This is a genomic window from Chloroflexus sp. (genome assembly GCF_034431535.1).
Taxonomy (GTDB): Bacteria; Chloroflexota; Chloroflexia; order Chloroflexales; family Chloroflexaceae; genus Chloroflexus.
On sequence record NZ_DAOUDC010000027.1, the window covers coordinates 1 to 331,909 of the forward strand.

Here is a 331,909-nt window from a genome sequence, read left to right on the forward strand (position 1 = left end):
AACCGGGTCAAGCCCGATCCAAAAACTGCTAGTAAGGATGAAATGGCTGCTTGGAACAAGTCACCAATTAAAGCAACAGCGAATAATCTGATGAAAATCTCAAAGGCACTGCGCGTCGTGCGACCGGCTAAGGTTATGGAGGTGAGCAAGCAAATCTACCAACAGTTACCGCAGGCTATTTCATCGATTGGTTCTCTAGCGAGGCCCTTCAATCCTCTCGCTGAGCAAGTTATCAATAGCTTTCAAAAGATTGCGCTTGGCGACAATGAGCTTAAGTCCGAGTGGGAATTGATTGGCTGGTATCTAGAACGCGATCAGATCTTTCAAGCGGTGGCATTGATGCGTGAGTGGTTGGTGTCGTGGGTCATGGAACAACTTGGTAAGAATGATATATTGAAAAAGACAGCGCGTCAACTGGTCGAACAGACGCTTGGTGCGGCTGTCCAAGCACAGAGGGGAGGTACTAACAAGGCAGAGATACCTGTTGATGAGATACCTGTTGATCTCAATGCCATTCCCTCACTGAAAGAAGTGGTTAATCTTTATAACCAACTTGGCGATTTGCGCAACGATCTTATGCATGCCGGCAAGCGGAAACAACCGCACGACGCGCAAAAGGTTGAAGATCTCGCAAAACGGTTATATGAGTCTTTGCGAAATACCTGTCGGCTTCCATCCTAGTGTGTGTTCGTCCATGTTCAAAGGGGATCAGCATCGCTGATCCCCCTTTGAACACCTCTCCCCCCCCGTTCACGCCATCGGCGGTCGGCTTGTATGCCGAAGTTGAGCAGCGCGATAACGAGCTTTGAATACCTCCCTCCCCCGTTCACGCCATCGGCGGGGTATACGTCCGCCGTAGGTTGGGGATGATCTCTTGCTGCTCACGCACCAGTTTGCGGGCAAGGGTCATCGCCCGGTGCTGGAGAGCTTTGACAGCGGAGACAGTGCAACCGAGTTGTTGGGCAGTTGCTTCGAGGGACAGGGCATAGCCGAAGCGGAGCCAGAGCACCTGCCGGTAGTGGTCGGGTAGAGCAGCGAGCACCTGCTGGAGGTGCTCCCAGTCCCACTGGTGGGCGAGCAGGGCTTCGGGGTCGCCGTTCCGCTCACTGTCACCGTCTTCGAGCGGGACAAGCCGCCGGTCACGGCGCAGCATGCTGGCGGCCTGATCGCGGGCGAGGTGGAAGAGCCACGCGGTGAGGGGCAGGCCGCGGTCTTCGTAGTGGGCGGCCCGTTCAAGTAGGCGGACAAATACGTCGCTGTGGGCGTCGCGGGCCAGTTCGGGATCGCCCAAGCGCCGGCACAGGTAGTGGTAGATGCGCGGCCCGTAAGTTTCGTAGATCCAGCTTACCGTCTGCGGGTCGCGTTGTTGAAGTCCGGTAATGATGTCGTGGTGGGATGGAACGGTCATTGACTAAACTCCGTAAGCTCCAAAGACGCGAATTCATCAACGTAAACACTCCCTGTGCCGATCCCGTTGCGACGGAATGCGAGGTTTAGTCTCCTTTCGTTGAGGGTGCGAGTACCGGTAGGATCGAGTATACACTACAAAAGGACTGAAAACGGTAACATTTTTTGCAAAATTTTTGGGATGGGGTAGAGGCACATCGTCTTTGCCTCTACCCCGCGCTCGTGGGAGAGGGGCCGGGTGCCGGATCAGAGATGCTGCCCGCCTTTCCCCGCTCGCGGGAGATCGCTGCGCCGCGTGCGGTGACTCGCAATGACAATATAGGAACTATCTTTGTCCCTTTTCCGTCATCTCATCAGAGCAGTTTTCTGATTGCAAGGGATTGTCTATGCGTGGGTTTCTCTTGATCGTTATCATCGCTGCATTCTTGCTCACCGCCTGCGGGGTGTCTACCGCCTCGGCGCCTGCCCAGCCTACCGCAGCGCTTGACCAACCCGTTCCTACTCAGCCGCCGGCGGCCACGCGCGATCCGGCGGCACCGGTGCCGGGAGTAGCTGAGCCAACGGCGACACAGTTGCCCGGCAATCCCGCCGCGCAGCCGGTACCTGCTTCCACCGAAATGCCGGCGTCTCTGCCACCAACTGTTGCGCCGGTAGCGACCTTGGCACCGACTGTTTTGCCCGTTAAGGAGTCGCCGATGCCCATTCAGCCCGCTCCCGCGCCGAATGCTCAGCCGCTGACACCGCCGTTTGATAGCTTTATCCAGCGCCAGATTGATGTGGCGAAGCAGGATTTGGCCCAGCGGTTGGGGATTGATGTGGCCGCGATTGAGGTGGCTTCGGTTGAAGCGGTGACGTGGCCTGATGGCGCGCTGGGTTGCCCGCGGCCCGGCATGGCCTACATTCAGGTGTTAATTGACGGCTTGCGCATTCTGTTGCGGGTTGGCGATCAGCTCTACCCCTACCACAGCGGCGATAACCAACCGCCGTTCTTGTGCGAATCGCAGATGGGGCCGCGCGCGCAGCCGTAACAAAGCGCTCCGCAGCATGAGGCATCGTCGCCCCGGCAGAGTCTCGCACATCACCGTGGTAACGATGATTCCTGATAGCAGGGTGCGACCGCCGGCGGCGCCAATGGCCCACCTGATCCCCAGTGCATCGGCTAAACTGCCGGCTAACAACGCGCCGATTGCGTAGCCGCCGTCACGCCAGAGCCGGTAGACCCCGACTGCTGAAGCATGCCATGTGCGGTGGGCCACGTCGCCGATGGCGTCGAGAAGGGTGGGGTAGACGAGGGCGGTGCCGGGGCCGAGCAAGGTACTGCCTAGTGCCCACATCCAGAAGTCTGCGGTCAGGATAAAGAGGAAGATGCCGCCGGCCTGCACAATCATGCCGAGTGTGATCAGCGGTTTGCATCCCACGCGGTCAGAGAGCGCATCGGCACCGAGTTGGCTGATCCCCCATACCGCCGGGTAGATTGCAGTCAAGATGCCGATATCGCCGATCGACAGACCGTGCAGGGCAAAGTAGAGCGGAAAGAGACCCTATGCCATGTCGTCGTTGAGATTGTTGAACATACCGGCTTGGTTGACCGCGAAGAGCGCGCGATCTTTCCAACTGGTCAGCAGCAGAATGGGTGCAAACGCCAGTCGTGCGACGGGCGGCATGCCGTTGTGGCGGGTGCGCGCTTCGACGGCGGCATGGCCCTGCGTTTCGCGCACCAAGAAGATCGAGCTGATGAGGCCGGCGAGGGCGATGATAATCCCGATGATAAATGGTTGCGGGCGTAAGCTGTATGTAGTAGCAAGGTAGCCGGTGCCGAACACCGCTGCCGAGACGGCCAGATAGCCGGCGGCTTCGTTAAGGCCCATGGCTAAACCGCGTTGTTGGGGGCCGACCAGATCGATCTTCATGATGACGGTGGTTGACCAGCATAAGCCTTGATTGATACCGAGCAACCCATTCGCAAAGACGATCCACTCCCAGCTTGGCGCGAAGATGATGATCACCGGCACCGGCAAACCGATGATCCAACCCGCAATCAGTACCTTCTTGCGGCCAATGCGATCACTGAGCCTGCCGGCAACCAGGTTAGCAAGCGCTTTGACAATCCCAAAGCTGAAGATGAAACTCAGGATGGCGGTTTTGGAAGCTATGCCGAGATCTGCTTCGGCCAGCAATGGCAAGACGGTGCGCTCGATGCCGACCATGCTGCCGACGAAGGCATTAACGAGGACAAGCAAGCTAAATTGCGTCCAATTGGCGCGTAACCCAAGCCGGATGTCGCTCAGTGCGGATGAAGGTTGCGATGGCATAGCTGAGATCTCCCCGGCATGCTATCTTGGCACCATTTTAACAGATGTTGCCATAGCAGATGGCGATGCAGCAATGGTATACTGACTGCAACTCTTGTCTCGTTACTCCCTGTTAGAATGGGTATGAGTGACCAATCTTCTCCTCACCGGCGTTGCGATTCCCCGTCCCCAGCGGGAGGGGGTTAGGGGTGGGGGCAAGGCAAATGCGCAATCAATCGTCCTCTCACCGGCGTTGCGACCACACCGTATGGCGAAACAGTCTCTGTTTGCGCCTGCTGATCGTGGTCGTGATCGCCTTTCTGATCGGCGTGGCGCTGCTGATTGGGCAAGCGCTGTATCGCTCATGGGTTTTCTAGTTCGCTCTTCCTCCCTCTTGGGCTGTTGTTGGTTCTAACACATTACTAACACTCCGCTGATGACGATCTAACATCACTTTTTTATCTACACAGGTGTACGCCTTACTGGTCATCACCGTTGCATCGCTACGTGCCGATACACGCTGACGATCAGAAGGAGGTGATGCGCGATGACGATGGATCTTGGCCTGATCATCCTGCAAGTGGTTATCGGTTTGCTGATGATGGGGCACGGTGCGCAGAAGTTGTTCGGCTGGTTTGGCGGTCAGGGCTTACGCGCCACTGCCGATTGGCTGGCAAGCATGGGGCTACGTGCGCCGCGCTTCTGGGCACTGATGGCCGGTCTGGCTGAGTTTGGCGGCGGGTTGCTCTTCGCACTTGGCCTCTTCCATCCGATTGGCCCTCTCGCTATCATTGCGGTCATGATCGCGGCGATTGCGCTCGTCCACTGGTCGCACGGTCTGTGGATTAGCAACGGTGGGAGCGAGTATTCGCTCGTGCTGACCGTGCTGGCTTTGGTGATGGGATTGTGGCAACCCGGCGCATATACCCTCGATCGGGTGTTGGGTATCGCTCTGCCGCAACCGCAAACCTTTTGGGTTGGCCTGATCCTCGTGCTGCTTGGTCTCGCGTTCGCGCTATTCGGGCGTCAGCATCGTGCAATGGCGACACCGCACAGCGCCGGTCAAGCTACCGGCTAGGCAGGCGCTTGGGCGTCGCCCAACCCGGCGCCCACATAGTCGAGAGGAGGTATCCTGTGCAAGTAAGACCACTCCATGATCGTGTTGTGGTGAAACCAAAACCAAAAGAGGAGAAGACTAAGGGTGGTATCTTCCTGCCCGATACCGCAAGCAAAGAGCGCCCGATGGAGGGCGAGGTGATTGCGGTTGGGCCGGGCCGGCGCGCTGACGACGGCAAGCTCATCCCGATGAGCGTGAAGGTTGGTCAACACGTGCTCTACGCGAAATACGCCGGCACTGAGTTTAAGATCGACGAGGAAGAGTATCTGATCCTGCAAGAGAAGGATATTCTAGGTATCATCGAGGAGTAAGCGATATGGCGAAGCAACTGATCTTCGATCAGCAAGCTCGTACTGCGCTTAAACACGGTATCGATACACTCGCGCTAGCAGTCAAAACAACGCTCGGCCCCCGTGGCCGCAATGTCGCCCTTGATAAAAAATGGGGTACGCCGACCGTCACCCACGATGGTGTAAGCGTCGCGAAGGAGATCGAGCTGAAAGATCCGTTCGCTAACCTTGGCGTCCAACTGCTCAAGCAGGCAGCCGTCAAGACCAACGATGTTGCCGGTGATGGTACCACTACGGCAACGGTGCTGGCCCAAGCGATTATCAACGAGGGCTTGAAACTGGTCGCTGCCGGCGCCAACCCCATGCTGCTCAAGCGTGGTCTCGATAAAGGTGGTCAAGCGCTGGTCGCTCGTATCAAAGAGCAGGCGATCACCCTCAAGACCCGCGATGAGATTCGGAATGTCGCGACAATCTCGGCCCAAGATGCTGAGGTTGGCGAGTTGCTGGCGACCGTCATGGATAAGATTGGCCGTGACGGCGTCGTGACGGTCGAAGAGGGTAAGAGCACCCACCTCGAGCACGAGCTGGTCGAGGGTATGCAGTTTGACCGCGGCTACATCTCGCCCTACTTCATCACCGACTCGGCTCGCATGGAGGCGGTGCTCGACGAGCCCTACATCCTGATTACCGACAAGAAGATTAGCTCGATCAAGGATCTTCTGCCAATCCTTGAAGCGGTACTGAGCAGCGGCAAGAAGGATCTGCTCGTCATCGCCGAGGATGTGGACGGCGAGGCTCTGGCGACGCTGGTGGTCAACAAGCTGCGCGGGACGCTCAACGCGCTGGCAGTGAAAGCCCCCGGCTTCGGCGACCGGCGCAAGGCAATGCTGCAAGATATTGCGATCCTTACCGGCGGTACGGTCATCTCCGAGGAGATTGGCCGTAAGCTCGAAAGTGCGACCCTGCAAGACCTTGGCCGCGCCCGCCGCGTCAAGGCCGACAAGGATAACACTGTGATCGTCGAGGGTCACGGTGATAAGCAAGCCATCCAAGCCCGCATTGCCCAACTCAAGCAGCAGATTGAGACGACGACCTCGGATTACGATCGCGAGAAGCTGCAAGAGCGGGTGGCGAAGCTGTCGGGTGGCGTGGCTGTGATTAAGGTTGGCGCGCCAACCGAGCCGGCGATGAAGGAGCGCAAGGCCCGCGTCGAAGATGCGCTCAACGCGACCCGCGCTGCGGTGGAGGAGGGTATCGTTCCCGGTGGTGGTGTTGCGCTTCTCAACGCCATCCCGGCGCTCGATAACGTCACCACCCAGTTTGAAGAGGAGCGCATGGCGCTCAATGTCCTCCGCCGCGCGCTCGAAGAGCCGCTGCGCCAGCTTGCGACCAACGCCGGCGAGGATGGTTCGGTGGTGGTCGAGAATGTGCGCAACGAGCAGCGGAAGCACAACAACAACCACTATGGTTACGATGTCATGACCGGTACGTATGTCGATCTCATGCAAGCCGGCATTATCGACCCGGCCAAAGTGGTGCGCACCGCGCTGGAGAATGCAATTAGCGTCGCCGGTATGGTGTTGACCACCGAGGCGTTGATCGTTGAAGCTCCCGAACCCAAGAAGAACAACAACACACCACCAATGCCGGACGATGATTTCTAATCCGGTGACGAATCCTGTAAAGCCGCACGGCTGTGCGGCTCCCCAACCATAAAGTGATCGCGATCAATGGGTAGCGCCGCACGGCTGTGCGGCGCTACGGTTATACCGTGATCGTGATGAACGCCTTATGGCGGTATCGTTACACCCGCGTAATGTATTCGCCGGTGCGCGTATCGATCTTCAATACGTCACCTTCGTTAATGAAGGCCGGTACCTCAATCACCGCCCCCGTCTCTAACGTAGCCGGTTTAGTGACGTTCGTCGCCGTATCGCCGCGTACCGCTACCGTCGTCTCAACAACCTTCAAATTGACGAAGATCGGCAACTCGACACCGATAATCTGATCCTTCTCGGCGTCGTACACAAGGTCAACCGTCTCATTCTCTTTCATAAATTTCACTGCATCACCGACCAACTCCGCCGAAACCGGAATTTGATCGAAGGTATCGTTGTCCATAAAGACAAAACTGTCGCCTTCGCGGTAGAGATACTGCATCGGACGGCGCTCGATACGCACAATGTCGATCTCTGCACCGGCGCGTACTCGATCTTCAATGACTTTACCGGTAGTTAGACTCTTCAGCTTCATCCGCACGAAGGCGCGCCAGTTGCCCGGCGCAACGTGCTGAAACTCAATGACCTGATACAGATCGTTGTTGTACCGAATGACGATACCGTTACGCAAATCTGAGGTTGTTCCCGCTGCCATACGAATATACTCCTCGTGATCACGCTTTTTGTGACAATACAATACAAACCGGGTAGGACTCGCTTCCCGGCGAATGTTATCACTATAGGCGGAAACTCGATTCTGCGCAAGTAACGACGCAGAGTGAGCAAAGGCGTAGTAGAGCCGAACAGCTGTCTGGCTCCGCAAAGGTACGCAAAGCGTCTAACGCAAAGACGCTAATGACATAGAGAGCGCAGCGGGTTTTGAGGAATGGTATGAGCGCGCTTGTGTCCTACCTATAAAATACTTCGCGTCCTCTGCGTTCTTCGCGCCTTTGCGTTGATCATCCCCTGCGTTTCTGCCCCCTTTGCGTCTCTGCTTCGTTTGCGTCTTTCCCCTCTACAAAACCGTTCTCTTGACTGATCAGCCTTTCCCAGAGATTGGGTACAATACCCTTGGAATCGTTCCATCACCCATCCATTAGGAGACTCCATGAAGCTCGTGTTGCCCGGTCTGCTGCACGATGAACTCCTCCCCCGGATTGAGGCCGTTGCGCCGCAGGCGACCATTGTCTGGTACGATCAGCACGGTGAACCGGAAGCGCCGATCGTCGATGCCGAAGTGCTCTTGCGCTGGTTTTTCACGACCGAGCAATTGGCCTGCTTGGTGCGTCAGATGCCGGCTCTCCGCTGGCTCCACATTCCCCGCGCTGGCGTGGACGGCTCGCTTATCCCCGAAATCGTCGCGCGCGACATTATCGTCACCAACTCCGCCGGCGTGCATGCCATCCCGATCAGCGAATTCGTCATGCTCTTTGCCCTCAGCCACGTAAAGCAAGCCACCCGTCTGCATCAATTACAAGCCGCTCATCAGTGGCGCGAACACGATCTACAATTGCGCGAGCTAGCCCGATCAACCATGCTCATTATCGGACTCGGTCAGATCGGGCAGGCCATTGCCACGCGCGCGAGCGCCTTTGGAATGCGAGTCTGGGGTTCGCGCCGAACACCACGCCCGACTCCCGGCGTCGAGCGGGTGGTTGGCGAGGGGGAATGGAGATCACTCCTCCCGGAGGCCGATTTTGTCGTCATCGCAGCGCCGCTGACGCCCCTGACGCGCGGCATGGTTGGCAGAGCGGAGCTGGCGCTGATGAAGCCAGATGCCTACCTGATCAATATTGCCCGCGGCGAAATCGTTGACCAAGCCGCGTTGATTGCCGCGCTCCGTGATCGCCGCATCGCCGGCGCCGGTCTTGATGTCTTTTCCCAAGAACCGCTGCCGCCCGACAGCCCCTTCTGGGAGCTGCCAAACGTTTTTGTCACCCCGCATATCTCGTGGAGTTCGCCGCATATTCGCGCCCGCACGCTGGATATCTTCGCTCGCAATCTGCGGGCGTTTTTACATAACGAACCGATGATCAACGTCGTTGACAAGCAAGCCGGATACTGAAGGCGCAAAGGGTGCAGAGACGCAAAGACGGGAAACGCAAAGAATGTTATATGGTGGGGCATAAGCGCGCTTGTGCCATTCTCAAAAAACCTTTGCGATCTTGGCGTCCTCTGCGGCTTTTGCTTAAGTGATGTAAGGAGTATACGTTCATGACCTCAACCGCCGACCGTCTCATCGATCTGTTCGCTACCCGCGTGCGCGAGGTGACGCCGCCGCTCTTTGGGGCTGCCGGCGAGCCGGTCCGACCGCTCGTCAGCCTTGCCTATGGGTTAGCCGACCCCGCCCTCTTCCCCCGCGCCGAGCTGATGGCTGCCGCTGCCCACGTGTTAGCTTATGAATCGGCCGAATCGCTCAACTACGCGATGTCGTATCCCGGCCTGACCGACCAGATCGTGGCTCGCTTACAGGCTGAAGGAGTCGATGCCCAACCCGAACGGGTATTAGTCGGTTACGGTTCTGGTCAGATTTTAGCTCTCTTGCCTGAAATCTTTGTTGAGCCGGGCGATATTGTGATCATCGAGGGTCCGAGTTTTCTCGGTGCGGTCAAGCGCTTTGTCCAGAGTGGTGCCCGACTGATAACGGTGCCGGTCGATGAGCACGGTATGAACGTTACTGTGCTGGCCGATGTCTTACGCAGTTTAGCCGCAGAGGGTCGGCGGCCAAAATTTATCTACACCATTCCCACCTTTCACAATCCTACCGGCGTAACGCTCAGCCTCGAGCGCCGCCGGCAGTTGGTGGCGCTCGCCGCCGAATACGGCGTGCTGGTAGTCGAAGACGACGCCTACCTCGATCTGCGTTTTGCCGGCGAACCGCTGCCTTCGCTGGCCGCCCTTGATCACGAAGGCTGGGTTATCCGCGTCGGCACCTACTCCAAGATTCTCGCTCCCGGCTTGCGCATCGGCTGGGTGCATGCCCGCCGCGAAATCATCGACCGCCTGCTGATGGTTAAAGCCGAAGGCACCACCGGCCCCTTCATCACCCGCGTCGTGGCCCGCTTCAGCGCCGCAGGCCGGCTTGAGCGGCACATCGCTGCGCTGTGCCAGCACTACGCCGCCAAGTGCGCAGTGATGGCCGAAGCGATCCGCCGCCATTTCCCTGCCGGCGCGCGCTTCCTGCTGCCGTCCGGCGGCTTTTTCATCTGGGTCACGCTCCCAGCCGGTGTCAGCGCCAACGCCCTCCTCGGTGCCGCCCGCACCCGCGGCGCCGAATTCCTCCCCGGCACGGCCTGCTTCGCCGAACCCGGCCACGGCGACGACGCCATCCGTCTCGCCTTTAGCTTCCAAAGCAGCGCCCAGATCGAAGAAGGCATCGCCCGCATTGGCACCGCCTTCAACGACCTCTAAAGCGCAGAGGGGGTAAAGACGCCGTAGAGCCGGACGACTGTCCGGCTCCGCAGAGGGCGCAAAGGTATGGTTGATGGTAATGGTTGGGTTACAAGCGCGCTCGTACCCTTCCCAAAAAACCTTCGCGCTCTCTGCGTTCTTGGCGCCTTTGCGTTAAACCCTCTGCGCTCTGTGTGTCCTCTGCGTCTTTGCCCCCTCTGCGCCTTTGCCTCGCAACTTTTGGCCGGTTCCTGCGGTTTCTATAGGAGAGACCGTTACGGCCAAAGAAACCAGCCATGCACGAAAACATCCTCAGCCGCGGTATCATCACCGCCGCCATCGAAGTGCATCAAGCCCTCGGCGGGCCGGGTCTGCTCGAACGAGTCTACGAAGAAGATCTGAATCTAGGAGCTAGCTCAAGCCGGGATTGCGGTTGAGCAACAAAAATGCTTGCCGATCCAGTACAAACACACCACCCTCGCCACCCCGCTGCGCGTCGATCTACTGGTCGGTGGGTTAGTCATTGTTGAATGCAAAGCCGTCGAAACCTATCACGACATATTCACGGCGCAAGCCCTCACCTATTTGCGGTTATCCGGTCTCAAGCTCGCGCTCGTCATCAACTGCGGCGAACGGCTGCTCAAAAACGGAATCCATCACGTCGTCAACCGGCTACAGCAAGACGCAGAGCGAGCAAAGACGCAAAGAACGCAGAGGTCGCTAAGGTTTTTCGGGGAATGGTACAAACGCGCTTGTATCACAACCCTACAACAATTCGTAGCGTCCTTTGCGATCTTTGCGTTAAACATCCTCTGCGCCTCTGCCTCGTGTGCGCCTTTACTCGGCGACGTGGCTGAAGATGTCGGTCTCCGAGATGATCCCGATCGGCTCACCGTTCTCAACCACCGCGAGCCGGCGGATGTTGCGCTCGACCATCAACGCCGCGCACTCGGCAATCGGCGTCTCAGGACTGACGCTCAGCAGTGGCCGCGAGGTCAGATCACCCACGGTCAGGCCATTGACGGCCCGTCCTTCGCGTACCACCTTCTTCAACACGTCGCGCATCGTCATAATGCCCCATTGCCCGCTCGTGTCAGGCTTAACGATCACCGAATGGATGTTGCGCCCGCGCATGTAGATCGCCGTCTCGCGCAGCGACGCCTCAGCCGGCACGGCCACCACCGCCCGCGTCATCACCGACCCCACGCTATCGTGCGGATAAACCTTGCCATCGGCCCGGCGCAAAATCTCCGGCCCAAAGGTCTCTTCGGGGTGCGGCACCTGTCCGGCAGCGATCTTCTCCATATTGGCGATAATCAAGCTGCCGAACTCCGAGGTCTTTACCTCGCGCGCGCCCTCCATCAGGCGAGCAAAGTCGTAGGTAACGGTCTTGTCGGCGATGGTGCGCTCAAGCCCGGCGATAATCAGGTCGGCGGCTTCCGTCCACCCCATATAGCGCAGCATCATCTCGCCCGACAGAATCACCGAACCGGGGTTGACCTTGTCGAGGTCGGCATACTTCGGCGCGGTGCCGTGGGTCGCCTCGAAGATGGCGTGGCCGGTGACGTAGTTGATATTGCCGCCGGGAGCGATGCCAATCCCGCCTACCTGCGCCGCCAGCGCATCCGAGAGGTAGTCGCCGTTGAGGTTTGGCGCGACGATCACATCAAACTCGTCGGGCCGCGTGAGCACTTGCTGGAAGATAATGTCGGCGATCGTGTCCTTGACTAGAATCTTGCCGCTGGCCAGCGCCTCTTTCTGCTCGGCGTTGGCCGCCGCTTCGCCGCGCGCCGCCTTGGTGCGCTCCCACTGCGTCCACGTGTAGACATAATCACCAAAAGCACGCTCGGCGTACTCGTATGCCCAATCGCGGAAGGCGCCCTCGGTGAACTTCTGGATATTCCCCTTGTGCATGATGGTGATGCTCTTCCGCTTATAGTTGATCGCATACTGGATCGCCGCTGCCATGATTCGCTCGGTGCCAATGCGGCTGATCGGCTTGATGCCGATGCCTACCTCGATCCGGCCCTCCGGCCCCTCGCCGAGCAATTGGCGGAACTCATCGGTCTTTTCCGGCGTGCCGAAGCGAATCTTGTCGAAGTCTTTCGGAAATTCGCGCTGCAAAACCTCGATAATCTTGGCCGCTTCCGCGCTGCCGCCCCGATACTCGATGCCGGTGTAGACATCCTCCGTGTTTTCACGGAAGATGACCATATCAACCTTTTCCGGGTGCTTGACCGGCGAAGGCACGCCGGCAAAGTGGCGGACCGGACGCTGGCAGACGTAGAGGTCGAGATGCTTGCGCAGCGCCACGTTCAGCGAGCGGATGCCGCCGCCGACTGGCGTGGTGAGCGGGCCTTTGATGCCGACCAGATACTTCTGGAATGTCTCGATCGTCTCATCCGGCAGCCAGTTGCCAGTCTGCTGGAAAGCCTTCTCGCCGGCCAAGACCTCGACCCACTCGATCTTGCGTTTGCCGCCATAGGCCAGTGCAACCGCTGCATCAAATACGCGCACGCTAGCCCGCCAGATGTCGCGACCCGTGCCATCACCCTCGACGAAGGGAATGATGGGGTGATCAGGCACCTGCAAGCCCCCGTTAACGATTCGAATGGCCTCGCCTGTTGGCGTCGAGTTCATCTTCCTGCTCCTTCACACCTTACAATAGATTGCGGCCTGTATTATAGCCGACAATCGCTGTCTTGACTACTGTCAATGTTGCAAGATAATTCCGATTGATCGCCCAACCTTTGCACACCTCCTGCACGGAATTGTAAGGCGCGCACGAAGCAGAGGCGCAAAGAGAGCAAAGGCGCAGAGAACGCAAAGAGCGCGAAGGTTTTTTGGGAAGGGTACAAGTATGCTTGCACCCCAACCATTACTATTCATCATACCTTTGCGCCCTCTGCGGAGCCGGACAGCCGTCCGGATCTGCGGCGTCTTTGCGTTAACCGTCTTTGCGCCCTTTGCGTTTCGCCCTCTGCGCCTTTGCCCCCTCTGCGCCTTTGCCTTGGTTGCACAACCTTTTTCATATAGATCGCACCGGCGATTTCCTTAGATCGTGCTGATTGACACAACCCTGAAGACAGGTATAATTCCATTGACACCTCCGTCCGCGCTGGCTGGTCCCGCGATTGCACGCTGTGAGGCTACTTATGTTTGATGCCTACATTCCGGTGCTAATCCTCTTTCTGATCGCCGTGTTTATTGCCGCCTTCGTGATCACTCTCTCGGCTCTGCTCGGCCCGCGCCGCAGCACTCCGCGCAAGCTCGCGCCCTACGAGTCGGGCATGGATCCGGTCGGCCCGGCGATCCGGCGCATCCCGGTCAAGTTCTATGTCGTGGCGATGCTGTTCATCGTGTTCGATATTGAAGTCGTCTTCTTTTATCCGTTTGCGCTCGTCTTCCGCGATCTTGGCCCGGCTGGCCTTGCGGTCATGGGTGTCTTCTTTGTGGTGTTGCTCGTCGGCTTTATCTACGAGTGGAAGAAGGGGGCATTGCGATGGGAATAGAAGAGAAGGCCGGCAATTTGGGCATTGTCACCACCACCCTTGAGACGGTGGTGAATTGGGGTCGCACCAATGCGATGTGGCCGTTGCTGTTTGGTCTCGCCTGTTGCGCGATCGAGATGATGGGGGCGCAGGCGAGTAATTATGATCTCTCCCGGTTTGGCATGGAGCTGAACCGCGCTTCGCCCCGCCAAGCCGATCTGATGATCGTCGCCGGCCGGGTGTCGCGCAAGATGGCTCCGGTTGTGCGCCGGCTGTATGACCAGATGCCTGAACCTAAGTGGGTGATCGCGATGGGTGATTGCGCGGCATGCGGCGGGATTTTCAATAACTATGCGATTGTCCAAGGCGTTGATGAGGTGGTGCCGGTTGATGTCTATGTTGCGGGCTGCCCTCCTCGCCCCGAAGCCTTGATCGATGGCATTATGATGCTCCATCAGAAGGTGATGCGCGAGAAGATTAACGGTAAGAAGGAAGCGCCGATCCGGATTGAGCATCCGCTTGTGCAGGTGAAGTAGTATGGATAATCAGACGGTGCTTGCCGCGTTGCGCGCAAAGCTTGGCAGCGAGATTCTGGCGGTGAACGAGTTCCGGGGCGATCTGAGCGTGACGCTGACGCCGGCTAGCTATTTGGCGGCGGCCCAGTTTTTGCGCGATGATCCGGAGTTTGCCTACACCTTTCTCGAAAATCTCTGCGGGGTTGATTATCTTGGCCGTAAGCCGCGCTTCGAGGTGGTGGCCCACCTCACCAGTATGCGCCATCGCCACCGCATCTGCCTTAAGGTTGGCTGCGATGAGCCAAATCCGGCAGTGCCCTCGCTAACCCCGCTCTTCCCCACCGCCAATTATCAAGAGCGTGAGACGTTCGATTTGTTGGGGATTACCTTCACCGGCCATCCCTCGCTCACCCGCATCTTGCTGCCCGATGATTGGGTTGGCCACCCGCTGCGCAAGGATCATCCGCTCGGCGACGAAGAGATCGCGTTTTCGTTTAATCAAGACCGTATCTACGCGCGCAAGCCGTTTGCGAGGGAGTAGTGTATGGCCGAACCGATTATTGTTCCTACCCCCCAACAGATCATTGAGCCTGCCATCGCCGGGCGTACCGAGACGATGGTGCTGAATATGGGGCCGCACCACCCTAGCACGCACGGCGTGTTGCGCTTGGTGCTGGAACTCGATGGCGAAGTCGTGGTCAACGTTGCCCCCGATGTCGGCTATCTCCATACCGGTATCGAGAAGACGATGGAGAGCAAGACGTACCAGAAGGCGGTGGTGTTGACCGACCGCATGGATTATTTGGCCCCGCTCTCGAACAATCTCTGCTATGCGCTGGCGGTCGAGAAGTTGCTGGATGTTGAAATTCCCGCACGAGCTCAGATTGCTCGCGTCTTGCTCACTGAGTTGCAGCGCATTTCGTCGCATCTGGTCTGGCTCGGCACCCATGCCCTCGATCTAGCGGCAATGAGCGTCTTTCTCTATGCCTTCCGCGAGCGCGAGCAGATTCTCGATATCTTTGAGCTGGTCTCCGGCGCGCGCATGATGACCAGCTATTTCCGCATTGGCGGTCTCGCTTACGATTTGCCGGCGGATTTCATCCCTACTGTGGAGCAGTTCCTCGCTATTATGCCGTCGCGTATCGATGAGTACGAGGATCTGCTGACTGCGAATCCGCTCTGGCTGGAGCGTACCGTCGGTGTCGGCGTAATCGATGCCCAATCGGCGATTGCCCTTGGTCTCACCGGCGCCAACTTGCGCGCGACTGGCGTCGCCTACGATGTGCGCAAGGCGATGCCCTACAGCGGCTACGAGACCTACTCGTTTGAAATTCCGATCGGAAAGAATGGCGATATTTACGATCGCTATCGCGTGCGCATCGCCGAGATGCGCCAGAGCGTCAAGATCGTGCAGCAGGCGACCGCGCGGCTGCGCGAGTTGGGGCCGGGGCCGGTGGTCACGCCGAACCGCAAAGTGGCTCCGCCACCCAAGCGCGAGATTACCGAGAGCATGGAGTCGCTGATCCACCACTTTAAGCTGTGGACAGAAGGCTTTAAGCCGCCGCGCGGCGATGCCTACGTGAGCATCGAGTCACCCCGCGGCATCCTCGGCTGCTACGTGGTGAGCGACGGCAGCCCCAAGCCGTGGCGGGTTCACTTCCGCGCGCCATCGTTTATCAATTTGCAGAGTCTGGCCCACATGGCCAAAGGCCGGCTGGTCGCCGATCTGGTCGCGCTCATCGCTAGCCTCGATCCAGTCCTCGGCGAGGTTGATCGCTGAACTATCACCCCGCTCCCGCAGAGCAGGATCGTAGTAGGGTGGAGGCCATGCTCCCCTCCCCCAGCGGGGGAGGGGTCGGGGGTGGGGGCCAACCTCCTCTATCTCGCAGAGTAGGATCGTAGTTGGGGGTGAGTGTACACAAGTGAATAGCCGCAAAAGGCGCAAAAACTACATAAGGGCTTTTGTGGTCGTTTCGTGGTTCTGTTTCTCCCGCGAGCGGGAGCGAGGCCGGGGGGCAATCTCCCCTCCTCCAGCGGGAGATAGGCGGGAGGTGAGTGTCAATATCTGTCCACGGAGGAGACCGTGACGCTTCTTGAAACGCATCAAGCTGAAATCGAGGCCATTATCTCCCGCTACGCCAGCAAGCGTAGCGCGGTGTTGCCATTGTTATACCTTGCCCAAGACACGTACGGCTATCTGACCGATGAGGCTATCCGCGAGGTGGCGGCGATTTTAGAATTGCCGGCTACCGATGTCTTCGAGGTGGTCGGGTTTTATACCCTCTTCTACAACCGCCCCGTCGGGACATGGGTGCTGCAAGTGTGCGATGATGTGCCCTGTTGTTACTGTGGTGCCGAGGAGCTGATCACGGCGCTGAAGCAGACGCTCGGCATTAGCGAAGATGAAACCACGCCCGACGGGATGTTCACCTTGCAGCGGGTGAAGTGTCTGGCCGCGTGCGACCGCGCGCCGGTGTTGCAGGCGAACCTCGATTATGTGTACGATGTCACCCCTGATCGGGTGCAGACGCTGTTGAACGATCTGCGCGCTCGCGCTGCCGAAGCACGCAAGCGCGGTGTTAGTGGCCGCTTCGCTGAAGATTATGAGTTCACCCGCGATGGCCGCTTGGTGCAGATCGAGCGGTTTGCCCCGTACCGTCCGCGCGAGTTTGTGATCGAACCACCCGTTGCACCGGCTACGCCGCCGCCGTCGGTGGCCCCCGAAGCCGATGCCGGGCTTGACCGGCCTGATACGCGCACGGCCTCGCCGTTGTGATGCTGCGCCGCTGCCGTTGGGCGCGCTAGAAAGTTGAGTGCAATGGGGCTGAGTGAACATATTGTGATGCGGGAACTCGATATTCCCGAGATTGCCGATTTTGAGGTCTATCGCCGCCACGGCGGCTGGAAAGCGTATCGCTATGCGCTGACTGAAAAGACGCCGGCTGATATTGTCCAGATGGTGAAGGAGTCGGGTTTGCGCGGGCGCGGCGGCGCTGGCTTTCCTACCGGTATTAAGTGGGGCTTTCTGCCTAAAGGCGTCTATCCCCGCTACCTGCTCTGCAACTGCGACGAGTCTGAGCCGGGGACGTTCAATAACCATCAGATTATCGACAAGAATCCCCACCAGTTGATCGAAGGGGTGGCCTTATCGGCCTATGCGATCGAGGCCAATGTGGCCTACATCTATATGCGCGGCGAATTCGCCGCCGCGGCTCGCACGCTCGAACGGGCGATTGCGCAGGCCTATGCCGCCGGCTTTCTTGGCAAGAAGATCCTCGGCACCGATTTTGATCTCGATATGTACGTCCATCGCGGCGCCGGCGCCTATATCTGCGGTGAAGAGACGGCGTTGATGGAGTCGCTGGAGGGCAAGATCGGCCAACCGCGCCTTAAGCCGCCGTTCCCCGCCGTGGCCGGTCTGTACGGCAAGCCGACGATTATCAATAATGTCGAGACGCTGGCCAACGTGCCGCGCATCGTCGAGAGGGGCGTGGCGTGGTACCGCTCGCACGGCACCGAGAAGAGTCCCGGTACGAAATGTTTTTCGCTCAGCGGTCACGTCAACCGTCCCGGCAACTACGAGCTGCCCTTCGGCGTGCCCTTGCGCGAACTAATCGAATCGCCCGAGTATGGCGGTGGGATGAAGGGTGGCCGTCCGGTGAAGATTATTATTCCCGGCGGCGCATCCGCGCCGTGGCTCACCGCTGACCATCTCGATGTGCCGCTTGATTACGAGAGCGTCGCCGCCGCCGGTTCGATGCTCGGTTCCGGCGCGGTGATTGTGCTCAACGATACCGTCTCGGCGCCGCACGTCGCCTACAAGATGGACGAATTCTTCAAGCACGAGAGCTGCGGCAAGTGTACTCCCTGCCGCGAGGGTACGCACTGGCTCGTGCGCGTGCTCCATCGCATGGTGGAAGAGGGCCATGCCACCGCTGCCGATATTGATACGCTGCATAGCATCTATCGCCAGATGGCCGGCAACTGCTTCTGCCTGCTCGGCGAAAGCGCCGTCATGCCGATCAAGAGCGCGTTGCAGCTCTTCCCGCACGAATTTGAGGCGCTGGTGAAACAGAGCAGCCACCGGAATGGTCACCATATTCCGCTTATAGTTCACCGGTAGCGCAACGTGGGAAGGTAGGGAGTAGGGAGTGGGGAGACCTAGCAATGGCCGTTCCCCTCTCCATCCGAGCTACCGCAGCTTCCCTCTCCCACTAACGTGGGAGAGGGGCCGGGGTGAGGGATCATCCATCCGTTCTTAGAATAGGGTAACGTACAATGCCAGATGTGACGCTTACCATCGATGGAGTGCAGGTGACAGTGCCTGCCGGTACCAATATTGTTGATGCGGCGCGCCAAGCCGGGATCGCCATCCCGGTCTTCTGCTACCATCCGCGCCTCAAGCCGGTCGGCATGTGCCGGATGTGTCTGGTGGAAGTCGGTACTCCCAAGATCGATCCGGCTACCCGCCAGCCGGTGCTCGATGCCAATGGCCGGCCGGTGATTGCGATGATGCCGAAGTTGCAGACTGCCTGCACTACCCCGGTCAGTCCGGGAATGGTGGTGTTGACCACCACCGAACAGGTGAAGTTTGCCCAGCGCGGTGTGCTCGAGTTTTTGCTGACCTCGCACCCGCTCGATTGCCCGGTGTGCGATAAAGGCGGCGAGTGCCCGTTGCAGAACTTGACGATGGGTTGGGGCCCGGCGGTCTCACGCTTCGATTATAACGATAAGGTGCATTTCGAGAAGCCGGTTAAGCTCGGCGATTTGATCTATCTCGATCGCGAGCGCTGCATCCTCTGCGGGCGCTGCGTCCGCTTCCAAGATGAGATTGCCGATGACCCGGTGCTCGGTTTTGATAACCGGGGCCGCAATTGGATGATTATCTCGAAGTCGGATCCGCCGTTTAACAGCAAGTTCTCTGGTAATACGACCGATATTTGCCCGGTGGGGGCGCTCACCAGCAGCGATTTCCGCTTTAAGGCGCGGGTATGGGAGTTGCAGAGCAAGCCGATGGTCTGCACGTTGTGCCCGGTTGGTTGTAACCTCACCCTCGATATGCGCCACGACCACCTCATGCGGGTGATGCCGCGCGAGAATGCCGCGGTGAACGATATCTGGATTTGCGATAAGGGCCGTTATGGCCATCGCTTTATCGAGTCACCCGCTCGCCTGACCACGCCGTTGGTGCGGCGCGATGGCAAGCTGGTGCCGGTCAGTTGGGACGAGGCGCTGGAGCGAGTGGCCGATCAGTTGACGATTATCCGCGCGCGGCATGGCGCTAGCGCCTTGGCCGGTTTGGCCGGGCCGCATCTGAGCAACGAAGACCTCTACCTCTTCCAGAAACTGCTGCGCGAGTTGGGCAGCGAGAACATTGATACCGGCAGCGGTGGCCCGGCGGCGCTCCCGCCTGATGAGATCGGCGGTCTGCTCGCTCCCGGCCCCGGCACCGATCTGAGCAAACTCGGCGCGGGGACGGTGGTGTTAGTGGTTGGGGCCGATCCCGAAGAGGAAGCGCCGCTCTATATGCTGCGGCTGCGTGGGATTGCCCAGCGCGGCGGCAAGCTGGTCGTCGTCGGTCTGCGCCCGACTAAGCTCGACCGCTCGGCGACGAAGGTGGTGCGCTACCGGCCCGAAGGTGAATTGGCGTTTGTCTATGCCCTGCTCAAGGCGGCGCTCGAAGCGAGTGGCAAGCCGGCAGCGCTCGATCGGGTGCATGGGTGGAATGAACTGCGCCGAGCGATGGGCCAGTCAAAACTCGCTGATTTAGCGGCGGCGTGCGGGTTGCCGGTGGCAGAGTTAGAAACGCTAGCGAAAGACTTCCTCGCCGCCGAACAGAGCTTGATCGTGTATGGCTGGGAAGCGCGCAGCGCCGGCCCGGCCCTGACCGAGGCGCTGGCGGCCTTGATGATGCTGACCGGTCGGGCCGGCATGGCGAACAATGGTATCATTGCGCTGTTGGCGGGCGGCAATAGCCGTGGCGCCATCGAGATGGGGGTGCGTCCCGATGCTGGGCCGGGTTACGCGCCGCGCAAACAGCGCGGTCTCGATGCCAACGGCATCTGGGCTGCGGCGCAGGCCGGCAAGGTGCGCGCCATTTGGCTGGTCGGCGTCGATCCGGCGGCGAAGCTGCCCGCGGCCCGCACGGCGCTGGAAGCGGCTGAGTTCGTGGTGGTGCAAGACCTCTTCCTCACTGCGAGCGCCGAATTGGCCGATGTGGTGCTGCCGGCAGCCAGCGTCGCCGAGCGTGAAGGCTCGTATACCAATGCCGAGCGGCGGGTGCAACGCTCGCGGCAAGCCTGCGCGCCAGTGGGTGAGGCCCGGCCTGACTGGCAAATCATCGCCGCAGTGGCCCAAACGCTGGCGATGGTGCCGATTGGCGGTGGGCGGAACGGCCCGATCCCGGTCACTGCCGAGGCATGGGAGTACGTGGTAGCGGCTGATGTCGCCGCCGAAATTGCTGCCAAAGCGCCGGGCTATGCCGGCATCACCTACGCTGCCTTAGCGGCCACCGGTACGGGCGGCAGTTGGGGTCGCCAATACGATGACGCTATCTACTACGATGGCACCAGCTATACCAATAATGAAGGGGTCGGTTTGGTGTTGCCGCCAGCGCTGGCGAAGGGCGCAACCGTAACCTTCACCGGCGCAGTTACCGGTTTCGCCGATGACCGTCCGCTCTTGCTGCTCGAACAGGTGCTGGCGTATGACGGCGACCGCCATCTGCGCGGCTCGAAGTTGCAGAATCTCGTGCCGGCGGGCCACGTGGCGATCAGCGCCGATGATGCGGCCAAGCTGAATATCCACAGCGGCGATCGGGTGCGGCTCACCTCGGCAGCCGGTGAACTGGTGCTGCCGGCGCGCGTGGTGGCCGATTTGCCGGCGGGTATCATCTTGCTGCCGGCGGGATTGGCCGATGTCACGGCAGCCGCGATCGAAACCGGCCCGCGCACCCGGGTGAGTCTCGCGAAAGTGGTGATGGGGTAAGCGTATGCCGTCTCCGCCAAACCACCACGCCCCTGCTCCCGCACCACGGGAGCAGGGGCGAGGGGGATGAGGGCATCATGCCACAAAGGAAGCGATCATGGACTGGCTCACCATTCTGATTATCGTCATTCAGTGCTTTGTCATCACCCTCGCGGTGACGACCGCCTTCGCCTATTTGACCCTGTTCGAGCGCCGGCTCCTTGCGCGCTTGCAGCACCGCGTCGGCCCCAACCGGGCCGGGCCGAAGGGCTTTTTGCAACCCGCCGCCGATGCGGTCAAGCTCTTTTTCAAAGAAGACATCGTGCCGGCCATGACCGATAAGCCGGTCTACCTGCTGGCGCCGGCGCTCGCCGTGATCCCGGCATTGATCATTTGGGCCGTCATTCCCTTCGGTTGTCTCAACCTCAACTGGGATTATCAGGCCTGTTACGATCCGGCGCGGGCCAACCTGTGGAATATCTTGCAGATTACCGATCTGAATATCGGTGTACTCTATGTGCTGGCAGTGACCAGCATCGGCGTCTATGGTATCACGCTGGCCGGTTGGGCCTCGAATAACAAATACTCGATGCTCGGCGGCATCCGCTCCTCGGCCCAGCTTATCTCGTATGAATTGGCTTTAGGGTGTGCGGTGCTCAGCGTGGTGATGACCTACGGCACCTTCTCGACCCACGAAATCGTCACGCAGCAAAAGGGCGGGTTGTGGGGCATCATCCCGCAATTGCTCGGTTTTGTGCTCTTTATGGTGGCGGCGACTGCCGAAGTGGTGCGCGCGCCGTTCGATCTGGTCGAAGCCGAGCAAGAGTTGACCGGCGGTTACAATACCGAATACGGCTCGATGAAATTTGCCCTCTTCTTCATGGCCGAATATATTAAACTCATTGCGGTCTCGGCCTTGGCCGTCACCTTCTTCTTCGGTGGCTGGAATTTCCCCGGCCTCGACATTCTAGGCCGCGAAGTGACCGCGCTGGCCGGACCGGTGGCCGGGAGCATTGTCTTCGGCCTCGTCTCGCTCGGTGCATTCTTGCTCAAGGTTGTCATTTTCTTGTTCATCTCGGTTTGGGTGCGCGCTTCGTGGCCGCGTCTGCGCTACGATCGGCTCATGGATCTCGGCTGGAAGTGGTTGTTGCCGCTCGGCTTGCTCAATCTGGTCTACACCGCGGTCGTGATCGTTCTTATTCCCGATCGCATGGTGCATTCGTGGGTCTTGTTCGGCTTGGGAGCTCTCACCATCGCTATCGCGCTCAGCTTCAACCGCACTCCCAAACCGGTCGATAATGTCACCTTGGTCAATGACGTGCAGCTTCCACAATCGTAGGGGTGATGCGGGGCATTGCCCGAAAGGATAGATGTATGCTCAAAGAACTGGTCAAAGGGTTAGGAACGACGCTGCGCTACATGTTCAAGCGTCCAGTGACGGTGCAATACCCCGAAGTGAAGCGTCCGGTGCGTGAGCGGTTCCGTGGCCGCCACGAACTGAAGCGTTTCGCCAACGGCCAAGAGCGGTGCATCGGTTGCGCGTTGTGCGCCGCCGCCTGCCCCGCCGATGCGATCTTGGTCGTTCCGGCGGAAAATGACCCCGCCAACCCGCGCTCTCCCGGCGAGCGGTATGCCGCAGTGTATGAGATTAATATGCTGCGCTGCATCTTCTGCGGGTACTGCGAAGATGCCTGCCCCACCAACGCCATTGTGCTCGAGCACCAGTATGAGTTGAGTTTTTACGACCGGCGCGCAGCCATCTACACCAAAGAGATGCTGCTCGTGCCCCCAGATAAAGGTCACGGCGAGCCGCCGCCGATTTTGCAGCAGCTTAACCGGCAGCCGAGCCCGCCGGCCAAGATTGATTTGTGATCTGGCGTAGAGGCGCTTGGTTCGCCTCTGCGGTTGCAATATCCGGAGCACGGTGTATGGATTTGATCCTGTTCCTTATCACAGCCGTGATCGCGATTATCGGCGCAGTGGCGATGCTGGTGTCGCGCAATGCGGTGCATAGCGCGCTCTTTTTGCTGCTGAACTTTGCTGCCATTTCAGTGATGTATTTGTTGTTGAGCGCTCCGTTCCTGTTCGCGATCCAGCTCACGGTGTACGCCGGCGCGATTATGGTGCTCTTCCTCTTTGTGGTGATGTTGTTGGGCGCTGAGAAGGTGGAAGACGCGCCGGATCGGATCGCATGGCAGCAGCCGTTGGCGCTGCTGTTGGGCTTAGCCCTGTTAGTGGTGTCGGTCGTGGTCGGGTTAGGGGGCGCAACCACGCCGCCGCCCGATGGCGAGGCGCTGGCCCAATTCAGCGATCCCCGATCGTTGGGGGTGCTGCTCTTCACCGACTATCTGCTGCCGTTCGAGGTGACCGGGTTTATCCTGCTGATCGCGGTGGTGGGGGTGGTGGTCTTGAATCAGCGCGGGAGGAAGATCTAATGGTGCCCACCTCGTATTATGTGTTGCTCAGCGCCATCTTGTTCACGATCGGCGTGCTCGGCGTCTTGTTGCGGCGCAATGCGATTGTGGTCTTTATGTCGGTCGAATTGATGCTCAACGCGGCCAACCTTGCCTTGGTTGCGTTTGCCCGCGAACGGCTCGGCGTCGAAGCGCAGGTGATCGTCTTTTTCGTCATCACGGTGGCCGCGGCGGAGGTGGCCGTCGGGTTGGCGCTGCTCGTCTCGATCTTCCGCACCAAACGCACGGCAGATGTCGATGAAGTCAGTACATTGAAGGGCTAGCCGGCTATGGAACTGTTGATCTGGCTTATTCCGCTGCTACCGTTTATTGGCTTTTTGTTGAATGTGTTCGTCATTCGCCGCGAACGCGAAGCGGGTCTGGTGGCGAGCGGCTTGGTGGCGGCAGCGTTTGTGGTAACGCTGATTGCGGTGGCGATGCTGGCCGGCATGCCACCCGAAGAACGGCGGATTGTCAGCACGGCATGGGAATGGATCAATACCGGCAGCTTCCGGGTGCCGTTTGCGATTATGTTCGACCCGCTGACGGCGGTGATGGCGCTGTTGATTACCGGCGTCGGCGCGTTGATCCACGTCTATTCAATTGGCTACATGCACGGCGACCCGCGGGTGGTGCGCTATTTCGCCTACCTCAATCTGTTCGTCACCATGATGCTCTTTCTCGTGATGGCGAACAATCTGTTGCTGTTGTTCCTAGGCTGGGAAGGCGTTGGTCTCTGCTCGTTCTTGCTGATTGGCTTCTGGTTTGAACGCAAGTCAGCCAGCGCGGCGGCGGTGAAGGCGTTTGTCGTCAACCGGATCGGCGACGCAGCCTTTATTCTTGCCATGCTGGCTGTGTTCGCGTATTTTGGCACGCTCAATTTTTACGGTGATGGCGCTGAGGGTCAGCTTGGCTTCCTCGAACGGGTTGGCGATATTGCCGGTCTGCGCATCGGCCCCGATTGGCAACCAATCTTCGTCAGCACGGCGATCTCGTTCCTGTTGCTGATCGGCGCCACCGGCAAAAGCGCCCAATTCCCGCTCTTTGTCTGGCTGCCCGATGCCATGGCCGGCCCGACGCCGGTCTCGGCGCTGATTCACGCCGCCACCATGGTGACCGGTGGGGTCTATTTGATGGCCCGCGCCGAGCCATTGTTTGTCTCGTCGTTTACAACCCAAGGTTGGGTAGCATGGATCGGCGCGCTGACGGCGCTGCTAGCCGGCACTGCGGCGATGGCCCAGTGGGATATTAAGCGGGTGCTGGCCTATAGCACCGTCTCGCAGTTGGGGTTTATGGTGGCAGCCTGTGGCATGGGCGCGTATGTGGCTGCGATCTTCCACCTGTTAACCCACGGTATCTTTAAGGCGTTGCTCTTCCTCGCCGCCGGTTCGGTAATTCACGGCACCCACGACACGCAGGATATGCGGCGGATGGGTGGGCTCAAGGACGCTATGCCAACCACCTTCCGCACCTATGTGATCGGCGCGTTGGCGCTGGCCGGCATTGTCCCATTTGCCGGCTTCTGGAGCAAAGACGAGATTTTGGCCCATGCAATCAGTCACGGCCAGACGCCAATCTTCGTCATTCTCTTCCTGACCTCGCTGCTCACCGCCTTTTATATGGGCCGGCAGGTCGCGCTGGTCTTCTTCGGCACGCAGCGTGATCCCAGCTACCATCCGCACGAAAGCCCACCGGTGATGACCGTGCCGTTGGTGGTGTTGGCGGTTGGCGCAACCATCGGCGGTGCGATCAATTTGCCAGTGCTGCACTGGTTGACCGATTGGCTCGAACCGGTGTTGCACGAGAAGGCCGGCGAATTTAACCTCTGGTTGGCGTTAATCGCGACGGCTGGTGCGGTGGGCATGGGCTATCTCGGCTGGTGGGTGTACACCACCAATGCGGCCAAGATCAAAATTGGCGGCAAAGATCCGGCCTACCGCTACAGCGGCGACATCTGGGAAGGGATGGAGGAGGCGTGGTATTTCGACCGGCTCTACCAGCGCACAGTGGTGGCTGGGTTCGAGCGGCTGGCCGATTTTCTGGCTCGCGTCTTCGACCCGCAAGGGGTTGATGGGTTGGTGATGGGAGTTGGCCGCCTCTTCGGCGGCTTGGCCAACGGCGTGCGCGCCTTGCAAACCGGCTATGTGCGCACCTACGCGCTGGTCTTTACAGTTGGGGTTTTGATTGTACTGGGGGTGATGTTGTGGTTTGCCCGCTAAGCGCGGCCCCCACCCTAACCCTCCCCCGTTGGGGCGGGTGACGTGCCCGTCTGTCATTGCGAGGGAGCGGCAGCAGCCAGCCGTGCTGGATGCCGCCCGACCGAAGCAATCGCCCGCTGTAGCGGGATAGATGGCTGAGCGGGATCGGGTTGTGCTCGCGGGGGATTGCTGCGCCGCATAACGGGTGCCGGTGCAAACAGATACAAACGTCGTTCACAGATGGTCAAGGGTTTTCTGGTACGGGAAGGCCGGAGCGGCGGCTGGCGATGATCTGGCCGGCCCGTCGCTCCACGAGGGAGTGCTATGAATCAGCTAGGCTTTCCGCTCCTCTCGCTCGTTCTCTGGCTGCCGGCAGCCGGGGCGCTGGCATTGTTGTTCGTGCCGCGCGCCAATGCCGAGTTGGCCCGCCGGATATCGCTCGCGACGATGGTGGCCGGTTTTCTCCTTTCGCTGCTATTGCCGCTGCGCTTCGAGACCAATCCGATGCAGATTGCGATGGTGGGCGCGCCGCCGGTCATGCAGTTTGTCGAAGAGTTGCTGTGGTTGCCGATCGTTGGCGCAACCTATAGTTTGGGGGTTGATGGCATCAGTCTCTGGCTGGTGATGCTGACCACCTTTCTCGGCCCGATTGTGGTGCTGTCAACGTGGGATTCGGTGCATAAGGATGTGCGGAACTTCCAGATTCTGCTGCTCATTTTGCAGACAGCGATGCTCGGCGTCTTTCTGGCGCAGGATTTGCTGCTGTTTTACCTCTTCTGGGAGTTTACGCTCATTCCGATGACCTTTTTGATCGGGATTTGGGGTAGCCAGAACCGGATCTACGCCGCACGCAAGTTCTTTCTCTACACGTTTGCCGGATCGGTGCTCATGTTGCTGGCGCTGATTGCGCTGCACCTGCTCCATCGCGATGCTATTGCCGCTGTCGATCCCGGTTTTCGCGGCACGTTCAGTTTTAGCCGCTTTGTCAGCGATCTGCGGGCAGGCCGGTTTACGCTCGATACGACCACCGAACGGCTCCTCTTCGGCGCGTTTTTCCTCGCCTTTGCGGTGAAGGTGCCGCTCTGGCCGTTCCATACGTGGTTGCCCGATGCGCACGTCGAAGCGCCAACGGCTGGTTCGGTGGTGCTGGCCGGCGTGTTGCTCAAGTTGGGCGGCTACGGCATCATTCGCTATAATCTCACCCTCTTTCCAGCGGCGTCACAGTGGGCGGCGCCGGCCTTGGCTGTGCTGGCGGTCATCGGCATTATCTATGGCGCGGCGGTGGCGTTTGCCCAGTCGGATATGAAAAAGCTGGTGGCCTACTCGTCGGTCAGCCATATGGGATTTGTCGTGCTTGGCATCTTTGCCCTTAACGCGGAAGGAATCAGCGGCGCGGTGTTGCAGATGGTCAATCACGGCCTCAGCACCAGCGCCCTCTTCTTGATGGTGGGGGTGCTCTACGAGCGGCGCCACACCCGCGAACTGGCTGAGTATGGCGGTTTGTGGAAGGTGATGCCAGTGTTTGCCGCCTTCAGCCTGCTGGTGGCGCTCTCGTCGGCAGGCTTGCCGGGGCTGAATGGCTTTGTGGGTGAGTTTACCATCATCGCCGGCGCGTTCCGCTCCCCTCTGCTCGGCTGGGTCTATGTGGCGATTGCGGTCGGCGGGGTGGTGTTGGCGGCGGCATATCTGCTCAAACTCTTCCGGGCCGTCTTTATGGGCGAGGTTTCGCAGCCGACCAATGCCAATTTGCCCGATCTCAACCAGCGCGAACTTACAACGTTCGCTTTGTTGAGCATTCCGATTGTGGTGATTGGCATCTATCCTGCTCTCTTTTTTGCCGGAATGCAGCACAGTGTCGCGGCGCTGGTAGCCGAATTGATGGCGCAGGTGGTGGGCGGGTAGCGATCGGCGGTGTCCGGCGCGATAGATTGCAATGACGGGTGGTTGGTGCGACGCGCTCGAGGGCGGTAAGCGGCTAAGCAAAAAAGCGTTGCTACGTTCGCCAAAGCTGATTGCGGCAATGCGCCGCCTTGTCTAACCCGCCCTCGGCATAGCATAGAGAACTACTTAGGCGTGAGAACGGATGTGACATGATATTACCGTATCTACACAGGGCTCAAATGGCGCATCTGGCCGGCGCGCAAGGTGAGGTAGCGGAAACAAATGGTATCGCCGGCGCAGGCGAGGAGGAGATCAGATGGATTCATTGACGATCCCGCCGGTGGATCTGACGTTAATGGCGCCCCTCTTGGTGGTGGTCACGTGGGCGACTGTCTTGTTGTTGGTTGACGTGTTCTTCATTCCCGATGGTCGCAAGAAATTGACCGGCCACCTTGCGATCGGCGGGTTGGTGGTTGCCGGGTTGGTTGGTCTGCCGCTCTGGGGATTGACCGGTACCACCTTCGGCGGCATGCTGCGGCTCGATCCGTTTGCGCTTACGCTGACGTGGGTCTTTTTGCTGGTCGGCATCCTCAGCATTGCGATGTCGCTAGAGTATTTACCGAGCCAAGGGATCGAGCAAGGCGAGTTCTATCCGCTGATCATGTTTGCCGTCAGCGGCATGATCTTGCTGGCCCAAGGCACCGATCTGATCGTGCTATTCCTTGGCATTGAGACGCTCTCGATTACGCTCTACATTTTGACTGGCTTTGCCTACCCGCGTCTGACCTCGGAAGAGGCGGCGATGAAATATCTGGTGCTGGGCGCGTTTGCAGCCGGGTTCTTTGTCTATGGCATCGCGCTGATCTTTGGCGCGACCGGTTCGACCCGGCTGGCCGAGATCGGCGCGTATGTGGCCAACCGCGGCTTGGGTGACCTCAATCTCACGTTGTTGCTCGGCGGCGCGGCGATGGTGTTGATCGCCTTTGCCTTCAAAGTGGCGCTGGCCCCTTTCCACATGTGGACCCCCGATGTCTACGAGGGTTCGCCGACGCCGGTGGCCGCGTTTATGAGCGTCGGCACCAAGGGGGGCGCGCTGGCGGCGTTGGTGCGTCTGCTCTTCGAGGGCTTGCCGACCCTGATCGAGTACTGGTTGCCGGTGCTGGCTGGCCTCACCGCGCTGACAATGGTGGTCGGCAATTTGGGCGCTGTGGCGCAGACGAATGTCAAGCGCATGCTGGCCTATTCGAGCATCGGCCATGCCGGCTACGTGATGCTGGGGGTGATGGTCGCCGGCGAGCAGCGCGGGCCAGAGGCTTTTATCTTCTATCTGCTGGTGTATGCGCTGAGCAATCTGGGGGCGTTCGCAGTGTTGATCGCACTCGAGCACCAAGGTGAGAATGCGTGGCGGCTCGACGATTTTGCCGGTCTCTACCAGCGCCAGCCAATGCTCGCGGTAGCGATGGCCATCTTTATGTTCTCGCTGGCTGGTGTGCCGCCGACCGCCGGTTTTATGGCCAAGTTCTATGCGCTCACCGCAGCGTGGGAGGGAGACCTACCGTGGTTGGCGTTAGTGGGGGTGCTGACTAGCGCGGTGGCTGCCTTCTTCTACCTGCGCGTCATCATCCGCATGTTTATGACCGAGCCGGAAGGCGAGCCGGCGCCTGCGCTCAATCGCGGTCTTACCGTTGACATTGTGGTAGCGGCGGTCGGCACAATTGCGATTGGCCTCATCCCAGCGCCGGTGTTCGCCTTGGTGGAACGCTCGCTGGTAGCGTTGGGCGGGTCGTAACGACCCGCCCTTGCCAAGCAATCATCCCTTGCCTAAGAGGAAATGGATCGTGTCGACTAATACATTTGCCTCGACCGGCTCTGGCACGATCGCGATCGTCCAATCGCTGGCGTAGGGCACCGATTGCAACTCGTTCATCGGCAATGCGCTCACAATTACAATTGGGATGTTCGCCGTCGCCTCATCAGCGCGGAGGCGCTCGATCACCTGCTCTTCGGGCGAAGCCAGCGCCGGCATCGCCACGATAAACAAGGCTGGCAGCTCTGCCGGTAGCGTATCGGGCGTATATGCCGTGACGCGGAAATCAAGGTTCGCGAGCAGCGCTGCTAACCGTTGCGCCGTTCCGCCATCGGTTGAGACAATTGCAACCTCTACCATGCTCTCCTCCGCATTGCAGTGCGCATGTTGACCCATTGTAGCACACTGCCGTTCGATCCGCTACTCTTCGCTGCTGCCGGGCACAATCGCGTTGAAGCCGGCATCGACATAATGAATCTCACCGGTGACGCCGGCTGACAAGGGTGAGCAGAGGTAGAGCGCGGCATTGCCGACATCTTCGATCGTCACATTGCGGCGGAGCGGTGCATATTCGGCGAAGTGCTTATGCAAGCTGCGGAAGTTCGAGATGCCGCTCGCAGCGAGGGTACGGATCGGGCCGGCGCTGATGGCATTGACGCGAATCCCGCGCGGGCCGAGGCCGGCGGCGAGATAACGCACACTGGCTTCGAGCGCAGCCTTCGCGATTCCCATGACGTTGTAGCTGCCGATCACCTGCCGCGCACCGTGGTAGCTGAGCGTCAGCACGGTCGCGTTGGGGGCAAAGATCGGTTCGGCGGCTTTGACCAGCGCGATCAGCGAATAGGCGCTAATCTCAAGCGCAATGCGGAAGCCTTCGCGGGTCGTATTGAGAATCGTTCCGCTCAATTCCTCTTTGTTGGCGAACGCGATCGCATGCACGAGAAAATCGATCTGGCCAAACGTCTCGCGGGCGCGTTCCATCAGCGCGGCGATGTCTTCATCTTTCGACACATCGCACGGCTCGATCAAGGGCGCATTGAGGCTCTCGGCCAACGGGCGCACGCGCCGCTCCAGCGCCTCGCCAAGGTAGGTAAAGCCAATCGTCGCTCCTTCGCGATGCAGGGCCTGCGCGATGCCCCACGCGATCGAGCGCTCGTTGGCCACACCGAGAATCAGGCCCTTCTTGCCTTCCATAAGGCCCATAGGTTGTTCCTCCATCATATCGCAGCTTGCAATCTGGGCAAACGTTGTTTCGCCTCACTAGCGCGCCATCTTACCATACTTTGACGCAAAGGTTTTGGTGCGTATGATCGCCATCTCTTGTTCGTGCCGGTATGCAACATGTGGTAGGATGAACATATTACGACGTATTGTCTGGAATGCGTCAACTGCTTGGTTTTGGAGAGGAGTCTATTCGTGAGGCTAGCTTGGTTTATTCGCCGCGCTGCGTGGCTGGTTTTGGCCGCGAGCCTTTTGCTAACCGCCTGCGGTGGGCCATCGGGGCCAACAGTAGCCGGTTCGCCAACGACCAGCGCGCCGCCGGCACCAACCGCCGCAACTGCTTCAGCGCCGGAAGGGGTGATTGCGCGGGTTGGCGACGGGTTTATCTTGCGGCGGGATTTTGATCGGTTTTATTTGCCGGGGGCTGATCCAAAAACATTGCTTGATCAGATGATCGATGTTGAATTAGTCGTGCAGGCCGCTCTGCAAGAGGGCGCTACCGTCGATGAGACCAAAATCGACGAGCAAGTGACCCAGTTGCGGCTGGCGCAGGCTGGTGGTGACGAGGCTCAGTTTGCGGCATTCCTGCAAAGCAATAACATTGCCGATGAGGCGGAATTGCGCCGGTTGCTGCGCCGTGATGCGCTGATCGAGCAGATGTTGCTCAAGCATACCACTGCCGAGCAGGTGCGCGCGCGCCATATTTTAGTGTCGGCCACACCTGAAGAAGCCGAGAGCCGCAAAGCTACGGCTGAGGCGATTCTGGCTGAATTGCAAAATGGCGGCGATTTTGCGGCGCTGGCCCGCACGCGCTCGGATGATCCGGGGTCGGCGGCCCAAGGCGGCGATCTGGGTTGGGCGCCGCGTGGTCTGTATGTTGCGCCGTTTGAAGAGGCGATGTTTAGCATGAAGCCGGGTGAGCTGCGCTTGGTGCAGACCGATTACGGCTGGCACATTATCGAAGTGACCGGCGGGCCGGAGGTGCGTTCGTTTGATGACCGGGCATTGCTCGATACGCCTGCCGGCCAAGAGGCGTTCAGCACCACCTTCTTGCCGTGGGTGGCCGAGTTGCGCAGCGCTGCCCAGTCAGCCGGTAAGATTGAGATGCTTGTTGATCTCACGACGTTAACCCAACCGTAATCGGTAGGGACAGAGCGCTGCTCTGTCCGGACAGAGCAGCGCTCTGTCCCTACTGCGGGAACTAACGATCGATCACGTTCATCTTTATAGTGAACGGGATGATTGCGTGCGTCCGGTTGGCGCCGCAACTCTCCAAGATGAGCATTCGCCTGCTTGCAGGAAGGACGTGATCACAATGTTGCACCGTCTCTGGCTGCTCTGCTTGCTCGTTCTCGCCGGGTGCGGCATGGCGTCGTTGCCGCCAACGCCGGCGCCGTCTTCGCCGATTCCTTCACCGACTGCCGCGCCGGCGACCGCAACGGTCACGTTGCCGACGGCGGTGCCAACCTTGACGCCAACCACGCTGCCAACGCCGGCGCCGATTTCACCCACGTCGTTGCCCCAAACGCAGGTCGTCGCGCCGGCCTATCCCACTGAGATTCTCTTTTTGCGGAATGGGTCATTGGTGGCGCTCGATCCGGCGAGCGGGCGCGAGCGAGTGCTGGCCGCTGAGGTGCGTGATGTCGCCGTTGATGCTACTGGCCGGCAGATTGCGATTGCCCATGGTCAGACGATCAGCGTGATCGATCGCCAGAGCGGTGAGGCGCGGGTGCTGATGCGCGGTCGCGCGGCGTATGGTCTGAGTTGGACGCCTGACGGCTTGTCGCTTGCCTACGCCGCTGCCGCTGATCCGCCGGTTTTGCCGTTCGATTGGGAGCGCTGGAGCCGCTGGTGTGCGGCGGCAACCGTTGCGATCGTCGATCTGCCAGCGGCGACAGAACGCGCCATCGGCTCCGGCTGCGATCCGGTGTTCGCCTCTGATGGCCGCCGGTTGGCCTACACGACGCCGCCAACCGCGCAACCTGACTTCTTGCCCTTCCCCGGCCAAACCAACGCGATCCGGCTGGTGAATCGGGCTGGCGCTAACGCATGGAACTTCGCGACTGCCGATGGCTCGGTCGAGGCGGGCTATCTCGTCTATGCGCCAGCATGGTCGCCCGATGCGCGCGAGGTGGCGTATCAACGCTTTCTCGGCTATCAGGCGCTGGTTGACATCAATCTAACCATGATCGCCGGCAGCAGCGAGGGCGGTGGCGTGCCTGCGCTAGCTGGCGCCGGTTGGCACCGTCCGCCTGCGTTTGCCCCCGATGGCCAGCGCTTGGCGCTGGTAGGGTATAACTTTAGCGATGCCCGCGGTTTTACCGGCTACGATATCTGGGGGCTGGCGTTGGTCGAGCTGCGCGGCGAGCGGCGCGAGGTGTTGCCGGGTGGCGATGTGACACTGCGCGGCCAACTGGTGGCCGGTTTGCCCCGGGTGGTGGCGGCGGCATGGTCGCCTGACGGCAATGCGTTGGCGGCGCTGGTACCCTCTGGCTGGAACCCGGCTGCTGATCTCAATCAGCCACTCTATGCCGAGGCGACTGCCGGCGAAGTGTGGCAACTCTCGCCGCGTGGCGAACCGCAACGGCGGTTGACGACCATCGTCGATTACGCCAGCCCGTTGATCTGGGCGCCGGCTGGGTTGGCAACGGCCCAGATCGATACCGGCGCAATCATGATTCCAGCGGAATGGGAAGTGCTGCCGGTCACGCAACCCGGCGAGCTGGCGGCGACCGGCAATGGCCGGTTAGTGGGCCGGCGCGCAGTGTCCGATCCGGCGGTGCTGAGCGAAGCGGCGTGGTCGCAAGCGGTCACTGATTGGGTTACGGTGGCCCAAGCTGAAGCGCCGTACCAACTCCCTGACGGCAGCCGCCTGATCACCTTCACCGGCCAAGCGGCCAACGGCAGCGCTATCGCTGGAGTGGCGCGGTTGGCGGAAAACGTGGTGATCATCAGCTATGCGCCGCAAGCCGAATGGCCGCGCTATCGGGCCAGCGGGATTGCGCTGGCGCTCGCCGCCCAATAAAGGAACGAGCTCAGCGGAGAGACGTGGCTAGCCATGTCTCTCCGATTCTTTGCTGCCATGACGTGTTATAATCTTGCGGTAATGGGTCAAGTTACGTTATGCGAGTGAGGCTACCAATGCAGAACCTGTGGCACGATCTGGAGCCCGGCCCAGACGTTCCGAATGTGATTCACGTTGTGGTTGAAATTCCGAAGGGATCGCGCAACAAGTACGAGTTTGACAAGCGGATTGGTGCGTTCCGCCTCGACCGGGTGCTCTATTCGGCAGTGCAGTATCCCGGTGACTATGGCTTTATGCCGCAGACCTACTACGATGACGGCGACCCGCTCGATGTGCTGGTAATGACCAATCTGCCGACCTTCCCCGGTTGCATTGTCGAAGCGCGCCCGCTGGGCCTGTTCCGCATGCTCGATAAGGGCGAGCCGGATGATAAGGTGCTGGCAGTGTTGCAGTACGATCCCTTCTTCGCCGATTACCACAACTATACCGCCTTGCCGGCGCACTACTTGCGCGAAGTCGAGCACTTCTTTACCGTGTACAAAGACCTCGAAGGCTCACGGGTCGAGCCGGTCGGCTGGGAGTCGGCGGATGTCGCTCGCGAGCGGATCCAGTACTCGATCGATCGCTATTGGGACATGCGAGCCGGTCGTGTACTCAAGCGTGCCTGATTCGGACATCCATGACTTCACGCCGTTCTTTGTCACATCGCACAGCCTATTCGGCTGGCGGTGTCATTTACCGGATCGTCGCCGCGCAGGTCGAAGTGGCGCTGATTGCCACCGATCGCGGCGAGCGCTGGGGGCTGCCTAAAGGGCATGTCAACCGCGGTGAGACCGCTGAGGCCGCCGCCGTGCGTGAAGTTGCCGAAGAGACCGGTTTGGAAGGCGTGGTTGAGCGGCATCTGGCGACGATCGAGTATTGGTTTCGGTCGGGCACGGGCCGAGTGCATAAATACGTCGATCTCTTTCTGCTGCGCTACGAACGGGGTGAGGTGCGGCCACAAGCGGGAGAGGTTGATGATGCCCGTTGGTTTCCGCTTGACGAAGCGCTGCGCCGCGTCTCGTTCGAGCGCGAGCGTGATGTGCTGTTGCTGGCGCAGCAGGCATTGCAGCGCGCTGCCGATGAGCCAAAACCGTAAGCTGGGTCAGACAGCAGAGGGTCGCAGCCGTCAATAGCGCGATTCTCTGCGTCGTTTTTTTCGCGCAAGGGGCGCACAGGCTATGAACTATACCATTGAAGTGCTGGTTGATGAGGGGATCGAAGTTGATGCGACGGTAGTCGAACAAGCGGCACGCACGGCGCTGACCAACGAACACGCGCCTGCCGGGTGCGAGCTTGGCATTCGCATTACCACCGACGCCGAATTACACCGGCTCAACCGTGATTTTCGCGGGGTTGACGCGCCAACCGATGTCCTCTCCTTCGCCGATGATGGTGATCGGGGGCTGTTTGTGGTGGCACCCGATCAGCCGCGCTATCTCGGCGATATTGCGATCTCGTACCAGCGGGTGTTGGCGCAAGCGGCAGAGTATGGCCATAGTCCGGCCCGCGAATTGGCCTATCTGACCGTGCATGGCGTGTTGCACCTGCTTGGCTACGATCACGAGCGCGGCCCTGATGACGAGGCCGCCATGCGCGCTCGCGAAGAGGCGGTGATGGCGGCGTTGGGATTGCCGCGGTAAAGAGCGGCGGTAGGGACAAGCGTAGGGGCACCACTATACCCCTACCGCCGCCGCCGGCCAAACACTTGATCGATCCCGTAATCGATCACCAAATAGATCCCGATCGCCAAGATCAATAACCCCCACCACGGCATTTGTACCCAGATCACAATGTGCAGCCGCGACCAGATCAACCAAAAGACAAACACAATAATCAAGGTGCTGATCAGCGAACGGATTCGGCGCGGCATGTGTTACTCCCAGTCGTCGTCTTCGGGGGGCAGCGGCGGCGGCGGCGGGGTTGCCGCACCGGCCACGCGGATGTGTTCACAGATGGTTGCCCGATGGCCGAGCACCAGCACCCGGTGGCGGGTGGTGGCGCGCAAGACCGGTGCTGCATGAGCGCGGGCGCGGTCGAGCAGCTGCTGATCAGCGACGAGCGTTACCAGTCTCCCTCCCGGCTTGAGCACGCGGGCAATCTGGTACAGCACATCGCGGTACAGCTCTTCGAGGTCTTCGCCCTCACCGATCTGGGTGCCAAAAGGCAAATTCACCGCCACTTTGGTCACGCTCGCGTCAGGCAACGGCAATTTTGTCGTATTCCAGCGCCGCACTTCGATCTGGCCGCGCACGCTGCGCAAATTGGCCTGCATCGCTGTCACTGCCGCCGGGCTGATGTCGCCGCCGTACAGCGCGGCAAACGGCCCTGCTGCCGCTCGTTCGAGCAACAAGGTGCCAACGCCGGCCATCGGGTCGAGGAAGATGTCATCCTCTGCCGGATGAGTCAACATGACCATCGCTGCCGCTAAGGCTGGACGCAGCGAGGCTGGCAGGTGGGCAATCTTGCCGCGCAGGCGCAACGAGGCGTCAGAGAGCCGGATCGCGACGGTCAGTTCTTGTTCGAGCAACGTTGCCCACACTTCCAGATCGGCCTCTTCCTCGATGGGCTGCCAGCGTCCCGGCCAGCCATCGCGAATCGCGTCGGCGACGGCGCGGCCAAACTCGCGACGCTGAAAACTGTGCTTGCCGACGATGCGGGTCACGACGCGAAAGGTGCCGTTGCGTTTGCCGCCATTCAACCGCCGCCAAACGTCGAGCGCCGGTTTTACCGCCTCTTCGTTGCGGGTGGCGGCATGGATCTGGCGCAAGCCGCGATCATCGGGGGCAATTTTAAAGCCGCGAGCTGCAACGACGAAGACATCCTCAATCGTGCGCAATGCCAACAGCGGGCGCGGCGAACCTTGATGGTCGAGCAGGATGAGGTCGTTGCGTGCCGGCACGCTGCGGATGCCGACTTGACGCGGCACCGGTCGATCGGTGTCGGGCCGGATCTTTTGCTCGACTTCCCGCCACGTGAGCGCGGCAAGACCGGGTAGGGTTTGTAATAGGTAAAGCATACTGGTTTGAACTTCTGATTCGTATGAACTCGCTCTCGATTGCAGTGCAAGCCAATGGGAAGGTATTGCGCGTTTACTGCTCGCGCATGGTGTCAATATAACTGGTAATAATTTGATAGAGCGTCACCAGACTCGCAATTTCGACCCATTCTTCTGCCGAATGCAACCCTTGACCCACCGGGCCGAGGCAGATGGCGGGCACGCCGATATGCGAATAGTAGCGCGCATCGGTCGCGAAATGTTCGCGGTAGAAGCGTGGCGGCTGGCCGGTGTGGCGTTCGATCAGCTCGGCAATCTGGCCGACCTCGTGGTGTTCGGGGTCGGTGCGGAGACCGGCGCTAGCCATCACGCTCACGAATTCCGCTGTTGGGAATACTGCTTGCAAATCAGCCTGAATCGCCTCCGGCGTCGTATCGGCAGTCCAGCGAATATCAAACGTCACCAGCGCCTCAGCCGGTACCTGATTGTGCGAGCCGGCTCCCACCCGAATTTCAGTCGGCGTGACCGAGGTGCGCCAATCGTGCGGGCCGGTTGGCGGCGGATAGCGTTCGGTGATGGCGGTGATACCTTGGGTCAGGCGGTAGATCGGGTTATCGCCTTCCCATGGCCGCGAGCCGTGGGCGGCGCGACCGGGAATGCGCAACTGGGCCCACATGCCGCCTTTGTGTTCGAACAAGATGCCAAGATCAGTCGGTTCGAGACAGAGCATAAACTCACACCGCCAGCCTTCATCGCGCAGCCGTCCGGTGCCGTTGCGCCCGCCAATCTCTTCGTCAGTCACAAACTGAAAGCCGACGTCGGGCGGGTGAGGACGGGCGGCCAAATCGCGGATCAGCCGCATCATCACCGCTACGCTCCCCTTCATATCTTGGCCGCCGCGTCCATAGATCCGGCCATCGCGCACCTCTGGCGCGAACTGGTGCGGCTGGCCGACCACCACGTCCAAATGGCCGTTCAGCATCAGGCGCGGCGCGCGGGTTGGTCGAAGCGTAACCACCAGCGCCGGTTTGCCTTCGGCGCTGCTTTGTTCGAGATAAATGCCCGGCACATCGGCCAGATAAGTAGCGACATAATCAATCGCCGCCTGCAACTGATCAGGACGTCCGGCAATCGTTTCAAAACGGATCAGGTCGCACGTCAGGCGGGTGAGTTCTTCGGCAAGCTCGCGCATACGCTCAATCCTGATGATGAGGAGCGCGCAGACACCATGTACCCAAGCGTTGGGGCGTCTGCGCGCTAGTGCGTCTTGGTACTTTCCCTAGTGTACCACAGACCTAGAGCAGTACGGCGCTATTACGATGTTTTACCGGCAACAAATGTGTTCCCGCTCTCCGCTGGGGGATGGCCCTCCATTCTACTGGGGATGAGGTATGCCTCCCTCCTCCAGCGGGGGAAGGCTGGGGAGCGGGCGGTACCCCCGCGCGCCCATTGTGATTGCGCCCCAAGCGGAGCGCGGCGAAGCAATCTCCCACGATCGCGGAGTGAACCCGCTGAGGTGTCACTTGCGCTAAAGCGGGAGATTGCTTCGGGCGCTGTGCGCCCTCGCAATGACAGAAGGAACGCGGGCGATGGTTCCCCCTCACCCCCAGCCCCTCTCCCAGTGGTGTGGGAGAGGGGTGCTGCTCCGTTCCGCTGCAAGCAATGTCGTTGCCGCCAATCCGGCGGCTCTCCCTCTCCCGCCGTGAGGCGGGAGAGGGGGTTGGGGGGTGAGGGCGCAATGGCGCATCACAACGCCATCAACCATATCTACGCTCATACGTTCTGTCCGCCCTTGAAAGGGGGCTGTACACTCTCGCCTCTCACAATGCCCACGAAACGTATGGAGTACGGCAGTTTAACTGCCGCACTCCATATCCGCTTTACCCTGCGACCAACCGGCTGAAGGGCGGTAAGATATCAGGCACGATGTCCGCTACCGTCGCGTAGAGATGCGCTTTCCAACTGGGGTAGATATGGGGGCGGCGAGCGGCGATGCCGGTGAGGCTGGCCCGTACCACCGGCGGCGGTTGATCAACCAACCATCCCGGTACGCGCCGCTTTGGCCCGTCACCGTACTGGGGTGCGTCGAGAATGTCGGTTTGCGTGAAGAAGGGATAGACGGTACTAACACTGTACCCTTCGGCGGTGAGGCCGCTGGCAAAGCCGCGCAAACCGAATTTGGCCGCGCTGTAGACGCTAATGTTCGGGAGCGCGGCGCGGCCAAGGATCGACGAGATAAACACGATTTGACTGTGGGGCCGGTTGCGCAAGACGGGCAAGAGCGCCGCTGTCAGCCGGATCGGGGCGTGCAAGTTGATGCGGAGCAGCCGTTCGGCGGCTTCCGCCGGTATCGCGTTGAGTGGCCCGTACAGGCCGATGCCAGCGTTGTGAATGATCAGGTCAAGATCAGGCGCAACCTGCGTAACCTGCTGGGCTAAGCGATCGCAACTGGCCGGATCACTCAGATCGGCGGGCAACAGCGCGCAGATGCGTCCGGCCTTCTTGTTGGTTGGGCCATGCGCGGCAAATTCGGCGGCTGCGGTGAGACGTTGGCGGCTATGGCTGCTCAAAATGAGTTCAGCTCCGGCGACTAGCAATTGGCGGGCAAACTCGCGCCCCAACCCGCCGCCGGCGCCGGTCAGCAACACAACCCGCCGGGCAAATGCGCTCATACGGCTTCCTCGTCATCAGTCGCCAGCCCTTCAATCTCGGCGAGGCTCTGCTGGCACGCCATCTCAAGCCGGTTCAAACGGCGCTGGAATTGGTTGAGGGCGAAATTGCTGAACATTTCCACTTGCAAACCGAACGGCATCTCATCGTAGCTGGCAAAGATCTCGTCGATCACACCCATCGCATGCAAGAGCAGCTCGTTCATCCGTTCGACAATGTGATCCCAAATCCGCTGATCGGTTGCGATCAGGCGTGAAAGCAGATAGATGCCATAGGCGATGTGGCGCGACTCGTCTTGCTTGAGCAGGCGAATGCCCTCGCGCACGCCGGGCATGAGGTTGTGGGTGTCGAGAATGGTAAAGTAGCCGTGGTAGCCGGTCTCGGCCAGCACTCCTTCGACGATCATGTTGTAGGTCAGCGACGCTTCGGCGAGGTTGAAGGGCGAGGGGTCTTGCTCCAGCCGGTGCATCGCTGCCGGTAGCGCCTCGTAGATCAAGGCGCGGTAACTCGGTGTATGGTAGCGGCTGAGGTCGGGGTGAGCGCGCGCGACTTCACTGATAAAGCGGGCAAAGAAATCAGTATGCTTCGCCTCTTCAAACAGAAACGTCGTAAGGTACAACTCCTCTTCCAAGCGGCCATCGCGGGCGACAGCGCCGATCAGCGGCAGCAAATCGAGGGTGACGGCCTCTTCACCCGCTTGGAAGAGTGCGGTCAAGCGCAGCAACAGGTCGCGCTCTTCGTCGCGCAATTGTTCCCAGTCGTGGCGATCGCGGCTGAGATCGATCAGCGAGGGGTTCCAGATGCCGAACTGTTTGGCCTTCTCAAACAGGCGCATTGGCGGGCTATTGCGGCGCAAGCCGCGGCTGGTGGTGATGAAATCGGTGTGGGCCATCCCGTTCTCCTCTCATAGTAAGCGCCTAGGTGCGGCGGGATACAGCGCAAAGGCATATTGGCAGGTTTGGTCTTGATCGCCATTATACCGCTGCCTGCTCAGCCTGCTTTTTGCGTGTTGAGTTTACAGACTTGCGCTTGCTAACCTATCCAGCAGCGCTTCGCCAGCCCACAGCGCCACCTCTGGGATAGGCGCAGTAGCGAGCGCAGCCAGCGCCTGCAATACAGCGACGTTGGCTAACCCTGCGCAGTGCTGGTCGAGCGCCTTCACTGCGGCGTGAAGCACCTTGAGGGGTTGGTCGCCGGCCATGGCCAAATAGGCCAAGAACTGGATTACATCGTGATCGGCGTGCTGGCTCAGGGCGGTAATCGCGTGGCAACGGAGCGATTCGGCGGCGTTGGCATCGCTTGCCACCGCGCGAATGAGCGGATCGTCCGGCGCCACGTTCTTGAGATGCTGCAGCGCGAGTAACTTCAATACATCAGGGGCGTGCGGATCGATGAGCGGTTGCCGGAGCGTCGCGTGGTGCGGATCGGCAGCGGCGAGTAGGCTGAACGCTTGTGTTTGCAGGGCAGGGTATGGCGCGAGCAATGCTTCGACAAAGACCGGTATCGTTTCGTTGGCTGTGGTTGGGCTGAGGGCGGCGGCGGCGGCAAGGCGCACAGCGAGATCGGGGTGGCTCCGCATAACGCGGACTAAGATTGGCGTTGTGGTTTCGGCTTGGGCTGCGAGCGCGTTGACGGCGGCAAGCGCGCAAACCTGATCAGCGTCAAATGCCAGCCGGTGCAGCATGTTGGCTGGAATCGGGCGATCGCTGCGACTGAGCGCGCGCAGCGCCGCACTGCGGATGGGATCGGGTTGCATGGTAATACATTCGATGAGCTGTTCTACCGGTGCAGCGACTGCGGCATCGAGTGCCGCTGCGCGGATAGTTAGCGGCTCCTGTTCGTTGGTGGCGATGGCCATCAGCGCCGGCGTTGCAGCGGGGTCGGCGCTGTGGCCCAACGCTTGCAACGCTGCCAGCCGCACCGGTTCGGCGCTGTCTACGCTGGCAAGACGCAACAGCGTCTTGATCATCGGTGCGGAACATGGCGGCGCAAGGCGGTCAAGCGCGGCGCAGGCAAGTTCTACATCAGCGTTTTCCGCGAGGTGCAGCAACGTCGTTGATCCATCAGGCCGTCCGGCAATCGCTTGCAGCGCCGCGGCGCGCAAGGGGGCATCATGTTGGGCGCTACGCGCAATGGCGGTTAGGTCAATGGATGGATCGGCAGCCAACAGCTCACCGAGCGAGCGCGGCGCGCTGGTGTCGTGTAGAGCGACGCCGATCAAAGCGCTGATGGCTGGGGCTAGCGTAGGTTGATGGTGTCCGATCATCCTGATGGCGCGCGCTGCTGCACTAGCAATCCGTAACACGTGGCGGGCAATCAGGGCCGAAGGTCGGTCAATCGGGATGGTCACTGCGCTGGCTACGGTGTCGCTTGTCACCATCACATCGGCTAAGAGGGCGCGGGTGGCCGGCTCTTCAGCTTGCGATAGCCATTGATCAACTGGCCCGATCAGCGCCGGTAACGCGGAGATCCACGTTTCTAACAAGTGGACGCCATACCTCGGCGCGAGCAAGCGACCCAACGTGACCAATGCCTGCTTGCCGCCGTGTTGGCCAAGCGCCATGATGATGGTCGTGGTTAACGTGGCGTCAAGGTCGGGCTGATCGAGCGCAGCGATGAGGGTTGTGCGCGCGGCTAACGCTGATGGATGGTTGTGCGCAGCCAATGCGTCGAGCGTTTGGGCCACTGCCCGGCGCACCAGCGGCGGGTGTTGCTGGCCTAAGAATGGGCTGAGCAGCATGACGGCATGCGGGAAGTGAGCCAGTTGGCGAGCCGAAGCAGCGCGGATAAGCGCCGGTTCATCGACTGCGTGCAGCAAGCGGGTGAGCAGGTCAAAGCCCTGTGGCAAGCGATGCAGCCGGCTGATAGCGCGCAAGCGTAGATCAAGCGGCAAGCGGTTGCTCAATGCGAATCCGGCCAGCAGTGGATGGCCGGCAGGGGTGGCGGCCAGATCCGCAAGCGCTTCATCACGGGCTAGCCACGGATGGTTCGGTTGAATGACAAAGCGGGCTAGTTGGTCAAGATTGCCGGTGCGCAACCAGACCGCGCGGGCCGCTTGCCGCACCTCCGCGGTTTGATCAATGGCGGCCTGTTGCAATTCGTCGCGGGGCAACGCTGCCGGCGCAAGTGCGCGCAGGCTGGATGGCAGCGTTGTCTGCCGCAGCACATGGCGCGCAATGAGCTGTTGCCGCTCTTCACCGGCTGCACCGCTAAGGAGCAACCGCAGACCAAGATGCACTGCCGGATCGGCTAACTGATCGATGGTGCTGGCGCGACTCACAGCGAGGAGGCAACGACCGGCTTGGCTGATCAGATCGGCGTAGGCAGGCAAGGGCGGCGGCAGAATCTGTTGCCGGCAGAGCAGGTCGATCGCGTGCCAGCGCAGCGCTGGCGGGGCATCACTGGTGTCGAGCAGCGTCATCAGCAATGCGATGCCAGCCGTCGGCGCGAGCTGGCTCACGATCTGTTCCAATAATGGGTTGCGCTGATCTGGTTGGGTGCGGCTAATGTCGATGAGCATCACCGGCAATGCTGGCGCCAACATGTTCAATGCCTCACCGCCGTGCTGGCAGATCTCGTCGATCAGAGGCCGGCTCAATGCTGGATCGAGCCGTGGCCGTTCACGGAGGGAACGGGCCAGCAACAACAACCGCTCCGCCGGTGACAGCTCCGTTTCGTAGAGGCTGGTGATCAGAGGGCGTGGATCCGGCGCGGCGCCAAAGGCTAATGGCGCCACCAGTGCGCGCCGGTGCAGGCCAGCGTTGCGGAATGCAGCGGGATCGAGGCGCGGTTGGGCCGCGAGTTCGATCGCTTGTTGGTAGTGCTGATAGGCGGTGCGCCCAATCCGCCAGCCCTCCTGATCGGGAAGGGTAGCCAACAGCGGAGCTGCAAAAGTTACCGCTCGTTCGTACAGCGCAGCGCGCGAGACCGGCCAACCGCTGAGCGGCTGCGTCAGCGCCAACAACATCACTTCAGCCGGACGCTCGCGCAGCAAGATCAGCGGATCGCGCTCGAATAGCGGCAAGATGGCTTGTGGATCGCTGTGGGGAAAGAGGCACTGGATCCACGCGATCAACCGTTCGGCGGGCAACGGTGCGATGGCGTGATGGCGAAATCCCGGCCACAATTCGCCCGGCGGCAACGCAATGACCACCCGCGCTTGCGGCCAACGTTCGGCGAGGCCAGTCAAGAAACGTTGCCAGATCCCGCGCCGGGCAGGAGGTAAATCTTCCCAATCATCGATCAGCAGTAGACAAGGCAAATTGTGTTCGAGCGGATTCGGCGCCAGATTCAGCTTAGCCAACGCGCGCACCGTAATCACGCGTGGCGTCAAGCTCGGTGTGTCAAGCTCAGCGAGTAATAATCGCACGAGCGGTACGCTTGGCTGATCGGTGAGCCAACGCTGGGCAATCTGTGCGAGGACAAGGCTACGCCCGCTGGCCGGCGGCCCGATGATCGCGAGCTGGTTTGGCTCGGTGAAGAGAGCGGCGAGATCGATCCCGAAAGGCGCCGCCAATGCTGCCGGCAACAATTGCGTCAACGGTTCGCTCGTGAGCCAATGTTCGACGGCTGCACGCACATTACGTGGCATCCGGCGCGGTAAAAAGAATTCACGGAGCGCGCGCGGCACAAAATGGAGTTCAGGACGTTCGGCGCTCCGCTCGTGCATATCGTCATTCCCTGACAGTGACCCTCACCTTGGTTTGTTTAGAAAAAGCCGCGACCAGCGCTCTTCGACAGGCGGGGGTCAAGCTTGCCGGCGAAGGCTTGCAAGCTCTCGGCATCAAGCCGTTCCAGCGCTTCCAGTTCTTCTTCCGTGAGATCATAACCGGCGCAGGCTGCGCGGGCATCAGCGATCAGTTGGGCGCGAAACTCAGCATCAATGACGGCGCGACCAAGTACCTGCTCAACGGCTGACTGTGACATGTTACACCTCCCCTGCTTGTTCGGCCAGCCGGCGAAGTTCGCCGTTGGCGCCAATTGAGGTCAATTCATTTCGGGCCAATTCTAAATACGTATGAGCTGCTGGAAGGTTGCGTCGTTGCAGCGCATGACCGAAACGGGCGGCAGCGCAGGCGTGTTCAAAGCGACAGTTAATCGCCGCAAAGATTTCCATCGCGCGCGTAAAGTAGTTGCTCAATGGTTCATTGCGCTCAGCGGCAATCTCGCCGCTCAGACGCAACGCCACCGCATAATCGAACCGGCTGCCAATCTGTTCGGCGAGCGACGCGGCTTTCGCCGCGTGATCGGCAGCGGTTTGCAATAATCGCTCGCGTTCATCACTCTCAGCAGCTTGGCGGGCTTGGGTCAACAGCGCTTCCGACGCAGCGCAGAGGGCTTCGACCGTTAACTGCGGCACTTGTATCTGCTCGCCGATGTGGTAAGCCTGATTGGCGTAGGAGAGAGCAGTTGTGGGATCGCTGTTGGCGGTAGCTGCCAATGCTTCCAATGCTAACGTGTTTCCATATTGGTAGGTGCTGCCCTGTTCGGCATAGATCTGCAACGCCTGCTGATAGACCTGTAGCGCGCGCTGATAGTCGCCGCGTGCGTAGGCAATAATGCCGAGCATGTCATCGGCTTGGGCCATCCCTAGCTGATCACCCATCTCTTCACACAGCGCCAGCGCGTCGCGGCATGTGGCTTCGGCGGCGTCGTAGTTGGCCAGCCGGTAATGAGCGTAAGCCGCATTCAGTAACGCGCTAGAAAGGGCGTATTTCGCGCTGCCCTTGCGCGCCAGCTCTTCGGCGTGGGTATAGAGTTCGACCGCTGCCGCGTAGTTGCTCTGCAATTGCTCTAAGTAGCCGAGATTGTTGTAGGTGCGGGCGCAGCCGTAGATGTCATCAATCGCCTCTTGCACGCTTAACGCATTTAAAAAGTGGTAGCGAGCCAGATCGTAGCGTCCGCGCATGCCGTAGATCATACCCAGTTGCTGCTGGAGTTCCGCCTCGATCCGTTCATCCTCAATGCTACGTTGATCGTTGCGGATACGGGCTAAACCTGCTTCACACATTGCCAGCGCTTCGTCAAATGCTGACAGTCGGGTGAGGGTCTGGGCGAGATCGGCGGCAATCGCTGCCAGCAACAACGGCGGCGTGCGATTGATCGCGGCGCCGGCGATCGCTTCTGCACTGCGCAAACGTTCTAGCGCCTCTTGATAACGGCCTTGCTTTTCGAGCGCCGCTCCCCACGAGCGCAACGTCTCCGCTTGCACGACCGGCGGTAAACGATCGCCTCCCACCTCCAGCAAGCGTTGGTACGTACGCTGCGCTTCATCGTATTGGCCAATCGCCGCCAAGGTTTCGCCGAGCGCCTCCATCGCTTCCCACAGCCGCGGATCGTCGCCCCGTGCGCCGAGAATGTCAAGCGCCCAACGATAATAGGTGATCGCTTGCTCGTTGGCGTATTCGTCACGGGCCAAATGGCCGGCCAGCAACAGGTATTGGATGGCCCGTTCCGGGGCGTCGCTCAGCCGGTAGTGGTGCGCCAACAGGAAGATTGGGCTTGCAATGGCACGGACGGCGCGCGTCACCATTGGGCCGTTGCGCCCGATTTGCACATACTGTAACTGGCGTGCATTGTTCACATCGTGCCGGAGCTGGTTCAGCTCATTCGCATACCGTTGCTCAAGGTATTCGCCGATTCGCCGGTGCAGTTCACGTCGGCGAGCGAAGAGCATGCTCTGATAGGTGACTTCGTGCAGCAACGCATGGCGGAAGGTGTGAACCCGTTCTGGGGCTTCGCGTTCGAGCAGGGTCAGTTCTTGCGCATCGAGCTGGCTGACATGTTCGATCAGCCGGCGTGTGTCTTCGCCATAGACCGATTGCAGCACCAGCAGCGGAAAGCGCTGGCCGACTACGGCGGCCACCCGCAGCAGCGCCCGTGAACGCTCATCAAGCTGGTCAACGCGAGCGAGCAGCAAGCCGCTCAAGCTGTCGGGCAACTCGTCAAGCGCCGTGTTGCCGTGTTGCACGGCTCGCACCAGTTCTTCGATAAAGAGTGGATTGCCGGCGGCACGGGCGATGATCTGCGCTTGCACCTGCGGATCGATCCGGGATCCGGCGGGAATAGCGGCAATCAACGCTGCGCTATCGCTGGCCGGCAGTTCGCTCAGCGTGAGTACCTCGGCTTTGTCGGCGAGCGGGTCGTTATCCCACTGCAAGGTGTCGCGGTGTAAGCCGAGCAAAAAGATCGGCGCTTGCGCTGCCGCACTTGCAATATACCGCCAGAGATCAAGCGAGATCCGGTCGGCCCATTGCAAATTGTCAAACACGAGGATCAGGCCGTATCCGGCAGCCATAGCGAGAATGATGGAACGGATGATCTCAAACCGGCGTTCCTGCCGTTGTTTCGGATCAAGCGCGCGCGTTAACGGGTTGTCGTCAATATTCAGCTTGACCAAATCGGCCACAATTGGCGTCCAATCGTCGGCAATCGCAGCAGCCGAGAGGGCCTGTCGCAACTGGGCGGCCCGCGTTGCTTGATCAGCGCCGGCAGGGATCGCGCAGAGCGCCTGCATCGCGTCGCTCCACGGCGCGTATGGCGTGCTTTGCTGGTATGCCAAGCAACGTACCGTCACAATCTTGGCCGTGCGAGGCACACTCGCAACCAGCAGCTCGGCGGCGAGCCGCGTTTTGCCGATGCCCGCTTCACCGCTGATGCGCACGACCCGGCCATAACCGGCCAACGCTAGTTCTAGCCGCTCGCGCAGCCACGCCAGTTCGTGTCGCCGGCCAACCAGCTCGTGGTGGAAGGTAGGCGTTGGCGCTTCACGTTCGCCGATCAACCGCAAGAGTTCGAGCGGTTCGCGTTTGCCGCGCACGCTGACCGAACGTGAGTCGGCAAAGACCATCGTGGCGCCGATACTGACCGCAAACGGGGTTGTTGCCCGGATTTCACCCCAATCGCTATGCACCATCACTCGCGCCGCGACATTCACCGCGTCACCCATCACGGTGTACTCTTTGCGCTCAACATCGCCAACATTACCGGCAAAAACGGTGCCGCTGTTCAAGCCAATCCGCAGGCGCAAGCGATCGAGTGCGATGCCGGCTGGTTGGGTGGTGGTTAGAGTATGGAATGCGCGCTGGAGGTTAAGTGCAGCCTGCGCCGCGCGTTCTTGATGATCTTCTTGCGCGACCGGCGCGCCAAAGATGACCAGCAGCTTGCTGCCTTCGGTTGCTAAGTCGATCTTATTGACATAGCCGCCGTAATGCTCGATTGCCGTGAAACAGACCTGCCAAACGGCGTCGATGACCTGCGCCGTGGTGGCAGGTGGCAACGATTCGACCAGCGGTGCTAACCCTTCAATCTGCGCAAACAAGATTGAAACTGGGCGCAGATCGGCTTCCAATTGGGGCCGCCGTGGTTCCGCCATGATCCGGTCAACCAAAATCGGTGGTAAGTATGGGCTGAGCCGTTCCAACGTCCAAATCAAATGAAGGGCGGTCTCACGGCTTGGCGGCGGCGGATCGGTATGAGAAGGCAGTGGCGTGTGAGGCGTATCGCCGCTAATTGCATGTAACTTCGCATAACCATCAATAAGTACTTCACCTCGTGCGCGCCCCTCAATCATCGCCCATGCCTGTGGGCCGAGCACAATCTCGCCGCGTCCACCCAATTCCTCAGCGCGGGCAACTCGCTCAACGCAGGCTCCCATCACGCTGTAGCGCAGCGACTCAGATCGCCCGGCACTGACGAGCGCCACCCGGCCACTCTCGACCCCGATGTGCATGGTGAGCGGAAACGAGCCGATCCCCGGTACTTCCCGCACGAAGCCGGCCTGCGCGGCCAGCATATCGCGGGCCACTACTGTGGCTACGTAGGCGTGATCGGGGCCGGTAAAGAGCACGAGCAGCGCATCGCCGCCAAACGTGATCAAATCGCCGCCGGCCTGTTGGATGCGGCGAATCAAGGCCCCGAAGTAGGTGTTGAGCGTATCGGTGACAATCTCGGCCCCTTCGCGGCCAAGGCTGCTCAGCCGTTCGGCCAAGGCGGTGGAACCGCTTACATCGGCGAAGAGTAGCGAGCTGTCAACCCATTCCACCCACGGCTGGTCATCAGTCGTGGCTAACCGGTACGCGACCAACCGGCGCGGGAGGTAGGTTGTTAGAGCGTATTGGGCATTGGCAAGGTGGGCGCAAGCGGCATACAGTTCGTGTGGCCGCATTTCGCCGCCGAGCAGCGCTTGTGCCTGCGCGGCGTCGAGGTAGCGGGCAATGCGGTTGCGATCGATCTGGATGAAGCGATGCTCAGACATCGTCAGGCCGATCCTGTGTATGGATAGCTTGGTTGGCAAGCGATCATCACTGCGTATCGACTTCATTATAGCAGAGGCAAGCCGGGATCGACAGCCCAATTGTTGGGCTTCGGTAGGACGCCGGTGCGCATCAATACACAAACTCTTCGATGTGGTAGATCACCACTTTTGCTCCGGGGCCGGTTACGGTGCGCGTGCCGTGTTTCAGTTCTTCGAGTTGGCGGTTGATGGCGGTTGATGGCAACGGGGAGCTGCCATAGGCCTGTAGTTGGGCAAAGTACGTGCTATCAGCCGAGACGATCAGGGGCGAAAGATAGACGATATCATCAGGGCCGAGTGGCATTGCTGCTAGCGCCGCCAGCGAATGCTGCACATGCTCAGCGGCAAAGCGTTCGCCGCCGGCCCCGACCAACAAAATCACGCCAACCGCGATCCCGGCGGCTTTGATCGTGCGCACCGCGTCGATCGCTTCTGCTGGCGATCCGGGTTTGTTCAACAGGCGAAAGACCGTTTCATCACCGCTCTCGATCCCAAGGTAGATTCGGCGCACGCCGGCGGCGGCCAGTTCACGGTATTCGGCCAACGTTTTGCGCTCCGCGCCAAAAATGTCGAGAAAGGCGTAAATGCCTTTGAAATCAGCATCAGGGCCGATGAGAAATTCTTCATGCACGACCTGCAACAGCTCGCGCAGGCGCGGCTGCGGGATGATTAACGCATTGGCATCACCGAGAAAGATTGCCATCCGCAACCCCAAGCCGGCCCCGACAAACTCCTTCACCCGTTGAATATGTTCGCGAAACGAGGCCGGTGAATGGATGCGAAAGGGGCGGTCGCGGTAAAACGTGCAAAAGTGGCAGCGGTTCCAGCTACACCCCTCAGTCGCTTGCAATACCAGCGCGCGATACTGATCCGGCGGCAAGATGCTGATCGGCTTGTAGACAGTGCGAAACCGCTCGCGCTCAGCTTCGAGCCGCTCAACATCCCAGCGCCGGATCCGTTCAAACCAGTCACGCGCTGCCGGTGAGGCTGTTGCTTCAATCTGCTCGATCATCCGCCGGGCCTTGGTCAGCAGCTCGGCCAATACTGCGCGCCGCTCGGTGTCGTCGAGCTTGCGCCGTTCTTTCTGGCCGGGGGCGAGCGCTCGTTTGCACAAGACCTCGCCGCTGAGACCGCGCACGTAGTTGGCGCCGTGGCGAAACGCCACGATCGGGCGGCCCTCGCCATCGAACGAGATGATCGTGCGCATGTTCTCGGCGATAGTGAGGTGATGGCGTTGTAAGTTGAGGGTGATGCCTGTTGTCATCATCGAGCGCGACCATCGCGGCTATTCCGGCAGCAACGTATCCCACCACAGCCGGCCTTGCCGCCGTTGCATCAGATCGACGTGAATATGCTTCACTTCAGTATACTCATCGAGACCGTACTGGCCCATTTCGCGGCCAAACCCGCTCTGGCGATAACCGCCGAACGGCGCGCGCGGGTTAAGCACGTGGTGCTCGTTGATCCAGACGGTGCCGGCTCGGATACGTTGGGCGACGTACAGCGCTTGTTGCAGATCACGTGACCACACCGAGGCAGCAAGACCGTAGATGCTATCGTTCGCGATCCGGATCGCCTCGCCGATCTCGTCGTAGGCGAGCACGGCTAGCACCGGCCCAAAAATCTCTTCGCGGGCAATGCGCATCTCTGGCCGCACACCGGTGAAGATGGTCGGTTCGACATAATGGCCATTGGCAAACGCTTCGCCCAACGGCCTGCCGCCGCCGATCGCGACCGTCGCCCCCTCTTCGCGGCCAATCGCGATGTAGCGCTCAACCTTCTCGCGTTGCCGTTCGTTGATCAGCGGGCCAAGGTCGGTCTCCAAGTCCATCGGATCGCCAATCTTCATCCCGCGCACCCGCCCGACCAGCCGTTCGACCACGGTGTCGTGCAGGCTGCGCGGCAAAAGGAGGCGCGAACCGGCTTCGCACAGTTGGCCAGAATGGTAAAACGCGCCCCACAACACGCCATCGACCACTAGATCAAGATCGGCGTCGGGTAACACGATCATCGCATTCTTGCCGCCCAGTTCGAGCGTCACCCGTTTGATCTGCGGCGCTGCCAGCGCCATAATCTTGCGCCCAACTTCGGTGCTGCCGGTGAAGGCGACCTTATCAACCGCCGGATGGGCCGCCAAATATTCGCCGACCTCGCCGCCGGGGCCGAGCACGAGATTGATCACCCCCTTCGGCAGTAGGTTCAGTTCGTGAATGGTCTGGAAAATCGCAATCGTGCTGAGCGGGGCCAGTGACGAGGGCTTAAAGACGACCGTATTGCCGGTGGCTAGCGCTGGGCCGAGCTTCCACGCCGCCATGCAAAAGGCATAGTTCCACGGAATAATCTGCGCGCAGACACCGATCGGTTCGCGCCAGACAAAATTCCACGACACCGAGGGCAGATCAGTCCACGGTAGCGGCTCATACGGGTGCTTGCGCGCCATTTCGGCGCAACCACGCAAAATTTCAAGGCCGAGGGTAATGTCATTATACGTCGTTTTGCGCAGCGGCACGCCGGCATCGCGAGATTCGATCTCGGCTAGCTCAAAATTGCGCGCTTCGAGCGCATCGGCAATCGCATGTAAAATCTCGGCCCGGCGCGCCGGACTGGTATGCGGCCATGGCCCCTGATCAAACGCGGTGCGGGCGGCGGCAATCGCCCGATCCACATCGGCATGGGTCGCGCTGGCGCAAGTGGCCAGCGGCTGGTCATTCGCCGGATCAAAGACGGTAAATGTCTGATCGTTGCTCGCCGGCTGCCAGTCGCCGTCGATGTACAGGTCATAGTGGGGCAACCCTTCCGGGGAGTGTTCGTGCCTCATTGCAAGACTCCTTTATCTGGCGGGGGTGAAAAAAGATGCCGCTGTGCGTCATAGTGTAACACGCCGCGTCATAAAACTCAAGTAGGGCGAGACCAACGTCTGCTATGCGAGCGTGCGCGCCGCCGCCCCCAACTGCACCCCGGTTGTTCATGCGCGCCGCCGCAGGCGGTGAAGCAATCTCCTCCGAGGACGGATGCTGCCGGCTCAGACATACTTGCCGCCAAAGGGAGAGATTGCTTCGGGCGGGCGACACCCCGTTGCACTGGGTGCCGCCGCGCCCTCGCAATGACATCGTGGCACGTGAACCTGAACCATACGCCGGTGGCGCGCATTCATTCGCGGCGTTGCGCGTTGATCAGCAATGCTGCCCGGCGCTTATCGTCGATGAATGCTGCCGCAAGCGCGTTGGCCTGCACGGTGCGTAATTCGGCGGCGCTCAGGCCGAGCCGGTCACGGGCCACCCGATATTCGTGGGGCAAATCGATCGCGCTAATGCCGGGATCGTCGCTGTTGAGGGTGACGCACAGGCCGGCGCTCAATAATTGCGGTAACGGGTGCGTATCGTACCCGCTGACGGTCTGGGTTTGCACATTACTGGTCGGGCACACTTCAAGCGGAATTTCGCGCTCGGCCAGTAGCTGTATCACTGCCGGATCCTCGATCGCGCGCACGCCGTGTCCGATCCGTTCCGCTCCTAGCTCTTCAATCGCTTGCCGCACACTCCATGCCCCGGCTGCTTCGCCGGCATGCACCGTGATCCGCAGACTGGCGGCGCGGGCCCGGGCAAAATGCTTGACAAAGCGCGTGCCGGGAAAGTTGGCCTCGTCGCCGGCCAGATCGACTCCGACCACGCCTTCACCCATCAGTGTAATGGCCGCTTCGAGTTCGCGCCAGCAGCTCTCTTCACCCATGTGGCGCGACATAATGCCAATAATCTGCGCTTGTACCGGGTGCCGTTTCATACCGGCTTGCACCCCGCGACAGACTGCGGCCAAGACGCGGGTCGGGTCGAGGCCGTACCGCTCACCCATAAATGCCGGTGAGCAGCGCAGCTCGATGTAGTCAATGCCTTCGCGGGCGGCATCTTCGACATTCTCTTCCGCAATGCGGGCAACAGCGTCTTCGTCAACGCAGATCAGCTTGAGCAACTCAAAGCGGGCGATAAAATCCATCACCGAGGCGGCAACGCCTTGGATTTGCGCATACGGACGCAACCTTTCGACCGTATCTGCCGGCGGGCGAATGCCATAGGTGCGGGCTAGATCAAGGATCGTCGTCAGCCGGACATTGCCATCGAGATGGCGGTGCAGGTCGATCAGCGGCAGATCGCGGGCGATCGGTGCTGGGCCGGCAGCAGGTTCGGCAAGCGGATTCATAATTCTCGAGCGGTAGCAATAATGTCGCTCAACACGCCGGCTGCTGTTACTTCGACGCCAGCTCCCGGCCCGCGCACGACCAATGGCCGGTCGTGATAGCGGTGGGTAGTAAAGCTGATCAGATTATCAGGGCCGCGCAAGCTGGCCAACGGATGGCTGGCGGCGACTTCGCGCAACCCAACTTCGACGCTCTCTGGCGTGATGCGCGTGATGTACCGCAAGACGTTGCCGTTGGCACGGGCCGCAGCCAAGCGGTTCATCACCTCCTCTTCCGCCTCGCTGAGTCGTTGGAGGAACTCGGCGACACTCACTTCAGCCAGATGGGGCGGGAAGAGCGGTTCGGCGATCACTGCCTCAGCCGGCAGATGCTTCCCGCAGGTGCGGGCCAGAATCAACGCTTTGCGCGCCACATCAGCGCCGCTCAGGTCATCGCGTGGATCCGGCTCGGTATAGCCCAAGCGGTACGCCATGTGCACCGCGTCGGCGAAGCTGCTCCCCGTTTCCAGCTCGCTCATCAGAAAACCGAGCGTGCCGCTCAGCGCCGCCTCAATGCATACCACTTCATCGCCACTATCGAGCAGGCTTTGCAACATGCTGATCACCGGTAACCCGGCGCCAACGGTTGCTTCGTAGCGGGTTGCACCCCGTTCGGTCAAGGCCGCAAAGAGATCGTGCCCTTCGCACAGTGGCCGTTTGTTCGCCAACACCACCCGATGTCCAGCCGAGATGGCCGCTGCCAATGGCGCGGCATGGCCGCTCGCCGCTGTCACGTCCACGACAACCGCCATCGCTGCGGGGAGCATCTCGATCCAGTGCCGGTCAATAGTGGCGCCGGCAAGGTTATCAATTCCGCCGCCGGCCTCTTTCACGGCGAGGATGTGACGCACCTGTGCTTCAGTCAAGGCCGGATCGCCGGCCATTGCGCCGCGACTGTCTACCACAGCCACATATCGTAAATCAATTCCGTACCGGCGGCGAATGGCAGGCGCTACAGCGAGAATCTGGCGGGCTAGCGCGCGTCCTACGCCGCCGAGACCGAGTTGGATGATGGGTGTCATAGTTGCCCCTCTGCACTGCCTGTATGTGTTCGCCTATTCTACCATAGGCTTTGGTTTGCACGTCACGGATCTCTTGCCGGCTTCTCCCCTCATTTGACGCTCGGCCTGCTCCACCGTACAATACTATTCTGAAACTAATGATTTGTCACCTTTCGAGGCTACTATGCAATGTGAAGTTCAGAGCGGCAGCCTACTCGACGCCGCAGCCGATCTTGCCGTTTTGCTGCACACCGAAGACGAGCCACTCCCCACGCCGGTCACTGACCTATGCGAGGCGGGTGATGCGACGGGGCGCTGGAATCAGCAGACGCTGCTCTATCCGCGCGGCACGCTGCCGGCCCGCCGGTTGTTGCTCATCGGTATAGGCAAGCGCTCGGCCATAACGGCTGATACTGTCCGCCAAGCAGCGGCGCTGGCGGCGCAGCGCGCGCAAGAGCTGAAGGTTACGACCTACCACCTCGGCTACAATGGCAATCTACCGTTGGCGCCTGCGGTGTTCGGCCAAGCGTTTGCCGAAGGGAGTGTGCTCGGCTCGTACCGCTATGTTCGCTACAAGAGTGATCGCGAAGAGCCGCCGTCATTGAACGCTATCTTGCAGGCCGGCGCTGATGCTGAAGTTGCCGCCGCCGGTGTCCAGCGCGGTCATATCATTGCCCGCGCTACCGCGTTTGCCCGCGATCTCGCCAATGGCCCCGGCAACGAAGTTACGCCGGCCTTCCTCGGCCAGACCGCGCTTGAGATGGGTGAACGCCTTGGCCTCAAGGTAATGGTGCTTGATAAGCCGCAGCTTATCGAACAAGGTTTTGGCGGTATTCTCGCCGTCGGCCAAGGTTCGGCCAACGAGCCGCGCTTTATCGTGATGGAGCACGGCGCTGCCGGGAATGGCCCCACCATCTGTCTGGTCGGGAAAGGCATTACCTTCGACACCGGCGGTATCAGCATCAAACCCGCCGAGAAGATGGATGAAATGAAGATGGATATGAGCGGCGCCGCCGCAGTCTTTGGCGCGATGCAAGCTGTGGCTGAGTTGCAAGTGCCGCTCCACGTGGTCGGGATTGTCTGCGCCGCCGAAAATATGCCGAGCGGCGCCGCGTATCGGCCCGGCGATATTATCCGCACCCTGAGCGGCAAGACGGTCGAGGTGCTCAATACCGACGCCGAGGGCCGGATCGTGCTTGCCGACGGTCTCTACTATGCGCAGCGCTACCAGCCTGCCGCGATTGTTGATCTAGCTACTCTGACTGGCGCCATCATGGTTGCGCTCGGCCCGCATGCGGCTGGTTTAATGGGGAACAACCAAGAGCTGGCCAACCGCCTTATCGCTGCCGGCGAAGCCACTGCCGAACGGGTCTGGCAGTTGCCGCTGTGGGAAGAGTACCGCGATGCGATGAAGAGCGAGATTGCCGATCTGAAGAATACCGGTGGTCGCTATGGCGGGGCAATTACCGCTGCCGTCTTCCTTGCCGCCTTTGTCGGTGATTATCCGTGGGCGCACCTCGATATTGCCGGCACGGCATGGGTGGAAAAGCCGGTCCGCACGTATCAATCGCGTGGTGCCACCGGTATTGGCGTGCGGCTGCTGGTTGAGTGGTTACAAGGCTATGTTGGGGCGCAAGGGTAGCGTTCGATATGAGGGTGGGTGAATATTGTCACCCACCCCAACCCTTCTCCAGACAGGAATCCCCCTTTCTATCTCCCTTCCTCCAGCGGGAGAGGGGGTGGGGATAACCTTCCCCCAGCGGGGGTGGGTCCAGCACTTCTCATTGCTTCCCCTCCATTGCCCATTCCCTCCTCTCTATCTCCCCCCTCATCGCCGGCAAGCTCGCCGCGCGGCGCCGACCAGATTGGCAAGGTAAACGAGAAGCTACTTCCCTTTCCTACCGCGCTCTGCACCCAAATCCGGCCTCCGTGCAACTCGACCAGCAGGCGTGTAATGTACAATCCTAGCCCAACACCGCTCTTCTGGCGCGTATTGCTGTTATCAACCCGCTGAAACCGCTCGAACAGCCTTGCCTGATCTTCTGGCGCAATCCCAATCCCCTGATCGCGCACCACAATCAACATCCACTGGCCGGGCGGATGGTTAGCCGGCAAATCGCTCGCTTCCGCGTAACGCACCGTCAATTGAATTTCAGTGCCTTCCGGACTGTACTTGATGGCATTGCTCAGCAAGTTGAAGATAATTTGCTTCACCTTGTCGCGGTCGGCGAATACCGGCGGCAACGGGGGGCGCATATCGATCAGGAGCTTGTGCTGCACGAGTTGGGTGTGAAGCTGCAGGGTCAACTCCTCGATAATGTTGCCCAGCCGAACCGCCCACCGGTTCAGCTTCACCACCCCGGCCTCCAGCCGCGAAACATCGAGCAGATCCTTCACCAACTTGTGCAGCCGCTCGGCTTCGTTCGAGACCGTGGTCAAAAACTCGCGCTGGCTGGTTTCATCGAGATCTTGCCGGTTCAATAAAATTTCGGTGTAACCAAGGATCGATGTCAGCGGCGTGCGCAACTCATGCGACACAATCCCGATAAATTCATCCTTCAGCCGGTCTGACTCGCGTTCGCGGGTGCGATCGCTCACCACCCACAACCGTCCCGTCAATTGCTGCTGGCTGTCACGGGTCGGCACCGAAAGCACGTGCAACGCTTGGTAGGGCTGGCGGAGTTGCAGACTCGTCTCAAAGACTTGATCGGGCGCGCGCTGACCAAGATCGCAGAACTCGCTCAAGCGAAACGGGTCGGCTAGCCGGGCTAGCAAATGCTCAACCAAATCAATCCCGACGAAAAATGAAGGCCGTTGCGATTGCTCCGCCAAGCGCCAGACTTGATACCACGCGGGGTTGGCGCGAATGACACGACCGTTCAGGTCGATCAGTGCCAATCCGATGGGCAAGCTGCTAAACACTTGACCGAGATGGTATGACGTTTCATACGCAACTTGGTACGCCGCAGCGCGGGCCAGCGGTCTCCCAGCCCGCTCGCGGAGCGCATCAATAAACGCGAGCACCTCTTCGTTGAAGGTATTGGCCCGCCGGCTGTGCAGGATCAAGACCGCCAACACCCGATCATCCGCAATAATCGGCGCTGCCAGCTCAGCTAGGAATGGCATGCCGGGCGGCAGGCCCGGCTCGCGTCCGGCATCGCGCACCAAGAGCGGGCGCTGCGTTTTGACCGCCTGTCCGGCCAGCCCGATATCCCAGTTCCAGCGCTGGCGCGGCATAGCCGGTAGTGCGGCGCCAGTGCGTTCGGCTTCATATCCTTCGTAGAGATGCAGCACAAGTTCATGCCGTTCGGAATCGACCAGCGTGATCGCACCGGCTTCTGCACTGCTGCCTTCTAATGCCCGCCGTAAGATGATCCCCAACAACTCGTGCAAGTCGAGCGTGCGGTCAAGCTGTTCATTCAGCGCAATGATTTTCTGGCGCAGCGAGGGAGCGAGCGTCAGGCCGAGCGGCGTCTCGCCGGCAACGCGCGGCGCGGGCAGGCGTGGCAACCGTGCTCCTTCTTGGGCAATAGCCGCTGCTAGTTGCGGCTTGATCGATTCGATCACTTCGCTGATCCGCCCGTCTAGCCGGCGCTGATCATCGCTGCGTAGTTCAAGAATGCCCCAGAGCCGCCCACCCCAAAAGATTGGCGCCCCTAGATACCCTGCCGAGATCACTGGCAAACTTTCAGTTTGGCGACCGTTACCCAGCGCAATCGTCTTGGTAACGGTTTTGCCGCCGAGCGCCACGGCCCGCGTTAGGCTGTCGTCCCAAGGGTAGGCCCATGACTCTGGCGAGTAGATTTGCTGGCGGGTTGCCCCCGGCCGTGCCGATTGCAGCCAACACGTCAGCCGTCCGTCACGGTAACGGGTGGCGAGGCGCAACAGTCCAAAGAGATGGTGAATACGCTGCACCAGCGGCTGCTCTTCCTGCAAGATGCGGGAGGCAGCCGCAACCACGATCAGCATACTCGTTGTCGGATCATCTGTTTCGTGTGTCATTGTTGTTCATTGTAGTCAACCCCGAGTGGCTGTCAATGATCTTGTGCTATGCTTGTGCTATGATATGCTATGTCCATCGGTGTACCGGTGGCAGTGAAGGAGTATGCAATGTTTACTGCGGTCGATCACATTGGCCTTGTGGTGGCTGATCTCGATGCGGCGATCGATTTTTACCGCACCGCCTTCGATATTACGGAATGGGAGCGGATCGAGCTGCCTGAGCGCCATGCTGCGATTGGAGTGGCCCGGTTTGGCGATGTGTTGATCGAGTTGATTGCGCCGACCAGTGATCAAGCGAGTTTTGCCCGCTTCTTGCGCGAGAAGGGGCCGGGGATGCATCATATTGCCTATCGCGTCGATGATATCAATGCCGCGCTGGCCACCCTCCAAGCGCGGGGCATTCCATTGATCGACCGCGAGCCGCGTCCCGGCATCCACGATACGCTCGTGGCCTTTGTCCATCCGAAGGCAGGCGGCCAAGGGGTGTTGGTTGAGCTGGTGCAGCATCGCTCGCACCATGCGTAAACGGGCATCTTGCCCCGTGATAGTACATGTATCTTGAGACAATCGGAGTAGACGTATGATAACCAACGACGCAGATGATCGCCGCCTGTTGGTGAGCATGAGCGTTGGTCAGACGGCTTACGCCGTGTGGGCAAAACAGGCGCGGCGTGAGCGCTTCTTCAACATTGCCCGTCTGCTCGACGCATCGGCGGCGGTCAAACGGGTGCGCGTCGAACAGGCGATGCGTCGATTGGGTGAAGTGGTGCAGACGCTGACCAATATCAATCGCGCACTGGCCGGCCTTGAACCGGAAGCTGTGGCGACCGGGTCAGTGACTGGTACCAGCGCCTTTCAGCGCGAACTCCTTGAACGGGCTGCACGTGCGCTAGCCGATGGCCGTGATCTCACCTATACCGAGCTTGGCGATCTCTTTGTGTGCAGTACGTGTGGCCGGCTGATGGAAGGCGATCCGCCGGCATTCTGCCCTGAATGCGGCACTGTGCGCGAGGGATTTCTCGAATTCCGGATTGTCGATGGCATGGGCACGCTGGGGCCGCACGCCATCGTGCGCCGGCTTGAGCAAGGCTTGAAAACGGTGCAAGCGCTGGTGGCCGGTCTCAGCGAAGACCAATTGGCCATGCCAGTCAACGGTTTCCCGGCCTTCAAGGATCTGATCGGCCATCTCGCCGACATGGATATTGTCTTCCGCGAGCGAGCATGGATGATCTTGGAGACCAACCAACCGAAACTGTCCTCAGCCCATCCGCCGACGCTGCGGAGTGCGGTGAAATACCGCACGATGCCAATCGACGAGTTGCTCGAGCACTATACCACCAGCCGCCAGCAGACGTTAGGCTTGCTGCGCGGTCTCACCCAAGCGGCGTGGCAGCGGATCGGCCATCACGAAATCTACGGGCCGGTGCCGCTTTTGCATCAGGGGAATTGGGTCGTTGCGCACGAGCAGGGGCATCTGATCGAATTAGCGCAAATGCGCCATAACATGTTGTACGGGCATAACCGCGTCATCGATATTGCGCAAGAAATATTACACCCGTAGCACCAAACGGCGTGCGGCTCCAAAAGCCGCACGCCATACCTCATCACGTCAGATCCAACCCGCTCAGGCTGTCGTACAGCACATCAAGGTTTTCCAACGCTAAACCGGTGCCGATCGCCACACACGATGCCGGTTGGTCGGCCACGTAGCAGGGCACGCCCGTCACTTCAGTCAACAGGTCATTGATCCGGCGCAGCATTGAACCGCCGCCGGTCATTACCATCCCTTTGTCGATAATGTCTGAGCTGAGTTCCGGCGGCGTTTCGACCAGCACCGCGCGCACCGCATTGACAATCGCTTCCAGCGGCTCTTGGATCGCCTCAGTAATCTCGTTGCTGTCAACTTGGATCGTGCGCGGCAACCCGGTCACTTGATCGCGCCCGCGCACCTGCGTCACCAGCGGCTTATCGAGCGGCAACGCCGAGCCGATCTCAATCTTCACCGCTTCGGCGGTGCGTTCGCCAATGAGCACGTTGTATTTCCGCTTGATGTACGAGGCAATCGCTTCATCGAACCGGTTGCCGCCGACCCGCACCGAGGTGCTCACCACAATGTCATTGAGCGAGATCACGGCCACTTCAGTTGTGCCGCCGCCGATGTCGATCACCAGATTGCCCGATGGTTGCGCAATCGGGATATTGGCCCCAATCGCGGCGGCTAACGGCTCGCGGATCAGGTAAGCCTTGCCGGCCCCCGCCTCAAGGGCCGCGTAGCGCACGGCCCGCATCTCGACGCTGGTAACGCCGGCGGGAATACAGATCATCACTTCAGGCCGCGAGAAGCGAAATCGTCCAGCCGCGCGCCCAATAAAGTGGCGGAGCATCTCTTCCGTCACCACATAATCGGCGATCACGCCGTTGCGCATCGGACGCACCACTTCGATACTCTCTGGTTCACGGCCTAACATTGCCATCGCTTCGGCGCCGACGGCGCGCACGCGCCCGTCGCGGGTGCTCAGCGCCACCGCCGATGGTTCGGAAAGGACGATGCCTTTGCCTTTGACATACACTAAGACATTGGCTGTGCCAAGATCAATCCCGATTTTGCGGGCCATAGGTGTTCCTACTGATGAATGTCGGAAACGGCAGCGTGTGATGCCATTTCAAAGTAGTCGTGATGGGTCAGCGTTTCGCATGCCATTGCGCGGACGCTCAGCGCCGGCAGTCATCTTCACTGAGCGCAGCATGGTTGATTTCCATCGGCTACAAAGCCGCCTCAGCCCAATCGCGGCGTATTATAACAAATGATGAGGGATACTGGCAATTGACAATAGGGACACAGCACTGCTGTGTCCCTTTGCGTTTACCGTCTTTGCGTTCCGCGCTGCACACCGGTAGGTGGTTACGATTGGCGCTGTTTGATCTTGTTGAGTTGGGCCACGCGCAGACGCACCATCTCTTTGCGCAGTTTGGCTTCGGCCAGCGCCATATCGCTCTCGCTCTGCGCCTCGCGTCGGCGCGCTTCAGCTTCGGCCCGTGCCTGCTCGGCCCGCGCCTCGTCGATCTCATCGGCCCGCTCGACCGTATCGGCGAGAATAGTCACCCGGTGCGGCAGCACCTCCATAAACCCGCCCGACACGGCAAACGGCGTGCGCTCGCCATTCTTGATGATATCGAGCTCACCCGGTTCGAGGATCGTCATCAGCGGAGCGTGGCGCGGCAGAATACCAACCCGGCCGTCTTTGGTCGGTGCGCTGATCATATCAACGTCGTCTGACAGAATGACCCGCTCGGCGGTGACAATCTCTAAATGGATGGGCATGGACTGCTCCTTCTGCCTGCCATAGACCAACGCCGGCGGCGACGGCTAGCCCGCGCCGCCGACCCGGTCTTACTTCTGGCTCGCCTGATACGCGGCCAGCACGTCGTCGAAATCGCCCTGCATGTAGAAGAACGACTCAGGAATGTGATCGCCTTCGCCGTTGAGCAGACGGGCAAAGCTCTCAACCGTCTTCTTCACCGGCACATACTTGCCAGGCCGGCCGGTGAACTGTTGCGCCACCGTGAACGGCTGCGAGAAGAACAGCTCAATCTTGCGCGCGCGCTGCACGGTCAGCTTGTCCTCGTCGCTCAGCTCTTCCATACCGAGAATGGCAATAATGTCCTTGAGGTCTTTGTAGCGCTGCAACACGCGCTTCACCTCTTGCGCCACCCGGTAATGCTCCTCGCCGACGATGTTCGGGTCGAGAATACGCGAGGTTGATGCCAGCGGATCGACCGCCGGAAAGATCGCGCGCTCGGCGATGCTGCGTTCGAGCGAGATCGTCGCGTCGAGGTGGCTAAACACGGTCGCCGGCGCCGGGTCGGTGTAGTCGTCTGCCGGCACGTACACCGCCTGCATCGACGTAATCGAACCGCGCTTGGTCGAGGTAATCCGCTCTTGCAGTTCACCCATCTCAGTGCCGAGCGTCGGCTGATAACCCACCTGCGACGGCATACGGCCGAGCAGTGACGACACCTCGGAACCGGCCTGCACGAAACGGAAGATGTTGTCGATAAAGAGCAGAATGTCACGCCCCTCATCACGGAAGTACTCGGCCATCGTCAGGGCGGTCAAGCCGACGCGCAGACGCGCTCCCGGTGGCTCATTCATCTGGCCGAAGACCATCACCGTCTTATCAAACACGGTGGTGTTCTCGTCGATGCGGGCCTCGCGCATTTCGTGAATAAGGTCATTCCCCTCACGCGAGCGCTCACCCACCCCGGCGAAGACCGAGAAGCCCGACTGCTCTTTGGCGATATTCGCAATTAGCTCCTGAATTACCACCGTCTTGCCCACGCCGGCGCCACCGAAGATGGCGGTCTTGCCACCGCGGGTAAACGGCGCGATCAGGTCAATGACCTTAATCCCAGTCTCAAAAATCTGGGCTTGGGTGTTCTGTTCCTCAAAGCTGGGTGGGTCGCGGTGGATCGGGCGGCGCTCCACCTCTGGGCCAATCGGCGCCATCCCATCGATCGGGTCGCCCAACACGTTAAACACGCGGCCCAACGTCGCCGGTCCAACCGGTACCGCAATCGGGCGACCGGTATCGATAATCTCGAGCCCGCGTCGCAGGCCATCGGTCGAACCCATCGCGACCGCCTTCACCACGCCATTGCCAAGCTGCTGCTGCACCTCGCAGACGAGGCGGCCGCCGTTTTCCAGCGGAATCTCAATTGCGTTATAGATCTCCGGCACCTGATCCTCCGGGAACTTAGCCCGGATGACCACGCCGATAATCTCTTGAATAACCCCCTTTGCCGGCATCGGCTCCTCCTCTTAGCATTAACTAGCGAGAGCAGCGGCGCCCGAAGCGATCTCGCTGACCTCTTTCGTAATAGCGGCTTGCCGCGCCTTGTTGAATGAAAGCGTCAGATCGCGCACCAGATCCTTCGCGTTATTGGTAGCGTTGCGCATCGCCACCATCCGCGCGCTATGCTCGCTAGCGATGCTCTCAAGCACCGCCTGATAGATCTGGGTCTCGACGTACCGCGGCAGAATGCTATTCAACACCTCTTCTTCACCCGGCTCGTACGTATAATCGACGTTGGTGGTCGTTGAGATATCGGGGCTTTCTACCGGCAATAACTGCTTAATCGCCGGTCGTTGCACCAGCGTATTAATGAACTCGCTATAAATGATGTAGAGTTCGTCGTGCTTACCCGCTTGGAAACCGCTAATGGCGCTGATCGCCACACCGAGGATCGCCTCAAGCTTGGGCGCATCGCCGAGGCGCGTGGCTTCGCCGGCGGGTGCAAAACCCGTGCGCAGGAAGAAATCGCGCCCTTTGCGGCCAAAGGTGTAAATATCGACCGTGCGGCCCATAGCGCGCTGCTCGGTGATAAAGCGCCCAGCGCGGCGCAAGACGTTGGCGACAAGGCTGCCGCAGAGACCGCGATCAGGCGTCACCACCAACAACGCCACACTCTTGACCGTTTCGCGCTTTTCGAGCAGCGTGCCGCGGCGCGCTGCGCCTACCACCCGCGCCGTCAAATTGGCCATCACCTCCCGCATGCGGTCGGCATACGGGCGAGTAGCTAACACATTCCGTTGGGCGCGCCGCATCTTCGAGGCCGATACCATCTCCATCGCCCGCGTAATTTGGGCAACGTTCTTCACTGATCGGATGCGGCGCTTAATCTCGCGACTACTCGGCATATCGAACCCTTTGCAGTCATGCGACCGGCGAGCGGGCCTGTGCCCGCCCGCCGGTGGAGCCTGCTAGCTATAATTGCTGGTTGCCTTAAACTCCTTAATCGCCGACTCCAGCGCCGATTTTACTTCCGGCGTGGGGAACTTGCGATCAAGGCGATTGTCGTAGATCAGCTTCCGCACCTCTGGATGGGCGGTGCGCAAGAAGGCCAGAAAATCATCGCGCCACTTGGTAATCATCGGCACCGGCACATCGTCGAGGTAGTTGTTGGTAGCCGCATAGAGCACCGCGACCTGATCCTCGACTGCTAGCGGCTGGTACTGCGGCTGCTTCAGCAGCTCTTGCAGGCGCTGGCCACGCTCGATCTGCGCCTTGGTGGTCGCATCGAGGTCGCTGGCAAACTGGGCAAAAGCGGCCAGATCGCGGAACTGGGCCAACTCGCCCTTCAGCTTGCCGGCCACTGCGCGCATCGCCCGCGTCTGCGCCGCACCACCCACGCGCGACACCGAGATACCGACGTTGAGCGCCGGGCGCTGACCGGCATTAAACAGGTCAGACTCCAGATAAATCTGGCCGTCGGTAATCGAAATCACGTTGGTTGGGATGTAAGCCGACACGTCGTTGGCCTGCGTCTCGATCACCGGCAGCGCGGTCAGCGAACCGCCGCCGTATTCCTCGCTGAGGCGGGCGGCGCGTTCGAGCAAGCGCGAGTGCAGGTAGAACACGTCACCGGGGTACGCTTCGCGGCCCGGCGGGCGGCGCAGCAAGAGCGATACCTGCCGGTAGGCGACGGCGTGCTTGCTCAGGTCATCATAGACGATCAGGGCATCGCGCACCAATTGCCCATTGAGCATCACGCCATTCTCCATAATCTCTTCACCCATCGCGCAGCCGGCGTAGGGCGCAATATACTGGAGAGCGGCGCTTTCCGAGGCAGTTGCCGATACAACAATGGTGTACTCCATCGCGCCATACTTTTCAAGGGTACCGACCACTTGCGCCACCTGCGCGCGGCGCTGGCCGATCGCAACATAGATACACACCATCCCTTGGCCCTTCTGGTTGAGGATGGTATCAATTGCGACGGCCGTCTTGCCGGTCTGGCGGTCACCGATGATCAACTCGCGCTGGCCGCGCCCGATCGGGATCAGGGCGTCAATCGCGATAATACCGGTTTGCACCGGCGTATCAACCGACTTGCGGGTGATGACGCCCGGGGCGATCCGCTCAATCGGGCGCGTCTTGTCGTACAGAATCGGCCCCTTGCCATCGATCGGCTGGCCGAGCGGGTTCACGACGCGGCCCAGCAGACCCTGCCCGACCGGGACGGAAATCACGCGCCCGGTCGAGGTCACCATATCCCCTTCCTCGATCGTCTCGTCATCGCCGAGAATAATCGCGGCGACGCTATCTTGTTCGAGGTTTAGGGCAATGCCATAAATCGATTCATTCCGGCCGGCCTTGGGCGGGAACTCAACAATCTCAGAGGCGACGACCTGATCAAGGCCGGACAGCCGCGCGACGCCGTCACCGACGGCAATCACCGTTCCGACATTGACCTGACGCGGCTGAAGGTCGACGCCGCTGGTGATCCCCTGCTTCAGCCGGGCGATCAATTCTTCAGTAATCGTCGTCATGCTCTACTCCGTCGCGCTGGCGGCCGGCGACACCGGGCCAGCGAGCTGAGTGCTACTTTAACTTGCCTGCAATGCGCGCTGAATGGCGCTGAGGCGGGCGCGCAGGCTATTATCAAGCACCTGATCGCCAACCCGGATAATCAACCCGCCAATCAGCGTCGGATCAACATAATACGTCACGTGAACGTCACCGTAGCGCTGGCGCAACTCGCTCGCAATGCGCTCTTTCTGCTCACTGCTCAGCTCGATCGCGCTGGTCACACTCGCGTCGATTACGCGGCTACCGGCCTCGAGATAGCTCTGCAAGGCGGTCGCCACAGCGCCCAACTCGCCGGTCAGCCCCTCTTTAGCCATTGCGAGCAAGAAATTGCGCACTTGGGGCAGCAGATCGGCCGGCAGGGCCGCCGCAGCATCGCTCGGCCCAAGGCCAGCGATCCGCGGCACCGCGGCCCGAATCTGCTCGGCGGCGGTGGTGAGCAGCGCTTCCACGAGCGGGCTGGCCAGCTCCCGTGCATCAATGGTCGTTGCCATACGCTCTGTTTCCTCTGGCAGACTAGTGGCGCCAGTCTGCGACGTTAGTTGCGGCGATCAAGCGCCTTCAGTGACTCGGCAATCAACGCATCGTGGCCGCGGGCCTGCAATTCGGCGCCGAGCACACGGCTCGCCGTCAATGTGACCAGATCAGCGATCTGAGTCTTGGCTTCGCTCATAATCTGCGCGCGCTCTTGCTCAGCCTGCGCACGAGCCTCTTCCTTCAGGCGCTCGGCCTCGCGGCGCGCCTGCGCAATGATCTCAGCCTCCTGCTGCTTGGCCCGCTCTTGCGCCTGCGCCACGATCTTGGCTGCCTCCTGACGCGCTTTCGCTAGTTCAGCCTCGTAATCGCGCTTGGCGTTGGCCAACTGCTCGCGCACCTTTTCTGCATCTCGCACACTCTCTTCGATGCGCTTGGTGCGCTCGTTGAGCAAATTCATCACCGGACGGTACAGCAGCGCGCGCAGAATGAAGATCAGCAACAGAAAGTTGATCAGTTGCGCGATCAATAGGGTCGGATTAATACCTAATGCTTCCACCCTGCAAACCTCCCGTAAACGCGCAATGCTCTACTGCAACACGCCGAAACCGATCAAGAACGCAATCACCAGACCGAAGATAGCGAGCGCTTCGGTAAAGGCGATACCGATGAACATGTAGGTGATGACCCGGTTCTCGATTTCAGGATTGCGGCCAATCGCCTGCACCGCACCCGACACGATGATGCCAATGCCAACACCCGGCCCAATAGCGCCCAGACCAACGGCGAGCGCGGTTGCGACGAGATTCAGACCCTCCATGATTGAGATGCCTCCTTAAAGCAGACTCTGCAACGATACCTTACACCTAAACGATCGCGGAAGATCCGCGTGAACCCGATCAATGTGCGTGCTCCTCGTCGTGGCCGGTTACGGCAATGTTGAGGAAGGCGTAGGTCAGCAGCGCAAAGATCAACGCTTGGATAAACCCGACGAACACCTCGAAGCCGTAGAAGGGAAGCGGCAGCAACAGCGGCACGAGGAAGGCCATCACCACCAGCAGCACTTCGCCGGCGAAGATATTGCCGAAAAGACGGAAGGCCAGCGCGAAGGGCTTCACCAGCTCAGAGATAAACTCGATAATGCCGACGAACGACATAATGCCGTTCAGGTTGAAGAATTTCTTCAAATAGCCCGGCCCAAGGGCGCGGAAGCCCCAATACTCGATGAAGACGAACGAAATGATCGCAATCGCGAAGGTAAAGTTGAGGTCAGCCGCCGGCGCGCGGAAGAGCGGGATCAGCTTCTTGCCCTGTGCAGCGCAGGTATCATGCACTTCCTCGCTCTCGGCTGTTAGCACGCTGGCCGGGCCAGCAATTGCCAACCGCTCGTCTACAACGACGCCATGCTTCTCTTTCTTCTCGTGGCAAACGCCAATCGAGCCAACCCCCGGCAACAAGCCGAACCAGTTGCCAAACAGCACGAAGAGGAAGATCGTCGCTACCAATGGGAATGCGGTTGCGACATACTTTGCGTTGATGTTGCGGAAGAGATTGTACAGCGTTTCGAGAATAAACTCCATCACATTCTGCAACCCGCGCGGCACCATCTGCAAATTGCGAGTGGCGGCAAATGCCAGCGCAATCACAAAAATGTCAATAATGATGCTAACAACGAACGAGTTGGTGATGGGGAAACCGGGGATGCCGTCAAAGATGACTTCGGCGGCGACTTCGACATGCGGCGGGCCGGTGTAGAGGAAAAAGCGACTAGCAATCGAAATGATGAGCGCCCCTACAATGATCAGAATGTTTCGAGTCCGCGTTGACAACGCCTACCTCCTGCTCGACAACGTCGGGCATTGCTCAGCGCCCTGCTCTGTGCGCGCTGCAGCCCGGAGCGCGAACGACCACTTTTTTGTTCCGTCTTTCACAAGCAGTATAACGCACTTCGCAACATTTCGCAAACAACTCATGCAGAGATTATTACGGTTTTGCGAAGCCGTCGCGAGTATACCATAGCTATACGGTACGGGCAAACGGCGAGGAAGGGGGCAGAGATGCAGTGCAGTCGTCGTAGGGGTGGTAGGGGCATAGCGACCCTACGCCCCTACGACGACCGCGCCAACACATCGCGCAATTCGCGAATGGCGCGTTTGGCATTCACCCACACGGCACCGATCTTCGAGCTTGCAACTCGCTTGTTGAAGACCAAAACCAGCAAAAACCGCTGTGCTACATCGAAACAGTAGAGGTCGATGTTGACGCCTTCGTGGATGTAGACGCTGGTCGCATCTTCCTCACGCAACTGGCGCGCAACCTCACCGGTCGTTGAGAAACCGGTCGACAGGAGAGGCAAAACCACCATCAACGGCAAGTTGCCTTTATCGCCAGTTTCGACCAAAATCATCCCGGCGCGGTCGGTCAGCATAATACTCTGCGTACCGAGATCTTGGCCCAATTGACCCATAATACTGCGGATTGCCGCAATATTTTGCTCGGTCACGATCAGGTTACGGCCATCGCTGCGCCAAGCGAGCGGCGGCTCAGCCGCGGCGGGGGTAGCCGCCGAGGTGGATGGTGTGCTGGACCGGCGCTCGGTGGCCGCGCGTGAACGGGCGGCCAAGCCGCCTTTATGCGGCGACGCTTCACGGGCAGCCGCCTCGCGGGCAGCGCGTTCGGCTGCTTCTCGCTCGGCCGCTGCCCGCTCAGCCGCCTCGCGGGCAGCGCGTTCAGCCGCTTCGCGTTCGGCCCGCGACGGCAACACTACTCGCGCCGGGGTAAAGGGTCGCTGCGGAGGGGGGGCAGCCGGCGGTGCGGGTGGTTCTTCCTTTGCAACAGATGCGGGCGGTTCGCTACGCGGTGTCTCGGCAACGGCGCGCGTTGTTGCCGGCGGCGATGGCGGTGCCGGCGCAGCGCGCGGCGTATCGAGTGCGCTGCTCACGGCTGCGCGCACTGCATCTAGACTCACCTCGCCGCTCAGCACCGTGCTCACGCCAGCGGCCTTGGCCCGCTCACGGTCAGCATTGCTCAGGCCAGCGCCCCACAATACGACCCGTGTATGCGGGTCAAAATTCGGTACAATCTCGGCGAGATCAAGACCGCTCATCTCGTCGAGTTCGAGTTCGCTCAGCACCAGATCGGGCGGCTCAGTGCTAATGGCCCAGAGCGCATCGTTGGCTGAGTCGAAGATTTGTACCGTTGCATCGCCGGCCATCGCTGCGGGTAAGTTTCGCAAGATAGGATTAGCGCGGGCGACCACGACAATACGACGATAGGTCATTGAATTCTCTCACGGTATCGCTCAATGTGTAACCGTCTACTACTGCCCATAAGTATACCCGAAACAGCTACGACTTGAAGTAGAAATTTCGGGGAAGTACGTAGTCAGGCTATCACTTCAACACAACTACGCGGCAGCCAAATCGCTTCGCCGCTGTTCAGCAGCACTTCGGCTGCCGCAGTGCGCACGCCCGACGACAAGCGTTGGGGCAAGGCCGGCAGACTGCGCACCGATCCGGTTTGGCCGAGATGGTCATGATCGAGCAGGCGCACAAGCGCGCCGATGCGCAGCGGCGGGCGCGGCGGTTCCAGTGATGCTGTACTGCTGCGCGATAGCGGGATGATCACCCGCGGGCGGCGATGGGGGTGGCGCAGGCTGGTGTTGCTCTCGATGAAGACTTCACGGCGGTCGTTATTGGTGAGCAAGTCAAACAGCGGCGCTGCCATGGGCGCATTGCCGATGCCTTCCGTAAGCACGATGGTCAGCGGTGCGGCAATGTTGCCTGACCATTGCCAATTGCGAACGCCGATTGGCCATAGCACACGCTTGGCCCACTGAAAGAACGCGCGCAGTTCGCGTTCGGCGATGCTGCCGATGATCATCCCACGCACTTGATGTTCAACCGCTTTCCTGAGGGCAGCCGCGCTGATCCCGCTGCCGCCGATGATAATGGCGAACATGCTCTGGGCATCGATCATCTGCTCAGTGATCGGTTCGCCCGGATCGAGGGTGAGCAAGCGGGTGACGCCGTTGCAATCGCTGCCAAACCCGCTGGCGCCGTACAGTTGCGCAGCCGGCGTTTCGATCACAATCCGCCGGTTGTCGATAACCTCCATCACAATGCCGCGAATGCCGGCGGTGAGCATTATCTGGCGCGGTTCGGGCACAATAAACGCATAGCCCGTGGCTGGATCCACTGCGTGTAGCGTGCCGTTGACTGGGCTCAGCACACGGCGGCCAAACAGACCGCCGCGCCGGGCCAGCACGGAGCCGGCATTGATCGGTTGGCCGATCGGCGCTACGACCGCTCGTGTTGCCTGCGCCGGCGGCAGGTTGAGCGCGCGCGCCAGATTGAGAATGTGCGGCGCGCTAGGGTCTACCCCGCGCGCAATCACATCATCAGGCTCGACGCGCCCGCCTTGCCTGACCAATATCTCGCCGGGTTGCGGCAGGGTGCGTTCGACGCGGGCCAGCGTGCTCTTGATAATTGGAGGAACGCCATCGGGTACGTACAGCATAGTGCATGTGCCTGTGCGTGACGGTATTTATTGCGTCATTATAACACGGAACAGCTCGTGACCGTTGGTTTGCGGTGAGCGTTGCCTCATTGCAATGCGGATGCACCAGCGAGGATGCGGCGGGCGGAATCTGGTTATTGCGGCAGACGCAGCGATAAGGGATGCGCTGCACTGCCGAAGCGGATATGCCGGACAATGAATTCCATTGCTCAATAAATCTGTACCGGTACGCCGAGATCGGCCCATTCATACAACCATTGGGCGTCATCAATCCGCAAATTGATGCACCCATGCGACATGCGCACCCCCGTGCCGTGAGCATTGTGCCAGTAGGTGCCGTGCAAAGCGACGCCGCCGACCACGTACTGCACCCATGGAATGTTTGGGACGTACCAGCACTCGCCGCCGAGGCAACCGGTCATCGTCTGTTCGGGCAAGCGGTAATAGATCGCGAAATCGCCGCGGGGCGTGTTAAATCCGTCGCGTCCGGTTGCGACGGGGGCCGTAAAAACGAGCAACTGGTCTTCGTAGGCGAAGAGTTGCTGGCGAGCCAGATTGACTTCGATCCGGCGTGACCACAGCGCCGGACTCCAGTCAACGGCGCCGGGCAGGCGCGCGACGGGGGCGGTATTGATGCCGAGCAGGTCGGCCAATTGGCGGCCTAGGTCGTCGATCGCGACTTCGTGCAGTGCATCGAGATCGAAGCCATAAATACCTTGTTGCTGGCGGAGAAAGGGCGAGAGGGCATCGGGCCGGTAGCGCAAGCGGGCACGCTCGAAATATTGGATGACGCTGCCATCGCTGGTGTGTTCGGCGCTGATGGGGAAGCCAAAGATCGGCAAACCGCCGCGCCGTTCCCAAAACTCAAGAAACTCGCCGCTCAGGGTGTACCCGGTTTCGGGAAAGAACGCACCAGCCGCGCCGGCGGCTTCCGGCGGCAAAGCGATCGATTGGCGGACAAGCCATTCTTGCCCGATCAGACCAAGCTGAACTTGCAGCGGCGTGCCGGCATATTCGGGATGGTACTCAAAGCGAGCGCGCTCGAAATATTGCACAATCCGGCCATCGATCACCAATTCTTCGCTGATCGGTATGCCAAAGGTGTGCAGTTGGCCGTTGGCGCGCCAGAAATCGAGAAAGCCAACCCGATTGGAAAGGTGATGGCCGGTGGCTGGGAAGTAAACGGTACGCACGATCGGCAACCGGTCGAGTTGGGCAATAGGGTGAGCCGCTGCCGTTGTGTTCCAGTAGAGCCGCAAGCCGAACAACAAGAGCCCGCTGCCCAGCAGCAAGAGCGCAAAACGTAGGCGAGCGGACGGCAAATGGGCAATGGGTAACATACGAGTCTCAAGCAATAGACGGCGACATGGTGCATAGGCGAATAATACCGTTATTATATCAAACGCCGTCAAGATTCCGCTTTGCGCAGCGTCTTGCGGAAGAGTAAACTCTCTGGCTATACTACGGTAAGCAAGGTTGCAATGCGAGCGTGGTATGGCAGATCTCTTTACACCGCTACAAGTGGCTGGCCGGCGACTGGCAAATCGAATTGTGATGGCGCCGGCGCCGAGTGGGCTGGCCGGGCGCGATGGGTTCTGCCATGCTGCGCTCGTGAGTTATTACGAGCGGCGAGCGCGGGCCGGGGTTGGTCTGATCGTCACCGAGCCATTGTTGATCTGCGAACCGGGTGAGCCGGCAGCGCACCTCGGCATTTGGCACGATGGCTTCTTGCCCGGTTTGCGCCGGCTTTCGGCGGCAGCGCATGCCTTTGGCAGCCGGATCGCCTTTTTACTGGAAGCGCCGGCGGTTGGCATGCCAGCAGCGAGTTTCGTTGAGTTGTACCTCCAAGCGGCGTGGCGCTCGCTGGCAGCCGGCGCTGATGGAGTCTTCCTCTCGATTGCCGACGATGGCGCGCTGGCGCAACTGGTCTCGCCGTGCTTGACCTTGAACAATGGCGGCGCTACCGGCGACCGAATCCAACCGGTGCTCACCATTATCGAACACATTCGCCAGCGTTTTGGCCGGCGGCTGTGGGTTGGGCTGCGCATGCCGGCGGCTGAACTGATCCCCGGCGGGTTGGGCCATCAAGACGCGCGCCTGATTGCACGGCGGACAGTGGCTGCTGGCGCGCAGCTTCTCGATGTGACGGTCACTCGTTACACTCCCGATGTGGCCCGGTTTCCGGGGTGGACGATCCCCTTGATCATCGGCATTCGCCGCATCGCCAGCGAAGCGGTGGTGATCGGTTCTGGCCAACTCAGCGATCCACTGCTGGCTGATGCGGTCATTCAAGATGGGAGCATCGATCTGGTGATGCTCTGCACTGCGTTGCGGGTGATGCCGGAATGGCCCCAGATGGCGCGCCGGATCCTCTTCCCGGTCAGCGTAGAATGACTAACAGCACGCCAGCAGCGACGGCAGAGCCAATCACGCCGGCCACATTGGGGCACATCGCTTGCCAAATCAAAAAGTTCTGCTTATCTTCCGCTTGCGCCACCCCATGAGCTACGCGGGCCGACATCGGCACCGCTGAAACGCCAGCAGCTCCGATCAGCGGGTTGATCTTGTTGTTCGTGAAGAGATTGTAGAATTTGGCGAATAGCACCCCGCCAGCAGTGGAAATGGCGAAGGCGCAAGCGCCAAGGGCGAAGATCGCAACCGAGCGCGGAGTGAGGAAGTTGCTGGCTTGGGTGCTGGCGCCAACCGTTAAACCGAGCATAATCGTCACGCTGTCGATCAGGGCGCTGCGCGCGGTTTTGGCTAGCCGCTCGGTAACACCGCTCTCTTTGAGCAGATTGCCGAAGAAGAGCATGCCGAGCAGCGGGAGGGTGTCAGGCACAATCAGCACGCAAACGATCAACCCGATAATCGGAAAGAGGATCCGTTGCGCGCGGCTGACTTCAGCGGGGGGCGGCATCCGGATCAGGCGCTCTTCGCGGGTGGTCAGCAAGCGCATAATTGGCGGCTGGATCACCGGCACCAGCGCCATGTAGGAATAGGCCGACACCGCGATCGCGCCAAGCAGATCAGGCGCGAGCCGGGTGGCGATAAAGATGGCCGTCGGGCCATCGGCTCCGCCGATAATCCCGATCGCTGCTGCTGCCCGCAACAACCGCAGCGGATCATCGGCGCTGGCGAGATTGAGGAACGGCAACCGCGAACCGAGGAACACCGCCATCATCAGGGTGAAAAAGATTCCGATTTGGGCGGCGGCGCCGAGCAAGATCAGGCGCGGTTGGGCAATTAAGGCGGAAAAGTCGGTCATTGCGCCGATGCCGAGAAAGATCAGGGGCGGGAAGACGCCGGCAATGACGCCAAAGTAGATATAGTTGAGCACGCTGCCCTGATCGTAGACGCCTTGCCCCATCCCCGGCTCGAACGGCATATTGCCGAGGATGATGCCAAACCCGATCGGCACCAGCAGCAATGGCTCGAAGCCGCGGGCAATCGCAAGGTACACGAAGACACATCCGACAACAATCATCAGCAGATTGCCCCATGACAGATGGGCCAACCCGCTCGCTTCAAAGAAGCCGATCAGCCATTCCATCAGGCAAACTCCAGTAATGGTTGGCCTTGCCGCACCGAATCGCCAACCTTGACATTGATCGCGCGAATCGTGCCAGCTACCGGGGAACTGACGTTCGAGTTCATCTTCATCGCTTCGATCACGACCAACGGATCATTTTCCTTCACGTGATCGCCGATGTTCACCTTGATCTCGGCCACGATGCCAGCAATGGGCGAGGCCAATACCCCCGGCCCGCTGGGATGGGTGTTGGGGGGCGGGGCAGCGGGGGCGGCGGTTTGCGCTGGCGGCGTGGCTGCTCGAGCCGGAGGCAACGCATTGATGCTGGTTGGCGCGGTGAGGGTCGCCTCATCATCGTCGGCCAAGACCTCAACTTCGACTTCGTAGCTGATACCGTTGACAGTAATGCGCAAGCGTTTCATAGCGACTCCGGTTTATTTGTATCGGCGAGCAGGCAGTGAACGGGCGGTGATAGGTCAAAGCACTGTTACCGGTGCAGTTGGCGCGAAGCCATCACGCTTACCCGGCCTAAGCGCGTCCACATGCCTGACGGTTGGCGGTAGTAACGCACCCGCAGGACCCGCACCGGTTGCTGCAACGTTGCCACAGCGGCTGCCGTTAGCACGGCAATCAGTTGGGGGTCAAGCTGATCGGCGGTTGCCGGCGGCTGCGGTGGGGTAGCTGGCGTTGCCGGCGCAACCGGCTTGGGCCGGAACAGGCGCTGGCTGGCGCTGAGTGCGCTAAGGCTGATGGCGACGATAGCTAACACAATGAAGACGATCGTGACGCCGGTGATCGTGATTTGCAACCCAACCAGCAACGGATCGGCAGTCGGATCAATCATGCGCCCTCCCTCTCTTCTCTTCACTCATAGCGGTACTAAACCGTGCTTCTTCTGCGGGCGGAACTCACGCTTGGTGCGTAGCGAGGCCAGCGCGAGGCTGAGGTAGCGCCGGGTTTCGCTCGGCGCAATAATGCTATCGATCAGGTTACGGGCCGCGCCAACGTAGGGTGAAGCGAATTCAGCCCGATAGAGGCGCAAAAACTCAGCGCGGGCGGCGGCTGGGTCTTCGGCCTGCTTAATCTGCTCGCGGAAGATAATATTGACCGCGCCTTCCGGCCCCATCACCGCGATCTCGCTGCTTGGCCATGCCGCGACGCGATCAGCGCCAAGGTCTTTGCCGCACATGGCCAGATACGCGCCGCCGTAGGCTTTGCGCAGGATCACCGTAATTTTGGGGGACGTGGTAGCCGAATAGGCGAACAGCATCTTTGCGCCGTGGCGGATGATGCCGCCGCGCTCTTGGGCGACGCCGGGCAAGAAGCCGGGCACGTCAACGAAGGTGATGATAGGAATGTTAAAGGCGTTGCAGAAGCGAACAAAGCGTGCGATCTTATCAGAGGCGTCAATATCGAGCACGCCAGCCATGACCATCGGCTGGTTGGCGACAATCCCGACCGTGTTGCCATCAATGCGAGCAAAGCCGATCACGGCATTATCGGCGAAGCCGCGCTGAATTTCGAGAAAATCGCCGTCGTCAACTAGCCGCTTGATGATCGGAATCACATCGTACGGTTCACGCGGGTCATCGGGGATGATACTATCGAGCACAGGATCGGTGAACCAGCGCAATTCGCCATCGCCACGCTCCGGCGGATCTTCGAGGTTATTCGCGGGCAAGAAGCTGAGTAACCGCTTGCAAATCTCGATCGCCTCTTGATCATTCTCGGCGATAAAGTGGGCGACGCCGCTGCGCACTTGCGCTTCCGGCCCGCCCAACTCTTCCCCGGTCACATGCTCGCCGGTCACTTGTTTGAGCACTTCCGGGCCGGTGATAAACATCTCGCTGCCGCGCACCATAATGATAAAATCCATCAGTGCCGGCGAATAGGCAGCGCCGCCGGCGCAGGGGCCGGCAATGATGGCAATTTGCGGCACGACCCCAGAAAGTAACACATTCCGGTAAAAGATGCGCCCATAGCCGCTCAGTGCGTCAATGCCCTCTTGAATGCGCGCGCCGCCGCTATCGTTGATGGTGATGAATGGCGAACCGCACTTGAGGGCGAGATCCATCGTTTGGCAAATCTTATCGGCGTGCATCTCGCCGACCGAGCCGCCGGCAATGGTAAAATCTTGCGCCGCCACAAACACTTGCCGGCCATCAACGCTGCCGCAACCGGTAATGACACCCTCGCCGGGCATCTCTTTATCGGCCATGCCGAAGGCGGTGCAGCGATGGCGGGCAAAGAGATAGAGTTCCTGAAAAGTATCGTGATCGATCAGTAGGTGCAATCGTTCGCGGGCAGTCAATTTGCCGGCTTGATGCTGGCGAGCGATCCGGTCGGGGCCGCCACCCTGTTCGAGCCGGTGGCGCTGCTGGCGGAGCGCCTCGATCCGGGCGCGGAGGGTTAATGGAGCGGCAGCGGATGATTCCGTATCGCGCTGAGTCATGGTCGTTCCTCCCTGTGAACGAATGGCCACGCTCGCTCGCGGCATAATCACATGCAGAGCGGCGTTGTGGGTAGTGGGCGTTGTGGGTAGTGGGTGGATCGATTGATAGATCGCTTTGGGTATTTACAGATGTTAGTATAGCATGTGCAATAGTTGCGTGCAGTAAAATAGGGTCACTCTTTGGCAACCGTGTATTGTCGTTTGGTTGACGGAGTAAACGCATGACAACCATCCCCGCGCAGCTGGCCCGCCCGTGGCTGGTCATCCTCTGGCTGGCGCTAGCGGTGTTGCTGGCGAAAGGCACGTGGTTTTCCGCTTCAGCGGTGGTGCCGGCATTGACCGCTGAGTGGGGGTTAGACGATACGGTGCGGGCGTGGTTGACGATGTCGGTGCAACTGGGCTTTGCCGTGGGCGCGTTTGGTTCAGCGGCGCTGGGGTTAGCCGACCGCTGGCCCACCCACTGGTTCTTTGCTGGGGCGGCGGCGCTAGCGGCCCTCTGCACGGCATTGATCGCGTTGTTTGCCGAGGGGCCGGGGTTAGCGTTACCGTTGCGGTTTTTGACCGGCATGGCGCTGGCAGGGGTGTATCCGGTCGGGATGAAGATCATGGCAACGTGGACGCAGCGCGGGCGAGGGTTGGCGATTGGGGTGTTGGTTGGCGCGCTGACGATCGGTTCAGCTTCGCCGCACTTGCTCAATGTGTTGGGCGGGATTAGCGATTGGCGGCGCACGCTGTTGCTGGCTGCCGGGTTGGCGGCGCTGGGGGGCGTGATGGTGGCGGCGGCGGTGCGAGAAGGGCCGCTGCGGGCGGCTACGCCGCGCTTTAGCTGGGCGCAGGTGGTTGATGTGGTGCGCGAGCGGCCAGTGTTGTTAGCGAATCTCGGTTATCTCGGCCACATGTGGGAATTGTACGCGGCGTGGGCATGGCTGCCGCTCTTTCTGTTGGCCAGCTTCGAGGCTAGTGGCGTAGCAGCGCATTGGGCCGGCGTGGCTGCCTTTGCCGCAATTGCGATGGGCGGCCTCGGCAGCGTCGTGGCTGGCGCGCTCGCCGACCGGCTGGGGCGTACCACAATTACGATCGCGGCGATGGCCATCAGCGGCGGTTGCGCGCTGGTGATTGGGCTAGCGTTCGGCGGCAATCCGTGGCTGGTCACCGGTTTGGCCTTGCTCTGGGGCTTGACCGTCGTCGCCGATTCAGCCCAATTCTCGGTAGCGGTAAGCGAACTCTCGCCCCCCGGACGCACCGGCACCGCTTTGACCTTGCAAACCAGCTTGGGCTTTCTGCTCACCTTGATCACGATCTGGCTGGTGCCGCCGCTGGTGGCTTGGGTTGGCTGGCGGTGGGCCTTTGCTGGGCTGGCGCTTGGGCCGGCGATTGGCATCTGGGCGATGGCGACGCTCCGGCGATTGCCGGCGGCGGCGCGCTTGGCTGGCGGGCGGGGGTGAGTGCGGCGGGCCGGTAAGTGTGATACGATGGGGCGAGTATGTCCGCAGGGTTGTTGCAGGTAGGCGACAGGACTAATGACAGCAGAGAATAGGTTGCGATTGCCGTACTGGTGGCGCGTGAGTTGGCCCTTCCTCTGGTTTTTGGTCTTGACGATTCTCTGGACGTGGCCGCTAGCGATGGAGATGACCACCGTCTTGCCCGGCAGCGGGGCTGATCCGTTGTTGCAGACGTGGATACTGGCGTGGGATGGCCACGCGCTGTTGCACCATCCGGCAAGCGTCTGGGATGCGCCAATCTTTTTTCCGTATCCGCGCACGTTGACGTACAATGACCACCATCTGCTCTGGGCAGTGGTGATGTTGCCGGTCTTGGCGTTCGGCCAGCCGGTGGCGGCGTACAACGCGCTGCTGTTGCTGAGTTTTACCCTCAGCGGCTGGGCAGTCTTTCTGCTCAGCCGTGATATCCTCGCTGAGCACACCGAAGCACCGGCGGCGACCATCGGCGCGTTGCTGGCCGGTGGCTTGTTTGCCTTCAGCACCTACCGGATGGCGCATTTGGCGCATCTCAACTTGCTCCACACGGCATGGTTGCCATTGGCGTTGTACTGGCTGCGCCAGATGGCGGTGCGGTCGGGCGGGGCGTTTTGGCGAGCGGCGGCGTTGACCGGCGTGTTTGCCGGTGTGCAAGCGGCGACGGCGATCTACTATGCGCCGATGGTGGCGCTGGCGGTGGGGGTGGCGGCTTTCGTGTGGTTGTGGCCGGTGCGCTGGCGGTCGCCATTGGCGCGACGGGCGGTGGGGCGCAGCATTGGTGGATTGGCGCTTGCCGGCGCGGTGGCAGCGCTGATCGCGCTGCCGTTGCTGCTGCCCTATATGACGGTCTATGCCTATCTCGGCATTGTGCGTTCGCTGGGGGAGCTGGTGCGGTGGTCGGCGCCGCTGACGGCGTATCTGTCAGTGCCGGCGGGGAATGTGCTGTATGGCGCCGGGGTGACGCCGGTGCAGCCGGGCAGCGAGCAGGAGCTGCTGCTGTTTCCGGGGGCGCTGTCGGTGGTGTTGGCCGGGATCGGCGGCTGGCGGTGGTGGCGCGTGGCGCGGCGTGACGGGTTGGCGCTGCTGTTGATCGGGGCGGTGGGCGTGGTGTTGTCGCTGGGGGTGGCGTTGCGGGTGCGCGGCGATGAAGCGGGAGTGGTGGCGGCGTTGCCGTATGGTTGGTTGTACGAGCGAGTGCCGGGGTTTAACGCGCTGCGGGTGCCGGCGCGGTGGTGGATGCTTGGCAGCTTGGCGGTCGCGGTGCTGGCGGGGATGGGGGCGGCGTGGCTGTGGCGGGGATGGGGGCGCTGGCTCGTACCGGTGGTGGGGGCGCTGGCGCTGCTTGAACATCTGGTATGGCCCATCCCGCGGATCGAGCTGCCCGCGCCGCCGCCGGTCTATCAATGGCTAGCGCAATCGTCGCCGTCTGCTCATCGCGTTGTGCTGGAATTGCCAATCGACGCAAAATTGCGCTCTGAGCGGATTACGTGGCGCCAGTTTTTTCAAATCTCTCATTGGCGTTCGTTACCAATCGGATATAGCGGCCTGTTTCCGAATGGTTCGCTCGAATTGGCGCGACGAGTTCAGCTTTTGCCCGATAACGATACGGTGCGCTATCTAGCAACACTGGGCATTGATACGCTCATTATTCATCGCAATGATTTTTCTGATCCAACCAAAGCAGCTCATCTGATAACGTGGGCTGATCAGACACCATTGCTCGAACGAACGGCAGCGATTGGCGAGGCGGTGGTATATACGCTGAAATCCCAGCCGGTCATGCCGGAAGATATAGCCGGTGCTACGGTCTATCTCTCAGCCAACGAGCGCATACCCGGTTTGGTTGTTTTGGGGTTAGCGCGGCGTTGGCGCGAAGCTGGCGCTGTGCTCTATGGATCAGCGCGGATACGCTACTATCCGGCGTGGGAGACTCCGCAACCCGGCCAAGTCTTCGACTACGTGATGCTGGCGCGTTCCGAGGATCCAAGTTCCTTTGGCGTAGGCGAGCGTGAGGCGCGATGGCAAGGTGAAGGCATTGTTCTCTATGAAGTGCCTGATATACTCTTGACGTCTTTCACGCCGGGAGTGCCGGACATCGGCCAATTCCATCCACGCCATCCGGCGACGCTGACGGTGCGGTTGCGTGGTGATAGCGTGGAGGTTGGCCGGAGCCGGATTGTCTTGCCTACTGTGGTGGAATCCGCGACCCTGCTGCTCGATGTGGCGAGTCTGACCGAGCAAGAGGTGCAGGTGGGCGAGACGAAGCAGCGGTTGGCAGCCGGTGGGCAGACGCTAACTGTGCCGATCAGCCGTGATCAACCGGTGACGATCAGCGGCGATGCGGCGACGTTCAGCATCGTGCGTGTGCAGCTCTGGCGGGGAACGCCGGCACTGGATGCAGTGGGTGGCGTGGCGTTGACGGTTGAGAGCACGTTTGCCGGCTCGCGGCTGCAGATTACTGCGCAGTATAGCGGGAACACCCCCCTGCTGCTTGAAATTCATGGCGCGGAAGCGGGAACTGAACGGCCCGTGATGTTGGCGCGCGGAACGCTGCCGGTATCAGCGGCAGGAGCGGTGGACGTGACTATTGACGCGCGCCAGCCTCAGGCGGCGTGGTTAAGCCCATCACGGGCTGCGGTGGATGGCCGGTACATCGCGTACGTGAAGCTCAGTCCTGACACCGATGGCCTTCCGATTGCTCAATTTCAGGTGCGCAACGGCGAGCTTGTAGCTGCGCAAGCGGTGCCGCTGCCGTTGACGATCTTGCGGTGAAGCCACTCGCTTACGACTGATGCATTAATGGGGGTCACAACGTAGGTGTGCCCCCCCGCTTCGTCAAGCCTACCGTTGGATCATCGGTACAAAGACCTGTCGTGGCGGAATGCCGATGGTAAAGCTGGTGGTATACGGCGTTGCCAGTGCATTGCCGGCTACATCCTTCACCCCGGTAGTGACTGTCACGCGGTAGGCACCGTCGCTTAGGGTGACACGCGACATCATAGTGATCTGGTAGCTGGATGGCGTATACGAAATGCTGATCGGCACTTCGGCGCCGTTGGCACGCAAGAGCTTCACCGTGCCGGTCGTCACCGTCGTCGCATCAAGCGCCTCTGATGTGCCAAGCATAATGGCCGGCGCGAAGACTGGGCCGATGGTATCGGTGTAGACCGGCGTTGTGCCGGCCACCAATCCGCTTGCATTGTTGGCCGAATTGCTCCAGAGTATGGTGGGACGGGTAGTGTCACCGCTAGCGTTGATCGTAATCGTCACTTGCGCGACACGGCTCGCCACGCTGCCGCTGCGCACCCGGAAGGTAAAGGCATCGCCGCCGCTCACATTGGCTGCCGACGTGTAGGTGAGGTTCGACGGCGTGCCGGTGAGGTCGCCGTGGCTCGGCTGATCGACGATCTCGTAGATCAATCCGCTCGCGCCGAGGCCGCTGAGTGTAATTGTGCGCGCCGTTTGGTAGTTGGTGGTCACAGCTTGCGGTACAGCGACCAAAGGATTCACGATATTGATCCACGTGTTAGTGGAGGTCTCTTCACTCGCGCTGGGGAAAGAGACCGTCGCCTGCTGCGCCACCACTGTTCCGGTGGTCAGATCGCTGCGCAGTCGCACCGTCATCGTGACCGAACCGGTCGAATCGGTTTGACCGTTCGGCGTCAGCTCGCCGATCGCCCAGACGATCGGCCGTTGGTCGGGGTAAAAGATCGCATTACTGCCAAGTTGCAGCGTCGCCGGATCGAAGACCGGTGCGGGCTGAGCGCTGACAAAGACGCCATAAGCGCGTCCGCTGCCCATATTCTCATAGTCGATTGTGTAGCTCATCCACTGGCCGGGCACAACATCGCCGGCGGGGCCGCAGATTTCGTTCGGGTCATGGGCTTGACCGATCAATTCTGGCCGGCAATACCCGCCGTTGGCGATATTGCCGCAGCCGACGCCGGGAATGCAGCACTGGTCGAACGCGCAGGTAACATATTGCGGAAAGTTGTTGTAACAGCCATTGTGACAGCGCCATACGGTGTAGTTTGGTACGCCGAGCCAAGCGTAGATGTTGTACCATGCAGCGTTACAAGTGATATAATCCTTGTCGCAATTATATTCAGTCGAACCGCCAGTGCATTTACCACTGCACTCGGCAACATCCATTGCTTCACCAAGAATGGGAAAGATCTTTATCACCTTTTCCATCTTCGGCATAATGCCGGCAACGCATCTCGCTCTAATGTCTGTCCGTTCAGAAGTTATGGCTTCATAGCAATCCTTGGCCATAAAACCTATCTCGACGAGCGTTGGCGTCTTGCCAATAAGGTTCATAACGAACGAAGACGATTATTCGTGCAACAATCGAGGAGGCAAGGGCTAATCAAGGTTCCCGGCTGGGGTGCATGGTTTACCTTGCAATGACCTACAGCTCTTTCCCTTTGCCCCTCTCCCGCTGGGGGAGGGGAACGTTCCCTCACCCTAGCCCCTCTCCCACTGGCACGGGAGAGCGGCTGACTGCCTGCGTTACTGCCAGTTTCCGCATCACCCTCTCCCACCGGTGCGGGAGAGGGGCGCTGCTGCGTTTCGCAGTGTAGACCGACCCTTTAAGGCCGGGTTCTTTTCACAGCAGTAATTTCATCAGCCAGTGCAGGCAAATACTATTCATTCACGCTACAATATCTGTAATCAATCTTAGGCGGGACAACCGGAGCATTGCATGACGGTCGATCTGTTAACCTTATCCATTGCCCTCAGCCTTGCAAATGTCTTGCAATGCGCCGCCTTGATCGGCTTGGCGCTGGCTAATCGCGGGCGGGTCGGCCCGGTGTGGTGGGCTGCAGGAATGGGGGTGTTAGCGTTTGGCTTGCTCATCACCACCTTGCGCGATGTTGCCAAAGTGCCGCTCGTATTGCATGCTGTAAGTAATGCAATGGTGGGTGGCGGCATGCTGTTGCTCTACCACGGTGTGGAGCAGTTTTTCGGCGATCGAGGCCATCTGCGTCGCTTGCTGCTGATTTGGCTCCTTATTCTGATTGCCAATCTGTTGTTAGCGTCAACCGGCGATATGCCGCCGTTGCGTCGCATCCTCTTTTCAGTCGTGGTAGCGATCTGTTCTCTTTTGATTGGCTTGCGTTTCTTGCGTGAATCGCGCCCCGATTTCCACTCGCTGGTGTTGTTTCTTGCGATCGTCTTCTTTGCCAATGGGGTGTTTTTTGCCCTGCGCGGTATCTCCTCGGCGACCGAAGTCAACTGGCTGGTTGTCTCGCCGCCATGGCAAACCGCTACCTATCTCATCGCAATCGCAACAACTACTCTCTGGACGTTTGGCCTGATCTTGTTGGTCAATCGCGAGCTAGTCATCGGGCAACGCGATGCGCTGCAACAACTGGAACACGTCTTTGGTGCGCAACCGGATGCCGTCTTGCTGTCGCGCTTGACCGATGGCGTGTTCGTGAAAGTCAATCGCAGCTTTACGACGATCAGCGGATACTCGGCGGAAGAGGTCTTGGGCAAAGACGGGCTAACGCTCAACATCTGGCGTTCGCCGGAAGATCGGCGGCACTGGGTGGAGTTGATGCGGCGTGATGGGTATTGCGTTGGGCTTGAATTCCAATTCCGCCGGCGCGATGGCGAGCTGCGCACATGCCTGCTCTCTTCGCAGACCGTGATGATTCGCGGGGTGCCGCATGCGATCAGCATCATTCACGACATTACCGAACGTAAACAGATGGAAGAAGCCTTGCGGCGCAGCGATGCGCGCTATCGCTTGATTGCCGAAAATGCCACCGACGTGATCTGGTTGCTCGATACGCAAACAGCTCAGTTCACCTTCTTCAGCCCATCGGTCAGCAAGCTGATAGGGTACTCGGCGACCGAGGCGTTAGCATTCTCATTTACCGACTTCTTGGCACCCAATTCGGCCCGGCATGTCCAAGCGGCGTTGGACGATATGTTGCACGAGTGGGATGGTGACGATCTTATTGCCGCACCGCCGTGGACGGCAGAGATCGATCTCGTGCATCGCGATGGTCGCATTGTGCATGCCGAGATTGTCACCTCATTTGTGCGCGATGAAGAGGGCCGGCTGGTGGTGCTCGGCGTGGCGCGTGATATTACTGTGCGTAAGCAAGCCGAAATCGAACTGCGTCTTGCCCGCCAGCAGGCCGAGGCGGCCAATCGGGCCAAGAGCACTTTTTTGACCAATGTCAGCCACGAGTTACGCACCCCGTTGCATGCGGTCTTAGGTTTTGCGCAGTTGTTAGGTCGTGATAGTAATCTGACCGCTACCCAACGTGAATATCTCGACATTATCAATCGCAGCGGCGAACATTTGCTGAAATTAATCAATGATGTACTCGATTTGGCCAAAATTGAAGCCGGACGTTACACCTATACCGCAGCGCCGCTCGATGTCCGCCAACTGATCGCCGATCTGCAAACCCTGTTTCGCCCGCGGGCCGCAGCGAAACAATTGTGTTTCACAGTAACATGCGCTCCTGAGATTCCGCCAGTGATTGTAAGCGATGAAGCAAAAGTACGCCAGATTTTGATCAACTTGTTGAGCAATGCCATTAAGTTCACCAATCACGGTATGGTGCAGTTGCGCGTTGAGCTTGCGCAATCCACACGGATGCTGTTTGTGGTCGAAGATACGGGTATTGGCATATCGCCCCTTGACCAACCGCAGCTCTTCCGGCCATTCTTTCAGGGGCAACAATCTGCACCGAACGCCAATGGAGTAGGATTAGGCTTGAGCATCAGTTATGAGTTAGCGCGCTTGATGGGCGGTGATCTCACCGTTTACAGCGAGGGGGTTGGGTGCGGCGCTCGCTGTACCCTAGCACTGCCGTTGCAGACACCGAATACTGCTGCGCTCGTAGCATTGCCTGAAAAAACGCCAGCACTGCAGGCGGTATCTCTCCGGGCCGGCCAGCCTATCTACCGGATGTTGGTGGCGGATGATCAACCGGCCAGTGCCTTGCTGTTGGTCACGCTGCTGCACCGGCTGGGTTTTGTCGTGCAATCGGTTGCCGATGGCCAAGCAGCATTAGCTGTGTGGCGCGTCTGGCAACCACATATGATCTGGCTAGATGTGCGCATGCCGCGTGTCGATGGTCTCGCCGTAGCGCGCCAGATTCGCGATACGTGTACCCATACGCCGGGGTTGCTCCGACCCTTCATTGTGGCAATGTCGGCCCATGTGTTCGGAAATGCGCCATCCAGTGTGCTGGAGGCGGGTTGCGATGATTTCCTCGTCAAGCCATTTCGCGAGGGCGATGTGGTGCGATTGATCGAGCAACACCTCCATGTGCAGTTTGAATATGCTGAGCCAGCAGCCTTTACGATGCCGGTTACAGCCATTGATGAGCAGGGCTACTATGTTGAGTGGCGCCAAGCGTTGCTGCAAGCGGCTCGTGAAGCCAACTTTCGGCGCTTGCAAGCCTTGATCGCACAAATCGAGTCTGATCGCCCTGATGATGCGCGCCAATTGCACCAATGGATTGAGTCGTTTGATTATCAGGCGATTATAGTTTGGGCTGAAACATTGGCGAATGTGCAGCCGCAAAGCCGTGTTGTATTGTAATGCTAGTATCTACGCAACGTGATTGTTGAAGACTCAATCATAGCGAATGATATCACCATGTCTCATAATCGTTTGCCAACTATCCTGATTGTTGACGATATCCCGGCTAATTTGTTGTTGCTGACCCAGTTGCTTGATGGTCAGTCATACGATGTGCGTCCGGTTACCCAAGGCGCTATAGTGTTAGCCACTGCTCGCGCCATCCGGCCCGATCTCATCCTGCTTGATATTCGGATGCCGGATAAGGATGGGTATACCGTTTGCCGCGAGCTGAAGGCTGATCCGGAAACGAGCTCCATCCCGATCATTTTCATCAGTGCGCTCGATGATATCGATGGCAAGGTGCGCGCGTTTGAATGCGGCGGGGTGGATTATGTGACCAAGCCATTTCAGCCGGCCGAGGTGTTGGCGCGGGTGCGCACGCATCTGGCGTTGGCCCAAGCACGTACCGCCTTGGAAATGGCTAACCACGAGTTGCAACGGGCGTTGGCCCGTGAAGCTGAATTGGCCCGGATCGATTGGTTGACCGGTGTGTACAATCGTAGCCGCTTCTACGAATTGGCCACCCACGAGTTTGCTATTGCCACTCGTTACGATCAGGCGCTGGCCATCTGCATGTTCGATGTTGATCACTTCAAGCAAGTGAATGATCGATATGGCCATCTGATCGGCGATCAGGTCTTACGCGCAGTGGCCCAGACGGCAGCGCGCCAGATCCGGGCAGCCGATTGCATTGGCCGCTTTGGCGGCGAAGAGTTTATCTTGCTCTTGCCGAATACCGATATGTCGTCGGGGTTGAGTCTGGCTGAGCGGTTGCGCGCTGCGATCGCCGATCTGCGCGTGGGCACTGAACAAGGCGATATAACGGTGACGATCAGTGCCGGCGTGGCTGGCCGGCAGCCCGCTGATACCTTGATTGAACGCTTGATCGATCGGGCTGATCAAGCCCTCTATGCGGCTAAGCGGCAGGGGCGCAATTGTGTAGTGGGGGTGTGAAGTAGTCATTATCTCTGGGGGCAAGAGTATTTGTCGAACGATGATCGTGCGGTGTGCAAGGCGTGAGTTGGTATGGGAGCAACGAGGATCTTGGCATGGCGACCCCGGTGATCGAATTGCGTGACCTGACCGTCTACTACGGCCAGCGGTGCGGGGTTGAAGACCTCAATCTGACCGTTGAACCCGGCGAGGTGTTCGGTTTTCTTGGCCCCAATGGCGCTGGCAAGACGACGACGCTGCGGGTGTTGCTGGATATTATCCGGCCTACCCGCGGGCAGTCGTTGATCTTTGGCCGGGATTGCTGGCGCGAGGGGCCGCAGATTCGCCGGCAGGTTGGGTATCTGCCCGGCGAGCTGAGTTTACCGGCCAGTCTGACGGCGCGCCAGTATCTCGCTATACTCGATGCTGCCCGTGGCCGCGTTGTTGAAGCCGCCTATCTTGCTCGGCTGTGCGACCAGCTTGATCTCGACCTCGACTGACCAATGCGTGTACCTATTCGCGGGGCAACAAACAGAAAGTGGGCCTGATCGCGACCTTCATGTTTCGTTCACAAGTGCTCATCCTCGATGAGCCGACCGGCGGCCTCGATCCGCTCGTCCAGCAGACGGCGATCGAATTGGTGCGCGCGGCCCGCGCCGAGGGGCGCACCGTCTTCTTTTCGTCGCATATCTTGCCTGAAGTGCAGACAGTCTGTGACCGGGTCGGGATTATTCGCGTCGGCAGGCTGGCAGCGGTTGAGCGGGTTGATGCGTTGTTGCAGCGCCAGCAGGTGTATCGCTTGCGCTTGCGTTTTGCCCAGCCGATCCCGCCGGCGGCCTTCCTCCCCGGTGTGACCGAGCTAGTCTACGGCGAGGGTGAGGTGATGCTGAAGGTGCGCGAGAACTTGGCGCACGTGCTGCGGATTGACGGTGATTTGGGAGCGATCGAGCTCGAGACCATGCCGCTCACGCTCGAAAATGGCTGCGCCCATTCTCACCGTTCCACTATCGCCCCGTCACGCCGGAGACGCTCAATGATGGGCCGGCGTTGGGCGACCTCGCCATCTTGACGGTGGCGGCGCTGGTCTGGTATGGCCTTGCCGTCATTAGCTTCGACCGGCGTGATGTGACGGTGGGGGCTTGGCCGTGGATGCGATGGGTGAGCCGCTGATGACGCCGGCGTGACTGCGGCTATGGTATACTTCCTAGCAGACGTACTGCACTATATGAGGTTTCGCCGCCGGTTGAAGCATATATGTCAGATCAACTCCACATCCGTAATTTCAGCATTATTGCCCACGTCGATCATGGCAAGACGACGTTGAGCGACCGCCTGCTTGAGCTGACGCGCACGATTACCGAACGCGAGCAGCGCGAGCAGTTGCTCGACTCGCTCGATCTTGAGCGCGAAAAGGGGATTACGATCAAGCTGAAGCCGGTGCGTATGGAATACCGTGCTGCCGATGGTCAGTTGTATCAACTGAACTTGATCGATACTCCCGGCCACGTTGATTTTAGCTACGAGGTCAACCGGTCGCTGGCCGCCTGCGAAGGTGCGTTGCTGGTCGTTGACGCCTCGCAAGGCATCGAAGCTCAAACTCTCGCCAATACCTATCTGGCGCTGGAAAACGATCTCGTGATCATTCCGGTTGTCAACAAGATCGATCTGCCTGGCGCACACCCCGAAGAGGTCGCGCAAGAGATCGAGTCAGTGATCGGCATCCCTGCCGAAGAAGCCATCTTTGCCTCGGCCAAAGAGGGCATCGGCGTGCCGGAGATTCTCGAAGCGATTGTCAAGCGCATCCCGCCGCCGCGCGGCCAGCGCCAGCAGCCGGCCCGCGCCCTGATCTTCGACTCGCACTACGATCCGTATAAGGGTGTGATCGCCTATGTGCGGGTGGTTGATGGCGTCTTTACTGGCCGTGACCGGGTGCGATTTATGGGTACCGGCGCCCAAGCCGAAACGCTCGAACTCGGTATCTTCCGCCCGGCGATGACGCCGTTGAACGAGTTGGTCGCCGGCGAGGTAGGCTATATTGCGACCGGCCTTAAGAGCGTGGCCGATTGTCAAGTTGGCGATACGATCACGCTGGCTGAGAATCCGTCCAGCGAACCGCTCCCCGGTTATCGTCCGGCCAAGCCGATGGTGTTTGCCGGTCTCTACCCGATCGACTCAAACGCCTACCCTGAGTTGCGCGAGGCGCTCGAACGGCTCAAACTCAACGATGCCGCGCTCTCGTTCCAACCCGAAAGCTCGGCGGCGCTCGGCTTTGGCTTTCGCTGCGGCTTCCTCGGCCTGCTCCACATGGAGATTGTCCGTGAGCGGCTCGAACGCGAGTATAAGCTCGATCTGCTGATTACCGCGCCCTCAGTAGAGTATCAGGTCTTGCTGTCCGATGGCGAGATTGTCACAGTCGCCAACCCCTCCGAGATGCCCGATCTGTCGCGGATCGAGGCAATCGAAGAGCCGGTGGTCGAAATTAGCGTGATTGCGCCGGTGCGCTACATCGGCACGATTATGGATCTGGTGACGACCCGCCGCGGCGTCTTTCTCAGTATGGATTATCTCGACCCGACGCGGGTGCTCTTGAAGTACCGCATGCCGCTGGCCGAGATTGTGATCGATTTCTACGATCAACTCAAGAGCCGCACGCAAGGCTACGCTTCGCTTGATTACCATCTGGCCGGCTACCAAGAGGCTGATCTGGTCAAGCTCGATATTTTGGTCAACGGCCAGCCGGTTGATGCGCTGTCGCTGATCGTGCATCGCGATTTTGCCTATCAGCGCGGGCGCGATCTGGTGGAACGGCTGCGCCAATTGATCCCACGCCAGATGTTTGAAGTACCGATTCAGGCAGCAATCGGCTCGAAAATCATTGCCCGCGAGACCATCCGTGCCATGCGCAAAGATGTGTTGGCCAAGTGTTACGGCGGTGACGTGACCCGCAAGCGCAAACTGCTCGAAAAGCAGAAAGAGGGCAAGAAGCGCATGAAGATGGTTGGCAGCGTCGAGATTCCGCAAGAGGCGTTTATGGCGATCTTGTCGCTGAATGAGTCGGGGAACGAGCGGGAGCGATAGGGCAGAGTGAAGGGGCACAGCGGCGCTGTGCCCGTACCGATTTGAGATGCGGAGAATAACATAATGCGTCGCCTGATCTGGTTGTTTGCTCTCTTGCTGCTGGTGGGTTGCCAGAGCGTGGCGAATGGCCGCCAGTGGGAAGATGCCGGTTCGCCGGTCGCGTTTCGGCTGGGTACGCAGGTCTATACCGTGGCCGATGTGAATACCGAAATCAAGCGTGCTATTGGTGATGGCGTGGCCAATGCGCTGGCTGCTGGCCAGACCCGCGAGCAGATTGAGCAGATTGTGGTTGAGAACGATCTGCGTCGGCAGATTTTTGAACAGATGATTCAGAATGAGTTGCTGCTGAATTATGCCCGCCAGCATGGTATGGGTGTTGATCCGGCGGCGCTTGATGAGGTGGTGTTTAGCCGGTTGCCGGCTGATGCCGATCCGGTTGAGGCGAGTGAGCTACGCAGTACACTGGCGCGCGAGCAGATCGTGTTTGAAGTGATTGCGCGCAATACCCGCGCTGATATGGCCCGCGCGCGCCATATTTTAGTGAGTGATGAAGCGACGGCGCAGGCGATTTTGGCCGAGCTGCAGGCCGGTGCCGATTTTGCCACGCTCGCGGCGACTCGCTCGCGCGATAACGGTTTGGCGGCCAACGGCGGCGACTTGGGGTGGGTGACCCGCGGCGATTTTGTGCCGCAGTTTGAAGAAGCTATCTTTACCATGCCGCTGAATACCCCGCAGATTGTGCAAACCGACTTCGGCTTTCATGTGGTTGAGGTGCTCGAACGCGAATTGCAACGCCCGTTCGACTCGTTTGAACAACTGCGCACGCGCCAGAATGCCGGCCAGTTCTACCAAGAGACCTTTGTACCGTGGTACGAAGAGTTGCGTCGGCAAGCCGAGCGGAGCGGCGAGTTGCAGATTGCCGCCGGTTTCGACCCCAATGCGCTGCCGATCCCATTCCCTGAGACGCCATGAACGCCACGTTGACCGCCTTACTGAACGCGGCGCTGGCACGGGGTTTGATCGACCCGGCGGCAATGCAGGTGTGGGCTGTTGAGCGGTTGCTGCAGCCGCCGGTTGTGCCGGCGGCAACGAAGGTGGCGCCGTGGGTCGAACAGCAAGGATTGGGTTCGTATCACCCGCCGCGTGTGCCCTACCCGCTGGCTCCGCACGCGCCGGCCTTACTGTGGGGTGAGGCTGCCGCGTTTGATCTGCCGGCGCTGGCCTCACTGTTGCTGGAACACTACCCGCCGCACCATCCGCTCACGCTGGTGCTTGTGCCGGATGAGCGCATCGTGCCGTTGGCGCTAGCTGAGTTGGCGACAACGGTCTTGCCGCCGACGTCGGCACTGGCCCTGATCGTGCCGGCGCTGGCGATAGCTGAAGACCGGCGCGGCTTCGATCGCCTACGCTGGGTGGTGACACGCTTGCTTGGCCCTGACGGTTGCCCGTGGGATGTGCGCCAGACCCATCAGACCTTGCGCAGCGCCTTGCTCGAAGAGGTTTACGAGGCGCTGGAGGCGCTCGATGCCGGTGACATGGCGTTGCTACGCGAAGAGTTAGGCGATGTCTTGTTGCAAGTCGCCGTGCATAGCGAGATGGCGCGCCAAGCCGGCCACTTTTCGCTCGAAGAGGTAGTACAGCACATTGCCGATAAGCTCGTCTTCCGCCATCCCCACGTGTTCGGCACAACCGATGTTGCTGATGCCGGGCAGGTGTTGCGGAACTGGGAGGCGCTCAAGGCCCAAGAGTTGGCGGCCAAGGGCAAAACGCGGTCTAGCGCGCTCGATGGCGTACCGGCAGCGTTGCCGGCCTTGGCCGCTGCCCAAGCATTGGCGCGGAAAGCGATTCGGGCCGGTTTTACGTGGGAAGCGATCGATCACGTGTGGGCGAAAGTCGCCGAAGAGATAGCCGAGCTGCGGGAGGCCAGCGACCCAACTGCCCAGATGGCTGAAACCGGCGATCTGTTGTTTGCTATCGCCACGCTGGCCCATTGGCTGCATATCGACGCCGAAACTGCCTTGCGGGAAGCCAATGCTCGCTACAAGCGACGCTTCCAAGTGGTCGAGCAGATGGCTGCCGCAAGCGGGCGGGCGCTACGTGATTGCACGCTTGTCGACATGATGGCATGGTGGGCGGCAGCCAAAGCGCGCAGTGATGGACAGTAGGATGTCGCCGCCGATACCACTCTATCTGAACGATGTGGTGCAGTTGCGCAAGCCGCATGCCTGCGGCGGCGATACATGGCGGATTGTGCGTCTTGGCGCCGATATTGGTCTGCGCTGCGAAACGTGTGGCCGGCGGGTGCTGTTGCCGCGGACTGAGCTCGAACGCCGGATCAAACGGTTTATTGTGCAAGGGGACAACGAATGGGGGAACGAATAACCGAATAGGGTTATTTGTTTGTTCCTTGATGGGTGTGTTCGTTGACAACCTTGCTAAACGCGGTATGATGGCAATGTCGCCATTATATTGCATCGATACACACTATGCGAACCTTCGGTCTGCTCTTCCAAGTGCGTTATCGCAAGTCATCGTTCCTTGTGAACATCACAACGCTGGTAAGCCGGGCGTTGCTATTTGGCGTAATATGGCTGTGGCTGGCTTCTGGCGCCACGGCCCAGTCAGTGCGGCCAGTCTATCTGGTTGAGTACGATGGCGTGTTGAGCAGTTATGCCGCTGGCTATATTCGCCGTGCGTTGCGTGAGGCGGAAGCGGCTCAGGCACAGGCGTTGATTATTCAGTTGACCCCACGCGGTGCGGTATTGCAAGAGGCGCGCGCGTTGGCGAACGATATTGCATCGGCGCGGGTGCCGGTGGTTGTCTATGTCAGTCCTGCTGGACATAACGCTGGCGCGGCTGGCTCGTGGTTGTTGCCAGCGGCCCATGTGGCGGCGATGGCGCCGGATAGCCGGTTTGGGATTGCCGCGCCGTTATTTGTGCCAACGATGGGTGTCGGTGAGGCGACGCAGGATTTGCTGCTGGGTGAACAGTTGCAACAATTTGAAACGTGGGGTGCGACGCGCAACCGTAATGTCGATTGGGCTGAAACGGCGCTGCGCAGCGGTTTTATCGCGACTGCTGCACAGGCAATTGAGTCAAATCCGCCGTTAATTGATTTCGTGGCCCGTGATCGCACCGAGTTGTTGCAACGGTTGGAAGGTCGCTCAGTGACGCTGGCCGATGGCTCACAAATCGTCCTCGCAACCCTTGGCAGCCGTCCCTTGGTAGTAGAGGTGAATCTGCTTGAAGCGGCGTTGTTAGTCTTGGTCAACCCAACCATCGTCTTTATCCTGCTCATTATGGCCGGTCTAGCCTTCTATGCCGAGTTTCTCAGCCCGACGGTCGGCATTCTAGCCGGCTTAGGTGTGTTGCTGCTGGTTGGCGCTATGATTGGTATGATCGCACTGCCGGTGCAGTGGCTGAGCGTGATTGGAATCCTGATCGCCTTTGGGTTAGTCGCAGCCGATCTCTTCGTTCCGTCGCATGGAACCCTGACTGTGATTGGGGTGGGAGTTATGATCGCCAGCGCATTAACGCTGTTCGATGCAACGCAAGCGCCCGGAGTTGCGGTAGCGTTGTGGGTGATCATTCTGGTAGCAGTGCTGATTGCGATCTTCGCGATGACTGGGGTGTGGCTGGCGTTACGCTCGCGTAGCCGGCCAGTGACCACTGGCCAAGAAGGGTTGATTGGGCGGTTGGCCGAGGTGCGTAAGCGTCTTGATCCAGAAGGAATGGTGTTCGTGGAGGGTGCGCTCTGGCGGGCAGTGTGTGAAAACGGCACTGCTGAAGAGGGCGAGTTTGTGCGGGTCACTGGGATTTATGCGCTGCGGCTGACCGTCCGGCGGCTGGAACAGTCTGAATTGTCGTTGCCGTCGTCGTAGCGGTGTGTGGCCGTGCGTCGCACGTCAGTGCGCCGCTTCAGAGATTTCTTACGGAAAGGGGTTAGGGCATGAGTGGTCTCACATTTTTCCTCTTGGCCTGTCTGGCGGTATTAGCGTTTATCGCGTTGATGATCTTGCTCTCGGCGATCAAGATTGTGCCGGAATACGAGCGGGGTGTGATCTTCCGGTTAGGCCGGTTGATGGGGCCGCGCGGGCCGGGTATCTTCTTCGTGATCCCGGTCTTCGAGCGTATGGTGCGGATCGATATGCGTGTCATCACGATGGATGTGCCGGTGCAAGAGGTTATCACGCTCGATAACGTCACGATCAAGGTCAACGCGGTGCTCTACTTCCAAGTTATCAATCCCAACTGGGCCGTCACTAAGGTGATGGATTACATCCGGGCCACGATGCAGATCGCGCAGACGACGCTGCGCAGCGTGGTTGGCCAAGTCGAACTCGATGAGATGTTAGCGCAGCGCGAGAAGATTAACCAGAAGCTGCAACAGATTATCGATGAGCAGACCGAGCCGTGGGGGATCAAGGTGACGATCGTGGAAGTGAAAGATGTGGAGCTGCCGCAGAACATGCAGCGGGCGATGGCCCGTCAAGCCGAGGCCGAGCGCGAAAAGCGAGCCAAGCTCATCCACGCCGATGGTGAGTTGCAAGCGTCGCGCACGCTGGCCGAAGCCGCAAAAGTGCTGGCCAGCGAGCCGGTGACGTTGCAATTACGCTATCTGCAAACCTTGACTGAAATCGCTACCGAGAAGAACAGCACAATTATCTTCCCCTTGCCGATCGATACGCTCAAGGCGTTTGTGACGCCTAGCAATCCGGTCAATAATGACGTGCGCCGTTCGGCGGATTAAGAAAAGGCGGCGCGCGCCGTTCTCTGCGACACAAAGCCGTTTCCCGGCTAATGATGAGGTCTGCTATGCAGGAGTGGTAGGGACGATGCGTCCATCGTCCCTATCGTCGGGCAATGACCACGATACTGGCAATCAGCAACGCAGCGCCTACCATACCGGTGGTGGTGAATCGTTCGCCGAGTAGGAGAATGGCCAAGAGCGCCGAACCGAGCGGCTCGAGCAACGTGATCGTAGCCGCTGTGGTGGCGCGCACGCTGCGCATCCCGCGCACATAGAGCGCGTAGGCCAAGGCCGTCGGCACAATGCTGAGATAGATCAACACCAACCAGCCTAATGGCGGATAATCAATTGCTAAGCCGGTGGTAAGGGCGGCGGGCAAGAGCAAGAGCGCGCCCAGCGCAAACGATAGCGCCACCGGCACCACCGGATGGTAATTGGCAGCGATCAGGCGCGCGCCGAGCACGACCAAACTGTACGAGAAGCCGGCGGTCAGTGCCAGGGCCGCGCCGATCAGCAAATCAGCGGTTGACTGCACCTGTGGCGCGCCGCCGACTAGCAACCCCGCGCCGAGCACAGCGCCGCCAACCGCTAGCCACGTGCTGGCGCGCAGCCGCTCGCCGAGCAAGGCGCGCGCTAACAAGGCGGTAAAGATCGGCGCGCTGCAAATGTTGATCAAGACCGCTGCCGCCACGCCGAGATAAGGAATTGCGGCGAAGTAGGCAACCTGATACCCGGCAAACGCGCCCCCGATCAGGGCCAGCGTCCAACGATGGCGCGGTTGGATACGAAACGCTTGTGGGCCGGCAAGCAGGCGGGCAGTGATGAGCAACACCGGCGCCGAGAGCAGCAGCCGCAAGAAGCCAATCGAGAGCGAGTTGGTGTCAGCGACGCGGTAGAGCCAGCCTATGGCCACCCCGATCGTTCCCCACGTCAGCGCAGCGATGACCACCATCGCCACATCAAAGGGTCGTTGCGCTTCATCAAGGCGATGCATAGCGGTCATGTTCTTTCGTCAACACAGCGAAACACAAACCAACCGCCCCCGTTAAGCTCACGGGGGTGGCTATGCCAGACGCAGACCTGCTTAATCGAGATAGCCGCGCAATTTCTTGCCGAGGTGTGGGTGGCGGAGCTTGCGTAACGCCACCGCCTCAATTTGGCGGATGCGCTCGCGGGTGATGCCAAACTCGATCCCAACCTCTTCGAGAGTGCGGTAGCGGCCATCCTTGAGACCGTAGCGCAATTGGATAATCTTGCGCTCGCGCTCAGGCAGCTTCATCAGCACCTCTTCAAGTTGTTCGCGCAGCAATGAGGCCGTCGCCGCTTCAGCCGGAGTCGAGATGCGATCGTCTTCGATAAAATCACCCATGCGGCCTTCGCCCTCTTGGCCGACCGGCATCTCCAGCGAGAGCGGGTGCATACTGGCTTCAAGTGTGCGACGCACCTTGCCCGCCGAAATGCCCATCGCATCGGCAATCTCTTCTGGGGTCGGCTCGCGTTGCATCGTCTGCTGGAGGCGGTGCGAGGTGCGCTTGACTTGGCTGATGGCTTCTCCCATATGCACCGGCAAACGGATGGTGCGGCTCTGATCGGCGATGGCGCGGGTAATCGCCTGCCGGATCCACCACGTCGCGTAGGTGCTGAACTTGTGGCCCTTCTTGTAATCAAACTTCTCAACTGCCCGCATCAGGCCAATATTGCCCTCTTGCACCAAATCCATCATCGTCAGGCCATACGAGGTATATTTCTTGGCAATGCTCACGACGAGCCGCAAATTGGCCTGAATCAAGTGATGGCGCGCATCTTGCCCTTGCTGAACAGCGCGCTCCAATTCAAAACGTTCGCGGGCAGAAGCATACTCTTCACGATCGAGCCGTTGGCGAGCCGCAGCTCCGGCCTCCATCGCCTTGGCTAATTCGACCTCTTGCTCAGCGGTCAGGAGCGGCACTTGCCCAATCTCTTGCAAATACATCCGCACCGGATCATCAAATGCAATATCACCGAGATCGGGCAATTCGGCAATTAATTCATGCTCTACATCTGGTTCAAAATCAGTCGGCCCTTCAAGCTCATCAGTTGACTCGACGACTTTGATCCCCTCGGCTTGCAGCATTGCATAGAGCTGATCAATCTCGGCAATGTCGTGCTCAGGGTGAGGAAAGGTAGCAAGAATGTCGGCGTGGGTAATATACCCGCGCACCCGTGCTGCGGCGAGCAGTTGCTCGATCATCGCCTCTGACTCCGGTGTAGCTTTGCTCAACATCTTTCAACCAGTACTCAGTTGATGGCGTCAGGCCGGTATGACACCATCACTAGGCCGTCGTGGCGACGGCGGGCTGCTGCAACTGTCTGGCTCATTAGCCACAGGAAAACTGAAAGGCCTCAGCGACCTGTCTGAAACGCCGGGCCTTACACGTCGCGCTCTCCGTTATGCTTTGGCAAAGAGATGGGGTTGAGAGAATGCCCTCAAACCCCAAGCTGTCATTGCGATGGAGGGACGCATACGTGGCACCCCATTAGACGTAACTAGGGGTACTATAGCACTTTTTGCGCGCCGGAGTCAACCCCTTCTTTGGTCTGATTCGGCAGGAGAATCGGGCAAATAGGCGCTAATTTTGGCAAGCAAAAAATTGCGAATATCGTGGCGCAGGTAGCAGAAGGCGCGGATGCTGAGGCCGCTTGGCTCAACCACGAGTTCCAGCGGTCGAATGCGCCGTTCGGTCGGTTGGGGGCTGCTGTTTGAGGTGTAGATAATGCGCAAGGTGCTGCCGCTAGCCATCGCTTCGGCCAGTGGCGGCGGCGCTTCCGGTTCGGGCTGGCCGGGGAGGAGGCCGCGGGCAAAGCGGAGCGCGTCGCCAAGGGTGGTGACGCCATACGCGGCCATCTTGGCGACGAGCTGATCGAAGAGGGCGTTCAGCGTTAACACATCGTCCATTGCCCGGTGGGTTGGCGTTGGCAGGCCAAAGGCATTGGCCAGCGCGCCAAGACTGAGCGAACCACGCCGAATGCCGAGCCGGCGCGCCAGCTCAAGCGTATCAAGCACCGGGCCGGTAAGCGGCGGATAGCCTGCCCGCGCCAGTTCCATATTGAGAAAGGTCTCGTCGAACGGCAGGTTGTGCGCCACGCGCACCGCATCCCGGCTGAGCTGCACTACGTGGCCGGCAATATCGGCAAATCGCGGCGCAATGAGCAAATCCTCGGTGCGCAGACCGTTGATCTGCGCCGCTTGCGGATCGAGATCGCGCTCTGGATTGAGCAAGGTTTCGATCCTGCCGGTTTCGGTACCACCCTCACGGCGCAGCATGGCAAGTTCGCAGACCCGATGGCCATCACGGATGTCGAGACCAGTCGTTTCGACATCGAAAAAGAGCAGCGGTAGCTCAGCCAGCGGTTGTTGGAGATCAAGCGTGCTCATGGTGTGACCGGCACTTGCTGGACGACATCATCAGGGATACCGAGCAGATCCGCTTGCACCCAACCCTCTTTGTCGCGAACGTTCAGAACCCGGTACCACGAACCGTCGGCGGTGCGCGCGAGCAGCTCAACGACTTCGTTCCGTTCGACCCGATCGATTTGGGCACTTGCTGGATCGGCCGCCAAATAGATCGGGCCACTGACGAAGACCGTCACTACATTCGCCACCGGCGTTTCGGCGGCGATCAGATCGGTGACCACGATTAAGATGCGACTGACCCAGCCAATCTCGTCGCGGATGGTGCGCACGTAGTACCACTCTGCGTTGGGGGTGCGGGCAAGGATTTGCACTTGTTCGCCAGCATTGATCCCGCCGATGATGTTATTAATGCCGGGGAAGGGCAGTTTGCGCACATTGCCGCCGTTCGTGACCGCCACCGGCTGGCCGGTGGGCAATGCTGGCGTTGGAGTGGCCGTGGGCGTTGGCGGCGGGGTAGGGGTAGTTTGGACAACCGGCGCCGGCGTAGCCGTTGGAGTAACCGTTGGCGCTGCGGCGACTTCACCGTAAAAGGCTGCCGCAAACCGTTCCGGAATCACCAACTCAGCTTCGGCGCTGACGCTGCCGTCAGTGGCGCTGACAAACACCGTGTAGCGGGGGCCGGCTGGCGTGGCGTCGCCATCGGCCAGCTTCGTTGCCCGCAGATCGCCGCGATCACGCTGGATGCGGATCGTCTGAGCCGGATCAATCCAGCGTAACGGTTGGCCATCGGCGCGCAATTCCACCTGCAACTTAGTCTCATCGGCAAGGCCGGTGCTGCGTACCCGGATATTGATCGTCGGCGGTTCGGCCCGCACGACAGTGGCATCTTCGATCGTGAGTGTGATTGGTACTGGCGAAGGGGTGGGGGTTGGCGGCGGCTCGGCAACGCTGTCGTTGTTGAGGCTCAATACGAGTACGCCAATCCCCAAACAAAGCAAGATGGGAATGAGCACAAAGAGAATCTTTGCCGCTAGCGAAAGACTGCGCAGCCGATCTTGCCAACTCTGCGGCTCTTCAAGTGGCACAGCAGTATAGTCAATGGTGGTGGCCGATGGAATCTCAGGAATCGGTGGCGCCTGATTGGCAGCGCGCCGCCGGCGAATGAGCACCACTACCAACAGAATGATGACGAGACCGAGAACGATGAGACCAATCGCTAAGGGTGGTGATATCTGATTGAGTGTTGTTTGCATGAGCAACCTCAGTCACAATGGCTTCAGATGCTTATAATATGCGAATCTGGCGCTATCTGCAACTATCGGCTGTGTTATACTACCTCTTGCTACGCTTGACGCGCGCGGAGTTCGCATGAATCGCAGTTTGGCAAACAATACGGTTCGCTGCGCTTTTCGACCGACCCACTGGCCCGGTCTACGCCTCACTGCCCGTGGTTTTATGGCGGGCTAACCGCCATTTCTCCTCTTTGAATCTCAGTTGCGTTCCTTAGGTGTGGTGGCTCTGCTCGATTGCAGGTTGTTTCGCCAGAGAACTGTTCAGTTTGAGGCTTATTTTGAGGTGCGATTATGCCTGAGCATATTTTAGTTGCGGTAGCGTGGCCGTATGCCAATGGGCCGCGCCATATTGGCCACGTAGCCGGTTTTGGCGTACCGGCTGATATTTTTGCCCGTTATCACCGGTTGCGGGGGAATCGCGTGCTGATGATTTCGGGCACTGATGAGCATGGCACGCCGATCACGCTGGTGGCCGATAAAGAGGGGACAACACCGCAAGCGATCGCTGATCGCTACAACAAGATTATCGGCGATGACTTGTACCATCTGGGGCTAAGCTACGATACCTTTACCCGCACCACCACGTCCAACCACTATGCGGTGACGCAAGATATCTTCCGCACCCTGTACGAACGCGGCTACATCATTCGCCAAGAAACGTTAGGCGCGTTCTCGGCGACGACCGGGCGCACGTTGCCGGATCGCTATATCGAGGGGACTTGCCCGATCTGCGGGTACGATGAAGCGCGCGGCGATCAGTGTGATAACTGCGGCAGCCAGCTCGATCCGACCGACTTGATCAACCCACGCTCAAAGGTTGACGGCCAACCACCGGTATTCAAGCCGACCGAGCACTTCTTCCTCGACCTACCGGCCTTTGCCGAGCAGTTGCGCACGTGGATCGACCAGCAAGGCCACTGGCGGCCCAACGTGCGCAATTTCTCGCTCAACTTCCTCAAAGACCTCAAACCGCGCGCGATCACCCGCGATCTTGAGTGGGGCGTGCCGATCCCGCTGCCCGAATACGCCAACCGCGATGACAAAAAGATTTACGTCTGGTTTGACGCCGTGATTGGGTATCTCTCGGCCAGCATTGAGTGGGCGATCAACCGCGGCGAGCCGGATGCATGGCGGGAGTGGTGGCAAAACCCGGATTCACGCCACTTCTACTTCATGGGCAAAGACAACATCGTCTTTCACACTGTGATCTGGCCGGCGATGTTGCTTGGCTACGGCGCGGGCGGCCAGTTTGGCGCCAATCCGGGCGGCCAGTACGATGGCATCCCGCTGCAACTGCCCTACAATGTTGTGTCGAGCGAATTTCTGACCATGGAGGGCAAGAAGTTTTCGAGTTCGCGCGGGATTGTGATCTATGTCAACGATTTTCTCAGCCGCTATGACGCCGATGCGCTGCGCTACTTCTTGACCATCGCCGGGCCGGAAAATCAAGACACCGATTTCACGTGGGCCGAGTTCGTGCGGCGCAACAACGATGAATTGGTGGCGACGTGGGGCAATCTCGTCAACCGCACGCTCAGCAACGTTTACAAGAACTTTGGCAGCGTGCCGCAACCCGGCCCGCTCACTGCGGCTGATGAGCAGGTGTTGGCCGAAGTGACCGGCGGGATCGAGGCGGTGGGCGAATTGCTGGCGGTGGCGCGGTTCAAAGCTGCATTGAGCGAAGCGATGAGGCTGGCGGCCCAAGTCAATATCTACCTGAGCGAACAAGAGCCGTGGAAGGTGATCAAGAGCGATCGCGAGCGCGCGGCGACGATCTGGTACGTCGCGTTGCGCTGCGTTGATACGCTCAAGATCATCTTTACCCCCTTCTTGCCCTTCTCAAGCCAGCGCCTGCATGAGTACTTGGGCTATGACGGCTATATCGCCGGGCCGCTCCGCTTCCAAGACGTGACCGAAGCCGATGGCCGCACCCACCGCGTGCTCACCGGCGACTACGACCAGTGGGTCGGGCGTTGGGAGCCATCGGCCTTGCCGGTGGGGCAAGTCTTGCGCCAGCCGCAGCCGCTCTTCAAGAAGCTTGATGAAGCGGTGGTTGAGGAGGAACTAGCGCGTATGCAAAGCCGGGCGAAGTGATGGCACGTGGAAAGGGGCCTTGCACGGTAAGGCCCCTCCATACGTCACCATTCTGTCACGCCGCCGCTGCTGCCGGTCGGGTCGGTTTGTTGCGACCCCACGGTGTGCCGAGCAACGGCAACAGATAGTAATCAAGTCCATAGTAACCGGCGACCTTCCATCCCAACATCAAGATGATAGCGAGGGTGAACATCACTGGGTTGGTGCTAGCCGTACCGGCCAACATAAAGTTGAAGTTCATCAGCGCCCCAAAGAAGGCCGAGAACCCGACCAAACCGCCGACAATCAAGCCGATGCCGACCAGAATTTCGCCGTAGACGACGAGTTTGGCAAACCACGTGTGCGACTCGGTGTCAATCAAGAATTGAATGAACGAGCGATACCAATCGTAAGCGATCAGCGGGCGTCCGGTTTCAGGAACCACCACTGCATTCTTCCAGAACCCTAACAGCGCCGTGCCACTTTCCATCCATGCCCGGTTGTTAAATTTCCCCCAACCCGATGTCAGCCACGAATAGCCGAGGAATAGCCGGATAATCAGAAACAACCACGCGAACTTGGTGCTGCTGAAAAGCATTTGGACGAAGGGCGGATCGGGGAATTGGACTTCGCCGCGTTCGTTGACGGGGGTTTTCGGTAGCATCGTTGGCCTCCTTGCCATGTTGCTTGTGAACGATTTCTCGTGATTATCATAGCAAGGATTGGCAACTTTTGACTAGACAAATGACAATTTGTGGTTAAGAAATTGGTGATCGAAAATGCCAATTACCATAGGCCGTTAGCGCAACGGCGCGAAGGGCGCAGCGATGTAGGGGGGTGGAACGCAACGGCGCGAAAGGTTTTGGGTAAAGTTTATATGTGTGATATCGTAATAAGATTAAAGAGTTATTTTTAATAGATTTACCTTAATCTAAAGTTAATAAATAATTAAAAAATAAATAGTTTTACAAATAACCTAGTAAAATTTTATTAACGTAAAGTTTTAAATTAAAACATTGTCTGCTGACATTGTAATTTGTACAATTTTAATCATCTTTTAATCATCTTTAATTTCTGTATTTGGTCAGCGAATATTAAGGAGGATTCCTATGAAGTCACACCAGATGTACCGATGCACAATCGTCGTGATGGTAGCGCTGTTGGCAGCGCTTGTACCAGCAGAGTCGGTGCAAGCGCAGAACCGGATCTGCTTCAATGAAGTGCCGGATTGCATCGAAGGCCGGTTTGCTGAATACTGGCAGCAGAATGGTGGCTTGCCGGTGTTTGGCTTCCCGATCACGCCTGCGTTTCAGCAGGAGGTGGAAGGCAAGGTGCGGCTGGTGCAAATCTTCGAGCGTAACCGCTTCGAGCTGTACCCAGAGAACGCGCGTCCCTACGATGTGCTGTTAGGCCGGTTGGGTGATGAGCTGTTGCAGCGGCGGGGCACACCGTGGCAGAACGAGCCGAAAGCGCCAACGACGCAGCAGGTTGGCTGCCGTTACTTTGCCCAAACCCAACATCTGGTGTGTGATCTCTTCTTGCGCTATTGGCAATCGTATGGTCTTGAATTCGATGGCCGGCGTGGCTTTAGTGAGGCCGAGAGCTTAGCCCTGTTTGGTTTGCCGTTGACTGAAGCGCGAGTCGAAACCAACTCGTCGGGTGACACAGTGCTGACGCAATGGTTTGAGCGAGCGCGCTTTGAGCTGCATTCTCGGCTAGGGCCGAATGTGGTGCTGTTGGGCTTGTTAGGTCGTGAGGCGTTTACGCCGCAACCTACGCCGCGCCCAACCCCGCCGCCGGCTGATCCTTGCGCCGATATTCCGCCGCCGGTAAACGCGTTCGTTGATCCAGCCTGTATTCGGGGGAACGACACGGTCGTTGTCACCGTGCTGGGGTATGGCTTTACCCCCGGAGAACGGCTGGGCGCCTACTTCACATTGGTGGCGACTGGCGAGGTGGTAGGAGTGCAGATTATCGGCAGTGATGTTGCTCAGCCCGATGGAACGTTCCTCGCCACATTTCAAGTAGGCCCGAATGTGCCGCGGGGGCTTTATGCGCTGACGATTGAAGGGGTGCAATCCGGCAATAAGGCGATTGCCTACTTTAAGAAGGTATAATGCCTTGTTGCCATTGAAGCATCGAACCCCCGCGCGGTATGCCGATGCACGGGGGTTGGTTTACTCAACTGCATTATGGAGGCAAGCGTGCCAAGCGTTCGTTGAGTTCGTCTATACGCCGCCCGATACCGCTGAATTCGACGCTCATCACCGGCTCCATCGATAATCGTGCGGGATTGGGCGCGCAAGACAGGTAGATAATCGCAGTATTGACTTATAATCTTCGCTTCATATTCAATGCGTTCAAGCATTGAACGTTGGTATAATGCAATGCCCTCAGCAATAACGCTGTAGGCGAATTCAATCGGCGCTTGGTTCAAGATAACAATATCAAGCTCATCACTATGAAGTGTCTCAGCCAAGCGCTGCGTGAGCTCGGCGCGCAATGCCGGCTCTGAGGCTGTGTGATCGAACAAGATTGCGAGATCGGTATCGCTCATCGGCCCGATTGATCCGGTGACACGCGCCCCAAACAAGTAGACAAGCTGGATCGCGGGATATTGTTGGGCGATAGCGGTAATTGGGTTTGGCACGTGATTGAATGTCATGACCGGCCAACAGGTACGATGATTGTTACACCCCAGCGGAAGTTATGAGTCGAAAGGGCGGGTTGCAAACCCGCCCTTGCTTGCTGCGCTCCTCAATTTCTGCTAGGTATTGCGCTACCGCGCCCGCTCGATCGCCTTGAGCAAGGCGCGCTTGGCATAGACCTTACACATCGCTCGCCGATACTCTTCGCTGGCGTGGATGTCACCGAGCATATCCATACCTTCGCCGGCATGGGCCGCGGCGGCGGCCACCGCATCGGTGCTGCTGTCAGTGCCGATCAGCGCTTGCTCGACCGCGGTCTGGCGTTCGGCTTTGGGGCCGGCGCCGGTGATCGCAACCCGGCACGCCGTCACCTGCCCGTTTTCCATTTTGACATAGGCGGCTGCGCCGACGATCGCGTAGCGGCTGGCCGGATGGGGGAACTTGGCATAGGCCGAGCCTTCGCCGGGGCCGTGGCTGTTGAAGGTGATCGAGGTGATAATCTCACCTGGTTCGAGGGCCGTGCTGAGCATATCGGTGAAGAAATCGGCGGCGGCAATTGCGCGCGGGCCGTTGGGGCCTTCGACGTGAATGTGGGCATCGACGGCCAGCATCACTGCCGGCATATCAGCGGCGGGGTCGGCGTGGGCGAGCGAACCGCCAATTGTGCCGCGGTTGCGCACCTGAATGTCACCAATTAGGCCGACCGCATCGGCCATCGCTGGGCAGGCCTTGTCCAGCGCCGCGTGGTGCTCGATCGCGCTCCACGTCGTCATCGCGCCGATCTCAACCGTCCCGTTCACCTTAATTCCGCGCAGTTCCGCCACCCGGTTGATGTCGATCAACACACTCGGCGAAGCGAGACGGAGCTTCATTGCCGGCAACAGCGAGTGGCCGCCGGCCAAAATCTTGGCATCGTCGCCGTGCTGTTGCAACAGCGTCAGCGCCTCGGCGAGGCTGGTTGGCGCGTAATAATCAAATGGGGCTGGAATCATAGTTGCTCCCTTATGCGTTACGGCAGGGGCAGGCCAAACCTGCCCCGGGCCTGCACTCCACTCGTTTACTTCCCGTGAATCGCCTTCCAGATCCGCTCCGGCGTAGCTGGCATCTGCAGATGCTTGACGCCGAACGGCGCCAGCGCATCGATAATCGCGTTCATCACGCACTGCGCCGAGGCAATCGTGCCCGCCTCGCCGGCCCCCTTCACGCCGAGCGGATTCACCGGCGACGGCGTAACGGTATAGTCAGTCTCGATGTGCGGCACCATCGCCGCCGTCGGCACCGCATAGTCCATGAGGGTGCCGGTCAGCAACTGGCCGTCTTCGTCATAGACCGCGCCTTCGTAGAGTGCCTGCGCAAGACCTTGCGCAATGCCGCCGTGAATCTGGCCTTCGACGATCAGCGGGTTAATCTGGTTACCGCAGTCGTCAACGGCGATATAGCGCAACAGCTTGACGTGGCCGGTTTCAGGATCGACCTCGACGATACAGACGTGGGTGCCGAAGGGGAAGGTGCAGTTCGGCGGATCGTAGTAGCTGGTCTCGTCAAGGAACGGTTCCATGCCGGGAGGTAGGTTATACGCGACGGCGGCAGCGGCAGCCAGCTCGCCAATCGTCTTGCCCTTGTCGGGTGAGCCTTTGACATACGCGCGGCCATTCTCGAACACAATATCGGCCTCGTTGGCTTCCAACAGGTGAGCGGCCAGCTTGCGCGCCTTCTCTTTAATCTTGTCGACGCTGCGCTTAATCGCCACCCCGCCGACGGCCAGCGAGCGCGAGCCGTAGGTGCCGTAGCCGAACGGCGTGCCTTGGGTGTCGCCCCACTGCACCTCGACATCTTCGTAGGGCACCCCCAACTCATCGGCCACGATTTGGGCAAAAGTCGTCTCGAGCCCTTGCCCGTGTGGCAGCGAACCGGTGGTCACCACCACCTTGCCGGTGAGATGGACACGGACGTTGGCGCTCTCCCAGAGGCCGGCGCCCCAACCTTGACCACCCATCCACGCGCTCGGCGCGATGCCGCAGATCTCAACATACGACGAGATACCGATGCCGAGATAACGGCCCTGCTGGCGCAGTTCGGCTTGCTGCTTGCGGAACTCGGCGTAGCCGGCGATTTCGAGCGCCTTATTCAAGGCTGGCTCGTAGTTGCCGCTATCGTAAGGCAGCAAACCCAACCCGTTATCGTAGGGGAAGTCTTCCGGTTGGATGAAATTCTTGCGCCGCACCTCCGCCGGATCCATCCCGATCTCGGCGGCAAAGCGATCGACCATGCGCTCGATCAGATAGCTGGCTTCGGGCCGGCCAGCACCGCGGTAGGCATCAACCATCGCGGTGTTGGTATACGCGCCGGTAACGTGGACATAAGCTGCCGGAATCTTGTAGACGCCGGTGATAATGCGCCCGTAGAGGGTCGTCGGGATGCCGGCTGCGACAGTCGAGAAATACGCGCCGATATTCGCCCACGTCTTCACGCGCAGACCGGTAATCTTACCGTCGCGAGTGCCGGCCAGTTCGGCCTCGGTGATATGGTCGCGCCCGTGGGTCGAATACTTATAATTCTCGGAGCGGTCTTCGACAAACTTCACCGGTCGGCCCAGCTTGCGCGCGGCCCACATGGTGAAGGCCATATCGTTGTAGCAGAAGATCTTCTGGCCAAAACCGCCGCCGACATTTGGGGCAATGCAGCGCAGCTTGGTTTCGGGCACGCCGAAGACGAAGGCGGTCAGCAGCAAGCGATGGACGTGCGGCGCCTGCGAGGTCATCCAGACCGTCCACTCGCCAGTGAGGGCATCGTAGCGGGCAATCGAGCCGCGGGTCTCCATCGGGGTGGGGATCAGGCGCTGGTTAATAATCTCCTCTTTCACCACCACCTCGGCGCTAGCAATCGCAGCGTCGGCTGCCACCTTATTGCCGCACTCCCACTCAAACACGATATTGTTCGGCGCCGCCTCGTGAATCTGGGATGCACCGGGTTCGACCGCCTTGCGGGCATCGACCACTGCCGGCAGCGGTTCGTACTCGACTTCAACCGCATCAGCCGCATCGCGAGCGGTATAGCGATCTTCAGCCACCACCATTGCCACCGGGTCGCCCACCAGCGCCACCTTATCGACGGCCAGCGCGCGCGGCGGCACCGGATAATTCTTCACCCCAGCCGCCTGCCATGCTGCCGGCATCGGATTGATATCGAGCATATCCTTGCCGGTAAAGACGGCGACCACACCGGGCATTGCCAATGCCTTGCTCGCGTCAATCGAAACGATCTTAGCGTGGGCATGGGGGCTGCGCACCAACGCGATGTGCAGCATGCCGGGCAGCTTGATATCATCGAGATAATTGCCGTGACCGGTAATCAGCTTCGGATCTTCCCGGCGCTTCAGCGCCCGCCCAACCAGTCGCTCCTTCATCTCAGTAGCGGTCATCCTCGACTCCTCACTAGGTTCGTTGTGAATACCTGCTGGACGGATTAACGATTAATCAGCGGTTGGGGCGCTAGCCATCTTCTCGGCGGCGTAGCGCACTGCGCGGACAATGTTCTCGTAGCCGGTGCAGCGGCAGAGGTTGCCTTCAAGACCGTGGCGGATATCTTCATCAGTGGGATTAGGGTTGCGCTTGAGCAGATCGGCGGCGGCCATAATCATGCCGGGGGTGCAGAACCCGCACTGGAGGCCGTGTTTCTCCCAGAAACCTTCTTGTAGCGGATGGAGCTGGCCATTATGCGCTAGCCCTTCGATCGTCGTAATCTCGGCGCCATCACACTGAACGGCCAGTGTGGTACAAGACTTGACACTGACCCCATTGATGTGAACGACGCAGGCACCGCACTGGCTCGTGTCGCACCCGATATGGGTGCCGGTCAGATTGAGGTGCTCGCGCAGGTAATGAACTAGCAGCACACGCGGCTCAACCTCGCTGGTGTAGCGAACGCCGTTGACTGTGACCGTAATCGTTGTCACTCTCCAACCTCCTCGTTGACTGCGAAACGAACTACAGATCGGGATGGAACGATGGTAATCGGCTAAGACCTTCCCCAACACCCCGTGTTGGAAGTTTAAGGGCGGACAGAACGTCTGCCGGGCTAGGGTTACGAAGCCCGCTGCGTGGGCTGATGGCCCTCACCCCAGCCCCTCTCCCACCGACACGGGAGAGGGGAGCGCACCACCGAGCTTTCAGGCATTGCACAGCGATCATCGTTACACTCGGCCAAATGCTCTGTTTGTCCCTCTAGGGTTGTAAATTGCTCTTTTGTCCCCCTCCTCGCCTATTCCCGCGGAACACTGGTTTTGCTCTCTGCACGGCCCATCATCAGCAGAGCTGGCGTTCAGGCATTTAGCCAGACCGGCGCTGGCCGAGCAAATAGCCAAGCAAGAAGGCAACAATCACCCACGGTACCCATGGGCGCTCCTTCAGAAAATCTTCGACGACGCCAAGGGCGACATCAACCTCGCTCAGCCCTTCACCGGCAGGCACGTGAATGGTGCGCCGGAAAGCAGTCGCCTCAGCCGGTTCGGGCGCGGCGGCTGGTGCAGGCGTCGGTGCGGCGGCTGGTTCGGGTGCGGGTGCAGCGACCGGTTCGGGTGCGGGTGCAGCGACCGGTTCGGGTGCAGCATTGCCGGCACGCCGCGCTTCGATCTGGGCCGCAAGCGCCTTCAGGCTCTGCGCAATCAGTGTTTTGGCGGCGCCATCGAGCAGGCGCTGGCCAACACTGGCAATGGTGCCTCCCACATGCGCCTCGCCGCCGTAATCGAGGATCGTCTGGCCGTTTTCTTCGCGAAGGGTGATGCTGCCCGAACCCTTCAGAAAGCCATTGCTTCCCTTGCCATCAACGTGAATCTCATACGACTCTGGCGCCTGAATATTGTCGATCTTCACCCGCCCGCTATACACGCCACGCACTGCTTGGAGGCCAATCTTCAGCGTGCTCTCGTATTCGTTTTCGCCAACTTGTTCAAGACGTTGGCATCCGGGAATAGTGCGGGCTAAAACTTCCGGATCATTTAATGCAGCCCACACCTCATCACGGCTAGCCGCAAAGGTGTAATTGCCGGCGATCTTCACACTGACTCCTTGCTGCCCAGTTCGGAGGTATTGAGCTGGGCAACCTCTGTAGAAAGACAAGTATACCTTGTGTGTTCCATAACCTCCCCACAGAATGGGAGAGCCTGCTTCACACTGGTAGTATACTCGAGATGGTCTTATGCACGTTTCATTATGGGTTCCATATCTATCGTACTCAATAGAACAGGCTTTGTCAAGGCAATGTGCAGGTCGAGTTGGTTGCGGTACGGATAGCGCAGCGATCGCCGGTTCCGCATGGACTAGTAACGAAAACGGGGCAAAATTCCTAGCCGAGATACTTGACAAATACACGTCGCATAGTTTATATTACCAACAACGTACAACAACGTACTGGTGTAGGCAACACCAACACGCACCTCAACAACATACACGCACTCATCCAGAGCGGTGGAGGGACCGGCCCGTTGAAACCGCAGCAACCCTCGCATGCGTCGCCGCGTGCGAACGGTGCTAATTCCGGCAGAAGTGTTCTGGAAGATGAGCGACGTGGCAGCGCGGCTTGCCGCAATGATTTCACGCCCTCATCGCACGTTGAGGGCGATTTTGTTGCCTACAATCTGGCTCGCTTTGATGAATGCTTGAGGAGGTTGTTCATGTCCGATGCTCCGCGCTTCACCGGTTTCGAGACGCTCGCCCTGCATGCCGGCCAGACCCCTGATCCGACGACCGGATCGCGGGCCGTGCCGATCTATGCCACCACATCGTATCAATTCAAAGATACCGATCACGCGGCGCGCCTCTTTAACTTGCAAGAGTTTGGCAACATCTACACCCGGATCATGAATCCGACCACCGATGTGTTCGAGCAGCGGATGGCCGCGTTGGAAGGCGGGGTGGGCGCGTTGGCGTTGGCGTCGGGGCAAGCTGCCGAAACGCTGGCGATTCTCAATCTAGCCGGCAGCGGCGACAACATCGTCGCCTCGTCGGATCTATACGGCGGCACGTACAACCTCTTCCGCCATACCTTGCCGAAGCTCGGCATCACCACGCGCTTTGTCGATGCCCGTGACTACGACGGCTTTGCGGCGGCGATTGACGATCGCACCAAAGCCTTCTTCCTCGAATTGGTCGGCAACCCGCGGCTCGATGTGCTCGATCTAGAGCGGATCGCGGCGATTGCCCACGAGCGTGGCGTGCCGGTGATCGTTGATGCAACGACGGTGACGCCTTACCTGTGGCAGCCGATCAAGCATGGCGCCGACATTGTGATTCACTCGGCGACGAAGTATATCGGCGGGCACGGTACCGCTATCGGTGGGATCATCGTTGATAGCGGCAAATTTGATTGGGCGGCGAGCGGGCGCTTCCCCGAATTTACTAACCCCGATCCGAGCTATCACGGCTTAGTGTACACGCAGGCCTTTGGCAATCTGGCCTATATCCTCAAGGCGCGGGTGCAAGGGTTGCGCGATATTGGCGCGGCGCTCAGCCCCTTCAATAGCTTCCTCTTCTTGCAGGGGTTGGAAACGCTGCCGTTGCGGATGGAGCGGCACAGCAAGAATGCGCTGGCGGTGGCCCGCTACCTCAGCGAGCATCCGAAGGTGGCATGGGTGAACTATCCTGGTTTGCCCAGCCATCCGAGCTACGCGCTGGCCCAGAAGTATCTGCCGCGCGGCCAGAGCGGGATCGTCGGCTTCGGCTTGAAAGGCGGGCGGGTGGCAGGCCGCACTTTCATCGAGCGGCTGCGCCTCTTCTCGCATCTGGCCAACATTGGCGACGCCAAGAGTCTCGCCATCCATCCGGCCACGACGACCCACAGCCAGTTGACGCCGGAAGAGCAGCGGCTGACTGGCGTGACCGATGATTATGTACGGCTCTCGATTGGCCTTGAGACGATCGACGACATTTTGGCCGATCTCGATCAAGCGCTGGCCGGGACGCCGTCATAATACCCAGTGGGCGGGGCGGCGACAATGGCGTCGCCGCTCTTGCCGGCTGCCCGGCTTCCTTGCAGTCAGGAGAAAATGTAGATGGAAGCATTTGTTCATGCGCCAACCCCAGAGGGGGTTGGCTATGTGCGCACCCAGCGGATGCATTGGACAACGCCACTGACGTTGGCGAGCGGTGCGACGCTGGGCCCGTTGACGCTGGCTTACGAAACGTATGGTGAATTGGCGCCCGATCGCTCGAATGCGATCCTGATTTTGCACGCCCTTTCGGGCGATGCGCACGCGGCTGGGTATCACAGTCCCACCGACCGTAAACCGGGTTGGTGGGATGGCATGATCGGGCCGGGGCGCGCGTTTGATACCAACCGCTACTTTGTCATCTGCTCAAACGTGATCGGTGGCTGTCGCGGATCGACTGGCCCCTCGAGTCCGCATCCGGCGGATGGCAAGCCGTATGGATCGCGCTTTCCGATCATCACGATCGAAGATATGGTGCGTGCCCAACAACGCTTGATCGATGCGTTGGGGATCGAGACCTTGCTGGCGGTAGCCGGCGGCTCGATGGGCGGGTTTCAGGCCTTAGCATGGGCAGTTGAGCACCCGCAGCGGGTGCGTGGCGCGATCTTGCTCGCCACCAGCGCCCGCTCAAGCCCGCAAACGGTGGCGTGGAACTACATTGGCCGGCGCGCGATTATGGCCGATCCACGCTGGCAAGGCGGCGACTACTACGATAGCGAACCGCCGCGCGACGGGCTGGCAGTAGCGCGTATGCTCGGCCACATCACCTATCTGTGTGAAGAGAAGCTGGAGCAGCGGTTTGGCCGGCGCGGCGATCCCGGCGCCCTCGATTTGGGGCCGCGGTTCGCTATTGAACACTACCTTGAACACCAAGCGGCCCGCTTCAACGACCGGTTTGACGCCAATTCGTACCTTGTCATCACCCGCGCAATGGATAGCTGGGATCTAGCGGCGTGTTACGGTTCGCTGGCGGCGGCCTTTGATCAAGCGCGGGCGCGGTTCCTTGGCTTGGCCTACAGCAGTGACTGGCTCTATCCGCCGAGCGAGACGTATCAAATGGAGGCGGCAGCCAAAGCGGCGGGCCGTTCGTTTACCACTCACCTGATTGCAACCGATGCCGGTCACGACGCGTTTCTGACTGATCTTGACGTACAGAGCGTATTGATCCGCGATTTCCTTGATCGGTTGGAGGCTGAATAGGGGGAGGAACGGATACCAAGCCCGCTTGAAGCCTTCAATAAGGGCAGCACAGCGGATGCGCTGGTTGCACGAGGCTGTTTACCTTCACACTGGTTTGCGGTAAGATAGCAGTGCTCTATATATAGATGCCTTCCGTCCCAGTGAGTGAGGGTTCCTTGAAACACGCCGTACTTTGGCTCAAGCGATGGTTGTGGTTGCCATCGGTAAGCTGGTATCGGGTCGCTCTGTTGTTGTTGGGCATGTTGGTTGCCTCAGCAGCGCTTGTCTTGGCATTTGGCAACGGCTGGTGGTGGGCGGCGTTGGCTGGGCTGGGCGGGATAAGCGTAGCGCTCGCATGGTATAGCTGGCATGAGCGCTCACAGCAGGCCGAACTGCAACGCCATCTTGTCGATCTCCAGCGCGAATTGACTGAAGCGCGCGCTGCGGCGACGGTGGCGATGCGGGCCAAAAGTGCGTTCTTGGCGAATATGAGCCACGAGTTGCGCACACCGCTCAATACGATTATCGGCTACAGCGAATTATTGTACGAAGACGCACTGGAAGGTGCGCTGATTCCAGAGCAGGCTATTACTCGTCTCCAGCGTATCAGAGAAGCAGCCGGACAGTTGCTGAGCCTGATTCACGATGTGCTCGATCTGGCCCGGCTGGAGGCTGGCGAGGTGGTGGTGAGCCGGGAACGTTGGCCGCTGAGGCTGCTGATTGACGAAGTGCAAATGGCAATTGCACCGTTAGCGAATGCGCATAGCAACCGGCTGTCGATCGATCTAGCGATTGATCCAGCAACGATCATCGAGGTCGATCGGGCTAAAGTGCGCCAGATTTTATTGCACCTCTTGCAAAATGCGGTGAAGTTTACCCGCCAAGGTGAGATTAGATTGGTAGTGGCGATCCGTGATGACGGAGAGGGTCCGGCAGTGTTGAGCCTCAGTGTGAGCGATACCGGCATCGGGATGAGCCGTGAGCAGCTTGATGTCCTGTTTGAGCCGTTCATCCGCTTTGATGAAGCGTTAACCCAACGCCATAGCAGCGCTGGGATTAGTTTAGCGATTGCCCAGCGGTTGTGTATGGTGATGGGTGGTACGATTGCGGCAACGAGCCAACCCGGTAAAGGGGCAACGTTTTTGGTGACCATCCCGCTGGTCGCTACTCGTACACCGTTAGCGATAGCCGTTAATGACAAGTGATTGAATATCGCTATGGCAGATAAACTGAATTCGATGCGCCTGCTCGATCGCCAGCGCATCACGTATACCGTCCACGAGTACGATCCTTCAGCGCCGGATGCAGTGGCGGTTGCGACGGCGATTGGCGTCCCAGCGGCGCAGGTCTTCAAGACGCTGGTCGTGCTTGGCGCCGGTGGGCGGCCTGCCTTGGCGATGGTGCCGGCTGATTGCCAGCTTGATCTTAAACGCCTTGCGGTGGTGGCCGGCGTCAAGCGGTTTGATATGGCGCCGCATGCCGAAGCCGAACGCCTGACTGGGCTGCGGGTCGGCGGCATTGGCGCGCTAGCGCTGACGGCGAAGCGGTGGCCGTCATATCTGGATGAGTCGGCGCTGGCGTATCCGATCATCTATGTTAATGCCGGTCAACGCGGGGTGATGATCGGTATCGCGCCGGACGATTTGGTGCGGGTGGCGGGGGCCACCATAGGTGCAATTGCTGCGCCGGTATCGTCATCGCGCTAGCGCTGTGCAGCGGTGCGGCGCATCTCATCACTTAACCAAACCATAGATGCGCCAATCCGATTGGGAAACAGCGCACCTAATGAGCTGCCGGACGGTACGCATAGAGTAACCCTAAATCATTATGGATTTGGGTTCAGCAAGCTGGATCTGGCGGCCTTGGCGCTGTAAATGCTGCACTAAGTCGGTATGGGAATAGGCGGTGCATCCATTGTGATACTCAAGACAAATATGATCGATCTGAGCTAATGTACTAGGATTTGCGTTCAGAAGCACCTCAGACTCACAACCGTCACAATCCATCTTCAGAAAGTTGCACTGTTCGGTGTTGTACCTCTGAAACACATCCTCTAACAACAGCGCTGTTACGGCCAACGTATTCGATCCAGTAACAGTAGCCTGATTGGTGGCCGAGTGTTGCACCGCCTCGCCGATCGTTGCTAGCAATATCTGGCCTGATTGAGCGCCGATAGCGGTTTGGAGCGCAGTAACATTACCAACTGCGTTTAAGCGTAGATTTTCTTGCAAGAGTGCAAAAAACTCTGGAAACGGCTCGATGGCGTATACGTGACAGCTTGGGTGTTCCTTGACGGTCAAAATGGAGAATTCACCAATTCCTGCGCCGATGTCAATCCCTGTCTAACCATCCTATATTGGTCTGCCATGAGTCTCATAATCGCGATCGAGCACGGTTTCCTTAACGACCCATACATCCATCAAACCGCGCACCCAGAAGGCGTAGCCGGGGCGTAACCGAATCTTTAGGCGATGCTTGCGCAGCGCAAGTGAAGGGAGATAGTACGAAATACGACGAAGCATGAAGAAACCTAACTATTTCAGCTCGCTACAGGCATGCAGTGGCCGGATTGAGGGCCAGAGCAGGATCGACAACGTACTTCCACCAGTTATTTGCGACATTATCCGCATCACAACCGGGATTGGACGGTGGGTGACTAAACCAATAGCGCAAGAATCCTAGATGATCACAACCCCATGCAGTACAATTGACCGGCTTAGCCGATGGTTGATTCGGTGCGATGGCCAAAGTTGTGCAAGGCTGCATCCAGATCACGCTCAGGTTGGCCCCATAATTGGGATCAACCGGTTACACGTATGGGGCATTGCAACCGGCGGTGAATTGTACCGGAAAGCGTTCGGGCCAACAAGGGAGGACTCGAAGAAGCCAAAATAGGGGCCATTGTAGATCCATACTTCATCGATTTCGCCGCGATTGGCCTTACCACAGATGTCGAATGCTGGCGAATTCACTATCGCGATCGCGTTATAGAACGGTATCTGGTGCATGCGCCGGACGTTGGCGTCTGATAACAGCTAAATATTCCGCTTCGCTATAACGAAACCCGTCTATTTTTACTGGTCAGCCATCGGTCACGATCGTCGTGTATGCGACAGTATAATGGAGCCGGTTATTCGTTACTTGTTTGAAACAGTCAATCGTGCCCTGAGTTAAAGTGTGGTGATCGTACCAACCTAAGAAATCGCTCAGATGCAGGCCATTACTCAAGATCGGATCGTAGACGATAACATAGACTTTCCGCTCAATCATATCAAGCGGTGGGGGAGACATCACAATTGGAATATGGATTTGGTAGGGAACTGTGGCAAGATGTGTTGGTGTTCCTGTCGGAGCAACGAACGGCTGATAGTCTGGTTTGAGTGTCATGCTCTGACCATGCGGGAGGGTTACAGTTGCGTTGCCAACTTTGAATTGAGCAAAGCCGGCCAGTGTTGAGCGAATTGCCTCAACAACATTTTTTGATTCAGAAGCATTCAATTGAATGGTTGACTCGATCGATATATGCAGATCAACACTATATCATAACAAGAAGAGGGTATTTAATGAAGAGTGATCTAATCATATTACGTTGACCTTTAAAGTGTGATATAATTGTGGTTGTATGCAATACTTTTATCAAAAATGCAATGTGATCTGCAAAGAGCTATTCTTTCGCAGGTGTTGCTGCATATAATGGTACGGATGGGGCAAGTGACTACTATCCACACCGATTTGCGTCATAGGCTAGTTTGTGATAGAATGAAAGCTGAGGGCGACGTAGCAAAGTGGTAATGCAGCGGTCTGCAAAACCGCCATTCGCGGGTTCGATTCCCGCCGTCGCCTCCAGAGGCGCCTAGTGACGAGAGGTTAAACGCCTCTCGTTCTTTATTTCAACGTCAGCAATATGAGGATTCTCTGCGCACTGACCTACTATCGCCCTCATACCAGCGGTCTCACCATCTATGTTGAACGATTAGCTCGCGGCTTGGCCCGGCAGGGGCATCATGTGACCGTATTGACCTCGCAGTACGATCCGAGTTTGCCCAAGAACGAGATGATCGATGGGGTGCGCGTCGTGCGTGCACCAGTGCTGGCCCGCGTCAGCAAAGGGGTTATTATGCCGACCTTTGGTTGGCTAGCCACCCGCCTTGCACTCGAGCATGACGCAATGAGCCTGCATTTGCCGCAATTTGATGCACCGGGGCTGGCGCTACGCGGCAAGTTGCTCAAACAACCGGTTGTGTTGACCTACCATAGCGATCTGAAGCTGCCACCCGGGATGCTGAACCAAGTGGCGAATCACATTGTTCACGCGGCGAATCAAGCCGCGGCAGCTTTAGCGACCCGGATAGTCGCTTACACGCAGGATTTTGCCGATCACTCGCCCTACCTCCGGCGTTGGCGAAACAAGGTAACGATCATTCCGCCGCCAGTTGAGGTGGCTGAGGTGTCTGAAGCGGAGATTGCAGCCTTCCGGCGGCGCTGGAACGTGCAACGGCCGGTTATCGGGATGGCGGCCCGATTGGCGGCTGAGAAAGGGGTAGAAGTGTTGCTGGAAGCATTGCCCCGCATCCTTGCCGTTCACCCAACGGCACAGGTGCTCTTTGCCGGCCAGCATGAGCAAGTCTTGGGTGAAGTAGCGTATGCGCGCCGGTTGGCACCCCTGTTCGAGCGATTTCGTGATCATTGGACGTTTCTTGGCACGTTGAACCCGCGCGAGATGGCCGCCTTCTTCCCGAACCTTGATGTCTTGGTAGTGCCGTCGCTCAATTCGACCGAGACGTTCGGGCTGGTGCAGGTTGAGGCGATGTTGTGCGGTACGCCAACAGTGGCCAGCAATTTGCCGGGGGTGCGCCAACCGCCGCTTATGACCGGTATGGGAAAAGTGGTGCCAATCGGTGATGCAGCGGCGTTGGCTGAAGCAATCCTTGAGATTATTGCCCAGCGCGAACGGTACGTGCGCCCGCGGGAAGCAATCACAGCGTTGTTTAGTACTGAACGCACCATTGATGAGTATGAGCGTTTATTCCGTGAATTGGGAGTCGCCGATTAAATGAACGCGGTACAATACATATGTGCAGCTAGAACATAGCACAATGAGGTTGATGACGATACGGTTATGCCTGATTACTTACGGCCACATTTGGTTACACTCCCCATTCATCGGGCGATGATTCGTTCGATTGAAGCGCGCTTATTTGCCGAGCTAGCGCCTGATCTGCCCAAACCGATTATCGACATTGGTTCAGGTGACGGTACCTTTGTCCAAATTGCCTTGCCCGGCAAGCAGATTGTGGGGATTGATCCGCGCGTGAGCGATACCCATGAAGCGGCGCGACGTAATGTATATACGTTTCTTTGCGTTGCCGACGGTGCAGCATTGCCATTTGGCGATGCAACGTTTGCGTCTGCGATTTCAAACTTCGTGCTTGAGCACGTTGTGCCTCTCGATCAGACATTGCGCGAAATAGCGCGGGTGGTGCAGCCGGGATGGCTATTTGTGGCCTCGGTCGTGGGTGATCGATTTCCTCGCGAGCTGCTTGGCACGCGGCTGCTTAATCGGCTAGGCTTGAACGGAAGTTGGTATAGAGAGTGGTTTAATCGCATTTCCTGTCACTACAACACGCTCAGCCGGGCCGAGTGGTCGAAGCGTTTTGGGCAAGCTGGCTTTACGGTGGAGGTATGCCGGCCTTACATAAGCGATACGCTGCTCAAGTTATTTGATTTTAGCCATTATTACGGTGCGCCGAGCCTCATCACCCGCGCCTTGACCAGGCGCTGGCTGTTGGCACCGCCTTTCAACCCGAATCTGCTTTGGGAGCCGATCCTGCGGCGGATCTATGAAGTGCCGGCACCTGATGATGGGGCCTGCTACTTTTTCGTCTTGCGGAGGCGATATGACTGAGTCAACGATAACAGCCGCCGAATTAACGGCTGCCGGTAGAGCTGCATTGATTGCCGGCGATACGGTGACGGCGCGTCTGCGGTTTCGTGAGGCGCTGGAAATAGATCCGCATCACGTCGATGCGCTGCTCGGTATGGCGGCGGCGGTGCGGCCCTACCGCGATAAGCGCGAGTATCTGCTGCGCGCCTTAGACGTCGAACCTGACAATAGTGAAGCGCGCGCGACGCTGGCGCAGGTTGAGGCGCGGTTGGCTGCCGGTGAGTTGCTTGCGCCGACGGGGGTGCAGGTGCGCGATCGCGAAGAGCCGGCAGTGGCGCGGGAAGCGCCGCTGGCGCCGGTTGAGCCGGCTACCGAGACCTTGGTCTGTTACCGCCATCCGCAGCGCGAAACCGGGTTGCGCTGCATTAGTTGCGGTCGCCCGATCTGCCCTGAATGCGCGCGGGCGACGCCGGTCGGCCAGATCTGCCCCGAATGCGCGCGCGAGCGCACGCCAGTCAATTATCAAGTCGGCCCGGCGCAGTTGTTAGTGGCCGGCGTGGTTGCGCTTGTGTATGCGCTCATTGTGACCTTAGCAGCCGGTGTGGTGATCGGCTGGGCCGGCTTTTTTGGGTTCATTGTCGCTTTCCTGCTTGGGCCAATGACCGGCAATGCCCTGTCGCGGTTGGTCGATTGGGCCACCGGTCGCAAGCGCGGGCGTATGCTCATGATTGTGGTGAGCGTCGCGTATGCGTGCGGCTCGTTGCCCTACATCGGCTTTGTCATCTTGATCGGCGGCTTTCCGTTGGCGCTGCTGTTTTACTCGATTATCGTCGTGACCACCGCGTTGGCGTGGTTACGCTGATGACAGTTTTCTTAACCACGTGGACAGGCTATCTGGCAGTGGTACAATAAAGGCTGAAACATCCTAATACTGGATGGACAATGAGGGGCGGGTGGCAAGGCGCACATCTCCGCATCATGACGCAGCATAGTGGCGCTTTACCCGGCGCTGAGGCAATGGCAGGATAGTTGCCGGTGGGTGGCAGGGGAGGCGTTATGGCGAACGAAGGTCAGATGAAGTTGGCGGTGCGCGGTGACAAAAACCCGCTCGATGTGGTCGAGCGCCGGTTGCGTGAACAGATCTTTGGCCAAGAGCGGGCGATCGAGAGTGTGATTCGGGTGCTCAACCGGTCGCGGTTTGGGTTTTCTGCTGGCAATACGCGCCGTCCGCGCGCTACCCTCCTCTTCCTTGGCCCTACCGGCGTTGGCAAGACTGCTACCGCCCGCGCGCTGGCCGAGCTGCTCCGGCCCGATGGCGGCGCCTTTCTCAAAATCGACTGCTCGCTATTTAGCCAAGGCCACGAAGTGAGCGCCTTGGTGGGTGCGCCGCCAAGCTATGTCGGGCGCGACCAAAAGCCGCTGCTAAACCCCGATATTATCGAGCAAGAGAATAGCGTTGTGCTGTTCGATGAGATTGAGAAGGGGCAGCCAGAGCTGTGGAATCTGCTTTTGCAGGTGATGGAGGACGGCGAGATTCTCTTGCTCAATGGCGGCCGGCGGGTCAGCTTTCAGAATAGTATCGTGATTTTCACCACCAATGTTGGCGCGAAAGAGATGGTCGATTTTCTCGACCGGCGCACGATCGGCTTCCGCACGCCGCATAAAGACGTGGAAGCGACCGGGCGCGAGATCTACCAGATAGGGTTTGAAGCCTTGCAGAAGGTATTTCAGCCAGAGTGGATCAACCGGCTTGATGAAATTATCGCCTTCCGACCGCTCTCGGCAGAAACGCTCAGCCAAGTGTTTAATCGCATGATTGCCGAGTGCAATCAGCAATATCTGCGATACGCGGTGCAATTGCGCGTCACGCCAGCCGCCAAAGAGTACCTGCTCACCAAAGGGTTTGACTCGCGGTTTGGCGCGCGACCACTGCGCCAGCGCATTCTGAAAGATATCGAAGCGCCGCTGGCCGATTTGCTGGCGTCGGGCGGCATTCCTCCCGGCAGTATGATTGAATTGCGCTACACCGGGGTCGATCAGCACGGCCAAGCGTTGCAATTCTACTATGAGGAAGCGCCGGAATTGATCGAGCGGGCCGAGGAGTTGCGCCAGCACCAATTGCAGCGGTTGGCGGTCGGCCAGAGCGATGGGCCGCAACCACCGAGTATTAGCCTGACCCACGAGCGAAGCAACGCCGCCGAAGGCGGGATCTTTACCACCCGCGGCCCACGGGCCACGCCACGCCGCGACCCGCGTGATGGAAGGTAGGAGACGCGAAGAACGCAAAGGCTAGTTAACGCAAAGCCGCAGAGGACGCGAAGAGCGCAGAGGGTTTTGGAGGGAAGATGTTTGAGGATGCTGGCGGCCCCCTCCAACAACTCTTCGCGTCCTTTGTAAGGAATGCATAAAGAAAGCCACCAAGCCAACTAGAGCGTATCCCCCAAAACCTTCGCGCCTTTGCGTTAACATCCCTCTGCGGCTTTGCCCCCTCTGCGCCTTCGCCTCGTTGGTGTCTGTTTACGGCGCGTTCGGGTTGGGCCGGCGCGAAACCGAGAGATCGGGTTCGGCCCCATCAGCCAAGGGTCGCTTGAGCAAGAGATAACTGCGGCCCGGCATCACCGCTTGCACCCCACACACTTCCCACCCCTCAGCGCCTAACCCGTTGAGAAAGCGACGGGCAAAGCCGGTATTGCGCTCACCCGCTTCAGGGTAGCTCTCTTGTCCTTCGACCGAGACGCGCTGCCACGCCTCGACAAACACGACTTTGTACTCCCAACGCATACAATGCTCCTTTTAGTGTGATGCGGCGGGTGGCCGTGGTGCCGGCCCCCGTCGCTGCCGCTGTACCCCGGTCTGCCGGGCACATAAGTAGTGTAGTACCGATTTCACGTAATGTCAATTACAAAATTACACTTCTTGCAAAAGGTTCACTGGCCGGTAGGGGTGGTGCTGCCGGAATTAAAAAAGTTTTTGGCTTTTTTATTGACAATAGCTTGAAATGCTGGTAGACTACACTGTAGTAGTTCGGAGTAGTGCGACTATGGAAATCTCACGCTATCCGTCCGATAGTCCAGCCGGCATCATTTTGCGGTACTTGCAGCGCCATGCGCGGGCTACCGTCAAAGAGCTGGCCGATCTGCTCGGCGTCAGCACGACGGCGGTGCGCGATCACCTCGTGCATCTGCAAGCCGAAGACATGGTCGAAGTGACGAGCGAGCGCAATGGGCCGGGACGTCCGCGGTTAGTCTATTCCCTGTCTGAGAAGGCGCAAAAGTCGTTCCCCAAGCAGTACGACCGGTTGATCAGCAGCTTGCTGCGCGAGCTGATCGAGCTGGAAGGCGAGGGGAAGGTTGAGCAGTTGCTCGACCGGGTCAGCCAGCGGCTGGCGAGCGAGTATGCCGACCGGATGGCCGGCAGCGATGTGGCGGCGCGCCTCAATGAGTTGCGCGCGTTGCTGGAACAGCGCGGCGTGCCGGCTGAGATTGATCCCGAAGGTGATGTGTTGCGCCTGTTCGCCTGCCCGTTCTACGATGTCGCAGCCGATCATCCGGAGGTTTGCTCGATGGAGCGGCGCATGATCGAGTACGTGCTCGGCGAAAAGCTTGTGCTCGAAGACACCATCCGGGCGGGGGCGCATAATTGCCGTTTCGTCTTGCGTCCAAACGATATTCCGCTCACGGTAGCGCCATCGGTTGCTGATTCTGATGCGAAGGCTTAGGTGTTGGTCTACTTTGATTGTTTGATGAGGAGCACATGAGCAACGATCTGATCATCAAAGATCTGTATGCGCGGATCGGTGACAAAGAGATTCTGCGCGGCGTCAATCTGACGGTGCGGCAAGGCACCATTCATGCGATTATGGGCCCGAACGGCAGCGGCAAGAGCACCTTGTCGTACATCATTGCCGGCCATCCGTCGTATGAAGTGACCGGCGGCGAGATTTGGTACAAGGGTCACAATCTGCTGGAGCTAGAGCCAGACGAGCGTAGCCGGTTAGGTGTTTTCCTTGCCTTCCAGTATCCGGTGGCAGTGCCGGGGGTGACGGTGGCGAATTTCTTGCGGGCAGCGATCAATGCCCACCGCACCGAAGAGGGCAAGGATCCGAAGGAGACGGCGATTCCGGCCGCTGAGTTCCGTAAGCTGCTGCGCGAAGGTCTCAATTTGCTGGATATGGACGAGAGCTTTATCCGCCGGTATCTCAACGATGGCTTCAGCGGCGGCGAGAAGAAGCGGCTAGAGATCTTGCAGATGATGTTGCTCAAGCCGTCGATGGCGGTGCTCGATGAGACCGACTCGGGGCTTGATATTGATGCGTTGCGGATTGTGTCCAATGGCGTCAATCGCTTGGCTGGCCCCGAGATGGGCATGTTGGTGATTACTCACTACCAGCGCCTGCTTAACTACATCAAGCCCGATGTCGTGTCGGTGATGATGGATGGCCGCATCGTGCGCGAGGGCGGCCCTGAACTGGCGCTCGATCTAGAGGAGAAGGGTTACGACTGGCTCCGCGAGGAGCTGACCGGTGCGGCTTAAGGGAGATGCGCATGACAATGACATTGCCAACCCTGAATGAGATCAGCGCCGAGATGGTCGTGGCTCGTTCGCAGTCAGCCGGCGAATCGGCATGGCTTACCGAGCGACGGCGCGAGGCGTGGACTACGTTTGCCCAGATGAACCCGCCGGAGTGGCGGCGCACCGATCTGAGCAAGCTTGATCCGACCACGATTGCTCCGTCTGACGGCGCGCATGCCACCGCGATCCAGTGGGATCCGGCCTTGGCGGCGCAAGGCGTCGTCTTTACGACGCTGGCGGCGGCGCTGCATACCCACGAGGCGCTGATCCAGAAGTATATGGATACGGCGGTTGAGCCGTTGAAGCATAAATTTAGCGCGCTGCGGGCGGCGCTCTGGCAAGATGGCGCGTTGCTCTATGTGCCCAAGGGCGTGGCGATTGAGGTGCCGCTGCGCTTGATCTATACCCTCGCTGCCGACGGTACAGCGATCTTCCCGCGCACGCTGGTGATTGTCGAGCCGCAGGCGAGTGTGACCTTGATCGAGGAGTTTACCTCGCCTGATCTGCGTGCTGGCTCGTTTGCCGGCCCGATCACCGAACTCTTCGTCGGTGATGGCGCTAGCGTCCGCTTTGTCAGCATCCAGCATTGGGGCAGCGGGGTCTACCATCTGGCCGGCCAGCGCGCGATCCTTGCCCGCGATGCGAATATTGAATGGACGTCGATCCAACTGGGCGGGCAAGTGCAGCATATCGAAGCCGAAACCACGCTGGTTGGCAACGGGTCGCGCCTCAATTGGCTGGGAGCGACCTTTGCCGCCGATGCGCAGCATCTGGTGATTGCGCCGTGGATGCGCCACGTTGGCCACAACTGCGAGAGCTTCATGCAGTTTAAGACGGTGGTCAACGATACCGCCTATAGCGTGTTCGATGGCATGATCAAGATCGAGCACGAGTCGGCGGCGACCAGCACCCGGCTGGAAGAGCATGCGTTGCACCTTAGCCCCAAGGCGCGCAATGATAGCATCCCCGGCCTGATGATTAGCACGAACGATGTGCTGAAGGGCGGGCATGCCTCGACTAGCGGCGACATCGATCAAGAGCAGCTCTTCTATATGCAAACCCGCGGCATTCCGCGCGCCGAAGCGCAGCGGATGATCGTAATGGGCTTCTTTGAACCGGCATTGGAAACGGTGCCGCTGGAAGAGCTGCGGGCAGAGTTGACGGCTGAGATTGCAGCCAAGATCTGATTGCAATCGGGTGGCGTGCGGCAGGCTCACTGCCGCACCTCCAACAGAGCGCCGCTCTGCTGGCTCATGGGCTCAAGCCGCACGCAGGCTGCGGAACAAGCCCGTTATACTGGGTTCGTTGTTAGGTAGTTCGCCGTCGATGGGCGAGGGAAGCGCCTCGCCGGTATGCCTGGCGTCCGGTCGCTGGCCGGCGTGCAGATAAGGTGGAGCTATGGCGACACTGTCACAGTTTGACGTGATTACGCTGCGGCGCGATTTTCCAATCCTCCATCAGGAGGTGCATGGCAAGCCGCTGGCGTTTCTCGATAGTGCAGCCTCGTCGCAAAAGCCGCGGCGCGTGATTGAGGTGCTGGAAGATTATTACCGGCGCTACAATGCCAACGTTCATCGCGGTGTCTATCGTCTGAGTGAAGATGCGACCTTTGCTTACGAGCGCGCGCGCGGCAAGTTGGCCCGCCTGATCAACGCGCCGAGCCAGCGTGAAGTGATCTTTGTGCGCAACACCACCGAGGCGATTAATCTGGTGGCCTACTCGTGGGGCAGCGCCAACATTCGGGCCGGCGATCGCATTCTACTAACGATGATGGAGCACCATTCCAACATCGTGCCGTGGCAGTTGCTGGCCCAGCGCACCGGTGCCGAGTTGGTCTATCTGCCATTTGATGACCAAGGCCGATTGGTGTTGGATGATCTCGACCGCCTGCTCGACGAGCAGGTGAAGCTGGTTGCTTTTACTCACCAATCGAACGTTTTTGGTACCATCAATCCGGTTGAGCCGATTGTGGCGCGGGCGCGGGCGGTTGGCGCGCGGGTGCTGCTAGATGCGGCCCAGAGTGTGCCGCACATGCCGGTGGATGTACAGGCATTGGGAATCGATTTTCTCGCCTTCAGCGGGCATAAGATGTGCGGCCCGACTGGCGTCGGTGTGTTGTGGGGGCGGCGTGAGCTGCTCAATGCGATGCCGCCGTTCCTTGGCGGCGGCTCGATGATCGATCTGGTGGAGCTGGATCACAGCACCTTTGCCGCGGTGCCGGCCCGCTTCGAGGCGGGCACGCCGGCGATCGGCGAGGCGATTGCGCTCGGCGAAGCGGCTGATTATCTGCAAGAGGTGGGCTTAGCGGCGATCTACCACCACGAACAGGAGTTGACCGCGTATGCGCTAGAGCGGTTGGCCGAGGTGCCGGGTCTGACCGTCTATGGGCCGCCGGCGGGTCCGGATCGGGGTGGCGCGGTGAGCTTCTCGCTCGAAGGGGTGCATCCACACGATGTAGCGGCCATCCTCGACCAAGAGGGGGTGGCGGTGCGGGCCGGCCATCACTGCACCCAGCCATTGCACCGGGTGTTGGGGGTGCCGGCGACGACGCGAGCGAGCTTCTACCTCTACAACTTGCCCGAAGAGATCGACCGGCTCGTGGCGGCGCTGCAGAAGGCGCGCCAGATCTTTGCCTGAACGACAGCGAGCTATGGCTATGGACGACATCTATCGTGAACAGATCCTCGAACATGCCCGTCATCCGCGTAATTTCGGCCATCTGCCGGCGCCAACGGTCGTGCGGGAAGAGCGTAATCCGCTCTGCGGCGATCAGATCCGGCTCGAGTTGGCCATCGCTGACGATGTGATTACCGATGTGCGGTTCACCGGGCGCGGCTGCGCGATCAGCCAAGCTAGCGCCTCGCTGCTCACCGAGGCGATCAAGGGGAAGCCGGTCGCCGAGGCCAAGCAATTTAGTAAGGATGATTTGCTCGACATCATCGGAATACCGCTGGCCCACAATCCGACCCGGCTCAAGTGCGCGCTGCTTTCGCTCAAGGCGCTCAAAGCCGGCCTGTACGGGGTGGGTCAAGAGGATGAAGAGATATAAGTGGCGTCGATCATACTAGCAAAGGAGAGAAACAGTGGTCGCTGAAGCGGTCAATTTGCAGTTTGACTACTCGCGCTATGGCTTCCGGCAGGAAGAGCGCTATGTGTATAAAGCGCCCAAAGGTTTGAACGAGCGCATTGTGCGCGAACTTTCCGGTATGAAGGGCGAGCCGGAATGGATGTTGAAGCGGCGGCTGCGCGCGCTCGAGATTTTCAACAAGAAGCCGACGCCGCTGGTGGGTACGTGGGCCAACCCGGAACTGGCCGAGCTGGATTACGATGACATTCACTACTTCGTGCGCGCCAACGAGCGTCCGCAGACCGACTGGGATGCGGTGCCGCCGGAGATCAAGAGTACCTTCGAGCGGTTGGGCATTCCCGAAGCCGAACGCAAGTTCCTCGCCGGCGTCGGCGCGCAGTATGAGTCGGAAGTCGTGTACCACTCGCTGCGCGAAGAGTGGGCCAAGCAAGGCGTGATCTTCCTCGATACCGATACCGCGCTGAAAGAGTACCCTGAATTCTTCAAGGAGTACTTCGGCACCATTGTGCCGGCGGCTGACAACAAGTACGCTGCGCTCAATACCGCGGTCTGGTCAGGCGGCTCGTTCGTCTACGTGCCGAAGGGGGTCAAGGTCGATATTCCGCTGCAAGCCTACTTCCGCATCAATGCCGAGCGCATGGGCCAGTTCGAGCGCACGCTGATCATCATTGACGAAGGGGCCGAAGCGCACTACATCGAAGGGTGTACCGCGCCGATCTACAGCACCAACTCGCTCCACTCGGCGGTGGTCGAGGTGATCGTCAAGAAGGGCGGCAAGTTCCGCTACACCACCATCCAGAACTGGGCTAACAATATCTTCAATCTGGTCACCAAGCGGGCGGTGGCTTACGAAGAGGCCAGCATGGAGTGGGTGGACGGCAATATCGGCTCGAAGCTGACCATGAAGTACCCGTCGGTCTACCTGATGGGCCGCAAGGCGCGCGGCGAGGTGCTCTCGGTGGCGTATGCCGGTCGCGGCCAGCACCAAGACGCCGGCGCCAAGATGGTGCATCTCGCTCCAGAAACGACTTCGCGCATCACCAACAAGTCGGTGAGCAAAGATGGCGGTAAGACCACCTACCGCGGTCTGGCCAAAGTTGCGTCGGGGGCGTATGGTGCCAAGATCAACGTCAACTGCGATGCGCTGATCCTCGATGAGAAGTCGGCCTCGGACACGATCCCGTACATCGAGATCGAAGAGGATCGCTGCACGCTGGCCCACGAGGCGACCGTTGGCCGCATCGGTGCCGAGCAGCTCTTCTACCTGATGAGCCGCGGCATTTCCGAGTCGGACGCGCTCTCGATGATTGTGCTCGGCTTCATGGAGCCGTTCACCCGCGAGCTGCCGATGGAGTATGCGGTCGAGTTGAACCGCCTGATCCAGCTTGAGATGGAAGGGTCGGTCGGCTAAGAGCGTGGCGTAGGGGTGAGAGAGACGAGCGCTCCCATACATTGGGGGCGCTCTGTTGTTGGGCGGAGCAGGGGCAGCGCGCCGCGCTGCCCATACAGAGAGGAGCAAGTCATGATTGATGTGTGCGATGTCAACGAGGTACCGGTGGGCGGCGGGCGCGCGTTTACGATTGCAGGCCGCCGGATTGCGGTTTTTCGGGTGGCGGAAGGTGAAGTCTACGCGATTGATGACCGCTGTTCGCACGATGAAGCTTCGCTGAGCGAAGGCGATGTTGATCTCGAGGAGTTGTGCGTCGAGTGCCCAATGCACGGTTCGCTGTTCGATCTGCGCACTGGCAAGCCGCGCACACTGCCGGCGTTTACGCCGGTGGCGACCTATCGCAGTGAAATACGCGATGGCCGGATATTTGTTGAGTTTACAGCGTAAGAACTTGACTAATATACCGAAACGCGCTACAATGGCAGTATCAAGAAGCTGCTGCCGGCTAAGCGGAGGTTGCTATGAGCAGTTATGCCCATCCTGAAGCGCTGGTCGAAACCCAGTGGGTTGCTGACCACTTGAACGATCCTAACGTCCGCATCGTTGAAAGCGATGAGGACTTGCTGTTGTACGAGACCGGCCACATTCCTGGCGCCGTCAAGATTGACTGGGTGCAAGACCTGAACGATCCGGTGGTGCGCGACTATCTCGATTCTGAGCGATTTGCGATGCTGATGCGCACCAAAGGCATCAGCAACGACACAACCGTCGTGCTCTATGGCGACAAGCATAACTGGTGGGCGACGTATGCGTTCTGGGTCTTCAAGCTGTTCGGCCACCGCGATGTGCGGATTATGAACGGCGGACGGGCAAAGTGGATCGCCGAAGGCCGCCCGCTTACCCGCGAGGTGCCGTCGTATCCACCCGGCAACTATATCGCCCCGCCGCGTGATGACTCCCGCATCCGCGCCTTCCGCGATCAAGTGCTGGAGTTCGTCCGTCAGCGCAAGGGGGTGCTGGTTGATGTGCGCAGTCCGCAGGAGTATACCGGCGAGCGTACCCACATGCCTGACTACCCGCAAGAGGGTACGCTGCGCGGCGGCCACATCCCGACTGCGGTCAACATTCCCTGGGCCAAGGCGGTGAACGAAGACAGCACCTTTAAGAGCCCTGATGAGCTGCGTGCGCTGTACGCCTCACAAGGGATTACCCCCGACAAAGAGGTGATCGCTTACTGCCGGATCGGCGAGCGCAGCAGCCATACGTGGTTTGTCTTGACCTACCTGCTTGGCTACCCGCATGTGCGCAACTACGACGGGAGCTGGACGGAGTGGGGCAATAGCGTCGGTCTGCCGATCGAGAAGAACACATAGCGTTGTCAACGAACGGGGGAACGAATAAACGCATGAATACAGGGCGGGAAAAATACTTTTATAATTGTTCTGACCAGTCGTTTATTCGTTCCCACTATACACAAGCATTCGTTGACACCTATGACTCACTTAGATATCATTGATCGCTTGCTCGACCACTACCGGCGGCCCCGCCACTACGGCGAGTTGGCGAATGCGGTAACGTACACCATTGGCGTGCCTGAGTGCGGTGATACGCTTACCGTCTATGTGTGCGCTGCACCGGACGGTCAACTTGAGGCGCTGCAATTTACCGGCCAAGGGTGCAGTGTCAGCATGGGGACAGCCTCGATCGTGATCGAGCAATTGCAAGGGACGACCCTTGCCGACCTGTTGGCACTGGATGAAGCGGGAGCGGTGAACATTGTCGGCGCTGAGATTATGCAAGCGCGGCCCCGTTGTGCAACGTTGGTGTTCAGTGCGCTCAAGGCGGCGGCCCGGCTCATTGACCGTTCGGCGGATGGGTGAAGGCAATGGTGGCACGCGATCGAATACGGCAGTAACCCTGCCGCATACCGCAATGAGCGCGGCGCTGGATAATGCCGGACGGACTGGGTACACACAACCTGCACCAACGGCGAACGCGAGAGCGAGCCAACCTTATGACAGAACTCCTTGATCTGATCGGCCATACACCGTTGCTGCCGCTGCACCGCGCGCTCGAGTTGCCGGCAGGAGTCGAATTGTACGGCAAGGCGGAATGGTACAACCTCGGCGGTTCGGTAAAAGATCGGCCCGCGCTCTGGATGATCCGTGATGGCGAGCGGCGCGGTTTGTTGCGTCCGGGGATGCGGATTGCCGACGCGACGAGCGGCAACACCGGCATCGCGTATGCGACGATTGGCGCTGCGTTGGGGTACGGGGTGACGCTCGCAATGCCGGCCAACGCCAGCCTTGAGCGACAGCGGATTTTGCGCGCGCTTGGCACCGAGCTGATCCTCACCGATGCGGCGGAGGGCATGGACGCGGCGATTGCGGCGATTCGAGCACTGGTGGCCGAGCATCCCGATCGCTACTTCTACCCTGACCAATACAGCAATCCGGCTAACCCGCAAGCCCATTACGAAACGACCGGGCCTGAGATCTGGCAACAAACCGATGGCCGCATCACCCATTTTGTGGCGGCATTGGGTACTAGCGGCACCTTTATGGGTACGAGCCGCCGTCTGCGCGACTACAATCCGGCGATCCAGATGATTGCTGTGCAGCCTGACAGCCCGTACCACGCCCTCGAAGGCGTGAAGCACATGGCTTCAACCAAGTTTGTGCCGGCGATCTACCGGCCCGAACAGGCCGACGCCATCCTCGAAGTGCGGAGCGAAGACGCCTTTGCGATGGCGCGCTGGCTGGCGCGGCGGGCCGGTTTGTTAGTTGGTATCTCGGCGGCGGCCAATGTGGTCGCAGCAACGCGGGTGGCCCGTGAAGCTGGGCAGGGGGTAGTAGTGACCATCCTGTGCGATAGCGCCAATCGGTATCTCAGCGAACGGTTCTGGGAAGAGCCGGGGTTTGCGGAAGGGGCTGGGATTTGACGCGCAACTGTTATCGCGAAGGGCGCAGCCCTTCTGTCATTGCGAGGGCGCGGAGCGCCCGAGGCAATCTCCCGCTTCGGCGGGAAAAATGGCTGAGCAGGATGGTACCGTGCTCGGGGGAGATTGCTTCGCCGCCTGCGGCGGCTCGCAATGACAACGGGGGACGGCGTAGAAATATACGCAACTGATTCGGATACAGGCTACAACACGAGCAAGGTGGTTATGACCCTGATACTGCCGGCGAAGGCAGTGGCGGCCATTGTCGCCCATGCCGAAGCGACCTATCCTGACGAATGCGTTGGTTTGCTGGTGGGAACGCTCAACGGCGAGCAGAAGACGGTCTTACAGGTGGTGACGCTCGAAAATCGCTGGAGCGGGCAAGTGCAATTGGCGCCCACCGATGATTCTACCTCGCGGCGCGATCGGTTCTATCTCGATCCCCGCGATTATCTGCGCGCCGAACGCGCTGCTCGCGCCGCCGGCTACGAGATCATCGGCTGCTATCACTCGCATCCTGACGCCGATCCGATTCCGTCAGAACGTGATCGCATTGGAGCGCAGGCAATTGGCGGTTCAGGCTTTTCGTTTGTGATTCAGGCGATTCGCAATGGCGTGGCAGCTGAACTGACATCGTGGCTGTTGGTGAATGAAGGGGTGCGCTTTATTGCAGAGGAAGTGCAGATCGCACCGGTTGAATAAGCAATGTCATAGCACTCAATAGAGTTGAAGATAAAGGAGAGTCATCTATGGCGGTAACAGTAACGATCCCAACGGCGCTGCGCCAGTATGCCGGTGGCAATGCTAGTGTCAGCCTTGAGGTCAGTGATGTCGGCAACCTGATTCGTGGGTTGGTTGAACTCTACCCAGCGTTGGGCCGCCATCTGCTCGACGATCAGGGCCGGCTGCGCAGCTTTGTCAATCTGTACGTTGGTGATGAGGATATTCGCTACCTCGATGGGGAGGCAACCCCCTTGCGCGACGGCGATACGGTCAGCATTATCCCGGCAATTGCCGGTGGAGGACGGCCATGAGCGAGGTGACTCTCTCGAATGAAGAGATTGCCCGGTATTCGCGCCACTTAATTATGCCTGAAGTCGGCATGGCCGGGCAGCGCCGGCTCAAGCAGGGCAGCGTGCTGCTGATTGGCACCGGCGGGTTGGGTTCGCCGCTGGCGCTCTATCTGGCGGCGGCGGGGGTCGGCCATATCGGATTGGTTGATTTTGATGTGGTTGACGCCTCGAACCTGCAGCGCCAGATCGTCCATGGCACCAGCACGGTTGGTGTCGCCAAGACCGAGTCGGCCAAGCGCCGGTTGCAGGATCTTAATCCGTATATCGAGATCACCACCTACGAAACCCAGATTACCTCGCAGAACGCGCTGGAACTGATGCAGCCGTATGATGTGATCGTTGACGGCACCGACAATTTCCCCACTCGCTATCTGACCAACGACGCCTGCGTGCTGCTGGGCAAACCGAACGTCTACGGCAGCATCTTCCGCTTTGAGGGGCAAGTCACGGTCTTTTCGGCGCGGGATGGCGGGCCGTGCTACCGCTGCCTCTACCCCGAACCGCCGCCGCCGGGGTTGGTGCCGAGCTGCGCTGAGGGGGGCGTGTTAGGGGTGCTGCCCGGCGTGATCGGTACCATTCAAGCCACAGAGGTGATAAAATTGCTCACAGGCATCGGCGAGCCGTTGATTGGCCGGCTGTTGCTCTACGATGCGCTGGCGATGCGCTTCCGCGAGCTCAAGCTCCGCCGCAACCCGTCATGCCCGGTCTGCGGTGATCATCCAACGATCACTGAGCTGATCGACTATGAGCAGTTTTGTGGTCTTGTAGAGGAGCCTACGTTGTCGAACCAATTTGAGATCACGCCCCGCGAACTGGCGGAATGGCTGGAGCGGCCCGACCGCCCCTTCTTGCTCGATGTCCGTAACCCCTATGAGGTGGCGATTGCCTCGATCCCCGGCACCGATAAGCTGATCCCGATTGATCAGTTGCCCGAGCGGATCAACGAACTCGACTCGGCGCGCGAGATGGTGGTCTATTGCCGCAGTGGCGCGCGCAGTGGCCGTGCGGTCGAATTGCTCAAGAGCGTGGGGTTCCGTAAGGTGAAGAATCTGGTTGGCGGTATTCTACGCTGGGCCGACGAGGTCGATCCGTCAGTGCCGAAGTATTAAACGCAAAGACGCAAAGGTGGCGAAGGCGCCAAGATTGTTAACGCTGAGGCGCAAAAGGCGCAAAGATCTTTTGGGTTGGGCAAAAGCATGCTTATGCGACCCTACCCGACACCTTTGCGTCCGCTGCGATTTTCATGCCTTTGCGTTCTCTGCGCCTTTATGGATTGGAGCAGCCCATGATCGGCATTATTGGCACCGGTTGGGGAGCGCGGGTGCAAGTGCCTGCGTTTCGCGCTGTCGGGTTAGCAGTGACCGCCATAGCCGGCAGCAATCCGGCCAAGACAGTGCGGATCGCGCAAGAGTTGGAAGTTCCGTTTGCGACAGCCCATTGGCGAGAGGTCTTGGAACGATCTGATGTGCATGTGGTGAGTATTGTTACGCCACCATCTTTGCACCGTGAAATGGCGGAAGCGGCATTAGCCGCTGGCAAGCACGTGCTCTGCGAGAAGCCAACCGCGTTGAACGCAGCCGAGGCTGAGGCGATGCTGGCTGCGGCGCAGGCTCACCCCGCCCAACTGGCCCTGATCGATCACGAACTGCGCTTCTTGCCGGCCGTGCAAGCAGTGCGAGAGCGGGTCGCTGTTGGTGATATCGGCGAGGTACGCTCCGCTGAGGTGCGGTTCATCGCCAGTAGCCGGGCCGATCCGCAGCGGCAGTGGGATTGGTGGAGCGATCGCGCTGCCGGTGGTGGCGTGTTGGGGGCGATTGGCTCGCATCAGATCGATCTGTTGCGTTTCATCCTAGCCGCTGAAGTGACGCAGGTGCAGGGGATGGTGCAAACCTTTATCACGCAGCGGCCTGACTCTGCCGGTGCGCTGCGTCCCGTGACAAGCGATGACTATACCGCGGCGACGCTGCGGTTTGCGAGTGGCGCAGCGGCAACGGTGACGGCGACGGTCGTGGCGCGCACGAATGAGCCGCTCTCGGTGACGGTCTATGGCAGTGCCGGTACGCTGCGGTTCAGCGGCGGGAAATTGTTCATCAGCAGCGATGACACCTTCCACGATGTTACCCCGCCGCATACGGTTGAGCTGCCGGCGGCGTTGAGCGGCGAATTTCCCCATGGCACCGTCTATCTCGGTTATGCCTTGCGCGCGGCGTTGGCCGGCCAGCGCGAGGCGATTACTCCGGCAGCAACGTTTGCTGATGGGTTAGCGATCCAGCAGGCGCTCGATGCGATCCGGGGTGTAGCGCGCTGAACGCAACCGGTCACGATTGTGTAGTCTGGTAACGCGAGGGTGTGTAACCCTCGCGTTTATGTACGGTGAATTTTTATTGTGGAAATCGAGGTGAACCCTCTGGTGTAATAGTTTTCCTGACAAACATTTGTGTTTTTTGTTTATTTTATTGCGTGGTTATTTATTAAATCATGGTTAATCTTATTATTTATCTGTTTACGATTTTTCTATTGACAACAATATTTCAAATAAATTATAATCGATAAATCATAATTAGTCATTGAATATAACAGTTATTGTTGCAACAATCACGCTTGAAAGAAAAGATAAGGAGGTGAAACTACAACCCGGTTTGCGCGTTCATCCGCAGCGAGCATTGCACCTGCGCGTAGTGGGGGAAAACACCACGGTGTTATGCACACAGGCTTCTGGTTATCGATCAATGGTGACGGTAAAGGAGGCAACGGATGAAGCGCATAACGGTTGGTTCGCTCTTTGGTCTGGTGACAGTCGTGTTGTTGATCGGCACACTGGCCTCGCCTGCGCTGGTCTCAAACGCGTTGGCGACGACGCCGCCGGCCAAAGAGGTTGCTATCCTTGTACATGGCTGGCAAGGATGGAATCTGCTCAACCCTAGTGGACGTTCGTGCTTGGACAGCCCCATCCCGCTGATCGCACCATCGCCCAACAAGAGTTTGCCTATATTGGCGCGTATCTGGTCGATGCCGGCTACGAGGTCTATCTGGCCAGTTGGGAGACGCGTCCCGGCTACACGATGCGGGCCGAAGTGGCTGCCGACCAATGTCTAGCGCCCCAAATTGCGGCAGTCGCCGGACGTGATCGGGATGGGAAGGTACTGCTGGTTGCCCACTCAATGGGTGGCGTCGTTAGCCGGGCGTACATTGAAGGAACGCTTGATCCGCCGGTTGAGGCGTTGATTACTTTGGGTACACCTCACGTTGGTGTCAACTTTGCCTCGTTGATCAAAGCCATTCTTCTCCTCAACCCCGGTACGAGCCTGTTGGTCGATCAGCTCTGCGCCAGCGATCCCGGTCTCTGCCAATTGGGCAGTGACCAGATGTTGCTGTTTAACACCGTCTATTGCCCGTCTGGCGTGCCGTACCTGTTTGTCGGCGGCTATGGCGGCCCCTTCTACATGGCCTTCCTCAACTTCACCGAAGGCCGTAACGACGGGATTGTCGGTTATCGGAGCGGAGTCGGCTATCTGTACAATCCGTTGTCGGATATACCGTTCATCGGGCGACCGTTGCGCCATGATGCGCTGATCGTCAGTGGTGGCGATATCACCCGCCGCTTTACCAACGCTGCCCACGTCTCGTTCTTTGAAACCGGCACGAAACGTTGGTTCTTCGCCGATGCCTCCACCAAGAGCTGTGTGAAAGACTTCGTTGAGGGGATCGAGCGTGGCTCAACCAGCTATCGGGACACCTGCCCCTCGTACTCTCGACCTCCGTCACTCTTGGCCGCCGAGCAGTCGCCGGTCAGCTTCACGCCGGTGGTTGCCACAACACTTATGGCTGGTCAGACCTTTACCGCGCCGATCGTGCTCGATGGCAATGCCAGCGAAATCTTGCTCGGCTGGAACGATGGCGATCTGGTGCTGACCCTGATCGCGCCCGATGGCCGTGCGATCACGCCGGCCAATCTCGCCCAAGAACTGCCCGGTTCGGTGTATCTGATCGATCCGGTGAATGGTCTGATCTCGTACCGGCTGGCCAATCCGCCGGCTGGTGAATGGACGGCGGTGGTAACGGCTGGGCCGGCAACGACGACCGCTGAGGTTACGCTCGTGGCTGCGATGCAGTCACTGTTGCAACTCTTCCTTGATCTGCCATCGTCAGTCGCGATCGGTGAACCGTTCACTCTCACGGCGCGGCTGGCCCAAGCGGCGACGCCGGCTGAGGCGACCGCCGTTTCAGCGAGCCTGCTGACGCCGCAGGGCGTGCAGACGGTTGAACTGGTGCGCACGGCTGCCGGCGAGTATCGCGGCCAACTGATTGCACCCGCTGCGGCAGGGTCGTATGTGGTCTCGGTGAGCGCGAGCGGTGCCACGTTTAGCCGCCAACTCCGCTGCTCACGGTGCGCACTCCCGGTCTCGAACGGCGTGGCGATACGGCGACGACCACTCCTGATCGGGATGGGAATGGCAAGTACGAGCGGTTGCAGATCCGCGCGACATACCAAGTCGCTGCTGCTGACCAGTATGCGGTGATGGCGACCCTGCAAGATGCCGATGGGCGCGCGATGATGATCACGCGGACGACGGTTGAGTGGGCTGCCGGTGAGAATCCGCTGCTGGTTGAGTTCAACGGCGGTGAGATCGCGCCGACTGGGGTGAATGGGCCGTACCGGGTCGTCACCCAGATCGTGCGGGTGAGTGATGGCGCGTTGATGGCCGATGAACAACCGCTGATCGATGGTCTGGCCTACCTTGCCTCGGATTTTGAAACTGGGCCGTCTTCGTTGCAGGTCTTCATCCCGATGCTCCAACGGTAATCTGCCCCGCACCGCTGGCCCCGCTTCCCATGATGCATGGGGAGCGGGGTCGGATATTGTTTCCCGTTGAGGGTCGCGTTGGCTCACGCTGGCGTGGTTGTTGGAGAAGGGCAGTGGCGGTGTCTTTGCTTGCGGTCGGGCTATGAAACATATTCCCCCCTCTTGACAAGCGCCCCTGCGCCGTCGTACAGTAAAACACACGCGGAAAGGAGGCCAACGATGGCCACGGCGTACCAACATGCGCTTGAGCAAGACGACCGGCGACTGGCGCTGCTGTGCAAGGCGCTCAGTCATCCCGCGCGCGTGCAGATCCTCCGCTACGTGATGCGCAACCCCGGCTGCATCGGCAACCAGATCCTGCTGCATATGCCCGCCGATGGCCCTCATGCCCAGTCAACGATTTCCCAACATCTGCGTGTGCTGCGTGAGGCTGGGTTGATTGACGCCTACGATGATGGTGCAGCGGTCTGCCACTATGCCAATGCTGATAATTTGTCGTGGTTGCGCGCATATCTGGAGCACTTGTCATGACCGCATCGCTGATAGCAATCCTTGAACAACAATTGGCTGCCGCTGAGCAGGCAGTGATGGCGAGCACCGGCGGCGCGGCGTGGTGCCAGTTGCAACGCGATGGTCGTGTGACCGGCGGCGTGAAGTACGATGAGGGCCAGCTGGCGGCGTTGATGGCGGTGCGCCGCTGTTTGCGCAGCGCCGATCCGGCAACGTGGCAGCAGGCGCTGGCCGCCGAGTTGGCCCAGTGGCGGCAGGCGCTGGCTGAAGTGCAAGCGCAGCCGAAACCGGCGATGCCTTGGCTGGCCTACCGGCAAGGCGGTGTTGATGCGTTAACGGCCTTGCAAGAGGCGGCAGCCGGCAGTATTTCCCACTAATCCCCAAGAATTGGAGTAAGATCGTGCTATTAACCGGTGCGCGCGGCGCACAAGAGACATTGCTGATCCGGGTGCGCGGCGGCGCAGCGCCGGCTGAGTATGCCGTCGAATTAGAAATTGTTGATGGTCCGCGGGTTGGTCCGGCTGGATCAAACCGCGTTGCTGGCGCTCTCTAATCCTGATGCATTTTGTCGGTGAAGCATTGGCAGTGGTGCGCGCTAGCGGGCAATTGCTGCGCGTGCGGCTCGATCTGGATCCGGCGCCGGCGGCATTGTCCGCGATAGCATGGGAACGGCTCTATGCGCCGGTTGGCGCTCAGTGGCAACCGCTGACATTGCTGGGCGATACGCCGTTTGCGCACCTTATCCCGGTGCAACGCTGGGGCGGGCCGTAACCATCCGATCGCCGTCCGTTGCGGGTCGTGTTTGGCGTCGCTTCTCCGCCAGACCTGCCAGCGTTTGGGCTTGATCCGATCGATCAGGCCGATATAGCCGCCGCTCAATTACTCTTCGATCGCTCTGAAGGTGCCGTAACTGTGTTTATCAGCGGCGCACAATCGCCGGCGTTAGCTCCCTCACCGCAGCGTGGGCCGACGCCGATGTGGCGTACTTGCTCTGCCATAGACGGGTGACGCCGGCGGGCGCAGTGCTCTACCTCGAAGGCGATGACGGCAAGGTCGCTCCGGTGACGACGGCGCGACTGGTTCAATCTGGTACTGCGTTGACCCAACTGGCGGGGGCGCTCGCGCCATCTGAGCATACCCAGCTCAACGCGCTGCTGCAACAACACATCGCAACACGCGCCGGGTTGATCGACACGCTGCGCATCGTCTTTGATCAACTCAATGACGCCTTCGACGCCATCAATGGCTTGGTAGCGGCAGGTGATGTCGCTGGGGCCATCCGCCGAAAACACGAAGTGACGGCCCAATTCAGCGACGGCCTCGCCGAAATTCGCAGACGGCTGCGCTCGCTGAGCCGCGATGTGACCACCGTGAGCGCAGCGTAAATGTCAGTGGCGGTTGGGGCGTTTGCTGCTTGCGCCGCGAAGACGCCACGCCACGACATTTTGCGTCGTTTCGTGGCGATACCAACTGCGCTTACAACCGCCCCGCCACATGCCCGATCGTCACATCCTCAACCGTGACATAAGGCGGCAACGCCACGATGGCCACAATCGTCGCAGCCACATCACTTGGTTGCAGCATATTCGCCCGCGACCACTCGCCGGGAATGGTATCCCAGATTGCAGTGTCGGTCGCGGCGGGCAATATCGAACAGACCCGGATGCCGCGCGGGCGCAGCTCTTCGCGGATGGCAGCGGCAAAGCCGAGCGCGCCGTGCTTGGCGGCGACATAGGCCGACCAACCGGGAAAGGCTTGGCGGGCCGCGACCGAGGCAATATTGATCAGTAGACCGCCCCGATCCATGTGCGTAGTGGCATGCTGCGCCACCAGAAAGAGACTGGTTAGTTGCGCGCGGAGGTGTGCTTCCCATTCGGCGAGACTCATCGCCTCAAGCGGCGCCACCAGCGCGCCGCCGACGCTATGCAACACCACATCGAGCCGTCCGCCGTCGGCAGCGAGCGCCACGGTTGCGGCGACCTGCTCAGGATCGGTGACATCGCACGGCGTTACGACGCATTCTGCGCCGGCAGCGGCAGCTTGCGCCGCCACCGCCTCAAGCGCCGCGCGGCTGCGCGCGGCGAGGGTTAGCCGGGTGTTGGGTTGAGCCAGCGCCAGCGCGGTGGCGGCGCCGATCCCGCGTGACGCGCCGGTAATCAAGATTGATCGCATAGTGATATTCTTCATCACCCACAGACGCAATGTTCAAAAGCAGCGACGCCAAGATTCTAACGCAAAGACGCAACACTTCGATCACGGTAGCTTGTCAGCGAAGGGTTCCGCTCGTTCGACCCCCCCTTCCAACCTTCCCCCGCTCGGTGGAGGCGCTGGAACGCGCCATGCGCACAGATGAAAGGACGAGTCAGGCAAAACTCGACAATAGTTAATCCCCTCTGCGCTCTTTGCGCCTTTGCGTTTGATCCTCTGCTCCCTTCGCGCCTGTATTATCACTCTTGCCGGTTGCGGTCAATGTGCGCCATAAACTCGGCCCGCGTCTTGGGGTCTTCGCGGAACGCGCCACGCATTGCCGAAGTGACCATGCGGGCATTCGCCTTCTTTACGCCGCGCATCACCCCGCACATATGGACGCCCTCGGCCACGACGGCCACGCCAGCCGGCTCAAGCGTCTCGTTAATGAAATCGGCAATCTGCACCGTCATCCGCTCTTGCACTTGCAAGCGGCGGGCAAACATCTCGACAATGCGCGGAATTTTGCTCAGCCCCACCACTTTGCCGCTTGGAATGTAGGCGACATGAACTTGACCAAAGAACGGCAGCATGTGGTGCTCGCACAGGCTATAGTAATCGATATTCGTCACCAGCACCATCTCATCGTAGGCGACGCTGAAGACTGCGTCGTTGATCAGCGCCTGCGGGTCGATATGGTAGCCGGCGGTCAATTCGGCGTACATCTTCGCCACCCGCGACGGCGTCTTCTGCAAACCCTCGCGGTCGGGAATTTCACCGATCGCGCCGAGGATCGTGCGCACCGCCTCTTCGATGTGCGGGTCTGAATTGAACGACATCCCCTCGATCTTGCCGCGACCCGGAATGATCAGGCTATCGTAGTGCTCTTCGTCAATATCGTGATCGTGGATGGGATGATAACCATTACCGTTGCTTGACATAAAAACTAATCTCCGTTACAGAGGTATGCAGCGCGACGCTCGCGCTGGCAGGCGAAAACGAGACGAGCGGACGATCAGGCGGGAACCGAAACCGGGCCGGCATAGCTGAAGATATTCTTGCGCGTTTCCCACAGCCGCAGCAGCGCAAGCCGGCCTTCAAGGCGCGGCGCGAGTTCGTTCCAGAGATAGACGATAATGTTCTCGGCGGTTGATGGCCGGTCGGCGAACGCGGCGATCTCGTTGTCGAGGTGGTGCAGGTGCAGCGGATCGATCACCGAATGCACCGTCTGATCGAGCCATGCCATATCAGCCAGCATGCCGGTGGCCGGATCAATCTCGCCTTGCACGGTCACTTCCAGCATATAGTTATGGCCGTGACCGTTGGGATTGTTGCACTTGCCGTAGATCTCGCGGTTCTCGGCGTCGTTGAGCGCCGGCGCGTGGAGCCGGTGAGCGGAGGCGAACGTGTACAAGCGCGAGAATTGCGTCTCACCCACCCCATCATAATCGGCCCACAAATCGGGCTGTTCGTAGAGGCGCAGATGCGCCAACCGGGCATGGGCCGGCAAGCGAGCGGCAATCAGCCGCCAGAGCACCCGGACGAAATTTTCAGTCGTCGGCACCTGATCGCGAAAATACGGCGTATCGAAATTGAGATGCTTATGATCAAACTCCTCTAGCACCTCATTCACAATCGCTTTCAGCTCGGTCATATTCATCACCATGCCGGTGCGCTCGTCGAGCTGGCCAGTGATGCTGACATCGAGAGTATAGTTGTGCCCGTGACCATACGGGCTGGTATACGGCCCAAATACCCGCTCATTCTCAGCGGCGTTCCAATCATCGCGCCAATACCGGTGAGCGGCCGAAAATTCAAAGCGGCGTGTCGCAATCACCATACGAAGCATCCCTTCTGTCTGTTGACCATCGCTACGTCAACCATCGCGGTCTAAAATCTCTTCCCTATAGAACGGTACCACGGCTCTGAAAAAAGTCAAGGTGTTTCTTGTGAAAACGCACAACCTTTGCACAGCACTGGTGGTCGATCATGGCTTGCGCTGCCATAAGCGAACGCGATATGCTATAATGCGCCACACCCGGATGTGGGCGGCGCGTGAGCGCCGCGGTTGTGTTTGTCTCTTCTAAGGAGCGATGATGAAGCTCACATGCATGCAGGATGATCTCAGGCGCGGTCTGGCCGCGGTGAGCCATGCCGTCGCAGGTAAAAGCTCGACCTTGCCGGTGCTGGCGAATGTTTTGCTTTCAACCGATGAAGGCCGTTTGAAATTGACTGCCACCAATCTAGAGGTGGGCATTAACCGCTGGATTGGCGCGCATGTGTTGCAAGACGGCGCGGTGGCGGTGCCGGCGAAGTTGTTGGCGGACGTGGTGGGCGGTCTGCCAAACGATAAAGTGACGTTGACGCTTGATGTGAAGACGCAAACGCTGCGTGTCGAATGCGGGCGCTTTGTGAGCAATATCAAAGGAGTTGATGCGGACGAGTTTCCGTCATTGCCGGCAGTGAGCGCGCGCGCGCCGTTGGTGAGTTTGCCGGCGGAAGTATGGCGCGAGGCGATTGAGCAGGTGGCGTTTGCCGCTGCCTCTGATGAGTCGCGCCCAATTTTGACCGGCGTGCTGGTGCGCACCCGTGACCAACAGATCACGCTGGTCGCTGCCGATGGCTTCCGCTTAGCGATGCGCACGATCCATGCGGCCGAGCCGGTGGCTCACGCGGTTGACTGTCTCATCCCGGCGCGCACCCTCGCCGAACTGGCCCGCATTATCGGCGATACCGAAGCTGCGGTCGCGATGGTCTATATGCCGGGTGGCAGCCATGTGCTGTTTCATACCGAAAATATTGAGGTAGTGTCACGTTTAATAGAGGGAAGGTTTCCTGATTTTGAGCGGATTATCCCGCAGCAGTATTTGACGCGCATGGTGCTTGACAGTAATGAATTGTCTAAAGCGGTGAAGTTGGCGTCATTCTTTGCCGGCGCCAGCCAGAACGTGGTGAAGCTCAAGATCGAGCCAGCCGGTGAGGTTGGGCCGGGCCGGGTCATTCTGAGCGCCAATTCTGCCGAATTGGGCGATAATACGAGTGAGCTTGATGGGAGCGTGACTGGTGAAGGCGGCGTGATCGCGCTCAATGTGAAGTTTTTGGCCGATGCGATTGCTGCGGTCGGCTCGAACCAGATCGCTTTCGAGATGCAGAGTTCGCAAAGTCCGGCGGTGTTTAAGCCGGTGGGCCAAGATGGCTACATTCATATTGTGATGCCGATGAGTATGCGGTAGCGGTGGCATTCCGCTTCAGTGGTCGAGGAGTTGGCTGTGAGTGTGACGACGCTGATCATTGTGCATACCGTATCGATGTTTCGCGACGGTTTGCGCCTTGCGCTGTCGGCCACGCCTGATTTTAAGGTGGTGGGCGAAGCCGGCAATGGCCAACAGGCGATCCAAATGGTTGATCAAGTCGATCCTGATCTTGTGTTGATGGATATCGATCTGCCCGGTGTCCATGGGCTGGAAGTAGCGCGCGCGATCAAGCGGAGTCACCCTCACATTGCTGTGATCTTGTTTGGGCCGGTGAATGATGGTTCTTCCGTCGTGAAAGCAATTCGAGCCGGTGTCTCAGCATTTATCCCGCCGAGTATTAAATTTGCCGAACTGCTTGAGGCGCTGCGGCAAGTGCGGCGCGGCGAGTATCCGATTAATGATCTGGTGTTGTCATCGCCGGAAGTGGCGGCAACGGTGCTCGAGGCTTTTCGTCAGATGGTTGGCGATGATGATACGCAGACTGTCTTCTCGCCGCTGTCGGCGCGCGAGCTTGAAGTGCTCGAGCTAGTAGCCGCTGGCCGCACTAATCGTGAGATTGCTACCCTGCTCGATATTAGCAATCAGACGGTCAAGAACCATATTTCGTCGATCCTGCGAAAACTAGCTGTCAATGATCGCACGCAAGCGGTCGTCTATGCCATGCGGCGCGGCTGGATCAAAGTCGTGCTGCCGAATGGCTCGTAAGACCCGATGCTGGGTTTCGGTGTCAGCGTTGTATCCGGTGATTCGCCGGGTGCAACACAGGAGACGTTTGTGAGGCGTTTCCGTTTTGCCCGCCCGTACCTGTTGCTGGTGTTGCTGGGCGTTCTATTGGCCGGATGTGATCTGTTTCCTGTTGGCGAGGAGGAGCGGATCTCGAATATTGAGACAATTGTGGCCGGCACGCCGTCGCCTACGGCAACGGCAACCGCTACCGCGACGGCGACCGCGACGCCAACCGCGACGCCGACCTTTGGCCCGTCGCCGACGCCAACTGCCACGGCGAAACCAACAGCAACCCCGTTACCGCCAACGCCGACCCCCAATCCGGCGCTGGACGGGTTTAGCTACTGTACGCAAGTGGTCGGTTTGCCGGCCAGCCGATTCTCGGCAGCATTGCAAGAGGTGCGGGCGAGTGGGAATCCTGCCTTTGAACAGCTTGATCTCCTCTTTGAGCTGAGCCCGAATTCACCGCCAATCGGGGCTGCGGTCGGTTGTCTCGCTTTGGCCGATGCTCGGATTGTGCCCGCGACTGCGGCCCTCAACACGCCGTATGCTTTACAGATCGATCTGTCCGGCTGGATTCGCGATGATCGGTTTGCTGCCTCGGCTACGGCCCAGACGATCACCTTTACCGGCACTCGGACTCTCTCGCAGGCGCTAGTGCTGGTTGATCCACAGGCCGATACCGGCGCGACGATTCTGTTGCCACTGGCTGAACCGGTTCCGTTTCGGGTGACGCTGGCGTCGAACCGGTTATCGGTGGCAGTGGCTCGTTCGGCGACCTTTGGCGTTGCGAGTGATACGCTGCGTGTGCCGGAGGGAGCGCCACCTCTTGCGCTTGAGTCGCTCTATGTCCTCTTTGATGGCGATATTTGGCGGCTTGATCCGGGTGTGGCATCTGCCGGCGAAGGGATGCAACCCCGGCTGGCCGGTGCGGTCAACTTGACCAATTCCACTGAAACCGAGACGTATCTGGCGGTAAGCCCGCGCGGTGATTATCTTGCCTTCTGCCGCGCCGAGCCGGGGCTTGATCCGGCAGACGCGACGCTGGCGGTTCCCTCCACCCTCTGGCTGTTGCCGCTAGCCGGCGGCGAGGCTCGTCCGCTGGCACAAGTCGGCGTCAGTTGCGCCGATCCGGTCTTTAGCCCCGATGGGGCCACGGTGGCATTTGCCGTAGATGAGACCGGCACCATCCCAACCCAGTGGACGGTTTACACGGTGCCGGTTGCCGGTGGCGAGCCGGTGCGGGTTGAGACGGCGCTCGATGAGTGGAGCCGGTTTGCACCGCAGTGGTTGAGCGGTAACCGCTTGATCTATCGCGCCGATGCGCCTGATGGCCGTAGCTCGCTCTTCCTGCGCTTGCCGAGCGGTGAAGTGCGCGATGTGGGCGCCGATCTGTTGACCGATGCCCGGTTGATCGTGCGCTACCGCGGGTTTGGTGCGCTGATTGCTAGCCCATCTGGTGAGTATGTCGCCGTCGAGGCGCTGCGCGCCGATGACCCCGGCGCTGACCTGCTTGTCCTTGATAGCGCTGGTCAGTTGGTTGAGCGGATCGGTGAGCAACGAGTGATGTTGCCGCTGCCCACGGCCACGCCAACGCGCCTGCCTACCGCGATCCCTACCGACACTCCGACGGCTACGCCAACCGGTACGGTGACGCCGCAGCCGCCTACTGCAACGCCAACGGCTACAGCCATTCCGACGGCCACGCCAGAAGCGTTGCCGCCGCAGCCGTTGCGTGAAGGGCCATTCTGGACCCGCCCGCTCGGTTGGGATAACGAAGGACGTTTGCTCTACCTTACTACATTGTGCGCGAGCGATCTGTTGCAAGATTACCAGCTCTACCGTTGGCGCGGCTTGCAGCGCAGCGAGTTGTTGGCGACTGGCCAGAGTTTGGGTGGAATTGGCCCGGCGACGGTGCGCAAGCAACAACTGGTCTATGCTGCGGTTGAGCAAGCCGGCGCCGGGCTGCGCGGCCCGCAGGCTCAGAACCAGCGCTCACCTACCACGCTGTGGGTCTGGGATCTGGGCAATGGTGGGCGGGCGGCGCTGCTCGATCTGGCCCGGGGCGTGCGCGAGGTGCGGTGATAATTGTTGAAAATAGCCGCGAAAAGACGCAAAAGCCACCAAAACCGTGTCTTATGGCTCGTGACCAGAGCGTGTTGTGACCATTGGCAGAGCAGCGCTAGTAAAGTAACCGGGGCTGCTCGGCCTTATCCGTGTTCCAATCGCTGCCAGATGACGATCAGGTCGCGCCCAAACAAGATCAGCCTCGTCAAAAAATAGATCGCCCGGTAGAGCTGGCTCCGCCGCACCTCGTCATAATCGATCAGGACGAGGCGCGGTGGTTGCTCGGCGGTCAGCATCAGGTTCTGTGAATGCAGGATAGTGCGCTTGACGAGAAAGCTCCAGATCCGTTCAGGTAAATAGCGCAACTGTTTGCGGCGCTGGCGTTCGGCGGCGCTGGCACTGACCCGGCCATACAGGTCGGGCAGATGGCCGGTGCGGAACAAGCATCCGACAGCGCGGACAATGATGTGGCGGAGGTCGTGCCCGATCTGCCGGCGCTGGGCTGCATCAATTGTCCGCCAGTCAATGCTAGCCAAGACGCGCGCGTTAGCGAGATACGGTTGGATTGCTAACGTATGCACGAACCCTTCGCTATCGCGGCTGAGCACGACATAGGTTGGGATAGCGTGGCGCGAGCCAAGGCAAGCAGCAAACCGCCGGGCCGCCTGTTGCATCCGGCGGGCGTCAGCCAGCATCGCTGCGGTGTCACGGCTGCCTAGTTCGCCTTTGAGTTTGACGACGAAACGGTGATCGTCGCTGCGATAGACTTCAGTCTCGTTGCCGCCGGCAACCCGTTCCATGACATGATCAATGTCGATCGGCGCAAAGACATCGTTGCGGTGGTGTTCCATACAGATGATAGTGTCCTCTCTGCCAAAGTATGTTGGTAGTAGAACAGACGAACGCCACCACCAAAACGTTGCATCGTTAGCGATAGACCATCACGATGATCACTTGATACGGCGCCGATACGCCTTCGTTGAGCTGGACACGGGCGGTTGTGACCGGTTTGCGTGGATCGTTGCTGATAATCCGCACCCGCGCCTGCTGGGTCTGGTAGATTGGGCCGATCCAGCGCGCCGTAAGTTGCGCATTGCTGGTGGCGCCAGCAGCGACCGTCGTGCTCTCGCTGCTCGCCACACTGAGCCATGACTGCGGATTGATTTGCGGTCGCAGCTCGATCACGAGACCATTGCTCAAGTTAAGAGGTGGATGTATGTCAAACGAGCATCCAACCGTCTGCACAGCGCCGTTGAGTTGCAAGCCAATTGTGCCGCTGTCGCCGCTGATGAGGCTCGTCACATCGCGGTAATGGAAGCGAATACGCCCGTTAGGTTGCAATAGCGCCTGCACGCTGAGCCGGCGGCTCGTGTTGTACAACGGCACATCATCCCACGTAATCAGCGCACCGGCGCTGATACGGGCAAAGCTGATCTCGCCGCTGGCGCTACTGTCAAAATCAACGTGGAGCGGTGTTATGGCCGGTGCGCCGGTTTCATTCAGAGGCATGCACGAGGGGCTAAAATAGTTCGTGGGTGGCGTAAATGGCGCAAACGCGATGATCCCGTTGGTGCTAACATAGATGTGGCGATAATAGCTATTACCGAAGGGGAAGTCAAAGCCTAGATCGAGTGCGTCACTGCTCTCGTCATCGGCTAGGTTCAGAATCTCGCGGTCAAATGGCGGGTCGATCCAGCCGCCGGTTGGACCATCTGGCTCGTCGCTGCGCCAGACGCCGTACGGTTCGCTGTCGATGCGGAGGGTGTAGCTGAGCGGGCTGTTGCCGTCGTTACGCAATGGCATCGCTACGTCCACTGTCTGGTTAAAGTCAACAGTGGCAGTAACGAGGTCTTGCAAGACGGTCAATGTAGGTTGCAGCGGGTCAAGCGCGAAGTCGAGCGTGACTATGCTGCCGGGAGCTGGTGTCATGCTCTGGGTTTGGGTGACGAAATTACTAGCGGCTGCCGAGAGCGTCTGAGCCACGCCGCCGGGTACGACGAGGGTGTAGGCACCGGTCGCGTTGCTAGTGACGGTGGCGCCATTAGTAATTGTCACCGTGCCGCGCAATGGTTGGTCGCTCTCGCTATCGATGATCGTGCCGGTAATGGTGGCGTGGGTTGGTCGCTCCGGTACCGTCATCGTCACCGGGATCGCCAGCGGCGGATCGGTCAGATTGTTCGCGTAGATCAACACCCGCGCCGTGTAGATGCCCGGCCCGGCTACTTTCCGTGCGTCAAGCGTGATTGAGATCGTTTGCGTACCGTTGCTAGCAAGGCTGGCCGGCGCTGTAGCAGGCAAGACCAGCCACGGCACCTGCACCTGCGTTGCAGCCACCGCTGCAAAAGCATCAAGCCTGCCGTAGCCGTAGATGTTGTTGGGAACGGTCGTTGGCCGGCAGGCAGTATGGGCAGAACCCATATACCGTGAGTCGCTGGTGATCGGCAGCGTATTGTCGGTGAGGATAGCATAGGTTGCTGCGTAATCGCCGATCAACTGCGGGTTTGCCGACCATAGCAGCGCTACTGCGCCAGCAACATGCGGCGCGGCCATCGAGGTGCCAGATAACGAGCTATAGCTATTAATACCGGTCGTTGATAGAACTCCGGCCCCCGGTGCCACTAGATCGGGCTTGATCCGGTTATCGGTTGTTGGTCCGATCCGGCTGAAATTAGTAATCAAATCATCTTGATCGGTTGCGCCAACCGTGGTCACATCGGGGTAATCACCGGGTGAGGCAATTGAGCTGCAGCCGGTGTTATTACCACTGCCAAGGATGTTCCCAGCCGCAAAAACAGTAAAAATCCCTGCTGCCTGCCAGGCTGCCGTGTAGCCGGCGTAGATCGGGTTGCCGCCGCTATCGAACGACCATGAGTTGTTGAGGATATGCGGCCGCATGCTTGGGCGAGGATTGTTGCCGTTAAGATCAGTAGGGGCCAGCATCCACTGCGCTGCTGCGATAATATTGCTATCGTTACAACTAATGCTGTTGCATGCCCGTGCTGCAATCCACTTCGCTCCCGGCGCCATGCCCATTGCTGGCTGGCCGGGTGGGTTAGCTACCATCGTACCCATGACATGGGTACCATGAATACCTGAATCAACCGGTTCTGGGTTGTTCCCGACCGGATCGAACCAGTTGTAGTTGTGGTCAAAGCTGCCGCCGCCGAGATTGCCGCGGTATTGGTTGATTAAGGCAGTGTGAGTGTAGACGACGCCGCTGTCAATATTCGCCACCGTAATTCCAGTCCCGGTGACGCCGAATTCGCGCCACACCCGGTCGGCGTTGACTTTGGCAATGTTCCAGCAAACGTTGTTCGCGGTCGCGTTGCACGAGACGGTGGCGGTTGTCGCCGGTTCACTCATCTGCAACTCGTGGTCGGCAGTGAGCATCGCCACGTCGGCGTGGGTGGCGAGGGCATTGGCCAGCGCGGCATTGCCTTCGACCAACAATGCATTCACAATCCAGAGCGGTTTGTAGGGTACGCCAGCGGCGTCGAGCATGGCGCGTACCGTGTGTTGGCTGCGTTCGGCGTGCTCGACCAACGTGCGGTAGACATACTCGCCGCGCGCTTCCCAGTCACGCATCAGCAATGCTTCGCCGAGATCAGGCCGGTCGGCGAAAAAGACGAGAAACTGGGTAGGGCCGCTCGCCAATTCGGTTTGCAGGTCGGGATCGATTCGCTCGGTCTGTTGCGGCAGTGGCACCGGGAGCGATGGCGGCGCCATCCGCGCTGCTGGTGCGCTGGACGGTGGGAGACCAGTGTAGAGCAGCGGCGTGATCGGAGTGCTGCTGGTGTTGGTGATGGTGAGGTTGAGGGTGACGGTGCTGCCGAGCTCAACCGTAGCAGCAAGGCTAGTAGGGATGGCGCTGAGAGTAGCCGGGTCGGCGCGTACCGGTGCGGCGGGAGCAAGCGCCAGTAGGCTGGCGAGGCTAGCAATGATCAACGGGATCAGCAGCAATCGGTGCTTCATAGGCTGTGATGATGATTATGATAAAGTGATCGGCAACAGTGGCAGGTACATCATAGCATACGCGCTATCTTGCCAGCGTTTCAGTTTTGTCATTACACCGGCTCTGATGAACGCACAGCAACCGTGATCTCTTGCGGCGTGCGACAGCGCAGCTATCGCTTGTGAACCGTATGGTGCATGATATTCGGGCCGCCGGCATCTTCTCGCTCACTTCCGCCTGCGATCTGAGTGGTGTGGGATATTCGGAAGCGCCTGTCCCGCACGCATTTGCTACTCGATTGCCAAGATCGCTACCGCAGGATTCACCGGCACATAGCGCACCGGTATGGTCGCGGCATGCTGCCATCGCGCAACCAATGACGGATCGATCAATTGCGCTTGCCGCAACCGCACCTCTTTGCCATCAGGCTGGCTGACGACCAACTCCCATGCGATCACCCCCGGCTCGCCCTCAAAAGCGTTTTCGATCCAGCAATCGATGATCGGGGCGTCGGTAATGGTGGTCGCGGCTCGTAGTTGGCGATGAAAGCTGTAGCGGTGCCAGCCGGCGATCAGGCAAGCTGCGCCAGTGCCAATCGCAATCAGGTTGATCGCGATGCTGGCCGGGATGGGAGCGATGAGCGGTTGCAACCAGATCACCGCTCCGATTGCGCTAACGATAAGACTAGCGCCGAGCGCTAGCAAACCGACGCCGCGGTCGTGCTGGCGCAGCGCTTGTTGGGCGAGCTGGAATTGTTCGTGGCGTGAGATGGCAGTACGGCACGGATGTGAAATGATCATAAGCGCTGTTGGTGATGAAGGTTGGTTGCGACGCTTCTTATATAGTATTGTGCGCGTATTACCATCTTGGTACCGTGCCCGTTACATTGGTGACGGGCACGGAGGCGGCGTTAAAACAATCCGACGATGTTCCCGTCTTCGTCAATATCGATCTGGTGAGCCGCCGGATGCGCGCCCAATCCCGGCATGGTTACGGTTGTTCCGGCGATGGGCAAGATGAATCCGGCCCCGGCGCTGATCCGGACTTCGCGGATGGGGAAGATGAAGCCTTCCGGCGCGCCGTGCAGCTTGGGGTCATGGCTGAGACTGAGATGGGTCTTGACCATACAAATGGGAAGTGTGCCAAACCCAGCAGCCTCAAAGGTATGTAGTTGCGTGGCAGCGGTCTCGCTCAGCTCGACGCCGGCAGCGCCGTAGATGCGGCGGGCGATCAGGTCAATCTTCTCGACCAAGGGCATCTCCAGTGGGTAGAGGAATTTCGGCTCACGAGGGCCGGGCCGTTCGGCAACTTGCGCCACCAGCCGAGCCAGTTCGATGCCGCCGGCCCCGCCTTCGGCGTAGACGTTGCTCACCGCCATACCGGCAGCGCCGGCGGCAGCCGCAATCTGGGCCACCGCTTCGATCTCCGCCGGGGTGTCTTCGGGGTAGGCATTGAGGGCTACGATCACCGGTACGCCAAACTGGGTGATATTGGCGATCTGGCGGCGCAAGTTATCCCCGCTGGCCAACACGTCGTCGGGGTTTTCTTGCAGCAACGCTTCCGGCAATGGCTTGCCAGCCACAATCTCGTACTTGCCGCTGTGAGCCTTGAGGGCGCGAATAGTGGTGACAACAACCGCAGCATCTGGCCAGAGACCGCTGGCCCGGCATTTGAGATGGAAGAACTTTTCGGCTCCGATGTCGGCCCCAAACCCGGCTTCGGTGACAACATACTCGGCGCAGCGCAGCGCGACTAGATCGGCCAAGATCGATGAATTGCCCTGTGCGATGTTAGCGAAGGGGCCGGCATGGATGAGTGCCGGGGTATTTTCGATGGTTTGCATGAGGTTGGGCTTGAGTGCCTCGTGCATCAGCACGGTCGCCGCTCCTGCCCCTTTCACATCTTCAGCCGTGACCGCTGTGCCGTCGCGGCTGAAGGCCACCACCATGCGGCCAATGCGCGCGCGCAGGTCACGCAGCGCCGCTTTCGCTCCTGCGCCGTTCACCATTGCCAGTATTGCCAGCAGTTCGCTAGCGACACTAATGTCGAAGCCGGTCTGGCGCGGGATACCGTTTTGCTTGCCGCCAAGCCCAATCGTCACCTGCCGCAAGAAGCGGTCGTTGACATCAACCACTCGCCGGATCTCGATCCGGTCGGGGTCGATGTCGAGCGGATTGCCGTGGTACCAACTGTTGTCTACCAGCGCCGCTAGTTGGTTGTGGGCTTGCGAGACAGCGTGAATGTCGCCGTTGAGGTGCAAAATGCTTTCGGCCAACGGCACGATCTGGCTGTAGCCGCCGCCGGCCCCGCCGCCTTTGATGCCGAACACCGGCCCGAGCGACGATTGGCGCAGGGTGACGGCAGCCCGCTTGCCGATCCGGTTGAGCGCCATCGCCAACCCGATCGAGGTGGTCGTTTTGCCTTCGCCGAGCGGGGTCGGGGTGATCGCGCTGACCAGAATGTAGCGGCCACGCGGGCGATCGGTGTAGTCATCGAGAAAGGCGAGATCAATCTTGCCGCGGTAGCGGCCATACGGTTCGAGATACTCCGCGGGCAAACCGAGCCGCTCAGCGATGACGCCGATCGGTTCGAGCCGGGCTTCGGCAGCGATTTGGAGACTGGTTTTCATCGGGTTATTCCTCGTCGTAACCGCAAAAACGGAGCGCAGTGAGGGTAAAAACGCGGGTTGCGGCTTGCAGATCGGCAAGAGCGACCGATTCGTTGGGCCGGTGCGCGTCATGCACATCACCCGGCCCGTACAAGACGGTGGGGATGCCGGCGACATTCACCAGCAGCCGCATATCGGCGCCGTAGGTCATGCCTTCAAAAGTGGGCGATGCACTGCGCACAGCCTGATCGCAGCCGGCTGAGGTCTGCACAATCGGTGCGTCAAGCGGGGTGCTGGCCGGATCAAACCGCCCGCCCCACCATTCCAACGTGGGCGGGTGATCGCGCAGCCACGGGTCTTGGGCGGCGGCAGCGGCGATCGCCTGCTCAAGTTCGGCGCGTGCGGCGGCGGATTCTTCGCCGACTCCAATCCCGTAGCGACCTTCGGCCACGAGTTGCTCGGCTTCGGAAGAGGCCCACGCGCCGGCCCGCACGATCCCGATGCAGATGGCGTTGGGAGTGCGGTAGCGGGCGAACAGACCGCTGGGGTCAGCGGCGCGCAGGCGTTCGTTGCGGCGGCGTTCGAGATCAAGGATGGCTTGGTGGAGCGGAGCGAGTTTCTCGATCGCGCTCACTCCCTCTTCGCGCATGCAGCCGTGGGCCGCCGCGCCGTAGACGGTCAGGCGGAAGTTGTGCGCGCCGGCTTGGGCAGGCGCGACTTTGAGTGCGGTCGGTTCGGCGACGATCGCAGCATCGGCGGTATGGCCGCGCACAATGGTTGCCAAGGTGCCCAAGCCGCCGTCTTCTTCGCCGATCACACTCTGGATCAGCAACCGTCCGCGCAGGCGCACCCCGGCGGCGGCGATTGCGCGCGCGGCAAAGATCGTGCAGCACAAGCCGCCTTTCATATCCAGCGCGCCGCGCCCATACACCCTTCCATCAAGGATGGTCGCTTGCCATGGGTCGCTGCGCCAGTGGCGGCGGTCACCGGCTGGCACCACATCAACGTGGCCGTTGAAGATCAGGCTGTGCCCGCCGCGGTCAGCGCCAAGCGTTCCCACCACCCCCAATGCTCGCTCGCGCGGCACTTCCCAACTACAGGCGGGATGTGCGTACAACTGCGGCAAATCGATCTCCCAGCGATCGACAGCCATTCCTTGTTCAGCCAGCAGTGCAGCAACGTATTCCTGCGCCTCGTTTTCGGCGGCAGTGCCGTCAAGGCTAGGGATGCTGACTAGCGCAGCTAGCGCCTCTAGCAAGCCAGCGTCGTCGATGGCAGCGAGCACTCGTTGCTCGGTTGGATTGAGGTCGTGCATACTCGTTCGTTTATCCTCCCCATGTCAAGCGCAAGACGCGCAACCAATTCTCGTAGGCCAGCTTGCGCAGTTCGGCTGGCGTAAACCCGGCCTCGGCCAGCGCCTGTAAGAGCCGGGGCAGGCCGCGCACATCGCCGATGGCCGCCGGCATCAGCGCGCCGTCAAAGTCAGAGCCGAAACCGACGTGATCAATCCCCAATCGTTCGACCAAATACTGGATATGCTGCACCATCACCGCCAGCGGCATCGTGGCATCACGCTTGCCGTCGGGGCGCAGGAAGGTGACGGCGAAGTTCAGCCCGACCATCCCGCCTGATTCGCGGATCGCCGCGAGTTGCCGGTCGGTCAGATTGCGACTGCTGGGGCAGATCGCATGGGCGTTGGAGTGGGTTGCCACCAGCGGCGCGTCGCTCAGGTGGGCAACATCCCAAAAACCGGCTTCGTTAAGGTGTGAGAGATCGATCATGATGCACAGCCGGTTGCACGCTTTCACCAACGCCTTGCCGGCCTCGGTCAGGCCGCTGCCAATATCGGGCGAAGCGGGAAAGGCGAACGGTACGCCGTAACCAAAGATATTAGGTCGGCTCCAGACCGGGCCAAGCGAGCGCAGGCCAGCTTGGTAGAGCACCTCAAGCTCATCGAGATCGGGGCCGATCGCCTCAGCGCCTTCAATGTGGAAGACGGCGGCAATGACATCGTTCGCTAGACAATCGGCAATCTCGCCAGCGGTGCGGCAAACGCGCAACTGGCCTTGTGATTCGGCCTCGACGCGAAACAAGTGCGCCGCCATAGCGAGGGTCGTGCGCAGGGCATAATCGTGATCGAGCGCCGGCGGCAGCGGCAGGTGGTAGGGCGGTTCGGGCAGCGGTGCAGCCGGTGGTTTGGGAGCCGGCGGCGGCGGCACGTAGATCGCAAAGAATCCGCCGCTAAATCCGCCGGCGCGGGCGCGGGGCAGATCGAGATGGCCGTGTGGGCTGGCGGTAAAGAAGTCGCGTTCTTTACCCGGTTCAGACCGGTACAAGTCGAGCACCACATCGTTGTGCCCGTCGAAGACTGGCGGCCACGTAGAGGTTGTCATAATATCTTCCTTGATTGTTCCTCTGAACCCCGCTGGTGGGGAGGAAACAGGTGTCCAACGCGCTCTTCATGCTCGTGCGAGCCGCGCGGCAGGAGCGGCTCGATGCTCTGCCGTTGCGTGGCGAAGCAATCTCCTGCTCTTGCAAGCATAACCGCGCAGTGTTCGTTCCCGCTATCGCAGGAGATTGCTTCGGTCGGGCGGTACCCAGCTTCGCTGGGCGCCGCCGCTCCCGCGCAATGACAGATGGTCGCTGGCTGTGTGCGCTGCCGCTTCCGCGCTATGACACGTTTTCACCTACCCTAACCACCCCCGAATCTGATCAGCGGCGCGCCAGCCATCTTCGATGGCCAGATGCACTCGCCCTTGCCCGGCTACCATATCACCCGCTACAACAATCCGATCCATTGTTGTCAACGGCGTGGCGGTATCCGGCAAAGCGTAGCGCCAGCGTTGCACATTGACCCACAGCGGTGCATCAAGATCGCCAGCGAGCATCCAGATCATCGCCAGCGCTTCGTGGATTGGCGGCGGTAAGGGATCAGTGGGCGTGAACGTCCCTTTCTGTAATTCGTCCCAATAGGTGGTTGCCCAACTGTTACTCATCTGCGCGATCAACAAACCGATCCCATCTGGGGCGCGGCCCGGCTTGTCGTGTTCGCACGCCAGCCAACTGATCGGGTGGTGGCGATCGGTGTTGACCAGTGCATACCACGGCACGGCGGGGCGATGAGGAAAGGCGGCAGTGATGCTGATCGAGCGGCGGTACTGGACAGAATGGAGCGCCGTGATCAAAGCGGTGCTCTCCGGTGCCAGATCGCTAGCGGCGAGGATCGTGGCGCTCTGCGGAGCGGGGGTTGTGAGCAAGATAGCGTCAAAGTAGCCGAGATCGTTGCCGTCAGCAGCGGTGAGGCGGTAGCAGTCGTCAGCGGTATGTATGCTCGCGACGGTGGTCTCTAACCGCACATCGAGACCGTTGGCGAGATACTTCGCCAAGCGCGTGATGCCGGCGGGCCACGTCCACTTCTGCTCATTCCCATAGGCCACATCGCCGGGGCCGATCTGGTTGGCGGCGGTAAACGTCCACACCGGACGCTGGATTTGCACCGCGTCGCCGGTAGCGGCGATCAGGTCTTGCAAGGCCGTGGAAGTCGCTTTCACATACTGCGCGCCGTGATCGAAACAACAATCGCCGATACGGCGGGTGGCGGCGCGACCGCCAACGCCGCGGCTCTTTTCAAACACGACCGTAGCGATACCAGCGGCTTGCAGCGCGCAAGCGGCGGCCAACCCAGCCATCCCAGCGCCAACAACGGCAACTGTTTTCATCAACCGGCCTCATTCCTCAAGCAGGGCTTGCAAATCGGCCCGATCATCGTCATCGTAAGGTCCAACCACCGCTAGCCACTGTTGCTGAGATCCCAACAAGCGGTGCGCAGCGCGTTGTAAATCGGCAAGGGTGAGCGCATCGATCTCGGCGATGATCTGCTCAATTGGTTGCACCGTCTGGTGGCGGAGCAAGCTAGCGGCGTTGCGCGACGCCACTGCCCACGTGTCTTCCAACGAGAGCAGCAAACTGCCTTTCAGTTGCTCTTTCACCGTCGCCAGCTCTTGCGCCGTCGGGCCGTGCTCGGCTAAATCGCGCACAATCTGGCGCGTCATTGCTACGGCATCGCGCAAGGCCTCCGGCTCTACCCCAGCGTAGATTACCCACATCCCGGTATCGGCAAACTCGTTATGATACGAGCCGATATTGTAGCTGAGACCGTGCTCTTCGCGGATGGTCTGGAACAGGCGCGACGACATACCGCCGCCGAGCAAGGCATCGAGCGCCTGCACCGCGCGCCGGTCGGGGTCGTGGTACGAGACGCCGGGCAGGCCAAGACAGACATTGCCCTGCTCGATCTCGCGCGGCAACAGACTGAGCCGTTGTTCGTGCGGCAACGCTGGTGCCGCGATTGCGACTGGGCGCTGACCGACGGTCAGCTCGGTAAAGGCGCGCTCGATCGCGGGGATCGCTTGTTCGGCGTTGATCTTGCCGGCGACTGATACCACCAGATTGCCAGCATGGTAGCCTTGCCGGAAAAAGCGCAACAGCTCGGCGCGGGATATGGCGCTCACAGTGGCAATGCTGCCGGCGATGTCGCGCCCAAACGGGTGATCGCCCCACATCGTCTGCTGCAACAACTCATGTACGACTTCGGTCGGATTGTCTTGAATCCCGCGAATCTCTTCGATAATCACCCGTCGCTCTTTTTCCAATTCCGTCGCGTCAAACAGCGGGTGTTGCACCATCTCGCTTAACACGTGTAAGGCGCGGTCGAAATGGATCGCGGCGACTTTTGCGTAAAAAGCGGTGGTCTCATAACCGGTTGAGGCATTGAGGTAGCCGCCGACTCCCTCAATCGCCAGCGAAATGGCGTGGGCCGTTGGGTACGCACCGGCGCCCTTAAAGAGCATGTGCTCGATAAAATGGGCGGCGCCGGCCACTTCCGCCGGCTCGTAGCGAGCGCCAATGTCAATGAAACAACCGATCGCTACCGAATGGGTATGCGGCAACTCTTCGATCAGAATGCGAATTCCATTGCGGGTTGTGTGCAAGTATGGCATTGTGTGATTCTTAGGTGTTAGACAACGAAAACAACTACGGTTCGCGCCGCCAGAACTCTAAGCGCGAGGCTGGCTGGCCATGCGATGCCGGAATGTCCATCCGCTCAATCACATAACTGCGCGCGCCATCAGGGAACATCTGCCGGATGCGCAGCCGCTGCTGGCCGGCCCGTGGATCGGGTAGCAGTTCGATCGAGGTCGGCGCTGCGCGTTCGATCATACGCAGCAGATGGGCATAGGTCTTGCCGACTAATTCGCGGGGGTGGCGGCCAACAATCTGATTGGCGAAGACAGTGTTCGCCGCAGCAAGCCGTTCGCTCTCGTCGAGCAAGGCGACGCCTTCGGGGAGACTATCAAACACGATCCGCAACAAATCACGTGAGCGTTGCAATTGATTCGTGCGTTCGGCGATCAGCTCTTCGAGGAGCTGCGTCTGTTCGCGCAAGCGGGCGACGAGCTGCAACGTGGCGCAGACCGTCGCGGTCTGGCGGGCAAACAATTCCAATAGGTTCCAATCAAGGTTGGATGGGGCGGCGTGCGGGCCGGCATAACCGAGTGCCAATCCGCCGATCGACGCGTTGTCGTGGATGAGGGGCAGGGCAATGCAGGTCAGATCGTCGGTCAACGCCATCGTCACCACACTCTGGCTATCAGCCGTCAGTTGAGCTGCGCCGCCGGCAGCGGCGATCGGCGCTTCGAGCGCAAGGTTAGCGGGTGTGATCCAAGCCGGTTGGCTTTGCGGCGAGGGGCGCACAAAGAGCAACCCCCAGCAGGCGGCAAAGGTTTCGGTCGCGATGGTGTGGCACTGCGCCGCCACGTCGCCCAAGGTGTGACTGGCCGTAAATGTCTGGCCGAAATTGAGCAAGGTCAATACATGGTGTTGGCGGAGGCGGCTTTGCTGATGGAGCCGGGCCGCGCCAATCGCAACACCGAGCTGAGCAGCCACGCTCTCGATCAAGATCAGATCGCTGCTGCTAAAGGCATGGGTGGCGAGCCGATAGACGATCAGCACACCGATCGTGGCCGTTGATTGCCGGATCGGCGTGGCGATCAGACTGCCGCCGGCCTGCAATTCGCGGAGCTGGAAGCGACGGATATCGTTGGCCAAATCGAGCAAGACCACACTGCTGCCGTGGCGCAAGGCCCAACCGGCGCTGCCTTGCGTGATCAGCTCAGTGGCTCGTTCAGGCGGCAACAGCCGTGGCGCGCCGAGCGCCGCCGTCAGCGCATGGGCCGGTTGCTGATCGGCGCCAAGCAGCACGACGGTTGCCTCGTCGGCTGGCAGATTGATCGTGACTGACTGTAATGCTTGCTGGGCCAGCGCCAGCGGTTCGAGATCGTCGCGAAACTCGATCCCTAGCCGCGCCAACAGCGATGTTTGCCGGATCAGCGCCTCGGCCAGCGCGTGGGCGGCTAAGGGCGGGCCGGCAGGATGCAACTGGCGGCGCAGTTGAGCGTTGGCGCTGCGCAACTCGCGCACGTGCGCCACCAGTTCGGCGACAGTCAGAGCAGCAAGATCTTCAGTGTCCGGCATAGTCATTCCCGGCAGTATGGCGGCGATCAAGAATCTAGTATACCACGATACTAGCCGGAGACGCTGCCGGACGATAGTTAGCGGATATTCGCCACTTCAACCCCGTTTTGCGCCATGTGGTGCAAGAACAAGACGTGGTGCAAATCGCCGTCGTGAGCATAGATACCCAGCTCGCGCGCCACCGCCACCGGGGTGTCGAAGGTGTCAACCGCATTGGCGGCGACGATCACCCGCCGCTTGAGATTAAAGGCATTGGCTTCGAGCCGTAGATGCATCGCGGCGCTGTAGACGCACAGATCGGTGCAATCGCCAACCAGCACAAAGGTGTCGATCTGCGGATGCTCGGCCAGCCATGCCCCAAAGCGGGTGCCAAGGTGCGAGCTGAGCGAGTTCTTTTCAATCACCACAATCTGATCGGCAAATGGCAGCTCAGCCAGCTCGCGAATCGTCTGGCTTTCGGCAGTGCCGGCCACGCAGTGTGGTGGGTAGGCGGAAAACTCCGGCGTCGCCGGATCGTGGGTGTCTTGGGTCAACACGAAGGCGCGCACTCCTAGCTCGTAGGCGCGATTGAACAGTGTGACCACCGGCTCGACCAGCGCGCCGACCCGTGGCCCGGCCAGCGGCCCCTCTTTGCAGAAGCCGTTGATCATGTCAATCGAACAGAGCGCAACCCGTTCCGGCGTATCGCCAATGATCGTCGCGAGATCAACCTCCGGCAAGGAGTTGTACCACTGCTCCAGATAGGTCAGAAATGGCGCGCTGCGCGTCGCCAAATCATGGATTGTAGGCATCACCGACCTCCTTTATTTGGTGTAAAACTGACACTATTTTATCACAACCGCGTGTGCCCGTCAAGGGATCATCCGCCGGGCAGAGTGTGGTATCGCGTGTCGTTGTGGCGAATCAGCGCGGCCCGGTTTGCAGTTGCGGGATGGTGTGTAACTTGGTTGATCTGTTTGTGTGAGAAAAACCGAATGCCCTATCCTGATGCTGTATTGACGAGTTGTCTGACAATAGAGTGATAACGATGCAACGCGGTAAATTCTTCACCAATTCCGTTGAGGTTTCCAGTATAATGAGATTGGCTCTTACTGTGCGCAAGATTCAGATCGACAGCGTCGCGGTATGGGGGTGGCAGCCGGGAGATGGGCGGCCGATTCGGCTTAGGCGAGGAGGAATAGATCCATGGTGCGCGAACGTTATATTCGTCAGATCAGCGCCTTGCGCGAAGATCTGCTTCGCATGTTCAGTATGGTCGAGCAGCAATTGTTACGCGCTATTCATTGCCTTGAAACGTGGGATACCGTTGCTGCGGCGCAGATTATTCACGATGATCGACAGATCGATGAGGCGTGGCGGGAGTTGGAAGAGAGTGTGATCCACCTGTTGGCTACCCAGCAGCCGGTGGTGGCGTCTGATCTGCGTTTGACCAGCGTGGTGACGGCGATTGCCGGCGAGTTGGAGCGGATCGGCGATTACGCCAACAGCATTGCCAAGCGGGTGCGGCGCGCGTCGCGCCGCGCGGCGTTTGTGGTGCCGCCGCCCCAGATCCACGAGATGGCCCAACTGGCGTTGCAGATGGTCAATACCAGCCTCGAAGCGTTTTTGCGTCAAGATGCCGAGTTGGCTCATTCGCTGACTGCTCACGATGAACGGGTGGATGAGCTGGAAGATACCCTGCGTGCGCTGATCATCGCCGACGCCCGCCAAGACCCTGACCGGTTTGAAGCGGCGATCGATCTGCTTGATATGGTGCATGCCCTTGAGCGCACTGCCGATCGCGCCACCAATATCGGCGAGCGGGTGATCTATTTGGCGACGAATAGCCAGACGACGCTGAACTAGGCTCTATTCGCTGCGGTTGGCAAGGATATAGTATCTGCGTCCTGACCGGTATGAGCGTTGTGCTGCTCCTGCCGCCATTCCATACGAGCCACCTCGCCGGCTGGCAAGCATCCCGGCACGCTCACCGCTTGATGATTATGATATAGTATACCTTGTGAAACGACTCAGCGCCGGCGCTGTTGCCAAGAGTTGCCGGCGCTTGTTTATGGGATGCTTTGGCCAGGAACGCGCTGCGGCGTTCTCTTTCTGGAAGATCTGACGAGGCGGATGTGACGCGACCAACTTATCTCCAAGCTCTAGCCGAACGGGTGTTGATCTACGACGGTGCGATGGGCACCTCGATCGATACCTTTGATCTGACCGCTGCGGATTACGGCGGCGAGGCGACCTTCGGCTGTCGCGATTATCTGGTGATCACCCGTCCCGATGTGATTGAGGCGATCCATTCGTCATTTCTTGAGGCCGGTTGCGATGTGATCGAAACCAATACCTTCCAAAGCACGCGGCTGCGACTAGCCGAATGGGGATTGGGTGATCGCACGATTGAGATCAACCGCGCCGCCGCCGCGCTGGCCCGCCGGGTCGCCGATCGCTTCGCCGAGCGCGATGGCCGTCCGCGCTACGTCGCCGGTTCGATGGGGCCGACTGGCAAGCTGCCCTCGTCAGATGATCCTGAGCTGAGCAATATTACGTTTGCCGAGCTGTCGGATATTTTTCGCGAGCAGGCGATTGGCTTGATCGAGGGGGGCGTTGATCTGTTGCTGGTGGAGACGAGTGTTGACATTCTGGAAGTCAAGGCTGCGCTTGATGGTATCCGGCGGGCTAAGCTCGATCTCAACCGACCTGATATTGCCGTGCAGGCGCAGGTCTTCCTCGATCTCTCCGGGAGGATGTTACTCGGCACTGATGTGCCGGCCCTGATCGCCACTCTCGAAGCGATGTCGGTGGATGTGATCGGGCTTAATTGCGGCACCGGCCCCGAACATATGCGGGCGGCGATCGAGTATCTGACCGCCCATTCGCGGAAGCCGATTTCGTGCATTCCCAATGCCGGTTTGCCGCTTGAGGTGGAAGGCCGCACCGTCTATCCGATGGAGCCGGAGCCGTTTGCCGAGACGCTGGGCGAGTTTGTGCTCGATTACGGCGTGGCGGTCGTCGGCGGCTGTTGTGGCACCCGTCCGGCCCATATCGCCCGTCTGCGCCAAATCTTGGGGGATTCACCCCGCCCCAAACCGCGGCAGGTGGAATATATTCCCAGCGTCAGTTCAGGCATTCGCGCTGCGGCGCTACGCCAAGACGCCACCCTCACCATGATCGGCGAGCGGTTGAATACGCTCGGTTCGCGGAAGGTGAAGCGGCTGCTGCTGCGTGACGATTATGACGGCGCGCTTGAGGTGGCCCGCGAGCAGATTGAGAGCGGCGCGCACATGCTCGATGTCTGTGTGGCGATGACCGAGCGCACCGACGAAAAAGAGCAGATGGCGCGCTTGGTCAAGAAGCTGACCCTCAATATCGAGTTGCCGCTCGTGATCGATACGACCGAGGTTGATGTGCTCGAAGCGGCGTTGGCGATCTATCCCGGCCGGGCGATGATCAACTCGGTGTCGCTTGAGGGCGGGCGCGGCGCGAAGATCGACAAGGTGTTGCCGCTGGCGGCCCGTTACGGTGCGGCAGTGATCGCGATGACGATCGATGAAGAGGGCATGGCGCACACCGCCGAGCGCAAGGCAGCCATCGCCGAGCGGATTGCCCAAATTGCGCGCGATGAGTATGGCTTGCCCGCTGAAGCGCTCGTCTTCGATGTGTTGACCTTCCCGATCACCACCGGTCAAGAAGAGTTGCGCCGGTCGGCGATCGAGACGCTCGAGGGGATCCGGCTCGTTAAGCAACGGATTCCCGGTTGCTTTACCACCCTTGGCGTGAGCAATCTCAGCTTTGGCGTGGCCCCCCATGCCCGCGCCGCGCTCAATTCGGTCTTCCTCTACCACGCCGTGGCCGCCGGTCTCGACACTGCGATTATCAACCCGGCCCACGTGACGCCTTATGCCGAGATCGATCCCGAACAACGCGAGCTGTGCGAAGCCCTGATCTTTGCCCACCGCGAAGATGCACTGGCCCGCTTTATCTCCTATTTCGAGCAGCATGCCGCCAGCAGCGACAACGAGCGCGAAGACCCCACTGCTGGCATGACGGTCGATCAGCGGCTGCATTGGAAGATTCTGCACCGCAAGAAAGAGGGGATCGAGGACGATATCGATCAGGCGGTTGATGAGCGCCTGCAAGCGCTTGGCTTGCGCCTCAGCGATCCGGCGGCGGTGCGCGATGAGCAGGGTGCGTCGCCGCAGGGCCGGGCCGCGGTTGAGGTGTTGAATAACGTGCTGTTGCCGGCGATGAAAGAGGTTGGCGACCTGTTTGGCGCCGGCCAACTGATCTTGCCCTTCGTGTTGCAGAGCGCCGAAGCGATGAAGAAGGCGGTCGCCCGGCTCGAAAACTACCTCGACCGCATCGAAGGTTCGAGCAAGGCGAAGGTGGTGCTGGCTACGGTCTACGGCGATGTGCATGACATCGGCAAGAATCTGGTCAATACCATCCTCTCTAACAACGGCTATACCGTCTATGACCTTGGCAAGCAGGTTCCGATCAACACCATTATCGAAAAGGCGCTGGAAGTGCAGGCCGACGCGATCGGTCTCTCGGCGCTGCTGGTCAGCACCAGTAAACAAATGCCGCTCTGCGTGCAAGAGTTGCACCGGCGCGGGATCAATATTCCGGTGCTGGTCGGCGGTGCGGCGATCAATCGTCAATACGGACAGCGTATCACTTTTGTCGATGAGGAAGAACCGTACTCCGCCGGCGTCTTCTACTGCAAAGATGCCTTCGAGGGGCTCGAGACCATGGATCGGCTGAGCGATCCGGCCATCCGTGAGCAGTTTATCGAGCAGACGATCCGCGAGGCGGCGAACGTACTGCACCGGCGCGTAACCGGGCGGGTGGCGTTGGATGAACTCGGTGCGGCGTCGCAGGCTACTGCCGCTGGTGTGCGTTCGGCGGTGCGCACCGATGTGCCGGTGCCGGTGCCTCCCTTCTGGGGCTGGCGGGCCACGAGCCGCATCCGCCTCAGCGACGTCGTCGAATGCCTTGACCGCAACAGCCTCTACCGGCTGCAATGGGGGGCTAAGAATGCGAAAGGCGCCGAATGGGAGCAGTTGCGGGCCGAGTTCGATCAGAAGGTGCGCGAATTGCTGGTCGAGGCTGAACGTGACGGCTGGTTGCAGCCGAAGGTGATCTACGGCTACTTCCCGGTGCAGAGCGATGGATTGGAGTTGATCGTCTACGATCCGGCCAACCGGTCACGCGAACTGACCCGCTTTGTCTTCCCGCGCCAGCCGGCCCGCGAGCGGCTCTGCATCAGCGACTACTTCCGCAGCGTCGAGAGCGGTGAATATGATGTCGCCGCCTTCCAGATTGTCACCATGGGCAATGCGGTTGACGAACTGGTTGATGAATTGCAGCGGCGCGGCGACTACAGCCGCAGCTACTACATCCACGGTCTCGGCGTCAGTTTAGCCGAGGCGTTGGCCGAATACACTAACCGCCTCATCCGGCAAGGGTTGGGCCTCGACGAGCGGCGGGGCAAGCGGTATTCGTGGGGCTACCCCGCCTGTCCCGATCTCGCCGAGCATGCCAAACTCTGGCGCATCATGCCCGGCGAAGAGATTGGCGTGACCTTGACCGAAGCCTTCCAACTCGTGCCCGAACAAAGCACCGCCGCGATCGTGGTGCATCACCCCGAAGCGAAATATTTCAGCATCGGCAGCGCCATCGAACGAGCCGAAACCGATACCCAATCGTAGGCCGGCGGGGGCGTACGGCCGTGCGCCCCCGCTCCCCCACTGTCATTGCGAGCCGCGCTGCACGTGGTGCAGCACTCCCCCGCGCGCACGGGAGGGGTGCCGGTCTGCCATTGGTCTGCGCTGGAGGGGGCGATTGCTTCGGGGGCTACGCCCCCTCGCAAGGACATCCCGCAAGCGCCCCCGCTCCCCCACTGTCATTGCGAGCCGCGCTGCGCGCAGCGCAGCACTCCCCCGTGCGCACGGAAAATGTCCCCTCAACACTCGTTTGCACGAAATGTTAAACATAACATTTTCTTAATTTATTCCTCCTAGTCCTATCTACTGATATAGCCCAAAAGTCATGTAGATCGCCATAGCACCATCATCTACCTTGTAAAATGAAAGAAATTTCATTTTAGCACCGCTATTCAGGGGCAATAATGAACAACCTGTCATCTTTGGTGTGCTGCCTGATCCTCCTCGGCCTCATCCTCTTTTGGACAGCAACGCCGGTACGCGCTGCTGGCGTCGTTGGCAATGGCACTGCAGCGAGCTGTACCGAAGCGGCGCTGCGCACCGCCGTAGCCGGAGGCGGGCGAGTCACCTTCAACTGCGGTCCCCAACCGTTGACGATAACCCTTTCGAGCCAATTAGAGATACGCCAGCCTACTGAGCTTGACGGCGGCGGCCCACAACAGGGTGGGCGGGTGACGTTGAGCGGCGGTGGACGCACGCGCATTATTTGGCTGTATGACACGGCTCTGACCATCCGCAATCTCACTCTGATTGATGGCCGGAGCGCAGAAGGCGGCGCAATTCGTTCTTCCGGTCTCAATTCGCGGGTGTTCATCTACAACAGCATCTTCCGCAATAACGATAGCACTGCCGGCACGGACGAAGAAGGCGGCGGTGCGATCTCAATGCACTTTGGCCAACTCCACATTGAAGACAGCCTCTTCGAGGACAACCGCGGTATCAACGGCGGTGCGATCTACAATCTACGCTGCCCGATTACTGTGGTACGTTCCACTTTCCGTAACAACGATAGTTCGCATGGCGGCGTTGTGGCCAATTTTGGCTTTGGCGGCGCGATCTACAACGACGGCGCCGGCCAAGCGGGCGTAGGTGACCAAATTGTGATACGCGATAGTATCTTTATCGGCAATAAAGCCCGCAATTTCGGCGGTGCAGTCTATTCGTACCTCTATTATCCCGATCGCTCTGAGATTGAGCGGAGCTTTTTCGCTGACAATATTGTCGCTCTCAATAGCAATAATCGCGCCAGCGGCGGCGCCTTGATGCATCACAACGGCCCGCTCACACTGCGCGATTCGACGTTTGTCAATAATCGTTCGGAAGACATCGGCGGTGCTATCCTAATCGCGCAGACGACCTTCCATTCCGGCTGGAACCGCTCGACCCTTACTAATCTCACTGTGGTGGGCAATCGCGCCGATGCGCCAACCGCTGATCAAGGCAATGGCGGCGGTCTCTACTTCAATGGCGGGCAAGCGACGATGGTGAATGTCACTGTGGCGCAGAATTATGCTGATCGGCTTGGCGGCGGCATCTACAATACGTCCAGCAATAGCGCCGACGTTGAGCTGCGTAATGTGATTATCGCTGGCAACCGACTCGGTAGTGCGCACGACTCGGTGCAATGTTTCGGTATGTTTCGCGGCAGCCGTAACCTGCAAAGTCCTGCCGGTCGCGCCTGCCTAAGCGGTATCACTCAGACCGATCCGCGGCTCGAATCAGCCGTTGCTTACCACGGCGGCCCGCTGCCCACCCTCGCCCTCCTCGCCGGTAGTCCGGCGATCAACGCCGGCACCGATTGCCCGCCGCTCGATCAACGCGGCGCGGTGCGGGTAGGCGCGTGTGATCTAGGGGCGTTCGAGTATGGTAGTGCTGCGCCTGCTAGCCAGCTCTCCCCGCCAACGCTCGTTGGTTTGGCAAGTAATGATGGTGGGCCGGTGATGCAGTTGTCGTTTGACCCAGTTCCCGGCGCTGTGCGGTATGAAGCCGATGCGCGGCGCGACGACGGAGCGACATGGTTATTGCCGGTTATTCATAACAGCATCGTGCTCGATCGGGGTCGCTATACCATCCGTCTCCGCGCCTGCAACGAGATTGTGTGCAGTGCATTTAGCAATGGCTTGAGCGTGGAAGTGACACAGGCGCCGGTCAAACTATTCATTCCCCTCGTTGGACGGTGAGAAGTTCAGCTCGGCGAAATCAACCACCTGATTGCGCCCGCTGCGCTTGGCTGTGTAGAGTGCTGTATCGGCGTGTTGGATGATCAGATGCATGGTTTGGTCAGCTGATTCACACACCACGAATCCGATCGAGATGGTGATCGGCCCCAACAGTTGGCCGGCAAAGGCGATCTGCCGCCGCTGTACCGTCTCACGGAGGCGTTGCAAGCGCGTTTGGGCCGTTGCGCGATTGATACCCGGCAGGATTAAGACGAACTCTTCGCCGCCATAGCGGCAAGCCAGATCACTCTGGCGTAAATGCTCGCGAAAGATAATCGCTAGCTCGCGCAAGAGCACATCGCCGGCGTCGTGGCCATACTGGTCGTTGAATTGCTTGAAGTGGTCAATATCAATCATCGCCACCGTGAGCGGCACTTGTTCGCGCTGCGCGCGGTGCAGCTCGCGCGGCAGGCTTGACTCGAGATAGCGCCGGTTGTACAGGCCAGTTAATGGATCGATGATCGCCTGTTCACGCAAGGTTGTGCGCAACTCAAGATTAGAGAGCGCCAGCTTAATCGTGTCGCCGGTCATGACAATCAGTTCGCTGCGCGGTAATTCGCTCCCGGCAATGTGGATCAGGCCGTAGATTTCTCCCTGTACGACGAGCGGGACGCAACACGTGCAATCGTCAGGATGCGTGCGGATATGAGCGCAGCGCAGGCCTTCGCCAGCGCAGGTGCGGTGGATCAAGCCACGCCGCAAGGCCCAGCATTGGTCGATCGTCAGCGAAGGTGGGGCGGTTGTGGTGGCGCCCCATGAAGCCACCAGGTTCAGATTGGCCGTTCCCGGTTGCCGCACCATCAGATACCCGCTCTGGTGAGGGAAGATTCGCTGCAAGCTAAAGGCAATGACTCCAGCAGCTTCATTGATGGTTTGACAGACTTGCAAGAGGTCGTGCAATTCGTTGACCATCAGGATCTCGGCGGCCTGCCGGCGCGCTTCAACCATGGCTGATTCCAGCCGCTGATTGGCTTTCATCAACAGCATTTCGAAGTGGCGTCGTTCACTGATGTCGCGATTAACGGCGACAATGCCGGTGGGGGTGCCGTACTCGTCACGGATTAATACCACGATCGAATGAATGGGAATGTACTTGCCATCGCGGCGCCGTTGCTCAATTTCGCCCTCCCAGCGGCCAGTTTCGCGTAAGATGGCGGCTGCTTCGTCGCGGGTCGTATCGCTGAAACGAGTCTCGAAGAAGGTTTGCAACCGCTTGCCGATCACCTCTTCCTCTGTCCAGCCGTAGATCTGTTCAGCGCCGCGATTCCAACTGATGACGGTATAGTTGAGATCGGTGGCAATCACGGCGTCGGCGATCTGGTTCAGCAATTCCGCCTGCTGGCGAATGCGGCGGTTAAGCTGATGCTGGTCGTGAATATCGTGCCAGATGGCCACAAAACCATCATTGAGCTTGCCGGCATGCACTTCGACATAGCGTTGCTCGCCGGATGGCTTGACAATGGTGGTTGTACGGCGTATTGGCGCGCCGGTCTCGATCAACCGGCGTACATCGGCAAAGGTGCCATCATTCGCATAGTGCGGAAAGAGATCGAGCAACCGTTGGTTCAGCAACTCCTCGCGACGGTACCCGGTTGCGCTGCACATCGCCGCATTTACCACCGTGATTCGCGCATCGACGATCTGGCCGGGCAGATTGCGCACTGCGACATACACGCCAAAGGGGTCGGGCATCGTTTCAATGGCTGTGCGGAAGAGAGTAGCACTGTCAGTATCAGATGGCGCTGCGGTGGTGATGACGGCTAGAGTACCGCCTTGCAGGCACTGGAGCGGTTGTACAGAGTAGCTGGTCGCGCCAATCGTGATCGTGATGGTTTCGCCATTCAATGCGCGTTCGTAACTGCGCGTCCATTGGGTATAGTCCTCAACTGCAGATGGATCAGGCAACGCTCGATCACCGGATTGGCTATTGATTGGAAAACCCGCCGGTGGTTTGGTGCGGAAGGCGGTGTTGGCATAGATCAGCCGGTAGTCCTGATCAACAATCCATACTGCCATGGGAAGTCGATCGAGAATCTCCGTTGCTACAGCACGGTCAACATCTGACCAGCGCGGCTCTGGCAGGTTTGGGGATAGGCTTGACGATGCCATAGCGTTTCTCCCGATCAGTTATTTGCCTGCTTCTCATCATAGCCCATTCGGTGTAGGGCCACCGAAAAGACTTAGCGACACAATGCGCAGATTTAGCTATTGTTGGCTCTTGTCTTACCTGCCCATTCCTTGTTCGCCCGCCATTGTTGGCCTGCTGCTCCCTTCCCCGCCGCCTGCTAATGCGCTTTCTGCGTCTGCATGCGCTGTCACCCGCCACGCCGCTGGAGTGCGCAGCCAGTTCAGCAAGACACCGCTAAGGATGGCCGTTTCGATGATGCTACTAGCAACCGTCGCAATTGGTACCGCCAGCACGCCTACCACCGGCCAGAGAGCTGTCGCAACGGCAATCCGGCTGACCAGTTGCGCAATGTTAGCCAATAAAGGGGTGCGCGCATCGCCAAGCGCCACCAACGCTCGTCCGCTAATCTCAACTATCACATATACTGGTAATCCACCGGCAAAAATCAGGAGAATGGCAAAGGTAAGATCACCCGCTGCGTTGTCAAACGCTCCCCGCTCGAACAGCAGCCGGATCAGCCAGCGTCCGCCTCCTGCCAGCGCCAACCCGCTCAGTGTCGCCAAGGCGACGGCGGCGGCGGTTGCCCAGAGCCAGCGTTGCCTGAAGCGGAAACGGTTGCGGGCAATCGCGGCGGCGGCAAGGTAGGGGTAGACCGCTTGCCCAATCGCCGTGCCACAGAGCCGTTGCGGCAAATGGCCCAACAAGAGTGCATTATGCATGGCGCCGAGACCGGCGGCTTGCGCGCCTAAGCTAGCAATCGCTGAGTCAACAATCGCGTTGCCGTAGTTGATCGTGCCCGAAATCGCGCCGGGAATGGCTAACCGTAGCGTTCCCCGCACTAGCGAATCGCGCAGGCGCCATGCCGGTCGCAGGCGAAGCCGATGGTGAACAAGCGCCGGGATGAGTAACAGCAGTTGCATGGCCGTGTCGCCAAGCGAACCAATGGCTGCCGTAATAATGGTTGCTTGGGGGAAAAGTAGGGTGATGATTATGAAGGTGTTTCGCACGGCAATGCCAAGCGCCGGCAAGAGAAACTGGCCGCGCGCAATTAACACCGCGCTCAGTACGCCATACGCGACTTGCAGCACAATTTCGATGACAAGGATCCGAGTGAGCAACGCCGCTAACGCTTGCGTAGCCGGATCAAGTCCCGGCGCTACCAGCCAACGCAACAGCGGCGGCGCTGCGAGGCCAAGAGCGAGCGTGAATGGCGTGGCGACGACGATCATCAGGGTGAGCACCCGGTTGATCAGGCTTACGATGGTGTCGTGGTTTTGGCGCGCCGCCAGCAAAAGATGCGGAATGAGGGCATTGGTCAACGCACCGCCGGCAATCAGGGTGCTAACCGTTTCTGAAAGACGCAAGGCGGCGTAGAGCGCCGCCGCCTCTTCGCCGATGCCAAAGCGCGCGTTGAACAGGATTTGCCGCACGACTCCCAGCGCTGCCGATACGAGAAACGCGGCCATAAAGAGCAGCGATCCTTCGCTCGTTGAGAACGAAATGGTGTGCCATGTGCGGAGCGGAGTTTGGAAGAGGCGGTGAAAGAGCATGCAGAAGGTCTAAGAGCTTTCTGAGCGTTGAACGAGTGTTTTCTGATAAAGTGGCAGCATGTTATGGATAGCGATCCTCTGTCCTTCGATTATAATGCATGATCGCTGCGGATAGGAGGCGGAAACCTTGGCCCCTTGAGCGTGTAATGGGCAACTCGTGGCCCCGCTTCTTCGCCGGCGGTGAACAACTATACCATCTAGCAGAAGAAGGCTCAACGCCGATGCCTCTTCTCTTCACCAGTAATAACCAGTTGTGTTTATCCATCGGTGAGATAGCTTGCTTCAGTCACTCAGTGCTAGACGTGAACACACCATACGCACCATCGTATCGCCCCGGTGGGGAAGGTTGAGCATGCGGGGTAGCGTCGAATGGCGACCCAATGATCGGTCTGCAACTCTGCAACTGGTCTGTGCGAGCGAGAGCGTTGTTCGTCATCTTACGCTATTGCCTTTTGCGTATTGTTATATTGCAAAACCAAACTTCTCGCTAGCGATAATTGATCATTCACGAGTGCAATCGTGCGCTCTTGATCATCGTGCTATCTGTTCTGGTTTTCGTCTGTTCGTTCTATGTGCCGGCGCGGTATCGCCTCAACTTTAATCTGCCGATGGATGTAGCTAATCGCGGGGTTGGCGTGGTCGAGTTCGGCGGTACTGGCCCGTTTCGCTGGTTTGCTACCCAATCCACCATTGAGCTGCCGGCGCTGAGCCACGCTCCGTATCGCCTGTTAATCGAAATGCACGGCTTTGGCGTTGATTCACGGCAGTTGCTTATTCGTATGAACGATGGGTTTGCTGCTAATCTTAATGTTCCCGCAGGGTGGAGCCGCGTAGATGTGCTGATACCCGCCGAGGTGACCCTGCCTGCTGGCAATCAATTGTCGTTGAGCATTCAACCATTGCCGCCGTATAACGAAGAACGATTGGGGATTGCAGTAACCCGATTTGAGTTACACCAACTGACACTAGGTTCACTGCCCGTAACGTGGATGATCTGGTTGCTGGCGGCGTTCCCGTTACTCTTCCTTGGTGGATACGCTCTCCGCTTGCCACTGCTCGATCAGGCGATTCTCGTGCTCGTGTTCGCAGTCAGCGCTGGATATGCCGTAGCGATGTGGCGGTTGCAAACGGTAACCATCTGGCCCCTATTCCTTGTCGCGCTGGCAGGAATGACCGCCGGTTATTGGTTGCTCCGGTTGTTCTGGTCGGTAGCCGCCAGCGTGTATCAGTATAGTTTTCACGGGTTTGTCTCGTGGCTGGTGTTTTATTTGTACTGCACGTCGTCGGCATGAATGCGTTGTCGTTTGTTGATATCGACCATCGGGGTCGCGCAAATCACGTCTTGCGCATTGCTGCCGGTCAGAGCGATGTGGGGCAAAGCCGGTTTGCCAATCAATATGAGTGAGGATCGAAACGGTTCCGTATTCATTGCTGAGTTATTACCCCTTCGTGCCCTTGGCTGCGATCTTTCCGACGACCTTGTCGATGACAGTTGCGCTCAAGGTGTTGGTGAGTCTGCTCGACGCGACCACCCCCTGTTGCTGTATCTACTGCTGGTGCGATCTGGCGATCATCCGCGCGCCGGGTTTCTGGCCGGCGCGTTGTTCGCCGGCTTGCCGGTTACGCATCTCTAATCTCTCTATTTCACGATGGCAGTTATCCGACTATTCTGGGGGTGTGGTAGGTCGTTGTAACCCTCGTGGTTGTTAATGAAGCTGTGCAACGCGCTCGCTGATCGGCGCTGACCAGCGTGCTGGTGAGTGGGGCATTGTTGGTGGTGTTACTGATCTATGTGACCCATGCCGTGTTTGTGCCGCTGGTCGTCGGGGTGGCAAGCCTGTTGGCGTGGTGCGCGCGGGCTGAGCTGGCGGCGGTGGGGTTGCAGGTGTTGGCGGCGCTGGTGGTCAGTATTGTGCTGGCGCTGGCGCTCTATTACGGGCAATACGTCCTACCGACCCTGACCGCGCTGGCGGCGCGCTTGGCCGAGAGCGATCAGTTCGGGCACGACCGGTTGCCGTCACCTTTGGTCGGTTCGTTGTTTGCCCAGATGTGGGGCCATAGCCGGGTGTTGCTGCTTGTGCTCGTGCCGCTTGGGATGGCGAGATTGGCGCGGCGTGGCTGGACGTGGACAGCCGGCGTGATGGCGGGGTATCTGGTGGTGTTGGCGCTGGGGATGATCATTGATCACCAGTTTAGTCTCTGGCATAAGCATTGGTACTTCAGCCTGCCGGCGCTGGCGATTCTCGCCGGGGTTGCATTGGCTCGGATTGCCTAGTATCATATCGCCGGCAAGGTGGCGACTGGCGCGCTCGTAAGCTATTTGTTGGTCGAGAGTACGGTGGCGTGGTTGCTGCGCGCGTTGCTCTATCAATGGTCGTTGCAGACGCTGTAAGCTTTCCTGCGCGCAATCGTTCGCGAAATCGGTCAACGAGCAAGCAAACCCATCTTGACGCTAACCAATCGCTTTGAGCAATTGCGCCGGTTCCTTGCCCAAGCAAATCGCCTAGGCCAATCATAAGAATCGTATGCTGCCAACGCCTCGCCTGCTCCTACTGGTTTTGCTGGCTGCGCCGCTGATCGCTGGCGCGGCATTTGTGCCGTTGTTGAGTTGGGTGGCTGTCGTCTATGTGCTGATGGTGGGTGGGGTGTTGATTAGCGATGTGCTGCTCTCACCCCGGCCCGACCAGATCGAGGTCGAGCGATTGCACGAGCAGCGTCTCTCCCTCGGCGCTGCTAACCTGATCGCCATTCTCGTTACCAATGCCGCCTCGCGCCCGCTCCGCTTCACCTTGCGCGATGAGTATCCGGTGGAGATGCCGGTTGACGCCGATTTGCTGGCCGGCGTTGCCGAGCCGTTTGGCTTGTGCGAACTACGCTACCATGTTCGCCCGCAACGTCGCGGCGACTACCAGTTTGGCGATGTGGTGATCCGTTACGAGGGCGTGCTTGGTTGTCATCGCCGGCAAGTCCGCTTCCCCGCCGCGCAGAAGGTACAGGTCTATCCGAATTTACTAGAAGCGCGAAAATACGATCTCGTGATTCGACGTGGTCAGTTGCGCACCATCGGGTTGCGCTCGATTCGCCAATTAGGGCAGGGCGGCGAGTTTGAACATCTGCGCGAATATACGACCGATGACGAATATCGCCGGATCAATTGGAAGGCGACGGCGCGCCGCGGCAAACCGATCGTTGCCGAAATCGAAGCTGAACGCAGCCAGCAGATCGTCTGTGTGATCGATGCCGGGCGCTTGATGGCTGCGCCGGTCGCCGATCCGCTCCAACCTGATGACACTGGTTTGACCCGGCTCGATTACGTGGTCAATACGGCGCTGATGCTGAGCTATGTGGTGATCGGGAAGGGTGATCAAGCCGGGATGCTCACCTTTGCCGGCAAAGTCGAGAACTTTATTCCCCCGCGCAAGGGCAAGGCCCAGTTCCAACGCCTGCTTGAAGCGTTGTACAATGTGCAGGCCCAGCCGGTTGAGGCCGATATAGCGGAGGCATTAGCCTACCTCGATCAGCGCCAGCAACGGCGGGCGCTGGTGATCATCTTTACCGATTTAGCTAATCCGGCGGCAGTGCAACCGCTCATCACCCACATCCGCCGGCTCGCTCGCCGTCACCTGCCGCTCTGTGTCACGATTAGCGATCCGAACATCGTCAATGTGGCCGGACGCCCGGTGCAAGATAGCCACGGCCTGTTTCGCCGGTTAGTCGCCGAACAGTTGGCCGATGAGCGGCGCGCGTTGCTCGACCAGATCCAGTGCAGTGGTGCTCTGACTCTCGACGTGCCGGCGACATCGCTGACCGTCTCGGTGGTTAATACCTACCTGCGCCTGAAGGAAGAGGCCCGTTTGTAACGAGATTGATCCGCGTGAAGACGCCAAGCGTTGTTCTGAGACCGGCCCGACGGCGGGAAGGTGGAGCGCGAGCCGCTGGCCCGTCTGACGGCGGGAAGGTGGAGCGCGAGTCGCTGGCCCGCCCGACGGTGGGATCGCTGATGGGTGGATGCGCTGCATCCGCCAAGGAGCGTCCAGCAGCCGGCTTCCAGATGTCATTGCGAGCCGCGCGGAGCGCGGCGAAGCAATCCCCTGCGAGCGGGAGTCAATCCTGCGCGCGATCGGTTCAATCGCTTCTAGCGATGCTCAACCGGTATTGCGGCTCGCCTGTGTTAGCAAGCGCATGCCCCTAATGGTACACTAGAGATGGGAACTACTCGTTGCGCGCGTGCCGGCCTGCATTGGTCTGATCTAAACTATGCCACATCTCGTCTTGGCCATCTTGCTCATCATCATAAGCTGGTTGCCCAGCGTACCGCTAGCTCAAGCCACGCCGATCCGCACCGTTGAAATTGGTCGCTCGGCTGAGGGCCGCCCCATCGAGGCCGTCATCTTCGGCGATGGCCCACGTAAGTTGGTGGTGGTGGGGGCGACCCACGGCGCACCCGAAGCCAATACCTATCGGCTGGCCTTGGCGCTGATCGAGCATTTTCGTGCTAATCCGTCCGAAGTGCCGCCTGAGGTACGGCTCGTGATCATTCCGCTGCTTAATCCTGACGGCATGGCTAGGGGCTGGCGGTTTGACGCTGCTGGCGTTGATCTCAACCGCAATATGGATACCAGCCACGATGCCTGCCCAGAAAACGACTGGCGGCAACGGGTGCAAGGCGCGCGCGGGATTGTCTCAGATACCGGCGGCCCTTATCCTGACTCCCAAGTAGAAACGCGCCTCATCCGCGCCTTCTTGCTCGATGCCGCCGGCGCCATCTTTCTCCACTCCAATGCCGGGTTGGTCTTTCCGACCAGTTGCGAACATCAGCCATCCATTGCCATGGCTCAAGTGTACGCCGCTGCTGCCGGTTACGAATATGCCCGCTTCTGGGATCGCTACGCCATCACCGGCGGGATGCACGATTGGGCCGGTGGTCTTGGCATTACCGCCATTACCCCCGAACTCGTCACCGGCGATCAGCCTGAGGTAGCCGAGAATCTTGCTGGACTGCGCGCAGTGCTCGCTAATGCCGTCGAAGTGTTGCCGTTGCCCGCGCCGGGGATCATCAATGAAACGCCGGTACCGGCAGTCATCTATCGCTTCTGGCGTGCGCTTGGCGGTGCAGAGCGTTTTGGCGCCCCGCTCGCGCCAGCCGAGATTTCACCCGCTGGTATGCGCCAACCCTTCGCCCGCGCCGTGATCGTGGTTGATGAAACGTTGCGCGATACCGTCACCTATGTGCAGATGGCGCCGTTGGGCGCAAAGGCGGCGGCGGCGCAAGCGTATGGCGGCGGCGAAGCAATGGGCCGGCCCGCTGATTGGCCGTCCGGCCCGTTTGCCCCGTATTGGCAGCGCAATGGTGACCAGATGCTCTTCGGCGATCCGCTGAGCGCACCGCTGACTACGACCTTGACCGATGGCAGCCAGCGTGTAGTCCAGTATTTCGAGCGCGCTGTGCTGTTGCTCGATCCGGCCACTAATCAGATCGAACTGGCCCCGCTTGGAGAATGGGAGATGGCGCGGGCGCAACTCACGCTCCCGCTCGCCCCGCACACTATTCGCTAATGCTCACCACTCTGTTCCCTGATCCCTACTCCCCGCTCCCCACCAACGTTACCCTCCCGCACACCGGGCACGTGCGGGCATCAGTCGTTGGCGCCGGCCCTCCCGGCAAGCGCGCACCGCACGGGCAAACATACCCAACCAGCCGGGCCGGATTGCCCATCACCAACCCGTAATCTGGCACATCGCGCGTCACCACCGCCCCAGCGGCTACCATCGCAAACCGGCCAATCGTGATCCCGCACACAATCGTTGCATTCGCGCCAATGCTGGCCCCGTAACGCACCAGTGTCGGCGCTACTGTCCAATCATCCGCCCCTTTCAGCGTCCCATTCGGGTTGATCGCTCGCGGGGTTTTGTCGTTGGTAAAGCAAGCGTGCGGCCCCACAAAGACCCCATCCTCGATCGTGACGCCGTGAAACACCGAGACATTGCTTTGCATTTTGACCCGGTTGCCGATTTTGACCCCGGCATCGAGATAACACCCCTTGCCAATGATCGACTCACTGCCAACGGTCACTCCTTCACGGATCTGCGTCCAATGCCACACACGGGTGTTTTCACCAATGTGAGCGCGCGGATCGACGGTTGCGGTCAGATGGATGATGGCTTGACTCATTGCGGCTGCTCCTTGAATACGGCGAGCAATCAGAAACCCTATGCGCGTAATTGGTCTGTCACCCATTGGAGAATGGCATCCATATGAATTGATTCGGGAACCGTCGTATCAACTGTCAGTAGTGGGCCGCCAATTGGTAAGGGGGTAATATCGCCGCGTGTGCGCACGACTTCCAAATCCGCCGGCGACATATCATCGCAATGACCAGGGTGGCGCTGGCCGAGTGCCACGCGCCGAATAATGCGTGCGGCCAACACATGGCCGTTGGCGACGCAGCGGATCTGAACCGGACGAAAGGGGGCAATCGCTTGTAAGCGTTGCATGCGCGGTGTGTCGAGATCAACGCGAAAGTTGCTTTCCATAATAACCGATTGGCCGCTGGCCAAAATCGTTGCCGCAGTGTGGTAGAGCATCGTAATCGCTGTTGCCCCTACTTGCCGCGACCATTCCCGATCCGACCAACCAAGTCCATCGAACATCAGTTCTTTAAAAGCGTCTTTGCTCAATAGCGGTAGGCGCAGACCAGCGGCCAGCGCTTGCGAGAGGGTGGTTTTGCCGGTTGCCGGATGCCCGGTGACGATGATCAAGGTTGGAATTTGCACGCTTGTTATTATACATCGCGTTGGATCTCCTTGCCGGGGGTAGCGGTGAGGGGTGGGTACATCAGACTACCACCGAGGATGCAGACGATAGAGTTCATCCACCACCTTTTGCGTCATTCGCGTTCTCTGCGCCTTTGCGTTAATCCCCCTTTGCGTGCTTTGCGCTCTTTGCGCCTTTATGTTGAAACCCTCTGCGCTTTTGCTTGCTTTGCGTCTTATTTGCATCGCGAAATACAACAGTTCCCCTCCCCCGTCTTGCGGGAGAGGGGCTAGGGGTGAGAACCATCAGCCCGCGCAGCGGGCTTTGCAACTATAGCCCGGCCCTTTAGGGCCGGGTTCTGGATCAGATATTCTGTCCGCCCTTAAAAGCAGCGGTGCGGGCCTGCTAATGGAACTGCTCTTCCTCGGTGCTGCCGGTCAGTGCCGTGGTGCTGATCTCACCGCCGGCGATCACCTGTGCCACATCATCGAAGTAGCCAGTGCCCACCTCGCGCTGGTGGCGGGTCGCCGTATAGCCGTAGGCTTCGGCGGCGAACTCGGCCTGTTGCAGTTCGCTGTAGGCGGCCATCCCGCGATCGCGGTAGTTGCGCGCCAGATCGAACATGCTGTAGTTGAGCGCGTGGAAGCCGGCCAACGTCACAAACTGGAACTTGTAGCCCATCGCGCCCAATTCGCGCTGGAAGGCGGCGATCGTCGCGTCGTCGAGCTTCTTCTTCCAGTTGAACGAAGGTGAGCAGTTGTAGGCCAGCAGCTTACCGGGGAACTGAGCGTGGATCGCCTCGGCGAAGCGGCGCGCCTCTTCGAGGTTCGGCTCGCTCGTTTCGCACCAGATCAGGTCAGCGTAGGGCGCGTAGGCCAAGCCGCGCGCGATCGCCTGGTCGAGGCCGGCCCGCACCCGGTAGAAGCCCTCGCTGGTGCGCTCGCCGGTGCAGAAGGGCCGGTCGCGCTCATCGACATCGTTGGTCAGCAGGGTCGCCGCATTGGCGTCGGTGCGGGCGACGATGATCGTCGGCACCCCCATCACATCGGCGGCCAACCGGGCCGCCACCAAATTGCGGATCGCGGCCTGCGTCGGGATGAGCACCTTGCCACCCATGTGGCCGCACTTCTTCTCGGAAGCAAGCTGATCCTCAAAATGCACGCCCGCCGCCCCGGCCTCGATATAGGCCTTCATAATTTCAAACACATTGAGCGGGCCGCCAAAACCGGCTTCGGCGTCGGCCACAATCGGCGCAAACCAATAAATATCGTTGCGCCTTTCGCTGTGATAGATCTGGTCGGCGCGCCGCAGCGCATTGTTGATGTTGCGCACCAACTGCGGCCCCGAATTCGCCGGATAGAGGCTCTGATCGGGGTACATCTGCCCGGCAAGGTTGGCGTCAGCCGCCACTTGCCATCCACTCAGATAGATCGCTTTCAACCCGGCCTTCACCTGCTGCATCGCCTGATTGCCCGTCAACGCGCCCAGTGCGTTGATGTACGGCTCAGTATGCAACAAGTCCCACAAGCGTTCGGCCCCCATCCGCGCCAGCGTGTACTCGATCTGCACCGATCCGCGCAGCCGGTAGACATCTTCTGGCGTGTACGGACGCACAATGCCGGCAAAACGCGGCGAGTTCCAACTCTCGGCAATTTGCTTGATCTGTTCGGCACGATCCATGTGCGTGTCTCCGGTTTCCTCGTTGAACGTGACGAGCACGGTCTGAAAATTTGACAGGTAGAACACAGTATAACACCCGTCGTTACGTCACGGTTACACGATTGTGAAAGAGGGTGCGAACAACCGCTACCCCTCCCACGTGCGGCCATAGTTCTCGGCCAGCTTGGCGAGGATCGCCTGTTCGAGATCAATATCGAGCAGATAGGCTAGTTGGAACAGGTAATTGGCGACATCGGCCAGCTCGCCGGCCAGCGCCTCGCGGTTACGTGGCTCATCCTGAAACTGAAAATGTTCGAGGATCTCAGCCGCTTCTACCGCCACCGAAATCGCAATGTTGCGCGGAGTCTGCGGGAAGATGCTATCCGGCGCATACCAGCCTTTGTCGGTCACAAACCGGTTGATCGCATCGGTCAGTTCGGCAATGCTCATTGGCATCGAGGGCGCTCCTTTCTGTCTTGGGAGTAGTGAGCGGGGAGATGGGGAAATAGGGATGAGATGAGCGAGTATTGCTCCCTTCCCAGAATGTTCTATTCCCTACTCGCTATTCCCTGCTCCTGATTTCCTGCAAATGGTACAATGACAGCTAAGCAAGGCGCAAGGGTACGAGGAGGTTAGCGATGCTGACGATTGATCAAATTGCCCAGTATTGCGAGCAAGAGCTGGCTCGCTTACAATTGGTCGGCGACCGCGAAGAGTTGCGCCGGTTACAGTTGGCGCTTGGCGTGCTCATGCGCGCCGCCGAGCACGCTCGCGACCGCGAGACGGCAATGCGCTTCCGTGTGCTGGCGGCGCGGGCGGCTAATGCCCAAGAAATCATTACCGGCGAGGATTAGGAGATTTATTTGGATAGCCTTCTTGTCTCTGCGAGTATGCAGGGCAACGCTATGCAGTTGTCCCTGTATACTCGAAACCATGTTCGTTTCATTTTTACAGGCTGTCTCATGATGTTATAGCATTTGGCATCGGGTGGCAATGATGTCATAACGTTTCGTAGAGTGCTCGTTTTTGTTGTATCGGGGTTACTGATATGTCAGGGTTTACCTTTGTTGATCTCTTCTGCGGTGCTGGCGGTTTTTCACTTGGCTTCAGAGAAACTGGATTTACATGTGTGCTAGCTGCTGATCATGATCCGTATGCTGTCAGAACATATCAATTAAATTTAGGTGATCATATTCATTGCTTTACTATTACGAACCAAACAGATCTACCGTACGCAGATGTTGTTATTGGCGGGCCACCCTGTTAAGGCTTCTCTTCAGCCGGTTTACGTCGATTACATGATCAAAGAAATTCCCTGATAAGAGTATTTGCGAACTTGGTCGCTACAATAAAACCAAAAGCTTTTGTGTTTGAAAATGTTGAAGGATTTTTAACGATAGATAATGGCAGTTTGTTGCTTGATCTACTAGACCTACTCATTGAAGCCGGCTATCGTATTCACGTGCGTAAGGTGAATGCGGCTCATTATGGTGTTCCTCAGAATCGTAAGCGTATTATAGTGATCGGCGGATTTGGGTGGGATCCAACCTTCCCGTTGCCAACGCATCAAGCCTTTGATGCACCGGGGGTTGCCAATGCGTTTCGCCATTTACCGCTTTGTCCCACCCTAGCAGGTGCGCTCGCCGATTTGCCGCCGCCGGCATTGATGCCGCCGGGTGAGCCAAAGGGCCATGTGGCGCGTGAGTTGTCGCCATTGAATCAACAACGTATTACCCTTTTACAACCCGGACAATCAATGAAGGACTTGCCAATGTCGTTATGGCACGAAAGCTATCGCCGACGCGCCTTCTGGCGGGTTCGTGACGGGATGCCTTCCGAACGACGTGGCGGTGCGCCATTCGGTTTGCGCCGCTTACACCCTGATCAGCCGGCTAGTACCATCACTTCGGGGGCCTTGACGGAATTCGTTCATCCAGGAGAACATCGATTTCTGACCCTGCGTGAATGTGCGCGCATCCAGTCTTTTCCCGATCAGTTTGTCTTTGTTGGTTCACATTATTCTTGTATCCTCCAGATCGCCAATGCTGTGCCACCCTTACTTAGTAAGGTTATAGCTTCTACATTATGGCAAGACTTTCAAGCCGGACGCCATCTTCAAACCGTTCCTTCGGGCGCGTTGCTTTCCTTCATTCCAACCATCGCTTCGGGAATGAGCCCGGTATTACAACGAGTCGATATGCTAATCCAAAATCGTTATTTGCAATCCCATTGTGTACAGGAGCAGTTATCTCTATGGCCTTGACCAAAGCGCAACAAGCACTCATTGCCCGTGTTCGAGCGGCTGGTGGCAGCACTCTGGGAGTTGCGTTAAGTGATCCGGTCTGTAGTTTTCTTGCTGCTACCATTATTCGTGATTTAGGAATCCTTGATACATTTCCTGAATGAGATACGTTGTCATTGCCTGAATTTTTCTCTGAGCCTGATCTTGAACGTCTTTCCCTGCCTCAGATCGAATTCATACCCTTATTCGAGCGTCTTGTCGCGCTGATACCTGACGCCGATACGTACTTTGCATGCCTTGCGACCTTGCACAAGAGCCGACTCAAATATGCGCGTATTGTCTCGTATCAGCCACTTCCTACTCTTGATCAGATGGGGCCGCGTGCTAGGCTCCGCAAAGAGTCCGATTCGGCGCTATCGTGATCCTTCACGAGGACGTCAAGTCGATTGTATTCGTGATCAGTTTGCCTATGAGATCAAAATGCGGGTGACAATCGCAGCTTCCGGACAAGGAAGATGGCAAGAAGAGATCGATTTTTCGCTGGATTGCCGGATGAGCGGATACGTTCCGGTGCTCATCGTGTTCGATCCTACCCCTAATCTCCGGCTTGAAGAGTTAACCGAAGCCTTTCAGCGTGAACAAGGCATGGTGTATATTGGTGAAGCTGCTTGGCAGCATCTTGCGCAAGCCGCCGGTGATATCATGAACCGGTTTATTGAGAAGTATGTTACGATGCCAATACTTCATGTGTTAAATGATGTACCAATGTCGTTACCTCCCATCAAGTTGGCAATGACTGATGAACATTTCTGCATGACAATCGATTATATGCCAATATGCTTCAAGCGCGATCCCCACGAGAGTCTTGAGCTTGATATAGATGATGATGGCGCCAATGAGGACGCTTGAACTCAAAAGGAGCAACGACGTTCCATGAGCCGATTTGCAATTGAGTTGGCCGATATTCAGGCCGCGCGGCGCGCGCTGCGCAACATTATTTTGCCCACGCCGGTGTTGCCGGCTACCCGCCTGAGCGCCGAGTTGGGCGGGCCGATCTTTTACAAGGCCGAAAATACCCAACAGAGCGGTTCGTTTAAGATCCGCGGCGCCTATAACACCATTGTCCATCTCTCTCCCGAAGAACAGGCCCGTGGGGTGATCGCCCCTTCCGCCGGCAACCATGCCCAAGGCGTGGCGCAAGCGGCCCAGTTGCTGGGGGTGAAGGCCACGATTGTAATGCCCGAACGCGCCCCTCTCACCAAGGTGGTCGCCACTCGCCGTCTCGGTGCCGAGGTAATTCTGCACGGCGCTACCTTTGACGATGCGGTAGCTTATGCCCATGCCCTTAAGGAAGAGCGCGGCTTGACCTATGTGCATGCCTTCGATCATCCGCGCGTGATTGCTGGTCAAGGTACGATTGGCCTTGAATTGGTCGAAGCGTTGCCCGATTTGCACCAGTTGGTGGTGCCGATCGGCGGTGGCGGCCTGATTAGTGGTATTGCGCTCGCTGTCAAGACCTTGCTCCCCCACGTGCGGATTGTTGGCGTGCAGGCTGCCGGCTGCGCGCCGGTGCCCGCTTCCCTCGCCGCCGGCCATCCGGTTACTGCGCCGGCGGCCCATACCATCGCTGACGGTATTGCCGTCAAGCGGCCCGGTGAGTTGACCCTGCCCATGATTCAGGCGCTGGTTGATGAGGTGGTGACGGTTGACGATGAAGAGATTGTGATGGCGATTGCCCATGTGCTGCAACATAGCCGGTTGGTCGTCGAGGGAGCCGGCGCAGCCGGTGTGGCGGCCCTGCTGAGCGGCAAGGTGTCGGTGCAGCCGAATCACGTCACCGCCACCGTGCTCTGTGGCGGTAATATCGACGCTAACCTGCTCATGCGTGTGATCGAGTTTGCGTTGGTGCGGCAGGGCCGCTACCTCTTGCTGCGCACCAGCGTTGACGACCGTCCGGGTGGCTTGGCGGCGTTGGTCAACCATGTCGCTTCCACCGGCGCCAGTGTGATGGATCTCTTCCACCGCCGTGGGATGTGGCGGGTGCCGATCGATCGCGCTGGTGTCGAGCTGATCCTTGAGGTGCGCGATGAAGACCACGCCCAAGCGGTGATCGAGTCGCTCGAGCGGGCCGGTTTCCATTGCGAGCGCGAATCAAATTGGCCGATTTGACATAAAAACGGAAGCACTGCGCTGTTGTTTCAGGATCATCTATGGCAACCTTACGCGCTGCCTTTACCCAGCTCCGCCGTTTGCGCACCGTCGAATTGCAATTGCTGGTAACGGTGCTGCTCTTCTTTGCCGCCGGTTACCTGCTGGTCGTCGTTGCTACCGGCCAGAGCGAGTTGCAGACCACCCTCAGCGGGTTGGCGAGCATCCTCTGGCCCTCCAGCTTGCCGTTGCTGCTCTTTGTCGCGATTTCGCTCGGTCTGTCGTGGCGCAGTCCGACCGCTGACCAGTTGATTTTGCCGCTGGTTGCTTTGCTGGCCGGTCTGAGCCTCATGATGACCGCGCGGCTCGAGCCGGGGTTGAACCAAATCGCTTTTTGCAGCAATGCTGCCGGCGAGCGGTTTCCATGCTACGAAGGGATTGCCGCCAAGCAGACGTTGTGGGTGACGCTCGGAGCGGTGATTATGGCGGCGATTCTCTTCACGCCGCTCGATCGCATCTGCATCAGGCTGTTTCGTCTCTCGTTCATTGATGTGCTCGATCACTACCGCTATCTCTGGCTGTCGCTCGGCCTGCTGCTGATTTTAGCAACCTTCATCTTCGGAGTCGATCCCAACGCTAGCGGGGTGCGGGTCTGGTTCAATTTAGGTTTCTTCTACTTTCAGCCGTCGGAATTGCTCAAAATCATTCTGGTTATCTTCATGGCTTCCTACCTCAACGAATACCGCGAGGTGGTGCAGTCAAATTACCGGCTTGGCCCGCTGAAACTGCCGCCGTTGCCCTACCTAGCGCCGCTGGTCGGGATGTGGGGTATCGCGATGCTGACCATTGTCTTCCAGCGCGACTTGGGTGCTGCGTTGTTGCTCTTCGGCGTCTTTCTGGTCATGTTGTACGTGTCCACCGGCAGCGGCCTGTATGTGATGGTGGGGATGGCTGCCTTTGCCGGCGGCGCTTACTTGCTCTACCGGTTCTTGCCGATCGTTGGCTTGCGCGTATCGGTCTGGCTCGATCCATGGGCAACGGCCCAAGGGTCGGGCTACCAGATCGTGCAAGCTATCTACGCGCTGGCTTCAGGGGGCATCTTGGGCGCCGGCTTGGGGCGCGGCGTGCCCGAATACGTGCCTGCCGTGCATACCGACTTTATCTTTGTGGCGATTGGCGAGGAAATGGGCTTAGCCGGTACGCTGGCCGTCTTGATTGCCTATCTGCTGCTCATCTTCCGCGGCTACCATCTGGCGCTGGCCATTCCCGGTCGCTTCCGCGGTTTCGAGCAGTTGTTGGTAGTGGGGCTGACCTCGATTATTGCCGTGCAGTCGTTGATCATTTTAGGCGGCAATCTTCGCCTCATCCCGCTTACCGGCATTACGCTCCCGTTTATCTCGTATGGCGGCTCGTCGATTATCATCAACTTTTTGATCGTTGGCCTGCTCTTGCGCATTTCGGTCAGCGATCAACGCTATTAAACCGCATAGAGACGGCCTATAAGGCCGTCTCTATGTGGGGAGGGAGGAGACCGGGAAAATATTCTCTATCGCGGCGCGCGGTGCCCAAGCCTAGCGTGCTCTGCCCTCTTACATCCGTCCGCGCAACATGCCGTTCCAATACATCGCCGGCAAGCCATACGCCTTCAGCGCGTACATGCTGTAGCGCTCTTGCGACTGATCGAACGGGAAGCTCTCCTTGGGCTGGTTCGCATAGTCGAACTCGGCCAAGATCAAGCTGCCGTAACCGGTCACCAGCGGGCACGAGGTATAGCCGTCATAAGTGGCGGGCAGCGTCTCTTTTGCTATCGCCGCCGTCAGATTGGCTACCAGCACCGGAGCTTGCTTGCGGATCGCCGCACCGGTCTTCGAGGTCGGCAGGTTGGCGCAGTCGCCAAGGCTAAACACGTTCGGATAGCGCTTGTGCTGCAAGGTGTACTGATCGACGTCCACCCAGCCGCTCGAATGGGCCAGCGCACTGCTCTTAATCACATCCGGCGCGCTCTGCGGTGGCGAGACGTGCAGCATATCAAAGTTGACCGTCACCGTCTCGCGGGTGGCAAGGTTGAGGAAGACCGCCTCACGCGCTTCGCCGCGCACCTCGATCAGGTCATGCTGGAAGTGGACGTTGATCCCTTTGCGCGCCACCACCCGGTTGAGCGCGTCGGCATATTTCTTCACCGCGAAGATCGACGCGCCGGCGTGATAGAAGTTGAGCTGGGTCTGCTGGCGCACCCCCGACCGGCGGAAGTAGTCGTCGGCCAGATAGACGATCTTCTGCGGCGCGCCGCCGCACTTGATCGGCGTGCTGGGGTGGGTGAAGACTGCGTTGCCGCCGCGGAAGGTGCGGATGTTCTGCCACGTGTACTCGACCGTATCGTACGAATAGTTCGAGCAGACGCCGTTCTTGCCCAGCGTTTCGGGCAAGCCTTTGATTTTGCCCCAGTCGATCTGAATCCCCAGCGCCACGACGAGGAAGTCGTAGGTGATGGTTTCGCCATTGCCAAGGGTGAGGCTGTTGTTGTCAGGGTCGAATGCCTTGACCTTCTCTTTGATCCACGTCACTCCCGGTGGGATATAGTCGGCTTCGGGCCGGGCCGATTGCTCACGTGGGAAGACCCCGCCGCCAACCAGTGTCCACAGCGGCTGATAGTAGTGAACTTCTGCCGGCTCGATCAAGGCAATCTCCGGTGGATTGGGTTGATCCATCAGTTGGGCAGCGACCGTCAAACCACCGGTGCCGCCGCCAGCGATAATTACTTGATAGTGGCTCTTGGCCATAGCAGTTTCCTCTTTCTCTTATCTGCGCGGCGTACCTGCCGCAATGCTACTGAACGGTCGTCAATGCAATCGTACTTACCCCAGCTTCTGCCCAAACCGTTCGGCGAAGTTGAGAGCAAAGCCGAGCGAACGTTGCACGTCACGGTTAAAGAGCGCGCCAAACAGCGCCATCGGCCCGGCCCGGCGCGGCTCGCGTTGCGCACTCACCAGCGCGTGCGCTGCGGCTCCCATTACTTGCAAAGTCTTCGGATCGAGCACGCCTGAGCTCATCAGTGCCTTGACCTCTTCCGATTGCATCAAGGTCAGGAAGTTGCGTAGCGCAACCAAGCCTTGGCGGATCGTGCCTTCGATATCGATACCCTGCTTGCTTACCGCGGCGTACAGCTCGTCGATCATGTCAACCGTCATCGCGGCAAAGCCGGGGGCTTGGCTAGCCAGTTGTTCGAGGGTGACGAGTTGCGCGCTCAACCCGGCCAGCGCCCTCAGCGTCGCCGGTTCGGTCAACCGCTCCAGCGCGTGCAACCCCACCTTCAACCGCTCGTCAATATCGACGCCGGCGCTCGCTGCATCGCGATACAACCCGTCAACGGTATCGGTCGCCATGGCCAATAACGCCGGCGCCTCGTCGGCTAGCGTGTTCACCTTCGCCAGATGCTGCTCGAGCCGATCCATCCGCTCCATCATCTGAGTCAACAGCTCAGCAATGTGACCGTTGTCGAGCGCTTGCATCTCGGCGGTTGGCGTCCCATTCGTTTGTGTGTATGTCATAGCTTTTCCTGCGTGTTGCGCCCGCTCACCGGCGGGCAAAACCAATCACTCGCGATCTATGGCTTCACCCCCATGACAGGCAATACCTGCCCTGCCATGGGGGTAGTCGTGAAGGGTTAGACTGCTACCGATTCGACCAATTCGCGCCACGTGCCTTGCGGGTCAACCAGTGTGGCGACATTGGTGAAGCCCAAGCGGCGCAGCACACTTGTGCCGACTTGCGAGCGGTAGCCGGTGGCGCAGTGAGCGATGATCGGCTTGTCGCGGGGGATTTCATCCAGCCGCCGCGGCAGATACCCAACCGGAATGTGCAGCACGCCGGGCAGATGGCTCTCTTCGTACTCGGTCTGGTTGCGCATATCGAGGATGACAACCGACTGGTCGGCCAGCGCCGCACTCAGATCTTTCACCGTGGCGGTGGGCAGTTGGGCCAGATTGTCACCCAGCGCCGACGCCGGCACGTACCCCGGAATATCATCAACGCCAATTGCCCGCAAGTCCTTCAAAATCTCGGTCATATCGGCGTCATCCGGCACCACGAGGTACGTCGGCTTGGTGAAGTCGACAAACCAACCCACGTAGCTGCTGTACATCTTGCGGATCGGCACGCTGATGCTGCCCGGAACGTGACCGGCGACAAATTCAGCGGCGCTGCGCAGGTCAAAGACGATCGCACCTTCAGCGATGGCCTTGTCGAGCACCGGTCGCTCAATCTCGACCGGTACAGCTAGATCGTGCAACAGCGCCGGCCCGACCTTGTTCACGTACTTCATGCGGGCGAAGTAGCGTGGCGGCTCAGGCTGGCCGTGCAGCAACCACTTCACAAACGCATCTTCGTCGTCAAATTGGAATGCCGGATTGAACCGCTTCTCATAGCCAAGCGTGCTCGATGGGATGGCGCCCAACGCCTTGCCGCAGGCGCTGCCCGACCCGTGTGCCGGCCACACTTGCAAGTAATCAGGCAACGACTTGAAGCGCTGCACCGAATGGAATTGCCGGCGCGCTCCCGGCTCTTTGGTGCCGGCAATCCCCGCCGCCTCTTCCAGCAGGTCAGGCCGGCCTACGTCGCCAACAAAGAGGAAGTCGCCGGTGAAAATGCCCATCGGCTGGTCAGCGCCTGCCGTGTCGGTAATCATAAATGCGATGTGTTCGGGGGTATGGCCGGGGGTGGCGATCACCTGCACTTTAATGTTGCCCACCATCCACGTGTCGCCGTCTTTGACCAAAATCGCTTTGCTCGCTTCGGGGTAGGCATATTTCCAATTCTCATCGCCCATGTCGCTCAGATACATCTGCGCGCCGGTGCGAACCGCCAATTCGCGCACCCCGCTCACAAAGTCAGCATGAATGTGGGTCTCGGTCACGTGGGTAATGCGCAATCCTTCCTTCGCCGCTACCCGCAAATACGGCTCAACATCGCGCATGGGGTCGATCACCATCGCCTCGCCGGTCTTGGCGCACCCGATGAGGTAAGAAGCCTGCGCTAGCATCTCATCGTAGAAGTACTTCAGCAACATCGCTCTCGTTCCCTTCTTTAATTCCTGTCCGTTCGTCACCAAAGCGAGGGACACACTCCTTTGTTACAGCATTGGCGCCAACTGCTTGTCTAGAGTGTTGGGATTATTTGCACGCAGGATAACAAAAATCGCTACTTGGCAGAAGCCCGATCTTGCTTATACTATCTCTTAGCAAAAACTTATAGCTGTGGCCATGCATGGATGATCATTGCTCAAAAGAATGAGCGTGGCTTGTCCAGCAGTGACGGCGCGCGGGTTAACCACGGCGGAATGATGATGGCGAACGATGACGACGGCTTTCGGGGCGTATCGTAAGGCGGCTTCAAACTAGGAGAGCAACGATGCTCGATCTGTACAAACTCGATATCTTTACGCGCGTAGTAGCTGCCGGCAGCCTCAGCAAAGCGGCTGAGCAGTTGCACATGACCCAATCAGGAGTAAGCCAACATATTCGCGCACTCGAAGATGCGCTGGGCACCGAGTTGTTCGCCCGAGGCCGGCGCGGGGTGGAGTTGACGCCGGCTGGGCAGCGGTTGCTGTCGTATTGCGAGAGTATCTTTCGGCTTGTGGCCGAGGCCGAGCTGGCCGTCACTGATGTCGCCGGGTTGCGGGCCGGCCAGTTGACGATCGGCGTTACCCCCGGTGTCAGCGCCTATTTGCTGCCCGAATGGGTGCAGATGTTTGGCCAGCGCTACCCCAACCTCGCCGTGAGCTCCCAAACCGGCACCTCGCCGGCGATTGTGGCTGAATTACGCAGTGGTATGCTCGATTTGGGCGCGATTGAGGGGGAACTCGATGGTGCTGATACCGACATTCAGCAGCAGCCGTTACGCGAGTTTGATCAATACGTGATTGTGGGCCGGCGCCATCTGTGGTGGGGGCGCGCAGAGGTGTATCTGAGCGAGTTAGCCGGCCAGCCGATGGTGATGCGCCAGTCGAACAGCCAAACCCGCGCATGGCTCGATCAGGCGTTGCGCGAACAATCGCTCACGCCGCGTGTCATTGCTGAACTCGACAACCTTGAGTCGATCAAGCGGATGGTGATGATCGGCACGGGGCTGACGATTTTGCCCCTCTACACCATCACCGCCGAGCAAGAGGTGGGGGCATTGCATCCCATCCCGATCAGCGGACGGCCCCTGCGCCGTACGCTACGCTTGCTGTGGCGTGCGGCGCGCCCGCTCTCGCCGGTGGCCTATGCGTTTCGCCAATTGCTGATTACCCACTATGGCCGCTAATGCTGTCTGAACTGCATCTGTTGCTGCATCTGGTGAATGAGCCGATCTTCGAGTGCAGGCGGCAATGGCGGCGGCAGATCGTCAAGATGGTGCAGCAAGTCGACCGTTTGTTGCAACGACGCCAGTAACGCTTGGCATTCGGGGCACTGGCGCAGATGCTCTTCCAACTCGGCGCACGAAGCGGCGTTGAGTTCGCCATCAAGGTAGTCGTTCAAGCGATCAATCAGGTCGAGGCAATGATGGTGAACGTTGCCTTCCATTGGCATCCTCGCGGTTGGGGCAACCTCTGCGTTGCTGAGCTGATTCCAGCGCAAGCGGGCGACGCATCCGTCACCCTTACTTGTCATTACTCGACGCTTCGACATAGCGCGCCAGCGCTTCGCGCAACCGCAGACGGGCCCGGTGCAGCCGCACCTTTACCGCGCCGGGGCTAATGCCGAGCCGCTCGGCGGTCTCTTCCGTGCTGAGTTGCTCGATATCGCGCAGCACAATCACGGCTCGTAACGCATCAGGCAATTCGGCAATCGCCTGCGCAATCTCGTGCCGTAATTCGCCATCGAGCACGTTCCGCGCCGGATCGATCGCCCACGTCGTTTTATGCGGCAACGTTGTCTCATCCGGCGCGAGTTTGTCAACCGCATCGAGCGCGACTTGCGGTCGCTTTTGGCGCAGCAGCATCAACCCTTCGTTTGAGGCGATCCGGTAGAGCCAACTGCTTAAGCTGCCGGCGCCGGTATATTCCGGCAGCGCCGCGCATGCTTTGATAAACGTCGTCTGCAAGACGTTCTCGGCATCGTCGGCGTCGCCGAGCAGGTGCAGTGCGCGCGCGTAGACCAGCGGCGCAAAGCGTTTAACAAAACAGGTGCAGGCATCAGGGTCGCCGCGGCGCAAACCGGCCAGCAATGCCTGTTCATCGTCATAGAGTGAGAGCTCAATAATTGGTACTGGCACAACAGTTCCTCCATCGTAGACGTGATGGCATAGATTCAGTATATCACGTCTACGATGGCAGCTCTGTAGTACCGCACCGCCATGCAGCGCCCTAGCCTGGCAACTAACGACGCATTACGCCGCAGCGGCGACAATCGCCTCGCGCAGTTTGTTGGCCATCATCCCTTCGGGCACGGCACCTTCGATATGCACCAGATCGTCGATCACCGTCTTCGGCACTCCCATCACCGCATAGCGATCGCCGAGTTCAGGGAATTCGGTCACTTCAATGCCCTCAGCGGTAATGTACGGGTTGGCTAACGCTAGCCGGTAGGCCATCACCACTGCCCGCGGGCAGTAGGGGCAGGTCGGCGTCACAAACACCTGCAAGTGCATCGGAGCCTTGATTGTGTCCAGCAGCTCCATCGTTGCCGGCTGGAGATCAGGCTGGGCGACGCCGCCGGCCAACCGGATCGCCTCGATCAGCGAGGCAAACTCGTAGCCGCTGGGCAAGCCGGCGAAGCGCAGGCCATGATTTTTCCGCTCTGCCCCAACTAAGAAGACGATTCCCGGCGCTTTGTCAACCCCCACCTCAGCAGCGTATGCACCGTCTTTGACCAAATCATATACGCTCAAGCGCAGCAGCGGGTTGAGTGCTACCACCTCTTGCAGCAGCTCGTGAGTGACATCGCTGTATTCGCCGCTCTCTTCCGACGTAAACAGCACGAGCTCAACTGGACGGTTCAGACCAGCGAACGCCTCTCGTACTGCCTTGCGATCTTTTTCTTGCATCAGAGCCATCGGTTCGTTTCCTTTCACGCCGTAATCATTGCCATTGCTACCTATCAGATGCGCTCACAGTGGTGTTGGTTACACGGCGGTTTTTCAGGCATCACCCTCCTTCATGAACAGAAATCCGATCCCAACCCCGATCAACGCCAATATGCCGGCAATCGTGCTGTTAAGGGGATAGCCGGCGGTGGCGCTGATCCAAGGGCCGGCCAGTGAACCGATAATCCGCCCGCCGCCGATGCAAGCGGTCATCATGGCAAGCAGTGCGCCGCGCCGCTGTGCGCTGAGTCCGCTAATCAGCGGAAAGGCTGAGACAATCGCAAACTCGAAGCACAGGTCAAATGCTAACAGCAAGACCAAAAAGACCGGCCACGATCCGCTTTGCAGCAAGAGCAGCAACCAGACGCCGACCAGCAAAAATCCGCCTAACACCGCTCGGAGCTTGCCGATCCGGTCGGTGAAGAGCGTGGCGCCAAGCGAACCAATCAACTCAACCACTCCCAGCAATCCGAAGACGAACCCAAGCTCGGCGGTTGTGGCGTTAAAGGCGCTGCTTAGCCAACCGGCGTAACTGATAAAGATCAGTTCAACCGCAGCTAATTGGATGAAGATGACCCCCAATGCAGCCAGAATGCTCGGTTGCCGTAAGAGATGCCAGAGATGATTCGCAGATGCTGGCCGGTGCGATTGGCGGGATGACGGTTGGGCATCGTTCGGTAACATGATATACGATATGACCATCACGCCGCCAGCGATCGTCAAGCCGGTAAAGATCGGCGCGATCCCCCATCGTTCCGCGCCCCACGTGATCAGCGGTACGCCGAGCAGCGCCGACAGCGCCCAACTCAATTCGAGCACGCCGAGCATCCGTGCGCGCCGTTCGTAGCGGCTGCGCGCGCTAACGTAGCTTTGCAGCGCCGGCATGCCCACCGCGATGGCTAGGCCAATCACCGCGTACCCGAACAGAAACAGGGTAAATGTGGCGCTTATCGCACAAAGAGCCGCGCCGATCGTAAAGATGAACCCGCCCCAAATCATCGTGGCCCGATCGCCGATGCTGTCACTCAGTATCCCTCCCAGCGGGCTCAGCAGCGAAGCCGCTACTTGGACTGTGATCAACAGGCTGGCGGTGGTCAGATCAATGGCAAAGCTGGCGGCCAAAAACCCCAACAGAGGATAGACCATGCGGAAGGCGAGACTGACGAGCCAGCGTCCCCAGACCAGTGTCAACAGTTGGGGCCATGTCAGCTCACGCGCGTAATGAGCGGTTAGGGTTGTCATGCTGCTAAACCTTGTCAAAAGCAATGCGGTAACAGGGGGGCGTATACCATGGTTAGGGCAGGCCGGGGCATGCAGCGCGTTGCCCAATCCTGCCCGCAGCAATCTCTGCTGAGCGCAAATGGCATTTCCTTTCTGCACTCCTCACTATATCATTGACAGACCATTGCGCGCAGGCTATCATTCCACCTATTGTCATCGCCGCTTTGTAATGCACACGTTTGGATATGCAACGACAATACCATGCATGGCACAGTCCTGCCCTCAATCGAACGATGGAATTGCTCATATTTGGCCATGCCGGCGCGCCGGTGTTGGTCTTCCCTACCTCGCACGGGCGCTTCTACGAATACGAAGATCGCGGGATGGTGGCGGTGCTTGGCCATCATCTCGAACAAGGATGGATTCAACTGGTTTGCGTCGATAGTGTCTACAGTGAAAGTTGGTATAACTATGGCGCTGATGCCGATGCGCGCATGTGGCGAGAAGAGCAATATGAGCACTATCTTATTACCGAGGTCTTGCCGCTGGTGCGCCACCTCAATCCCAATCCGTTCTTGATGACCACCGGTTGTTCGTTTGGGGCTAGCGAGGCGGTGATCTTTACCCTCCGCCATCCCGGTTTGGTGCGGCGCGTCATCGGTCTCTCAGGGTTGTACGATCTCAAACGGTTTTTTACCAACTACACGCAGGGCGTCTACTTCCACAATCCGGTTGATTTCGTGCCCAATCTCAACGATCCATGGACGATCGATCGGTTGCGCGAAACCGACATCATTCTCGTTACGGGGCGCGACGACCCGTCGGCGTGGTCGAATGAATTGCTGTCGAGCCAATTATGGGCCAAAGGGATTGGCAATGCGCTACGAGTGTGGGATGGCTGGTATCACGACTGGCCGTATTGGCAACGGATGATCGTGCAATACATCGGCGGGCACTAAAGGCACCCTCGCAAGGGGGTGCTCACGCAGCGACCCGTGAGGCCAAACCAGCGGTTTGATCAAGCCTTTACATCGTTGCAACACCAGAAGACGCTCGTTGAAAAACCCGGTACCTTCGGCCTATTCCGCGCCATCAGCGCCAGTCATATACTAACAGCTAGAGCAAACGTGTTCATGGGAGTGCATGCCATGAAACCTAAATCCGGCCAATCAATCGTGGAAATGGCACTCTTGCTGCCCGTCATGCTGATCGTGATATTCGGCATCATCGAGTTTGGCTATTTGATCTTTGCCTATTCGATGGTGTCGCAGGCGGCACGCAATGGCGCCGAAGCTGCGGCGCAGTTGCCACCCCATCAAACATGGTTGGATCTGCGCAACAACCCGCCGCCCAACTACCCCGGCTTTACCGCCGACGCCTGTGTGCGTGGGATTATAGAAGCGATTCGGTCGGACGTGGTGTTGTTTGATGGCCAAGCCAACGAAGGCCGCAGTATCGAGGATTACGTGATCATTCGGTATCCCAATGGCGGTCAAACGCGCAATCTCACCGATCGCGGTCCAATCGAGATTGAGATCAATTATCCGGTGCGTGGCATTACTCCGTTGTTCGATATGATTGGGCGCAACGGCACGTTGAACCTGCGGGTGGTGCAGCGCCGATCGCTTGAAAATCTGGGTATTGATCCAACCAACCCGCGAGGGGTGGCCTGCGCTCGTGATGTGGCAGATTGGAGCGATTTGCAGCAAGGTAGATAGCCGTTGTGAGAGAACTATGATCAAGAAATATCGTCGCAAAACGGTTGGTCAGGCGCTGGTCGAATTCGCCCTCGCGGCTACGGTCATCTTTTTCCTGCTCGCTGCCGCTGTTGATCTCGGCCTGATTTTCTTCACCTTGCAGGCTCTGCGCGTTGCTGCTCAAGAAGGCGCTACGTACGGCAGTTATCCGGTGGTTGTGACGAATAATAGCGGTCAAGTGACGGAGGTGCGGCTGAATTACCGCGAGATTTTCAATCGTATTCGCACTGCTGGCGGCACGCAACCATCAGGCATTGTTAATCTCTTTGATCTGAATGGGGATGGAATTGATGACGCTAATCAGAATGCTGTCTTTGACCCAAACAACCCAACAAACCCAAACGGATTTGTGATAATTGAAAACCCGCGCGGCGCCAATCCGGCTAGCCTAAGCGGCACGTGCTCAACAACAACACCGCGAACTGATATGCGCAATGCTGGTCAGAATTGTTGGATCCGGGTTACTGTGCGGTACCGTTACCGGCTCTTCTTCCCGTTTGCGCCAGCATTTGGTCGCGAGATTGTTTTGCCTGTCACACATACGATGCCTATTCGTAGCCAGTTTGTCGGTTAATGATCTGCGGTCCGTCGCCGTATCATCAAAGCTTCAACACGAAAATGCCAACGCAGCAGATGGAGGCAATCAATGGAAATGAAACGAACAAAAGCGCAACACCAGCTCCGACGGGCACGCGGGCAGAGCATTCCACTGCTGGCCCTAATGATCGTCGTGCTCGTCGGCATGGTGGCGTTGTCGGTTGACGTCGGGCGCACCTTCTCTGAAGAGCGCCGCGCCGTCTCCGCTGCGAACGCCGCTTCACTATCGGCGATGAATACGTATGTGCGCCGGCCAGCCGGTACGACGAATGCCGTTATCTACGACTCGATCGTCAATTCATTGCGATCGAACGGGATTGACATCGAAAACAATCCCAATATTCGCATGGAGGCCTATTACCTGAATGCGCGCGGCGAACCGATTTCGGGCGGCGCCCTCATTACCCGCAACGGTACAGTGGCGCCGGATAATGTCGCGTATATTCAGGTCAACCTTGAAGGCGAAGTTGACACCTTATTCGCTCGGGTTGTCAATCAAGAGCAATTGCCGATCGCGGCGACCGCCTATGCCGGCACCTGCCCGCCGACTGATGGCGTGTATCCGATCGCTGTGAGCAACGAGTACTTGAGCGGCAATGAATTCCGCAGCTTTGACGCGAATGGCGATGGCGTGCCTGATAACAACTGGACACGCCTTACTAGCGGGACGTACCGCGGCTTTACCAAGATGCGGCTCTACCCGACCGATGGCAACCAACCCGGCCAATTCGGCTGGCTGCGTTGGCTCGATGGTCGCGGCGCCAGCGGTGCGAATGCCAATAGCAACCAAGAGTTGGCGCTGGCGTTGACCGGTACCGGCACCCTCTCGCGCGGTTTCATAGAGGTGACACCGTGGCCGGCCACGAATCTGCCTCGCCCGGACAACTATCCTGAGCGACCCGGTGAGCTGAACGTCGGTGACTGGGTGTACGGTAGTTCAGGTTATAGTAATAGCATTGACGTCCGTAATGCATTGGATGCGCATATTGCCAACGGCACCCGTATGGTGCTGCCAATCTACGATGTGGTCGTTGGTCAAGGTTCGAATGCTGCTTTCCGCGTGGTGCGCTTTGGCCTGTTTGTGCTGGTCGCGTACGGTCAAGATCGTGGTAAGCCCTATTTCGATTTCATCTTCCTCGGTGATCCGAACCGGCAAGGCACTGCTTGCTCGGCGACGCCGCCGCCGCCAGAGGATGCGAGTATTGTCCGCCTGACCGGCAGTGTTGAGTTGTGGCCGGAGTACCAGATTGTCAATACCTTCCGCCGCCCGGTGCAGTATGTGGTGGTGCTTGATGTGTCCGGTTCAATGAACCTGAATTTCTATGGGCAAGGCTTCTTGAATGGTCGCCCGGCGCAGTGCGCTAGTGGCCCGCCCGGATCGCCGCCGCCAAACTCGGGTTGTAACGGTTCGCCGACCTATGCGTGGCAGCCGCAGTCAGAGCGGATTGTCTACGTGGCGAAAGAAGCGATCCGCTTGCTGATCGAGCAGACGAATATGCCGGGCAATCCGGGATACGATCCCAATCAGCCGATTGATCAAATGGCGTTAATCTGGTTTAATTCTAATGTACCGACGAGCAATCGGTTCCCGTTCAGTTCAAACCCGGCGGCGCTGAAGCAAGCTGTGCTTGATGCGGGTAAGACGAACAATAGCCCGTATCTGACCCAAGGCGGCACGAATGGTGCTGGTGCGATTTACCGGGCGGGGCAGTTGTTGCAGAATGCGCCGACGACCACCAATCAATTGGGCCGTGATTGGGTCTATCGCCGGGCCATCATCTTCGTGACCGACGGTGTGTCCAATGTCTTCTTCACCACGACCAATTCAAACCTGAACGCTGGTACCAGCGCATTCACCACCTATTCGCAAGGACACTTCTGCCGCTCATTGGGCGGTAAGGTACTCGATAACGCTGAGTGCCAGACAACCGAAGTCGGTGGTACCTATACCAACAATGCGCAGACGTATGATCGGCCGATTACTCAGATGGTGAAGAACGCGAATGCGATTAAATCGAATCAGTCGATCCAGACCGATATCTACGTGCTAGCGTTGACGGCGGTTCCGCCGACGGGTCTGCGTGATGGCGTTGCGACGACGCCACGCCACTTCTATATCGCCGATACGTTAGAGCGTGGGTCGGATGGCCTGAATAATGTTGACCGGATCATGCTGGCGATTAATGCTGATTTGGAGCGGTCGCCGTGTATGAGCGGCAGCGACGGTGAATGGCGCGGCACCATTCCGGGCAATCACTTCCAGTCGGTTGGTGGTCTGAGTTACCCGAATGTCGGTGAGGTTATCCTGCAAGATATCACGACCAACAGCGTCTATCGGACGCCGATCGTGGCCGGTACCGATGGCCGGGTGCGCTACACCTTCGAGGAGATCCCGCGTGGCACCTATCGCATGCAGGCCTATCTCTTCTACCGCCACCCGCTGGATCCGCCGACGGCCCAGCCGCGGATGTACAGCCAGATCTTTACTGGTAGTTCTAACCAGTCGGATATGGTCGTCGTCCTCGATCCATCCACTCAGGCCGGGTTCATTTCGACGGTTGAACAGAATCTGCGCCTGCGCCTCGATGGTAATGTGTGCGCAGTGAGCAATTAGGTCTCGGCACAATGCCCTCTCCCAGAACGGGAGGGGGCATTGTGTCTCGGTAAGATGCGGTTATGCAGGTAGAGTGCGCCGGCGTATACCGGCGTAACGCTTCCACCAAGCTCCGGGGAGGTTTTCGATGATGTTAAGTTCTCGCTTGCGCCGCCCCTTTGCGCTGATGGCTGCGTTAGCACTGTTGGCATTGCTGCTACCGGCATGGCCGCCAGTGCCGGCGCGCGCACTAACGGATGAAAACGGTATTGAACAGATCATCGATAATACGCAGGCCGATTTTGCTAGCGGGACGTTCCAGCGCACGGTCGTTTCGGCAGTGCCGTCATCACCCACTGCTCCGGATGTCGTCGGGGCAATTGAGTTGGCGCCGGTTGGTAAGCTCAACCGCAATAATTGGCGGGATTCCATCGCTCGCTTGCCCCAGCCGCTGAGCGATGCTCCAGTGGTAGCGTTGGGGCGCTATTTGTTTGTGATTAGCGGTGCGACTCAAGCGGCAGTAGAGGGTGCGGATCGTTCACCCTATATCTATCGTGGGGTGGTCAACCAAGTGACTGGTTCGCTAGAAACGCGTACTCCGGAACCTCCCGGCAATGATGTCTTCACGGCGTTCACTATTCCAGCCGTTGCCCCCGGCCCGGAGTGTGCTCCAATGTCCGCCCGTTCGCGCGCCGGCACGGTGGTGGTGCCGGCAACTGCCGGTTCTAACCTAGGTTATATCTTTATTGTCGGCGGCAGTATGTACAATCAAGACTGCCGAACTTATGACTTCTCAACGAATATCGTGCAGCGGGCCACGGTTGATGCCAACGGCAATATTGTTAGCAGCGGCTGGAGTGCGCCAAACAACTGGCGCTTCCCGACGCTTGATTCCAATGGCAACATCATTACTGATCCTAACTCGCCTGACCTGCTCGGTGTGCAGAATGTGCAGCTCGTCCACGTCCGCACCGGCGCCGGCAATGATTATATCTATGCGATTGGCGGCATGAGCGTCCCTTGGGATTCGTTGCTTCAGGCACAGGTGTATCCCTACGTTTTTTATACGAAGGTTGATGCTACGAACGGCAATCTGGTGCATCCCACCAACCCTAGTTCGACGATGGTTTGGGCAAGGTTAGCCGATTTGCCGTTTGACCTGCACTCCGGCACCGCGATTGCTTCCTATGCCACCCGGGTGGAAGGGGGCGTACCGGTGCAAAAGGAGGCGATCTTCCTGCTTGGCGGCTGTACTGATCTCCTTTGCAATACCCTGAACACTTCGATCCGGCGAGCTGATGTAAATCCAAATACCGGTGCTCTCACGTGGACGGCGCAAGTTGGGCATATTAACGATGCCACGCCGCCAATTAGCATCAACATTCAGGGTCGCCAAGGCGTCACCGGTCTCAGCTTCAACAACCGTCTCTACTATGTGACCGGTTCAACCACCTCCGGCGCCGCTGGCGCAACGGCGACCATCCCGGTGGCCATCTATAACGATCAGTTTTTGCTGGAGGATTTAACCGCTAGTGGTGGCTACCTTGTCGGTACGAATGAAACTGAGGATTACGTTATCCCTGGGCGGGCGCGACGAGTTAACGCTTCGGTCGCGATTGTGCCGGCTTTGCCGTCGCAAGATGGCACCGAGCCGCCAAATGCGGCATGGGTCTATGTCGTTGGCGGTTCGAATGAAGAGAACCAGCCAACCAACACCATTTTTGTCGGCGGTGTCGGCGGTGTGACTGAGTCTGAGGGTGCGAATCGTGCCTCAGAAGGTTGGTACTATTCGCAGCCATTCCCGGTGCTAACCGATGGTGAGACCTCGCGTGTGCTGGCGATCAAGTGGTTGACCGATCTGAAACCGCCAGTTACCAACCCTGAAGCCGATATTCGCATACAGTTCCGCGTGGTTGTTACCAGCAGCACCTGCCGCGAAAGTGATTTCAACCCCTCAACTGCGTTGACGAATCCGTCGCGTTGGCGTGACCTTGACGGCGATCCCGACTCGCCATTACGATCGCGCGACGGCATAAACAGCGTTCGTCTGTTCAATGCTTTCCCCGACGAGGAGCTTCAGGCGACCTGTATGCAGTACCGGGCGCAGTTTATTCAAGATCCCGGCAGCAAAACCTTTTCGCCGAAGCTGTACTACTTTGCGGTCGAAAAGGTGGTGGCGGCGAAGCCGGATATTTTGATTGACACCTTTGAGGCGCAAATCAATAATGGCAGTTTCACCAATATTGTTCTAACGTTGCGTAACTTGCGCCGGAATACCCTTGCCGCGACGCGCAGCGTGACGGCAGCAAGCGGCGGTGGCAGCTTCTTTGTTGATCTCTGCATTGCCCGGCGCACGAATCCGGCAACTCCGGCGTTAACCGCGGTGCCGGCGCCAGATCCGAATGCTGGACAGGGCGCAACCCCTGCCTGCGCAACGGTTTCGGCAAATGTACCGAAGGAGGTATTCGAGCCGGGGGCAACGTATACGGTACCGCTTAGCGGGTGGTTGAACGCGCAAACGGCGGAAGAAGCCGATTGGAATGCGATTTTCGGCACACCGGGAACCTATGATATCGGGATTGTGGTTGACTACAACGGATTCGCCGGTGAAGATGAAGAGGGGCGCAGCAACAATCGTGGCGAGACCACTTCTCTGCCGAATGGAATTATTCGCACCATAACGATCACTGCGCCACCTAACCCTGATCCAGGCATTCCCAAGGTCTTTGTGCCGGTCATCTATAGGTAGGTCTGATAGACGGTACAATCATCCGCGAACGCGCAAGGCGGGGCAGCCAAGTTGGTTGCCCCGCTTTGCATGTTGGTTTCTAATGATATGATATGCTCGGTTCATACGTGGCCATCATCGAAGTTGGTAGCGCTGGCGCGGCTCGAAGGAAAGGTCATTGCCAATGCAACCGTTTGATCAGACAAAGGTCGATCAAGATTTTAGCTTCTTGCTGAAGCATTTTCGCGCCGTCCTGAAACATGTGGGCGAACAGAGTGTGGCTGAGGCATTGCCATGGCTGCGGGCAGCGACTGACGATTCAGCTGTCTCAACCCGGTCGCTGGTGCGAGCACTCGGCATTGCTTTCCAGTTGTTGAATATTGCCGAAGAGAATGCCGCTGTCCAACAACGGCGCATTACCGATCGCGATCCGGAATTGCGACCAGAGACGGGGCGTTGGCGTGATGCGTTGCAAAAGTTGCAACGGGCCGGTTTGAGCGCCGCCGAGATTGCGGCTGCATTGCCTTCGATTGCGGTAGAACCGGTGTTGACGGCGCATCCGACCGAAGTGAAACGGGCGACGGTACTGGCGCATAATCGTGAGCTGTATCTGCTGATGGTGCGGCACGAGAGCCAGCGCTGGTCGCCGGCTGAGCAGGCCGAGATCGAGGCCGAGATTGAGACGGTGCTCGAACGGTTGTGGCGCACCGGCGATATCTTTCTCAATAAGCCGGCTGTGCCGTCAGAAGTGCGCAATGTGCTGCACTATCTGGTGAATGTCTTTCCCGATGTGCTGCCTGTGCTCGATATCCAGTTACGGTATGCGTGGGCGATGGCTGGGTTTGATCCGGCATTGTTGGCCGATCGCTGGCCGCATCTGAGTTTTGGCTCGTGGGTCGGCGGTGATCGCGATGGCCACCCCTTGGTGACGGCCGAAATTACGGCGCAAACACTGCAAGAGCTGCGGTTGCAAGCGTTGCGGTTGCTGCGCCGCCGGTTGCGTGCAGCGGCGAGCCATTTAAGTATTTCGGATATCTTGTTCCCGGTGCCGGCCGGGTTAACCGCGCAGATCGAACGGTTGGCCGCCGGGTTGGGCGAACGTGGCCAGCGCGCGATTGCCCGCAACCTCAATGAACCATGGCGGCAGGCGCTGAATCTGATGTTGGCGCGACTGCCGATAGATGATTCGCCAGCGGAAGCGGCCCGGTTGGTTGATGAACCTGGCCGGTATCGTGATGCTGCTGAGTTGCTGGCCGATCTGCGCGAGCTGGCCGGTTATCTGCGCGAGATTGGCGCCGATCGTCTCGCCGAGGCCGAGATTCGTCCGTTGATGCAACTGGTGCAGACCTTTGGCTTCCATTTGGCAACGCTTGATATCCGCCAAAACAGCCAGTTCCACGATCGAGCGTTGGCTCAGTTGCTGGCGGCAGCCGGTTTGCCGGCGGATGATTTGCTCGGCGGCGACCCTGAGCGGCGGCGGGCAATGCTCGAACGCGAGGTGGCCTCGCCGCGCCCGTTTGCCCATCCTGATACGCCGCTCGGCCCGGAAGCAGCGGCGGTGGTCGGCTGTTACCGGGTGTTGGCTGCCCATATTGCCCGTCACGGCCCGGCCGGTATCGGTCCGCTGATTATTAGTATGACCCGCGATGTGACCGATGTGCTAGTGGTCTACCTGCTGGCCCGTGAGGCTGGATTGGCAGGCGCCACCCCGGAGGGGTTGGTGTGCCGGTTGCCAGTTGTGCCGCTCTTTGAGACGATCGAAGACCTTGAGTATAGCCCGCAGATTCTGGCCGATATTCTCGATCATCCGGTGACGCGGCGGAGCCTGCTGGCGCAGGCGCATGGCGGCGAGTTGGTGCAGCAGGTGATGGTGGGTTATAGCGATAGCAATAAAGATGGTGGCATTCTGACCAGCCAGTGGGCGCTTTACCGCGCACAGCGGGCAATGGCCGAAGTGGGCCGGGTGCGTGGGGTTCGGATTCGCTTCTTCCACGGGCGCGGCGGTACCATCAGCCGCGGTGCCGGCCCGACCAACCGCTTTATCGCAATGTTGCCGCCGGGATCCTTGAATGGCGATCTGCGGTTGACCGAACAGGGTGAAGTCATTGCGCAAAAATACGCCAACCGGTTGACCGCCGCCTACAATTTAGAGTTGCTTATTGCTGGCACCACCACCCATACCTTGCTGAATCGCCAGCAGGTGACAGAACCGCACCCCCTAGAGCCGGTGATGGATTGGCTGGCCCAACAGGCGCACGCCGCCTACCGCGATCTGATCGAACGCGAAGGTTTCATCACGTTTTTCCGGCAGGCAACCCCAATCGATGTAATCGAGCAGAGCCGGATCGGTTCGCGACCGGCGCGGCGGACTGGGCAGGCGACGTTGGCCGATCTGCGCGCGATTCCGTGGGTCTTTAGCTGGAACCAATCGCGCTTCTACTTGCCGGGGTGGTATGGTGTGGGGAGTGCGCTCAGTGCGTTGCAACGAACCGATCCAGCCGCATGGAGCAAGCTGTGCGCCGAGCAGTGGGATTGGCCGCTCTTGCGGTATCTCTTGGCGAATGTGGCAACCAGTTTGCAGACGGCCCACCGTCCGACGATGCATGCCTACGCCGAATTGGTGGAAGATGCCGGCATCCGCCAGCGCTTTCTCGATCTGATTGACGCTGAATTTGAGCGTACGGAAGCTACGCTAACCGCGATTTTCGGCATGCCGCTGGCGCAACGGCGGCCACAGGTGGCCGTAACCTTGGCGCGCCGGCAAGTCGGTCTCGCGCCACTGCATCGCCGCCAGATTGCCTTGATCCGGCAGTGGCGAGCGCAGCAAGAGGCCAATGATCCGGCTGCCGAAGAGACGTTGACCGATCTGTTATTGTTGGTCAACGCGATTGCTGCCGGCTTGCGCACGACGGGGTAACGATGGTGAACGCAGCGGGCGCAGAGGGGATAAACGCAAAGACGCGAAGAACGCAAAGGGCGCGAAGATTATGATGAGGAATGGCCCAAGCGTGCTTGGGGATGCCATATCAAAACACTTTGCGCTCTTCGCGCCCTCTGCGTCTTTGCGTTATAGATGCTTTGGGTTTTTGCGATCTCTGCGCCTTTGCTTTTGAAAGTCTTTGCGCCGCTGCTTCCTCTGCGCCTTCGTATGTCAGTCTTCGTCGCCTTTGCCAAATACCAGCCGGCCAGCGCTTGATCGTTTCCCCGTCAGCCGGGCGGCCAATGCGGGCAGATACGGTAGCACTAGCGCAGCCAACGCCGCCAACAACAGTCCAAGCGAGAGTGGCCGGGTCACAAACACACTCAGATCGCCTTGGCTAATCGCTAACGCGCGGCGGAATTGTGCTTCCGCTAACGGCAGCAAAATCAAGCCGAGAATGGCTGGGCCTACCGGGAGCTGGAAGCGGCGCATGAAGAACCCGATGACGCCAATCGCGTACATCAGCAGCACGTCAATAAAGCTGTTGGCCATGCTGTAGACGCCTAACGTGCCAAAGACCAAAATCCCACTGTAAAGAAGTGAGCGTGGAATAGTTAAAATCTTGACCCAAATGCTGATAAGCGGCAAATTCAAAATTAAGAGCATGACATTGCCAATATAAAGACTAGCAATCAGCGTCCAAACCAGATCGGGAGATTTTTGAAATAATAACGGTCCCGGCTGTAAGTTGTAGATTTGAAATGCCGCTAGTAGAATTGCTGCTGTCGCTGAAGTAGGCAGACCAAGCGTTAATAATGGAACCAACACTCCGGAAAAAGCCGCGTTATTGGCCGCTTCGGGGCCGGCTACGCCTTCGATAGCGCCGTGTCCCCATTCGTCTTTGTGTTTCGAGAGCCGTTTTTCGAGGGTATAACTTAGGAAGGTCGGTATTTCAGCGCCCCCTGCCGGTAAAGCGCCGAGCGGAAAACCGATCAACGCCCCGCGCAACCATGCCGGCCACGAGCGCCGCCACTCTTCGCGGTTCATCCAGACCGAAGAGCGCACTTCAAGAATCTCTTCTTTCGTGTGGCGCAGTTGGGAAGCGACGTAGAGCGCTTCACCGACGGCAAACAGTCCGACGGCAACCACGACGACATCGATCCCATCGAGTAGTTCGACAATGCCGAATGTGAGCCGCGCTTGCCCTGATAAGACATCGATCCCGATCAAGCCAAAAAACAAGCCGATACAAAGACTGATCATACCGCGAATCAGCGATGAGCCGACCAGCGCCGTGACGCTAACGAAGGCTAATACCGTGAGCGCGAAGTAATCGGCGGGCTGGAAGAGCAAGGCAACGCGGGCCAGCAATGGCGCGACAAAGGTCAGCAAGAGCGTCGAGAGAGTGCCGGCGACGAAGGAACCGATGGCGGCAGTGGCGAGCGCAGGGCCAGCGCGGCCTGATTTGGCCATGGCGAAACCCTCGAAGGTCGTGGCGACTGAGGCCGATTCGCCCGGCGTGTTGAGCAAAATCGATGTCGTTGATCCGCCATACATGCCACCGTAATAGATACCGGCAAACATGATTAGCGCGCCAGCCGGATCAAAGTTGTAGGTCAGCGGCAACAACAGGGCAACGGTAAGAGCGGGGCCAATGCCGGGCAAGACGCCAACGGCAGTGCCGATGGTGACGCCAATGGCAGCTAAGAGTAGATATTGCGGCGTTAACGCATTGGCAAACCCGGCCAGTAAATGATTGAATACTTCCACAGGTGTTCTCGCTCACAAACCGCTCAAGATTCCGGCGGGCAGGCGCACTCCCAATAAGCGGGTAAAGGTGAGGTAGACGACCATACCGATCACGAAGCCGATAACCGTATCGCGACGCAATTGCCTGCTGCCAAGGATACGGCTGCTGAGAGGGAAAAAGAGCGTTGTGGCGATCACATAGCCGAGCGGCGATAGAGCAGCAGCATACGCAATCAACAAACCGGCCAACAACAGGGTGGTGGGCCAGTCGGTGCGCCGTTCTTCGGCAGCGACCTCGGCAATCAGCGCGTGATCGGGAAGAGCGGTTAAACGGAGCAAAAACAACCCTCCCAAGCCAAGGCAGCCAAGGCCGACAATCGTCGGAAAGACCTGTGGCCCAACCACAGTAAAGCCGGCTCCTTGGCCAATGTGAGGGGTCTGAGCGAGGATCACCCCACCCAGCCCCATCACGGCGAGCGCGACCAGCCTAAGCGCAAGCAGAGCACGGGCCTGTTCGTTCATTGTACTAGCCCAAGATCGCGCAAGACACCTTCAATGCGCTTGATCTCGTTTTGTAAAAACGTGCTGAACTCATCACCGGTGCGGAAGAAATCGCGCCAGCCATTTTTTGCCAGCGCCTCTTGCCATTCTTTGCTGGCGTGCATCTTCTCGATCGTGGCGATCACCGCCGCCCGTTGCTCGGCGGTCAGATTCGGCGCGCCAAACACGGCCCGCCAATTCATCAGCGCAACATCAACCCCGGCCTCTTTGAGCGTTGGCGCATTTACGCCCTCAATGCGCTCCTCACTCGAAACGGCCAGCATACGCATCGTGCCGGCGGCCACCTGTTCGGCAAACTCAGAAACACCTGACGCACCTGCGGTGACTGCACCGGAGAGAATGGCCGCCGTCGCTTCGCCGCCACCGGAATACGCGATATAGTTGACTTGATTGGGCGCAACCCCAACCGCTTTTGCAATCAGGCCCACCAAGATGTGATCGGTGCCGCCGGCTGAACCGCCGCCCCACGAGATTGCAGTTGGGTTGGCTTTGAAGTCGGCAATCAGCGCTTGCAGCGTCTGATACTTCGAGTCTGCCGGGACGACGATCGCTTCGGCTTCGGCAGTCAACAGCGCGATCGGTGTCACCTGCGACAGATTGACCGGCGCTTTGTTGGTTTGGATCGCGCCAACCATGACTAACCCGCCGACCATCAGCTCGTGCGGTTTGCCCTTGGCTTCATTGACGAATTGGGCAAGACCGATGGTACCGCCGGCACCGCTGACATTGTAGACCTGCACGGTCTGGCCGGTTGTCGCTGCCAATGCGGCTTGCATCGTGCGGGCAGTGCTATCCCAGCCGCCGCCGGGAGAGGCGGGGGCCATAATGTTAATCGGTTGGGTTGGATACTGAACGGTTTGCGAGGTGGCGGCCGGTTGATTGCCGCATGCGCTGAGCAGTAGCGCAAACAACAATACAAGGGTGAGGATGCGAGTCATAGCCGATCCTTTCGTCAGAGCAGCTGGGCGGATTGGATATGAACAATTGGGCAATGCTTATTATTATTATTATTATTATAATGATGAGGGTGTCTTTGCGTCAATAGCGACGCAGTACAGGCAAAGACGCAAAGAATGCCAAGGGCGCAGAGAACGATCAACACAAAGGCGTGAAGCACGCCAAGGGCGCAGAGGCTTATGAAAAGGAATGCCTCAAGCACGCTTGGGCATCCCATCTAAAAATCTTTGCGCTCTTGGCACCATTAGCGCCTTTGCGTTTAAAATTCTTTGCGCCTTTGCCCCCTCTGCGTCTTTCCTATAACGTAATCACCTGATCAGGCGAGTTGCCGGACAGCGCCGCGTAGAGATCGGGGAAGCAGTCAACCTGCACCCCGGCCACCGTGCCGGTCACGTGGCAATTACCGGGTTCACCCACCGCCAACCCGCATTCGAGTGCGCACTAGTCACACATCATCAACAAGATACCTTGCTCGGCAGCAACTTTGGCCAGTCGCTCACCCATGAGGTCGCCGGCGCGCAGCAGGTAGGTGTTATCGTCGAAGAAGAACGTGCCAACGACTTGCGCACCGTGGTTGCCGGCTTCGAGTTGGGGTGTCTTGCCGAGTTTGTCGCTAGCAGTGTGGCCGAAAGTGGCGAAGATGTACGCCACTTTCGTGGTTTCTGGCCCTTTCGATACGAAGCATTTGCGAAACGGACACTATGATCATACCGCATTTCACACATCGCGATCATCAACTGTAAAAGCGACATCCCAGCTTCCAAAGGGATCGGGTAGTGTCGCCCATCCAGCCGGGCCAAGCGCCATCTCGGTATCGGTCAGCAAGCAGGTTTCCAGCCGCGTGCGTAATGCTGCTTCGTCCATCTCTTGCCCGATCAGCACCATCTCTTGGCGCCGATCACCCCATTCCTCGTCCCAGATCGCCGCCAGTGCCGCTTGTTCAGCGGGATCATCCGGTTGCTCATCGCTGGCGGCCCACCACCAACCACCCGGCTCGATCCGGCAGGAGGCGCCGGCTTGCGACCAGATACCGCATTGATCCATGCGCGTCGCCAGCCAAAAGATGCCCTTCGAGCGCAACACTCCCGGCCATTCCTCGTGCATCATCTCCCAAAGACGTTGCGGGTGGAAAGGGCGGCGCGAGCGAAAGACAAAGCTGCTGATCCCGTACTCTTCGGTTTCGGGAGTGTGCGCACCGCGCAACTCTTGCAGCCATCCCGGCATTTGGGCAGCGCGCTCAAAGCTGAAGAGGCCAGTGTTAAGAATCTGATCGAACGGAACTTTTCCGAACGCGCTACGAATAATGCGCGCGGCGGGGTTGAGTTTGTGCAAGAGGGCTTCAAGCCGGTCGAGATCAGCAGCGGCGACCAGATCAATTTTATTGAGCACAATCACATCGGCGAATTCAACCTGCTCGATCAGCAGATCGCCGATGGTGCGATCGTCTTCGTCGCTAGCGGCTAGCTCGCGATCGCGCAACTCGTCGAGCGAGGCCAGATCACGCGCGAAGTTGTATGCATCCACCACTGTCACCATCGTATCAAGGCGGGCAATCTCACCCAACGTCGCGCCATCAGGGCCGGGAAAGGTGAAGGTCTCGGCGACCGGCAGCGGTTCGCCAATCCCGGTCGACTCAATCAACAGATAGTCGAAGCGGCCTTCGCGAGCCAGCCGGGCCACTTCCAGCAGCAGGTCTTCGCGCAACGTGCAACAGATACAGCCATTGGTCAGCTCAACCAGCCGCTCTTCGGTGCGGCTGAGCGTCGCTTCGCCGGCGCGCACTAACTGCGCGTCAATGTTGACCTCGCTCATATCGTTGACGATCACCGCCACGCGCAGATCAGCGCGGTTGGTCAGCACGTGATTGAGCAAGGTGGTCTTGCCGCTGCCGAGAAAGCCAGAGAGCACCGTCACCGGCAAGGGTTGGGATGGGGAAGGGAGTTGGTTCATGTTGGTACCAGGTATTATCTATTTCTGACGAAAAGAGATGCCGTTCCGAGCGGCAGCGTCATAATGATACATTATATCAAAAAGGTTGTCAAGTGAGATTCAGATGGTATGGATGCGTGTCATACTGTACGGAGTGCGGCAGTTTGACTGCCGCACTCCATATTTGCCCCGGTTAGCCGGCGCCGAGCAACAATTGGGCCAGAATGATCTTGACGATCGTTGCCGTCGGATACACCATCGCGTAGCCGATGTTGGGTGCTTCGTTGCCAGTCTGTTCGTTGGCGAAGGCCAGCACGGCGGGTTGGGTCTGTAAACCGGCCAGCATGCCGGTCAGCAAGCTAAACGGAATCTTGAGCAGCTTGTAGCCGATGAAAAGGGTGGCGAAGGCGACCGGGATGGTAATCAGTGCGCCGCCAAGGAAGAGCAGCAAGCCGTTGCCTTGGGTGAGGGTGGTAACGAAGCTGTAGCCGGATCGGGTGCCGACGCCGGCGAGGAAGATGGTCATACCAACTTGACGTAAAGTAAGATTGGCGCTGTAGGGTAGGCTCCAGACGATCGGGCCGGTGCGCCCGCGCCAACCTAGAAAGAGGGCGACAATGAGCGGCCCACCGGCCAACCCCAACGAAAAGCTGCCGCCGCCGGGGAGCGGGAACGGGATCAGTCCAACCAACATACCGAGCGCCATGCCCAACCCCAACGAGACCACATCAACCTCGGCCAGCGAACGGTACGAGTCGCCGAAGAAATGAGTTACGTGCTCCATATTGTCGCGCTGGGTGACAACCCGCACCCGATCGCCAAGCTCAAGGGTGGTATCGCCATGGGGCAAAATTTCGGCGTCGCCGCGGCGAATGCGGGTAATCACCGTTCCCATCGCCGAAGGCAGATGCAAGTCACGCAACGGCACCCCTACCACCGCCGGGTTCGAGACAAAGATGCGGCGGTAGTCGAGCGTGTGCCGGTCGAGCTCGAGCTGTTCGGGGTTGGGTTCGCCCAAGGCTGCGGTGACGCGCTCGACGGCTTCGGGTGAACCGACGATATTAATCAGATCGCCGGGCACGAGCTGGACCAAACCGGTGGCTAATTCGATCTGGCCGTTGTGTTGGTGGCGGCTAAAGATCACGTTCCACTTATTCTTCTTCACCAATTCGGCGATAGTCTGGCCGGATACAGCCGGATTGGTCACGCGGATGGTACGGTTGATCAGATGCTCGCCCACTGTGCCGAGTTCGCGCAATTGTTGGGCTTCGCGCTCGAAATCCACGCGCCAGAGCCGGCTGGTCAAATAGATGGCAAGGATCATCCCCAGTATGCCGATAGGGTAGGCGACAGAATAGCCGACCACCGGCTCGGCGCGCAATGCCTCATCAGCGCCAAGTTGGGTGAGTTGTTCGATCACAGCAGCCAGTGCCGGGGTGTTGGTTAAACTGCCGGCGAACAACCCGGCGGTCTGCGCGCCGTTGATCCCAAGGATGGCGCGGATCACGAGGGTAATCCCGGCGGCAGCGACCAGCACACCGCCGATGAACAGGTTGTTACGCAACCCGCGCCGGCGCAGCGAATTGATGAAACCAGGGCCGCTGCTGAGACCGACGGTGTAGACGAAGATCACTAGACCCAGTAGGTAGATGATGTCAGGTAGACGTAGACGCTGGTCGATCGCGCCGAAAGCCAGCCCAACAAAGAGCACGGCGGCTACGCCAAGGCTGACACCGCCGATGCGGATGCGCCCAATGAGGTAGCCGATCGCCGATACGGTAAAGAGGAGAAGGAGCGGGTTGCCTGCCAGAATGTCAATCATACGGTTGCTCACTTGGTGCAGCGTGATCAGACTGGGATCACGCGGGTCATACACTCGTCACATCCCGCCGTGTATGGTATCATGCACGTGTCAACCCACGGTTAAGAAAGAGGGATCGTATGATTACCGAAGAGATGGTGCGCGCGACGCTGAAGAATGTCATTGACCCTGAGATTGGCCTTGATGTGGTGAATCTCGGTCTCGTGTACCGGGTAGATATTCTCGACGGCGGGAAGACGGTCGATATCGATATGACGCTGACCACGCCGGCTTGTCCAGCGGGTCCGCAGATCCTGCAACAGGCCCAGCGGGAAGTGATGGCGTTGAAAGAGGTCTACAAAGATCTGGAAAACGTCAAGATCAATCTCGTGTGGACGCCCTTCTGGAATCCGTCGATGATGTCGGAAGAGGCGCGGGATGAGTTAGGGTTTTTCTAATCGCATTGCGTAGGTGGTTTGGGCAACGTGCTGACTTGCCCAAATCACCCGAATCAATCTCGCGAGCACGGAAGCCATTGCTTTACCGGTTGCTAACCTCTATGCATAACCCTATATCGTGTATAGATGCTATGTGGTGGAGCGGGCGGCAAGCATTGGGCGATGCTTGCCGCCCGTTTTCAATTTATGCTATGCAATACAAGGAGGTATTGTCATGCCTGCCATCGCCTCGCCTGCACTGCCGGCTTACACCGAAGAAGATCATGCGGTCTGGGCAACGCTCTGCGCTCGTCAAGTTCCCCGGCTTGAACGGTACGCCTGCCGTCTGTTCCGTGAAGGATTTCGCCAGCTCAACCTCGATCTCAACCGTCTGCCTGATCCGGCGCAGGTGAGCGAGCGGTTGGCCGGCTTCACCGGATGGACGCTATGCGACGCGCAGAACGAGTATCTCAACCCAACCGAGTGGTTTGAGCACATTACCGAGCGGCGTTTCCCGGTGACCAACTACATCCGGCGCATGGATGAGCTGGATTTCACGCCGATGCCGGATCTCTTTCACGAATACATTGGCCACCTCGCCTTCTTTACCGACCGGCGCTTTGCCGAGATTGCGCAGGCATTCGGCCCGCTCTACTTTGCTGGCGACGAACGACAGCGACTGGAGATTGCCCGGTTGTGGTGGTATAGCATCGAGTTCGGCTTGATTCGTGAAGATGGCGAACTGCGCGCATTTGGCGCCGGTTTGCTTTCGTCAATCGGCGAACTCGACCATGCATTTGCGCCGGATACTCCGCGGGAGCCGTTCGATATCCGGCGGGTCGCGAACACACCCGGTGCGGCGTATTCCATGCATGAAACCTACTTTATTTTAGAGGATCTGGAACACGTGGCAGCCATCTTGCGCGCATACGCAGCTATGGAAGGTTTGCCGTCGGTAGCGGTGTGATGGCCATTTCTGGTGAAGCAGGGCGTAGGAAGCGTGTGTGATTCGTCACCCTTTCTGCGCCTTGTTGTTGTCAATGTTTTGTCAGTTTCACCGCTGCCAAAACACGGTACAATACCAATGCGATAGTGATAGGTGGAGTTTTGCTATGGTTGGGGTTGCGCAGATGAGTTCGCCTGAGTGGTTCACCGTTGTTGCGGCGATTACTGATGCGCAACACCTTGGCGAGCTGGAAAGCGCGGCCATGAACGCGCTCAAACTAGCGTTGCCGCGGCATCAGGTGTCACTACAGTGGGTGGGGCAAGGCGAGCTTGAGCCGAGTATGACGGTGCGTGTGCTGGGAGAGGTTGATCAATACGGCTGGTTGCTCATCCATCCGCCTGAACTGACGCCAGCCGAAGCTGAGGCTTTGCAGGCTATTGAACGATTGATTGTTGCCGGCTATGAGCGAATGCTGCACCGTTCAGGCCGGAAGGGTTGGCGGCAACGCTTGCGCTTTGAGATCGAAGTCCTCCGCGATAGTGATGATCCCGATCTGATTTGCCGCCAGTTTGGCCAAGTGCTGAGTGAACTGATCGCGTTACCGGTCAATCTTGGCGTTGTAGTGCCGATCCGGTCAAGTGAGTGGCTTGAATTGATGGCGCAGTACAGCGCGCAGTCGGGCGATGGCGCCAATCAGCAACGGTTTTGGCCGGTCGATACCGACCTCAGTAGTGTGGTGATCAAGCTGGGCGTACCGATTAGTTCGGTTGCCTATCTTGATGACTGTGCCCGTTACGATGTACGTCCCCATCCTGACCATCAAACACCGGAAACAGCGCTTAGCTATTGGGTTGGTTCGCCGATCCGTTTCGCTGGCGAGACGCTTGGCGCAGTATACGTCTGTATTACAACCACTACAGCACTGGACGAAGCGCAGCGGCAAACCGTCGATGAAGCGGCGTATTATGCCTGCTACTTGCTGCGGCCAATTATTTTGCAGCGGGCAGCGCAGCACGCGCAGGAGCAGCGGGCGGCTTGGATGGAGCTGGTCGCTGCCAGTGCGTCTGTGGTGAATCCCGATCGGGCCTTGCAAACGATGCTCGATGCGAGCTGCCGCTTGCTTGACGTACGTGGCGGTGGGTTGTTTATCTATGATGAAGCGCAGAACAAGTTAATCTTACGCTACGTAACCGGCCAACTATCACAAACGTTTGTGGGTTTGTGGTTGTCGCTATCGGATGACGTTATTGGGCAATCGTTTACTGCCAGCAAACCGATCATCATCAACGACGCACTCAATAATCCGCAAAGTAGCCATAAAGTGAATGGCATTCTCGGCGTTGTCTGTCACAACCTTATTAATGTGCCTTTTGCAACGCCGGCTGGTGTGCGCGCCTCGCTGAAGTACATCAATCGGCGGGGTGGTGCGCCATTTCTCGAAGCTGATATTGAACAGATCAATGCAGTGGCTGGCTTGATGGGTCAGATGATCGATCGTGCCCAGCAGCTAGCGTATATTGAGACCGGCATTATCCGCCAGATTCGTGATCTTGATCGGTGGAATGCCGATCTGCGGTCGGTGTTGGCGCTCAATCGCGAATTATTAAGCGCTGCATCGCAAGAGCAGCTCTTCCGGTTAATTATTGACACCATCAGCCAACGCATGCAGTTCCTTGGCGCGGCGCTCTTTGTCAATCGCCGTGAGCATAGCGTGCATCCGATGCTCGAGTGTGTGGGGGCAACGGGTGGGTTGGCCGGCGAGTTTCCGCTCGGCACGTATCTGGCGGCCGGACGGTTGGATGTCTTAGTGAATGAGTGGTCGTTTGGCGAGCACTGTTTCTTGCTGAGCCGGCGCAGCCCGACCTTTGCCGTATTGTTCGATCTGCCACCGCCGCCTAATGGTCAGCGCATCGAGATCGGCTCGAACCAGTGGGGAACCGATGATCTGCTGGTGGTCTTGTTGCGCGCCGCCAACCGTGAGGTGCAGGCGGTGTTGCTGCTCGATCAACCGGTGAGCGGCCAACGGCCAGCGATGGCTGATCTGCAAGCGTTGACTGTTTATGCCAGCATGGCCGGTGCAGCGATTGATATGACACTGTTGCGCGATCGCCAGCAGCGGAGCCTCGAACGCTTGACGGCCCTCAATGGGTTGGGGATGGTTATCCACTCGCAGTCGCTGCCGCAGCCGCAAGTCTTGGAAATGACGGCGCGAGGCATGGTCGAGATCGTCAGCGCCAAATGGGCGCAGATCGTGCTATTTGATGCAGACCGTGATGATCTGCGGATCGAGCGCACGATCGGCGCCTGCTCAGTGAGCCACGATGTTGTGGTCACGCTTGCCCGGCGCGCAATCATCAACCGGCGGCCTGTCTTCCGGTCAGCGACGACGGTTGCGTTGCCATTGCGCGGTACTCAGCGCATGATTGGTGTGACGGTGATTGGCGGCGATCGCGCCCTCGATTCGGCCGATATCGAAATGTTGATGTTGTACGCTACCCAAACGGCGATTGCGATTGAGAGCATGCGCTTGTTGGAAGAGGTGCGGCGCGGGCGTGATAATCTGGCCCGGATTATGGCGGCGGTCGAAAATGGCTTGCTGCTGTTCGTGGCCAATGGCACGGTGATCGTCGCCAATGAGGCGTTTGCTCGCTTGGCGCATACCGCCGAATGGTCGCCGCCGCTCCAGCGGATCGATGGGTTGTCGATGCATGAACTCTTGGAGCAGTGGGCGGTCCAGCGGTTGCTTGATCCAACGACAGTGGCTCATCTGCAACGCTCGCTCACGGCAGCGGGCGCGACGGGGGAGTTGGCCGGCAGTGATGGCGTCTTTGCGTGGTCATCAACGCAGGCAAGCGATTTGGCGGCAGGTCATGCGCAGACCTTTCTGCTGACTATTCGTGATGTAACCGTGGCGAAAAAGGCCGAGCGATTGCGGGCTGATTTAACGCACATGGTGATTCACGATCTGCGCCAGCCACTAAGCAGCATTATGCTGGCCTTCGAGCAGTTGATGAGTGAATTGGGCGACCTCTTGACGGAACGCCAGCAACAGGCGGTGCGCATTGGCCAGAACAGCGCCCGGCAATTGCTCAATCTGGTGAATACGATGCTCGACATTGGCCGGCTAGAGAGCGGCCAAATGCCGCTTGATCGCGAACCGTTGCCGATCGAGAACTTGATCGAGCGCGTGATTGATCCGTTAATGATCCAAGCGCAACTGAAGGGGGTGCAAGTGTTGCAGCGGATCGATCCGCGGGTGCGCATGCTTTTTGCCGATAGCGCAATTATTGCGCGGGTGCTGCAAAATTTGCTGGACAATGCTCTGAAATTCAGCCCACCCAATAGCGCCATTACTGTTGAGGTCAATGTGGCGCCAGCCAATGGCCCTGATCAGACGGTCAGCTTTTCTGATGAGTTAACGGTATCCATCCCCGGTGATCGGGTAGCGCACATTGTGGTGCGCGATCAAGGGCCGGGGATTCCGCCGGAAGAGCGAGAGCATATCTTTGAACGGTTTAGCCAAGCTGGCCACCGGCGGAGTGAAGGCAGCGGGTTGGGCTTGGCATTCTGCCGGTTGGCAGTCGTGGCGCATCAAGGCTCGATTTGGGTGGAGAGTGAACTAGATCGCGGCAGCGCGTTTCATTTCACGCTGCCGCTGGCTGAGATTCGGGGTGAGTGACAGCTACGCACCGAGCAGTTGTTGGCGGGTCTCGGCAATGTAGCGTTGCAATCGTTCGGGATCAGGCTTGTCGGTAGGCAGGATCAAGATAAAATGGCTAAAGATCTCTGAGCGTTTGCGCAGCAGATCAAGCCAGCCGGCGTCTGGATGTTCGCGGCGTAATGCGGCGAGGTGGACATCGGCGAATGCGCGCAACGGTTCGGCGGTGTCAGGCGTGAGGTGGGCAGCCGGGCCGGCGAGGTAGTAGTTGGGTTGGCTGCTGCCGATCGGCGTATCAACCGGCACGAGATGGCCAACGATCACCTCATCGAGTTCGAGGCGCAGCGAGGCATGGCTATCAGCCAAGATGACGAGATCGCCGGTCAAGAGGTCGCGCAGATGAGCGCCGGCGTTGGGCCGCAGCCGCTCGACGCGGTAGGGCCGTAACCGCACATCAACCCACGTTGGCAACAATTGGCGCTCAAGCTCGCCGAGATCACTCTGAGCCAGATTCGCCGCTAGTCGCGAGACCAACGTATGCCCATCGGCTTGGCGGTAATCAAACGCAAACCAGACCATAAACCGATCGGCGCCGTAGCCTTCGCGTTCGTTTAATTCGGCCAACTGCTCAAACTGATAACGCCCGTTCCAATAACGATCAAACGCAGTGCGGAGATCAGCGGCGTCAGACTCGGTTGCGAGGTTCAACAGACGCTGGAGCAAATTGTCTTGGGCGTTGCGCAAGCGCAACTGCTGGCTGCGCCATTCTTCTTCTTTGCGTAAGTGACAGTCTTTGTATTTACGGCCGCTGCCGCAGTAACAGGGATCGTTGCGGCCAAGTTTGGGCGCTCCGGGTCGAGCCATACGCTATCTCCCCTTCGTTCTTAAAACAAACCACCTGATGATAAACGCAAAGGCGCGAAAGCGCAACGATGGCTATTCTACACTCAACGCCAAGCGCATGCCTAAGAACTGATTCCGCAGGTCGGGCTGTAACCGAAAGCGGCAGGCGCAGCGCGCATAACCGTGAGGGTTGGCGTAGCCGCCGCCGCGCAGGATCCGGCGTCCCGGCGCGTTGGGGTCTTCACGCCCATCGTCAGGCCGGTACGGATACGGCTGGTCGAGCGAGGCCGTCCATTCCCAGACATTGCCAGCCATATCTTCGATGCCGTAGGGGCTGCGACCGCCGGGATAGGCGCCAGGAAGGTTGGGCGCCGCGCGCCCGCTCTCGCGAGTGTTGGCGAGATGGGGGTGAAATTCATCACCCCACGGAAAGCGGCGGCTATCGATGCCACGGGCGGCATGTTCCCATTCAGCCTCAGTGGGCAGGCGGAAGTGCAGCCGTTGTGGTGGCGGCAATGGCCGGCCTCTGGTATCGATCAGGCGCACGGTCAGATCAGGTTGGCAACTCAGCCATACGCAAAAGGTCCGTGCCTCGTGCCAGTTGATGTCAGTCACCGGTAGATGCGCGATGTCTGGCGGCGGGAGCGGGCCGCGCCAGATGGGTGGTGGCGGCACTGCGCTAGCGGAGACGGCATAGGCGTAGAGGGCGGCGCTGAGCGGAGTTTGGGCGATCGCGAAGGCCGGCAGCGTCACCTCGTGTTGCGGCGTCTCTTCGTGATAACTCTCGCGGGTGCCGCCGTAGCGGCGGGCCAGATCACTGGTTTCACGTGCCGGTGTGCCCATGCGAAAGGTTTGGCCGGGGATGACAACCATCACCGGCAAGAGTTCAACCAATGGTTTCATCGTTGATAAATACGATTGAGCCGATCCAACTCGCGTTGGTAGATCGTCTCGGCGAAATGCTCAATAGCGGCAACGTTTTGCAGCGCTTCGTAGCCACGTAACAGAAACGTATGGACAGTGCCGATCCCGGCGAGGCGGGCGACGAAGTGGGAGCGGCGGAGGGCTAGGCCGAGGATGGGTGAGCGCGACAACTGAAAGACAGTGTACAACGAACTTCTGACGAGGGTTAATTGGCGGAAGCGCTCGTCATACTTATCAGCCAGCCGGTAAAAGTATTCGTAGGTAATCTCATCGAAGTCGGTGCCAACATCGGCGGCTAGCATTTGTCGGGCGAGATCATCATCAAGCTGATAGGTGAGTTCGAGCAATTCCAGCACCTCTTCCAGATCGCGGAGGCGGATGCCGGGCAGGAAGCCGAGGAAGTGGTGCAGCCGGCGTCCCTCTTGGTCGCGTTGGCTAAAATCACGCGGGCCGTACATCTCGTTGAAGAAAAATTCGCCTAGCGGCTCGTACTCCGGCACTTCCGACAGATCGCGGTAATCGCGGCGGAGGCGATTCGACTGAAAGATTTGTAACGCAATCCGATACTGGCGCAGCGTATTCATGGCAAACGTTCGAGTTGGGCACGGGCGCGTTGTCCCCATTCGCTGGTTGGTTCGCGAGCAATCAGGGTCTGGTACGCGGTGCGGGCGGCGATGAAATTGGCCTGATCTTCAGCGATCAGACCGCTGTAGAAGATGGCTTCGCTATAATCGGGATTCAACGTAATCGCCTGCTGGATCGCTTGCAGCGCACTCGCATTGCGACCTTGGGCGTAGTAAGCGCGGCCTAACCAATAATGCGCTTCGGGAAAATTGGGTTGGAGGGCCACCGCCCGATTGAGATCACGGATGGCTTGGTCGTAATCATTGGCGCGAATGGCTAAGAGTGCGCGCCGATAGAAACTCTCGGCGATACGATTGTTGGCGCTGATAGAGGCGTCGAAAGCGGTGCGGGCTTCGCTGAACCGGCCAGCCTCTTGTAGAAGCTTGCCGCGAAACAGGTGGGCCTCGGCGTAGTTGCGCTGCTGCCGGATCGCCTGTTCAACCGTTTGCAATGCTTCATCAGCGCGGCCCAGCGCGTATTGGGTTTGGGCCATGCCTAGCAGCGCCTCCGGATACTGTGGTTGGAGGGTCAAGGCGCGTTGGTATGCGGCGAGGGCGCGGGCCAATTGACCGTTGCGCAGCAGCGCCTCGCCGAGCCAAAACTGGGCCGTTGCGTTCATATCGCCACCCGGCAAATTGGCCGCCGTTTCAAAGTACGCAAGGGCAACTCCCCAATTGCCTTGCCCGCCGGCCAGCTCGCCCAACCCGATATGCGCGGCGATTGATTGTGGGTCAGTCGCCAGCGCCTGCTGGTACGCCTCATCGGCTGCGGCCGGATCATTCCGGCGACGCGCGACATCGGCCAGCGTCAGCCAAGCGTTCGTGCGTGCCGTAATCGCCTCAGGATCGGAGCGATTTGCGGTTTGCTCTAGCGCGCGGCGGGCCTCTTGCGACGCCGCATCAAGCTGGTTGCCGGCCAAGTAGGCGCGGGCGAGCAACTGGCGGGCCGTTACCGAATCGGGTTGCAGGGTGAGCGCGCGCTCTAAGGCCTGAATGGCCACAGTTGGGCTCTTGCCAGCCAGCGTGGACTGACCGATCCGCAGCAGCCGGTCGGGGTCATTCACGCCTTGCCCAAGCGCCACGCGATACTGCTCGATCGCGCGATTCGGTTGGTCGAGCGGGCCTTCGTACAACTCGGCCAGCTTCAGACGCGCATCGAGATTGCGATCATCAAACGCGATGGCTTCGCGCAGCATGCGTTCAGCCGAATTCAGATCACCCAATTTGATATACGTTTCGCCCAACTCGAATGCGGCGATGGTTGAGCGTGGTGCGAGTGCCAGCGCGTCGCGATAGACCGCAGCAGCTTCAGCCGGCAGGCCGGCGTCGTTATAGAGCCGGGCCAGTTCGATAGCGGCCTCGGCGTTGGTCGTGGCGAGAGGCACGAGCAGACGTTCAGCTTCAGCGAATCCACTTGCACCGCTGCGCCGGAGCGCCCGGCTCAGATTGATAATAGTGTACGGCGATTGTTGCCAAGCGACGAGGGCGCGCCAATGGTCGATCGCCTCCGGCCAATCGCTATCGCTTTCGGCGAGGCGGGCCAGCGCCACATGGGCCGGAAAGAAACGGTTGTTGCGTTCCAGCGCGGCGCGAAATGCCGCCAAGGCGCCGGCCCGGTCGTTGCGCGTCAACGCTACCTTGCCGGCGCCGGCATACCCATCAGGCAACTGCGGTGCAAGATCAATAACCTGTTGATAGGTCTGCGCAGCTTGATCAAACTGGTTGTCAATCCGCAAGGCAAACCCGAGCGCGAGCAAGATCGCGACGTTATCGGGTTGTTGATCGCGCAGTTGGCTCAGCATTTCAATAGTCGGATTAGCCGCGCTTGCCGAGCCAAAAAGCGCCCCGATCAACTGGCCGGCCGGGTTGGGCGCATTGCGGTCTTCGACCGCTTGCAAGGCCGCATCAAGCAACGCAAGGGCAAGGCGCTGGCGGCGCGCGGTTGCTTCACTCTGCTCGGCTTGGCCGGTTGCCATCAAGCCGGCGCCGGGGAAGATAGCAGCTTCGCTGGCGGCTTGCTGCCGCCACAGACTCACCGAGCGGCTGCTGAGCTCGGTTGAGGTGCGCAGTTGGTCGCGGACACTGCGCAGTTCAGCGGCAGACGGCAACGGATCAGCGGCTTCCAGCGCCCAGTAGAGCGGGCCAGCCAGTGGCAGCAAGCGTTCGAGATGAATCAAGGCGCGCTCTTCGGTGAGGGTTGCGTTGAGGCGCGTCTCAACCGGGGTGCGGACGGCGATAGGTATGCGCGCCAGCAGCACCGTTTGCGCTGGCGTCAGCCGGTTGAGCGACCTAGTCGCATCGTCAAGCCGGCCACTTTCGCGGTAGGCGGTTGCGATGAGGAGTTCTAAATCAGGATGTGCCGGCAACAGATTGCGTGCTTGTTCGAGGTCAGAGACGGCGTCGCGCGCGCGCTGTTCGCGCAATGCCCAGAGCGCCAGATTGACGCGCAATTGGCCGAGATCGCGGCCATCGAGCAGATCGATCGCTTCGGCGAAATAGCGCGGCGCATCGGGATGACGGGCGTCGAACAAAATAGCGCCGAGATTGTTGGCAACTAACGCCCGCTCGCCGTCTGCGAGCGCAAGGATGGCTTGATACTCAGCCGCGGCAGCGGTATACCAGCCACGGGCCCACAGCAGATTGCCGCGCAGCAACTGGGGCAAGAATGGCGACAATTGCGGATGAAGCTCGAGCAAGCGTTGGAGCTGATCGATCGCCAGATCAGCTTCGCCGTGGTGGTAGGCGGCCAAGGCGAGCAGGTAAGGCGCGAGGGCGGCTTGGCCGCTAATAGGCGTGGTACTCACGGAAAACCGGTTGGGGAGCGCAAAGCGAATGGCAAAGCCCTGCCATGCTTGTGTGATATCAATATTGTGGGGGAGATAGATCAATTCTGGCCGCAAGCTAGGGCTATCGATCATCCCGCCGGGTTCGACGGCGCCCCAAACTAACACGTCGGCATTAGTTTGTTGGGCCAGCGCCAACGCTTCGGCGCTATTGGCCGGGCGGGTAGCGCTGGTGATGACTTGGACGAGATTCCCTCCATGGGCGCGGAGTTGGCGGGCCAGCGCGCCGGCGATCTGGGAGCCGGCGCGGTCATCATGGTCAGCAAAGGGGGTAATCACAATCACAAAGCGCGGATCGGAAGGGCGCAGGAGCAAAAAGATGCCCACCGCAATGCCGATCAATGCCAGTATGAACAACAGCCGGCGCCAGCGACGCCCGTGCCGGCGCTGGTCAGGATGATCGTCGCTTTGTTCGGTAATGCGCTCGGTTCGTGCCCGTCGCCAAGGCCATTGCATGTTCCGGCTCCTTGCCATGCTGCGCCACATTATCTCTTATTGTAAGCAGTTTTAACGATATTTCAAGCGAGCAGGAAGGAATCTGACTTTGTGGTTGCTCAAAGTGATCCTGAAGAATGGCTTACAGGGTTTGCGGTGATGGGGTTGTCTGATCAGAAAACCGTTAAGGGGCAACGGTTCTCTGATCGGTGCATCGCCCTCGCATCAGCGCAGCCGCGCGCCATCAATCACGATCGCGCTGCCGCCAAACGTTTTGGCGGTGTGTTTCATCATCGCGGCGGCGCGCGATAACTCGTCAACGGTGGCGGTCGGTGTGCTTGATACGCCGCCAATGGCGATGGCGCCGATCGGGATATGAGCAAGGTTGCTGGCGCGGTCGTGCCCTATCAAGTAGCCACGCGCGCGATCAGCTTCGTCGTACAGTGCACCGCACACTTGCTCATACTGATGGACGATCCAGCAGGCCAGCTCGGCGGCAATCTCTGAGGGGCAAAGCATGACGAAATCATCGCCGCCAATATGCCCGAGAAAGGTTGAATGTTCGGCAAAGTGGTTCTGCGTCTGTTCACAAATCTCGGCCACGAGCCGGATCGCCTGATCGCCGCGGGCGAAGCCGTAGGCATCGTTAAAGGCCTTAAAATCATTCAAATCAATGTACAGCAGCGTAAACGCCTCACCGCGCTGGAGGCGATAGCGAATCTCTTCGCTAATCAAGAGATTGCCGGGCAAACCGGTGAGTGGGTTACGGACTGAACGCTGTGTGGTGCGTCGCAGCAACGAGCGAATGCGGGCGATCAATTCGGCGTCATTGAATGGTTTGGTGATATAATCATCAGCGCCGGTGTCAAAGCCAATCACGACATCAGTCGGATTGGTGCGGGCGGTGACAATGATTATCGGCAAATGGGCGGTGCGGGTATCGTTGCGTAGCTGGCGGATCGCCTCGTAGCCATCGATACCGGGCAGCATGAGGTCGATCAAGATCAGATCAGGCAACTGTTCTTGAGCGACGCGGATGAGCGCGATCCCGTCTTCAGCGGTGAGCACAGCGAAGCCGGCGCGGGCCAGCATATCGCTGAGCAAAAAGCGCAGGTTAGGTTCGTCATCGGCAATCAGAACCGTCGGCAAATGGATTTCTTCAGACACTGAGCAAAACCTTAAGTTGACCGGATGCGGCGGCAAACACCTCCAATCCTGCAGAAAGCGGATACCGGGCGCTGATCAAGGGTTGGGTTTCGATCAAGCCGCGCTCGAGCAAGCGGAGCGCCGGTGCGACGGGGCCACAGCGCGAGCCAATCAGTTGCACTTCGTCAACCACCAGCATACTCAGATTCAGGTTGGTTTCGGCGGCAAACGTGCTCTTGAGCACTAGCCGCCCGCGTGGGCGCACTAGCTGCCGAGCGATTGCCAAACCGGCTGGGTTGCCAGTACAATCAATTACGACATCAAATTGGTGTGACGGCTCATCATTGCTAGGTATGCACGTCGTACCTTGCCGCCGGTAGAGATCCCATCGTTCGGGGTGGCGGCCAATGAGCGTCAAATCGCAGCCAGTCAGGCGCAAGACTTGCACAATCATTGCGCCTAACTTGCCATCGCCGACAACAGCCACTCGTTCGGTTGGGCGAATGTGACTCTGCTCGACAATTTCCAGCGCAGCGGCTAGCGGTTCGGTGAAGACGGCAGCCTCATCGCTGACGCTATCTGGCACTTCGTGCAAGCAGGCTTCGGGCAGGGTAAAGAGATCGGCCATCGCACCATCACGCCGGTCGATGCCAAGCGTGGTGCGGTACGGGCAATGGCTTTCATTGCCGCGCAAACAGGTTGGGCAGCGGCGGCAGGCGGCATTGATTTCGCCCACGACACGCTTCCCAAGCCAATCCGGATTATCGGCGGCGACCACAGTGCCAACGAATTCATGGCCCAGAACGCCACGAAAGTTCATGTACCCGCGCGTGATTTCGAGATCAGTATTACAGATACCCACTAGGCGGGGACGGATCAGCGCTTCTCCCGGTGGGCGTTTAGGTTCGGGGTAATCGGTGCTATACCGTAGGTTGCCATCAAAAACAATTGCTCGCATAAGGTCACAGACTTCGCTTTGCAAGACACCGAACTCTATTATACTATATGCCGCTGCTTGCCGTGTTGCGGGCAAGCGCGAGCAAGGAGTAGCATCATGCGCGTTTTATTTTTAGGCAGCCCATCGTTTGCCGTGCATGCGCTCGACGCATTGGTCGCTGCCGGGTATGATATTGTTGGCGTTGTCACCCAACCTGATCGTCCAGCCGGACGTGATCGCCGGCTGACGCCGCCGCCGGTCAAAGTAGCGGCACTTGCTCACGGCCTTCCGGTGTTCCAGCCTGAAACATTGCGCGATCCGGCGGTGGTCGCTACGCTATCGGCATTGCAACCTGATGTTGGTGTGGTGGCAGCGTATGGCGAGATTTTGCGCCGGGCCGTGTTGGCGATCCCGCCGCTCGGCTACCTCAACATCCACCCATCGTTACTGCCGCTCTACCGGGGCCCAACCCCGGTAACCGGCGCGATTTTAGCCGGTGAGACGGTGACCGGCGTGACGATCATGCTGCTCGATCCGGGTATGGACAGCGGCCCGATTTTGGCGCAAGCCGTGGTCGATCTACCGCCGACAGCGCGGGCCGGCCCGCTGACCGATGAGCTGTTCCGCTTAGGGGCCGAACTGTTGGTGCAGACGTTGCCTCGCTATGCCCGCGGCGAGATCGAGCCGCGCCCGCAAGATCACAGCCAAGCGACCGTGACCAAGATGCTCAAAAAAGAAGATGGCCGGATCGATTGGTCGCTACCGGCGATTGTAATCGAGCGGATGACGCGGGCCTACGATCCGTGGCCGGGGACGTATACCTTTTGGCAAGGCCAGCCGTTGCGGGTGATCAGCGCAGCAGTGACCGCAACGGCGGCTGCGGCGGCACCGGGGTTGGTAATTGGGCGCAGCACGCGCGGTCATCCGCTCGTGCAAACCGGCAGTGATGCACTAGAGTTGGTTGAGGTGCAGCCGGCTAGCCGGTGCCCGATGAGTGGTGTGGCGTGGTTGGTCGGCATCCATGCGAGTGAAATCCGATTGGGGGAAGCGGCACAGAATCAATAGCGATAGTGCAAGCTAATCTAACGCGATGCGTTATTTCGACTTGCGTTCTGGTCATGAACTGCGTATAATCACATTCACAGGATTTTCCTACGACAGTGCGTCATCATTGTGTCGATGGCGCAGGAGATGAAGTATGCCATTCTTCAAAGACGAGGAAGAACTGCGGCACATTTTAGGCACACTCTACGATCGGGTGAAGTGTGATGCGCAAATAGCGCCGCGGATTTGTGAAGGCCGGATTGTCATTCAGTTTCGGTACGAAGAGCCGCATGGCGTCGTCACAATTGATGCCGCGCATCCGCCAACCCAACCCGGCGCATACTGCGATGTCTTTTGGGATGAGGTCAGCCTGAAACCAGACGTTGAGATGAGCATGAAGGCTGATATCGCGCACCAATTCTGGCACGGCAAGATCAATCTCATGACGGCATTGGCTCGCCGGCAGATCATTGCCAAGGGCCCGATTCCCAAAATTCTGAAGCTCTTGCCGGCTGTCGAGCCTGTGTACACGATGTATCCGAACATGCTGCGAGAGATGGGGCGCGAAGATCTGGTCTTAACCAAGTAGCACCGGTTTACTCGCTGCGCCTATGCCAACCACGAGCGAGATGTATGAACGCGGCGCCGCTGATGCCGAACGAGGCGAGTTCAACCCTTTCTATTACCAGCACTACTACTACTACCGGCAAGGGTACGATTCGGTGCGGCGCCGCCATCGGTCTCGGTTTCCGCTAGCCGGCTTCTTCATTTTGATCACCGTTATTGCGCTTGGCATAACGGTCACAGGGTGGTTGATCGGGCAGCGTGGCTCTCCCGCCGTTGCCCAACCGATCGCTTCACCGATCGCCGCGATCGCTTCGTCTACCCCGACCTCGTTACCCCCCTCGCCGACACCGCTTCCTTCACCGACGCCGATCCCGACCCCGCCACCGCCAACCTTGCAGATTGGCGGGAGAGCGGTGGTGGTCAATGTGGGGAATGCGCCATTGCGGGTGCGGGTCGCACCCGGTTTGCAGGCACGGGTGGTTGGCTCGCTGCCCGGTGGGAGGGAAGTGGTGTTGCGTGAGGGACCGGTGCTCGCCGATGGATACACATGGTGGCAGGTTGAAGTTGGCAATCAGCGTGGTTGGTGCGCAGTGGTTGCGCCGGATGGGAGTCAGTTCTTAGAACCGGTAGGGCGATAGCGGCGGGTATCCACACCCGCCGCTCCTGCTCCTACTTTCGCGTTGGCGTGGCCGTCTCGAGCAGCGCAGCATACGGGCCGCGCTGGGCAGGTGGCAGCATTGCGGCAATCTTGAGCATCATCTCGGTAGTGAGGCGCTCCATCACATCGGCAGGGATCTTGTTATCGGGCAACGTCTCAATCCGGTACGGTTCGCCAATTATAATATGGACTGGTTCGCGGCGCAAGGTGCCGCGGAAGCCGTGCTCGGTACCGGTAATTGCCATGGGTACGATCGGTACGCCGGCCTGCATTGCCAACCGGATCGCGCCGCCGCGCCCCGGTTGCAAAATGCCATTCCGGCTGCGGTGGCCTTCGGGGAAGATAAGCAGCACGGCGCCATTTCGCAACGCTTCAGTCGCCGCATCAAGCGCCGCCAGATCGCGCTTGCCGCGCCGGATCGGGATCACATTCATATTGCGGAAGAACCAGCCGGCCAAGGGGTTGGCAAAAATCTCGATCTTAGCCAGCCATGACAATCGATAGCGGAACGGCAACAATGCGCCAACGACCGGGATGTCCACCCAATTAATGTGGTTCATTACCAGAATCATCCCGCCTTGTTCGCGGGGAGGCAATCGCTCAACTCCCTCGATCGACCAGCGCCACCAACCGATCAGGCGGAAGAAGTGAATGATGATATAGAGGAACCCGTAGACGACATAAGCAAACATGACGTCCTCACTAGCGGCCCAGATCAAACCCAAAGACAAGCCGGCCACCTAACCACCCACCCACAATGAGCAAGATCGCGCCGGCGATATGCCAGCCAAGATAGGCGTTGCGTTGGGCAGGGTCGTTGAGAATAGCTGGTTGCCGGCGCCGCATCAGCCAGACCCGGCCATAACATACGCTGGCGGCCAAGCTCGCCGCGGCGTGGCCATTCGTCCATACAATCACTGGATCATCGATGGCACGACCGACCAATTGGCGGGCAGCGTCAAATAATCCGCTGGCAACAGCAACGAGCGCGCCGAGCAAGCCGAAGATCAGGCAATGAAAGGCGCTTTGATCCCATTGCATGCGCCCGGTGCTCAGCGCAATCAACGAAAAGAGACTGCTGGCGAGCAGCAGTCCAATCGGAATATGGATGGTGGCAGGATGCAGTGCGTACATCACCTGCAATTATACCATAGCCGCTGCTGGCTCGATGCGTGCTCGGCCAGCACTCTGCTCACCGAGCTGCTGGGCAATCGCTGTGGCGTGATTGGCCGGCAGATCGACAACCATCGTCACATCAGCGGCGAATGTCTCAGTAACAATGATGGCGGCGTTTGCCTCAAGCAACCGGCGAATAAGAGCGTAATCGGGGTATTGCAGGTGGATCGTCATGCGTTGATAGATGATCCGTTCGGTTCGCGGTACCATGGCGAGCACTGCGCGGGTGGCATCGCTATAGGCTCGCACGAGCCCGCCAACGCCGAGGAGCGTGCCGCCAAAATAGCGCGTCACGATCACCGTAATATCGCCAAGATCAGCGCCGCGTAAGACGGCCATCATCGGGCGGCCAGCAGTTCCGGCTGGTTCGCCATCATCACTCATGCCGGCGATCGTGCTGGCGCCATAACCGACCAAATAAGCGTAACAATGGTGGGTGGCATCGGGCATTTCCGCGCGTACAGCGGCGATCGCGGCCCGCGCCGCTGCAACAGTGGGTGTCGGGATCGCTTGGGCAATGAATCGTGATCCGCGCACGACAATCTCGGTGCGGGCCGGGGCAGCCGGAATAGGGTAGGATGTGGTATTCATTGTGCTGGGGCCTGCCATAATGGGTTGGTGAGCTCGTCAATCGCAGCTTCGATCGCTGTCAGTTCGCTTGCAAGCGCATAGTAACGGGCGCGGCCTTCGACGTGGCGCACGGCCCAGAAAGGCTGGAATGGTTCAGGGATCGGGTTACGCAGGGCGCGGGCAACCTCGGCGAGCAGTTCGCGAAATTCGAGTTCCCACCACCGTTGGAGCGCCGCGCTCAGCGTGCTGCCGGGAGGGCCGAAATCGGCCAGTAGACGGCGGGCAAACTCGCGGGTGAGCGCATATTGCTCGTGGGCCACTGCTACTGCCTGCGCCGCTAGCTCAGCAAGGCGACCGGCAATGGCAGTTGGCGGCGCTGGCAAGACAATGGTGTCTGTCACCTGCTGCAAGCGGCGGCGACCGGCGCTGGAGGCGAGCAAGGCGAGTACCACATGATCGGCAGGCGCGAGGATGCGGATAGGAGCGATAGGAATCGCATTGCCGGCATCCCATGCGATGGCCGGGTGTTCACCAACGCCGATCAAGATGCGCGGGATGGGTGCAGAGAGCGCAGGCTTCGCTGTGGGCGGCAATTCCCAACATAACGGCTCTGATGCGTCAGCGTAGGCGCTCAGACGCCGGCTGAGGCCGGGGTGTCGCTTTACCAGATCCTCAACGCTGCTGATCGCATGGTTCTGGCTGTAACCCAGTGGCAGGGCGAGCAGCCAGTGATCGCCAGTCGGGGTATACCACGGACGAAGCGCGCTCGCATCAATGACCGGTCGTAACAAGGGTGCGCAAGCCGGCTCGAAGATAACCGCTTGATCGCGTTCGGCGCGGGTATATCGCAGTGCCTGATGGGGAGCCGGAATACCGGCAAGGAGTGTGCGCATAGCTTTATGGGTCGTGTTACAATACACATTATGATATAGTATACATCTGTATCATACATTGCTCGACAATTACGCTGATGCGCGAACAGCGGCAAACGTTGCCTGTTCGTGGCGCTTTCTGGTAGCCTAAGGAGCAGTCCATGACCGAATTGGCCGAACACGCGCCATCGGTTGCGGTAAACGCCCCATTATTACCCCTCAAGCTCTCGCCGCCGCCGGTGCGAGATGACGAAATGTTGCGCCGGGATTTGCAGGCGTTATTAGCTGAAGCACGCTTGCTGCCGGTAACGGTGGTCGTGGCACCGGCTGGGTATGGTAAAACCACCTTATTGGCCCAGTGGGCCGATCAACTCGCCCGCACCGGAGCGCAAGTAGCGTGGCTTGGTTTTGAGGCAAGCGACCAAGAGCCGGCCTTGCTGCTCGCGTATCTGATCGGCGCAATTCAGCGGATTTTGCCTCAGGCAGGCGAGCAAGCATTGCGCATCTTGCAGAGCGTATCCGGTTTAGAACGGGATTGGCCGTTGGTGGCCGGCGCATTGCTGAGCGATGTGCAACGTGAGTTGCAATCACAAACAATGTTGATCCTCGACGATGTGCATCTGGTGAGCGATGGGCCGATTACGGCTGATCTGCTGGGCTATCTCTTACGCGCTGCACCGCCAAATTTGCACATTGTGATGGCTTCGCGCCGGCCGTTGACGTTTGCCCCGCTCCCGCGCCTGCGTGCTGAAAGGTTGTTGCTTGAGATCGGGGCGAATGATCTCTTGTTACAACGGCACGAGGCGATCGAATTGTTGCAACGAACTGGGGTGTCGTTGACGGATGATGAGCTCGATCTGTTGTTCGAACGCACCGGCGGTTGGATGTTGAGCGTGCAGTTGGCAGTGCGCACACTGGCCCGCCAGACGCCTGAGCAGCGCCGGGTGTATCTGCAAGGCTTGGCGACAAATCAGCACGATCTGTTTGAGTATCTGGCTTCAGAGGTGTTGGCGGCGTTGCCGCCGCGCTTGGTCGATCGCTTGATCTGCGCCGCTCTGCTTGGTCAAGTCAACCCCTCGTTGCTCGATGAGGCGCTTGGCGTTGATGATAGCGCCAAACTGATCGAACAAGCAATTGCGCTCGGCTTGCCGCTAACGGTTGATGCCGGCGCGTCCAATGGCGAACGGATTTTCCGCTTTCACCCACTCTGGCAGCGCCTGTTAGCCGATCGAGCGCTGACCCGGTTTGATCGAGTGACGGTGCGCGACCTGCACGAACGGTTTGGGATGGTGCTGGTGCGCCATGATCAAATCGAGGCGGCGTTGCGCCATTTAGCGGCGACCGGCAACCCGGCAGCGATCGCGCATGCCCTGCGCGAGCATGCGTGGCCATTGATCGACTCGCCCCAGCGCGACAGTTTGCGGAATTGGATCGAGCGTCTCCCGCCGGAAGTGCGCGAACGCGATCCTGAATTGCTCCACATGCAAGGTTGGAGTTTGTTCAATACCGATCGCGAACGCGCTTTGCAATTGATCAGCCAAGCCGCCGAACAATACCGGCTGGCCGGCGCTCCGGCGCAGGAGCTGCGCGCGCTGCGCGATATGGCCGTTCTCCTCTTCTGGTCTGATGCGCCGGTTGAGTTTGCGGCGGCGTGCCGCCGCGTCATTGCGGCGGCGGCGCGCGCCAACGACACGTGGTCGCGCGGCGCAGCGTTGGTTGGGTTGATGGCGCGCGCCTATAGCCAAGGGCGGTTTCGGGCGGCATTGCGAATCGCGCGTTGGGCCGATCGCCGTCCGCTCAGCGTGCTGTGGCAGTGGTTGCTGGCTGCGCTGCGGGCATCGATCTATACCCAGCAGGGCTACCCAGCAGAAGCGATGACTGCGATTAATGCCGCGCTTGAGTTGCCCCGCATCGATCGCAACGATATGTTGCGCCAGTCGTTGCTGTTGTTGCAGGCGATGGCGCTCTACCAGCAGGGGAAAGGCGAAGCTGCGCTCGATCAAGTGCAAGAATGTTATTACCGGTTGAGCGATTACGCGCCCGGCAGTGTGCTGGCCGGCAATACAGCCTTAATGTTGGCCCTGTTGTTGATCGAGCATGATCGATATGAAGAGGCCGCCACATCGTTGCAGCGGGTACGGCAAATCGTGGCCCATCTTGATGACCGTCTCTTGGGCGCGCGCGCCCGGATCGTTGAAATCTATGGGTTGTTGCGTAACCACCAGCCTGCTGCTGCGGCGGCGCAGGCGCTAGCATTTTGGCAAAAACTGCGTGAGCAGCCGGTGGCAAGTGTGCAGCACCCCGCCTATTGTGATAGCCGCTATCTCAATACGCAGGATCTCTGGTTGCAGAGCCTGTTGCTGATTGCTATCGGCGAAGGCGGCGCACGTGATCAGGCGTTGGCGATAGCAGATGACCTGCTCTCGTCTATGGATCGGCGCTACGATGGTTTGTTCCGCGCTTTGATCCATATTTACCGGGCCTATTTGGTGGCGCAGTATCAGAGCGACTCGCCTGCGATTAAGGAGGATTTGCTATCGGCATGTGCGATTTGCGATCGTGCTAGCGTTGAGTCGCTGCCCTTTTTGCCGCGCCCGGCGATGCTCTGGGCGATCAAGACCTCGTTGCAACTTGGGTTGTCGAGCCGGGCAATGAATGCTGCGCTCCGCCAGTTTGATACGACGACGCTGGCCGCAATCCTTATTCCGTTGCTCGATGAGTCGTTTCCGGTTGCGCTGCGCGTGCGCAGCGCTGGCCTGATCGGCGATCTGAGCGTTGTTAATGCGTACAGCACGCTGCGGGCATTATTGAAAGATCGTTCGCCCCACGTTCGCCAAGCGGCTCAGGATGCGCTTGAGCGGCTGAGCTATCGTCCGCCCTACCGGCTTATCATCCGTGCTTTGGGCGGATTCCAAGTGCTTCGTGGCGATCAAGAGGTTCGTGATCGCGATTGGCGCAGCGTTAAAGCGCGCCAGTTGCTGCAATTGTTGCTGATCGAGCGCGGGCGTATGCTGCCGCGCGAGCAGATTATGGATATGCTCTGGCCCGGTCTCGATAGCGAGTCAGCTTCCAATAATCTGCGGGTGACGATCAGCCGGTTGATTAAGGCGCTGGAGCCTGATCGGCCAGAAGGTGCGCCAACCTACTATATTATCCAGCAAGGTGACACCTATGGCTTTAATGTCGAGAGCGATCATTCGTATGATGTGGCTGATTTCGTGCAGGCGGTAGAGCGAGGCCGGCGCGAATTGCAACGCAACCGGAGCACCGAAGCGCGTGAGGCCTTCCAAGTGGCGGTGTCTCTCTATACTGGCCAGTTTTTGCCTGATAGTTTGTACGAAGATTGGTCGGTGGTGGAACGGGAACGATTAGGGTTGTTGTTTACCGATGCCACGCTCAGTTTGGGCCGCATTCTGTTTGACGAGGGGAAGTATCACGATGCCATTGCGTTGGGCTGGCGGGTGCTCGAGTACGATAAAGCGCAGGAAGAGGCGTACCAGTTGCTGATTCGTGGGTATGGAGCAATTGGTGAGCGCAGCACGGCTATCCGGTTGTATCAGCGTTGTGTAACCGCACTGCGCGATGAGCTTGGCGTTGAGCCGCTATCCGAAACGGTAGCGCTGTTTGAGCAAGTTCGCGGCAAACGTGCGTCGTAGCTAGGTAGTAGCCTCAGAGGCGGTTTTATTAGCATCGGCGGGGGCGTGCTGTTGCAAGTGATTGTTGATAAAAGCTAAGAGTTCATCGAGTTGGTCAATGCGGCACTCAAAGCCGGTGCCAATATGCTGGATCCGCCCGCTCCACCGCTGCGCCGCCATGTCTTCGTTCTCGGCTACGACAATCCGCACCAAAAATGATTCGACTCGCCGAGTCGCCATACTTTTCTTTCCTCGCTCTATCATCTGTCACCCGACTAGCAAACTTAGTAGTATCATACTGAGGTGTTCTTACCATTTCATAACCAAGATCTAGATTGTGTCGCGAGGATTGCTGTGCAAGCTGTGATTGCAGTATTACCCGGAGATGGGATTGGGCCAGAGGTGGTGGCGGAAGGGGTGAAGGTGTTGCAGGCGGTAGCGGCCCGCTTTGGTCACACCTTTACTCTGCGTGAAGCATTGATCGGTGGGTGTGCGATTGATGCTGCCGGCGAGCCGTTGCCTGCTGAAACCGTGGCGTTGTGCCGCGAGGCTGATGTGGTGTTGCTCGGTGCGGTCGGCGGCCCCAAGTGGGATGATCCGCAGGCGAAGGTGCGGCCCGAACAGGGGTTGCTCGGCATTCGCAAGACGCTCGGTCTGTTTGCCAACCTGCGTCCGGTGCAGATGCATCCACGCTTGATCGATGCCTCGCCGCTGCGTCCCGAACGGCTGCAAGGTGTCGATCTGATCGTGGTGCGCGAGTTGACCGGCGGGATCTACTTTGGCGAGAAGCGGCGCGAACGTGGCCCCGGTGGTGAATGGGCCAGCGATCTCTGTATCTATACCGAGGAGGAGGTTGTCCGGGTGGTGCGGGTTGCCGCGCAATTGGCCCGCCGCCGCCGCGGCAAGCTGACGCTGGTTGATAAGGCGAATGTGCTCGAAACCAGCCGGTTGTGGCGCAGTATTACGACTCGGCTGATGCGCGATGAATTCCCTGATCTGCAATTTGAGACCATGCTGGTTGATGCTTGCGCCATGCATCTCATCCGCCGTCCGGCTGATTTTGATGTGATTGTGACCGAGAATATGTTTGGCGACATTCTCACTGATGAAGCAGCGATGCTGGCCGGTTCGATGGGGATGTTGCCGTCGGCGTCGTTGGGCAGCGGGCGGATGGGGTTGTATGAGCCGATCCATGGTTCGGCCCCCGATATTGCTGGGCAGGGGAAGGCCAATCCCTTGGCAACGATTTTGAGTGTGGCGATGCTGTTACGCCATTCGCTCGATCTAGCTGCCGAAGCCGAGTGTGTTGAATCGGCGGTGGCAGCGGTGATCGAGCGTGGGATTGTGACCGCCGATATTGCCGCCCCCGGCCAGCCTACCTATAGCACTGCCGTGGTTGGCGATGCGGTCGCTGCTGCGGTGGCTGGGTGATAAGGTTTATCGCCGAGGACGCAGAGGGCGCAGAGGATGTCTCTTTTTATCCTCTGCGCCATTGTGTCGTTTTACGCCAAGGGCGGCGCTCTGTTGCTCTCTTCCCGCCCTTTCTCTCTGGTTGAGCTGAGATACTCCGTTTTCTCACACAAGCATTTATGGTGATCGTCAATCCTCTGCGATCTCTGCGGTACATAAACCAACGTGTCTATCCGTTGCGGTATACTTGAACCAGCGCGTACTGCCCTGTGCTATACTGGCAGCCACGCAACCGAATCGCACTCGTTATCGCAACGGAAGGAGCGCTCGATGGAGCGAAAGATTCGCGTGCTGGTCGCGAAACCCGGTCTCGATGGCCACGATCGGGGCGCTAAAGTCATTGCCCGCGCTCTACGTGATGCCGGCATGGAGGTGATCTATACCGGCTTGCAGCAGACACCGCAGATGATCGTTGAGGCTGCGCTGCAAGAGGACGTTGATGTGATCGGTCTCTCGATCCTTTCTGGCGCGCACATGACGCTGCTGCCCAAAGTGATGCAGTTGCTGCGCGAGCAGGGTATGACCGATGTGCTGGTCGTCGCTGGCGGGATCATCTCTGATGAAGATGCCGAGATTCTGAAGCGCGAGCACGGCATCGCCGAGGTGTTCGGCCCCGGTTCGTCAACGCAGGCGATTATCGACTTCATCCGTTCCAACGTCCAGTTGACGCGGGGTTGAGCTATGAGCGAGCACGAATTGGTGACGCGCTTGCGCAACGGCGAGCGGCGAGCGCTGGCGCGCGCCATTTCTCTGGTCGAGCATGGCGGGCCGGCGGCGCGCGCAGTGATGGCGGCGGCCTACCCTTACGCTCATGCCCATCGGGTTGGCATCACCGGCCCTCCTGGCGCCGGCAAATCGACGCTGGTCACGTCGTTGGCCCAAGAATGGCGCCGGCGCGGGGTGCCGGTTGGCATCGTCGCCGTTGATCCATCGTCGCCGTTCAGCGGCGGCGCGGTGCTTGGCGATCGCATCCGCATGCAGGCGCTCGGCGGCGATCCCGGCGTCTTTATTCGCAGTATGGCCAGCCGGGGCCGGATGGGCGGTTTGGCGCGCGCGACTGCCGATGCGGTCAGCTTGATCGCCGCTGCCGGTTTTCCAATCGTGTTCATCGAGACGGTTGGCGCTGGGCAGGATGAAGTTGATATTGCCCAGACCGCCGATACCACGATTGTAGTGGAAGTGCCCGGCATGGGCGATGATGTGCAGAGCATTAAAGCCGGCATGCTCGAAATTGCCGATATCTTTGTGGTCAACAAAGCTGACCGGCCCGGCGTCGATCAGACAGTGCGCCAGCTCCGCACGATGTTGCAATTGGGGGGCGCGCCGGCTGATGGCTGGTCGCCGCCGGTGTTGACGGCGGTAGCCACCACCGGCGAGGGATGCGCGCAGATTGTCGATGTGGTCGAGCAGCACCGGCAACATCTTGCCAATGATGGCGCGCAAGCCGGCCGGATGCGGGCGTTGGCCGAGCGTGAGCTGGCTGCCGCAGTACAAGAATTGATCCTCGAACGGTTGCGCGGCCCGCGTTGGGAAGAGTTGGTGGGCGAGATTGCCTCTCGTCGGCGCGATCCGTATGCCGCTGCGAGCGAGTTGTTGGATGGATAGGGCGCGGCATTCGTCGCCCGTACAATAGGTGGATGGGGCGCGGTAGGGGCGAAGCATGCGTCGCTCGTGCGAATAGCCCCTATATATCTAGGAGGTTTTCTGTGCAGGTTAATCCGTCGATTTTTAAAGCCTACGATATTCGCGGCATTTATCCAACCGAGCTGAACGAAGAGGTAGCCTATCTGATCGGGCGCGCCTTCGTCACCTTCCTTGGCGCCGATACGGTGATCGTCGGGCGCGATATGCGCACCTCCGGCCCGGCACTGTTCGATGCGGTGACGCGCGGGATTATGGATCAGGGGGCTGACGTGGCTGACATTGGTATGGTCAGCACCGATCAGTACTACTTCGCCTGCACCCAGCTCGGCTTCCCCGGTATGATGGTGACGGCGTCGCACAACCCCAAGCAATACAACGGCTTTAAGATGGTGCGCCGCATGCCCTACCTCTTGTCGGGTGATGAGGGGATTCAGGATCTGCGCCGGTTGGTCGAGAGCGAAGACTTCCCGACGCCAACCCGCCGCGGCGAACGTCGCGAGTACGATTTCAAAGAGCAGTTTGTGCAGAAGGTGCTCTCGCTGATCGGTGTCGAGGCGATTAAGCCGCTGAAGGTGATCGTTGATACCGGCAACGGCATGGTCGGCCCGATCCTGCAAGCGGTCTATTCACGCTTACCCATCCAATTAACCGGGATGTATCTCGATCCCGACGGCACCTTGCCCAATCACGGCCTCGATCCGCTGATGCCAGAGAACCGGGCCGAGTTACAGCAGCGGGTGAAAGACGAAGGGGCTGATATTGGCTTTGCCTTCGATGGCGACGGCGACCGCTTCTTTGCCATCGACGATCGCGGCGAGTTTATTCCCGGCGATTTTTTGACGGCGATTTTGGGCCGCTATCTGCTCGAAGAAGAGCCAGGGGCGAAGATTCTCTACGATGTGCGCGCGTCGTGGGCAGTGCCCGACGAAGTGCGCACTGCCGGCGGTATCCCGTTGGTCGAGCGGGTTGGGCATGCGTTCATCAAGCGCCGCATGGCGAATGAAGACGCGATCTTCGCCGGCGAGGTCTCTGGCCATTACTACTTCAAAGCGTTCGCCTTCGCCGACTCAGGCATCATCCCCTCGCTCTACCTGCTGGAAATGCTCTCGAAGCGCGGAGTGAAGATGAGCGAATTGGTGGGCCAGCTCGAATCGCGTTACTTCATTTCCGGCGAAATCAACTCGCGGGTGAGCGATGTGCGCGCGAAGCTTGACGAGATCGCCGAACGCTACAGCGATGGTAAGATCGAGCGGCTCGACGGCGTGTCGGTCAGCTACGACACGTGGCACTTCAACGTGCGCGGTTCCAACACCGAGCCGCTGATTCGCCTGAATCTTGAGTCGATCGCATCGCGCGCCGAGATGGAAGCCAAACGCGATGAGGTTTTGGCGGTGATCCGGTCGTAATGCCGGATTGGTTACGCTCATTGGTGACGAATATATTTCGTGATCATGATTGTGGAGACGCACTGCCGTGCGTCTCTACAATTTTTCTCCCCCATCCCATCCCCCCATTTCGATTTGGGATAATCACCCTTGACACGTGCATCAACACTCAGTATATTAAAGGTATCGAATATATTCCCAAACGGAATAGATTGCGCCTCACCAATTCTTCCAATCACTGTTCCCCCTTGGCAGGGGCGCTCGTCTCAATCCTAGTCTGATACTCGCAACCGGCTCGTTGGCGAGCCACGAATAGAGGTTGTCGTTCATTGGCGAACGGAGAAGAGCGCTATGGAAATCAGTCAGGACAAGCTCCTTTGGGCGTATGAGCGGATGCGGCTCATTCGTGAGTTCGAGGATCGGCTCCACACCGATTTTGCCGCCGGCAAGATTCCCGGTTTCGTTCACTTGTATGCAGGCGAAGAGGCGGTGGCAACCGGTCTCTGCGCCCATCTGCGCGATGATGATTTCATCACCAGCACCCATCGCGGCCATGGTCACTGTATCGCCAAAGGCGTTGATCTGCGCGAGATGATGGCCGAGATCTACGGCAAGGCGACCGGCGCGTGCAAAGGCAAGGGTGGTTCGATGCACATTGCCGATGTCAACAAGGGCATGCTCGGCGCGAATGGGATCGTCGGCGGCGGCCCGCCGCTGGCCTGCGGTGCCGGTCTCACCGCCAAGCTCAAAGGCACCGATCAGGTGACGGTCTGTTTCTTCGGCGATGGCGCTTCTAATCAAGGCACCACCTTCGAGGGTCTCAATTTGGCCGGCATCTGGAAACTGCCAGTGATCTTTGTCTGCGAAAACAACGGGTACGCCGAGACCACCTCGCCCCACTATTCCGTCTCTGGTCAAGACATTGCCGCTCGCGCGCGCGGTTTTGGCATGCCGAGCATTGCCATCGACGGTCTCGATTTCTTCGCTGTCTACGAAGCTGCCGGCGAGGCGATTGCCCGCGCCCGGCGCGGCGAGGGGCCGACCTTCATCGAGGCGCAGACCTACCGCTACTACGGTCACTTCGAGGGTGACTCGATCCGCTATCGCAATCGGGAAGAGGAAGAACATTATCGCTCGCTCGATTGTCTCCACCGCTTCCGCCAGACCGCTATTGCGCAAGGGTTGCTGACTGAGACTGAGCTTGACGAGATCGACGCGCGTGCGCGGGCTGCGATCGACGATGCGGTGCGGTTTGCTGCCGAAAGCCCGATGCCCGATCCAGCCGAGCTGCTGACTGATGTCTATGTGGATTATCCGATGGCGGCGCTCTGGCCGTTCCAAGCGGCGGCTGTGCCGGTGCATCGCTAGGCGGTTCAGCGAATAGATTTCCGGCGGAGCTTCTCCGCTGCCACTCAATGATGAGGTGACACTATGACGGCAATGGTTGAAGAGGCGGTACGCACCCTGAGCTATCGCGAGGCAATTAACGAGGCGCTGCGCCTGGAGATGCGGCGCGACCCAACTGTGATTTTGATGGGCGAGGATGTAACCGGTGCGTCGCACAGCGAAGACGAGAGCCATCTCGATGCGTGGGGCGGTGTGTTGGGCGTGACCAAGGGCTTGGTGCATGAGTTTGGCCGCCAGCGGGTGCGCGATACGCCGATCACCGAGTCTGGCTTCGTCGGCGCTGGGGTTGGCGCAGCGGCTACCGGTATGCGCCCCGTGGTCGAGCTGATGTTCATCGGCTTTATGGGAGTCTGCCTCGACCAGATCGTCAATCAGGCCGCCAAGATGCGCTATATGTTTGGCGGCAAAGCCCGCATTCCGCTGGTCATCCGCACTATGATCGGGGCCGGTTTCCGCGCTGCGGCCCAGCATTCCGATTCGATCTACTCGACCTTCGTCCACTTCCCCGGCCTCAAGGTGGTGGCGCCGGCGACGCCGGCTGACGCCAAAGGCTTGCTGGCGGCGGCCATCCGCGACGACGATCCGGTGATCTTCTGCGAGCATAAGCTGCTCTACGATATGAAGGGGCCGGTGCCCGAAGGCGAGTATGTGATTCCGCTCGGCCAAGCTGAGATCAAGCGCGAGGGCGGTGATGTGACGATCGTGGCGATTTCGCGCATGGTGCTGCACGCGCTTGAAGCGGCTGAACGGCTGGCCCAGCAGGGGATCAGCGCCGAGGTGGTCGATCTGCGCACGCTCTCGCCGCTCGACGAGACGACCGTGCTCGAGTCGATCCGCAAGACGGGCCGGCTGGTGGTGGTCGATGAGGATAACCCGCGTTGCAGCGTGGCGACCGATATTGCTACTCTAGCAGCGACGCAAGCGCTCGAATTCCTCAACGCTCCCGTCAAGCTGGTGACGCCGCCCCATACCCCGGTGCCGTTTAGCCCGACGCTCGAAGACGCCTACATCCCCTCGCCAGAGCGTATCGTCGCGGCGGCGCGGGCGGCGTTGGGCTAAGCGCGGCGGGTTGTTGTTGCAGGAGTTGCCATGCCTACCGAGGTCGTGATGCCCAAGTGGGGCTTGAGTATGCAAGAGGGCAAGATTAACCTCTGGCTCAAGCGCGAGGGTGAAGCGGTACAGAAGGGCGAACCGATTGCCGAGGTCGAGACCGAGAAGATTACGAATGTGGTGGAAGCGCCGGCCAGCGGCACGCTGGCCCGGCTCTGCTACCCTGAAGGCAGTGTGGTGGCGGTGACGAAGGTCATCGCCTACATCACCGCTCCCGGCGAGCAGTTGGCTGGCATTACCACGAATGGCGCAACCGAGACGGTAACGACCGCTCCCGCGCCAGCGCTGGCAGCGCCAAAGCCAGCTTCACCGTCGCCAACGGCAGCGGCAGGCGGGGTGCGCGCGATGCCGGCGGCGCGCAAGCTCGCCCAAGAGCACGGGATTGATCTGCATACGCTGACCGGTAGCGGCCCCGGCGGCGCGATCGTCAAAGAGGACGTCGAGCGCGCGATTGCTGCTCGCGCTGCGCCGGCGCAGCCGTTGCAGCGGGTGCAATTCTACAGCGCCGGCTACCGGCTCGACGGCTTGCTCTACACGCCGCGCGGCTTGCCGGGGGGTGAGCGGCGGCCCGGCGTCGTCTTGCTGGTCGGCTACACCTACCTCAAGACGATGGTGATGCCCGATATTGCCAAGGTCTTGAACGCCGCCGGCTATGTGGCGCTGGTCTTTGACTATCGCGGCTTTGGTGAGAGCGAAGGGCCGCGCGGTCGCCTGTTGCCGCTCGAACAGGTGGCCGATGCGCGGGCTGCGCTAACCTTTCTCAGCGAGCAGCCTACCGTTGATCCTGATCGCTTGGCGGTAGTGGGAATCAGTCTCGGCGGTGCGCATGCGATCACCACTGCCGCGGTTGACGAACGGGTCAAAGCGGCGGTGGCGCTCGAACCGCCGGGCAACGGCGCGCGCTGGCTGCGCAGCTTGCGCCGCCATTGGGAATGGACGCAATTCCTTGCCAGCTTGGATGAAGACCGCCGCCATCGCGTGCGCACCGGCGTCTCGGCCACCGTCGATCCGTTAGAGATTGTGCTTCCCGATCCTGATTCGCAGGCGTTTCTCGATCAGGTCAGCGCCGAGTTCCCGCAGATGAAGGTGTCGGTGCCCTTGGAAAGCGCCGAGGCGTTGATCGAGTACGCACCCGAAGAAGTAGCTGATCAGATCGCACCACGCCCGCTGCTGATCATCCACGGCGACCGCGACCAGTTGGTGCCGTTGGCGGAAGCGCAGGCGATCGCTGACAACGCCGGCGATACCTGCCGGTTAGAGGTGGTATCCGGCATGACCCATTTCAACTGGGTATTGCCGGGCAGTCCCGGATTTACCCGCGTGACCGATAGCGTCGTTGCGTTTTTGCGCGAGACGATGCCGGTTACAGCGTAATGGAGAGCCGCACGGCCGTGCGGCTCCCAATGATCGCATAACCCCAAATCAAAGCGTATGATCACAGCCGGCATTATCGCCAATCCAGCCTCGGGCAAAGACATCCGGCGCCTCGTCGCCCATGGGTCGGTTTTCGATAACGAAGAGAAGGTCAGTATCGTCAAACGAGTGTTGCTGGGGCTCGAAGCGACCGGTGTCCAGCGGGTCTGGATCATGCCCGATCGCTTCGGGATTGGTCTCAAGGCGATCGACAACTTGCCGTTGCAGATCGAAGCCACCTTGCTCGACATGCCGGCGTGGTTCACTCCCGACGACTCGCGGCGAGCAGCGCAACTGCTGGCCGAACGTGGTGTTGGCTGCATTGTGACGCTTGGCGGCGACGGCACCAACCGCTTGGTAGCGAAGGGGTGCGGCGAGACGCCACTGATGCCGATCTCAACCGGCACCAACAACGTCTTTCCGATGATGATCGAAGCCACCACTGCCGGCCTCGCCGCCGGCTTGGTGGCGCGCGGTTGCGCCGAGGCGGCGGTGACGCGCGCGCCGCGGATCGATGTCTACCGCCTGAGCGCCGATCAGACCGAGGAAGGTTTGCCTAATGGCGTACCTCCCGACGATATTGCTCTGGTCGATGTCGCAGTGTACGACGAGCGGTTTGTCGCTTCTCGCGCGATTTGGGATAGCACGCGGATTAGTGATCTGGTTCTTACGCGCGCCGAGCCGGGCAATATTGGGTTGTCGTCAATCGGGGCCAATTTTCTGGCCGGCAACTATCCGCCGGGCCATGGCTTGTACCTACATCTAGCGGCTAGTGGCCAACCGGTGCGGGCGCCGGTCGCGCCGGGGTTGATGCAGACGGTGCATGTCGCGACGCACCGGGTGCTGGCCCCCGGCGACGTGGTGCGGGTGCGGTGCGACCGGCCAGCGGTTTTGGCCTTCGATGGCGAACGCGAATTGGAATTGCGGGCCGGCGATTGGGCGGTATTGCGCCTGAATCCCGCCGGCCCGCGGGTGATCGATCCGCGACGGGCGATTGCGGTGGCGGCTGGGGCCGGGTTTTTTACGGCGGGGCGGGTTTGAAACCCGCCCCAACCGCGATTATAACCGTTCAAAAATCCCCGCCGCACCCATCCCGCCGCCGATACACATCGTCACCATCCCGTACCGGCCACCGCGCCGCTCGAGTTCATCGAGGATCTGCACAGTCAATTTCGCGCCGGTGCAGCCGAGCGGGTGGCCGAGCGCAATCGCGCCGCCGTTCACGTTGACTCGCGCTTCGTCGAGACCGAGCTGGCGAATGACGGCAATGGCTTGCGCGGCGAAAGCCTCGTTCAGCTCGATCAGATCAATGTCGGCCAGCGTTAACCCAGCCTGCTTCAGCGCCTTGGGAATCGCTACCACTGGTCCGATCCCCATCACCTCCGGCTCGACGCCACCCACCGCAAAGCTCACAAAGCGCGCCCGCGGCTTCAGCTCCAGCTCAGCCGCCTTCGCGGCGCTCATCACCACCACCGCCGCCGCGCCATCGCTCGTCTGCGACGAATTGCCGGCAGTGACCGTCCCTTCGGTAGCAAAGACCGGCTTCAGTTTCGCCAACGCCTCTGCCGAGGTGTCGGCGCGCGGGCCTTCGTCGCGGTCGAAGATCTGCACCCGCCGCCGGGGTTGGCCATCCGGCCCCGGCTCAACCAGCTCAACCTCAACCGGCACGATGCTGCGGTCGAACAGACCGGCGGCCTGCGCCGCCAACGCGCGCTGGTGCGAACACAGCGCGAAAGCATCTTGATCGGCCCGGCTAATCTCGAACCGGCGGGCGACGTTCTCGGCGGTCAAACCCATGCCCAAGTAGACCGCCGGGTCGTGCTGGGCCAAATAGGGGTTGGGCGAGAACTTATTGCCGCTCATCGGCACCATGCTCATGCTCTCGGTGCCGCCGGCGACCACCACCTCGTTCTGACCAGCCATAATCTGGTAGGCAGCCATCGCAATCGTCTGCAAGCCCGACGAACAGAAGCGATTGACCGTCACCCCGCAGACGCTATCGGGCAGACCGGCGCGCTGCGCAGCGACGCGGGCCACGTTCAGACCCTGCTCGCCTTCGGGCATCGCGCAACCCATAATCACGTCTTCGACCAACCCCGGCTCGATCCCGGCCCGCTCAATCGCCGCCTTAATCACAATCGCCGCTAAGTCATCGGGGCGCACCGTGCGCAACGCGCCGCGTCCGGCTTTGCCGACTGCCGTGCGAACCCCGGAAACAATCACTGCTTCTTGCATCGCGATAACTCCTTTGTTATACGAGTAATGCCAAGGCGTAAAGCTCGCCAAGAACACAAAGTGTCTTTAACGCAAAGACGCAAAGTTCGCCAAGGACGCAAAGATGTCTGATGGGTCTGCTCCCACAAGCGCGCTGCTACCAAACCATCATTAAAAACCTTCGCGTCCTTTGCGTCTTTGCGTTTACCCGCCTCTGCGCCTTTTGCGTCCTTCGCGTCTCTGCGTGTACCATCCTCTGCGTCTCTGCCCCCTCTGCGCCTTTAGTTCCGGAGCGGTTTGCCATGTTCGAGCATGTGGCGGGCGCGGGCTTGGGTGCGCTCGTCCTTCAACAGCTCGATCACAGTCGTCCGTTCAAGGGTGTGCATATACACGTCGTCAACCCACTGCGCGCTGCTCAGTTCGCCGCCACACAAGACATACGCCAGCTTCTCGGCCAGCACCGCATCGTAGGGGGTGGCAAAGCCGCCTTCGCGCATCTGGTAGATCGCAATGCGCGCCGCCGCCAACCCGTCGCGGCCAAGGGCATAGCACGGCTTGGCGGAGATAGATGGCGTATACCCATCAGCCACCAGCCGCAGCACTTCACGCTTGGCCTCGCCGATTAGATAATCAGGGTTGAAGACGATCCGGTCAGTCGGGCGCAACAGGCCCAACTCCTTCGCTTCGTGAGCGCTGGTGGCGACCTTCGCCAGTGCAATCGTCTCGAACACCTGCTGGAAGGCTTTGATGGTATCGTTGCCGCTCCGCGCCGCCGCAGTGATAATTCGCCGGTTCATCTCGGTGCAGCCGCCCCACGCCGGGATCACCCCAACGCCAAACTCAACGAATCCCATGTAAGTCTCGGCGGCAGCCACCGACGCCGCGCTGTGCATCGACAACTCAACCCCGCCCCCCAGCGTCTGGCCGAACGGCGCGCTGACAATCGGCTTGGCGCTGTCGCGCATACGGCGGAAGGTCTGCTGCACCAGTGCCGCATACTCGTCGATGTCGTCCCACGCGCCTGCCATCACTGCCGCGCCTACATCGTTCAGATCGAGGCCAGCCGAGAAGCGCGGGCCTTGATTGCCGACGACCATGCCAACCCACGGCCCCTGCTCAAGTGCATCGAGGGCCTTGATCAGCATCTCAACCGCTTGCCCGCCGATGGTGTTGGCCTTCGAGTGCAGCTCGTAGCAGAGCACGCCATCGCCGAGATCGATCACGCTGGCGCTCTCGTTGCCAAACAGCTCGCGTCCGGCAGCCTTGAGCGCGGCCAGATCGATGGCGCGCGGATCGCACACGATGGGTTCGAGTTGGCCGGTCGCGACATTGTACGCCGCCGGTGCGCCATCCATCTCGCCGTAGAAACGGCATTCAGCAGCGATAAGCTGATCAACCCATGTCGGCAGACTCTCGCCAAAAGCGCGCATGCGCGCCGCCGTTTCAGCGATGCCCATCGCCTGCCAAAGCTGGAACGGCCCCATGTCGTGGGCAAATCCCCAGCGCATCGCGTTATCAACATCGGCCACGCTATCGGCAATTTCGGGCAAGCGGCGGGCGGCATACGCCATCATCGGGTAGATCGCTGCTGCCACCAGCTTCGCGCCGCGATCACCGGTTTCGGCCCGGTCAAGGATAAAACGCAGCCGGTCGGGCAGCGGTTTGATCTTGCGCGCTGCGGCGACCAGCTCGTCAACCGCAGCCGTGCCTTGCGGCGGCACATACTCGAGCGTCTGCAAATCGAGCGGCCAAAATTCGCGCTTGCCGTCACGCTTAACCTCTTTGTAGAAGCCTTGCCCAACCTTCTTGCCCAGCTTGCCGGCAGCGACCAGCCATCGCGACAGATCGTTGTGACGGTACACCTCACGGCTCTCATCATCGGGAATCGCGTCGTACAGATTCCCGGCCACGTATGCCATCACGTCAATCCCGACCTGATCGAGCAAGCGGAAGCTGGCCGTATTAGGCCGCCCAATCAGCGGGCCGGTCAGCGCATCGACCTCTTCCACCTGATAGCCGTGTTCGAGCGCGAAATTGAGCAGCACCTGCCCGGCATACACAAAGATGCGATTGCCGATAAAGTTGGGCCGGTCTTTGCAGATCACCACCCCCTTGCCCAGCCGCTCTTCGGCGAAGCGGCGGAAGGCAGCAACCACCGTCGGATCGGCCTCATCGCCGGGAATGATTTCGAGCAGGCGCAGATAACGGGGCGGATTGAAGAAGTGGCTGCCGAAGAAGTGGCGGCGGAAGGCCTCGCTGCGGCCTTCGGCGATGATCCGGATCGGGATGCCGGAGGTGTTGGTGGTGACGATCGCGTTCGGCTTCCGCACCTCTTCCAGCCGCGCCATCAACGCCTGCTTGGGGCCGATCTGCTCGACAATCGCCTCGACGATCCAGTCACACTCAGCCAGCCGGTGAAAATCGTCTTCGGTATTGCCCAGCGTAATGAGTTCGGTGCTGCGCTCACTGTAGAGGTTGGATGGGCGCGCCTTGCGCATGCGTTCAAACCCCTGCTGCACGATCCGGTTGCGCACCTGCGGATGACTAAGGGTCAAACCTTTTGCCTCCTCCTCGGCGGTGAGTGAGGCCGGCGGCACATCGAGCAACAACACTGGAATGCCGGTACCTGCCACTAGCGCGGCGATCGCGGCCCCCATCGTCCCGGCGCCGATCACGCCAACCCGTTTGATCTGATAGGTCATTGGGTCCTCCTTGACCATGTCTCTCCGTTGCGGACTCTCGTGCGCTTGTCACGCGGTTGTGTATTCACAACCGTGTGTTTAGACGCACTGCGTCATGGGATGAGCATATCATACCACAAGTTGCGCGAATTGGGGAATGGGATTCATAGTTTGCCCGATTCGTCCGTCTGGTGAGCCGAGCGTTGGCTATCGTTGCCCCATTTGACGCCCGTTGCCCTTATTGCTACAATGTTAAGTGATCTACTTGACTATGGAGGTAACGATGCGCATCTCGAGCAAAGGCGACTACGGGTTGCGCGCGCTATTTGATTTGGCGCAGCGCTATGGCGAGGGGCCGATCCAGAGCGAGGCTATCGCTGGCCGGCAGGGGATTCCGGTCAATTACCTTAACCAATTGTTGATCACGCTGCGCCGGGCCGGTTTGGTTGAGAGCTTGCGCGGGCCGCAAGGCGGCCATCTGCTGGCCCGCTCACCCGAAACGATCACGTTGCTCGAGGCGCTGACGGTGTTGGAAGGGCCGATCTTGCCGGCGGAAGGCGGGCGTGACGATTTGCAACCCACCGAACCGCTCGATCGGGCGCTGATCGATGAGGTGTGGAGCGAGCTGCGCGCTACAATTGAACGCCGGCTGGCTTCAATCACACTCGATGATCTTTGCCAGCGTAAACGTAGCCGCGATGGGGCGGTGATGTATTATATCTAAACGCAAAGACGCTAAGAGCGCAAAGATGGATGACGGGACTGTTCCCAAGCGCACGTGAGCCAAAACATCGTAAAAACTTTTGCGCTCCCTGCGTCCTTCGCGCTTTTGCGTCTTCTGCGTCTTCGGAGCCGGACAGCCGTCCGGCTCTACGTGCGCCTTTACAGTATCAATCCCATGCTCTCCATCCAAAACCGCAGCCACGACATCGCCCCGGCAATCACCAACGTCGGAATGAGCGCAATCGTCGCTGGGCCGGCCAGTTGGCGGATGCTCGTCACTTTGCCTTCATAACCCATAAACAGGCTGGTCAGCAACAAACAGACCAAATAGAGCACACCGAGAATGCCGAAGAAGGCCAAAAACGCTAGCGGCCAGAAGGTGATGCCGAGGTTGCCGTAGATGGCAGCCAGCGCCAGCAGGTTAATCACGATAATGCCGAGCAACTGCAGCCAGTTGGCAAAGACCGGCTGCTGTGGATCGACATTCTGGCGCAGGGTGTTGTTGAGCACAATGTGCAGCGCGGCGGCAATGGTGATTCCCATGCCCATACCGGTGAGCGTGCGCAAGAAGTTGTCAGGCGGGTACCAGTTGGGCAGCCCCAGATCGAGGAAGAGCGAATTGAAGCCGTCAACCGCCATAATGCCCACGAAAGCCACCAGCGTCAGCGAAATCGGCCACGGCGGAATCTTGCCGGCCCTGCCGCGCCCGATTGCGTACAGATAGAGGAAAGTGAGCATAAAGCTCAGGTAAATGCCGCTGTTGCGCGCGCAGAGCGGAAATTGCAACCCGCCGACAAAGATGTTGTGCTGTTGGGCGCAGATGCCATGTACGACCGCATACATCTTCCACTCCAGCGGCATGCCGGGGCTGAAGAGCAGGGCCACCAGCAGCGCACTGAAGCTGCCGAGAAAGATCGGCCCCCACGGGACGGGCCTCCTCTCGGTCTCTTTCCGCGCCGCAATCCGCTCTTGCGCCATGCGGAGAATCTCATCCGGAGAACGTTCGCTCATCGTACCTCCGCTAGTCGCTCAGCCAGCCGCGCGGCGGTTAACGCGCCGAGATGGCGGGCGGCGATGGTGCCATCGCGATTGATAAAGAAGGTGGTCGGTAAATTCGTCACGCCGTACCGCTCGCCAATCGCGCCGTTGCGGTCGGTAATCAGGGGGAAGCTGACGCCTACTTTCGGCACGAAGGCGGCAATCGCTTCAACCGACTCATTGCGGTTGACCGCCAGTATCACCAGATCAGGGTTAGTGCGGCGAGCTGCCTCTAATTCCGGCATCTCTTCGACGCAAGGCAAGCACCACGTGGCCCAAAAATTGACAATCACCGGTTTGCCGCGTAGGTCGCTCAATTTGTAAGTGCCATCGGCCAGTGTGTAGCTGAAATCGGGCGCTTTTTCGCCGGGAATGGCGGCCCAATCCGGTTTGGTATCAATCAGCTTGCTTTCCGATGCAATCGGTGTCTCACCTACCACCAGCGGCTGGCTGGTCTGCGGCGCGCCGGTGCAGGCGACAAGGACGAAGATGAAGCTGAGGAAGATGATAGCGTATCTCATAGTCTCATTCTACCATGGGTGTGATCGGTTACAACGCTGAACGCAGCGGGTCACGTGCTCGCGTTGCATTACTCTTTACAAACTGCGATGCCTTCCAGCGAAACGGGCCAATTGCGCTGGCGTCGCTTCCGGCGGTATAATGCTTCGCCGGTAATCATGCACGACCGCCAACGATGGTCTTATGTCTCTATCATACCGCATTCGCCAATTTCGCAACGCCTTGTGCGCCGATGTTTCACCCGCCGAATATGCACTGGTCGCGCAGGTGCTCACTCCCGCCGAGCAGCGATTGTTTTGGCAGATGCCGCTCTACGATCGGCGGCACTGTCTCGATGTCTACCAGACGCTAGTCGCCGCCGGCGAGCGTGATACGTTGTTGTTGCGCGCGGCGCTCTACCATGATTGCGGCAAAGTCGATGACGCGGGCCGCCCGATGGCGCTCGGTTGGTATGTGCTGGCGACGATCCTCAAACGCTGGCCGGCCCTCTATCTGATTGCCGCCCGGCTGGCGCCGGCGATTGCCATCTATGCCGACCATGCCGCTCGCGGCGCGCGTATGGCCGCTTCCGCCGGTTGCCCGCCGGAAATTGTCGAGACGCTGCGCCATTACCATGATCCCCACCCAACCGGTCGCGCTGCCCGGTTGCAGTGGGCCGACGAGCAGAATTAACGTCTGCGCACATTTGCGGCAGCCAACGTACTATCTATGCCCTACGAAGTTACCTTGCCCGCTTTCACCGGCCCGCTCGATCTGCTGCTCCGTCTGATCGAACGCGCCGAACTTGATATCACCACCATCGCGTTGGCCCAAGTGGCCGACCAGTATTTGGCCTATGTGCGCGCGCTGGAAGCGGTCGAACCGGACGAGCTAGCCGAGTTCGTGAGTTTGGCTGCTCGTTTAGTACTGATCAAGTCGCGCGCGCTCTTGCCCCGCTCGCCGAGCGCGCCGGCAGCGCCGGTTGATGAAGATGCTGAGCAGTTGGCGGCCCAGCTTGAGTTGTACCGGCGCTTTAAGCAAGCCGCCGAGCTGCTGCGCGTCTGGCACGAGAGCGGGCGCAGCACCTTTGCCCGCGTCGCGCCGCCGCCGCTCACGATCGCTCCGCCTCCGGCCAGTTACCGTATCGCCGATCTGTTGCAGGCGCTGGCCCGCCGCGCGCAGTTGCAGTTGCTGCTCGAACCCGAAGAGCGGATTGTGCTGGAGCCCCGGCTGACCGTCGCTGAAGTCGCTGCGCGCATTCGCGCCCGGCTCGAACGCGCGGCGTGGTTCGATTTTAGCGATCTGCTCACCACGCAGCCAACTCCCGAAGAGGTGATCGTGTCGTTTTGGGCGGTGTTGGAATTGCTCAAGCGGCGCGCGATCATCATCGAACAGGCGTCGCTGTTCGGCCCGATTCTGATCGGGCGCGGCGAGTCACCAATCGAGATCAGCGAAGCCGATGAGCGCGAGTTGTAATCAGCGCCGCGATATGCGACAATGCAAATACGTGACAGATCCTTCCAGCGGGGAAGACTGAGAGAGGTGCTAAGCCCGCTCCTCCCCCCAGCGGGGGAGGGAGGAAGGGGTAGAACGGCGATTAGCTTGTGGGCGAGCCACCCGCACTCCGCGCCGGAGGAGGGGGCGCGGACCGCCGGCCCGCCACTCCCCCAGCGGATTGAGGCGCGGACAGAACGTTTGGTCGAACAAAGCCGTTGATCCCAATGAGATGCCTCAACGCTTAACATTGCCCGCCCCTCTCTCTCCCTGAGTGGGAGAGGGGCTGGGGGTGAGGGCCGTCAGCCCGCGCAGCGGGATTCGTTACCCAAGCCCGGCCCTTCAGGGCCGGGTACCGGATCAGATGGCCGGTCTGTACCTTGAACCTAGCGGGAAAGGCCGGGAGGGGACTACGTAACGAACAACGCCTATGACGAGTGCTTCGCATCCTACAGCCGCAAACCAATCACTCCCGCTCGGCGACTGGCTGGCGTTTGGCGATGCGTTGCGCGCCGATGACTCGCCGGAAGGTTTGCTTGGCGAGGTAGTTGAGACGCTGCGGCGGATCGTGAGCAGTCCGTGCGTCTATGCGCGACTGCGTGATGACGAGAGTGACACGCTGCATGCCGTCGCCTTCGCCGGCGTCGAACCACAGCTCGCCGAGCAGTTGCAGGCCGCGCCGGTCGAGCCGGCGCTGTACCAGCCCTTGTTGCGGCCCGAATACCGGCTGAGTTATTCGTATCTCGTGCCGGCGGAAGCCTTGCCCACTGGTGTGCCGGACACGGCGGCAATTGCGCCGGCGGTGGCGTTGTTAACGCCATTGCGGGGGCGGGGCGAGCGGTTGATCGGGGTGGTTGTGATTGCATGGCCGCAGCCGCCCGATCTGGCGACGGTGCGGATGGTCGAGGCGATTGCCCGCCAAGCCGCGCTGGCGGTGGAAAACGTGCGGCTGGCCGAGCGCAGCGCCCGTCTGCTGGCCAAAGAGCAATTACTAGCCGAGTTGGGGCGCGCTGTCGGCGCAACCCTCGATCTTGACACCATCCTGCGCCAGACCGTTGATCGGCTGGCTGCGGCGTTTGGTGGCGGCTTGGTGGCGTTGCTCAATGAAGCCAACGACTTGCTTGTCGCTGCGGCAGCGCCATCGTTGGCAGACCTGGTTAGCCATCGCTTGCCACTGCTCGATGGCACGCTGGCATGGGTGGCGCAGAGCGGCCAACCGTTCGTGATTGACGATTGCCGGATAGACACACGCGAGGCGTTGGTGTTTGGGCCTGATGTCGCCTCGTGCGTGATTGCGCCATTGCGTAGCGGCGGCAGGGTGATTGGTATTTTGAGTGTGGTGAGCCGCCGCGCCGGCGCATTCAACGATGAAGATGTCGATCTGCTCGAAGCGATTGCGGCGCAGGTTAGTGGCCCAATCGTCAGCGCCCAACTCTACGCCGAGTCGCAGCGGTTGGCGGCGCAAGTACAGCGCCGCGCCGATCAATTGGCGGTGCTGAATTCGATTGCGCGCATCGTCACCGCCACGCTCGATCTGCGCGAGTCGTTGCCACTGGCGACCCAACGCATTCAGCAGGGGTTTGGCTATCCGCAAGTCGATCTATTTTTGATTGAAGATGATGCCAGCGAACTGGTATTAGTCGCTTCCGCTGGCCAGTATGCGCCGTCACGGGTCGGTTATCGCCAGCACATCAATCTCGGTTTGGTCGGGCGGGCTGCGCGCAGCGGGCGGATTGTGTGCGCCGAAGATGTGGCCAGCGAAGCCGATTATCTTGGTTTGAGCGAGCGGCTCGATATTCGCTCGGAGCTGTGTGTGCCGCTGATTGCCAACGGCAAGACTTTGGGCGTGCTCAATATCGAATCGCCGCAACCGGCTGGTTTGACCGCCGAAGATGCAGCGGTGCTCGAAACCGTGGCCGATATGCTGGCCGGCGCAGTTGAGAATGGCCGGCTGTACCAACGCGCGCAACAGGCGGCGGCGCTCGAAGAGCGCAACCGCTTGGCCCGCGAGTTGCACGATAGCGTCAGCCAGCAGCTCTTTAGCATGACGCTCACGGCCCAAGCGGCCCGTGCCCAGTTTGAGCGGAATCCGGCCCGCGTGCCGGCATTGCTCGATCGGCTGCAAGAGACGGCGACTGCCGCGTTGGCCGAGATGCGCGCACTCATTTTTCAATTGCGCCCGCCGGCGTTGCGCGATCAGGGATTGGTGGCGGCGATTCAACAGCATGCTCAGCATCTGGCCCACCGTGAAGGGTTACGGATCGAGCTAAACGTGATTGGCGACGAGCGCCATGCGCGCGGCATCGAGCAACCGCTGTTCCGGATCGTGCAAGAGGCGCTCAACAACATCGTCAAACACGCCGCGGCTCGCAATGTCCAGATTCAACTTGAACTTACCGCCGAACAAGTGCGTATTCGCGTGATCGATGATGGACAAGGCTTCGACCCCGCCGCGCGTCCTTCCGGTGAAGGCCGCCATCTCGGTTTGCTCAGCATGCGCGAACGGGCTGCCGAACTCGGTGGCACCTTCGCTGTTCATTCGCGGCCCGGCGCCGGCGCCGAGATTGAGGTGGTGGTGCCGCTGCGCGGGCGGAATGCGGGTAGTGAGGAGGGAATGGGCAGGAGGGAGTAGGGAATAACACGCTTCAGAATGATGAAGCTCCCTCTGTGTGCGGATGAGATGAAGGGAGCTGGAGGGATGAGGGTCAATCATCTACAGACTAATCTTTTAGCTCATATCAAGCAATACGTGGTCAGCGCAAGCGGATGATATATGGCTTACGCTGCCCTCCCTTGGCTCGTGTACCCACAGGAGGCCGGCTGATGGAACAAATAACCGTGCTGTTGATCGATGATCATCGCGTTGTGCGCCAAGGGTTGCGCGATTTTCTCGAATTGCAACCTGATATCGAAGTGGTCGGCGAAGCAGGCAGCGGCGAAGAGGGGGTGGAACTGGCCCGCGAGCTCTTGCCTGATGTCGTGCTGATGGATCTGGTCATGCCCGGCATTGATGGCGTCGAGACCACCCGCCGGCTCAAAGCGGTCAGTCCCTCATCGCAGGTGATTGTGCTGACCAGTTTTACCGATGACAACAAGGTCTTTCCGGCGATCAAAGCCGGCGCTATCTCGTACCTGCTCAAAGATATTTCACCGGAAGAGCTGGCCCATGCCGTCCGCGCCGCCTGCCGCGGCGAAGCGGTTTTGCATCCCGATGTCGCGGCCAAGTTGATGCAAGAGTTCAACATGCCGCGTCCTAACGAAGCGCCGGTCGAGCAGCTCACCCCGCGCGAGATGGATGTGTTGCGGTTAGTGGCCAAGGGTATGTCGAACAAAGAGATCGCCGATACGCTGATCGTCTCGGAAAAGACGGTCAAAACCCACATCAGCAACATTCTCTCGAAACTCCACTTGGCCGATCGCACGCAAGTGGCGATCTATGCCTTGCGCAAACGACTAGTGCCGATTGATGACGAGGAGTAATCCACAAGGACTGTATTATGACTAACGCACGGATCGTCTTGCTCGGCACTGGCACCGGCTTGCCTGATCCCGATCGCGCCTATACCCATCTGGCTTGGGATGGGCCGGGTGGGCCACTGCTAGTTGATGGTGGCGGCGAGAGCTACCGCCGTTTGTTGGCGGCGGGGATTGACCCGCAGACCTTGCGGGGTGTCATCCTGACCCACAGCCACTGTGATCACATCAATGGTCTGCCGGCGTTACTCTTTAGCCTGCGGTTGGGCGGGCGCACCGAGTCGCTGCCGGTCTACGGTCTCGCGCCAACCCTCGAACTGGCGCGTGGGTATGTGCTGGCGGCAGGGTTGGAAGAATGGGCGGATATAACAGAATGGCGACCGATCGCTGCCGGCGACCGGCTGCGTCTGCCTGATGGTTTAGAGGTTGCGACCGCGTTGACGGCGCATAGCCGGCCATGCATTGCCCTCCGCTTCACCGCGCCATCGTTACCGACAGTGTGTTACTCGGCTGACACCGAGCCGTGCCCGGCAGTGACCGAACTGGCCACCGGCGCGCACCTGCTGATTCACGAAGCGACGGTTGCTGAGCCGTTTGCCGGCCACACCACCCCGCGTCAAGCCGGCGCAGCTGCCGCCGCCGCCGGAGTGCGCCAACTGGTGCTGGTGCATTTCAGTCCACGCTGGACAATGCCGGTCGCGCAGGCGTTGGCCGAGGTAGCTGCAAGCGGTTTCACCGGCGCAGCGCAGATCGGCCACGATTTGCAATCGTTACCATTGTAGAGCCGCCCGGCCGGGCGGCTCCCCGTCGATGCCGGTGCGTAATGGATGCCGGTCACGCAACCGGCCGTGCCACCGCCACAATGGTTGCAGCGGCGCGGCGCAATCATTGTCACGCCGCCCGGCCGTGCGGCTCTCTGTATATACCGGCGTGGCACAGACTGGCCATACCCATATTGCCCGATCCTGTGCAACCCTGACACGATTTGCACACTCTGGCGAATCATGGTATCATTCTCCCAATCCGAATGACACGAAGTCAATGCAGCGCAACGATGCCGCGTGGGGCAAGTTCGCCTCATTCCCAGAGGGATCGCACGGTTCGCAGCGCCGGAAGGTCCGGCGCGATCGCGCAACCGTATCAGATTGTATAGGAGAGGACATGCGTAAACACATCACCTTGGTTCTGGCTGGGTTGCTCAGCTTGATCTTGGCTGCCTGCGGCGGCCAAGCCCAGCAGTCGCCCACCACAGCGCCGGCCCAGCCGGCCACCACGGCTCCTGAGCAGCCGACCGCTGCACCGGAGCCGACCGCAGCGCCTGCTGCGACTGCAGCGCCTGCTGCGACCGCAGCGCCTGCCGGCGGCACTCCTGCCCAACCCGCAGCCGGCGGCCAGATTGAGCGGATTCTGGCGCGTGGCACGCTAATCTGCGGTGTTAACAACAACCCGCTGCCCGGCTTCGCCACCGTCGATGCGGCTGGCGTCCGCCGCGGCTTCGATGTCGATTTCTGCCGTGCAGTCGCAGCGGCGTTGTTCGACGATCCGGACAAGGTTGAGTATCGCCCGCTCAGTGCCCAAGAGCGCTTTACCGCCTTGCAGACCGGCGAAATTGACGTGCTGATCCGCAATAGCACGTGGACGCTGAGCCGCGATGGCAATCTCGGTCTTGACTGGGCGCCGACCACCTTCTACGATGGACAAGGCATGATGGTGCGCAAAGACAGCGGCATTGAGACGCTGGAGGACATGAATGGCGCCACCATCTGCGTGCAGACGGGTACGACTACTGAGTTGAACTTAGCCGACCAGTTCCGCGCCCGTGGCCTGACCTTCACGCCGGTTGTCTTCCCCGATGGCGATGCGACCCGTGCTGCCTATGATGCCGGCCAGTGCGACGGTTTCACGACTGACAAGTCGGGTCTGATTTCGAGCTTGACCCTGCTCAGCAACCCGGCTGATCACAAGATCCTCGAAGTGACGATGTCGAAGGAACCGCTTGGCCCGTCGGTCCGGCAGGGCGATCCGCAGTGGTTCGACGCGGTGCGCTGGATCGTCTTCGCGACCTTCCAAGCTGAGGAATACGGCATCACATCGCAAAATGTGAACGATTTCCTGAACAGCGACGTGCCCGAGATCCGCCGCTTCCTCGGCATTGAGGGCGATCTGGCCAAGGGCATCGGTTTGTCGAACGACTTTGCGGTGCGCATTATTCGCCACGTGGGCAATTACGCCGAGATCTACGATCGCAACCTCGGTCCTAATACGCCCTTCAATCTGCCGCGCGGCCTGAATGCGCTCTATACCGACGGTGGTCTGCTCTACTCGCCGCCTTTCCGCTAGGCGTCGAACGGCTGGCTTCCGGCGAATAAGTGCTTGGATGTGAATTGGAGGGGCGATGCCATACGTCGCCCCTTTCATAAAGATGTTGCAATTGCAACGTCGCTCAGAACATTGCTTGTTGACATGACGGTTTGCCGTGTGCATTGATATTGTACTTTTGCGCTGCAAATCAAGATGCTTGCGACAGTGTGAGAGAAGTGATCGTTTGATTTCTACTCTTCTTGGGGAATGTTCATATAAGGAGTAGCCTATGGCGGCTGGTTCTCCACCACTTCTTCCTTCCGGTAAAGTAACGATTCCGCTTTATCGTGATACACGCATTATTGCGATCATCGTGCAAATCGTCTTTGTAATCGCGGTCGCCGCGCTGCTTTGGTACCTCTACTCAAACATGATGAATGGGTTGCGGCAGGCTAATTTGTTGCCGACATTCGCGTTTTTATCGGTTCCCGCCGGCTTTCCGATCGCGGAAAGTGTGATTCCGTATGATCCCTCAATGACATACGGGCGCGCATTTGTGGTCGGGATTTTGAATACGGTGCGAGTTGCGGGTATTGGCATTATCCTTGCCACAATCTTGGGTTTGATTCTTGGCATTGCTCGCCTCTCTGACAATTGGCTATTGCGCAATGTGGCGCTGGTATATGTGGAAATTGTGCGCAATGTGCCATTGCTCTTGCAATTGATCTTCTGGTTTTCGTTGACCCGTCTGTTTCCCCGTATTCAAGAGAGTATTGATATCGTTGGTCTGCTCTACCTGCATAACCGCGGCGTGACGCTGGCATGGCCGCAGGCGGCCAATGATTTCGATGCGTGGATGGTCTGGGTGTACGGCGGGATTGTGGTCGGCGTTATTTACTATGTAATCCGCCGCGTCCAGTTTGCTCGCCGTGACCGGCCCGGCGTGGCGATGCCGCAAGCCTTCCTGATAGCCTTAGGTGTGGCTGTGATCGGGTTCTTCACGACCTATTTCATCTACGGCGCATGGCCGGTGAGCCTCTCGATCCCCGAATTGCAGCGGTTTAATTTCGTAGGCGGTATTACCGTCACCAATAGTTTTGCCGCGCTGTTAATCGGTTTGGTGATCTATACCGCTGTGTTTATCGGCGAGATTGTGCGTAGCGGTATTCTGGCGGTCAATAAGGGTCAGCGTGAAGCGGCGCGCGCGCTGGGGTTGACGCCCGGCCAGACGATGCGGTTGGTGATTCTGCCCCAAGCGCTGCGCGTGATTATCCCGCCGCTTACGAGCCAATACCTGAACCTGACCAAGAATAGCAGCTTGGCGGTGGCGATTGCCTATCCTGACCTGTTCTACGTGGCGAGCACGATCAACAATCAGACCGGCCAAGCTGTGCCGGTGATCTTGATGTTGATGGCGAGTTACCTCTCGGTTAGCCTGCTGACGTCGCTGTTTATGAACTGGTACAACCGCCGCATTCAACTCGTCGAGCGCTAAGGAGATGCCTGTGGCTACCGAAATCAGTCGCCCAACTTCGCGCCGTGCGCCGCGCCAGCAGATCGGTTTGATCGAGTGGTTGCGCAAGAATCTCTTTTCGACGTGGTACAACGTCATCATTACGCTAGTGTTGCTCTACGTCATCGTCCAGATGGTGACGAGCTTTGTCTCGTGGATGGTGACTGCCCCCGGCTGGCCGGCGGCGTTTACTAATATCAAGCTGTTGCTGACGTGGACGTACCCGGTCGATCAGCTTTGGCGTCCGCAGGCGGCAATGGCGTTGGTGATGGCGTTGCTTGGTCTGAGTTCGGGTCTGTGGGGCGGTATCGTGCGCATGGTGGCGTTAGGCGCCGCAGCGATCAGCGTTGCGTTCGGTTTTGTCGCGTTTACCTTCCCGGATTTGCCCGGCCAGACCTCGCTGCCCGGCTGGCTCTTCATGTTTATCTGTGCGGTGTTGCTAGTTGGCGGCGATCAACTGGCCCGTCTTATTGGGAATAAGGTGCGGTGGCCGTTGATCATCGCGTGGCTGCTGGCCTACCCAACCGTGATCTTGATCTTGCGCGGCGGGATTAGCTTGCCGGTGGTTGAGACGAAGCTGTGGGGCGGGTTGATCCTGACGCTCATTCTTGCCGTGAGCGGGATTGTGCTCTCGTTCCCGCTTGGCGTGTTGCTGGCGCTAGGCCGGCGCAGCTCGTTGCCGGTCATCCGTACCTTCTGCGTGCTCTATATCGAGTTGATCCGCGGGGTGCCGCTGGTGACGGTGCTCTTTATGGGTGCGCTGTTGCTGCCACTCTTCCTCCCCGGCGGTGAGAGCATTGATGCGCTGGTGCGGGCCGTGATTGCGGTGACGCTCTTTAGTGCGGCGTATCTGGCCGAGAATGTGCGCGGCGGTTTGCAATCGATCCCGAAAGGGCAGGTTGAGGCAGCGCGCGCGTTGGGGTTGAATGTCGTGCAGACGACACTGCTGATTACGCTGCCGCAGGCGCTGCGCGCGGTGGTGCCGGTGCTGGTCGGCCAGTTTATCTCGTTGTTCAAAGATACCTCTCTGGTCGTAATCATCGGTCTCGTCGATCTGCTCGGTGCAGCGCAGAATATCGTCGGCCAGCCGGAATGGTTGGGTACTCCCGGCGGTGTCTGGCGCGAGACGTTTCTCGTCATTGCGGCGATTTACTGGGTGTTTAGCTTTACGATGTCGCGCATTAGCAAGCGGATCGAGGATCAAATTGCGCGCAGCCGGCACTAATTGCGGATTGTTCTCTGTCTCGAACGAAGGATGTCATATATGAGCGGAAACGGCAGTAACGAACCAATTATCATCTGCGAAAACGTCAATAAATGGTACGGTAATTTTCATGCCTTGAAGGATGTAAGCTTGCGGGTAAAACGCGGTGAAGTGGTGGTGATCTGCGGCCCTTCCGGCAGCGGCAAGAGCACCTTCATCCGCACCATCAATCGGCTCGAAGAACATCAGGAAGGGCGGATCACCGTTGACGGCATCGAAATGACCAACGATATTCGCAATATCGATGCCATCCGCCGCGAAGTGGGCATGGTGTTCCAGCAATTTAACCTCTTTCCCCACCTCACGGTCTTGCAGAATATTACGCTGGCCCCGATTTGGGTGCGCAAGAAGACCCGCAAAGAGGCTGAGGTGAAAGCCTTTGAGCTGCTCGAGCGGGTGGGTATCCGCGAGCAGGCCCACAAATACCCCGGCCAACTATCCGGCGGCCAGCAGCAGCGGGTGGCAATTGCGCGCGCGCTGGCGATGGAGCCGCGCATCATGCTGTTCGACGAGCCGACCTCGGCGCTCGACCCTGAAATGGTGAAAGAGGTGCTTGACGTTATGAAGACGCTGGCTCGCAGCGGTATGACGATGCTCTGCGTGACCCACGAAATGGGGTTTGCCCGCGAAGTGTCTGACCGGATCGTCTTTATGGATCAGGGCCAGATTGTCGAGGAGGGCACTCCCGACCAGTTCTTCACCAATCCGCGCAACGAACGCACCAAGCTGTTCCTCAGCCAGATTTTGTGACCGGATGGGGCGCATATCTGTGCGCCCCGTCTGCTCATTCATCATCGCCGTTATCCTCGCCTTGGCGACGGGCAATAGCGGCGGCATAGATCGCCTCAATCGCAATCGCGGCCCGTTCCCACGATAATTCGGCCACGGCCCGCGCTCGCGCTCCGGCAGCGCGCTCGGCGGCTAATTCGCGGTTGGTTAGCGCCAGCTCGAGCTGAGTGGCGAAATCTGCGGCGTTGCCTAGTTTGGCGTAGAAACCGTACGGCCCTAGAATCTCGCGGTTGACCGGCGTGTCAAAGGTAACGGTGGGCAACCCCATCGCCATATAGTTGCCGATCTTGCCGTTGCCTTCGGTCAAACTCATCTTGGGCGCGACCGCCACCTCGCCCAGGGCCAGATAGCTGTGCAAATCGCGGTAGATGATGCGCCCCGGCAAGGTGACGTGATCGGCGATGCCTAAGCTGGCAGCGAGGTTACGGTAACTTTGCGGATCAGGGTGGCCCATAATCAAAAAGTGCAAATCAGGGTGGCGCTGGCACATTTGTTGGGCCACTTCGAGCAGCAGATTGGTGCCTTGATAAGGCGCTAGCAGCCCGATATACACGACAATCCGGCGATCAGGCGGAATGCCCAATTGCGCGCGCAGTTCGGCGCGCTGAGCAGCCCATGCCGGTGAGCCGTCGTAGGGGCGAAAGCGTTCGGTATCAACGCCATCGGCAATCGTAAAGAGGCGTTCTTCCGCCACCGAGCGATCGCGGCGCAACAGATTGGCCGCGTTGTGGGTGGAAGTCATGACCGCGTCGGCAGTGCGATTCAGCATCCGTTCAAGCCGGGCCAATGGCACAAACAGCGGGTTGGTGCGCCGGATGAAGCCGTGGTCGAGCATTTCGCTGGTCATACTGCCCTGATAGTCGAGGATCAAGGGCCGGTTGAGTAAGCGTTGCAGCGGCAAGCCGATCGCAGCGGCTTCGTGGGTGTGGGCATGGATGATGTCAGGGCGAATGCGCAAGGCGGTGCGCAAGGCGCGCCACCCCAACCCTACGTCGAGGTAGAGTTTGTGACGTGATGAACCGACGACAGCGCGTTTGATCCACGGTACATCCCATGATCGGTAGATCGTGATACCCGGAATGTCATCGCCGTTGTGGTACGTGACCAGCACAATCCGGTGGCCGCGATGTTGTAAAGCGCGAATCTCTTCCAGAATCCGCACGTGGTTGCCGTAGTCGGAAAAGAAGCTGGTCGAGGCAATCATTAAAATGGTGTACGGCATGGCAGTACGTGGCGCTAGCCAAGAATAGCCGCTTACTGGGCGGCGCTGGTGCGACGTTGCACGACAAGGTGCAACGGTGGCCCGGCTGGCGGGATTGCGCCAGCCAGAATCGCTTCATAGTGAAGGTCGGGATACGGCAGCCCCAGTTGGCTGATCCATTCTTCGGGCAATGAGTCGGGATCAAAGGCAAGATGAACGACGCCGCGCTCGCCGTAGAAGGTGGTTTCGACAGCTTCAAACCGCTCTTCGCAGACGGTGTCGCCTTCGTACACGCCACGCGCCCAACTGACGCCATTGCCGCCGACTTCAATCCAGACACTACGGGTATGCAGCCGGGCCGTCAATGCACGGGCCAGATTCCGGTCGGCAAAATAGCGAGGATCTTCCCAGATTGCTACCCACCCTTGAGTGGCGGGAGCAATGAAAAAGTGGCGGTAGGGTTTATCAGGTATCATAATAATGCCGCTAATCGCATGCGGCGGGCGGTCAACCGCAATCCATCCCTGTTCGGCAAGGATAGCGGCTAGTGCCGCCGCAACGGCAACATGGTCAAGATGGGCAACGTACATCGCAGCGCTGTTGTTCATCATCGGCGCTATTGTATGACAGCCATCGTTCCTGCGCAACTGGAGTGCATTGATGAATCTGGCCGAATTACGTAAGGAATATACCCAACGCGGCTTATCAGAAAGTGAAGCGGACGCCGACCCGATTGCTCAGTTTACCCGCTGGCTGCGCGAAGCGGCTGAGGCTGGCCTCATCGAACCAAACGCGATGACGCTAGCGACGATTGACCCCGATGGGCGACCCTCGGCGCGGATGGTCTTGCTCAAAGGCGTTGATGAGCGTGGTTTCGTGTTTTTCACCAACTACGAAAGCCGCAAAGGGCGCGCGTTGGCGGCGCATCCGGCGGTGGCATTGGTCTTTTACTGGCCGGAGCTGGAACGGCAAGTACGGATCGAAGGCTACGCTGAGCCACTCAGCGCTGAGGAATCGGATGCCTACTACGCTACGCGACCGCTTGAAAGCCGGATTGGTGCGTGGGCCTCGCCCCAGAGCCGGCCCATTGCCAACCGCGCCGAACTCGAACAGCGTATTGCCGAGATGACCGATCGATTTGCCGGACAAGAACCGCCGCGCCCGCCCTTTTGGGGCGGGTATCGGGTGTTCCCCGATCGGATTGAGTTTTGGCAAGGGCGGCCATCGCGCCTGCATGACCGGCTCTGTTATACTCGCACCGCTGTCGGTTGGCGGCGTGAGCGGCTTGCGCCATAATTAGCCGTTGCCCCGGCTGGCAGTATCGTTTATAATGGCAGCAACGATTTCCCGATCACGATCGGGTAGTCTTCCGGCCTCTCATGTACAAATGCTTGAAGATACAGGTGGCCGGCTATGTGGAGGAGGATCGCGCGCATGTTTGGTTCGAACCGCAAATCCGCTCAACCGCAACCGATGGTCAATGGCCGGCCAGAGACGGTGATCGGAGCCAATACTCGCTTTGTCGGCACCTTGAATGCCGAGGGTAACGTCCGCATCGATGGCGCTGTGGAAGGCGATATTGAGGTCGTCGGCAATCTGATCATTGGTGAAACGGGGCGGGTGATTGCGACAATAAAGGCGCGGAATGTGCATGTGTCAGGCGCGGTAAAGGGTCAAATTACCGCGCTGGAACAATTAGAAATCTCGCCGACCGGTAAGGTGTGGGGTGACATTACCACTGCTGCCTTGCATATTGAGCCGGGTGGTCTCTTCCGCGGCCAGAGCTCGATGACGACCAATATCGAAGAGCCGTTGCTGTTGGAAGCGCCCCGCGAATCGCGATCATCGTCTGAATCGTAAACGCTTGCGGTTGATGACGCGCGGGAAGGCATCACTGATCATTCCCGCGCGAACACCTTCGTATGCCACGCTATCGCCAAGCCTCGACATCCGCCACTCTCGTGACTGGCCTCCGGCGCAGTTGGGCGATGCTGCGTGGCCGGGTGCGGCGCTGGCTGGCGGCCACCTTTCCCGGCGGCGGGCGCACGCTGGCCTCGTTGGCGCTAATCGCGCTGCTGCTGATTATGACCGGCGGAATGGCAGTGAATCTGGTGAATCAATTGGTCATTGCGCACCATCTTGAACGTGAGTTGGTGGCTGCCAACGACCAAGTAGCTGGTTTGCAGGCAACAACGCAGGCGCTAGCCGCGCAGCTTGAGTACGAACGCTCGGATGCCGCGGCAGAAGAGTGGGCGCGCGATCTCGGTTTGGCCCGTGAGGGTGATATCGTGATCGTGCCCGAACGGGTGCCGGAGGTTGCGCCAACTACGGCGCCGCCGGCAGTGCCGTCGCCCGTCCCGTTGCCGCCGCCGCCGCCCAACTGGCAGCGTTGGTGGCAAGCATTCTTTCCGTAGGGTGATGTCTAAGATGTCGGACGAACGCTATGCTTGGTCATAGCGTTATCTTGTCGCGCCGTCTTCAATCCTCTGTACTGTCATCATGTTGCTCCAACTCGCTGACGAGCCCTTCTAGTTGGTTCACGAGCGCGATTTCGAGAATGGCGATGCGCGAGCTGCCGGCAATGGCGATGGCTTGCCAAATCAGGCGACGCGCCATCTCGCCATCTTGACGGTTCGCATACAAGATCGCCTGTGTGCGCAACCCCAATACCTGCCCATAGCGATCGCCGATCGAGCGCGCAATGTGTAACGCCTGCTGCAATTGGCGCTCGGCTTCATCGAGCTGGTTGCCGGCCAGCATCGTGTGACACATCCCTATCAACGCGTGATTTTCAATGATCCAATCATTGGCCGCACGGGCAAGCTCACTGGCCCGCTGAAAGCGCTGGTGCGCTTGTTGAAACGTGCCCATCTCAAAGAGGATCCAGCCTTGCAGTTCTTGACTTTGCGCGGCGAGGTTCGCGATCGGTATGAGGTTTGCGAGCGCGTGATCCGGCGCTGATTGGCGCACCAATATCGCACAGAGTCGGTCAACCTGTTGGAGGTGGGTGAGAGCTTCCCGCTCTTGACGCTTGAGCGCCAAGCATTGGGCGGTGATGAGCCAGATGTTGGCCTGCAACAGGCGGCTGAGCACGGCGTTGCTGTGCCTGAGCCGATCGACTTGGATTTGAGCGTAAGCGAGATGCGCATCAAAGAGGTGTAATTCCCCGCTGATGAGGATGTGGTGGAGATGCAATACTGCTGCGATGGCAGTGATGTTAGGCTGGTCTTCCTCACCCAACAAACTTTGCAAGAGCGCGAAATCCTCGCTCTGGTGCAGATGATTGCCGGTGCGATCGTTGAGCAACATCCGCAAGACAAGGAGTTCCGCGCGGCGTTCACTATGGCCCGGCAACCCAATGCCCTGTTCGAGATAGCGCAACGCGCTGTTAAACAGAGAACGGCGCGCACTGATCAAGGCGGCCTGCTGGCAATGCTCAATCACCTCTGACCATAGTTCGGCACGCAGCGCATGGTGGATAATGACATCGTATACAGCGAGCGGCGCTTCGCGCTGGGCGAGTTCGGCCTGATAGGCAGTGGCATACCACTGGTAAATGGCTTGATGCAATTCGCGCCGTTGCGCAAAGAGCAGGCTGGTGTAGGCTGCTTCATGCGCGATCCCGAAACTAAAGCGGTATACCGGCTCTGGATCGGCCATCTCGGCTTCAATTAACTGATCGTGTACGAGCGATTCAATGTCGTGACGCAATTCGGTTTCACTCAGCCGTGCGGGATGGATGTGGTGTAGCAAGCGCAAAGGGAAGCTCCGCCCGATGACCGCAGCGACTTTGAACGTCAGGCGGGTGCGTTCATCCATCTGATCGATCCGCGCTTGTACAATACCAATTGCCGAGCTGGAGAGTTGGACATGCGGCAGCGGGCCGAGCAGGCGCGCCTCATCTTGTTCGATCGCAATCAGCCCTTTTTGCAACAAGAGTCGCACATATTCTTTGATGAAGAGAGGTTGCCCCGTCGCGTATCGTTCGAGATATTGAAGGAGACGAGGGTCGATCGTGCGCACGCCGATCAGCTCGCAGATGAGGTTTGCCCGGTCGGCGACCGGCAGCCGTTCGAGCTGGTGATGGGTTGTAAACGGGAGTTGGCGCAATGTTTGGGCGAACGGCGACAGATGTTCGGGCAGGGGTCGGTATGAGAGTGCGACTACCAATGGTAGATGCGGCGTCAGCACCTCGATGATCTCGCGGAGCAGCAGCAGCGATTCTGGATCGGCCCAATGGACATCTTCAAGGATGATCAAGATGGGTTCGCGTTGCAGCCGGTGCAACAGTAGTTCAACCACGAGTGGGGCGAGGTCGATCAGCTTGGCTGGCGGCGGAAACCCTTCCACGTCGAGGAGCCGCGCTAGGGCAGCTATCTGATGAGGCATGGCCGTTGGCAAATCGGTCAATGCCTGTTGTAAGCGCACGCGGCGCACATGCATCGGTGCATGATCGTCAATGTCGCATAACTCGCCAACAATCGTGCGCCAAGGGTGGAGGGGCCGTTCTTGGGTGCCGCTGTGGCATTCGCCGCGAAAGCCGTGATACCCGCGCGTAAGCCATTCCAAACTAAGATAGTACAACAGGGTCGATTTGCCAATCCCCGTCTCGCCCTCGATAAGCAAGATATTGCTGTGATGAGTTGCTCGATCGATGATCTGATTGATTATCATGCGTTCTTGGTCACGCCCGATCAAGGTGACATGACTGGGCAGCGCGGCGCGCAACGCATGCGAACCGGATTCGTCGGTACGTATGCGATCGGAAAGCACCGTGGCCGCGGGAATATTGCGATCGTACCCCTTGATGCTCATCAGTTGCGGCGAGCTGGTGCGGTAGCGGCCAGTCGTGTCTTGCCGCACCCGCCCTGAGATCAGAATCTCTCCATTGGCAGCAAGTTCCATGAAATGCGCGGCAAGATTCATATCTTCGCCTTGAGCCGTGTACACGCGGCGGAGCCGGCTGCCGACTTCACCTACGAAGAGCGAGCCGACGGTAATGCCCGCTTTCCGGATCACCCCCCGGTCGCGCAATTCAAGCGCGCAGCCGATGGCGCGGCTGGTGTCGTCGCCATGCGCGACCGGTGCGCCAAAGAGCAAGACCATGACGGCGCCTTTGTTTCCAACCTCAATCTCGTTTAACCACCCGCCCCACCGCATCGCTACTGATTGCGCTTGCATCACTAGCGGTTGCAGATCGATCGGGTTTTCAGGTAGATCAAAGGCGGCAAAGACCGGAACGCACCGGCGATATTCGGCCACAAGCGAGTTGAGGCGGAGGCGGCGGGCAAAGCTCGGCGGCAGAAAGTGTTCCCACGTCAAGGTTGGGGAATCGATTGGCGGATGATACTCAATCAACGGTGTGGACTGGCTATTCGTGACAAGCAAATGCACTTCACCCGGTTGCGCTTGTTGTTCGGCCAGACTCGCTGCATTGATCGGTTGACCAATCAAGACGGGATGGATGCCTTGATTCGGTATGCCTGCTAACACGAGGTAGACCGGTCCGACGCTCACCCCAACGCGCAATTCGAGATTGTATGGCCCGGCAGGCGTTATGATGGGGTTAAGGGCAGCAATGGCATTATGCAGCGCATATCCGCAGTGAACAGCGAATGCGGGATCACTGATGTTTGGCCACCATGCAGTGAAGGCGTCGCCGGCAATGTGAATGACGTCACCGCCATTGGCGGCAATCGTCGCGATCATAGTCTCGAAGTAGTTGCGCAAAATGCTATGCAGTCGTTCGGCTCCGTCAGGGAGAGTGGCGAAGGTGGCGGTCAAGCGGGTGAATCCGCTCAGATCGGTGTACAGGATGGTCGCTTGGTAGGTCTGCACTTGCCCCGGACGGAGCAGCCCTGCGCCAAGCGCGTCGCGCAGGGCTGCGGGTACGTAAGGCCGAAAGAGTTGGCTGGAGGTTTGCTGTTCCATGGGCAGGGATGGCTTGTTGGTTGTCCGACTCTATTGTACCCTGACTCAGGCGGCGAAAATCGGTATGGTATACTGTCAAACGATGGTTGATGTTATTTCTTGCAACCATCGGTGGCAAAAGATGACTCTTCGCCGCATAACGTAAATGCTGTTCACAGTCTGTGAAGCGCGTTTCCCAATATGTTCGGCATCCTTTTCCGTCTCTCCTGAATGGTGGCCGATTCGCGAGGGAACGGTGGTGAGCGTTTCGTGAAGAACGTGATTGACAGACTGGTTTGGATAAGAAAGAAAGGCTATCTGTGAGTCCTGAACGATTGCAAAAAGTATTGGCTAGCGCCGGCATTGCCTCACGCCGCGACTGTGAAGAGTTGATCGCTGCGGGACGGGTGATGGTGAATGGCCGGGTGGTTACTGTGCCCGGTACGCGCGTCGATCTTGACCATGACGAGGTGTTGGTTGATGGGCAGCCACTGCGGATGCCGGCCAAACGCACCTACATTATGCTCCACAAACCGGCTGGAGTGGTTTCGACCGCGGAAGACACTCATGGTCGCCCAACGGTTGTCGATCTGGTTGATGTGCCGGTGCGCGTCTTTCCGGTTGGCCGGCTCGATCTTGATAGTGAAGGGTTGATTCTTCTCACTGATGATGGCGAGCTGGCCCATGCGCTGACCCATCCGAGCTTTGAGGTTGAAAAAGAGTATCGGGTGTTGTTAGATCGAGCATTAACGCCTGAGGCACTGCGGAGTTGGCGGAATGGCGTGTTGCTCGATGGCGAGATGACGGTCCCGGCATGGGTTGAGTTGATTGGCACCGTGCCGGAGGGGGTGTGGGTGCGGATTGTGTTGCGTGAGGGGCGTAAACGCCAGATTCGCGCGGTAGCGAAGCTCTTGGGTTATGAGGTGCTGCGCCTGATCCGGGTGCGTGAAGGCGAGTTGGAGCTCGGAGATTTGCCGCCGCGCGCTTGGCGGCACCTGACCGATGAAGAGGTCGCTGCCCTCCGCGCTCACATACCCACACGCCGGTCGTTGCCGGAACGGTCTAGCGAACCTTCGCCGGCGGCGCGGCGTAGGAGTGGCTCAGCAAAGGCCGTGCGTGAAACACCAGTTGCACCAGAACGATCCCCACGTGCGCCAAGGGGCGAGCGGGTTGCGCCGCGCGAGCGTGGTGACGAGCGCCCGCCGCGCAGCCGGAATGACGAGCGGGGGCCGGGGCGGGGATGGAGCGAAGAGCGCCCGCCGCGCAACCGGAGTGACGAGCGGGGGCCGGGGCGGGGATGGAGCGAGGAGCGCCCGCCGCGCAACCGGCGTGACGAGCGGGGGCCGGGCCGGGGCGGGGATCAAGAACGCCGTGAACCGCCATCCCGGCGCAACATGACTGACCAACCATCCCGGCGTAGTTCGGAACGAACGGATCGATCAACACCCGACAATCGCCGGCGTTTCCCGCGGCCACGCCGTTATGACGAACCGGAATAGCTTCTATCAACACAAACTCTAGATTATCTGCACTGTTCCGCTTGACAATGATTGGGATAGTGGTATAAATTGAGCGGTACAATTTTGTGATAGATACCACAAGGAAGGAACAGAGCAATGAACATTTGGTTGCGCATGATGGCATTCACCGTTCTGGCTGCACTAGCAATGGCGCTGGTTGCCTGTGGCGGCGGCGGTGGTAGTGGCGGTTCGAGCGGTGGCGGCCAGAGCAGCGGGCCGGTCACGTTAGAGATTGGCTCGAAGGGCGAAGAGTTGGCGTTCGATAAGACCGAGTTGCGGGTTGCCGTCGGCCAGACGGTGACGCTGCGCTTCAAGAACAACTCGGCAGTGCAGCAGCACAACTGGATCTTGGTCAAGGGCAGTGATGCGGAAGCGGCAGCGATTGCCAATGCCGGTTTGAGCGCTGGCCCGGCAGCAAATTACTTGCCGGCTGACAAGAGCAATATTCTGGCTGAGTCGCCGCTGACCAATGGCAATGAGACGGTGGAAGTCACCTTCACCGCGCCAGCAGCCGGCACCTATATCTATATCTGCACGGTGCCCGGCCACTATCCGCTAATGCAGGGCAAGCTGATTGTCACCAATTAATGTGGGTGTTGTGACAGCAAACGACAAGGTGCGACATTCGTGTCGCTCCTTGTTTCGTTAGATGGATTGTTGCCGATCTACACGGTGACTGTGTGTTGGTTGGGTTCTGCTGTGCGGTACAGGCGAACCATGAGGTTCAAGAGGTGCCGTTCCACTTCGGTGGCGACGGCTCGCTCGGCTGGAGACACCGGTAGCCGGCCAAGCTCTTCAAAATACCAGCGGATCATCGCTGTAGTGTGTTCATACGACACACCCCAGCGTGGTAAGACGCCACGGGCCCAGCGCAGCTCGGTTTCAGCGATTTCGAGGGCGTCAAACAAGAGCATTGCCCGGATCAAATCGCTAAGTGGCCGCACGGCTACTTCTGCCATACGCTCGACTGGGCCATAGTTCTCTTCTAAGCGCAAGGTGTGCGTCAGTTCGGGAAATGCGCGTAACAGCCGGGCGGCAACACGCTCAGCGATAGCTTGCCGATGATCGTCAACGCGGCGGGCAAGTTGGGTGGCAGCGATCTCATCCATACGTGCCATCCTTCCTCTCTAGGCCCCCTCATTATAGCACGCCGCTCTCTCGGCTGTCTCTGTGCATAAGGCATGAATTGCGTGGAAATTCTTCGTGCAGATCTTAGCAACTAAACCACGACTGCGCTGCGCGCACCACAGCGCGCAGGCGAGGGCGTTGGATGCGCTCGATTGCTTCCGCTAGCGGCACCCACTCGGCGGCAACGATTTGCTCCCTCCCTCCGGTTGGCCGGGCGCGACCGTTGATCGCGTGCAGCAAATAGTAATCGACCAGCTTGCGCTGCGTTCCTTGCGGACCATTGATCAGGTAATCAACGCTGCCAATCAGATCAATGACTTCCGCCACCACGTGGGTCTCTTCATACACCTCGCGCACAATCGCCTTGCGCGGCGGTTCATTTGCTTTGAGTTTGCCTTTCGGGAGTGACCAGAACCCTTTACGCTTCCGAATCAACAAAATCTCAATGGTTTGATCAGATTTCAATCGGAAGATGACGGCGCCAACGCCACAGATCGTTTTCATAACTGCCACGCTTGTTGTGAATATGAGCCGCTTCTGGTTGGTTGCCGGCAATAATGCAGGTTTCAGATATCATAGTCTCTATCATACCGCGTTTGGGTGGATCAAATGTGTTGATGGGTCTAACGTTTGAGCAAGATTTACCGAACATAACCATTCACGGCCCTAGACGCTCGTCGTGAACATAGTAGACAGGCATGGCATTACCACGCCTGTCTATCCATTCGTATGCCTAAGGAAGAGCGCCGGTGGTTAATTCACGGTCGCCGGTTGTTGGCGCAGCAACGTAACAATGTCATCTTCGATCTGCGACGGCACATCGGTGGGTGCGTAACGCCGGCGCGGCTTGCCGTTGCGGTCGACCAAAAACTTGGTGAAGTTCCACTTGATCGCGGTGCTGCCAAAGAGACCGGGTTGCTGGGTTTTGAGGTAGGTGAAGAGCGGGTGCTCATTGGGGCCGTTCACGTCAACCTTTGCGAAGAGCGGAAAGGTGACCTGATAGGTGCGTTCGCAGAATTGGGCGATGGATTCGTCGCTGCCCGGCTCTTGCATGAATTGGTTGCTGGGAAAACCGAGAACGCTGAATCCCTGATCGCGATAGCGGCGGTACAGTTGTTCGAGACCGGCGTATTGTGGCGATAGACCGCACATACTGGCGACGTTGACAATCAACAGCACTTGGCCGCGATAGTCGGCTAGTGACTGCATTGTACCGTCGATGCGTTGGGCGGTGAATTGGTATATTGGCATAGCCTTGCTCCTTGCAAAGTGTGTGCAAACGGTATACTACGTATTATCCCACAAATAGAGCGGCTGGCAAGATACCATTGATCAGCGCGCTGCTGCCGTTATCCCTGTCATGGTGAGAGCGGGTTGGGGCTAGGAACTTTCCCATGTTAGCTGAAGCAATCTTCTCTGAGTACGGCAGGCAGCATTCTGACCGGTTGGCAATCTCTGTCCAGAGCATTTCTGCGGCATGATATGAGGTGGTGCGAACGAGCATAGCTTTCGTTGACAACGATAGCTGTAAATGATATATTGTCTCATGTAATTGAATCGCTCTTTGTTTATTCCTACTGGTAGGTTACGATGCCGCTTTACGTCTACGAATGTGCCGAATGCGAGATTGAACTGGAAGAGCTGCGTCCGGCGTGGCAGGCTAACGATCCAATCGAGTGTCCGATTTGTCACGAATTTTGCCGGCGCGTTGTCAGCACCTTCCACGTTCAGCGTGCGGCTGAACCGCTCTACGCGACCCCGGCCCATGTAACGCGGGTTGCGCATGGTCTGGATTGTCCCTGCTGCCGGCCCCGCCGGCGCTCGTAACTCGTAAGGAGAACGCTCTATGGAAACGCCTGCCCCTCCCGTTCCGGTGACGATTCTGACCGGCTTTCTCGGCACTGGCAAGACCACGTTGCTCAACCGTATCGTGCGGGCCGATCACGGCTTGCGCACGGCGGTGCTGGTCAACGATTTCGGCGCAATCAATATCGACGCGCAGTTGGTGGTAGGGATCGAAGGCGATACGATTGCGCTGACCAATGGGTGCATTTGCTGCACGATCCGGGATGATCTGCTGCGCACGGCGTTGCGCCTCGTAGACCGGCCCTTGCCGCCAGAGTATCTCATCATTGAAGCGAGCGGGGTCAGTGATCCGTGGGCCGTGGCCGATACGTTTCTGTTGCCTGAACTGCGTCCCTATTTTCGTCTTGATAGTGTGATTACGGTGGTCGATGCCGATTATGTTCGCCAGCAGCCGGCCTACGAGTCGTTAATCGTTGAGCAGATCAGCGCCGCTGATATGGTTGTGCTCAACAAAATCGATCTGGTTCCGCCCGATCAACTTGCTAACGTTGAAGAGTGGGTGCGCCGGATTGTGCCGCAGGCACGGATTGTGCCGACAACCTATGGCGACGTACCGCTGTCGTTGATGCTTGATGTAGGCCGGTTTCAGCAGCGTGCAGCAACGCCGCGCTTGGTGACCGTTACTACCCACGATGAGGGGCATGCTCATGCAACAGTCCCTCACGATGATCATCACCACAATCACGGCGCCGAGTTTGCCACGTGGAGCTACGTCTGTGATCGACCTTTTACTCTCAACGCCTTTCGCCGATCTATTCTGAACTTGCCGCCGGCTATTTTCCGTAGTAAAGGATTGGTCTATCTGGCCGAAGTTCCGCAACGGCGGGCCATTTTGCAGGTGGTAGGGACGCGGGTGCAGGTGACGGTGGGTGAACCGTGGGGTGATCAAACGCCGCAGACGCAAATAGTATGCATCGGTTTGCCGGGTACGTTCGATGAACCTGCGTTGCGCGCGATGTTTGATCAATGCTTGCTCGCGCCGGATCAGCCGGTGAGTGATACGCTGGCAGCGTTTTAGGCGCAGCAAAGGGTGGCAGGATTGTGAACGAGCGCACGGAAGCGCTGGAAGAGTGCATTTTTATGTTATACTACAATTCTTGTTGGAGCCGTCGCTCGTTGCACAGGAAGTCATGTATCGCCAGCACTCGTTCTGTTCATTCTGCGGCCAGCCGTTTGCCGAGCACCAGTCATGGCCTCGCGTCTGCTCGCATTGCGGCAGTACAACTTATCGTAATCCGTTACCGGTGGTCTTGTTATTGCAGCCGGTTGATGATGGCTTGTTGCTCATCCGGCGATCAGCCTATCCACGTCGTGGCCAGTTAGCGCTGCCCGGCGGGTTTATCGAAATGGGGGAACGCTGGCAAGACGCGGCGGCGCGTGAGTTGTACGAAGAAGCCGGGGTTGAGATTGATCCGGTGTTGGTCAGCGATTTTGCCGTTCGCAGCACACCCGATGGCTATCTGCTGGTATTTGGGATCGGGCCGCAACTGCGCAGCGCGGATTTACCGGTGTTTTTGCCCAATAGCGAAGCTGCCGAGCGCGTGATCATTACCTCGCCGGCTGAGCTGGCCTTCCCGCTGCATACCGAGATGGTGTTGCGCTTTTTTACCCAACTGCGCCAATGGCGGCCTTTGACGTAGCGCGGGCGATGTTGGCGACAACGGTTCGATCAGCAGCCTCCCTAGCCTTTTTCGTGCTTAGGGGGCTGTTTGCTTAGATCAATCCATACTGTAAGAGCCGATTGTGATCGGCAAGGAGCGAGGAGGTTGCTTTATCGGCAACGATCCGGCCTTCGGCCAACACGATAGCCCGCGGCAACACATCGGCGACGAGCGCCAGATCGTGGGTTGAGACGAGCATGGTTTGCGGCAGGGTGTGCAGCAGCTCGCTCAATTCGCGGCGAGCGCGCGGATCGAGGCCGGCTGAAGGTTCATCAAGCGCCAGCAAGTTCGGCTGCATCGCCAGCACGGTGGCCAAGGCCACCCGTTTGCGCTGGCCGAGGCTCAGCCGGTGGGGTGGGCGCTGTTCATAGCCGGTCATCCCCACTGCCTGCAACGCCTGCTGGACACGCCGGCCAACCTCTGCCGGCGCTAACCCCATATAGAGCAGCCCAAACGCAACGTCGTCAAAGACGGTTGGCGAGAAGAGCTGATCGTCAGGGTCTTGAAAGACCAATCCTACTCTGGCTCGAATCTGGCGGAGATTCTGCGCGGTGACAGGCAGGCCGTCTACCACAATGGTGCCGCTCGCTGGACGGAGGGTTCCGTTGAGATGAAGCAGAAGCGTACTCTTGCCGGCCCCATTTACCCCTAGCAACGCCACCTTTTCTCCGGCAGCGACGACGAGATCGATCCCGCGCAGCGCAGGGGTACCATCGGGGTAAGCATAGCTGAGATTGGTAATGGTGAGCATAGCCGATTGATTAGATGTAGGCGATAACGATGAGGCTCATGCAGACGATTCCGCCGCCGATCAGCGCGAGGTAATCGGTGGGCCGGAGCGGGGGCTGGGTGGTGATAACGGGCCGGCCATCGTAGCCGCGGGCCAGCATGGCGGCATAGATCCGTTCACTCCGTTCGTAGGCCCTGATGAAGAGTGTGCCCACCATGCGTCCGGTGATGGTTACGCGCCAGAACAGGTTTCGACCGACGCGCTGACCGGGGAGAGAGGCGCTGCGGCTGTCGCGCGCGCGCAGCATACGCAACGCCTCTTCTTGCAGAATGAAGAGGTAGCGATAGGCCATGCCGAGGATCAGGATCAACACCGGCGGCAGGCGGAGCGCCGCCAGCGCAGTGAGCAGCTCGCTGAAATGGGTGGTTGCGATCAGCGCGATCATGGTTTGCACCGAAAGCCATGATTTGGCCATCACTGTGGCGGCGGCCACAATACCGGCATCGGTCGCTGTGATCGCCTGACCGCCGATGGTGAATTGGATAACCGGCGCACCGGGGCGGGCCACGGCCAGCGTCAGCGCGGCGAGAGCAAATGGCCATGCGATCAGCGAGCGCCGCCAGATCGTCCACAACCCGATCCGATTCCAGCCGATCACGCACCAGAGCGCGAGGGCGGCGATGATCAGCGCATCCCATGCGCCGGCAGGCAGCCATGCCAGCGTGAAGATAAATCCCAGTGCGAGCCACGTTTTGACCCGGCCATCATACGCGGCGATTGGGCCAACCGTTGGGGTGTCAGTCATCACGAACGTGCTGGTGGTTGGGCGCGGAGCAGTCTACTCATAGCCCAGATGAGGCCAATCAGCACGGCTACGCCAACCAACCCGGCAACGACCGTTGAGAGTGGCGTCTCGCCGAGCCATGGGATGGTGTAATCAGGCAAAAGCTGGTAGGGCGCATCCGTAGCACGCGCAATGAATCCGGCATCCTCGGCGACGCGCTCAAGCCCATCCGGGTCGGGCGAAGCCAACGGCGCGAAGGCGGTCGTGATGGCGGTAATCACCACCCCAATGGCGGCAATCCGCGTCATTGCCGGGCCAGATGAAGGGGTGGATTGCAGCAGATCGGGCCGGGTGCTGACCAGAAACATAACTGCAGCAGCGGTAATCAGTCCCTCGCCGATGCCAATCACGGCATGCACGCTGAGCATCGCCGGAAAGACAATGGCTGCCGGAAGGTCAGACAACACGAGTTGGGCCGAGGTCAGGGCAGCAGCGGCCATCACCGACAGCCATCCCGCACTGGCAGCGACGATTGTGATCAAGAGCCGGTTTGCCGTCAGTACGCCATTACGAACCAACACTGGCCGTGCTAGCCAGCCGCCGATGACGGCGGTGGCGATGCCCATGTTAAAGATATTCGCCCCCATCGCCACGATGCCGCCATCTTGAAAGAGGATGGCTTGCAAGGCGATCACGCTTGTCATCACGACCATGCCTGCCCATGGCCCCAGTACAATCGCTGCAAACGCGCCGCCGAGGAGATGGCCTGACGTGCCGCCGGCAATGGGAAAGTTGATCATCTGGGCCGCAAAGATAAACGCCGCCATCACCCCCATTAAGGGAACAGCACGTTCATCGAGTGATTGGCGTACAGCCCGCGCCGCAATCCCAACTGCGATCACGGTTGGTAACCACCAAAACAAGGCCACCGGCGCATGCAAAAAGCCGTCGGGAATGTGCAAGCCAAGCGTGATTCGTTCTGCGATCCACTGCCACCACATGGTGAAGCCCTTTCAAACAACATACGGATGGCGATACGCTGGTATCGACCTAGTTAAGCTTATTATAAGCGAAGTGATGTGTTTCCGCGCCCCAAGATACGGTATAATGCCTGTGCTATGAGCGGACACTACACCATTCCAACTCGCATCCGGCTGACTGAGGCGCAACGCGACCAGCTTTACTGGCTGCTCCGCGAGCGCAGTATCGAGCTGGATGACGTTATGACCGAGCTGGTGACCGAATATCTGGCCGGCCAGCCATTGCCGCCAGCGCCGGCGCCGGTCGATCGGCAGGCGACCATTCGCGAGCAGTTGCGACTGCGCCGCAACCAATTGCGCATGTTGCGCGCCCAACTGCACGATCCGCATAACCCGCCCCCTGACTGGTTGCGGGCGATGGTGGCCGAGTTGGAAGACGAAATTACCCGGCTCGAAGTTGAATTACGCCGAGAAGAGTAGCAAGCATGGCTCGCCAACGTCTCGATACCTTGCTGGTCGAGCGTGGTCTGGCTGAGACGCGCGCGCGGGCGCAGGCAATGATTATGGCCGGGCAGGTGCTGGTCAACGGCCACGTGCAGACCAAGGCCGGCACAATGGTCGCCATCGATGCCCACATCGATGTACGCGGCGGCTTGCCCTACGTCAGTCGCGGCGGTTTCAAGCTTGCGCATGCGTTCGACCAGTTTGGGCTTGATCCATCAGGGTTGACGGCAATCGATGTTGGCGCTTCCACCGGCGGTTTTACCGACGTATTGTTGCAGCGCGGCGCGGCGCGGGTCTTTGCAGTTGATGTCGGCTATGGCATTCTCGACCATCGGCTGCGCACCGACCCGCGAGTGGTTGCGCTCGAACGCACCAATATTCGCCACTGCACCGCCCTGCCTGATAGCGTGCTGGCCGATTGCGCCGTGATCGACGTCAGCTTCATCTCGCTGCGGCTCGTCTTGCCGGCGGTGCAGCGGCTGATCACGCCAAGCGCATGGATCGTGGCGCTGATTAAGCCCCAGTTTGAAGCCGGCCCGCAACACGTGGGCAAAGGCGGTGTCGTGCGCGATCCAGCGGTGCATGCGCAAGTGATCCGCGATGTGCTAACCTTCGCTACCACCAAGCAGCTCAACCCCGCCGGCCTCACCCGCTCGCCGATTACCGGCCCGGCGGGGAACGTCGAATTTCTCGTCCTCTTCCATACCCATCGTCCGGCTATCGATCACCAGCGCGCCATTGCAGCCTGCGTCGAAGGAGGCGCGTCGTCGTAGGGACACAGTCTTTTAGGACACAGCGTTGCTGTGTCCCTACGCGCTGTCACCACGTTGTCCTCCTTCTGCACACCTTTGTTTACCCGGTTTTTACCCTGAGTGAATGACTTACAACCGGCAAATGCGCGTAACGATGTTACATTTATTGCATACGTTGACATTTCAAACAATGTCAGTAGGCGTACTATGCAAGATGTAGCACACGTCGCTGAAGTTGCCCGAATCGGGCCGAATTCGATCATCCAGACCATTGCTGCCTTGCGCGAGCAGTATGGGGCCGAGACCACCGCGGCTTGGCTGCGCCGCAGTGGGCGCGGGCATTTCCTTGAAACGATGCCTGACCACATGCTGGCCGAGAGCGAATTTGGCGCGATGATCCGTGACTTGCGCGACTGGCTGGGTATGCCGGCGGCGATGCGGGTGCTCGACCGTTCGGGCGAACTCACGGCGAACTATGTGGCGACGAACCGGGTGCCGGCGCCGATCCGGCTACTCTTGCCGCGCTTGCCGGTAGGGTTGGCATTGCGCATCTTTCTGCCCGCCATTGCCAAACATGCGTGGACATTCGCCGGCAGCGGGCAATTTGGCTACACGCTACGGCCACAATGGCAGTTGACGCTGGCCAATAGTGTTGAGGCGCGTGAGGTGCAGGCCACCGAGCCGGTGTGTAGTTACTACCGGGCGGCGTTTGAAGGCTTGTTGCGACGGGTGGTGAGCGATCGGATCCGTGTGCGCGAGGTGGCATGCCGGGCCATGGGTGCGCCGCGCTGCACGTTTGCCGTATCGCGTGAGGGGTAATCCGGGGGCGTCGATTTCGTTCGTCCTCGCGTTGTTGTAGTTCAGACTTGGTCGTCAGAAAGGAAGAGAGGCCACGCATGCGGATCATGATGATCCAGCCGAACTACCATGCCGGTGGGGCTGAAATTGCTGGGAACTGGCCGCCGAGCTGGGTCGCCTACATCGGCGGCGCATTGCGCACCGCAGGCTTCAACAACCTGCGTTTCGTCGATGCGATGACGGAGGATCTGCCCAATGAGCAATTGCGCCTGATCCTGCGCCATAATCGGCCTGATGTGGTGATGGCCACAGCGATCACGCCTATGATCTACAAGGCGCAAGAGACGTTGCAGATTGCGCGTGAAGAGGCGCCGAATGCTCGGCTCATTCTTGGCGGTATTCACCCGACCTTTATGTATGGTCAGGTCTTGACCGAGGCGCCGTGGATCGACTACATTGTGCGCGGTGAGGGTGAAGAGATTATCGTCGAGTTGATGCAGTCGATTGAGGCGGGTACCGACCGGCGCGACCGGGCCAACATTAAGGGGATTGCTTACCTTGAGGACGGCAAGGTGGTGGCGACGCCGGCCCGTGATCCGATCGCCGATCTCGATAAGCTCACCCCGGATTGGAGCCTCTACGACTGGAAGCGCTATATCTATGTGCCGCTCAATGTGCGGGTGGCCGTGCCCAACTTCGCCCGCGGCTGCCCCTTCACCTGCCGCTTCTGCTCGCAGTGGAAGTTCTGGCGTCGCTATCGTGCCCGCAGCCCGCAGAAGTTTGTTGATGAGATCGAGACGCTGGTGCGCGAGCATAAGGTTGGCTTCTTCATTCTGGCTGACGAAGAGCCGACCATCAACCGCAAGAAATTCACCGCGCTCTGCGAAGAGCTGGTGCGGCGTAAGCTACCGGTTCACTGGGGCATTAACACCCGCGTGACCGACATTCTGCGTGATGAGGCGCAGTTGCCGCTCTGGCGCGCCGCCGGCTTGGTGCATATCTCGCTCGGCACTGAGGCTGCTGCGCAGATGAACCTTGACCGATTCCGCAAGCAGACCACGATCGAACAGAACAAGCGCGCGATTGAGCTGATCAAGAAGCACGGCATGGTGGCCGAGGCCCAGTTCATTATGGGCATGGAGAATGAGACGCCGGAGACGATCGAAGAGACCTATCGCTACGTGCTCGACTGGAAGCCGGATATGGCCAACTGGAATATGTACACGCCGTGGCCATTTGCCGAGCTGTTTGAAGAGCTAGGTGATCGGGTCGAGGTGCGCGATTATGCGAAGTACAACTTCGTGACACCGATTATGAAGCCTGAGCTGATGGATCGCGAAGATGTGCTCAAGGGCGTGTTGCGCAACTATGCCCGCTTCTATATGCGCAAGGCCTTCCTCGAGTATCCGTTTATCAAGGATCCGTTCAAGCGGCGTTACATGCTTGGCTGTCTGCGCGCCTTTATGAAGACCACCGTCACGCGCCGCTTCTACGACCTTGGTCGCGTCCACATGCGTGGTACCCAGCTTGAGATCGATCTCGGCTTCGATGAGTCGCGCGTGCTGACGCCGGAGCAGATCGTGGCGATGAAGCAGCGCAAGGAGATGAATGCCGATACCACCTTCGGCGGCGCTGCTCCTGGCATCGACCCCGAAGAGATCAAGATTCAGGCCGAGAATCCGCTCAACTTGCCGTTGGAAGTGGCGGTTAACGAGAACGCTAACGCGGCGACGCCGGCCAAGCCGGCGTCATAAACGGCGACTCTCACCTCTCACCTCCCCTCTCCCACCGTAAGGTGGGAGAGGGGTTGTTATTTCGCGTGCGGAGGATGTGGCTCTCACTCCCAGCCTTGCGGGGGTAGGTTTACCGCAGAGGACGCGGCGGATAATCACCATCCAAAAACCTTTGCGCTCTTCGCGTGCTTTGCGGCTTTGCATTGAGCATCTTTGCGCCTTTGTGCGCGTTGCGGCTTTGCGTTGACGCCCGTACCCCCGGCCCCCGCTCCCACCAGACGGCGGGAGCGGGGGAGCTGTGTGATTTCGACCATCACGTTGCGTATTGCGCAGATTATGCACTCCCACCAGACGGCGGGAGCGGGGGAGCTGTGTGATGGCGGGCACGGCAGGGCGGGAATCGAAACCGAACTTTATCCTTGGCCTAAGAGATCGCGCAGATCGGGGAAGGTGCTCGACCGGCGGGGTTGGGTGATCTGTTCGGCGTAGGCGCTGAGTTCGCGGATATGGTGCAAGATGCGCTGAATCTCTTCCTCGTTGTCGAGTTCGCGCAGCCGTTCGTTGTACCGGTGGATGCGAGCCATGACCTGCGCTTTGCGCAAGATGCGGGCGCACTGTTCGGCTTCGTGGCGGTAGCGCACGTCGTCGGGCCGGCGGTTGAGGGTAGCGATCAATGCTTTGGCTTCGCTGGTAAGTGGTTCGCCGAGGGTTTCCACCCACGCCTGCAAACTCTCGGCATCGGTGGGGCGCAGTTCGAGCGGGGTAGCGAGGTAAGCACGCCAAATCGCTTGGTGGAGCGGCTCTTCAAGCAGGTCTTCCAAGCCGGCCCCGAACAGTTCGCCTGCTTCGCGCCGGCGGGCGTTGTACTCTTCCAGCAGCTTTTCAATCGCAACATTGACGCTGGGGTAGCGTAGCGCCAGCGCCAGCAGGTAGGCTTCGGTCTTGCGGCGACGTTCGTCAAGCGGCGAGGCTGCCACCGGCGCCGGTGCTGGTGGCGGCGGCGGTGACGGGTTAGTGCGGCGCGCGCGCTCGTTGCGCCGGGCCGGCTGCACCCGTGCCCGCAGCAGATCAACGATTAGTTCGCTGCGCATGCCGGTGAGCTGCTCGACACGAGCCACGTAGACGCGCTGGGCCGCGCCGTCGAGTTCGCTCAGCAGCGGGATGATTCGCTCAAGCGCCAGCCGTTGTTGGCCCGGATCGTGCATGTCGAGGCCGGCGGTGTAGGCTTCGAGGTAAAAGTCCATCACCGGGGCGGCTTGCTCGACCAACTGCTGCCAGAGCGCGGGGTCGGCGGCGATCACCTCGTCGGGATCGCGCCCTGCCGGCAAGCGGATGATGCGGATGGTGACATCGTTTTCGAGCCGCACAATGCCTTGGGCGGTCGTCACCATGCGCCCCTCGCCCTCTTCTTCGGTGGCAGTGCGGATGGTTTCGAGACCGCGCAACGTCGCCTTCTGGCCGGCAGCATCGGCGTCGAGCGCCAGATAGACGGTGTCGGTTAGGCGTTTGAGCTGGTTGATGTGGGCTTTGCTCAGCGCGGTGCCGAGCGGCGCCACGACGTTGCGGAAACCGTGCTGGTGAGCGGTGATCACATCAACGTACCCTTCAACCACAATCGCGCGGTTGGCGGTGCGGATGGCGTCGCGGGCCAGATCAAGCCCGTACAGCACCTCACTCTTCTTGAAAAGCGGGGTCTCTGGCGTATTGAGATACTTGGGTTGGGCGTCACCCAACGCGCGCCCGCCAAAGCCAATCACCTCGCCGCGTACATTGCGGATAGGGAAGATAAGGCGGTGGCGGAAGCGGTCATAGGGGCCGCGCTCGCCGGGGATGGCGAGGCCGGCGGCGATGATGTCTTCGACGCTGTAGCCCTTTTTGTCGTGCAGATAGGTAAAGAGGTGGCCCCGGTCGTCGAGGCTATACCCGATCTGGAAGGCGTCAATTGCCTCTTGGTTGATCCCGCGGCGAGCAATATATTCGCGACCGGGAGCGCCACGGCTGAGGTTGAGCAGCACATAATTGAAGTAGCGGGCAGCGACGCCGTTGATCTCGATCAGCCGTGCCCGGCGCGCATCTTCTTGGCGTTGGGCATCATTTTTGGGTTCGAGCCGGATGCCGGCCCGTTCGGCCAGTAGCTCTAAGGCCCCTTTGAAATCGAGACCCTGTTTGCGCATGACGAAATCGAAGGCCGTGCCAGAGGCGTGGCAACCAAAGCAGTAGAAGCTCTGGGTGTCGGGGTAGACGTGGAAGGCAGGGGTGCGGCTGTTGGGGTGAAATGGGCAAAAACCGACGAAACTGCGCCCGCTGCGCCGCAGCCCCCCCCCCATCGAATTGATGAGGTCAACGATGTCGATGTTGGCTTTGATTTCGTCGATGACGTTCATGGTGTGAATGCCGTTACCCGCCCCACGTGCGCGGGATGAATATCCGTTTGAATACGGCTAATGCGTAGCGGTCGGTCATGCCGGCGATATAATCAATGACCGCCTGTTCAACCGGCTCGCCCCGCCGTTCCGTAATCGCCAGCAGTTCGGCGGGCAGCTCTTCGGGATGGCGCATAAAATGGGTGTAGAGCGTTTCAATTATGAAACGTACCTTCTCATCTTCCACTTTTGCCTCTGACCGCCAGTAGACGTTTTGGTAGAGAAAATCGCGCAGCTTATTGGTGGCGGCCAAGATGGGCGGACTCATCGAGATCAAGGGCGGGTCGGGAGGTACGCCTTCGCCGGTTGCCCACCAGTTATGCTCGATCAGATCGCTGACCATAGTGGCAAGGCGGTTGCTATGGCTGTCGCCGAGCAGCTCGATGCAATCGGCTGGCAAATCTTCGGCCCGCAGAATGCCGGCGCGAATGGCGTCGTCGATGTCGTGGTTGATGTAGGCAACGCTATCGCAGAGTTTGATAATCTGGCCTTCAAGGGTGCTGGCAGTGCCCCACGCTTTGGCGGTGATGTCGCGCCGCCCTTTAGAGTGCATATAGATGCCTTCACGCACGGCGTAAGTAAGGTTCATCCCTTCGCCATGCTGTTCCAGCACTTCGACGATCCGGCGCGATTGCTCGTTGTGGCGAAAGTGGCTGGAACAGATCCGGCTGAGCGCCGTTTCGCCGGCGTGGCCGAATGGCGCGTGACCAATATCGTGGCCGAGACCGATCGCCTCGGTCAGGTCTTCGTTGAGGCGCAACGCGCGAGCGACGGTGCGCGCAACCTGCGTGACTTCCAGCGTATGGGTGAGCCGGGTGCGGTAGTGATCGCCCAAGGGGGCGATAAAGACTTGGGTTTTGTGTTTGAGCCGGCGAAACGGTTTCGAGTGCAAGATGCGGTCACGGTCGCGTTGGTAAGCGGTGCGGATCGGGCAGGGCGGTTCGGGCCGGTCACGCACGGCATCGGCGCTCTTGGCCGCGTATGGCGAGAGGATTTGCGCTTCGAGCGCTTCACGCATTTCACGCATCGAAGGCCGGGTCATACGTAGGCTCCATTGGTGTGGTTTGGCAGGACACAGCACTGCTGTGTCCCTACTTTACCACACGTTGCGTCTGAGGTTAGCGTTACTCTTGCACCGCTTTTGTGCGCAATTCGGTCGAAGAGATGTCACGCCGGAAGAGGTGTTCGGGCACCGGGATGAAGAGCGATTCGTACCCCGCTGGCAAAGTCAGATCGGCGAGCGTATAAAACCGCCCGTCAATCTGTCTGCCTGCGACGAAGAAGCGACAGTTGGCGGCGGCAATGGCGGCGAAGGCGGCGGCCATTGCCTCGGCGCTGCCATAATAGCGCGGATCGACGAGCCGCAAGGCCGTATCGTAGCCGAGCACGAAGGCGCGTCCGGGGTAGAGACGCGCCTTCTGCACAAAGAGTGGCACAGCAGCGAGGATGACATAATGTTGGCCGCGGAATTGGGCAACGCGCCGTTCAATCTCGGCCAGCGGCAACTCGCCTTTGTCGGCGTTGCGCACCGTCAGCTCGAAATGCACCGGCTGGCCGGTCATCACCACCACTGCCCGCTGCAAGCCGAGATGTCCCGCATGCAGTGGGTTAAAGCTGCCGGGAAAGATCGATCCCGGCGGAGGATCGTCGGGGCGCAATGCGCCATCAGGCGTGATTGTCAACGACGCGATCCGCCCTCTCAAGAGATCGGCCAATTCGGCGGCATGGATCATGCCTCTTCCCCTACGTACTCTTCCACGCGCAACGAGACCACCCGCGAAGCGCCATCGTCGCCCATACTCACCCCGTAGAGCGTGTCGGCTACTTCAATCGTACCACGATTGTGGGTGATCACGATAAATTGGGTGCGATCGGTCAGGCGCTGCAACATCTCACGAAACCGGCCCACATTGCTCTCATCGAGTGCGGCGTCGGTTTCGTCGAAAATACAAAATGGGCTCGGATTGACCTTCAAAATCGCGAAGAGCAACGCTACTGCGGTCAAGGTGCGTTCGCCTCCAGAGAGCAGGGCGATGTTTTGCGGACGTTTGCCCGGCGGGCGAGCGATAATCTCGACGCCTTGCTGCGGGCGTTTGCCATTGCTCTCGCTGCCATCGGGATCGGTGTCGATCAGTTCGAGGCGGGCGCTGCCGCCGCCGAACAGTTCTTGGAAGGTGGCGCTGAATTCGGTGGCGACGGCGTGAAAGGTGTGCTGGAAGCGGTCGTTCATTGCGCCGTCGAGTTCATTAATCAGTTGGTGCAGAGTCGCGCTGGCGGCGCGCAGATCATCGGCTTGCGCAGTGAGGAAGGCATAGCGGTTGTTGGCCTCTTCATACTCTTCCAGCGCCAGCGGGTTGACCACGCCGAGGCGAATGATACGAGCGCGTAAGGCTTCAATCGCTGCCGGCAGTTCGGCCAGCGGCGGGCTATCACCGGCGGGAGGCGGTGCGGTGAGGTCAACGCCATCGGCGACGGCCCGCTCGAAGAGGGTTTCGAGGCGGTCGGCGGCGCGTTGCGCTTCGCGGGCCAGCCGGCTATGATCGGCTTCGGCGGCCAACAGATCGGCGGTAGTCTGCGCTTCAGCGGCTTCGAGGCGGGCCAATTCGGCTTCAGCGGAGGCCAATTCGGTTTCCGCCGGCGCAATCTGCGCCTGCACGTCGTGCAGTTCGGCCAGCAATTGCTGTTGGCGGGCCAGTGCCGTTGCATACACCGTTTCGCGCTGGGTACGCTCGTCGCGCAATGCCTGTAGCGCGGCTTCCAGCTCGCTTTGTTGGTGGGCGAGGTTAGTGAGTGTGCGTTCGTGACCGGCAAGCACTTCGGCCAGCATGTGCTGCCGGCTCTCGGCGGCGCTGAGCGCAGCGCGCAGGTTAGCCAACCGCTCTTGGCCGGCGCGATCGGCGCTGGCCTGCTGCTCTTGCCGTTCGCGCACCGCAGCGAGGGCTCCTTCAGCGGCGGCGCGTTCGGCGCGCAAACTGGTTTGGTGTTCGTGCAACCTAGCCAACTGCTCGGCCAGCGTGGCCAACTCTTGCCCTAGCCGCTCTTGTTGCGCTATCACCCATTGTTGTTCCTGTTCCACCTGCCGGGTGCGGCGTTGGGCCTGATCGAACGCATTGCGGGCCGCTTCGCGCCGGTGCTGCGCTTCCCGTTCGGCATGCTCGGCGCTGCGCAGGCGGGTAGTGGCGGCCTGCAGCTCTTGGTCGAGCGCGCCCCGCTGCCGGTCAATCGCCTCAAGCGCGACTCGTGCCGCCGTAACCTGTGCGGGCAGTTCGCGCAGCTCGCGTTCGCGGCGCAACGCACCGCTCTCGCGGGTAGGCGCGCCGCCGGTGACAGCGCCGCCGCTCTGCACCTGATCGCCGGCCAACGTCACAATCGTCCAGCCGGGAGGCAAGTGGCGCAACTCGGCGCGGGCCGTCGCCAAATCGGCAACAACCAGTGTGCGGCCCAGCAACTGTTCGACCACCACCGCGTAGTGCGGATCGTACTCGACCAGCTCGGCGGCGACGCCGATGACCTGCGCCGAGAAGGCGGGGCGGCGGGCATCGCCGCTGGGCCGGCGCAGCGTATCGAGCGGCAAGAAGGTGGCCCGGCCTACGCCGGTACGGCGCAATTCGGCAATCGCCTCTTCGGCGTCGCGCCACTGCTCGACCACGATATGTTGCAGGCGCGCGCCAAGGGCAACTTCGATCGCGGTTTCCAATTCGGCGGGCACACGGATGATCTGCTGCACCAGTGTAAAGCCGGCGCGCCCGTTGCGTTCGGCCCATTCCAGTGCGGCCTTAACGCCGGTAAACGCGCCAGCGTGCGAGCGAGCAAGGCGGGTGAGCGCCTCAAGGCGGGCTTCGCGTTCGGCCAGTGTGTGGCGGCGAGTGGCGCGCTCTTCGTCGGCAGCGGCGCGGGCGGCGCGCAGGCGGTCGAGTTCTTGACGCGCGGCTTGCACCGCCGCTGTGCTTTCCTGATACGCTTGTTCAGCATTGATCAGCGCGGCTTGCGCTTCAGCCACCGCGGCTTGGGCCGCGCCGGTCGTGCCGGCAGCCTGTGCCAAAGCGGCGGCCAAGCGTTCGCTTTCGGCGCACAAGCGGGCCTGTTGGGCATTCATCTGCTCGATCTGGCTCGCGACCGTCGCTTCGGCGCGGGCAGCTTGCAACGCGCGCTCTTGAGCAGTCTTGAGTTCGGCAGCTAAGCTGGTGCGCGCATGGTCGTCAGCCTGCCGTTCACGTTCGGCCAGCGCCAGATCGTGCCGCGCTGCCGCCACCTCTTGCGCGGCCTGCGCAGCCTCGGCAGCCACGCGATCTCGTTCTTGCCCGGCCAACCGCTGCTGTTCCGCCAGCGCAGTCATCTGCCGCTCAAGCTCGTCGTGGCGGCGCACGGCAGCGACGATTCGCTCATGCTCAACCGCCAGCTCGCGTTGCAAGGTCTCGGCTTGGTGGTGCAGCGCCGACGCCTGATGGTGCAACGCCCCTAGCGCCTCGCGCCGTTCACGCAACGCGGCCCGGCGGGCCTGCACCGTCGCTGCCGTTTCAGCCTGCACCGCGCGCCGGCGAGCCAGATCGTCATCGGCCTGTTGCGCCTGTGCTTGGGCCTGTTGGGTATAGGCTTGTGCCTCGCGCCACTGGGCATGGTGCCAATGGGTCAACAGCGTCTGCAACTCGGCTTGCCACTCGCGGTACTGGCGGGCTTGGCCAGCCTGCCGGCGCAACGCGCGCAAGCGCGGTTCCAGCTCGGCCAGCACATCGGCCACGCGCTGCAAATTGGTCTCGCTCTCGCGCAGACGGCGGAGGGCCTCGGCCTTGCGCAGCTCATAGCCGCCAATTTCCGCCGCATCTTCAAACAGGCGGCGGCGCTCGGCGGGGCGCAGGGTCAGGGCAGCGTCAACCAACCCCTGATTGATAATCGTATACGAACCGCCGAGCGGCTCGATGGCAGTTAGCAAATCGCGCAGACGGACGCGGGCGCGGTTGATGAAATACTCATTCTCGCCGGTGCGAGTGACGCGGCGGGTAATTGTCACCTCATCGAAATCGAGCGGCAGCAAGCGGTCGGCATTGTCAATTGTCAGCGCGACTTCGGCCAGACCAGCGGGCGGGCGGCGGCCACCGCCGGCAAACAGCAGCTCGCTGGCCTGCTTGCAGCGCAACGCCGCCATACTCTGCTCGCCGAGCACCCAACGCACTGCGTCGGCCAAGTTCGATTTACCGCTGCCATTTGGGCCGACAACAGCGGTTATCCCCGGTGGAAACTCGAAGACGGTGCGGGAAGCGAAAGTTTTGAAGCCTTGAATTTCGAGACGTTTGAGATACATCTGGCCTCATCGTAACGACAGGAACGCAGGCGAGCGTTCTCTGTTTCCTCACTCGCGATGCGACTGCCAAGCGCACCGGCCCATCATTGTACCCCAGACCGGCGCAGCGGTAAAGCGAAAACCTGCTTGATCGGCCTCTTATGAGCGGCTATAATACAGCGTGCAAGTAAAATGCAACGGTCCTGAACTGCTTAACGACCAAGCGAGCATAATTGTCCGGCGGGCAATCAACCAATTCCCGCGCAAGGCGCATCGCCGGCCCAGCCCGACGGCGCGCAATGGTGACCAGATCCATGCGAGAGCGAGTCTATCGCAGTGAAGCGGTGATCCTTCGCCGCAGCGATGTAGCCGAAGCCGATCGCCTGTTACTCATTGCCACGCCAACCGGGAAACGGTGGGTTATCGCCAAAGGCGCGCGTAAGATGAAGAGCCGGCTCGCGGGCCATATCGAACTCTTCACCCACGCGCAGATGATGCTTGCCGTCGGGCGCAATCTTGATATTGTCACTCAGAGCCAGATTGTGAACGCCTTTCCGGTGCTGCGCACCGACTTGACACGCCTTGGGTGCGGCTATTACGTCGCCGAATTGTACGACCGCCTCACCACTGAGGCCGAGGAGAGTCCGCCGCTGTTCCATTTGTTAGTCGAGACGCTGGGATCGCTCGATCGCAGTCCTCTGCCCGAGCTCGCGCTACGCAGTTTCGAGCTGCATTTACTGCACTTGCTTGGGTATCGCCCGCAACTCCACCGGTGTTTGGTGTGTGACGAACTATTGACTCCTGAAGCTGATCGCTATAGTCCGGCCCTCGGTGGCGTGCTCTGCCCGCGTGATCGAGCGGCTGACCCGGCTGCCTTGCCGATGAGCGAAGCAACCTTTCGTCTCTTGCGATACCTTCAGGCCCAACCGGTCGCCGCCAACGAAGAATTGCGCATCTCGGCAGCGACGCGCCGGGAAGCAGCCGAGTTGCTGCGCGCCAGCTTGCGCCATCTGCTTGAACGTGATCTCAAATCTGCCGATTTTCTCGATCGTCTACTTTCGTCTCGGTAGGATGATATGACCACAATGTTGCCAACCACAGAGGAGGGCGGGCCATGAACTACGTCGAAAGCCTGCTCGGGCGGGGAGAACAGATCCTATACATTGCCCGCCAGCACATTTATGTGTTGATTGTGAATATTTTGGCCGAACTCACCTTAATTGCCGTCTTGGTTGCGGCTGGCGTCGCCTCAAATATGGCGTTTCGCAATAACCCAGCGGCAATGATCGGCGGGATTAGTATCAGTAATCTGATCCTGCTGATTTGCATTGTTATCAGCATTACTGTGCTGATTAGTGGATTCATCGACTTTCTGCGCTGGAATTCTGAGCAGATCATCATTACCGACCGGCGGGTCTTGCAAGTGCGTGGTGTCTTTAATAAGCGCGTGATCGATTCATCGCTTGAAAAGATCAACGACATCGAGCTACGCCAGAGCATTTTGGGGCGCATCTTCAATTTTGGCACGATCGAAATCCTAACCGCATCAGGCAGCGAAGGTGCCAATGTGATGGATCGCATTGAAGCGCCGGTTGAATTCAAACGGATGCTGCTCGAAGCCAAGCATAACCTCGATCGCGGCTATGGCTATCTTGATACCGATGGGTACGCTCCCGGTCGCCAAGTCGGCGGGGCGATCGATATCCAGCGCACACTGGAAGAACTGGCTCGCCTCCGCGATCGCGGTATTCTTTCCCCCGAAGAGTTTGAGGCCAAGAAGCGCGATCTCTTGAGCCGGATTTAGGCGGTTGCCAAGCTGTCATTGCGAGGGGCGAGGCTCCGTGCTGGTGGAGGATGGCCTTGTCGCAGCCCGCCTGTCATTGCGAGGGTGTGGCGGCACCCAGCCAAGCGTGGTGCCGCCCGACCGAAGCAATCTCCTGCTTCGGCGCAAACGAACGCTGGGCGGAGGCGGATCTGTCATTACGAGGGGGCGTAGCCCCCGAATTCAGCGAAGGGAATGCCTGAGCGGACGGGTTCCGTGCTCGCAATAGCAATCGGAGAGCGGCGGTGCGCGATGGTAATCAGCGCGAAAAACCGTTATAATCCTTAATACGCTGAAGAACCAAACAGGTGCCGCATGTACAACGACATTGAACAGGCCCGTGCGGCGATTGCGTCGCGCCTGCGCCACATCCCGCGGGTTGGCTTGATCCTCGGTTCCGGCCTAAGTGCGCTGGCCGATGAAATGGATGATGCGGTCATTATTCCCTACCGCGACATTCCCGGTTTTCACGAGCCGAAGGTAGTTGGCCATCGCGGCGAGTTGGCGGTTGGCTTGTTGGCCGGGCAGCCAGTGGCGGTGATGCGCGGACGGTTTCACTTTTACGAAGGTTACAGCATGCAAGAGGTGACCTTCCCGGTGCGGGTGTTGCGCGTGCTCGGCTGCGATACGTTGATCGTTACCAATGCCGCCGGCGGATTGCGCTCTGACTGGCAGGTCGGCGATATTATGCGGATTAGCGACCAAATCTTTCTGCCGGGAATGGCCGGCCACCATCCGCTGCGCGGGCCGAATGATGAGCGGCTGGGGCAGCGGTTTCCGGCGATGGTAGGGGCGTTCGATAATGACCTAGTACCGCTGGCCCGCGCTGTCGCCACCGATCTTCATATGACCCTGCGCGAAGGGGTGTATTGCATGCTGAGCGGCCCGCACTTCGAGAGCGCCGCTGAGATTCGCATGGTGCGGATGTTGGGCGCTGATGCAGTGGGGATGTCTACCGCGCCAGAGATGATTGTCGCCATTCATGGCGGGATGCGGGTGCTTGGCTTTTCGCTGATTACCAATCTTGCCTTGCCAGATGGCCCGCCGGCCAATCATGTCGAGGTGATCGAAGCCGGTGAGGCGGCCAAGCCGCGGTTTGCGGCGTTGTTGCGCGGTATTTTGGCGCGAATGTGAATGGGTGAAGGCGCAAAGGGGCAAAAGCGCAGAGGATGATAAACGCAAGGGCGCAAAGATTTTTAGGGAATGGGACCAGCATGCTTGTGTTCAACATGTAAAACCCTTTGCGGTCTTAGCGTTCTTCGCGTCTTTGCGTCAATATCCTTTGCACTCTTCGCGTCTTTGCGTTAAAGTCCTTCACGTTCCATGTGAGGTTGTTATGCGTACCTTGACCCCGCTGACCGAAGTGGCCGCGATCGATGAAGCGACCCGCGCCGCGTTGGCCGCCTATTGGATTACCAGCGTCGAAGAGTTGGTGGCGACGGCGCGGTCGAGTAATGTCGGCTTAGGCAGCGGGCTGGCTGCGTTGGCGCAGGCGCTGGGCCGCAGCGAAGACGAAGTGCGGGCCATGGTAATGGCGGCGCTCGATGTCGTGCCTGATGCTAGCTCGTTCAGCGTTGATGTGGCGATGGAACCGGTCGGCACTGGCGCGATCTTCGATGATTTGCCTGAGGTTGATGCCGCCGCCTTCAGCCCGCCGGTCGGTCTGCCTAGCGAAGTTCCGCCACTGGCGACCTTGCCGCCACCGGTCAGTCAAGGGCCCCGCAATACCTGCGTCGCGTTTACCATCGCGGCTATGGTGCAGACGCTGAGCAACGATCCCACCGATCTCTCCGAGCAGTTTATCTACTGGATCAGCAAAGATCGCGACCGCATTCCCGGTGATGTCGGTACGAACCCGCTAGTGGCGCTGCGCGCGGTCGCCGAACTGGGGGTGTGCCGCGAAGAGACGTGGCCGTACCGGCCTGAACCGGTTGACCATACCAATCCCGGCCACGAACGTCCGAGCGAGGTTGCCTTCCGCGAGGCCACGCAGCGCCGGATCAGCGACGTCGAGCAGTTGCCGGCCCGCGATGTCAACCAGATCAAGGCGGCGCTGGCCGCCGGCAAGCCGGTGCTGATCGGGTTGATGATCGGCGAGCATTGGACGAGCAGCGGCCAAATTCGCCGCATCGGGCGGGTGCGCCGCGCGTTGCCCGGTGAACAGCGGTTGGGTGGGCATGCGATGTGCGCCCTCGGCTACCGCGATGATCCGGCTGCCCCCGGCGGCGGCTATTTCATCGTGCGCAATTCGTGGGGCAGCGATTGGGCGAACGAGAACCCGGACGGCGCTGGCTATTGTTATGTGCCGTACCAGTTGATCTATGACGAAGGATTAGCGGCATTGGTCGCCACTGGGGTGATCATCGAGCGGCCAGAGGTGGCAACGCCGGCATTAGGCACTGCGCCAAGCGATACCTTAGCCGCTATCCTTGCCGAAGCGCAGGCCATCCGCGCCCGCCTCGACGCGCTGATCGAGCGGATCGGTACGTTAGCCGGCGGCCAGCCGCAACCATCGGCGCCGGTTGGCACAGCGCCGGCAACACCCGAACCAGCCCCGCCGCCAGTCGTCGCCGGCTACAGCGGCCCGCTCATCCTGATTGCCAACGAACAGAGCGCCGACGAACTCTACCCCAACGGGATTGATGGCCGGCGCGGCGAGCCGTTGTTGCGGATTGACGCCAAAACCGCCAGCGATCTCGCTCAGCGCAGCGAAGATCCGAAAGAGTTGCAAACTTTACATAAAACACGCGCCGAGGCCGAAGAGAAACACTTCGGTGTGGTTGCCGATATCGATCAAGAGGATTTGGCGCAAGCGCGCTGGGCACTGGTGGTTAGCGCCACCGATGACGTGCGGATTATCGAGACGCTATGGCCGCTGATCGAGCACCGCTCCCAGCAGCAAGGCATCGCGCTGCCAGCAGTCGCTTTCCGCCCCGGTGAGACCTGCGCCGAGTGGGCCAGTCGCTACGCCGACATCCGCCAGCCGTGGGAGCAGCGCGCGCCGGTGCTGGTGTGCCGTCCCAACGAGCGGGTCAATGGTTGGCTGGCCCGCCACGGCACGATGGCCGGCCCGGTCAAACCGAGCCAAGGCGTGCCGTTCTACCTGCTGATCGCGGCCCGGCCCGGCCCGCTGGCGCCGAATGATCAAGCCTTCATCAGCTTCAACTTCCAGTACGAACTCGATATCTTCTGGGGGGTGGGAAGAGTTTGTTTTACCGATGAACGCGGCCAGCACCGCTATGCCGATTACACGGCCTACGCCCAACGGCTGGTGGATTACGAGCGGCGCAAGGCCGGCGAGCTTCGCCTGCGCCGCGAGATTGTCTACTTTGGCACCCGCCACGACCTCGATAAATCGACCGATCGCAGCGCAGCCGAGCTGGTGACGCCGCTGGCCGAGTGGCACGATCGCGGTCTGCCCCAGCGGCGGGGGTATAGCAAACGGCTGTTGCTGGCTAAAGATGCTACCCGCACCAACTTCGAGCAGGCGCTGTGTGAGGGCAATCAACCGCCGGCCATCATCTTCAGCGCCACCCATGGCCTCGGTCTGCCGGCCAACGACCGCGAACTGATCCCCTACCAAGGCGCGCTAGTAACGCAAGACTGGACTGGTTTCGGCGGGATTAGACGCGAGCACTGGTTTGCCGCCGAAGACCTGCCAAGCACCCTCTCGCTCGAAGGGATGGTGGCGCTGTTGTTTGCTTGCTATGGCGCCGGTTGCCCGCAGCAAGACGAATTTATCTTCGATCCCAGCAAAGGCCGCCCGCTGATCGTCCCCTTCACCTTCGTCGCCCAACTGCCGCAGCAGATGCTGCTGCGCGGCGCGCTCGGCGTGGTCGGCCACGTTGAACGCGCGTGGACCTACGGCTTCAGCATGGATGGCGCGCGTGGCCAGACCCAGAGCTTTGAAGATGTGATCGGGCGGTTAGTGGCGGGCAAGCGGCTCGGCAGTGCGACCGATCAGTTCAACATCATTCAGGCTGCCCGTTCGATGACACTGGCCGAAGAGTTAGAGAACATCAAATTCGGCAAGCAACCCGAACCGCGCGAGTTGTCCACGCTCTGGATGGCGCGCAACGATGCTCGCAACTACATGCTGCTCGGCGACCCGGCGGCAAAGTTGGCGCTTTAATTCACCAACTCCCGCAATTCCGCCACCGAACGGGCGAGCGCCAGCGGCGCAGCCAGATAGAGGTCGCGGTAGTCGCCGTAGCCGTAGGTGACGGCGATGCACGGCATCCGGTGCGCTCGCGCGCCGGCGATGTCGTAGGTGGTGTCGCCAACCATCACGGTCCATGCCCGGTCGGCGCCCAGCCGGGGCAGCAGGGTGGCGATAACCATTGCCTTGTTGCCGTTGCGGTCGTCGGGGTCAACGGCGGCGATGGCCTCGAAGTAGGCTTGCAACCCGAAGTGAGCTAAGATCCGCTCGGTGGGGGGGCGAATCTTCGATGTGGCGACAAACAGCCGTACCCCATCGGTATGCAAATCGCGCAAGAGCTCAGGGATGCCGGGAAAGACTGTGTTCTCGAACATCCCGATCTCCCAGTAGCGTTGCCGGTAGTGGGCAACGGCCTGATCGGCCAGCGCCGGATCGCCGAGCAGTTGCTCGAATGAGGCGTGCAGCGGCGGCCCGATCCATCCGCGCAGTTCGTCATCGGGTAGCAGCGGATGGCCAATCTGCGCCAGTGCGTAGTTGACGCTGCGGGCAATGCCGGTGAAGGGGTCGGTCAACGTGCCGTCAAGATCGAATAAGATAGCGCGAAATGGTCGTTGTCTGCTCATGCAGCTAGTATACCGCAAGAGCAATGGCCGGTTTGCGCCAAGAAACGGTGTTATAATGAATATATCCGGCGTTTAGTCATCATCGTGAAGGAAGAGCGTGCTGCGGGCGAGCAGGGCGGTGTAAGGCAAGCACACAGCATGGAACGCCACTCTCGTTGCGCTAGCTATCAGTGATTGTGACCTTCGCGTCTTTACTCATCACAGAAAGGCCCCCGGCATGTTTCATTCAATGGCTGATGTGCGTGAAATGTTGGGGCGACAAAACTATATCGCCTCTGATGAGATCAGCACTGCCATCTTCCTTGCTGAACGACTAGGCAAGCCGTTGCTGGCCGAAGGCCCCGCCGGCGTTGGCAAGACCGAGCTGGCCAAAGCGTGGGCCGCGGCGCAGGGTCGTGAGCTGATCCGCCTCCAGTGCTACGAAGGTCTCGATGAGACCAAAGCGTTATACGAGTGGGAGTACGCTAAGCAGTTGCTCTATACCCAACTGCTGCGCGAGAAGTTGTCAGAGATGCTCGGCGATGCGCAGAGCCTGCGCGAAGCCGCTGACCGGCTTGCTGCCCAAGAGGATGTCTTCTTTTCTGAGCGCTTCTTGCTGCCGCGCCCGTTGTTGCGCGCGATCACGAGTGATAAGCCGGTGGTGCTGCTGATCGATGAGATCGATCGGGCTGACGCCGAGTTTGAAGCCTTCCTGCTCGAAGTGCTGAGCGATTTTCAAGTCTCGGTGCCGGAATTGGGCACGCTGAAGGCTAAGCACATCCCAACCGTTATCCTCACCTCGAACAATACGCGCGAGCTGAGCGAGGCGCTCAAGCGCCGTTGCCTCTACATTCACATCGATTACCCCGATCTCGAAGCTGAGCTGCGGGTGGTGCAGTTGAAGGTGCCTGGCCTCGCGCCCAAGCTGGCCCGCGAAGCGGTAGCCTTGGTGCAGCGCTTGCGCGCGCTCGATCTCAAGAAGCATCCCAGCGTTTCCGAGACGCTCGATTGGGCGCGGGCGCTGGTGGAGTTGAATGCCCGCCAGCTCGATAAGGCGACGCTCGATACCACGCTGAACGTGCTGCTCAAGTACGAGAGCGATTTGCAGCGGGCGCGCCGGTTGTTGCAGCAGGGTGACCGCCCCGACCGGCCAGATCGCCCCGACCGGCCTGACCGTCCGCGCGGCGGTTATCGCGGTGGCGATTGGAGCAATAATTAGCGGAGCAAGTCATGGATCGACGGATTACCGAGTTTATTGCCGGGTTGCGTGCGGCTGGCGTGCGCATCAGTGTGGCCGAGTCGGCTGATGCGTTGCGAGCGATTGAGCAGGCCGGCATTAGCGATCGCAATATCTTCCGGCTGGCGTTGCAGGCCGCCTTGATTAAAGAGCGGCAGGATCAGGCGATCTTTAACGATCTCTTTCCGCTCTACTTTGGCAAAGATGCGCCGCCGGCGATGCAGCAACCCGGCGGCGGTCAGCTCTCGCCCGAAGAGCAGCAGCAGCTCTTGCGCCAGTTACAGCAACTACTCGCCCAATTCCCACCCAGCCCGCTGGGCCAGCTCTTTCAGAGCATGATCAGCGGCCAGCCGCTCAGCAATCAGCAAATCCGCGCAATGCTGGCCAACGTCTCGCCACCGCACCTCACCAACCCGCGCTACCGCGATTGGATGGCGCGACAGGCGATGCGTGAATTGCAGATGAACCGGCTGCAGCAGATGCTGCGCCAATTGCTTGAGCAACTGCGCGAGCAAGGTATGCGCGAAGAGGCGCTGCGTGCGATCGAGCAGGCGGCGCGCGCGAATCTCGAGGCGCTTGAGCAGCAGATCGGCCAGCAAGTGGCCCAACAGATGCAAGAACAGGCGCAGGGGCAGGGGCCGCGCCAAGGTCAAGGCCGGCCTAGCGAGCGCGAGCTGCTCGACATGCCGCTCGAGCGGATTGATGAGAGTCTGTTGCCGGAGACGCGCACACTGGTGCGTAAATTGGCCGCGCGTCTGCGCACCCGGCTGGCGCTGCGCCAGCGCCGCGGCAAGACTGGCACTCTCGATGCCAAGGCAACCATCCGCACCAATCAGCGTTTTGGCGGTGTGCCTATGCTTGTGCGCCACCGCAAGCGCCATCTCAAGCCGAAGCTGGTCATCTTGTGCGACCGCAGCGTCAGCACGCAGCAGGCAATGTCGTGCATGTTGCTGATGATCTATGCGCTGCACGATCAGGTCAGCCGCACCCGCTCGTTCGCCTTCATTGATCGGCTCTACGACATGTCGCACTATTTCGCCGAATCGCGCCCCGAACAGGCGATTGCACAGGTGCTGGCCGAGATCCGGCCTACCCGTAGCTACAGCACCGATTTGGGGAATGCGTTGGGGGAATTTTGCCGCGATCAGTTGCATCTGGTCGACCGGCGCACCACGGTGATCGTGCTCGGCGATGGACGTAACAACGAGAACGAACCCAATCTGCCGGCCTTCGAGCAGATTCGCCGTCGCGCCCGCCGCATCGTCTGGTTTGCAACCGAAGAGCGGGTAAAGTGGGGAGTCTACGATCCCGGTTCGCTCAGTAGCGATATCTACAAGTATGCGCCGATGTGCGATGCTATGCATGAGGTGACGACGCTGCGCCAATTGGCGACGGCGATTGACCGGTTGTTTCTGCATCCGTAGCGGGTGATGCGCCGAGTGCTAGACTCGCTTGCACGGTGCAGGGTAAGCGTTATGATGGAGTGCGGCAGCTCGGCTGCCGCACGTTTCATGAGAGCATTGAACGCCGGCGACTTTTGTTCCGGCGCGAGATTGAGCGGTACGCTGGTTTGCGGTATCATTGCCGAGCATCTTCTTGTTCGGTACGGCTTCATAGATGGCGGTAGTTCGGTTGCCGCATGCTCCATAAAAGGAATGATACGCAATGCGGGTTGTGATTCGGGAAGTGTTGAACGTCGGCGGCTTTTTTGCCGGCGAGACGGTGACGCTGGCGGCGCAGCGATGGCCGGACGGCGGCCCAGAGCAGATAGTGACAATTGACGATGCGGCGCTCACCAATGTGATTGCGCGCCACCTGCTAGCGCCGGGGATGATCCTTGAGTTGCAGTTTGCCGGCGATCGCGTCGAGCAGGCGACCCTGCTCGGTGCGCCTGATTATGCCGCTCTACGCGCGGCGTGGCGGCAGCCGCCGATTCTGCCCTCGCCAACGCCGCGCGTGCTCAGTTTCCGCTGTCCGGCCTGCAAGGTGTGGGCGGCGGCAACCGGCGATCCGCCGGTGTGCGCGGTTTGCGGCACCGCCGTCCCCCAGAGTTAACCGATCCGGAACGTTGCCACTAATCGCCCGAACTGCAATTTTGTGCCATCCCTGATCGGGGTTGGCGTTTGCGGTTCGATCCGCGTACCGTTAACCCGCGTGTGATTGGTGCTGTTGAGATCAACAATGCTCCACTGGTTGCCGGCATGTACGATTTTGGCATGTTGGCGACTTACGCCACCCGACTCGCCGCCGTAGGGCGTCAAGTCAATTTCGGGAAAGATGTTGCTCACCGGGTCTTCGCGGCCAATCACGTACTCGTGTTTGCCCGGCTCAAGGATGATCTCGCTGCCATCGGCCAGCTCCAACCGGGCTGCCGCCGGCGGCTGGGTTGGGATGGGGGTGGCAATTGGGGTTGGGGCTGCCGGATGGGCGGCTACCGGCTCTGCAGGCGCAGCAGGCGCTGCTGCCGGCACCGGCGAGCTGCCAATCAGGGCGGCTAATTCCGCTTCAGTCTTGGCCAGTTCGGCCCGCGCCGCATCAAGACCGGCGGTGATAAACGCTGGCACGCTGCCGGCAGGGTAGCGGGCAGCCATCTGCTCGTATTGGGCAATGGTGTCGCGGTGCGCCGCTAGCAATGTCTCTAACCGGGCAACTTCGGCTGGATCGGGTCCGGCGGGGAGCGCAGCCAATTCCGCTTCAGTCTTGGCCAGTTCGGCCCGTGCCGCATCAAGACCAGCGGTGATAAACGCTGGTACGCTGCCGGCAGGGTAGCGGGTTGCCATCTGTTCGTACTGGGCGACTGTATCCCGGTGTGCAGCCAGCAATGCCTCCAGCCGGGCGCGCTCGGCTGCCAGCTCGATAGGTGTAACCGCTGGGGCGGCTGGCGCAGCCGGCGGCGTGGGTGGTTCGGCCACTGGCGGCGGTGGCGGTGCGGATGGTTCGGCCACTAGCGGCGGTGGCGGCGCGGGTGGTTCGGCTACCGGCGGCGCGATCATGGTTGGCCCTTCCGCCGGGATGGTTGGCGCAGGAGCTGCCGCTTCGCTGTCCGGTGGCGTAAGGGTGGCAACAGGCTCTGCTACCGGCGGCGGGGCGATGACGGTGGGCGCATCGGCAGTGGGCGGCGGGGTGATGACGGTGGGCGCATCGGCAGTGGGCGGCGGGGCGATGACGGTGGGCGCATCGGCAGTGGGCGGTGGGGCAAACAACCTGCTCAGGTCAGCGCCGCAATTGTCGCAGAACCGTTCACCGGGCAACACCGGATCGCCACAATCAGTGCATACCAATTGCGATGCGCTAGGGGGTGCGAGCAGGGTTGCCTGAGCGGGTGTCGCGGGCGACGCAATTGGTGTTGCCAGTAAATCAGCGCCGCAGTTGTCGCAGAACCGTTCACCGGGGAGCACCGTCGTACCGCACACTGAGCAGGATGGCGCAAGGGCGGTGGGTTGATCGGACGAGACGGCTGTGGGCGCGGGAGTGGTTGGCGCTGCGCCGGTCAAGCGGGTGCCGCATTGATCGCAGAAACGGTTCGTTGGCTCATTCTGCGCTCCACAGGAAGGACAGATGATCATAGTCGTTCCTCACCTTGGCAAGCAATCGCTCCCGAATGGCGATTGCGCGATTCCATCGCATCGTTGGCTTACTCATCTTCCAGCCGCTGCGTCAGCCGCCGGGTCGCGTAGCGGAGCTCTTTCTGCGCTGCGGCGCTTAGTGGTTGGCCTTGTTCGAGCGCTGCCGCTTGTTGGTTGGTCTTTTCGGCCAGCTCCAGTTCCCCTAAATCGAGCAAGCGGGTCGCGGCAGCGCGTAGTTTCTGGGTTGCGCCGGCGACGTTGCCGCTGGCCGCTTCACTCAACGCGCGCGTTTGCAACTTAAACGCCGTCACGCGCTCGACCAGATTCATCACGGTAGGATTGTAACTCTCTGGCCCGGCCTGATCGGCCACCTCAAGTAGCACATCTTGCTTGATAACCATTTCAGTTGTTTGATCCACCGGCGTTAGGTGCAACTCGGCCTGCGCCAGCCGAAACCGGCCGCTGGCCCGCGGCGGCAGGATGAGATCGAGCACCACGGCTGCCGGTTGACCGCCCGCCAGATCACCCAACCGCACTGCCACCACGGTTTCGCCAATGGGTTGGTACCCTAGATTGGCAATCACCGGTTTGACCCGATAGACTGCGCGTGGCGTGACATCGCGGACGAATCGCAGCAGCAGGCGGGCATCAGTGGCAACCGTCGCTTGCGCCGCTTCCACTGCTTGTTGGAAGAAGCTCGTGATCTGTTCCGGCTCGGCAATGTAATCCGAGTAGCCATCGCTGGCAGCGGCAATATCATCGAGCAACTGCTCGTTCCATTCGGCTCCCAGTCCCAGCGCCGTAATCCGCACGCCCGCCTTGCCCTGTTCTTGGGCCAAATCGCGGCAGAGCGGTTCGTCACCCCACGTCTGGCCATCGGTGAGCAGCACCATGCGACTGATGCGATCGGGGCCGAGATGCTTTTGCAGCTCGATGTAGCCGGCCTGCATCCCAAGCGACATCGCCGTACCGCCGGCTTCGGTGATGGTGTCAACTGCAGCCAGCAACGCCGCCTTATCGCCGACCGGCGCTGCCGGCGCCAGCGTCTGCACCGTATCGTCGAAAATCACGATAGCCGCGACATCGTGTGGACGGAGCAGTTCGATCACCCGGCGCGTCGCAGCTTTCATGCTAGCGAGTTTAGCGCCCTGCATCGAGCCTGAGCGGTCGAGTACAAAACAGAGATTGAGCGGCATTGCCGTCGCTGGTGAAGCCGGCGCCAAAGCCTCGACCAGTAAGTAGCCGGCTTGCGGCGTCGCGCTGGCAGGGATTGGTGCGCGGCCCCACTGGCAAGAGAGTGTGATTTGCAAAGACATACGCAATATCCTTGTATAACATCAAACCGTAGCACTGGCGGCTTATCCGCCCAATTGCGCAATGACTAACCCCAACACGCAGCAAAGCAGGTACGCACCGGCGCTGGCGGCGAACCCAATCGCGGCATCACGGCGGCCATGCACGCTTTGGGCCGTATTCGGGCTTACGAGAGCTATCAGACTCAAGATGCCGCTAATGAAAGCGAACAGTGCGGCAGCCATCGCGAGTAAAAAGCCAAAACCGGCCAAGATATCATCACCGTCAAAGATCGGATCAAGCCCAACCATTCCCAATGCAATCACCATCAGCACCGCGCTGATGATCCCAATCCAAAGGCCGGCAGTCGCCAAGCCGGTACTCGCCATCCTCACCACAGGCGCGGCGGCCATTGCTTCGACGCGCGCCGCTTGCGCTACCGGAGGTGGGCTAGCTTGCCGGTTCACCAGATTGCTGCTGCCGAACAGCGCCTGTTGCAACTCGATCACGCTGGCGAACCGCTTGGCGGGGTCGTTGTCAGTGGCGCGGGCAATGGCCGCCGCAATGTACGGCGGAACCGAGGGGTTGAGTTGGTTGACCGGCGGCAGCCGGAATGGGGTGGTGCTTGGATCATGGCCGGTCAGCAGATGGTGGATCAGCACGCCAAGGCTGTAAATGTCAGAACGCGGATCAGTCTGGCCGCGACCGTATTGTTCGGGGGCGCTGTAACCGGGGGTGCCAAAGGCTTGGGTGTCGCGTTCTTTGCCCGGTTTGAACAAGCGCGCAATCCCAAAATCAACCAACTTGATCGTGCCGTCAGGCGTAATCATCACATTGGTCGGCTTGAGATCGCGAAAGATGATCGGCGGCTGTTGCGCGTGCAGGTAAGCGAGCACCTCGCAAATTTGCGCCGTCCAGCGCAAGACTTCATGCAGAGGCCGGGGCAAACCGACGCGATTGGCATAATCGCGTAAGTTCTCGCCGGGCACAAACTCCATGACTAAATAGTGGCGGCCATTCTCTTCAAAGTGGTCGGTAACGCGCGGTAAGTAGGGATGGTTGAGTTTCGCCAGTAATTCGGCCTCTTGCCGGAAGGCCTCTTGGGCTTGTTGGCGCTCAAGCGGTGACGTGATCGACACGTCGCTCATTTCCTTCACCGCCCATTGAGCCGTAGTGAGCCGGCGATCGGTCGCCAGATAGACCGATCCCATGCCGCCGGATCCTAACCGGCGCCGTAATTCATACCGGCCTTGCAACACTTGCAGCGGCGGCGTTGCGCTTGCCGGTTGGCCGCTGCTGCGAATGCGCGCGCCGCATTCAGGGCAGAACAGTACGTCATTATGGATCGTTGCGCCGCATTGTGGACAGTTCATAGCGTCATTCTCACCAGGATTACCGCGATGTTGTCATCGCCGCCTGCCTGATTAGCCGCTGCGACCAGCGCGGCGCTGGCCTGTTGCGGATCGGGTTCTTCGGTCATAATCCGTTCCATTTCCGGATCTCGTGTCATCTCCCATTGCCCGTCGGAACAGAGCAAGAGCGCATCACCAGGGAGCAATCGCAGACTAAAGAGATCAACGTCTGGCTCGGCCCGATCGCCGAGCGAACGGATCACCGCATTGCGTTGCGGGTGAGTGTAGATGTCTTCTTCGCGCAGATGGCCGAGCTCCACCAGCCGCATTACTAATGAGTGGTCTTTGCTAATCCGGCGCAGCTTGCCGTCACGAAACAGATACGTGCGGCTATCGCCAACATTCGCGATCACGGCCCGATCGCCTACGACTAACGCCATGGTCAACGTCGATCCCATATCGTTCGCTTGGGCGCGGCTCTCACGATGGATCGCTTCGTTGGCTGCCAAAACTGCTTGCCGCACCAGTTCGCGCATCTCAGCCTCGTGATAGAGACGCGCTCCGGCGATCATTTGTTGCAGATAATTGTCGATAATCACGCGCGCCGCTACACGTATTGCCATCCCGCTGGCGACTTCACCGGCGGCATGGCCGCCCATGCCATCGGCGACAATATACACACCGCAACTCTGGCGCTGGCCATTGTTTTCGAGGCAGAGGGTCAGCTTAAACAGACTATCTTCGTTGTGATCACGCACGCGCCCGACATCGGTATACGAACCGGCGAGTTGGAAGAGAGGTACGGGATGGGTGCTTTCATCGCGCAAAGCGCTCAAGCGGGCCGTGACCGTAGCAGCATCGCGCAGCTCGCCGGTGCGGATTTGGCGTAATACTACCCCTAAGCCATCCGGTATCTGGTCAGCGTCCACCACCGTCTCTTCGCTCAACCGTTGGGTCGTGCGCGGGATGGCGGTCAGCCGTTCCAGCACTTCCGCCAACGCCAACAAGTCGATCTGAAACGCAGCGTCGCGCTCAGCATCACTGACCAACCGTAGCTGGTTTGTTTGCCTCAAGCAGACCTTGGCCGGCCCACTCAAGCCGAGATCATCGATCGTCAGCCAGCCGAGGGCAATACCGGAGCCGTGCAGATTAACAAGCAATTGGGCGAGCGAGGCGCCAATTGTTAGCGCCGTTGTCTCATCGAGCGGCGGCACCAATGGCATCAATTCCGTCTCGGCAAGCACCGTCAGTTGCATGCCGTTCAGATCGCACTGTTCAACAATGTCGGGCAAGATAGCGCGGGCCAGCGGGTCGGCCAGCCGGTCGATTAAGGCTGGGCCAGACGGCGCATCGCGTTGCGAGAGGAAAGCGGGGTAGACACGCGCTTCCAGCGCGGCACCACAATCGATGCAGTACGACTCGTTGGCATCGTTGGCCGTTGAGCCGCATGCCCAACAGCGTTGCCACGGCGCTAGATCGCGTACTTCGAGCGGGCCAACCGGCCATGGTTCGGTGAGAGGATAGACTGGCGCAAACCGGTTGGCAAAGAGTGGCAAGTTGGTCTCCATCGTCTCCTCCTCGCCGGAGTCACTGTACGCTGGCGGTGCAATCACTTGGGTGAGCATCTCGCTCAGCAACCCCTCGCCGGCTGGCAATGGCTGGCGTCCTGGCAATGGCTGGCCGCAGACAGCACAGCAACGAGCTTGCGCGCGATTTTCCGCCCCACATATAGAACAACGCATAAACCTTCGCCTAAGTTGCAGATCGGTTGCTAAAGCGAGCGATTGCGACCGAGATATTGTCGTGGCCGCCGCGCTGGTTGGCGAGTTCGATCAATGCCGCAGCGGCCCGATCTGGCGGCTGGCTAACGGCCAAGCGGGCCAGCTCATCATCGCTGACGTGATTGTACAACCCATCAGAGCAGAGCAGCAAAATATCGCCGGGAGCCAGTGGCTGGGCGCGTGTATCGGCTGCCAAGGGCTGGTCGGCGCCGAGCGAGCGGTAGAGGATGTGGCGTTGCGGGTGCGTGCGTGCTGCCGCCGGACTGAGTTGACCAATATCAACCAAGCGCGCCACGATCGTATGGTCGGTGGTGAGTTGTTGCCACGCTGGCGGTTCATCGGCGCTGCCCGGCGTGATCAAGTAAGCCCGGCTATCGCCGACATGGGCCAAATACGCCCGCCGGCCAACGGCGAGCGCAACTGTCAATGTCGTGCCCATTCCGGCCCGCTGTTGATCCGCGCGCGCCACCGCTGCGACCTGTTCATGCGCTGCCTGTGCCGCTGCCTGCAACAACGCCAGCCAGTCGTCATCATGATCGGGCAACGCTTTATTCAATGCCTGTTGCAAGCTGATTTTGACCGTCTCGGTAGCGATCTGTGAAGCAATCTCGCCGGCAGCCGCGCCCCCCATTCCGTCGGCCACCAACAACAATGCGCCAAGCGGTTCATCGCCGCGGCTAAACGCACCTGCATAGACGGTATCTTCGTTGACCGTGCGCACCTGCCCAATGTGGCTACGCACAGCGATCTGGGCTTGCAGCGGCGGCGGCGGGATGCTAGCGCGCCGTGATGGTTGCAGCACCGCGCCGCACGAGACACAGAACCGCGCTTGGGAACGGTTGCCGCGCCCGCAGAGCGGACAGGCGAGCGGGTATTGGCGCTGCGCAGGCAGGCGAGTAGTTATTTGCACCGTCTCGCGCCCTTGCGCGATCTGTTGGGCAAGGCTAGCGAGAATGTGTGACAGTTCATGGAGGGCATACGCGGCCTGCTCGCGCGCCACCCCGGTGGAACTCTCGTAGCGCCGCCGCCAAAAAGCAACCCCCGCTTCTACAATCGCTAACAAATCGTGTAAGCTGATGGTGTCGGCGGTCAAGGCTAATTGACGCTCGCCGGTTACAATCACTCGTTCGGGGAACGGATCCAGCGGTGCGCCGCAGTGTGGGCAAACCTGCTGGGCTTTCCCGGTTGCTTTGCCGCAAACTCTGCATCGCTCGATATCTTGTGTTGCCACCGCTGATCCTTGCCGCTGCCGAGATTGCGTTACGCTCACTGCGTGATATGACGTTCAGGAAAAGGGACGGGATGCGATTGGGTTCAGGTCACGAGGCCATCCTCTTGCAACTTGCCCGAACCTCCAAAAGCGTTTCGTCGCGGATAGTCGCAACCGTTGGAATGCATCTAGTTGCAAATCGTGATAATCTGTGCTATCACAAGATCGATTAGAACGCCTCGCATTATAGCATAGGAGCCATCCTGTGGCGATTGCTAAGCCGCCGCTGTGCCCGTTTTGCCAAGCCCCGCTGGCCCGCGCTGATGCTCGTTTTTGCCCGTCGTGCGGGCGGTCGTTGCCCGCACCGGCGGCTCATGCCCCGGCGACAATCATCGCCGCCAGCGGCGCTGGGTTGCATATTAGCGAACCGGGTGTCGAGCGTGATGTTATGTTAGGCCCGCAACCGGTGACGCTTGGTCGGGCCCCTGATAACGATCTGGTCTTGCAGTCGCGCTTTGTCAGCGGTCGCCATGCTCGCATCGAGCCGGATGGGCAAGGTCACCGGATTGTCGATGTGGGCAGCCGCAACGGTCTGCTCTTTGCCGGCCAGCGTATCAACGAGCGCGTGTTGGCCGATGGCGATGTGATCCGGATCGGCGATCCGGCGACCGGCAATTTTGTCACATTGACCTACCGCAATGTGGCGCTAGCGACGGCGGAGGTGCTGCGCGCGGCTCCGACCAAATTTCCGCTCGACCCCACCGATCCGGCGATCACTATTGGCCGGGTGGGGTGCGACATCATCCTCGATAATCCGCAAGTGTCACGCTTTCATGCCCAGCTTGATCGCACTCCCGGCGGCGTTGTCCTGCGCGATATGGGCAGCACCAACGGCACGTTTGTCAATGGCCAGCGGGTAACCGCGCCGGTGGCGCTTAAAGCGGGCGATGTGATCCAGATCGGTGCCTTTAAGCTGGTCTATAACGTGACCAGCCTTGATCGCTACGACCAGAAAGGGGCGCTCCGAATTGATGCGCGCAATCTGTCGCGGGTGGTGACGCGCAACGGCGTGCAGCGGGTCATCCTTAACGATGTCTCGCTCTCGATTGCACCGCGCGAGTTTGTCGCGATTGTCGGCGGTTCCGGCACTGGCAAAAGTACCCTGATGAAAGCGCTTTGCGGTTATGCTCCCGCCGAACAGGGGCAGGTGCTGGTCAATGGCGACGATTTTTACCGCAATTTCGCGGCCTATCAGGCGGTGTTAGGCTACGTGCCGCAAGACGATATCCTCCATCGCGTGTTGCCGGTGCAGCGGGCTCTGGAATATGCAGCGCGGCTGCGCTTGCCGGCTGATACCGCCGAGAGCGAGGTGAAGGCGCGGATCGAGTGCGTGCTTGATGATGTGGAAATGGCGTCGCACCGTGACAAGCCGATTGAGGCGCTGTCGGGTGGCCAACGCAAGCGGGTGAGTATTGGCGCAGAGTTGCTCGCTGATCCTAGCCTTTTCTTCCTTGATGAGCCAACCAGCGGTCTCGATCCCGGTCTCGACAAGAAGATGATGTATACCCTGCGCCGGCTGGCCGATAGCGGGCGCACGGTGGTACTGGTGACACATGCTACCGCCAACATCACCCAGTGCGACCACGTTATTTTTATGGCCGGTAGCGGGCGCATGGTCTTCTTTGGCCCGCCGGCTGAGGCGCTGCGCTTCTTTCAAATTACTAGCGGCGATTTTGCTGACATCTACACCAAGATCGAGGGAGTGGCCGCTGCCGATCATCCGGTGGTGCAACAAGATCTGCGGGCCGAATATGAGGCGTGGCGTGCGGCGCATCCGGCAGCGCAGACGCCACCGAGTCTGGCTGAATTGTGGGAAATCCGCTATTGCAATTCATCGTTGTACCAGCAATATGTCGCTAACCGGCTGGCGACAACGCCGAGCGGGCCGCTGGTACAGAGCAATGCTGCCGCGCAATCGCCGCAGCGCGTGTCGGCGTGGCGTCAGTTTGTCTTGCTCACCCGGCGCTATTTTGACCTGATGCTGCAAGATCGGCGGAATTTGCTAATCTTATTGTTGCAAGCGCCTATCATTGCTTTGCTCCTGCTGTTGGTAGGGCGCAGCGATGCGCTGACCGGCGTACAGGCCCAAGACCTCATCCAGCGCGGTGAAGCCAAGAAGCTGCTCTTTATGCTGGCGACGGTGAGTGTCTGGTTTGGGATCATTAACGCAGCACGCGAGATTACCAAAGAACAGGCCGTGTATCGGCGCGAACGGTTAGTGAATCTGCGCATCGGCCCGTACCTCCTCTCGAAAGTGATGGTGTTGAGCGCGCTGGTTTTGGTGCAGACGATCGTCTTGCTCGGCATCGTGTTGCTGAAGGTGGCGTTGCCGGGCGAGACCGGCATTCTGTTGCCGCCGCTCATCGAAACGTTTCTCACGTTGGTCTTGTCTTCCAGCGCAGGTATGGCACTGGGTTTAGCCATCAGCGCGGCTTCGGCGACGCCTGATCGGGCGATTAGTTTAGTGCCGTTTGCGCTGATTCCCCAGATTTTGTTTGCCGGACTGATCTTTACGATCGAAGGGCTGGCCACCCCGCTCTCGTGGTTGACAATTAGCCGCTGGGCGATGGATGCACTGGGCGCCAGCCTTGACCTCAACCGGTTGTGCAATTTGCCAAATACCGATGATCAGGGTAGTATTCCGTCCGGCTGTACGCAGGCCTTTCTCGAAACGGAAGCCGCGTTCAGCCACGATCCGGTGCATCTGCTTGGGCGCTGGCTGGCCTTGATCGGGTATGCAGTCGTCTGTTTGGCGATTGCAGCATGGGTGTTGCGCCGCCGTGATCAGATGGTATAATTACCTATCGCATGAACTAATACGTCATTTACATTAATGAAACCTGTGCAATTTTTTCGTCATCACGCTTTAATATCGGCTAAACCTCTGCTATTACTCCTGTGCAACACCTTGACGTAGCGCTACCGCTGGCGTATAATCACAATTGACAAAGTGAAACTGTTGAGATGTCGGCAACCGCAGGGCGCACCGGTTGTGCGTGCTTGCTTTTGTATTATTTCGAGATAGCGTATGTCACTCGGACAAAAGATCGGGCGATTGCGTCAGGAGCGCGGCCTGACGCTGCAAGAGGTGTCTGAAGGATCGGGATTGACGCCCTCGTTCCTCAGCCGCCTCGAGCGTGATAAAGTCAATATTTCGGTGGCTAATCTGCGCAAACTGGCGCAGTTTTTCAGTGTGCAGATGACCCATTTCTTTGAGGGTGAAGATAATCAGCAAGTTGGTCAGGTCGTGCGGCCTGCTGATCGGGTGCGCTTGTCGCTTGATGATGCGCCGGTGCAAGTCTTTTCGTTGCTGCCTCCTAATAGCGATCTTGACGCACGCTTGATCGAGGCCTATCCCGGCAGTAGCCAGCAGGGGTTCTCATCGCGGGGTAGCCAAATGGTATATGTGCTGGCCGGCAATGTAAGGTATACTTTAGGTGAAGAGCAATATGACCTCGCCGCCGGCGATACGCTCTTCTTCCGCGATGATACAGCCTATAGCTGGACAAATACCGGCAATTCGATCGCAACCATGTTGACTGTCAATACGTTGAATCCGCGTGATGAACGCTGATGGTCGTATCGATGCCAAGCCGGTAGTCTCATAGAGGTGGCATGAGCTTCTTCACCCCTGAACGGATCCGTCGTGGTGCGCGCTGGCTGTTAGTCGCTGTTTCGCTTTATCTTGTCGGTTGGCTCGTGAGCCATGCCGGTGCGGCGATCACGCCGTTTATTTTTGGCGGCGCGCTCGCGTATCTGTTCTTGCCGTTAGTGAACTTCTTTGAGCGGTGGCTGCCGCGCTGGCTGGCCATTCTGTCGGTCTATGTGCTTACCTTCGGCGCTATTGTCGCCGCGATTGCGTTTGTGGTGCCGCCGCTGATTGCCCAGATCGCCGAATTGATCCGCGCGCTGCCGGATATCGCGACGATCCAGCGCGAGGCCAACCGGCTAATCGATGAGTACGAGCAGTTGCTGGCTAGCCTGCCGCCGCCAGTGCAAGCGGAGGTGCAGAACGCCATTGCCTCAGCGGCAGCCGAAGGTCTGAGCACGCTACGGGCTAATTTTGTGGGCTACTTGCAAGGAATTGGCCAGTTTTTGATCAATAGCATGCTCTCGGTCTTCAATACCGTGACCTTCCTGCTTGGCTTCTTCCTCGTTCCGTTTTGGCTCTTCTATGTCTTGATGGATACCCGTGCCGGGCGCGAGTATTTCAACAACATGATCCACCCTCGCTTGCGGGCTGATGTGTGGGCGATGCTCTCGATTATCGATCACGACCTCAGCGGCTATCTGCGCGGCCAGTTGATCCTTGGCACCTCGGTCGGTCTCGCCTCGTGGATCGGGCTCACGGCGCTCAATATGGCGGGGATGCGGATTCCGTACACGGTATTGCTGGCTGTTGTTGCCGGCATCACCGAGTTGGTGCCGGTGATCGGCCCGATTATCGGCGCGATTCCGGCGATCTTGTTGGGGTTGGCCGATTCACCGACCACCGCGCTGGCGGTGACGATCCTCTATATCGCGATCCAGCAGCTTGAAAACCATATTCTGGTGCCGCGCATCATCGGCGAGAGCGTCGGTGTGCATCCGGCTATCCTGATGGTGGTGTTGGTGGTTTGTTCGCAGGTCTTTGGCCTGCTGGGAGCGATTCTCTCGGCTCCGCTTAGCGCGATGGCACGTGATCTGTTCTTGTATCTGTATGGCCGATTCAGCGATCCGCCGATCCCGGCTGGCGTGCTGCCGGCGCGGTTGCGTCCGGTGGCGGCGTTGGCTGAAGCAGGAGCCAAGCCTGCGCCGTCTGCGGATCAACCGGCTCAAGATACGCCCCGCTCGCCTCTGGCTGACGAGGCTCCTGTCGAGCGGTCGAGCAGCGATTGATGCCTGTACCGTCTATCAGCTCTGCCTTTGGTTATTGCAGGTGTGTTGGTTCGGCATGAACGAGCGACAGGCGATGGAGCCTGTCGCTCGTTGTATGAGCCGGTTTGGATCGGGGCAATGCTAGTGAGCCTGCGGCGTTTGGCCGCTCAAGCGCCAACGCGACAAGCCGGTGCGCCCTAGCCGGCGCCAAAGCGAGCTGATCAGCTGGCGGCGACGGCGGCGCGCATAACGGACGGCGTAGAAGGGGTCGCTCTGGCAAAGCTGCCGGCGCACCCGCAGGCTGTGCCCTGATACGAGACCGCCAACAAACGCACCTAGATCGGCGAGCGATGCCAGTTTGTCCGCTACCGCCAATACCCAGCCTTCCCGCGTGGTTGGACGCGGCCCGAAGGGGTACATATGGCTAATAATCGCTGCCGAGACCTCTGCTGGCTCGCCGAGCTCGGCGGCCACTCGCGCGGCAATCGCGCCGTGCGTGGTGAGTGTGCCATACCGTGAGTCGAGATCATGAAGGAGGGCGGCGCGCACGCACGTCACCTGATCGGCGCCAAAAAAAGGCGCTAGGTAGTATGAAAAGTGAACCGAGCGTAGCAGATGATCGTGCTTGGGAACACTGTGGTGCATGTGGTGGCGTGTCTCAACAACCCGTGGGTGGTGTAGTAGATCCGCGATTGTCTCCCAGTACATTGCGCCCCTTCTCCTGATGTCGTCATACCTGTTATGTTATACCACTTCTTGCCCGCCAACGCAATGGTAGCGCGGTAATTCTACCACGGCATTACCATTCAGCTCTGTGGAAAAGGTCTATATTTCAGATATTCCTCAGGTATAATACCCATGGAGCCGTTGTGATGTGGTGATGATCGGAGAAGACGCTATGAAATTGAAAGGGCGCATTGTCATCGTTACCGGCGCTTCGAGTGGGGTGGGTTACGCGGCTGCTCGTCTCTTTGCGCGTGAAGGCGCAACCGTGATTGCTGCTGCCCGGCGACGTGATCGGCTCGAACATCTGGTTAGTATGATTACGACCGAAGGCTACAATGCTTTCGCCATTCCTACCGACATCACTGTGCCGGCGCAGGTGCAGTATCTGGTTGATTCGACCGTGCAGATGTTAGGCCGGATCGATATCGTCCTCAATTGCGCTGGCAATGTCGAGAAGATCGCTCCGCTTGAGCAGTTTACCGATGCCGAATGGCAGGCGGTAATGGATGTTAACCTCAATGGTGTATTCTACCTGATGCGGGCAGTGGCGCCGTATATGAAGCGCCAGCGCAGCGGGACGATCGTGAATCTCGGTTCACGGGTCGGTAAGATCGGGGTCGCGAACATCGCGCCTTTCTGTGCGGCAAAGTTCGCGTTGTCAGGGTTGTCGCAGGCGTTGGCCCAAGAGTTACGCCCATACAATGTCTTCGTCACTACCGTCTTCTCCGGGATGATCGACGCCGATATTGCCCCGCTCAACCCGGCTGAAGAACTACGCAAGCGCTTGATGACGGTCGATGATGTGGCGCAGGCGCTGCTGTGGGTCTGCACCTTGCCGTCTAGCCTGCGGGTTGATGAATTGCCCATTATGCCGCGCACCGTCGATCTGTGATTACGCTGGGAGCTGTTATGGCCGCACAGGCGTCGCGTGAGTGGTGGGAAGAGCTGCTGCAAGTCTATGAGTTTGCCCACTATCGCCAGTATGCCGATGAGTTGACGCGCCGCGAAGTCGATTTTTTGATCGATGCGCTCGGGTTGCAAGGGGTCGAGTCGATTCTCGATGTGGCCTGCGGCGGTGGTCGCCATAGCTTGGCATTGGCAGCGCGCGGGTGGACGGTCACCGGCCTTGATGCTGCGGCGCCGGTGATCGACCATGCCCGCGCGGCTGCAGCCGAACGTGGCTTGAACGTGGAATTTGTCACCGGTGATATGCGGGATTTGCCGTACCGTGAGCGGTTTGATGTGGTATTGCTCATGAACAGTAGCCTTGGCTTTTTCGACGATGCCACCAACCAAGCAGTGCTCAATGGCATTGCCCGCGCACTCGTGTATGGCGGCAAGCTGGTGGTGCAGTGCCTGAATCCGTACCAGATTAGCCGTTATCTACGCGATTTTCGCAGTGGTTGGTATCCGATCGGCAGTGGGTTTGTCTTGCGTGAGGCGCGGTTTGATCCGCGGCGCGCGACGCTCGAAATCGATTATCGCTATGTTGATGCCAGTCGCGGGATTGATGTTACCCATCCCGGCGATCAGATCCGGCTCTATGGTTTCCCTGAATTGACGGCAATGCTGCGGGCCGCTGGCCTCCGTCCCCTGAGCGTTTTTGGCGATGCGGCCTTGCCGCCGGTGACCTTTGCGGAAGAGAGTATCTGGCAGGTGGTGATCGCAACTCGCGACCGGCCGGTGATGAGGGAGGCAGAGGATGCAGATCACGCTGATCGGTGAATTTGAAGCGGCTTACCATCCTGAGGCAACGCCGGCGTTGATATTGCACCATCTGATTCGCGGTTATGATGCGGTTGTGTTGAATGCTGACGAGGTGGCGGTGTTGCGCGAATTGCTCGGCGCAGTGCAGAAGCGGATTCGCGAACTCGGCGGCTACCGGTTGATCCTTGGCGCTGGCGGAGATCTTACCTTCTACACGGCGACCGGCCAGCGGAGTGCCTATCTCACCGCTGATCAGATGCGCCAGTTGGCGCGTTTGATCGGCGCAACTCCGCCGCAACCGGCGGAGGTTCACCAATAACCGATGGCAACGTGGTCAATCAGCGCTCGGGCGGTTGCGAGATCAATCGCTCCCGGTGCCAGTGTTTGCGCGTCGGCAGCGGCGCATGCCGTTGCAATCTGCATTGCATGAGCGAGGTTGTGACTGTTGCTGAAGGCGTTTGCTAACCCGGCGAAAAATGTGTCGCCGCAGCCGATCGGGTTGCAAACCGGTATCCTTGGCGGAATTGCGAGGACGCGATCACTAGCGTCAATCCCGACCGCTCCGCATGCGCCGAGTGTGACCACCACCACCTCGATGCCGCGCTGGTGTAATGCAAACGCAGCGCGTTGCGCATCGGCCACACTGGTGATGCTCATCCCGAGTAATGCCCCTAGTTCTTCGCTGTTCACCTTTACTACCGCTGGTTTCGCTGCCACCGCCTCTTCTAACGCAGCGCCGCTAGTGTCAACCATCACTCGGCGACCGTGCTGGTGGAGCGTTGCAACCAGTTCGGCCAGTACGCTTGGCGGCGGCCCCGGCGGCAAGCTGCCGCAGATCAGATACCACTCGGCAGTAATGTCTGAGACCCGGCCGGTGAACGTGCTCCATTCCCGCTCGCTCAAGCGTGGCCCGACTTCATTTAACACTGTCACCTCACCCGTCGCCGAATCGACGATCAACGTGCAGACCCGTGTCTCGCCGGCGATCGCGACCGTATGGATGGGAATACCTTCTTGAGCCGCAAGCCATGCCACTTGTTGACCGGTGATCCCGCCGAGCGGTGTACAGACTACCGCGTGGCTCTCGATCGCCTTGGCAGTGCGGGCCACGTTCAAGCCTTTGCCGCCGGCGGCCACCCGCGCTTCGGTAACGCGCCGGACGGCGCCGAGGTGCAGCTCTGGCGCGATTAAGATCCGATCCAGCGCCGGGTTGGGGGTAATGACGCAGAGGGTTGGTTGCGACATACGATCCTCATAATAGTTGTGAAACGGCCCCTCGTGCGCCATTCCCTGCCGGTGGCGGGATTGCTGGCTTCTGCTCCTTCAGCGAGCGAGCAGCACAAGTGGCATCTGATATGAGTATACTAAATCATTGCGCTTATTTCCGCTACCCTTTCGCTGATCGGTGCGAAATGTGGTTCTCTTGCTAGCTCACAGCGTGGGCGTTGCATACGATACCCGGCTCAGGGCCGGGCAGAACGCTTCTCTTCAGGTGAATGTTTTGGTTCTTATCCAGCTTGCGTGGATAGCTCTGAACTCGAAACCGGCGGGTTCTCCAATTGTCCGGCTAGCCGCGCTCGCGCTATCTGCAACATTTGGCAACACTCGCTGTGGGCATGGCAGCGCGGGCAACCGGCCACCAGCCGCTTTTCGTGCAACTCAACAATCGCGTCCGCTGAACTCCAATAAATGTTCCTTGCGCCCACTAGATCAAACAAGCCGGTACGCCGAAACATATCGAGCACATTGGGTTGGAGCGCAGTGAAGATGAGCTCACCGCCGCGGGCATGGTGTTCTTCGACGATCTGGTGCAGTGCCTGAATACCCATCGCATCAACCAGCGGCACGCCGCGCATGCTGATAATAATCGTGTGATAATCGCCGGCGGTTTCAAATGCTTCCAGCACCGTTGTGACGCTGCCGAAAAAGACCGGCCCAGTCAAGTAGTAGACGTGGATGCTGGGACAGGTGGCGGTAATCGGCGCTCCCTGCATCTGCAATTGCTGTGGATTGACCGGAGCGCTAGTGACTACGGTGCTGGTAGCCGACTGGCGCAGGTAGATCACTGCCGAAATCGCAATCCCGATCAAGATGGCTTGGGTCAGATCGAGCGCAGCCGTCGCCAGCATCGTGATGAAAAAGCCGGCGAGCGCATGGCGCAGGCGGGCATTGACGAAAAAGTGAATGCTCTCCCACTCATTCATCCGCCACGCCGTTACTAAGAGCACGCCACCCAACGCGGCGAGCGGTACATAGCGAATGATCGGCCCCAATGCCAGCGCACTTAGCAGCAACAGCAAAGCGTGGACAATACTGGTCAGCCGGGTCACCGCGCCGCTCTTAATCGCCACGCTGCTGCGGGCGATGGCAGCAGTGGCCGGAACCCCGCCGAAGAAGGGAATCAGCAGGTTGCCAATCCCTTGCGCCACCAGCTCTTGATTGCTGTCGAACGGCTTGCCGCTCATAGTTGAACCGACGGCGCCGCAGAGCAGACTCTCGATCGCGCCGAGTGCGGCAATTGAGACGGCTGGCGTTAACAGATCGCTTAAGTGTGCCCACGGTATTTGCTCCCATGTCAAACGATGATCGAGCAAGATGGTGCGTGGAATGTCGCCGATGATCGGTACCTGCCAACCTAACCCGACGCTCATAACAGTGGCGACGATAATCCCGACCAGCGAAGCGGGAATGGTCTTGTTAAAGCGTGGCAATACCAGCATCACCGCAATCACTGTGCCGGCGATCAGTACGGTGTGCCAATCAGGCAGCAACGGCTGGGTAAAATAGTGCAGCAGCTTTTCCAGCGCGTTGTCGGCTTTAGGGGTTTGAATGCCGAGCACATTATCAAGCTGGCCGATCGCGATGATCAGCGCGATCCCGCTGGTAAAGCCGGCAATCACCGGCGAGGGGATAAACGAGATGTAGCGTCCTAGCCGGGCAAGGCCAAGCGCGATCAGCATCACGCCGGCCAGCAAGGTGGCGATCCAGACCCCTTCGATCCCGTAGCGCGCCGAAATCGCGATCAAGATCGCCGACATCGCGCCGGTCGGCCCGCTAATCTGGTAGGCCGCGCCTCCGAGACCGCCGATGATGAAGCCAGCCAAGATAGCGGTGACGAGACCGGCTGGGGCATCAGCGCCGGAAGCAACCCCAAATGCGAGGGCGAGCGGCAGGGCCACTGCGCCGGTCGTTAAGCCGGCCAATACATCGGCCCGCAGTTTAGCGCCTGAATAGCCGGCGAATTCGCGTTGCCAAACGGGGATCAACGAGACGCGATTGAGTAGGTTGTGCATGAGAATACCTTAATCAGAATATGATAATACTTGCATATTTTCATATTCTCGAAGTATAGCACTATTGGCGAGGGCTGTCAAAGGGATAGCCGGGAGGTTGGGACAATGCGTATCCTAGTGGGGGCAGAACACTGGTCGGGGTGCTTGCTCAGATACCTCCTCCAGCTTGACGGTTGCCCGCTTTTATGTTACAAGTATCTAAATATTAGAATATTTAAAGAGGAATCCTATGCCGCTGCACCGTTTCAAAGCCGAGTTCTTCAAGGCTCTTGGCCATCCCACCCGGCTCGCCATTCTCGATCAACTGCGCGCCGGCGAGCGGAGCGTGCAGGAGTTGCAGCAGGCGCTGGCGATCGAGCAATCGAACGTGTCGCAGCAGCTCGCTGTGCTGCGCAATAAGAATATCGTCGATTCGCGCAAAGAGGGCACGGTCGTCTATTATCGGGTGCGCGATCCGATGATCTTTCAGTTGCTTGACGTTGCCCGCCAGATTTTCAATAACCACCTGATCGATACCCAAGAGATGCTGGCTACCCTCAGCGAAGAGCCATAACTCGCAATGACAGGCGGGCACGCCCCCCGCTTTCCGCTGTCCTTGCGAGCCGCGCTCCGCGCGGCGAAGCAATCTCCCCCGAGCATGGGAGCAGTGCCCTTTCCGCTCTCCCTCTCTGTCCTTGCGAGCCGCGCTCCGCGCGGCGAAGCAATCTCCCGCGAGCACGGAAATAACCCGCTGTGCGTTCGCTCTCGCCGAAGCGAGCGATGGCTGCGGGGACGCAGGCAGCGCACCGCGCTGCCCCTACGCGCCCCTCACAATGACAGACGGGCACGCCCTCTCAAATATAGAGTGCGGCAATTTGACTGCCGCATTCCATACCGCAATACTGGATTCTCCTGCACGGCGTTGGCTAGCCTGCAACGGCGGTCCCGCCAGCGCCGGTTACAAGCGCATTACCCCTCACCCTCCCACACGTCTGGGTCGTACGCCGGCAATTCGCAACGCAGGTTGGGATACTTGCGATAACCCATCACGAAATCGGCCTGCAACAGCTCTTGCAGCTCGCGGGTACCTTCGTAGATGATCGCACCGCGCGCATTGCGCAGATACCGCTCCACCGGATACTCGTCGGCGTAGCCATACGCCCCGTGGATCTGGATAGCATCGTCGGCGGCTTCAAAGCTGCTCACGGTGGCGTGCCATTTGGCCAGCGTTGTCTCGCGGGTGTTGCGCAGGCCCTTGTTTTTCATCCAGCCGGCCCGGTACACTAGCAGCCGCGAGGTGTCGAGTTTGCGCACCATGTGGCTAATCATGCGCTTCACGAGCTGGTGTTCGCCGATTGGCACACCGAAGGTCTGCCGTTCGCGGGCATAGCGGATGCTGGCTTCGAGGCTGGCTTGGATCAGGCCGGTTGCGCCGGCTGCTACCGTATAGCGACCGTTGTCGAGTGCAGCCATCGCGATCTTGAAGCCTTCGCCCTCTTCGCCGAGCCGGTGCGACAGCGGTACCCGCACGTCTTGGAAGACGACGCCGCCGGTGTTGCCGGCGCGCACGCCGAGTTTGCCGTGGATCGGGTAGCTGCTCACGCCGGGCATGGTGCGCTCGACAATGAACGCGGTGATGCCGCGCGGCCCGGCTGCCGGGTCGGTCTTGGCAAAGACGAGGAAGTTATCGGCCAAATCAGCCAGACTGATCCAGATCTTCTCGCCGTTAAGAATGTAAGCGTCGCCGTCGCGGTGCGCGGTGGCTTGCATCGCGGCGGCATCGGTGCCGCTGTTCGGCTCGGTGAGGCAGTAGGCGGCCAGTTTTTCGCCGCGAGCTTGCGGCGTGAGGAAGCGTTGTTTCTGCTCTTCGGTGCCCCATTGCAACAGCGAGAGCGAGTTGAGGCCGGTATGTACGCTCATCACCACGCGCAGAAAGCTATCGACCCGCTCCAACTCTTCACACACCACCGCCAAGGCGAGATAATCCATCCCGGCCCCGCCGTACCGTTGCGGAATGCAGATGCCGAGCAGTCCCAATTCTCCCATTCGTTTGAGCACTGGGCGCAGATGCGGGCGGTCTTCCGGCCCTTCAGCTTTCGCGCCGCTGCGATCCCATTCGCGGATATGCGGCGCCACCTCGCGCTCGGCGAAGTTGCGCACCGTCTGGCGCAGCATGTCGTGTTCAGGGCCGAGAAACATGTCGTAGTTTGCCGTCAAGTCCATTGCGATACTCCTTTGTATCGGGCCGAGCGGGCCAGCCGCGCTCGCCGCTACACGAATGCTTTGATTATACCGTGAGTGGCGACGATGCGCGCCAAGCGGGCGGAGAACAGGACATCGAGCTGCATTTGTGTGTTGTGTCTTTATGCCACCTGATGATCGCCAGAACACATTTTGACGCAATGCGCACATTGTATTACACTTCAAAGCAATCACGCCGTGTTACTGTCCCACATGTTCGCAATCTACTCGCCAGAAAGGAGAGGGCGTATGATGCCGCCACGAGAGTTTATCATGCCTGCGCAGATGGTGATCGGTTCGGGCGCCGTTGAGCAGACCGGCGCGCAGTGCGCCAAACGGGGATGGAAAAAGGCGCTGATTGTCACCGATCAGATTATGCAGAAGATCGGTGTTGTTGACCAGGTTGAGCAGAATCTGGCCAATCACGGGATTGCCAGCGTCGTGTATGCCGGCGTCAATACCGAGCCGGTGGTTGAGTATGTGCAAGAGGCGTTAGCTGCGTATCACGAGGGCGGGTGTGATTTTGTCTTGTCGGTGGGTGGCGGCAGCCCGATCGACACTGCCAAGGCGGTGGCGGTGCTGGTGACCAACCCCGGCTCGATCGAGCAGTATAAGGGGCTCGGCAAGATCGCCAATCCCGGTGTGCCGTTGGTCGCCATTCCGACCACCGCCGGCACCGGCAGCGAAGCAACGATTTACACGGTGATTACTGATCAGAAGACCGATGTCAAAATGCTCATCGGCAGCCCGTATCTGATGCCGACGATTGCAATTGTCGATCCTATGTTGACCGTTTCGTCGCCGCCGAGCGTGACAGCAGCCACCGGCGTTGATGCGTTGGTGCATGCCATCGAAGCCTACGTTTCGGTCAAGCGGCAGCCGATGACCGATGTGCTGTGCTTGTCGGCGATCGAGTTGATTTCGAGCAATATCCGCCAAGCGTGGTCAAACGGCAACAATATCGAGGCGCGCGAAAAGATGATGTTAGGCGCGACGCAGGCCGGCATCGCTTTTAGCAACTCATCGGTGGCGCTGGTGCATGGTATGTCGCGCCCGATCGGCGCCTACTTCCATATTGCCCATGGCGTCTCGAACGCGGCCTTGTTGGCGGTAGTGGCGGAGTTTAGTCTGGTGGGTGATCCGAAACGCTACGCAGACGTGGCGCGCGCGATGGGTGAACCGATCGAGGGTCTATCTATGATGGAAGCCGCTGATCGGGCGGTCGTGGCGATCCGGCGGTTGGTACGCGATATCAAGATTCCGTCGTTGCGCCAGTTGGGTGTCGAGCGGGAGCGATTGATGGAGCTAGCGCCGGCGATGGCGGATGCGGCGATCGATAGCGGCAGCCCGGCCAATAATCCGCGCAAGCCGACCAAGCAAGAGATTATCGAACTGTACGCCAAAGCCTACGACGAAGGTGACCGAATGGCCGGTTAACAAACCGGCGTAGGCGTAGCGTAGTAGTAGGGGCACAGCAACGCTGTGCCCCTACTACGTGCGCCACTTCCGGCAAACAATCGTTGTCCCGACACCCTCTTTCGACTTAATATCGAATTCGTCCATCAACCGTTTGGCGCCGGGCAGGCCCATCCCCATGCCGCGCGAGGTGCTATAGCCATCTTGCATCACCAGATCGATATTCGGGATGCCGGGCCCCTGATCCTCGCAGATAATCTCGATCCCCTTGCGCGACCCCTTCTCGATATCGCGTACCATAACGTTGCCGGTGCCTGCATAAAGAAAGATATTGCGGGCTAGCTCGCTCACGGCAGTGGCAATGCGCGCCTGATCGATTGGCCCAAAGCCGAGCGCTTTGGCCATATCGCGAGCCATGGTACGCGCGATGACGATATCAAGGTCGCTTCGAATGACAGCAGTCTTACTCTGCGCCATCGTCGCTCTCCTCGCTGGTCATTCGCTGCATCATGGTCAACCCCTTTTCGAGGTTAAGCGCCGTGAGCACGCGCGGTAATTCAAGCCCTAGCTCAACCAAGGTAATCGCAACTGCCGGCTGCAAACCGGTGAGCACCACCCGCGCGCCCATCAGGCCGGCCATCGCTGCAATGTCGGCGATGAGACGCCCGATGAAGCTGTCAACGACATCGAGCGCCGTCAGATCGATAATCACGCCGCGAGCGCGCGTGTCATGGATCTTTTGCAAGAGATCGTCTTTGAATTGTACTGCGGAGGCATCGTGGAGAGCCACCTGAATGGAGGCGATCAGGATGTCTCCAATTTTCAAGATCGGGATGCGAAGATTATCCAAGACGCGCTCCTCATCTCTTTCCAGAGAGCGTTGTACTCTCGCCCTCATATTATCGCATAATTGCAAGCACTCCGGCAACGACCGCGCCGGCCAGCAATGGCACACTCAGATTGTCGGTGCCGTGTGGGGAGACCCCTTCGGCAACCGTCGCAACCAATGCCGCGACCACGCTCGCCGCCAGAGCTGCCCCTATCCCTATCGGCGCGCTCTGCGGGCTGAGCGTCGACCCCGGCACTAGCAACAAGGTGAGGAACATTGCGATCACACTCGCCGCAAACATTGCGGCTGAGCCCTCAAACGAGCGTCTTCCGCGCCCGACTTGGTAGTGATGGCGGCCCCAGCGCTTGCCGATAATGGCGGCGAGGGCGTCACCCCACGTCATAGCCATGGTACCGGTGGCAGCAATATATCCTCGATCGTCTGGTGAATTGGTGCGCCAGAAGATCAGAAACAAGATCGTGATTGACAAGGCAAAATAGACCGTTCCCGGTGTGCTGTCAGGCGCATCCACTGCTTCGAGCAGCCGGAAACGATAAAAAATAAAGTTGAGCACGATAAAGGTGGCAAAAGGGATAATGCCGATCGTCCAGTTCTCAAACAGGGCTAGAACGCCAAATACCCACATCCCGGCGCCAATGTGGACGAACTTGCGGGTAAAATCTTGCGGATAGCCGCGCCAACGGCGGATAACTTCAGCAATGATCAGGAGACCAAAGGCGTACCCGAACGAGACAAGCAGGCCGATCAGATCGCGTGTGCTCATAGTAGCGCCGGTGCTATCGATGGCGAAACTTGCCCCTTATTCTATCCGTAGGCGGGCAAATCGTCAATTGATCAGTAATGGTAGATCGTGTGAATGTTTAATGACAATCTTTCACCCGAGCATGCCACACCCTATTTACGCATCAAGCTAAAGGCAAGCAGAGAGCCGGTTGTTGGAATACGGTAGTTTGATCGTCACATACCTATCCTCCGCTACGAGATTGCGGCAAGCGCCGTCTCGGTCCTCCGCCGCACCATTATGGCGATACTAGGTGGCATACCCGCAGTGCTCGCAGTATACTAACGTTGCATCCGCATGCAAAATGCAAAAACGTGCCGTCAAGCAGATGGTGCGACGTCGGGTTGCTATCGGGCAATGTGCTCATGGCGAGACGCTGGATTGTCATCTCTCGATGCAAAGGAGCATCATATGCTGGTTGCTGAATCGACCGCTGCTGTGACTGCGGCAATACAGTCTGAAGATCACGTTCGTCCGCTTTACGACACCTACGGATTTGCCCGCATTCCGGCGACGATCGAGCGACTGTTGGCCGGCGCTCAGGCTGATGGGTTGCCGGCTGCGGCGTTGGCCGGCTTGCCGGAACATCCGCAGACAGTTGTGCTCTTATTGATCGATTCGTTTGGCTGGCAGTTTTTCAGCCAGTTCGTTGATCAGACGCCGTTTCTGCGCCGGTTTCTGCACGAGGGCCGGATCAGCCTGCTTACCAGCGCTTTCCCTTCGACCACCGCCGTCCATGTGACGCTGTTGCATACTGGTCTAGCCGCCGATCAGAGCGGTATCTACGAGTGGCATATCTTTGACCCTGATTTGCAAGCGGTGATTGGTTCGTTGCTCTTTTCACCGGTGTTTGAACTGAAGGCTGATGGCTTGATGGCGTATGGCGTTGATCCGGCGCTAGTCTATCCGTCCGAACGGCTCTACCATCGCTTGCGCGCTGCCGGCGCAGCGAGCGCCATCTTGCTGCCAGCGCCCTTGGCCCATTCAGTCTATACGCGTACGTTGTGCAGCGGCACGCTAGTGACGCCATTTCAAAACCTTGCTGACGCAGCGGCCCGCTTGCACTATCTGCTCGAACGCCAGCGCGGGCCTACGTTCTATCTCATGTACGTTGATTCGATTGATGCGAAGATGCATCAGCATGGGCCAGCGGCGGATGCGGTGATGGCTGAAATCCAAACCGTGCTTGATCAACTCGAACAACATCTGTTGCCGGCATTACGCGCTGCGCCGCAGCCGGCCCTGCTCTTGCTGACTGCCGATCACGGCCATATCGCCGTTGATCCGCAGCAGGCGATCGTCTTAAACCGGCTCTGGCCCGATCTCGAACGCTATCTGCGTCGTGGCGGCGATCGTCAGCCGCTGCCGCCGTCAGGTTCGCCGCGCGTTGCCATACTGCACGTACAGCCGGGAGCAGTGGCCGACGTGCAAGCGCAACTTCAGCAACGGCTGGCCGGGAAGGCAACGGTTATGCCGACTGCCGAACTGCTGGCTGCCGGCTATTTTGGCCCGCAACCCAGCGAACGATTACGCGCGCGGTTGGGTGAACTGACCATTTTGCCTGCACCCGGCGAGGCAATTGTTTGGGATCACCCGCGGGCCAAGTCTTTCAACCAACGCGGTTTGCACGGCGGTTTGACGCCGGTGGAAATGCTGACCGAATTAGCGGTGTTGGCGGTGTCATAGCTACTTGCGCCGTGTGATAAGATAACGAGAGATGCTTGCTTTGCAGCGGAGGCTTTGTCGTGTCTGAGACCGAATCTTCACCGCCGCCATCGCCGGCCCCCCGCTTCAACCGCGATACGTTGCTCTTAATTGGCGCGCTGGCGTTGTTGGCGCTTGGCGTTGCGTTGACTTTTATCTTTTCACCCGGCACGAATGATGTAGCAATCCTAGTGCCAACGGCGACGAGCGAACGCCCGCCGACGCAGGTCGGTCCATACCCGGTGCAAACATCGCCGGCGCCGGCTGGCGGGGCAGCAACGGTCGGGCCTGCGTACCCCGCCACGCAGCCGACAGTTGATCTTGCCCAAACCCAAACCAGCGTGGTGCTCGAACTGACCGCGCTAGCCGCTACAGTGCAGGCGGAAACCACCTTAACCGCCACTGCCGCTACGGCAGCGCCGGCCTATCCGGTGCCGGAAGGGACACCACCGTCTCAGCCGACCATTCTGCCAACTGCGCCGCCGCCTCCCACGGCCCCGCCGCCAACGATTGCCGTGCCGCGCCCAACTGCGCCGCCGCCTCCCACGCCAACCACGTCCGATCTTGTGATTGACGATAGTCCGACCGTGTCGCCGCCGCCAACAGCGACGCCATTGCCGACGGCAACCCCTGCCCCGACACCGATCCCGGCGCTGGTGTTGCGTGGCAGTACGCGCTGGGCTGCCGGGCAGGGGCCGATTGTGCTCAACCGCGATGTGCAGATTCCACCCGGCAGCGAGTTGATTATCGAGCCGGGGGTCGAAGTGCGGTTAGCGCCGGGGGTGTCGATCTATGTTGATGGTGGCCGGATGATTGCGCTGGGCCAGCCCAACCAGCCAGTGCGCTTTGTGGGGGCGACCGGCACGCGCTGGAGCGGGATTTTTGGCCGCCCCGGCGGATTTATCGCGCTTGAACATACCGAGATTCGGGGCGGTGGTCTCGGTGGGACGGTGTTGGTAAGCGAAGAAGGCGGTCTCGTCGTGCGGTTTAGCCGGATCACCGATAACGGCGGCGGCGTGTTAGTGGTCGATTCGCAGCTCGAAATGACATATAGCGAGATTGCCGGGAATGATGTGCCGTTTGGCGCTGCTCTTGATACGGCCTACAGCCGTGGCAATTTCGTTACCCTCACTGGCAACCGGGTTGGCGGCAATGTGCTGAGCGCTGGCGCGCCGATGGTGCGGGTGACCAATCAAAATGCCCGTGATACCCTCAATTTGGCGATTGAGGGGAATCTCTTCCGCGGCGGTAGCGCCAATCTGCAACTGACGACCAATGGCACGTTACAGGGCACGATCATTTGCAATGCGCTGATCGGCGATAATTTGGGTCTGAGTGTACGGAGCGAGACGTTACAGGTGAAGCCCGAAGGTGCCTTCCTCATGCCGTTGCGTGTCGAGCAAAATTTCATTGAGGGTCATACGCCGGTGATCCGGCCAACCTACCTCACCTTTGGCATTGGCCGCGGCGCGGCCAGCGAGATCGCGCTCGATATGCGCAATAATTGGTGGGGGCATACCTCAGGGCCGTATGAGCCTGACGCCAACCCGCAAGGCATTGGCGAAGCGGTTGGCAGCAATATTACGTTTGCCCCGTGGTTGACTGCGCCGCCGGCGTGTGCTCCTTCCCGGTAGGAGCGCGCCGCTCGACCAGCATCACTAATAACCAACCGATCACCGCACTCCCGGCGACGACCAACGGTACGTTGCCGGTGAGTTCGGCAATACTGCCGGCCAGCATGCCACCCAATGGACTCATACCCATCAGCATCAGGGTAAACACGCTCATCACCCGCCCGCGCAGCTTATCGGGCACGATCAGTTGAATGAGGGTATTGGTCAATGCCATGGTGGTGACGCCGGCCCAGCCGCATAACCCGATCAACACGAGTGCGAGCGGCACGTTGTTGACTTGGGTGAAGGCGATCAACAGCGGCGCATAGAGCAGCGCCGCTGCGGTCAGCAGCTTATCGCGGGGCGCATCATCGCGTAATTGGGCCAGTATCAATGCTGCTACCAGCGACCCTAACCCGCTTGCCGTCGACAGCCAGCCGAGGCCGGCAGCGCCGATGTGCAGAATATCGCGGGCAAAGACCGGCAACAGCGGCAGATGCACGAAGCAAAAGAAACTCACCGCACCGGCGCGGAACAACAGCGCCCGCACGTTTGGTTCGGTCACAATATAACGCAAGCCGGCTTGCAGCATCCCGCCGCGGCGCGGGCCAGCCGCAGGCTGGGCATCGAGCCGCATCAGCAGCAGGCTGGCTAACACCGCCCCAAAACTCAACGCATTAAACAGAAACGCTGGCCCCTCGCCAATCCATGCCACTACCATACCGGCCACGGCTGGCCCCATCGTGCGCGCACCATTAAAGATTGACGAATTGAGCGCAATCGCATTCAGCAAATCTTCGCGCCCGACCATCTCGACCGTAAACGCCTGCCGGGCTGGCGCGTCGAAGGCATTCACCACCCCCAACAGCAATGCCAAGATGAGCACATGGTCAATCTGCACCATCCCGCTCAGGGTGAGCGCAGCAAGGATCGCCGCCAACACCATCGCAGTTGATTGGGTGATGAGTAAAATTCGTCGTTTGGGGAAGCGGTCGGCAATGGTGCCGGCAAAGAGAGAGAACATAAGCACCGGTAATGAGTTTGCAGCCGCCACCAAACCGAGCAGAAATGGTGAGTCAGATAGCCGCAACACCAGCCAGCCTTGCGCCACACTCTGCATCCACGTGCCGGTCAGCGAAATCAGTTGCCCGCTGAAAAAGAGGCGATAGTTGCGATGGCGCAGAGCGCGAAACATCGCTAGCCAATGGTTAGAGTCGGCAAGAGCATGGCTTGTGCGCATAAGACGTTACTCGGTGTCTTCGCGATCGCTATGAGTCTGTAATGCTTCATACAGATGTTGCATCGCGTCGTGGAAGGCGGCTAACTCTTCTGGGGAAAGGTAGCTCAAACGTTGTTCCACCAGCCGCCGGTGGCGCGGGCGCAATTCCTCGATCAGCGCTTTGCCGGCAGGCGTCAACTGCACCAGCGTCACCCGCCGGTCACGCGGGTCGGTGGCGCGCTGCACCAAGCCGCGCCGCTCAAGCCGGTCAACCAGCCGGGTGAGGTTGGAATTATCAGCCAGCATCTCGTTGCAGATATAGCTCAGCGGCACACCCTCTTCAGTGGCGTAAAAGAGGATCGCGTACTGCGGCGTTGAGAGATCGTAAGGCCGGAACTCGTCACGGTTGAGCTCCTGAAAGCGGCGATGCAGCTTCAGGAAGAGACGATAGGCTTCGATCTGGGGTGAGTCGGTGGTGCTGATTTCAGGCATACGTTTATCCTAGACTTATCAACTATTGTATCAGAAGTATTGGATTTGGCAAGTAAGAATTGCGCCTGACCCCAAGCGTATCGGCGTCAGGCGCAGCGGCTGCGGTGTGCTCACCAGTAGAATGCGAACAACCAGACCATCAGCAGAAACGCGACCGCTCCGGTCAGAGTAATGGCGAAGAAGACGGGCTTGACCTCAGGATCGCCGCTCCACTCGGGCTGCATACCTCTCTCCTTTCCGGCGCTTGGCGCCGACACGGCCTTATGTGACACATTGTACCGCGTTTTGCGCAGATGTGTGACAAGACAAGCAGGGCGCGGCTTGCTGAGTTATTGCGGCATATACTTGCATAGTTCGCACAACAACCATATAATGCGTTCACCATGTATTGCACCCGTCACACGCAGCGCTGCATTCACCGGCGGCACGCCCCGTTGATGATTGCCTGCGTGCAGGGTGAGTGCGTGGCAAGGATGTTCTGTTGAGAAAGGATCTAGCGAAGATGCTACGGAAACACACCCTGTCGTGGATTGCGCTGGTTGCATTGTTGGCAACGTTGCTCGCGGCTTGTGGCGGCGGGCAACCGGCTACTGGCGGCGGTAGCGGCGGTAGCGGTAGCAATGTAACCACCACTGGCGGCCAGCCGGTGACGATTCGCTGGCGCACCCGCCCCGGCGATGCCGCCGAGCAGCGTGTCTATGAAGAACTAAACGCTCTAGTCAACGAGAAGCTGAAGGATAAAGGGATTACCGCGGTCTACGATCCGGCGCCTAATCAGGGGTACTTCGAGAAGCTGAAGACCGAATTAGCTGCCGGCAATGCGCCCGATATCTTCTGGATCGGCGGCGTTGAGCTGGCCGATTTCGTCAATACCGGTCAGATTCTTGATCTCAAGCCGCTGATTGACGCCGACAGCAGCTTCCAGTTGAGCAACTTCTACCCCAATGTGATCGAGCAGTTGACGCGCGATGGCAAGATCTACGGCCTGCCGCGCGACATCTCGACCATGGTCGTCTACTTCAACGAAGATTTGTTCAAGGCGGCTGGTTTGAAGACTCCCAAGGAGCTGGTGGCTGAAGGCAATTGGAACTGGGACACCATGCTGGATGCGGCGCGCAAGTTGACCAATCCGGCTAACCAGCAGTACGGTCTCGGCTTCGGCAATTGGTGGGGGCCGGGTTGGGGCTATTTCATCAATGCTGCCGGCGGCAGCCCCTTCACCCCTGACCGGCGCGGCTGCGCCCTGAATACCCCAGAGGCGATTGCCGGCGCAACGATGGTGCGCATGCTCTACGACGAGAAGCTGCTGCCAGCCGGTGACGCCGACGGCGAGGCGCTCTTCAACGCCGGCAAGGTCGCTATGTACTTCAATGGTCGCTGGTTTACCCCCGGTGTCCGTACCAATGCCCAGTTCAACTGGGACGTGGCGGTGATGCCGGAGGGCAAGGTCAAGAGCACGTGGCTCTTCTGGGGGCCGTATCTCGTCAGCGCCAAGACGGCTAACTCGCAGGCGGCATGGGAGGTGCTGAAGGTGCTGACCAGCGCCGAGGCAACGGCGAAGGTGGCCGCGCTTGGCACCAACATCCCGCCGCGCAGCGATCAAGAGGCGGTGAATGCCTTCCTCGCTTCGACTCCGCCGGCCAACAATCAGGCTTTCCTCGACGGCATTCCCTACGCTGCGCTGGAAGCGCCAGTATGGGACGGCAACTGGGCCGATTTCAGCGGCATTGTCCAGAGCCTCTGGGATCAGATGATCGCCGGTCAGATCACGCCTGAGCAGTTTGGCCAGCAGGCTTGCCAGCAGACGGCCAGCACCTTCAAGTAGAGGCCGGCGCGATAGGCGGAGCGGCGGGCGTGCGCCGCTCCGCCTGATCGGCTCTATCCTTGTGAGGGGCGTACCTTGACCTTGTCATTGCGAGGGCGCGGAGCGCCCGAAGCAATCTCCCGCTTCAGCGAGAGCGAACGCACAGCGGGTTGAACTCGTGCTCGCGGGGGGATTGCGTCGCCGCTGCGCGGCACGACATAGGGGGCGTGATACACGCCTGCCAAACGTAAAACGGTGAAAATGCATTTACATATTCGTGTGATGGCTCGCCTTCGTCGTTTGTTGCCGCAGGCGGCGATGACAGGTTCGTTACCATGTCCCGGAGGTACACCATGGCCAACCAAGCGCCGGCCGCTCTACCTGTACCAACCGCGCGCCGTCTGAGCGGGCGGCGTGTGCGGCAATGGATCGACGCTTTCGGCATGCTGTTGCCGACCATTTTGGGGGTTTTGATCTTCTTTTTAGTGCCGCTCGCTATCTCATTTTACCTGAGCTTTACCGACGCGCGCCTGTTTGGTGATCCGAATCTGGTTGGCTTGAACAATTATCAGCGCGCATTGTCTGACCCGACCTTCTACCGGGCGATGTGGAATACGGCGGCGTTTTCTTTGGTGACGCTGATCGTTTCTACGGTGCCGGCCTTGCTGCTGGCCGTGATCCTGAACGAGCGGATCGCTGGCCGCACCTTCTTTCGCGCCGTCTTCTTCATTCCGGTGGTGGCGTCAGTGGTCGGCGTGACCCTGCTCTGGCGCTATCTGCTCAATGTCGATTTTGGCTTCGTCAATTACGCCATTCGTCTGCTCGGATTCGAGCCGATTCCGTGGCTGACGCGCCCGGAATGGGGCTTGGCCAGCGTGATACTGGTCTTCTCGTGGAAGACGATTGGCTACAATATGGTGATCTTTCTTGCCGGCTTGCAAGGCGTGCCGCCGCAGCTCTACGAAGCGGCTAGTCTGGATGGAGCCAGCCGCTGGCAGCAGTTTCTCTATATCACGGTGCCGATGCTCTCGCCGACAACGTTCTTTGTGCTGGTGACAACTCTGATCAATTGTCTGCAAGTGTTCGATGTGCCGATTGCGCTCGGTTTGACCCGCTCGAATACGGTTGGTCCAGCCGATTCGATGTTGACCATCGTGCCGTTGCTCTGGCGCGAAGCTTTTATCGGCGGACGGATGGGCTATGCTTCGGCGCTGGCGTGGTTGCTGTTTGTGATTATTCTGCTGCTGACCTTCATCCAGTTCCGTATGTCGCGGCGGTGGGTGCATTACGAGTAAGCGAGGAGGGGTGATGGCAAGCTTGATCTTACGCCGGCCATGGGAAAAGTTGCTGGCTTATGTGGTGCTGAGTATCACCGGCTTTGTCATGGTCTTTCCGTTTATCTATATGGTGCTCTCCTCGCTCAAGCCCTCGACCGAGGTAGTGCAGGTGCCGCCGACGCTATGGCCGAGCGAGATTCGTTGGTCAAATTATGTAGAAGTTCTCAATATCGTGCCGCTCGGCACCCAATTGATCAATACCGTGATCGTAACTGCGCTGGTGGTGCTAGGTTGGGTAATTACTTCGGTGCTGGCCGGCTACGCCTTTGGCCGGCTCGAATTTCCCGGGCGCGAGTTTTGGTTTGGCGCGTACCTCGCCACGCTGATGGTGCCGTTTGCCGTGCTGATTGTGCCGATGTACCGGCTGATGCTGGTCTTTGGCTGGGTTGACCGGTTAGAGGCGCTGATTATTCCGTGGCTGTTTACTGCCTACGGCACCTTCTTGTTGCGCCAGTTCTTTATGAGTGTGCCGAAGGACTTGGAGGATGCGGCGCTGATCGATGGCGCGTCGCATTGGGGCATTCTCTTCCGCATCTTTCTGCCGCTGGCCCGCCCGGCAATTGCGACGTTGGCGACGTTTGCCTTCCTTTATGCGTGGAATAGCTTCCTGTGGCCGTTGATCATCATCAGCAGTCCAGCGCGCAAGGTGGTGACGCAGGGTCTCGTCGATCTACAGGCCCTCTACGCGGCGCGTGTCGATCTGATTATGGCCGGCTCAACACTGGCCATTTTACCGACGCTGATCGTCTTTTTGTTCGCCCAACGCTACTTCATCGAAGGGATCGCCACTTCCGGTTTGGCCGGGCGATAAGCGGGAAGGATGCGTATGCGCCATCAGGAACTCTTCAGCCGGCCCCATCGCCGGCTCAACCAGCTCACCGGCGAGTGGGTGCTGGTTTCGCCCCACCGCACGCAGCGCCCATGGCTGGGGCAGGTGGAATCGTTGCCACCCGCCGCGTTGCCGGCCTACGATCCGGACTGTTACCTCTGCCCCAGCAACACGCGAGCCAACGGCGCGCAGAACCCAGCCTACACCGAGACGTTTGTGTTCGAGAACGATTTTGCCGCTTTGCTGCCGGATATTCCACTCGAGCGGGTCAGTATCCGCGCGCCGGGTGTTGATGGCGAGATTGGCCCGGCGCTGTTGCACGCCGAAGCCGAGCGTGGTATCTGCCGGGTAGTCTGCTTCTCGCCGCACCACGACCTGACGCTGGCCCAGATGTCACAGGCTGACGTGCGGCGGGTGGTTGAGGTTTGGGCTGAACAGTACCGCGAATTGGGCGAAATCGAATGGGTGCAGTCGGTGTTGATCTTCGAGAACCGCGGCGCGATGATGGGGGCGTCGAACCCGCACCCGCACGGCCAGATCTGGGCCAACGAGCAGTTGCCGAATGAGATGACCAAAGAGCTGGCGACGCAGACGGCTTATTGGCACGAGCACAACCGCTGCTTGCTCTGCGACTATCTAGCGCTGGAGCTAGCCGCCGGCGAGCGGATCGTCTGCGCCAACGAGACGTGGGTGGCGCTGGTGCCATTTTGGGCGGTGTGGCCGTTCGAGACGCTGGTGCTGCCGCGCAGCCATACCGGCGCGCTGCCCGATCTTGATGAGGCCGGACGCGAGGGTTTGGCCGCCATCTTGCGCGAACTGACCGCGCGCTATGACCGGCTGTTTAACGTCACCTTTCCCTACAGCATGGGCTTCCATCAGCGTCCCACCGACGGTTTGTCACATGACGGCTGGCACCTGCATGCCCACTTCTACCCGCCGCTGCTGCGCTCGGCCACGGTGCGCAAGTTTATGGTCGGCTACGAAATGTTGGGCCAACCCCAGCGCGACTTGACCCCCGAACAGGCAGCGGAACGGTTGCGCGGAATCTAGCGGCACTCGACCCTACCACGCTGCCGGAAAGAGCGCTTCTACCAATCCCACCTCATGGCTGGCGCAGCGCAGATCGCCGGTCGCGCGCAGATCGCTTGCGCTGCGCCGGCCAAGCAGCAACGTCGAGAGACCGCCAATCGTGATCTGCGCCACCTCAATATCGGCGATACCGGCACCGGCGCTGATCTGCGCTGCACTGGCGCGGCATTCAATCCGCGCCGATCCCCATTCGCCGCGCAAGCCAATGCTACCCTCCCAGCCGGCGTAGCGTGACGCGGCCAAGCGCGCAGCGAGTGCCGGCTGTTGAGAGCGCAATGCGGCGAGCGGATCGATCGCAATCCAGACCTGCGTCACGGCATCGTCCCGCGGCAAGCGCACGGTCACACTTGCGCCTAATTCGAGCGCAGCCTGTGCCAGTGGGTGATCGGGCGTTAACCACAGCTCGCGCACCGTATTCGGCAAGCGGCCGAGCAACGCACGCGCCGCGCCGGCATCAACCGCGCGGCCCTCGATCACGGATTCGCCGTGCAGCATCGCATAGCCGGTGACATTCCCAAACCGATCGCTCGCCACCAGCGGCGGCTGCGCGGCGATCTGCCAGCGCCAATCGGCTTCGTACCGCAACGGAATGACGCAACGGGGCGCGGGCGCGTGCTGATCGAGCGCCACCAAATCGGCCACATCATCGAGTGTGGCCGGCGCCAGCGAGCCATCACTGCCGTGCCACGCGACCCGGCTGTCTAGTGTGGCCAGGATCATTCCCCACTGGCTGGCTACGCGCAATGGCAACGTACAACGCAACCATGCCATCCCGGCGGCGACAGCCGCCTCGGCAGCCGCAGCGAGCAGCGCAGCTACGAGGTCAGGATGGCTGCTACCGGCCAATTCCACTTCTCCCACCTCAAACCGGGCCAGTTGGCGTTGCCAACGTGTATGGGTGACGAGACCAATAGCCTGATCGCCGCTATCTGTGGCAGCGATCAGGTGCAAATCAGGCCGGTAGCGCGGGTGGCGCTGTTGGTGGGTTACCAACGTCGGATCGATCAGAGCGGGGATCTCAATGGATAGCGGGCTGATAGTGATATGACTCATGTTTTTTTCGCAATTGTCCTGTCACCAAACTATGCGATTGTCTCATTCGGGGCATCACTGCACAACAACATCGCTACGTTTTTTTAACCTTATTTGTCATCTCCTGCTCATCTTACATACTTCTCGATCGCGCCGTAACTTCCTACAATGCACCGCAGAGGGACAAACACCAAGCGATCGTGTCGCCGGTTGTTTCGGCCACCGAGGCGCGAAGCGGAGACGTTAAGCATACGAAGCGAGGAAATCGATGATTGCGCCTACTATGACCACCTTGAACTCACCGGCAACGTTGCATGCGTCAGTCGTGGGCGATGAAGCGGCGACCGGCCTTGCCACGATAGATGTAGAAGAATTAGCCCGTCGTTGCGCGATTGAGAGTGAGCGGTTTTACCGCGGCCAGTCGCACGACTCGCGCTACAGCTATGAGTTATTCCGGCGGGCGCTGGTTGAGCGTGATGAAACCGCGTGGAATTATCTCTTTCAACATTATAGCCCGTTGGTTGAGGGTTGGATCCGGCGCAGCGGCGCGTTTGTCAGCAGCGGCGAGAGCAGCGAATACTTTGTCGTGGGCGCGTTTGCAAAGTTTTGGCGCGCGGTAACGCCCGAACGCTTCGCCTCGTTCCCCAATCTGGCGTCGCTGTTGCAATACTTGCAACTGTGCGCGTCAAGCGTCGTGATCGACTCGGTGCGGGCGCAGTCGTGGGCCGAGATGATGCCGGAGGAGCGGATCAGCGAGCAGCGCATGCCGCGCCTCGCGCCGGATGAAGAGGCGATGCAGCGGGTCGATCGGCAAGAGTTCTGGCGTTTCATTGATAGCCAATTGCACAACGAGAGCGAGCGAGTGGTGGTCTACGGTTCGTTTGTGCTCGGCCTGACGCCGCGCGCTATCTTCGAGCGCTACGCCTCCCTCTTCGAGAGCGTCTACGAGGTGTACAACGTCAAACGCAACGTATTGAGCCGGCTGAGCCGCAATAGCCATCTACGGGTATTGTTTGCGCAGGTGTGAACGCAGAGGCGCAGATGGTTCAAACGCAAAGGCGCAAAGGTTTTAGGGTCATCGGTAGAGCCCACGGCCGTGCGGCTCCCCCGCTGAAGCGCGATCGAGACGGTGACGCAAGGGCATAGGGCGCGAGTGCAACGGAGCGACACGGGTCGAGCAGCGGTTTTGAACCATACAGAGCACCTTCAGAGTCAACACCTAAAATCTTGTGCGAGCGGGAACGTGAAAAACGTTCCCGTTTGCGTTTCTTTCAACAGGAAACGCTTGCAGGTTCACCTGCTGAACTGGTTGCTCACGGAGGCGCGCCGGTATGGAAGAAGAACAATTGAGCGACGGCGCAACCCATCTTTCCGGCTCTGAGATTGTTGCTGCTGCCGATGGCGAAGCCGATGAAGCCATCGTTGACCATTTGCGCCACTGTGAGCTGTGCCGCCAACGGGTGGCGGCGTTGCGCGCGATGCAACAAGTGTTGCGGCGCCGTCTCTACCGCGCTCTTTGCCCCTCGACCGAGCAGTTGGCTGACTATTGTCAAGGCCTCTTGTCTCCTGCCCAACAAGCGCTTCTTGCCCACCATATCGCCTCGTGCCCCTATTGCAACGCCGAAGTTAACCTCATGCTGCAGCGCGATCCGTTGATCGACCGGCTGTTGCTCAGCGATCTGCTGAACCGGCGGGTGTTGCGGTATCTGCGGTGATCACCTACAGCCGCATGGCCGTGCGGCTATACTGGGATGCGATCTCTGGCGAGGTGCGGTACAATACGATTAATTGCAACCGCCGCTGCTATTGCATCGTCGCATACGTCGGTTCCGCTCGCCAACCGGGCGAGCTGGTTACGACGAGGAGTTGGCTATGGCAGGAGAAGTGAATCTGCGCGCCGCGCTGGCGCGTCCCTTTTTGGCGGCCACGACCACGCCGCAGGTGGCGTACATCTTGCTCGAAGCGCAGCCGACGCCACAGATGGCGCAAGTGCGGATGCCGGTCAACGTCTGCTTTGTGCTCGACCGCAGCGGTTCGATGAAGGGCGAGAAGATCGATCGGCTGCGGCAGGCGGTGGTAAAGGCGATTGAGCAACTCGATCAGCAAGACTCGATCGCGATCGTGATCTTCGATCACCGCACTGAAGTGATTGTGCCGGCACAACCGGTGCGCAACCGGGCCGCCATTCTCGATCTCGTTCACCGCATTCGCGATGCCGGCGGCACCCGGATTGCGCCGGCAGTCGAGAAGGGGTTGCAAGAACTGCAAAAGATGCCTGCCGGCGTGCGCCGCCTGATCCTGCTCACCGACGGCCAAACCGAGCACGAGAACGAGTGTCGGCTGCGGGCCGAAGATGCGGGCCGGCTCGGCATTCCGATCACAGCGCTTGGCATCGGCAAAGACTGGAACGAAGACCTGCTGATTGAGATGGCGAATCGCTCGAAGGGCGTGGCCGACTACATTGCCCAACCGAGCGAAATCGTCAACTACTTCCAGCACACCGTCCAACGCGCCCAACAGACTGTCATTCAGAACAGTGTGCTTACCTTGCGGTTAGTGCAAGGCGTAACGCCGCGCGCCGTCTGGCAAGTGACACCGCTGATCGACAACCTCGGCTACCAACCGATCAGCGATCGGGCGGTGAGCGTCAATCTTGGCGAACTCGAAAGTGCGCAAGCGCGCGCCTTGTTGATCGAACTGCTGGTCGATCCACGTCCGCTCGGCACCTACCGGATCGGGCAAGCCGAGCTGAGCTACGACGCGCCGGCGTTGCGGCTGACCGGCGAAAAGGCCAAGCTCGACATTATGCTCACCTTCACCGCTGATCCGGCCCAACTGCAACAAGTGAATCCGGCGGTGATGAACATCGTCGAAAAGGTGAGCGCGTTCAAGCTCCAAACCCGCGCCTTGCAAGACCTTGCCGCCGGCGATGTGAGTGGCGCAACCCAGAAGCTGAAGAGTGCGGTAACGCGCCTGCTCAATCAGGGAGAAGTGGAGTTAGCGGCGACGATGCAGCAAGAGATTGCCAACCTCGAACAACAGGGCCAAATGTCGAGCGAGGGCCAAAAGACGATCAAGTTTCAGGGCCGCAAGACGGTGCGCTTGACCGACATCGAATTGCCGAAGGAGTGATCAGAAGGCCTCCCTTCTAGCCTCCCCCCGCTGGGGGGGTGGAGCCGCACGGCCGTGCGGTTTTACAGGTGAGTTTTACAGGTGATTCCTACAATCGCTGGTTGGAGCCGCACGGCCGTGTGGCTCTACGAATTACCCCACAACCTTTACATCCTCTGCGGCCAACGAACGCTTGCCTCATCACGGAAAGTCTCGGTAGAATGTAGGGAGTTCGATCATGGCAAGCTGACCAACCGGTGCGTGTGCGGCGGCATACCGCAGGCATTTCACATAAGGACACCAGTATGTACATTCTTGTCACCAACGACGATGGCTACCAAAGTCCGGGGTTAGCGGCATTGCGCGCCGTGTTGAGCGAAATCGGCGAGGTGGCGGTGGTTGCCCCTGACCGCAACTGGAGCGCCGCCGGCCACTACCGCAAACTGTTCGACCCGCTGCGGGCGTGGGAAGGAACGCTGAGCGACGGCACGCCGGCGCTGATCTGCGACGGCACGCCGGCAGATTGCGTGGCGCTCGCGGTGATGGGTCTACTCGACCGCAAACCCGATCTAGTGGTATCGGGGATCAATCTGGGGGCTAATCTCGGCACCGACCTGCTTTATTCCGGCACCGTCGCCGCGGCGATGGAGGGCATCGTCTTCAGGATACCGGGGTTAGCGGTCTCGCAAGTGCGGCCCAAAGATGGCCAGTGGGACTTTCGGGCGGCGCAGGTAGCGGTGCAGCGGTTGGTGACGATCATTCGCGAGCGTGGTTTACCGCCGGAAGTGCTGCTCAATCTCAACATCCCGGTGGCAGCTCCCGGCGAGCTGCGCGGAATCAAAGTGGGCCGGCTGGGCCGCCGCGTCTACCGCGACGAGCTGGTCGTGCGCTACGACCCGCGCGGGCGGCCATATTACTGGATCGACGGGGCCGAGCCGGAAGACCACTGCGAAGAGGGCACCGACATCGCGGCGATCAGCGAAAGCTACGCCAGCTTGACGCCGGTGCAGATGGACTTGACCAGCCACCGCTGGCTGGAAGAGCTGTGCCGGTGGGAGTTGTGAGTTTTTGCTCGGCGCGGGGGGGGGGGGGGGGGGGG

The 331,909-nt window shown here is 59.6% G+C and carries 284 protein-coding genes, 1 tRNA gene, 6 pseudogenes and 1 riboswitch; of the genes and pseudogenes, 163 read left to right on the forward strand and 128 right to left on the reverse strand.

What is annotated here, in order from left to right; all coding sequences use genetic code 11:
* A pseudogene (locus tag U9R61_RS06680) lies at positions 1 to 681 on the forward strand (TM1812 family CRISPR-associated protein); the annotation flags it as partial.
* Positions 682 to 826: 145 nt separating this feature from the next.
* Here the strand turns inward: U9R61_RS06680 and U9R61_RS06685 are convergent.
* Positions 827 to 1,408 carry a sigma-70 family RNA polymerase sigma factor gene (locus U9R61_RS06685; RefSeq protein ID WP_322488040.1) on the reverse strand — a complete coding sequence of 194 codons (582 nt, stop codon included), beginning with the start codon at positions 1,406 to 1,408 and terminating at the stop codon, positions 827 to 829.
* A gap of 385 nt (positions 1,409 to 1,793) precedes the next feature.
* On the opposite strand from U9R61_RS06685, the gene U9R61_RS06690 reads away from it, so the two are divergent.
* Positions 1,794 to 2,435: a hypothetical protein gene (locus U9R61_RS06690; protein ID WP_322488041.1), complete on the forward strand. Its 642-nt coding sequence runs from the start codon at positions 1,794 to 1,796 to the stop codon at positions 2,433 to 2,435.
* Positions 2,436 to 2,468: 33 nt separating this feature from the next.
* On the opposite strand, the pseudogene U9R61_RS19915 reads toward U9R61_RS06690, so the two are convergent.
* Positions 2,469 to 3,719: pseudogene (locus tag U9R61_RS19915) on the reverse strand (MFS transporter); the annotation flags it as partial.
* A 526-nt stretch (positions 3,720 to 4,245) separates the two neighbouring features.
* On the opposite strand from U9R61_RS19915, the gene U9R61_RS06705 reads away from it, so the two are divergent.
* From U9R61_RS06705 to groL, 3 genes are read left to right on the forward strand one after another with little or no spacing between them, the layout of a single operon-like run.
* Positions 4,246 to 4,776, forward strand: coding sequence for a DoxX family protein (locus tag U9R61_RS06705; protein WP_322488043.1), 531 nt, complete (start codon positions 4,246 to 4,248; stop codon positions 4,774 to 4,776).
* Positions 4,777 to 4,832: 56 nt separating this feature from the next.
* A complete protein-coding gene (gene groES, locus U9R61_RS06710) occupies positions 4,833 to 5,126 on the forward strand; it encodes a co-chaperone GroES (RefSeq protein WP_322488044.1) in 294 nt (97 codons plus the stop codon).
* Positions 5,127 to 5,131: 5 nt separating this feature from the next.
* Positions 5,132 to 6,769, forward strand: coding sequence for a chaperonin GroEL (groL, locus tag U9R61_RS06715; protein WP_322488045.1), 1,638 nt, complete (start codon positions 5,132 to 5,134; stop codon positions 6,767 to 6,769).
* Positions 6,770 to 6,908: 139 nt separating this feature from the next.
* On the opposite strand, the gene efp is transcribed toward groL, so the two are convergent.
* Positions 6,909 to 7,478 (reverse strand): elongation factor P, encoded by a 570-nt coding sequence (gene efp, locus U9R61_RS06720; protein ID WP_322488046.1) that lies wholly within the window; start codon positions 7,476 to 7,478, stop codon positions 6,909 to 6,911.
* Positions 7,479 to 7,931: 453 nt separating this feature from the next.
* Here efp and U9R61_RS06725 point away from each other — a divergent pair, with 453 nt between their 5' ends.
* The 4 genes and pseudogenes from U9R61_RS06725 to U9R61_RS06740 all read left to right on the forward strand — a co-directional run.
* Positions 7,932 to 8,888, forward strand: a complete 957-nt coding sequence (locus tag U9R61_RS06725) for a D-2-hydroxyacid dehydrogenase (protein WP_322488047.1) — start codon at positions 7,932 to 7,934, stop codon at positions 8,886 to 8,888.
* 149 nt (positions 8,889 to 9,037) lie between these two features.
* Positions 9,038 to 10,234 carry a PLP-dependent aminotransferase family protein gene (locus U9R61_RS06730; protein ID WP_322488048.1) on the forward strand — a complete coding sequence of 399 codons (1,197 nt, stop codon included), beginning with the start codon at positions 9,038 to 9,040 and terminating at the stop codon, positions 10,232 to 10,234.
* Between the two features lie 275 nt (positions 10,235 to 10,509).
* Entirely contained in the window at positions 10,510 to 10,650 is a 141-nt protein-coding gene (locus tag U9R61_RS06735; RefSeq protein ID WP_322488049.1) for a GxxExxY protein, read from the forward strand.
* Between the two features lie 13 nt (positions 10,651 to 10,663).
* Positions 10,664 to 10,813, forward strand: a pseudogene (locus tag U9R61_RS06740) (GxxExxY protein); the annotation flags it as partial.
* A 237-nt stretch (positions 10,814 to 11,050) separates the two neighbouring features.
* Here U9R61_RS06740 and U9R61_RS19920 read toward each other — a convergent pair.
* Both U9R61_RS19920 and icd read right to left on the reverse strand, forming a co-directional pair.
* On the reverse strand, positions 11,051 to 11,518 hold the full coding sequence (locus U9R61_RS19920; RefSeq protein ID WP_416208830.1) for a cyclic nucleotide-binding/CBS domain-containing protein: 468 nt from the start codon (positions 11,516 to 11,518) through the stop codon (positions 11,051 to 11,053).
* Positions 11,516 to 12,853, reverse strand: a pseudogene (gene icd / locus U9R61_RS06745) (NADP-dependent isocitrate dehydrogenase); the annotation flags it as partial. The pseudogene icd and the gene U9R61_RS19920, both read right to left, overlap by 3 nt.
* 515 nt (positions 12,854 to 13,368) lie before the next feature.
* On the opposite strand from icd, the gene U9R61_RS06750 reads away from it, so the two are divergent.
* The 14 genes from U9R61_RS06750 to U9R61_RS06815 all read left to right on the forward strand — a co-directional run bounded on the left by U9R61_RS06750 (position 13,369) and on the right by U9R61_RS06815 (position 29,506).
* Positions 13,369 to 13,725, forward strand: a complete 357-nt coding sequence (locus U9R61_RS06750) for an NADH-quinone oxidoreductase subunit A (protein WP_322488051.1) — start codon at positions 13,369 to 13,371, stop codon at positions 13,723 to 13,725.
* The gene (locus tag U9R61_RS06755; RefSeq protein ID WP_066790044.1) at positions 13,716 to 14,240 is read left to right on the forward strand and encodes an NADH-quinone oxidoreductase subunit B; all 525 of its coding nucleotides are present in this window, start codon (positions 13,716 to 13,718) and stop codon (positions 14,238 to 14,240) included. Before U9R61_RS06750 ends, U9R61_RS06755 begins: the two co-directional genes overlap by 10 nt.
* Position 14,241: 1 nt before the next feature.
* On the forward strand, positions 14,242 to 14,760 hold the full coding sequence (locus tag U9R61_RS06760; RefSeq protein WP_322488052.1) for an NADH-quinone oxidoreductase subunit C: 519 nt from the start codon (positions 14,242 to 14,244) through the stop codon (positions 14,758 to 14,760).
* A gap of 3 nt (positions 14,761 to 14,763) precedes the next feature.
* Positions 14,764 to 15,999 carry an NADH dehydrogenase (quinone) subunit D gene (gene nuoD, locus U9R61_RS06765; RefSeq protein WP_322488053.1) on the forward strand — a complete coding sequence of 412 codons (1,236 nt, stop codon included), beginning with the start codon at positions 14,764 to 14,766 and terminating at the stop codon, positions 15,997 to 15,999.
* 303 nt (positions 16,000 to 16,302) lie between these two features.
* Positions 16,303 to 16,995 (forward strand): NAD(P)H-dependent oxidoreductase subunit E, encoded by a 693-nt coding sequence (locus U9R61_RS06770; RefSeq protein ID WP_322488054.1) that lies wholly within the window; start codon positions 16,303 to 16,305, stop codon positions 16,993 to 16,995.
* 42 nt (positions 16,996 to 17,037) lie between these two features.
* A complete protein-coding gene (nuoF, locus tag U9R61_RS06775) occupies positions 17,038 to 18,342 on the forward strand; it encodes an NADH-quinone oxidoreductase subunit NuoF (RefSeq protein WP_322488055.1) in 1,305 nt (434 codons plus the stop codon).
* A 155-nt stretch (positions 18,343 to 18,497) separates the two neighbouring features.
* Positions 18,498 to 21,206 carry an NADH-quinone oxidoreductase subunit NuoG gene (nuoG, locus tag U9R61_RS06780; protein ID WP_322488056.1) on the forward strand — a complete coding sequence of 903 codons (2,709 nt, stop codon included), beginning with the start codon at positions 18,498 to 18,500 and terminating at the stop codon, positions 21,204 to 21,206.
* A 97-nt stretch (positions 21,207 to 21,303) separates the two neighbouring features.
* Positions 21,304 to 22,524 (forward strand): NADH-quinone oxidoreductase subunit NuoH, encoded by a 1,221-nt coding sequence (gene nuoH, locus U9R61_RS06785; protein WP_322488057.1) that lies wholly within the window; start codon positions 21,304 to 21,306, stop codon positions 22,522 to 22,524.
* 35 nt (positions 22,525 to 22,559) lie between these two features.
* Complete coding sequence (nuoI, locus tag U9R61_RS06790; protein ID WP_322488058.1) at positions 22,560 to 23,057, forward strand: NADH-quinone oxidoreductase subunit NuoI; 498 nt, start codon at positions 22,560 to 22,562, stop codon at positions 23,055 to 23,057.
* Between the two features lie 56 nt (positions 23,058 to 23,113).
* A complete protein-coding gene (locus U9R61_RS06795; protein ID WP_322488059.1) occupies positions 23,114 to 23,620 on the forward strand; it encodes an NADH-quinone oxidoreductase subunit J in 507 nt (168 codons plus the stop codon).
* The gene (gene nuoK, locus U9R61_RS06800; protein WP_066790060.1) at positions 23,620 to 23,922 is read left to right on the forward strand and encodes an NADH-quinone oxidoreductase subunit NuoK; all 303 of its coding nucleotides are present in this window, start codon (positions 23,620 to 23,622) and stop codon (positions 23,920 to 23,922) included. Before U9R61_RS06795 ends, nuoK begins: the two co-directional genes overlap by 1 nt.
* 6 nt (positions 23,923 to 23,928) lie before the next feature.
* The gene (gene nuoL / locus U9R61_RS06805) at positions 23,929 to 25,857 is read left to right on the forward strand and encodes an NADH-quinone oxidoreductase subunit L (RefSeq protein WP_322488060.1); all 1,929 of its coding nucleotides are present in this window, start codon (positions 23,929 to 23,931) and stop codon (positions 25,855 to 25,857) included.
* Between the two features lie 303 nt (positions 25,858 to 26,160).
* Positions 26,161 to 27,738, forward strand: coding sequence for an NADH-quinone oxidoreductase subunit M (locus U9R61_RS06810; protein ID WP_322488061.1), 1,578 nt, complete (start codon positions 26,161 to 26,163; stop codon positions 27,736 to 27,738).
* A gap of 295 nt (positions 27,739 to 28,033) precedes the next feature.
* Positions 28,034 to 29,506, forward strand: coding sequence for an NADH-quinone oxidoreductase subunit N (locus tag U9R61_RS06815; protein WP_322488062.1), 1,473 nt, complete (start codon positions 28,034 to 28,036; stop codon positions 29,504 to 29,506).
* A 21-nt stretch (positions 29,507 to 29,527) separates the two neighbouring features.
* On the opposite strand, the gene U9R61_RS06820 is transcribed toward U9R61_RS06815, so the two are convergent.
* Together U9R61_RS06820 and U9R61_RS06825 are read right to left on the reverse strand one after the other, a co-directional pair.
* Positions 29,528 to 29,884, reverse strand: a complete 357-nt coding sequence (locus U9R61_RS06820) for a hypothetical protein (protein WP_322488063.1) — start codon at positions 29,882 to 29,884, stop codon at positions 29,528 to 29,530.
* A gap of 60 nt (positions 29,885 to 29,944) precedes the next feature.
* Positions 29,945 to 30,727 carry an enoyl-ACP reductase gene (locus tag U9R61_RS06825; RefSeq protein ID WP_322488064.1) on the reverse strand — a complete coding sequence of 261 codons (783 nt, stop codon included), beginning with the start codon at positions 30,725 to 30,727 and terminating at the stop codon, positions 29,945 to 29,947.
* A 213-nt stretch (positions 30,728 to 30,940) separates the two neighbouring features.
* On the opposite strand from U9R61_RS06825, the gene U9R61_RS06830 reads away from it, so the two are divergent.
* From U9R61_RS06830 to ybeY, 5 genes are all read left to right on the forward strand, one after another.
* Positions 30,941 to 31,885 carry a foldase protein PrsA gene (locus U9R61_RS06830; RefSeq protein WP_322488065.1) on the forward strand — a complete coding sequence of 315 codons (945 nt, stop codon included), beginning with the start codon at positions 30,941 to 30,943 and terminating at the stop codon, positions 31,883 to 31,885.
* Positions 31,886 to 32,060: 175 nt separating this feature from the next.
* On the forward strand, positions 32,061 to 33,770 hold the full coding sequence (locus U9R61_RS06835; RefSeq protein WP_322488066.1) for a hypothetical protein: 1,710 nt from the start codon (positions 32,061 to 32,063) through the stop codon (positions 33,768 to 33,770).
* Between the two features lie 116 nt (positions 33,771 to 33,886).
* Entirely contained in the window at positions 33,887 to 34,438 is a 552-nt protein-coding gene (locus U9R61_RS06840) for an inorganic diphosphatase (RefSeq protein WP_012259161.1), read from the forward strand.
* Between the two features lie 11 nt (positions 34,439 to 34,449).
* Positions 34,450 to 34,908 (forward strand): NUDIX hydrolase, encoded by a 459-nt coding sequence (locus tag U9R61_RS06845; RefSeq protein ID WP_322488067.1) that lies wholly within the window; start codon positions 34,450 to 34,452, stop codon positions 34,906 to 34,908.
* An 82-nt stretch (positions 34,909 to 34,990) separates the two neighbouring features.
* A complete protein-coding gene (gene ybeY, locus U9R61_RS06850; protein ID WP_322488068.1) occupies positions 34,991 to 35,452 on the forward strand; it encodes an rRNA maturation RNase YbeY in 462 nt (153 codons plus the stop codon).
* A gap of 41 nt (positions 35,453 to 35,493) precedes the next feature.
* Here the strand turns inward: ybeY and U9R61_RS06855 are convergent, their stop codons facing one another.
* The 12 genes from U9R61_RS06855 to U9R61_RS06910 all read right to left on the reverse strand — a co-directional run bounded on the left by U9R61_RS06855 (position 35,494) and on the right by U9R61_RS06910 (position 54,024).
* Positions 35,494 to 35,682, reverse strand: a complete 189-nt coding sequence (locus U9R61_RS06855) for a hypothetical protein (RefSeq protein ID WP_322488069.1) — start codon at positions 35,680 to 35,682, stop codon at positions 35,494 to 35,496.
* Positions 35,683 to 35,685: 3 nt separating this feature from the next.
* Entirely contained in the window at positions 35,686 to 36,828 is a 1,143-nt protein-coding gene (locus tag U9R61_RS06860; RefSeq protein ID WP_322488070.1) for a THUMP domain-containing class I SAM-dependent methyltransferase, read from the reverse strand.
* Positions 36,829 to 36,901: 73 nt separating this feature from the next.
* Positions 36,902 to 37,999, reverse strand: a complete 1,098-nt coding sequence (locus U9R61_RS06865; RefSeq protein ID WP_322488071.1) for a M20 family metallopeptidase — start codon at positions 37,997 to 37,999, stop codon at positions 36,902 to 36,904.
* 688 nt (positions 38,000 to 38,687) lie between these two features.
* Positions 38,688 to 39,479 (reverse strand): SDR family NAD(P)-dependent oxidoreductase, encoded by a 792-nt coding sequence (locus tag U9R61_RS06870; RefSeq protein ID WP_322488072.1) that lies wholly within the window; start codon positions 39,477 to 39,479, stop codon positions 38,688 to 38,690.
* Positions 39,476 to 40,369 (reverse strand): R2-like ligand-binding oxidase, encoded by an 894-nt coding sequence (locus U9R61_RS06875; RefSeq protein ID WP_322488073.1) that lies wholly within the window; start codon positions 40,367 to 40,369, stop codon positions 39,476 to 39,478. The genes U9R61_RS06870 and U9R61_RS06875 overlap by 4 nt, the downstream gene beginning before the upstream one ends.
* A gap of 123 nt (positions 40,370 to 40,492) precedes the next feature.
* Complete coding sequence (locus U9R61_RS06880) at positions 40,493 to 44,146, reverse strand: HEAT repeat domain-containing protein (RefSeq protein ID WP_322488074.1); 3,654 nt, start codon at positions 44,144 to 44,146, stop codon at positions 40,493 to 40,495.
* Between the two features lie 38 nt (positions 44,147 to 44,184).
* Complete coding sequence (locus U9R61_RS06885) at positions 44,185 to 44,403, reverse strand: Franean1_4349 family RiPP (RefSeq protein WP_322488075.1); 219 nt, start codon at positions 44,401 to 44,403, stop codon at positions 44,185 to 44,187.
* A 1-nt stretch (position 44,404) separates the two neighbouring features.
* Entirely contained in the window at positions 44,405 to 48,733 is a 4,329-nt protein-coding gene (locus U9R61_RS06890) for an adenylate/guanylate cyclase domain-containing protein (RefSeq protein ID WP_322488076.1), read from the reverse strand.
* Between the two features lie 130 nt (positions 48,734 to 48,863).
* Positions 48,864 to 50,039: a radical SAM protein gene (locus U9R61_RS06895; RefSeq protein WP_322488077.1), complete on the reverse strand. Its 1,176-nt coding sequence runs from the start codon at positions 50,037 to 50,039 to the stop codon at positions 48,864 to 48,866.
* 18 nt (positions 50,040 to 50,057) lie between these two features.
* Positions 50,058 to 51,590, reverse strand: a complete 1,533-nt coding sequence (locus U9R61_RS06900) for an aldehyde dehydrogenase family protein (RefSeq protein WP_322488078.1) — start codon at positions 51,588 to 51,590, stop codon at positions 50,058 to 50,060.
* 332 nt (positions 51,591 to 51,922) lie between these two features.
* Positions 51,923 to 52,966 carry an adenosine deaminase gene (add, locus tag U9R61_RS06905; RefSeq protein ID WP_322488079.1) on the reverse strand — a complete coding sequence of 348 codons (1,044 nt, stop codon included), beginning with the start codon at positions 52,964 to 52,966 and terminating at the stop codon, positions 51,923 to 51,925.
* On the reverse strand, positions 52,963 to 54,024 hold the full coding sequence (locus U9R61_RS06910; RefSeq protein ID WP_322488080.1) for a homoserine dehydrogenase: 1,062 nt from the start codon (positions 54,022 to 54,024) through the stop codon (positions 52,963 to 52,965). The genes add and U9R61_RS06910 overlap by 4 nt, the downstream gene beginning before the upstream one ends.
* A 163-nt stretch (positions 54,025 to 54,187) precedes the next feature.
* On the opposite strand from U9R61_RS06910, the gene U9R61_RS06915 reads away from it, so the two are divergent.
* Complete coding sequence (locus tag U9R61_RS06915) at positions 54,188 to 55,645, forward strand: leucyl aminopeptidase (RefSeq protein WP_322488081.1); 1,458 nt, start codon at positions 54,188 to 54,190, stop codon at positions 55,643 to 55,645.
* 68 nt (positions 55,646 to 55,713) lie between these two features.
* Here U9R61_RS06915 and U9R61_RS06920 read toward each other — a convergent pair whose 3' ends face one another.
* Complete coding sequence (locus U9R61_RS06920) at positions 55,714 to 58,005, reverse strand: ATP-binding protein (protein WP_322488082.1); 2,292 nt, start codon at positions 58,003 to 58,005, stop codon at positions 55,714 to 55,716.
* A 69-nt stretch (positions 58,006 to 58,074) separates the two neighbouring features.
* Here U9R61_RS06920 and U9R61_RS06925 point away from each other — a divergent pair, with 69 nt between their 5' ends.
* Entirely contained in the window at positions 58,075 to 58,530 is a 456-nt protein-coding gene (locus U9R61_RS06925) for a VOC family protein (RefSeq protein WP_322488083.1), read from the forward strand.
* Between the two features lie 55 nt (positions 58,531 to 58,585).
* Entirely contained in the window at positions 58,586 to 59,566 is a 981-nt protein-coding gene (locus U9R61_RS06930) for a DinB family protein (RefSeq protein ID WP_322488084.1), read from the forward strand.
* A gap of 43 nt (positions 59,567 to 59,609) precedes the next feature.
* Here U9R61_RS06930 and U9R61_RS06935 read toward each other — a convergent pair whose 3' ends face one another.
* The 12 genes from U9R61_RS06935 to U9R61_RS06990 form a co-directional block, all read right to left on the reverse strand.
* Positions 59,610 to 60,620: a rod shape-determining protein gene (locus U9R61_RS06935; protein ID WP_322488085.1), complete on the reverse strand. Its 1,011-nt coding sequence runs from the start codon at positions 60,618 to 60,620 to the stop codon at positions 59,610 to 59,612.
* A 287-nt stretch (positions 60,621 to 60,907) separates the two neighbouring features.
* The gene (locus tag U9R61_RS06940) at positions 60,908 to 61,327 is read right to left on the reverse strand and encodes a F0F1 ATP synthase subunit epsilon (protein ID WP_322488086.1); all 420 of its coding nucleotides are present in this window, start codon (positions 61,325 to 61,327) and stop codon (positions 60,908 to 60,910) included.
* A 69-nt stretch (positions 61,328 to 61,396) separates the two neighbouring features.
* Positions 61,397 to 62,812 carry a F0F1 ATP synthase subunit beta gene (atpD, locus tag U9R61_RS06945; RefSeq protein WP_322488087.1) on the reverse strand — a complete coding sequence of 472 codons (1,416 nt, stop codon included), beginning with the start codon at positions 62,810 to 62,812 and terminating at the stop codon, positions 61,397 to 61,399.
* Between the two features lie 18 nt (positions 62,813 to 62,830).
* A complete protein-coding gene (locus tag U9R61_RS06950) occupies positions 62,831 to 63,703 on the reverse strand; it encodes a F0F1 ATP synthase subunit gamma (RefSeq protein WP_322488088.1) in 873 nt (290 codons plus the stop codon).
* 63 nt (positions 63,704 to 63,766) lie between these two features.
* On the reverse strand, positions 63,767 to 65,335 hold the full coding sequence (atpA, locus tag U9R61_RS06955; protein WP_322488089.1) for a F0F1 ATP synthase subunit alpha: 1,569 nt from the start codon (positions 65,333 to 65,335) through the stop codon (positions 63,767 to 63,769).
* Positions 65,336 to 65,392: 57 nt separating this feature from the next.
* Entirely contained in the window at positions 65,393 to 65,866 is a 474-nt protein-coding gene (atpH, locus tag U9R61_RS06960; RefSeq protein WP_322488090.1) for an ATP synthase F1 subunit delta, read from the reverse strand.
* 44 nt (positions 65,867 to 65,910) lie between these two features.
* Entirely contained in the window at positions 65,911 to 66,405 is a 495-nt protein-coding gene (locus U9R61_RS06965; protein WP_322488091.1) for a F0F1 ATP synthase subunit B, read from the reverse strand.
* Positions 66,406 to 66,435: 30 nt separating this feature from the next.
* Complete coding sequence (gene atpE, locus U9R61_RS06970) at positions 66,436 to 66,666, reverse strand: ATP synthase F0 subunit C (RefSeq protein WP_322488092.1); 231 nt, start codon at positions 66,664 to 66,666, stop codon at positions 66,436 to 66,438.
* Positions 66,667 to 66,745: 79 nt separating this feature from the next.
* On the reverse strand, positions 66,746 to 67,675 hold the full coding sequence (gene atpB / locus U9R61_RS06975; RefSeq protein WP_322488093.1) for a F0F1 ATP synthase subunit A: 930 nt from the start codon (positions 67,673 to 67,675) through the stop codon (positions 66,746 to 66,748).
* Positions 67,676 to 67,953: 278 nt separating this feature from the next.
* The gene (locus U9R61_RS06980) at positions 67,954 to 69,126 is read right to left on the reverse strand and encodes a response regulator (RefSeq protein ID WP_322488094.1); all 1,173 of its coding nucleotides are present in this window, start codon (positions 69,124 to 69,126) and stop codon (positions 67,954 to 67,956) included.
* A 104-nt stretch (positions 69,127 to 69,230) separates the two neighbouring features.
* Entirely contained in the window at positions 69,231 to 70,364 is a 1,134-nt protein-coding gene (locus U9R61_RS06985) for a hypothetical protein (RefSeq protein ID WP_322488095.1), read from the reverse strand.
* Between the two features lie 209 nt (positions 70,365 to 70,573).
* Entirely contained in the window at positions 70,574 to 71,704 is a 1,131-nt protein-coding gene (locus tag U9R61_RS06990) for a L,D-transpeptidase (protein WP_322488096.1), read from the reverse strand.
* A gap of 154 nt (positions 71,705 to 71,858) precedes the next feature.
* Between U9R61_RS06990 and U9R61_RS06995 the strand changes: the two genes are divergently transcribed.
* A complete protein-coding gene (locus tag U9R61_RS06995; protein ID WP_322488097.1) occupies positions 71,859 to 72,758 on the forward strand; it encodes an NADH:flavin oxidoreductase in 900 nt (299 codons plus the stop codon).
* Here U9R61_RS06995 and U9R61_RS07000 read toward each other — a convergent pair.
* The 4 genes from U9R61_RS07000 to U9R61_RS07015 all read right to left on the reverse strand — a co-directional run bounded on the left by U9R61_RS07000 (position 72,745) and on the right by U9R61_RS07015 (position 76,345).
* Positions 72,745 to 73,914, reverse strand: coding sequence for a sodium ion-translocating decarboxylase subunit beta (locus tag U9R61_RS07000; RefSeq protein ID WP_322488098.1), 1,170 nt, complete (start codon positions 73,912 to 73,914; stop codon positions 72,745 to 72,747). The genes U9R61_RS06995 and U9R61_RS07000 overlap by 14 nt on opposite strands.
* Positions 73,914 to 74,315: an acetyl-CoA carboxylase biotin carboxyl carrier protein subunit gene (locus U9R61_RS07005; RefSeq protein WP_322488099.1), complete on the reverse strand. Its 402-nt coding sequence runs from the start codon at positions 74,313 to 74,315 to the stop codon at positions 73,914 to 73,916. Before U9R61_RS07005 ends, U9R61_RS07000 begins: the two co-directional genes overlap by 1 nt.
* Positions 74,316 to 74,380: 65 nt before the next feature.
* Complete coding sequence (locus U9R61_RS07010) at positions 74,381 to 74,737, reverse strand: OadG family protein (RefSeq protein WP_322488100.1); 357 nt, start codon at positions 74,735 to 74,737, stop codon at positions 74,381 to 74,383.
* 24 nt (positions 74,738 to 74,761) lie between these two features.
* The gene (locus tag U9R61_RS07015) at positions 74,762 to 76,345 is read right to left on the reverse strand and encodes an acyl-CoA carboxylase subunit beta (RefSeq protein WP_322488101.1); all 1,584 of its coding nucleotides are present in this window, start codon (positions 76,343 to 76,345) and stop codon (positions 74,762 to 74,764) included.
* A 221-nt stretch (positions 76,346 to 76,566) separates the two neighbouring features.
* On the opposite strand from U9R61_RS07015, the gene U9R61_RS07020 reads away from it, so the two are divergent.
* Both U9R61_RS07020 and U9R61_RS07025 read left to right on the forward strand, forming a co-directional pair.
* A complete protein-coding gene (locus U9R61_RS07020) occupies positions 76,567 to 77,790 on the forward strand; it encodes an MFS transporter (protein WP_322488102.1) in 1,224 nt (407 codons plus the stop codon).
* Between the two features lie 75 nt (positions 77,791 to 77,865).
* Positions 77,866 to 80,595, forward strand: coding sequence for a hypothetical protein (locus tag U9R61_RS07025; protein ID WP_322488103.1), 2,730 nt, complete (start codon positions 77,866 to 77,868; stop codon positions 80,593 to 80,595).
* A 69-nt stretch (positions 80,596 to 80,664) separates the two neighbouring features.
* Here U9R61_RS07025 and U9R61_RS07030 read toward each other — a convergent pair whose 3' ends face one another.
* Complete coding sequence (locus U9R61_RS07030; RefSeq protein ID WP_322488104.1) at positions 80,665 to 82,008, reverse strand: Ig-like domain-containing protein; 1,344 nt, start codon at positions 82,006 to 82,008, stop codon at positions 80,665 to 80,667.
* A gap of 520 nt (positions 82,009 to 82,528) precedes the next feature.
* On the opposite strand from U9R61_RS07030, the gene U9R61_RS07035 reads away from it, so the two are divergent.
* The 11 genes from U9R61_RS07035 to U9R61_RS07085 all read left to right on the forward strand — a co-directional run bounded on the left by U9R61_RS07035 (position 82,529) and on the right by U9R61_RS07085 (position 94,199).
* Positions 82,529 to 85,396 carry a PAS domain S-box protein gene (locus U9R61_RS07035; RefSeq protein ID WP_322488105.1) on the forward strand — a complete coding sequence of 956 codons (2,868 nt, stop codon included), beginning with the start codon at positions 82,529 to 82,531 and terminating at the stop codon, positions 85,394 to 85,396.
* A 57-nt stretch (positions 85,397 to 85,453) separates the two neighbouring features.
* Complete coding sequence (locus U9R61_RS07040) at positions 85,454 to 86,392, forward strand: diguanylate cyclase (RefSeq protein WP_322488106.1); 939 nt, start codon at positions 85,454 to 85,456, stop codon at positions 86,390 to 86,392.
* A 95-nt stretch (positions 86,393 to 86,487) separates the two neighbouring features.
* Complete coding sequence (locus U9R61_RS07045; RefSeq protein ID WP_322488107.1) at positions 86,488 to 86,871, forward strand: ATP-binding cassette domain-containing protein; 384 nt, start codon at positions 86,488 to 86,490, stop codon at positions 86,869 to 86,871.
* Positions 86,872 to 86,930: 59 nt separating this feature from the next.
* Positions 86,931 to 87,440, forward strand: coding sequence for a hypothetical protein (locus U9R61_RS07050; protein ID WP_322488108.1), 510 nt, complete (start codon positions 86,931 to 86,933; stop codon positions 87,438 to 87,440).
* On the forward strand, positions 87,419 to 87,541 hold the full coding sequence (locus tag U9R61_RS07055) for a hypothetical protein (RefSeq protein WP_322488109.1): 123 nt from the start codon (positions 87,419 to 87,421) through the stop codon (positions 87,539 to 87,541). The genes U9R61_RS07050 and U9R61_RS07055 overlap by 22 nt, the downstream gene beginning before the upstream one ends.
* An 84-nt stretch (positions 87,542 to 87,625) precedes the next feature.
* A complete protein-coding gene (gene lepA, locus U9R61_RS07060) occupies positions 87,626 to 89,449 on the forward strand; it encodes a translation elongation factor 4 (RefSeq protein ID WP_322488110.1) in 1,824 nt (607 codons plus the stop codon).
* A gap of 63 nt (positions 89,450 to 89,512) precedes the next feature.
* Complete coding sequence (locus U9R61_RS07065) at positions 89,513 to 90,421, forward strand: peptidylprolyl isomerase (RefSeq protein WP_322488111.1); 909 nt, start codon at positions 89,513 to 89,515, stop codon at positions 90,419 to 90,421.
* Positions 90,418 to 91,614, forward strand: coding sequence for a nucleoside triphosphate pyrophosphohydrolase (gene mazG, locus U9R61_RS07070; protein WP_322488112.1), 1,197 nt, complete (start codon positions 90,418 to 90,420; stop codon positions 91,612 to 91,614). The genes U9R61_RS07065 and mazG overlap by 4 nt, the downstream gene beginning before the upstream one ends.
* A 1-nt stretch (position 91,615) precedes the next feature.
* Entirely contained in the window at positions 91,616 to 91,831 is a 216-nt protein-coding gene (locus U9R61_RS07075) for a DUF951 domain-containing protein (protein ID WP_322488113.1), read from the forward strand.
* A gap of 104 nt (positions 91,832 to 91,935) precedes the next feature.
* Positions 91,936 to 93,330, forward strand: a complete 1,395-nt coding sequence (locus U9R61_RS07080; protein ID WP_322488114.1) for an NfeD family protein — start codon at positions 91,936 to 91,938, stop codon at positions 93,328 to 93,330.
* 68 nt (positions 93,331 to 93,398) lie between these two features.
* Positions 93,399 to 94,199 carry a slipin family protein gene (locus U9R61_RS07085; protein ID WP_322488115.1) on the forward strand — a complete coding sequence of 267 codons (801 nt, stop codon included), beginning with the start codon at positions 93,399 to 93,401 and terminating at the stop codon, positions 94,197 to 94,199.
* Between the two features lie 100 nt (positions 94,200 to 94,299).
* On the opposite strand, the gene U9R61_RS07090 is transcribed toward U9R61_RS07085, so the two are convergent.
* The 4 genes from U9R61_RS07090 to U9R61_RS07105 form a co-directional block, all read right to left on the reverse strand.
* Positions 94,300 to 95,202, reverse strand: a complete 903-nt coding sequence (locus tag U9R61_RS07090) for a DMT family transporter (RefSeq protein ID WP_322488116.1) — start codon at positions 95,200 to 95,202, stop codon at positions 94,300 to 94,302.
* Positions 95,203 to 95,283: 81 nt separating this feature from the next.
* The gene (rpoD, locus tag U9R61_RS07095; protein ID WP_322488117.1) at positions 95,284 to 96,429 is read right to left on the reverse strand and encodes an RNA polymerase sigma factor RpoD; all 1,146 of its coding nucleotides are present in this window, start codon (positions 96,427 to 96,429) and stop codon (positions 95,284 to 95,286) included.
* Between the two features lie 330 nt (positions 96,430 to 96,759).
* Positions 96,760 to 97,614 (reverse strand): exonuclease domain-containing protein, encoded by an 855-nt coding sequence (locus U9R61_RS07100; RefSeq protein WP_322488118.1) that lies wholly within the window; start codon positions 97,612 to 97,614, stop codon positions 96,760 to 96,762.
* Complete coding sequence (locus tag U9R61_RS07105) at positions 97,611 to 98,846, reverse strand: SH3 domain-containing protein (RefSeq protein WP_322488119.1); 1,236 nt, start codon at positions 98,844 to 98,846, stop codon at positions 97,611 to 97,613. Before U9R61_RS07105 ends, U9R61_RS07100 begins: the two co-directional genes overlap by 4 nt.
* A 330-nt stretch (positions 98,847 to 99,176) precedes the next feature.
* Here U9R61_RS07105 and metG point away from each other — a divergent pair, with 330 nt between their 5' ends.
* Positions 99,177 to 100,979, forward strand: coding sequence for a methionine--tRNA ligase (gene metG / locus U9R61_RS07110; RefSeq protein ID WP_322488120.1), 1,803 nt, complete (start codon positions 99,177 to 99,179; stop codon positions 100,977 to 100,979).
* A 55-nt stretch (positions 100,980 to 101,034) separates the two neighbouring features.
* Here metG and U9R61_RS07115 read toward each other — a convergent pair whose 3' ends face one another.
* The gene (locus tag U9R61_RS07115; RefSeq protein WP_322488121.1) at positions 101,035 to 101,622 is read right to left on the reverse strand and encodes a DoxX family membrane protein; all 588 of its coding nucleotides are present in this window, start codon (positions 101,620 to 101,622) and stop codon (positions 101,035 to 101,037) included.
* Positions 101,623 to 102,067: 445 nt separating this feature from the next.
* On the opposite strand from U9R61_RS07115, the gene U9R61_RS07120 reads away from it, so the two are divergent.
* On the forward strand, positions 102,068 to 103,075 hold the full coding sequence (locus U9R61_RS07120; protein ID WP_322488122.1) for a hypothetical protein: 1,008 nt from the start codon (positions 102,068 to 102,070) through the stop codon (positions 103,073 to 103,075).
* On the opposite strand, the gene mntA is transcribed toward U9R61_RS07120, so the two are convergent.
* The 5 genes from mntA to U9R61_RS07145 form a co-directional block, all read right to left on the reverse strand.
* Positions 103,057 to 103,623 carry a type VII toxin-antitoxin system MntA family adenylyltransferase antitoxin gene (mntA, locus tag U9R61_RS07125; RefSeq protein ID WP_322488123.1) on the reverse strand — a complete coding sequence of 189 codons (567 nt, stop codon included), beginning with the start codon at positions 103,621 to 103,623 and terminating at the stop codon, positions 103,057 to 103,059. The two genes, U9R61_RS07120 and mntA, sit on opposite strands and share 19 nt — an antisense overlap.
* A 114-nt stretch (positions 103,624 to 103,737) precedes the next feature.
* Positions 103,738 to 104,598, reverse strand: a complete 861-nt coding sequence (locus tag U9R61_RS07130) for a xanthine dehydrogenase family protein subunit M (protein ID WP_322488124.1) — start codon at positions 104,596 to 104,598, stop codon at positions 103,738 to 103,740.
* Positions 104,599 to 104,663: 65 nt separating this feature from the next.
* A complete protein-coding gene (locus U9R61_RS07135; protein ID WP_322488125.1) occupies positions 104,664 to 107,027 on the reverse strand; it encodes a xanthine dehydrogenase family protein molybdopterin-binding subunit in 2,364 nt (787 codons plus the stop codon).
* Between the two features lie 51 nt (positions 107,028 to 107,078).
* Positions 107,079 to 107,561, reverse strand: coding sequence for a (2Fe-2S)-binding protein (locus U9R61_RS07140; RefSeq protein WP_322488126.1), 483 nt, complete (start codon positions 107,559 to 107,561; stop codon positions 107,079 to 107,081).
* A gap of 373 nt (positions 107,562 to 107,934) precedes the next feature.
* The gene (locus tag U9R61_RS07145) at positions 107,935 to 108,663 is read right to left on the reverse strand and encodes a carbon monoxide dehydrogenase subunit G (RefSeq protein WP_322488127.1); all 729 of its coding nucleotides are present in this window, start codon (positions 108,661 to 108,663) and stop codon (positions 107,935 to 107,937) included.
* A 393-nt stretch (positions 108,664 to 109,056) separates the two neighbouring features.
* A riboswitch (SAM riboswitch) is annotated at positions 109,057 to 109,168 on the forward strand.
* Positions 109,169 to 109,277: 109 nt separating this feature from the next.
* Between U9R61_RS07145 and U9R61_RS07150 the strand changes: the two genes are divergently transcribed.
* From U9R61_RS07150 to U9R61_RS07165, 4 genes are all read left to right on the forward strand, one after another.
* Positions 109,278 to 110,573: a homocysteine synthase gene (locus U9R61_RS07150; RefSeq protein WP_322488128.1), complete on the forward strand. Its 1,296-nt coding sequence runs from the start codon at positions 109,278 to 109,280 to the stop codon at positions 110,571 to 110,573.
* A gap of 81 nt (positions 110,574 to 110,654) precedes the next feature.
* Entirely contained in the window at positions 110,655 to 111,791 is a 1,137-nt protein-coding gene (gene metX / locus U9R61_RS07155; RefSeq protein WP_322488129.1) for a homoserine O-acetyltransferase MetX, read from the forward strand.
* Positions 111,792 to 111,946: 155 nt separating this feature from the next.
* Complete coding sequence (locus U9R61_RS07160; RefSeq protein ID WP_322488130.1) at positions 111,947 to 112,975, forward strand: sensor histidine kinase; 1,029 nt, start codon at positions 111,947 to 111,949, stop codon at positions 112,973 to 112,975.
* A gap of 12 nt (positions 112,976 to 112,987) precedes the next feature.
* On the forward strand, positions 112,988 to 113,476 hold the full coding sequence (locus U9R61_RS07165) for an aminoacyl-tRNA deacylase (protein WP_322488131.1): 489 nt from the start codon (positions 112,988 to 112,990) through the stop codon (positions 113,474 to 113,476).
* Positions 113,477 to 113,587: 111 nt separating this feature from the next.
* Here the strand turns inward: U9R61_RS07165 and U9R61_RS07170 are convergent, their stop codons facing one another.
* The 4 genes from U9R61_RS07170 to U9R61_RS07185 all read right to left on the reverse strand — a co-directional run bounded on the left by U9R61_RS07170 (position 113,588) and on the right by U9R61_RS07185 (position 115,268).
* The gene (locus U9R61_RS07170; RefSeq protein ID WP_322488315.1) at positions 113,588 to 114,106 is read right to left on the reverse strand and encodes an FkbM family methyltransferase; all 519 of its coding nucleotides are present in this window, start codon (positions 114,104 to 114,106) and stop codon (positions 113,588 to 113,590) included.
* 15 nt (positions 114,107 to 114,121) lie between these two features.
* Positions 114,122 to 114,292 carry a hypothetical protein gene (locus tag U9R61_RS07175; RefSeq protein WP_322488132.1) on the reverse strand — a complete coding sequence of 57 codons (171 nt, stop codon included), beginning with the start codon at positions 114,290 to 114,292 and terminating at the stop codon, positions 114,122 to 114,124.
* Between the two features lie 255 nt (positions 114,293 to 114,547).
* Positions 114,548 to 114,778 carry a hypothetical protein gene (locus tag U9R61_RS07180; protein WP_322488133.1) on the reverse strand — a complete coding sequence of 77 codons (231 nt, stop codon included), beginning with the start codon at positions 114,776 to 114,778 and terminating at the stop codon, positions 114,548 to 114,550.
* A gap of 73 nt (positions 114,779 to 114,851) precedes the next feature.
* A complete protein-coding gene (locus U9R61_RS07185) occupies positions 114,852 to 115,268 on the reverse strand; it encodes a hypothetical protein (protein ID WP_322488134.1) in 417 nt (138 codons plus the stop codon).
* A 273-nt stretch (positions 115,269 to 115,541) separates the two neighbouring features.
* On the opposite strand from U9R61_RS07185, the gene U9R61_RS07190 reads away from it, so the two are divergent.
* The 5 genes from U9R61_RS07190 (at position 115,542) to U9R61_RS07210 (ending at position 119,922) form a co-directional block, all read left to right on the forward strand.
* Positions 115,542 to 115,616 (forward strand) — tRNA-Cys (locus tag U9R61_RS07190).
* A 58-nt stretch (positions 115,617 to 115,674) separates the two neighbouring features.
* A complete protein-coding gene (locus tag U9R61_RS07195) occupies positions 115,675 to 116,823 on the forward strand; it encodes a glycosyltransferase family 4 protein (protein WP_322488135.1) in 1,149 nt (382 codons plus the stop codon).
* 66 nt (positions 116,824 to 116,889) lie between these two features.
* On the forward strand, positions 116,890 to 117,675 hold the full coding sequence (locus tag U9R61_RS07200) for a class I SAM-dependent methyltransferase (RefSeq protein WP_322488136.1): 786 nt from the start codon (positions 116,890 to 116,892) through the stop codon (positions 117,673 to 117,675).
* Complete coding sequence (locus U9R61_RS07205) at positions 117,668 to 118,516, forward strand: hypothetical protein (RefSeq protein ID WP_322488137.1); 849 nt, start codon at positions 117,668 to 117,670, stop codon at positions 118,514 to 118,516. Before U9R61_RS07200 ends, U9R61_RS07205 begins: the two co-directional genes overlap by 8 nt.
* 194 nt (positions 118,517 to 118,710) lie before the next feature.
* Positions 118,711 to 119,922, forward strand: a complete 1,212-nt coding sequence (locus U9R61_RS07210; protein ID WP_322488138.1) for an AAA family ATPase — start codon at positions 118,711 to 118,713, stop codon at positions 119,920 to 119,922.
* Between the two features lie 249 nt (positions 119,923 to 120,171).
* Here U9R61_RS07210 and U9R61_RS07215 read toward each other — a convergent pair whose 3' ends face one another.
* Positions 120,172 to 120,435 carry a hypothetical protein gene (locus U9R61_RS07215; RefSeq protein WP_322488139.1) on the reverse strand — a complete coding sequence of 88 codons (264 nt, stop codon included), beginning with the start codon at positions 120,433 to 120,435 and terminating at the stop codon, positions 120,172 to 120,174.
* A gap of 259 nt (positions 120,436 to 120,694) precedes the next feature.
* Here U9R61_RS07215 and U9R61_RS07220 point away from each other — a divergent pair, with 259 nt between their 5' ends.
* From U9R61_RS07220 to U9R61_RS07320, 21 genes are all read left to right on the forward strand, one after another.
* Complete coding sequence (locus tag U9R61_RS07220) at positions 120,695 to 121,372, forward strand: helix-turn-helix transcriptional regulator (protein WP_322488140.1); 678 nt, start codon at positions 120,695 to 120,697, stop codon at positions 121,370 to 121,372.
* Positions 121,373 to 121,407: 35 nt separating this feature from the next.
* Positions 121,408 to 122,187: a Fe-S cluster assembly ATPase SufC gene (gene sufC / locus U9R61_RS07225; protein WP_322488141.1), complete on the forward strand. Its 780-nt coding sequence runs from the start codon at positions 121,408 to 121,410 to the stop codon at positions 122,185 to 122,187.
* An 11-nt stretch (positions 122,188 to 122,198) separates the two neighbouring features.
* A complete protein-coding gene (sufD, locus tag U9R61_RS07230) occupies positions 122,199 to 123,413 on the forward strand; it encodes a Fe-S cluster assembly protein SufD (protein ID WP_322488142.1) in 1,215 nt (404 codons plus the stop codon).
* Between the two features lie 211 nt (positions 123,414 to 123,624).
* Positions 123,625 to 124,863: a cysteine desulfurase gene (locus tag U9R61_RS07235; protein WP_322488143.1), complete on the forward strand. Its 1,239-nt coding sequence runs from the start codon at positions 123,625 to 123,627 to the stop codon at positions 124,861 to 124,863.
* A 19-nt stretch (positions 124,864 to 124,882) separates the two neighbouring features.
* Complete coding sequence (gene sufU / locus U9R61_RS07240; protein ID WP_322488144.1) at positions 124,883 to 125,275, forward strand: Fe-S cluster assembly sulfur transfer protein SufU; 393 nt, start codon at positions 124,883 to 124,885, stop codon at positions 125,273 to 125,275.
* Between the two features lie 34 nt (positions 125,276 to 125,309).
* On the forward strand, positions 125,310 to 126,725 hold the full coding sequence (gene sufB, locus U9R61_RS07245) for a Fe-S cluster assembly protein SufB (RefSeq protein WP_322488145.1): 1,416 nt from the start codon (positions 125,310 to 125,312) through the stop codon (positions 126,723 to 126,725).
* 111 nt (positions 126,726 to 126,836) lie between these two features.
* A complete protein-coding gene (locus U9R61_RS07250) occupies positions 126,837 to 127,151 on the forward strand; it encodes a non-heme iron oxygenase ferredoxin subunit (RefSeq protein ID WP_322488146.1) in 315 nt (104 codons plus the stop codon).
* Between the two features lie 74 nt (positions 127,152 to 127,225).
* Entirely contained in the window at positions 127,226 to 128,077 is an 852-nt protein-coding gene (locus U9R61_RS07255; protein ID WP_322488147.1) for a sulfurtransferase, read from the forward strand.
* A 120-nt stretch (positions 128,078 to 128,197) separates the two neighbouring features.
* Positions 128,198 to 128,584 (forward strand): iron-sulfur cluster assembly scaffold protein, encoded by a 387-nt coding sequence (locus U9R61_RS07260; RefSeq protein ID WP_322488148.1) that lies wholly within the window; start codon positions 128,198 to 128,200, stop codon positions 128,582 to 128,584.
* Positions 128,585 to 128,718: 134 nt separating this feature from the next.
* Entirely contained in the window at positions 128,719 to 129,645 is a 927-nt protein-coding gene (locus U9R61_RS07265) for a PLP-dependent cysteine synthase family protein (RefSeq protein ID WP_322488149.1), read from the forward strand.
* Between the two features lie 222 nt (positions 129,646 to 129,867).
* The gene (locus U9R61_RS07270; protein WP_322488150.1) at positions 129,868 to 130,344 is read left to right on the forward strand and encodes a M67 family metallopeptidase; all 477 of its coding nucleotides are present in this window, start codon (positions 129,868 to 129,870) and stop codon (positions 130,342 to 130,344) included.
* 47 nt (positions 130,345 to 130,391) lie between these two features.
* Complete coding sequence (locus U9R61_RS07275) at positions 130,392 to 130,676, forward strand: MoaD/ThiS family protein (protein ID WP_322488151.1); 285 nt, start codon at positions 130,392 to 130,394, stop codon at positions 130,674 to 130,676.
* Positions 130,673 to 131,824 (forward strand): molybdopterin-synthase adenylyltransferase MoeB, encoded by a 1,152-nt coding sequence (gene moeB / locus U9R61_RS07280; RefSeq protein ID WP_416208826.1) that lies wholly within the window; start codon positions 130,673 to 130,675, stop codon positions 131,822 to 131,824. The genes U9R61_RS07275 and moeB overlap by 4 nt, the downstream gene beginning before the upstream one ends.
* Before the next feature lie 176 nt (positions 131,825 to 132,000).
* Positions 132,001 to 133,023, forward strand: coding sequence for a Gfo/Idh/MocA family oxidoreductase (locus tag U9R61_RS07285; RefSeq protein ID WP_322488152.1), 1,023 nt, complete (start codon positions 132,001 to 132,003; stop codon positions 133,021 to 133,023).
* 625 nt (positions 133,024 to 133,648) lie between these two features.
* On the forward strand, positions 133,649 to 135,235 hold the full coding sequence (locus tag U9R61_RS07290; protein WP_322488153.1) for a hypothetical protein: 1,587 nt from the start codon (positions 133,649 to 133,651) through the stop codon (positions 135,233 to 135,235).
* Positions 135,235 to 135,519, forward strand: coding sequence for a hypothetical protein (locus tag U9R61_RS07295; protein ID WP_322488154.1), 285 nt, complete (start codon positions 135,235 to 135,237; stop codon positions 135,517 to 135,519). Before U9R61_RS07290 ends, U9R61_RS07295 begins: the two co-directional genes overlap by 1 nt.
* Before the next feature lie 219 nt (positions 135,520 to 135,738).
* Positions 135,739 to 136,050, forward strand: coding sequence for an ArsR/SmtB family transcription factor (locus tag U9R61_RS07300; RefSeq protein WP_322488155.1), 312 nt, complete (start codon positions 135,739 to 135,741; stop codon positions 136,048 to 136,050).
* Positions 136,047 to 136,406, forward strand: coding sequence for a hypothetical protein (locus U9R61_RS07305; RefSeq protein ID WP_322488156.1), 360 nt, complete (start codon positions 136,047 to 136,049; stop codon positions 136,404 to 136,406). The genes U9R61_RS07300 and U9R61_RS07305 overlap by 4 nt, the downstream gene beginning before the upstream one ends.
* Positions 136,407 to 136,429: 23 nt before the next feature.
* Positions 136,430 to 136,582 carry a hypothetical protein gene (locus U9R61_RS07310; RefSeq protein ID WP_322488157.1) on the forward strand — a complete coding sequence of 51 codons (153 nt, stop codon included), beginning with the start codon at positions 136,430 to 136,432 and terminating at the stop codon, positions 136,580 to 136,582.
* A gap of 5 nt (positions 136,583 to 136,587) precedes the next feature.
* Entirely contained in the window at positions 136,588 to 136,800 is a 213-nt protein-coding gene (locus U9R61_RS07315) for a hypothetical protein (protein ID WP_322488158.1), read from the forward strand.
* Between the two features lie 206 nt (positions 136,801 to 137,006).
* Positions 137,007 to 137,414 (forward strand): hypothetical protein, encoded by a 408-nt coding sequence (locus tag U9R61_RS07320; RefSeq protein ID WP_322488159.1) that lies wholly within the window; start codon positions 137,007 to 137,009, stop codon positions 137,412 to 137,414.
* A 91-nt stretch (positions 137,415 to 137,505) separates the two neighbouring features.
* On the opposite strand, the gene U9R61_RS07325 is transcribed toward U9R61_RS07320, so the two are convergent.
* The 3 genes from U9R61_RS07325 to U9R61_RS07335 form a co-directional block, all read right to left on the reverse strand.
* Entirely contained in the window at positions 137,506 to 138,201 is a 696-nt protein-coding gene (locus U9R61_RS07325) for an SDR family NAD(P)-dependent oxidoreductase (protein ID WP_322488160.1), read from the reverse strand.
* Between the two features lie 275 nt (positions 138,202 to 138,476).
* Complete coding sequence (gene folE, locus U9R61_RS07330; protein ID WP_322488161.1) at positions 138,477 to 139,157, reverse strand: GTP cyclohydrolase I FolE; 681 nt, start codon at positions 139,155 to 139,157, stop codon at positions 138,477 to 138,479.
* 74 nt (positions 139,158 to 139,231) lie between these two features.
* A complete protein-coding gene (locus U9R61_RS07335) occupies positions 139,232 to 140,056 on the reverse strand; it encodes a 6-carboxytetrahydropterin synthase (RefSeq protein WP_322488162.1) in 825 nt (274 codons plus the stop codon).
* 256 nt (positions 140,057 to 140,312) lie between these two features.
* On the opposite strand from U9R61_RS07335, the gene dnaN reads away from it, so the two are divergent.
* The 3 genes from dnaN (at position 140,313) to U9R61_RS07350 (ending at position 144,281) form a co-directional block, all read left to right on the forward strand.
* On the forward strand, positions 140,313 to 141,449 hold the full coding sequence (dnaN, locus tag U9R61_RS07340; RefSeq protein ID WP_322488163.1) for a DNA polymerase III subunit beta: 1,137 nt from the start codon (positions 140,313 to 140,315) through the stop codon (positions 141,447 to 141,449).
* 36 nt (positions 141,450 to 141,485) lie between these two features.
* Positions 141,486 to 142,175, forward strand: a complete 690-nt coding sequence (locus U9R61_RS07345) for a response regulator transcription factor (protein ID WP_322488164.1) — start codon at positions 141,486 to 141,488, stop codon at positions 142,173 to 142,175.
* A 69-nt stretch (positions 142,176 to 142,244) separates the two neighbouring features.
* On the forward strand, positions 142,245 to 144,281 hold the full coding sequence (locus U9R61_RS07350; protein ID WP_322488165.1) for a hypothetical protein: 2,037 nt from the start codon (positions 142,245 to 142,247) through the stop codon (positions 144,279 to 144,281).
* 125 nt (positions 144,282 to 144,406) lie between these two features.
* On the opposite strand, the gene U9R61_RS07355 is transcribed toward U9R61_RS07350, so the two are convergent.
* From U9R61_RS07355 to U9R61_RS07400, 10 genes are all read right to left on the reverse strand, one after another.
* Positions 144,407 to 145,114: a hypothetical protein gene (locus tag U9R61_RS07355; RefSeq protein WP_322488166.1), complete on the reverse strand. Its 708-nt coding sequence runs from the start codon at positions 145,112 to 145,114 to the stop codon at positions 144,407 to 144,409.
* Between the two features lie 76 nt (positions 145,115 to 145,190).
* Positions 145,191 to 148,235: a S8 family serine peptidase gene (locus U9R61_RS07360; RefSeq protein WP_322488167.1), complete on the reverse strand. Its 3,045-nt coding sequence runs from the start codon at positions 148,233 to 148,235 to the stop codon at positions 145,191 to 145,193.
* Between the two features lie 270 nt (positions 148,236 to 148,505).
* Positions 148,506 to 149,015: a hypothetical protein gene (locus U9R61_RS07365; protein WP_322488168.1), complete on the reverse strand. Its 510-nt coding sequence runs from the start codon at positions 149,013 to 149,015 to the stop codon at positions 148,506 to 148,508.
* A gap of 110 nt (positions 149,016 to 149,125) precedes the next feature.
* On the reverse strand, positions 149,126 to 150,844 hold the full coding sequence (locus U9R61_RS07370) for a formate--tetrahydrofolate ligase (protein ID WP_322488169.1): 1,719 nt from the start codon (positions 150,842 to 150,844) through the stop codon (positions 149,126 to 149,128).
* A gap of 4 nt (positions 150,845 to 150,848) precedes the next feature.
* Entirely contained in the window at positions 150,849 to 152,138 is a 1,290-nt protein-coding gene (locus tag U9R61_RS07375; protein WP_322488170.1) for an ArgE/DapE family deacylase, read from the reverse strand.
* 10 nt (positions 152,139 to 152,148) lie between these two features.
* On the reverse strand, positions 152,149 to 153,216 hold the full coding sequence (locus U9R61_RS07380; protein WP_322488171.1) for a dipeptidase: 1,068 nt from the start codon (positions 153,214 to 153,216) through the stop codon (positions 152,149 to 152,151).
* Positions 153,217 to 153,510: 294 nt separating this feature from the next.
* The gene (locus tag U9R61_RS07385) at positions 153,511 to 154,542 is read right to left on the reverse strand and encodes an NAD(P)/FAD-dependent oxidoreductase (protein WP_322488172.1); all 1,032 of its coding nucleotides are present in this window, start codon (positions 154,540 to 154,542) and stop codon (positions 153,511 to 153,513) included.
* Between the two features lie 9 nt (positions 154,543 to 154,551).
* Entirely contained in the window at positions 154,552 to 155,823 is a 1,272-nt protein-coding gene (locus U9R61_RS07390) for a pitrilysin family protein (protein ID WP_322488173.1), read from the reverse strand.
* Positions 155,824 to 155,857: 34 nt separating this feature from the next.
* Positions 155,858 to 157,357: a GAF domain-containing protein gene (locus U9R61_RS07395; RefSeq protein ID WP_322488174.1), complete on the reverse strand. Its 1,500-nt coding sequence runs from the start codon at positions 157,355 to 157,357 to the stop codon at positions 155,858 to 155,860.
* Positions 157,358 to 157,434: 77 nt separating this feature from the next.
* Entirely contained in the window at positions 157,435 to 158,148 is a 714-nt protein-coding gene (locus tag U9R61_RS07400) for an isochorismatase family cysteine hydrolase (RefSeq protein ID WP_322488175.1), read from the reverse strand.
* 394 nt (positions 158,149 to 158,542) lie between these two features.
* On the opposite strand from U9R61_RS07400, the gene phoU reads away from it, so the two are divergent.
* The 3 genes from phoU to U9R61_RS07415 all read left to right on the forward strand — a co-directional run bounded on the left by phoU (position 158,543) and on the right by U9R61_RS07415 (position 165,251).
* Positions 158,543 to 159,202, forward strand: coding sequence for a phosphate signaling complex protein PhoU (gene phoU, locus U9R61_RS07405; protein WP_322488176.1), 660 nt, complete (start codon positions 158,543 to 158,545; stop codon positions 159,200 to 159,202).
* Between the two features lie 269 nt (positions 159,203 to 159,471).
* Positions 159,472 to 163,056 carry a methionine synthase gene (gene metH, locus U9R61_RS07410; protein WP_322488177.1) on the forward strand — a complete coding sequence of 1,195 codons (3,585 nt, stop codon included), beginning with the start codon at positions 159,472 to 159,474 and terminating at the stop codon, positions 163,054 to 163,056.
* Positions 163,057 to 163,475: 419 nt separating this feature from the next.
* Positions 163,476 to 165,251 (forward strand): choice-of-anchor Q domain-containing protein, encoded by a 1,776-nt coding sequence (locus U9R61_RS07415; protein ID WP_322488178.1) that lies wholly within the window; start codon positions 163,476 to 163,478, stop codon positions 165,249 to 165,251.
* Here the strand turns inward: U9R61_RS07415 and U9R61_RS07420 are convergent.
* Both U9R61_RS07420 and murJ read right to left on the reverse strand, forming a co-directional pair.
* Complete coding sequence (locus U9R61_RS07420; protein WP_322488179.1) at positions 165,225 to 167,306, reverse strand: diguanylate cyclase; 2,082 nt, start codon at positions 167,304 to 167,306, stop codon at positions 165,225 to 165,227. The two genes, U9R61_RS07415 and U9R61_RS07420, sit on opposite strands and share 27 nt — an antisense overlap.
* A gap of 207 nt (positions 167,307 to 167,513) precedes the next feature.
* Positions 167,514 to 168,968 (reverse strand): murein biosynthesis integral membrane protein MurJ, encoded by a 1,455-nt coding sequence (gene murJ, locus U9R61_RS07425; protein WP_322488180.1) that lies wholly within the window; start codon positions 168,966 to 168,968, stop codon positions 167,514 to 167,516.
* Between the two features lie 536 nt (positions 168,969 to 169,504).
* Here murJ and U9R61_RS07430 point away from each other — a divergent pair.
* The 5 genes from U9R61_RS07430 (at position 169,505) to U9R61_RS07450 (ending at position 174,524) form a co-directional block, all read left to right on the forward strand.
* A complete protein-coding gene (locus U9R61_RS07430) occupies positions 169,505 to 170,260 on the forward strand; it encodes a hypothetical protein (RefSeq protein ID WP_322488181.1) in 756 nt (251 codons plus the stop codon).
* Positions 170,261 to 170,272: 12 nt separating this feature from the next.
* Positions 170,273 to 170,602: a hypothetical protein gene (locus tag U9R61_RS07435; RefSeq protein WP_322488182.1), complete on the forward strand. Its 330-nt coding sequence runs from the start codon at positions 170,273 to 170,275 to the stop codon at positions 170,600 to 170,602.
* 122 nt (positions 170,603 to 170,724) lie between these two features.
* Positions 170,725 to 171,243 (forward strand): hypothetical protein, encoded by a 519-nt coding sequence (locus U9R61_RS07440; protein ID WP_322488183.1) that lies wholly within the window; start codon positions 170,725 to 170,727, stop codon positions 171,241 to 171,243.
* A 250-nt stretch (positions 171,244 to 171,493) separates the two neighbouring features.
* The gene (locus U9R61_RS07445; protein ID WP_322488184.1) at positions 171,494 to 172,828 is read left to right on the forward strand and encodes a DUF58 domain-containing protein; all 1,335 of its coding nucleotides are present in this window, start codon (positions 171,494 to 171,496) and stop codon (positions 172,826 to 172,828) included.
* A gap of 397 nt (positions 172,829 to 173,225) precedes the next feature.
* A complete protein-coding gene (locus U9R61_RS07450) occupies positions 173,226 to 174,524 on the forward strand; it encodes a M14 family metallopeptidase (protein ID WP_322488185.1) in 1,299 nt (432 codons plus the stop codon).
* Positions 174,525 to 174,549: 25 nt separating this feature from the next.
* On the opposite strand, the gene U9R61_RS07455 is transcribed toward U9R61_RS07450, so the two are convergent.
* The 4 genes from U9R61_RS07455 to U9R61_RS07470 form a co-directional block, all read right to left on the reverse strand.
* Complete coding sequence (locus U9R61_RS07455) at positions 174,550 to 175,140, reverse strand: acyltransferase (protein WP_322488186.1); 591 nt, start codon at positions 175,138 to 175,140, stop codon at positions 174,550 to 174,552.
* A 38-nt stretch (positions 175,141 to 175,178) separates the two neighbouring features.
* On the reverse strand, positions 175,179 to 175,742 hold the full coding sequence (locus U9R61_RS07460; RefSeq protein WP_322488187.1) for an AAA family ATPase: 564 nt from the start codon (positions 175,740 to 175,742) through the stop codon (positions 175,179 to 175,181).
* 385 nt (positions 175,743 to 176,127) lie between these two features.
* Positions 176,128 to 177,402 carry an isocitrate lyase gene (gene aceA, locus U9R61_RS07465; RefSeq protein ID WP_322488188.1) on the reverse strand — a complete coding sequence of 425 codons (1,275 nt, stop codon included), beginning with the start codon at positions 177,400 to 177,402 and terminating at the stop codon, positions 176,128 to 176,130.
* A gap of 126 nt (positions 177,403 to 177,528) precedes the next feature.
* Positions 177,529 to 177,837, reverse strand: a complete 309-nt coding sequence (locus U9R61_RS07470) for a nucleotide pyrophosphohydrolase (RefSeq protein WP_066786139.1) — start codon at positions 177,835 to 177,837, stop codon at positions 177,529 to 177,531.
* A 182-nt stretch (positions 177,838 to 178,019) separates the two neighbouring features.
* On the opposite strand from U9R61_RS07470, the gene U9R61_RS07475 reads away from it, so the two are divergent.
* The 6 genes and pseudogenes from U9R61_RS07475 to U9R61_RS07500 all read left to right on the forward strand — a co-directional run bounded on the left by U9R61_RS07475 (position 178,020) and on the right by U9R61_RS07500 (position 183,252).
* The gene (locus U9R61_RS07475; protein WP_322488189.1) at positions 178,020 to 178,235 is read left to right on the forward strand and encodes a hypothetical protein; all 216 of its coding nucleotides are present in this window, start codon (positions 178,020 to 178,022) and stop codon (positions 178,233 to 178,235) included.
* Positions 178,236 to 178,429: 194 nt separating this feature from the next.
* Positions 178,430 to 179,644, forward strand: a pseudogene (locus tag U9R61_RS07480) (DNA cytosine methyltransferase).
* The gene (locus U9R61_RS07485; RefSeq protein ID WP_322488190.1) at positions 179,635 to 179,787 is read left to right on the forward strand and encodes a hypothetical protein; all 153 of its coding nucleotides are present in this window, start codon (positions 179,635 to 179,637) and stop codon (positions 179,785 to 179,787) included. Before U9R61_RS07480 ends, U9R61_RS07485 begins: the two are co-directional and overlap by 10 nt.
* Before the next feature lie 316 nt (positions 179,788 to 180,103).
* Positions 180,104 to 180,532 carry a hypothetical protein gene (locus U9R61_RS07490; protein WP_322488191.1) on the forward strand — a complete coding sequence of 143 codons (429 nt, stop codon included), beginning with the start codon at positions 180,104 to 180,106 and terminating at the stop codon, positions 180,530 to 180,532.
* A 24-nt stretch (positions 180,533 to 180,556) separates the two neighbouring features.
* Positions 180,557 to 181,792, forward strand: coding sequence for a threonine ammonia-lyase (ilvA, locus tag U9R61_RS07495; RefSeq protein WP_322488192.1), 1,236 nt, complete (start codon positions 180,557 to 180,559; stop codon positions 181,790 to 181,792).
* 41 nt (positions 181,793 to 181,833) lie between these two features.
* Positions 181,834 to 183,252, forward strand: a complete 1,419-nt coding sequence (locus U9R61_RS07500) for an FtsW/RodA/SpoVE family cell cycle protein (RefSeq protein WP_322488193.1) — start codon at positions 181,834 to 181,836, stop codon at positions 183,250 to 183,252.
* Between the two features lie 108 nt (positions 183,253 to 183,360).
* Here the strand turns inward: U9R61_RS07500 and U9R61_RS07505 are convergent, their stop codons facing one another.
* The 3 genes from U9R61_RS07505 to U9R61_RS07515 all read right to left on the reverse strand — a co-directional run bounded on the left by U9R61_RS07505 (position 183,361) and on the right by U9R61_RS07515 (position 186,836).
* On the reverse strand, positions 183,361 to 184,551 hold the full coding sequence (locus U9R61_RS07505; protein WP_322488194.1) for an FAD/NAD(P)-binding oxidoreductase: 1,191 nt from the start codon (positions 184,549 to 184,551) through the stop codon (positions 183,361 to 183,363).
* Between the two features lie 75 nt (positions 184,552 to 184,626).
* Positions 184,627 to 185,319, reverse strand: a complete 693-nt coding sequence (locus U9R61_RS07510; protein ID WP_322488195.1) for a DUF1641 domain-containing protein — start codon at positions 185,317 to 185,319, stop codon at positions 184,627 to 184,629.
* Positions 185,320 to 185,435: 116 nt separating this feature from the next.
* Positions 185,436 to 186,836, reverse strand: a complete 1,401-nt coding sequence (locus U9R61_RS07515) for an MBL fold metallo-hydrolase (protein ID WP_322488196.1) — start codon at positions 186,834 to 186,836, stop codon at positions 185,436 to 185,438.
* A gap of 341 nt (positions 186,837 to 187,177) precedes the next feature.
* On the opposite strand from U9R61_RS07515, the gene U9R61_RS07520 reads away from it, so the two are divergent.
* Positions 187,178 to 188,074: a LysR family transcriptional regulator gene (locus U9R61_RS07520; protein ID WP_322488197.1), complete on the forward strand. Its 897-nt coding sequence runs from the start codon at positions 187,178 to 187,180 to the stop codon at positions 188,072 to 188,074.
* Here U9R61_RS07520 and U9R61_RS07525 read toward each other — a convergent pair.
* The 4 genes from U9R61_RS07525 to U9R61_RS07540 form a co-directional block, all read right to left on the reverse strand.
* A complete protein-coding gene (locus tag U9R61_RS07525) occupies positions 188,071 to 188,334 on the reverse strand; it encodes an anti-sigma factor family protein (protein ID WP_322488198.1) in 264 nt (87 codons plus the stop codon). The two genes, U9R61_RS07520 and U9R61_RS07525, sit on opposite strands and share 4 nt — an antisense overlap.
* Positions 188,335 to 188,410: 76 nt before the next feature.
* On the reverse strand, positions 188,411 to 189,025 hold the full coding sequence (locus tag U9R61_RS07530; RefSeq protein ID WP_322488199.1) for an RNA polymerase sigma factor: 615 nt from the start codon (positions 189,023 to 189,025) through the stop codon (positions 188,411 to 188,413).
* 114 nt (positions 189,026 to 189,139) lie between these two features.
* Complete coding sequence (gene pdo, locus U9R61_RS07535; RefSeq protein WP_322488200.1) at positions 189,140 to 189,805, reverse strand: protein disulfide oxidoreductase; 666 nt, start codon at positions 189,803 to 189,805, stop codon at positions 189,140 to 189,142.
* An 84-nt stretch (positions 189,806 to 189,889) separates the two neighbouring features.
* A complete protein-coding gene (locus tag U9R61_RS07540; protein WP_322488201.1) occupies positions 189,890 to 191,077 on the reverse strand; it encodes an MFS transporter in 1,188 nt (395 codons plus the stop codon).
* 224 nt (positions 191,078 to 191,301) lie between these two features.
* On the opposite strand from U9R61_RS07540, the gene U9R61_RS07545 reads away from it, so the two are divergent.
* From U9R61_RS07545 to U9R61_RS07570, 6 genes are all read left to right on the forward strand, one after another.
* On the forward strand, positions 191,302 to 192,015 hold the full coding sequence (locus U9R61_RS07545) for an esterase family protein (protein ID WP_416208827.1): 714 nt from the start codon (positions 191,302 to 191,304) through the stop codon (positions 192,013 to 192,015).
* Positions 192,016 to 192,204: 189 nt separating this feature from the next.
* On the forward strand, positions 192,205 to 192,774 hold the full coding sequence (locus tag U9R61_RS07550; protein ID WP_322488203.1) for a TadE family protein: 570 nt from the start codon (positions 192,205 to 192,207) through the stop codon (positions 192,772 to 192,774).
* Positions 192,775 to 192,790: 16 nt separating this feature from the next.
* Entirely contained in the window at positions 192,791 to 193,387 is a 597-nt protein-coding gene (locus U9R61_RS07555; protein WP_322488204.1) for a TadE/TadG family type IV pilus assembly protein, read from the forward strand.
* Positions 193,388 to 193,459: 72 nt separating this feature from the next.
* Positions 193,460 to 196,024: a VWA domain-containing protein gene (locus U9R61_RS07560; protein WP_322488205.1), complete on the forward strand. Its 2,565-nt coding sequence runs from the start codon at positions 193,460 to 193,462 to the stop codon at positions 196,022 to 196,024.
* Between the two features lie 127 nt (positions 196,025 to 196,151).
* Positions 196,152 to 198,752 carry a hypothetical protein gene (locus U9R61_RS07565; RefSeq protein ID WP_322488206.1) on the forward strand — a complete coding sequence of 867 codons (2,601 nt, stop codon included), beginning with the start codon at positions 196,152 to 196,154 and terminating at the stop codon, positions 198,750 to 198,752.
* 163 nt (positions 198,753 to 198,915) lie between these two features.
* The gene (locus U9R61_RS07570; RefSeq protein ID WP_322488207.1) at positions 198,916 to 201,648 is read left to right on the forward strand and encodes a phosphoenolpyruvate carboxylase; all 2,733 of its coding nucleotides are present in this window, start codon (positions 198,916 to 198,918) and stop codon (positions 201,646 to 201,648) included.
* 234 nt (positions 201,649 to 201,882) lie between these two features.
* On the opposite strand, the gene U9R61_RS07575 is transcribed toward U9R61_RS07570, so the two are convergent.
* The 6 genes and pseudogenes from U9R61_RS07575 to U9R61_RS07600 form a co-directional block, all read right to left on the reverse strand.
* The gene (locus U9R61_RS07575; RefSeq protein ID WP_322488208.1) at positions 201,883 to 203,421 is read right to left on the reverse strand and encodes a tripartite tricarboxylate transporter permease; all 1,539 of its coding nucleotides are present in this window, start codon (positions 203,419 to 203,421) and stop codon (positions 201,883 to 201,885) included.
* Between the two features lie 12 nt (positions 203,422 to 203,433).
* A complete protein-coding gene (locus U9R61_RS07580; protein WP_322488209.1) occupies positions 203,434 to 203,922 on the reverse strand; it encodes a tripartite tricarboxylate transporter TctB family protein in 489 nt (162 codons plus the stop codon).
* Positions 203,919 to 204,899, reverse strand: coding sequence for a tripartite tricarboxylate transporter substrate binding protein (locus U9R61_RS07585; protein ID WP_322488210.1), 981 nt, complete (start codon positions 204,897 to 204,899; stop codon positions 203,919 to 203,921). The genes U9R61_RS07580 and U9R61_RS07585 overlap by 4 nt, the downstream gene beginning before the upstream one ends.
* Positions 204,900 to 205,215: 316 nt before the next feature.
* Positions 205,216 to 205,569: pseudogene (locus U9R61_RS07590) on the reverse strand (SaoD/DsrE family protein).
* A 66-nt stretch (positions 205,570 to 205,635) separates the two neighbouring features.
* Positions 205,636 to 206,868 (reverse strand): zinc metallochaperone GTPase ZigA, encoded by a 1,233-nt coding sequence (gene zigA / locus U9R61_RS07595; protein WP_322488211.1) that lies wholly within the window; start codon positions 206,866 to 206,868, stop codon positions 205,636 to 205,638.
* Between the two features lie 172 nt (positions 206,869 to 207,040).
* Complete coding sequence (locus tag U9R61_RS07600; RefSeq protein ID WP_322488212.1) at positions 207,041 to 208,669, reverse strand: aspartate:alanine exchanger family transporter; 1,629 nt, start codon at positions 208,667 to 208,669, stop codon at positions 207,041 to 207,043.
* Between the two features lie 119 nt (positions 208,670 to 208,788).
* Here U9R61_RS07600 and U9R61_RS07605 point away from each other — a divergent pair, with 119 nt between their 5' ends.
* The 3 genes from U9R61_RS07605 to U9R61_RS07615 all read left to right on the forward strand — a co-directional run bounded on the left by U9R61_RS07605 (position 208,789) and on the right by U9R61_RS07615 (position 213,710).
* A complete protein-coding gene (locus U9R61_RS07605) occupies positions 208,789 to 209,106 on the forward strand; it encodes a metal-sulfur cluster assembly factor (RefSeq protein ID WP_322488213.1) in 318 nt (105 codons plus the stop codon).
* 214 nt (positions 209,107 to 209,320) lie between these two features.
* Positions 209,321 to 210,052: an amino acid hydroxylase gene (locus U9R61_RS07610; protein ID WP_322488214.1), complete on the forward strand. Its 732-nt coding sequence runs from the start codon at positions 209,321 to 209,323 to the stop codon at positions 210,050 to 210,052.
* A 145-nt stretch (positions 210,053 to 210,197) separates the two neighbouring features.
* The gene (locus U9R61_RS07615; RefSeq protein ID WP_322488215.1) at positions 210,198 to 213,710 is read left to right on the forward strand and encodes an ATP-binding protein; all 3,513 of its coding nucleotides are present in this window, start codon (positions 210,198 to 210,200) and stop codon (positions 213,708 to 213,710) included.
* 3 nt (positions 213,711 to 213,713) lie between these two features.
* Here the strand turns inward: U9R61_RS07615 and U9R61_RS07620 are convergent, their stop codons facing one another.
* The 6 genes from U9R61_RS07620 to U9R61_RS07645 all read right to left on the reverse strand — a co-directional run bounded on the left by U9R61_RS07620 (position 213,714) and on the right by U9R61_RS07645 (position 221,461).
* Positions 213,714 to 214,553 (reverse strand): SEC-C domain-containing protein, encoded by an 840-nt coding sequence (locus tag U9R61_RS07620; RefSeq protein ID WP_322488216.1) that lies wholly within the window; start codon positions 214,551 to 214,553, stop codon positions 213,714 to 213,716.
* Positions 214,554 to 214,625: 72 nt separating this feature from the next.
* A complete protein-coding gene (locus U9R61_RS07625; protein ID WP_322488217.1) occupies positions 214,626 to 215,435 on the reverse strand; it encodes a formylglycine-generating enzyme family protein in 810 nt (269 codons plus the stop codon).
* Positions 215,432 to 216,040, reverse strand: a complete 609-nt coding sequence (locus U9R61_RS07630; RefSeq protein WP_322488218.1) for an FFLEELY motif protein — start codon at positions 216,038 to 216,040, stop codon at positions 215,432 to 215,434. Before U9R61_RS07630 ends, U9R61_RS07625 begins: the two co-directional genes overlap by 4 nt.
* On the reverse strand, positions 216,037 to 219,378 hold the full coding sequence (locus tag U9R61_RS07635; protein WP_322488219.1) for a tetratricopeptide repeat protein: 3,342 nt from the start codon (positions 219,376 to 219,378) through the stop codon (positions 216,037 to 216,039). The genes U9R61_RS07630 and U9R61_RS07635 overlap by 4 nt, the downstream gene beginning before the upstream one ends.
* Before the next feature lie 204 nt (positions 219,379 to 219,582).
* On the reverse strand, positions 219,583 to 220,524 hold the full coding sequence (locus U9R61_RS07640) for a response regulator (protein ID WP_322488220.1): 942 nt from the start codon (positions 220,522 to 220,524) through the stop codon (positions 219,583 to 219,585).
* Positions 220,517 to 221,461: an MDR/zinc-dependent alcohol dehydrogenase-like family protein gene (locus tag U9R61_RS07645; RefSeq protein ID WP_322488221.1), complete on the reverse strand. Its 945-nt coding sequence runs from the start codon at positions 221,459 to 221,461 to the stop codon at positions 220,517 to 220,519. The genes U9R61_RS07640 and U9R61_RS07645 overlap by 8 nt, the downstream gene beginning before the upstream one ends.
* A 96-nt stretch (positions 221,462 to 221,557) precedes the next feature.
* Here U9R61_RS07645 and fmt point away from each other — a divergent pair, with 96 nt between their 5' ends.
* The 3 genes from fmt to U9R61_RS07660 all read left to right on the forward strand — a co-directional run bounded on the left by fmt (position 221,558) and on the right by U9R61_RS07660 (position 223,689).
* A complete protein-coding gene (gene fmt / locus U9R61_RS07650; protein WP_322488222.1) occupies positions 221,558 to 222,505 on the forward strand; it encodes a methionyl-tRNA formyltransferase in 948 nt (315 codons plus the stop codon).
* 133 nt (positions 222,506 to 222,638) lie between these two features.
* Positions 222,639 to 223,073, forward strand: a complete 435-nt coding sequence (locus tag U9R61_RS07655; RefSeq protein ID WP_322488223.1) for a hypothetical protein — start codon at positions 222,639 to 222,641, stop codon at positions 223,071 to 223,073.
* 22 nt (positions 223,074 to 223,095) lie between these two features.
* Positions 223,096 to 223,689: an SH3 domain-containing protein gene (locus tag U9R61_RS07660; protein WP_322488224.1), complete on the forward strand. Its 594-nt coding sequence runs from the start codon at positions 223,096 to 223,098 to the stop codon at positions 223,687 to 223,689.
* A gap of 31 nt (positions 223,690 to 223,720) precedes the next feature.
* Here the strand turns inward: U9R61_RS07660 and U9R61_RS07665 are convergent, their stop codons facing one another.
* Genes U9R61_RS07665 through U9R61_RS07680 form a run of 4 tightly spaced genes read right to left on the reverse strand, consistent with a single transcriptional unit; the run spans position 223,721 to position 226,348 of the window.
* Complete coding sequence (locus tag U9R61_RS07665; protein WP_322488225.1) at positions 223,721 to 224,401, reverse strand: lysophospholipid acyltransferase family protein; 681 nt, start codon at positions 224,399 to 224,401, stop codon at positions 223,721 to 223,723.
* A 10-nt stretch (positions 224,402 to 224,411) separates the two neighbouring features.
* Positions 224,412 to 224,843 carry a DUF2231 domain-containing protein gene (locus U9R61_RS07670; protein WP_322488317.1) on the reverse strand — a complete coding sequence of 144 codons (432 nt, stop codon included), beginning with the start codon at positions 224,841 to 224,843 and terminating at the stop codon, positions 224,412 to 224,414.
* A 9-nt stretch (positions 224,844 to 224,852) separates the two neighbouring features.
* Entirely contained in the window at positions 224,853 to 225,476 is a 624-nt protein-coding gene (locus U9R61_RS07675; protein ID WP_322488226.1) for a YigZ family protein, read from the reverse strand.
* Positions 225,473 to 226,348 carry a hypothetical protein gene (locus U9R61_RS07680; protein WP_322488227.1) on the reverse strand — a complete coding sequence of 292 codons (876 nt, stop codon included), beginning with the start codon at positions 226,346 to 226,348 and terminating at the stop codon, positions 225,473 to 225,475. The genes U9R61_RS07675 and U9R61_RS07680 overlap by 4 nt, the downstream gene beginning before the upstream one ends.
* 140 nt (positions 226,349 to 226,488) lie before the next feature.
* On the opposite strand from U9R61_RS07680, the gene U9R61_RS07685 reads away from it, so the two are divergent.
* Complete coding sequence (locus U9R61_RS07685; protein ID WP_322488228.1) at positions 226,489 to 229,983, forward strand: BTAD domain-containing putative transcriptional regulator; 3,495 nt, start codon at positions 226,489 to 226,491, stop codon at positions 229,981 to 229,983.
* Here U9R61_RS07685 and U9R61_RS07690 read toward each other — a convergent pair whose 3' ends face one another.
* Entirely contained in the window at positions 229,984 to 230,202 is a 219-nt protein-coding gene (locus tag U9R61_RS07690) for a hypothetical protein (protein WP_322488229.1), read from the reverse strand.
* A gap of 114 nt (positions 230,203 to 230,316) precedes the next feature.
* On the opposite strand from U9R61_RS07690, the gene leuB reads away from it, so the two are divergent.
* From leuB to U9R61_RS07730, 8 genes are all read left to right on the forward strand, one after another.
* Positions 230,317 to 231,393 carry a 3-isopropylmalate dehydrogenase gene (leuB, locus tag U9R61_RS07695; protein WP_322488230.1) on the forward strand — a complete coding sequence of 359 codons (1,077 nt, stop codon included), beginning with the start codon at positions 230,317 to 230,319 and terminating at the stop codon, positions 231,391 to 231,393.
* A gap of 309 nt (positions 231,394 to 231,702) precedes the next feature.
* Positions 231,703 to 232,110, forward strand: a complete 408-nt coding sequence (locus U9R61_RS07700) for a cobalamin B12-binding domain-containing protein (protein ID WP_066786266.1) — start codon at positions 231,703 to 231,705, stop codon at positions 232,108 to 232,110.
* 3 nt (positions 232,111 to 232,113) lie between these two features.
* Positions 232,114 to 233,037 carry a methylmalonyl Co-A mutase-associated GTPase MeaB gene (gene meaB, locus U9R61_RS07705; protein WP_322488231.1) on the forward strand — a complete coding sequence of 308 codons (924 nt, stop codon included), beginning with the start codon at positions 232,114 to 232,116 and terminating at the stop codon, positions 233,035 to 233,037.
* 101 nt (positions 233,038 to 233,138) lie between these two features.
* Positions 233,139 to 234,482 (forward strand): phosphomannomutase/phosphoglucomutase, encoded by a 1,344-nt coding sequence (manB, locus tag U9R61_RS07710; protein ID WP_322488232.1) that lies wholly within the window; start codon positions 233,139 to 233,141, stop codon positions 234,480 to 234,482.
* A 330-nt stretch (positions 234,483 to 234,812) separates the two neighbouring features.
* A complete protein-coding gene (locus U9R61_RS07715; protein WP_322488233.1) occupies positions 234,813 to 235,829 on the forward strand; it encodes a thiamine pyrophosphate-dependent dehydrogenase E1 component subunit alpha in 1,017 nt (338 codons plus the stop codon).
* 63 nt (positions 235,830 to 235,892) lie between these two features.
* Entirely contained in the window at positions 235,893 to 236,927 is a 1,035-nt protein-coding gene (locus tag U9R61_RS07720; RefSeq protein WP_322488234.1) for an alpha-ketoacid dehydrogenase subunit beta, read from the forward strand.
* Positions 236,928 to 236,957: 30 nt separating this feature from the next.
* Positions 236,958 to 238,352, forward strand: coding sequence for an alpha/beta fold hydrolase (locus U9R61_RS07725; RefSeq protein ID WP_322488235.1), 1,395 nt, complete (start codon positions 236,958 to 236,960; stop codon positions 238,350 to 238,352).
* Between the two features lie 57 nt (positions 238,353 to 238,409).
* A complete protein-coding gene (locus tag U9R61_RS07730) occupies positions 238,410 to 239,432 on the forward strand; it encodes an ATP-NAD kinase family protein (protein WP_322488236.1) in 1,023 nt (340 codons plus the stop codon).
* Between the two features lie 18 nt (positions 239,433 to 239,450).
* On the opposite strand, the gene U9R61_RS07735 is transcribed toward U9R61_RS07730, so the two are convergent.
* Both U9R61_RS07735 and U9R61_RS07740 read right to left on the reverse strand, forming a co-directional pair.
* Positions 239,451 to 240,626, reverse strand: coding sequence for an acetyl-CoA C-acyltransferase (locus U9R61_RS07735; protein WP_322488237.1), 1,176 nt, complete (start codon positions 240,624 to 240,626; stop codon positions 239,451 to 239,453).
* 260 nt (positions 240,627 to 240,886) lie between these two features.
* Entirely contained in the window at positions 240,887 to 243,307 is a 2,421-nt protein-coding gene (locus U9R61_RS07740) for a 3-hydroxyacyl-CoA dehydrogenase/enoyl-CoA hydratase family protein (protein ID WP_322488238.1), read from the reverse strand.
* A 262-nt stretch (positions 243,308 to 243,569) separates the two neighbouring features.
* Here U9R61_RS07740 and U9R61_RS07745 point away from each other — a divergent pair, with 262 nt between their 5' ends.
* A complete protein-coding gene (locus tag U9R61_RS07745) occupies positions 243,570 to 244,010 on the forward strand; it encodes an RrF2 family transcriptional regulator (protein WP_066788730.1) in 441 nt (146 codons plus the stop codon).
* Between the two features lie 158 nt (positions 244,011 to 244,168).
* Here U9R61_RS07745 and U9R61_RS07750 read toward each other — a convergent pair whose 3' ends face one another.
* Complete coding sequence (locus U9R61_RS07750; protein WP_322488239.1) at positions 244,169 to 245,020, reverse strand: DUF2085 domain-containing protein; 852 nt, start codon at positions 245,018 to 245,020, stop codon at positions 244,169 to 244,171.
* Positions 245,017 to 245,568, reverse strand: a complete 552-nt coding sequence (locus tag U9R61_RS07755) for a TlpA disulfide reductase family protein (RefSeq protein WP_322488240.1) — start codon at positions 245,566 to 245,568, stop codon at positions 245,017 to 245,019. The genes U9R61_RS07750 and U9R61_RS07755 overlap by 4 nt, the downstream gene beginning before the upstream one ends.
* A gap of 181 nt (positions 245,569 to 245,749) precedes the next feature.
* On the opposite strand from U9R61_RS07755, the gene U9R61_RS07760 reads away from it, so the two are divergent.
* The 9 genes from U9R61_RS07760 (at position 245,750) to U9R61_RS07800 (ending at position 256,341) form a co-directional block, all read left to right on the forward strand.
* On the forward strand, positions 245,750 to 246,238 hold the full coding sequence (locus U9R61_RS07760) for an HDIG domain-containing metalloprotein (RefSeq protein ID WP_322488241.1): 489 nt from the start codon (positions 245,750 to 245,752) through the stop codon (positions 246,236 to 246,238).
* Positions 246,239 to 246,274: 36 nt separating this feature from the next.
* On the forward strand, positions 246,275 to 247,021 hold the full coding sequence (locus U9R61_RS07765; protein ID WP_322488242.1) for a ScpA family protein: 747 nt from the start codon (positions 246,275 to 246,277) through the stop codon (positions 247,019 to 247,021).
* A gap of 448 nt (positions 247,022 to 247,469) precedes the next feature.
* Complete coding sequence (locus U9R61_RS07770) at positions 247,470 to 249,671, forward strand: GAF domain-containing protein (RefSeq protein ID WP_322488243.1); 2,202 nt, start codon at positions 247,470 to 247,472, stop codon at positions 249,669 to 249,671.
* A 191-nt stretch (positions 249,672 to 249,862) separates the two neighbouring features.
* Positions 249,863 to 250,519 (forward strand): response regulator transcription factor, encoded by a 657-nt coding sequence (locus U9R61_RS07775; protein ID WP_322488244.1) that lies wholly within the window; start codon positions 249,863 to 249,865, stop codon positions 250,517 to 250,519.
* 17 nt (positions 250,520 to 250,536) lie between these two features.
* Positions 250,537 to 251,295 (forward strand): MBL fold metallo-hydrolase, encoded by a 759-nt coding sequence (locus U9R61_RS07780; RefSeq protein ID WP_322488245.1) that lies wholly within the window; start codon positions 250,537 to 250,539, stop codon positions 251,293 to 251,295.
* 379 nt (positions 251,296 to 251,674) lie between these two features.
* A complete protein-coding gene (locus U9R61_RS07785; RefSeq protein ID WP_322488246.1) occupies positions 251,675 to 252,853 on the forward strand; it encodes an amino acid ABC transporter substrate-binding protein in 1,179 nt (392 codons plus the stop codon).
* Between the two features lie 250 nt (positions 252,854 to 253,103).
* Entirely contained in the window at positions 253,104 to 254,309 is a 1,206-nt protein-coding gene (locus tag U9R61_RS07790; RefSeq protein WP_322488247.1) for an ABC transporter permease subunit, read from the forward strand.
* 4 nt (positions 254,310 to 254,313) lie between these two features.
* Positions 254,314 to 255,552: an amino acid ABC transporter permease gene (locus U9R61_RS07795; RefSeq protein WP_322488248.1), complete on the forward strand. Its 1,239-nt coding sequence runs from the start codon at positions 254,314 to 254,316 to the stop codon at positions 255,550 to 255,552.
* Between the two features lie 39 nt (positions 255,553 to 255,591).
* Positions 255,592 to 256,341: an amino acid ABC transporter ATP-binding protein gene (locus U9R61_RS07800; protein ID WP_322488249.1), complete on the forward strand. Its 750-nt coding sequence runs from the start codon at positions 255,592 to 255,594 to the stop codon at positions 256,339 to 256,341.
* Positions 256,342 to 256,375: 34 nt separating this feature from the next.
* On the opposite strand, the gene U9R61_RS07805 is transcribed toward U9R61_RS07800, so the two are convergent.
* Positions 256,376 to 257,602: a glycosyltransferase family 4 protein gene (locus U9R61_RS07805; protein ID WP_322488250.1), complete on the reverse strand. Its 1,227-nt coding sequence runs from the start codon at positions 257,600 to 257,602 to the stop codon at positions 256,376 to 256,378.
* 32 nt (positions 257,603 to 257,634) lie between these two features.
* Entirely contained in the window at positions 257,635 to 258,192 is a 558-nt protein-coding gene (locus U9R61_RS07810; RefSeq protein WP_322488251.1) for a hypothetical protein, read from the reverse strand.
* A 46-nt stretch (positions 258,193 to 258,238) separates the two neighbouring features.
* Between U9R61_RS07810 and pdxH the strand changes: the two genes are divergently transcribed.
* The 3 genes from pdxH to U9R61_RS07825 all read left to right on the forward strand — a co-directional run bounded on the left by pdxH (position 258,239) and on the right by U9R61_RS07825 (position 259,995).
* On the forward strand, positions 258,239 to 258,877 hold the full coding sequence (gene pdxH, locus U9R61_RS07815; RefSeq protein ID WP_416208828.1) for a pyridoxamine 5'-phosphate oxidase: 639 nt from the start codon (positions 258,239 to 258,241) through the stop codon (positions 258,875 to 258,877).
* 138 nt (positions 258,878 to 259,015) lie between these two features.
* A complete protein-coding gene (locus U9R61_RS07820) occupies positions 259,016 to 259,441 on the forward strand; it encodes a bactofilin family protein (protein WP_066788774.1) in 426 nt (141 codons plus the stop codon).
* A 62-nt stretch (positions 259,442 to 259,503) separates the two neighbouring features.
* Positions 259,504 to 259,995 carry a septum formation initiator family protein gene (locus tag U9R61_RS07825; protein WP_322488253.1) on the forward strand — a complete coding sequence of 164 codons (492 nt, stop codon included), beginning with the start codon at positions 259,504 to 259,506 and terminating at the stop codon, positions 259,993 to 259,995.
* A 64-nt stretch (positions 259,996 to 260,059) separates the two neighbouring features.
* Here U9R61_RS07825 and U9R61_RS07830 read toward each other — a convergent pair whose 3' ends face one another.
* A complete protein-coding gene (locus U9R61_RS07830; RefSeq protein WP_322488254.1) occupies positions 260,060 to 263,512 on the reverse strand; it encodes an AAA family ATPase in 3,453 nt (1,150 codons plus the stop codon).
* Between the two features lie 299 nt (positions 263,513 to 263,811).
* On the opposite strand from U9R61_RS07830, the gene U9R61_RS07835 reads away from it, so the two are divergent.
* Positions 263,812 to 264,990, forward strand: coding sequence for a pseudouridine synthase (locus tag U9R61_RS07835; protein ID WP_322488255.1), 1,179 nt, complete (start codon positions 263,812 to 263,814; stop codon positions 264,988 to 264,990).
* A gap of 117 nt (positions 264,991 to 265,107) precedes the next feature.
* On the forward strand, positions 265,108 to 265,599 hold the full coding sequence (locus tag U9R61_RS07840) for a plastocyanin/azurin family copper-binding protein (RefSeq protein WP_322488256.1): 492 nt from the start codon (positions 265,108 to 265,110) through the stop codon (positions 265,597 to 265,599).
* Between the two features lie 77 nt (positions 265,600 to 265,676).
* On the opposite strand, the gene U9R61_RS07845 is transcribed toward U9R61_RS07840, so the two are convergent.
* The 3 genes from U9R61_RS07845 to U9R61_RS07855 all read right to left on the reverse strand — a co-directional run bounded on the left by U9R61_RS07845 (position 265,677) and on the right by U9R61_RS07855 (position 267,390).
* Positions 265,677 to 266,120 carry a hypothetical protein gene (locus U9R61_RS07845; protein ID WP_322488257.1) on the reverse strand — a complete coding sequence of 148 codons (444 nt, stop codon included), beginning with the start codon at positions 266,118 to 266,120 and terminating at the stop codon, positions 265,677 to 265,679.
* 103 nt (positions 266,121 to 266,223) lie between these two features.
* Positions 266,224 to 266,643: an NUDIX hydrolase gene (locus U9R61_RS07850; RefSeq protein WP_322488258.1), complete on the reverse strand. Its 420-nt coding sequence runs from the start codon at positions 266,641 to 266,643 to the stop codon at positions 266,224 to 266,226.
* A 249-nt stretch (positions 266,644 to 266,892) separates the two neighbouring features.
* The gene (locus U9R61_RS07855; protein WP_322488259.1) at positions 266,893 to 267,390 is read right to left on the reverse strand and encodes a glutathione peroxidase; all 498 of its coding nucleotides are present in this window, start codon (positions 267,388 to 267,390) and stop codon (positions 266,893 to 266,895) included.
* 339 nt (positions 267,391 to 267,729) lie between these two features.
* Here U9R61_RS07855 and U9R61_RS07860 point away from each other — a divergent pair, with 339 nt between their 5' ends.
* From U9R61_RS07860 to U9R61_RS07870, 3 genes are all read left to right on the forward strand, one after another.
* Positions 267,730 to 267,966, forward strand: coding sequence for an FmdB family zinc ribbon protein (locus U9R61_RS07860; RefSeq protein ID WP_322488260.1), 237 nt, complete (start codon positions 267,730 to 267,732; stop codon positions 267,964 to 267,966).
* Between the two features lie 19 nt (positions 267,967 to 267,985).
* Positions 267,986 to 269,023 carry a GTP-binding protein gene (locus U9R61_RS07865; RefSeq protein ID WP_322488261.1) on the forward strand — a complete coding sequence of 346 codons (1,038 nt, stop codon included), beginning with the start codon at positions 267,986 to 267,988 and terminating at the stop codon, positions 269,021 to 269,023.
* A gap of 112 nt (positions 269,024 to 269,135) precedes the next feature.
* Positions 269,136 to 269,645: an NUDIX domain-containing protein gene (locus U9R61_RS07870; protein ID WP_322488262.1), complete on the forward strand. Its 510-nt coding sequence runs from the start codon at positions 269,136 to 269,138 to the stop codon at positions 269,643 to 269,645.
* A gap of 73 nt (positions 269,646 to 269,718) precedes the next feature.
* Here U9R61_RS07870 and U9R61_RS07875 read toward each other — a convergent pair whose 3' ends face one another.
* Genes U9R61_RS07875 through U9R61_RS07885 form a run of 3 tightly spaced genes read right to left on the reverse strand, consistent with a single transcriptional unit; the run spans position 269,719 to position 272,181 of the window.
* Positions 269,719 to 270,417 carry an ABC transporter ATP-binding protein gene (locus U9R61_RS07875; RefSeq protein ID WP_322488263.1) on the reverse strand — a complete coding sequence of 233 codons (699 nt, stop codon included), beginning with the start codon at positions 270,415 to 270,417 and terminating at the stop codon, positions 269,719 to 269,721.
* 10 nt (positions 270,418 to 270,427) lie between these two features.
* Complete coding sequence (cbiQ, locus tag U9R61_RS07880; protein ID WP_322488264.1) at positions 270,428 to 271,201, reverse strand: cobalt ECF transporter T component CbiQ; 774 nt, start codon at positions 271,199 to 271,201, stop codon at positions 270,428 to 270,430.
* Positions 271,201 to 272,181 (reverse strand): energy-coupling factor ABC transporter permease, encoded by a 981-nt coding sequence (locus tag U9R61_RS07885; protein WP_322488265.1) that lies wholly within the window; start codon positions 272,179 to 272,181, stop codon positions 271,201 to 271,203. The genes cbiQ and U9R61_RS07885 overlap by 1 nt, the downstream gene beginning before the upstream one ends.
* Positions 272,182 to 272,298: 117 nt before the next feature.
* On the opposite strand from U9R61_RS07885, the gene U9R61_RS07890 reads away from it, so the two are divergent.
* From U9R61_RS07890 to bchE, 4 genes are all read left to right on the forward strand, one after another.
* Positions 272,299 to 272,640 carry a hypothetical protein gene (locus tag U9R61_RS07890; RefSeq protein ID WP_322488266.1) on the forward strand — a complete coding sequence of 114 codons (342 nt, stop codon included), beginning with the start codon at positions 272,299 to 272,301 and terminating at the stop codon, positions 272,638 to 272,640.
* Between the two features lie 5 nt (positions 272,641 to 272,645).
* On the forward strand, positions 272,646 to 273,437 hold the full coding sequence (locus tag U9R61_RS07895; protein ID WP_322488267.1) for a TlyA family RNA methyltransferase: 792 nt from the start codon (positions 272,646 to 272,648) through the stop codon (positions 273,435 to 273,437).
* Positions 273,438 to 273,623: 186 nt separating this feature from the next.
* Positions 273,624 to 274,235 carry a bacteriochlorophyll 4-vinyl reductase gene (gene bchJ, locus U9R61_RS07900; RefSeq protein ID WP_322488268.1) on the forward strand — a complete coding sequence of 204 codons (612 nt, stop codon included), beginning with the start codon at positions 273,624 to 273,626 and terminating at the stop codon, positions 274,233 to 274,235.
* A 77-nt stretch (positions 274,236 to 274,312) separates the two neighbouring features.
* Entirely contained in the window at positions 274,313 to 275,968 is a 1,656-nt protein-coding gene (gene bchE, locus U9R61_RS07905; RefSeq protein WP_322488269.1) for a magnesium-protoporphyrin IX monomethyl ester anaerobic oxidative cyclase, read from the forward strand.
* A gap of 392 nt (positions 275,969 to 276,360) precedes the next feature.
* Here bchE and dnaG read toward each other — a convergent pair whose 3' ends face one another.
* The 4 genes from dnaG to smc all read right to left on the reverse strand — a co-directional run bounded on the left by dnaG (position 276,361) and on the right by smc (position 283,669).
* Positions 276,361 to 278,331: a DNA primase gene (dnaG, locus tag U9R61_RS07910; RefSeq protein ID WP_322488270.1), complete on the reverse strand. Its 1,971-nt coding sequence runs from the start codon at positions 278,329 to 278,331 to the stop codon at positions 276,361 to 276,363.
* A 13-nt stretch (positions 278,332 to 278,344) separates the two neighbouring features.
* A complete protein-coding gene (locus U9R61_RS07915) occupies positions 278,345 to 279,412 on the reverse strand; it encodes a deoxyguanosinetriphosphate triphosphohydrolase (protein ID WP_322488271.1) in 1,068 nt (355 codons plus the stop codon).
* Positions 279,413 to 279,494: 82 nt separating this feature from the next.
* Positions 279,495 to 280,103, reverse strand: a complete 609-nt coding sequence (locus U9R61_RS07920) for a hypothetical protein (RefSeq protein ID WP_322488272.1) — start codon at positions 280,101 to 280,103, stop codon at positions 279,495 to 279,497.
* Entirely contained in the window at positions 280,100 to 283,669 is a 3,570-nt protein-coding gene (gene smc / locus U9R61_RS07925; RefSeq protein WP_322488273.1) for a chromosome segregation protein SMC, read from the reverse strand. Before smc ends, U9R61_RS07920 begins: the two co-directional genes overlap by 4 nt.
* A 293-nt stretch (positions 283,670 to 283,962) precedes the next feature.
* Between smc and recO the strand changes: the two genes are divergently transcribed.
* The 4 genes from recO to U9R61_RS07945 all read left to right on the forward strand — a co-directional run bounded on the left by recO (position 283,963) and on the right by U9R61_RS07945 (position 289,602).
* Positions 283,963 to 284,718, forward strand: coding sequence for a DNA repair protein RecO (gene recO / locus U9R61_RS07930; protein WP_322488274.1), 756 nt, complete (start codon positions 283,963 to 283,965; stop codon positions 284,716 to 284,718).
* Positions 284,719 to 284,762: 44 nt separating this feature from the next.
* Positions 284,763 to 285,452 carry a PH domain-containing protein gene (locus U9R61_RS07935; RefSeq protein WP_322488275.1) on the forward strand — a complete coding sequence of 230 codons (690 nt, stop codon included), beginning with the start codon at positions 284,763 to 284,765 and terminating at the stop codon, positions 285,450 to 285,452.
* Positions 285,453 to 285,785: 333 nt separating this feature from the next.
* Positions 285,786 to 286,604, forward strand: coding sequence for a purine-nucleoside phosphorylase (locus U9R61_RS07940; RefSeq protein WP_322488276.1), 819 nt, complete (start codon positions 285,786 to 285,788; stop codon positions 286,602 to 286,604).
* A 202-nt stretch (positions 286,605 to 286,806) separates the two neighbouring features.
* Positions 286,807 to 289,602, forward strand: a complete 2,796-nt coding sequence (locus tag U9R61_RS07945; RefSeq protein WP_322488277.1) for a C1 family peptidase — start codon at positions 286,807 to 286,809, stop codon at positions 289,600 to 289,602.
* Here U9R61_RS07945 and U9R61_RS07950 read toward each other — a convergent pair.
* A complete protein-coding gene (locus U9R61_RS07950; protein WP_322488278.1) occupies positions 289,599 to 290,252 on the reverse strand; it encodes an HAD family hydrolase in 654 nt (217 codons plus the stop codon). The genes U9R61_RS07945 and U9R61_RS07950 overlap by 4 nt on opposite strands.
* A 217-nt stretch (positions 290,253 to 290,469) precedes the next feature.
* On the opposite strand from U9R61_RS07950, the gene U9R61_RS07955 reads away from it, so the two are divergent.
* The 3 genes from U9R61_RS07955 to U9R61_RS07965 all read left to right on the forward strand — a co-directional run bounded on the left by U9R61_RS07955 (position 290,470) and on the right by U9R61_RS07965 (position 293,523).
* Positions 290,470 to 291,450: a MoxR family ATPase gene (locus U9R61_RS07955; protein WP_322488279.1), complete on the forward strand. Its 981-nt coding sequence runs from the start codon at positions 290,470 to 290,472 to the stop codon at positions 291,448 to 291,450.
* 11 nt (positions 291,451 to 291,461) lie between these two features.
* On the forward strand, positions 291,462 to 292,892 hold the full coding sequence (locus tag U9R61_RS07960) for a VWA domain-containing protein (RefSeq protein ID WP_322488280.1): 1,431 nt from the start codon (positions 291,462 to 291,464) through the stop codon (positions 292,890 to 292,892).
* A gap of 241 nt (positions 292,893 to 293,133) precedes the next feature.
* Positions 293,134 to 293,523, forward strand: coding sequence for a hypothetical protein (locus U9R61_RS07965; protein WP_322488281.1), 390 nt, complete (start codon positions 293,134 to 293,136; stop codon positions 293,521 to 293,523).
* On the opposite strand, the gene U9R61_RS07970 is transcribed toward U9R61_RS07965, so the two are convergent.
* The 5 genes from U9R61_RS07970 to U9R61_RS07990 form a co-directional block, all read right to left on the reverse strand.
* Positions 293,520 to 295,034 carry a zinc-ribbon domain-containing protein gene (locus U9R61_RS07970; protein WP_322488282.1) on the reverse strand — a complete coding sequence of 505 codons (1,515 nt, stop codon included), beginning with the start codon at positions 295,032 to 295,034 and terminating at the stop codon, positions 293,520 to 293,522. The genes U9R61_RS07965 and U9R61_RS07970 overlap by 4 nt on opposite strands.
* Before the next feature lie 68 nt (positions 295,035 to 295,102).
* Positions 295,103 to 296,350, reverse strand: a complete 1,248-nt coding sequence (locus U9R61_RS07975; RefSeq protein WP_322488283.1) for a vWA domain-containing protein — start codon at positions 296,348 to 296,350, stop codon at positions 295,103 to 295,105.
* 42 nt (positions 296,351 to 296,392) lie between these two features.
* Positions 296,393 to 297,700, reverse strand: a complete 1,308-nt coding sequence (locus U9R61_RS07980; RefSeq protein WP_322488284.1) for a serine/threonine-protein kinase — start codon at positions 297,698 to 297,700, stop codon at positions 296,393 to 296,395.
* Entirely contained in the window at positions 297,697 to 299,334 is a 1,638-nt protein-coding gene (locus U9R61_RS07985; RefSeq protein ID WP_416208829.1) for a PP2C family protein-serine/threonine phosphatase, read from the reverse strand. Before U9R61_RS07985 ends, U9R61_RS07980 begins: the two co-directional genes overlap by 4 nt.
* Positions 299,335 to 299,431: 97 nt before the next feature.
* Positions 299,432 to 300,691 (reverse strand): protein phosphatase 2C domain-containing protein, encoded by a 1,260-nt coding sequence (locus tag U9R61_RS07990; protein ID WP_322488286.1) that lies wholly within the window; start codon positions 300,689 to 300,691, stop codon positions 299,432 to 299,434.
* 244 nt (positions 300,692 to 300,935) lie between these two features.
* On the opposite strand from U9R61_RS07990, the gene U9R61_RS07995 reads away from it, so the two are divergent.
* The 3 genes from U9R61_RS07995 to U9R61_RS08005 all read left to right on the forward strand — a co-directional run bounded on the left by U9R61_RS07995 (position 300,936) and on the right by U9R61_RS08005 (position 305,608).
* Positions 300,936 to 303,527, forward strand: a complete 2,592-nt coding sequence (locus U9R61_RS07995; RefSeq protein WP_322488287.1) for an FHA domain-containing protein — start codon at positions 300,936 to 300,938, stop codon at positions 303,525 to 303,527.
* Positions 303,528 to 303,758: 231 nt separating this feature from the next.
* Complete coding sequence (locus U9R61_RS08000; RefSeq protein WP_322488288.1) at positions 303,759 to 304,304, forward strand: helix-turn-helix domain-containing protein; 546 nt, start codon at positions 303,759 to 303,761, stop codon at positions 304,302 to 304,304.
* A gap of 41 nt (positions 304,305 to 304,345) precedes the next feature.
* Complete coding sequence (locus tag U9R61_RS08005; RefSeq protein ID WP_322488289.1) at positions 304,346 to 305,608, forward strand: AI-2E family transporter; 1,263 nt, start codon at positions 304,346 to 304,348, stop codon at positions 305,606 to 305,608.
* Between the two features lie 120 nt (positions 305,609 to 305,728).
* Here U9R61_RS08005 and U9R61_RS08010 read toward each other — a convergent pair whose 3' ends face one another.
* Positions 305,729 to 306,295 (reverse strand): HD domain-containing protein, encoded by a 567-nt coding sequence (locus tag U9R61_RS08010; protein WP_322488290.1) that lies wholly within the window; start codon positions 306,293 to 306,295, stop codon positions 305,729 to 305,731.
* Positions 306,296 to 306,485: 190 nt separating this feature from the next.
* Between U9R61_RS08010 and U9R61_RS08015 the strand changes: the two genes are divergently transcribed.
* The 3 genes from U9R61_RS08015 to U9R61_RS08025 are packed head-to-tail and all read left to right on the forward strand — an operon-like array spanning position 306,486 to position 308,339.
* Complete coding sequence (locus U9R61_RS08015) at positions 306,486 to 307,205, forward strand: SDR family oxidoreductase (protein ID WP_322488291.1); 720 nt, start codon at positions 306,486 to 306,488, stop codon at positions 307,203 to 307,205.
* A gap of 17 nt (positions 307,206 to 307,222) precedes the next feature.
* Complete coding sequence (locus U9R61_RS08020; protein WP_322488292.1) at positions 307,223 to 308,038, forward strand: class I SAM-dependent methyltransferase; 816 nt, start codon at positions 307,223 to 307,225, stop codon at positions 308,036 to 308,038.
* Positions 308,016 to 308,339: a hypothetical protein gene (locus tag U9R61_RS08025; RefSeq protein ID WP_066788025.1), complete on the forward strand. Its 324-nt coding sequence runs from the start codon at positions 308,016 to 308,018 to the stop codon at positions 308,337 to 308,339. Before U9R61_RS08020 ends, U9R61_RS08025 begins: the two co-directional genes overlap by 23 nt.
* Here the strand turns inward: U9R61_RS08025 and U9R61_RS08030 are convergent.
* Both U9R61_RS08030 and U9R61_RS08035 read right to left on the reverse strand, forming a co-directional pair.
* Entirely contained in the window at positions 308,330 to 309,265 is a 936-nt protein-coding gene (locus U9R61_RS08030; protein WP_322488293.1) for a hexose kinase, read from the reverse strand. The genes U9R61_RS08025 and U9R61_RS08030 overlap by 10 nt on opposite strands.
* Before the next feature lie 263 nt (positions 309,266 to 309,528).
* Positions 309,529 to 311,313 carry a SulP family inorganic anion transporter gene (locus U9R61_RS08035; protein ID WP_322488294.1) on the reverse strand — a complete coding sequence of 595 codons (1,785 nt, stop codon included), beginning with the start codon at positions 311,311 to 311,313 and terminating at the stop codon, positions 309,529 to 309,531.
* 229 nt (positions 311,314 to 311,542) lie between these two features.
* Between U9R61_RS08035 and U9R61_RS08040 the strand changes: the two genes are divergently transcribed.
* Complete coding sequence (locus tag U9R61_RS08040; RefSeq protein WP_322488295.1) at positions 311,543 to 311,866, forward strand: metalloregulator ArsR/SmtB family transcription factor; 324 nt, start codon at positions 311,543 to 311,545, stop codon at positions 311,864 to 311,866.
* Positions 311,867 to 312,261: 395 nt separating this feature from the next.
* Here the strand turns inward: U9R61_RS08040 and U9R61_RS08045 are convergent, their stop codons facing one another.
* Positions 312,262 to 313,515 (reverse strand): acyl-CoA dehydrogenase family protein, encoded by a 1,254-nt coding sequence (locus U9R61_RS08045; RefSeq protein WP_322488296.1) that lies wholly within the window; start codon positions 313,513 to 313,515, stop codon positions 312,262 to 312,264.
* Between the two features lie 267 nt (positions 313,516 to 313,782).
* Between U9R61_RS08045 and U9R61_RS08050 the strand changes: the two genes are divergently transcribed.
* A complete protein-coding gene (locus U9R61_RS08050; RefSeq protein WP_322488297.1) occupies positions 313,783 to 314,970 on the forward strand; it encodes an iron-containing alcohol dehydrogenase in 1,188 nt (395 codons plus the stop codon).
* Positions 314,971 to 315,024: 54 nt separating this feature from the next.
* Here U9R61_RS08050 and U9R61_RS08055 read toward each other — a convergent pair whose 3' ends face one another.
* The 3 genes from U9R61_RS08055 to U9R61_RS08065 are packed head-to-tail and all read right to left on the reverse strand — an operon-like array spanning position 315,025 to position 316,562.
* Complete coding sequence (locus U9R61_RS08055) at positions 315,025 to 315,426, reverse strand: anti-sigma regulatory factor (RefSeq protein WP_322488298.1); 402 nt, start codon at positions 315,424 to 315,426, stop codon at positions 315,025 to 315,027.
* Positions 315,413 to 315,799: an STAS domain-containing protein gene (locus tag U9R61_RS08060; protein ID WP_322488299.1), complete on the reverse strand. Its 387-nt coding sequence runs from the start codon at positions 315,797 to 315,799 to the stop codon at positions 315,413 to 315,415. Before U9R61_RS08060 ends, U9R61_RS08055 begins: the two co-directional genes overlap by 14 nt.
* Positions 315,800 to 315,848: 49 nt before the next feature.
* Positions 315,849 to 316,562: a phosphatidate cytidylyltransferase gene (locus U9R61_RS08065; RefSeq protein WP_322488300.1), complete on the reverse strand. Its 714-nt coding sequence runs from the start codon at positions 316,560 to 316,562 to the stop codon at positions 315,849 to 315,851.
* 429 nt (positions 316,563 to 316,991) lie between these two features.
* On the opposite strand from U9R61_RS08065, the gene U9R61_RS08070 reads away from it, so the two are divergent.
* Both U9R61_RS08070 and U9R61_RS08075 read left to right on the forward strand, forming a co-directional pair.
* Positions 316,992 to 318,266, forward strand: a complete 1,275-nt coding sequence (locus tag U9R61_RS08070) for an alkaline phosphatase family protein (protein WP_322488301.1) — start codon at positions 316,992 to 316,994, stop codon at positions 318,264 to 318,266.
* Between the two features lie 59 nt (positions 318,267 to 318,325).
* Entirely contained in the window at positions 318,326 to 319,918 is a 1,593-nt protein-coding gene (locus tag U9R61_RS08075; protein WP_322488302.1) for a hypothetical protein, read from the forward strand.
* Here U9R61_RS08075 and U9R61_RS08080 read toward each other — a convergent pair.
* Both U9R61_RS08080 and U9R61_RS08085 read right to left on the reverse strand, forming a co-directional pair.
* Positions 319,866 to 321,137, reverse strand: a complete 1,272-nt coding sequence (locus U9R61_RS08080; protein ID WP_322488303.1) for an MFS transporter — start codon at positions 321,135 to 321,137, stop codon at positions 319,866 to 319,868. The genes U9R61_RS08075 and U9R61_RS08080 overlap by 53 nt on opposite strands.
* Before the next feature lie 6 nt (positions 321,138 to 321,143).
* A complete protein-coding gene (locus U9R61_RS08085; protein WP_322488304.1) occupies positions 321,144 to 321,608 on the reverse strand; it encodes a MarR family transcriptional regulator in 465 nt (154 codons plus the stop codon).
* A gap of 502 nt (positions 321,609 to 322,110) precedes the next feature.
* Here U9R61_RS08085 and U9R61_RS08090 point away from each other — a divergent pair.
* The 4 genes from U9R61_RS08090 to U9R61_RS08105 all read left to right on the forward strand — a co-directional run bounded on the left by U9R61_RS08090 (position 322,111) and on the right by U9R61_RS08105 (position 326,628).
* Positions 322,111 to 323,433: a sugar ABC transporter substrate-binding protein gene (locus U9R61_RS08090; RefSeq protein WP_322488305.1), complete on the forward strand. Its 1,323-nt coding sequence runs from the start codon at positions 322,111 to 322,113 to the stop codon at positions 323,431 to 323,433.
* 332 nt (positions 323,434 to 323,765) lie between these two features.
* Complete coding sequence (locus tag U9R61_RS08095) at positions 323,766 to 324,707, forward strand: sugar ABC transporter permease (protein ID WP_322488306.1); 942 nt, start codon at positions 323,766 to 323,768, stop codon at positions 324,705 to 324,707.
* 13 nt (positions 324,708 to 324,720) lie between these two features.
* On the forward strand, positions 324,721 to 325,560 hold the full coding sequence (locus U9R61_RS08100; protein WP_322488307.1) for a carbohydrate ABC transporter permease: 840 nt from the start codon (positions 324,721 to 324,723) through the stop codon (positions 325,558 to 325,560).
* A gap of 15 nt (positions 325,561 to 325,575) precedes the next feature.
* Entirely contained in the window at positions 325,576 to 326,628 is a 1,053-nt protein-coding gene (locus tag U9R61_RS08105) for a UDP-glucose--hexose-1-phosphate uridylyltransferase (protein WP_322488308.1), read from the forward strand.
* A 12-nt stretch (positions 326,629 to 326,640) separates the two neighbouring features.
* On the opposite strand, the gene U9R61_RS08110 is transcribed toward U9R61_RS08105, so the two are convergent.
* The gene (locus U9R61_RS08110; protein ID WP_322488309.1) at positions 326,641 to 327,720 is read right to left on the reverse strand and encodes a sterol carrier protein domain-containing protein; all 1,080 of its coding nucleotides are present in this window, start codon (positions 327,718 to 327,720) and stop codon (positions 326,641 to 326,643) included.
* Positions 327,721 to 327,982: 262 nt separating this feature from the next.
* Between U9R61_RS08110 and U9R61_RS08115 the strand changes: the two genes are divergently transcribed.
* From U9R61_RS08115 to surE, 4 genes are all read left to right on the forward strand, one after another.
* Entirely contained in the window at positions 327,983 to 328,726 is a 744-nt protein-coding gene (locus U9R61_RS08115) for a sigma-70 family RNA polymerase sigma factor (RefSeq protein WP_322488310.1), read from the forward strand.
* 304 nt (positions 328,727 to 329,030) lie between these two features.
* Positions 329,031 to 329,414, forward strand: a complete 384-nt coding sequence (locus U9R61_RS08120; protein WP_322488311.1) for a hypothetical protein — start codon at positions 329,031 to 329,033, stop codon at positions 329,412 to 329,414.
* A 157-nt stretch (positions 329,415 to 329,571) separates the two neighbouring features.
* A complete protein-coding gene (locus tag U9R61_RS08125) occupies positions 329,572 to 330,831 on the forward strand; it encodes a vWA domain-containing protein (protein ID WP_322488312.1) in 1,260 nt (419 codons plus the stop codon).
* A 284-nt stretch (positions 330,832 to 331,115) separates the two neighbouring features.
* Positions 331,116 to 331,874 carry a 5'/3'-nucleotidase SurE gene (gene surE, locus U9R61_RS08130; RefSeq protein WP_322488313.1) on the forward strand — a complete coding sequence of 253 codons (759 nt, stop codon included), beginning with the start codon at positions 331,116 to 331,118 and terminating at the stop codon, positions 331,872 to 331,874.
* The last annotated feature ends 35 nt before the right edge of the window (positions 331,875 to 331,909 follow it).

What these genes read in the sequence shown, in the direction of transcription:
- U9R61_RS06685 (WP_322488040.1), bottom strand. Translation starts at nt 1,408, where the DNA reads ATGACCGTTCCATCCCACCACGACATCATTACCGGACTTCAACAACGC.
- U9R61_RS06690 (WP_322488041.1), top strand. Translation starts at nt 1,794, where the DNA reads ATGCGTGGGTTTCTCTTGATCGTTATCATCGCTGCATTCTTGCTCACC.
- U9R61_RS06705 (WP_322488043.1), top strand. Translation starts at nt 4,246, where the DNA reads ATGACGATGGATCTTGGCCTGATCATCCTGCAAGTGGTTATCGGTTTG.
- groL (WP_322488045.1), top strand. Translation starts at nt 5,132, where the DNA reads ATGGCGAAGCAACTGATCTTCGATCAGCAAGCTCGTACTGCGCTTAAA.
- efp (WP_322488046.1), bottom strand. Translation starts at nt 7,478, where the DNA reads ATGGCAGCGGGAACAACCTCAGATTTGCGTAACGGTATCGTCATTCGG.
- U9R61_RS06725 (WP_322488047.1), top strand. Translation starts at nt 7,932, where the DNA reads ATGAAGCTCGTGTTGCCCGGTCTGCTGCACGATGAACTCCTCCCCCGG.
- U9R61_RS06730 (WP_322488048.1), top strand. Translation starts at nt 9,038, where the DNA reads ATGACCTCAACCGCCGACCGTCTCATCGATCTGTTCGCTACCCGCGTG.
- U9R61_RS06735 (WP_322488049.1), top strand. Translation starts at nt 10,510, where the DNA reads ATGCACGAAAACATCCTCAGCCGCGGTATCATCACCGCCGCCATCGAA.
- U9R61_RS19920 (WP_416208830.1), bottom strand. Translation starts at nt 11,518, where the DNA reads ATGGAGAAGATCGCTGCCGGACAGGTGCCGCACCCCGAAGAGACCTTT.
- U9R61_RS06750 (WP_322488051.1), top strand. Translation starts at nt 13,369, where the DNA reads ATGTTTGATGCCTACATTCCGGTGCTAATCCTCTTTCTGATCGCCGTG.
- U9R61_RS06755 (WP_066790044.1), top strand. Translation starts at nt 13,716, where the DNA reads ATGGGAATAGAAGAGAAGGCCGGCAATTTGGGCATTGTCACCACCACC.
- U9R61_RS06760 (WP_322488052.1), top strand. Translation starts at nt 14,242, where the DNA reads ATGGATAATCAGACGGTGCTTGCCGCGTTGCGCGCAAAGCTTGGCAGC.
- nuoD (WP_322488053.1), top strand. Translation starts at nt 14,764, where the DNA reads ATGGCCGAACCGATTATTGTTCCTACCCCCCAACAGATCATTGAGCCT.
- nuoF (WP_322488055.1), top strand. Translation starts at nt 17,038, where the DNA reads ATGGGGCTGAGTGAACATATTGTGATGCGGGAACTCGATATTCCCGAG.
- nuoG (WP_322488056.1), top strand. Translation starts at nt 18,498, where the DNA reads ATGCCAGATGTGACGCTTACCATCGATGGAGTGCAGGTGACAGTGCCT.
- nuoH (WP_322488057.1), top strand. Translation starts at nt 21,304, where the DNA reads ATGGACTGGCTCACCATTCTGATTATCGTCATTCAGTGCTTTGTCATC.
- nuoI (WP_322488058.1), top strand. Translation starts at nt 22,560, where the DNA reads ATGCTCAAAGAACTGGTCAAAGGGTTAGGAACGACGCTGCGCTACATG.
- U9R61_RS06795 (WP_322488059.1), top strand. Translation starts at nt 23,114, where the DNA reads ATGGATTTGATCCTGTTCCTTATCACAGCCGTGATCGCGATTATCGGC.
- nuoK (WP_066790060.1), top strand. Translation starts at nt 23,620, where the DNA reads ATGGTGCCCACCTCGTATTATGTGTTGCTCAGCGCCATCTTGTTCACG.
- nuoL (WP_322488060.1), top strand. Translation starts at nt 23,929, where the DNA reads ATGGAACTGTTGATCTGGCTTATTCCGCTGCTACCGTTTATTGGCTTT.
- U9R61_RS06810 (WP_322488061.1), top strand. Translation starts at nt 26,161, where the DNA reads ATGAATCAGCTAGGCTTTCCGCTCCTCTCGCTCGTTCTCTGGCTGCCG.
- U9R61_RS06815 (WP_322488062.1), top strand. Translation starts at nt 28,034, where the DNA reads ATGGATTCATTGACGATCCCGCCGGTGGATCTGACGTTAATGGCGCCC.
- U9R61_RS06820 (WP_322488063.1), bottom strand. Translation starts at nt 29,884, where the DNA reads ATGGTAGAGGTTGCAATTGTCTCAACCGATGGCGGAACGGCGCAACGG.
- U9R61_RS06825 (WP_322488064.1), bottom strand. Translation starts at nt 30,727, where the DNA reads ATGGGCCTTATGGAAGGCAAGAAGGGCCTGATTCTCGGTGTGGCCAAC.
- U9R61_RS06835 (WP_322488066.1), top strand. Translation starts at nt 32,061, where the DNA reads ATGTTGCACCGTCTCTGGCTGCTCTGCTTGCTCGTTCTCGCCGGGTGC.
- U9R61_RS06840 (WP_012259161.1), top strand. Translation starts at nt 33,887, where the DNA reads ATGCAGAACCTGTGGCACGATCTGGAGCCCGGCCCAGACGTTCCGAAT.
- U9R61_RS06845 (WP_322488067.1), top strand. Translation starts at nt 34,450, where the DNA reads ATGACTTCACGCCGTTCTTTGTCACATCGCACAGCCTATTCGGCTGGC.
- ybeY (WP_322488068.1), top strand. Translation starts at nt 34,991, where the DNA reads ATGAACTATACCATTGAAGTGCTGGTTGATGAGGGGATCGAAGTTGAT.
- U9R61_RS06855 (WP_322488069.1), bottom strand. Translation starts at nt 35,682, where the DNA reads ATGCCGCGCCGAATCCGTTCGCTGATCAGCACCTTGATTATTGTGTTT.
- U9R61_RS06860 (WP_322488070.1), bottom strand. Translation starts at nt 36,828, where the DNA reads ATGCTTTACCTATTACAAACCCTACCCGGTCTTGCCGCGCTCACGTGG.
- U9R61_RS06865 (WP_322488071.1), bottom strand. Translation starts at nt 37,999, where the DNA reads ATGCGCGAGCTTGCCGAAGAACTCACCCGCCTGACGTGCGACCTGATC.
- U9R61_RS06870 (WP_322488072.1), bottom strand. Translation starts at nt 39,479, where the DNA reads ATGAGCGCATTTGCCCGGCGGGTTGTGTTGCTGACCGGCGCCGGCGGC.
- U9R61_RS06875 (WP_322488073.1), bottom strand. Translation starts at nt 40,369, where the DNA reads ATGGCCCACACCGATTTCATCACCACCAGCCGCGGCTTGCGCCGCAAT.
- U9R61_RS06880 (WP_322488074.1), bottom strand. Translation starts at nt 44,146, where the DNA reads ATGCACGAGCGGAGCGCCGAACGTCCTGAACTCCATTTTGTGCCGCGC.
- U9R61_RS06885 (WP_322488075.1), bottom strand. Translation starts at nt 44,403, where the DNA reads ATGTCACAGTCAGCCGTTGAGCAGGTACTTGGTCGCGCCGTCATTGAT.
- U9R61_RS06890 (WP_322488076.1), bottom strand. Translation starts at nt 48,733, where the DNA reads ATGTCTGAGCATCGCTTCATCCAGATCGATCGCAACCGCATTGCCCGC.
- U9R61_RS06895 (WP_322488077.1), bottom strand. Translation starts at nt 50,039, where the DNA reads ATGATGACAACAGGCATCACCCTCAACTTACAACGCCATCACCTCACT.
- U9R61_RS06900 (WP_322488078.1), bottom strand. Translation starts at nt 51,590, where the DNA reads ATGAGGCACGAACACTCCCCGGAAGGGTTGCCCCACTATGACCTGTAC.
- add (WP_322488079.1), bottom strand. Translation starts at nt 52,966, where the DNA reads ATGAATCCGCTTGCCGAACCTGCTGCCGGCCCAGCACCGATCGCCCGC.
- U9R61_RS06910 (WP_322488080.1), bottom strand. Translation starts at nt 54,024, where the DNA reads ATGACACCCATCATCCAACTCGGTCTCGGCGGCGTAGGACGCGCGCTA.
- U9R61_RS06915 (WP_322488081.1), top strand. Translation starts at nt 54,188, where the DNA reads ATGCAATGTGAAGTTCAGAGCGGCAGCCTACTCGACGCCGCAGCCGAT.
- U9R61_RS06920 (WP_322488082.1), bottom strand. Translation starts at nt 58,005, where the DNA reads ATGACACACGAAACAGATGATCCGACAACGAGTATGCTGATCGTGGTT.
- U9R61_RS06925 (WP_322488083.1), top strand. Translation starts at nt 58,075, where the DNA reads ATGTCCATCGGTGTACCGGTGGCAGTGAAGGAGTATGCAATGTTTACT.
- U9R61_RS06930 (WP_322488084.1), top strand. Translation starts at nt 58,586, where the DNA reads ATGATAACCAACGACGCAGATGATCGCCGCCTGTTGGTGAGCATGAGC.
- U9R61_RS06935 (WP_322488085.1), bottom strand. Translation starts at nt 60,620, where the DNA reads ATGGCCCGCAAAATCGGGATTGATCTTGGCACAGCCAATGTCTTAGTG.
- U9R61_RS06940 (WP_322488086.1), bottom strand. Translation starts at nt 61,327, where the DNA reads ATGCCCATCCATTTAGAGATTGTCACCGCCGAGCGGGTCATTCTGTCA.
- atpD (WP_322488087.1), bottom strand. Translation starts at nt 62,812, where the DNA reads ATGCCGGCAAAGGGGGTTATTCAAGAGATTATCGGCGTGGTCATCCGG.
- U9R61_RS06950 (WP_322488088.1), bottom strand. Translation starts at nt 63,703, where the DNA reads ATGCCGAGTAGTCGCGAGATTAAGCGCCGCATCCGATCAGTGAAGAAC.
- atpA (WP_322488089.1), bottom strand. Translation starts at nt 65,335, where the DNA reads ATGACGACGATTACTGAAGAATTGATCGCCCGGCTGAAGCAGGGGATC.
- atpH (WP_322488090.1), bottom strand. Translation starts at nt 65,866, where the DNA reads ATGGCAACGACCATTGATGCACGGGAGCTGGCCAGCCCGCTCGTGGAA.
- atpE (WP_322488092.1), bottom strand. Translation starts at nt 66,666, where the DNA reads ATGGAGGGTCTGAATCTCGTCGCAACCGCGCTCGCCGTTGGTCTGGGC.
- U9R61_RS06980 (WP_322488094.1), bottom strand. Translation starts at nt 69,126, where the DNA reads ATGACCTATCGTCGTATTGTCGTGGTCGCCCGCGCTAATCCTATCTTG.
- U9R61_RS06985 (WP_322488095.1), bottom strand. Translation starts at nt 70,364, where the DNA reads ATGCTGTACGTACCCGATGGCGTTCCTCCAATTATCAAGAGCACGCTG.
- U9R61_RS06990 (WP_322488096.1), bottom strand. Translation starts at nt 71,704, where the DNA reads ATGTTACCCATTGCCCATTTGCCGTCCGCTCGCCTACGTTTTGCGCTC.
- U9R61_RS06995 (WP_322488097.1), top strand. Translation starts at nt 71,859, where the DNA reads ATGGCAGATCTCTTTACACCGCTACAAGTGGCTGGCCGGCGACTGGCA.
- U9R61_RS07000 (WP_322488098.1), bottom strand. Translation starts at nt 73,914, where the DNA reads ATGGAATGGCTGATCGGCTTCTTTGAAGCGAGCGGGTTGGCCCATCTG.
- U9R61_RS07005 (WP_322488099.1), bottom strand. Translation starts at nt 74,315, where the DNA reads ATGAAACGCTTGCGCATTACTGTCAACGGTATCAGCTACGAAGTCGAA.
- U9R61_RS07010 (WP_322488100.1), bottom strand. Translation starts at nt 74,737, where the DNA reads ATGATTGATCCGACTGCCGATCCGTTGCTGGTTGGGTTGCAAATCACG.
- U9R61_RS07015 (WP_322488101.1), bottom strand. Translation starts at nt 76,345, where the DNA reads ATGACTCAGCGCGATACGGAATCATCCGCTGCCGCTCCATTAACCCTC.
- U9R61_RS07020 (WP_322488102.1), top strand. Translation starts at nt 76,567, where the DNA reads ATGACAACCATCCCCGCGCAGCTGGCCCGCCCGTGGCTGGTCATCCTC.
- U9R61_RS07025 (WP_322488103.1), top strand. Translation starts at nt 77,866, where the DNA reads ATGACAGCAGAGAATAGGTTGCGATTGCCGTACTGGTGGCGCGTGAGT.
- U9R61_RS07035 (WP_322488105.1), top strand. Translation starts at nt 82,529, where the DNA reads ATGACGGTCGATCTGTTAACCTTATCCATTGCCCTCAGCCTTGCAAAT.
- U9R61_RS07040 (WP_322488106.1), top strand. Translation starts at nt 85,454, where the DNA reads ATGTCTCATAATCGTTTGCCAACTATCCTGATTGTTGACGATATCCCG.
- U9R61_RS07045 (WP_322488107.1), top strand. Translation starts at nt 86,488, where the DNA reads ATGGCGACCCCGGTGATCGAATTGCGTGACCTGACCGTCTACTACGGC.
- U9R61_RS07050 (WP_322488108.1), top strand. Translation starts at nt 86,931, where the DNA reads ATGTTTCGTTCACAAGTGCTCATCCTCGATGAGCCGACCGGCGGCCTC.
- lepA (WP_322488110.1), top strand. Translation starts at nt 87,626, where the DNA reads ATGTCAGATCAACTCCACATCCGTAATTTCAGCATTATTGCCCACGTC.
- U9R61_RS07065 (WP_322488111.1), top strand. Translation starts at nt 89,513, where the DNA reads ATGCGTCGCCTGATCTGGTTGTTTGCTCTCTTGCTGCTGGTGGGTTGC.
- mazG (WP_322488112.1), top strand. Translation starts at nt 90,418, where the DNA reads ATGAACGCCACGTTGACCGCCTTACTGAACGCGGCGCTGGCACGGGGT.
- U9R61_RS07075 (WP_322488113.1), top strand. Translation starts at nt 91,616, where the DNA reads ATGTCGCCGCCGATACCACTCTATCTGAACGATGTGGTGCAGTTGCGC.
- U9R61_RS07080 (WP_322488114.1), top strand. Translation starts at nt 91,936, where the DNA reads ATGCGAACCTTCGGTCTGCTCTTCCAAGTGCGTTATCGCAAGTCATCG.
- U9R61_RS07085 (WP_322488115.1), top strand. Translation starts at nt 93,399, where the DNA reads ATGAGTGGTCTCACATTTTTCCTCTTGGCCTGTCTGGCGGTATTAGCG.
- U9R61_RS07090 (WP_322488116.1), bottom strand. Translation starts at nt 95,202, where the DNA reads ATGACCGCTATGCATCGCCTTGATGAAGCGCAACGACCCTTTGATGTG.
- rpoD (WP_322488117.1), bottom strand. Translation starts at nt 96,429, where the DNA reads ATGATCGAGCAACTGCTCGCCGCAGCACGGGTGCGCGGGTATATTACC.
- U9R61_RS07100 (WP_322488118.1), bottom strand. Translation starts at nt 97,614, where the DNA reads ATGAGCACGCTTGATCTCCAACAACCGCTGGCTGAGCTACCGCTGCTC.
- U9R61_RS07105 (WP_322488119.1), bottom strand. Translation starts at nt 98,846, where the DNA reads ATGCAAACAACACTCAATCAGATATCACCACCCTTAGCGATTGGTCTC.
- metG (WP_322488120.1), top strand. Translation starts at nt 99,177, where the DNA reads ATGCCTGAGCATATTTTAGTTGCGGTAGCGTGGCCGTATGCCAATGGG.
- U9R61_RS07115 (WP_322488121.1), bottom strand. Translation starts at nt 101,622, where the DNA reads ATGCTACCGAAAACCCCCGTCAACGAACGCGGCGAAGTCCAATTCCCC.
- U9R61_RS07120 (WP_322488122.1), top strand. Translation starts at nt 102,068, where the DNA reads ATGAAGTCACACCAGATGTACCGATGCACAATCGTCGTGATGGTAGCG.
- mntA (WP_322488123.1), bottom strand. Translation starts at nt 103,623, where the DNA reads ATGACATTCAATCACGTGCCAAACCCAATTACCGCTATCGCCCAACAA.
- U9R61_RS07130 (WP_322488124.1), bottom strand. Translation starts at nt 104,598, where the DNA reads ATGATTCCAGCCCCATTTGATTATTACGCGCCAACCAGCCTCGCCGAG.
- U9R61_RS07135 (WP_322488125.1), bottom strand. Translation starts at nt 107,027, where the DNA reads ATGACCGCTACTGAGATGAAGGAGCGACTGGTTGGGCGGGCGCTGAAG.
- U9R61_RS07150 (WP_322488128.1), top strand. Translation starts at nt 109,278, where the DNA reads ATGTCCGATGCTCCGCGCTTCACCGGTTTCGAGACGCTCGCCCTGCAT.
- metX (WP_322488129.1), top strand. Translation starts at nt 110,655, where the DNA reads ATGGAAGCATTTGTTCATGCGCCAACCCCAGAGGGGGTTGGCTATGTG.
- U9R61_RS07165 (WP_322488131.1), top strand. Translation starts at nt 112,988, where the DNA reads ATGGCAGATAAACTGAATTCGATGCGCCTGCTCGATCGCCAGCGCATC.
- U9R61_RS07175 (WP_322488132.1), bottom strand. Translation starts at nt 114,292, where the DNA reads ATGCTTCGTCGTATTTCGTACTATCTCCCTTCACTTGCGCTGCGCAAG.
- U9R61_RS07180 (WP_322488133.1), bottom strand. Translation starts at nt 114,778, where the DNA reads ATGCACCAGATACCGTTCTATAACGCGATCGCGATAGTGAATTCGCCA.
- U9R61_RS07195 (WP_322488135.1), top strand. Translation starts at nt 115,675, where the DNA reads ATGAGGATTCTCTGCGCACTGACCTACTATCGCCCTCATACCAGCGGT.
- U9R61_RS07200 (WP_322488136.1), top strand. Translation starts at nt 116,890, where the DNA reads ATGCCTGATTACTTACGGCCACATTTGGTTACACTCCCCATTCATCGG.
- U9R61_RS07205 (WP_322488137.1), top strand. Translation starts at nt 117,668, where the DNA reads ATGACTGAGTCAACGATAACAGCCGCCGAATTAACGGCTGCCGGTAGA.
- U9R61_RS07210 (WP_322488138.1), top strand. Translation starts at nt 118,711, where the DNA reads ATGGCGAACGAAGGTCAGATGAAGTTGGCGGTGCGCGGTGACAAAAAC.
- U9R61_RS07215 (WP_322488139.1), bottom strand. Translation starts at nt 120,435, where the DNA reads ATGCGTTGGGAGTACAAAGTCGTGTTTGTCGAGGCGTGGCAGCGCGTC.
- U9R61_RS07220 (WP_322488140.1), top strand. Translation starts at nt 120,695, where the DNA reads ATGGAAATCTCACGCTATCCGTCCGATAGTCCAGCCGGCATCATTTTG.
- sufC (WP_322488141.1), top strand. Translation starts at nt 121,408, where the DNA reads ATGAGCAACGATCTGATCATCAAAGATCTGTATGCGCGGATCGGTGAC.
- sufD (WP_322488142.1), top strand. Translation starts at nt 122,199, where the DNA reads ATGACAATGACATTGCCAACCCTGAATGAGATCAGCGCCGAGATGGTC.
- U9R61_RS07235 (WP_322488143.1), top strand. Translation starts at nt 123,625, where the DNA reads ATGGCGACACTGTCACAGTTTGACGTGATTACGCTGCGGCGCGATTTT.
- sufU (WP_322488144.1), top strand. Translation starts at nt 124,883, where the DNA reads ATGGACGACATCTATCGTGAACAGATCCTCGAACATGCCCGTCATCCG.
- U9R61_RS07250 (WP_322488146.1), top strand. Translation starts at nt 126,837, where the DNA reads ATGATTGATGTGTGCGATGTCAACGAGGTACCGGTGGGCGGCGGGCGC.
- U9R61_RS07255 (WP_322488147.1), top strand. Translation starts at nt 127,226, where the DNA reads ATGAGCAGTTATGCCCATCCTGAAGCGCTGGTCGAAACCCAGTGGGTT.
- U9R61_RS07260 (WP_322488148.1), top strand. Translation starts at nt 128,198, where the DNA reads ATGACTCACTTAGATATCATTGATCGCTTGCTCGACCACTACCGGCGG.
- U9R61_RS07265 (WP_322488149.1), top strand. Translation starts at nt 128,719, where the DNA reads ATGACAGAACTCCTTGATCTGATCGGCCATACACCGTTGCTGCCGCTG.
- U9R61_RS07270 (WP_322488150.1), top strand. Translation starts at nt 129,868, where the DNA reads ATGACCCTGATACTGCCGGCGAAGGCAGTGGCGGCCATTGTCGCCCAT.
- U9R61_RS07275 (WP_322488151.1), top strand. Translation starts at nt 130,392, where the DNA reads ATGGCGGTAACAGTAACGATCCCAACGGCGCTGCGCCAGTATGCCGGT.
- moeB (WP_416208826.1), top strand. Translation starts at nt 130,673, where the DNA reads ATGAGCGAGGTGACTCTCTCGAATGAAGAGATTGCCCGGTATTCGCGC.
- U9R61_RS07285 (WP_322488152.1), top strand. Translation starts at nt 132,001, where the DNA reads ATGATCGGCATTATTGGCACCGGTTGGGGAGCGCGGGTGCAAGTGCCT.
- U9R61_RS07295 (WP_322488154.1), top strand. Translation starts at nt 135,235, where the DNA reads ATGGCGACCCTGCAAGATGCCGATGGGCGCGCGATGATGATCACGCGG.
- U9R61_RS07300 (WP_322488155.1), top strand. Translation starts at nt 135,739, where the DNA reads ATGGCCACGGCGTACCAACATGCGCTTGAGCAAGACGACCGGCGACTG.
- U9R61_RS07305 (WP_322488156.1), top strand. Translation starts at nt 136,047, where the DNA reads ATGACCGCATCGCTGATAGCAATCCTTGAACAACAATTGGCTGCCGCT.
- U9R61_RS07315 (WP_322488158.1), top strand. Translation starts at nt 136,588, where the DNA reads ATGCATTTTGTCGGTGAAGCATTGGCAGTGGTGCGCGCTAGCGGGCAA.
- U9R61_RS07325 (WP_322488160.1), bottom strand. Translation starts at nt 138,201, where the DNA reads ATGCGATCAATCTTGATTACCGGCGCGTCACGCGGGATCGGCGCCGCC.
- folE (WP_322488161.1), bottom strand. Translation starts at nt 139,157, where the DNA reads ATGTCAAGCAACGGTAATGGTTATCATCCCATCCACGATCACGATATT.
- U9R61_RS07335 (WP_322488162.1), bottom strand. Translation starts at nt 140,056, where the DNA reads ATGGTGATTGCGACACGCCGCTTTGAATTTTCGGCCGCTCACCGGTAT.
- dnaN (WP_322488163.1), top strand. Translation starts at nt 140,313, where the DNA reads ATGAAGCTCACATGCATGCAGGATGATCTCAGGCGCGGTCTGGCCGCG.
- U9R61_RS07355 (WP_322488166.1), bottom strand. Translation starts at nt 145,114, where the DNA reads ATGGAACACCACCGCAACGATGTCTTTGCGCCGATCGACATTGATCAT.
- U9R61_RS07360 (WP_322488167.1), bottom strand. Translation starts at nt 148,235, where the DNA reads ATGAAGCACCGATTGCTGCTGATCCCGTTGATCATTGCTAGCCTCGCC.
- U9R61_RS07365 (WP_322488168.1), bottom strand. Translation starts at nt 149,015, where the DNA reads ATGATCATTTCACATCCGTGCCGTACTGCCATCTCACGCCACGAACAA.
- U9R61_RS07370 (WP_322488169.1), bottom strand. Translation starts at nt 150,844, where the DNA reads ATGAAAACCAGTCTCCAAATCGCTGCCGAAGCCCGGCTCGAACCGATC.
- U9R61_RS07375 (WP_322488170.1), bottom strand. Translation starts at nt 152,138, where the DNA reads ATGCACGACCTCAATCCAACCGAGCAACGAGTGCTCGCTGCCATCGAC.
- U9R61_RS07380 (WP_322488171.1), bottom strand. Translation starts at nt 153,216, where the DNA reads ATGACAACCTCTACGTGGCCGCCAGTCTTCGACGGGCACAACGATGTG.
- U9R61_RS07385 (WP_322488172.1), bottom strand. Translation starts at nt 154,542, where the DNA reads ATGAAAACAGTTGCCGTTGTTGGCGCTGGGATGGCTGGGTTGGCCGCC.
- U9R61_RS07390 (WP_322488173.1), bottom strand. Translation starts at nt 155,823, where the DNA reads ATGCCATACTTGCACACAACCCGCAATGGAATTCGCATTCTGATCGAA.
- U9R61_RS07395 (WP_322488174.1), bottom strand. Translation starts at nt 157,357, where the DNA reads ATGCCGGACACTGAAGATCTTGCTGCTCTGACTGTCGCCGAACTGGTG.
- U9R61_RS07400 (WP_322488175.1), bottom strand. Translation starts at nt 158,148, where the DNA reads ATGCCTACAATCCATGATTTGGCGACGCGCAGCGCGCCATTTCTGACC.
- phoU (WP_322488176.1), top strand. Translation starts at nt 158,543, where the DNA reads ATGGTGCGCGAACGTTATATTCGTCAGATCAGCGCCTTGCGCGAAGAT.
- U9R61_RS07415 (WP_322488178.1), top strand. Translation starts at nt 163,476, where the DNA reads ATGAACAACCTGTCATCTTTGGTGTGCTGCCTGATCCTCCTCGGCCTC.
- U9R61_RS07420 (WP_322488179.1), bottom strand. Translation starts at nt 167,306, where the DNA reads ATGGCAGTATGGATTGTTGATCAGGACTACCGGCTGATCTATGCCAAC.
- murJ (WP_322488180.1), bottom strand. Translation starts at nt 168,968, where the DNA reads ATGCTCTTTCACCGCCTCTTCCAAACTCCGCTCCGCACATGGCACACC.
- U9R61_RS07445 (WP_322488184.1), top strand. Translation starts at nt 171,494, where the DNA reads ATGCTGCCAACGCCTCGCCTGCTCCTACTGGTTTTGCTGGCTGCGCCG.
- U9R61_RS07450 (WP_322488185.1), top strand. Translation starts at nt 173,226, where the DNA reads ATGCCACATCTCGTCTTGGCCATCTTGCTCATCATCATAAGCTGGTTG.
- U9R61_RS07455 (WP_322488186.1), bottom strand. Translation starts at nt 175,140, where the DNA reads ATGAGTCAAGCCATCATCCATCTGACCGCAACCGTCGATCCGCGCGCT.
- aceA (WP_322488188.1), bottom strand. Translation starts at nt 177,402, where the DNA reads ATGGATCGTGCCGAACAGATCAAGCAAATTGCCGAGAGTTGGAACTCG.
- U9R61_RS07470 (WP_066786139.1), bottom strand. Translation starts at nt 177,837, where the DNA reads ATGCCAATGAGCATTGCCGAACTGACCGATGCGATCAACCGGTTTGTG.
- U9R61_RS07475 (WP_322488189.1), top strand. Translation starts at nt 178,020, where the DNA reads ATGCTGACGATTGATCAAATTGCCCAGTATTGCGAGCAAGAGCTGGCT.
- U9R61_RS07485 (WP_322488190.1), top strand. Translation starts at nt 179,635, where the DNA reads ATGGCCTTGACCAAAGCGCAACAAGCACTCATTGCCCGTGTTCGAGCG.
- U9R61_RS07490 (WP_322488191.1), top strand. Translation starts at nt 180,104, where the DNA reads ATGCGGGTGACAATCGCAGCTTCCGGACAAGGAAGATGGCAAGAAGAG.
- ilvA (WP_322488192.1), top strand. Translation starts at nt 180,557, where the DNA reads ATGAGCCGATTTGCAATTGAGTTGGCCGATATTCAGGCCGCGCGGCGC.
- U9R61_RS07500 (WP_322488193.1), top strand. Translation starts at nt 181,834, where the DNA reads ATGGCAACCTTACGCGCTGCCTTTACCCAGCTCCGCCGTTTGCGCACC.
- U9R61_RS07505 (WP_322488194.1), bottom strand. Translation starts at nt 184,551, where the DNA reads ATGGCCAAGAGCCACTATCAAGTAATTATCGCTGGCGGCGGCACCGGT.
- U9R61_RS07510 (WP_322488195.1), bottom strand. Translation starts at nt 185,319, where the DNA reads ATGACATACACACAAACGAATGGGACGCCAACCGCCGAGATGCAAGCG.
- U9R61_RS07515 (WP_322488196.1), bottom strand. Translation starts at nt 186,836, where the DNA reads ATGTTGCTGAAGTACTTCTACGATGAGATGCTAGCGCAGGCTTCTTAC.
- U9R61_RS07520 (WP_322488197.1), top strand. Translation starts at nt 187,178, where the DNA reads ATGCTCGATCTGTACAAACTCGATATCTTTACGCGCGTAGTAGCTGCC.
- U9R61_RS07525 (WP_322488198.1), bottom strand. Translation starts at nt 188,334, where the DNA reads ATGGAAGGCAACGTTCACCATCATTGCCTCGACCTGATTGATCGCTTG.
- pdo (WP_322488200.1), bottom strand. Translation starts at nt 189,805, where the DNA reads ATGGCTCTGATGCAAGAAAAAGATCGCAAGGCAGTACGAGAGGCGTTC.
- U9R61_RS07540 (WP_322488201.1), bottom strand. Translation starts at nt 191,077, where the DNA reads ATGACAACCCTAACCGCTCATTACGCGCGTGAGCTGACATGGCCCCAA.
- U9R61_RS07545 (WP_416208827.1), top strand. Translation starts at nt 191,302, where the DNA reads ATGCAACGACAATACCATGCATGGCACAGTCCTGCCCTCAATCGAACG.
- U9R61_RS07550 (WP_322488203.1), top strand. Translation starts at nt 192,205, where the DNA reads ATGAAACCTAAATCCGGCCAATCAATCGTGGAAATGGCACTCTTGCTG.
- U9R61_RS07555 (WP_322488204.1), top strand. Translation starts at nt 192,791, where the DNA reads ATGATCAAGAAATATCGTCGCAAAACGGTTGGTCAGGCGCTGGTCGAA.
- U9R61_RS07560 (WP_322488205.1), top strand. Translation starts at nt 193,460, where the DNA reads ATGGAAATGAAACGAACAAAAGCGCAACACCAGCTCCGACGGGCACGC.
- U9R61_RS07565 (WP_322488206.1), top strand. Translation starts at nt 196,152, where the DNA reads ATGATGTTAAGTTCTCGCTTGCGCCGCCCCTTTGCGCTGATGGCTGCG.
- U9R61_RS07570 (WP_322488207.1), top strand. Translation starts at nt 198,916, where the DNA reads ATGCAACCGTTTGATCAGACAAAGGTCGATCAAGATTTTAGCTTCTTG.
- U9R61_RS07580 (WP_322488209.1), bottom strand. Translation starts at nt 203,922, where the DNA reads ATGAACGAACAGGCCCGTGCTCTGCTTGCGCTTAGGCTGGTCGCGCTC.
- U9R61_RS07585 (WP_322488210.1), bottom strand. Translation starts at nt 204,899, where the DNA reads ATGACTCGCATCCTCACCCTTGTATTGTTGTTTGCGCTACTGCTCAGC.
- zigA (WP_322488211.1), bottom strand. Translation starts at nt 206,868, where the DNA reads ATGAACCAACTCCCTTCCCCATCCCAACCCTTGCCGGTGACGGTGCTC.
- U9R61_RS07600 (WP_322488212.1), bottom strand. Translation starts at nt 208,669, where the DNA reads ATGATTGACATTCTGGCAGGCAACCCGCTCCTTCTCCTCTTTACCGTA.
- U9R61_RS07605 (WP_322488213.1), top strand. Translation starts at nt 208,789, where the DNA reads ATGATTACCGAAGAGATGGTGCGCGCGACGCTGAAGAATGTCATTGAC.
- U9R61_RS07610 (WP_322488214.1), top strand. Translation starts at nt 209,321, where the DNA reads ATGCCTGCCATCGCCTCGCCTGCACTGCCGGCTTACACCGAAGAAGAT.
- U9R61_RS07615 (WP_322488215.1), top strand. Translation starts at nt 210,198, where the DNA reads ATGGTTGGGGTTGCGCAGATGAGTTCGCCTGAGTGGTTCACCGTTGTT.
- U9R61_RS07620 (WP_322488216.1), bottom strand. Translation starts at nt 214,553, where the DNA reads ATGGCTCGACCCGGAGCGCCCAAACTTGGCCGCAACGATCCCTGTTAC.
- U9R61_RS07625 (WP_322488217.1), bottom strand. Translation starts at nt 215,435, where the DNA reads ATGAAACCATTGGTTGAACTCTTGCCGGTGATGGTTGTCATCCCCGGC.
- U9R61_RS07630 (WP_322488218.1), bottom strand. Translation starts at nt 216,040, where the DNA reads ATGAATACGCTGCGCCAGTATCGGATTGCGTTACAAATCTTTCAGTCG.
- U9R61_RS07635 (WP_322488219.1), bottom strand. Translation starts at nt 219,378, where the DNA reads ATGCAATGGCCTTGGCGACGGGCACGAACCGAGCGCATTACCGAACAA.
- U9R61_RS07645 (WP_322488221.1), bottom strand. Translation starts at nt 221,461, where the DNA reads ATGCGAGCAATTGTTTTTGATGGCAACCTACGGTATAGCACCGATTAC.
- fmt (WP_322488222.1), top strand. Translation starts at nt 221,558, where the DNA reads ATGCGCGTTTTATTTTTAGGCAGCCCATCGTTTGCCGTGCATGCGCTC.
- U9R61_RS07655 (WP_322488223.1), top strand. Translation starts at nt 222,639, where the DNA reads ATGCCATTCTTCAAAGACGAGGAAGAACTGCGGCACATTTTAGGCACA.
- U9R61_RS07660 (WP_322488224.1), top strand. Translation starts at nt 223,096, where the DNA reads ATGCCAACCACGAGCGAGATGTATGAACGCGGCGCCGCTGATGCCGAA.
- U9R61_RS07665 (WP_322488225.1), bottom strand. Translation starts at nt 224,401, where the DNA reads ATGTTTGCTTATGTCGTCTACGGGTTCCTCTATATCATCATTCACTTC.
- U9R61_RS07670 (WP_322488317.1), bottom strand. Translation starts at nt 224,843, where the DNA reads ATGTACGCACTGCATCCTGCCACCATCCATATTCCGATTGGACTGCTG.
- U9R61_RS07675 (WP_322488226.1), bottom strand. Translation starts at nt 225,476, where the DNA reads ATGAATACCACATCCTACCCTATTCCGGCTGCCCCGGCCCGCACCGAG.
- U9R61_RS07680 (WP_322488227.1), bottom strand. Translation starts at nt 226,348, where the DNA reads ATGCGCACACTCCTTGCCGGTATTCCGGCTCCCCATCAGGCACTGCGA.
- U9R61_RS07685 (WP_322488228.1), top strand. Translation starts at nt 226,489, where the DNA reads ATGACCGAATTGGCCGAACACGCGCCATCGGTTGCGGTAAACGCCCCA.
- U9R61_RS07690 (WP_322488229.1), bottom strand. Translation starts at nt 230,202, where the DNA reads ATGGCGACTCGGCGAGTCGAATCATTTTTGGTGCGGATTGTCGTAGCC.
- U9R61_RS07700 (WP_066786266.1), top strand. Translation starts at nt 231,703, where the DNA reads ATGGAGCGAAAGATTCGCGTGCTGGTCGCGAAACCCGGTCTCGATGGC.
- meaB (WP_322488231.1), top strand. Translation starts at nt 232,114, where the DNA reads ATGAGCGAGCACGAATTGGTGACGCGCTTGCGCAACGGCGAGCGGCGA.
- U9R61_RS07715 (WP_322488233.1), top strand. Translation starts at nt 234,813, where the DNA reads ATGGAAATCAGTCAGGACAAGCTCCTTTGGGCGTATGAGCGGATGCGG.
- U9R61_RS07720 (WP_322488234.1), top strand. Translation starts at nt 235,893, where the DNA reads ATGACGGCAATGGTTGAAGAGGCGGTACGCACCCTGAGCTATCGCGAG.
- U9R61_RS07725 (WP_322488235.1), top strand. Translation starts at nt 236,958, where the DNA reads ATGCCTACCGAGGTCGTGATGCCCAAGTGGGGCTTGAGTATGCAAGAG.
- U9R61_RS07730 (WP_322488236.1), top strand. Translation starts at nt 238,410, where the DNA reads ATGATCACAGCCGGCATTATCGCCAATCCAGCCTCGGGCAAAGACATC.
- U9R61_RS07735 (WP_322488237.1), bottom strand. Translation starts at nt 240,626, where the DNA reads ATGCAAGAAGCAGTGATTGTTTCCGGGGTTCGCACGGCAGTCGGCAAA.
- U9R61_RS07740 (WP_322488238.1), bottom strand. Translation starts at nt 243,307, where the DNA reads ATGACCTATCAGATCAAACGGGTTGGCGTGATCGGCGCCGGGACGATG.
- U9R61_RS07745 (WP_066788730.1), top strand. Translation starts at nt 243,570, where the DNA reads ATGCGCATCTCGAGCAAAGGCGACTACGGGTTGCGCGCGCTATTTGAT.
- U9R61_RS07750 (WP_322488239.1), bottom strand. Translation starts at nt 245,020, where the DNA reads ATGAGCGAACGTTCTCCGGATGAGATTCTCCGCATGGCGCAAGAGCGG.
- U9R61_RS07755 (WP_322488240.1), bottom strand. Translation starts at nt 245,568, where the DNA reads ATGAGATACGCTATCATCTTCCTCAGCTTCATCTTCGTCCTTGTCGCC.
- U9R61_RS07760 (WP_322488241.1), top strand. Translation starts at nt 245,750, where the DNA reads ATGTCTCTATCATACCGCATTCGCCAATTTCGCAACGCCTTGTGCGCC.
- U9R61_RS07765 (WP_322488242.1), top strand. Translation starts at nt 246,275, where the DNA reads ATGCCCTACGAAGTTACCTTGCCCGCTTTCACCGGCCCGCTCGATCTG.
- U9R61_RS07770 (WP_322488243.1), top strand. Translation starts at nt 247,470, where the DNA reads ATGACGAGTGCTTCGCATCCTACAGCCGCAAACCAATCACTCCCGCTC.
- U9R61_RS07775 (WP_322488244.1), top strand. Translation starts at nt 249,863, where the DNA reads ATGGAACAAATAACCGTGCTGTTGATCGATGATCATCGCGTTGTGCGC.
- U9R61_RS07780 (WP_322488245.1), top strand. Translation starts at nt 250,537, where the DNA reads ATGACTAACGCACGGATCGTCTTGCTCGGCACTGGCACCGGCTTGCCT.
- U9R61_RS07785 (WP_322488246.1), top strand. Translation starts at nt 251,675, where the DNA reads ATGCGTAAACACATCACCTTGGTTCTGGCTGGGTTGCTCAGCTTGATC.
- U9R61_RS07790 (WP_322488247.1), top strand. Translation starts at nt 253,104, where the DNA reads ATGGCGGCTGGTTCTCCACCACTTCTTCCTTCCGGTAAAGTAACGATT.
- U9R61_RS07795 (WP_322488248.1), top strand. Translation starts at nt 254,314, where the DNA reads ATGCCTGTGGCTACCGAAATCAGTCGCCCAACTTCGCGCCGTGCGCCG.
- U9R61_RS07800 (WP_322488249.1), top strand. Translation starts at nt 255,592, where the DNA reads ATGAGCGGAAACGGCAGTAACGAACCAATTATCATCTGCGAAAACGTC.
- U9R61_RS07805 (WP_322488250.1), bottom strand. Translation starts at nt 257,602, where the DNA reads ATGCCGTACACCATTTTAATGATTGCCTCGACCAGCTTCTTTTCCGAC.
- U9R61_RS07810 (WP_322488251.1), bottom strand. Translation starts at nt 258,192, where the DNA reads ATGATGAACAACAGCGCTGCGATGTACGTTGCCCATCTTGACCATGTT.
- U9R61_RS07820 (WP_066788774.1), top strand. Translation starts at nt 259,016, where the DNA reads ATGTTTGGTTCGAACCGCAAATCCGCTCAACCGCAACCGATGGTCAAT.
- U9R61_RS07825 (WP_322488253.1), top strand. Translation starts at nt 259,504, where the DNA reads ATGCCACGCTATCGCCAAGCCTCGACATCCGCCACTCTCGTGACTGGC.
- U9R61_RS07830 (WP_322488254.1), bottom strand. Translation starts at nt 263,512, where the DNA reads ATGGAACAGCAAACCTCCAGCCAACTCTTTCGGCCTTACGTACCCGCA.
- U9R61_RS07840 (WP_322488256.1), top strand. Translation starts at nt 265,108, where the DNA reads ATGAACATTTGGTTGCGCATGATGGCATTCACCGTTCTGGCTGCACTA.
- U9R61_RS07845 (WP_322488257.1), bottom strand. Translation starts at nt 266,120, where the DNA reads ATGGATGAGATCGCTGCCACCCAACTTGCCCGCCGCGTTGACGATCAT.
- U9R61_RS07850 (WP_322488258.1), bottom strand. Translation starts at nt 266,643, where the DNA reads ATGAAAACGATCTGTGGCGTTGGCGCCGTCATCTTCCGATTGAAATCT.
- U9R61_RS07855 (WP_322488259.1), bottom strand. Translation starts at nt 267,390, where the DNA reads ATGCCAATATACCAATTCACCGCCCAACGCATCGACGGTACAATGCAG.
- U9R61_RS07860 (WP_322488260.1), top strand. Translation starts at nt 267,730, where the DNA reads ATGCCGCTTTACGTCTACGAATGTGCCGAATGCGAGATTGAACTGGAA.
- U9R61_RS07865 (WP_322488261.1), top strand. Translation starts at nt 267,986, where the DNA reads ATGGAAACGCCTGCCCCTCCCGTTCCGGTGACGATTCTGACCGGCTTT.
- U9R61_RS07870 (WP_322488262.1), top strand. Translation starts at nt 269,136, where the DNA reads ATGTATCGCCAGCACTCGTTCTGTTCATTCTGCGGCCAGCCGTTTGCC.
- U9R61_RS07875 (WP_322488263.1), bottom strand. Translation starts at nt 270,417, where the DNA reads ATGCTCACCATTACCAATCTCAGCTATGCTTACCCCGATGGTACCCCT.
- cbiQ (WP_322488264.1), bottom strand. Translation starts at nt 271,201, where the DNA reads ATGACTGACACCCCAACGGTTGGCCCAATCGCCGCGTATGATGGCCGG.
- U9R61_RS07885 (WP_322488265.1), bottom strand. Translation starts at nt 272,181, where the DNA reads ATGTGGTGGCAGTGGATCGCAGAACGAATCACGCTTGGCTTGCACATT.
- U9R61_RS07890 (WP_322488266.1), top strand. Translation starts at nt 272,299, where the DNA reads ATGAGCGGACACTACACCATTCCAACTCGCATCCGGCTGACTGAGGCG.
- U9R61_RS07895 (WP_322488267.1), top strand. Translation starts at nt 272,646, where the DNA reads ATGGCTCGCCAACGTCTCGATACCTTGCTGGTCGAGCGTGGTCTGGCT.
- bchJ (WP_322488268.1), top strand. Translation starts at nt 273,624, where the DNA reads ATGCAAGATGTAGCACACGTCGCTGAAGTTGCCCGAATCGGGCCGAAT.
- bchE (WP_322488269.1), top strand. Translation starts at nt 274,313, where the DNA reads ATGCGGATCATGATGATCCAGCCGAACTACCATGCCGGTGGGGCTGAA.
- dnaG (WP_322488270.1), bottom strand. Translation starts at nt 278,331, where the DNA reads ATGAACGTCATCGACGAAATCAAAGCCAACATCGACATCGTTGACCTC.
- U9R61_RS07915 (WP_322488271.1), bottom strand. Translation starts at nt 279,412, where the DNA reads ATGACCCGGCCTTCGATGCGTGAAATGCGTGAAGCGCTCGAAGCGCAA.
- U9R61_RS07920 (WP_322488272.1), bottom strand. Translation starts at nt 280,103, where the DNA reads ATGATCCATGCCGCCGAATTGGCCGATCTCTTGAGAGGGCGGATCGCG.
- smc (WP_322488273.1), bottom strand. Translation starts at nt 283,669, where the DNA reads ATGTATCTCAAACGTCTCGAAATTCAAGGCTTCAAAACTTTCGCTTCC.
- recO (WP_322488274.1), top strand. Translation starts at nt 283,963, where the DNA reads ATGCGAGAGCGAGTCTATCGCAGTGAAGCGGTGATCCTTCGCCGCAGC.
- U9R61_RS07935 (WP_322488275.1), top strand. Translation starts at nt 284,763, where the DNA reads ATGAACTACGTCGAAAGCCTGCTCGGGCGGGGAGAACAGATCCTATAC.
- U9R61_RS07940 (WP_322488276.1), top strand. Translation starts at nt 285,786, where the DNA reads ATGTACAACGACATTGAACAGGCCCGTGCGGCGATTGCGTCGCGCCTG.
- U9R61_RS07945 (WP_322488277.1), top strand. Translation starts at nt 286,807, where the DNA reads ATGCGTACCTTGACCCCGCTGACCGAAGTGGCCGCGATCGATGAAGCG.
- U9R61_RS07950 (WP_322488278.1), bottom strand. Translation starts at nt 290,252, where the DNA reads ATGAGCAGACAACGACCATTTCGCGCTATCTTATTCGATCTTGACGGC.
- U9R61_RS07955 (WP_322488279.1), top strand. Translation starts at nt 290,470, where the DNA reads ATGTTTCATTCAATGGCTGATGTGCGTGAAATGTTGGGGCGACAAAAC.
- U9R61_RS07960 (WP_322488280.1), top strand. Translation starts at nt 291,462, where the DNA reads ATGGATCGACGGATTACCGAGTTTATTGCCGGGTTGCGTGCGGCTGGC.
- U9R61_RS07965 (WP_322488281.1), top strand. Translation starts at nt 293,134, where the DNA reads ATGCGGGTTGTGATTCGGGAAGTGTTGAACGTCGGCGGCTTTTTTGCC.
- U9R61_RS07970 (WP_322488282.1), bottom strand. Translation starts at nt 295,034, where the DNA reads ATGATCATCTGTCCTTCCTGTGGAGCGCAGAATGAGCCAACGAACCGT.
- U9R61_RS07975 (WP_322488283.1), bottom strand. Translation starts at nt 296,350, where the DNA reads ATGTCTTTGCAAATCACACTCTCTTGCCAGTGGGGCCGCGCACCAATC.
- U9R61_RS07980 (WP_322488284.1), bottom strand. Translation starts at nt 297,700, where the DNA reads ATGAACTGTCCACAATGCGGCGCAACGATCCATAATGACGTACTGTTC.
- U9R61_RS08000 (WP_322488288.1), top strand. Translation starts at nt 303,759, where the DNA reads ATGTCACTCGGACAAAAGATCGGGCGATTGCGTCAGGAGCGCGGCCTG.
- U9R61_RS08005 (WP_322488289.1), top strand. Translation starts at nt 304,346, where the DNA reads ATGAGCTTCTTCACCCCTGAACGGATCCGTCGTGGTGCGCGCTGGCTG.
- U9R61_RS08010 (WP_322488290.1), bottom strand. Translation starts at nt 306,295, where the DNA reads ATGTACTGGGAGACAATCGCGGATCTACTACACCACCCACGGGTTGTT.
- U9R61_RS08015 (WP_322488291.1), top strand. Translation starts at nt 306,486, where the DNA reads ATGAAATTGAAAGGGCGCATTGTCATCGTTACCGGCGCTTCGAGTGGG.
- U9R61_RS08020 (WP_322488292.1), top strand. Translation starts at nt 307,223, where the DNA reads ATGGCCGCACAGGCGTCGCGTGAGTGGTGGGAAGAGCTGCTGCAAGTC.
- U9R61_RS08025 (WP_066788025.1), top strand. Translation starts at nt 308,016, where the DNA reads ATGCAGATCACGCTGATCGGTGAATTTGAAGCGGCTTACCATCCTGAG.
- U9R61_RS08030 (WP_322488293.1), bottom strand. Translation starts at nt 309,265, where the DNA reads ATGTCGCAACCAACCCTCTGCGTCATTACCCCCAACCCGGCGCTGGAT.
- U9R61_RS08035 (WP_322488294.1), bottom strand. Translation starts at nt 311,313, where the DNA reads ATGCACAACCTACTCAATCGCGTCTCGTTGATCCCCGTTTGGCAACGC.
- U9R61_RS08040 (WP_322488295.1), top strand. Translation starts at nt 311,543, where the DNA reads ATGCCGCTGCACCGTTTCAAAGCCGAGTTCTTCAAGGCTCTTGGCCAT.
- U9R61_RS08045 (WP_322488296.1), bottom strand. Translation starts at nt 313,515, where the DNA reads ATGGACTTGACGGCAAACTACGACATGTTTCTCGGCCCTGAACACGAC.
- U9R61_RS08050 (WP_322488297.1), top strand. Translation starts at nt 313,783, where the DNA reads ATGATGCCGCCACGAGAGTTTATCATGCCTGCGCAGATGGTGATCGGT.
- U9R61_RS08055 (WP_322488298.1), bottom strand. Translation starts at nt 315,426, where the DNA reads ATGGCGCAGAGTAAGACTGCTGTCATTCGAAGCGACCTTGATATCGTC.
- U9R61_RS08065 (WP_322488300.1), bottom strand. Translation starts at nt 316,562, where the DNA reads ATGAGCACACGCGATCTGATCGGCCTGCTTGTCTCGTTCGGGTACGCC.
- U9R61_RS08070 (WP_322488301.1), top strand. Translation starts at nt 316,992, where the DNA reads ATGCTGGTTGCTGAATCGACCGCTGCTGTGACTGCGGCAATACAGTCT.
- U9R61_RS08080 (WP_322488303.1), bottom strand. Translation starts at nt 321,137, where the DNA reads ATGCGCACAAGCCATGCTCTTGCCGACTCTAACCATTGGCTAGCGATG.
- U9R61_RS08085 (WP_322488304.1), bottom strand. Translation starts at nt 321,608, where the DNA reads ATGCCTGAAATCAGCACCACCGACTCACCCCAGATCGAAGCCTATCGT.
- U9R61_RS08090 (WP_322488305.1), top strand. Translation starts at nt 322,111, where the DNA reads ATGCTACGGAAACACACCCTGTCGTGGATTGCGCTGGTTGCATTGTTG.
- U9R61_RS08095 (WP_322488306.1), top strand. Translation starts at nt 323,766, where the DNA reads ATGGCCAACCAAGCGCCGGCCGCTCTACCTGTACCAACCGCGCGCCGT.
- U9R61_RS08100 (WP_322488307.1), top strand. Translation starts at nt 324,721, where the DNA reads ATGGCAAGCTTGATCTTACGCCGGCCATGGGAAAAGTTGCTGGCTTAT.
- U9R61_RS08105 (WP_322488308.1), top strand. Translation starts at nt 325,576, where the DNA reads ATGCGCCATCAGGAACTCTTCAGCCGGCCCCATCGCCGGCTCAACCAG.
- U9R61_RS08110 (WP_322488309.1), bottom strand. Translation starts at nt 327,720, where the DNA reads ATGAGTCATATCACTATCAGCCCGCTATCCATTGAGATCCCCGCTCTG.
- U9R61_RS08115 (WP_322488310.1), top strand. Translation starts at nt 327,983, where the DNA reads ATGACCACCTTGAACTCACCGGCAACGTTGCATGCGTCAGTCGTGGGC.
- U9R61_RS08120 (WP_322488311.1), top strand. Translation starts at nt 329,031, where the DNA reads ATGGAAGAAGAACAATTGAGCGACGGCGCAACCCATCTTTCCGGCTCT.
- U9R61_RS08125 (WP_322488312.1), top strand. Translation starts at nt 329,572, where the DNA reads ATGGCAGGAGAAGTGAATCTGCGCGCCGCGCTGGCGCGTCCCTTTTTG.
- surE (WP_322488313.1), top strand. Translation starts at nt 331,116, where the DNA reads ATGTACATTCTTGTCACCAACGACGATGGCTACCAAAGTCCGGGGTTA.